Raw genomic sequence first — 461,373 nt, forward strand, 5'->3', positions numbered from 1 at the left:
CGGATCCAATGCTTCGGGGATTGTCTCATATGCTAAAATATCTGTTTTAGTCGTGAGATAGAAAGTCAGAAAGGTAAGGGATAAGAACGGCTAATTGATGGATGAAATAAGCGGTTTAGAAATAAAAACCATCCCATAATAGTATGTAATATATGGGGTGGTTTTTATAAGAAATAAGATTCTAATTTTATATTTACTACGTATATATCAGGATTAGCCGAGATCACCCGCAGCTTTTGCTTGTTTAATGGCTTCAACAGCTTGGCCGCAGGCATTTTCTTGCTCTGCTTCTGGGTAGGAAGCCAAAGCTTTTTTAGCATCAGTTAGCTGAGCTTTCATCGCATCTATTTGGGCTTTCATTTCTGGTGCACTCTTATTTTCTTGCTCAGCAAGCTTAATCAGATTATTCATCTCACTGAAATAAGTGTCACAATTTTTTCCTGCATGCGCGTTCAGTGCAGAAAGTGATAATACGCAGCCAACAATCAGTGGAAATAATTTTTTCATGGTATCTTCGCTTTCATTTATGAATTTTTTTCAGCATAACATTAGCATTATTAAAACGCATTAGTTGTGAGAAAATATTGTGGAATTTTTTAGCTAAAAGGTTTTTTACTTAATAAGTAATACTAATATAGATGACTGTATCAATTTATATGCTGTATATAAGTATGTCGCAAGACAGGGGGAAAGACGAAATTAGAGTGATTTTAGGCAAGGGTTCGCAGGATGATACTCGCTATTGTGCGCTAATCTGCGAAAGATCATGTTAACTGTATAGGGTTAGTTCTATGATGTTTCGGCTTAGCCGTTAGGCTTATATAACTCACGATACAGCTAACTATGAATGGATGAGTGATAAACTGAGTTTGTGCAAGTGAATTGAGCATTGTCATTCAATAATATGATTAAACTCTATTATCGAGTTTATGATGTGGAATAAATCATTAGGCTAACTTTGAGTAAATATGTGATGGAACAAGTGGCTAGCGTTAAAGATACGTCAATTGAGACGCAAAGAGAGATCACCCGATTATGTATTGAATGCGGTTTGCTATTATTACAACATGGCGCAGAAAGTATGTTGGTCGAAATGTTGGCCACGCGATTGGGTCGAGCATTAGGTGCTGATCAAGTGGATAGTGCGATTTCATCAAATGCTATCGTACTAACAACGATTATTGATAATCACTGTATTACCTCCACACGAAAAATCATTGATCGCGGTATTAATATGCATGTGGTGACTGAAGTTCAACATGTAGTAATTTTGGTTGAGCATCATCTATTAGACCGTGACCAAGTACAGAAAAAACTAGATTCTATTAAGCCGCTACGTTATCCGCGCTGGATGATGGTGCTGATGGTGGCTTTATCATGTGCCTGTTTTAGTAAGTTAAATGGTGGCGGCTGGGATGGTTCAATGGTTACATTTCTTGGCAGTGGCTGTGGTATGTATATTCGACAAGTCCTAACATCGCGTCAGATTAACCCATTGATAAATTTCTGTATTACTGCCTTTGTTGCGACCAGTGTGTCGGGATTAATTCTTAAGTTACCTTATTTTGCGCCGACGGCGACTATCTCGATGGCGGCCAGTGTTTTATTATTAGTCCCGGGATTTCCGTTAATTAATGCGGTGGCTGATATGTTTAAAGGGCATGTTAATACCGGATTGGCGCGTTGGACGATGGCAAGCCTGCTCACGTTGGCGACTTGTATTGGTGTGGTGATGGCAATGTCAATTTGGGATCTGAGGGATTGGGCATGAGTTTTTTATTTGCATTGCTGCAAGATATGATTTTAGCCGCAATCCCTGCGGTTGGATTTGCTATGGTGTTCAATGTCCCTAAACGCGCCCTAAAATATTGTGCTTTGCTCGGCGCGATAGGGCATGGTTCACGAATGGTGATGATGGAACTGGGTCAAAATATTGAATGGGCGAGTTTCTGTGCTGCTATTTTAGTCGGCATTATTGGCATTCAATGGTCTCGCTGGTGGTTAGCGCACCCTAAAGTCTTTACGGTAGCGGCTATTATTCCTATGTTCCCGGGAATTAATGCCTATGTCGCCATGATTTCGGTGGTTAAAATATCGCATTTAGGATATAGCGAACACTTATTTGAAACTCTGGTGACTAATTTTTTACAAGCCTCATTCATTGTCGGTGCACTTTCTATTGGCTTATCATTACCGGGATTATGGTTGTACCGTAAACGCCCCGGGGTCTAATTAAAAACGCAGAGAACAGGCTGATTATACGCTGTTTTCTGCGAGTTTAATGGTATTAAATGTAATATCTAAACCATTCTTATCTGCGAAATGAAACTGAATTTTTAAATTATTTTCAGTGAGCTGAGGTATGCCCACCGTAATATCATCGTTTTCTGAATATTTTTTAGTGACGTTAATAAGCTCTGAAATTAATTGATCTAATAATGTATTCATAGTAATGCTCTATATTTAATCTGATTTATCGTAAATATTTTAAGCTAAATAAATTTTAATTATATAAAAGATAGAAGAGAAAGTTTATATTTCAGTCGCCTTAACAATTTTTGATAAGACAATCTGCAATGAATTGCTATATTCTTAAGTTCTTCCACTTAATTATATTATTTAACTTTCCCTATAATGGTATTTACTTTGAAACAGTCACATATTAGTCGCATTATTGCGTTTACTTCCATTATCTTTTTTAGCCTATTCACTCTTTCTACTGTTGCTGCGCCATCGTCTTTTAATGAAGCTAAAAAATTAGCGCGTACGCAAGTTTATCATGACCAATCTAAACAGGGTGAAGGCACATTATATTGTGGTTGCCAATGGGATTGGTTGGGCGCCAGTGGCGGGCGGGTCGATCTTAACTCGTGTGGTTATCAAGTCCGAAAACAGCAAAATAGAGCAGAACGTATTGAATGGGAACATATTGTTCCTGCTTGGGTTTTTGGTCATCAACGTCAATGCTGGCAGCACGGTGGACGTAAAAACTGTATCGCGGACGATCCGGTATTTCGTACTATGGAAGCCGATTTACATAATTTAGCCCCATCGATTGGTGAGGTTAATGGCGATCGCAGTAATCTGAGTTATGGTCAACTGGCGGGTAATGTTGAATATCCGTATGGCCAGTGCCGTAGCCGCATCGATTTTAAAGCGCGTGAATTTGAACCGAGAGACAGTGTAAAAGGGCAAGTGGCGCGGGTATATTTCTATATGCACGACCGTTATGATTTATCGATGTCTGAGCAACAGCAGAAATTATTAAAAGTTTGGGATAAGCAATACCCAGTCACCGCTTGGGAGCAGGAACGAGATAATAGAATCGCTAAAATTATGGGACATCACAATCCGTTTGTTACTGGTGAGCAAGTATGGCAGTTAGGACATAAAAATAGTGCATCTGGGCTATTTTCTGATATTTCACAGCATAAACCTTCAGCCAATGAAGCGGTAATAAATGAGAATGCGACAGTAAAAGGTAATGTGAAAAGTAAAATTTATCATTTATCTCACTGTTCTGGTTATAAAACTACGGATGATAAAAATGCCGTATTATTTGCCTCTGAGCAGGATGCGATAGCTGCTGGTTATCGTCAGGCGATTAACTGTAAAGTGAAATAATAATTAGTATGAATTTTTCTTGTTGACTGAAATAATTGTTATTCTTCAAGCCAATAAATAGAAAATCAGCGGTTAAGTCGGTTTATATTCTTAATCGCTGATTGTATCTCAATTCAATATAAATAGATTTTCTGTTAGCACTGTTAATTAGAGCTATCAATTAGAACTAGCGATAAAAATCATTTATTACACGATGAATTTTTATCGTTATTAATCTGCGCTGTCCATGACATCGTGGCGCATTTGATGATAGCCTTCTTCATTGTAGCCATGGCGCCAATAAGGGACAGCATGAATATGTTGGCGATCATAGCCTTTATCGTGGCGAATATACCGGCGCAAGGGTTTGATTATTTGTTCTTCTCCGGCAAACCAAAATACGATATCTTCTGTGGGCAATGTCCAGGTTTTGAAGCAATTGATTAACTGCTCTGTGGTAGAAATATCGCCACAAATCCACACAATTTCAACCTGTTCTGGCGCCTGTAATGAATAAATATCAGCTTGATTATCTACTCGTAAAATAACCTTTCCTTGGGCATTCTCCGGCATATTTTCCAGTAATGCTGCAATTGCAGGCAGTGAACTGGCATCACCTGCCATAAAGTAATGACTAGCTGGTGATAATAACGGATCAGCCCCTCCAGGGCGGCTGATCCCAAGCCAATGGCCGATATAAGCATCGCGCGCAAATTGATAAGCTGGGCCTTCCATACCCTCGTGCATGGCAAATTCTATATCGATTTCTTTTTCTGCTGGGCGAATAGCACGTACAGTATAAGTTCTCACTTTAGGCCGAGGCTGATTTTCAGGCGATGAAGGGCCGTTAGGGCCGAGAACTGGCAATAGTGGGGGGATTGTTGCATCGGCAGATAGAAAAATTTTCAGATGCGTACCTGCACAATTAGCAGGGTAAGTATCTAGATTTTCACCGTGGAAAGTGATCCTTCTGATGGCAGGAGAGATATCAATGATTGATTTAACGTGGATTAATTGAGGAGGGATCGGACGTTGTCTATTTGGGTCATTATTAGCTGTTGCCACAAACAATCTCCTTACGGATTGGTCGGTAAATTTGATTAATTACTTAATAATGGTAATTATTATCATTATCAACTGTATTATCAAGATGATTTTACCCTTAGAGCACTTAAGGCAACTGTTATCGGTCTCTGTTATAAGCCTCTGTTATAGAAAAATGTCATAATAATAGCAGACAGCATCAGCGAAGGTGGGATGCGACGATGGGATCCCCTTCACCGTGCGTTAGGTAGCAAAGGGGAATAATAATTCCAGCGATTATTTAATTTTCATTCCTGCCGCGGTCATCAATCCGCGAAATAATGAAGATACGGCAAACAGTGCTACCACGCTGGATAGCCAAATAATTACCATCCAAGAGAGTTTTTTCCACCACGGGGAAGGCTCCACGTTAGTGATAACCTTGCTCGGGATTAATTTTTCCTCTGAAGACATAATAACTCCAATAGGTATAGACCAAAATAATAGGAATAATAAATAGAGCACCGACCAGCATAAAACCCAGACTTTCGGGTGGGCTGGCGGCTTCTCTAAAGCTGATCACCGGTGGGATAAGATATGGCCAAATGCTAATGCCTAATCCAGTAAAACCTAAAAAAATTAGTAATAAGGCCGCTAAGAAAGGCCGATAATCGTATTTTTGCTGCTTCACTGAATGAAGAATAATAGCTGCGGCTAATATCACTAGTAGAGGTACAGGGAGAAAAAACCATATATTAGGCAGTGAAAACCAGCGGTCAGCAATAGTTTGGTTTAGCAACGGAGTCCATAGACTGATAATGACGATGACGATTAACATTAAAAAAGTTAATGGGCCAGCTATCCTATACATAGTTTGGCGCAGATGGGCTTGAGTTTTCATGATAAGCCAGCCGCAACCGAGTAACGCATAAGCGACAACTAAGCCAAATCCGCAGAACAGCGGAAAGGGCGCAAACCAGTCAAAATAGCCGCCCATAAAAGTTCGATTAGCAACGGGGAAACCTTGAATAAAAGCACCGACTACCACACCTTGCACAAAAGTAGTGATGATCGACCCATAAATAAAGGCTTTATCCCAAATATGCTGCTGTTTATGATTGGCTTTGAAGCGAAATTCAAACGCCACTCCCCGGAAAATTAACGCCAGCAACATTAGGGTTAGAGGGATGGATAAGGCATCTAATACAATCGCATAGGCTAAGGGAAATGCCCCTAATAATCCGGCACCTCCTAAGACTAACCAGGTTTCATTGCCATCCCAGACGGGCGCCACACTGTTCATCATGACATCGCGGTCGTGTTTATCTTTGACCATGGGATAGAGAATACCAATACCGAGATCAAAGCCATCCATCATAATGTACATCATGATGCTAAATACAATTATCACAAACCAAATTAGCGCTAAATCAATGCCCATGACTGTTCTCCTCGGTTATCCCTTGGCGAATTAATTTAATCATATAGATATATCCAATCCCAAACACGCTGGCATAAACCATAATAAAAGTCAGCAAACTGACGCTCATATGAATATCACCATGTGCACTTACCGCATCGGCGGTGCGTTGTAGTCCATAAACCACCCAGGGTTGCCGACCAATTTCAGTGGTAAACCAACCGGCAAGAATGGCTATTAGCCCAGAAGGCGCCATTAATAACATGAAACGTAAAAATGGCTTGGATTGATATAAACGTTGTTTGTAACGTAGCCATAAACCAATAACTCCGCCGGCAATCATTAATAGCCCCAGGCCGACCATGACGCGAAATGACCAAAACACCATAAACACATTGGGGCGATCTTCTGCGGGCCAATCTTTCAATGCCGGAACTTGTTTATCGAGACTATGGGTTAAAATCAGGCTGGCAAGATATGGGATCTGAATAGAATATTCGGTTTTTTCACTGACCATATTAGGCAGTCCAAATAAAATAAGCGGAGTCGCTTCGCCGGGTTTATTTTCCCAATGGCCTTCCATAGCAGCAACTTTAACTGGTTGATACTTTAACGTATTTAAACCATGAGCATCGCCAATCAGTGCCTGTAATGGTGCCAAAACCAAAATCAGCCATAGCGACATAGAAAACATTTTTTCCATCGCACTTGACCGATGGCCTTTAAGCAGATGCCACGCTGCCGAAGCACCGATAAAAAAGGCTGAGGCTAGAAAAGCTGCGGTTGTCATATGCAATAATCGGTAGGGAAACGATGGATTAAAAATAACCGCTAGCCAATCAACAGGAACCAGTTGCTGATTAATAATTTCGTAGCCCTGTGGCGTTTGCATAAAGCTGTTTGAGGCTAAGATCCAAAACGTCGACATGATAGTGCCTAAAGCCACCATGCAGGTCGCGAAAAAGTGTAGCTTTTCACCTACGCGTTGCCAGCCAAATAACATCACACCGAGAAAACCAGCCTCTAAGAAAAAGGCCGTTAACACTTCATAAGTTAACAGCGGGCCGGTAATTGAACCGGCAAAATCAGAGAAAAAACTCCAATTAGTGCCAAATTGGTAAGCCATTACTAAACCAGAAACTACCCCCATACCGAAATTGACGGCGAAAATTTTGGCCCAAAAATCAAACATCTTTTTGTAATCGGGGTGACGCGTTTTAAGCCATAAGCCCTCTAACACGGCGAGGAAACTGGCTAAACCGATAGTAATTGCCGGAAAAATAATGTGGAAAGAGACCGTAAAAGCAAACTGAATACGGGCTAATTCCAGGGCACTCAATCCAAACATATTGACCTCAAAAAATAGTAACCTCAAATAGGTAAGATAAAAATACAATCAATGTGTGGATAAGTAGACCATGAGAGACTAAGCTATAATAGTAACAATTTTATCGTTATTGACTATAACAGTTGGCGAAAGGACTAGGTATGACTCGATACGAGCAATTAGCAGCACAAATCCGTCAGCAAATCGAAGATGATATTTGGCAAGTGGGTGACCGGCTTCCTTCGTTGCGAGAAAGCGTAAAACAATCTGGGCTAAGTTTGATGACGGTGGTTCAGTCGTATCAATTATTGGAAAGCCAAGGCTGGATTATTGCACGTCCACAATCTGGTTATTATGTGGCTAAAAGCAAAGCTAGTTTTGCGGCGGCGAAAGGGGGCAAGGGGTCGCATCTAAGTGAAAATGTAGAGATTAATGCCTCTATTTTCGGCGTGCTGCAAGCCTGTAATGACCCAGATATTATTCCTTTTGGCTCGGCATTTCCTGAGCCAGCATTGCTTAATGAGCCAAAATTAGCCAAATCATTAGCCTCGGTTGCTCGACGCATCACTAAGCAGAGTGCAGTGGCTAATTTGCCGCCGGGTAATGAAAAGTTACGCCGTAACATAGCTCAGCGTTATGCCATGCAGGGGATCCACGTTTCTCCCGATGAAATAGTGATCACGGCTGGAGCGATGGAGTCCTTAAGTTTTAGCCTACAATCAGTTACCGAGCCGGGTGATTGGGTCGTGATTGAATCCCCTGCATTTTATGGCTGTTTGCAGGCAATAGAGCGCTTAAAACTAAAAGCAGTGGCGATAAAAACCGATCCTATTTTTGGTTTGGATTTAGATGCACTCGAAGATGTGGTTGAAAACTATCCGATTAAGGCTTGCTGGTTGATGACTCATTATCAAAACCCTTTGGGGGGAACCATGCCCATAAGGAATAAAAAACGTTTAGTCGATATTTTAAATCACCGTCAAATCGTCCTAATAGAAGATGATGTGTATGGCGAACTGTATTTTGGTAATCAGCAACCAGTAGCGGCTAAGAGTTTAGATACGTTGAATAATTTTTTTCATTGTTCGTCTTTTTCTAAATGTTTAGCGCCGGGGTTTCGGGTCGGTTGGGTGGCTGCTGGCCGGCATGCGACCAAAATTCAACATTTACAAATGATGAGCACAGTCTCTGCCAGTGTGCCGACACAATTAGCTATCGCCGAATATTTATCGCAAGGCGGTTACGATAATCACCTTAAAAAACTGCGTATGACCCTCGAACAACGCCAGCACCGCTTATTAAGCGCAATCGCACAATATATGCCTGATTCGGTTAAAGTAAATACTCCCAAAGGCGGCTATTTTTTGTGGTTAGAATTTGAGCCACCTTTTAATGCAGTGCGTTTATATCAATTGGCATTAACACAGGGGATAAGTATTGCGCCCGGAAGTATGTTTTCGACCAGCGACCAATTTAATCATGCCTTTAGACTCAACTTTTCTTTTACTTGGAGCGCGCAACTAGAGGAAGCGATGAAAATATTGGGCAGCTTGTGTCACCAATTACTGAATGAGAAACGAGATTAATCACATTTATGAGCCTAACTGATTGCGCTAAAAAGTAAAATTTGTCACTCTGCTAAATTACCCGTAAGTCATTTTAGCCAGTCAATTTGCGAGGGACGATGAAAATAAGATGCTTTGATGGTTCGGTTAATGCCACCTCCAAGGCTCAACAACAGAGGCATGAAATCGTCTGTTGGCCAGTCGCTTCTGATTTCTCTTGGTGTGCGCAAATTGACCGATTTAGCCAAACTTGCCAGTTACCGACAATGCCGGATATTGACTACTATTTGGTGCTGCTTAATGACAATGCGCTGGTGCTCACTAGTGATGTTGGTAGCGAATATGTATTCACCGAAAAAGGCCAATCCTTCTGTTGCCGTGGTGAGGATAGTCCCCAGTTATTGGCGCAAGATGGTCCAATATTATTATTAAATATTAGGGTGCGACGAGGATGTTGGAAGCCGAAAATTACCGTGATCACCGAAAACCAACCATTACCAACTAATAGCGCTGGTGTCATTTATGTATTAGAAGGGCATTGGCAGATCCAAGGCGCGAATTGCAGTCAATTGATTGCAGAGCATGGTTGCTGGTGGTTACCTGATATTCGCCAAGGGCGAGTTAGCCCGCTACAGCCAAATAGCTGTTTGATTTGGGTTGATTTGATGAGCGGATAGAATGAATTGTTATATTAATAATATTGATAGTCATTTGTATTATTTTTTTGTTATTTCTTTATTTGTTTAGTGAGCCTTGTTTAGGGAAAACTGCTTAGCGAAAATTTCTTATCAGAGAGGTGATTTTCTTGTTATATTTTAATTTTATCATAATTCAATCATTGAAATAATAAATAAATACATTATTGTAAATTAATGATTAATATCATTTCTCAAGTTTACTTTATTCCAGTTGCTATAATTAGCCAATCTTTATACTCTCTTAGTGGATTTAAATTAAAATATGATAAATGTCAGAATAAGACCGTAAAAAAAGATTGTATAAATAAGATCATATAAAAAATTATATAACGGTTTATTCGCCTTTTTATTTTCATTATTAAAAGAGCAATGCAGATGGATAAAAAAATAGAAAACTATACTGGCCCTGCGGCTGGATGGGGAGCAGTTAAAGCGGTAGCTGAAGCTATTCGCGGACAAATGGAAATCGGTCACGATATTATCGCGCTATTTGATATGAATAAACCTAACGGCTTCGATTGCCCGGGGTGCGCATGGCCGGATCCTAAACATACTGCGTCATTTGATGTGTGTGAAAATGGTGCAAAAGCAATGGCTTGGGAGGCTACAGCTAAAAAAACCACCCCACAATTTTTCGTACAACATACAGTCACAGAGTTACTCACTTGGGATGATTACGATTTAGAAAATGAAGGGCGTTTAACGCACCCATTAAAATACAATCCTCAAACCGATAAATATCAGGAAATTGAGTGGGAAACCGCATTTGCTGAAATAGGCCAGAGATTACAATCTTATCAAGATCCCAACAGTGTCGAATTTTATACCTCGGGCAGAACATCTAATGAAGCGGCGTTTTTGTATCAATTATTTGCCCGTGAATATGGGACTAATAACTTCCCCGATTGTTCAAATATGTGCCATGAGCCGACTAGTGTGGGTTTAGCTGCTGCTATAGGGGTAGGTAAAGGGACAGTTTTATTAGACGATTTTGATCAAGCAGATTTAGTGATTTGTATCGGACATAACCCCGGTACCAACCATCCTCGCATGCTGAGTACTTTGCGAGAAGTTTCTAAGCGTGGTGCAAAAATCATTGCAATCAATCCATTGCGTGAACGTGGACTAGAGCGCTTCACCTATCCGCAAGATCCGATTGAGATGCTGACGTTGGAATCAACCCCCTTGGCGAGTAGCTATTATAAAGTACGGATTGGGGGAGATACTGCCTTACTAAAAGGTGTGATGCGCCTCGTAATTGAGAAACATCTTGCTGCGATTAATGCGGGCCAGACACCAATATTAGATATTGATTTTATCGAGCAGCACACTACAGGGTATGCTGAGTTACAACAGGATATTTTGTCGACAGATTGGCAAGATATTTTACGGGTTTGTGGATTACAGCGCAGCGAATTAGAACAAATTGCTGAGGCTTATATTGCGGCGAAAAGTACTATCATCTGTTATGGCATGGGGATCACTCAGCATCAGCATGGGACGCAAAATATTCAGCAACTGATTAATTTATTGCTGCTAAAAGGCAATATAGGGCGTGAAGGCGCGGGTATTTGCCCATTGCGTGGTCACTCTAATGTGCAAGGTGATAGAACGGTAGGGATCACCGAAAAACCAAGCGCAGGCTTATTAGCCAAGATTGAACAGCGTTTTGGCTTTAAACCGCCTAAAGAATTCGGACATGCTGTTGTGGCTAGTATGCAGGCACTAGCTGATGGTAGTGCTAAAGCATTGATTAGTATGGGGGGGAATTTAGCTGTTGCGATGCCAGACCATGATTTAACGTATGCAGGAATGAAAAATTTAGATCTGGCTGTACATGCAGCGACTAAATTAAATCGTTCGCATTTATTGACGGCTAAACACACGTATTTATTACCGGTGCTCGGACGCACTGAAATCGATAAACAGCAAAGTGGCGTACAGTGTATTACCGTCGAAGATTCTATGTCGATGGTACATGCTTCACGCGGTATGTTAAAACCGGTGAGTCCGTGGTTAAAATCAGAATGTGCTATTGTCGCCGGTATGGCGAAGGCGACCCTGCTTAACTCAACAGTTGAATGGGATGATTTTATCAATAACTATGATTTGATCCGTGATGCGATGGAAGCAGTATTGCCTGATTTTAATGATTATAATCAGCGAATTAAACAGCCTGGTGGTTTTCATTTACCCAATGCGGCAGCACAGCGTCGTTGGTTAACCACGTCAGGGAAAGCCAATTTCTTGACCACTGAAGGGGTTATTGAAGATCCGGAATCAGCCGTTAACAGTGAATTAGTACTGGCGACTGTGCGTAGCCATGACCAGTATAATACAACGATTTATGGCATGAATGATCGCTATCGTGGAGTATTTGGTCAGCGTGATGTGCTATTTATCAGTGCTGCCGAAGCGGAAAAGCAAGGCGTAAAAGCAGGAGATAAAGTCAACGTTATCGCGCTGGATAAGCAACAACAGCCAACCCAAAGACGCCTAGATAACTTAACTGTGGTTATTTACGATATGGCCGACCGCTCAGTGGCGACTTATTTCCCCGAAGCCAATAATTTGATTGCGCTAGATAATTATGATCCACAAAGTGGCATTCCAGCTTATAAGAATATTGCAGTAAAATTAGAAGTGGCGGCTTAATTATCGGTTATTAGCTGATAGAGTGAGTTAGCTATAGCTAAATAGAGCTCGCGGTATTAGAGATTAATATCTAAGGATCATGACATGAAATCATGATCCTTTTTTATATCTGCTATATTTTATTCTGCTTATATTGATAATAAACATATACAAACTTATTTATTTTTTATTGAAATGGAATTTTCCGCAATCATTTATTATAGTTAATAATATCGGTTAAGAGTCAATAATAATTTACTTCAGTTATTTGTTTTATTATTGACTCTCAATATAAATAATAAGTTATTTTTTAGTGCTTATTATTAATCGACTCATCTGCAACATAATAACTAACCAAGGAGTTATTGTATGAACAGTACGAGCGAGTATACAGGCTATGACAATAATTTTTCATTAGATGGGAAAATCGCCGTGATTACTGGCGGGGCGGCAGGGATTGGTTTGGCGATTGCTGAATTATTTATCGCTAAAGGCGCAAGAGTTGCATTACTCGATAGGGCAGACTCGGTGATTGAAACAGCGGCATCATTAACTCATGCGATGGGTATTCCCTGTGACATTACTTGTGCCGATTCAGTGACTTCTGCGATAGATAACGTGGTTCAATATTATGGGACATTAGATATCGTGGTCAACTGTGCCGGCATGGTAGCGTTGTCACCAGCGGAATCATTAAGCGAAGCTGATTGGGATAATACCATGAATGTTAATCTAAAAGGAACTTTCTTAGTATGCCAGTGCGCGGGAAAATTGATGCTGAAAAATGGGCACGGTAAAATTATTAATTTGGCCTCTCAAGCGGGAGTTATTGCTCTTCCTGAACACGCAGCTTATTGCGCCAGTAAAGCGGCAATAATTGGCTTAACCAAAGTATTAGCCTTGGAATGGAGCCCAAAAGGTATTCAAACCAATGCGATTTCACCCACTATTGTGCTCACAGAATTAGGCAAAAAAGCATGGTCAGGGGAAAAGGCTGATGCAATGAGACAAAAAATTCCTACCGGACGTTTTGCCTATCCTGATGAAATTGCTGCTTGCGCGTTATTTCTAGCTAGTGATGCCTCCGATATGATCAGTGGGCATAATTTAGTGATTGACGGTGGTTATAGCATTCAATAATCATTGGCATTAGTATTCTAATTTAACTTATTACGGCATAAATATAGCTTGAAGTGTATGAAAAAATATTAACTTTTCTATACACTTCTTTATTTATAATATAACAATCACCATATAATACAATTAAATATTCAAATAATAAAAATATAAGATAATTCAATTAAGTAATATAATTTTTAGAAACTATTATATTTTTGTTTCTATTAAAGTTTAATATATTTATTATCATTAATTGTTATATTTTAGCTTTGTGATAAATATTATAAAATTTATGTGATCTCAGCCTTAAATATAACGTATTAATAAAAAATAGTGTGATAGTTGTTCAATTTATACATTAATAGTATTACTTAATTCCTCTAACTGTTATATATATTATCCAGTCTAACTGTACTAGCTCCTCACTTAGAAGGAAAAAAGTATGTTCTCATCCTATAATGTTCTCATCCTATTAGGCGGTTTCTTCAGATTGAAGAAATGGTTTAATATTGATATCGATCTAGCTTTTTTCTTCCCTCAAAGATAATCCTTTTTATTTTTTATTTTTTAAATTTAACAAACCCTCTTTTTTATAAAAGACTATGGGTTTGTTTAATAATTTGATTTTATATTAAAGGTATTATTATGGCTAAACGAATTGTCGAACCCTTCCGTATTAAAATGGTAGAAAATATCCGTATTCCTTCACGAGAAGATCGCGAAGTTGCACTCAAAGAGGCTGGATATAATCCATTCTTATTACCAAGCGATGCTGTATATATTGATTTATTAACTGACTCTGGCACTAATGCCATGAGCGATAAGCAATGGGCATCAATGATTACCGCTGATGAAGCTTACGCAGGTTCAAGAAACTATTATGAGTTAAAAGATAAAGCCAAAGAATTATTTGACTATGACTATATTATTCCTGCACATCAAGGGCGTGGTGCTGAGAATATTCTTTTTCCCGTATTATTAAATATTAAGAAAAAAAATAGCAAAGTAGAAAATCCCGTCTTTATTTCTAATTTCCATTTTGATACTACCGCAGCGCATATCGAATTAAACGGATGTAAAGCAATTAATATTGTTACAGAAAAAGCATTTAATTCTGAGCAATATGATGATTGGAAAGGTAACTTTGATATTCAAAAGTTGAAGGAAAATATTGCGGAATATGGCGCGGATAATGTGGTTGCTATTGTTTCTACTGTTACTTGTAATAGTGCCGGTGGGCAACCCGTTTCAATGAGTAATTTAAAACAAGTTTATGAAATCGCTAAACAGCATGATATTTTTGTTGTCATGGACTCGGCACGTTTTTGTGAGAATGCTTATTTTATAAAACAACGTGATCCACAATATAAAAATGCCAGCATTAAAGAAATTATTTTTGATATGTATAAATATGCTGACGCATTAACTATGTCAGCCAAGAAAGACCCACTGTTAAATATCGGAGGGTTAGTCAGTATTAAAAATAATGAAGAGGTATTTACATTAGTCCGTCAACGCTGCGTACCTATGGAAGGATTTGTAACTTATGGAGGGTTAGCTGGGCGTGATATGGCGGCTATGGTTCAAGGTCTAGAAGAGGGAACGCAAGAGGATTATCTGCATTATCGTATCGGACAAGTTCAGTATTTAGGTGACCGTTTGCGTGAAAATGGTATTCCAATTCAATATCCTACTGGTGGACATGCGGTATTTGTCGATTGTAAAAAATTGGTTCCGCATATCCCAGGCGATCAATTCCCTGCCCAAGCGGTGATTAATGCATTATATTTAGAATCTGGTGTACGAGCCGTTGAAATTGGGTCATTTCTTTTAGGTCGTGACCCAGCAACAGGTCAACAAAAACATGCCGATATGGAATTTATGCGCTTAACCATTGCTAGACGCGTGTATACCAACGATCATATGGATTATATCGCGGATGCATTAATTGAATTAAAAGAAAAATTTGCGACCCTGAAAGGTTTAGAATTTGAATATGAACCCCCAGTATTAAGACACTTTACCGCTCGACTGAAACCAATCAAATAAATCGTCACTAATAATGGCTTCCATACAGTATGGGAGCCTTGTCCTTATATTTTTAAGGAATAAATATGAGCACGTCTATAATTAACAAAGAGCCTTCAATTATGGTGGGCGGATTTGTACTAGGTGGCGCAATGATAGGGGCGGGAATGTTTAGTTTACCGACCATTATGTCAGGCGCTTGGTTCATTAACTCTATTTTTATTTTATTAGCAGTTTGTTTTTTTATGTTTCATTCTGGTATCTATATTCTTGAATGTATTTCAAAATATGGAGAAGGAACCAATTATTTTCATATATCTAAACATCTATTACCCAAATGGGTATGTTATCTTGCTAACGTTTCACTGATGTTCGTATTATATATATTAATTTACGCATATATCTCGGCTGCAGGTTCAGTTATTTATGAAGCCTTTTTATTGCATGGGATAATTATTAATCAAAAAATAGTATTTATAATATTTACTATTGTATTAGGATCTACTATCTGGTGGGGAGGAACATGTGCTAGTCGTTTAACCTCAATATTTTTATCAATTAAAATAATATTATTCATCTTGGCTTTTTCTGGTTTATTTATCAATGCTAAAAGCGCATTACTTTTTAGTCAAACCATTAATGGTGAAAGCCAATTACTCTTAATTCCATTTGTTTTTGTTGTTATTCCTTATGCGATCACTTCATTCGGCTATCACGGTAATGTTTGTAGTTTATATAAACTGTATCATCAGAATGAATGGAAGGTGGTTAAAAGCTGTATTATTGGCTGTGTCTTAGCCTTAATTATTTATATCTTCTGGATGATTGGCACAATGGGAAACTTACCCAGAGAGCAATTTATTACTATAATACAGCAAGGAGGAAATTTAGATGCCTTTATAGATTCACTCTACACCGTATTAAATAGCGAATATATTAAAATGTTCGTATTATGGTTTTCTATTAGTGCCGTTTTTTGTTCATTTCTCGGTGTGGCAATTGGGTTGTTCGACTATATCCTGGCGTCATTAAAATTTAAAGATAATTCACTCGGACGATTAAAGACTTCGTTCTTATGTTTTACTCCTCCATTATTATTGTGTATGTTTTTTTCTAATGGTTTTTTAATTGCGATTGCTTATGCAGGCATGGCCGCCTGTATTTGGGCAATTATCTGTCCAGCATTTATGGTATTAAAAGCCCGTGAAAAATTTTCTGGATCAGGGTTTAGAGTCTGGGGTGGTAAAGGGCTTATTTATACTGTGATTGCATTTGGTATTGTTGCGATCACCTGTCAATTATTAGCTCAATTTAATCTATTACTTATTTATTGTTAACTGTTATTTTTACTATTCCTCTCGTTATGCTATGAAATTATTAGTTGTTGACGTCATTCATGTTATATTTAGCTGCTAATTAATATAATTCAAGATATGTGAATATAAAAAATATTGACTTCCTACTGTATGGCCATTTGTTTCTCGTGGATTTTATTGCTCGGTTTGAGTTTATTGACATATTATGTATTCTACGTATTAATTTTTAAACCCATTTGAGTCTTAGTACAATGGACTGTTTTGATATAAATATAGGCGGTTAATATAATTATAGCTGTCTCATTTAAAGGGACTGGGCACTGTTCTCGTGATGGGATCTAATATAGCAATATTTTGAATATCGCTATGTTAGATTGTAATACACTAAAATAACTATTGGTATGATAAAACAATATAGGCATAGGAAGAAAATGGCCCTAAAACCACTTTATGTTCACCTTCTAAAGCTAGTTCTGAAGTGACTTTAAATTCGGTACCATTTTCTCCACCTGTTACCTCAAAGGGGGTGGGTGTTAAAGCTGCTTTATCATTAACGGTTAAATAACTGACCAAATCATAATCAGTATCAAAAACAATGCGTGTTCCTCTATTACTACTATTTTCTTCATCTGGACTGATAAGAGATAATAGAACAGTTGCATCTCTATCACATTTAATTTTAAATGTTCCATTTTTTCGTTTATCAAGTGTATTATCTAAAATATCACTTTTATGAAATTCGCCATAATCAATTAAAATATCAGGCGTTAATAATACACATGATAGTGACTCGGGGGGAAGGCGACCACATTCACCACCAGGTAGCAGGACATATGAAGGGCCTGATCCAGATTGAGATACAGCAACAGCGCCACACCATTCAATATTTTCGTTTCTTCTATCTGGCGCAGTACCTTGGGAAGTGTAAATCATTGATCCGATATTGTGATATAGGGCTGAAAGAGCATCACCGCTTGTATTTCCTTTAAATATAACATTCGGTTGCCCTGGGTCGACAAAACGAGGTTGACTGGGATTGTTTGCATTTTGGGTATTTACCGCCACCCAGCATTTGACGGAACAATCGAAGGGGAGTGGGAGTTTTGATTTAAATCCTTGTTCGGTTAAATATAGCACTGAAGTATATTTAAATCGTTCTTTCCATGGTGCACTCATATCAACTATAGATTCAGGGATACTTACGTACCAGTCATTATCAGCAAGAGCGGTAAGGGAGTGTACGCTGATATATCCAGTGAAAAGACAGCCAGATAATAATAAAAATTTTTTTAGCATAATATTATAGCCTATGAGTCGCCGTTATTTTTAGTGTTTATCGCGCTAAACTCTATTCATATTCAATTAGAAAATTCGCGGTGGCAAAAAACTCGCCATTAACGATATTGTTTGATTTTTTATTGGCTTTCAAAAAAGCGTGAAAGCGCATTACACCGCTATCTCCCTTTATGGGATAAATTTTACTTTGCTGATAGAGAGGTAAAAAACGGCCAGTATCATTTTCGAAGCCAATCGCAAATCCACTGGCTGTACTGGTAGAATCTAATGCTAAAAATCCTTGTAAATCAAAATCTGAACTTTCATTGCCAGTAAATGTAATTTTTGCATCATTTTCGAAGTCAGCACCACAATTTTTGATATGGATCTCAAAAGGAACACTGGGCATCCTATCGTGAAATTGAAGGTCTTTATTGGTATAACGACCCATATCTACTTTTATATCATTATTTTCGATGTCACAGGTATTACCTATAAGAGTACCTTGTATTACAATTCTTGTTTGTAAAATACCTAAGTTTTCTGCCATGGCAGAATTCAATGATACATGTATATATAAAAAGGTTAAAAACAGAAAAATAAGTTGAGATACTATTTTCATTGTATTTACCTTTGGTTAAGTTGCCATTATTTTACTAAAGAATCTTTAATATAGGTGCAATTCGTCGTGTTACATGCAAAGCTCATTTTAACTCTTCCACCATAATCATCGATATAAGTTAAAATAGGAGAAGTACCCATTAAAGAATAATCTATATTTAATGCTTTTTCTCCAAAAGGTGGAACCATAAAAGCGTTGAAATCCGTCAATGTTTTTTTATTTTTAGCCGCTGTTATTCCAATAATTGTCGTATAGTAGGCAGTTGGATTTTTAGCGGTAATTTTAGTTCCATTTTTACTGAGCGTTAATTTTGGTTGCCATGGGTTATTATTAATATCTGTACCTGTAACAATGATATCTTTTGGCCGATAGAATAGTTTTATTTTAGTTTGTATTGATAATTGTAATACATTTGCCTGGTCACTTTTGGGTGGTATTTCTCTAAAATTAAAATAATATAAACTCTCTCTATCTTGTGGTAGATCTCGTTTAATAATGGGTAATGCTTCAATTTTTATTTGTGTCGGTTTACCTACTTCGACCCGTTGAATAGGCGGTAATATAGCAAAAGGAGTTGGTACTTTTTTGCCTTCAGTATTTTCTATCCATGATTGGGCTAAATAAGGTAATGAGTTGCTATTATTAGAAACATTCAATATAACTGATTTCTGGTCGCCATTGAAAATAATCCGAGTTCTATCTAGAGATAATGCGGCGTGTGCGCAAAAACTAATAGATAACATGCTACTAATGGATATAATTTTTATTATCTTATACATAAAAACCTCAAAAATAATTATATTTATTACTGTGTGACTTCAGTGCAAACTAAGAATAATGTTTTATCTTCCGACGGAAGCTCATTTGGTAATTTAATTTCGCATTGACTTTCATTTGATTTAATAATAATTGACTCATTAGGAATTAAACCGGCAAGATAGGTATAACCATTCTCCCCAACAATTCCAATATTATGCATTTTACGATTAAATACGTCTATACCAAATGGAGGATGAGATCCATCTTGTAAACTAATAACGGACATCATTTTCTGTCCTGATAGTATTTGAAATTTACGATAGCCTATTGCACCTTCTGTCATTGTTGCTAAATCAACAGTATCTATAACATCTGCATTATTAGGTAGTTGATTTAAATCGATTGAAATTTTATTTCGATAATAATTTCTAACTTCAGGCAATATAGCTTTACCAAATATATTCGAATAAGTTGGTATGCTATATCCCTTAATAGGAATACCTGCAACACCATCGGTATCAACTAAAATTCGGGTATTACCTGCAATTCCCGTCCGATGAAAAGCACCGCCTTGGTTGGTTAATGTCATTCCACCTTGAGCGTTAAAACTAATTGATTTATATTGAGATTGAGTATAACTTGCCGCTAAATTTAATTTAACATTATCAGCATCATAATTTATGAATGTATTTACATTAGCCCTAGAGTCATTACTACCAATATTCAAACGATAATTTAATTTTTCATCAACTCTATTATAGAGACCAACAGTATGGCTCATATAATTATCATCAGATATAAAATTATAATTTAGATTTGATGAGTTTCCCCAAGGAATAGATGCACTAAAGAAAAAACCTTTATCATCATAATTCATGTTGCGGCCTTTATAACCACTAAAATTTAATGAGATATTTTTATAATTAGAAAAATCAATGTATTTAGTCAGTACGAGATCATAACGATAATCACTTTTATCATTATTCCAGTATGTTTTGTAATTATAATTCAAGGTGGTTGAGATTCTGGTATCTCTAAATTGCTTATTTAATGATACAGAATATTGTTCTTTGTTTTTCTTTTGTTGTGTTGAATTATAAACATCAGAATATAAAAAATCTGACATGGAATAAAAATTATTATTATATTTAACTAACGACATGCGAAGCTGGGACTGAATTTCTGCCCATGATTTAATATAGTTGACTCTATAAGCCGTACCTTTATTAGTTTCACTATTTTGTTGTTTGATATTGGCATAATTTTTTGTAATATCAAATGAAATTGCACCAATGTCATATAGATTACGCCCTAAGCCTATAGAAAAAGAGTTGTAATCATGATTATTTAAGCTACCTGCAAATAATGACCAGTTGTTGCTTGCTCCCCATGAAAATTCACCCGAAGCAAATGTAGAACCTATAGTTTGCCTATCATCATTTGAGGGGCGGCCAGTTGAAATTTTATATCGAAAACTGCCCGGTCTTGTTAAGTAAGGAATTGAGGTTGCATTTACTTGGTATTCTTGAACAGAACCATTTTGTTCTTCAATTCTGACATTCAACTCTCCATTAGCATAACTTGGAAGCTCAGTAATGGTAAATGGCCCTGAAGGAACCTGTGTTTGATATAAAACGCGATCATTCTGAGAAATAATAACTAGAGCATTTGAATTTGCAACGCCCGATACTTCGGGAGCATAATCACGCAGATTAGGAGGGATCATATTTTGATCTGTCATCATCGATCCCCCAATAAATCTAAAACTGGAAAATAAATTAGAGTCTAAAAAATCTTCTCCCACTAATAAACGTGATTGAAGGTTTTTTATCGCTCTATAAGCATAAAACTGTGTAAGCTTGGTTGAGTTATTGGCATTTGCATTTTTGCCGTATCCATTAGATGTTTGCCAATTACCTCTTAATCGCCAAGGACCTGAATTGATTCCAACGACACCATTCGCATTGATCAATAAATTTTCTGAGGCTAGGCTATTATCATGCGTAGAACTAATATTCGCATTATAATCGAGCAAAAATCCGGGGATACCTTCATCCCAACGAGAAGAGGGTTCCCAATTTTCCTCTGAATACTCCATAAACATTTTAGGTATGGTTATATAAAGAGTTTGATTACTAAAATCAACTTTGTATGATGCCCCGGGAAGTGAATTAAAATCTAAACATTCTCCATTATGGGTCATTTTTATTTTTTTTAAGGTTTTTTTATCTAAGGTTAATGTTTCAATTGATTCTTCGGGAATGCAAAGAACAGTATTATCCGTATTTTTTTCATCTTGATAAATAGTGAATTTTTGTTCTAATATTTTTAATTGATTGACCTGCCAGTCCATGTTATAGGTGCCTGGCTGGATATAATTAGATTTTGAAAATTTTGACACATCAATATTTTCATTGTCATCTAAATTCAGCATATTAACGCTGAATTTAACATCGTTATCGCCGTGAATATTAGAAGAAAATGTACCTATAAATAAACATACCGCTATAGTTACAAATTTATATTTATAACAAGAGGTATTATTTGGTATGGCTAACATAAGCCTTCCTAGAATCTAAGTATAAATACGCTAATTGCTGTAATTTTAAAACAATTATTATAATAACAAGGCTAATAATATAGTTAGCCTTGTTGTTTTTAGTTATTTATATAATGGATTACTCATAGCTTAAAGTAAAGTTAGCTGTTGCATAGAATTCCCCTGTTTGAATTGAAGGAGTATCTTTTGCATCAGGGATGCCTAATCCTTTAACATAAGAAGTAAAGCCTAATGTATTTGGTCCAGTTTGAAGTTTTTGTGGTGGTAATGATTCACCATTTTTAACGGTAGTATTGTTAGATGCAATAACAATACCTGCACCCATATTTCCTGTTCCATCAAAACCAATCATATCTGAAGTAATTGGGTCACCATTTTCATCTTGTCCACCCATAGCTGCACCATATGAAAAGGTTACACTCACTTTATCACCAACATACTCACCAGGTATTACATCATCTCCATCTTTACGTGCTTCATCAAATGTACAATTAGCTAATTCAATTGCAAATGGCTGAATTGAGCTTTCACCTGTATTATTATTCAGTTGTAAAACTTTACGTGAAATTTGACCAAATTCAACTTCAATAGGGTCTTGGGAAATAACTGTGCATGGTGCATCAATAATATATCCATGAAATTGTACTTTACCTGAACCTTGGCCTTGGTTACCAGCGGCATAAGTGAATGATGTTGCTGCTGCAGTTGTTAACACTGCAATGATAAATTTATTTTTTAATTTCATAATTTAATTCCTGAAGTAATATTTATATAAAATACAATTTGAATTACTAAGTTGTAATTCAAATTGAAAAAGGGGGTGTAATAAGTAGTGATTAACTACTGATTCAGTGTTTTAAATAATTAAGATAAAAATCATGCATATTTACTTTATGATTTAAATGTTAGCTCAATTTTAATCTATTATCACTCTTTTTATGAGTGGTTTCGAGAATTACATTGATTAAATGTTAATTATTTGATGCCAAATTAACTTAATTATTACTTTTGTATATTTGTTTAATAAAGACACTTATTGTTGTATGATCTTGAAATATAATGAACTTATTATATTGATGAAATATTTTGATTATAAATGTCACGATTGATGACATAAGATTAGGTTTATTTAATAATTAAGTAACATCACTTAATCGCATTTGGATTGAATAGAGAAACAATATAGCAGTGGAAAGTAGTTGTTAAGTGTATTTATATGATAATATTTTACTTGTTTTTTTAACTTTAAAATAAGAATTGATTGGTTTTTGTTTTAAATGTGAAATTTCATACTGAAATAATATCTAGAACAATTTAATAGTTTCTTTATCTAACTTACATTTAAATACAAAATACAGTTTTTTTGAAGGTAAATATTTTTATTTGCAACTTTAGTAGAAATAACTACATCACTAGCATGTCATTAATTTGTTATTCTAGGGTTAAATATTATTTTTTTATTTTTGTGATTTAAATTAAAGCTAAAATAGATTTAAATCACATGAGAACCTCATAACTGAGTTGTTTTTTATTCTTTATTAATATATCAAGATGTTATTAGGACATGTGTAAATTATTATGATTATTAATAATAACTTAAGTTACCGTAAAGTTGTAAATGATAATTAAGAGGAGTATTAAAATTTGGTAAGGAATCTTTAAATAGTGATAGTTAGCATGACGTTATTATTAATGAGTTATGCGGTATCATAGAAAAATAATAAGAATTAATACTTATACTGAGGTTTGGGATTTTATTCTTGATGCTGAAAGTAAATAATAATCTAAATTGTATATGAACATGTTTCTATCTTATTAATTAACATAGATAAAATGTTTTTAATTATTGTAAAATAGGCGAATAATTATTCTTTTATCGTAGAGCAGAACAACTAACATTAGCATAAAATGAGCTAGTAAAATTTTTAAGGTTTATGCATCCTATTGTTTATATCTATTCCATGGCTAAATACTGAAATAAATGAGATAAATAAATTATTGGTTTTATTCATGGTTTCGTCTTCATCTGTGGAGTAATAAGTTGTTATATTTAATATATATAGTTTATTGTCTATTTTTTATGATGCTGCTTTTTTCTTTATGGCTACAGTGCAATCCATTGTTCGGTGGATTTTAGGTCACAAGCACCACAGGCGAACATCTGTTTGGCTGAGAGTAACTGCAATTCATTGCGGTTGTTGTTGTCGAAGAATCAATATCTCTTATTGTTGTATTGAAATAATAATTTTATAGATCTGGGAATATGCATCGAACAGAGTAGAAAAGATGAGAAAGCGAGGAGAACGTTACCTTGTTATGAAGCGGTTAAGCCGTATGTTTATGCTAATGTTAGTGTATATTCTGTTTTTTCGGGCGATACAGTAATTATTTAAATCCATAGTTCTGTTTCTAGGCATAGCTACACCGAATTGCCATGTGAACCTCGCTTTTGTATGTTGACCATGCTAAAGAGTTGGCAGTTAATGGATGGGTTCGTACTAGAACCTCGATAGGCTCTGGCACTTCAAACGTTTTTGAACAAGGCTGTTTTTTATACCAGACTATGTTTGATCTAGAGACTAAACAGGTTTAATTGCACATGTCGCGATAAATGTTGGCATGTAATTGTCTATCATAAAACGTGGTTCGGATTAAAATGCCTCATCAAAACCTGTCAGCATAAAACCAGCGGTTAGTTGCCCATTAATTTGATCTGCCAATGTATGACCAAAAACCAGAGCTTCATGGTTAAGTTGTTTCTTTTGAATATCATCAGCATTCAGATCGGTGATATCAGCATAGGGTAAAACGAAACGTGGCTTCATTAGGCCATTAGCCGCTAAATCAGGGTCGCGATCAAAAATAAATACCACAGGATTATAAAAACTACTGAGTAATTTACCGCCCGCCCGAAGAACACGAAAACATTCAAGCCACACCTGACGAATATTCGGCACATAGAGATTGGAAATAGGATGAAAAATTATATCAAATGTCTCATCGGCAAAGGCTGACAAATCCTGCATATCCCCTAAGATGGTTTCTAAAGTCAGATTATCGCGCTTTGCAACCCTTTTATCCAACGCCAATTGTTCCGGTGAAGCATCCAAAACAACTACTTCTGCGCCAGCAGCAGCCAATACGGGGGCTTGTTGTCCTCCTGAAGCAGCAAGACATAGAATACGCAAACCGCGCACATCAGGTAGCCATCCCGCAGGGAGTTTAGTCGGGGTTAAGCGCACTTCCCACTGACCTTTACGGGCAGCCTGAATAACGTCAGTAGAAACAGGGCGCGACCAGTCACAATTTTCACGAGCAAGGCGATCCCAGACAGTTTGGTTGTAACGGTAGATATTATCGGAAGAAAAAGGGGGCATCGTCATTGTTTATCCTTATAAATTAAAATAATTATCAGACAGCAACGCACAGATGATTTTTTATAGTTTGAATTACCAGACAATAGCGGATAGCAGGCAACACGAACAACAAACGACTATGTGCGTTTACTCTTGGTAAATAAATATAAAGTAATGGCACATTAGTTGTTCATTTCGAGAATAACCTCACTGGGGGAATTAGATATAATTAAATATAGTATGAATACAGGTTAACTGTAGCTCTTCAAATGAATTTGTTCAATTACTGATTATAAATATAGCAATATGTGAATATAAAAAATATTGATTTCCTACAGTATGGACGTTTCTTTATCGCCTGGTTTGATATTATTGGCATATTGTGTATTCGATGTCTCAATTTCTAACCCCATTTAAGTCTGAGTATAATGGACTTTTTCTTATTCAACTTTGCAAGTTGTAAGCCAGATAATCTAATTATAGTCGTCTCATTTAAGGGGGAATTGCCATTAATAAGTATATTACATTACGATGGGAAGATGCACAGAAGCAATATCGATGTATAAAATAACAAAGGAGAGGCGCAAAGTTAATTTTACTTTATATCAACGGCATCCTTTGGTTGAATACCGTGATATTTATCTTGTGAGTTATCTCTTTATGCTCCATCTACGATAAATCAAGCTACAACTGATTAGTGCTAAATAAATAAAGGGTTCTGGCGTCAGCGTTTTTAGCGATAAAATAAAGTGGCACAGTACTAATAATAGTGTGGGGTAGAGTAATAAATGAATTTTTTTCCACCACAAGCCTAATCTATTTTTAATAGGGTCTAATGAGCTAATTGCCATTACTAATAGACATAGCCAGCCGATTGCACCAAGTATTAAGTAGACTCGAGAGAAAACTTCTGCAAAAAATAAAGATAAATCATTTATACCAATTTCAAGTACAAGATAACTACTTAAATGGAGTATTGCCCAGACAAAACACCATAATCCCAATAGCTTCCTTACTTCAAACAGTGCGGTAAATTGAAATAAACGTGCTAATAATGGAATTAGCGCAATAAGGATCAGTATGCGTAATGCGCTAATTCCAGTAAAGTGTTGAATATCTTTAGCGGGATCTGCGCCTAGTTGATCCATTCTAATTAAAAAAATCAGCTCAAGTAGAGGTAATAAGGCGATAAGGTGTCCTATTCCTTTAGTGAGCCAAATTAACCACCGATTTTTTTGAGGCATTAAAAGTATCTCCGTAAATCCATATCTTTATATAAACTAGCAACTTGTTCGCCATATCCATTAAATAATAAAGTCGGTTGACGCGAAACGTGACCTAAACCGCCAGAGCCAATAAAACGCTCAGTTGCTTGAGACCAACGGGGATGATTTACATTGGGGTTAACATTGGCATAAAAGCCATATTCGTTAGGTGCTGATAGGTTCCATGTAGTTTCTGGCATTTGTTCAGTCAAGCGGATTTTTACAATGGATTTTATACCTTTAAATCCATATTTCCATGGAACAACTAGGCGAATTGGGGCACCATTTTGGTTGGGTAATGTTTTGCCATATACACCAGTAGCCAGCAATGTCAGTGGATTCATCGCTTCATCTAAACGTAATCCTTCAATATAAGGATAAGGTAAGCCCCCACCGATAAAACGGCTTTTTTGTCCCGGCATTTGTTCAGGGGCATATTGAGTTTCAAACGCGACATATTTCGCTTTACTTGTTGGTTCAACTAGCGCTAATAATTTAGCTAAAGGAAAGCCTATCCACGGAATCGTCATTGACCACGCTTCAACACAACGCATGCGATAAATCCGCTCTTCAAGAGGAAACTTACGATTAATATCATCTAAATTAAGAGTCAATGGACGATTAACTTCACCATCGATAGTTACTTTCCATTCGTCTGTAATTAGCGTATGCGCATTCTCAGCGGGATCGGCTTTACCCAATCCAAATTCATAAAAATTATTATAGCCGATCACCTTATCTTCGGGAGTTAATACCAATGATGATTGGTAGGCTTCCGGCTGGATAAATGTTAGTTGTTTTCTAGGCGTAACCGGCACAGAAGGTGACTCGTCACTGAACCAAGAAAATAAGCCAGCATGGGCTTGGGAGCTAACAGCCAGACCAACCGCGCCGGCACCGAGAGCTTTCAATAATTCCCGGCGTTTCATAAAAAAGACGGATTCAGACGTAACTTGGGATGTTGGAATTTTGGGTGGATTTTTCATTCTGCGCTCCAAAGTAAAATACGAAGACCATTGGTTATACCGTAAGCGCAATAAAAATAACTGACATTAAGATGACAAATTTGTCATCTTAATGAGAAATCGGGAACCGCAGAGTAAGTGTACTAGTACCTGCCTGATGAGCAAAACTGACTTCGCCATTATGTAATTCGACAATAGCTTTAACGATAGATAATCCTAATCCTGTGCCTTCGGTCGTACGTGCATTATCCCCTCGCCAAAAGCGAGTGAAAATTTCAGGATGATCTAACATAGGCTCTCCGTGATTGATCATTCGAATTATAACATGCTCGGACTGCGTTGTTATTTGCGTGGTTACTTGAGTTTTATCTCGAGAATATTTAATCGCATTGGATATTAAGTTAATAAAAACACGGGATAATAGTAAATAATCAGCATAAATAATCACTGGCGATGGGGGACAGTATAATGTAATGTGCTTTTCTTCTGCTGAAGTAGCGAAAAGTTCATAGACCTCGTTAATAATTTCATATACTGAGAGTTCTTCGCGATTCAGTCTAATGTTCTTATTTTCAGCTCGCGCAATAAATAGAGTACTCTGGATCATTTGCGCCAGTTTATCGAGTTCTTCAATATTACTGACAATCACCGCTTCATATTCTGCGACACTTCTTGAACGGCGTAAAATAATTTCATTTTGTACCCTAATTGCATTAATCGGTGTTCTTAGTTCGTGTGCTAAATCATCCGCTAATTGAGTTAGTTTCACAAAATCATGTTTTAATCGTTGTCGCATAATATTCATCGATTCCCCCAGCTCTTTGAGTTCTTGAGGAAGTTGCTCAATATCGATAGGAGTATTGAGAGCGTGAATATCTGTTTTCATAGTGATACGGCTTAGCGATTGAATATCAGAAAGTCCTTTTTTCAGCAGCCATAAGCTGAGTAACCCCATGAGTAATATTGAAAGTACAGAAACGATTAAACTTTGGATCAAATATAAATGAAGAACACCACTACGATCGACGGATACTTTGCCTAACACGACATATAATTGCCCGATAGGTGAATCTGTCTCAAAATAGACGGCCGCAAAAGGTATGCCTTCAGGGGTATGCCAATGGTTAATTGAGTTAATATTTAATTGCTCAAAATTGACTAATCGCAGTGGATAACTATCGAGATATTCGGTATTTGAGCCTACTAAAATATGCCCAGTTGCATCTGTTATCTGGATAATATCTTGGCGCATATCCATCATGCTTTGAAAGTAGGTCGGTAATGTTTGAATATCAATGCCACCAGCAATTAATTTTGCTAATTGATCTGCTCGATTTACCAGTAGCCGATTATCTTGAGAGACTAATTCATTTTCGAGAGAATGGTACAGCATCCATGTCACAATACCTGCATTGATAACCATCAATAGGATAAATAAGCTAATAAGCTTAAAACGTAGCGATCTTTTTTTCATTCTATTGGCTTATTCAGTCGATAGCCCATACCACGAATGGTTTCTATAAGTTTAATATCAAATCCATCGTCGATTTTTTTTCGAAGCCGACGAATAGCAACATCAATGATATTGGTATCACTATCAAAATCAATCCCCCAGACTTCACTGGCGATTAAAGTACGAGGTAATATTTCATCACAACGCAACACAAAAAACAGTAAAAGAGAATACTCTTGGCGGGTAAGAATTATTTTTTTCTCTCCGCGCTCTACATCGTGGCGAGTTAGATCAATTTTAAGATCAGCAATGGTTAATGTAGTTAAAGTAGGCTGATTGATTTTCAATTGATTTTTGACTCGTGCTAATAGCTCAGAAAAAGAAAAAGGTTTAACTAAATAATCATTAGCACCCAATTCTAGCCCTTTAATTCGATCATCAACGGCATCACGTGCAGTGAGACAGATAACCGGAATATTTTTAGAGGTTCGTAATATTTTAAGCACATCCCAGCCATTCATTCCTGGAAGCATGATATCGAGAATAACCAGTTGATAATTATGTTCTAAAGCGAAATAGAGCCCATCGCGACCATCTTCAGCAACATCAACCAGAAAACCCGCTTCCTCTAAGCCTTTTTTTACCCAATTTTGGGTTTTAATATGATCTTCAATTAATAATATTCGCATACTAATCCGATAACGAATTGAATTTGAGTCTATTTTATTTTAATCGAGTTTTGATTGATTTGATAATTAAAAAATGAACAGAGTAAATAGAGTCTACCTATAAAAAGATAATATGCCGATAGCTTAAACGTAAGTATTAACGGTTATAAGGTGGAACACCGCGGGATAAAATAAATTATCGCTCCTTTAGCATATAATAATATCTTACTATATGAGTACCTGTTGTAATAACAGATTATTACCATTTTGGTGAACAATGAGCAGGGGATATTGTTCACCACTTACCAGCGATAATGCCACGCCATGCCTAGCTATTCCTCCTTTCCCTAAAAATAAATCCACATCATAAAAATGCTCAGAAATGCGGGTTACTTTTTGTTGTGCATAACTCTCAATACATTTTCCTTTATTGTTATCACTGACTTCATTATGCCAAACGGCATTTAATTGGCTACCGGCTAATTGAAATTCACACAGTATTTTTAATGCTTCATCGAATGACTTTATATCCGTGGAAATAGGGCGTAATAGCTTGGCTTTAGCTGGCACACGCAAATGCTCATAGAGTTCTTGTGGTGTCAGAAGTAAACACGACGCTTCTTCACTGGCACGAGTATCATCTAAGTGGCATGAAATAATCATGTAAAGTTTAGGCTCAAACGGTTCTTCATAAAGTGCGAGTAGCCATTCACTCAGTGACTCTTGTGGTAAGGGTTGAATGGATTCGATATTTAGCGATAACCGAGTTGCTTCTTCTTGGATAAGGGCTATCCAATCAGTATCTGCCTTTTGAGCTTGCCAATAAAAAGTGATTGGTTGGGTCAATGCATACTGATGATAATACTCCGCTATCGGTGTGAGTAATTCTAAGATAACCTGCTCTTGTTTTTCCCACGAAGGCCGTGATTTCAACCCATCTAGTTTGAGTACATTATCTTTGTTTGGCGGCAATGATAATAACTTGAGCTCATCCTTATTTTCTTCATCAATGTGAGTGAGACGTGAATGAGCCAGTAATCCGAGATGCTTACTTGCCCAATAGCGCCATTCTTGTTGTGCATCATCTAACATATCGGTAAATGATTGATGGTGATAGGAAGTTAACAAATAGACCAGTAACCGTATTGAAAAAATAAGCAAATTAGGTACAACAATAAAAAGCAAAAGAAAGCTAATATTGCCCATATTAGTAGGCAGCATGTTATTTTCTGATAAATAAATACCTACCCCAAATCCGATGGTACCGATGACGGTCATTAAGAATAGCCAAAGTATCAAACGAGGAGATCTTGGTGCAGGCGGATGCTCTAAAGAGGGGATTTTCCAACTCATCATGATTGTTCGCCCGACGATGATAGACTTGCAATAAGCGTACAACCACATTCAGTTTGAAAACCATTCAATGCCGCTTGGCGACCGGATATTAAAATGAGCGTTGAGCCGGGTAAAATGGCATTAACACCGTGCCCTTTTTTAGGGCAATTGACTTTGTCTCCCACTAAAGCAATCGGTTTACCGTACATCACAGAGCCAGAAGCGGAAATCACTTCGCCGCCATGAGTAGTTTTGTCACCTAATCGAACAAGTGCGCGCATGTTAAGATCCTTTTATGGTTTAATCTGTGGTTTCTTATACTCGAACGTGCCATCCCATTCAGGGAGTTCAGCTGGGGGGAGCGGTACGATTTTATTAATGTCGGGGAATTTGGCTGTTTCGTCAGAGGCGTCAATTTCTTTGACTATTGATTCATAACGGGCGGAGCGATCGAGATCTGGTTTAATAGGAATATAATACATCGAGTTTTCCTTTACGTTAGGCTTAAAACCTTCAGCTAATGCCGAAGCTGATGCTCGATAACCATTTCTTACAGCTAACTGATGATATTTCATTCCATTGTCGAACTCCTTATCTACATCTAAATAGTATGTTGCTAAATAATATGCAGCCTTTCCATGTTGTTGCTGTACGGCACAATCTAGCATTTTTTTGCCAATTTCAGGGAAAAAAGCTGGATTGTCTTGCATATTGTCTAGCCTTTTTGAAAGGAAGATATCACCAATGACAAATTGAGCCTCAGGGCTACCTAAATCTGCGGCTTGACGAAAATATGCTAACGCTTTTGTACGATCAGCAGCTACGCCATAACCCGTGTCTAGATAATGCCCCATTTGGTAATAACCATAGCTGATGTTTAATTTAGCCATTTTTCGGATAATATCCCAAACCTCTTGAGCTGCTCCTTTACCTTTAATCGGAGGCACTTTGCCATAACTGATTAAATTACTGAGATTCAGCATCGCTTTAGGATGGTTACGCTCTGCGGCTTTACGGTAAAGCTCGCTAATTTTGGCATAATCACGTTGATATTTATTAATTTTCTCAAGCTCACGGGCTTGTTTAAACCAAATATCCGCTTCCGGATCAACTGGCGGTAGCGTGTCTTTTTCATACACGCAGGTGAAAGTTAAATCGGGTTCTGTTTTTTGAGTCACAGTGACGTCCTTTTTATCCGTCGGGTTACAAGCACTTAGCATTAGCATGCTACAAAGCAATGCACTACATTTAAAAATGCCGCGAGCAACTGATTGATGATGAGATAAAAAGGAGAGATTCATTATCGCTACTGCCCCTCTGCCTGTTTTTTATATTCAAACGTGCCATCCCATTCCGGGAGTTCGGCAGGGGGAAGCGGTACGATTTTATTAATATCGGGGAATTTAGCGTAGGGATTTTTATCTAATTCGTCATGAATTTTCTGGTAGCGCTTAACGCGTTCAGGATCAATTTGTTGCCCTAAATAATCCAGTTCATTTTTTGGGGCGTCGGTATTGAAAACTTTAGATAGCTTATAAGTACTTTTCTGATATCCATATTCAGCGGCTTTTTGATAGTAATATAAGGCTGTGGAGTAATTTTTATCTATATCGTAATCAATCCCAAGGGTATACGCAGATTTAGCATAGCCTTGTTCAGCTGAGCACGCTAGCATAGAACGACCTAAATCTAGCCGATAGGATTGGGGATTAGTGGCATCCATAAAGCGTTGCCCTATCACATATTGTCCATCGGGATTACCCATCACAGCCGCTTTCAGCATATATTTAAATGCAGCTTCGGAATCCTGTTCAACGCCATAACCTTGCTGTAGGTAAGTTCCCATAATGAAATAGCCAAATGGGATATCCATTTTGATTAAGCGCTCTACAATATCAATCACTTCTTGTTGACGAAATTGTCCTTGTGATGGCGTAACTTTACCTTGCGCCAATAAAGCCTGTAGATTTCCCATCGCTTTATAGTGGTTTTTCATGGAGGCTTGGCGATACAGTGAACCGATTTTCACATAATCTTTTTTGCCTTTTTGTTTTTCTAAATGGCGTGCTTCTTTAAACCGCATATCCGCTTCAGAGTCGAGAGGTGGAAAACGATCTTTTTCTTGCGTACAGATAAATTGAAAGTTTTTTAACTGGTTATTTATTTTGCTATTGGCAGAGCAGCCTGATAGCCATATCGCTATCATTATTCCACTCAATGCTCGCCAATACTTCACTTTGCCTATCCCCATTATTGTGGTGCTTTCTTATATTCAAACGTACCGTCCCATTCCAGCAATTCAGCTGGTGGTAGCGGAACAATCTTATTGATATCAGGGAATTTGGCATCGGGATTATTACTTAATTCCTGATCAATCAACTTATAGCGTCTAACACGTTCAGGATCGATTTGTTGCCCCACATAATCAAGTCTATTAGTTGGATCACTAGTATTGAAATTTTTTGCTAATGTATAAGCTCCTATTTCATAGCTATATTCGGCAGATTTTTGAAAAAAGTAAAGTGCCCGTGAGTAGTTACCTTTGTTTTTATAGTTCACTCCTAGGGTATAAGCGGCTTTTGCATATCCCTGCTCAGCAGAGCATGCCAACATGGCTTGTCCTAAATCCAACCGATAGGATTGTGGTTTAGTGGCATCCATAAAACGTAGCCCAATCACATATTGTCCATCTGGATTACCCATCACGGCGGCTTTAAGCATATAGCGGAATGCCGCTTCGGAGTCTTGCTCGATGCCGTACCCTTGTTGCAAGTAAGTGCCCATAATGAAATAGCCAAACGGGATATCCATTTTGATTAAGCGTTCGACAAGGTCAATTACTTCCTGTTGGCGGAATTGACCTTGTGATGGTGTAACTTTACCTTGCGCCAATAAAGTCTGTAGATTTCCCATCGCTTTATAGTGGTTTTTCATGGCGGCTTGACGATATAGTGAACCGATTTTCACATAATCTTTCTTGCCTTTTTGTTTCTCTAAATTCCGAGCTTCCTTAAACCACATATCCGCTTCGGGGTCTAACGGTGGAAAGTGGTCTTTTTCTTGTACACAGGTAAATTGGAAGTTTTTTAACTGGTTATTTATTTTGCTATTGGCAGAGCAGCCTGATAGCCATATCGCTATCATTATTCCACTCAATGCTCGCCAATACTTCACTTTGCCTATCCCCATTATTGTGGTGCTTTCTTATATTCAAAGGTGCCATCCCATTCCGGTAATTCAGCAGGGGGAAGTGGAACGATTTTATCGATATCGGGGAATTTAGCTGTTTCGTCAGAAGCGTCGATTTCGTTGACTATTGATTCATAGCGGGCTGAGCGTTCTTGGTCTGGTTTAACTGCTAGGTAATAGTAATTTTGGGGTGTGGTATTAGGCTCAAATGCTTGATTAAGTTTTGAGGCAGCCCTTCGGAATCCATTTTTGATGGATCGTTGATAATTTGTTAGTGCGTCATCAAAATTTTTATCAACAGTATGTAAGTAAAAAGCTAAATTATATGCTGCTTCTCCGTTTCCTTGATTAGCCGCACATTCGAGCATTTTCTTACCAATTTCAGGGCGATAAGCCGGATTGTCTTTATCGGACAATCGCATAGATATTAGAATGTCACCAATCACACTTTGTGCCTCAGGACTGCCTAAATCCGCTGCTTGGCGAAAATAGGCTAAGGCTTTTGTGCGGTCTGCTATAACTCCATAGCCTGTATCAAGATAGTGCCCCATTTGGTAATAACCATAACTGATGTTTAATTTAGCCATTTTTTGGATAATATCCCAAACCTCTTGAGCTGAACCTTTTCCCTCAATCGGTGGCACCTTACCGTAACTGATTAAATTACTTAAATTAAGCATGGCTTTAGGGTGATTACGCTCTGCGGCTTTACGGTATAGAACACCAATTTGCGTATAATCTCTTTGATATTTATTGACTTTTTCAAGTTCACGAGCTTGTTTAAACCAAATATCCGCTTCCGGATCAACGGGAGGTAATGTGTCTTTTTCATACACGCAGGTGAAGGTTAAATCGGGTTCTGTTTTTTGAGTCATTGCTTTCTCTTTTTCTTCTACAGGTTTGCAGCTAGCAAGTAGCGCTAGAGCACACAGTAATAAACAAGGTTTAATTAGTGACATAATTTAATCCGAATTTTCTAACCCAATTGTTTTATCCTCAAAAGGGATAAGCGGACTTATTGGTTTTTGATTGCTATTTTTAATTTTTGCATTATCGCTACTAATATCAACCCAATTTTTAAATTCTGCCGTCAAATCATTTGATATGTTCCCAGTTCCCTTATGCATCCCCCACAAATGTTCCCGCAGTGGCTTAATAATCGGGAAAATATCTGTATCTTGCAGCACGACGGCAATTTCAGTATCAAATGCCATACTGCGTAAATTGATATTGGCAGAGCCTTGGATTAAAAAGGTGTCATCTACTAAGGTTAGCTTGCTGTGGACATACACCGATTGCCAGCGGTCAGAATCGGGCGAAACCAAGGTACAAATGACGCTCTTAAACCCGTCGATCTCTTCTTCTTGAATATCATCGGGTTCTACAACCTGAATGGGTTTGAGTAAGCTCTCTTGTGTGGAAACCATGATATTTTTAAAGGTGCCATCAAATGCTGCATGCTCACGCATGAGGTCACGGCGGCCTAACGTCTCTAGCATTTTATAGGTTTGGTAACCCCCCACGTGGTTGGAGTCGCCAATCTCTGCTTTCGTGGTGGAGTTCGTCACCACAAACAAATAGAACGGTGGCAGCTTTTCACCTTGCAGTTTAGGGTCGGTTGCAGCGGCCTCTGCAAAGCATTTATTTCGCTCCTCGACCATATTGCGTACATCCCGGCCAATTGACGATAACCGGAAATATTGATTTTCAAAATAGAGATAATTACGTGCATGTTTAACACCATGATCGTAAGATTTTAAAATATCGTATTCGTCATATTCCGGTTGAGTTCGGCAAATTTTACCCGACGTTGGAATTAATGGGTTTCGGGCTAAAAAGGTATAGCGTTCATTGAGTGTATCAATGAACTCAATGGTCGGCGTATATTGGCTGCGCATAAGAGACTTTCTTTGCTCTAACAGCTGAGAACCTTCATTACCCGTTGTAAAAAAACCTTCGGTTTTATTCCATGCGGTGACAAAGTTATCGCTGAGATCGCACAATACTTCGCCATACACACAGTTCGATGTATCTTGCCATGCTGTCGGGCCATCACGCCCTAGCCATGACATATCTTTATGTTGAGTAATTGAGTGTTTATCATCATCCCAATACTGCGAATGCATGTTGTGACCCATCACAAAGCCAATCGCTAATTCAGGATCTTCATAATCAATCAAAACCGCTTTTTGATGGTGAGTAGGAACCACTGCAAGGGCAGCTAAACGTAAACTGAATTCGATGTCATCACTGCCAAATTGGTGTTTGGTTAATTCAGCGACTTTGGTCAAGCGAGATGAGGGGTTATTTATCGCCATCGAGCGTGTACGAACCGACAAATTTTTAATTTGATTGGTTTTCGCACGATGTAACCACGCTTTATCAAATTGGTATTGTTTATCAGATTCATAGTCTAATTTAGCCCCTGCCGCGATAGCCTTTTCCATCGGAAACTCAATTTTTTGCCTTGGCGTGTAATGGGTCGATAATCGCCAGCCGGGTAAACTGGTTTCACCCAGCTTAGCTATCTCATCAAACCACACCAGAATGCGTACCTTCACACCTTCTTTGGCTTTTTGCTCAAGAAGCTCCGCAATATTAGGAAATTGCCCATCTCTAATTCCACTTGAGCGTTCAAAATACATGGATGGCTGAAAGCCCCATGTAATAATCTCAATACTTTTTTTCGCTTTACGAATGGCCTCCGCCACTGCTGCAAAGGTTTGTTTCCCATTCACGAGTGGGGTATATACAAATAAGCTCATGGGGTATTTGGTACGCTCAGGTATCCAACTGGGGGTCATTTGCAGCACCATACACGTTGATACGGGTAAGCGTAATTTTTGTTCGGTTGCCGGAATAGGTAATTGCACTGAGGCGGGGAATCCCCCAAATTGATTTCCTGACATGTTATTTTCTCTTATTCCATTCAGTCATAAATTGGGAAAGTCCGTCACTCCACGCCTGACCTATTCGTGAACTTTCACGCTCTTGGCTTGGTGCACTGGCTCGGAAACCCGCATGTGTTGGTTCATTCAGGCTTTCATCTTGTAGCTCAGAAGGTGGAACATCGATATCGTAACGATCTCCATTCAGTAAACGCAGTTGGTAACTATCTGTGGGAATATCATGGTCAATTTGGACATTACCTTGCGCATCACTCATACCTTTTAAAATCAGTGCTCCATTGGCATACAGCTCATACGGTTCAAACGCACGCGCCTTCATCGGACTCTGCGGAGAGGAGCTCAGTTGAAAGCGCAAGGTTTGTTTTGGCATTGATTGCGGAAACTGTGGATGAGTGACATCCATTGAAGCCGCTCCTTCAACCACCCAGTTTGTGGCTTTGACGGTTTGGTTGCTGGGGCTGCCGTACTCAATCTGCCCGCCTTTTAAACGAATATAAGCACCACCGCAGGTCAGCAATAACTCATCTTTAGCGGCGACGACAGTTTTACCGCCCGTGCTGGTGATGGTCATGTCTTTGAGTGAGGTGAGGTGCATTTCATCGCTTTGTGCTTGGATTTCCACCTTGCCTTTCGCGGCAAAGGCTTTGATACCCAAACTCTGAGCAAACAAGCTGATGGCTTGACCTGCGGCTAAGGTGATTTTTTTACCCACCGAGATATCCGCCTGTTTATTGGCAGTCAGGGTGATGTTTTCGCCGCTGTTAGCCTGTACGGTTTTTGGCGATGTTAGTGCTATCCCTGCGGGAGCGCTGAGTAGCATTGCGGCTTGTTGTAGCTCGTGAATCGATTGGGTCAATAGTGTTTGTTGGGCATTTAAATCGGCAAGCTCCGCTTTTGCCACCTCCGCCGCTTCACGTAGCGAACTGACTAAATTCAGCGCATCATCAAGCTGTTGTTTGGCTTCGCGCATATCCAACTGTTCAGAAGCGGCTTGTGTACGTAAATCGGTACTGATAAACAGCCCTTTCCCTGCTCGAATAGCGCCCCAACTGTCGGTGCGCAGTTCAAAACCGTCACCGCGTTTTTCACGCCCTTGATTAACTAAATGCCCTAAATTGAGTTGGGATTTTCCCCCGTATTCGGTACTGAGCTTGATGTGTTCTTCGCCGCGTTTATCTTCCATACGCAGCTTATTATTGGTTGGGGTACGAATGACATTGCGGGTATTATTTTTGTCAGTGATGTGATCAGGTCGGTAGGAGTCATGTAACGCATGGGCAATGTACGGCCTATCTGGATCGCCTTCATGGAAGGCAATCGCTACTTCCGTTCCTTGGATTAACGGAAAGTGGATGCCGTAGGTATCACCCGCATACGGTTTAGCCAGCCGTACCGGCATACTTTCATAACCTGTCGGCTTCTCATCTCGGTCTGAGTAAAATTTGACCCAATAAAACCCATGTTCATTTTGATGTGCGTAGATATCGTTGGTTTTGACACTGGTAATACGCGCCATCAACGTCCCTGCAATTACTGGGCGAGGCTTTAACGTGGGTCGCCAACACAACACTTCCGTATATGGCGCAGCATCAAATTGAATCACTAATGCATTGCTGCGACTGCCTGAAAAACGCAAACGTGTGATCAATATTTCGGATTGAAAATCGGTAGGTAACGTAGAAGGCAGTTGATTATCAGTAATTTTGAGGATCATTAACGGCGTCAGGGCAGGTGAATTACTTTTGCCTCGTAGCATTGTTTGACTTGCCAGAAAACGCTCATGATCTAAGCGTGACCAAAAGTGCGCAGACTCCACTTCGGGTTGGTATTTATCGCCGCGTTCAAGGTGGCGGGCCTGATAATGGTACACATCCCCGTAGTTAATATCATCGCCATCGCCTCGGGTCATATCGGTTTCAACAGACTGTAAAATTTGCGTGGCTTGGCGGTGATTGTAATCTTTGGTGGTGACACTGCGCTCCACTACTTGATGACGTAATGACAGCCCCCATACACTTTCTACGCCATTGTCATTCATGCCGGAGGGGCTATTTAGTGGTAATTGCAGGTCATACACATAGGCACGCTGGCTATCCCCAAAATGAATAATCTCGGTCTTTGTGTCAGCTTGAAGACTAAAGGAATAGAAAATCCCCACTTCACTCAATAAGCGCTCAATAAATTGCCAATCACTTTCATTAATTTGGTTAATTTGCTCCCGCTTGGGATATTTATGCTGTAAATGAAACTCAAATTCCCAGCCCTGAATTTGGTGTTCACGTAAGATAAGCTCAATCACTTCGGGTACGGATTGATTGAGAAAAAACCGATGTGAGCGCATTTGATGGCGTAATAGCGAAACAAACGGTTCGATGACAATTTGGTACTGGGCTTCATCGGCAGAGCCTGACCGCCGTTTAAAGTGAGTTATTACGCCATGAATACGTTTTTGAGGCTCATTCAATGTACTTAAGGCGGCTAATGGGGTGGTCGGTGATGAAAAGGTAAAATGGGCGGTGCGGCGAAGAAAGTGTTGCGCTTGCAGGTTTTTATCTGGGGACGTAAAAGTAATTTGATAACGATAGGTTTCACTAATCGCTTCTCGCCCGATGAAAGACTCAACATCTAATCGCGTATGGCAGTCTTGAATAGCCAGTTGATAACGGTTATGGGATTGAAGCGGTTTGGTGACAGTTTCGAATAAGCTCATGTCGTTTTCCTTTCAGGTAATTCGTGGCAACCGGAAATAAAACGCATGTGCTATGTGTCAGATTACCCACGTCAATATTAGACTATTTGCCTTAAGTTAACAGATTATGACTAATAAAAACAAACTTATCGTTATATTAATTTTATATGCAGGATATAAAAGATATTTATCTGGATGAGGTGGTGTGCTTATGATGTTTTATAAACTGTCATATTTTAATAAAATGAGAGGGTAGTAATTGGTTTATTGACCGCTCAGCGACATCAGCGACAGTGGAATAGTGGAATAGTGGAATAGTGGAATAGTGGAATAGTGGAATAGTGGAATAGTGAAATAGTGAAATAGTGAAATAGTGAAATAGTGGAATTTTATGATACCCAGTGAGACAAAAAACAGCATGAAAATAGGCCAATCTCATGCTGTTTTTTGGGTATGATATTTGCTGAGGTAACGCGAAACTAAACGATAGGCTACACGTTAAATAAAAAGTTCAGAACGTCGCCGTCTTGGACAATATATTCTTTACCTTCGGCACGCATTCTGCCGGCTTCTTTTGCACCTTGTTCACCGCGGTATTTGATAAAATCATCAAATGCGATAGTTTGGGCGCGGATAAAGCCTTTCTCGAAATCGGTGTGGATTTTTCCTGCTGCTTGTGGGGCTGTTGCACCGACAGGAATGGTCCACGCACGCACTTCTTTAACACCCGCGGTAAAGTAGGTTTGTAAGTTTAACAGCTCATAACCGGCACGGATAACACGGTTTAATCCCGGTTCTTCAATACCTAACTCAGCCATGAATTCATCGCGGTCGGCATCGTCTAACTCGGCAATATCTGATTCAACCGCAGCACAGACGGGGACTACAACTGAGCCTTCAGAAGAGGCAATAGCACGCACGGTATCAAGATAAGGGTTATTTTCAAAACCATCTTCATTGACGTTAGCGATGTACATGGTTGGTTTCAAGGTTAAGAAACTCAGATAGCGGATAGCCGCTTTATCTTCATCGCTTAAATCTAATGTACGTAACATGCCGGCATTTTCTAAATGTGGTAAACATTTTTCTAATGCTTCTAATTCGGCTTTGGCGTCTTTATCGCCGCCTTTAGCTCGTTTTTGTACGCGGTGAATTGCGCGTTCACAAGTATCTAAATCGGCTAATGCCAGTTCAGTATTGATAACTTCAATATCATCAGCGGGATCAACATGGCCAGCAACGTGAATGATATTGTCATTTTCAAAACAACGCACAACGTGGCCGATAGCTTCGGTTTCACGGATGTTGGTCAGGAACTGGTTACCTAAACCTTCACCTTTAGAGGCGCCTTTAACTAAACCTGCAATATCGACAAACTCCATCGTCGTCGGTAATACACGCTGTGGATTAACAATTTCAGCTAACTGATCAAGACGAGGATCAGGCATTGGCACCACGCCTGTATTCGGTTCGATAGTACAGAAAGGGAAGTTGGCTGCTTCGATGCCGGCTTTGGTCAACGCATTAAACAGCGTGGATTTACCCACATTAGGCAGACCAACGATACCGCATTTAAATCCCATAAGTTTGTCACCTTAGAAAAATAGAGAGGGCAGAGTTTTCTGCCCGTGGTTATGTTTAAACTCTTTGTACTGCAAATTGGGGCTGATTATACACAAAAATTCGCTATTCTCGAATACCGATCTTTTTGAGCCGCTAGGTGTAGAATATTCAGTAGGTTAACGGGTAGTACTCATGTTCAGGGTGTTTTATACGCTAGTTTACTATGCACCCGCTTTAAAGCTATGTAAGCGATTAATGGCTTTATCTATTCCATCCTGTAATAGAATGTCGGTACAACGTATAGACTCATCAATCGCATCGTCAATTAATGTTTGCTCGGAGGCAGGGGGCTTGCCTAATACAAAACCAACCACTTTGTTTTTATCCCCAGGATGGCCAATACCAATGCGTAAGCGATAAAAGTTAGGATTATTGCCAAATTTATTCTGAATATCTTTTAAGCCGTTATGGCCACCATTACTGCCCGCCAATTTCATTTTTGCCACTCCCGGCGGTAAATCGAGTTCGTCATGGGCAACTAAAATTTCATCGGGATTAACGCGATAAAAATTGGCCATCGCTAATACTGATTTGCCGCTTAAGTTCATAAAAGTGGTGGGAACCAGTAAACGCACATCTTGGCCGCACAGGTTGATACGTGCAGTATAGCCAAAAAATTTACTCTCTTCTTTTAAGCGCTGATTATGGCGTGCCGCCAGTTGATCTACATACCATGCGCCAGCATTGTGGCGAGTTTGCGCATATTCTGCACCGGGGTTAGCTAACCCGACAATTAGTTTTATGTTACTCACTGTTATTAAATCACTATTTTGCAGTTGTGGGCGTTAGCTCTAGTTTACCTCGCATTAGAGCGAAGTTCAAAATAGCTGTCATCTAGTGGCGGAATATTGGGAGGAAGATAGTTACTTGGGAAATCATTTTTGGCTGAATAGTTTGATAATAATGATGCTTTAGTATCAAAAATAGACCAAATATAGCATTGAAAATTTATTGCTTGTGAGCACCATCGCAAACCTTATTTATTTTGTGGTTATAATGTAATCAGGTAAAAGATTATTTTTGACTATTACGTTAAACATTACGTTAAACGTGGCATTAAATATGACGTTAAATTTTCCTTTAGGCTGATGGGCAGGAGGTAAAGTATGAAACGTAAAACGGCGTTCATATTAGGTAATTTACTCATGGGCTGTGGTTTAGTGGCGATGATAGGCAGTATTGCCGTGAATTTAGCCTCACATGTATTTGATATGGGTTGGTCTGAGCTAATTACCAACGGCTCATTATTTGGTTTGTTTATTGGCGCGATGGTGTGGTTACTTGGCGCTAAAATCGGTGGGCGAGAAACAGTAAGTGATCGTTATTGGTGGTTAAAAAATCATGATGATAAGTATCGTCGCGATAAACATCGCTATCTATAAATATAATTTATGAATTACGTTATGCGTTTTAGACAATTATGCTCATTGAACGCGCCTTAGTGAGCCGATGAATGCGTTGAGAGATAGACAATAAAAACCGCTAAGTTATAACTTAGCGGTTTTTTATTGGACATTCTCACGCAATTAACACTCTGCCTATAATTCACGATAAAAACCTCGTATTAGACAGCTGAACTTAGCGACACTTGCGCGAGATGACCTGCGCTAGAGTGTCAGTTCTTAGTGCTCAAACATCGCTGAGATTGACTCTTCATTGCTGATGCGGCGAATGGCCTCAGCTAACATACCCGAAAGAGTCAATGTACGAACTTTGTTTAGTGCTTTTATTTCAGGAGAAAGAGGAATGGTGTCACAGACAATCACTTCATCGATCACTGAGTTTTTAATGTTTTCAACAGCATTACCAGAGAAAATAGGGTGAGTTGCGTAAGCAAATACACGTTTAGCACCACGTTCTTTCAATGCTTCAGCCGCTTTACACAGCGTGCCACCGGTGTCTATCATGTCATCTACTAAAATGCAGTCACGGCCTGAAACGTCACCGATAATATGCATAACTTGAGAAACGTTTGCGCGAGGGCGGCGTTTATCAATGATAGCCATATCAGTATCGTTTAGCAGTTTAGCGATTGCACGAGCGCGAACAACACCACCAATATCAGGGGAAACAACGATAGGGTTTTCCAGATTTTTCTGGAGCATATCTTCCAGCAAGATTGGGCTACCGAATACGTTATCTACAGGTACATCAAAGAATCCCTGAATTTGTTCAGCATGTAGGTCAACGGTTAAAACACGGTCAACACCAACGCTGGATAAGAAATCGGCAACAACTTTAGCGGTGATTGGTACACGGGCAGAACGTACGCGACGATCCTGTCTTGCATAACCGAAGTAAGGGATAACAGCGGTAATACGACCAGCAGATGCACGGCGCAATGCATCAACCATAACAACAAGTTCCATCAAATTGTCGTTAGTTGGTGCACAGGTTGACTGAATGATAAAAATATCACCACCGCGAACATTTTCATTAATTTGAACACTGACTTCACCGTCGCTAAAACGACCGACAGCCGCGTCTCCAAGATTAGTATAAAGGCGGTTTGCAACACGTTGTGCTAGTTCCGGTGTAGCGTTACCAGCAAAAAGCTTCATATCGGGCACGAGAAAAACCTCAGGCTTGCGTCCAGAGAGATATTGTTGACCAACTTAGCCAAGGCTTATTGGTTCAATACACGGGTTATCCCAGCGCGGAATCTGTGCAATGGTGATTCATTAACCCCTCGGGCAATAAACCCCTGCACCCACGATGGGGCTTCATTATACACCTTAATGGCTTCAGCTTGTGTTTTAAACTCAGAAAAAACACAAGCGCCAGTTCCAGTCAGGCGAGACGGAGCATATTCTAACAGCCATGAAACGAGCTGTTCAACCTCACGAAAACGTTTTCTTGCGATCGGTTCGCAATCATTTGCGTACGGAGCCAGTAATAATGCGGCTAAACAGCGTTTTGGAGAATTTCGATTTAATTTTGGATCTGTGAAGATTGTCGGGGTTGGGATCTCAATTCCGGGATGTGCGACCAAATACCATTTCTCTTCGGGGTCAGCGGGGGTTAATATTTCACCAATTCCTTCGGCGAACGCTGCATGTCCTTTAACAAATACCGGGACATCTGCCCCTAATGCTGCACCGAGCTCCGCCAGTGTCTCATCTGAGATCCCCGTTTGCCAGTGATAATTAAGCGCAATTAATATTGTTGCGGCATTTGATGAGCCGCCACCAATACCCCCGCCCATTGGCAGAATTTTCTTTATCGCGATATCTGCGCCAAAAGGCGCCTGTTGTGAGCAATGCTGTTGGCAATAATTTTGTAATGCATAGGCCGCTTTCAAAATCAAGTTATTGCGCGGCTCGACGCCAGGCATATTGGTTAATAACCGCAATTGATTATCTTGACGTGGGGTTACGGTAATCTCATCACCGTAATCAAGAAACTGAAATAGCGTTTGTAATTCATGATAGCCGTCTGCACGGCGGCCCGTGATATACAAAAATAAATTAAGTTTTGCCGGGGAAGGCCAAGTTAACGTCATTTGTTTAGTGTCCAACTATCCATTTTCAATTTAATACGCTGTTCGCCTTGGCTTAGCTCTAGTCGGCTCGGCAAACTTGGCTGAGTTTGGGTATCATACGCTAAATAATCTAACTGCCAAGTGACCCCATTTTGGGTAAAAGTGATTGATTTGAGCAGGTGATTTTCATCTAACGTATAGTGGGTTGCACGGCCAGGTAAACCAATCAGCCAAGGCGTGAGGTCATTAATCGGAATTTCCATACCGGTTAGCTGATAAATTAATTCTGACGGTACATCGCTCAAATGTGTTTTACCGTCTTTGGTGGTCAATGTGGCTAAATCAGGCTCAACTGCCAATTCTAATTCTCGAGTACCAATTGGATTGGTGAGCATTAAACGATAATTTTGTGGGGTATATTGCTGCCAGAAAAACTTGGCGTAGGTTTTATTCTCTGGGCTGATATACGCAAAAGAGCCGCGCGTTTGATATTGCGATAAGTGGCTCAATTGTTGCTGATGTGTTTGCCATTGGGGATCGTTCACCGAACCAGTTCCTTGGGTGGTAGCTTGTTCGGTGAGGGTACATGCCGTTAATAGTACACTGGCAAGTGGCAGTAAACGCCAAAAGCGAGAAAAATGACACATTTTGGTCATTGTCGATGATATGACTAGGGAAGTTGCGGTCTGAGCAGAATGAGATGACATTAATTATCCTATATTCTCTATAGACTGATATTGGCGATATACCGAAGATTATATATCAAGTTACAGATACTTGGCTGTGTTGGCTAGCTAATATGCCTGGTTTTAGGTTCATTATTTTATCGGCATGTTACTATCGATAGTGGTTGTGAGAAATAGTTTTTGAACGAAATAGTTCTTGAGTAAATATGATTAAATTCATGCAGATTTACGTGATCAAACTCGTGAGTTCTAGGTTGCTGCTGTTACAGTCCTTTAATTGCAAGGCGGCATCAAGTAGAATAATGCCAGTTAGAATGATAAGGTTACCAGCCTATTTTTGGCAATAATAATTTGGCGAGTGCGATAAAAACCATTATAGGCAAAAGAATGGATGAAAAACAGCGGATAAAATTAGCTTCATACGAGCTTGTCATCTGATATGTCTGACAAAAAATTGTGTAATAGACTATAAAGATGTGTAAAATATTCGGCTGTTGTTAGTGTTGAAGCTCTGATGCTATCTAGCAGTTCTGATGCTATATAATAGTGGCGGTACGTGAAATATCTCGACTGTGCTGTTATTGTAGAAAAGCTAGACCATAGACAAGATGTTAAGCTCAAGTCTTAAACTAAGATTTTAGTGGGTAATTTAATTAATAAAATAAAAGCTCATTTGGTCTTTTAAATCCGTTATTAAAAATAGAAAATAGAAAGTTAATAAATATGCGATAAAAGCATCGTTAATCGCCAGTAATAAAGTAACAGGCTGTAGCTATTATACTTACTGACTGTTTTGACTATTAATGTGGCTTTATCCGTTAAAATAACAATTAGCCACGGGAACAAGAGAGGTTACCGCCAATTGTCTCCGTTGCCAGCAATCAAAATTATGTCGTTGAAGCCAGTGATCTTATGACTCTGTTAGCCTTTGGTATTAACCACAAAACAGCGCCTGTATCGTTGCGTGAAAAAGTCACCTTCGGTCCAGATAAAATTGATCATGCGCTTGATGATCTGCTCCAGCAACCTGAGGTTAGCGGGGGCGTTGTGCTGTCTACGTGTAATAGAACTGAGCTGTATTTGAGTGTTGCGGCTCAAGATAAAGCCCATGAACAACTAATTAGCTGGTTGTGTCGCTATCACAATATTCAGCCTAACGATCTAAAGTCTAGTATCTACTGGCATCAGGGTAATGACGCGGTCAGTCATTTGATGCGAGTCGCTAGTGGACTTGACTCATTAGTGCTCGGCGAACCACAGATTTTAGGGCAAGTTAAAAAAGCTTTTGCGCTTTCACAGCATAACCATGCGCTATCTAGTGATTTAGAGCGTTTATTTCAAAAATCTTTCTCGGTGGCTAAACGTGTACGTACCGAAACTAAAATTGGAGCCAATGCAGTCTCGGTAGCATTTGCGGCTTGTACGTTAGCGCGCCAAATTTTTGAATCTCTAAATCACTTAAATATTTTGCTGGTGGGAGCCGGTGAAACTATAGAGTTAGTTGCTCGTCATCTGCGTGAGCATGGGGTAAAACGGATGATGATCGCTAACCGTACCCGTGAACGTGCTCAAGCTCTGGCCGATGAAGTTAACGCCGATGTTATCTCGCTTGCTGATATTGATACTCGTCTATCAGAAGCAGATATTGTGATTAGTTCGACCGCCAGTCCGTTACCGATTATGGGTAAGGGCATGGTTGAGCGCGCAATGAAAGCTCGACGCAATAAGCCTATGTTATTGATTGATATCGCTGTTCCTCGAGATATTGAACAAGATGTCAATAAGCTTCGCGATGTGTACCTGTATACTGTTGATGATTTAGAAACAATTATTCAGCAGAATTTAGAGCACCGTAAAGCCGCGGCGATTGAGGCCGAATATATTGTGGCTCAAGAAAGCCGTCATTTTATGGATTGGTTGCGCTCGCAAGCCGCGGTATCGACAATCCGCGATTATCGTGCTCAAGCTGAGCAGGTTCGTGCACAGATGACAGAAAAAGCGTTAGCCGCTATCCACCAAGGTGCTGATGTTGAACAGACTATCAAGCAGTTAACTCAACAGTTAACCAATCGTCTGATCCACGCACCGACAAAATCACTTCAGCAGGCCGCCGGAGAAGGAGATCTGGAGCGTCTTAACCTACTCAAGGGCAGCCTAGGGCTGGATCATCAATAATCACTTTTTAATCATAGGTCTAATATAACCAATGAAGCCCTCTATTGTCGCGAAACTGGAAGCATTACAGGAACGCTATGAAGAAATTCAAGCGCACTTGTCTGATGCTGGTGTTATTTCTGATCAAGATCGTTTCCGTGCTTTATCCAAAGAGTACGCCCAACTTGGCGATGTCGCCAAATGTTTCCAAGCATGGACTGGCGTACAGGAAGATATCGAAACGGCAGAAATGCTGCTCGATGATCCTGAAATGAAAGAGATGGCTCAAGAAGAATTAAAAGACGCCAAAACACGTAATGAAGAATTAGAACAACAGCTGCAATTATTGCTGCTGCCTAAAGATCCCGACGATGAACGCAATTGCTTTATTGAAATTAGAGCCGGCGCAGGTGGGGATGAAGCCGCTATTTTTGCCGGTGATTTATTTCGTATGTACAGCCGTTATGCCGAATCTAAACGCTGGCGTATTGAGCTAATGAATGCTAACGACGGTGAACACGGTGGATTTAAAGAAGTGGTAGCCAAAATTTCTGGCGATCATGTCTACGGTCGGTTGAAATTTGAGTCTGGTGGGCATCGTGTTCAACGGGTACCAGAAACGGAATCACAAGGGCGCATTCATACTTCAGCTTGTACTGTGGCTGTATTGCCAGAATTACCAGATGCTGAATTACCTGAAATTAGCCCAGCAGATTTGCGTATCGATACTTTCCGTTCATCAGGCGCCGGCGGTCAGCACGTTAATACTACCGATTCAGCCATTCGTATTACCCATTTACCGACCGGTATTGTGGTGGAATGTCAGGATGAGCGTTCACAGCATAAAAATAAAGCCAAAGCGATGTCTGTGCTGGGGGCGCGTATTCGCCAAGCAGAATTACAAAAACGCCAAGAAGCCGAAGCCTCAGAACGCCGTAATTTATTGGGTTCAGGCGACCGCTCAGACCGTATTCGGACCTATAACTTCCCACAGGGACGAGTCACTGATCACCGGATTAATCTGACTATCTATCGCTTAGATGATGTGATGGAAGGTAAAATTGATGAGTTAATTCAGCCGATTATCAACGAATATCAAGCTGATCAGCTGTCTGCATTATCAGAGCAAGATTAATGGATTTTCGCCAGTGGTTACAGCAGGCGACCGTGCGTTTGGTCGCCAGTGACAGCCCAAAACGGGATGCTGAAATTTTGTTAGGCTATGCCACGGGGCGTAGCCGAACCTTTATTGTCGCGTTTGATGAAACTCAGTTATCGACGGATGAACTGGCTAAACTTGAGATATTATTGACGCGTCGACAGCAGGGCGAGCCGATAGCTTATATTGTGGGTCAACGCGAGTTTTGGTCATTACCCTTGCAAGTTTCACCGGCGACATTAATCCCTCGTCCGGACACTGAATGCTTAGTTGAACAGGCATTGATGCGCTTGCCTGCCGATGGTACTGGCAACATTCTAGATTTAGGGACAGGAACCGGGGCAATTGCATTAGCGATTGCATCGGAACGCCCAGGTTATCAAGTGCTTGGTGTAGATATTAATCCTGATGCTGTTGAACTGGCATTATTAAATCAACATCAATTGCAGATTAAGAACACGAAATTTATTCAGAGTCATTGGTTTTCTTCACTTTCTTCCACTCAATTTGATATGATTGTCAGTAATCCCCCATATATCGATAAGGAAGACGAGCATCTGCAACAAGGAGATGTTCGATTTGAACCGTTAACGGCCTTAGTGGCCGATTTTCAGGGATTATCTGATTTAGCGTGGATTATTGACCATGCAAGTGATTATTTGGTGAATAAGGGTTGGTTACTGCTAGAACATGGCTGGCAACAGGGCGAACAGGTAAGACAGCTCTTTAACCTGCATGGTTATCACCATATCGCCACCTGTCAGGATTATGGTCTCCGCGATAGAGTATCTGTAGGTCAATGGAAGAGTGATGAAAAGCATAGCTGATTTAGAATTTAATACGGTACCTTTATGTGAAGGTATTCTTTGGGTATCACAGATGATCCGCGGTGATTTTCCTATCGCTCGGGTACAAACTCAACTTGATGAACTGGTTGAGCTTGCCAAAGCATCCTTATCACCAACTGCCGATTATGAGCAGAAAATCCAGCAGCTGATCGATCTATTTTATCACGACTGGTTATTTGGCAGTGCCTCAGGAGTTTATACTCTGTCTGACGTATTATGGTTAGATAATGTATTAAATTCTAAACAGGGCATGCCAGCGTCATTAGGCGCAATTTTTCTGTATATTGCTCAGCAGCTCAATTTACCCATCAAGCCGGTCATTTTCCCGACCCAACTTATTTTGTCGGTAGTGCGTAAAGATAATAGCGATTGGTATATTAATCCACAAAATGGTGAAACCTTAACCCGTTCATTATTAAATAACTGGTTAAAAGGCAGTGTGGGGCCGTTGGTGCAATTGGCCGATTATCCGCTAGAACAGGCTGAGCATCGATTAATTATTCGTAAATTATTCGACACTATGAAAGCGGCTCTGATGGAAGAGAAAAAAATGGAAATGGCGCTGAAAGTGTGTGAAACATTGCTTCTTCTGGAGCCAGAAGAACCGTATGAAATTAGAGATCGTGGCTTAATTCTGGCTCATCTCGATTGTGATCATGCGGCATTACCCGATTTAACCTATTTTGTAGAGCACTGCCCAGAAGATCCGATTGCTGAAATGATTAAAATTCAGATTTATTCGTTAAACGATCAACCTGTGGTACTACACTGATCAAATTTTATTACGCAATTCTTATTAGACAATCCTTGTCCTGACATAAAGGTAAAAATATGCAACAGAAAGTGGTTAGTATTGGTGATATTAACGTCGCAAACAATTTGCCGTTTGTTCTGTTTGGCGGAATGAATGTTCTCGAATCTCGTGATATGGCAATGCAAGTTTGTGAACATTATGTCACTGTTACTGAAAAACTAGGCATTCCTTATGTGTTTAAGGCATCATTTGATAAAGCTAACCGTTCATCAATTCGCTCTTATCGTGGTCCAGGTTTAGAAGAAGGTCTAAAAATCTTCCAAGAATTAAAACAGACATTTGGGGTGAAGATCATTACTGACGTACACGAGGCTTATCAGGCACAACCTGTGGCTGAAGTGGTGGATGTGATTCAATTACCTGCATTTTTGGCGCGCCAAACTGATTTAGTTGAGGCCATGGCAAAAACAGATGCGGTGATTAATATTAAAAAACCTCAATTTATCAGCCCAGGACAAGTCGGTAATATTGTCGATAAATTCAAAGAGGGCGGTAACGAAAACGTCATTTTGTGCGATCGTGGGGCAAATTTTGGCTACGATAACTTAGTGGTCGATATGTTAGGTTTCCATGTCATGATGCAATCATCCGGCGGTTGCCCGGTCATTTTTGATGTTACTCATTCTCTGCAATGTCGCGACCCATTTGGGGCGGCATCAGGCGGTCGTCGTGGACAAGTTGCTGAGCTGGCACGTGCCGGTATGGCGGTCGGTTTAGCGGGTTTATTCCTTGAAGCGCATCCAGATCCAGATAATGCACGTTGCGACGGGCCTTCTGCTTTACCATTAGCCAAACTTGAGCCTTTCTTGGCACAAATTAAAGCTATCGACGATTTAGTCAAAAGTTTCCCAGAACTGGATACCGAACGTTAATTTAGCCCATGCAGCTTAATCAAGTTGTAACCATGTTCGGCGCTGATCTCCAGCGCCGATATGGTGAAAAAATCTATAAAATCAATCTTCACGCTGGCTTTAGTTGCCCAAATCGTGACGGTACTCTCGGGCGAGGAGGTTGTACATTTTGTAATGTTGCTTCTTTTTCCGATGAGACGGCATCGTCTCGTACTATCAGTGAACAAATTGCCGGCCAGATAACTCGAATTGACCGTGCTCGGCGTTATTTAGCTTATTTTCAAGCTTATACCAATACCTACGCCGAAGTTTGCAGCTTAAAAACCCTGTATGAAGAAGCCTTACAGCATGCGGATATTGTGGGCTTGAGCGTAGGCACACGTCCCGATTGTGTACCGCCAGCGGTGATTGATCTGCTGTGTAATTATCGCGATCAGGGCTATGAAATTTGGTTAGAATTGGGATTACAAACTGCGAATGATAAGACCTTGCATCGAATTAATCGCGGCCATGATTTTGCCGCGTATCAGCAAACAACACGGTTAGCCCGTCAATTAGGTTTAAAAGTATGTACCCACTTAATCGCCGGTTTACCGGGCGAAAGCGCATCAGATAATCTACAAACTCTAGAGCGGGTACTTGAATGTGGCACAGATGGCATAAAACTGCATCCTTTGCATATTGTCGAGGGCAGCATTATGGCGAAAAGCTGGCGCAATGGGCGTTTAGCCACCTTGAGCCTTGAAGACTACACTGCAATAGCCGGCGAAATTATCCGCCATACCCCAACAGAAATTATTTATCATCGAATCTCCGCCAGTGCCAAACCGCCGACCTTATTAGCCCCACAATGGTGTGAAAACCATTGGTTAGGAATGAATGCGATTTATCAATATTTATTACAATACGGTGCTCAAGGTTCCGCGTTATAATATTTGATAGGCAATTTTTTTTCTTACCTTTCATTTTTCTTAGCATAAAATCAATAAGATAGGCGATGTTGAATTATTGGCAGAGTGCGATACTCTCAGTGAAATCGCGCAGCGTGGCGAGGGATAATTTGCTTGGCTTGATGATCCTGCCAATATTTATGTTACCGGTAATAATGGTCAATTAAGCTTAAAAACGGGGCGGAATATCAATCTGAACGCTAAATATGTCGCTAATTTGGCTTACGATAGCAGCCTCAGTTCGGGTGATAATATTAATCTTAATGCTACACAGGTAAAATGATCGTAGCCGAGGCAACCTTACGGTTCAGGGATGCCAATTGAAGCTATCACATTAGAGGCTAAAAATGATATCGATTTACGCGGTGTCTTCAATATTCAAAGAGTTGAGGGGAATAATAAAAATACGGCAATGACATTGGCGGACGGCAATAGCCCAAGGCCAGAGTATTAATGCTAGCGTGAGCCAAGGGCAAGGTTTTGAGCAGGCAATAATCTGTTTCCCACCGATACCGAAGTCAATGCCGATAAACAGCTGACACTTAACAGTGTCAAAGATACCATCTTAATAGGGCTCAAGTGAGTGATGAAACGATTAAAACTAATGCGGGGGATGAGTCATTAAACTTCAATACCAGTAAAACTGAGATGCACAGCAATTATCAATCGGTGGATAAGCAAACAGGTATCAACGCGGAGAAAGGCGGCTTTGATATTACGATGGGCAATCATACCCAACGCGATGGCGCGGTGATTAGTAGGACAGCATACGCGAATAAAATACGCTGGATGCTGGTAGCTGTATTCTGTGGCGGTGGCAAGAGAACAGCTGATTATCCGCGATAAGGCGAATCAGAGTTAAAATATCAACCGATTATGCTGTCAAACCAATAAGGCATATCAAAAGCTGGATACTATTTTTGATAAATAGCAGCAAATCAATGAATCAGGCTGGGGTGTCGGCGGTGATGATAATCGACGGATAGTCGAGGCAGGCTGCGCGTTCTCAAGCTTAGCCGCAAGTATAGCTGGCGGCTTCGTGGGTGGTGATACTACCCATGCCGCCACTGCAGTTCAATCAGGAAAGACTACGATTGAGAATAGCCAAGTGATGCGAAAATTAATACTGATGAATATAAAGTCGCAAATATCTCTCTTAATACAATCGATAAAAATAAATTAGCTAATTCAATCACTCAGTTTCGTATTAATATCCCAAATGATACTTCGAAAGCAGGTTGGGAACATGTTACTAAACGAGAGATTAAGACATAAAATAAATTAACTTTAGGCTTTATTAATTATTTAAAGATGACATTGTCGTATATTTTCAATCTGAAATTGTCAATTTACATGTATTGATTTTATAAAAATAATAAATATCTATATAAAATATTACTTTGTTATTTTAAGAGAAGGTTAATATAATTTATTGCATTATATTTTATTGGGTAATATTTTTTAGTAAGTTAGAGTTTCATTGTATTTTTTGCTATTTATATCTTTATCTTCTAAAATAAAATGATGATTATATATAAGGTGAAAATATCATGTGTACAAATTTTCATTTAAAATCTCAAGATAATACTATCGTTGTTGGTCGTTCAATGGATAATGAAATGTTAATGTCTCCAGCTTTTTATATTCACCCGAGAAATAAGCCATTGGTTAATGAAGGTTTTTTTATTGGAAATAATAGAGGAATAGCTTCACAGAATTCAATTTATGGATATGTAGGTATTAATATTAATAGTTTAAGCTCACCAAATAAAGATCTATTTAATAAACTTAAGGATATTAACCTCCGAAATATTGTTGTTGATGGAATGAATGAAATGGGATTAAGTGCGGGGTTTTTATATATGCCTGGGACTAAATACCAACAACCTTTTAATAAAAATAGTGATATTAAAATTCATCTCTTATGCCATTGGGTACTAGCAAATTATGCTGATGTCTATGAAGTAAAGAAAAAACTACCGGATCATCATGTGTGTTGGTATCTAAATCTTGATTTTCTGTTTCCATTTTATCTTGCTGTTGTAGATAGAATGGGGAACTCTATTGTGATTGAATTTAAAAATGGAGAAATGTTGATTTCAGATAATCCAGTTGGAGTATCAACTAATGAACCATGGTTTGATTGGCACTTAGAAAATCTAAATAATTATGCATTTTTACATCCTTATACTCAGAAACCTTTTATGATGGGAAAACATAAAATTTTACCATTCGAGGGAGGAGGAAGTTTTTCTCTGCCAAATCAGGGGAGTTCTGTGGGGCGTTTTGTACATACTGCTTACCAAAAACATTTTTTAATTGAACTAAAAGATAGTGATGATGCATTTAATGCAGCTACCCATATGTTAAATAGTATAGACCATCCTCCTGGTATGATTTTAGATATTGAAAATTCTAACGAATCTATTGAAGGTAAAATTGATGTAACTCGCTGGGCGGCGATCAAAAATCTTACTGATGGTATTTTTGCTTTGAGAATTTATAATAATATGCGTTTCCGAGCTATAGATTTAGCCAAAATAGATTTTAATACCATTAATGCTCAAATTCTTGAATTATCTATTTTATCATCAGTTGAATTTATTGAACCGAAATAATTTTAATATATTATTGTATATGAAATGTATTTTCTACAAAATATATTATCTAGTTAGAATGATAAATAATTTCAAGTCAATCTAATATGATAGAGGTTTCACTAATAGATAAATTATGACATATATGTTCTATGTAATTTATCCATTCGATTAATAGCTGTTTTTTTATATTTTAAATATAAATCTGAGCTACTATATAGATATGACAAACATTTAAATTAATAGGAGGTGCTTAGTGAGTTTAATATGGCTTGAAAAGGTATGGTTAGTAATTAAATATATATCTCCCCACATGGAAATCAAAGAAAATAAATTCAACAAAATATGGCTGGTATTATTTAAAAAATACATTAGTTGAAATAATAGAACCGGAGCTTTCTGGGAGTGTTAATATAACAACCACATCTTCAATAACAGTATTTACAAGATCTATTTGAGCAGACTGATCCTCATTAAGAAGAATATCTGCTATTTGAGATAAATAACCAACAATCTTAGTACTACCAGATACAGCTACTCTCACGAGTGTAATAGGTCTTTTAAGTGCACTTTCTATGTCGGTTATTAAATAGAGAGAACAGGGCATAACGCCATCTGCTAATGCATTAGTAGATGATGCCCATGCAATAAATTTTCCTTGTTGGCCGTAATATGATTTAAATTGAGTAACTGCACTTGCTTCTATACTTGGGTTAGATTGTACAAATCCATCGACAGTGACTACGCCAGATAATGGTGAGCGTAACTTAAATCGTGCTATTCCAGATTCATTTAATGTTACTTTATAATCACTGCTTCCTGACTCAGCAAATTCTGCGGGACGAGAGCAACTCATTATAATATTTGCCCCGGGTGTTCCTGATAGTACACCATAATTAAACGGATAAACATGGGTCGCATGATAATCATGCGGTGGAGCCCCGGTTGTTAATGATATTTTTAAATCGGGTTTCTTAATCATATTTAGTTTTACATCTGATACTTCAGAATAATTAAAACCTTGTGAATTAGCATAAGCTACGGAATAAAAAGCGAATAACACTCCTTCATTCCCTACCAAAATTACGTTATTTAAAGGTAAAGTTACATTAATAAAACCATCGATAATATTTTGTGTGGATATATTGTGATGAATTTTCCAATTTGATTCTAGTATAGGTAAATTATCTTTATCTTTACCTGATACATGTATAATAACCGAATCATTTAATATCAAATTATTATATTTAACCTGAATAATAGCACCATTATTTTCGATTATATCATTTAGTAATAATATTCCATTGATTGCCTGCGTAAATGTAGGGGGTGGTAATATTTTATTATTTATATCTACATTTACAGTGCCAAAATATGAAGATGCTGTAGTGGCATTAGTCACCGTATAATATGAGTCAAAGCGACCTGTTCCTAACAGAATTGCAATATTTTTTGGGAAAATAATATCAAAATATCCATTATTTATATGATTAGCATTTATGATTTCGTTTTGTGATAAGTTAATACCTGAAACGCTTTGTCCTTGAGTATCAAATCCATAGATAAAAAGTTTAATATTATCATTAAGCATTATTTTCGGGTATGAGGCTCGAACTCTTACACCATTTTTTACTTCATTGAGTGTTAACCAACCATCAATATTATCGATAAAGATCGGTGGTGGTAATACTTCTATAGGTTTCAAGTTTAACAAAGCATGCCCAATTTGCGACCATTCTGTTTGTCGTTGAACTCGATTGACAACATATCGAGATTGGCATTTTCCACTATTAATAATAGTAAGATATGCTTTGGGTACTAAAATATCGAATCCGTCAGAAATATCACTTTGTAATATTATATGAGAGATATTATATTGCGTTCCTGGAACAATATTTTCGTTATTATCTAATGTCCAGTACATAATATCAATAACTTCATTAATACTGATATTAGGATATGCTGATATATGAATATGAGTTCCATTATTTAAATCAATTGATTCTTGTATGATCACATTGCTACTATTAGCATCAATAAAAATCGGCGGAGGAAGAACCCCTTGATTATATCGGTCAATAATAGCCCAAGATATCGGGGAATAACTAACATTTTCTGCAATATCAATTGCTGTATATTTAACCAGATATCGTCCATCTATTATTTTTTTCTCATCTAACGATAAAATAATTGGAAAATCAGTTAATGGATCTTTAATTAAGATGAAATAAGGTTCAAAATTTCCGAAATATAATCTTATTTCATCACCTTCTTTAGCATTTTCATATTTTAAAATTTCAACATAAATCTTACCAGATATTTCAATATCATTTAAATTTATTACGCCATCATCCATTTGTGGCAAGTATGGTGGAAATATAGATTTATTTATCATAATTAACCCATTAAGCTAGAAAAAGCTACCTTGCCATGAAAAAGGTAGCTATATAATTATATTATTTTTTAGCCGGAGGAATTACATCAACAAAGTACTTTGAGACTAGATTACTTGTATGCGATTTTCCATCTTCAACTAAGTTGAGAGAATATTTAACTTCAACAGAGCCTTCACCTATAGTATTAAAGAATCTACGATCAACTCTACGTTCAATTTTATTAAATATTTTTGTTTCATTATTATAATCAGTTGGAGCTAATTGATAATACATTGGTGAACCTATCTTTTCATTTTGAGTGTTAAACCCTTGCAAAGAAATTAATCCTGTTTTGTTGTTATCTATTGTTGCATCGACAGTTGCACCTGCACTTGTCGTAACTTGTGGCCATTCAGTAATAAATAAAGTTACTCCTCTATCAGACATTACTTTATTTACATACCCAGTATCAATAGCTTCAACAATAACAACAGGCCCTAAATCATTAAGACCTTCAGCGCCTCCACCATTAACTCGCTCAACATTTACAATATTTATATGTGAAAACTGAGCATTTTTAGCGCCATCAACAACATAAAATGATATTTCATGCGGACCATTTTCTAAAATACCTTCTTGTATTTTAATTACAAAAGTTTCTGTCCCTTCATTTATATGGAATTGCTGTATTGAATTTTCCCAACAAAAATATAATTCAGCCTCAGATGAAGCAGAAAAAAGAGTATATGCGTAAACACCTCGTTCAACATCATCGTCATCGATGGTTCCATCTAACATCGCAGGAACATTTGGTTTCGCTAAAAATCTAGCCGGATCTATAAATTCAAGTAAGACTGCATTGGATTCTTTTTCACCAATGATAGCAATAACATCAATAATAATTGATTCAGCTGGAGTTGATGGTGGGGAACTAGATAAATAGTATTTTAATTCTAGCACTCCATTTTTATTGCTTTGAGCTTCAGGATTATGATGTTCAAAAGTTATTATTGTTGATGGATTGCCAGCATCATCAAGAAATTTAAGAGTACCTGTAGCATTTTCTACTGGCTGTCCTGTTTCATCGTAGACTGTCGCATAAAATGTTTTAGTAATATGTTCCCATTCACTTTGAGGCCATTGACTTGTTGCTAATTCTAATTGAATACGTTCTATGGCTCTTTTCATATATATCCTCATAATAAAAGTTATTAATTATCGTGCTACACATAAAGTGCCAGCTGGATTAGCTTGTCCTTTAATAATTAATCCGTTACGTGCGTTTATTGCTCTTCTATCTGAACCTGAAACTTCAGAAGACCAACGATCATAACTAGTTAAACCATAGGCGGTTAGATTACCCCATTCATCCCAAAGCACCCCATTAGGCTGACGAACTGGCGAGCTATTTTCAGTTAATGTCGCGCTAGTTAAGCGATTTAATATAACTAAATCTGAATTATTATTATTGCACCAAGTATGTGCATCAAGAATCATCATCGGAGTATCGCTATAGAGAAACCAATTTTTTATAATAAAAGTGAATTCACTTTTATTATTAGGATATTCTTTATCTTGAGCTGTAATTGTAATTTTCTCATTTGATTTTTGTAATAAAGTTACAAATCCATTATTGTCTACATTTGCATTATTAGAATGACTACTCTTCCATAATATTTTATTTTTATTAGATGGTTTTCCATTAATTAAAATTTGGAATTTTGCATTTTTAAAACCAGAATTAGGGAAGATACTATTTCCTGGCGTTGCTATTTGATATACAGCCTTATTCACATTGACACTATCAATCTTTATATCTATTGGTTCTCGCTTAAAGGTGACATCGGCGGTTTTGTTGGTGCTATTGGTGCTGGCGGTGACCTGACTGATACCGGTGAGGGTGTTGGTCAACGTGGTTACGGCGGTGCCGAGATTGTCAGTGTGGACCGAGTCGGTTATTACCGTCGCACCGTTAGTGGCGCTAAAAGTGACAGTCTGATCTGTGACGGGATTGCCCGCGCTGTCGGTCACGTTGGCTTTAACGCTGTTGGTATCAATACCGTTGGCGAGCGCATTGTCTTGGATCACAACCAAGGAGTCGATTTTGGCCGTGGTGCTGTCAGCAATAAAGGTGACATCGGCGGTTTTGGTGGTGCCATTGGTGCTGGCGGTGACCTGACTGATACCGGTGAGGGTGTTGGTCAACGTGGTTACGGCGGTGCCGAGATTGTCAGTGTGGACCGAGTCGGTTATTACCGTTGCACCGTTAGTGGCGCTAAAAGTGACGGTCTGATCTGTGACGGGATTGCCCGCGCTGTCGGTCACGTTGGCTTTAACGCTGTTGGTATCAATACCGTTGGCGAGCGCATTGTTTTGGATCACAACCAAGGAGTCGATTTTGGCCGTGGTGCTGTCGGCAACAAAGGTGACATCGGCGGTTTTGGTGGTGCTATTGGTGCTGGCGGTGACCTGACTGATACCGGTGAGGGTGTTGGTCAACGTGGTTACGGCGGTGCCGAGATTGTCAGTGTGGACCGAGTCGGTTATTACCGTTGCACCGTTAGTGGCGCTAAAAGTGACGGTCTGATCTGTGACGGGATTGCCCGCGCTGTCGGTCACGTTGGCTTTAACGCTGTTGGTATCAATACCGTTGGCGATCGCATTGTCTTGGATCACAACCAAGGAGTCGATTTTGGCCGTGGTGCTGTCGGCAACAAAGGTGACATCGGCGGTTTTGGTGGTGCTATTGGTGCTGGCGGTGACCTGACTGATACCGGTGAGGGTGTTGGTCAACGTGGTTACGGCGGTGCCGAGATTGTCAGTGTGGACCGAGTCGGTTATTACCGTTGCACCGTTAGTGGCGCTAAAAGTGACGGTCTGATCTGTGACGGGATTGCCCGCGCTGTCGGTCACGTTGGCTTTAACGCTGTTGGTATCAATACCGTTGGCGATCGCATTGTCTTGGATCACAACCAAGGAGTCGATTTTGGCCGTGGTGCTGTCGGCAACAAAGGTGACATCGGCGGTTTTGGTGGTGCTATTGGTGCTGGCGGTGACCTGACTGATACCGGTGAGGGTGTTGGTCAACGTGGTTACGGCGGTGCCGAGATTGTCAGTGTGGACCGAGTCGGTTATTACCGTTGCACCGTTAGTGGCGCTAAAAGTGACGGTCTGATCTGTGACGGGATTGCCCGCGCTGTCGGTCACGTTGGCTTTAACGCTGTTGGTATCAATACCGTTGGCGATCGCATTGTCTTGGATCACAACCAAGGAGTCGATTTTGGCCGTGGTGCTGTCGGCAACAAATGAAATATCTGCATATGCATTTTTTCCTGATATATTTTTCAGATTTGCATTAATTATTGTATCAACAACTTTATTACTTCTTATTTGTGTTGTGAGTGAGCCTTTACTGTCTGTTTCGCCTTCAATGGTCGAAAGAATTGCATTATCAACATTAAATTCTATTTTTTGGTGTTCAATTGGAGCACCGTTGCTATCTGTTAATATAGCAGTTGCTATGATTGCGTCATTTTCGTTTGCTATTGCATTATTTTTGTCTGTGCTGAGTGTTAAAATAGATGACTCTAAAGAAGGCGCGGTCACAATAATTAACATTGATGCTGTATTAGAGTTATTTCCATTAATATCTGCGGCATTAGCCTTAAGTTGATAAGTATTTTTGCCGTTATAGTCATAGTCTGGCAATATTACTTCAACAATTTCTTTTCCTGTGTGTGTTGTGATCCCTCCCGTTGGAAAATTACTGTCATCCCAATTGATACTTTTTATTATATATTTTGATGAAACAAGCGCAGTCACTAATATTTTATCTCCTCCATGGCCTGTTTTAGATTTAGGGAGTGATAATTTAATTAGTTCTTGCTTTTTGTAATCTAATACAATTTCATTATTTCGATTAACTAGTTCATAACGGCTTTGGGAAAGCTGTCGTATATTATCAACATAAGTGCCTGATAATTGATTTTGTAATGACTCTCCAAATCGATAATTAATTTGTAGATTAAGTAAAGTATCTTCTTTATGGCTTTTACCCATCCGATGATCAATGCCCACAGTAACTAAAGAAAATGGTGTATAATTAGCTCCAAGTGTAAATGCATATGGATCCTTCTGGCGTTCATTCTTATCAAAAATAGCGACCTGATCACCTTGATATACTTCGTAAACTAAATTAGCGCCAATGTGAGGATAAAAGGATAAATAACCTTCAGCTCTGATATCAAATCCGTTAGCTGGTCGTTCATTATAATCGGTAAAATCACGAGATTGATGCCAGTTAGTTAACCCGATGTATTGATTCGCTGATAATTTTAAATAGTCCCTCCAAGCTTCAATACCCAAGCCTAGACGCTGATTTCGTCCAGTAATATCCGCATCAAAAAAAATGTTACTACCGAGCATCCAATTGTTTTTAATAAATATACGTGTTCCCAAACCAGAATTTAAAGTTGTACGATCATTTTTATAACGACCACCTAATTGGGTATAAAATAATATTTGCTCGGAATCATAAAAAGGAATTAATAAATCTAACTCACTGCCTTTTAGTGAATAATTATTATCGATAGTAAATGAACCTTTTGCCGTTCCGAATTTGCTTAGCCAGCCATGAACTGATTTGTTTGCATTGTTGAGTATATAATCCTTCGATTTATCTTCTACGATCCCTTCAATATTTGAATTATTTTTCAATAAGGATATTGCCTTCGTAATATTATTTTCAATTTTTATTGGTGAGATTTCATTATTATTAGGTTTTAAAATTTGATTATATGGTAATATTTTTTTTGGAACATCAATAACATCACCTAAAGATAATTGTTCAAATGGTTTTGAAAATGTACGATAAATATTTATCAACTTTAGTTCTTCAGCAGTTAATCCATATTGCTTGGCAATTAATGAAGTATTTTCATTGATTTTTAATGTGTATGGCTTAGTTTCAATCTGATTATTTTTTAATGAAATAATTTCTTTTTTTTCAAAATTTATTGTTAAATCCGTTTGCGTAGACAAACTTATAGATATAAATAATTGTAATATTATCAACAGATAAGAAATTAAATGGTTTAATTTATATAGAATTTTTTTTTCATGCATCACAAAGTTACCTAACATTATTAGTTTAGCTTATAGTATATACACTGCCAGTAGAGTTAAATACTACCAATGATCACAAATTCGATCTAAAAATCTGTGGTTATCCAGTATATCGACAATAAGATCTATTTATTTTGATCTAAGTAGCATTAAGTTGTTTTGTGTGCGGCTAATTATTTAACATAGGCATGGAGGCATTATCATTTTTGCTATATTTTCGTATCAATTAATCTTTATTGACATCAAAGGCATTAACAATAACTATTGATAATGCCTTAAAGTGGTGTAGCGTCGGCGGTAAATAAATAATTAAGTTTATAATCATTCATTTTAACATTATGAGAAGAACCTCTGTCCAAATTATAAATATATACTTTGCTCAGTAATTGATTATGTTCAGCGGTCCAATATTCTTTGTCTTTTCCCCATCCTTGGTATGTGCTCATAATCCCCCATTCTCTAAATAATAAATCATAATCTAATTTCTTAAGAATATTATGAGATTTGGCTTTATTAATTAAATCTTTATAATTAACTTCATTGTGACTAATAAGTACATATTTTTTTATTTTAATAGAGAAATCAATACTTTCTTGTGTGATTGAATCAATACAAGTAAGAATGTTTTCTTTCTTTATTTCATTTGTAATAGTAACCTTTACTTCACTTTTAGAGATATTTTCAAATGAGAATGCTGAGGGCTCATTATCTGCAGACCATGTTAAACTACCATTATCATGACCTCCTTTTGTTTTAATATAGAAAAAGGCACCATGCCAACAAATAGAGGGTTCATTTTCAGCGAAGGTATGATTAATATTATATACACTATCTATTTTTAATATGGGTAATTCATTATAAAAAGAAATGTTAATAGATTGAGATATATTCTCCTCATTAAATAAACGGCATTTAATAGTGTTTTTTTCATCTTTATTATTTACTATGTCAATAATAGTGTAACCATTTTTTCCTGTTTTTGTTTTATATATCGGGGTGTTAACATTTTTAAATAGGGCATTGCCATCAGCAATAAGAACTATATCAACTTCAGGTAATTCTATTGTCCCGTCATATGTTATAACTTTTATTTTGGCAGTATCAGATCCATTGGCTTCTGCTTGAGCCTTAATTAATTCTAGTTTTAAATTTATATTATTCGAGGTGGATTTCTTCATTAAATTAACTCCTTTAAATATTAATACTGGCAGGAATATTTTCTGGAATTAAATATTCATATGGATATGGACGTTTACCATTTCTTTCTTGAATAATTTTTTGTATATTAGCCAAGTTTTTCCTGAATTTATCTAATGGGCCATTTTTTTTAATGATTTCATGATCATTAAAGACAAGTTTATAATTTAAACCAATATATTCACCAAGCTTTCCATGATATAACTCACCTAATAAAGTATAGATAATAATTTTTTGGCTTGCTCGATATACTTTTGGTAGCATATCTAACCATTGTTTTTGTGTACTACCGGTGACAGATGTCGGTTTTGGATATGCCATTGTTCCAATTGTATGTGGAGCATACATTAGCCAACCAGGTTGAGAGTAATTAACAGCAGCATGCTGTGCTGATGAAGTGAATATGATCATAGTTAAAGTATCAATCAATTCATCTTTAGTTTTAATTTGAGTAAACCCTTTAACTTTACCATTATCAATAATATCTTTTACCCAGGCTTGAAATGATTTATCAAGACTTAGCTCAGTACTAGTTACATAGTAAATATTAATATATTCTCTAACCCAATCTTTAATTGCATGCCATATTAACAATCCATCATCTCTATATGGATAACTTGGTAAAGCATTTATATCATCGACTTTACGTTGTTTTAATGCTTCAGGGAAATAATGAGCCTTAAAATCATAAGATAATCGTATGTCAATAACGGCTTTAGCCATATTTTCTAAAGGAGCAGCAAAAAGCATATCAACAAATTGATGTTCTCCTAATAAAGCTAAAGTTGCATTATGATTTATACGGTTAGTTGCTTCAAAATGTGTAATTAATAATCGATGTAAGGGATGGTCTTTAGGTAATTTTCGTAATGTAGCCAATGCAAAGGCTTCCATTAATAAGTGAGTTAAACCTAGATGAGTTGATAACTGATGTTCAGATTCATCAGCTGCCTGTATCACATATTTTGCTCTTTGCCATGCCCAGTATCTATCGCTATTGACATCTTCTGTTGCTAAAAACATTTCGTTATTATCATCAGGATCTTGTCCACATTGTATAGCAACAGCCGTAAGCTCTTTTGTTTCTAATGAAACTGAAAATAATGCTATAGCAGCATACGAATATCCAGGCATTGGGTTTGTACCAGGAGAACCTTCTGGCTTTGTATATCCATCCTCAGCAACGACTCCTGATAAATAGCTATAATTTAACATGTAAATTCTATTTTGCTTTAATGCATTAGATAAAGAATCATTTTCTCCCATAACAAATTGATATTGTTCATTAGATAATGGAAAATTTGAAGGGAGATCAGATACTCCAATTAATGCAACTGGATTGGCTCCAGCGATGCGTTGATATGCAAATAAATCATCATTATGTAAATAGTCAGCTACAAAAGGTTTTACTATTATTTTAAACAAATTGTTATATAAATCTAATCCTAACTCTTTATTTTCTTTAGGAATTAAATTTATAATATTCGTCCATATTGATTGTATCTTTTCATTCTCCACTTCATTTTTATTATTTATTAATGAGGCATAACAATGAATTAAATCATCAACTAAATTATTGATTTTAATTTTTTTATCATTGTCATTATTTAAAATATCATTAAATACACTTTTAAAGTTATTTTGAACTTTATTTACTAATAATTCTAAATTTATATCATATTCCGCCCTGGGTCTTAATTCAATCGGTACATCTATTCCAGGTGGTTTATCATACATTGGAATACCGATGAGAGGGGCAATGTTAGTAGACCATTTATATTCATCATTATCTGTATTTTTCATTTTTTAGCTCACATTTAAAGTAAATAATAGCTTTCATTGGATTAATAAAAGCCGAATAAATATTTTATTTTATTAAATTCCTACCTGAACGATATGCGTGAAAATGCTTAGTAAATGAACCGTGTTCAGAGTATCGAAAAGTACCGTCTTTAATATTAGCCACAGTTGCTTTACCTAGAGTGCTATATTCATTAGTCCAAAACTCAGCAAGATTAACTGCGTCTGTTTCTATAATATCCGTACTTAATATTTTTTGTTCAGGGCTAGTGCCTAGTGACCATTGTGGATATACAGTCAGATCCCCCCATTCCTTATGAATATCCAAATAGTTTATAGGAGATAATAAAGCATCATCATGTAGGTTTATGGCTTGAGATAATGTTCTTGTTTTATCCAAACTAGGTGCGATATAGAGTTTTATAAAAAATGAAAAGTCATCATGATCACTAGTTATTTTATCAGTAACAACAATTTTCACTGCTTGGTATTGATGTGATTTTATAGTAATACCAGCACTAGAATTATTTAATGATTCTATATCAACTTCAGCAACGGCACCTTCAACCTTCCAATCGAGATCTCCAGAGCCTCCAGTCGTTTCAATAGTAAAAGAGGCTCCAGCCCATGCAATTGTTGGTTGTTCGGCAGTAAATGTATGATTTCTATTATGAATACTTGTTATTTTTAATTTATCACTTGTAGGTAAAAAATTAATTTCTTTTGTTTCCAGTTGATTAGGGTCATTTAAAATATAAGTCTTTACCGTAATTGATTCAGAAACTGTGTTTGTAATATTAATAACAGCTTTACCATTACCATCTGTAGAAGTACGAAATAAAGGTGAATTATTTTCCTTTATAATAGCATTTCCATTAACTGAAAATACAATATCTAACTTTGTCGCAGGTAGCATGGTTTCTGATTCAAGGATATAAGCTTCAACTATATTTGTACTCGCACCATTTGCTTGGGCATTATCTTGAGTAACACGTATAGTAATTATAAAATTTTGATCTGCCATTTTTTATCTCATATGTTAATTTAAAATAAACTATTCAGTAAATATGATTATATTATGTAATGATATATTTTCATTTTCACTAAGAAAGGCAATAATATTAATATATTGGATTGTGGTATTTATAATTGAAATGTTAACTTCTCCATTTGAGTCAGTTGTTTTAGATAAAAATGAACTGTTGTTTTCTAAGAATAAAGCGTCACCATCTGCTGATATTATTAATTTCATGTTCTTAATTGGGGTTTTATTTATTATATCTACTACTGTCAGTAATATTTTATTTGAATCAATACCATTAGCTAATGAATTATTTTTTATAATATAAGATGATAGTTGAAGTTTATTGTCGTTATATGATTTTGACTCTTCATTTAAATTAGAGTGATTTACATTTCCATAAACCTCTTGTGGAATATCATTAATATTACTTACATCGCTGTTTTCACCAATGATACTTAGTGTTCCATTATTAAATAGACTTATAAATGTATCTGGTGGTGTACCTCTTGTTATTTGATATCCTGCTTTTGTTTTTATAATGGAATTTTTTTGAATTTTAAAATTATTATTATTCCACATAACTACAGTGCTTAATTTTGAAATGGCAGAAAAACCACCAGTTGAACTAGAAATAGAGATAAAATTATTAATATGTAATATTTCTGAAGGTATTTTTCCACCAAAATTATTTGCTCCCCACGTGTGAATAGTACCATTTTTTAATAAAATGCAAAATGCAGCGTCAGAGGAACTTATTGCCACTATATTATTAAGTTGTTGAATATTATTAGGTAGTGATCCTCCATTAAATGATTGTCCCCAAGAATATACTTGACCTAAGCAATTTAGTGCAGTAAATGCGCCTGTATTTGATGAAATTGTTTTTATATTATTTAATGGGATAAGAAGATTTCCACCAAAATCTTGATGTCCCCATGCTATTACATTTTTATCTTTAGTTAAAACTGCAAAAGCACCATCGGTAGAAAAAATTTCTTGTATATTACTTAATTTAGAAATAGTACTTGGTACTTTTCCACCATAATTTTCAGCCCCTCATGCATATACTTTACCACTTTGATGCAGAGCACAAAAAGCAGAGCGTGTTCCAATAACTTGAGTAAATCCATTCATAGCTGAAATTTCATTTGGGAGCAACCCACCAGCTGATGCGATACCCCATGCAATTATTTTTAATTCTTCAGTGATCGCTGAAAATGCTGTTCGAGTGTAGCCAACAGTCAGTACATTATTAATCGGTACATCTAAGGAACCATTACCTTTACTTCCCCAGCCATATAAATTTTTTTCTTTTGTCAAAACTACGGCTGCATAAGGTGAGCATATAACTCCATCGATAGACATTAAGCTGCTGATTGAGATGGGGGGGGTAAGCCAACTAGGATAGTTACTTCCCCAAAAAAATAATTTACCTTTGTTATTTAAAATATAAGCAATTGATTTATTTTCATAGCCTAAGCTTTCTATATTTTTAGGTGCTACTTTTATTTTGTTTCCATTTGGATTGATGAATACATTTATTCTTTTCAGTGGGTGATGATCTGTAAAGTAAGGTGATCTATATATCTTATCATCATTATCATATTGCCAATTAACCGAGGATACAGTCATGGTTTTTTTATTTATTGCAACTAATGAGTGACATGAACCTACATTTCCTCTATTACCTATTATTTCTATATCATTTATTAATGCTGAAACAATAAGATAATTAGTTGTCTCAGAGGTTAATGTTGAATTTAAAATATAGTAAAGATGTAAAATATCATTTAGATATGGTTCTAAAAATTTCGATTTGCTTATTTCGATAATAATATCATTTTCGATATCTGCAGCTTTTAGTATGTAATTAATTGTCCATGGAAATACAGTTTCTGTATAAATATCTAAATTATCATTAATTTTCATGCCTACCCATTTAGGGATACGTATATGAGCAATCTGATCAATATCAGAGAGATTAATGATATTATTTACAGCTTCATCTATTTTAGGGGGAAAGATATTGCTACCTTCAACATCATAAAATGAAGAAGAGCCACTAGCTTTAACTGAGTGATCCTCACTATAAATGGCTGTTATAGTTACAATCTCAGAGATTGTATCAGTCAAGTAAACGGTTGATCTTCCTAGTGCATTGGTCATTACTGATGTTTGATTTGTTCCTATATCTGCAAATAGAGCGTTATCTGAAACTTCAAAAAATACTACTTTGTTATCTAAAAGAGAATTATCGTTTTTCAAAATAATACTTGCACTATTTTTATCGATACCATTCGCATCGGCACCTGAGGTCGTCTTGATAGTTATGCTTATACTCATATTTATGCCTTTGCTTCTGGTCTTAAAAAATTAATTAATTTAATCACTTTTTAAGTGTTGTATAAATTTAAAATATTACAAGAAGAATTTATTAATTTTTAAAAAACACATTAATGCAATTTATTACGTTTAATAATAGTTATTTTTTGAATTCATTTCTGGTTTTTTGTTTTTATTATGTGACCTGTTGGCAACTGTCATTTATTTTAATATCAAATATACATATTATTCCAATGCGTATATAATTAAATTTATATTATTAGAGTGATTAATTAGTTTTTGGTTTTAATTATTATGATTGAATAAATTAAGTGGTAATAATATTATCTATTTAATAGAATCTACTTATCATTAACTGAGATATTCTAACTTAGCGTTTTCTAACTATTTATGCCGTAGCGAACGTTGCATTCTAACCATATATCAAGACAAGATAAGTTCAAGAATAGGGAGTTTAAACAGCAAACAATGTAGGTAGTGGGTAGCTGTATTATTGTTTTACTGGAACTCACATGTAAAACAGGATGATGCAGGGGAAATGATTCGAATAATTGACGCAAGAAAGGCTACGAAAAATGAGAGGTTAGTGTATGCGCAAAACTAAGATTAAGTTAGGGGGTTCTATCCTTCACTGATGCATAAAAATCAAGATTAAAATAATTTATAGATATTGATGATTTAGGGATCACTACTTCCAACATCCCGTAATTACTAGCTGATGTATAATCAAAAGGTCAAAGAGATTAAGTTTATAAACCAGTGAAAACAGCCAATCCAGTTAGAACTGATAGTGATATAATTCATTGATTCAAAAGTCAGGCTATCAAACGATAATGAATGCTATTATCAGAGATGTAATATTAAGAGATAAAAAAGAGAATTCATAACGAAAAGAGGCATCTAGTGGAAAAGGTTCCGCGATACTAAAGATAGCAATAAAGATATCTAGTGGGATGGCTCAGTGATTTAGACTGTCATCTGTTCTATTCAAGTTATAATCTTATTGCCAAAATCATACTATTTTTCTGTTTTTATTTAATGACTTCAATAAGTATTTAAATGCTTATGGCAGAATGAATGATATAAAATTTTTTGATATAAAACCTAATATGTGGGATTTACTCTAAGCTGAGAATCGCATTAAACTCAATGCCCAATTTGCGATTATTTTAAGTTAATACTAATAATCGCAATTAGTTGGGCAATGATAGATTAATAAAAACAGATATAGATGTTAAAAAAAATCAGTTTTATTCTTTGCATGGGGAATCTAGTAAAATAAATTTGTCCATAAATACAATGAGTTTATTTCCTTTTTTTTTCATTGTTACATCTTCATATTTTTGTGATGGTAACAAATAAAAAACATCTGGGTCTTTATCTGTACATGAGTTATGAATGATAACTCTAAAATAGGTATTTCCTATATTTTCAATTAATCCTTTTTCTAGATTAAATTTATAGTTGAAATTAACATCCTTTGGTCTTACGACAAAGTAAGTATCTAATGATATTGTTGGTGTGAAATAAAAGCTTTTATTTTGCTTTTTATCTTCAAACGCTCCTAGTGATGTTTCAGTAATAACCATTCTATAATATCTTTCCTGATTATCGTCCTCGCCTCTATAAAGAATTTTAAAGTACTCTCTTTCTCCGGGTAATAATATTTTTTTTAGTGGGGTATAAATTACTTCTCCATTCTCAATGTTAAATGATTTTTCTTTTTTACCAGGATAATCAATGCGATACATGTTAAAGTTATACATGTTCATGTTTTTTGTATTATTAAAAAAAGATTTTGAATGGAACTTTTTATTTGTTGATAAATCAGTGACATCGCTATCAATATAAATGGCTTGTGCGGGCATACTAAAAGTAAATATAAGGGTGTGAAAAAATACAATAAGTTTCGCTAAGTTAATAATGTTTAAAAAATGCATGAATTTAACAATTCTCATAAATTTAACCTTTTAATCTTTTAATTAACATATTGGGAATATTCTTAATAGTATATAAAAATAAAATATATTGAAATGAACATTTGTTTTTTTATATATTTTATTTATACTCATAGCACTTTAAAGATATTTATATATTAAAGATTGCAATTAATATACTGTATATATACTTATTCTGGCATTAGAAGACATCCAGTATATATACTTATTCTAGCATTAGAAGATATTCCGTATGTATACTTATTCTGACATTAGAAGATATTCTGTATATATACTTATTCTGGTGTTAGAAGATATTCTGTATATATACTTATTCTGGAATTGTAAGGAACTCAGTATATATACCTAACATGGTAATAGGTGAGCTAAATAATTAGCTAAGGATTATATATGAAAAATACAAAATTAATACTTGCGGTTGCCACTTTGTTTGGTGCTGTATCAGTTGTTTCAATCGCACATGCTGATGTCGAAACACGTGCCGAAACACGTAAAGCTTCGTCAACAGCAATTTGGCAAGCAACTGCAATTAAAGATACTAAAAGTATGTTAGTTGTTACACCATTAAAAAGTTTAACTTTTAATTATGCTGCAGGCCAAAAAAGCTTTAATCAGCAAAATGGTGCATTTGATGTTGCTATTCAAGGTCAAGAGGGTGCAACCGATTTTCAATTAACAGCTAAAGTTATTACCGATAAATTAACCCGCACAACTGATAACTCTGAATTAACCGTGGGAGTTAAATGGAATGGCACTAGCTTATTAACAGCAGAAGAAACTACTCTGATTGATTTTAATAAAGGTACTACTGCTGGTTTAGATAATCTAGGACAAGAAACTGCGTTTGGATCAAAAGATCGTGTAACGGATCGCGGTGCATTTAACTTTGTGATTGCTAGCGCAAAATTAGATGATGCAGTTACAAGCTTTGAAGAGTTAAGTGATGGTACATGGGATGGTGATGTTAGCGTTCAATTTACTGCAGTATGGACTTTACCTTGAGAATAATTAATATCAGTTTATAAATAATTAAAATGAAGATGATTAAATCATCTTCATTTTAACATCATGGATTATCGTATGATTAATAAAATAATATTTATTTTAAGTGTTTCGATTTTACCGTTAGGTACTTCGATTGCGATAGATGTAGGTGATATTACTGAAACAATTAATTCAGATAAAGAAATGCTTTCAAAAGAAATTAAAAATACAGTATCAACAGCTCGATTAGTTAATTTAAATGTACAAAAAATAAGTTCACCTATGGAGGAAGGATCATCTCTTACTATGAGTAGTGATGAGATATTATCTACCCCCGCTAATCTTATATTGCCAGGTGAGGCCTCGGATATATTTAAAATTATTTATAATGGCCCTGCTGATGATACTGAACGTTATTATCGTTTAAATTGGCAAGATGATCCTGTTAGTAGTAATGGTTCAACAACAAGTAATAAATCGGCAGTTGCAACAACATCAGCAACAATCAGTACAATTTTAGTTGTTGCGCCTAGATTGGAAAATTTTAATTATCAATATAATAATGGTGTCGTTAAAAACACGGGAAATAGCTCATTTAGAGTTGTTGCTTCAGGACCTTGTTTAACATCACAAAGTAAACATTCTCAAAATGGGGTTTGTCGTGAGCGTTATTATTTAATGCCCAATTTAAAAGTTAAAATGCAGCGAGTTAATACAACAAATAAAAAAACAACTATAGGTATTTGGCATAAGGAAGAGTTTATTATTGCTAAATAATCGATTCTGATGGCTGAGTAGGTAATCATCATGTATAAAAAACTCGGGTATTATATTTTTTTAGGCTTTTTTAGTATTACATCTAATGCTATTTCTTCCCCTGTAAGTAGTATAAAAATAGGCAATAATATAATACCCGCAGCATTTGTTTCAGCCTTAGAACAAGGGATGTCAGTCCCTGTTTTTTTACAATATGAAGGAAGTCGAAGCCAAACAAAAATAGCCACAGCAAATATTTCACTTAGTGATGGGAAGTTAAAGCTACTTTCATTAGATTATTTGGATAATAGTCAAGAAGCTAATTTATCTAAAGATGTTCTTGAATCGATTGAACATAGTCAGGATAACTTTTTTGATACTAAAATGGAAATACCAATAAGTGACAATGCCATACTACATCTTGATATCCTATCATTTAATCTTAATTTGAATGTTACTAAATCAGCATTTGAAGCAAAATCTAAAGTGAAAAATGATAAATTAGGTCCTTCGAGTGTAGAAAATATCTCAACAGTGATTAATTATGATTTTGGTGCCTATCAAAACTATGATAAAAAAAGTAAAAATACAAATAATAGCTATCTAAATATTGACCTATTAGCAGCTTTTGCTGAAAACCATTTTAATATTAATGCATCAGCTTATGGTATTGGTAATTCAAATAATAAATTTGAATTATATCGAGCCATGTATGAGCGAGATCATCAAGGGTTTCGTTTCGCCATGGGTTTATTAAGTACATGGAACCTTCAGTCAATAGCTAGTCTTACTGCTTTATCTAGCAGTAAGATTTATGGTATTACTTTCGGTAATAAATCATCTAGTTTAATTAATAAATCGAGTTCATCACTAATCCCTATTTATATATTTTTACCTAGCCCAGGTGAGGTGAGAATATATAGAGGAGAAAAGCTATTGAATATACAGAATTTTCCTATGGGGAGTTTTGAGCTAGATACAAGTATATTACCGTATGGTATTTATGATGTCACAGTAGAGACAGTCGTCGATGGTAATGTAGTATCAACCAAAGAACAAACAATTAATAAATCCTTTGGTGGTATTAGTGCTAATTTAAATCGATTAGAATGGGAGGCTTATGGGGGATATGTTGATTATGTAAATCCCCATACTATTATCAATAATAGGGAAAAAAATAAAAAAAGTTATAATAATGTTACAGATAAAACCTATTTAATCGGGTTTTCGGGGGCGACGACATTAGATTTATTATCAGGATTTAATTTTAAAGTATCTAATTATGCATTTGATAAAAATATTGTTATTGAAACAGGTGCTAATTTATCAATAAATAAATATTTATCTTTAGTTTGGCAAGGGTTACTGTCAAATGGTGGTACTAATCGTAATATTATTACTGCATCAGCCCAAATACCTTATAGTATCGGTTCAGTATGGGCATCTAAAGAAAAAACAATCGTTAAATCTGATTTACCTATTTACGCTTCGGATAATTACTCATATGGGGCCTCTATTAGTTTAAATAGTTTTATTGATAATGCAGGTTCGTTTACTATTAGTCAAAGTTATGACCGTAGAACTAAAAGTAAATCACTAAACTATGAATATGGCAATAACCTTTATAATGGTCGATATGGAAATATCGGGCTACGATTAGGGGTGCAAAAATATCATTATGATGATCAAGAAAACACCAATGAAAAATTTATTGCGTTAGATTTTTCATTGCCATTATCAACCTGGTTAAGTACAGGTGTTTCATCATCAAATGGAAATATTAAAGGGAATGTTTTTGTCAATAAGATGATAGATGATTCATTTATAACCTCCGCAGGGGGGTCAATGTCTAAACTGCTTAGAGATAAAAATAATGGTGAATCTAATATTTCTACGCTGGGTTATGCGTCTTATGAAACTAAATATAATTCGGGTACTTTGACTGTAAACCGACCTGATAATAGACGTATGAGTGGAAATTATACGTCAAGAGGAGCATTTGCTTATAGCGACAGTCTATTTGGTGTGAGCGGTAAATCAGGTAGAGCAGGGGTTATTATTAATCCGAATATTAAGGGTAATGGTGCGATGACAGCTCAGATTAATGGAAAAAACCATCAACTCACAGGAAATAATACATTTATTCCTCTCTCACCTTATGCTGATTATAAAATAGAATTAATGAATAGTGGTGAGTCAATGGATAGCTTTGATATTATCGCAGGTAGGAATAAATCGGTTATTTTATACCCTGGAAATATTGCTGTCTATACGCCAAATGTCCGGCAGTTAGTTACTGTGTTTGGGCGTATTAAATCATCTGATGGTACATTACTTAGCGATGCATCAATACATAACCATATAGGGAAGACAAAAACAGATAAAAATGGTGAATTTTCAATGGATGTTGATATGCGTTTTCCAATTATATCTGTTATCAATACGAGCAATCAAAATTCAATCTGTGAAGCTGACTTAGATCTATCAGGTGCTAAAGGTGCTTTATGGTTAGGTGATATTATTTGCGAACCACAATCTTCTTTTGCACAAAGATAAGGACTTAATCAATGATCAAAAAATCATTTTTATATTTATTTTTGCCTATGAGCATAAATATTTTATGGATACCTAACAATTTTGCAGCGACTGTTTCAAATTCATTTATTTTTATTGAAAATAATGTTGATGATGAGTATTTCATAACTTCTCAAAAATTAAATCCTAGGTTTTCTGGCTCCAATAAATATACTCGTTATGCTTCTAAGCAAAGAAGTTTAGGTTACATGGGGACGACTCCTAATAGTAGTATCAAAAAAGATTATAATGTTGATATTTGGCTAGAAAATTCTCCTATTGATAATCCTTTTTTAGGTAACCGGTGTTTGAATGATGAGGATGAATGCCCTTCGGATGGGATCTGGCCAGCTAAGTATATCGAAAAGTCTGGTGCTTATATGATTAATCAAAATAGTACTAAAGGACAAAGTACGAATACACGACCTATTTTTAGCGATAATAGCTTTAATTTTTTTAAGGATATGGGGCCAGATAAAACAATAACGTTAAGTTTAAGATCCTGTCAGACCGAATTTGATTATAATCCTTCTCAAGGAGAATCTTGCGAAAGTATTGGTGGGAAAATGTTATCTTCTAATGATTTTGTAATGACAAAAATCGGGCATCTACAATTATTATCTACCAATGCTTTACAAGAAATTTTTATTGATAGTAATGGAATGCCAAATATTGGATTAGGGTCAGAATTTTGCCAAACGGCAACGGTAAATGGTCGTGACGGGATTGTTTGTAATTTAGTGCAGTATAAATATACTTCCTCATCAGATATTAGTAAATTACGTGTAGGATTAAAATTAAATCCGACCTATATTACGTATGATCCAAATGTAAATGATGTCATGTTTCAAGGCAATGTTAATTCAAACTGGTATACTTATACCCGTAAAGATAATCCAACAACAAAATATACTGATGTCTTTGATAATACCAATAATGGCCAATTGTCGGTGTTTTTATCGCAATCTTTTTTAAAACAGTTAATAGATAGAAATGTTGATTTAACTAATAGTCAAGATTTTTTCACTTTTTCTTTTTATAATTCAAGTCTTACACAATCAGGTTATTATGAATTTACACCATCCAATAAACTCATTATAAAACCACGCAACTATGGTATTAGTATTATATCCGCTGATTTCAATAATAGTCCTAAAAAAATAGGTAAAGTCGGTAGTAAAAATCCAATTACATTTAATTATATAGTAACTACAACGGGATTTAGACAAGCTAATAGTATTACAGCACAAGTTATCGGCGATAATAAAATAATTAATAATCAATCATATTGTGTTTTTTCATCTTCAGATAATTCAATTAAAGTTCCATTTTCAGCTTATCTATCTTTTAAAGGTAAATATAGAGGACAAGTAATTTCTAAGAGGGCAAGTTGTGATTCTAAGGAAATATCATTAAATGATGCCTTATGGGAGGAAACACCTTGGGATATTCCTGCTCAAGACCAAGGTTCATATTATAGAACTAATTTAGATTTATCATTTCCGATGAATGAAGGTCATTCGTATTGGTCTATTGATGGTGATGATTGGATAGGAAGCGTAACAGGAAGTGGGAGTGTCAAAGTGACAGCCACATGGAATGGCGTACCATGATTAATTGATAACAGTAAGTTCTGTGGGCAACTAATTCGGGTTATCGATTTAGGGCGTTATTTTTATTCGCGGGGGTGTTTTTTTCCGCGGATAATCTGCTGGTATAACTCTGTGACAGAAGCTTGCTGTTGTCACTGATGATACAGTGAACAGAAGATAAATATTTCATTTAAACTTAATAAGTTACCAGTGTTTAAATACGTTGCTCTGTTGCAAAATATTATGAGCATTAATTTCTTATAACATTGTATTGTTTTTCACTATAAATATCATTAATGCAGTTACTGAGCCTGATTATTTATAGTAATTAAGTTTTGCAACAGAGCTCGATTTATTGAGCGCTTAATAGCCGGTTATATAGCTCTAAATACATTTCAATGGATTGATACCAACCAATATTTTTTGCCATTGCATTTTTTTGTACTTGCTGCCATTGAGCCGGGGAGTCCCATAATATCAAGGCTCTATCAATAGCGGCTTTTAAATCTATAGGGTCACTTTCGTAAAACACAAAACCGGTGGATGTTCCTTGTTTAATCGCTTCTAATGAGCAATCTTTAACCGTATCGGCAAGTCCGCCGGTATGGCGTACGAGAGGCAAAGTTCCATAGCGTAATGCGTAAAGTTGAGTTAATCCGCAGGGTTCAAAGCGGCTAGGGACCATTAATACATCGGCGCCGGCAATGATTTGATGGGATAATGGCTCATCAAAACCGATAAGTGCGCGGATTTGATCTGGGTATTGTGATTGAGCATGACGGCAAGCATTTTCAATATCTTTATCACCATGACCCAGAAGAATAAATTGGCTACCAGAATCAAGTAAGTTGGGTAAAACATCAAAAATCAAATCTAAGCCTTTTTGGTGGGTCATGCGGCTTACCACGGCGAATAATGGGCGCTCAGTTTGTTGATTTAAATTGAATGATTTCTGTAACGCGAGTTTATTTTTAACTTTCTTTTTTAAACTGCATTGGTTGTATTTTTGGACAATTAATTCATCACTAGCCGGTGCCCATACCTCGGTATCAATTCCATTTAAAATACCGCTAAGGCGTTGTTCTTTATTAAGTTGATTTAATAGTCCCTCTAAGCCATAAGCATATTCAGGATGTAAAATTTCTTTGGCGTAGGTTGGGCTAACGGCATTGGTGTGATTAGCATAAAATAAACCGGCTTTCATAAAAGACAGTTGACCATAAAACTCCATTCCCTCGACATTATAAAATTCAGGCGGTAACCACAGCTCATTCATATGATGAGGCGCAAATAGCCCTTGATAAGCGATATTGTGTATGGTGAATATACAGCGAGCAGGGTAATTATAAGCGGCTAAATAAGCACAAGCTAATGCCGCATGCCAATCGTGAGCGTGAACAACGTTGGCTTTCCAGAGTGAGTCACCGCCTCTGGCGAGCTCTGCGGCAACAAAACCCAACAAGCCAAAACGGAGATAGTTATCTTGATAGGCATTATGATGCTCATCATGATATGGACTACCTTCACGTTGATAAAGATGTGGGGCATCAATAATATACAGTGGGGAATCTTGGTATTGACTGTAATAAAGTGTGATTTCACCAGCGAAAGTATTTAGTGTGGTGACTTTTTGCTTATTAGTAACTTGATTCATAACCGCAGGATATCCGGGCAATAATGCCCGCGCATCAACACCATGCTGCCTCTGTGCAGGGAGCAATGCGGCGACAACATCTGCTAAACCACCGGTTTTGATTAAAGGAAAAAACTCTGCACAAACATGTAATACATTCATTTTTACGCCTCACTCCTTTGTGGTTGGCTATGCATTTTTAACGGTAATTTAAGGTTAAGGTACAGTGTTGATAATGGTGGGAGAGTTAACTCAATTGAGTTATTACAACCGTGAGATTTGATGGGCTGGCTGAAAATAGTTTTGTCGTTGTGAATATCACTACCGCCATAAATAAGCGCATTACTATTCAAAATAATTTGATATTCGCCGGCAACTTTGACACCAATACGATATTGAGTGCGAGTCACTGGGGTGAAATGGCTGACAACTAATAATGGATCACCATTAGCAGCGTAACGGATAAAAGCAAATACTGAATTTTCGTTATCATCAACGATAAGCCATTCAAAGCTCTGAGGATTATGGTCGTTATCATACAGTGCTGGCGTATCGCGATACGTAAAATTGAGGTCTTTAACCAAGCGTTGTACACCCACATGTGGACTGGTTGGCTGCTCCACTAATGTCCAGTCTAATGCCCCGTCATGATCCCATTCTCGCCATTGAGCGATTTCACCGCCCATAAAGAGCAGTTTTTTACCGGGATGCGCCCACATAAAGCCATAATAGGCGCGTAAAGTGGCAAACTTTTGCTCGGGAGAACCGGACATTTTGCGCAGCAACGAGCCTTTGCCATGGACGACCTCATCGTGAGATAAAGGTAATATATAGTTTTCGCTCCATGCATACATTACGCTAAAGGTCAGTTTATTATGATGAAACTTGCGAATAAGAGGGTCAAGTTGCAGGTAATCTAGCGTGTCGTGCATCCACCCCATATTCCATTTGTAGTTAAAACCTAATCCTCCGACAGAGGGCGGAAGAGTGACACCGGTAAAATCAGTCGATTCTTCAGCAGACATTAATATGCTTGATTGCATTTTATGTAATTGCTCGTTGATATCCTGAAGCAGCGAGACCGCTTCAAGATTAATGTTGCCCCCATATTCATTGGCGATCCATTCACCGTCAGGCCGGCTATAGTTGCGATAAATCATAGAAGCAACAGCATCAACTCGTAGCCCATCGAAGCCAAAACGTTCAATCCAATAAACGGCATTATCGGCTAAAAACTGGCGAACCTCTGGGCTGCGATAATCATAAACTAGGGTATTCCAATCACGATGACGACCTTCTTTGGGATCGGCATATTCAAATAATGGAGTCCCATCAAAGTTTGCTAACCCACTGGCGTCAGAGGGAAAATGACCGGGTACCCAATCAAGGATCACATTGATACCTTGTCGATGTGCTTCAGCAATAAAATAGATTAAATCTTGCGGTGAGCCATAACGGCAGGTCGGGGAATAAAGGCCTAATGGTTGATATCCCCAAGAACCATCGAATGGATGTTCATTGATAGGTAATATTTCGAGATGAGTAAATCCCATGTGTTTTACATAAGGAAGCAGTGTTTGTGCTAATTCGCGATAACTCAGCCAGTGATTATTATGGTGTGGGCGTCGCCATGAGCCAAGATGAACCTCATAAATAGAAATCGGTTGATTACGTTGATTTGCTTGGGCTTGTTGCTTTGTTGGTTGATATTTGGGCGGAAGCGGAGAAACAATCGATGTGGTATCAGGGCGCAATTGGTTGCAAAAAGCATAAGGATCAGACTTTAATTGAATCTCACCGTTTGCATCGAGTATTTCATATTTATAGTCTGTTCCTGCGGGAATTGCAGGAAGGAAAATTTCCCAAATGCCACTTTTAGGGTGATAACGCATGGGATGCCGACGGCCATCCCAAAAATTGAATTTACCGACCACCGAAACACGGTGGGCATTAGGCGCCCAAACACAAAAATGTGTACCTACAATATCCTCGAGCTGGCGTAAATGTGCCCCTAAGATTTCAAACGAAAATATATGATTGTGGTTTTGAGTTATTGTATTGCGTAGTAATGTTCCAAAACGGTAGGGGTCTTCAATAATTTGTTGGGAATCCCCCCAGTTAATTTGCAAAATATAAGTAAAGTTAGTATCTAGGCCGCTAGTATAACCGCAAAAAAAACCACGTTGATCTATACAAGATAATTGAAGTACGGGTGTTGCCGTTAATCTATCTAAAATAGTTATTTGTTGAGCATTAGGAAGTAATACACGGAAATAAGTTTTTTCCTTATATTTATGCATACCAAGAAAAGAAAATGGATCATGGTAATTTCCAGAAAATAATTGCTCAATGATCTGTTGTTGCATTGATTGCAGCTCCATTGTTTTTATCCTATCTCCTGGATTTAATGCTTTTAGATATAGCATGTATTTTCAGTTGGTTAGCTTAGTATAATGCTTTGATCTTTTTTGTGTTTTTTTATCGCATATGATGATTTATTTTTCCATTTAAAATAATCATAGATGATAATAAATATAAATAAAATAAAATATTGTAACTTATTTATTATTAAGTGATTTCAATTTAAAACCGAGTCAATTAATGACTATCAATATAGGTCTGGGGTTAAGTTTTATTTAATTTACGTTATTTTTACTTTTATTAACTCTATTTCTAGTTATACTTTTTGTATTAATGAAAATAGAATTAAAATACATCATCAATTATTGACTGAAATTAATAATAGATTGCTTCATTAATAGAATAGAAAGAAATTTGTTCGTTGAGATCGTTATTCTAGAGTATTTCGATGTGAGCGAGGGAGTTTCTTATAATACGATATTTATCGTCGAAGCTGAAATAGCGGAGAAATATTCCGATGTCTTTAACAAATTCTATGTTTATAACAACTTCTATGTCTCTAATAAATAAAGCATCGAGTGTGATTACCCTATCAAATGTGCCTACTACGCAACGGATCTTAGTTATCGATGTAGGGGGGACGCATATCAAATTGTATGCCGAGCCTAATACTCCGGCGATTGAATTTGTTTCTGGGCATATGATGACGCCGGAAAAATTTATTCAAGAGGTTAATCAATATGTTAACCCAGCTTTATTTGATGGTGTCAGTATTGGTTTTCCATCGCCTATTTCTGGTAATCGTATCTTGAAAGAGCCGGTAAATTTAGGTCAGGGTTGGGTTGATTTTGATTTAGCCGAAGCCTTTGCTTGTCCGATTCGTTTGATAAATGACGCCGCAATGCAAGCCGTTGGCAGTTATCAAGGTGGGAGCATGTTGTTTTTAGGGCTAGGAACAGGATTGGGAAGTTCGTTGATAGTGAATCAGCAATTACAGCCGATGGAAATCGCTCATCTTCCCTACCTTGAGCATGATTATGAATATTATGCCAGTGAGCATTATCGTGAGTCTGTTGGCGATGATGTATGGCGCCAAAGTGTCCTGAAGATCATCGATATTTTTTATCAAGCTCTTATGCCGGATTATGTGGTGATCGGTGGCGGCAATGTGCATCATTTTACTGAACTCCCTGAGCATGTTCGGCGTGGCGATAACGACAAAGCGTTTCTGGGTGGGCTTAGAATTTGGGGGCAATAACCCATTGATGGTAGAACGTGCGTATCTTCTTGATTTTTTTACAATATTTATAGAGATCAATGAGGAGTTAATTCTAGGTAAATAGCTGGGTAACCAGGCCTACCTGATTGGTATAAAGTGGGAACACAAGTATCTGATACATAATCAATAATTATGCGTTAGAGTAGCCAATGGTGTTCTCTCTTCGAATTGGAGAATAGCAAATGAATGAACAACAAGCCCCCGGTGGGCCAGGAAGTACAGCAACGTGGACCAGTAGCGCTAAAGATATGGTCGGGACGGCAATAGGGCAAGGCCGCGTGTGGTTTACTCTGGGTTATGGCATCTTAAATGAAGTTTATTGGCCCTCGTGCAGTACCCCGCAGATCCGTGATTTAGGTTTCATTATTGCAGGAGATGATTTTTGGTCAGAAGTCAAACGCGTCCATCAATATGAATTAACCACTCCATCATCTTCTCTACCACTGCCAAAAATTGTCCATCAACATGAACGTTACCGCCTTGAGCTCGAAATTATCACTGATCCTGCCCGTGACGTACTGTTAATAAAATACCAACTTGAAGGCGAAGGGTTAAAGCTATACCCATTATTAGCGCCCCATTTAGCGGGAGATGGCGATAATAATTGCGGCTCAATATCAGCACAAGGGTTAGTGGCGCATAAAAAAGACCATCATTTAATATTAGCGGCAAAAAATGGCTTTACTCGAGGGAGTGTTGGCTATGTTGGTTGCTCCGATGGATGGCAAGATTTTCATCAAAATGGTTGTATGCGCTGGGAATATCAGCAAGCCGGCCCCGGCAATATTGCTATGATGGGTGAGCTTAACTGTAATTCTGGAGTATTAGCGTTAGCTTTTTCAGACAGCGCACAAGGCGCGGCCACCTTAGCCCATAGCTCGTTGGCGGCAGGTTATCAAGAAGCACGGAGACAATATGCTTATTTATGGGCAGCATGGCATGAAACTGTCAATTTTCCGGGATTGGATAAATTGCCCAAAAAATTATCTGATGCGGTTCGTACTTCGATTGCCGTTATAAAAACCCATGAGGGACGTAATTTCCCGGGAGCGTTAGTGGCCAGCCTAAGTACTCCGTGGGGCGATACTCATAAAGACCCGGGGGGATATCATCTGGTATGGCCTCGTGATTCTGTTGAAGTTGGTTTTGCGATGTTGGCGTGTGGTTTAATCGCTGAAGTCCGTGCTTTAATGGCTTATTTAATTGCTATTCAGCAGCCAGATGGTCATTGGATGCAGAATAATTTTACTGATGGCCAACCTTATTGGCAGGGAATTCAATTAGATGAAGTAGCTTTGCCGGTACTATTTGCGGCAAAACTTCATGAACAAGGATTACTTGGCGAAATGCAAGGAGCCGCGATAAAAATGACGCGTAAGGCGCTGTCATTTATTGCTCAATATGGTCCTGCTAGTCCACAAGATCGCTGGGAAGAAAATTCAGGCATTAATCCATTTACCTTGTCTGTTTCAATTGCGGCATTAGTGGCAGGGGCACAAGCGGGCTTTCTTGAAGAAGGCGATAAACAATACGCTCTTGATTTAGCCGATGATTGGAATGAGCGTTTAGAATCCTGGGTGTATGTAGCCAATACCCAACTTGATCGGGAGTTAGCTATTTCTGGTCACTATATCCGCTTAAATCCTAATTGCCATTCTGCGCGTTTTGGTGAGGTGATGTTGCGTAATCGCAATAATGAAACCATTAACACCCGAGCACTAATAGGGATGGAATATCTGTATTTAGTGCGCTTAGGGTTACGTAAAGCATCAGATAAGCGTATTCAAGATACCACTAAGCTGGTGGATAAATTACTGTGCGTTCAATTGCCTGCGGGTCCTTATTATTATCGTTATAATCAAGACGGTTATGGTGAGCATGACGATGGACGGGCATTCGATGGTAGCGGTGTGGGGCGATTATGGCCATTACTCAGTGGTGAACGCGGTTATTATGCCGCAGCTTGCAAAGAAGATATTCAGCCGTATTTGAACGCTATTTTAGCCTCTGCCAGTACGGGGGGAATGTTGCCTGAGCAAATTTGGGATAAGCCAAGCATCCCAGAGCGGGGATTAATTACTGGCAGACCTAGTGGCAGTGCCATGCCATTGATTTGGGCGCATGCAGAACTGATTAAACTTATTTATGTGCAAAAAACCGGCGTGGCTATCGAGCAGTTAACATCGGTCAGTGGGCGTTATCGCGATCAGCCACCGGTTGCCCGCGCGCGTCATTGGCGTGATAATTTATCTTGTGGCGCAGTACCTGTGAGTCATGAGCTTTGGATTGAGTCTCAAGAGCCTTTTGTTTTGCATTATGGCTATGATAATTGGCAGGATATTAAAGAACAAACCAGTCAACCTCTCGGTTTAGGGCTGTATGGTGTTATGGTGAATGTTAGTGCATTAGGTGGAAAAACGCTGCAATTTACCCGTAGGTTTGATGGGCGGGGCTGGGAAGGTCGTGATTGGCAGGTTGATATAACAGCTTGATCCAAGCGAGACTTACCCAAGCTGAGAATAGCCTTTACATAATTTAAATTACAGCCTGTATGGTTATACAATATTGTTTTCAATACGATAGCGTTGCAGCACAATATAGCTATATTACCATTAACTTAATGCCCGAGTGGCGATGATATGCTTGTAACCTCACGCTTATCATTGCAATGACTTGGGCATTAATATTTTGGTTATTTCTCTAGTTAAACCGAGTATTACTGTCGTTATAGCGGCTAGCAGCGCATTAATAGAGCTGCTAGCCAAAGGGATTATTTTAATGCCAAGGTATTTAAGGCACTATCGACAGAGTTATGGAAACTGAGCACGTTCTCAATGGGGGTAACTCGAGCGCGAGCTAAGGTTTTTAATGGTTGGAATGGGATTTCACAGACTGCGATATGAGTATCTTTTTTCACTTCATCGATAAATTTCTGAAAAGCTTCTAATCCACCTGCATCCAGTACTGGAACGGCATCCCACTGCATGATAATGGTATCGCAACCGGCGCTTTTAAGCCTTAACTCCTCAAAAATACGCTCAGCGGCAGCAAAAAATAATGGGCCGTTAATCCGTACTACCAACAGTTTCTTCTCAGGGTTAGTTTCGGCGAGTTCGCTGATGCGTGTCATGTTAGCGATACGACGCATAAATAGTAAAGAGGCCAGCACGATGCCGACAGTAATCGCAATCACCATATCGAACAACACGGTTAATGATAAGCAAATCAATAAAACAATAATGTCGTCTTTGGGGGCACGACGCAGTAAATCGATCACTTTGGGCGCGGCGCTCATATTCCATGCGACTATTAGCAACAGTGCGGACATTGCGGCTAAGGGTAAATAAGACAGCAGCGGAGCCAAAATTAATAGAGTTAGCAGTACCAAGATAGAATGCACGATGGCGGAGACTGGTGAGGTCGCGCCCGCACGAACATTAGCCGCAGAGCGGGCGATTGCCGCCGTTGCAGTGATCCCTCCAAAAAATGGCGCCACAATATTGCCCAAACCTTGGCCGACTAACTCACTGTTTGAATGATGTTTTGTACCTGTCATGTTGTCCAGCACCACGGCACATAATAGTGATTCTATCGCGCCCAATACCGCCATAGAAAAAGCTGCGGGCATTAATGCGGTGATGGTTGCCCAAGAGAGTGGGGCATTTCCCGGCAATTCCCACGGTAAGACAAACTGCGGTAGGATAGGCGGAATACCTTGGCCTTGTGTCCCATCACTGAGAAAATAACTGTACTGAGAGCCAATGGTGGCAACAGGATGGTCAAAATAGGCCAAAATTGCCATAACTAGCGTTCCGCCAACTAATGCGGGTAAGTGACCGGGTAACTTTAACCGCAGTTTGGGCCAGTAGATTAAAATTAATAAGGTGGTTAAACCGATCAGAGTGTCGCTAAAGTGCAGTGTTGGCATTGATTGAGCCAAAGCGATAACTTTATCGACATAGTTTTCCGGAACATGTGCCATCTCTAAACCAAAGAAATCTTTGATTTGCATGGTGGCAATAGTGATAGCGATCCCGGAGGTAAATCCTAGTGTGACCGAGACCGGAATATATTCAATAAATTTACCAAAACGGGCAAAGCCCATTGCTAGCAAAATAATACCGGACATCAATGTGGCGATAAGTAAGCCACTCAGCCCAAATTGTTGCGATACCGGATATAAAATCACCACAAACGCAGCGGTCGGCCCTGAAACGCTATAGCGTGAGCCGCCAGAAATCGCAATCACAATCCCAGCAATAGCCGCGGTATAGAGCCCGTATTGTGGTGGAACCCCACTGGCAATTGCCAGCGCCATCGCTAAAGGAATAGCGATGATCCCGACAGTAATCCCCGCAATAAGATCACGAATAAAACGAGCGAAAGAGTATTTTTCTTTCCAACAGGAATCAATTAATGCACTAAATGGACGTAAACTATTAATTTTTTTTGTATTCATTGTACCCCTACCAGAATAACAGGGTGGTTAAGAAAAGAGAGAAACGACAAGGATCATACGCCGTTTAATCGTCGAGAGGCTGTTATTTATCAAAAAAACTGCAGAATGTAGTTATCTAACCCAATATAATCGTTAATAATTATAACATAATAACCGAGGGCAAATTGGGTTATAGATTCAAGGATGTGTAAGTGGAGAATCAACAGTGATAGAGAAAGCAATTTAGCATGTAAAAAAGCCCAGATTTTCATCTGGGCTTTCTCATCGAATATGGCGGTGAGGGAGGGATTCGAACCCTCGATACGTTTTCACGTATACACACTTTCCAGGCGTGCTCCTTAAGCCTCTCGGACACCTCACCAATTTTGGTCACAAATTGTGTTACTTAGTTTGCGCTAATTTACGCCGTAACTCACTCTGCAACGGGGCGCTACTATAGGGAAAAGCACCCTCAGCGTCAACTGAATATTTGATTTTTTTCTGTTTTCTGTGGTTGTTTAAACAAATAAAAAACAATTTGTTGAAGAAAACGGCAATAGTGCCGCGATAAAACTCAAAAATAGTTTGAAGTGCGTTAAAAATGAACGTGACTATAAAAAATAGATTATTGACGCTATAGCTGATTAGCGAAAAATCTGTTCATATTGAGGCAGAATATTGGCATGGACAAATGAAGATATTGGATGAAAGAGTTAGATGGTAAAATATTGTTGGAAAGTATCGATTGAAAGGCGGAGGACGAAAAGTATCATTTCGAGATCCTGTAAATAATTCTGTGTATTTATTATATTAATAGATGGATGGACGTCTACCCAGGTTTATATAATAAAATTAATGAATCGCCTCAATATTGCCGAGGCGATCCTATTTTATCGTACTATTATTATGTTATTTCATATTGTACTATTTTAAAATAATTTATCCCGCACTTACTTAGATTGACTGATTTAGATTAGCCGATTTAAATTAACCTAAGTTTAGCTGTTAAATTATTATTTGCCGGATTAATGATTGTGTTTAAAATCAATAACCATACGGCCGGTAAATTTACCTTGTTCCATTTCTTCAAATATTGTGTTGATATCTTCCAAAGGACGCATTGTAACTTTAGGTACAACTTTACCTTCTGCCGCAAATTGAAAAGCTTCTTTTAAATCTTCACGCGTACCGACTAAAGATCCTACTACTTCAATGCCGTCTAATACTAAACGTGGAATACTAAGATCCATGGTTTCAACAGGCAGGCCTACCGCGACAATTCGTCCTGCCGCGCGAACGCTGTTTACCGCGGAATTAAAGGCAGATTTAGCCACTGCAGTCACTACCGCAGCATGAACACCACCGATTTGTTGTTGAATAATCTCATCTACATTGTCTGTTTTTGGATTTAAAATCAGGTCGGCACCCAACTCTTTAGCCAATTTAAGTTGACTGTCATTGACATCGATAGCGATAACTTTGGCATTAAATACATTTTTAGCGTATTGCAGTGCGAGGTTACCTAATCCACCTAAGCCGTATACTGCTATCCATTGGCCAGGTTTAATTTCTGATTTTTTAATTGCTTTATAGGTTGTTACGCCAGCACAAGTAATGCTACTTGCTGCAGCAGAATCTAATCCATCAGGTACTTTTACTGCGTAATCAGCAGTGACAATACATTCTTCAGCCATCGCACCATCAATGGTATAGCCCGCATTTTTAACTTCACGACAGAAAGTTTCATTACCACTGTTGCAATATTCGCAGTGACCACAGCCCTGGAAAAACCATGCGACGCTAGCTCTATCGCCAACTTTTAAAGAAGTTACACCTTCAGCAACTTCGGTGACTACACCGACGCCTTCATGCCCTAAGATTACACCGGTAACATCACCAAAATCTGCATTTTTTACATGCAGATCAGTATGACAAACACCGCAACATTCCATTTTTAATAAGGCTTCGCCATATTTTAGCGGACGTAATTTTTTATTATTAATAATTTCAACGGTTTTATTTTTTCCAACAACAGCTGCTTTCATAGGTTATTTCCATAAAATGTTTATAATTAATTTTTTCTATCTATATATTAATTTAAATAATATATGAGAAGAGTATAAGTCTATTCTTATTGGGAATAAAGCCATAATGATAATCTAATGATCTCATATAGATGTGCGGTTAATAATTAATCTATAAGTATAAAAAATGATAAATATTATAGTTATTAGATAATAGGAATTTTCTGTTTTTGTGTGTATTCCGTACTGAAATTATATTTTTTGCTAAGTATATCTATTCATTTGTTAGCTAACCCCACTATCTCTTTGCTGTATATTTTCATATAGGAGATTAAATTTATTAGGTTATTTTTATGAGATTCTAATAACGGCGGCTATATCCGTAATAGGGGGAACTAAGGAATGGGTAATAGTGGCTAATATTCTGCCTCTAAACTTTTTACGATGAGAAAAAAGTTAATGAAACTGCAACCTTTTGAGTTAAAAAGCGTTAACGAGTTAACAGTTTAGACCTTAGCCTTAGCTGAGTAATTATATTCGCTTGAAACTTAGTTCTATTCAGAACAATCTATCTGTTAACTTAGGAGGAAGGCCATGAATATTATATTTTATCATCCATTTTTTGATGCAAATATCTGGATCGAGGGCATGAGAGAGCGATTACCTCAGGCTAACATACGTCAATGGTTACCGGGGGATAATGCGCCTGCGGATTACGCCATGGTGTGGCTTCCTCCTTATGATATGTTAGCTTCGCGCAAGGATTTGAAAGGTATTTTTGCCTTAGGGGCTGGCGTGGATGCGATTATTAAACAAGAGCTTGACCATCCTGGTACTTTGCCGGCGGGTGTTCCATTGATGCGGTTAGAAGATACAGGCATGGCAATTCAAATGGAAGAATATGCGCTGGCGAAGGTGTTACATTATTTTCGTCGTATGGACGAATATCGCCAACTACAATCCCAACGAGTCTGGAAACAACTGCCAGCCTATCGCCATGAGGATTTTATCATTGGTATTCTGGGGGCTGGCGCGCTAGGGAGTGCGGTTGCCCGACGACTGGTTGATTTTGGCTTTATTGTTCGTACTTGGAGCCGGACAGAAAAATACTTTAACAAAGTGCAAAATTTTCATGGTAACGATCAGCTGAGTGGATTTTTGTCTGGTAGCAAAGTCATTATTAACCTGTTACCGAGTACCCCCGAAACTGTAGGAATTCTGAATAGTCAGTTATTTAATCAGTTACAATCGGGTGCATTTGTGATTAACCTAGCGCGTGGCGCGCATTTAGTTGAACAAGATCTCCTACAAGCACTAGATAGCGGGCAAGTTGCAGGGGCATCGTTAGATGTGTTTGCGAATGAGCCGCTGTCCCAAATGCATCCTTTCTGGACTCATCCTCGGGTAGCGATTACTCCCCATATTGCGGCTTTTACCCGTCCAGATGAGGCGATGGATACCATTAAAGAGAATATTGAACGGATTGAAAATAATCAGCCGCCGCATGCCGTCGTGGATATGACTCGCGGATATTGATAGTTGGTTGTTTTTCTTTACATTCAGGCGGTTAATTAGCGAGAATAGAGCAAACTTAATAAGGATAATACTATGAATGAATTTTCAATGGTTTGCCGTATCCTAGGCTCATTATTTCAGCGTGCCCCGGAAGATCAGGTGGTGAAACCGCTGTTTGATATGATAGCTAATGGCAGCTTAAAAACAGCGTGGCCGCTCGAACAAGATGAACTTTGGGAGCGTATGCAGCCGCTGGCTGATATTTCGGCGCTGGATCAAGATTATCAGGCGCTATTTAATCCAGCGGATCCTGCGGTACCGTTTAGAGCCGCGGAGTACGATGTGCAGCCAGAAAGCGCAATCCGTGAGTTCTTAGTTGAGCGCGGCATGCCAATGACCAGTGAAGCGCCGATGGATACGTTTGGCGGGCTGTTATTGTCGGCATCTTGGTTGGAAGATCAAGCAGCAGAAGATGAAGTTGATGCGCAGATTCAGTTTTTTGAGTGTTTTATTTTGCCGTGGAGCAGTACTTTTTTAGGCAAAGTAGAAGCGCATGCCAAAACCAGTTTTTACCGCAATTTGGCGATTATGACTCGTGAAGCATTGGCGGAGCTGTATCAGGATTTGTCTGAAGATCTTACTAATGCTGAGTGACCCTGTCACTATTATCCATAAAATCATGCCAATAAAATAATATCGATAAAATAATTTAATCAAAAAAAACGGACCTAAGCATGGCTTAAGGTCCGTTTTAGCGTTTATCTATAGAATTTTTTTATCGTCAATAGCAGCGTTAGTCAATTACTCGACTAATGGGATAACTAATTTACCCGGTTTGACTTCTAAGCCTTTGGCCAATTTTTTGGCAGTAGCTTCTGCCGCGCTATTATCGGGGTTCAGAACATAAACAGGTTGCTGTTCAAAGAAGCTTTGCAGTGAACTATTGAGATACGGCAATACCGCCGAAATAGGCGCATCCATATTTTCAGGTGTCACTTTATAGCTGCTGATAGTTAAATCTTTCAAATAGATAGCACCTGTCGCTACGTCAAAGTAAGGGCGAGAGGTTAACGTTAATGACACTTGTGCGGTGGTTGAACCTAATAAGCTATCTAGCGTAATTTTAGCTTGCCCAGTGAGCGCAATTTTATTGGGTTCGGTACGACCAATCTCGGTAGATAAATTAAAAAATTGGATATCAGCATCAACCACACCAGAAAGCCCAACTTGATGATTATAGTTCACATTTTTGGCTAAATAGTCATTAATCAGCCCTTCGTTGATACTGAACTCTTTAAATTGGTTACAACCAGTAAGTAGGGTGATCAGGCCAAAGGTTGCGGCCAGTAAGATATGTCTCATCGATACATGCTCCTTGTCGTCTAATGAGTTAATTTTACACCATTAATTACCATTAAGCATGGCAGTTTCAATTTTCTTTTGGTTAAATTGGCGATGCAGCGCCCAGATGGTAATAAAACCAATAACGCCTAATAAAAACCACGGTAAATGCGGCATATGGTATTGATGCCCAATATCATACAGCCAGCCTCCACCGGTATAGCCGACTGCACCACCTAAAGCTAAACCTAAACGACTGAACCCCATGTAACTACCGCGTGCCCGAGGATCAGCTAATGAAGCGCTCAAGGTTTCTCGAGCGGGTTCGGCAATAATCATCCCGAGATAAAACAGGCTAATTAATCCAAATAGTAGGGGCAAAGAGTGTGTCAGCCCGATGGGGATCATGCTGATACTCATCAAGAATAATCCAGCCATGACCCGCTGTTCAAGACGAAAATACTTTTCGCTCCAGCGCGCAATAGGATATAGCAGCGACAACGAAATTGTGGCTTCAATAGCATACATCCATTTGACGGCAGTGGGTGTACCGGCTAATTCATTGATAATAATTGGGAACATCAGCATGACTTGTACCGCCAGTATAAAATAACCCGCCAGCGTTATGACGTAATTAACAAAACGTTTATCGTGCAATACGCGGCTTAAGCCTTCTCGGATTGGGGTTTTGGCGGTAGAAATACGGTAAGCCGGTAATAGCCATGCATTAAATAGCGCAGCTAATACAAACACGGCGGCTCCGACCCAGCAAACATAATGAAAATCATATTGCAGTAGCCAACTGCCGATCAGCGCACCAATTACTGCGCCTGCGCTATCTTGCATTAATAGCAGTGAGTAAAAGCGTCCGCGTTCATACGGACGAGTTAATTTGATCACCAGTGCAGTGCGTGGTGGGTCAAACAGAGTGCCGCCAAGGGCGGATAAAATACAAGAGAACCATAATATCCACGGTTCATTAGCCATAGCCATCACAGCAAAACCCGCAGCACGCATTAGCATACCGATAATAATCATCGGCTTAGCGCCAAACCGGTCGGCGATTGCCCCACCGAAAATCCCCAGTCCTTGCTGAGTGAGTTGGCGCAGTCCTAGCGCGAACCCAACCACTAATGCCGGCCAACCAAGTTGTTCAACAAAATGAATCGAAATTAAGGGGAATACGACAAAAAAGCCGAGAACAACCAGCATATTATCAAATAATAAGAAGTATTTACCCAGACTTCTTGCTTGCGATACCTGTGCCATTACACACCATCAAAAAGAGCAAAAATAGGAGGAGAGAGATCAATAATAATTGTTGAGAATATTATCAGCAGAATAGATACTAGATCATGATATTTTTTAATCGATACATCAGGTGCTTATCGATTATTTATTTTTATCAATCTCGTTAAAAATTGCAGATAATTGATAGTCTGTAATCCGGAAATTAATTTGTAACCAGCCATAGCTAATGACTAAATTGAATCAATAGTTCGGCGATTTTAGCGTATTTTTAAGGATGTTAAATGTTTGGTTATCGCAATGGGGCGCCAAAACCTCGCCTAGTAACGGACAGAATGGTTATCCGTTTAGCCTATGAACGGGATGCGTACCGTTTAGCTGATTATTATTGTGAAAATAAAGCGTTTTTAAAACCGTGGGAGCCGACGCGTGATAACTCACATTTCCAACCTTCAGGCTGGCAAAATCGGTTGCATGTGATGACGGAGCTGCATCGGCAAGGGAGCGCATTTCATTTTCTGTTATTAGCTCCTGATGAAGATCAAGTGATCGGGGTGATTAATTACAGTAATGTACTGCGTGGGGCGTTTCAAGCGTGTTATGTGGGATATTCGATCGCTGAGAAATGGCAGGGACAAAAATTAATGTATGAAGCGGGGCAAGCGACTATTCGCTATATGCAGCAGCATCAAAAAATTCATCGCATTATGGCTAATTATATGCCACATAATATTCGCAGTGGCAATTTATTAACTAAGCTTGGTTTTGAACGCGAAGGCTATGCGAAACAATATCTACAAATTGACGGCGTTTGGCGTGACCATGTATTGACCGCATTAACTACGCGGACGCGATAACATCCGCAATTTTTTGTTCATTTTAATTCAGGCTTATTTAGGCTTGCTCTCGAAACAATAAGTGAATATACGCGAGTGAACTAATAAGGCGGCCGAATTGAAATTTCAGTCGTAGTCAGCAGGCAGCACTGCTGGTAAACTTGCACGATTATTTAATTTCAGTACCTATAATCATGAATTTATTAAAATCATTAGCGGCGGTCAGTTCCATGACCATGATGTCGCGTGTTCTCGGTTTTGTGCGTGATGCCATTATTGCGCGTTTTTTTGGTGCCGGCGCTTCGGCTGATGCATTCTTTGTGGCGTTTAAATTGCCGAACTTGCTGCGACGGATCTTTGCCGAAGGGGCATTTTCTCAGGCGTTTGTCCCGATTCTGGCCGAATATAAAAGTCAGCAAGGAGAGGAAGCGACACGTACTTTTATTGCATTTATCGCCGGGATGTTGACATTAATTTTGGCATTAGTCACGGTGGCCGGTATCGTTGCCGCACCGTGGATTATTTATGTGACTGCCCCCGGATTTAGTGAAGATGCCGATAAGTTTATCTTAACCACTTCATTATTGCGGGTTACCTTTCCTTATATCTTTTTGATTTCTCTAGCTTCTTTAGCTGGTGCTATTCTGAACACTTGGAATCGTTTTTCTGTTCCAGCGTTTGCTCCCACCTTATTGAATGTCAGTATGATCTTCTTTGCGGCCTTTTTAGCCCCGTATTTTGACCCACCGATAATGGCATTAGCTTGGGCAGCATTAGTGGGGGGAATTTTACAATTAGTTTATCAATTGCCACATTTGAAAAAAATTGGCATGTTAGTTCTGCCAAGATTATCGTTTAAAAATAGCGGTGTATGGCGAGTCATGCGCTTGATGGGACCGGCGATTATTGGGGTTTCAGTGAGTCAAATTTCATTAATTATCAATACAATTTTTGCCTCTTTCTTACAATCAGGCTCAGTCTCATGGATGTATTATGCAGATCGCTTGATGGAGTTACCTTCAGGTGTACTTGGTGTCGCCTTGGGGACCATTTTATTACCATCGCTAGCCAAGAGTTTCACCAGTGGTAATCATGAAGAATATCGCCGTTTAATGGACTGGGGACTGCGTTTATGTTTCTTGCTAGCATTGCCTTGCGCCGTCGCATTAGCGATTTTATCTGAACCTTTGACGGTGGCTCTGTTTCAATACGGTAATTTTACGGCTTTTGATGCGGCGATGACTCAGCGAGCACTGATGGCTTATTGCGTTGGTTTAATGGGAATGATCGTGGTGAAAATTTTGGCGCCTGGATTTTATTCACGCCAGGACATTAAAACCCCGGTTAAAATTGCGATTGCCACCCTGATTTTAACTCAGTTAATGAACTTAGTCTTTATTGGGCCTTTGCAGCATGCCGGGCTAGCATTATCGATTGGTTTGGCGTCCTGTTTCAATGCCGGAGTGCTATATTGGCAGTTACGTAAGCGTAATATTTTCAAACCATTAGCTGGCTGGGGCAAATTCTTAGGCAAATTATTGTTTGCGCTAGTTGTGATGGTGGCGGTGCTATTTGGGCTGTTATATCTAATGCCAGCTTGGGAACAAGGCAATATGCTGATGCGTATGCTGCGCTTGATTTTAGTGGTTATTTTGGGTGCCAGCAGTTATTTTGCCGCACTTTATGTTTCAGGTTTTCGTCCACGTGATTTTATGCAGCGCAGTATCTAAGCTAACAATATTAACGTTATAATATCTAAGGCGATAATTGGATAGCGTAGCGGGTTTATTATTCAGTAATGAGCGGGTATAAAATCCCGTTCATGTTAGGTCAAATAATGACAATAAAAAAGAGCGGCCATCAGGCTGCTCTTTTTATTAATAATGGGATTAAAACCGAATTGAGAATAATAGCGTGCTTACATTCTCTCTACGGTTTGAATACCTAAAGTCTCTAAGCCAGTTTTTAAGGTTTTTTGAGTCAACAGTGCCAGTTTTAAACGGCTTTGACGTTGTGCGTCAGATTCGGCTGTAAGAATAGGGCAATGTTCATAGAATCCAGAGAATAATCCCGCGACATCATACAGATAAGCACACATAACGTGAGGTGTGCCATCGCGTGCCACCTGAGTAATGGTTTCTTCAAATTGCAGCAGGCGAATAGCTAAAGCTTTTTCACGCTCATCGGTTAACACTAATGGCAATGACAAATCCGTTTGATCAACTTCTGCGCGTTTGAAAATAGATGCCACACGGGTGTATGCGTATTGCATATATGGCGCAGTATTGCCTTCAAATGCCAGCATATTATCCCAATCGAAAATATAATCGGTGGTACGGCTTTTGGATAAATCAGCGTATTTAACCGCACCAATCCCGACCGCAGTGACCACTTTTTGTAATTCATCTTCGCTTAATTCTGGATTTTTACTACGGATCAGTTTTTCTGCACGTTCAACGGCTTCATCCAGCAGGTCAGACAGACGTACGGTACCACCAGAACGAGTTTTAAACGGTTTGCCATCTTTACCAAGCATCATGCCGAACATATGGTGCTCAAGAGACATCGATTCGGGAATATAACCCGCTTTGCGTACGATAGTCCATGCTTGCATCAAATGCTGATGTTGACGAGAGTCGATATAATATAGCACTCGGTCTGCATGCAGCACTTCATGGCGATACTTAGCGCATGCGATGTCAGTAGTGGTATACAGATAGCCGCCATCTTTTTTCTGAATAATGACGCCCATTGGGTCGCCTTCTTTATTCTTGTATTCGTCAAGATAAACAACCACGGCGCCTTCACTATCTACCGCCAGCCCTTTGGCGCGTAAGTCGGCAACAATATCTGCTAGCATATGGTTGTATAGGCTTTCACCCATCACATCGTCTTCAGTCAGAGTGACATTTAAGCGCTGATAGGTTTGTTGATTTTGCGCCATGGTGATATCTACCAATTTACGCCACATCTTACGGCAATATTCATCGCCAGATTGCAGCTTAACCACGTAGTTACGGGCGCGCAGAGCGAAGTCTTCATCTTCGTCGTAGCATTTTTTGGCTTCGCGATAGAATACTTCTAAATCAGCTAATGCCATATCGCTGGCTTCTTCATTCTGGACTTTTTCCAGATAAGCTATCAGCATACCAAACTGAGTCCCCCAGTCACCGACGTGATTGGCGCGGATCACTTTGTGACCCAAAAATTCTAATGTACGGGCTGCCGCATCGCCAATAATTGTCGAACGTAAGTGGCCAACATGCATCTGTTTAGCCACGTTAGGCGCAGAATAGTCGATAACAATCGTCTGAGATTCAACCGGGGAAATGCCCAATTTTTCATCTTGCAGGGCAACTTCGGCACCTTTTTCAATCCAGCGCGGATCAATAAAAATATTGATAAAGCCGGGGCCAGCAATTTCAACTTTATTGGCGATACCTTCAAGATCTAACAGACCAATGACTTTTTCGGCCAGTTGTCGGGGCGGGATACCCATTTTTTTAGCAGCGCCCATAATGCCATTGGCCTGATAGTCCCCAAATTGGACTTTAGCGGACTGACGCACTAGCGCATCACAGCCCTCAGGAGCTCCCGCTGCGAGCAACGCAGCACTAATTTTATCTGAAAGAATAGCCTGAATATTCACCGGATTACCTTAAATTACGAACATAAGTCGTTGTATTGTGCCATTACAAACAACGCACGAAAAGAGCCATGAAGTTTAAAGGAGGAGATTTATAACATAATTGTTATTTTGCATGCCACCTAACATAGCCATTATACTGCAAGTTATAGCTGGGTGGGTCGCGTTAATAGGTTAAAATCGCCCATCGAACCACTTAATAACTGCCAAAGATTTAACAGCCTAGTATTTTACCACCAAGGATATTATTTGTATGAATGTTTTGAACCATATTGCTCAATTAGCCGATTTAGCCGAAGATTTACCACTTTTTGAACAACGATTGCAGCAAATGGCAGAGATATTAGGCATTTCTTTGGCTGACTACCCGATAGATCATATTTCTGTACGTTGCCATCAATTGACTACCGCTCATCGTTGGTGTGAGGGGTTAGCGCAGTGTGCTGAATTAATCTCCAATAAGTCAATCAACGGGCGCCCTATCTATTTATTTGAACTCGCTCAACCGTTAAATATTGCCGGTTGGCCAGTTTCTATTATCGAACTGCCGTTTCCTAAAGATAAAGTCTATCCACAAGAAAGTTGGGAGCATGTCGAAGCAGTTATTGATGTTGAACCAGAGCAGCTAATTGAGCAAGCTAGTGCTTTGTTACCCAAGCCTTTACCTCATAATTTCAGCCTTAAGATAAGTCAACCTAAAGGTGATTACGAACGTTTGCCTAATCCCACATTAGCGGTTAGTGATGGTAAGATAACCTTAAAATATCATCCTTTTTCTTTGAAAAAAATTGTTGAAAGTGAGGGTTAGGTTACAAAAAAAGCTTTTATCTAATATTTATACAAAAAACTTCTTAAGCTGTGATATTAAACAAGTCAGCAAATGCAAATAGGTGTCATTATTATCTTTTACCGATTTGCGTTATTTTAATAGCTATTGGAGGGCGGTTATGGCGAAACTTGAAATTTGTTGCTTTGGGATTGAATGTGCGCAAATAGCGCAAGAATTTGGTGCTGATCGTATAGAATTGTGTTCAGGCGCTGCGGAAGGGGGATTAACACCTAGCTATGGGTGTTTAAAACATGCTCGAAAAAACATTCATATTCCAGTGCATCCCATTGTTCGCCCACGTGGTGGAGATTTTTGTTATAACACCATGGAGTTTGAGGTTATAAAAGATGATGTGCAAATGATCCGCGAGCTTGGTTTTCCGGGAGTGGTAGTTGGTATGCTTGATAGCGAAGGACGAATTGATCTGCCGCGAATGGAACTGTTAATGCGAGAAACGCGTGGATTAGAAGTCACTTTTCATCGCGCTTTCGATATGTGCGTGAATCCGTTATTAGCATTAGAACAATTAAAATCATTGGGCATCGCCAGAATATTGACTTCTGGACAGCAGCAAAATGCAGAATTGGGTTTACCGCTATTAAAGCAGTTGAATGATAAAAGTCGTGAAATTAATGGACCTATTATTATGGCAGGTGCGGGAGTTCGATTGAGTAATTTGACTAAATTCATCGAAATGGGCATTACTGAGCTGCACAGTTCCGCGGGTAAGACGGTTTCTTCGAGTATGAATTACCGCAAAGTTGGTGTGACTATGGCATCGAACAGTGAAACGGATGAGTTTACACATTATTGCGTTGATGGATTAACGGTTGAAGCGATGAAAGATTTTATGTCGCTAACTAATAATTTGCATTAATTAGCTACACCAAAGACTGTTTAGTTATACTACGCTGAAAAATCAGTAATCTCCAAAAACAGATTCAGAAAACCCACAGGTTAATGTGGGTTTCTTTTTGGTCAGAAGGAGTATTGGTGTTAGAGCATTAATATCGTTTAGATTATCAAATATGCTGGTAGATATTAGGGTTTACGCGCGGTTAATATTGCTCGTAAGGGCGCCGGATAGCCTTCGATAGTTTTACTCTGATCGTTAGGATCAAGAAAATCCACCAGTGATTCGGTGGTCATCCATTCGGTACTGCGCTGCTCATCGAGCGAAGTTATCGCTTGATCAACAATACGCACATCGACAAACCCGCATTTTTCTAACATCACTTTCAGCATCTTCGCTGAGGGAATAAAGTAGACATTACGCATTTGTGCATAGCGGTCACCGGGGATCAAGCATTGGAACTCGTCACCGTCGATAACCAAGCTTTCTAGCACTAATTCGCCATCAGAAACTAACTGATTTTTCAGCTGATATAAGTGATCTAATGGCGAGCGTCGGTGATATAACACCCCCATAGAAAATACAGTATCAAAGGCTTTGAGTTGTGGAAGTTGTTCAATACCGACCGGTAATAGGTGCGCGCGTTGATCATTACCCAGTAAGGTGCGTACTGCTTCGAATTGACATAAAAACAGTTGTGTCGGGTCAATACCCACAACAAATTCGGCACCTTCGCCTAGCATACGCCACATGTGGTAGCCACTACCACAGCCAACATCCAACACATAGCGATCTTTTAACGGAGAAATATGCGGTAATACGCGCTCCCATTTCCAATCAGAGCGCCATTCGGTATCAATATTTACACCATATAAAGAAAAAGGACCTTTACGCCATGGCATAAATTCTCGCAAAATATTGTACACACAGCGATATTCGCCCGAGGTTAACTCAGGCTCTCGCGTTGCGGTCACGCTATGTTTTAAATCCAGTGTGGTGGGAGTGATCGCCGGTAAATTTTCCAGCACTTTTTCCCACGATTTAAATTTACCGTGTAAATGTTCTTTTTTCCATTCACTGAGCTGCGCGGGTAAAACATCTAACCAGTGGCTTAAGCGACCTGTGGCTATTTCACGGTAAAAATTACCAAAATCAATCATTTTCCAGTTCCTTTAACCGCGAGAATAGAGCCAAAATTGAAGCATTGGAACCACACTTCACTGTGCTCAAAACCTGCTGTTTTCAATCTGTTTTTATGTGCAGTTACGCTATCGGTTAACATCACGTTTTCTAACATGCTGCGTTTTTGGCTAATTTCGAGTTCACTATAGCCATTTGCACGTTTGAAATCATGGTGCATATTAAATAATAATTCATCAATCGGTTGATCATCGAAGCTAAATTTCTCCGATAATACTAATACGCCGCCAGGATTAAGTCCCTGATAAATTTTGTTCAGTAGCGTTTGGCGATCTTCTGGATTGAGAAACTGTAATGTAAAATTTAGCACCACCATGGAGGCATTTTGCAGCTTAATATTGCGGATATCACCTTCAATCACTTCAACAGGTGTCTCGGCTTTATAGGCATCAATATGACGACGACAGCGTTCGACCATCGCAGGGGAATTATCTACCGCGATAATATTGCACTGTTTAGCCTGAATATTACGGCGCATCGATAATGTGGCTGCGCCTAGCGAACATCCGAGATCGTACACCTGACTGTGATCAGTGACAAAACGTCCTGCCAGCATGCCAATCATAGTAATAATATTCGAATAGCCCGGCACTGAACGCTGGATCATATCGGGGAAAACTTCGGCCACTTTCTCGTCAAATTGCCAATCGCCTAAATTAGCAATAGGGGCGGAGAAAAGGCTATCTTTTGGTTGTTGATCCTGAGTTGACATAACGGCTTGTATAAATAGAAACAATAAGTAGAGGGGGATTCTAGCAGAAATTTACTCGATGCAGAAAAGCAATTCAAAGGTGGGATGAAAAATAATGCTGCAAAATACAGACTAAAACGGCAGAAAGCCTGCCGTTAGGGCGATTATCTACGGGGATATTAGAGATCAAAAGAGAAAATTTGAACCCACGGTAAATAGTAAATATTGGCGATAACCATTAATACCATAGAAAGATAAGTGGCAGTCATACCAGAACGACGCCAATAATATTCTCTATTTTTTAGACCATAAGAATGGAGTATGCGTCCCGCAATTAAAATAATACCACACAAGTGGATCATCCATACGTGTGCGCCATTCATTTCCATAAACAGTAATAGCAACAAAGACATCGGAATATATTCGACGGCGTTGCCATGTACGCGGATAGCGGTTTGTAATTCGTAAAAGCCACCGTCGCCATAAGCGACACGATACTGTGTTCTCAGTTTAACTACGTTGAGCGATAATTTAATTAATAGCAATGCACCTAAAACAGCATACAGAGAGCTGACCATTTTTTACTCCATTAATTATCCTAGTCGGCTAAGTAAGTGATAAATCTCACAACTAATGAGCTACCGCTGTCACTAACAGTCTTTAATATTAAAGATTTTATCGGATATCATACAGGCAAATATTAGTATATTTAATATTATTCTTGATTGTTTCTCTCTGTATTGACACTTTATTTCAGTTATATATTCTTATAATATCCTTAAGGTTATTTATAATCTATTGATTTTAATTGAAATAATCAGTGGTTAATCACAACGGTTAGATTAATTAGGCTTCAATTGGATTACAATAATATGAGGAAAATAGAACGTGATGCGGGTGTTTAGCTGGCACCGGCTAGCACATTGGCTGGAAAATAAGCGGGCTAATCAGTTAAATGTATTGAGATTAAGCATAGAATATAATAATTAAAACATTCAATATGTACATAGCGCTAAGAGTCACATAAAATCAATGCTATTCATGAATGGTGTGTGTATCTGTATATATCTATTATCCTTCACGTTGCCAGTGTGTTGGCCGAGCCAAGATAATTTGTTTGAGCCGCTATTGTTTTTTGAGCAGGAGTTATTTTAGTGAGCCGCCGCCTTCTTGCAACCTGAATGATTTTGGCGATATATCCGATAAATAAAATTAGCATTTATTTAACTGATTTTTCAACACATCAAATTGATTTTACTGATTTAATATTCTTTTTGGGCTTATGTCCAGATTGAATTTCCGATATAATGACTGCCTTTTTTTGACATTCTGATTGTGTTGTCAACAGTGCCAAAATTTCCGCAGCAAGAATAACAAGCTGAGTAAAAGGATATTGTATGCGTTCTAATTATTGTGGGCAGTTAAGCCTTGCTCATGAAGGTCAAAAAGTCACTCTGTGTGGATGGGTAAATCGTCGTCGTGATTTAGGTGGCTTGATTTTTATCGATTTACGCGACCGTGAAGGCATCGTGCAGGTTTTCTTCGATCCTGAATGTAAAGCTGCATTTGAAAAGGCTTCTGAGTTACGTAATGAGTTTTGCATCCAAATCAGCGGAATCGTACGTGCACGTCCTGCTAGCCAAGCTAATAAAGATATGGCGACCGGTGAAATTGAAATTTTTGCTGACGACGTTGAAATTTTCAACCGATCAGAGCCGCTGCCACTGGATAGCAACCAAGTTAATACTGAAGAAAATCGATTAAAATACCGCTATCTGGATTTACGCCGCCCAGAAATGTCTAAGCGTTTAAGAACACGCGCTAAAATCACCAGTTTTGTGCGTCGTTTTATGGATGCTGAAGGTTTCGTTGATGTTGAAACCCCGATGCTGACTAAAGCAACGCCTGAAGGCGCGCGCGATTATTTAGTACCAAGCCGTGTGCACAAAGGTAAATTCTACGCGCTACCACAATCTCCTCAATTGTTTAAACAGCTATTAATGATGGCGGGATTTGACCGTTATTATCAAATAGTAAAATGTTTCCGCGATGAAGATTTACGTGCGGATCGTCAGCCTGAATTTACCCAAATCGATGTCGAAACCTCGTTCATGACCGCAGATCAAGTGCGTGAAATCATGGAACGTATGATCCGCGAATTGTGGTTAGAAACCAAAGCGGTCGATTTAGGTCAATTCCCAGTAATGACTTTCGCTGAAGCCATGCGTCGTTACGGTTCAGATAAACCTGATTTACGTAACCCAATGGAATTAATCGATATTGCGGATTTAGTTAACGCGGTGGATTTTGCGGTATTTGCTGAGCCAGCGAACGATCCCAAAGGTCGTGTTGTGGCGTTAAAAGTCCCAGGTGGCGCAACCTTGAGTCGCAAACAAATTGACGACTACGGTAAATTTGTGGGTATATATGGCGCTAAAGGTCTGGCATGGATGAAGATCAATCAGCGTGCTGAAGGCTTAGAAGGGGTGCAAAGCCCAATAGCTAAATTCTTAAATGCGCAAGTTGTTGAACAATTATTAGCTCGTACTGACGCACAAGATGGCGATATCATACTGTTTGGTGCCGGGGCAAAAAATGTGGTTACCGATGCGATGGGGGCTTTACGTCTAAAAGTTGGTCGAGACCTCGAACTGACCGACCTGAAAAGCTGGCGTCCATTGTGGGTGGTTGATTTCCCAATGTTTGAAGATAATGGTGACGGTGGCTTAACCGCAATGCACCATCCATTTACTTCGCCGTTAGATTTTACGCCACAGCAACTGGAAGAAGATCCAGAAGCGGCTGTAGCGAATGCCTATGATATGGTGATTAACGGTTACGAAGTTGGGGGGGGATCGGTGCGTATTCACCGCAATGAAATGCAGCAGTCAGTGTTCCGCATTTTAGGTATCTCAGAGCAAGATCAGCGTGAGAAATTTGGTTTCTTATTAGACGCGTTAAAATATGGAACACCACCGCATGCGGGTCTGGCGTTCGGTTTAGACCGTCTGGTGATGCTATTAACCGGCACTGAAAATATTCGTGACGTTATTGCATTCCCTAAAACGACCGCCGCAGCATGTCTGATGACCGAGGCGCCAAGCCATGCAAACGTTGATGCGTTGGCTGAGTTAGCCATTCAGGTTGTGGTTAAAAAAGACGAGCAATAAACTCAATGAAATTATATAAGCGCCCTGAATCAGTATTGATTGTTATTTATGCCCACAACAGTGGCAGGGTGCTTATGCTGCAACGGCAGGATGACCCCGACTTTTGGCAATCTGTCACTGGCAGTTTGGAAGAAGGGGAACAACCTGCGGCTGCGGCGGCTAGGGAGATAAAAGAAGAGATAGGCATTGATGTGGCTGCCAAACAATTGACGTTAAGCGACCGCCATCAAAGTGTTATCTTTGAAATTTTTCCGCACTTTCGGCATCGCTATGCGCCGGGAGTTACCCACTGCAAAGAGCATTGGTTTACCCTGGTTTTGCCGGAGGAGTTTACGCCGCACTTGACAGAACACTTAGATTTTCGTTGGTTAGCGCCAGAACAGGCGGTCACTTTAACTAAATCTTGGAGTAATGCTCAGGCGATTAAAAATTTTGCTAATTAACTATTTTATTCCCCAAATAATTTATGCAGCAGCTTATCGTTAGTTAAATATCGGCATAATTATTGGCTTAATTTTGCTGTTTATCAGCGTAATGGGTGAGTCTGTAACATAAAATATGGCGGGTATATTCATGTATTTGGAGAGATTTCATGGCAGGTCATAGTAAATGGGCCAACACCAAACACCGTAAAGCCGCGCAAGATTCTAAGCGTGGTAAGATTTTCACTAAAATTATTCGTGAGCTGGTTACTGCGGCGCGTATTGGTGGTGGTGATCCCGCGTCTAACCCGCGTTTACGCGCAGCTGTTGATAAAGCCTTATCAAACAATATGACTCGCGATACGTTGAATCGTGCTATTGCGCGTGGTGTCGGCAGTGATGACAATGACGATATGGAAACCATCATCTATGAAGGTTATGGCCCAGGCGGAACAGCCGTGATGGTCGAATGCCTAAGTGATAACCGTAACCGTACGGTATCTGATGTACGTCATGCGTTCACTAAAACCGGCGGTAATCTTGGAACTGATGGTTCAGTAGCTTATTTGTTCACTAAACGTGGCGTTATTACTTATGCACCGGGTGTGGATGAAGATGCGTTGATGGAAGCTGCATTAGATGCAGGGGCGGATGACGTTGAAACGTATGACGATGGTGCGATAGATGTTTACACCACGCCAGAAACGTTTGGTGAAGTTAAAGATGCCTTAGATGCGGCTGGATTTACCGCAGAAGCTGCAGAAGTATCAATGATCCCTTCGACTAAAGCGGAATTAGATGCTGAGACAGCACCTAAATTGATGCGTTTAATCGATATGTTAGAAGATTCTGATGACGTGCAAGAAGTGTATCACAACGGTGATATCTCTGACGAAGTCGCAGAGCAGCTGTAATAATCCGTTCTCCCGCGTAGAGAAAGCGTGCTGTAATCAGCATGCTTTCTCTAACGCTCTCCCGTATCCATTCACCGTCAGGTTACAAACGTGTCCATAATATTGGGAATAGACCCCGGCTCTCGTGTTACTGGCTATGGGGTGATCCGCCAACAGGGAAGGCAGTTACTGTACCTTGGAAGTGGCTGTATAAGAACTAAAGCTGATGATTTACCCACCCGATTACAGCGTATTTATGCTGGTGTGATGGAAATTATTACGCAGTATCAACCCAATACATTTGCTATCGAACAAGTGTTTATGGCAAAGAATCCCGATTCAGCATTGAAACTCGGCCAAGCTCGAGGCGTAGCTATTTTAGCTGCGGTTAATCAATCATTGCCCGTTTTTGAATATGCAGCGCGTCAAGTTAAACAAACGGTTGTTGGCACCGGTGCCGCAGAAAAAACACAAGTTCAACATATGGTGCGCTCCATTCTTAAATTGTCGGCCAATCCACAATCTGATGCTGCCGATGCCCTTGCTATTGCTATCACTCATTGCCATTTTAATCAAAATTTACTCAAAGTGGGCGATCCAAAATTAGTGTTAACACGTGGGCGTTTAAGGTAATGCTGTATGTGCATCCAGTTTTATTTGTGATATAAATACTTCTCGCATTATCAAATGATATAGAGTAAGGGCAATTGCGGTTAGTTGTACCGTACTAAACTCGGCGTATATCGCATTATTCACTGATAAATAATGTTAATCATAATGCAGCTGATATTTTGCAGAGAGAAAAATTATCGATTATTGGCGCTAAATTGGTTTTTAAATCAACCGGGTGCGAGTAATTAAAAATAGTCACTGTAAGAATAGCATCTATAAAATAGTGTTTATAAAAATAATGCTATAAGTTTACTTTTGGTCAAGAGGATTCAGTGTGATAGGGCGTTTAAGAGGCATTATATTAGAAAAACAACCGCCGATTGTGTTATTAGAGACCAATGGCGTGGGTTATGAAGTGCATATGCCAATGACTTGTTTTTATGAGTTACCCGATGTAGGTCAGGAAGCTATTGTTTTTACACAATTTGTTGTACGTGAAGATGCTCAATTATTGTATGGCTTTAATGATAAACAAGAACGAGCTCTGTTTAAAGAGCTAATTAAGGTCAATGGCGTAGGGCCAAAATTGGCCTTAGCAATTTTATCCGGAATGTCTGCCCAACAGTTTGTTAATGCGATAGAACAAGAGTCGATTGTAACCTTAGTTAAGCTACCGGGTATTGGTAAAAAAACCGCCGAGCGTTTAGTGGTCGAAATGAAAGATCGCTTTAAAGGGCTTAATGGCGATCTATTTAATCAAAACAGTGAAATCACTTTACCGGCGGTTAATCCGCAAGGTCAGAGTAGCGTTGATATTGAATCTGAAGCTGCGGCTGCGTTGGTATCTCTAGGCTATAAACCGCAAGAAGCCAGCCGAATGGTCAGTAAAGTGGCTAAAATGGGTAACGATTGTGAAACGTTAATCCGTGAGGCTTTACGCGCTGCGCTCTAATTAAATTAGGTAATAACGTGAAATTAAGGAAATTATCTTATGATTGAAGCTGATCGCCTAATCTCCGCTGAGGTGCTCCGCGAAGAAGAAGAAGCTATCGATCGTGCAATACGGCCCAAGTTTTTGTCTGAATATGTCGGTCAGCCTCAAGTAAAAGAGCAGATGGAAATTTTCATTCAGGCGGCACGTTTGCGTGGTGAAGCGCTCGATCATTTGCTGATTTTTGGGCCTCCGGGATTAGGAAAAACGACGCTAGCCGGTATTGTAGCTAATGAGATGGGTGTCAGTTTGCGTACTACTTCGGGGCCTGTTTTAGAAAAAGCCGGTGATTTGGCTGCTATGCTGACTAATCTTGAGCCACACGATGTGCTGTTTATCGATGAAATTCACCGTTTATCTCCAGTAGTTGAAGAAATTTTGTACCCAGCGATGGAAGATTACCAACTGGATATTATGATTGGTGAAGGACCGGCGGCGCGTTCAATAAAAATAGATTTGCCGCCCTTTACATTGATAGGGGCAACCACGCGTGCGGGCTCATTAACCTCACCGTTACGAGATCGTTTTGGTATTGTTCAGCGGTTAGAGTTTTATAATATCGATGATCTTCAGCATATTGTCACCCGTAGCGCCCGTTTTATGGGCTTGGATATCAGCCCAGAAGGGGCACATCAAGTTGCTAGACGTTCGCGTGGAACACCGCGTATTACCAATCGTTTATTAAGGCGAGTGCGTGATTTTGCCCAAGTTAAAGGCGATGGCAGTATTGATGAATCCACGGCAAATTTAGCATTAGATATGCTGAACGTCGATTCTGCGGGCTTTGATTATTTGGATCGTAAATTGCTGGTGGCGATTATTGATAAATTTATGGGCGGTCCGGTCGGAATTGATAACTTGGCTGCAGCGATTGGTGAAGAGCGTGAGACTATTGAAGATGTACTCGAACCGTACTTGATCCAACAAGGGTTTATTCAGCGCACCCCGCGCGGACGTATTGCGACCGGGCATGCGTATCAACACTTTGGTTTAACACCAAAATCTAATAATTAGAATCAATTAACCTGCTCATGTGCTTTATCGCATTAGAGCAGGTTGGTATTATAATTTAATCTTATATCAATTGAGTTATCAATGTATTACTTGATTATGTTATCAGTACTGGATTCGAGTGCTGTATTCTAAAATACTAATACCGTCATACATACTTGCATATAAACACCGTCGATAGCTTAATTTTTGGTGTTTACCGCTAAGCTGAGAACAAATAAGATGGCAGCGGATAATACCACCGATGGCCCAGCAGGTGTATCATAAAAGGCGGAAAAAGCTAAGCCGCCAGAGACCGCTAGCATACCAATAATTATCGCAATGCCTGCCATTTGTTCTGGTGTACGAGCAAAGCGTCTTGCCGCCGCGGCGGGAATAATTAGCAGTGAAGTGATAATCAAAGCACCGACAAATTTCATCGCAATACCAATGGTTAAAGCGGTGACCATCATTAACAGCACTCGTAATCGTTGAATTTTAACCCCATCGACAAAAGCTAATTCTTGATTAATAGTCATCGATAGTAATGCGCGCCATTGCCAGAAAAGTAATCCGCAAACAATAATCACACCGATCAGAATAGCGCTGACATCTTCATAAGTAACTGATAATAGATCGCCAAATAAATAGGCCATCAGATCGACCCGCACATTGGACATTAGGCTGACCACCACTAACCCGAGGGACAGGGCGCTGTGAGCCATAATACCTAAAAGTGTATCAACAGCTAATTGTGGACGTCTTTCCAGCCAAACTAAAATCAATGCCAACAGTAATGTAACAGCAATCACTGCGTAAAAAGGATTGATATTCAGCATTAAGCCAAAGGCGACCCCGAGCAGAGATGCGTGGGCAAGCGTATCGCCAAAATAGGACATACGACGCCAAACCACAAAAGAACCTAACGGTCCTGCGGCGGTGGCTAATAAAATACCGGCCAGCCAGCCGGGCAGCAGTAATTCAATCATGGTGGCAATCCTTGCTATGCAGATGAGGCGCGATAATATTACCTTCTAAATCATGTTGATGATTATGATGATGCCGATAGACGCCAATTTGTTGTGCGCCGCGATAACCAAACATGGCAATAAACTCAGGGTGCAATGAGACGACTTCTGGAGTGCCAGAGCAACAAATATGCCCATTGATACACAACACTTTATCCGTTTTTGCCATCACTAAATGTAAATCATGCGATACCATTAACACACCGCAATTCAGCTCTGTTCTTAATTGATTAATTAAATCGTACAGTGCTACTTGGCCATTGATATCAACGCCTTGAGTTGGTTCATCTAGCACTAATAAATCAGGTTGATTTAATAAGGCTCGAGCTAACAATACCCGCTGTGTCTCACCGCCGGATAATTTTTGCATCGGTTGTTCAATTAAATGTTCAGCCTTAACACGCATTAATGCCGGTAAAATATCTTTCGTTTTTACTTTAGGTTTAAGCAGCATAAAGCGCTTGACGGTAAGGGGCATAGTGGCATCGAGGTAAAGTTTTTGCGGGACATAGCCGATAGACAGGTTTCGCGTCCGTTCTATTTTTCCTGACGATGGCGGAATTAACCCAAGGACAATACGCACAATGGTCGATTTTCCTGCGCCATTGGGGCCTAAAAGGGTTAATATTTCGCCTTTGTGCAGCGAGAATGTGACATCTTGCAGTACATGACGCTCACCAAAGGAGACTGAAATATTTTTTAAACTAAGTAATGCTTGCATGTGAAAAATATCTTGCAGAATTGAAGAAACGTTATAATATAACATTTCAAAATAAAAAGCACGGATTAATCTATTATGATACATAAATCAAAACAGTTCGCCCGGAAATTAATATTCGCTTCGATAATAAGTGGAATTCTGCCTATTGCTGCACAGGCAGATATTGTAACCTCGGTGAGACCTTTAGGATTTATTGCCGCGGGGATAGCGGATGGCGTGACAAACACTCAAGTTTTGTTACCGGATGGGGCTTCTCCACATGATTATGCGCTAAAACCGTCTGATCTGCGTAAAATTAAACAAACTGACTTATTTGTGTGGGTTGGGCCAGAAATGGAAATGTTTTTAGAAAAACCGCTAAAACAGCTGCCTAAGCACAAAAGTCTGCCCTTAGCGGAACAAAAAAATATTAAACCATTATTAATGGCAAATAATGATGAAGGGGATAATGAAGATACTGACGCTCATGATGGTGATAATCTTGAGCTAGGTCACGAACATCATTCACACGGTGCGTATAATATGCATATATGGCTGTCCCCAGAGATAGCGAAACAGGCAGCTCAAGATATTTATGATAGATTAATAGTGATTTATCCTGAGAAACAGAAACAGCTGGACGTAAACCTTCGTAAATTCAATGAAAATATGGCGCAAAATGATAAGAAAGTTGCTAATATTTTGCAGCCGGCTAAAGACAAAGGATATTTTGTTTTTCATGACGCTTATGGCTACTTTGAAAAACACTATCATTTATCCCCATTGGGGCATTTTACGATAAATCCTGAAATCCAGCCAGGGGCACAGAAATTACATCAAATAAGAACACAACTGGTTGAGCAAAAAGCACAATGTGTTTTTGCTGAGCCACAATTCAGGCCGGCCGTGATCCAAACCGTTGCGCAAGGGACGGGAGTGCGTATGGGCACGTTAGATCCTCTCGGAAGTGGAATAACGTTAGGTCCAGATAGCTATATGCAATTTTTAACGCAACTATCGGAACAATATGCGGGCTGCCTGAATTAAAAACAAGAAGGAATTGTTGAAAGTGCAGCAGATGGCTAAAAGTCTCGTCCAAGTCTACGGAAACCTATCTAAGCCGCATAAATTTATGTTAGGTACGTTAACCGCAGCAACACTGGCTGTCGCTATATGGCGGCCAGTTCATATCCATGAACGACAGAATGACAGTAATACCGAAACAACAATTCCGGTAACGGCGCCTTTTATTAATGATAAATACGCGACTGATGACGTTATTTTAGACAGTAGTGATCAATTATCAGATGAAGGCGTTGCAGATGTTGATGCTACCGATACTGATGATGCATCAACTATACCGCATGAGTATGTGGTGTCCAGTGGTGATAATCTGTCGAGTATTTTAACTCAGTTCGGTATAGAGCCGGGCGATGTTGCCACTTTAGCTAACCAGCATAAAGCACTACGTAACTTAAATATTGGCCAGACACTGAATTGGACATTAACGGCTAATGGCGAATTAGAATCCCTAACTTGGGATGTTTCTCGTCGTGAAACTCGAATTTATACTCGTGTCGGCAACACCAATACCTTTAAAGAAGTTAAAGAGTTGGAGAAAGGTGTTTGGACCAATAACGTAGTGCAAGGCTCGATTAATGGTAGCTTTGCCAATAGCGCTCGTCAGGCGGGATTAAATCGTACTGAAACTCGTGATGTCATCAAAGCATTACAATGGCAGGTTGATTTCCGTAAATTACAAAAAGGCGATAAATTCACGGTGTTATTAAGTCGTGAGATGTTGGATGGCCGAAATGAACAAAGTCAATTACTAGGCGTTCGCTTACAAAATAGTGGTAAAGATTATTACGCTTTCCGTGCCGATGATGGACGTTTTTATGATGCGGAAGGTAATGGATTAGAACAAGGTTTTTTACGTTTCCCTACAGCTAAACAGTTCCGGGTTTCCTCTAATTTTAATCCTCGTCGTATTAACCCAGTAACCGGTCGCGTTGCCCCGCATAAAGGGGTCGATTTTGCGATGCCTGTTGGTACGCCTGTATTAGCTGTGGGTGATGGTGAAGTCATTGTGTCTAAATACAGTGGCGCCGCGGGTAATTTTGTGGCTATCCGCCACGGTCGTCAATATACAACGCGTTATATGCATATGCGTCAGTTATTGGTTAAACCGGGTCAAAAAGTAAAACGTGGTGATCGTATTGGCTTATCAGGTAATACCGGTCGTTCTACTGGACCACATTTGCATTTTGAAGTGTGGGTTAATCAGCAAGCAGTGAATCCACTGACCGCCAAATTACCAAGTTCAGGTGGATTAATGGGGAAAGAGCGTAAAGAATATTTAGCTTCTGTGCGTGATATTAAACCGCAATTAAAACTGAATTAATCACATATAGCTCCTTAATCCTGACGGGCAGATAGCAATATCTGCCCGTTTTCTTTGGGAAATTAACTGCTGGGAATAATATTATTTAGAATAACAGTTTTCGTACCGCTAATTGGGAAGTGTAAAAAATCCTGTTGATGAATGAGGTTGATAAGCCAAGATATCTCCCACAGATTATGGTTAAATACCGATATTGAAATCAAATGACTGAGGCGCTATTAATAAGCGATATCAATACAACCGCTTCTTGGCTCGATTAGCACAGCAATATTCAATGGTGTGGTGAGTTTTAAATGTGCAGATTAAATAGAGTGTTAATTTTTTTGTTAGGTAACCGATGAATAAAGATAAAGATACTGACAGTAAATTAGGCTACGTTCCTCGTTTCCATCGGACATATCTACATCCGAAATATTGGGGCGTTTGGCTTGGGGCGTTGGTATTGGCAGGATTAGCCTATATGCCAGTAAGATTGCGTGATCCATTATTAGCGTGGGTTGGAAAATGGGTCGGTAAATTGGCAAAAAGTGCTCGTCGTCGAGCGCAAATAAATTTACTGTATTGTTTCCCCGAATGGACAGAGCAGCAGCGCGAACAATTGATTGATAACATGTTCGCTACGGCACCACAATCTTTTGTGATGATTGCTGAATTATGTTTGCGTGGTGCAGAAAAAACTTTAGCCCGTACTGAATGGCATAATCAGGCTGTGATTGAAAAATTACAGGCCGAAGGGCGCAATGTGATTTTTATGGTTCCGCATGGTTGGGCGGTTGATATTCCCGCAATGTTACTGGCTGCACGAGGCCAAACTATGGCGGCAATGTTTCATCATCAAAAAAATCCAGTGGCAGATTTCTTATGGAATAAAGCACGTTATCATTTCGGTGGGCGTTTGCATTCTCGTGAGGCAGGGATTAAGCCATTTATCTCTTCGATACGACAGGGATATTGGGGGTTTTATTTACCTGATCAAGATCATGGTGCTGAGCACAGTGAATTTGTGGATTTTTTTGCTACTTATAAAGCTACATTGCCAGCGGTAGGTCGTTTAATGAAAGTATGTAAGGCCGCGATTGTCCCTTTGTTCCCTGTATATGATCATCATGAGCATCGTTTGCATATTTATCTTCGTGAGCCGATGGATGATATCGATGGCAAAGATGATAATTATATCGCACGGCGTATGAATGAAGAGCTGGAGCAACTGGTTAGTCCGAATCCAGAGCAATATACGTGGATTTTAAAATTGCTCAAAACGCGTAAAGAAGGTGAAATTGAACCCTATCAGCGTGATGATTTATATTCTAAAAAATAAGCGCAAGCTGTTAAAATAAGATTATTTAGTAAGCGTTTTTATTATTTAGGCATATCGCGTTTACGGGCATATAGCCGTTATGTGTAAGATGCTCGCTGAACAAATGAGTTTTATTTACGGCTTACGGTATTAATCAGAATTAGAAACAATCATAAAAAGTAATAATTAGAAACAATAAAAAAACGCTGCCTTTTCTGGGCAGCGTTTTAGATTTAGCCGTTTGGTTAATTAATTCAATTATTCGACTTCTAAAATACGGCAAGTATTGGTGCTTCCTACGGTACCCATCAGGTCGCCTTGGGTAACTAACACAACATCTCCGGTAACTAAATAGCCTTTGTCACGTAAACGATTAACTGCTTCATTAGCAGCGGCAATGCCATCAATATGCGTGCTACAAAATACAGGTGTTACACCGCGGTATAAGGCACATTGATTTAAGGTTTTTTCATGGCGTGACATAGCAAAAATAGGTAAACCTGAGCTGATACGAGACATCATACGTGCAGTGCGGCCAGATTCTGTCATCGCCATAATCGCTTTAACCCCTTTAAGGTGGTTAGCTGCGTACATGGTTGACATCGCAATCGCTTCTTCGATATTTTCAAATATGATATCAAGGCGATGTTTAGACACGGATAAGCCAGGGACTTTCTCTGCGCCCAGACATACTTGCGCCATAGCAGCAACAGTCTCGGCAGGATATTGTCCAGCAGCGGTTTCTGCTGAAAGCATTACAGCATCGGTACCATCAAGAACCGCATTAGCAACGTCCATGACTTCGGCGCGTGTTGGCATCGGATTGGTGATCATCGATTCCATCATTTGAGTCGCTGTAATCACGACACGATTCAGTTGACGCGACCGCTGAATTAATTTTTTCTGTACTGCCACGAGCTCAGGATCGCCAATTTCAACGCCTAAGTCACCACGGGCAACCATCACTACGTCCGAAGCTAGAATGACTTCGTCCATGATTTGGTCATTAGCCACGGCTTCAGCACGTTCAACTTTAGCCACGATTTGGCAGTCACAGCCTGCATCACGCGCTAAGCGGCGTGCATAGTTTAAATCTTCGCCACAGCGAGGGAAAGATACAGCGAGGAAATCGACACCAATTTTTGCGGCGGTTTTAATGTCTTCTTTATCTTTTTCAGTCAAGGCATCCGCAGATAATCCGCCGCCTAACTTATTGATACCTTTATTGTTGGACAATTGACCGCCAACAGTTGTTTCGGTATAAACTTGTAATCCTTTGACTTCGATAACTTTTAATTGGACTCGACCATCATCCAATAACAAGATATCGCCAGGGACAACATCTGCGGGTAAACCTTTATAATCGATGCCGACTTTAGTTTGATCGCCTTCGCCTTTACCTAAGGTAGCATCAAGAATAAATTTATCACCAATATTGAGGTATATTTTGCCATCTTTAAAGGTCGAAACACGGATTTTAGGCCCTTGTAAGTCGCCTAAAATAGCCACATTACGACCAGAACGAGCTGCAATTTCACGAACTTTATTCGCACGCGCTATATGATCTTCTGCCGTACCATGAGAAAAGTTGAGACGCACAACATTAGCGCCTGCGTTAATGACTTTCTCTAAATTATTGTCGCGATCTGTTGCGGGACCTAGAGTGGTAACTATCTTCGTTCTTCTCAGCCGTCTGGACATGTATTACTCCGTTGACCTGTAATGGTAATGAATTGTGGGTAAACATTTTCACCCAACTTAATCTTATTTTTACGCTAATTGCTGTTGCTGAATAGAAACAGCAACGCAAAATTCGACATTTTCTCTCTCACTATGCTAACAGTTCTAATAAACTATTAAAGCCGCAATAGCCAAGAACAGCAAATAAATGGCGAAAAATCTCTTTAGGCTTTATCAAACCGCGAATCGCGTAAGGCGTCTTTGACCCGCTTCAAGTTATCTCTAAATTTTTCGCCTCGTCGTAAGATAAAACCGGTCGCCAGTACATCAATAACGGTTAACTGTGCTAAACGCGAGATCATCGGCATATAAATATCTGTATCTTCTGGCACATCAATAAGTAAGGAAACAGTGGCTTCTTGAGATAACGGTGAACCAGCAGAAGTAATAGCAATAACTACCGCATCGTTTTCGCGCGCGACACGAGCCATATCTACCAGTGCTTTTGTGCGTCCAGTATGAGAAATAAGTACTAATACATCACCTTCATCGCTATTAATACAGCTCATGCGCTGCATGACAATATCATCAAAGCAGACTACTGGGATATTAAAGCGGAAGAATTTATTCATCGCGTCGTGAGCAACGGCGGCTGAGGCACCAAAGCCAAAAAAAGAGACTTTTCTGGCTTGAGTCAATAAATCCACGGCACGATTAATCGCTTCACTATCAATGGACTGCCTCACGTTATCTAATCCTGCCATGGCAGACTCAAATATTTTATGCGTATATGCACGCGTCGAATCGTTTTGTTCTACATGGCGATTCACATAAGGTGTACCATTGGCAATATTTTGTGCTAAACGCACTTTAAAATCGGGGAAGCCTTTGGTGTCCATTTTACGGCAAAAGCGATTAACTGTAGGCTCACTTACTGCGGCCATTCTTGCTAGAGTAGCGATACTTAAATGAATGACTTGCTGAGGCGCATGCAGAATAACTTGCGCTACTTTTTTTTCTGACTTGCTTAACGTTTCCATATTCTGTTGCATTTGTTCCAATATATTCATAACAGCAAGTCACCTATATAATATTACTCATTGGGTATAACCAAACATGGTTCGATGTTTTCGGGGATTAAGCCAGACATTCCACGAGAATTTTTTAGTCCTATTTTCTCATTCGTTGCTTTATATCGAGATGTATGGCGTTAAAATGCTAAGTCAGTCAACTATATACTAGCTTAGTCATGGCTTAGTTTATTCTGTGATGGATTATAGCTATTCCATTAACAGGAGAAATCTATCTCAATATAAGTGAAAATATACTACGTGTTTGCTGTAACTAATGCGCTAGAATAGCGTGTTAATCGGTTTTTTTTACCAAAATATGACCGGTGTCAAAGTTTCAAAACAGTAATATAATATCAACACTGTAATTTACTTACAGGTGACTGTCTTCATTTCGTCGGTGACTACTAGGCAATCTCGGCCGATTTTTTAATCGAAGAACAATTAAAGCACTTTGCGGATGTTTACTGGTGATACGCAAGATAGTACATTATTGAGATAACTGGCTAATTCTGTAACAAAATTACAATAAATTCCGCAAATTGAGGAGAACCAATATGGCGGTGAATCAAACTGCACAAGCCTGTAATTTAATTATTTTTGGCACCAAGGGAGACCTCGCTCGTCGTAAATTACTTCCGTCACTCTACCAGCTGGAAAAAGCGGGTTATATCCATGCTGAAACTCGTATTATCGGGGTGGGACGCGCAGAGTGGGATAAAGACGAGTACGTGAAATTTGTTAAGCATGCGCTGGATGAATTTGTTAAAGAAGAATTGGATGAAACGCTGTGGGAAACCTTACGCGCGCGCTTAGATTTTTGTAATTTAGATGTTCAAGAGACTGAAAATTTTGTCCGTTTAGCTGAAATGTTACAACAAGATACGCATCCTACCATCCATTATTTTGCGATGCCGCCAAGTACTTTTGGTTCGATGTGCCAAGGGTTAGGTTTTGCTGGCTTAAATGCACAGCCTAACCGTGTTGTGATGGAAAAACCGCTAGGGACAGATCTAGCCTCATCACAAGAAATTAATAATGAAGTGGCTAAATATTTCGACGAAAGTCAGGTTTATCGAATCGACCATTATTTAGGCAAAGAAACAGTACTTAATTTATTGGCGCTGCGTTTTTCTAACTCTTTGTTTATTAATAACTGGGATCACCGTGCTATCGATCATGTACAAATAACGGTGGCTGAAGAGGTTGGTATTGAAGGGCGCTGGGGTTATTTTGATAAAGCTGGTCAAATGCGCGATATGATCCAAAATCACTTGCTGCAAATATTGACCATGATTGCTATGTCCCCGCCAGCGGATTTAACTACCGATCGCATTCGTGATGAAAAAGTCAAAGTGTTACGTTCACTACGTCGAATCGACCATACGAATGTGCGTGACAAAACTGTACGCGGTCAATACACCGCAGGATTTGTGCAAGGTAAAAAAGTACCTGGCTATTTAGAAGAAGAAGGGGCCAATAAAGTCAGTAAAACTGAAACATTTGTCTCATTACGTGTGGATATCGATGATTGGCGTTGGGCTGGGGTACCTTTCTATTTAAGAACCGGCAAACGTTTACCGGCTAAATGTTCCGAAGTCGTGGTGTATTTTAAGAAACCAGCTCTGAATATTTTCGCTGAAAGTTATCAAGATCTTCCACAAAATAAACTGACTATCCGTTTGCAGCCAGATGAAGGGATTGATATTGAAATCTTAAATAAAGCCCCTGGATTAGATCATAAACATCGTTTGCAAACGACCAAGTTGGATTTAAGTTTTTCTGAAACCTTTAATCAAACCCATTTAGCGGATGCGTACGAGCGTTTGTTGCTTGAAGCCATGCGTGGCATTCAAGCGTTATTTGTCCGTCGTGACGAAGTGGAAGAAGCGTGGAAATGGGTTGATTCAATCATGGACGCATGGGCGATGGACAATGAACCACCAAAACCATATCAATCAGGTACTTGGGGTCCAATAGCCTCGGTAGCGATGATCACTCGTGATGGGCGTTCATGGAATGAATTTGAATAACTGCTAGTCAATAGATAATCATGCGGATTATTCAGCAGTAAGTATTTATGGCGTCTATTTGGGCGCCATTTTTTTAGATTTATTTTATATTTTAGAGAAAATCGGCAGTTTAATTGATATTTAATTTCATATTGACCAATAATTCTTCACCGCTCCTGTGCCAGATAAATCACTATTTATTGGGCATAATGTAAGTATTATCAACTAATTACTTCTATTTTAGAATGGCAGGATAGAAACAGTAGAATCGCATCGCTATTCAAACACTGTCATTAATTATTCAGCGTAAAAAAGATGATAATATTCATTGATTTAATAAAAATCCTATGCTAAAAATATCCTACAAACAACTACTGATGAGGATTCGGAGTAAATTAGATGGATTGGCCATCTGATGAAATGAATGAGATATCATGCTTAGCGCTAACAGCGTCAAGATCCAACGCAGAACCACACATCGCCTTTTCTTATCCGCCATTTTATCCAGTGAATACTATTGGTGCGGCGCATTATAGCTTCTTTTCTCAATATAATCATTGGCTTAATCATTCTTTGATAACAGCCACATTACCTTTTTAGATTATTACGCTGCTGGCATTGGGTTACCCAAATAGGTGTTATTTGCGGATGTTTTTCCCGTTCCTAATGCAGCGGCCTTGAGTAGAGAAATATGATGATATATTGGATATTTTTAGGTTTAGCCATCGTTACCGAAGTTATCGGTACCTTATCAATGAAGTATGCCAGTGTGAGTGGCGATATATCCGGCATGTATGTTATGTATGTGATGATCGCATCGTCTTACATTTTATTGGCAGTTGCTGTAAAAAAAGTTGCTCTCGGCGTCGCTTATGCCCTGTGGGAAGGTATTGGGATTTTAATTATCACTTCATTTAGCGTGATGTGGTTTGGCGAATCGTTATCCCCGATGAAAATTGGTGGTTTAACATTATTAATTGCCGGAATTGGTTTGATTAAATCCGGAACTAAAAAAGCCACAGTAAAACAATCAACAGCGACTGTTAAGCGTATGGCTTCTAAAGCGGCCAATACCGCAACTGCCGTGAGTCACCGTACGAAGGAGGCTTAATCATGTTATCTCAATTTGAGTGGTGGCATGGGGCGTTCTTAATTCTGGCGGTTATATTAGAAATTTTGGCCAACATCTTATTAAAGATGTCGAATGGATTTAAACGTATTTGGTTGGGGGTATTGTCTTTATTGGCAGTGCTCGGGGCGTTTAGTTCATTGGCACAAGCGGTTAAAGGCATTGAGTTGTCAGTCGCTTATGCATTATGGGGGGCTTTCGGCATTATTGCCACTATTGCCGCCGGCTGGATTTTATTCAACCAGCGTCTTAACTACAAAGGTTGGGGCGGGGTTTGCCTACTGTTAATCGGGATGGTTCTGATTAAAATGGCTTAATAAAAGCCAGTAAAAAGAGTGATAGCCACGGATAGGCTGCCACTCTTTTTGTAATAAATTAATGTTGTCGGCTAACGAGCCGCGATAATCTTGATTTCTACTTTATATTTTGGGTCCATTAGTCCGGCTTGAACCGTACAGCGCACCGGTGCACTTCCTGCCACTACCCAAGCATCCCATGCTTGATTCATGCCAGAAAAATCTGCTTTATCTGCTAGAAATATAGTCGCGTCAAGAATTTTACTTTTATCTGACCCGACACGTAGCAGCAACACATCTATCGCTGCAAGAGCATCTGAAGTTTGTACAACAATATCGCCATCTAGCGTTTCTGGCACACTGGTATAATAAATTACATCATTATGAATAACTGCATCTGACCAGCGTGTATCTGCATCAATACGTTCAATCGTCATTTTAGGTTCCTTGCTATCTTGCTATTGCTATAGAGGTAATAGATACGTTTCTTTCAGAATAGCAGTTGAGATCAAGATTGAATATTAATTATTAATATGAACTATCTCATACCGATTAATTCAAAAATAATTTTATTGAAACAACATTTTTTGCGTGAATACAGCCAGCAGCTGTTAGTCATGATAAAGTGGCCCTCATTCTTTTTGATCGGATTGATTTTGCTATAGCTTAGATTATTGCCAGCATTTTATCGTTTCATACTAATGGTTACTGGGCGCTTATCATTGACCTGTGTTTGAATAGGCTAGGGCGTTAGAGTTATGTCCCCAGAGTGGTATTTTTCCAAACCCGCATGATCGCTATCGCTATTTTCATCTTTAATATAATTATAGGTTTTTGCCGTGAGTGACGATTTTTCAACATCAGGTACTCTTGCCAAGGCGATCCCCGGGTTCCAACCCCGAGACGCACAGATAAAAATGTCTCAAGCTATTGATCGTGTAATTGAGCACCAGCAACAATTGGTCGTAGAGGCAGGTACGGGAACCGGTAAAACCTACGCGTATTTAGTGCCGGCATTGCGGTCAGGCAAAAAAGTGATTATTTCTACCGGTTCTAAAGCGTTACAAGACCAGCTGTATCATCGTGATTTGCCAACTATTATTGATGCTATTAACTATGATGGCAATATTGCGTTATTAAAAGGACGGTCAAATTATTTATGCTTAGAACGACTCGATCAGCAGGCGTTAGGAGGCGGTAGTCTTGAGCCTGAAATTTTATCTAGCGTGGTACGTATTCGTAGCTGGTCGATAGAGACGGAAAGTGGTGATGTTAGTAGTTGCCATGGAATTTCTGAAGATCATGCGGTCTGGCCTTTAGTGACCAGCACTAATGACAACTGTCTCGGCAGTGATTGTCCACGATATAAAGAATGCTTTGTGTTAAAAGCTCGACGTAAAGCGTTGGACGCCGATATTGTTGTAGTTAATCACCATTTGTTTATGGCTGACCGAGTAGTAAAAGATACCGGTTTTGGCGAATTGATCCCAGATGCCGATGTGATGATTTTTGACGAGGCGCATCAAATTCCTGATATCGCCAGTCAATATTTTGGTCAACAGCTCACCAGTCGACAATTGCTCGATTTAGCCCGCGATATGATTTTAGCTTACCGAACTGAAGTAAAAGATCAGCTACAATTGCAAAAAAGTGCCGAGCGATTGTCTCACAGTACGTTAGATTTCCGCATGATTATGGGAGAAAATAGTTATCGCGGTAATTTACGCGAGCTCTTGGCACAACCGGCTATCCAACGTGCGCTTAATTTACTGGATGACGCATTAGAGCTGTGTTATGAAGTGATCAAAAGTTCACTAGGCCGTTCACAAATGCTGGATGCCATCTTTGAACGAGTGACGCTGTACCGCAATCGCCTAAATCGGCTAAAAGACGCTTCTATTCCTGGCTACAGCTATTGGTATGAAAGCTATGGACGGCATTTTTTATTAGCGTTAACGCCATTAACCGTGGCTGAAAAATTTAATCAAATGATGTTAGAACGAAAAGGGAGCTGGATTTTCACCTCTGCGACATTATCTGTGGATGACAAACTGGATTATTTTACCGATCGCTTGGGGCTAAAAGGGGCGGAGACTTTATTATTATTGAGTCCTTTTGATTATCAAACTCAAACGTTGCTGTGTGTACCGCGTTTTTTGCCAGAGACTAATATCAAAGGCAGTGCCGTTAAATTAGCGCAAATGTTAACGCCACTCATTCAGCAAAATAAAGGCCGGTGTTTTTTCTTATGTACCTCACATCAAATGATGCGTGATTTAGCGATCGAGTTTAAAGCGTCATTAACCTTACCGATATTGGTACAAGGCGAGACCAGTAAAAATAAATTACTTGCTCAGTTTATGGCTAGTGGTAATGCGGTATTAGTCGCTACGAGCAGTTTTTGGGAAGGGGTAGATGTACGCGGTGATAGTTTAACCTGTGTGATTATTGATAAATTACCCTTTACAGCACCGGATGATCCTTTGTTACGAGCCAGAATTGAAGATTGCCAATTAAAAGGTGGTGACCCGTTTCAAGATGTGCAGTTACCTGACGCAGTTATTACCTTAAAACAAGGAGTTGGGCGTCTTATTCGAGATGTAAGTGACTATGGCGTGATTGTGATCTGTGATAATCGCTTAGTGACACGGCCGTATGGCGAGGTATTTCTTAATAGTTTACCGCCATCACCGCGGACACGCAGTTTATCGCGGGCGATTAATTTTTTGCAGCAGCGACAAAAAATGGCTGAGATACAATGATTTGATTGATACTGGTTACAAATATTGCCATCGGATAGCCGAGTTATGGTAATATATTGGCATTAATTATTCTTCAATTGCCGGAGTTCAGGCATGTCAACTCGTATTCTTGCTGTAGATACAGCAACAGAAGCCTGTTCCGTTGCTCTAATGTGTGATGGACAGATTGTATCTCGTTTTGCTGTTTCACCGCGTGAACACACGCAAAAAATATTACCGATGGTCGATGACGTTCTCGCTGAGGCAGGGGTCACCTTGCAGCAATTGGATGCATTAGCATTTGGTCGTGGCCCGGGGAGCTTTACTGGAGTACGCATTGGGGTCGGAATAGCTCAAGGATTGGCATTTGGCGCTGATTTACCGATGATAGGTGTATCATCACTCCAGACAATGGCTCAAGGTGCTTATCGTGTACATGGCTATCGTAATGTGCTGGTGGCGATTGATGCCAGAATGTCTGAGGTTTATTGTGCGCATTATCAATTAGATAATCTTGGGCAATGGATTGGTGAAAATAGTGAAGCAGTTTTAACTCCGGCAGCATTTAAACAATCATTTCAATTATTACCAGAGCCGTCATTGTCCGAATCTATATCGTCCGAGCCATGGGCTACCGCGGGTACGGGGTGGGCAGCTTATCCTGAATTAATGGCAGACAATGTGCTTAGTTTAGTTAGCAGTGAGATTGTATTGCCTGCGGCTGAAGATATGCTTCCTCTCGCTTTAACTTTATGGAATAACGGACAAACTAGCGTGGTTGAGGATGCCCAGCCTAGTTACTTACGTAATGAAGTGACTTGGAAAAAATTACCGGGGCGTTAATCGCGACAGAGTTATAATTAAATTATAGCTATGATTTCCAAATTATAACTATGATAACCATAACTACAGTAACCATGGTTGTGGTTATAATTACTAGGTTTATCATAACCCTATTTATCTTCAATGGGGTTATCAGTTTACAGGCTATTTTTGTAAATAAATCAGCTTTAAGCTATAGCGATGTAAACATCTTGCGACAAAAATTATTCCTAATTTGATTTTATCAACTAAGATTAATCTATATAACATGGATTAATCTTAATGTGTATTTCATGGCTTAGCGGTTGATTTATTATATAAATGCTACCATTCTATCAGTAATAGTAATCTATCATGCTACGCATGAATACTGGGGAATATATCCTATTTTATGGTTGTATTTGCTTACAAACTAACCCTTAATTTTTTGACTTTTGTTTCTATAATGCAGGAAATGGAGGTAGTTTATGAAAATGACGCAAATAAAGTTAAGCTGCCGGAGTGCGATGCATGTTGCATTATTGGTGGGGGCGTTGGCATTAAGTGGATGTGTTACTATTCCCGCATCTATTAAAGGAACGTCGCCTAACCCGGCTGAAAATTTGGTATCAGTACGTAATGCCCCTGAAATGTATATTGGTCAGGAAGGGCGTTTTGGTGGCAAAGTGATTTCAGTATTTAATGAGCCTGAAAAAACCCGTTTAGAAATAGCCGTGATGCCGTTAAATAAATATGATGCTGCTCCGGAGTTAAATACTGTCTCGGAAGGACGTCTATATGCTTATGTAAATAGTTTCCTTGAACCAACAGATTTCACAGGAAAATATGTCACTGTGGTTGGAACAATTACCGGTGAAAAAGCGGGTAAAATCGGTGAGATCCCATATAACTATATTACACTTGCGGTAACAGGGCTTCAGCGGTGGAATGTCATGCAACGTGTGATGTTTCCTCCTGTCGGGCCGTTAGGTTACGGTTATTATGATTATCCGCCATATTATTCCCATTTTTATGATCCACAGCAGCCGTGGAATTGGGAACCTGGTTATGGTTATCCTGTTGGTTCTGCCGCTGTCGAAACTTATTTAGCTCAATAACTTTTATCCCAGTAATATTATTTTTATCAGGTGCGCTGTAAAACCTCGCCCTAATGAACTGCCCCCATAAAGTTAGACTGTTCATTAAGCGGCTTTCAAGAACTGAGCTCTATATTCTATAGGGCTCAGTCTTTTCAATTTAACCTTGATTCTTTCATTGTCTGCTCTAACTCATCAATCGATTTAAAGTCTGTTCCGTGAAAACACCCAGTTTAAGTATGCCAAAAACCTATCCATTGACGCATTATCTAAACAGTTTCTTTTTCGTGACATGCTTTGTTTTATCACACCATTAAACTGTGTGACATCTGTTACCCATTTTTGATTAGGTTTCTTCGCTGCAATTCAGTTATCAATCTTACTAATGCTGCTGTTTGATTTTTTCCTGTTCTTTCTTTTGTTGAATCAAGGATCTGTGATTTTTTTAATAAGCAACCTCTGACGTAAATAGGCGACTTTATCAAAACGTTCATTTTATTGTGTTCTTTATATTGGCGCAGCAAATTGCTAAGTATTGACCTACCACTGATATCAAGCTGTCTGCGAACTTCATGTATAGATGCCCATTTAGGATCATTTGAACCGCACAAAATTTGAATTCAGGCGAATAAACTTGTTTTGATGTTTTAACTTTTAGGCTCAATCTTCATCATTTAGGTAAGCCTGAATAATTTCAAGTTTAAACTCTAGAGTCTGTTTTGACATGGAAAATCTCCCTTCAAAGTAGACTAAAAGAGTCCAACTTTTGGGGGGAGTTCAAAGGGTAGGGAGGATGTCAAAAATACCTTGTTTTAGTTACTGAATTAACTAACCAGTTAATATATAAAGTTATTTGAAATAATCTGGGGGCAGCCATATGACTGTCAAATAGTTGGTTTTATAAGCCGATGTAGTTGATTGATAAGCTATTTTAACGTTATTTTTTTCCTCAATTGATTAATTCGGTGTATAATTATGATATTAATGATTAGTTTTATCACGGTTAATACATAATCAATTGAAAAATAACAAAAAATATAGAGCGGCTGCGGCCGCTTTGTTTTTTGGATTAACTGAATAAAATTTATTTAGTGATGCGGTTCTCAACCTGAGCACAGTGTATTTCCCAAACTGGTACGCTGAGTTAATAATTTGTTAAATTGGACTAGGTTGGTGACAGGCCGCATACAGTAAATTCAGGAGAATTACTTTGGAAAAACTTTGGTTAAAAAGTTATCCCTCAGACGTACCCGCGGAAATAAATCCCAATCGCTATGCGTCGTTAGCTGAAATGTTAGAAAATGCAGTAGCGAACTATGCTGATCAACCTGCATTTATTAATATGGGTGAGGTGATGACTTATCGCAAATTAGAAGAGCGTAGTCGCGCATTCGCCGCTTATTTGCAAAATGGCTTAGGGCTAAAAAAAGGTGATCGTGTGGCCTTAATGATGCCTAATCTTCTGCAGTATCCGATAGCATTATTTGGGGTTTTGCGTGCCGGAATGGTGGCAGTGAATGTCAATCCACTGTATACCCCCAGAGAGCTTGAGCATCAATTAAATGATAGCGGTGCGACGGCGATTGTTATTGTATCTAATTTTGCACATACGCTAGAGAAAATTGTATTTAATACCAAAGTTAAGCACGTTATTTTAACTCGCATGGGCGACCAATTATCACGTCCAAAAGCTACCGTGGTCGATTTTGTGGTGAAATACATCAAAAGATTGGTGCCTAAATACCACTTGCCAGATGCTATCTCATTTCGCCGAGCGATGCATTATGGCTATCGAATGCAGTATGTTAAACCGAATATTATCGGTGATGATCTGGCCTTTTTACAATATACCGGCGGAACTACCGGGGTAGCGAAAGGTGCCATGTTAACTCATCGCAATATGTTAGCTAATCTAGAGCAAGCTCGTGCGGCTTATGGCCCTGCATTGCAGCAAGGCCATGAATTAGTGGTCACAGCGCTGCCACTGTATCATGTCTTTGCGCTGATGGTAAATTGCCTGCTGTTTATTAACGTCGGCGGGGTAAATTTACTAATTACTAATCCTCGTGATGTGGCTGGAACGGTTAAAGAATTAGCCCGCTATCCGATAACTGCCATTACAGGGGTAAATACCTTATTCAACGCATGGCTGCATAACGAGGATTTTAAACGTTTAGATTTCTCGCATTTACGTTTAAGTGTTGGCGGCGGCATGCCGGTGCAAAAAGCAGTAGCTGAGAAGTGGCAACAATTGACCGGGATCCACTTGTTAGAAGGCTATGGATTAACTGAATGTTCCCCGTTGGTGACCGGTAATCCCTATAATTTGACCGCCTACAGTGGTAGTATTGGGGTTCCTGTGCCCTCTACAGAGGTCAAATTTGTTGACGATAATGGTGATGAAGTTGCTCTCGGTGAGCCAGGTGAAATGTGGGTTAAAGGCCCGCAAGTGATGGTAGGATATTGGCAGCGCCCTGATTCAACCATCGAAGTAATGCATGATGGTTGGCTGGCAACTGGTGATATCGCGTATATAGATAAAGAAGGCTATATTCGCATTGTTGATCGCAAAAAAGATATGATTTTAGTTTCCGGATTTAATGTTTATCCGAATGAAATTGAAGATGTAGTCTCCGCTCATCCATTGGTGGTTGAATGTGCTGCGATTGGAGTAGAAAGTAACAGCACTGGTGAAGCAGTGAAAGTTTTTGTGGTAAGTAAAGATCCAGCATTAACTGCGGAAGAACTAAAAACCTATTGCCGTCGTTATCTTACCGCCTATAAAGTGCCAAAAATTTTCGAATTCCGAGCTGAATTACCTAAATCTAATGTGGGTAAAATTTTACGTAAAGAATTGCGTAAAGAAGAAAAAGCGCAAGGGAACACCGAGCAAGTTGCAGTATAATCAGCGTGATAACACTGGTTTGATAACATTATAGATTAATAGCCTACGGTTGGCTGAATATATTCAACGCCGGTTTATGCCGGCGTTTTCGTGCCTAATTTTAATGAGATTTTTCATTAGCTAGCATTAAGGCAAGAATATGTATAACAGAGATAGCGCTTAAAATAATTGTCAGTTAAAGTGGCTAGAAAGATTGAGATAAGTGCGGTAATAGCCCGCGAACATTATTAAAAGTAATAAAAAGCTTTATTAAAAGCTAAAAGCAGCGATAAGCCAATGACCATAGAAGAGAACCCCGTTTTGAATGATCAGTTAATCACCACACACGCCGCATTGGTAGATGTTTGCCAGCAAGCCAAAAACGCAAAATGGCTGGTTTTGGATACCGAGTTTATTCGCACCAGAACGTATTATCCTCAGCTTGGATTATTGCAGCTCTATGATGGAGAGCGCGTTTCTCTGATTGACCCGTTGTTAATCGACGATCTCAGCCCATTTAAACAATTACTACAAGATACTAATATCGTTAAGTTTTTACATGCGGGTAGTGAAGATTTAGAAGTCTTTTTGCATGATTTTGGCTGTGTCCCAGATCCACTGATTGATACGCAGGTTTTAGCCGCATTTATTGGTCATCCTATTTCATGCGGATTTGCCGCCTTAGTTGCCGAATATCTGGATGTTGTTTTAGATAAAAGTGAATCAAGAACCGATTGGTTAGCGCGGCCATTGAGCGAAAAACAGTGTGAATATGCGGCTGCTGATGTGTTGTATTTATTACCTTTAGCTGAAAAATTGATGGTACAAGTGACCGAGGCTGGTTATTTAGAATCAGCCAAGGATGAATGCCGCCGTATCGTGCAACGCCGGCAGGAAATCACTTCACCAGAGAATGCTTATCGCGATATATCTAACGCATGGCAGCTGAAAGGGCAAAATTTAGCGTGTTTAAAAATACTGGCAGGTTGGCGTTTACAGCAAGCGAGAGAGCGTAATTTAGCGATTAATTTTGTGGTTAGAGAAGAAAATCTATGGAAAGTAGCGCGCTATTTACCAAGTTCGTTAGCAGAGTTAGACGCATTAGGTTTGAGTGGACAAGAGATCCGTTGCCACGGTAAACGGATGTTAGCTATGGTCGAGCAAGCTCAACAATTGGATGAGGCAGAATATCCCGATTCGGTGGCTAATCTTATTGAGCAACCGGGTTACAAACAGGCATTTAAAGAAATAAAAGCGCGAGTTAAAGAGATCAGCGAAGCTGAAAAATTCAATGCTGAGTTATTAGCATCGAGAAGACAAATTAACCAATTACTTAGTGTGCATTGGGGATTAAAATCTATCGCCGGTAAGCCAGAGTTACTTGATGGCTGGCGCGGTCAGTTATTAACAGAATCACTTACGGAATTGTTAAGCCACTATTAAACTATTACAAAATGCATTACTAAATCCATTATGGGCTGATACTCATGATGCGTGATAATTATCTGTGATGATAGAAAAGGGGGACACTGCGCCAATTGGCCGTATTGTGCCTCTTTTTGTTTGACTAACACCGCCGGTTGATCCTCAATGAGGCATCATAAAACTTGGCTATGGATACAGTAAGCCATCCACCAGCCCAAATAGCCGCTTGAAGCGTGCCGCGAAATGTCTGCAAGAAATAGAGCAATAAGTCGATGATTTGACGGTCGAGGTTTTTTCTCCAGACATTGACTGTGCTTATCAAAAAAACAGGTAACTCACTGTATTATAGTTTGTTTTATCTTATCGGGTAGCTGTTTGGAAAAGAATATCTGCCGAATAAAATTCAGCAAAAGAGAGTGCTATATAAAAATGTTTAGCATTACTTTGGGGGGTTAGCGCTTGATAAAAGTATTCAGCGCCCAGGCTAGGGTACGCTACTGGTAACCCATGCTATGAAGGTGGTTTATCAAAGGCAGGTACTCCTAGAATGTTTGTGGAAGCCCTCAATGATCAGGCCAGACAATTTTATTTCCGGTTGGGATTTATACCACTAAAGGGAGATAACTATAATAGTTTGTTTTATCTGCCCACTGCAATTAAACAATTATTTACAGTGAATAATTATTTATGGGGTGAACAATGAATAAGAATGAATACTTTAATTTATCGGGCGTTAATTTTGAGGGTTTAATTTCTATATTTCCTTTTTCATAAACTCGTATTTTTATGAGTGATTATTAATAGCGTTAGTTATTGATATCTATTGTCCTATATTTACAATCTCAGCATAATAATATTTCTATTAATTTAGTCATTGATTATTAATCATGTGCTGTATTTACTCTGATTTTTTAAACAATATAAGTAATCGCTATCCTTCGATTATTTTTTCTGACTTATACTGCATTATATCGTTAGTGGAATAAATAAATTTTCGGCTTATCCACACGGCACTATTCACACAGTAATATCCACACGATAAAGCGGATTTTTTGGAATAACAGTAGTGTTAATTAAGAGGGACGATAATGAAAACAAAAGTAGGATTATTAGTGTTGATGGCAGTATATTCGGGGGCACTCGCTGCTAATGAGCCAACGGAGCAAGGAACTGATGAGATTATAACTGCCTTAAATGAAAAGGGGTTTAATTATTTAGTTGATGCTGATACAGCTATTATTTTGGCCAATGATGCACGTAATCAAACGGCTAATGTAGTTACATTAAATCAATATGAACAGGCTAATAAAATTAATTTAACTTCCGGGGGAGATAATACTCCGGTAATTAATATGAATCAATCAGATCAATACGGCCGTTCGCATACCTATTTTTCTCAATTAGATGTCGGGAAAGATAAAGCGGTATATTTTAATAATATGAATAGAGATAGCGCCACTTCATTAATTATTGCAGAGATAAATGGAAGAAATCAAACCCAACTTAAAGGTAAGATTGAAATATTAGGTAAACCGGCTGGATTAATTATTGCTAATGCGCAAGGCATTGATTGTGATTCATGCAGTTTTAGTCAGGTTAACGATCTTCATTTACATGCGGGAAAAGTGGAAGCACAGCAACGAGGGAAAGTACGTTTAATTAGAACGATAGATGGTACGGTCTCTTTAGCTGGTGATATTGATACTCGAGCAATCAAATCCGCCAAGGTATATGCAGATAAAATTTTTATTGCACCATTAACGAAAATAAAAGCCGATCAGATTGATTTTATGGTCGATCATGGTGATATTTTCCATGGGCCTTCAGCGCGTCCGCAATTTGTTACTGATTCCGGTTTCTCTAGACCAACCTTTAGAGTCAACACGCCGGTAGAGCGATTCTCTACAGGTGCCGGTTTATATATTGGAGAGCAAGCAGAAATCAGCGGTAATAGGATTATCGCTAGGTTGGTGAATGCCAAATTTGATAATAAAGCGAACTGGACAGCGAATGATGAGGTTACGCTAAGTATCATGGTTCCATATAATAGGCATAATAATGAGAATAGAGGGGCGATAAAATCGTATGGTACGATGTCGGTTAGCAAGAACCGAATAACTAATCGTGACGGCGGGTATTTTGCAATGGTTAATGCCGAGAGAAACACCATGCATTATTATCCATTATCACAATATTTTTCTCGCTCAGTCCGCTAATTTGATAATTCACTGATTATAAAATATTTAGCGTTAGTTTTTGAATCATATTTCATTTTCTAATTCTCTAAATTATACATTTTGTTCTATAAATATTGGCTCGGCGCTAATAGTATATTTATTAATTAGTGCCGAGCTATAATAGGTGATCTATAACAGATGGCTATTGTAATTATTTACAGTCTTCGGTATCGGACTCGGGCAAGGTAACATTTAATTCAAGTACTGAAATATCATCATTTTTTTGCTCAAACTGCACCGAAAGCATCTCAGGATCGACCTGTACATATTTACAGATAACCGCTAAAATATCACGCTTCATTTCGGGTAAATAGGCCGGTTCGCAATCGCCACGCCGACGTTCTGCTACAATTATTTGTAAACGTTCTTTAGCGATATTGGCTGTCGTTTTTTTTCTCGACAGGAAGAAATCTAGTAAAGCCATGACTTATCCCCCAAATAGGCGTTTTAAGAAGCCTTTTTTCTCTTCTTCGATGAAACGGATAGGGCGGTCTTCACCTAAAATACGCTCGACACAATCACTGTATGCTTGTCCAGCATCAGATTCTTGGTCAAGAATAACCGGCTCCCCTTGGTTAGAAGAACGTAATACTGACTGATCTTCTGGGATCACGCCAATCAGTGGGATGCAAAGAATTTCGAGGACATCCTCCATGCTCAGCATATCACCACGACTTACACGTCCTGGATTATAACGGGTTAATAATAAATGTTCTTTAATCGCATCTTGGCCACGTTCAGCACGTCTTGATTTAGAAGCTAAAATGCCTAGAATACGGTCGGAGTCACGAACAGATGATACTTCAGGATTAGTGGTTATGATGGCTTCGTCAGCAAAGTAAAGCGCCATTAATGCGCCACTTTCAATCCCCGCAGGGGAATCACAAATAATAAAATCAAAACCTAAAGCTTCTAATTCATCTAATACTTTTTCTACGCCTTCACGAGTTAATGCATCTTTATCTCGTGTTTGAGAGGCAGGTAAAATAAACAGGTTTTCAGTACGTTTATCTTTTATTAATGCTTGATTTAACGTTGAATCACCCTGAATAACATTTACGAAGTCATACACTACACGCCGTTCACAGCCCATAATGAGATCGAGGTTACGTAAACCGATATCGAAGTCGATAACGACGGTTTTATTGCCTCTTTGTGCCAAGCCAGTAGCAATGGCCGCGCTTGAAGTGGTTTTACCAACGCCACCTTTACCTGAAGTAACAACAATTATGCGTGCCATGGAATCATATCCTTGTCATAAGGTCTAAATTAAATTTTCAATATGCAATTTATTATCAACTAAACTGAGTCTAGTTGCTTTACCAATAAAGTCAGTCGGGATCTGCTCGCTTAACCAATATTCACCCGCAATAGAGACTAGCTCTGCCTGTAAGTGGGTACAGTATATTTGACTTTCGGTATCACCCGAGGCACCGGCTAATGCTCGGCCTCGCATCATGCCATAAATATGGATATTACCATCTGCGAGTAATTCTGCGCCTGCACTAATATTACTGGTGACAATAAGGTCACTATTTGGTGCATAGATGCGCTGGCCTGAACGTACGGGCGTGTCAATTATACGTGTTTTTTTGAATTGGGGTTCACTAGGCGATACAGCAGGTGCCGGCTCTGGGGCCGTTTCAACTGGCGCTTGAGCCGCTTCAACGACCTTTTGTCCTTTACCTTCACTTAATAAAGGTAGATTAGCATGGGTAACTTGTTCACGTAGCTGAGGATCGGTACAGCCACTAATCCCGACTATTTTTAATCCAGTAGTCTGAATAATATTTTGTATGGCGACCAAATTCGCAGTAGGGGTCAATGCGGAGACATTAATCACCACAGGCGCATTAGTTAAAAAACCAGGCGCCTGCTTCATTTTTTCCTGAAGTGCTTTTTTGATGAGTTTAGGTTCTTCACTGTAAAGATGAAGAACAGAAAGCGTAAAATTACTGCCTTTTAGTTCAATGGGCGACTGTGACATCTATCCTGACTCAGCAAATTAAAATTCTCCGAAACAAAATTCGGGTGACGATATTCTGAAAAACAATAGCATGTTATAGTTACTGTATTCTTCAAGCAAGCCACAGTGTTAATAAAAAGAGTTAAAGATAATGATTTGTTCAATTTACCGTAGCCCGAATCGTGATCAAACCTATATTTATATTGAAAAGAAAGATGACTTTTCTCGCGTTCCTGAAGAGTTACTAAAACAGTTTGGAAAACCACAGTTCGCGTTACAGATCTCCTTGACAAACCGTGATAAATTGGCAAATGCCGATATCGAAAAAGTTAAATCAGAACTGATTGAATTTGGTTATTATTTACAGTTTCCACCACCGGTTGAAAACTTATTATCTAACTATTTAGAAACTAGCGAAAAAAAAGAAAATTAAGAAAATCCTGAAACCTTTTTATTTTTAAAGGATTAATAAATGAAACCGACGGTTATTTTTGCCCTTATCTCCAGTGTATTATTAACGAGTTGCTCTGCATCTAATAAAAATCATTCACCTGCGTTGACGATTACTCCCGCTCAGGAAGCCGTACTTGAACAACAAGTCACGGCATTGGATGTTGCTTTTCCTATTAGCCAACGTGAACCCGCTCAATTCGACGGTTATGTTGAGTTATTAAAACAGCATGCGCGGGCAAATGGAATTAGTGAATCCACTATTAATCGTGCTTTTGCTAATATTCATTTTATTGGGCGTGTGGTAAAAGCTGATCAGGGTCAACCAGAAAAACGAGCTACAGTAACCTTAGATAGCTATTTAAAAAATGTATTACCGGTCAGTAGAATTAATGCTGGTGCAGATAAGTACCAAGAAAATAAGACGTTGTTAAATGCGATTAGTGCTCGTTATGGTGTACCAGTGCAGTATATTGTTTCCCTATGGGGTTTAGAAAGTGGCTTTGGCCGCATGCAGGGTAAAGAAGATGTCATTTCTGCTCTGGCGACATTATCGTTTGAAGGGCGCAGAGAAGCACTGTTTAGCAAACAATTATTGGCAGCGTTAGAAATTATTGATAAAGGTTATATTCCTCAAGAGCAGCAGCTCAAAGGCTCGTGGGCGGGAGCAATGGGCCAAAGCCAGTTTATGCCAACCTCTTATCTGGCGTATGCCGCAGATGGTGATGGTGACGGCAAAATGGATATTTGGAATAATAAAGCCGACGTCTTTGCTTCAATTGCCAATTATTTATCTACCGAAGGCTGGCAAAAAAACCTTCCTTGGGGTTATCAAGTCAGTTTACCCGGTGGTTTTGATCGTCAGTTAGAAGGGGTGAAAACTCAGCAAGGGAAAACTGTTGCCGAGTGGCAGCGTTTAGGGGTGAAATTACCTGCAACCGCAAAATTGACGGCTAATACACCAACTTGGTTGGTGATCCCGGATGATCCCCAAGGGCGAACTTACTTAGTAACAGAGAATTTCCGGACTATCATGCATTGGAATCGTTCTTATTATTTTGCGCTTAGCGTATGCCTGATGGCCGATGGTGTCGAACAGAAAATCAAATAATTATTAACGATAGGAGTGGCTGCTAATGTATCAACATCGTGACTGGCAGGGCGCGTTACTTGAGTTTCCGGTGAATAAAGTGGTGTGTGTTGGTAGTAATTATACCAAGCATATTAAAGAGATGGGTTCTGTTGTTGCGGAAGAACCGGTGATTTTTATTAAGCCAGAAACTGCGCTGTGCGATATTAAGCAGCCGATTTCTATCCCTAAAGATTTTGGTGCTGTTCACCATGAAATAGAATTGGCGGTATTAATTGGCATGCCGCTTAAAAATGCCGATGAAGATCGTGTTTCTCGGGCGATTGCTGGATTTGCGGTAGCGCTAGATTTAACTTTACGTGATCTACAAACTAAATTTAAGCAGGCCGGACAGCCGTGGGAAAAAAGCAAAGCGTTTGACGGTTCTTGTCCGATTTCTGGTTTTGTACCGGTCAATGATTTGGCTGATCCTCAAGCGGTAACTTTATCATTATCAATTAATGGTGAACAACGCCAGTTGGGTAATACTCAAGAGATGATCACTCCGATACTGCCCTTAATTAGTTATATGTCGCGTTTTTTCACTTTACGTCCGGGCGATATTATACTGACAGGCACCCCTGAAGGTGTCGGTCCATTAGTGTCCGGTGATATGTTAAGAGTGGGTCTGAATGATTTATCACTGACTACTCGTGTTATTTAATTAAGGATTTATAAGAATTATGTCTCAACCGTTCTGGCAGGAAAAAACCTTAGATGAAATGAGTGACAGCGAATGGGAATCATTGTGTGATGGCTGTGGGCAATGTTGTCTGCATAAATTAATTGATGAAGATACCGATGAAATTTATTTCACCAACGTTGCTTGTAATCAGCTTAATATTAAAACCTGCCAGTGTAAGCACTATGAAGATCGTTTCAGCTATGAATCTGATTGTATTAAGTTAACTCGTGAAAATTTAAATACTTTTGAATGGTTACCGATGACATGTGCTTATCGATTATTATCAGAAGGTAAGCCTATTCCCGCATGGCATCCCTTAATTGCGGGCTCTAAATCCAAAATGCACGATGCCGGTATTTCTGTTCGTCATATTGCTGTACGCGAAATAGATGTTGTTGATTGGGAAGATCATATTTTAAATCGGCCACGTGGTAGAGGTTAAATCAAGCTCGTTATCCTCGCTCGATATTTTAGATAACCGACGGTATTAGTGTGATGCATCCTAGATACATGATATTTGAAGAATAGCAAGATATCAGTGAATAGCGTCGGATTATCTTATTTGTAGTCCTTATTAATAAGTAAAAATATTACCACTAGAAATCTGCGATAGGCTATTATTTACTCTTTTTCTGAGAAAGATACGCTTGCTTACAAATTTTTTAATCCAATTAACCCATAAATACGGATAGCTGACTTTACAAGCTACGTATTTTCTCGTTTACTTTTCGCAATATTAATTGCGCATAATGTTAACAAAGCAGAGTAATAAATTTATGGACATGGTAACAATCGTATTAGTTTTCTTATTAGCGGTAGTGATTAGCGTATTTGTTTCTAAACTTTTACGCGAAAAGATACCGCTGCCGATATTACAAATTGCTTTAGGTACAGGATTATCTACTTTAGGATTTGATGTTGAATTCGATCCACACTTATTCCTATTACTATTTATTCCACCGTTATTATTTTTAGATGGCTGGCGTATTCCTAAAGAAGCTTTATTTCATGAAATGAGGCCTATATTGTCATTAGCCATAGGTTTGGTGATTGTGACTGTTGTGGGCATGGGTTTATTTATACATTGGTTAATTCCGACTATTTCTTTAGCAATAGCGTTTGCACTGGCAGCAATTTTATCTCCAACCGATCCTGTTTCAGTCTCGGCGATGACGGTTAATTCACCGTTACCTTCACGTATTGCGCATATTTTAGAAGGCGAATCGCTGTTAAATGATGCTACCGGTCTGGTATGCTTTAGTTTTGCGGTTATGGCGACATTAACCGGTACGTTCTCGTTCTCTTCAGCGACTGGCGAATTTTTTATCGTTGCTTTAGGGGGAGGATTAGTTGGATTAGTGGTGGCTTGTGGTATCGGGCAATTGAACCAATTTTTAGTCAAGCGCACAGGTGAAGAGCCAGGCATTCAAATCCTGATCAGTTTATTAATTCCTTTTACTGCATACTTAGTAGCTGAGCATTTACATGTATCAGGGATCCTTGCTGCAGTAGTTGCCGGAATTGCGATGCACTATGAACGATTAGTTGGGCGTATGCAATCAGCAACTCGAGTGCAAAGTAAAGCAGTGTGGGACACGATTCAGATTGCATTAAATGGCATGATCTTCATTCTTCTCGGAGAGCAATTACCACGGCTGTGGCGTTCATTGCCACAAGTTGCTGAGTCTCTTGGTGTTTCTCACGTATGGGAATTATTTGGTTACGTTATTATTATCACCCTCATGCTTGGTGCGCTGCGCTTTGTATGGGTGTGGTTAGCCATGTCAATGACTCTGTTTCAACGCCGCAACAAAGATAAATCACAATCACGTCCGCGCTTACATTTGCGTTTAATTGCCGTAATGGCTGTTTCCGGGGTCCGTGGGGCGATTACTTTTGCTGGTATATTAACGCTTCCATTGGTTATGATGGATGGCTCGGCATTCCCACATCGTGATTTGGCGATTTTTATTTCTATGGGGGTTATTCTATGCTCCTTGCTGATTGCTAGCATGACATTACCCTTTTTAACCCGTGGTTTGACTCATAATCTGCCGTATGATGATGAAGAGATCCAAGCGCGTTTTGCTTTAAATGAAGCAGCTATTATCCATTTACGTAACCAGATTAATCATCCCGGTGACGATTTAGATGAAATGGCTTTACGTGCAGAAGTCGGAAATTATTTATTAGAAATCTATGAACGTCATTTAGATAATAATGGTGCTGATAATAGTGGCTCCGATATTCAACAATTCGTTAAAATGGAGAAACAATTATCGCGTTCAGCACTACAGGCTAAGCGTGCTAAATTAGTTCAATTACGTAAAGATAGAAATATCAGTGAACAAGTTTATATCCATTTACGCCATGAGTTAGATTTAAAAGAAGAAACCTTGAACCACCGTAAAAAATAGTAGGTTTAATTTTTACATAGTGGTTTTACAAAGTGCTTTTTTATAATAACTTTACATGAGTAATAATAACCGCCCCAATAAGTCTATTCATTAGCTTATGGGGTGGTTGTACTTGCCAGATTAGTGAGTATTCAGAGCTATTTATCAGGCTGCTTTCTCGGTATATTCTCGACCATTACTCCCCGCGCATTACCAGCCAACGTTTATTTAATAATTCAAATTCAGCCACTTTTTGCATGCCTATTTTTTGATGGGCTTTTAGTGAAGCAATATTATCGCTATTGATAAAAGCCACCGCTTGACCACTATTTTGTTGGCACATTTGCTGGTATAAGCGGATAAGCAGAGATTGCCCGCGATAATGTTCAGCGATACAGACTGGTCCATAAAACCAATTATTTTGGCTTATTGCAGGAAAGCGTCGATTAATTTCTTGGGCGATAGGAGGCAGTGATGGGGAATTAACCGGGAAACTAAATAATACACCGATCACGTTATTAGGATGACTACTTGACTGATCAAGGGCAATAATAGAGTTTAAGCTAGATTGATACATTCTAGCCACTTTAGCATTCGGAAACTCACCAAATAACCCCCCATGATGTGTAGCTGAATTAGCTTGTAATAATTCCGCTACCATTGCGGTATCCTCTAATGTCATTGCTCTTATTGTAATATTCATTTATGTTCCTTCGAATTGGTGAGACTAACGAAAAGAAACGACTGATATAATATAAGCCTCTATTGAGATATTTTTCTCTGTCAATATCAATGATATAAGCATAATCTGATAACTTATGGAGCGTTTATGCCAAGTTTATTAACGGTTAACTTGATGAGTAAATATGGAGTCTTCTTTATTTTACCGTCAGATTATTTGGCTCAATGGCCATTATGGGCTCTAGGCATAATGTAATATTGGGTGAAATACAAATGTGTTATATAGAGGAATAGATAGAAGTCAGACGGCCAAAAAATAGCCGTCTGACGATATTAATCTGCCCGTCTGGTGGATTAATAAACCCAGTCTCTGAGGGTATAGGTTAACTGATTTTTCCCCTGAGATAACACCAATAAATTTTGGGTTAATTGTATCTTGGCACCTTGATTGAGCATTTTGCTAATTAGTTGATCCCATTGAGATAAATTTTCATTGATACACAGCATATCGGTCATTGCTAGTTGTTTCACGAAAAGCTTACCATCAACAATATGCCCCATTCCAGTGAACTGATTACACATTGCACCGGAGACAAACATGTTTTCACCAAACTCGATAGATGGCGCGCCGCGTGTTACTGTTACCGGCTGGCCATTGACTAGGGTAAGAACATAGTTATGGTGCATCAACTGTTTTTCAACCAGTTGATTATCGGCTGAAACTTTAGGCGATTGACACGCCGAAAGAACCAGCATACTCAGCGCTAAAGAGATAACACGTTTCATTTAAACTCAACACTACTTTAGTGATTAACTGTCGCTATATATCCAACATTAACGCCAACCTCAGCGTCAACGGTGCTATGTCGCCATCGGCTGGTGGGCTTAAGCGGTTACTCTATTTGGGCAGGATTCGCCTTGTTTAAGTTGGCGAATATTCATCAAGGTAGTTTCACTGATGCTGTTGAGCGCTTCTTCCGTCAGAAATGCTTGATGCCCTGTAAATAAAACATTATGACAAGAAGATAGACGGCGGAACACATCATCTTGAATTACATCATTTGATTTATCTTCAAAGAATAGTTCTCTTTCATTTTCATACACATCCATTCCTAAAGAACCAATTTTTTGGGCTTTCAGAGCATTAATTGCCGCTACAGAGTCAATTAATGCACCTCGGCTGGTATTGACAATCATTACACCACTTTTCATTTTATTAAATGCATTTTCATCTAACAGATGATGATTTTCTGCGGTTAATGGGCAATGCAAAGAGATGACATCCGATTGTGATAGCAACGTATCTAAATCAACGTATTCTGCGCCGAGATCGAGAACTACTTGATTTGGATACGGATCATAGGCTAGTAAGCGCATGCCGAAACCTTTCAATATACGCAAGGTAGCTTGACCAATTTTTCCGGTTCCAATTACGCCCGCAGTCCGATTATGCATATTAAAGCCGGTTAACCCTTCAAGAGAGAAATTTGCATCCCGAGTACGTTGATAAGCTCGATGAATACGACGATTTAAGCACATCATCATCCCTATCGTGTGTTCAGCAACGGCTTCCGGGGAATATGCTGGAACTCTAACCACTTGAATACCTAATTCTTGTGCAGCTTGCAGGTCAACGTTATTAAAACCGGCGCAGCGTAAGGCTAAAATTTTAATATTTAACGCGGCTAGTTCTTCGAGTACTTCACGGCTAGCATCGTCATTAACAAATATACATACCGCATCTGCACCGACGGCTGTTTTAGCTGTTTGCGCGGTTAATGAAAAATCAAAATATTCGATATCAAAATGGAAGCCCGCATTTTGGTTAACTTGCTCCATATATTTGCGGTCATAATGTTTGGTACTATACGAGACGAGTTTCATGGGTAAATCTCCACTTATCAGGAACCCAAAATAAAAAACACAACAAAATAATCTAATTAAAATTGTGTAATGATCAAATTCCTATTGTTTGAATATAATATACCTATCGGCCTACAAGTTGTAGGGTAGCAGCTTATCTTGGTTAAGATATTTTTAGTTATTGCCATCGATTTGAACTTGATGTTGCTATTGCTAATCGACTGCGGTAGTGCAATATTTTCTCATATCGCGAGCGCTATATTTATTCTCTAGGTATCTTTTTTTGCTATAGACTACTCTGTTCTAAATTAGTAGTGGTAAAAGGATTGAAAACAAAAAAGGCAACATTTTCTTTTGGCTATCCGTTATTATGGGGCTATTGATTATGATGCTTGTTTATGAAGCCTAGTTATTATAGACGAGATAGCTTTAACTGTACGTTATACTGATGGAATAACTGTATAGAATAATGACTTTGAATAATAGCTCAAAACACATAATAGTACTAAATCGAGATGTATAATCAGCGCGATGTAATCACTTATAAAAATAAAAGCAACGCATTAAATTGATAAATTAAAGGACCGTTTTAATGAAACCAACACTAAAAATTCTCTCCGGTATTTTAGGACTCATTTTAGTGTCGCTGATTACATTATGGCTTACCGTGACCCATTGGCTCCCATTGGTGGCTAAACCTTATCTTCCTGAAGGAGTGACGCTGTCACTTTCTCAGCCGCAAATAGATTTTTCTCGCGCCGCTTTAGATATTAGTCAGTTACAGCTCAAAGTTGATGATTGTCGGTTATTACAACTGCAAGGCGCGACTATTTCAGGGCTTAGTTCAGGGTTTAGTGCAAACGATAGCGATGTATTATCGATGAATATTGCGCATCTTAAAACTAATAGCGCTTGTTTACACCAGTTACCCGTCACAGAAACTCATAATCCACCAACCGATGTTCATTCACTGCTGGCTAATTTACCGGCGTTTAAACTTAATATTACTGATATTAGAGATGAAGAATGGCAAAAATATCATGGCGAATTATTGATTGATGCCCAACCAGAACATGGTAGCCAACTGATTTTTCAGGGAGATAATTTACAACTCAGCGCTGAAATTACTGATAATGATCAGTTAACTATCAACCAACTGATGCTGAAATTAGATGATCAACAGCTTAATCTTAACGGACAATTAACCCTGCCAATCACGACTGACTCCATGCCTCAACAAGGCGAGGTTAGCGGCGTGGTTATGTTGCAGGAAAGCCAACAACGGTGGCAGGTTGATTTGAGCTGGCAACAATCACAGGGGATGCTGTCGATTAAGGATATGCAACAATCCACACCGTTAGCGATGCTTCCATGGCGCATTAATTCACATACGCTATCTATACAGCAAGGAATATGGCAGTGGCAACAGGACGGATTGCCCCTGCGTGGCGGTATTAATTTACAGTTGGATAATTGGCAAGATGCACTGGCCGATATGCGTGTTAGTGCCCGAGTCAATATGGTGACCGAGGGAAGTAAAGGCAAAGGGAACCTAGTGTTAAGTTTAGCGCCTAGTCCGATTAATCTATTGCAATCCGAGATGCTATTTAGCCTAAATGGACGGGTTAAATATGATGATATGATTGTTGATGTTCGGTTACCGGCCAGGCTCTCTGGACCATTGCTTTCGCCGAAAGTTACATTTCAGCCACAGGCATTATTACGCGCTTATGGGCAGCTTTCACCGACAATGACATTACAAGAAGCGCGTTGGCCATTAGCGGGAACAGCTGTTGATCTTGATGGGGTTACAGGGCGCTTACAGGCTATTGTTAAATTTCAGGAACGTTATTGGGGCAATTTTAATTTACACCTCGATGGTCGAGCTGAGAACTTTAGCCTCAATCAAGGCCTTTGGCAATGGCGTTATTGGGGAGATGCTAAACTGCCCGCGTTGAATGCTGATTGGGATTTACAAGGTCGCGGTGCTTGGCACGATTCTTTGCTGAGCGTTAATAGCCTCAATACTGGCTTTAATCGGATTGAGTACGGTTTAGTTTCGATGTCAAAACCACGCCTCATATTAACTGAGCCATTGATTTGGCAACGAAATGCCGATATCGCCGATTTTAAAGGGGCATTTTCACTGAGTACTCAGAGGATGACGTTTGGTGAGAATAGTTATTTGCCGCCGACCACTATTAATGCCACTGTACGCGGAAAATCACCGTCTGATTTTTCCCTCAATGGTAATTTGTCTGCGCAACAAGTAGGACCAATTCCGTTCTATTCTCGTTGGGATGGCAGTCGTTTACGTGGTATGGCGCGTTGGCCGAAACAGCCGATGACGGCATTCCAAACATTGATACCGCCTGATTTGGCAATAACGCTACGTGAAGGTGATTTTTATGCACAAGCGGCATTTTCTATCTCTGCTGAGCAGGGATTTATTGGGGGGGGACACTGGCGAGTTAAAAATGCCGGTATGTGGCTAAAAGATGGCGATATCGAAGGTGTTGATTTTGTTTTGCCTTGGCGCTTGCAGCAAAGCACTTGGCAACTGGGTATTCATTCACCGGTACAATTACGCATTAAACAGATTAATAATTTATTTGAGCTCAGTGATATTACTGCCGATTTGAGCGGTTATTATCCACCCAGTGACAGCCACCCATTACAGCTGAAAGCGGTGGGACTACGTTTATTAGACGGGCAGCTTAGTTTACCTCTATTACGTTGGCCGCAACGAGAACCGGCGACCATTAAAATCAGTAATATTGAATTGAGTCGTTTATTTAGTACGCTAAAAGTTAGTCAGTTTGCCTTATCCGGTAGAGTTGATGGTGAACTTCCTTTTTACCTGACTAACCCCGAATGGATTATTCATCAAGGATGGATCACAAATCGGGGACCATTAACTTTGCGTATTGATCCACAATTTATGCAATCAATTAAGCAGGATAATATCTCTGCCGGTGCTGCGATGAGTTGGTTAGATTATCTTGAAATTAGTCAGAGCCAAGCCGAGGTTAATTTGTCTAATCTTGGCCAGTTAACTTTACGTGCTAGGGTGAAGGGATTGAACCCCTTAGCTGAGAAAAAGCGCGAAGTGCAACTCAATTATCATCATGAAGAGAATGTGTTCCAATTATGGCGTAGTTTACGTTTTGGCAGTAATTTAGAACAATGGCTTGAGAAAAACCTATAGGGAATAAGCGATGAACAAAGTCCGTTATTCATCAATCGGTATGCTGGGTTTAATGGTATTAATGTTATCTGGTTGTCTACGATTAGAAGTTGCGACGCCGGATAAGCCGATTACGATTAATATGAATGTAAAAATAGAACATGAGATCCAAATTAAAGTTGATCGCCAAGTTGAAGAACTATTAAAAGATAATGCCGATTTGTTTGGTGAGGTATTAACTAAACCACAAACCACCAATTAAGGAATAATATGATGACCTCTTGGATACGTGGCTGGAAATGTGCGGTATTTTTAAGTGCAATATTATGCAGTTATACCGCCTGTGCGCTTACGCTAGATGAAGCTAAAAATCAGGCGCTGGTGGGAGAAACTCTGTCCGGATATTTAGCGGTGATTGAAAGTAATAATCCACAGGCGCTTAAATTGGTTACAGATATAAACGCACAGCGACAACAAAAATACACCGAAATCGCGCGCAATAATCAGTTAAAAACTGCCGAGGTAGCCAAAATTGCTGGAGCAAAATTAATTGAACGTGCCAGTAGTGGTGAATATGTTCGTGGCTTAAATGGACAATGGCTTAAGAAAAAATAAATAGCTCCGATATGGATAGTTTTATGTTGAGTTGTTCAGCTATAGCTTAATTTTATGAAAATAATTAATAATAACGATGAATTTAAGTGCTTAAGACAGTGAGAACAATATTTAGATTGATGCTTATTTTGAAAGTTTTTTTCAGCGCAAATGGGGTGTGATACTATTTGGGTAATTATTTAAGCTATAACAGCATATTGTGGATACCATAAGGATTTATTAGAGTGAAATCCGATTTAGCAGCCTTACAGGCTGAAATTAATCAGACATCGTTGCGTGATCAGCGACAACTGAATAAACGGCTGCATGGCGTAGCAAAAATACGCAATGAAAAATCTCGTGAAGCCGTTATAGAAGCTATTACTAAAGATATACTTTTGGCACAACAGAAAATAGAAAATAGACGTATTAATCTGCCAAAAATTGTTTATCCCGCCAATCTGCCGGTAAGCCAGAAGAAAGAAACTATTTATGAGGCTATTCGTGATAACCAAGTGGTTATTATTGCCGGTGAAACAGGATCAGGGAAAACCACTCAGATCCCTAAGATTTGCCTTGAATTAGGCCGGGGAATTACTGGCTATATTGGACATACCCAGCCTAGGCGTTTGGCCGCGCGTTCGGTAGCAAATCGATTGGCCGAAGAGCTAGAATCACCCGTCGGATCAGCGGTGGGCTATAAAGTCCGTTTTAATGATCAGGTAGGTGAAAATACTCTGATAAAACTTATGACTGACGGCATATTACTGGCCGAGTTACAGACCGATAAGCTGTTGCTGCAATACGATACATTGATTATCGATGAAGCGCATGAACGCAGTTTAAATATTGATTTTATTTTAGGTTATTTACGTCAGTTACTGCCTAAGCGGCCTGATCTAAAAGTAATTATTACCTCTGCAACTATCGATCCTGAGCGTTTTTCCGATCACTTTAATCATGCGCCTATTATTGAAGTTTCAGGGCGTACTTATCCGGTAGAAGTCCGTTATCGTCCAGTGATGGGCGAAGATAATGACGGTGATCGCGATCAGCTCGATGGTATTATCGATGCAGTCAATGAACTAGAACGAGAAAGTGCCGGCGATATTCTCATCTTTATGAGTGGTGAGCGTGAAATTCGTGACACGGCAGACGCATTAAATAAATTGCAGCTGCGGCATACTGAAATATTACCTTTATTTGCGCGGCTGTCGAACAGTGAACAAAATCGTATTTTCCAGTCGCATACCGGGCGACGAATTATTCTGGCGACTAACGTGGCAGAAACCTCGTTAACCGTTCCGGGAATTAAATATGTGATTGATACTGGATACGCGCGTATTAGTCGTTATAGTTACCGAACTAAAGTACAACGATTACCGATTGAGCCAATATCGCAGGCGTCAGCTAACCAGCGTAAAGGGCGTTGCGGTCGTGTATCTGACGGTATTTGTATTCGCCTGTATTCAGAAGAGGATTTCTTATCTCGTCCGGAATTTACCGATCCTGAGATCCTTAGAACCAATTTAGCCTCGGTTATTTTGCAAATGACCTCGATTGGTTTAGGCGATATCAGTGGATTTCCTTTTGTCGAAGCGCCAGATAAACGCAATATTCAAGATGGGGTGCGGCTACTGGAAGAGCTAGGCGCGTTATCCGCACATCCAAACAGTGAAAAAGGCTATCAATTAACCCAAATGGGGCGGCAGTTGGCGCAATTACCGGTTGATCCTCGATTGGCGAGAATGGTAATTGAGGCGCGAAAACATGCTGCCATCAGAGAAGTTATGGTGATAGTGGCTGCATTATCGATTCAAGATCCGCGTGAGCGTCCGTTAGATAAACAGCAGGCAGCAGATGAGAAGCATCGTCGTTTTCATGATAAACAATCTGACTTTATGGCTTTTCTCAATCTGTGGGATTATTTACGCGAACAGCAAAAATCGCTCTCTTCCGCCCAGTTTAAAAAACTATGTCGCCAAGATTTTGTAAATTACTTGCGCATTAGAGAATGGCAAGATGTCTATACTCAATTAAGGCAAGTCATTAAAGAACAAGGTTTTATGATTAATAGCGAGGCTGCTGATTATCGAGCCATTCATCTCTCCTTATTATCAGGTTTATTGTCACATATTGGGCAAAAAGACAGCGATAAGAATGAATATACCGGTGCTCGAAATGCCCGTTTTACGCTGTTCCCCGGGTCTGGGTTGTTTAAAAAACCACCTAAATGGAGCATGGTGGCTGAACTGGTTGAAACCAGTAAACTGTGGGGACGGGTCGCTGCGGCGATTGAACCTGAATGGATTGAGCCACTCGCGGAACATTTAATTAAGCATCATTACAGTGAGCCCCATTGGTCTAAAGCTCAGGGCGCTGTTATGGCTTCGGAGAAAGTGACTTTATTTGGTTTGGCAATTGTCGCGGCAAGGCCGGTTAATTATGGCAAGATAGACCCGCTATTATGTCGTGAGCTGTTTATCCGCCATGCGCTGGTGGAGGGCGATTGGCAAACGCGCCATGCGTTTTTCAAAGAGAATCGAAAACTGCTATTAGAAGTTGAAGATCTTGAGCATAAATCCCGTCGCCGCGATATTTTGGTCGATGATGAGATTTTATTTGCGTTCTATGATCAACGTATTCCGAACGATGTTATTTCTGCTCGTCATTTTGACCGCTGGTGGAAAGAAGCCGCGAAAAAAGATCCCGAACTGCTCAATTTCGAAAAGAGCATGCTTATTAAAAAAGATGCCGCAAGTGTGTCAGCGCTTGATTATCCCAATTTTTGGTATCAGGGAGAGCTTAAATTCCGGGTTAGTTATCAGTTTGAACCGGGAACTGATGCCGATGGGGTGACAATTCATATTCCATTAGCGGTGCTAAACCAAGTTCAAGAAAATGGCTTTGATTGGCAAGTGCCGGGTTTACGCCAAGAACTGATCATTGCGTTGATTAAATCTTTACCGAAGCCTATCCGCCGCAACTTTGTACCCGCGCCAAACTATGCTTCTGCATTTTTAGAGCGAGTTCCCAACCCTGAAGGCCAGCTATTAGATACCTTAGAGCGTGAATTACGTCGTATGACTGGTGTCACGGTGAATAGAGATGATTGGCAATTAAATCAATTACCTACCCATTTAAAAATCACCTTCCGTATCATTGGTGATAAAAATAAAACGATAGCAGAAGGTCAAGATCTCGATCATTTAAAGAAACAGCTAAAACTTAAAGTTCAGCAAACGCTCTCTGAAGTTGTCGATGATGGAATTGAACAAAGCGGTTTGCATATTTGGAGTTTTGGTCAGTTACCTCAACGCTATGAACAGAAGCGAGGAGGGTACTCGGTTAAAGCATATCCGGCATTAGTGGATGAGAAAGATAGTGTCGCAATTAAAGTTTTTGAAACCGAATTCGAGCAGCAAAAAGCCATGAGAACAGGGCTTCGTCGTTTATTGTTGCTGAATATCCCATCGCCGATTAAATATCTGCATGAAAAGTTACCGAATAAATCTAAATTAGGATTGTATTTTAATCCTTACGGCAAAGTTCTAGATTTAATCGACGACTGTATTACTTGCGCTATCGATAAATTAATTGAGCAGCGCGGCGGTAATGTTTGGGATGAACAACAATTTAGCCAGCTACAAGAGTATGTTCGTGCTGAATTAAATGACACGGTTGTTGATATTGCCCAACAAGTCGAGCAGATCCTTACTGCCGTATTTGCGATTAATAAACGTTTAAAAGGCCGAGTAGATATTGCTTTAGCCTATTCATTGTCCGATATAAAAGCGCAAGTATCCGGGTTAGTTTTCCGCGGTTTTGTGACCGAACATGGATGGAGTAAACTTGCCGATACACGCAGATATTTATTAGGGATCGAACGCCGGTTAGAAAAGTTAGCGGTTGATCCTAATCGCGATCGCGCTCAAATGAATCGTGTTGAGCAGGTACAAAAGTTATGGCAACAATACATTGCTAAATTAAATCCTATTCAGCAGCAACAAGCCGAAGTGAAACAAATTAGATGGATGATAGAAGAGTTGCGCATTAGTTTATTTGCTCAACAATTAGGTACACCATATCCTATTTCAGATAAACGGATTATCCAGGCTATCGATCAATTAACCTTTCAAAGTAATTAATACAGCAACGGTTATGGATAAAGTAATTGCAAAGTAACGGTTAAATTAGCCCGCCCCGGTTTAATTACTGGGGCGTATTGTATATATTGTGCGCTAAAATATTCGCTATGTAATAAGGTGTCTGCTAACCGGTTAACCCTCACCGCTTGATTAATATTAATCCGTTTTCCTTGATGGTTAATAACTAAACCTATTCCCTCAGCGCGATGATGGTGCCTATTAAGCTCAAAAATAGTGCTATCCGAGGCTCTATTACCACGAAAGATTAACGATAAAGAATTAATGTTGGAGCATTGTAGCGAAAGCTTAAATGATAACGCCGGCGAATAGCTACCTATACCGTTAAAATAACGTGCATTAACTTTGCCCATTCTTACGGTAATATGATTGGGTGATAAAATACAGCTTGGGCTAATAATCCGGGTATTTGATAATTGATAGCGTATGACACTGAGATGATTAATCGAAGCGTCTATCAGCTGAATATCAGCTATTTTCCCTGATCCTGTGTTAGATGCTGTTTTAATTAATTGGATGGTGATAGTTTTAAAACTATTAATACAATAAGCAAAAGCATGAATTCTTTTTTTACAGCGTGAGAGATGATTATCTAGATAAGGCAGTGATGTGGTAGTATTCGCCTGTTTATTAAACATAAATCTAATCCCAATTCCTGCTATCCCACTATCATAAGTAGAATTACCCCCTGTAGATAAACGATTAAATTGACTGTTTCCCCAGCTGACGGCTTGCGGTGCATCACATATTGCGACTAAGGCCGAAGGACCTTGGGTATTAAAATCTTGCTGATGAATAATACTGCCGATAGGTAAATCAGCGGCTATAATTAATTGCCCAAATGAGACCGTGGTGATCGCAGGGGATTGGGGCGCCATATATTGACAGGATGCTGATAATACTCCGGGAATATAAGCTAGAAAGCAGCTTAATAATAGAATGATTGATATTTTCATTCTGACTGACTCTGACAAATTTCAGCAATGGTATAAATAAGCTGATTATTTTTATTGCTAGGTAATTTATAAGTAAAAATACAAGATTGCTGATTTTTAACTCCCCAATCAATAGTAACCTTGCCCTGGTTAGGCATGCCACTGAGATATAATTGACCTTGTTCATCAACTATCCCATTAATTAATCGTGGTGGCTTATTTTCGACTAAAACAATTGCACTCGCCGATGCGCCAAAGGGAATTGGTTTTTTATTCGATTGTTTAAGGCTGAAAAAAATTTTATTCCCTTGATAAACTGTATAATTGACTTTCACAAAAGCCCCTGTGGTTGGAATAACACGTTTATTATTATCAGGAATTTCAACTGATACAGGAAAAGTACTCGTATCCAATGATAGATAATTAAGCCGGTAAGGTTGTAAATGACTGACTACGGCATGGCCGTTATAATCAGTTTTTGTATGAACCTGATTATCTAGAGCCACACCTTTAATAGCAGGTATGTTAATAAGTGCGGAAGTTTCACCGAGTTGGGGAGTGAAATATATTCCTGAAGTATGGGCAATCATGGCCCCTTTGAGGCTATAATTAATACGATGTTGATTATCTCCATAGCCATATCCCGCATTTAAAATATAATTTTCATGGGTATATTGAAGCGACCCTTGGTTATCGATGAGGTGTTCAGATTGAGGATTGATTTGATGATCTTGCTGATAACTATAATTCAGGCTGTTATTCTGACTGAGATAACCACTAATCATCATTTGATGGCTCTGTTCCCCATTACCTGAAAATTGGTTGCGGTAACTTATATTACTATTATTGAAATAATCATTATTTAAGTAAGTATAATCTGAATTCCCTTGAGGCAATAATTTAGCTAATGGCAGCATAAAATTAAACGCTAAAATACGTTCCTTTTCATTACGATCTGCTGCATATCTTGCCGTATAGTGTACTGAGTAATAGATATTATTCCATGAGGACGAATAGCTCAGATTAATTAATTGGTTGTTTCTAGAGTTATCAGGATAAGAATGATAACTCAATGATAAATTTAATAGACCTAATGTAAATAGTGGCTGATTAATATTAAATCGTAATAATCCTTGTTTTTGTTCATTATTAATCGGGCTATCAATAAAGGTTGTAAAACCTGTAAGTGAAGGCCGAGTAAACCAATAGCCACTTAAATTGATGTCACTGCCTATCATTGGCAGTGTGGCACGATATTCAAGATGAAAGGTTAAAGCCAGTTTGTTTTGGCTGTAATGTTGTGTAACATCGCTTGAGATAGCACCGAAAGGATACAGCGAAAAAGCACCGCCTAATAAAATAGATTGATATTGCTGGGAAATTAATACATCGCTATATCCAGTAAAATGATTAGTTAATCCTGAGGCGAACTGACCGTGTATAAAAAATAATTTATTTGGCTGTATAGTTAATAAGGACTGAGTTGTGGATAAAGAATAGCGGCCTATATTACTAGAAAATCGAAATTGTCCTTTTCTTAGCATTGGGGCAAGAGAAGAAAAACGATATTCAATTTTTCGTACCATCTGATTATTTTCTTGAATAGTAACCTCGAGTACGCCTTGGGTAGAGAAGGGATGCAGATCATCAATAATAAATGGTCCAGCAGGAACCGTAGTTTGATAAATAATATTCCCTTGTTGCCGAACAGTAACTTGGGCGGCTGTTGTAGCTATCTCATAAATTACTGGAGCATACTCTCTATCTTGTTGAGTATATAAATTATCTTCGTTATAAAGACTCAGCCCTTCAAAATTAAATGAAGTGATAAAATCAGCCTGTAGATATTGTTTGCCTAATACTAATTGGCTCTTTATTTTAGGAATAGATCGACTAAGCGTAAAACGAGTATTTTGCCATTGGTGATAATCTTGATCATAAGCGCTGGTTTGCCTAAGCCGCCAAGCGGACAGATTAATTCCATTATTAAGTGAGACGAAATAATGATTGTTAGTTCGGTTACCTTTTAATCTATTGTTGCCACTCAGATAATAATCACTAAAAAAGACATTTACACCATTATCCCACTGACTTTCATCTATAATATCAGTTGTTTTTTTGGCTAAGTTAATTTGTGGAATAGTCAATTGCAAAGATAAGCTTTCTACTGAAAAAGAAAAAATACTATAAGGAATAAGAGTTAACAAATTATATTGAGGTCCATCACTTTTAGAGGGAGTTAACTGCTCGATTATAAAGGATTGCAAGCCCAATTGTTGAAGCTGTAATCGTGTGAATTGTGGTGTGAGAATATTATTCTTTAGAATAAATAATATATTATCTTTACCAAGATGCTGTTCATTAACGTATATATCAATCAGATATTCACCCGCAGGAACTCGATTATCTTCTGATAATAAACGTACATCAAGCTGGGTATCACCGATATTTTCTAATGCATCAAGATTAAAATGATAGGACTGCCCCCATAAATTTAAAGGTAAAGACGATAATAGTATTACAATTAATTTTTTCATCTATCAGGTCATATCGTTAATAATAGTTTGAGTTTGCTCGGGTGTTTTACCACCATAATCGTTAAGAGCAGACCAAGATAAAATAGCCTTAGGTTGATTTTCTATAGTCCAATTTTTCTGACTAAAAGGAGAGAGCATACCTGGTGTCATGATTTCTTGCTGATTAATATATAAATCTCTAAAAGTAATATAAACTGCCGTTGGATTATATGCAGTCAATTGATTCCCTTTTAGTGAGAATAGGATTTTTTCAGCAGCATTGACGGCTATTTCATTTAAATTACTAGGGCGATAAATTAATTTAAAACTTGATTTAACAATAATATGTAAATTATTTTGTCCAATATCATCATATGCAGGTAATGATTTCACATGTAGCCAAAATAACATTTCTTTATCTTGAGGTAATTGTTGCGATAATTTTATTATTCTAACTTTATTCTTACTATTAGGATAAGATTTAAATAGTGGGGGAGTGAGAATAAATTGTGTTGTTTTTACATTTTTATCATCCTCAATCCATGATTGGACTAAATATAATGTTTCAGATGATAAATTATCTATACTTAAGGATAATTCATTATCATTTTCGGAATAAATAAAACGTGTACCACTTACTGTTATTCCTGCTACTGAATTAAACGAGATGAATAGTAGTATTATTAGGCTAATCTTCATTTAATATCCCTATAGCAAGGGAAACATGGTTTCCCTTGAATATCCTTAGTTAATCATAAATAACATTAAAATGGATTAATGAATTTGCATTGCCAGGGGTAATGGTTGCTCCTGTGGCAATATACTTAGCAATAAAACGGACTTCAACTTCTTGTTGTTTATTAATTGTATGTTGTTCCATTTCTTGGTTTAACGGCAACAACTGTAAGCTACTTTGATTATAAATCCCAATAGCAATTCCTGTCGCTGCTTGACCTCCGCTAGAAGGGTTTAATCCCAATAATGCATTATTAGTTTTATCTCTACGACCATCAAATTTAATCTGTATCTTTTTATATTCAGTTGGGCAGTTCTTTAATTTAATGCTAAATGGGGTTGCTGAGGAGGTGGTATTAATTCCATTAAATGTAGTGATAGGAACTTTACCTAAACTAATAATTTGATTTACGTAGTTAGTATCTACATTACATGAGTTAGGTATAATAGAACCTGTAAATCTAATTTGGCCATCTGAAGCATGAGTAGTGAAACTATTAATTAATAGTGCTGATAACACACATAAAGTATATTTTTTCATTGTTTATTATTTTCTCTGGGGGATAGGTAGGTTCCAATCAGTTATAATCCATAATCAAACAATAGACAAGGTTATTTAACGAGCTACTAGGTGCTTATTTACTTAGTTGATGATAATTAACTATAAATAATCATCAACTATATTTATGAAAGTAAATTGAGTTAACATCAAGATATACTCAATTAAACATTACTTTTAAATTCAATTATTAGTTTAATGTTATAAGTTATAATCACTGTGTTATTATAATTAGCACTTAAGATATATATAATATAAAACCAGTATTATTATATTAATGTTCATATTAATTATTTAACTTATAAGTGAACGAATAATAATAGGCTTTTATTGCCTTGGATTATATTTAATTAAACAAAATAACCAATAGTAAGCAATGTAAATATTTTTAAGGCGTCTATCTTATATCCATCAGTTTTAGTTACAACATACTATTGCATGCTATTTATACCCTATGCCAACACCGATAATATTATGAGCATCTCAAAGCTTTCCATGTTATTTAAGTGCTAAGTTTTTAATCAAAAGAGGGACTTTAAGAATGGAATATAGCCCCACGATTAAAGTGCTAAATGATAAAACGCATAAATAAAAACGATACAATTGAGTTGAGTAAGAGGAGGGCGCATGAGTGAATGGAAAGACTATAGCGTACAAAAGTTGCAGCTTCTTTATGGCTAAGTTAGCTCGATAAAAGCTTAAATTTTCATAGTGATAGGGTGTAATAATTAACGATAATACTTTCCTGAAGAAAAAAATCAAATTAGTGCATCCCTGCCGATAATGCTAGATTACTGCGTATTCTTCAAACAGAAGCACCATTATCTTTATGTTTTAAGCTTGATCCCATAATTTGGATAAGAAAATTATGGGAATAACTCAGCATGAGAGTAAATAATATCGAATAGTTTTTTTCTTATTCTGACTGATAGTGTTTCCTCTAATATTTATAGCACACCAATTAAATTAAGTCGTTGATTTGATATTGCACCAGCCTGATCTAAAAGCGTTTTAAATTAAAAATAGATAGCGAATTATAAAAATCGTTAGGGGCAATTTATAATGTGACAAAGTATTATTTATTTTGTTTGATCAACGCGTAGCGATTAAGTAATTGTTTAAAATGATTATCTATTCGTAGATATTCTGATTCAGGCACAATGCCGTTTAACTGCAAAGCCTCCAACCTACGCAACTCTTCCTCAAGCGGTAAACCTTGATTAAAATGCTGCCGAGCATTAAAAATAATCGTTTTTAGCTCAGAGCCGGTAATATAGCTGCGCGGCTTACCGTCTAAATTGTCTAATCGTATACTCAGATTATTTAATTGTTCCATCCCTTGGTTCCATTGTGTGAGTTGCTTTTCAGATACGGCATTAATTTGCATATTTTGTTGCCACTTGTCATTAAATAGCCTTATTTCAGGTGACTCTGAAAATTGAGTGGACAGGTAATTTATTGTTTCCAGTCCATATTGTTGCGCCCAAATAGGCGATATTGCATCTAATTCACTAAGATAATTATCAATAACTTTCAACTTATCATTGGGAAATGAATCAGCTTGGGCGTGGTTATATTTTAGCTGTTGGGTTAACTGTGAGGCGATGCTAGGCGTAAATTGGGGGAGAGCCGGTAATATTTGAACTAGTTCATTGCTCTTTTTCGATGTTGATAGGCTATACAGCAGGATCACACAGCAGACACTGGTGATTAAAATCCCTATCAGAAAGCCAATACCTATTCCTCGGCGATAGGAAGGTTGACTGCGTTTATCGGATAAAGCCGGCTTTTGAGTATTTGATGATAAAGTGGTTTTGATTGATACAGTAGGCTCCGTAATTTGTGTGTGAAATGTATTGGCAACCGTTTTAGTCGTTTTAGTGATATGCGGTGAAGGGGTAAAATTAGAATGCGGTGTATCGCAGCTTTCTAAGTTTCTAATTTGGCTGACTAATAAATTATGTAGCCGCTCAAGATTAGATAAATGTTTTAATTCTAATAATTGTAATTGCTGGCTGATTTTATCGAGTATAGATTCAGCCTGATATAAATAGGGTAAATCACTATAAACAGGCGTATTGCCTCGCAACCCCGAAATTAATTGCTGACTCAAAGCCGATAAAATCTCAATTCGCGCATGGGTTTGTAACGGCCAAAGGGCTTGCCAGTGTTGGCTAATTAAGCGTTCTAGTAAGGATAATCCTTCGTTTAAGCCATTTATCCCTGCTTGATGTTGTCGAATCAGAGTAAACCATGCGACAGTTTGCAGATCTGCCCCATTTTGATTGAATAAAGAGAGGCATAATCCGTGGGCTCTTGCCCAGTCAATATCTGGGCGAGCAGGATGAAAACGTTTATTCAGTTCTTCTTTTAAGGCTGCAAAATCGCTAAAGGAACGAGGGTCGCCTCCCACGTTTAAAGTCATTAAATCAGAATTCATAGTTATCTCGAAAAGTTAATAAGTCTATTTGTAGGCTAAATTTGATTGAATTGCTTTTTTAAATGGTGAAGCAAAATGCGTCCATCAGGGATAAACTCTGTGCCATAACGAATAAGGCCTTCTTCATGAAGTTCAATATCAAGGGCATAACGTAGCTCACCAAAGGTATTTTGAGGGAGTAAAACAAGAGAAAGTGATTTAATCCGCGGCTCATATTTTAAGAGAGTAGCAGATAAAATATTCATCATATTATGGGCTGTCCCTGGAAGGCCTTGGATGAGTAAGCTCATATCCGGTAATCCATAATCAGGGAGATGTTGAATACTCCCCGCCCTAGAATTTAAAATACGACGAATATTCTCCATTACAGAAATAATAACTTGATCACTTTCATCTACAGAATCAATAGGTAAGCCACCAGAAAAATAACCTGTTAGCATTTCATAAAGCGAGGGTTGGCTCATTATTTTAGGCCCTCTATTGGACTTAACGTTATCTTATGTTCGGTAAGGACGAGATGACGGGGAGTCTCTGGGAGTAATTGTTTTTTCGGGATTACGACGCGCCAATCATTTGTAATCAAATCAGGAGTATGGAACATAGCCGCGATAGCTACAAATTTAGTATCTTCTTCCATCGGCATGTCAACAGAGATTGATTCTCCAGGTCGAATACGGATATCTTTTTGTGCCACTAATTCGCTTTTTAAGGCTTCGTTATCGTTAGCGAATAACGTGGAATAATCACTATAATTAAAATTATCGATATTTTTCAATTGATAAATGCGAACTATCGTTGATAAGGGCAGTCCATTATCATCGGTATTCAAGGCATCGCGAGCAGTAAAATCTAAATGAACAACTTTGATCTGTTTATAGAAAATAGATTTTGCCACATTGCTAGTTCCATCACTGACGATTTGGGTTAGCCCACATCCGGTTAAATTAAACATTGTCGTTACCAGCAATAGGATACCGGTTAAGGTTAAAAAGTGATTTTTTTTCATCTGGTCGCTCTTTGCATTAGAATCGATAGTTAGCATATTGATTATGTTGCTGATGTTGTTGATGGGCTGGCAGTCGCTGATAATGTCCTAAACTAATCGTGATATCGGCTATGGTTGGATTAATGGGGGATTGTATTTTCATTACGGCTGTACGTCCAAGCTGAACGCCTAGAGATGATTTGGTCCTTAGCGTCGCATCCGATAGTAAGTTTCGAGGAAGCGTTAAACTTAGGCGAGCATTAACTCTAGCGCCTAGGTAAACATGTAATAATGCCATTAAGTCTTGATAAATACTCCCATCCGGTAGCCATCCTCGCGCTTCGTCACTATCTTGGGTATGAAGTTTTATCAAAATTTGACTATTAACATCTGTCGCGTATTGGCCCAATACGGGCTTGTTTTTTAGGCTAATCGGTTGTTTACATGATAGTGTGGTAACATTTTTTTGTTCAATTCTTCGCGGATCATAGGGGGATACAGTTGCTGTAGTATTCGGTGCTAATAACTGAATTAGCGATATGACTCCCTCGGCTGTACGCGTTGGTAAACGCATAGTTCCTAAAAGTGCCAAAAATCGAGAGAGAGGGGTTTGTACCTGATTTGCACTGCCGGGGATCCCTAAACCGATTAGCCCATATAAATATTTTGAGGTGTCGTCGATACCTCCAGTTTCAAATGTCGCTGGATAAGAATATTTACGCCAAATACGATAAAATTGGGTAGTCAGTCGATGATTGAAAATATCCAAAAAATCAGTGAGTGCATCAGTGCCGTCACGGTGTTGAGCGATATCATCGAGATAGGTTGTCGGTAAAGGGGAGGTAACACCGTATAAACCTAAAAAAGTAGTACGAATATTGGGGATTGTACTTTGTCGGTAGCGATGATCTTTATCGATCCCTTTGATTTCAGTTACTGGAAACCCCATTCCACGGTGCGGACGAAAGCGAATAGGATCTGCTTGCGGGCTTTGCGTGCTGCCTAATGGGGAGTGTGTTTTATGAGCTTGTTCAATCAATTGGCAAAAACGATAAAAATTAATTGAAGGCAGTTTCTCTCCCAGAGCTTCAATTACCGCAGTCGTTGAGGAGATTGATTTTCGGTCCATTGTAGGCATTTTCCAGTGGGCAAAATAAATAATGTAAGTTGATTAAATAAGTGAACATCGGTATAGAGTTCAAAGAAACGATTGAGCATTTCACCAAAGAGATGAATATCGCCTTCACCATTAAAGCCTTGGCTGTCTAAGGTAATATTAATCGCAATACCTCGCTGTAAAAAACCTTTCTCAAAGCGCTCTATAAGTTGGTGTTCGACATGTTGGATAGCATCTAATTGGCGTTTATTCATATCGTCATCACGCCAGTCATACAGTGCCAATGTACCGCGCAGAACTTCTGCATTGTCCATCATATTCAAAAAACTGGCGCCTAAGTGACTTAGAACTCGCCAATGAAAGCGATCTTCTACCGGAGGGTAACTCGGTAATGTTGGCTTGCATAAATTACGTACAGTTAACGAAAATTGAAGTGTTTGCTCGGTTCTATCTAACAAAGTACCTTGTAAAGATTTGCGAGGAAGTTGCCCGTTTGTTCCCGTCAATTGAAGTGATAAAGTTTGGCTTTCAAGTGCTTCATCAAGGTGATTATCTTCTCCGCCTAAAATAAGCCACGTGTCATGCAGCCCTGATACTCCTCGTTTGACCCGAGTATGATAATAATGCTCCGGGGCATTATGGCGTAGCATTCCCCCCCGATGACGAAAACTGGTAAAAGGTACATAGTTAATTTTTTGGTTACGTCTTGAACCTTGAACATTATCAACTGAATAAATTTCTGTATGGCCATCTTGTAAACGGCGAGGGCGTAATAGATATTCGCTTTCTAATCCATTAACAGTAAGTGGATCAGCCTCTACGTTGAATAGATTAATCACCGGAACACAGTGTAATTTTATATTGTCAGTATTGAGCGCTAAATCATCATCCCATTGGGTATTAAGTACAATATCGAGTTCAAATTGGCGTGTATTTTCTGGAAAGTGAACATCGCCTAAGCCGTGTAAATTGACGAATAAGAATTTCTCTCGAAAAGTAAAATATTCCAGTAATAGTTGATAACCACTGAAGGTTGTTCCTCCTTTTGGCCATAAGCTGTCTTGCTCACTAAACCCTCCAGGTGAAAACCACAGCGGCAAGGCAATACGTTCAGAAGCTGATGGGAGCTTTAAATAGGTTGCGGCAATATTCTTTGTTAGAGCGAGGTGTAATGCATATGTTGTAGGAATATCACCCGCTAAATAGAACGATAGAGCGGTTAATGGGACTTGTGACCAATCAATCATTTCACTGCATTGAAAGGTAAGCCGAAGTGTCGAGCGCCCATCAGGTTCAGTGGTTAAATTAACACCAGATAATTTAATGGGATCTAATGTGAGATTGCGCGTTGTGCGGTAACGACACACTGTTTTTTTTGGGCCAATAGGGCGTGATAATACTTCAAAATGCGCTGGAATTACGCTACGCACTTTCAATTGTTCAATATTAGGGGATAACTCAACAATCGACAAAGAAGGGATCGTTTGTAGATAGTGGGGCCATAATAAACTGACGAGTCCTTCCGTTAATTCAGGCAGATCATCATCAATTTTTTGGCGCAGTTGCCCCATGGAAAAAGCAAACCCTTCAAATAGCCGTTCAACAAACGGATCAGGAATGCCCGCTTTATCTAAGTCTAGTAGCGCAGCACGGTCAGGATGGGCCTGAGCGAATTCCTTCGCCGCCTCTCGTAGGTAGCGCATTTCTGCGTCATAGTAACGTAGCGTTAAATCATCCATTCGTTATTCTCTATTCGGTAAGTATTAAGGATATAATACGAGGGCTCTTACAGGGTCTAATCGTGTGAGTTCTGCCAGTAAATTTTTCATTTGTAAATGTAAGCCGCTTTTATCTGCTGTATTCCGCTGGGCTTTATTACGGAGTAAATGTAGCTGGCGTGCCTTTATTTCAAATATATAGTTCGGCTCCCAGTCAGATAAAGGCATGTGGCGGGCTTTTTCATCTAAATCTTGTAAAAAATTAAGCGCAAAGTCGTGGCGAGAAAACTGTTCAGCAACACGGGCGATGACCAGCTGTAATAACCATTTTTGACGAGGGTGACGAACTTCAGGTCGATTAATTAACCAAGCAATTGCTGTATCAATGCCCTCATTATCTGCTTGCACTAAAGCTTCTTGCTCAAGCGCGAAAATAGACTCTTCATCTGCGGGCGAAGTTTGATGAAAAGGTAAGTCATGCAGTCCTGAGGTATTTTCCTCAAAAATATGTTGCTTGATCCACGCTAATGTGACTTCGTCAGCGAAAGGCGTTCCATCTTCCCAAGCCAGTGTTTCCAGCCCAGGTAAACGAGTAAGAAACTGTTTTAAATCTGAGGCAATAACGGCGGCCCAGCCATCCCAAGGTGAAGGAGATTTACTCAGCGCTTGGTATAAATACCACTGCACATCAAGCCAAAAGTGATTAACTCCTTCAGCAAATAGACGATCAGCTTGTTCGGTTAGCTCTAACCAACTTTGCTGTAAGTATAAACGTTTAAGCTGTGCTCGAGCTTCTGTTCGAGGAGGCGTGAGGCGAGTACATCCGTGTTGATTTTGTGGAGGAGATTGATGTATCGTGTCCCAACGTACTGATTTCATTAATCTATGCCCGGCTAACCAACCGTTGGGTTGATTGCGTAAATAGCCCGCTAACACTTTAGCTTGATCAAGAAGCTCACGCCCTGATTGAATCGGTGAAATCGAGCTTTGGCTTGTCGATAATATGGATGTGGAGGAGACATTTTTGAGATCAGATGCTTTGATATTTTGAGGTACAACACTGTTTGCGCCCCCTGACTGAGCCAATCTTTTTTCAAGTGCCCGTAATAAGGGGGAAATTTGAGGGCGACAGTTTTCTTCCCATGTAGTGAATTCGTCTACAATTATCCCCAACAGTGCCACAATACGTGAAAATTCCTTGTGATCAACTTCAGGGTAAAGTGACAAGCTATCTAATACTCGTTGACCCGCTAACCATTCTAATGCAGATTTTCGACTGTTCGGACGAGCCGGTAATAATGTATCGTGATAGTGACTTAGAAAACCTGCGAGCAAACCCAGTGAGTCAGCTAAGCCCGCTTCTCCCTCTTTATGTAATCGCGCCCAAATATAATAAGTAACCACCCGAACATCTTTACAGACGGTGGTGAGTAATTTCTCGGCAAGTGAACATATGAGTTCAGTATCTGCCCCAGACAGTTTATTAACTTCTTCACGCATGCGCTCAAAATCATCATCATATCCGGGATCTTCTCCGACGGGAGAATCAGGCGTGATTGGCAATAACCAACGCTCCCAAAGAGCAATTTGTTGTTGAGCAATGGATTTTTCATCTTGGGGATGATCGGTAAAACACGATGTTCGTAGTGCGGTTAATACGGGCATAGCTCAATATCCTTCACACGCTAGTCTAAAAAGATTTTTTTAGGTAAAACAAAATTACGCAGTTTTAAGAGCGCTAATGGGCCGTTACCTACTTCAGTACGTAACACGTATGACAGTGTATTCCCCCCGAATGTTTGCCACGATACAGTATAGCTGCTGGTGCTTCCGGCATAAGGGGCCAGAGTGGCAGATTCTAATAGGCGAATAATCCCCCAGACTCCGCGATAATCGGCGTAGAGCCGAGAGCCAGAAGTGGTGGTCATCCAACTTAGGGATGCGCCTGATGCAATAGTATCAGCAGGCCACACAAAGCGTTGCCACTCAGGGGATTGGTTATCGTAAATTAGTTTTTGTTTATCAATAACTAAAATAGTTTGCATGACATTTTTACTGGTCGCGGGGCGCATTTCAAAATACAGCCGAGCTTCACCGTTGGCAAAGGCGATATCACCGAGAGTGCTAAGAGTATCGAGCGCGGTTAAAAACTCTGGATTAAAGCGTAATCCTTGAGAGTGAGTACTATTAGGTACCCAACGATTGCCTTCTTTACGTAAAACACCTTGCAAACGTGTCTCTAAGAAGCGTTGAATACGTCCGTTATCAGGGCGTAGATATTGCGCCATCAACGGTAAAGAGACTTCACTTTGTGTATTTTTAAAGGGATAGCGACCACCAAATGCACTGTTCCATTCATTGACAATAGCATTTTGCCATTCGTTATTAATACCTTCAGCGGTCGGCATTAATAATTGCTGCCAAGCTTGGGTCATCGGCTCGACTAGCAGTGTTTCACCAAAACTATGCCACTCTTGACCGAGACCTGCGGCAATCAGACTGCCATAATCCCTTGTTTCAGAAAGATCTACCGTTTTCCCTTCAAATACGCTTTGCGCCAACGCTTGGGACATAGCTTGAGGATCTGGGGCATTCATCACTTGTTGCAGTTTTAAACGCACACGAGTCACACGCGTTAAGTAAGTCTGTAAACTTAAATTATCGTTGTTTGCGGTGCTAGATTGTGGATCAGTGAAATTTAAAATTGGGCCAAAAACATCCTCAAGAGGACCGGTAAACTCAGCTTTTTGGCTGATAGTGGGTTTTTTCTCTTTATTAATCAGCTCTTTCGCTGAATTAACAAAGGAATCAGTTAGCTTTTCTTGTTGCCGGCCTGTTTTGCCTTGATATGACAAAGTATTCATTAATGCAATAACCGGAGATTGGCGAACATCACTCATTAAAGTTAATTGATCAATAGTGTCGGATAAATTCTCCGTTTTTCGCCATTGCAAACTATTGAGAAAGTTAAGCCAACTGCCCGAAAAATCGGAAAAATAACGGTCAGTTAAACGTTGCTTCAATTGTTCCGGTGAGATCTCGCTATCTATACTTTTTTGACTATCACTTAAGACCCAATCGATTTCATCACGACGTGCTTCAACTGCTTGTTTTATTGCAGGTTCAATCGATTCTTCCCATGCTTTGCGGGTAAAAATCCCCGGAATAAACTGCTCCGTACTGAACAGAAAGTTAACATCAGTCTCTGCAACCATTTCATTTAAGGTTAAATCTGCATAGTTATATTTAGCTTGTTGAAGAATTTTTTGATACATCGCCGATTCACCGCTGCGTTGACCAATTTGGCGAATAAGCAACGTGCGACTACTGCTGATTAAAGAACGATTAGGTGTTATTGCCCACGCTGGATGTTGAGGTAATTGCTGGGCATAAAACATCAGTAGTTCTCTGCCTATGGTTTGCCACTCTCCGGTCTGTTGAGGGTTATTACCCAAGGTAGCATCAATAAAAAAGCGCGGATCCATACGCTCGGGAGTACTCATCATTAAGTAGGCTTTGAGTGCTTGATAGGCTCGAGGCGAAGCTTCAGCACGTTCAGTACTCTCAGGCGGAAGCTGGGCGAATGCCTGTAATTGCTGGGTTAATTCTTGAAGGAGATTGTCTCGCAGCAAGGGCAACAACGATTGTTGATACACAGGCCACAGTTGTGCCAATAACGCATTATTCTGATTAAGCCCAAAACGTAGCCATAATGGAACGTAAGTATGCTCTCGGTGATCCAACAGTCCTAAGATTTGTTGAAAGTTATATTGTGCATTTAATCTTTCAGATTCAGATAGTTGCGGATTAATAGCAACTTGGGCATTGTGCATACTTTGATTAATAAGCTGACGATTGGCGATATAAGCAGTGATCATTCCAATCCCCCATAACGCCATTATCGTAGCCGTAGAGTATTGCAATACACGTTTACCATTAAGGCCTAAAGCGGCGGGTTTTAGCTCAGGGGCTAATTCAGCTTGGATACCAAGCCAACTATGCCACCGGCTATCAGGTTGCCAACTGTGATTAACACGTTGATTTCCCACGGTAATTACAGGTGTGCTGAATGCTATGCCTGCAATAGGTAGCGCGCGAGTCCTTGAAAATAGCGGTGTTAATGTCACCGCCAGTTGTTCGCTACCGCCCGATTTCAAATATTGGGCTAATGTCAATAAATAAGTGTGTTCGGGATGCTGCAATAATGCCTGTGTGCCTTGAGTATTTAATCCAGATAATAAGGTTAATAAAGTAGGTGAGAGGGTATCTGGTGAGATATTAGGTTCAGTGAGACATAGCACGGAAGGCATATTCTCAGCAGCAATCGCTTTATTGTCACTTACACTCCACATCCACACGGGAGCACGCCAGCCGAGTGCTTGGAATAAGTGATGTAAATAGCGTCCTGCGATATCTGCTGTGGCGGTATTTAAGTTAATAAATCCAATACGATTATCCAGCGGAACAGAGGATACGTTATTTTCAGTCACCCAAATAATCCCGTCCAGAGGACGACGGCGACGCAGTTGTTTTAGGGTATCCAGTCGCTCAGTATCTACCGATGCATCCATTGAATTTCTGCCAATATCTCCGCCATAAATAAGCAAGGTGCCATCACACTCCTGCCAGATTTCCTGGGTAAGATTCGGAGCCAGTTTTTCGACCGCAGAGTGGGAACCGATGAGCAACTGAATGGAGACTTTGGAATGCCAGAATGTACCATATTGACGACGCAGTGATTGAATAATCTCATCACACAATAGACTAAAATTATTAGTTTTAATATTTAAAACCACCGAGCTAGTCTGTGGCTTAAATTCTTTTTGTTGTTGCTTTTGTGAAAATTTATTTTTTATAGGATAAAAATAAATACCTAATAATGCAATCATACTTAATGTCGGTATTCCGATATAGAATGGTTTTAAATCAAATGGTTTATATTGATAAGTTACATATAAAACGATTGATAAACTAATAAATAAGACTAAAAAGATCACAAATAGCTTCCCGCGAGGAAAGCTTGCGGATATTTTATTTTTCATATTAAGACCTACGAATGTAAACCGCGTAACTGGCACCATAAGGATTTGGGTGAATAAGGACTTGGTCTGTTTCTGTTTTTGATGATATTTCTGATACGAGTGAAAGGTACGTTAAAAATGCATTAGAATGAGGTATTGAATACGATAATGCTAAAGAATGAATAGGATTATGCTTATCAAACTCAATATTTTTTTCGGTGTAAGTAATTAGAAGTTTATCCACTAAATCTTGTTTGTTATCTGTTATCCAGGTCTGAAATTTATTTTTTTTTGATATTTCGCTGTAATCAATATATTTTATTATTTCATCATCTATGCTTTGAATATCTATTTCCATTATTCTTTCTACTTTTATACGTGCATTATTTAAACTTATAACTTTACTGTTTGTTGAAAATAATTGAGCTGAAATAAATTCGCTATATTCTGCTTTAGATTGGATGGTTACAATTAAAAATGTATCACTTTGTTCGATATCGTCATAGATAGAAAAAACATCTTGATAGCGAGGTGATTTAATAGGCTTTATCTGCCAATTTTCATAAATTAAATTTTCATTACTATTACTATTGTTGCTATCGAAGATATATATTTTAGAGAGATAGAATCGATAATTTGGACACTGTCTTTCAAGTTTCTCATCGATTGCCACAATTAAATTTTTATCTAATTGTATATTATTGAATAAACGACGAGGTTTATCTGGAAACATCGGAACAGCTTCAGCTTTTTGCAAAAATACATCAGTACCGTCTTTATCAGGGGTATAGATAACATTCGCGATAGAGGTTATGGAAGATTGACACCATGCTTGCCATTCCTTTTTTGTAATTTCTTTCTCTTTTTCCCAGTTGTGGCAGGTGATCACGGAATGTTGGTAACGAACGTATAAAAAACTGATACATGTAAAAAAGAGGAGAGCGATAATGGGGAATGTAATAAATAATAATCGTGTTTTTTGCTCTGCCGTTAATGTGACACTATAAGTATAAATTGCAGTAATAATCGTTACAAAAAAGATGAATATAATTTTATAGTTAGGTTTTTCTATGGGGTTTTTATTTGGGATAGAGGGGATCTTCCAATACATTGATTCGATATCCTTGTCTGCTTATTTTGTATGAGTTGTGGGCTCCGAGCTGATCACCCGACACCCACATGCACATAGGCACTGATCCACTACAATGGCAATACCATTATCAAAAGCGGAATCAGCCCCTTCTATAATGGTGTTATTTCCGTGTTTAGGGCAGGAAATAAGATCCCCAACGAGTGCAACTTGTTTACCATCAATGTACATCGTGGATGAAGCCGAGAGCACATGGCCTCCATGAGTATTTTTGTCACCAAGACAGACAAATCCTTTCATAATAAACCTATTTATTAGAAGTAAAGTGAATATTTTCAGTGGAACTAGAAGCGTACATTTTAATGAAGAAGTAGATTATAAGAACCTATGTTTTTTATTTATTATTTTTAAATCGTTTAAATATCATTGTTGCAAAGATTAAAACGCATTCGGTTTATAACGCAGAGAACCAACAATTCGATCCCATATTTCGACCATTTGTGTATCACTGTATGAAGTAAATTTATTTCGATTATTCATAATAATATATAATTTAGGAAGTGTTAAAGAACCCGTAGCTTCATTGGCAGTAAACGTAAAGAAATAATATGGCAAACTGGGGAGCCTTTTATTTTCCGATTTTGAATAAACTTCTTGTTTCCCTTTTACAAGCCATTCTTGTGAAGGGATATTACTGGGCGATAAGTTTCCTTTCTTAATTGTTTCCCTATTTTGATGACGTATGGCTGCATTTATCTCAGTACTTCGGTTAAGCAAGGTATCATTGGAGCCTGCAAAACGATTGTCCGACTCAACCGAGAGAATAAACTCTCCTATATCGTAAACAAAAGAAATATCCTGTTTCGGAATCTCGCTATCGTCTAAAATAAAACCATTTGGGATACAAACGCCTTTTTCTGTTGGGATCTCATGATCTAAACGCCCTTGTAATCGAGTAATTAACGACTGCATAGCCGTTAATTTAGTAAATCTAGTATTTGTTTGCGCTTCCGTAAATTTTGATATTTCGATATAAGATTTTTTTTCTTTTTCATATTTAGGTGCGGATAAATCTAAGATGTCCGTAGTAATGGTAAAAGCGATATGATTCACATAAACATGAGCTTCCAGTGTTCTATACGCATCATCAGAACCCGGTTGATTTCTATCAAAAATAACCCCTTTTCCTTCGGGAAGTAGAATAACTTCCTTCAGCACAGGTGCATTTTCTGTGCTAGTTTTCCATTCCTGTAACTCTGCTTCACGTAACTCAATGCGTTGTTTAAATGACGGCGGGTAGATAAACTGACTTTCAATTTTAAAGTCACCGATATAGATACTATTATGAAGCTGGTTATTAAAAGATTCAGGAACATCGATCACATAACGCCCAATACATTGCAGTTTGGTTTGTTGAAATAAAGTATCTATCATCACGCTTTCCTTATCTGTTAGTTGATTATGGGTTTGTTGTTCCATAAAAAGAATGAGGCCAACAAGTATCATTATCACGACAAATGTGGCTACACCCCAATAGAGGTTTTTAGTTAGCCGCACAGATATCTACCTCTTGCACCATCTTAACGATAGCTCTTAATGTAAACTGGATAGCATATCGCTTTTTGATATCACTAAGATTATCAACAGCATAGGCATTTTGATGATCCACGTCAGTGGCAAAACTACTTTTTACACAAGGGCTTTTTATAATATCGGCTAAAGATTCTATAGGTACGGTACCATCACCAGACCCTTTAGATGATTCCAATATAAATTGCTTATATGACATACCGCTTTCGGAACCCATTTTTAATGCTGTAGTAGAATCAATTTCACCATAACGCAGTACACGTCGGTTATTTTCTTTAGGTTCTGGAAAATAAGGGCGGCCAGAATACGGATTCATATAGGCTTTTCCTTCAATTTCTTTTTTCCAAATCAGATAATTGTCTGACTCAATTTCTGTGCCATAAAAAATATAAGTATTTGGGTGGTACTGACCTTTTTCTTGATGCACCATGAATTTTTTAACTTTATTTCTCATCAATAGGGTATAATTCTCCCAGTTGATATTTATTGTTGTTACATTCTTATCGAGGATGTCAGGCTCGTATAATCGCCACCATACATCGTTGCGTAAGTAAATTTCATTAAAAGGATCGAATTTTCCTATATTGGCATCTACAATAGAGGGATAGCTGCCATGGTCTTCGATAGTAAGCCATGGGGATTTGTATTTAGGGTAAGGAAGAAGTTGGAGTGGTGCAGGGGAAAACGCAAGGACAGACATGAGCTCCTCTGCTGTAGAGCCTAATACCGCCCCAGCGATACCTTCTTGCGCAGCACCTACCTTCATTCGACGATATGCTGCTGGAGACCCTAAATCAGGAATCACGCCATGTACAACGCCTAATACTTTATCTTGGCATCCTTGAAATGAACCTTCTGGTGGATTCATCGCATAACGCGCAATCAGTCCACCCATTGAATGGGTCAAAATAATGACTTTTTCAATGGCTAGACCATATCCATGTTCATTTCTATAAGTATTTAAAACCTCATCAATATAGGTCGTCAGATTATTAGCAGAAGTAGCATTGTCTTCTAGCCAGTTATAACCAAAAACATGAACAGAAAATAAAAAGTGCTTAAAATGTTTCAATTCTTTCTCTGTTAGTAAAGTTTCATTTGTTCCGCCAATAGGATGATCAATAAGTTGGCTTAGAGCACCTTTAGTATTAAAGTAATTTTGTATTTTTTCAGCATCATCATTTTTCACCATATTCAATAAATCTTTTTGCCAATCATCCATTAAAGAAGCTTGCAATACTTCAAGAAAAGAACCGTAACTTAAAAATAGTGCTTCTCCCCAACGGCGTTTTTCTCTTTTAGGCAACATCTTGCCATCATCACCAAAAGGGGAATATACACTTGGCATATATCGCCCACTATTATCAACAAGCGTAGACTCAACATTTAATATTTCTCGCCTTTTTTTTCCATCTAATTGGGTCAGATAGAGCGTGTCCATTCCCATAAACATGTCAGCCCGCCAAATGGGTTCTTCATTTTTTGTATCTTTAAGATTGGTTCCCATAATCCCAGGAATAAAAATAACAGGGATAACTTTGGTTGGCGGCACAATACACTTCGCTTCGGCATTTAGGGATTTGTGCTGTAATTTAATGTCAATCCAACTACATTTTCCATTTTCATCCCACTGAGGTAAGTGATAGGAAACGTGTTGGCATTCATTGGGTGTTACTGACCCGTTTGATTTATCTGTCATAAAAGTTCCTAAGAATAATTTCGCTGACCGTTAGATAGCCATTACTTATCATCAAGTTTAATGTCTAGTTGATCTAACCCTAAGCCCTTATGTTCAGATAAATTTCCTTGGGTATCAGTAGTCGTCGTACTTTTTGTACCTTCAGCATAAATACCTACAGGTTTGGGTTGACGGGAGCTATTTAGATCGGCTAAATCAACCAATTGAGGCTTAATCGCGAACTCAGAGCTTTCCCATGATTGCATTGCTTCATTGATACTCTGCCCGCCAAATTTTTGCCAGACAGCCCCTCGCTCGATGATTTTATCGGGTGCGGCACATTCCACCGTACCATCGGCAATGCGAATATAGCCACCACCACTGGTTAAGATAATTTCCTTTTTAGCCTTGATGATGACTTTGCCATCATGGCTACTGATGCTTAAATCCTTCAAGGCATCTAATGACATTTCATCATGCTGAGCCTCAATAGCGATTTTCCCTTGGTTTGCAAAAATTTTTATACCGAGCTTTTGAGCAAATAAGCTAATGATTTCGCCTGCGGCAACGGTAAACTTTTTGGCAATACTAAAATCGGCATTATTACTAGCCGTGTTGATAATATTTTCGCCTGCCGATGTTTGAATACTTTTAGGCGATGTATGGGCAATACCTGCTGGAGAGGAAATAAGCAGGGCTGATTGCTGAAGTTCATTGAGTGTTTCAGACAGAAACTCTTTTTGTGTTTGTAAATCAGCCAGCTCAGCTTTTGCAACATTAGCGGCTTCTTTGAGGGACTCGGTTAACTGTTGTGCCTGTTCTAACTGAGCAATGGCTTCTTCCATCGCTAGCACTTTACCGCTAGCTTTTTCTTGCTTATCGGTGGAGATAAACAATCCTTTACCCGCACGGATTGCGCCCCAGCTGTCGGTGCGTAACTCGAAGCCATCGCCGCGTGGTTGGCGTTTGTCATCGACTAAATGTCCTAGATTTAGCTGGGATTTTCCGCCATATTCAGTACTGAGCTTAATGTGTTCCTGCCCGCGTTTATCCTCCATGCGCAGTTTATTATTGGCCGGCGTGCGGATCACATTACGCGTATTATTTTTATCAGTAACGTGATCCGGATGGCGGGAATCATGGAGGGCATGGGCGATATATGGGCGGTCAGGGTCACCTTCATGGAAGGCAATCGCCACTTCGGTGCCTTGGATCAGTGGAAAGTGCATGCCGTAAGTATCGCCGGCGTAGGGTTGCGCCAAGCGTACCGGCATACTTTCATAGCCTTTGGCTTTTTGATCACGATCGGCGTCGAATTTAACCCAATAAAATCCATGTTCATTTTGATGCGCATAGATATCATTTTCTTTGGCGCTAGTGACGCGTGCCATTAAGGTTCCGGCAATTACCGGGCGAGGCTTGAGAATAGGGCGCCAACAGAGAGCTTCAGTATAGGGCACAGCATCAAAACGAACGGTTAAGGCGGTATCTCGGCTGGCAGTAAAGCGCAGTCGAGTGATCAAAATAGGGGCTTTGAAAACAGACGGTAAGCTTGATAAAGGAACATTATCTTGAATACTTAATACCAACAAGGGGGTTAGGTCGGCAGCGCTGCTTTGTCCGCGCAATAAAGTTTGGCGAGCTAAGAATCGTTCATGGTCAAGGCGAGCCCAGAAATTAGCCGTTTCAGCTTTAGGATGCAGCTTATCCCCGCGTGCTAGGTGACGCGGACGATAATGATAGACATCGCCATAATTAATCTCTTCGCCATCACCAAGCGTCATGTCTGTTACAGCGGAGATCATGGTGTCTTCTGCTAATCGATGGTTGTAATCTTTGGCGAATACACTATTTTCAACAATTTGATGCCGCAGTGAAAGTCCCCATACACTATCAGCAGAGTTATCACTCATTCCTGAAGGGCTATTAAGTGGTAATGATTTATCATACACATAGCCGCGTTGGCTATCAGTAAAATAAATGACTTCAGTTTGAGTATCATCTTGTAGACCAAAACGATAAAAAATTCCCACTTCACTCAATAAACGTTCAATAAATTGTTTATCGCTTTCATTTATTTGGTTGATTTGCTCACGTTTAGGGTAGGTTTGTTGTAACGTGAATTCAAACTCCCAGCCTTTAAAATTATGTTCTCGGAGTATTTGTTCAACCACTTCAGGAATCGATTGGTTGATAAAAAAACGATGTGAGCGAATTTCATGGCGTAGTAGCGCAAAAAACGGTTCAATGACTAATTGATAGCGCGCTTCATCCGCGGAGCCAGACAAGCGGCGAAAATCTGTAACGGTGCCATGGATACGTTTAGCTACCGTATTTGGGGATATAACGCCTCCCGCAAGATTTGAGGGGGGAGCAAAGGTTAAATTGGCACTGCGGCGCAACAGTTGTTGCGGTGAGAGATCTTGTGCTGAACAAGTAAAGGTAATTTGATAACGATAGGTGTCACTAATGGCTTCACGCCCCGTGAAATGCTCAACATCGAAATAATCAGCACAGCCTTGTACTTCAAGATGATAACGGTTTTGGTTTTGGAGTAAGATTTTTGAGGGTTCAGTTAATCTCATAAATTATTCTCCAGTAGTTGGCTATCTTGCGCCGACGATGTATTCATCTCACCACTAAAGCTCAAGGTAATACCGTCTTCATCGTTAAAGCTTAAGGTCAGAGTTTGTGCGAGTAATTGGTTTTCTTGGCGCATTAATAATTGCTGGCTGAGTACCGGTAATATTTGTTGATTCAGTAAGCTATCAATATTACGAGCCCCGGTATCCGGTAATAGGCAGGCACTAACTAACGCGTCGTATAGCGTATCTTCGACAATGCCGGTTAAGCCATAATGCAGTTGTAAGCGCGCCATTACACTATTGAGCTTCATTTCGACAATAGTACGTAGTGCCGTTTGCCCTAATGGACGATAAATTAAGGTTTGAAAACGGGCAAGTAAGGCCGGCTGGAAATGATCACGTAAGGTGGGGCGCAGCAGTTCTTGAAGTTCACCGTCAGTCGACTCAGGGAATTCTTCGAGTTGCTGCATTAATAAATCGCTGCCTAAGTTCGCGGTCATTAAGATAACGGTATTACGAAAATCAATTTCACGTCCTTCGCCATCGCGCATAAAGCCTCGGTCAAACACTTGATAAAACATGTTTAATACATCGCGGTGAGCTTTTTCCACTTCATCGAGCAACACCACACTGTAAGGGCGTTTGCGTACGGCTTCGGTTAAAATTCCGCCTTGGCCGTAACCTACATAACCTGGAGGTGAGCCTTTTAATTGGCTAACCGTATGAGCTTCTTGGTATTCCGACATATTAATGGTGATTAAGGCTTTTTCGCCGCCAAAAAGTTGGTCAGCCAAGGCGAGAGCCGTTTCGGTTTTTCCGATACCACTAGGTCCGACGAGCAGAAACACGCCTTGCGGACCATTTTCTGAGGTTAAACCTGTTCGTGTCGCTCGTAAGCGTTGGCCTAGCGCAAGTAGGGCATGGTTTTGCCCCACCACGCGCTGGGCTAAATTAGCTTCTAATTCCAATAAGCCCGTTTGTTGGTCTTTCAATAAACTGGATAAGGGAACACCGGTCCAGTCGGCAATCACTGTAGCAACTGTTCGTACATCGACATCGGGAGTGATCAGTGGCTCATTTTGCTGAACTTGGTCTAGCTGAGATTGAATTTCGCTGATATCTTGCGTTTGGCGGCGTAGCTCCATTAACTCGCTGATCAGATTTTTCTCTTGTTCAAAGCGTTGTTCTAGTTCCGCCAGTTGTATGGCTATTTGGGCATCTTGAGTCACTAATCCGCTAAGTAAAGATTGATTAGTGGTGTTACCAATGGTCAGATCATCAAGAATGGCGTGTTGCTCAAGTTTTAGTGCATTACGTTTAGTTTTTAAATACGTTATTTCTTCAGGTTGTGTATCAAGACTCATGCGAATACGTGCACTCGCAGTGTCGAGTAAATCCACGGCTTTATCGGGTAATTGGCGGCCAGGGAGGTAACGACGTGATAGCGTGACAGCCGCTTTAACGGCATCATCCGTAATATGCACACCATGGTATTTGGCATAGCGAGATTTTAATCCACGCAGCATCAAAAAAGCTTTTTCATCATCCGGTTCATCGACTTTGACCACCTGAAAACGGCGTTCTAAGGCAGCATCGCGTTCAAAATACTGCTTGTATTCAGACCAGGTAGTCGCCGCAATTGTTCGGAGTTCACCGCGGGCAAGAGCAGGTTTTAATAAGTTAGCCGCATCGGCGCCACCGGCTTGGTTACCCGCCCCGATAATGGTATGGGCTTCATCAATGAATAACAAAATTGGCGTAGGAGATTGCTGGACTGCTTCAATCACATTTTTGAGACGTTGTTCAAATTCACCTTTAACCCCCGCGCCGGCTTGCAATAGCCCTAAATCTAAGGTTCGCAGAGCAGTAGTTTGTAAGCTAACGGGCACATTTCCTTCGATAATACGTAACGCTAAGCCTTCCACTAAGGCGGTTTTACCCACCCCAGGTTCACCTACTAAAATTGGATTGTTTTTACGGCGACGGGAAAGAATATCGACCATTTGACGGATTTCATCATCTCGACCAAAAACTGGATCAATCGCACCTTCTCGTGCTTTTTCTGTGACATCAATGGTGAATTTATTCAGTACCGCAAGTAAAGCTTCGTTCAATGTATTACCCATCAAGTTTGGTGTTGTCGTTTCTTCTGTTAATGGGCTATCAAGCGGAGTTTCTCGGCCAATGACTTGATTATGTGCAGCAAGTTGTTGCAGGTCTGGACGCTCATCCGATTGGGCGTCAAGCACGGGCCTTAAGCGCTGAAGTTGAGTGGTACTTAACGTCATTAAAGGCCATAAGTTGTCGTTAGGTAGCAGAGAAGGCTGCTGAGTAATGGCGGATAATAAATGTACGCTACGAATATGTTCAATATCTTCATCCAGTGACGCGATTATCCACGCCTGTTGGATTAGATTAAGTAGAGGTTTAGATAGACAAGGACGGCTATGAATGGAGCGCGGTAAATTATTGATTTCATTTAATAAGCTTTGCCAAAGAGCAGAAATATCCCATTCGTAGCGGCGAGCTAACACGGTGAGATCACTTTCACCCATTTCCAATAACTTGAGCAGCCAATGTTCAATGGTGATTTCCGCATGTGCTCGTGTCTGGCATAACGAAGCCGCTGCCTCTAAGGCGCTGGCACAGTAAGGATTTAGGCGACGTAATAGCATCACGGATGAATTATCCATATTCTCTCTCTCGTATTGGGGGGTGAAAACGTATTTTTTAGGCGCAGTAAGGCATGCTACCGCCCATAACCGTTAACCGAGGTTCATTGGGTATTAATGATAAATTGTGTTTTATGTGTTTCATCAATATGCCAGTAAGCATAAAAAAGCAGGCGACAAGCGCCTGCGAGGATTAATTAAGCGGTTGCACGCTCATTCCATGAGTCGGAATGAATGATGTTGCCGTCTTTGTAGGTCCAAGTGATTTTTTCGTAACGCAGCTCAAGTTCTTCTAAGTGGTTATGTTTTTCTTTGCCCGGATCTTTAATGTCATGCATTTTAGGGGCGACTTTGACGACTTTGACGTTTTCAAGCTTAGTATTGAAATACTCAACTTCTTGGCCCGCATCATCAATGCGATACCATTTAAATTCAGCTTCTTTCAACGTTTGGCCTGTGGTTACGGCTTTATATAAATACGGACTAGACGCATCGATTTCTTTGACAAAAATAAATGGCGTATGAATACGCGTACCCGTCAATTTACCGGTATTGTTATCTGTCGGGATATAAAGGCTGTGGTCTTGTGCGACAACTTCAATACTTCCTTCGCGATCTTGTACATTGACAGACCCTTTAATGTCCGCACCACCATCATCTTTCAGCCATAAATAAACAGGAATAGCCATAATTACTTCTCCTTCATTGTGGAATGTGTGCCATCGTCCATCGATTGCACGGTTTTATTACTCAAGGCCCGACAAGCATCAGCTTGTGGCATTAAGCGAATTTCAACGCGGCGGTTACGGGCGCGCCCTTCAGTGGTGTCATTATCTGCAATCGGGTGATTTTGTCCGTAGCCTTGTACTGCGAAACAAGTTGGGTCGATGTCACTGGTTTCTATCATCCAGTCACGTACTGATTCTGCCCGTTTTAATGAGATTTTTTGATTAAGTTCAGGGTTACCGGTGTTATCTGTATAGCCTGAAACTACAATTAACCAGCCAGGTTTTGCCTGAATATTGATGAGGGCATTGACTAAAACTTTGGTGGCATTGGTTTTTAAGGTGTACTGCCCGACATCAAACAGCGCTAAGCTATCCAGCGAGATCATTTGCGGCGCCTGTTGAATAATGACCGGTGCAGGTGTTGGGGAGGATGGTGGTGCCCAACTGCTCAACAATGTTTGCAAATAAGGGAGGAGATAACTGCCTTGATAGAGAGCCAGTGAATAAGCTGTCGGGATACCTTCGCGTTCCCAACGCGCCAGTTCTGCGGCATCATTTTGTAATTGTCGATAGCTGGTTTCTTTCGGCAATAACGGGCTATCCGGTAAATGCAAGAAACGGGCAGCATCTTCTCCAATATGACGGATAAGTTGTCGATTATGTTGATAGCTACCACAGAGTGCTCCAACTAAAAAAATACCAAAAATCAATCCAATAATACCGATTAAACGCTCACGTTGACTTAGGCTCACATCGTGATTTAGGCGGCGCAGAAGAACGTCAGGAAGTGGCAGTAAATGACTAGTTTGCGCTGTTTCTATAAGCGGCAATCCGGTCTTAGTTTCAATATATTGTTGCCAAATATTGTTTAGTTGACGATTAACGGATGACCACTGTATAGCCCAAGCAGATGGCGTTAATATCGGGGCTCCCGTTTGTGCTGTGGTTAACATAGGGACAAAAATGGTGTTTAACCAGTCCAATAAGGCATCAAACCAGAGTGAATTTTGTAGGATTTGTTGATGATTAAATTGTGGAGAGTCTGACCAGACAGAAAATGGCTTAGCCGTTGTACCTTCTTGTTCAACTACAAATTCTGGTTGATGTTTTAACAGAGTAAACCATGGGCTATCTTGATTATCGTTCAGAAAATCTTGATCTAAAATATCCGAATTTGAAAGATACACGCTAACCCAAAATGGAAGGTTATGGTTTATTTTTAAACGGCTTTCTCCAATCGCTCTACGCCAATCGAGAACGTCTTGAGCTAATGTTTCGGTCTGTATTATTTGTTCCGGCAAGACGGCATATAAAATAGATAACCGGCTAAATAATGAAGGTACATACTCAGCAATTGTTTGCACATAATGTGTTAGCTCTGAGGGGGTATGGATTGGAAGATACCAGCCAAGTGCAGTTTCTCGTCGAGATTGCTGCTCGGCGAAAAGTGCCGCTGATTGACCACAAACGAGCACAATTGCCCCTTGATAATCTTGCGGCGGTAGAGCATCGATAAAATGGGTATCTATAGTGTGTAATTGTTGTTTGCGATACCAAAAGAGAAATACACCGGTTATTACGATAACTAACAGTGTTATAAAGATCGAAATAGTGCGTCCTAATGACCAAAATTCCCACAATAGCCACAAGAATAATCCTGCAGAAAATAGGGTGATCAGCGGTTTTATCGATTTACGCATTACTGTCCTTGAATCATCCATGATTGCAGCAAATGCTCTAGTGAAGCAGAAAATCCCCACCAAAGGGCGACTAAAAGGAGGATTCCCCCCAGCCAACCCAACATATAGAGCCGACGACGGCTAAAACGCAATTGGGGTTTTACAACGAGCGGCAGCGCTGATGAAAGCGTAATTGATGGAAGTAAGGCATCTAGCTGCGCCACAATACGCTCGCGTTCAGGATCATTTAGACGGCGAAATTTCCCAACAAAACCAAGAGTAAGAACACGATGAAAACAAAGCAGCACTTCTTGGTTAGGATTTGTTTCCTTAAGTACCGTATTTACCCGATCCCACAGCTTATCACCGGCTTCTAGCGTATTAAAATAACGGGCTTGAAGCGGGGATTGCAGCCAAGTTTGATAGCCATCATCAGGAGAAGGACGGTTCATTATACTTTCATCTATTAACGCGCATTGAGCATATTGCATATGATCAATCGCGCGCTCGTCATAACCTTGTTGCTGTAAATTTTGTCGGGTTTTATCGATAAGCTCACAAACTTTGCGGTAAAAAACATTGCCATTTGAAATCGGCGAGCCTTGGCGTAATTGACAAACCATCAGCCAAGTATCCGCAAAAATAGCATCAATCGAGGATGAAGTGTGGGGATGATTGTTCATGAGCGTAATACCGCAAACAGTTCAAGTTGAATTTCTCCCAAGGTACTCGGGACATAAAATGCACACCGTCCAGTATCTAGCATGGCAGCACCGGCTGGGTTATTAATATCAAGTACAAAGTATTGATTTTCCAGCCGTAATGGGAGAGCTGTTGGTACATGTGTCAGCGCACGTAGCGGGATACCATTGAGTGCGACATTCACAACATCGGCGACATCATCGGTACTTCCTGCTTTACACAGCAAGGGAAATTGGGTGGCCAGTAAATGTGTGGGAAGTGAAGAGCGTACGGATAAATAAAAATCTGCATCTTCACGCAAACGACCGTCGTGCAAATCGCCTTTCCAGAACGGTCCTTCTTTGCGTAAATCAATAGTGACAATACGTGAAGGCAGGCTAGCTTCAAGTAAGGTATTGAGTAAAGCAAATAACGGAGGAAATACCTGTTCAGGCTTGTCGTGCTGATAAGCAGGAATATCTTCAATTTGATGGTCGAGTGAGAACGTTAATAAGCTCCCCGCAAGACGAACCAGTTCTCGATATAAACATTCTGGATGTCGATTAAGTGATGCGATGAATTCATTGAGTACCGGCTCTGCACTATTCAGTGAATTCAATAACCAAAATAAAGAAACATCTGCGACCACAAAGTCAGCCATTTTCTCATTACTTTCACGGCGTAACGCCATTAATCTGCGGCGTTTTGCAACTAAACGATGCATAAACTCGCTCAAAAGTGAGACAAGAGCAGGGCTTCCTTGGCAAGACAGTAAAGGGGGAATAAAGTGCGGATCAAATGTCCATGCCCCTTGCGCATTACGTATTAATTTGGCCACGGGGCAAGTAATATAAGCACTGTTATCATCATGAGCAAAACGCAGACTAACAGCATGACGTAGCACCGCAATATCGGTTTGTTCATGACCAACAAGGTCTTGTACTTTTATCCACTCTTGATAAAAACGGCGAGGCCTTTCTGTGCCACCTTCTGGTACTAAGTTGCCGCCATTAGCCAGTAACAAGGGGAGTGCCAGCACGATATCCAGAGACGAGTGTTCGGCGTATTGGCTTAATTCTCGTACTGAAGGAAGATTATCGGCAAGTGTAGAGTCGATTATTGTTCCATCAGGAAAGCGAACCACCATCCGTTGCATACTTAACCGAGAAATAGTCAATGCGCTTTCATCAAATTCAGTACTGATCACGCCCCACGGGGATGCCAATGTCATATTGGAAACCAAATTGGCTACATGGCTATCCCATTGAGCTTGCTGTTGGAATTGTTGAGGGGCCAAAAAGGCCCCATCCGTCCACAGGGGTCGGTAGATTTTCATCCGTAATAACCTTTAGGCTTTCGCTTTTGGCATTTGTGAAACTAAGGATAAATCCACATCCATACCTTCAACTTGGAAGTGGGGAACCGCATAAAGTCTGACGCGGAAAAAGCCTGGATTATCCTCAATATCCTCAACGACGACTTTGGCATCGCGCAGTGGATGTGAAGCCTGTAAATCATCACCCGGATCGGTCATTTCGGTAACCAGACCACGCACCCAGTTATTCAGTTCCAGCTCTAGCAGGCGTCTATCTTTGGTGGTGCCGATGTTTTCACGTTGGATTAATTTCAAATAGTGGGCGATACGTGACAGCAGGAAAATATACGGAAGACGTGAGTTAATACGACTATTGGCAGTGGCATCTGCCGTATCATACAGAGCCGGTTTTTGTGCTGAGTTAGCAGAGAAAAAGCACGAGTAATCCCGGTTTTTATAATAAGACAATGGAATGAATCCAAGATTAGCAAATTCAAATTCACGGGTTTCTGGGATCATCACTTCAGAAGGGATTTTAACTTGGCTACCTGTGCCTAAATCGAACAGATGGATAGGGAGATCTTTTACTGCACCGCCGGCTTGTGGCCCACGAATTTGTACACACCAGCCGTTGTTGATAAAGCTTTTTACCATATTGGCAGCAAAGGCAAACGAAGCATTGGTCCACAGATATTTTTCGTGATCTGGGCCTTTAACTTCTTCGACATAATTGAAACTACGTACCGGAACAGTATCAGGACCATACGGTAGGCGACCCAGTACTCTGGGCATAGTTAGCCCAATATAGCGTGCATCATCGGAGTCACGGAACGCTTTCCATTTTAAATATTCGGCACGATCAAAATAGTTACCAATATCTTTGATTGCCGCTACTTCCTCCATGGTATCTTTGCCAAAGAATTTAGGGCCGACAGAACCGATAAATGGCATATGAGCTGAGGCAGAGACTTTGGAAATACAACGAAGTAGGGCAATATCTTGCGGACTACGATCAAACTCATAATCCGATATCATGGCGGCAATAGGTTCGCCACCTGGGGTATCATATTCAGCAATATAGGTATGATGATAGAGGCCGCTTTGAATAATCTCAGGGCTATCTTCAAAATCTTGGCGTAAATCGTCTTTAGTGACGTCTAACAGTTCAATTTTAACATTTTGGCGAAAATCGGTACGGTCAACTAAGAATTTTAATCCACGCCAAGTAGATTCAATTTGTTGGAACTCAGGATGGTGCATGACTTCATCCAGTTGCTGACTAATTTGTTTATCTAGTTCAGCAATATGGTGATCAAGTAAATTACGGTCTAGGCGTTCAACTTTTTGCCCTGATGATTTAAGCCGATCGAGGAAAACCTGAACAGCAACAGTTACACGTTCATCGGCAGATGCATCAGCTAAAACTGCGTTATCTTGAAATGCGTTAATATCGCTTACTTCTGTAACGGGAGTAAGATTAATTTTTTCGAACAATGAAGCGTAAACACCTTGAAAAGGTGTTTCATCCAGTACGGTAGTCTGTGTATTTGTAGTTAATTCATTATTTACTGACATCAGCATGATCCTGTGTTAAATCCAAATTAGTCTTTTTTGGGGGCCAGTTGGGCCAATTCTTCGCGAAGTTCGTCACTGAGTGCAGGATCTTTCAGAATATTTTCCAACTCACGACGAAAGGTTACGTTATCGAGAAGATTAGATTTGAGGTCACGTAAAAGATTACGCATAGCTAACATCGCGCGAAGTTGTGGAATTTGGCGAGCAACTTGTTCTGGCTCGAAATCGTTCATATTTTTGAATGCCAATGAGACGATCTCTTCGCTTCCTTCGTTAGCCAGCGTATTTTTAACGGACAGATTAATTGAGGGGGAAAACTCAGCTAGCACACTATCAAAGTTATTTTTGTTAATGTTTATTTTCTCACGCTCAGATAGCGCACGATTATCTTGCCCATGGCTATAATCGCCGACCGCTAATAATTTTAAGGGTAACTCAACTTTTTTCTGCGCTCCGCCCGTGTGCAAGTCTAATTTTATATTAACCCGTGCTTTAGGGACTTCATTTTGGAAGCTATCTGACATGAGAGGTATTCCTTAGCTTATCTTCTGTTATTTGAGGTTTTTTTGTTATTTAAAGTTGATTATTGGTAAATGGTTGCAATTTAATTATAGATATTTACCTTAGTGATCGCTTGTTAGTTATATGGCAGAATCATCAATAAATCAACTTTTCTTATTGATTCTTTGGGTGGGGTAAAAGCAAATACATTGCTTTAATTATTTTCGCATGTGGTTATTTGAATGCATTTAATTGTTTTTAAATGACTTTATATATTATTTTGATATGTGGTCATAGATGTGTAACAAAATATTTCCTTTTATTAATATGGAAATACATTAATTTTTTACTCTATTTAGTTGTGAAATGATGCAAGAAAACTCAGATACTAGGGCATCAGATAAGCTCAGCTTTTAACCTATCGATGTTGTTTCTAGTAGATTGATTGTTTTTTAAGTCATCGCAATACCGTCAAGTGTCACGATGTTTTGAGGGCTTATTTGTATTTAATTTTTAGCTGGGAATATGCAGAGATTGAAATATAGACATTAAATTATTAGTTATTACTTCGCGTTTAAGATAAGAAGGATATATTATTATAAAATAGTTTATTTATTGTTTTATTTATTATTTTATTTAACTACTAGTCATATAGAGACCGTCTTTTTTGGTGGGATTTTTCATGATTTTTTAATGGAGGGGAAATGAAGCATATATATTTTAGAATGCTATTTTTAATAATTACTACATCGGGTTCTTCCATGGCGGAAGATTTGAAGACTGGCTACAATAAGCTGCTTGCGCTTTCGTTGACTGATGATATCAGCGCTTCAAAATTAAAGTCTGATGGACTTAGTTATGAAAAATATTCATTACCTTATAATTTTAACGAACTTTATGTTAATGGTGATTATTCCTTTTCTGTACAATTACGAGGTAATTATCTTAAAGTAAAATCCTCATCATTTCATATTGAAAATGTAGGTAGTTTACATGCTAGGTGGGATATTTTTAGTATAACAACTTCACCAAAGGTTACTTATAAAATAAACGATAATTTTAGTTTTGAAAATGAACTGGAATTTGGGTATGCCAATATGAAGAATAATTCTTCATTTCATGGTGATTTTCAAATGAAAGAATCATTACGTGAAGAGAAACTATTAGATTGGGACATTAACTCATTTCATATAACCCCAAAAGTTGGAATAAAAAACACCTTTAAGTTAAATAATAATGATGAAATAAATTCATTTGGACGTATATCATATATGTTTGCTAATGGATTTAGAGATAAAAATAACACCGGAACATGGGCACTTGGTAGTGAGTATGTCATGACGGATTTATTTAAATTAAATGAAAAGAATTTCAATCTGATTTTATCAGATAGTATTGGTGGGTTTTATGGCAAGAATTATAGGGAATTATCATTTGGTGTTATAAACAATATATCACTTTCTTTAGAAGCACCAATTGATTTTTATGATGATCAATTAAAAATCAAAATGGGCGTTGGATACCTATTAGGTGATAATGCACATGGTATAACTTTTATATTAGAAATTAGATAGCCTTAGCAAGCCAATTATGATTTTTTAGTTATCTATTTATTAAGACAGACAGCATTTATTTTTATTATGCTATCTGTGTTGTATTTAGGGGGATTGGACAAAGATACGTACTAGAATAGGTACTTATTATACCGGTAATATTTCAGCAGCACGTAGCATTAGCCCTTTGGCTACAGCATTAAAGGTATCGTGCTGAATAATTTTTTGTCGGTCAAACTTTTGATATAAAATGTTTTTTAATGCGGGAACCAGTGTAGACCCCCCAGTACAGACAATATAATCAATTTGCTCGGGATTAACTGCTAACGTAGACAATAGCGAATCAATTGAGGCGGAAATCTTCTCGAGAATTTTACTCAATGCATTATTTAAATCTGCCTGAGAAACTTGTAATTCTAAATTATTCTCTACAAAGTCTAAATCTATGATGGTGTTTTCTACTGAAGATAAAGTCACTTTAGCATTTTGTACTTGTTTCAATACATTATGTCCGAGACGTTGATTAAGTACCTTTATTAATCTTTCTAGTGCGGTATTGTCTTCGACTTGTAAAGCAATTTGTTTAATATCATTGATATTTTTGAATTTATACTGTTCATAAATCGAACGCCAACAAGACATGTCGTAGAAAAAATGATTAGGGATCGTAATATTTGGATTTCGTTTAAGCTTACTACCTCGGCCCAATAAAGGCATCACGCTGTACATACTGAAATCTTTATCAAAATCATCACCGCCTAAATGAACCCCTACAGTTTCAATCGGTAGTTTTTTACCGGCGCTAAAATCGTCACTATTGAATAAGCAAAAATCACTGGTTCCACCACCAATATCGACGGTTAAAATAGTGGTATTTTCTTTAGTGTGATGACTCAAAAAGGAATAGGTCGCTGCAATAGGCTCTAATTCAAATTCTACTAGTTCAAACCCCGTACGCTGAAAAATACCTTTAAGATCGGCTTGAGCTTTAGCATCAGCTACGGGATCTTGATCAATAAAGAATACTGGACGACCAGCAAGCACCGCGGTTAAAGAGTAACCAATGTCTTTTTCTACGGTCTCTTTGATGAAACTAATATACGAAGTAATGATTTCTTCAAAAGGAATTAATTGCCCATGGATCATGGTGCTTGAATCATAGATTTTTTTGCCCAGCAGCGATTTAAACGAAGTAAATAGTCGTCCGGGGATCAAATCGTAATAACTGGCTAGTGCTTCATCACCGAACAACGTGGATTTAGTCTCAAACTCAAAGAAAATCGCACTGGGAAATGAATAACAAACCACTTCACCAACAGAGTTTTTCACTGCTACACTAGTATTACTGGTTCCAAAATCGAATCCACATACGGCTTTTGACGATAACATTCAAATTTTCCTCTGAGTTTTGCGTGAGTCTATAATGGATTATTCGACAACTCACAAAATCTGTTCTTTATTGCTATTTATTATTGAAATTAATTAATTAAATACCACAGGGCAGGGAGCGAGCCCGCCAGTAATAGATAGAGTGCTATTTTCTCAGCTGTTAATAATAATTTTTTTTGTTCAGATTGTTGTTGGCTACGGGCATATAGAAATACAAGCAATCCAGGCGCATATAACACAACGGATAAGAGCAAATTCATTATACCAGAAGCATAAAGAAGCCATATTCCGTATAAAGCAGCACAAGCACCAACAAATAATAATGCTTTACTGCTGCGCTCAATGGCCATTTTTACCAGGAATGCACCGACTAAAAAATAAGGGACTAGGATCATCTCAGAAGCAATAGTTAATAAGGTATTATAATTACTCCCGCTAAGCCAAATTAACACTAATGATAATTGTACAGCACCATTAGTTAGCCACAGAGATGATGAAGGGGCATCATTATTATTTTGTTTATTAAATATTTTAGGAAATGATCCATGCAACGCAGCAATATAGGGTACTTCCGCAGCCATAATGGTCCAACTTAAATACGCACCACAGACTGAGACTATTAAGCCTGCAGCAATTACTATTTCGCCAACAGAACCTATCATGCTTACCATCAAAGTAGCCATTGACGGATTTCTTATTTCAGCTAATTCTGCTCGCGGCATAATACCTAATGAAAGCAGAGTCACTAAGATATAAATAATTAATGCCGAAAATACAGCTAAAACAGTGGCTAACCCAACATCACGACGATTACGAGCACGGGCAGAAACGACTACCGCACCTTCAATACCAATGAAAACCCACAACGTAATTAGCATGGTATCTTTAACTTGTTGCCAGACTGGAATACCTAGATCAAGCCCTGAGAAATCAGCATGGAAGGTATCCCATTTGAAGGCGATAAAGGCTAAAACAATAAATAAACCAAGCGGAACTAATTTAGCCATGGTGGCTAATTTATTAATTCCTGCTGCGGTTTGTACTCCGCGTAAAACTAACCCGTGGACTACCCATAATAATATTGATTCGCCAATCAGTGCTTGCCATGTATTTCCTTCACCTAAAATTATATTTTCTGGCGTATCGGTGAAGAAACTTAAAGCGGCGAAGACAATAACTAGATAGGAAACATTAGCAATAACCGCACATAACCAATAACCCCAGGCAGAACAAAAACCTACTAATTCACCAAATCCGGCTTTAGCATAAGTGAATATGCCACCATCTAGATCTGGACGAATGCGAGAAAGTAACAATAGAGCGAACGCTAAAAATAAAATGCCTATCCCGGTAATTGACCAGCCAATGATTAGCGCTAAAGGACTCGCAACTTCCGCCATATTTTGTGGCAGACTAAAAACACCTGCACCTACCATTGAACTTAAAACTAAGGCGGTTAATGCAGTCAGGCTTAATGTATGCTTCAAAGAGGTGATCCTAACGTATAAAATAATGAAAACAAAAAGTTAATCAATCACTGAGATAGAGCAACTCACTTAACTTATATACCCTAATAATCTGAACTCCAGTAACATAATCAATAATTGCGCCAAATGTTTCATTCAATAGCCCCGAGCTATAAAATGACGCATCATGCTACTGCACGATATTTGATGGGTATAAAGCAATAAACCAGAGAGTTTGGTCATGTCATTAAAAATGAAGAGTGAATTCTACGGATCATACTGGGGATATGCAATGGTAAAATATGCAGAAAAAAGGCTATTTTATGCAATCTATATATAATGAATATTATTACAGCTGATAAATATGATTTAGTACATATTATGGTATAAAAAACGGGTCTAATGTGACCCGTCTTTTATTAATATAATAATGGTATTAATTTATTACTTGAACAGGTCTGCACTGATAGTGACACTGCCACCATTGGATTGCCATTCACGTGTAATATGATAATACTTCGCACCTTTTTTCTCGGCGCGTTTAGCTACCTGATAACGAACTTCTGGCGTCGTGGTATAATAGCCTGAGAAAGTGATTGAATCAAAAGGCACCATTTGTGCTGCTGTGACTTTATTCACTTCTTCAATAGAGTAACCACTTGGCAGAGAAACACTAGTTTTCCCAGAAGATGAGCTCGAAGTTTCAAAGAAATTACCAATCGCTGCTGTAGGCTCAGCAGAAGAGGCAACGCCAGGGATTTTAACTTTTTTAGCGGCTTCGCCACCTTCTGCTAACAATGCCCGACCTTTCTCTGAATCTGCAGGAATAACCGCTTCTTCAGTCAATACTTGGCGTTTAGGCGCATCTTTTTTATAGATATATGCGGTTGCTAACGTATTACCGCCATCATTTTGAGCGATGTTTCTTACTACATAGAATGATGCAGCGCCTTTTTTGCTGGCTTTTTTAGCCAGTGCTTCATACAAATCGGGTTGAGCAGGGTAAAAACCATTTACGGTTACCGTATCAAAAGGTTCATACTGAGTCGCTTGCTCTTTAGTGAACTCTTGCATTCCTGCAAATACACGCAATTTTTCACTTGATGCTTTTTCGGCTTCTTTAGAATACAGGTCTGCTACAACACGCAGGTTACCGCTATCACCAACATCATCCAAACTTTGGATATAAAACGCGTGAGCACCTACTTTATCTGCTCGACGAGATACAGCATCTGCAGCCTCATAAATCGCATTAAAACGGCCAGTTACGGTAATCCGCTCATACGGTTTAAATTCGGCAGCCTGCTCAGGCGTAAGTTCCACAGCTGCTTGTGCAGCAGTAATGCTAGTTAATGATAACACCGCGGCAGCGATGACCGTCGTTTTCAGCTTCATACAAAATCCTTCCGCCTTGCGCAATTTATTATAAACGTGCTGAATCATATTTGTACCACATAGCCGCTAATTATTACACGTTCTAAACACTCTTGTCCCATGATTTTATTTTCACTAGTAAAAAAAACGTTACTTGGTAGTGATATTTACCAAAATATTTCACATATCTAGTATTTTATTGACTTAAAACTAAGATTTTTGCCATTAATTCAATTTACTGTCATATAACTGCGATCAATTATGGATCATTAGACGTATTTTCAGTAGGTTATTAGAACACTGATAAGATGTTTTGTTTGAAAATAGGAATATTCCAATCAGGAATCGATTTATTCTCAAACTATGAAATAATTGAAAAATTACTTAAGGCTTTAAAAGGGAACATTATGCGTATTGGTATACCAAAAGAAAGATTTGCCAATGAAGCTCGTGTTGCTGCCACGCCATCAACAGTAAGCCAATTGTTAAAACTTGGTTTTACTGTGTCTGTAGAAAGTGGGGCAGGACATCTGGCAAGTTTTGAAGATGCTGCGTATGAACAAGCAGGTGCGGAAATAGTCAGTCGCGAGGTGGCATTAGATGCTGACCTTATTCTTAAAGTCAATGCGCCTGAAACAGACGAAATTGAACTTATTAAACCAGGGGCAACGTTGGTTAGTTTTATTTGGCCAGCACAAAACCCTCAATTACTTGAAGCATTAAAAGCGCGCAATATTAATACCTTAGCTATGGATTCGGTTCCACGTATTTCCCGAGCTCAATCATTGGATGCATTAAGTTCAATGGCTAATATTGCTGGATATCGCGCTATTGTTGAAGCGGCTCATGAATTTGGACGTTTTTTTACTGGGCAAATCACCGCGGCGGGTAAAGTGCCACCTGCCAAAGTTATGGTGATCGGTGCTGGCGTTGCTGGCCTTGCTGCTATAGGTGCTGCCGGTAGTTTAGGCGCGATCGTTCGTGCGTTTGATACTCGCCCTGAAGTTAAAGAGCAAGTGCAAAGTATGGGCGCTGAATTCCTTGAACTTGATTTTAAAGAAGAAGCAGGAAGCGGTGACGGTTACGCTAAGGTGATGTCTGAGGCCTTCATTAAAGCTGAGATGGAATTATTTGCAGCTCAAGCGAAAGACGTAGATATTATCGTCACTACGGCGCTGATTCCTGGTAAGCCGGCACCAAAATTAATTACTGAAGATATGATTTTATCGATGAAACCAGGCAGTGTTATCGTCGATTTAGCCGCTCAGACAGGCGGGAACTGTGCATTAACTCAGGCTGATAAATTGGTTGTAACAGACAACGGGGTTAAAATCATCGGTTATACTGATTTACCAAGTCGTTTACCGACTCAATCGTCTCAATTGTACGGGACTAACTTGGTCAATTTACTGAAGTTATTGTGCAAAGAAAAAAATGGCGAGATAAGTCTTGATTTTGATGATGTAGTTATCCGCGGTGTAACTGTGGTCAAAGAAGGTGAGGTTACTTGGCCTGCACCACCAATCCAAGTTTCTGCTCAGCCACAAGCTAAAGCACAACCTGCACCAGCTGCGGCTAAAGTAGAGAAACCAAAAAAATCACCGGTAATTAAATATGGGTTTATGGCGTTAGCGATTATTTTATTCAGTTGGTTTGCGAATGCCGCACCTAAAGAATTTTTATCACACTTTACCGTGTTCGCTCTGGCCTGTGTGGTGGGTTATTACGTAGTCTGGAATGTTTCTCATGCACTACATACCCCGTTAATGTCCGTCACAAATGCAATTTCTGGTATTATTGTTATTGGGGCGGTATTACAAATTGGCAGTGGTGGTTGGGTGAGTTTCTTCTCCTTTATCGCTATTTTAATCGCCAGTATTAATATCTTTGGCGGTTTTACCGTCACACAACGCATGTTAAAAATGTTTCGTAAAGGGTAAGGAGTAACTTATGTCGAGCGGAGTTGTTACAGCGGCATATATTGTTGCTGCTATCCTATTTATATTTAGTCTGGCGGGTTTATCGCGTCATGAAAGTTCACAGCGTGGTAATACCTTTGGTGTTATTGGGATGGCGATTGCATTAATTGCGACTATTCTCGGACCAAACAGCGAAAATATTAGCTGGATGATTATCGCCATGGTTATTGGTGCGGTGATCGGTATTCGGTTAGCTAAAAAAGTTGAAATGACCGAAATGCCAGAACTTGTGGCTATTTTGCACAGTTTTGTCGGTTTAGCGGCCGTTTTGGTCGGTTTTAACAGCTATATGGCCGCTGAAGCATTTGCTGAGCCTATCATGGAAAATATTCATTTAACTGAAGTTTTCTTGGGTATTTTCATCGGTGCAGTAACATTCACGGGTTCAATCGTAGCTTACGGTAAATTGTCAGGAAAAATGACATCTAAGCCATTGATGCTGCCACATCGTCATAAAATCAATTTAGCGGCATTAGTCGTCTCGTTTATTTTGATGCTGATCTTCGTTAAAACTGACAGTGTCGGTCTGCAAGTCTTCACTATGCTGGTTATGACTCTGATTGCCTTAGCTTTCGGTTGGCATTTAGTGGCCTCTATTGGTGGTGCAGATATGCCAGTCGTCGTTTCAATGCTGAACTCTTATTCTGGTTGGGCAGCGGCAGCGGCAGGTTTCATGCTCAGCAATGACCTGTTAATTGTTACTGGGGCGTTAGTCGGTTCATCCGGGGCAATTCTATCTTATATTATGTGTAAGGCGATGAATCGTTCATTCTTTAGCGTAATTGCCGGTGGTTTTGGTACTGATGGCTCATCTGTGGGTAATGCAGAAGAAATGGGTGAATACCGTGAAACCACTGCTGAAGAAGTGGCTGAACTGCTGAAAAATTCAAGTTCAGTTATTATCACCCCAGGCTACGGCATGGCGGTAGCTCAGGCACAATATCCAGTGCATGATATTACGGCTAAATTGCGTGAGCGCGGGATTAAAGTTCGTTTTGGTATTCATCCAGTTGCCGGTCGTTTACCTGGTCACATGAATGTATTATTAGCGGAAGCAAAAGTCCCTTATGATATTGTATTAGAAATGGATGAAATCAATGATGATTTCGCTGATACCGATACCGTATTAGTCATTGGGGCTAATGATACCGTGAACCCAGCAGCGCTTGAAGATCCTAATAGCCCAATTGCGGGTATGCCAGTGCTTGAAGTATGGAAGGCGAACAACGTAATTGTATTTAAACGTTCAATGAATACAGGATACGCTGGGGTACAAAATCCATTGTTCTTTAAAGAAAATAGTCAAATGCTATTTGGTGATGCTAAAGCCAGTGTTGATGCCATTTTAAAGGCATTATGATTACGAACTAACCAATAATAATCGCCGTTATTGAGGTACTATAGTAGTTTGAAGTAACCCCCAGTAGTTGGACAACCAATTACTGGGGGTTTTTTATACTGACTTAATAGACAATTTAAGCCTAATAATGATTATTCATCGTCGCTAGTAATTGGGCAGACGAAACCATCGGGTTTGATAGCCAGTAAATCACATTTTAATTTATCCACCACATGCTCGGCGGTATTGCCTAAAAAGGCAGCGGATAAACCCGTTCTGCCGACAATCCCTAAAACAACCACTCCGGCATTGAGTTCCTCACACATTTCAGGAATAATTTTTTCCGGCAATCCTTCCTGCACATGAGTATATTTTTCATCAATACTAAATTTTTGGCGCAGTTCTTTCATGGCAATCAAATGCTGACCACGTAGTGCATTATTATACAGGCTAGGGTCATAATCAGGCAGTTCGATCGCAATATTGAGCGGCGCTACTGGGTAAGAACTAACAAGATGAATAGTCGGGTCTTTTATGATGCGCTTGGCTAAATCCTGGGTTTTTTCCACCAATTTAATATTTAGCTCATCGTGATAAGATTCCTCATTGGATAGATTAACCGCCACGGCAATCGACCCATGATCAGGCCAAATATTATCTTTGACCATCCACACCGGGCAAGGACATTTACGCAGTAAATTCCAATCAAGCGGCGTAAATATCAGCGATTCAAATTTATCATATTGATGCGCCATTTTGAGTAATAAATCATGTTTGCCATTAATCACCTCTTGAATAATTGCTTCTAGGGGTTTGTTATGCCAAATCACTTTGATCTCAATATCTATTCCGGCTTCGAGATAATAGTGTGCTTGCTGTTTTACCCATGCAGCCCGCTGATTAACTACACCTTTACGCATAGCATCACGTTCTTCTGGTGATAGCAGGGTAGTCATATCATAAGACAGATCATAAATAGGAAGAAATGCTTTAATCCGTCCACCATTACGCTGTACGAGATACACAGCACGCCGTAACGCCGGTTGATCATCCTGATTGGGGTCAATCGCAACTAATAAATTTTGATAGTTTGCCATATTGATTTCCTCATAACGGCTGGACAGTTATTGTATAAATATCGTCGTTATTTTTTGTTGTTACGATGTGGAGTTTACGGCTTAATCGCTAATTAAGGTTATTCCATTAGTCTGAATTAAGCCTCCGTGACAATTTAACTTATATGTCGCTATGATTAAATCTAACACAACAAACTGACGGCATCACCTCTTATCCTGATGAAAATGAGGGATAATGAATTATAATTTATCAAATTTATCGTTTAATTTTGGTGCGATACGGAAGTTATAATCAAAAAAGAGGGCGATAAAAAACTAGGCCATAGAGATAAATGACCTAGTTTTGGCGATAAACAACTAATTAAGTTTATTTATGCAATAGTAGACGGTAGTTTACCCGCGATTTCAGATAATTTTTCCATATCTTCCACCGTGATATATTTGCCTTTAACGCTCAAAATACCGCTTTTTTGGAAACGGCCTAATAAACGACTGATGGTTTCTACGGTTAAACCGAGGTAGTTACCGATATCACCACGGGTCATGGTCAAACGGAATTCGCGAGCAGAAAAACCGCGCTGAGAAAAACGATGTGATAAATTAATAATAAATGCAGCTAAGCGTTCTTCGGCATTCTTCTTTGAAAGCAACAAGATCATCTCTTGGTCGCCTTTAATTTCACCACTCATCAAGCGCATAATCTGTTGACGTAGATTTGGCATTTTCCCTGATAAATCATCCAGTGTCTCAAAAGGAATTTCGCACACCATTGATGTTTCAAGGGCTTGAGCAAAACTTGGATGCTCAGTATTAATTATTGCGTCAAATCCAACTAGATCACCGGCAAGATGAAAACCAGTAATTTGCTCATCGCCTTCTTCAGTGATGGTGTAACTTTTGATCGTGCCAGAACGGATAGCATACAGTGAACGCAATTCATCTCCAGCTTTAAACAGAGTTTGGCCTTTTTGAATCGGTTTTTTGCGTTCAATAATATTATCAAGCTGATCCAGTTCATGTTCATTCAATGTGAATGGAATGCAAAGCTGACTGATGCTGCAATCCTGACAATGAATAGCACAACCACCAGACTGGATGCGACGAACAACTCGTTTTTCTGGGATCATATATAATGCTCATTAAAGTTAAAAATATTGATATGAGTCAATTTTAACATAAGATAAGTAAACTAGTAAGAGCTATTAGAACATCGATTATTAGTGTTGTTTTTATGAGCTGGGTTCATCAGTATATTGTGAGAAACTATTAAGTTATCATCGAGTTAAAGTATCGGTGAAAATCTGTTAGTTAAATAAAAACTCATTGTGAACTCATCTTTATATTTATTTATCTTTTTTATCCTGTTAGTCAATTTTTGATTTAGCACATTATGCAAAGAACCACTAATAATAAACTAAAATCCAATAAGGTTATTGTTATAGGATAAATATTAATTAATTCAAATTAAAAGATATTAGTTATTATTTAAATAATTTATTACTTTCGATAATTATCTCAATAATATGATTAAATAGCTTTATAGTTAATAATATTTTTTATTTTAATTGCAATTGCATACTAAATAAAAAATTGATTGGGTATTCAATCGCCTAGGAGAATTGTGATGAGACAGCCATACCATGACCTGCCGGATTCAATGACAGTTATCGATATCATTGAGCCTGGAGGGCCTGAAAAATTACAGCCTGCCAATGTCATTCTTCCACCCATTACCTCCGGTCATCTATTGGTTAAGGTGGTGGCGGCAGGGGTTAATCGCCCAGATGTGTTTCAGCGTAAAGGCGCATATCCACCGCCACCTGATGCATCCCCGATCCCCGGATTAGAAGTTTCTGGCATCGTAGTAGCAATAGCTGACGATGTTACCGAGTGGGAAATTGGTGATAAAATCTGTGGGTTAGTTGCCGGGGGCGGATATGCTGAATATTGTTTAGTCCATCAAGATATTGCGCTGCCTTTAGGTAATCTTTCATTTATTGAAGCTGCGGCTATCCCTGAGAATTTTTTTACAGTATGGGCCAATATGTTTCAACTCGGGAAGTTACAGGCGGGTGAAACTGTATTAATCCATGGAGGAACATCAGGGATTGGCAGTGTAGCTATAATGCTAGCCAAAGCTTTTGGCGCACAGGTGATTACGACGGTCGGCTCAGCAGAAAAAGTACAAATTGCACAGTCTATTGGCGCAGATCATGCGATTAATTATCATGACGAAGATTTTGTCGCTCGCACCCTAGCTTTAACCCGTGATAAAGGGGTGAACATGGTAATTGACTTGATTGGCGGCGATTATATCGCTAAAAATTATGCGGTGGCCGCGAAGTTTGGACGCATCATTCAAATTGGGATGATGAAAGGTAACCCTCAAAATTTGAATATGATGCCGCTGATGGTCAAACGGCTAACGCATACTGGATCGACGATGCGTTCGCGAAATATTCAGGAAAAATCACAGATAGCTCAACAGATTAAACAGCAAGTCTGGCCGTTAGTTCAGCAAGGTAAAATACAGCCTATTATTAATAAAACCTATCCTTTAGATCAAGCCGCGGATGCGCATCGATTCATGGAATCAGGAGACTTGATCGGTAAGATAGTATTAGTCGTGGATACACATAATGAGCGATAAATGATCTATTACTAAACGGTTAGAGCGTTTGCTAGCTTCCTGTATACTACGTAGTATTATTAAAATTGACGGTCATTTTTTATTATTAAAAGATGACCGTTAATTTATAAATTCCTACATTCCCTAACCATTAAAATAATCAATTAATCAACCTTTACTTATAACAATTCATTTACATCATCAAGCTGTTTTTGTATGAAGATCCTTTTATTATCGATAATTTTCCTGAATTTTGTTCTTGCCCACAGTTCCGATTTATTTTGCGACTGATATATTAATATTTTAACAAATTTATATTATACCTATTAACAAGTTGGCAATAAGTCACGTCATTTTTAGCCTACAATTTTAATGGAATAGTAAATATATAGAAATACCAATGAGTTAATTGAGGTTTCTTTGTATGGCACGGAACAGATAAATGAACATACCTTCCAATGATAATAAGTTAATTAACTTAAATTCCTTGTAATAAAAAGACAACACAAAAGTTGTAAATTGAAGGTAGGGTAATAATGATTAAACAAAGCAATTCGACGATCAATGTTGATGCCTTATTTCTTGGACCTAAGTCTGAAAATGCAACATTTTTTAGAGAAATGATGGAATATGCTATTTGCGAACATCTACATTGGCGTTCTGGATTCCACCCAGAAGATTCCGCATTAATCACCACGGTAGACCGTTATACTGCTGATTATCGTGATACTTTATACCGGACAGAAGGTATTCTTAATCAATTATCATCGAAATTAAAAACCACCTCAGTGCCTTGGTTTTCTCCCCGTTATCTCGGGCATATGAACGCTGATACCTTAATGATCTCCAACCTCGCTTATGTCATGGCGATGATGTACAACCCCAATAATTGTGCACAAGAAGCATCGCCGACCACCACTCATTTAGAGTTAGAAGCAGGGGAGGATTTGTGTCGAATGTTTGGTTATGACCCGGATACTTCTTGGGGACATATCACCTCTGGCGGAACGGTAGCTAATTATGAAGGATTATGGGTAGCTCGTAATTTAAAAACGTTACCGTTAGCGATGGCTAAACATGAACAAGCTCGCAACTTGCTGCCAAATATATCAAAACAAGCATTATTAAACTTATCACCATCGACAGTTCTTGATTTTATCGATCAATTGAAATACGCCGGTTGGTTCGAAGAAGTGAGAGCCTTAACCTGTCGAGGCGCAGGGGTTGAGTCGAGTAAATTAGGTAAATTATTGGTTCCTCAATCCAAACATTATTCTTGGATGAAAGCCATGGATATCCTCGGCATGGGGCAACAAAATATCGTTCAATTACCCGTTAATCAGCAATATCGTACTGATACTCAAAAAATGCGGGCAATAGTGTTTGATCTCATTGCACGCGGTGAACCGATTTTAGCTATCATTGCGGTAGTTGGCACAACAGAAACTGGAGCTATTGATCATGTCGATAGCCTGATTCAGTTACGACGAGAGTGCGAACAGCGTTATGGTGTTTCTTTTTATATTCATATCGATGCTGCTTATGCTGGATATGCATGCGCTATGTTTTTAGATGAAGAAAACCAATTCATTGAATATGAACAGTTAATTCATCGTTATCAACAAGAAGGTATATTTCCTACCGATGTTATATGGCCTAAACCCGAAGTATATCGCAGTTTTCAAGCCTTAAAAGAGGCTGATTCAATTACGGTAGATCCGCATAAAGTGGGATTTATCCCTTACGCTGCTGGGGCTATTTGTATGAAAGATAAACGGATTGTCGATTTAATTTCTTATCATGCCGCTTATGTGTTTGAATCAGTAACGGAAAAAACGCCATCAACTAAGAATCAGCAGGTGGTTTTGGGGGCGTCTATTATGGAAGGCTCGAAATCTGGTGCCACAGCGGCGGCTGTTTGGGCTGCTCATCGGTTAGTGCCATTAAATATTCACGGGTATGGCAAAGTGATCGCTGCGGGAATAGTCACCGCGAATTGGTTAACTGAAAAGTTAAATCAAACTGAGCCGTTTAGTATTGATGACCGAACATTTAAAATTTACGCTATGCAAACACCTGATTTTCATATGGTTAATTTTATGTTCAAACAAATAGATAATCACAATCTCCAGCAACAAAATCAGCTAAATAAACGGATGTATGAACTGTGCTCTTTTGCCACTGGCCGCTCTTATACCAATGATTTTTTAACCTCATCGACGTCACTCAGCCATGAAGAATACGGCGATAACCCTGCTATTTTTTGTCAACAGGCTGGTTTTAGTTTGGATGAATGGCAACGAGTTCAAAGTTTATATGTTCTACGTGCGGCAATTATGACCCATTGTTTACGCGATAAACATCACTTCGAGCACTATTGGCAGGAGTTAAAAACTATTTTTGTCAATAAGTTACAGCAAGTTGTGGATGAAAATAATAAATCAAATCGCCTTGCGACATCTTTAGCTACTCAACAACTCGCCTAATAGCGAATTTAATAATCTCATTATTGACAGGGTTTATTATGAAGAATCGTACATTTGGTAGTGTATTTATTGTCGCGGGAACCACAATTGGTGCAGGGATGTTGGCGATGCCTATCGCAGCAGCCGGTAATGGTTTTGGTGTCAGTTTTGTTATGCTTATCACTCTTTGGGCGTTGATGTGTTATACCTCGTTATTATTAGTTGAGGTATATCAACATGAATCCCATGAAACCGGTATGGGTAGTATCGCCGAACGTTATTTAGGATCAGCGGGGAAAATTATTACTGGCTTCAGTATGATGTTTTTGATGTATGCATTGACTGCGGCCTACGTGAGCGGGGCGGGAGAAATTATCACCTCTAATCTTAACCATAATTTTCAGATTGAATTAGCGGACTATATAGGAATTATTATCTTTACCGTGATTGGTGGAGGAGTGGTTTGTTTTGGAACTACATCGGTTGATCTTATTAATCGTCTGTTATTTGCAGCGAAAACAGTCTTTATGGTGCTGATATTTGCTCTAATGATGCCTCATGTTGAACAACAAAATTTATTGTCTCAACCGATGGAATCTGTCCTTATTCTGTCTGCTATCCCGGTGGTATTTACCTCGTTTGGTTTCCACGGCAGTGTGCCGAGCATCGTTAAATATATGGGTGGCGATGTAAAAAAACTGCGTTTTATTTTTATTATTGGCAGTGCAATCCCTCTTATTGCTTATATTTTGTGGCAAATCGCCACTTTGGGCAGTATTAGTAGCGATACTTTTGTCGGTATCTTAGCGCAAAACTCAGGGTTAAATGGTTTACTCGATGCAATTCGCAACGTTGTTAATTCGAGTGAAACCGAGCTAGCGGTTCAGATGTTTATGAGTTTGGCGTTAGCTACGTCTTTCCTTGGGGTTGCACTGGGATTATTCGATTTCTTAGCCGACCTGTTTAAACGCCAAGATTCGGTTGCTGGGCGATTACAAACTGGATTATTAACCTTCGGTCCACCGTTAATTTTTGCACTATTTTATCCCTCAGGTTTTATTATGGCATTAGGCTATGCGGCAGTTTCTTTGGCCATATTGGCGTTATTACTCCCAAGTATGTTGGCGTTTAAATCTCGATCAATTAATGAACGTAATTATCAAGTTAAAGGGGGAGCGCCTGCGTTAGTATTTGTCTTTATCTGTGGGATTGTAGTCATTGCTGTACAGTTGGCCATTGTATTCAATGTGTTGCCAAATATTGGCTGAATATATTACGCGGTAATAAATCTGATGTGACTGACAATAAACGTAAATAGGGTGCTGAAAAGCATCCTATTTATTATTTATTCAGGTCTTTATATCGCTTATGCTAAAAGCAAGCATCACCGGAGAAGATTAATGTTTTCTCTTTAGCTTCTGTAAGCGATAGAGGATCATTTCCACCGCTAGCTCAACCGAGGTAACTGCACTGTCGATAACAATATCCGCGCTGTCCCACCATTCATACTCACTATTCATTACATTATCCCAATCAGGTAACTGATGACCGATAATATCTGCTACCCGTTGTTCGACTTGCGTTCTATGCTGGGCTAAATCAGAGCAAATAATTTCAATTTCAACTAATGGTGTATTGGCCTTGGCTGCGATATTTTGCCATGCGGTACGAGTAATGCTTAGCGGATTCACACAATCTGCAATCACTATTTGCCCCAGCTTTAAATTATCATCTGCGATGATATTGGCAATATTATACCCTGCGGCACCAACAGTATTATTATCAACTGTCGATGCTTGTATTAGCGATTGTTCTATAGAATCAATGCGTAAGTAACAAGCAGAAATTGATTGGGCAATCCTTTTTGCGATGGTTGTTTTGCCTGTTCCGGGTAATCCGCCAAAAACAATTAGCATATAAAGTGTCCTAATTACTCGATGTTATTGAAGCCGTCGCGTGATACAGGGGCAGGGCCCGCATCGCTAATAGCGAAATGTGTTGATTTAACTAATTGTGCCGTAATTTTAATTGATTCGCAGTAACTTTATATATCGATAGTTGAATTTTGATTATTAATTGTATGTATAATTATTAAAAAGCATAGTAATAGTTATCATTAGCATTTTTGGCATAAAATCAGATATATCTAAACTGGCATTATCCACATAATGGGTTATGATAGTGTTGTAATCGATATATCGGTTTATACTCACATATTTCTAGTTCGTCATTTTATGATGTCGTAATATTTCTGAGCGTAAAGATGGTATTGGCAGTCGATGTAGCGTAAGAGCGGAAATAATGAGCAATACTGAGCATGATGTAGATTGTTGTTGTCGAAAATCACGACGAATGTTCAGCCCAAAAGAGTTAAGAGTCTATGTATTATCTCTATTGGCTGGATCATCAAGTTATGGGTATGAGCTAATTCAACGAATTAAGCTAGCCACTGGCGGTTTTTATTGCCCCAGTTCAGGAGTGATCTATCCGACGCTGACATTGTTAGAAGAACAAACATTCATCGAACCTGTAAATCAGAGTCATGGACGCAAACAATTTTTAATTACCACTGAAGGCAAATTGTTTTTGGCTACTCAAGCTGTAATCTTATTGAATATTAAACAGAAACTTCAATATGCACGTGAGTTAAAACAAGGTAATGCGTTCGCCGATGAAATAGAACTGGCCGTAAGTAGATTTAAAAGCCTACTTAGGCACAAAATTGTACTAAAACAATTAAGTAATGATGAGTCGGTTAAGATTGTAAATATTATTAATCAGACTGTTCAGCGCCTAGAATCAATGAATCTAGCGCTGATTGAGGTGGATAACTAACATGGCAAAAACTAATCATATTATGGAAAACAACGTGAATTCTGCGGTAACAGCGAAGCAAGAGAATGATTTGGCTAATGACGATTTAGCACACCAAGAAACTGCCAATACAGAGGCACTTAACACCGCCTCGACAGAAAAGAAAGTGAAAGATCAAGTCTGTGCTAATGTTCCTTTCTCTTATTTACGCCGAGCACGTAAAGCGCGTTAATTTTAGTCTATTTTCCTTCAAAGGTGAGAAAAGTTAATCGCCTTTGAAGGATCTTCAGTTATCATATCTCTTCTATAATATCTGCATTAACCTAAATTTTAGATCCTATGATCTAATAATAGTGGGTAATAATAGGGTTCAGCCAATCTTGCCTAATCGTCTTGTGAATTAGCATTAGATAAATAGTATTTGAGCTTTAGTGAACTATTTACAAGTTACAATCCCCCAATAGGATGATTTTTATTCTCAGTGCGTAGCTAACGTAGATACAATACGTAGATAAAAATAGACACAAATCACCTATAAATAGCCGATGAGATCAGTCACGATGACAATAAAAAAAACCGTTTTTTTAATTACTCTTTTATTTTCCTGTGCTTCCTTACAGACTATGACCGCCTATGCCGCATCCTCGGAAGTGAATTCAAAAATTAGTAGTTCAAAAGATAATATGGTTGAATATCAAGCGATTGAATATTTCACTCATCTGGAACAGCACGGTAAAACTGGTATAGCTCAGCAAAGTAAACCACGCTTTGCCCGGCTGGCTAAACCTGGAGAATCAGTCACGCTAACAGCAGACCATGGGGCACAAACTACGACGGTGACGGCTCAAAAGGGCGATTGGATTATTGAAACCGATTGTTCACCTAAGGCGACTGAGCAAATGTTGGTCTCAGCAAAAATTTTTGCTGAGCAATATTATGATCCTATCACCGCATTAACCAAACCAGGTTACCTTCGTATTATTCCACGCACTTTGCCAGTGAATTATTATCCAGTCCCACCTACCACCCCCTCATTTATCATTACACGGGATGGAAAATCACCCCAAATAGTCAAATCTGGGGATGTCGTAATTCAATCATCCCGAGAAGCTAATGATATTCATCGCCTGTCGATGGCAGAGTTTATCTGTCATTATGAGATTATCGCTGCAGCACAATAAATATATCCAATAAGTTTATTATATAAGCACGGGGGCATTAATAACCTGTGCTTACAGCGATAACACAGAATAAATAGCATTAAATAAAGATAGCTGCGTAATAATAAGTAATATGTGAAAAATAATACTTTAACTTGAAAATTATTTATTTTGATGCTGTTTTATAGAGCGTAGATAATAATTCTACAGATAAATTCATAAAAAAAAGTAACAATAATTTAGCATAATAAAAATTATTAAGATGATTTCTTGGTTTTATTTTTTTCGACGCTAATATTCTAATAAATACTAACTTTTTTTGAGCCACACAAGGATCGTTAACCTATTTATTGGTTTGAACTGAAATATTGTGATGCATGTGCTATTTTAAAATAAATATTAACGCTAAAATATAGCTATAAAAATTAAATGGTTAATCAGAAATTATGCCATGAAAATACAATTCAATGTAGGCGTAGGCCAAAAATTAATTATTATTTAAATAATGTTCAAAATAATTACTTAAATTAAGGACTGTAATATGCAACTTATCATCAAGAGAACATTTTATTAATTTTATTTTTACTGATGTCATTTTCTACCTGCAAATAGTTCAGATACTACGGTGTAATGATAAGTATTTGGGTAATAATTATTAGGGTAATAATCTGCTACTTAAAATAGGCTAGTGGTCTTGATATTTTACCAATAAATTCAGTTTACTGTAGCTATCCTTCCTCTAACCTGAAAGATGAGAACAGGTTGTTATGAAAACAGAGAATAAGCGCAAGATTACAATTTTTATTATTGTTTTAATTATTTTAATTATCGGTGGATATTATTATTGGGATCAGCGGAGTAGTGATTTACCCCCTGGATTCGCCCAAAGTAATGGTCGGATAGAAGCCACCGAAATTGATATTTCGACCAAAACACCGGGACGCATTGAATCTATTGAGGTTAAAGAGGGCGACGTTGTTACTAAAGGGCAAGTTTTAGCCAAAATGGATACTCGCGCATTGCAAGAGCAACTACATGAAGTACAAGCGCAATTAAAACAAGCCACCAGCACGGTAATGACGGCAGAATCTGCATTAACTCAACGTAAAAGTGAAAAATTAGCGGCTCAAGCGGTAGTTAAACAACGAGAGGCTGAACTGAATGCTGCCCAAAAACGCTTAGTTCGTTCTAAAAAGTTGGTACAAACCAATGCAATTTCGGTTCAACAATTGGATGATGATTTAGCTAAAGTACAAGGTAATCGAGCTGCACTTGAAGCAGCTAAAGCACAAGTTGCCGCATCAACGGCAGCGATTGATTCAGCGCATGCTGGTATCGTACAAGCCAAAACTCGGGTTGAGGCTGCTGCTGCTTCTGAGCGTAGGATCATCGCAGATTTAGACGACAGTATCTTAAAAGCACCTCGCAGTGGACGGATTCAATATCGTGTCGCTGAACCGGGTGAAGTGTTATCTGCCGGGGGACGAGTATTAAATATGGTCGACCTCAGTGATGTGTATATGACCTTCTTTTTGCCGACCACAGATGCCGGTAAAGTCGCGTTAGGTAGCGAAGTACATATTGTTCTGGATGCAGCGCCAAATTTAGTCATTCCGGCCAAAGCTACTTATGTGGCCAGTGTTGCACAATTTACACCGAAAACCGTCGAAACCGACAACGAACGATTAAAATTAATGTTCCGTATTCGCGCCAGAATTTCCCCCGAATTACTAGAGCAACACTTTGAATATGTAAAAACAGGTTTACCCGGTAAAGCCTATGTACGGTTAGATAATTCGCTCGCATGGCCGCAAAATCTTGAGGTGAGAATACCGTAATGACAAGCAAACCGCGATTAAGGGATGATGTGATTATCGATTTACGCCATGTCAGCCAGCATTACGGGGAAAATTGTGCGCTTGATGATATTACGTTGCAAATCCCGGCACGCCAGATGGTCGGTCTAATCGGCCCTGATGGCGTCGGTAAATCGAGCTTAATCTCACTTATTGCTGGCTCACGAGAAATACAACACGGGCAGGTCGTAGTGCTTGGTGGTGAGATGAGCGATAAAGCTCATCGACGAGCCGTTTGCCCGAGAATAGCCTACATGCCGCAAGGTCTCGGGAAAAATCTCTACCATACATTGTCGGTATTTGAGAATGTTGATTTTTTTGGGCGCCTATTTGGTCAATCAAAACTGGAACGAGAACATCGAATTAATGACTTGCTCGAAAGTACCGGGTTAGCGCCATTTCGTGATAGGCCGGCCGGTAAATTATCGGGAGGGATGAAACAAAAACTCGGGCTTTGCTGCGCGCTTATTCATGACCCTGAGTTATTAATCCTCGACGAACCAACCACAGGGGTTGACCCATTATCTCGGGCTCAATTTTGGGAGCTAATCAATCGGATACGTGAACGTCAAACCAATATGAGCGTCTTGGTAGCGACTGCATATATGGAGGAAGCCGAACGCTTTGATTGGTTAGTCGCTATGGATGCCGGAAAAGTATTAGCTACCGGCCATGCCACTGAAATTAAACAGCAAACCAAATGCGAAGATTTAGAAGCGGCATTTATTGAATTGCTCCCGGAAGATAAAAGAAAAAATCATCAAAAAGTGATTATTCCCGCCAGAGATAAATCTGCCGATGATGTTATTGCCATTGAAGCACAAGATTTAACCATGCGTTTTGGTCACTTCGTGGCCGTAGATCATGTCAATTTCCGTATTCCTAAAGGCGAAATTTTCGGCTTTCTCGGCTCCAATGGTTGTGGGAAATCCACGACCATGAAAATGTTAACCGGGTTGCTACAAGCCAGCGAAGGACAAGCATGGTTATTCGGGCAGGAGATAGACCCCAAAGATATCGAAACTCGTAAACGGGTCGGATATATGTCGCAGGCATTCTCGTTGTACAGTGAATTAAGTGTACGCCAAAACTTAGAATTACATGCCAAATTATTTCATATTCCCGAGGCTGAAATTAGCTCACGTTGCGATGAAATGTGCCAGCGTTTTAATCTCAGTGAAGTACAAGATACTATGCCAGATGACTTACCTCTGGGGATCCGTCAGCGGTTATCCTTAGCTGTTGCGGTTATTCATCGCCCTGAAATGTTGATTCTGGATGAACCGACTTCAGGCGTTGACCCAGTAGCCCGTGATATGTTTTGGAATCTGATGGTTGATTTATCTCGACGTGACGGTGTCACTATTTTTATCTCCACTCATTTTATGAATGAAGCAGCACGCTGCGACCGTATTTCGTTAATGCATGCTGGTAAAGTGTTGGATTGTGATACGCCGGCTAATTTAGTGAAAAAACGTGGATTAGCGACCTTAGAAGATACATTCATTGCCTACCTCAAAGAGGCGGTGAAGGCGCCCGAACCAGATACTTCACATGTGCCTACTGCGGCTCGAGATCCACAACAGCAAAATAGCACCGAACAAGCGCTGAAAAGTCGCTTTAGTTTACGGCGTTTGTTCAGTTACAGTATTCGCGAAGGTATGGAACTACGCCGTGATCCTGTTCGTTCAACACTTGCATTGTTAGGTACCGTAATCTTAATGTTTATTATGGGTTACGGTATTAGTATGGATGTTGAAAACCTACGATTTGCGGTGCTTGACCGAGACCAAACCGGAATGAGCCAAGCGTATAATACTAACTTAGCCGGTTCGCGCTATTTTATCGAACAAGCGCCGATTAAAGATTATGATGAATTAGAGCGACGATTACGCAGTGGTGAAGTGACTGTTGCTATTGAACTTCCACCTAATTTTGCCCGTGATATTTCGCGCGGTCATAATGTTAAAATAGGCGTATGGATTGATGGTGCCATGCCTAATCGTGCTGAAACGGTTCGCGGTTATATTCAAGCCATGCACTTAATGTGGCTAAGCAATATAGCCAGCCGTCAATCACATGGCGTGCAAGGTATGCCGGCGATAGATATTGAAACCCGCTATCGTTATAACCCAGATGTAAAAAGCTTACCGGCGATTGTCCCCGCCGTTATCCCACTGTTATTAATGATGATCCCGGCTATGCTTAGCGCCCTAAGTGTAGTACGTGAAAAAGAACTTGGCTCCATTATTAATTTGTATGTAACGCCGGTGACTAAATTAGAATTTCTGCTCGGAAAACAGCTTCCTTATATCATCTTGGGAATGTTTAATTTCTTCTTGCTCTGCGGCTTATCAGTTTTTGTCTTCGGCGTCAGTTTAAAAGGCAGCTTTTTAAGCTTAACTTTAGCCGCGCTGCTGTATATAACTATTGCCACCGGTATCGGATTACTTATCTCGTGCTTTATGAAAAGCCAAATTGCTGCGATTTTTGGAACCTCAATTATTACGCTGATCCCTGCGACTCAATTTTCCGGCATGATTGACCCTGTCTCCTCCTTAGAAGGGATGGGCCGCTGGGTAGGGATGATTTATCCGACCTCACATTTCTTGACTATTACTCGAGGGATCTTCTCTAAAGCGTTGGGATTATTCGATTTACAGAGTTCATTTATCCCATTGTTGATCACTATTCCGCTGGTTATTCTTTTAAGCGTGCTATTCCTGAAGAAACAGGAGTCATAAATGGTTATCAGAACACTGCAAAATATTTTTAATTTAGGGATGAAGGAGCTACGCAGCTTAAGCCGAGATAAAGCGATGCTGGGGCTGATCATATTCGCGTTTACCGTATCAATTTATTCGTCTGCCACCGTGACGCCGGGCTCTTTACATAATGCGCCTATAGCTATTGCTGATCAGGATAAATCCCAGCTATCCACCCGCATTGTTAATAGCTTCTATGCACCATTTTTCCAAATGCCCGCTGATATTGTTCCCGAACAGATTGATGGCTTACTAGATCGAGGTACCTATACCTTTGCACTTGATATTCCGCCTAATTTTCAACGTGATGTATTGGCTGGTCGCCAGCCAGAAATTCAAGTTAATATTGATGCAACCCGCATGAGCCAAGCCTTTTTAGGCAACAGCTATATTCAAAATATCGTCCAAGGTGAAGTGAATGAGTTTTTAGCTAAAACCAGAAATAACAGTGTGTTACCCGTTGATTTAGAAGTTAGAATGCGCTTCAACCCTAATTTAACACAATCATGGTTTGGTTCAGTAATGGCGATAATCAATAATATTACTATGCTCTCGATTGTCCTCACTGGGGCGGCATTAATTCGCGAAAGAGAACACGGTACAATTGAACATCTATTAGTTATGCCGGTTACACCTTTTGAGATAATGCTGTCAAAGATTTGGTCGATGGGCTTAGTGGTATTATTAGCCTCAGTAATATCCTTGATTTTAGTCGTAAAAACCTTACTTCACGTGCCGATTGAAGGATCGATCCTATTATTTATCTGTGGTGTTGCCTTAAGTTTATTTGCAACCACATCTATCGGTATTTTTATGGGAACAATCGCCCGTTCTATGCCTCAATTCGGCTTATTGATGATTTTAGTTTTACTGCCGTTAAATATGCTTTCCGGCGGGATGACTGCGCGTGAGAGTATGCCGCAACTGGTACAAGATATTATGTTGACCATGCCAACTACTCATTTTGTTAGCTTAGCGCAAGCGATTCTATATCGTGGCGCAGATTTTTCGATTGTTTGGCCTCAATTTATTATTCTATTCATTATTGGTGCTGTCTTCTTTATTTTCGCTTTATTACGCTTCCGTAAAACCATTTCCTCGATGGCTTAATTATTCAGATTTAAACTAACGATATCAATAACATTAATGGCCGGTTTCCCGGTCATTTTTTTAGGCTTATGTTCTCGAAAAGTAGATTGCCACATAATCCTTAACTATCAAGAATAAACTAACCAAAGGCAATACCTATCAAATTAATAGAGTCAACTAATTGGAGAAGCGGTATCTAAATCGGTAACTTAGTCCTCAACCAAATAAGAGGAATAAGGAAAACACATGTCTTTAATTAATACTAAAATCAAACCGTTCCACAATACTGCATTTAAAAACGGCGAATTCATTGAAGTTACAGAGAAAGATACTGAAGGCAAATGGAGCGTATTTTTCTTCTATCCAGCTGACTTTACCTTTGTTTGCCCAACCGAATTAGGCGACTTAGCTGACCATTATGATGAATTCCAAAAAATGGGCGTTGATATTTATTCAGTTTCTACTGATACCCATTTCACTCATAAAGCATGGCACAGCAGTTCAGAAACTATCGGTAAAATCCAATATGCAATGATTGGCGACCCAACAGGTGCATTAACACGTAACTTCGAAAATATGCGTGAAGATGAAGGCCTAGCAGATCGTGGTACTTTCGTGGTTGACCCACAAGGTATCATCCAAGCGCTTGAAGTTACCGCTGAAGGTATCGGCCGCGATGCAGCAGATTTAGTACGTAAAATCAAAGCAGCACAATACGTTGCAAGCCATCCAGGTGAAGTTTGCCCGGCGAAATGGAAAGAGGGCGAAGCTACTCTATCTCCATCACTGGATCTGGTTGGTAAAATCTAATAAAAACACATTGATAGCACTATTTACGCTAAGCGTAGATGATGCTTACTTGTGATATTAATAATGTTATCGGGTGCACTGCACCCGATTTATAACCGGGGAATACTTTATGCTCGATAACAATTTGCTCGACAGCAATATGCAGGCTCAATTAAAAGCCTATTTAACTAAACTAACTCGACCTGTTGAGTTAGTCGCTAACCTTGATGACAGTGCAAAATCAAAAGAAATTAAACAACTGTTATCTGAAATTGCCGCATTATCAGACCAAGTGACTACCCGCGAAGAAGACAATGCTGGACTGCGCAAACCTTCATTTTTGATTACTAACCCGGGTAATAATAGTGGTGTCCGCTTTGCCGGCTCACCTTTGGGCCATGAGTTTACCTCTTTAGTATTAGCATTATTGCAAGTCGGTGGTCATCCATCGAAAGAAGCCCAAGAATTATTAGATCAAGTGAAATCGCTTGAAGGCGAATTTCAGTTCGAAACTTACTACTCATTATCTTGTCACAATTGCCCAGATGTAGTGCAAGCGCTTAATTTAATGGCAGTATTAAATCCTAATATTAGCCACACTGCGATTGATGGTGGTGTGTATCAAGATGAGATAACCTCACGTAATATTATGGGTGTACCGGCAGTATTTTTAAATGGCAAAGAATTTGGCCAAGGCCGTATGACCCTAAGTGAAATCGTCAGTAAAGTTGATACCAATGCTGATGCACGTGCGGCTAAATCATTAACTGAACGTGAACCGTATGAAGTTTTAGTTATCGGCAGTGGCCCAGCAGGAGCTTCAGCCGCTATTTATGCCGCACGTAAAGGTATTCGTACCGGCGTTATCGGCGAACGTTTTGGCGGTCAGGTTATGGATACCGTTGATATTGAAAATTATATTTCCGTGATCAAGACAGAAGGCTCTATTTTTGCCGGCGCGTTAAAAAATCATGTTAACGACTACAGTGTCGATATTGTCGACGGTCAATCAATCACCAAATTAATTCCAGCGTCAACCGAAGGTGGATATCATCAGGTTGAAACTGCTTCAGGCGGGGTATTGAAATCTCGCAGTATTATTATCGCGACAGGAGCGCGCTGGCGTAACATGGGTATCCCGGGCGAACAAGAGTATCGCACCAAAGGGGTCACTTATTGTCCACATTGCGATGGCCCATTGTTTAAAGGTAAACGCGTGGCAGTTATCGGCGGCGGTAATTCAGGTATTGAAGCCGCGATTGACTTAGCGGGCATAGTGGAACATGTTACGGTGCTTGAATTTGCTTCCGAATTAAAAGCTGATTCGGTCTTACAAGACAAAGCTCGTAGCTTAAAAAATGTGGATATTATCGTTAATGCCCAGACCACAGAAGCTCAAGGTGACGGAACTAAATTAACTGGATTAACCTATAAAGACAGAACCAATGATTCATTGCATCATCTTGATGTTGCTGGAATTTTTGTCCAAATCGGCTTGCTACCTAACACTAATTGGTTAGGTGATACGATAGAACGCAATAAAATGGGTGAGATTGTAGTAGATGCGCGTGGCGAAACCAATATCAAAGGGATATTTGCCGCCGGAGACTGTACAACTGTACCTTATAAACAAATTATCATTGCGGCCGGCGAGGGTGCTAAAGCCTCATTAAGCGCCTTCGATTACCTAATTCGTACCAGTACCAGAACCGCTGAATAGATATAATTTCCTATTAATTCAGTGAGTTGTAGTCAAAAGGCACTCGGGGGCGAGTGCCTTTTTTTTGCGCACAATCTGTACAAAAAAGGCTCAAAAGTGCCTGGCTTTAGCTCTCTTAAGGACGCGTTCGATGCATATAAATCTAACATTGCCACTCAAGGGCGAAACTTTTTGCAGATTAGTAATTTGCCGATGTGTTTAATTAAAAGTGATCCTGTCCAAGATAATGCAAAACTAAAAGCCTCTATACCAATAAAGCCGAGCAAAGCTTTGAAACCCGTTATGCCACACTCGTTCTTGAGCGTTATCCCATTGAAAGATTATCCGGTTTTTTGCCTAAGATACTTATGAAAGAAGCTGCAATATTAGAGCAATACAATGAGCGCGTAGATAGCTTACAGGCACAGTTATTTGCATATTGCATATTGCATATAAGGCAATCAATAATGAGTGGTTTGCCAATAATCACGCACCGTTAATTACATTGTTAGAAAGCGTTAGCGTGAGTTCTTCTTGTAAAAGTAGCCCATATTCGCCAAACGCACGATGTTATTATTGATTTGGCAAAGGTAACGGATAGCATGTGAGTGAGATTTATCTTATGTGCTTAAGGTAAATTTAATGGTAAGACTATGCACTAATATTCGATAATGATAAATAGAATTATTATGTTTGATGGTCTTGGTTATGTTGTTGCGATCGGTGCGGTGGTCTTAATTACTTTATGTATAACCTACTTGATTTCGATTGGAAATGCTTTCAACGATACAATACCAAAGGATAAAACCTTAGAATGTAATTCTGAAAAATTTCTTGCTAAGGATGGTGAAGATAATAGTTTTAAAAATAAATTAAAAAATATTAGCAAAGTTTATAAATGGAGAGGTCTGATTATTGCCTCTGTTTTCATTCCATTTTTAAATTTTATATACTATTGTGATGTTGAAATTTATTTTGTTAAAGATAAAGGTGAAATGTTTTTTGGTATTTTCACATTTTTCATATTTACATTTTTAAATTTTTTCCTGGTTTTTTTTAGATTCAAAAAATCAAGTGAATTTGTTGGTGCATTCTTAATATCTTTTGTTGCATACAATGTTATTTATTTTCCTCAGAAATTAAATGTTGATTTTGAAAATAAAATATATTCATTTATTGCTAATGGAGACACTAACTCTTTAGAAAAAGAGTTAGGTGAAAATTGTGACTTAGTGGATGATAAACTAAATGATTATATATGGTATGCATCATTTAGGTCTGAAGTACCCATTGACTCTTTAGAGTTTTTATTTGGTTGTCAATTCCATAAAAATAACTTTGATGTTAATAAAATAGAAGAGGGTAGACACTACCTCCGATATTTTTTTGATGAGAAAATATCAAGAAATACAGCGATAAATCATAATCTTGAAGTTCTTTTTGCTGAAAAATATTTCACTTTACTTGATGAGGAATCAAAACAAAAATTAATATGGGAATTAGTATATGAAATTGCAAATGAAAGTAAGAAGGAATACAGTGATATTTATATTAGTAGATTAGATAAGTTAATTGAATTAAATCCAACTATTGCTAGCTATGTTAATCTTCGAGATAGCGATTATCATAAAATAATAGAATATAGAGAAGTGAATGCAGCAAGTTATTTTTTAACCAGATTGCCGCCTAGTAATGATGATTACAAATTGGCAATGAATATATTGACCAATAATTTACCTTTCGTAATTGAAAAAATTAAGAGTGATAGTAATATTTTAGAAAATACAATCATCAATGATATTGACTCCTATTTTTATAAAAAGAAAAATATAAATTTAATTTTTTATGCATTTTATGTTGGTAATACAGAAATGATTAATTACTTGATTGATAATGAATTGTTTAAGATTATAAATTACAATTATGAAGTTAAAACGTACACTCAGAATCCTGAAACAGGAGCGGTAGATACTCATAATGAAGGTTGCAACAACTACTTGGTTACAGGCATAGCAGAGAGCTGGACTCTTAATGACGATGAGAAAAAGGCATTGCTACAAAAATTAAAAAGCTTACCAAATATTTGTGACCGAATGATTGAAGTGGAATTAAATAAAATTGATGAAAATCTAGCTAAGTATAAATCCTAATTACTATTTAAACAAGCAAACTGAGTCGTTTATTAACTCAGTTTGCTTATCTTAAGTTTATTTATAATCAGGCTCTCTCCCTTTTGTCTGCGTCAAAAAATCCAGTAACGCATATTGTTTAAAGCAGGTCATTTCAACGCCTAGTATATTATTAATTTATTTAATATTTTCCATCAACGATAATCTATGCCATTGTTTATCTGTTAACATTATTCTTGGCATGATATCTCAAAATGACATTTCAGAATGACAGTTTTTTGATTGGTAGTGAATCTAATAATATCGAATTACTATGCCACTCGATTAACATCCTCAAAAAATCTACACCCCTTAGTAAATGAATTAAATTTACCTAGTTAATCTATACCAATATCACTGAATAATTAATGACTTAATCCTACAATAGTGTTGATGGTAATATACAAAAAATAATTCATAGGGACGATATGCTGGCTAGCGCAAAAAATTTAATGTTATGGTTGACTTACTAAAAGTAAAGAATGAAGGTTATACGTTATAAACAACAAAATCCTCATAATCATCTTTGGATAAAAAATATCGAGGATCCTAAACAAAAATCGACGAAAATATTTGATATAACTAGCGTTAATGCCCAAATGATAACAATACCAATTTATATCTTCATCAAGGGTATTACTGCTTACAGATACCCGCCATTATTAGGCATAAAATTTTAAGGAGTAACGCAAGTGATAGAATCTCAATATTTAGCGGATGAAAAACTATCGATTCCTGCTGTCTTGGATAAATTAGAGCAATTATATGCCAATGCTATTTTGGCATTAAGAAACGCGATAGCTGATTATATTAATCAGGGTACGGTACCTAGCGCATCTAGACGTGATAACGGATTATTTTCTTACCCAGAATTATGTGTCTATTGGGATGGTAAAATAGAAAATTGCGAGAAAACTCGGGCTTATGCACGTTTTGTTAAGCCGGGGCTTTATTCTATGACCATCACTAAACCAGCGTTATTTCGAGGCTATTTATCGGAGCAGCTGTCAATATTACAGCAAGATTATGGCGCTATATTTTCGGTGCGGGCATCAAAAACAGAAATTCCTTATCCATTTGTCCTGGATGGATCTGATTTAGTATTAGATCGCACCATGAGTAACGGTATTGCCGCTCATTTTCCAATTACTGACCTGTCGGAAATTAGTGATGATATTACCGATGGGTTAATCTCAAACACGGATGAATTACCTTTATCTCACTTTGACGCCTTACGTATTGATTTTTCGCTTGCTCGTTTAAAGCATTATACCGGTACTGAACCTGAACATGTTCAGCCATATATTTTATTTACCAATTACAATCGTTATGTCGATGAATTTGTTAGCTGGGCCTGTGAGCAAATAAAAGATCCTGATAGCCGTTATATCGCTTTATCTTGTGTGGGACATAATTATTTAACCGCTGAAAATGCCGATCCTGCACAGGCGACATCAGATTTAGCCTGGAAAAAATTTCAAATGCCGGCATATCATCTTATTGCTAAAGATGGTGCCGGAATTACTTTAGTTAATATTGGGGTGGGACCATCAAACGCTAAAAATATTTGTGATCATTTGGCTGTATTAAGGCCGCATAGTTGGTTAATGATTGGTCACTGTGGCGGGTTGAGAGAAAGTCAACGTATTGGTGATTATGTATTAGCCCATGCTTATTTACGTGATGATCATATTTTGGATGACGTATTACCGCCCTATATTCCAATCCCCAGTATCGCTGAAGTGCAACGTGCGTTATATGATGCAACAAAATTGGTTAGTAATATGCCTGGGGAACAGGTTAAAAAACGATTACGTACTGGAACAGTGGTGACAACGGACGATCGTAATTGGGAACTGCGTTTCTTTGCTACGGCAAGAAAATTCAGCCTAAGTCGAGCAGTCGCTGTCGATATGGAAAGTGCCACTATTGCAGCGCAAGGCTATCGTTTTCGCGTACCTTACGGCACATTATTGTGTGTCTCTGATAAACCGTTGCATGGCGAAATTAAGTTACCGGGGCAAGCGAACAGCTTTTACGAGGGAGCGATTTCTGAACATTTGCAAATCGGTATACAGGCGATAGATTTATTAAGGCAAGAGGGCGATAAGCTGCATTCACGCAAATTACGGACTTTCGATGAGCCACCGTTCCGTTAGTGGTTCATGCTATATAGTTGATATAAAAATAATCATAGATAACCTATATTGGATTATCTATGATTTTACCCAGGTGCAGTTAAATATAAGTTGGAATATCAGCCCAATAAATGGCTTAAACTGTAAAAAAATATCAGCGTTAGTATTACAGATAACAGCATATTATTAATTAGCTTGGCTATTACAATGCAAAATAAAGCCCCCCATAGATAAGCGTTATCTGGAAAATCACGATATTCACCTTTATCGAGTAGAATAATAGGTGCACAGATTGCGGTTAATAAACAGGGGGCTGAATAGGTTAATGCTTGTCGAACAAATAACGGTAACCGAACTGGTAATGAAGGAATTAAGAAGACGTATCTTAATCCAAAAAGTATTACCGTTAAGCTAATAATCAAACTCCAGCTCATATTTTTTCCTTTAATAATCGAGCAATGATCACCGAACAGGCCATCCCCCCAATACCTGCAATGACAATAGCGCTGCTAATTCCATAGCGAGATAAAATAATCGAAACTAATAAAGCAAAAATCACACCGCATAAGGTGCTGGTTTTTTTAGTTAATGGTACTACGATAGCTAATAATGTTGCCACGACAGAAAAATCTAAATGTAATTGGCTTAAATCGGGAACATAACTGGCCAGTAAGATGCCGCAACAACTCACAAATACCCAGACACAATAAAAGCTAAATCCAGCACCAAATAAGTAGGCAAAGGTAGGAGATTGTTTATTTGCCGCATTAATAGCGAAAAGTTCATCGGTTAACAAAAAACCAATTGATAAACGTTGGGCGGTTGAAAAGGGCTTAACTAAGGGTCTAAAGGTTAAACTGTATAATAAATGCTGCGAGGCAATAAAAAATACCGACACAATAATAGTAAAAAAACCAGCCCCCGTATTAAGCAATCCTAAGGTAACTAATTGTGCCGCTCCTGCATAGACCATGGCAGACATGGCGATGCTTTGCCAGATATCTAATCCAGCTTCTACTGCCATAGATCCTGCCAGTATTCCCCAAGGGATAACCGCTAAATTTAGTGGCATCATATGGAGCGCTCCCGCCCACAAATCTCTACGCCAATAACAATTATTTTGAATCATTTACTTTCTCATCCGCTATTGAATTAACAATATGTTATTACTGAAATTAATCATCCATCTACCAGCTTAGATTATCTGCAGATAAATGTCTTGAGGAAAAGAGAAGTTGCCTAAAATAAGCATAAAAACCCTATTAATAGTTATTTAGTCTAACCATATTTTGTTTGTCAGTACTAAACTTCAATGAATTAAGCTTAAATAGCGGCATTCTGACAAATGATTTTATTCAGATTAATGCACCGACACTTACCCATAAAATTGGTTTTGTGTATTGGTTTTATTTATAAATCCGGTCTTTTATGTTTATTTAATATTTGCCCATGGTTTAATATTTCAAACAATAAAAATAAAATGTATGATCAGCTAATACACAGCTCAATTATGCTTTTTATCGTTTTATACTAAGACGTTAGCAGGTATCTTATGTTTGAAAATTTAGGCATCTTTAATATCTGGACTTATCTGCTTGGTGTTATTTTCATTACCTTAGTGCCAGGGCCAAATTCTTTATATGTACTGACCTGCAGTGCTAAATATGGTGTAAAAGATGGTTATAAGGCGGCTCTGGGAGTTTTTACCGGTGATGCGATATTAATTTTTTTAGCATTTTTAGGTGTAGCTTCATTGGTTAAAACCTCACCTTTATTTTTTATGATCATAAAATATGTGGGCGCACTGTATTTATTCTATTTAGGAGTAAAAACACTGTATGCGACTTTTCATAAGAAATCCGATGAACCTAGTCTGGAACATGTTAAAGTCACTAAAGAAGATACTTATATAAAAGCGGTATTTTTAAGTCTGCTTAATCCGAAAATGATTATTTTTTATGTATCCTTTTTTATTCAATTTATTGATCCAACATTCGCAAATGCTGGTATTCCATTCTTTATTTTGGGCTGTATCTTAGAAATCTGTAGCATGATTTATTTATCTTTGCTTATTTTTGGTGGCGTAGCTTTGACTAATGCGTTAAAACATAATAAACGTTTATCTTCGCTATCGAATGGGTGTATTGGTACTGTTTTTGTTATGTTTGGCGCTAAATTAGCGCTGACGGCTTAATTCAGTTTTACATACGCACTTAAAATATAGAGTAACTTCAAAACGCCGATCAGGTTAAAATACTGTTCGGTGTTTTTGTGCGTCATTAATTAGCCAATTAAGATCAGAGTTCATTTGTTAAGGCGTATAAGTGAACATTTATCGGCTAATTTTATTTCAATAATAACTTTATTAATGATTAATAACTTTTACAGAGGCGAATAGCTTGAACATAGAGTGTATTACACCGGTAATAACCCCACCTGATACCTATATTCCACGCTTAGAAACAGAGCGCTTAATTTTAACTGCACATACCTTGGATGATCACAATCAAGTAATTGAAATGTGGCGTGATCCCGCAGTGACTCGTTATATTTTGGGAGGTCAATTATCAACTCCACGTGAAACATGGATGAGGATGTTAAGCTATTTAGGTCTGTGGTCGATGTTAGGATATGGCTATTGGGCAATTAAAGAAAAGTCGACGGAGCGTTATGTAGGCGATTTGGGTTTTGCAGATTTTCATCGTGATATTGAACCATCGACGCGTTATATTCCAGAAGCAGGATGGGCATTAGCCTCATGGGCACAAGGCAAGGGATATGCAACAGAAGCACTACTTGCGGCAATTCATTGGCTTCAAAATACCCGAGAAATAACGTCATGCTTATGTCTGATAGAACCGGATAATTTGCCGTCAATTAAGTTAGCCAAACGGGTAGGATTTAAAAAGTCACATACTTTACGGCTCAATGGTGAACTCACCGAGCTATTTATCTTATCCAGCGGCAATTCTACCCGCGATAAAATCGATATTGCGATTAAATAACTATTGGCATAAGCCCGTTATTAAGCTAACTCATTTAGCAGGTTAAACCAGTAATTGGGTAAAACATTGCTTTAGCCATAATAGTGCGGGATCGGAATCTGCACGTTGATGCCAGAGCATCTGGAAATGCAAGTTCGGCAGTACCAGCGGTGGAGGAAAAGCGCTCAGTGATGAAGGTAGTGGCGAGGTAAGTATTCGAGAGGCGACCGTCAGGATTAAATCCGTTTTATGCAATATCTGCGGTGATAATTGCCAATAAGGTAGAGAAATCGCTATCCTGCGATAACAGTCTAGCTGGGCTAAACAGCGGTCTATCTCATTAGCTTCATACGGTTTCATGCTGACTAATACATGAGGGTACTGTAGCCATTGTTCAAGCGACATCACGCTTGAATTTATATTTTGTGAGTCTGTGACCGAAATAAAATGATCGCTAAAAATGGTCTGTACTTTTAATCCGTCAGTTACATAATTAAAAATACCAAAGGCTAAATCTAAGCTTCCTTCGTGTAATTTTGATTGCATTTCTTCCCGACTGCATTGCCAAAGATGTAAATCAACTTGAGGGGCAAGTTGACGTATTTGTTGGATTAATGACGGAGTTAGAATTGCTGCGCCATAATCAGACATAGCGATATTAAACCGACGTTGACAATCAGAGGGCTTAAATTCCACTTGCTCAATTAATTGATCTAATTGTTTTAATGCTTGGGTTAATTGAGGATATAACGCCTCGGCTTTGCTAGATAAATAATATTGTCCTTGTTCGCGGATCAGTAATGGATCTTGGAATATATCGCGTAATTGATTTAATGCATGGCTAATGGTCGGTTGGCTTTTATGTAAGGCGACCGCGCTACGACTAACATGCTTTTCTCGCAGTAACGTGTGCAAGATAACTAATTGATTTAAATCTAATCGACGTAGATTATTCATTTTACTGATAGTGCCTTATAAAATTGTTCATTTCTTTTTGCTGTGGCTTTTCGATACGGTGGGATGATCACTTATCGAAAGGAATAAATATGTCTAGTTTTGCTCTTACTGCCTTATTATTAAGCGCCTGTGCGTTTGTCGCCGGTGCGGTAGTTCCTTTTCAAGCCGCCAGTAACGGTCTATTAGCTAAACAGATCGGCCACCCACTATGGGCAACTTTAATTTCACTATTTGCCAGCATTATAGTCCTACTGCCGGTATTATTGATGTTAAAAGTACCAAAACCGGCATTTAATATTGCGCTATTTCAGCAACCGGTATGGATGTGGCTAGGTGGTGTCGCGGGCGTATTTTATATTACCGCAGCATTAATATTAGTACCTAAAATTGGAGCTACAACTTTCTTTATTATGGTTATCGCCGGGCAATTAGTGATTTCAACGCTGATTGATTACTTCGGTTTATTTGGTGTAACCAAACAATATATTCCATGGGGAAGAATTGGAGGGATAGGGCTAGTGATGTCCGGTGTTTTATGTATTCAATTTTTTAAGCAATCACCTTAAAGAGTAATAACAAGTCACCGCGACTCTTGTCGGTGACTTATTATAGTATATTTATTGGAGAACTGAAAATTAGAGGGCAATATTGATAGCGGTATTATCGCTCTTGAATTTAGGACGTAAAGAATCTAAATATGACTGCGCAGCTGGATCATTTTTACAATCAAATAAATCGTACCTTGGATCTAAATAGTCATTTTTAATCGCTAGCCATGTCGCTAATCCATCAATAAAGTGCAATCCTGATTTCATTGAATCACATTGTCGATGGTCTATATCATCTGATGATATTGTGAATAGGGGAACCCGATAACTATTAATGCTTTCACCATGAACTAATTGAATTTCTTTTTTAGAATCATTGTGAACTAAACCATGATCAGCAAAATATACCATAGAGTAGCTAGCGTGGTTTCGCTTAAAATCATCATCTAATATCGAATTGATTTCTTTTAGTACATCGTCCGTTTTCTTAATTGAATTAACATAACAGGCAATCTGTTTTTGTTCTTTCTTATTCGCTCTAAATTGTTCGGGATAATCATTCACTCGGGCACAAGGTTTAGGATGTGACCCATAGAGATGGACAATGATAAGTTTAGGTTGATCTGTGTTTTTATCTACTATTTGTTTAAATCTATCAACTAATTCGAAATCACTGGAATTTTGCGAATTAAAGGCTCCGTATTTTATAAAATCTTTGTACTGACTTTTGGTCGCAATTAATGATATTGGTGTATCTGCATCGCTGATAAAACCTTGATTAGATAACCAATAAGTTGTTAATCCAGCGCTATTCGCAAGATCGATAATATTTTTATTAAAATTAGCTTGACCTTGGTCGTTTTTAGTCAACATATTACTCAAAGAGGCTACGGTGTTACTGCCGCCAGATATCAAGCCTTTGACGATTAGACCTTGGCCTGACATAAATGGTGAGTTATTTAGCGGATAGCCAAAAGCATTAATATAATCCATACGTGCGCTTTCACCGATAACTAATACATAGGTGTTGTATCGATTCTTATGGTCATTTATAGATACATTACCCCATTCATTAGTGTAACTATGGATATCTTTATCAATATCACTTATTTTCTTTAATGAAAAATAAGATTCTTTAAAAAAGACCCCGGACCCTTGGTTAAAAAAAGAAAATAGGGTGAATAGCACGATAATTATTTTATTATAATCCATGCTAAATTTATATTTAACATAAATAAAACGAAATAAAATAAATGCTACGAGTAATAACAGCATATAACTAAAATTATAAAGTGATATTTGACTTAAGAACTCCTTGGTCTCAAGTATATTAGTTGAACGTATAGACGCGATGCTTTGATAAGAGGGTAATCCAAACACTAAACCAATAGGAATATAGGCGACTTGAATTAAAAATATAGGGAATGCGATAAACCAAAAAGTTCTTTTTGAGAAACTAAGTATTAATATTAAACTAGTAAAAAGAAACGCATTGGCCTCTGATGAGCCTGCTCCAATTCCTTTTAAGGTTAGTTGGCAAATAAAAAATAACAAAACAATCAATATAATATACAAACAGAATTTTATTTTTTTGACATTAAAGTATTCTCTTTATGCGTCAGAATAGATCAACTTATTCATATGTCTAAGCTAGAAGGAGTGGAAAAGAAAAATCGTGAAATTATAGAGTTAAGAAATTAAATCTATATCTATCAATTAGTTAACAATAGTAACGAGATTAATTACCTCTGCAGATATAATGATTTTTATCATGAGTTTTAATTCGCTGCTATTCTAGGATAATTAGATTTTCGGTTCAATCTTAAATAACAAATTAAGCGCTATAAAATAGATATGGGTTAACCGAGTCCCTTAAGTGAATTGACTTAAAAGAACGCTGATAAGCAATCCAATAAAGGCAGTAATTAGAATTTATTTTATAACGTTATTGATACTAAAATATCTTTACCGCTATACCTTCTTAGAGCGATGATATCCCTTATCTAATCTAAAGCTCAAATTATCTGCCTTTTTTAAATAATAATTATTTGGTCGATTCAGTCCTTTTATTTTGATTATTTATCGTTTGCAAAACAAAAGGAATCGAATCACGTAGCGAAACGTTAACGGTTTCTCCATGACTCATCTGCGGATACTCTACGACAGTGGCAGGTGTACCTGCCGCAATCACATCTTTGGCAAATAACTGCTGCATAAGGGTGGGGACATTAATATCCGCGAGACCGATACCAATAAAGACAGGATGATTAATTTTAATCGTATTGTAACTAAAATGAGGTAATTGCTTAGCTAAAACGCGTTCAATGCCAGGTTTTAAACTATTCCCGGCATTCATTTGTTTTTTCATCACTAATTCAGTCAGCTCGCCAATGCACAGTTTGTTGGCTTGCGCTAATGTATCAATAGCCGCGTCCTGAAAATAGTCATTCGGTTGCAAACTATTATCTTGATCGGCAGCTGAAAGATAACTGTACATCACGTAAGGCAATTTAGGATCGCCGCCGGTGACCTGGTTATCAATACTAAATAAGCGCTCTGCTGATATTCCTGGTTTAAAATAGGGGGTGCCGGTTAATACGCTAGCAACAATATTCAGTTCGGGGGCATATTCAGCCTGATAGCCAGCAGCGGCAAAGGCGGCATGTGCTCCTTGGGATTGCCCGACTAATATCAATTGGTTGGCTAATGGAAATTTCTCACGCGCTGCTTTTACGCTATCGAGTACACTCCATGCCTCCGCGCGGGCATCCAAATAATGGTGTAATCCAGCAGAGCCTAATCCTGGATAATCTGGTGCGACGATAGCAAAGCCCATCGACAGCCAAGTATTCAAATACTGGGTATCACGAGCTGAACGCGGATTCAGTGACGGCGCACATTTTGAGGCTACGCCAATAGTCCCATGAGTCCAAACTACCACCGGCCAGCCATTTCGCGGCATTGGTCCTTTAGGTAAGAATACGGCGCCGGAATCTTCACGCAGCGATTTCCCATCAATACCGCTGATTGAGGTATACAAAATGTGATATTGCTCTGCCGCCTCGCTTAAACCTAATGGGGTGGCAAGCGGTGAGCTCTCGACCATTTTCCCCGCCATTTTTTCTACCACTTTAGTATTAGTGAGCATAGTCGTTTTATCTAACGAGCTGTTTGGCATAACAGTCGCTTCGGATGTAATAGGGGCTGCATTAGCATTTAAGCTAATGAGACAAGAAGAAATTAATAATGCAAGGTGTAGTCGGTTCATAATAATAATTTCCTTACGTTTCACATACTGTAATTTATCTGCATGTACTCTTTAAAATAAACAACCAGATATAAACTAACCATAGCAAGAATCGACGATCTCACGATAGTTATTCTTAATTAAGCCAGGTGATAAAGTGTTACACAACTTAACCTGCGTTACACAATGAAACATAGTTTCAATACTAATCATCGCTTATGGATAGACTCTTGATAGTGATTAGATTATTCACATTATTGGACGGCGAATAAATTAGATAGTGAGTTATGAAAAGGGATGGTGATACGCTTATACAATATTGGGTCATTTAGATGAACATCCATCAGCTATCAGTCTGTTCACCGAGAGAATAAGGGTAGGGAATGGATAACTCTGTCAAGATAAGCCATAAAGCGGATAGCGAAAGGTGGGTTATTCCTTAAGTATCCGCTGAGGTTTTTATACCGCTATTTTATGGTCACTGATGTATTACTCGATGAGCTATCTGGCAACTAGTTCTCTGCTAACAGTTCTCTGCTAACTAGTTGCCAACTCTCGCGCTGTTTGCTGTAAGCGCTGAAATGCCTGATAACCGCGTTGATGGCGCTCAGTATATTTATCGCAGGGTGAATATTGATCGGCTATTTCACTGAACTGCTCCATTGCCTGAGTTACTGAATCAGCAACATTAGCGGCAACAGCGCCTAAAATCGCGGAACCTAATAACATCGGTTCACTAGCTTTAGTGGCTAACACCATTTTCCCACAGGTATCTGCCAGTAACTGACGAATTAAAGGGTGTTGTCCTGCGCCGCCACTGATCACAATATTATCGATAGCAGCTCCTGCGAGCTGTTGGGCGTCAATGATTTGGCGCAATCCATAGCCGATACCACATATCCCGGCAATATACAGGGACAATAAGTTATCCAGATCGCGCTCCATTCCTAAGCCCGCGATTAATGCACGAGCATGAGGGTCAGCAAAAGGCGCTCGGTTACCGAGGAACTCCGGAACGACATAGATACCATGAGTTAAGTCAACCGCTTCAGAGGCTGAATCGACTTTTTGTCGCGCTAAATCGGCTAAAAAGACCGGCAAAGAAACTCCGTGTTGCTTAGCCAGTATTGCCGCTTCTGCAGCGGCTGGATGGAATGAAATGAGTTGATCAATTGCCGCACCAGCAGCACTTTGCCCGCCTTCGTTTAACCACATTCCCGGAACCATAACAGAATAATAGGGCCCCCAAACGCCGGGGATAAATACGGGCTCGCGTTGGGTGGTCATAGTGCACGAGGAGGTTCCAAACACATAAGCTAAATTGCGAGTAGCATCACCATTTACTCCAACGGTGCCAATTCCTCCGGCATGTGCATCAATCATGCCCGCAGCGACGGGTATACCGACAATTAACCCTAATTGTTCAGCAGCCTGTGGTGTTAGCCCATGACCACATGGTGTACCGGGATCAATAATATTCTGGCCAATGCGCGAAAAACCTTCATTTGCCAGTTCTTCTAGACCAATTTGATGGAAGTAATCTTCATCCCAGCGTTTTTCATGCGCTAGATACGTCCACTTGCAAGTTACCGTACAGGTAGAGCGAGCTAAATCACCAGTGGCTTTCCAGGTTAAAAAATCAGCCAAATCAAAAAAATATTTCGCATTATCAAATGTGCTACGGCGATTCTCTTTTAGCCACAGTAATTTAGGCGTTTCCATTTCTGGCGATATTTTACCACCGACATAACGTAATACAGGGTGGCCTAAACGATTGATACGTTCAGCTTGCTCCGTCGCACGGTGATCCATCCATACAATAATATTGCGCTCGGGATCTTCCGAAGGACTTACCGAGAGTGGTGCATCATTATCTCCGATAACGACTAAAGAACAGGTAGCATCAAAGCCGATACCAGCAATTTCTGTCGGAGTAACTTTAGCTATCGTAAGGGCTTGTTTCACCGAGTGACATACGGCAGACCAAATTTCTTGGCTTGATTGCTCGACAAAATGCTCGGTATCACGATAGAGAGTAATATTCTGTTTGGCCGATGCCAGCATAGTGCCAGAAAAATCAAATATACCGGCGCGCGCACTGCCAGTACCTACATCGATTCCGATCACGTAACGTTTAGTGTGGTGCTTGGCTAAATCCGCTGCGGCTTGTGTTTGGTTATGCATAAGGCTTCCTTCAAATATCTTATTGCCGACGGCATCCAGAGAGTGATAAAAGAGAATAATTAGAGATCGACGCTATTAGGTAAAATGACTAAATCTCTGACGGTGACATTTTTAGAACGTGTCAGCATAAAGTGGACAGCTTCAGCCACCTCAATCGGCTGCATTAAACTGCCATTGGCTAATGCTTCATCCATTTTTTCTTGTGGCCAATCATCTAATAAAGCCGTCACTACAGGACCAGGCAGAACAGCACCCACACGAACACCATATTGTGCAACTTGACGGCGAGTCGAATGTACAAAAGCCTGTACTGCAAATTTAGAGGCGGTATAAATAGGTTCCCAGATCACGGGAACTACTCCGGCGATTGAGCTAGTAAATAAAATATCACCAGATTTTTGAGCGATAAAGTGAGGAAGCACGGCATGAACGCAACGGAATGCCGCATTAACATTTAGATTTAACACTTTATCCCAAACATCAGGGCAACCTTCAGCCACGGCGCCACCGATATAAGCCCCAGCATTGGCGTGGAAGATATCCAGACGCCCCGTTAGTTTTAAAATTCCGTCTAGCATGCCAGAGACTTGTTCTGGTTGCATTAAATCTATCACTAGTGGGTAGGCGTTATCGCCCAGTTCAGCGACCAGTTGATTTAATCGTTCTTCTGCGCGGTCGATAAGGACCACTTTTGCGCCGGCTTTAATTAAGGTACGCGCACATTCAAGACCAATCCCTGAAGCGGCACCGGTAATTGCTGCAACTTTATCTTCTAATGAGATAGCCATAATTTTTCTCCTCGGGAGTGCTTGTCAGCATTTAGGTTTATAATGCGCTGACGGTTTAGGGTAACAGAGTAACTTTTTATGATTTTTCACAATCTTAGATTACGATTTAGAGTGTGATAGAGGATTGATTTTATATTTGCTCAATCGATGTAGCAGTATTGTCTCTTTTATCAATTGGTGTCAAGCTAGACAAAAATGGAGATGAAATATTTGTGACTCAAGTCAGACAAACGAAGAAAACCACTATCTATGATTTAGCCGAACTGGCTGGGGCTTCTGCAAGCGCCGTCAGCGCGGTGCTTAACGGTAACTGGAAAAAACGACGTATCAGTGAAAAATTAGCGCAAAAAATTATTCGTATTGCCGAAGAGCAAAATTATGCGCCCAATAAGCAAGCCAGTTCGTTACGCAGTAACAAATCAAAAATTATTGGTATGATTGTGCCTAAATATGATAACCGCTATTTTGGCTCTATTGTCGAGCATTTCGAGGCTATGGCACGCGAGCGTGGGCTATTTCCCATTATCACTTGTACACGCAGAGACCCGTCTCTAGAAATCGAAGCAGCAAAAACTATGCTGTCGTATCAAGTTGACTGGCTGATTGCGACCGGCGCTACCGATCCAGATAAAATTACGCAGATTTGTGCCACCTCGGGAGTGCCTACCTTAAACCTCGATCTTCCCGGCACGCTAGCAACCTCAGTTATTTCAGATAACTACAGCGGAGCAAAAGCGTTAACCTCACGTATACTACATAATAATCAACAGCGGCAAGGGCGATTAGACCCCTTGGTATTCATTGGGGGGCGTAATAGCGATCACAATACTCGTGAACGTTTACGTGGTTTCTGCGAAGCGCATCGTGAATATGGAATTGAAGTCAGTGAAGCGCGTATATTGACTTGCGGATATGCTGCTGAAAAAGCAGAAAATGCATTACGTGATTTTATTAGCACTTTGCTGCCCAGTGCTTCTAATCCTAACAATATGGAACCTAACCTAAAACCTAATATAGCGCCGAATTTATTGCCTGGACTATTCGTTAACTCAACCATTTCGCTTGAAGGTGTTATTCGCTGGATGTCAAAGCAAGGATATATAGGTAAGAAACAACCGGCGATGGGGTGCTTTGACTGGGATCCATTTGTAGCTTTACTGGGGCATGATATCGAAATGGTTAAACAGGATGTTCCCGCTATGTTAAATGCCATCTTTGAACTTATTGATTCCAGCGCACAGGGCGATAATAATCTAACTGAGCCTAACGACAAGGCGCAAGTGAGACGCATTGAAATCCCTCCGTTACCAATTAACGAAGGGACACTTTATTGCAGTTAATCCTATATCCCACTAAATAACTTACTTAGAACATTTCGGGCGTCAGTACTGTCAATAGTATTGTTAATAGTACCGTTAATTAATATCAACAAGACGCCCAAAAATTTATTCTAATTACTCTAAGCAAGTTATTTCCAGCATAAAATCTCAATAATGAACAGTGACTATATACTTCAGATTTTAACGCCAACCATTGATACTTTAATCGACTTTATTGATTTAAATATAGACCAAACAGTAGAAATACAAAGCATATTAACTATACTAAACTTAAACTAGTCGAGTAATGAACCTAAAAATTTAAGGGGAGCATTTATGGATATTGGTAGCGATAATGGCTGGTGGAAAAAGGCAATTGTTTATCAAATCTATCCTAAAAGTTTCTATGATAGTAATCATGACGGCATCGGTGATTTACCCGGAATAACTCAAAAATTAGACTATATTCAATCACTTGGCATTAATGTCATTTGGTTGTGTCCTATTTTTAAATCACCGATGAAAGACAATGGCTATGATATCGCCGATTATTATCAAGTTGATCCCACTTTTGGAACCAATCAAGATTTAGAGCAATTAATTGATGAGGCTAAAAAACGTGGAATAGCTATTATGCTGGATTTAGTGCTAAACCATACCTCAGATCAACACCCTTGGTTCCAAGCGGCAATTAATGATCCTGATAGCCCTTACGCTAATTATTATATCTTTAAACATTGGAATAAAGACCTGCCACCGAACAATCTGCGTAGCTATTTTGATACCTCTGTATGGACAAGGCTAGCTAATTCAGACCGTTGGTATTTTCATTCATTTGCCGCAGAACAACCTGACTTAAATTGGGAAAATCCCGCGCTTAGACAAGAAATTATAAATATAATCAATTACTGGATTGAAAAGGGGGTGCGTGGATTTAGAATCGATGCTATAGGCAATATTAAAAAATCAGCTTTGGCCTTATCCGCTCATCATTTTGAACCCGATCATGAAGACGGTTCTGCGCTGTTAGTTCCATGGGTATTAAACCAACCCGGCATTGCGGATTTCTTAAATGAATTAGCCGATAATACCTTTAAACCAGCTAATAGTATGACCGTAGCAGAGATTGATATTCCAGCAGAAGCCATGGAAGAATATATCGGTAAAGACGGTTTCTTTTCTATGGTATTTGATTTCAGCTATGCTGATGCCGATATTCATGGACAAAAACTGTTTAACACCACGGTATTATCCGCTAAACAATTGCGTCAACTGGTATTTAAAAGTCAATTAGAGTTAGAACAAGTTGGCTGGGCCGCACCTTATTTAGAAAATCATGATCAACCACGTTCACTGAATAAGTTTCTGCCTAAGGGTGAAATCAATTATGAAAGTATAACCATGCTAGCAACTTTTTATATGCTGCTAAGAGGAACGCCATATATATATCAGGGGCAAGAATTAGGTATGACAAATTGCCCAATGACTATAGATGAATATGACGATTTAGCTGCAAAAAATTTATATCGCTTAGGTAAAAAATTAGGTTATTCAAAGTCAAAAATTATCGGTTATTTAAATCAGCGCAGTCGGGATAATTCACGAACACCGTTCCAATGGGATGAAACAAAAAATGCAGGGTTCAGTACGCATACACCCTGGTTAAAAGTGAATCCTAATAACGCTATTATTAATTTAAAAGCACAACAACACGATCCAAATTCAGTGGTTAATTATTATAAGAAGCTGATTAACTTAAGAAATAATGAAATAATTGGGGATATTCTTACTTATGGTAGCTTTGTTCCTTTAAATATTGATAGTGACGATGTGATAGCTTATCAGCGCAAATTTGCCGGAAAGTCCGTCAATATAGTGACTAACTTCAGTAAAAATATCCTACCTCTGCCATTAAAATGCCATCATCTTTTCTTATCCAATCGAGAATTAATTACCAATGAAAAGGGTGAAATTTTATTACAACCTTATCAAGCATTAGTATTTAATGAGTCAGTTATAAATAATAAATGATAATTAAAGGGTTATATAATATTCAGTTATAATAACCCTTATCTGATTAAAGAATGATTTAATTTTTTCTTAATTGCTGGTGGCTATTTAAAAACTGCATTATCTATACTAAAAATGACAAATATAATATTAATTAAAATAAAGACTGACAGCAAAATGTCAGATCCTTTGCTACTCTTAAATAAAGACAATTGAAGAAATTTTATGGTTTGTATTAGTAATAACAGGAATGATAATGGAAAATATCCGTAATAAAGTCGTCGTAATAGCAGGAGCAAGCAGCGGGTTAGGTGAAGCATTAGCTCGCCGTTTAGTTGATGAAGGAGCCAAAGTAGTTCTCGGTGCACGTCGTGAAGAAAGACTGAAAAGATTAATCAATGAGCTAGACTTACCAGAAAATTCAAGTATAAAAACTGATGTTACTCATCCAGAGCAAGTTCAGGCACTGGTTGAACGAGCCATTAAATTGTATGGCCGTATCGACGTTATGGTAAATAATGCGGGTTTAATGCCACATTCTTTACTCGAAAAATGCAAAATTGATGATTGGAATGCCATGATTGACGTTAATCTAAAAGGGGTACTTTACGGCATTGCCGCCGCACTTCCTTATATGCAAAAACAAAAATCAGGACATTTTATCAATACTTCCTCAGTTGCTGGGCATCGAGTACAACCTGGTGGCGCGGTTTATTCTGCTACAAAAACAGCGGTCAGGGTGATCAGCGAAGGGTTAAGGCAAGAAGTAAAGCCGTACAATATTCGGACTACGATTATTTCCCCCGGAGCAGTACAAAGTGAGCTCGTCGATAGTATTACTGAAAAAGATATTGCCGGTAATTATAAGAAATTCTATGAGGAAAACGCTATTTCTGCTGACTCATTCGTCAATACTGTACTGTTTGCTATAAGCCAGCCCGAAGACGTTGATATTAATGAGATATTGTTTCGTCCAACACGTCAAAACGGTTAATCAATTTTGTCGTTTAATAATAAGTTGTAGTTATTTTAATAGTAAGTCATTTTATAAATTTAGTATGTATTGTTCATAATCAAAATACCCTATTTTATAAATCCATATACTTTATAAAATCATAATTAATAAATGACTTGCTGTTAAAATATAAAAATGTGGACAATAAAGAGTTAGTAGAGAATAAACTTTAGCTCAGGGAATTAAATGGTATTAATTATTCGTAATACCACATAAAAAAAGTGACAACGTCACTTTTATCTCCATTATACACACATCAATATTATTAGATAATAATCTAATATTTTTAGCCCATAATTTGTATAACTATTTAAATTAAATAAATAAAACGCAAAACAATTAACTTAGAAAATACTGATTGTACATAGTTACAGTGTCACTTAATTTGCGCGATAAGCTAAAAAATACTAATCATCGGAAGGGCTGAGAATAATTCCATAATGGCGATACTACAAAAGATATTGAGTAAATCACTCATAATATTTACTCTCAAATAAAGAATAAATATACAAATTATTATTCTGACCATTAATAATGGTTTCATCCATGCTATAAATGATAATCTATCAGCGGGTTACTTTGTGTTTAAATAAAGTGTAACTTATATTTTTCACGATAATTAACAAATAAATTCATACAGCATTATATATTCCATCTAAAAAATAAAGGTATTATTATGACATCTAAAATAACCAAATATGATAAAGCAACCAATGACTCCTATATTATGGATGAATTTGATCCCCAATCAGAAGTAATAAAATATAGTTATACTTCTTCTCGCGTGGTTCAGCCTAATTTTAATAATTATAACAAACAAGGCAAACCTAAAGTAATAGGCTACTATACTGATTGGTCACAATATGATGGCCGATTGGATGGTGATCAGACACTAACAAATCGAGGTAGGGGCGTGGACTTAACACTCATTGATCCTTGTGCTTTCGATAAATTGATTATTGGATTTGCCGGTTGCCTTGGTGATCTGGGTGAGAAAAAAGATGCTATCAATGCAGCTGCTCCTCAATTTGGTCGTACTAATAATGGACAAGTTACCTTTCTTGACCCATGGGGAGATTGTCAATCTTGGAGAAATTGTGGATTTGAGGGCTGGGCAGATTTACCCATGCCACAATCTTTTAATCAAGGATCTAGCAGAGGGGTTCTTGGTGGATTACGAGATTTGCAGAAGAAAGCATTGGCACAAGGACATACCTTAGCTTTATCGTTCAGTATTGGTGGTTGGACGATGAGTTATGCTTTTAGTGATTTAGTCAAAGATCCGACTTTACGTACTGCTTTTTGTACTAGTGTGGTGGATATATTAAAACGTTTTCCTATGTTTTCTGAGGTCGATATTGACTGGGAATATCCTGGAGCTGTGGGTAATAACAACCCGTATGACCCAGCGGATGGTCAAAATTACGTTATTTTAATGAAGGAACTCGTTCAAAAATTTCAACAAAATGGATTAAGTCATATTAAGATCAGCATTGCTGCCTCCGCTGATCCTGAAACTTTAATGAAAGCATCCGTTCTTGATCTTAATACAGTTTGTTCTCCCAATGGTGGTCTGGGTATTAACTTAATGACTTACGATTTTTTTGGTACTCCATGGGCAGATAAATTAGCACATCATACCAATCTTTATGCTCCAGAGGGTATCTGGAGCATAGATAATGCGGTCAACTATTTACTAAAAATCGGTTTTCCTCCTCAACAAATTATGATTGGTTATGCCGGTTATTCACGGAATGCAAAAGGAGCAGTTCTGACTTCAGTATCTCCCTTAGCCGGAAATTATGATAATAGTGGGGCTTCACATACGACTGGAACCTTTGAATCTGGCAGTACTGAATGGTATGACATCCTTAATAATTATCTAGATCTTGAAAATCAAACTGGGAAAAATGGTTTTAAATTATTGACGGATTCTGAGGCAAATGCTGATTATCTTTATAATCCACAATCACAACTCTTGCTATCTATTGATACTCCAAGAACAGTATTCGCTAAGGGAGAATACGTTATTAATAAAGGCTTAGGTGGATTAATGACATGGACTGCCGATCAGGATAGTAGTGGACTATTAGTGAATGCTGCACGCGAAGGTTTAGGTTGTTCTATTAAGACACAAAAAATCGATATGCGGCCTTTCTATTTTTACGGTGAGGATCATATAACTAATAGCAGTGATTGATACTTTATAGCAGCTATTCGGTAATGGATAGAACCAAATATTATATAAATATGATCCATTATAATTATGACGAAAAATAACTAATTAGACAGGTGAAAAATGAATCAATTTATTGATGAAAAAAATGCTAAACAACCAGAAATAAAGGATGTCATTAAAGTTTCTAAAGTAGGTTCTATCTATTTTTATGGAGGTTCAGAAACTTTAGATTTAAATCCCTTAATAAAGAAAATAGAAGATTTTGTAAAAAATAACGGGTATGTGTCATATTTAAGTCATGAGTTTGTAACCGTTCCTTATGAAATATTCCCAAGAGGTGGAGGACTAAATTCAGATATTAAATCTACCATTTCTGCCTATGTGACTTATCATCATAGAGAGCAAGCATAATAATTGTAAATAAAAAGTATAAATAAGAAATATGAATTATTTAGCGTAAAAGGTTAGATGAGTTAGATTTTCGGTTTCATTCCAGTAAATAAACGATGTCCAACAGAATGATTAACGACATAATTTTTCGATTTCGGTCATACTCTAAAAACACACCAACAGGGGAAGGCTCTGACGGACAAAGGCGGCATCCTGACCCTATTAATTAAACAGACTAAAATACCAACAACAATACGTTTCATATGTGTAACTGGATAGTAAGAAAGATTTTTAATTTATAAACAATAATCCGTTAATATAGCCATTACTAAAAACTCATTTACAACCAATATTTGGTAAATGAAAAAATAATCGCTGTTGATCTATAACGTCACTAAAACAGAAGTAAAGCAAAGAGTAGAGTAGTGGAGAAATAGCTCTGGCTAACTGGCCAACAACAGCAATAATAGATCAATTGATTCAATTTAACATAATATACATTATGCGAACCTTTGTAATAAATGAAGAAATCCAGCGTTCTGGCTGGTTAATCGTGTTGGTTCTTTTTAAGTGATTTATTGCTGATCATTGCCACAATAAATAAATTTTAATATAACCATCAAACTCATATATCGGATGTAAATTGTACTTCTTAATTTTTTATCTCTTGATTGTGCTTTTCTGGATGATTATTAGTCTCAGCGCAACCGTCGCTTGTACCAAAATAATAAGAATCTTAGTCACCATATCAGTGTTACTATCTAGTAATATACTTCATAAGGTATAAATCAGTCAGTGAAGATAATTATCGAAAATCTGGCAAATCAATATTAGATAATAAAAATAAATCCCCATAAGTGTTAATAACAAAATTGAAGTTAATTCTGTAGCTATCCTGAAACTATCTCTATACTATCTCCGTAATACAACACTAGAGTCCAATAAGGGTAAATAGTTATTTATTATTTTCAGCACACGATGTGACAATGTTTATGATAGAATTTTAAATGTACTTCGTAAAAAACTATTGAAATAATAGGCTTTTAAAAAATCACTCTATAATGAATAATTGATTTTCATAACCCACTCTGTGTAAAGATCTCCTCTCGCTATTCTGCATCCCGGTAACCCCTATTCTTTTAGCATAACTCGGTACTTAGTGTGTCATATCGCACAATAAGATAGGTATGATTAACTCCCCTATTATTCAGTGTTATTAACATAGTAAATTTAACATAATAAAATAATATTATCCGAACCGACATGTTAAATAGTTGATTATTTATATTTATTAAGGCAATTATACTTAATAAATTAATATTACCTGCCATTTTTATTTGGCTTAGAGGAGCTAATGAGTTGTAATTAGACTAAATTGACTATTTGATAGTGCTATTTGTGCTTATTATTAACTATTAGTGACAGCGTCACGCTAATTAGCTTTTTTTGTCGTCATTTTTATATAAAGAACGCATTTAGGTGATTTCAGGTTATACCGCTCTCCACACCTAACGCGCTCGACAAATTATGACTACTCTGATGACTCCTGATCAGGGTTTTCTTGCCAATTTCTTGCTCTTTCAGTGCCTTGATATTTCTTTATATATTCTTCTCTTTTTTTATCCATTTCATCGGTACATTTTAGTCTCCACTCTCGGTTATTAGGATCTTTCTGTTTGCATCTATCACTTTCATTCAATAATTTAGCCATGTCTACATGGGTATCAAAATTCCTCAGATCATAGGCTTCGATCCCTTTTGGGTTATCTGCGGCCACCTTTTCCAAATAGTATTTGGCTTTATCAAAATCTTGCGGTACGCCCCCGATCCCATGCATATAAATAACAAAAAGATTTTGTGCCGCTGGAATAAGGCTATTGCTATAAAGATGATAGGCTTTTTCATAATATTCAACGGCTTTTGGTGTATTTATCTCTCCTGCATCACCACTATTAAAAGTTTGGCCCATATAGAATAAGGCTAATCCATTGGTAGGGTTAAGGTTTAGCACTCGAGCTAAAAAGAAGTTTGCTAAAGAGCACTCTTCTTGTGCATTTACTGAATAATTAGGACCATTAAAATCAGAGCAGCCAGTTCTGAAAAAAGAAAATAACACATAGTTATCATCCTCGTTATTTTCGTTTAATGCCTGGTGATATAAATCGATAACCTGTTGCTGCGTCTTCGGATAAGGTGCCCGTTGGGGTAAATTAGGATCATAACGTAGTTCTATTTTTCTATAATCCTTGGTAAATAATCTATCTCTTAGGGGGGGAATAGAAGGAGGATCGGTATCCTTTCCCCATGTTGGTTTGCACATTATTAACGCTCCTAGAGTAATGAACAGTGAGATGAAACGCATAGTATTCATCATAAATAGTTTTCAGCTAATAAAACGTTATTATGATTCATATTAGTAAAAGAAAGGGGGATTAAAGATATATTTACATTATCTTGTTGCGTAAAATTGGATATATTATCGATAAGTTTATCCAATGTGTGTTGTAAATTAGAGGGAATACTTAAAGTATTTTTTTGATGGAACAGTACATCAGTAATATTAGTTTGTTTTCCATCATTCCAATTTACTTTAGTTGTCAATTTATGGAAGTTACCATTTCCATCATAAAAATTAGTATCTTTTGCATTCAATTCGAGAGATTTGATATCCATACTGCCTAAGGTAGCCAATTCATTGAACTGACTTATACCATCCGAATTTTTATCTTGCCATATTTGCAATTCATGCCACAGACTATCTGTTTTATCAATAACATTGTCCATATTGCTATCAAACTCTGATAATGCAATAAAACCATCTTTGGCTTTTGTATTATTACTCAACAAGCTATTGTTACCAAATAATTCATCGCCATGATTAATTAGACCATCATTGTTTTTATCCCATACTAATAATCCATCGTCCGGATGTACCCATCCAGTTTGCGATTGAGTCCCTCGACCTAAAAAATCAAAGCTAACACCAAAACTATCGGCGAGCGTTTGAATACCGTTACCATTCAAGTCAATAACTAATGGGGTTTGATAGTTATCAGCCAAATGCTTTAATTGCTCATAAACCTCATTTGGCAATAATGGGATATTAATTCCATCAATGCCTGCATCTTCTAATATAGATTGAATAAATTTACCGCACGTTTTATCCCCCGAAAAACTAAGTGGATTATAATTTGGCGCCTGGATATTGTTTGTTTTATAGTTATGCATTAGGGTAAATAAACTATCAAAATTCTGATAAAACTGAGCATTCTGCGAGGTTATGCTCAGTGTAGATGCATCTTTATAAATGACATGGTCATTAAAGGAGATATTATCCGCTGATGTCCCCCAATCGTCACCTGGGCTAAAGCCTATACTAATTTGTTCATACTTGTCTGTCAGCGGATTCAGCCCTCGTATACTCATAAAAGTATGTCCCCAATTAGATCTATGTTCTGTCTTATCTCCTTGAGAATCATAAATAGCACTGTTTTTTGGTGCTACATGAATGGTTATGCTGGCTTGATTCGATTGCATAGGGTCAAAGCTTGAGCCTAAATCAGTATATATATTCATATCTTCCAGCTTGTGAATATGATGGTGTTTAATCGGCTTATCCATGTTGATGCTCCTTTCGTAATGATTAAAATTATGATGATAAGCCAGTATAGGTCAAACCTTCTGGTTCATCTACGGAGGCGCCATAACTCAGACATAGTTTATGACATAACTCAGACTGTTTATTTCTTCGGTCAAATAATGGTATCGAACATAAAAATACGTATTAATTTTAAGCGAGTGTTTTTTCATTCTGTTGCTAAACCATTTTTTGTATCTTATTTAAGATGGCGTTAGAATGATGAGATATAATAATTAATACATAACATACAGGGGTAAACATGATTATATTAGTCACGGGTGCAACGGCTGGGTTTGGCGAAGCAATTGCCAGAAAATTTATTGCTCATGGCGCGCAAGTGATTGGTACTGGTCGCCGGCTCGAACGTTTACTTGCGTTACAACAAGAATTTGGCGATCAGTTTCACCCTATTCAACTTGATGTTACCGATAGTACAGCGATTGCTAAAGCGGTAGAACAGTTACCTGAACATTTAAAAAATATTGATCTGCTGGTCAACAATGCGGGTCTAGCTTTAGGCATTGTTCCTGCTTATGAAGCTGACCCTACCGATTGGTCGACGATGATTGATACTAATACTAAAGGTTTGGTTAATATGACCTATGAAATATTACAAATCATGGTGAAAAATAATCACGGTCATATTATTAATATTGGATCGACTGCGGCGAATTGGCCTTATAAAGGCGGTAATGTTTACGGGGCAACGAAGGCATTTGTAAAACAATTCTCTCTTGGCTTACGAGCTGATTTACAAGGTAAAAAAATTAGAGTAACCGATGTTGAACCTGGTTTAGTCGGTGGGACTGAATTTTCTAATATCCGCCTTAAAGGAGATAATCAAACAGCGGCTGATATTTATAAAGGTGCCAATGCATTAACGCCTGAAGATATTGCTGAAACCGTATTTTGGATAGCTAATCTCCCTGCCCATGTGAATATTAACACGATAGAGATGATGCCGGTGTCTCAGTCATTTGCTGGTTTAAGCGTAAATAAAGAAAATTAAGAGCTTACTTATATACTGTAAATAGGTAATTGTTTTTATACTTTGGGTATTAGAATTTTATATTGAGGCCAAAATGAAATTATCAACTCCATTGTTTAAATGTCTGCTTCCTGCAATAGCATTATGTGTACCGCTATTTTGGGCAACAACCTCCGTTGCGGCAAGCTGTACATCGGGAAGCACCTGCGTTACAGTCGGGAATGGTGTCGAAGACCCTTTAACCAAAGAACAAGCCCGGCAAGAAAAGCAGCATTGGGATGAAACAAAATCTCTGCGGAGTAAAATAACTTCTCGGACTGAAAAAGAATTTAATAAGCTGGAACAAGCTATCGATAACGAAGATACCTGTCGCAAAAGTTTAAATAGAAATGCATACTGGGAACCTAATACTCAACGCTGTTTAGATACTAATACTGGCTATCCAATTAAGCCTTAATAATAAGATAGCTTTATTCTGATAGAAATGAGGGGAATGACTATGAGTAAGAAAGTTTTATTTTCAGTATTATTTTTAATGTTTGCACCTATTGCAGCACAAGCATCTTGTGAAAGTGTTATCCAAGATATTAAACAGAAAATCATTAATAATGGTGTCGCTGAAAACGCTTTTAAACTAGAAGCAGTACCTAATGATGAAGCGGATAATGCCGGTGGGCAAATTGTTGGCCATTGCCAAAACGAAACTTATAAAATCATTTATACTCGCTTTGCTAACGGTAATAATGAGGCCCAATAATCCATATTGTTTTTATATTAGATAATTAGACTAAAAAGGGCGTACTGCGCCCTTTCCTTTTATGCTAAGTATTACGCGTATTCACATATATATGATTGCAATGCATTAGCATCTAAATATTGAGCTAATTCTTTCTCTTCAGGTCGTAATAAATAAGGTATTTCACCAATTAATGGCGCCTCGAGATGTTCTTGTAAGCGATTAATGATTTGAGCGTAATGCGCTAGTCCCGGATTAATTCGGTTAGCAATCCAACCAATTAACGGTAGGCCATCTTGTTTAATTGCTTCAGCGGTTAATAATGAATGATTGACACAACCATGCTGAATACCAACCACTAAAATAACCCCTAGTTTTTGCTGTTTAACCCAGTCGGAATAAAATGTGTTGTTATTAAGCAGATAGCGCCAACCGCCATTACCTTCGATAATTACCGTATCCGATTGTTTATTTAAATGATCTAAACCGTGTTGGATTTTATCAAAGTTAACTTGTGTATCGCTTTCGTAATTATTTCCCAATTGAATTGGATTAATTTCTTCATAAGAAACATTTAGTTGTGATGCCTTATGAATAAGTAAAGCATCTTTATTTCTCAAACCTTCGGTGGTATCAATACAATTATCGGCAATGGGTTTATAACCAACGGCTTTAGTCCCGGTGGTATTGAGAAGTTGGAGGATCGCAAGTGTCGCTACCGTTTTGCCAACATCGGTATCTGTCCCTGTCACAAATAGATTAGTAACCATAATTAATTTATATCCTGAAATGACAGAATTGGTGAAGTAGATGATATAAGTTCAGTTTATGGTAATGAGGGTAATTTAAGCTTGCGTTAGCTCAATTTTTAGTTGGAAAGCTGAGAAAATTAGCCTATTTATGTTATTGCTTTGTTGTAATGGTTTAACCTTGTAACAATTTTAACAAAAGTTCACCATTGTATAATGATTGTTTAATTAAGGCTGATGAATTATAAGTCCCTGTATTCGCATATTTTGCCGACATAAATTGCAGATTTGAAGTATATTTAGGAACTGACGTTAATTTTATAATAGCGGCTAGTTGTGGATAAAAAATTTCGGCGACAGTATTTAATGGTGAGCCGATAACAATGACTTCAGGACCAAATATATTAATCAATGGCGCAATAGCGCGGCCTAAATCACGACTGAAATCACCAAGAATTTCTAAACATAAAGGGTCTTTAGCCGTGATCGCCTGACAAAAATGTTCAATCGTAATTTCTTGCTGATGCAGTATTGATTGTGGATATTGTTCTAATAAGATATTTACACGCTTCAATAAATTAGGAATACTCGCTACTGTTTTTAAGCAGCCTATATTTCCACAGGAGCACTTAATCCCTTCTCTATTAATTTGCATATGGGCAAGTTCAATAGTTCGTGAATTATCAGCATGAATAAGATGATTGTTAGTAATAACCCCTGCGTTTATCTGGTCATCTAAAATAATATGTAAAATATTAGCGCAATCTTTAGCTGCTCCCATAAAACTTTCGGTTAACGTCCATGCATAAATATCTTTTTGTAAATAGACAGGTAAGCCTATTTTATTTTCAATCTGTACTGTAATGGGTAAATTTTTAATATTGTAATCATCTAATTGATTAATAATCCCCGCCGATGGATCTATATTTGCTCGAGTAATAATAGTAATAGCGGTTAATCTTTCTAGATAATTTTGATGGCGAGAGAAAAATAAACTAATAGAGTCGAGAAATTGTTGACTAAAATCGGTGTTACCCTGAGCGGTAAAAGCAAATACATCCTCAACAATTAGGTTAGTATTTAATTCTCTTAGTGAAAAAATAAGCTGTTGTTTATTTATGCGGATAGCCAAAAATTGCCACCCTTCACTTTCTATTTCTAACCCAACCGCGGGTCGACCTCTGAGCCCTAAAACGGGAAATTCTATCTCTTTAATTAAATGAGCTTCGGCTAATTCCCGAGTGATCTTAGTAATACTTGCTGGTGCTAGTTTGGCCTTTTTTGACAGGCTAATTCTGGATATCGGCCCATGCAGATCAATTAATCGGTAGATTAATCCTGTATTTAACTGTTTTATCTGGTCGTTATGTCCAGTTAGATTATCCATACTCATAATTAATTTGCACCACAAAATAAACACGGGTTAATTATGCTAAACCTAGGCGCAAGATGTAACTTAATACATCAAATACGTGACTAGCATCACATAAATAGTTATTTAGCATTCACTATATTGTTAACTAATAAATCAGTTAATTTTTGCGCAGCGGCAGGAATAGGTCGCTGTTTATTTGAGACCAGCCATACTTCAGAAGTTGCTGTGTTATCAGATAATTTAAGATAACGAACACCATCGACTTTCATACGAGTAAAAGATTGGGTGATGATAGAGATCCCCATTCCTGCAGCAACTAGCCCTAAAATAGTCATCGCTTCCCCTGCTTCTTGTGAAATAGTTGGGGTAACCCCAGCAGCAGTTAATAAGTGTAATATCTCATCATAAAGCGCTGTTCCTACATCACGCTCAAAAAAAATTAGAGGATAATCAGCTAATAACGCAATATCTACATGGCCCGACTCATAGGCTAATAATGGATGCCCTTCATAAACAGCCAGCATAAAAGGTTCTTTAAACAGTAATTGATATTCAAGCTGTTCTGGAAGTTCCGTGTTCCTCATGATCCCAATATCAATACGTCCGGTCAGTAACGGCGCTATTTGTTGTTTAGTATTCATTTGGTGCATATGAATACCCACATCAGGGTAGGTTTCTCGATATTGCCTGAGGCTCATGGTAACTTTATTCATAAACGGCGTAGTTGATGTGAAACCAATTGAAAGTTCTCCAAGTTCCCCCTTTTCCATCCGTGCCGCTTTTATTACCGCAGCATCGACCTGAGATAATATTTGATATGCCTCTTTTAGAAACATTACTCCTGCGGGCGTTAAGCTAACATTACGGTTATTTCGCTCTAATAATTTAGCCTTTATTTGTTGTTCAAGTGATTGTATTTGCTGACTTAGTGGCGGTTGTGAAATATGTAATCTGTCCGCAGCTCGGCCGAAATGTAACTCTTCAGCGACAGCAACAAAATAACGTAAGTGCCTTAATTCTATAGCCATTTTCTAATTGAGATCCTTTTCATATCAATCTAGACCATTAATATATTAGACAAAAAAGTACTAAGTTTCTATTCTGTGATCTCCACTTTAAAAATAGTGATTATCTAAGGACAGAATACGTGAATATCTCCGATAAACCGAGGGTTGAAGAATCCATTCCGAGCCAAAAGACGTCGGCGCTCAAACCGCAAAATAAACATTTTATTCAGCGTAATGACGCCTTATATTTACGTGTCACTTTATCATTTTTTACCGTAGGGTTAGCTACATTTGCCCTACTCTATTTTGTGCAGCCTATTTTACCTTTATTATCAGAAGATTTTAATGTCTCTCCAGCCGCTGCCAGTTTATCTCTTTCATTATGTACGGGAATGATGGCATTAGGATTATTAATTACTGGTCCTATCTCAGATGCTATCGGGCGCAAGAATGTTATGGTAATCGCGTTAACTTGCGCGGCATTATTTACCTTACTCAGTTCGGTTATGCAAAGTTGGCAAGGAATATTAATAGTACGTGCATTAGTTGGATTATCATTAAGCGGCGTTGCTGCTGTGGCTATGACTTATTTAAGCGAGGAGATCCATCCCAGCTATATTGCTTTATCGATGGGGCTATATATCAGCGGTAACTCAATTGGTGGAATGAGTGGCCGTCTAGCAACAGGAGTTATTGCTGACTATTATTCTTGGCGCGTGGCTGTCATCATCATCGGCCTATTGGCATTAATTGCAGCCATTAGCTTTTGGCGTTTATTACCGCAATCTCAGCATTTTAGACCTAGCTCACTGAAACCTAAATCTCTATGGATCAATATTCAACTGCATTTTCGCGATAAAGGCCTGCCGTTGTTATTTATTGAGGGATTTATATTAATGGGCGGTTTTGTCACACTGTATAATTATATCGGTTATCGATTACTTGAAGCCCCATATAACTTTAGTCAGGCAGCAGTAGGCTTTTTATCGATTATTTATTTGACTGGAACTTACAGTGCTTCAAAAGCCGGCGCTTTGACCAATAAATTTGGCATGTCTAAGGTGTTAATTTCCGCGTTATTACTGATGTTAATCGGGATTTTAATCACGCTATTTTCCCATATCGTACTGATTTTTATTGGTATGACAATCCTTACAACGGGTTTTTTCGCTGCTCATTCTGTGGCAAGCAGTTGGGTTGGTCACCGCGCTAAGCGAGCACGAGGTCAAGCTTCATCACTGTATTTATTCAGTTATTATGCTGGTTCGAGTATAGCAGGAACGGCTGGAGGGATCTTCTGGGTACATTTTGGCTGGTCTGGTGTGGTCTATTTTATTGCTGCAATGTTAATGTTTGGATTATTTATTGCCTTAAAATTAAAACAACAAGCTGATATTCGCCCTATCTAAGCCGCCCTATAAATAGTGGTGTCTCGATACTGTTTTATCGCAGCAATCGACATCACTATTGGTTTCTTTTGCTCTCCTTTATTCCTCTTCGTTATGTAACTTTTCTGCCTTTGTATCTAGAACACCTAAAATTAACTTTTGCCTTACTGTTTAGCGTGTATTTTATCTCAGGTGTTTATGTGTTACTCTTTAGTTACCATACAATTGCATGTTGTAACTAATGGCTATAATGAAACCAAAATTAGAACTCAATCAGTGCTTCAATCAATTAGAACAAAAAATCGCGGAGTTTAGTCAGCTTTTGCGTCAGCAAAAATTATTAGCTGCTAAGGTATTTGAGCTGCCACAGGTAGAAAAAGGCCAAGAACATGATGAAATAACCCAGATTAGTGTTAATACTTTGGAAAATAAAGTAGCCTTAGATAAAGCAATAAAACTGTATAACTTACTGTTTATCTTTGATAAGTCTGAGTCTGTTAGTAGTAAAGCTGCGATTAGACTCCCCGGTGCTCTGTGCTTTAGCGTCTCGGCAGATAACTATCAACAATTAACTGCTCTGATTGATGAAATCAATAAATTAAAACATCAACTGAAATACATTGTCACTAAGGCTTCTGGCGTAGATGAGAATAAACGTTTTGAGTTTGTGCATGACAATATTCACGGATTAATTACCTTAAATGCCTATCGCACCCTCACCTATGTGAAGTCACCAAATAGCGTCCGTTTTGGTTGGGCAAATAAAAAAATCATTAATAAAATCACTAAAGCACAAATGTTAGATAAACTGCAATTCAGCTACGAGAATAGCCGGACACCTGCGGGTTATCAACCTTCGGAGTGGCTTGAGCAAATTAATCAAGAAATACGGCTTATCGCTAGTTTACGGGAGCCAGTGACCCTGAAAACTCAACGGCCGGTTAAAGTGCAGCCGATAGCTCGAGTGTGGAATAGCGAGCAGCAAAAACAAACCCAGTACGCCTGCCCTCTTCCATTATTAATTTTTTTAATTGAGCCGATAGAAAACAATATCATTATTGGTGATTTAAAAGATTACGATGCCAGTAATATTACGCTGCGGCATAAGCCGAAAAGTAAACCGTTAGAATTATTAATTCCTCGGTTAAATTTATATCGTGAATTATCTTGATATTCAGCCACAACAATACTGTTTACGGCTTAAGATCATTATTCAAACTTTATGATAAAAATTATATTGATAGAGACAGATAATATAAAAGCCATCTTAGTCAACTAAGATGGCTTTTCATTAACAGCATAAACGTTAGCTCAGCGTAAGGTAACGTTTATTTCATGCTACCGACCATATTTTCAGGGCGCACCCACTCATCAAATTCAGCATCGGTTAAATAACCTAATTTCAATGCAGATTGTTTCAGTGTTAATCCTTCTTTATGGGCTTTTTTGGCAATTTCAGCAGCTTTATCGTAACCGATATGGGTATTTAATGCGGTCACTAGCATTAATGATTCATGCAGTAACTTATCGATACGCTCACGATTTGGTTCAATTCCTATCGCACAATGCTCATTGAAACTGCGCATTCCATCAGCCAATAAACGGACCGATTGTAAGAAATTATCAATAATCATTGGACGGAAAACGTTTAATTCAAAGTTACCGGATGCGCCGCCAATATTAATAGCTACATCGTTACCCATAACCTGTGCGCATAACATGGTAACTGCTTCACACTGTGTTGGGTTAACTTTACCTGGCATAATTGAGCTACCCGGTTCATTTTCAGGAATAGAAATTTCGCCAATACCACAACGAGGGCCTGATGATAACCAACGTACGTCATTGGCAATTTTCATTAACGAAGCTGCTAGCCCTTTCAACGCACCATGGCCATGTACTAATGCATCACAAGTTCCCAGCGCTTCAAATTTATTAGGTGAGGTCACAAACGGCTGACCAGATAATTCAGCAATTTTTTTCGCGACACGCACCGCATATTCAGGGTGTGTATTTAGTCCCGTACCTACTGCGGTGCCACCTAGTGCTAGCTCACATAGATGAGGAATACTCTCCTCTACATGCTTGATATTATAAGATAACATCGCTGCCCAGCCTGAAATTTCTTGGCCAAGAGTCAATGGAGTGGCATCTTGTAAATGAGTACGGCCAATTTTAACGATATCTTTAAATGCTTCGGCTTTGGCTGCTAATGTCTGCTGAAGTTGCTTTAATTCCGGCAGTAATTGTTCACGCAATGCAGTAACCGCGGCTACATGCATTGCTGTTGGGAATACATCATTAGAACTTTGGCTTTTATTCACATCATCGTTAGGATGGATAAGACGTTCGTTACCGCGTTGACCGCCGAGAATTTCACTTCCACGGTTAGCCAGCACTTCGTTCATGTTCATGTTACTTTGTGTACCGGAGCCCGTCTGCCAGATAGCCAGTGGGAATTCTGTTGGGTGTTTACCCGCCAGAACTTCGTCAGCAGCAGCAGTAATTGCCTCTCCGCGATCCTTTGGTAATAATCCTAAATCCATGTTGACGCAGGCTGCCGCTTTCTTGGTTAATGCCAGTGCATGAATCAATGCAACAGGCATTTTTTCTACTGAAATACGGAAATGTTCTAAAGAACGCTGAGTTTGCGCTCCCCACAACTGGTCAGCAGGTACTTCAATGGGTCCCATTGAGTCTTTTTCAATGCGATTAGCTGCCATTACTCTCTCCTTAGTACACAGAAAAATTAAATTATGAACAATCTGTTGAACAGAAAACTAAAAATTGATGAACATATGATGCCATAAATTTAATTTCAATAATGCGACTTATGCGTGTTTATTGTATTGTAGTTAAAAGGAAATATGTTGATTTTACCAATAATGAGGATTTTGCGATGTTAAAAATGACCAATCAAATTCAAAATTATGCTTGGGGAAGTAAAAAAGCCTTAACGTCACTTTATGGCATACAAAATCCTAATAATTTACCGATGGCTGAATTATGGATGGGCGCCCATCCCAAAGCCAGCTCATGGGTCATGGATACTACAACCGATAAATTAGTTAGCTTAAAATCGATGATTGATGCAGATCCGGTTGGTTTTCTCGGTGAGAAAATAGCAAATAGATTCAATCAATTACCATTTTTATTTAAAGTATTATGCGCCGCACAACCTCTATCTATTCAAGTTCACCCGAATAAAACCTATGCTGAAGTCGGATTCGCCAAAGAAAATGCCGCGGGAATTGCACTGGATTCACCGAATCGAAATTATAAAGATGATAATCATAAACCTGAATTAATTTACGCCCTTACTCCATTTAAAGCGATGAATGCGTTCCGTCCATTAGTTGAAATTGCCGATCTTCTAGATTTTGTCTCTGCGGCACACCCTGAAATTCAATTATTTGTTCAACAACCGACCGAAGAAAAACTGGCAAAATTATTTGCACAAATTCTTAGTCTATCTGGAGAGCAAAAAGAACGCGCACTTGGCGTGTTAAAATCTGCGCTTAATAGCCGTCAAGGTGAACCTTGGAATACGATAAAAAAAATGGCTAGTCTTTATCCTGAAGATAATGGCTTATTTTCACCGTTACTATTAAATGTGATTGAATTACAGCCTGGAGAAGCGATGTTTCTTTACGCTAGAACACCACACGCTTATATTGAAGGTGTCGGATTAGAAATAATGGCTAATTCAGATAATGTATTACGCGCGGGTTTAACCAATAAACACATTGATATTCCAGAATTAATTGCTAATGTCGATTTTATCCCTAAAGAGGTAGAGTCTTTATTTTCCGAACCGCAAATAACCGGAAATATCTGTAAATACGATATACCTGTAGAAGATTTTGCATTTTGTATATATTCTATTAACCAAACGCAGACGAAAATAGAAAATGAAACTGCTTCAATCCTGTTTTGTATTGAAGGCGAAATTAAAATAACATCCAATAATGATGAGTTGTTAATTATTGCTGGCGAATCTATTTTTCTTCCTGCTTCTGATAAGTTAGCTTATATAAATGGCAATGGTAAACTGGCCAGAGCCTATAATTTGTAGTCATTATCTTTGTATTTTACTCGTCATTGATTTTTCAATAGACGGCAATATAAATTTTCGTAATTCGCATTAAATACCGTTGTGATAACAACGGACAGAAAGGATGGATGTTCAGCATGAAAAAGTCATTAGTCGCGGTTGGCGTTATTATCGCAGTAGGCGCAGTATGGACGGGCGCATCATGGTACACGGGTTCTAAAGTTGAATCTGAATTCAACCGCGTGATTGAGAAATCTAACCAAGCGTTGGCCGTTAGCCTGCCAGATACTGGAATTATTTTAAAAGTTGATAATTATCAACGTGGTATTTTCAGTTCTAATGCAGATGTTCTAATCACCAGCGCAGACTCTACGGACGACTCTGATGCTATCGTGATCAAAACTAACATTGATCATGGTCCATTCCCAGTATCTCAAGTGGCTAAATTTAATTTAATTCCAAAATTAGCTGCGACACATGTTGAACTGGCTAACAACAAAGTGACTGAGAAACTGTTTAAATATACTGACGGTAAATCATTAATCAACGGTACTACAGTTATCGGTTATGGCAAAGGCATCGATTCAACATTTGATGTTATTCCATTAGATATTACTGAAAATGGTAACAGTTTAAAATTTAGCGGTGCAAAATTTGTATTTGAAGGTACCGCAGATCTAAAAGATATAAAAGCTTCTTTAACTAGTGACAATACTGTTATTTCTAGCGATGCTGAAAAAGAAAGCCTGGTATTAAAAGGTCTGAAGTTTACCAGTGATATCAAAAAAACCGACTATGGTTTTTACACTGGAGATCAAGCTCTAATTGTTGAAAATGTTGATGTTAATAGTACCGAAGCTGCCTTCTCTTTCAAAAATTTAAAAGTTGACTCAGCAACTTCTATTGCAGATAAAAATGCCAAAGGTAGTTTGACTTATAGCATTGATGATTTAGACGTTCTCGGCCAAAACTTAGGCTCAGGTAAAATGTCATTATCAATGGATCGTGTAAGTGCCGAAGCCTTGGGTAAGTTCATTGCTGATTACAACGAAGCGATTTCACAAAGTTTATCTGATGGTAGCCTACCGTATGTTGCTGATCAATTAGCGATGCGTATGTTATCAACAAGCCTGCCTGAGTTGATGAAATCAAATCCACAGTTTGCGATTTCCCCACTGTCTTGGAAAAATGCGGCTGGCGAAAGCAACTTTGACCTGTCAATGGATTTCAATGCTTGGACACCGGAAGAATTAACTAACTTAGGAATGTCTAACAAAGCTGACGAAGCTGTGAAAAAACTGTTTAAAAGCTTTGATATGAACATCAAACTGTCAAAACCTATGCTTATCGAAGCAATTGCCCAGTCGCATAGCATTGATTCAGGCAAAACAGTTAACGCAGAAGAGAAAAAAGCTTTCACCGAACAAGCGACTCAAGAGTTAACTGTAATTGAAGCGCCATTAACGGCTGATATGTTCTCTTCACCGTACGAAGATATGTTCTTAACTGACGAACAACGTGCAGAAAAAGCCAAGCAAAAACCAACACCTTGGATGGTGAATAGCGATGATGCATTGACTATGTCATTCAAATTCGATGGCAACGATATCATCGTTAATGGACAGAAATTTACTTTAGCTGATTTCCTGACTAAGATGCATGTAATCTCACCTGCTGAAGAAGAACAACCTGAAGAACAGATTGATGTGCAAGAAGAAATTGAAATCCCAGCTGTAAGCGAAGAGGCTCCAGCGGCGCAATGATAATCGCAGTTTAGATTATTGTTTATATCATTAATCTTTTTGTTAAAACGCCAGTCACCCTCTTTGACTGGCGTTTTTTATTATTAATTTCACTACATTGACTAAAAGGACGGGAATTGCATGATAAATCACACTATTCCATTAACCGATTTACACCGACATCTTGATGGCAATATTCGTCCACAAACCATATTATCTCTTGCAAGACAGCACAATATCGCCCTGCCTGCGGATGAATTAGAAGCATTACGCCCTCATGTTCAAGTGCTTAGCAATCAACCAGACTTACTCGGTTTTCTACAAAAACTTGATTGGGGTGTAGCAGTATTGGCCGATCTAGCCGCCTGTTATCGTGTAGCTTTTGAAAATGTAGAAGATGCCTATCATGCAGGAATTGACTACGCCGAGCTGCGTTTTTCTCCCTATTATATGGCGATGAAACACCAATTACCTATCGATGGCGTTGTCGAGGCAGTAATCGCAGGTATTCAAGCGGGAGTTAAGAAATATCCCATAAAAATCAATTTAATCGGTATTTTAAGCCGAACTTTTGGACGCGAGGCGTGCCAACAAGAGTTGGATGGATTATTAGCGCATAAAGATCATATCTGTGCCCTCGATTTAGCCGGAGACGAGCTCGGTTTCCCAGGGGAGTTATTCCATACGCATTTTACCCAAGCCAAAGATGCGGATTGGCATATAACGGTACACGCCGGCGAGGCTGCGGGTCCCGCCAGTATTTGGCAAGCGATAAATCAACTCGGCGCCGAGCGGATTGGTCACGGCGTTAAAGCCATACAAGATCCTCAATTAATGGATTATTTGGTTACCCATGAGATTGGAATTGAAAGCTGCTTAACCTCTAATCTGCAAACCAGTACCGTAGCTTCTCTGGCGGAGCATCCATTAAGGCAATTCTTAGCCCATCAGGTTATTGTATCCATTAATACCGATGATCCGGCAGTACAAGGAATAGAGATAGCCCATGAGTATCAACTTGCGGCTAGAGATGCTGGGTTAACTCCCGCAGAGATTTTACAAGCACAGCGTAACGGTCTACGTATGGCATTTTTAAGCGCCACAGAAAAACAGCAATTAATTGAAATGGCTGCGCAACGTAAATAGCTTATTTAATCGAATCGGTCAATTTAGTAGGTCAATGGTATGGCCTACTAAATTAAACGAATTTAACCTACCGTGATGACAAATTGACAAATCATAAGCCACGCTAAACCGCTTAAGCTCTATTGGTGAACTCAAGTCTATACTCAGAACAGATTCCAAAAATCTAAACAACATATCGGTATTAGACAGTTATTGCGTATGTATCAATTTATTATTTTTCAGTCATCAAATAGTCACGCCGAGATCCCGCGCTTATTCGGCTTTTTGCTTAGCTCCCTGATTAGCATAGCGTTGTGCAAGTACCGCACAAACCATCAATTGGATTTGATGGAAAATCATTAATGGCAATAAAATCACCCCAACGACAGATGCCGGAAATAATACATTCGCCATAGGTACACCATTCGCCAGACTTTTCTTTGAACCACAAAAAACAATCGTAATTTCATCGGGCTTACTAAATTTCAGTAATCTCGCTGCAGCAATATTCATCACAATTATCACCAATAACAGTAAGCAGCTCACCACACAAATCATCAATAACGAATAAGCATCGATTTTTTGCCAGATCCCTTCAACCACTGCTTCACTAAAAGCAACATAGACCACTAATAAAATCGATGAACGGTCAGTGATATTAATTAATTTACGATGACGATTAATCCATTTTTCAATTAACGGCCTCGCCAGATGTCCAACGACAAAAGGAAGCATCAGTTGCAGTAAAATTGAGCCAATCGCATTAAAAGTATCTACAGCTTGGCTACCATCAGCGTCCATCAACATCCCAACTAATATAGGCGATAAAAATACTCCAAGAATACTGGATGCCGAAGCACTACAAACTGCCGCTGCGACATTGCCTCCGGCTACCGAAGTAAATGCTATCGCTGATTGCACTGTTGCGGGCAAAGCACATAGATAAAGAAAGCCCATATATACCGTAGGCGACATCCATTCTGGCACCATAAAGTGCATGCCCAGCCCTAAAATCGGAAACACAATAAAGGTACTGCTAAACACCAACAAATGCAGCCGCCAATGACGAATACCCGCCATTATCGCTTCCCGCGATAATTTAGCCCCATGCATAAAAAACAGCAGTGCTATCGCAGCAACAGTCAAATATTTAAAGCCTACTTTGACCTCACCTTCGCAAGGAAAAATGCTAGCAATTCCAATCACCAATAGCATAGTAATAAGAAACGGGTCGATTTTTAATTTATTTAGCCAAGGCATATTACTTCTCAATATAATATTACTGGCACCTTATCCTGATGCCAGTAATGATTAAATAAAAACTATCATTCCAACCTGTTCCATTTAAAGGAATTATTCTAAAATACTTGTTCTAAAATTGTTATTCCAGAACAATAGTTTGCTGCTGTTTTGCCGATTTAACACCGGCTTCGATTAACTTCATGACCATAATCGCTTGCTCAGGTGTAACAGGATTAGCTTCTCCTTCGCGGATAGCTTGGTAAATCGCCGTATAAAAGCCAGCATAATTACCTTTTTCATTCGGCCACGGCTGTTCAACTAATTGATCGTCCTGTGACAGCGTCACAATTCCTGCACGCGGATCCACACCCCAATTATCGCCTACAGGATAATGCCCAGTCTTTAATAAATCTTCTTGGGTATCCAAGCCATATTTAACATAACTGCCCAGCATTCCATGCACAGTATAAACAGGCGATTCAGCAGCAGCCACTGTTGTCGCATGCAGAACCACTTTTTTATCGGCATAATTAAGCATCGCATGAAAGTAATCTACCGCTTCTGCTCCCGGCCTGATCTCAGCCAGATCGGCGGTGATCGATTGCGGCTTACCGAAAAACTGCAACATTTGATCTAACAAGTGCGGGCCTAAATCGTACCAAATCCCACCGCCGGCGACCGACGATTCGCGCCAGCGTTGACGTACTGCCGGGCGATATCTATCAAAATGTGAACTATAATATTTAATATCGCCGAGGATCTGCTGATCCAACAGTTTTTTCAACGTTAAAAACCCTGCGTCAAAGCGACGATTATGATAAACCGATAGCAATAAACCGGCATTTTCCGCTTGATTCTTCAGCGCCTCAGCCTCATCTACTGTTACAGTAAATGGCTTATCGACCACGACATGCTTACCTGCCGCTAAGGCCTCTTGTGCTAATAAATAGTGAGTATTATTAGGCGTAGGGATAATAATAAGTTCAATATCGGGGTTATTAAATAAGGCTTCTGGCGAGGAGACTACAGTAACATCGGGCAAATCCGCACTAACTTTTGCCGGATCGCTGCTTGAGACAGCGGTGAGTTCAAACTGATCTAAAGCCACAATAAAAGGTGCGTGAAATGTCTTACTTGCATAACCATACCCTACTAATCCAACTTTAATTGGTTTAGTCATAATTACCTCTTTATCTCGGTCAGATGGTAGATTTTAAATTAATCATTTATGTTAATCAGCTAGAGAAGAAAGTACCACTAGTGTTTGCTGATTAGCAAACTAAACTAAAATAGCGCTATCCGTTAGCCGCATGTTAAGATAGTGCTATTTCCCGTCATTGAGTTGATATCTATAATGAAACCTTTAAATGATTACCAGCATATTAATGGTTGGCTGTTAGCGCCAGCGAGCTATCTAGTTGTTATGTTTGTTGCTGCTTGCGGCATGTTTATTTTATATGTTTTAAAGTTTTTTGATTTATATTCAGCTTATGGAGCATGGCCTAGCTTTCTACCACTTAGCTGGTATTTATCTTTAGCCACGACGTTATTAATGGGTCTTTTTACTGCTCACGTGATTAAATTGATGTTTTTTCGAGCACGTAAATTCCCACGTATGTTCATAATTTGGCTAATGATTTCATTAGTTCTCGGACTGAAAACCTTCGCATTTTCACCGATTGACGATACTATGGCGCTAAAAGTGCTATTATGGCCATTATTTGCCGCATCGTTATTTGTGCCCTATATGAAACGTTCATACCGCGTAAAAATGACTTTCACACAAGATCGATAAGCCACGCTAAAATTGCTTGTTATTATAGCCGGGTTATTTTTAATAATTCGCTAATTCTTTTTCGTTTTTTATCAACACGTTTCAGGCAATGCAATGACTGATTATCTGCTTTTATTTATCGGGACCGTTTTAGTTAACAACTTTGTGTTAGTTAAGTTCCTTGGCTTATGCCCGTTTATGGGCGTCTCAAAAAAACTCGAAACCGCCATTGGAATGGGCTTTGCAACCACCTTTGTAATGACCCTTGCGTCTATCACCTCGTGGTTGATGGACACCTTTATTCTGATCCCCTTAGATCTCATTTATCTGCGTACATTAAGTTTCATTTTAGTGATCGCGGTGGTGGTCCAATTCACCGAGATGGTCGTACGTAAAACTAGCCCGACCTTATACCGCTTATTAGGTATCTTTTTACCGCTAATCACCACTAACTGCGCGGTTTTAGGGGTTGCACTACTTAATATCAATCAATCCCATAACTTTTTACAATCGGCAGTCTATGGTTTTGGTGCCGCGGTTGGTTTTTCATTAGTCATGGTGCTATTTGCTGCAATACGCGAACGACTGGCCGTCGCCGATGTGCCCGCGCCATTTCGGGGCTCATCAATTGCGTTAGTTACCGCGGGTTTAATGTCTTTGGCCTTCATGGGCTTTAGTGGTTTGGTGAAATTCTAATGATATCGTTATGGATTGCTATTGGCATATTAGCCGCATTTGGGCTGATATTTGGCCTTATTTTAGGTTACGCATCTCTGCGTTTTAAAGTCGAAGAAGATCCGATTGTCGAACAAATCGATCATATTCTACCACAAAGCCAATGTGGTCAATGTGGTTATCCTGGCTGCAAACCTTACGCAAATGCGGTAGCCAATAATGGTGAAATGATCAATCGTTGCGCTCCTGGTGGCGAGCAAGCGATGTTGAAAATTGCTGAGCTACTGAATGTAGACCCGCAGCCACTAGAAGGCGATGAAGCCGTATTAAATCCTCAGCGCAAAGTGGCAATTATTGATGAAGATAACTGTATTGGTTGTACCAAATGCATTCAAGCTTGCCCGGTAGATGCAATCATTGGTGCAACGCGAGCCATGCATACAGTGATTGAAGATCTGTGTACTGGCTGCGATCTGTGTGTGGCTCCCTGCCCAACAGACTGCATTGAATTAGTTCCGGTCAAAACGTCCACCTCTAACTGGAAATGGGATTTAAATTCGATTCCGGTTAAAAATATTACATTACCAACAACTCCTATCACTCCGAAGGGATCGACTCAGGGTGAATCGCATGTTTAATTTATTTAACTGGTTGAAGAAAGACAATATTTGGGATTTTGATGGTGGTATTCACCCACCTGAAATGAAATTACAATCCAGCCAAACCCCCATGCGTATCGCCGCGGTACCTGCGCAATTGATTATTCCATTACAGCAACATTTAGGCCCTGAGGGTGAATTATTAGTTAAGGTTGGCGATTATGTATTTAAAGGCCAACCGTTAACCAAAGGGATTGGCAGAACCGTCCCGGTACACGCGTCTTCCTCTGGGATTGTCAGTGCTATTGAGCCACGCGTTACTGCGCATCCTTCCGGATTAGCTGAGCTGTGCGTAATTATTACCACCGACGGTAAAGACCAATGGGGCGAACTGCATCCGTATCCTGAATATACCCAGCTGACGGCTTCCGAGCTATTATTCCATATCGAACAAGCAGGTATTGCCGGCCTTGGCGGTGCGGGATTCCCAACGGCAGCAAAATTAGCTGGCGCAGGGCAAGCGATTAAAACGCTAATTATTAATGCTGCAGAATGCGAGCCTTACATCACGGCCGATGATCGCTTAATGCAAGAGCATGCCGATGAAGTTATTGAAGGCTGCCGAATTTTGATCCATTTGCTTAACCCTGAACAAGTGTTAATAGGCATTGAAGATAATAAACCCGAAGCCATTCGCGCCTTAAAAAAGGCACTAACGCAACACGACCCACTGATCCATATTCGGGTGATCCCCACCAAATACCCTTCGGGGGGAGCTAAACAATTAACTAAAATTTTAACGGGCAAAGAAGTACCCTCTGGCGCGCGTTCATCTCAAATTGGCGTATTAATGCAAAATGTCGGCACAGCGGTTGCCATTAAACGCGCAATTATTGACGGACACCCTTTAATCGAGCGCGTGGTAACTGTGACGGGTGAAGCTATACAGCAACCGGGAAACTTTTGGGCGCGTTTAGGCACACCCGTACAATATCTATTGCAACAAGCGGGTTTTCAACCGCAAGATCAACAAATGGTGATTATGGGGGGGCCATTAATGGGCTTTACCCTGCCCGACCTCAGTGTGCCTATCGTAAAAATCAGCAACTGCCTGTTAGTGCCTACCGCAGAAGAAATGGGGCTTAAAGCACAAGAAGAAGCCTGTATTCGCTGTGGGCTCTGTGTCGAAGCTTGTCCTGCTGGTTTACTGCCACAGCAACTATATTGGTTTAGCCAAGGCAAAGAGCACGATAAAGCACAAAAGCATCATTTATTTGACTGCATTGAATGTGGCGCTTGCGCCTATGTATGCCCGAGCAATATTCCTTTGGTGCAATATTACCGCCAAGAAAAAGCAGAAATCAAAGAGATAGCCCAAGAAGAACGACGTGCTAACGAGGCTAAACTGCGATTTGAAGCTAAACAAATCCGTATGGAAAGAGAAAAAGAAGCGCGTGAAGCTCGACATAGAAAAGCCGCCGTGCAACCAGATAGCGATGATAAAAGTGCGGTTAATGCAGCTTTAGCTCGTGTAAAAGCAAAACAGCAGTCTGCTGCCGAAAGCATTACTGTCGATCCGACCCAGGCTCCAGATAACAGCGCAGTGATTGCCGCTCGTGAAGCACGAAAAGCACAAGCCCGCGCACGCCAAGCCGAGAAAAAAGCCGCTGAGTCACTATCCACGTCTACTGAGCCACAAACCGCCACAGCAGAAGCCGGAGCTGAAACTGACCCACGCAAAGCTGCTGTAGCCGCTGCGATTGCTCGTGCTAAAGCCAAAAAAGCCGCACAAGCTGGTGCTGATCTCTCGGCGGAGGCTGCCGAAACAGTAGCTGCCGAAACTACAGCTTCTACAACAGCGTCTGCAACCACAGCACCTGAAGCTGCAACGGAAGCCGGGGCCGAAACTGGCCCGCGCAAAGCCGCTGTAGCCGCTGCAATTGCTCGAATGAAAGCCAAAAAAGCCGCACAAGCTGGTGCTGATCTCTCGGCGGAGGCTGCCGAAACAGTAGCTGCCGAAACAACAGCTTCTACAACAACGTCTGCAACCACAGCACCTGAAGCTGCAACGGAAACCGGGGCTGACCCGCGCAAAGCCGCTGTAGCCGCAGCGATTGCCCGAGTAAAAGCCAAAAAAGCCGCACAAGCTGGTGCTGATCTCTCGGCGGAGGCTGCCGAAACAGTAGCTGCCGAAACTACAGCGTCTACAACAGCGTCTGCAACCACAGCATCTAAAGCTGCAACGGAAGCCGGGGCCGAAACTGACCCGCGTAAAGCCGCTGTAGCCGCAGCGATTGCTCGAGTAAAAGCCAAAAAAGCCGCACAAGCTGGTGCTGATCTCTCGGCGGAGGCTGCCGAAACAGTAGCTGCCGAAACAGTAGCTGTCGAAACAACAGCGTCTGCAACCACAGCACCTGAAGCTGCAACGGAACAACAAACGTCTGCAACCACAGCACCTGAAGCTGCAACGGAAGCTTCGGGCGTCTGCAAAAGCACCTGAATCCGCGCAAAGCCGCTGTAGCCGCTGCAATTGCTCGAATGAAAGCCAAAAAAGCCGCACAAGCTGGTGCTGATCTCTCGGCGGAGGCTGCCGAAACAGTAGCTGCCGATAGCTGTCGAAACAACAGCTTCTACAACGCTGAAGCTGCAACGGAAGCCGGGGCTGAAACTGATCCGCGCAAAGCCGCTGTAGCCGCACATTGCGGCAACCTGATCTCTCGGCAGGCTGCCGAAGCTGCAACGGAAGCCGGGGTTGAAACTGACCCACGCAAAGCCGCTGTAGCCGCTGCAATTGCTCGAATGAAAGCCAAAAAAGCCGCACAAGCTGGTGCTGATCTCTCGGCGGAGGCTGCCGAAACAGTAGCTGCCGAAACAGTAGCTGTCGAAACAACAGCTTCTACAACCACAGCACCTGAAGCTGCAACGGAAGCCGGGGCTGAAACTGATCCGCGCAAAGCCGCTGTAGCCGCAGCGATTGCCCGAGTAAAAGCCAAAAAAGCCGCACAAGCTGGTGCTGATCTCTCGGCGGAGGCTGCCGAAACAGTAGCTGCCGAAACAGTAGCTTCTACAACAGCGTCTGCAACCACAGCACCTGAAGCTGCAACGGAAGCCGGGGCTGAAACTGATCCGCGCAAAGCCGCTGTAGCCGCAGCGATTGCCCGAGTGAAAGCCAAAAAAGCCGCACAAGCCAGCGCGATTGAGATTGATACGCCAAGTTTACAAATGGAAATAGATAATCAATTATCGCCGGCTGCCGATGAGCCCATCGAAGACGAAACTGATCCACGTAAAATAGCAGTTGCTGCGGCAATTGCTCGCGTAAAAGCAAAGCGTGAAATGCAAAAACATGAAGAAACATCGATAGAATAGCGAAAAAAATATGAAATTTAGACCCATAAATCAACAAAGTCGTCGTTTAAAAATCGCTAGCTCGCCGTTTACTCACGACCAACATAATACCCAACTAATTATGCTGTGGGTAATTATTGCTGCTATTCCCGGTATTGCCGCGCAGCTTTATTTTTTTGGAATAGGTACTTTATACCAATTAATTTTAGCCATGCTAACCGCCATTATTACCGAGTCTATCGCGGTAAAATTACGCACACGTAGCATAAGCACCGCGCTCAAAGATAACTCGGCATTAGTGACTGCGCTATTATTAGGCGTTAGTTTGCCGCCTTTAGCGCCTTGGTGGTTAATTGTTATTGGTACTGTATTTGCCATAATTATTGCCAAGCATCTGTATGGTGGATTAGGTCAAAATCCGTTCAATCCCGCCATGGTCGGCTATGTCGTACTGCTCATTTCATTCCCCGTACAAATGACCAGTTGGCTACCGCCGGATGCATTACAAAATATACCTACCTCAGCTTGGGATAGCCTAATGATTATTCTGACCGGGCACACACCTAGCGGATCAACATTAGAGCAGCTACGCTTAGGGATTGATGGTATGAGCCAAGCTACGCCGCTCGACAGCTTTAAAACCGGCTTATTAACCCATGCCATTGACGAAGTCTTAGCGCAACCCATATTACAAGGCTCATTAGCCGGCATTGGTTGGCAATGGGTAAATATCGGTTATTTATTCGGCGGATTAATCATGCTTAATCGCAAGGTGATCAATTGGCAAATCCCCGTTTCATTCTTAGCGGTACTAGCAATTTGTTCTACCATCAGTTGGTTGATTGATGATGGTCATTATGCCCCGCCACTGTTCCAATTACTGTCTGGCGCAACTATGCTAGGTGCATTCTTTATTGCCACCGACCCAGTGACGGCGTCAACAACACCTCGCGGACGATTAATTTATGGGGGGCTCGTTGGGCTATTAGTATGGATTATTCGAGTCTACGGCGGCTATCCGGATGCCGTTGCATTTGCGGTACTGTTAACAAATATTGCGGTACCATTGATCGATAATTACACACAACCACGAGCATACGGGCATAAATAAGGAAATCAGATGTTAACAACTATGCGACGCCATGCGATTACTCTGGCACTGTTTGCTGCCGGAACCACCGGATTAAGTGCAGCGGTTTATACTCTGACTAAGCAGACAATTGCGGAACAAGCTGCAATCGAGCAAAAAAAATTGTTAGATCAAGTGGTTCCCCCACAAATGTACGATAATCAGTTTAGCCAAGAATGTTATTTAGTCACTGCGCCCGAGGCTCTGGGGACTGCACAACCGCACCGTTTATATATCGCGCGTAAACAAGGTACTCCTGTGGCAGCTGCGTTAGAATCTACGGCACCAGATGGCTATTCCGGCGCTATCAACTTAATTGTTGGCAGTGATTTTAACGGTAATGTTTTGGGGGCTCGAGTCACTGAACATCATGAAACGCCGGGGTTAGGTGATAAAATTGAAACTCGGATTTCCGACTGGATCACCCATTTTAGTGGTAAAAAAATTGAGGCTGATAATCTATCACCTTGGGCAGTAAAAAAAGATGGTGGAGAGTTCGATCAATTTACTGGGGCAACCATTACGCCACGAGCAGTGGTCAATGCTACAAAAAAAACCGCTTTATTTATGCAAAATGTTACCGATAATCTGGCCGATTATCCTGTGTGTGGAGCCGAATAATAATGAATCAAACTAAAGAATTATTTGCTCAAGGGCTGTGGAAAAATAACTCAGCGCTGGTTCAATTACTGGGCTTATGCCCATTATTGGCGGTTTCATCAACCGCCACCAATGCATTGGGCCTGGGTTTAGCGACCACTTTAGTATTGGTCTGTACCAATGTTGCGGTATCGGCCTTTCGTCGTTGGGTACCTTCAGAAATTCGTATCCCCATTTACGTTATGATCATCGCCTCAGTAGTTAGCGCGGTACAAATGCTGATCAATGCCTATGCTTTTGGGCTGTATCAATCATTAGGAATTTTTATTCCGCTGATTGTCACTAACTGTATCGTGATTGGTCGTGCAGAGGCCTTTGCCGCCAAAAATCCAGTCTATCAATCAGCGATGGATGGCCTTGCGATGGGACTAGGGGCAACCGCTGCCTTGCTGGTATTAGGAGCGATGCGTGAAATTCTTGGTAATGGCACACTGTTTGATGGCGCTGATTTATTACTTGGCTCTTGGGCTAAGGCACTGAGAATTGAAATTATTCATCTCGATTCACCATTCCTTTTAGCCATGCTTCCCCCCGGTGCCTTTATTGGCCTCGGGCTAATGCTAGCACTAAAATATTTAATTGATGAAAAAATAAAACTACGCCATGCCAGTAACTCACTGAAGAAAAATCAGACTCAAGAAACTGAACTTCAAACAGAGTTATCCACCGAGCGCGGACAGTCAAGCCATTAACGTCGATTATCGGCGTCTGTGCATGGCAGGCATTATTCTCCTAATCAACATGTTGTGAGCTATGAATAAGACCAAAAGGATTGAAATTTTAACCCGCTTACGGGCAAATGACCCACACCCGACCACCGAATTAAACTTTAACAGCCCATTTGAGTTGTTAATCTCGGTGTTATTGTCAGCTCAAGCGACCGATGTCAGCGTGAACAAGGCCACGGCCAAGCTGTATCCGATAGCCAATACACCAGAAAAAATCTTGGCACTCGGCGTTGATGGCTTAAAATCATATATTAAAACCATTGGTTTATTTAATACCAAAGCTGAAAATGTGATTAAAACCTGCCAAATGTTAATCGAAAAACATCAAGGTGAAGTTCCAGAAGATAGAGCCGCACTAGAAGCATTGCCGGGCGTTGGGCGGAAAACTGCCAATGTGGTATTGAATACCGCCTTCGGTTGGCCAACTATTGCTGTCGATACCCATATTTTCCGTGTCTGTAATCGCACCAATTTTGCCCCCGGGAAAAATGTCGTTGAGGTGGAAGAGAAACTGCTAAAAGTGGTACCCGCTGAATTCAAAGTTGATTGCCATCACTGGTTAATTTTGCATGGCCGCTATACCTGCATCGCTAGAAAACCTCGCTGTGGCTCTTGCATTATTGAAGACTTATGCGAATTTAAACAAAAAGTTTATCCTGAAAATTAACTCAGTACGGGCCCTAAAGTTATCACACAGGCGAGATTATACTTGCCCGATAACTTTGATTTGCGTAACAATGGGCGTTAAATTTTAAACTCCACGAAAAATGGTAAGTATGTTTCAAGATAATCCGCTGCTTGCACAGCTTAAACAGCAACTTCACGCGACCACGCCGAGAGCGGAAGGGATCGTAAAAGGCACAGAAAAAGGCTTTGGCTTTCTTGAGGTTGACGGACAAAAAAGTTATTTTATCCCCCCGCCACAAATGAAAAAAGTCATGCATGGCGACCGGATCATCGCAACTATTCATACTGATAAAGACCGTGAATCCGTCGAGCCAGAAGAGTTGGTTGAGCCATTTTTGACTCGATTTGTCGGTAGAATTCAAAAGAAAGAAAACGATAATCGTCTGTCCATTATTCCCGACCATCCATTATTACGCGACGCTATTTTTTGTCGCCCTGCCAAAGACGTAGATCATCAATTTAAGCAAGGTGATTGGGCCGTAGCTGAAATGCGCCGTCACCCGCTTAAAGGCGATAAAGCTTTTAACGCTGAAATTACTGAATTTATTACTGACGCTGACGATCACTACGCTCCATGGTGGGTAACATTACGCCGCCACCAATTAGAGCGTATTGCCCCTGAGATGGTTGACTGCGAACGCGATGATAATGATCTAGAACGTATTGACTTAACCGATTTATTCTTTGTCACTATCGATAGTGCCAGCACCGAAGATATGGACGATGCATTATATGTTGAACGCACAGAAGCCGGTGATCTGAAACTGTTTATCGCCATTGCTGATCCCACCAGTTATATCGCTAAAGACAGCCCATTAGATAAAATTGCCGCAGCCCGTGCGTATACCAATTATTTACCCGGCTTTAATATCCCGATGCTGCCCCGCGCATTGTCAGATGATTTATGCTCGTTGCGTCCGAATGAACGGCGTCCTGCACTCGTCTGCTCAGTCACCATTTTAGCTGATGGTACTTTAGCTGATAATATTCAATTTTTTGCCGCATGGATTGAGTCAAAAGCCAAGCTTGCCTATGACTTGGTATCTGATTGGATTGAAAAAACAGGAACTTGGCAGCCAGAAAACCCTCAAGTTGAGCAACAAATTGAACGCTTATTTGAGATGTCTACACGCCGTAGTCAATGGCGTCAGGATAATGCCTTAGTGTTTAAAGATCGCCCTGATTTTAGGTTTATTCTCGATGATAACGGCGTGGTAGTTGATATCGTCGCTGAAAACCGCCGTGCAGCTAACCGAATTGTAGAAGAAGCAATGATCACCGCTAATCTATGCGCTGCCTCAGAGCTGAAAAATAAATTAGGCTTTGGCGTGTTTAATGTGCATGCCGGTTTTGACCCACTAAATATCGAACAAGTGGTACAAACATTAAAAGATAATGGCATTGAAACTGACGCAGAGTCACTGCTATCCATCGAAGGCTTCCGTAAAATTCGCCGCATTTTAGACCGTCAGCCGACTCAATTTTTGGATAGCCGCGTTCGTCGCTTCCAGACATTTGCTGAAGTCAAAAATGAACCCGCGCCCCATTACGGATTAGGTTTTGATGCCTACGCGACATGGACATCGCCCATCCGTAAATATTCAGATATCGTCAATCACCGTTTATTAAAATCAATTATTGCCGGTAAACCAAGCACTGAGAAACCATCAGAAGAGTTATCGCTTCATTTAGCTGAGCGTCGCCGTGCTAATCGCATGGCGGAACGAGATGTTGGAGATTGGCTATATTCTCGCTTCCTTAGCCCATATGCTGGGACTGATCAGGTTTTCAGTGCGGAAATTATTGATATAACACGCGGTGGGATTCGTATTCGCCTAGTCGATAATGGGGCTGTGGCATTTATTCCCGCCACGTTCTTACATTCAACGCGTGATGAAATTCAATGCAGCCAAGAAACCGGCGCGGTTCTGATTAAGGGTGAACCCGTCTATAAACTGAATGATATTATCGATGTACGTATTGCAGAGGTCCGTATGGAGACTCGCAATATCGTAGCGCGCCCCGTCAACTAATTTTAGATTATCGATATTCTAGCCGGGTGAAAATCATCCGGCTTTTTATTGTGTCTATATTGTTCCTATCGAATTACTTACCCTGTCTATTTTTACTCGCTTGTTTTCTATATTTATAGCCCTATTATTGCATTGGACGGGCTTAATCTTCCCTATTTAACCTTATATCTCAGTAGAGTAACTTTGTATTGGCGTAGCCGTAGTTTCGCAGAGTCCATTATGCTGGTGCTTCGAGAAAAAAACCGCACTTAAAGTTAAATTATCGGGGTAATTAAATAAAAATCCCCGATTATTCTCATTTGCTAATTACTGGGCTATGCTAACGTAGATTGACTATTAAAATGAGGAATTGAATTATGAAAGCTAGACAAAAATCCATTACAGCATATGCCGTAGCCGCAGTCGTAATCCTTTCACTGTCTGCGTGTTCAAATATGTCTAAACGAGATAAAAATACCGCGGCTGGCGCAGGGATTGGTGCCGTAGGTGGCGCGGTATTGACCGGGGGAAGTGTATTAGGCACTGTGGGTGGGGCTGCTGTCGGGGGGGTTATTGGTCATCAGGTTAAAAAATAATACCATTAGCGAATGCCGCTTAAAAACACTATAAATAGGGCGCTTATTCTGCGCCCTATTATTTTATTCATTAATTAATATTACTGTCACTTTGTATTTCTGTTAAATCGACGTCCGTCATCCACTGGTTTTATCCACCAGCCAGCTTCACTTTATGACCCATGCCTTCAAGTAGCTGCTTAATTAAGTCGCGTTTATCGCCTTGAATTTCAATATTACCGTCTTTAATCGCACCACCACAGCCACATTTTTTCTTTAATTCAGCAGCCAATTTAGCTAATGCGCTATCGTCTAAATCCAATCCAGTGATAACACAAACCCCCTTGCCTTTTCGGCCTGAGGTTTCACGGCGGATCCGCACAATACCATCGCCTTTAGGTCGTTCGATACGTGGTTTTTCTTCCTCGATACGCCCTATATCAGTGCTATAGACTAAGCGGCTATTATTATCTTTCATTACAGCCCCTTCAGTGATTCATTAATTTGTTTTAGCATTTGGGTTGGAGAATCACTGCGAGTAATGGGACGACCAATGACCATATAATCCACCCCTGCGGCAATTGCATCTTGTGGGGTCATAATCCGACGTTGATCGCCAATATCACTGCCTACGGGACGAATGCCAGGAGTGACCAATTTAAAACCAGCGCCACATAATTGTTTTAAATGGGCTGCTTCATGTGCAGAGCAAACAACCCCATCCAATCCACTGTTTTTACTCAGTAAAGCTAAACGTTCTGCATGTTCGGCCGGTGAAACATCGATACCAATACCGGCCAAATCAGTTTGATCCATACTGGTTAATACTGTTACCGCCGTCAGTAGCGGGGCATCTTTACCGTAAGGCATTAATACCTCTTTCGCCGCATCCATCATACGTGTCCCCCCACTGGCATGTACATTGACCATCCAAACCCCCATTTCTGCCGCCGCAGCCACTGCACGCGCAACAGTATTGGGAATATCGTGGAATTTTAAATCCAGAAACACATCAAATCCACGTTGTTTTAATTGCTTAACCAGCTCAGGCCCATGAAAAGTAAACATCTCCTTGCCAACTTTTAGCCGACAATCGCGCGGATCAATACGGTCAACAAAGGCCAATGCCTGATTAATATCATCATAATCGAGAGCAACAATAACCGATGGATCGACAGGTGCCATTGTTTGATTTTGAGTTGGGGAGTTCATTTCTATGCTATGCCTTTATATCATTTGAAAAAAACGAAAATGTGATGTGACAGTGTCACTGACCATCTAGCCCGCGAATAGGTTTTGTCGTATCCCATGAACGGCAAGATGGGCAATGCCAATATAACGAGTGTGAGGTAAATCCACATTTACGACAACGGTAATCAGGTTTGGTTCGGATTTGTTCACCGACCATTTTACGTAATAAAATTAAGCTTTCTTTGGCTCGCCCTTCTTCGGCGTCTTGTAAATGATACTCCATCAAACGATAGAATAAGCGCATTGTTGGATGGCGTTGCAATTGAGCATTAATATAGGTCAATGCTTTATCGTGCCCCTCGCTTTGGGCAATAATATCCGCTAAATAGAGTTCAGCCGCAGCGCCAGAATCACCGGCGACACACTGTTGCAAGAATTCAGCCCATTCTTGCATATTATCCAGTTGTTTATAGCATTCATAAAGTAGCGGCAACGTTTCAGTAACTAATTCGCGATCTTGTTGATAAACCTGTTTCAACGAGGCAATGGCTTTATCGTAGGCATTTTTTTCTATATAAATACGCCCTTTCATAATTGAAACACGCGCACAATTTTTATCTGCTTGTTCGGCTTTATTCAATAAATTTAAACCGGCATCTAAATCATCGCTGCCCAATTGCTGTAAGGCCAATTCACAATAAAACTGGGCTATATCTTCACGTAGCGCATTATTCCCCAATTTAACTAACTTGGTTGCCACATCAATGGCTTTATGCCAGTCACTAGTCAATTGATAAATCGATAATAAAGATTGATAAGCACTATTTTTAAAATCCACTTCATCAGTCAATTGTAAAAACATATTCTCTGCCCGGTCATAGACACCCGCCGCCATATAATCACGCCCCAATTGTTGGGTCGCGAGCAGACGTTGTTCAAAAGATAACGAGGCACTTTCAACTAATGATTGGTGAATACGAATCGCACGTTCAACTTCACCTCGAGAACGAAACAAATTACCGAGAGTTAGATGAGCTTCAAAAGCAGAGCTATCTTCCTTCAGCATATCAAGGAACAGATCAACCGCTTTATCTTGTTGATTGGATAAAAGAAAGTTAACGCCTGTCACATATTCACGCGACAGACGATCAGCGTTCTGTTGTTTATCTTGTTGAGCACTTCTACGCCCCATATACCAGCCATAGGCGGCAGCAATCGGTAGCAGCAGAAATAGCAGCTCTAACATAGAAAATTAATCCTTATTTGATAAGGTCACAGCAGATACCGCCGATTCGGATGCATTTTTGCCTGACTCAGTTAATTGTGATTCTAAGCGTTTAATTTTACGACGGGCATTCGTCAAAGCAACCAATGATCTTAAATAGAAAATACCACAGACCAACCAACCTAAAATAAACCCCATACCAAACAATGAGGCCAACAGTGTAGAAACAGAGAAGTCACCTTTAGCAATCAGATAATTAAAGCTAATCACTTGGTCGTTACTCGATCCTAGCGTTATTGACACAATAAAAATCACCACTGCCAGTAATAAAATTAGAAAATATTTCACATTATTTCCTGTTATCAGTTGTCGTCGATAGACATAAATATCCATTATCTGTCTGATAAGGTAGCATTTACTCTGAGTTCAGACCAAGCAATTTCTCAAATAAACCTGCCAGCTGTAAGTCGGATAATGGCCGTGTTTTACAAAATCTAACTCGATATCCGTAATATACCAAAAAATATCAATTATCGCCTTATCGATACGGTGCAATACACATTCTATTACACTCTCTATTATACCTTGGCTATCATTCTGAATAATACCCTGTTTTATCGAGATTTTTATTTTCGCATTTCAATAATATAATCAGACTTTGGCGATTAGTATTTAGCCAATTAACGGTTGGTCGGTTGAGCTAATAGCCGACATGCGATCACCGCTAATACAGCATTAATAGCAATTGATAGCAAAATATCACTCGGCCAATGCATCGCCAAAACCAGTCGACTTACAATAACGCTTTCAGCCCACACCGCTAGCGCAATCGACCATAAATAATAACCGCGCTGCCAAAATAGACCTATCAGTAATAACGCCCAACCAGCGGCAAACAACGTGTGTCCTGAGGGAAAAGAATACCCCGTCTCATTCTGCCAATGAGTTAACTGCCATTGTGGAATATCGCTAACATTTGATGTTAATTGTTTAATCAGAACTTTTCTTTGTTGGCGATCTTGAGCATAAAATTGGTTAGGGGAAATATTATACTGCTGTTCAAGCCACAACACATAAGGCCTTGGCGTTTGTACACTATTTTTTATTCCCACTTTCAGCCCTTGCGCAATAACAATACATCCAGTAATCACTATCACCCATTTAATCCACTGCTTTCCTCGTGGACGAATTAGCCAAAGTGTTAATAGCAATAACAACAAAGAAGTGATTATTGACCACGGTTTCCCCGCTGTATTAGTAATATATAACAACGGTAAGCCGAAAGGATTATCAAAAGGTTGCCAATGCCACTGCATAGCCACCAACAATAATGGCGGCAATGCCAAGATCATCGCAAAAACCACAATAGGATAAGTAAATTTTTTCATTTTCTGTCATCCTTAGCACTGATATTATTTCTAATTAAATTTGTTTATTCTTTATCATACCTATTGTATTAATATAACTAAGATTGAGTACAAACGTACAAATAATGTCTTAATTAGATCGCCGTAAGATAATATACGCTATAATTCTGTGCCTATTTAATCTTAATCGAAAATCTTAACGACTCTATTTATCGGTCATTTTTATCATTATCCGAGAGTTATAATCTATTCATGAAAGAAAATATACAGCTAAAGCGCGTCGCTGAGGCGAAGTTACCGACCCCATTTGGTGAGTTTTTAATGGTTGGATTTGAAGAAATCGCTACCGGTAAAGATCACGTCGCGTTAATCTATGGGGATATCTCTGGCGAAACTCCGGTGCTATCTCGTATCCATTCAGAATGTTTAACCGGTGATGCATTATTTAGCCTACGCTGTGATTGTGGATTTCAATTAGAAGCTGCATTGTCACAAATTGCTAAAGAAGGCCGAGGCGTTTTACTTTATCATCGCCAAGAAGGTAGAAACATTGGCCTGCTGAATAAAATCCGAGCGTATGCGTTACAAGATCAAGGGCTGGATACTGTCGAAGCTAATCTAAAACTCGGATTTAAATCCGATGAACGTGATTTTACCCTGTGTTCAGATATGTACAAATTACTGGGGATCAGCCAAGTAAGATTATTAACCAATAATCCGAAAAAATTAGATATCATGAAACAAGCGGGTATCAATGTGGTTGAACGCGTGCCTTTGATTGTTGGGCGTAATCCAAACAATGCGCATTATTTAGATGTTAAAGCCGAAAAAATGGGTCATTTATTATTTAATAAATAATAAATTTAACAAATCCCCGTACTAGCAAATAAATACTTTTAATGAAGATCATCCAACCGATGGTCTTCTAAATTAGCTACTCTATTAACCATCATCAGCATTTAACTATCATCAACATCAAGTTTCCCCATCCAATCGGTTATATTCACTTTCTGTTGATAACGTTTATACTGTCACTACAATTTATGCTCACTGAGCGTTAGCTGCCATAAAATAGCCACTATCCTCAAACAGCTAGATCACAAAATAAGGAGCTATTGTGAATAATCAGCCATCCATCCAGCGCTTGAGAAGACTCCGTCAAACAAAAACATTCCGCGAAATCTTCCAAGAGACCTCTCTGTCACTAAACGACCTGTGTTTACCTATCTTTGTCGAAGAAGGTCTTGATGAGTACCAACCGATTGAGAGCATGCCGGGTGTAATGCGTATTCCAGAAAAACGTCTACCGTATGAAATTGAGCGTATTGCCAAAGCAGGAATTAAATCTATTATGACTTTTGGGGTATCGCACCATTTAGATGAAACCGGTAGCGATGCATGGCAAGAAAATGGTTTGGTGTCCAGAATGTCACGCATAGCCAAACAAACAGCGCCTGAGCTGATAGTTATGTCAGATACCTGTTTCTGTGAATATACCTCACATGGTCACTGTGGCGTATTGCATAATGAGAGTGTAGATAACGATCAGACTATTCATAACCTGGGTTTGCAAGCGGTCGCTGCTGCACGTGCAGGCGCAGATTTCATCGCCCCATCAGCAGCTATGGACGGGCAAGTTGCCGCTATTCGCCAAGCGCTAGATAACGCTGGTTTTCACCATACGCCAATTATGTCCTACTCGACTAAATTCGCTTCGGCACTGTATGGTCCATTCCGTGATGCCGCAGGATCATGCTTAAAAGGCGATCGTAAAACCTATCAAATGGATCCGATGAACCGTCGTGAAGCTATTCGCGAATCATTGATTGATGCCCAAGAAGGTGCAGATGTGTTGATGGTTAAACCCGCCGGCGCATATCTGGATATTATTCGCGATCTGCGTGAGCGAACGGAGTTACCGATTGGTGCATATCAGGTGAGTGGTGAATATGCACAAATCAAATTTGCGGCTATGGCCGGTGCAATTGATGAGACTCGCGTGACCTTAGAAACACTAGGCTCAATTAAACGCGCAGGGGCAGATATTATCTTTACTTACTTTGCATTAGAGTTAGCCGAAAAAGGCTTACTGTAATCCTTGAAGGCACCAGTTATCGGTGCCTTCACATTTTCTCTACTCATTTTATATTCTGTATAAATAATGTGAAATAGTTACTGAAAAGTCGTTATTGAAGAATAGTTAAACGCCAATTTTAAAATAACGTTAAATACAGTTCAGCCCGTGTTATTAACCTGAGTTAAATCACCTCTAAGACCTACATAAACCATAAAAATATTATTAATTACCCGTAAACATTCTCACTCGTTAATAAAATTTAGCCTTTCAGCCGATGACGGACTATGTTTAATTCTATCTATCTTTCAATAGAATGAGATCAGAATTTTATGACTAAATTTAATCATCATCGATTCAAACATTCTTATGCTAATACGAATATCCACTCCTATACCCATGCAAATATGCATATCAACAATACCTATACGCTTTCTGATGTGCAGCCGACAACGCAAACTCAGCCTATCCTACATAGAAATAGTGACAGTGATGGCATCATTCAGTATATTATCGACAAATCACTGTATAAAAAACCAGGCACCCATGAAAAGCTCACCAAACTGAAGAAATACCTAGTTAGTTTAATTTCCATTGTTACACATTATATCAATACCCATCACCCTAGCGATACACTCTCATCCCATCAGCCTGGATTAAAAAATTGGCTAGATGCAACACAGCAACTGCCTCTAATCACCTGTTCCGCTATACAAAAAAAGGAAATAAGCCATCAGGTTAAAGGAATAACTATCGCTAAAGGTGTATTGGCTTTAATCATGGAGACAATTTTGAATGTTCAGAATGAAGGATTAGACGCATTTTTACTATTTCTACAAGAACAAGAACAAGCTATTCAATTAAGATTAAAAAAAAATCTTAATCAGTTCTCTACCACACTGATATTTTGCGTTATAGAAGCACATAATATTATGCAAAACAGTGTATTCTATCCTAAAATATGTTTTTACCACTTACTATTTAATCGTAAGAATGCCCAGCTAATCTTGAATTGTAATTCCAGTGATAGTTTTGAAATTAATTTTGAATATACCTCATTTAGTGCATTTTTTAATGATGATGCACTGAAGGATGAACTAATTAGCCATCAATTTGAGCAATTTATCCAACGCCACTTACTGAGTTCGATTCAAAAATCAGATAACTTTTTTGATCGCCACCTTACTCAATCACAACATCCCCCTACATATGGTTCCGAATAGTTGCTCATCTCCCTCTTTATACCGTTTATTTATATAGAGATATCCAGTGTATAGATGAACAACATTACAGAACGCACGCTTACAGTGTCATAGTAGCTGAATAGTACTATAATCAAAAAATAGTACTATACTGAAAAACAGTAAACAGACACTGTCAATATACAGCCTTAATAGCAGCTAAATAATCGGTAACTGAATATCTTTAAACATCTGTTCAATATCTTCATTATTACGCAAAGAAACTGCTTTATCGACCACATCCCGGGTTAGATGCGGTGCAAAACGCCACATGAAATCATACATATAGCTACGTAAGAAACTGCTACGACGAAATCCAATTTTAGTGGTGCTATAGCTAAATTTATCTCGCATATCAATAGTAACCAAATCACTGTCCTGCACAGGATCAACGGCCATGCTGGCAATAATGCCAATACCCAACCCTAAACGTACATAAGTTTTAATCACATCGGCGTCGGTGGCAGTAAAGATAATTTTCGGCGTCAGTTGTTCTTGTTCAAATGCAACATCTAACTCCGAACGCCCAGTAAATCCATGGGTATAAGTAACAATTTGATATTCAGCAATATCTCGAATAGTTAAATCTTTTTTATTGGCTAAAGGATGGTCTTTGGGCACGACAACGCAACGGTTCCAATGGTAACAAGGCAACATTATTAAATCGCTATACAAATGTAACCCTTCCGTAGCAATGGCAAAATCGCTATTGCCTTTGCACACATCCTCCGCAATTTGGGTTGGCGATCCCTGATGCATATGCAATGAAACCTGAGGATAACGTTCAATAAAAGTTTTAATTACCGGGGGTAACGCATAACGAGCCTGTGTATGGGTAGTCGCAATATATAATGAGCCTCTATCAGGATAGGTATGCTCTCCAGCCACAGAACGAATAGCATCTATTTTTGACAGAACATCTCGGGAGATTCGAATCACCTCTTCACCCGCCGGCGTCACGTGAGTCAAATGTTTTCCGCTACGTCCAAAAATTTGGATCCCTAGCTCATCCTCCAACATACGCACTTGTTTACTGATCCCCGGCTGAGAGGTATACAAACCTTCGGCTGTCGATGATACATTTAAATTGTGATTTACTACTTCGACGATATACCGCAATTGCTGCAATTTCATAGTTCTACCACCCTCAACCTGTAAATTTATGCCCATACTATTGGCTATAGCTAAATCATCTTACATATATCAAAAAGTAATATAAATATAAGTTAATATAACCAATATAACATTGTTTAAATAATAATTAACAGCTATATGTTAGAATTTGAGATTGAATTAATCACCAGCTATGCCTACCTTATGATAGATAAGATGTGCGGTTAATCCGCTAGCTGTCTCAGTTAAAAGAGGTTTTTGCTCTATGAAGAAAACGTTATTAGCCTTGGCTATTAGTATCTCAGCGATAGCAACAATGCCTTCGGCTTATACCAAAGATATTACTTATGGCTCTCAAACCATCGTATTATCCGATAATATTGCCCCGGGAGATGACTTCTATCACTATGTTAATCAGCAGTGGATAGATCAGGCCAAAATTCCTACCGGAATGTCTCGCATCAACTCTTTTGTTGAATTGCATCTCAAAACCGAAAAGCAGTTACAATCATTAATAGATAACTTACTCAACCAGCCAGAAAATACGCTAAATCATAATCAGCGCAATATCCGTAACCTCTACCTTAGCTATCTAGATGAATCGGCAATTAAACAAGCCGGATTAACCCCGGCTCAGCCGCTGCTGAACGCAATACAACAAGCCAATAGTCATGCTGATATTGCCAAATTAATGGCACAACCGGGCTTTTTCTCTTTAATATCGTATTGGGTTGATTTAGACGCTAAAGCGCCCGATACCTATGTGCTGTATTTGGGACAAGGAGGATTAGGCTTACCCAATCGCAGTTATTATCTTGATGATAGCCCGCAAATGGTTGAGATCCGCAAAAATTATATCGAATATATAGTGACTCTGTTGAAACTCGCAGGCGAAGATTCAGCTTCGGCTAACCAAAAAGCACACAAAGTTTTGGCGCTAGAAACCGCCCTAGCCAAAGCTCACTGGACACCAGAAGCTAACCGAGACACCATCAAACAATATCATCCAATGAGCCTCGCTGAAGTTACCAAATATACTGCGGGGTATCCATTAAACGAGCTATTCGATTATTGGAAACTCTCGGATAAACAACTCAAAAAAATTATTGTACAAAATGACAGTGCGGTTCAGCAATCTGCCAAGATTTTTGCTGATACCGATATCAATACACTGAAGGATTATCTGCAATTTCATCTATTAAGCAGCAACGCGAACTATTTAACACCCGATTTTGATAGCGCACGCTTCAATTTTTATTCTCGCCAATTAAATGGCATTAAACAGCAACGTAGCCGTCAAGAACGCGCACTAGAAACCGTTAACCGACTGCAAGATGAACCATTAGGTCAACTGTATGTTGAGCGCTATTTTAATGCAGATTCAAAAGCTAAAATTATTGATTTAGTGAGTTATGTCAAACAAACTTTCCGCGACCGTTTACAGAAAAATAGCTGGATGGATGAACAAACCCGCCAAGAAGCCTTAATTAAACTTGACCAATTTAAGGTAAAAGTGGGTTATCCTGATCAATGGAACGATACCCGCCAACTGACATTAAGTGACGACCAATTATTTGATAACTACCAAAATATTCTAAATTGGTCATATCAACAAGATATGAATAAAGTAGGCGAGAAAGTCCGTGCATGGGAGTGGGCGATGCCCCCTCAAATGATCAACGCTTATTTCAATCCCGTGCAAAATGAAATCGTTTTCCCTGCTGCTATTTTACAAGCACCATTCTTTGACCCCAATGTTGACCCAGCCTATAACTACGGGGCTATAGGTGCAGTTATCGGACATGAAATGGGCCATGGATTTGATGATCAAGGTCGACTGTATGACGGCAAAGGCACCCTAAGGGACTGGTGGACAGAGCAATCACAAACCCAGTTTAATGCTAAAACTACAGACCTAATCAAGCAGTATAGTCATTTTAAAGTCAATGATTTAGCCGTAAATGGGCAATTAACTTTGGGGGAAAATATTGGTGATTTAGGGGGACTAAGTATTGCCTTAAATGCCTATAAACAATTCGTTAAAGAACATTATCCGAACGGTGAACCACCGATTATTAATGGTACTACCGGGTTACAACGATTCTTTATTTCTTGGGCTAGAACCTGGCAAGAATTAGCGAACCAAGAATCTGAAAGAAACAAAATCCTCACCGATCCTCACAGTCCAAATCAATTCAGAGGAAATGGCGTAGTACGTAATATCGATGAATGGTATTCAGCGTTTGATGTTAAGCCCGATAACCAATTATATCTGCCTCCCACTGAACGAGTACATATTTGGTAATCTTAGCGGATAACCAAACAATAAAGGCGCTGATTTCCAGCGCCTTTATTTATCTATGTCAATATACTAATAATTCAGCAAATAATATGACATCAATAAATGGGTACTACTTTTCTTTCGCAACCCATTTACCATCAACATAGAATGCACTCCAGCCAGTGGCTTTACCGTCTTTTTCTGAAGAAACATATTGCTGTTTAGTCTTACGACTGAAACGAACAATCGTTGGGTTACCTTCAGGATCAGCGGCTGGTGCTTCTGCCAGATACTTCATTTTATCAGCCAATCTATCTTTAAATTGTTGTAACTCAGCAACTAATGGTGCACGAGTTTCCCGCGATTTAGGGAAGGTATTGGCAGCTAAAAATATCCCTGCCGCCCCATCACGTAAGACAAAGTAAGCATCAGATTTTTCACATGGCAGTTCAGGCAAAGGTACCGGATCTTCTTTCGGCGGCGCAATTTCACCACTTTTTAAGATCTTACGGGTGTTTTTACACTCGTCATTAGTACATCCCATATATTTACCAAAACGTCCCATTTTTAAGTGCATTTCTGAACCACATTTTTCGCACTCAATCACAGGGCCATCATAGCCTTTAATCCGGAATTCGCCTTCTTCGATATCATAACCATCACAGGCAGGGTTATTACCACAAACATGTAGTTTTCTATGAGTATCAATCAGATAACTATCCATCGCGGTACCACATTTCGGACAGCGACGCTTGGCACGTAACGCATTGGTTTCCGCATCTTCACCTTCGAGAATATTTAACAGTTCATTCTCTGGGATCAGATTAATGGTTTTTTTACAACGCTCTTTCGGCGGTAAAGCATATCCTGAGCATCCTAAGAAAACGCCGGTTGATGCGGTACGAATACCCATCGGGCGTTCACAATCAGGGCAAGTGATCGACGTTAACACCATTGGATTAGTGCGCATACCGCCTTCTTCCGGATCTTTTTCAGCCACATCCAGTTGCTTACTAAAATCAGAGAAGAATTCGTCTAACACCGCTTTCCACTCTTCTTGGTGATTAGCAATATGGTCAAGCTGATCTTCCATGCGCGCGGTAAAATCGTAACTCATCAATTCAGTGAAGTTTTCTTCTAGGCGATCGACAACAATCTCACCCATTTTCTCCGCATAGAAACGACGGTTTTCCGCTTTAACATATCCGCGATCTTGAATAGTAGAAATAATCGATGCATAGGTCGATGGACGTCCAATACCGCGTTTTTCAAGCTCTTTAACTAAAGAGGCTTCACTGTAACGAGCGGGTGGCTTGGTAAAGTGCTGACTAGGCAGCAATGCTTCCAAACTTAACATCGTACCCGGCTGAATCGGCGGCAAAGTTTTATCTTCATCATTTTTACGTAATGCAGACATCACTCGCGTCCAACCATCAAAACGTAACGTACGACCTTTGGCTTTAAGCTCAAAGTCACCCGCTTTTACGGTTAATGTGGTTGAATCATATTTGGCTGGTGTCATTTGACACGCCACAAACTGATTCCAAATTAATTGGTACAGTTTTTTAGCGTCTGGTTCCATATCTTTCAAGGAATCAGGTAATACATCCACACTGGAAGGACGAATAGCTTCATGCGCTTCTTGTGAGTTTTCTTTGTTACTGTAAATATTGGCTTCTTTAGGCAGATATTTAGCGCCAAAGTTTTCACCAATATATTCTCTCGCCATGGTTAACGCATCTTGGCTCAAATTAGTCGAGTCAGTACGCATATAGGTAATATGCCCCGCTTCATAAAGACGCTGGGCCATCATCATGGTTTTCTTTACCCCAAAGCTTAAGCGTGTGCTGGCAGCTTGTTGTAAAGTTGAAGTAATAAAAGGTGCGCTGGGTTTACTGGAGGTTGGTCTATCTTCGCGGTCAGTGACCTCAAATTTAGCTTTTTCCAGCAATGCCACTGCAGCTTCAGTTTCGGCTTTAGTGACCGGCTTAAAGGGCTTACCCTTATTGTGGGTCACTTCCATGCGGATCGCTGAAACTGTTTTTTCCGCTAAATCAGCATGTAACTGCCAATATTCTTCCGGTACAAACGCTTTAATTTCGCGCTCACGCTCAACAATCAAACGTACAGCTACTGACTGAACACGTCCGGCAGATAATCCTCGCGCCACTTTTTTCCACAGCAGCGGAGAAACCATATAGCCCACCACGCGATCCATAAAGCGACGAGCTTGTTGAGCATTAACTCGGTCAATATTTAACTCACCGGGTTTATTAAATGCTTGTGTAATAGCGTTCTTTGTAATTTCGTTAAATACGACCCGGCTGAATCGTGAATCATCACCACCAATCACTTCCCGCAAATGCCAAGCAATAGCTTCTCCTTCGCGGTCAAGGTCGGTTGCGAGATAGATATGATCTGCATCCGCAGCTAACGATTGTAATTCAGAAACCACTTTTTCTTTACCAGGTAAAATCTGGTAATTAGCCGTCCACCCATGGTAAGGATCGACACCCATACGATTAACGAGGGCATCTTGTGGATTTTTTTTGACTTTTTTGGTCTTATCGGTAGATGTGGCTGCACTCTTTTGAGTTCCGGATCCACTTTTAGGCAGATCACGGATATGACCAACGCTGCTTTTCACCACGTAGTCTTTGCCAAGATATTTATTTATCGTTTTGGCTTTTGCCGGGGACTCCACTATAACAAGAGCTTTACCCATAATTACCTTTACCTAATTTCTGTAATAAGTACATTCATTATTAAAATGTACTAAATTGAAAATCTCTTTCTTATATTGCGTAAGAATCGTAATAGATCAACTTTTTTTCTTTAATTTATTTGCGGTAGAACAAAAACAGTAAAAATAACTGAGCTATTCTAGACACAGAGAAACTGAGTTTTAGTATGCAATATTTTTTGCTGTATAATAGCAGTTTAGTGGCAAATGAAAAACACACACTCTACCTGATAAATGGTGATACGCAACTAATTATTTTTTTAAGGAGTCAGTTTTATGCAGAAGCAACCAACACTAATTACTCGGGATGAGCTTTTAGAAAAAGCGAATAAAATCATTAAAGAACATGAAGATTTTATTCATGGAATGTACGCAACCACTGTCGAACAACACGGTCCAACCCTAGTGTTTAAAGGAGAGTTTTTCCTCGATGAAGATGGCGTACCAACAGCCAAAAGTACCGCCGCATTTAATATGTTTAAACATTTAACCCAAACATTATCTGAACAATATAGATTAAAAGATTAATAATCAGCATGCGATAAAGATAACAGCAAACTGCTGATGATCTTTATCGCAATAACTTGTGTCTAAATATTATAAAATGAACTATCGACTATATTTATGCTTGAATTTAAACCATAAAAATAATCCAATTAACCACTAAAAAACCATTAGTGGTTATTTTCACTCCACTAATCTAGCGATTATTATGGTTAAAGTAACGGTTTTTGACCGCGCTGCCACCAGCGTAATAGTAATTTATCCACATTTTCCGAGATACTACCAGTAAAACGTTCAACTAATTTCTTGCTCTGTGTATAACTCACGCTAATCACTTCTTTATTTTCTATTTGCTCAATAATTAAATCATCGCTAACACCTATCTGATCAATCAAACCTTTGTGTTTTGCCTGAGTTCCATACCAATATTCGCCAGTTGCTACTGCTTCAATATCTAATGATGGTCGATTATCGTGCACAAATGATTTAAACAAGTGATGAGTTTCATTGAGGTCTTCAATAAATTTCTCACGACCGGCATCAGTATTCTCGCCCAACATTGTCAAAGTTCTTTTATATTCACCCGCAGTATGCAGTTCAATATCAACTTGGTGTTTTTTCAATAAACGATGAATATTGGGTACCTGAGCAACTACACCGATAGAGCCAATAATAGCAAAAGGAGCCGCAACAATCTTATCAGCGACACACGCCATCATATAGCCACCGCTGGCCGCCACTTTGTCGACAGCCACGGTTAGTGGAATGTTTTTTTCTTTCAATCGACCCAATTGAGACGCAGCAAGACCATAACCATGCACCATACCGCCTGGGCTTTCTAAACGTAACAGCACTTCATCTTGTTTATCGGCTACCGCTAATACAGCCGTAATCTCCTCACGCAGTGACGAGACTTCATGGGCATCCATGCTGCCTTTAAAATCCAATACATACAGGCACGGTTTTTTAACCCCACTCTGCCCTGCTTTGGCATTAAGCTTCTGTTTTTTAGCATCATTTTTGCGCTGTTTTTTAAATGCTTTTGACCACGCTTTATGCTCAGCTTCATTCATTTTTAGCCGCTGCATTTCACGTTGACGATCACGATAAAGCTCACCAAGATCGCTAATTTTCAATGCGCCTTTACTCCCACCACGACGCATGCTATTAGCAAAAATTAATACTACCAACGCCCCAATCGCTAACAGGATGGTTACTACTTTGGCTAAAAATAAGCCATACAGAGAAAAATACTCCACGAAATAATCCTTCTTTCAGACTAAATATATACAAAAATATTCTCATGAATGAATTCATGAGGCTAGCAAAAATTATAGAGTAGTTTACTCTTAATCAAGGATCTACTGAATTCGATTGTATTTAATTAGCTAATAATTGCAGTTAATACAAATAGATAAATAACCGCCAATCGATTAGGAACAACGCATGTTACACTATCAACCCAAAAGTGACCTATTAAACGGTAAAATTATCTTAGTAACTGGAGCTGGCGCAGGCATTGGCCGAGAAGCCGCATTAACCTATGCACGTTATGGTGCCAAACTTATTTTGCTGGGCAGAACCGAAAGTAAGCTTAAAGACCTCCAACAACAGATTGCTGAAACCTATCAGTCCACTCCGTTAATTTATACGCTAGATTTATTAACCGCTACCGATGAACAATGCCAAGCATTCGCGGCGGATCTTGCACAGCAAGTGCCTTGCCTTGATGGCGTACTACATAATGCCGGACTATTAGGTGTTGTCGCTCCAATCAGCGAACAACCCGCTGAATTATGGCATCAAGTCATGCAAGTGAATGTTAATGCGACCTTTATGCTAACACAGGCATTACTTCCGCTATTATTACGCTCAACCAGTGCCTCATTAATATTCACCAGCTCCAGCGTCGGTAAACAAGGGCGTGCAAACTGGGGGGCATATGCTGTCTCTAAATTTGCCACCGAAGGCTTGATGCAAGTTCTGGCTGAAGAATATAAACAAAGTAATCTGCGAGTTAATTGTATCAATCCCGGAGGCACTCGTACTCAAATGCGAGCCAGTGCATTCCCACAAGAAAACCCTCTCACACTAAAAACTCCGGCCGATATTATGCCGATTTATGTATATCTTATGGGTGATGATAGCCAAGGAAAAAGCGGCATCAGCTTTGATGCTCAGCCGAACAAAAAACCGGGGATAGCGGAGTAAATCGATGCCAGAATCACAACATCAACAGAGACAACAACGACTGAAAGATAAAGTTGAGGCTCGGATTGAATCCGCCCAGCTTGAACGTGGAATTTTAATCGTTTTTACTGGCAATGGTAAAGGCAAAACCACCGCAGCTTTTGGAACCGTGACACGGGCTATTGGGCACGGTTTAAAGGCCGCTGTTGTCCAATTTATCAAAGGCGGTTGGGATAATGGCGAACGCGCATTGCTCGAACCATTAGGTGTCCCTTTTCATGTTATGGCCACCGGATTTACTTGGGATACCCAAAACCGAGACTATGATACCCAAGCCTGCTTACAAACTTGGCAACAGGCTATCCCATTGTTATCTGATCCATCCATCGATTTAGTGGTTCTGGATGAATTAACCTATATGGTGAGTTATGGCTATTTACCGTTAGAGGAAGTTCTCCTACGCTTAACTCAGCGGCCAGAGCATCAAACGGTCATTATTACTGGACGAGGTTGCCATCGCGACCTGTTGGAACTAGCGGATACTGTCACCGAAATGCGCCCAGTAAAACACGCATTTGATGCCGGCATCAAAGCACAAAAAGGCATCGACTGGTAAAAACTAATGGCTAAAAATCATTCAAAATAATAACTACGTCGGGCTAAGCCATTTACTGCCGTTTAGCCCGTCATTTTAGGATGAAAAGCACGAACCAGATAAGCGATTGTATCAGTGGCTATTTGAGCAACTGGAGCAACAATGTTATAAAACAGCTATTGCATGACCAATACGCCAGCGCCAAATATAGCCCCAGTCTGATCCATGAAATCTGCATAGCGTTGTTTATCATCTATATTTTGTTTTTTATCTGGAAGTAAACTGTAGATACGTGCCATATCGCTAATATATCCATGATAATCATCATAATAATGTGTTTTTTGCATTGCATCTGGTGATTGACGAAAATTTTTAATAATCTCAATAATTGAAAGCGCTTGTTTTTGTAATCCGCTATCAGTGAAATTAGGGGGAGATAACCGATAATCGAAAGCAGAGGTGATGGTATTGAGTGTTTGGCTGCTATCACGGGTAATCTGTAGTTGGGATAGTAGCGTATCATTATTGTTTAGCAAATCTAATAATTCTGGGTGAGTTAAACATTTGGTTTTTAAATCATTAACAGCAGTAGTGCCCAATTCTATTTCACTGACTTTCTCGCCGATAGGAGAATGACATTTAAATAACGAATTATCGATAAATAACGCATTACTACTTTCAATCAAGCCAGAAACAAGATAATCATTAACCTTCAGCGAGTTAATCGGCAGTCGATACCGTGTCCGCTGATTATCTAATTTTTGAAAATAACTATACGCATAATAGGTTTGCTTGGCTGGATTAATAATCCCTCCTTGATTGCCGGGATACACCATAAAACGGATATCTTCGCCATTAGACAAAGTTAGCGTGTGTAATCCCACCGCTAATTTAACGCTTCCAGTTTGTTGATTATGCAGCGTATATACAGTCTGATCTATCTTAAAGCGCAGTGAACCTACACCATCATAGCTAAAATAAAAACGCCCATTTTCAGCTAAAGGCTCCAGTGATTGCTCACATCCACTAAGCCATAATCCGGATAATGTAATTAATATGACAGCCTTTATTTTAAATATATTTCTGCTAAACATATTTTACTAACCATATGTTGATTAACTATTAATTTAACCTAAGACTCAGCAAACACATTTAGTAAAAATACCTCAATTTAAGAGTAATCTCAACAAACAATTACATTTACTTATTTATTCAATTGTATTAATGCAAATGGAATCACAAACTTTCATTAAAAATACAGAATAAAATAGCAGCGTAATTTATTGTATTTAATGGTTATATAGGGATATTACTGCAATGATAAAAAATCAGCCGCTAGAAAATACTCGGCTGATTTTAATAAAATTATTTTATGTATACTTAATTAAGTACGGGTACGACTTTTAGTCACGGGTTTGGTGCTAGATTTAGCCCCAGTTTTAGTCCCTGCACGAGTACTTGGGCGTTTAGTACCACCAGTACGTTCTGACACCTGCGAATGACGTTTCACTGCACGGCGAATTTGATTAGCTTTTAAGCGACGTTGATCGCGAGGAACCGCCACTTTAGTCACAACTTCTGGATCTAATTCAACCAATTCACGTAAATAATTGATTTGCTCTAAACCTAATTCAACCCAACCACCACGCGGCAAGCCTTTTGGCAGATCTAAATCGCCATAACGTACACGAATTAAACGGCTCACTTGAATACCAACCGCTTCCCACAGACGACGTACTTCGCGGTTACGCCCTTCGGTTAAGGTCACGTTGTACCACTGGTTAATACCTTCGCCGCCTTTATAGGTCAAGGTTTTAAAGGATGCAGGGCCGTCATCAAGCTGAATACCCATAGTCAGTTGACGTTTAATGGCATCAGTAACTTCACCAAATACACGTACTGCATATTCACGTTCAACTTCACGGCTTGGGTGCATTAAACGATTAGCTAATTCACCATCAGTGGTAAATAACAGTAAACCACTGGTATTAACATCCAGACGACCTACCGCTATCCAGCGGGCGCCGGTTAAACGAGGAAGACGAGCGAATACGGTCGGACGACCTTCGGGATCATTACGGGTACAGAGTTCACCTTCTGGCTTGTAATACGCCATGACGCGGCAAACTTCTTTTTCAGCTTCTTTGATAGATAGCACTCGGCCATCTAAACGGATTTTAGTCGATGATTTAACTTCAATACGATCGCCTAATGTGGCTGCTTTACCATCAACACTGATCCGCCCAGCTTCGATTAATGTTTCAATCTCACGACGCGAACCATGCCCTGAACGGGCTAAAACTTTCTGTAATTTTTCTGTCTTTTGCGTTTTAACGCTCATGTATACCTCATGTGTCGCCTTCACAGGCGTCATATTCATTAATATTGTTTACTTTGCACTGCCTACTCATTCACCTTCAATGTTATACACAGTGATTTATAAATATGGCTTGATGTGGCCTGATTTGATATGGCCTAATATAGCTTGCTGCGGATATCCCGATAAAATATCGAAATCCCTGCGCATTATACACAGCTTTCAGTTAATGCCCTAAACAAACCTCGGTTACTCAAAAGGTGTAGTCGGCCCAGTCCCTACACGTACAATCACCGGGGAATCATCAGTTAAATCAATCACTGTGGTCGGTTGTTGTCCTAAATATCCCCCATGAATAATCACATCCACTTGGCGGTCTAACAAATCACGGATAGCCTCAGGATCAGATTGGGTAAAATCATCACCCGGTAAAATCAAGCTGGTGGACATTAATGGCTCACCCATTGCTTCTAACAAATCACGCGCTATTGGATTAGCTGGCACTCGCAGCCCAATCGTTTTACGTTTTTCATTCATCAGACGACGAGGTACTTCTTTGGTAGCTTTTAAAATAAAAGTATAATTACCCGGCGTATTATTTTTAATCAAACGAAACGCGGTATTATCAACATGGGCGTAAGTCGCTAGTTCAGACAAATCACGGCACATCAAAGTAAAATTGTGGTTAGAATCCAACTGGCGAATACGGCAAATGCGAGTCATCGCATTTTTATCGCCCAAACAACAGCCCATTGCATAACCGGAATCGGTTGGGTAAACCACCACTCCGCCTTGTTTTAAGGCATCAACACACTGGCTTATCATGCGTGCTTGTGGATTATCTGGATGAATATAAAAAAAATGGCTCATAAATTACCTCGCGATCCTCTGGTCGTGAATGCCTCACGTCCATACCTCATAATGTGAGTTATAGGATATAGATTAACAATAATTGCACTGTTAATTTAATTCTAGTTTAAATTAAATTTTGGCTATTCTACACTGACTTGCGCGCTCAGCAATGCGTTATTATTATCCGTGTTATCCCACAATTGCCAAACTGCATTGTTATCATTTGGCAGCCACAAATTACGACCCAGCTCAATCCAGCCACAAGGACGATGAAAGTCCGAGCCTAGAGAACATTTTAATTGATGAAATTCAGCTAATTGAGACAAAAACTGTTTTTCTTGGTGGGTTTGCTGACAATGCGAGACTTCCATGGCATCACCGCCCTGCTGCTTAAAATAGTCTACCAACCGCTTGAGCCATTTGGTCGAAAGCTGATATTTGGAAGGATGCGCCAATACCGCCACTCCACCAGCTTGATGGATAGCCTCTATCGCCTCTTCAATTGAGCACCATGTTGGCGGAACATACCCGGTTTTCCCTTTCGCTAGATAGCGTTTAAAGACTTTATTGATGGTTTTTTCTTTGCCAATTTCTATCAAATATTTAGCAAAATGAGCGCGAGTCACTTGCCCACCTTGCGCTAATCGCTGAGCATTTTCCCAGCAATTTTCGATACCACTTTTAGCTAGCCGCTGCCCTATTTCTTCACCGCGCTGATAACGTCTGGTTGATTGTAACTCGAGCAGTTGACAAATAGCCGGAGAATTGAGATCAAAATTTAATCCCACCACATGGATTTCCATATTTTCCCATAATGTTGAGATTTCTACGCCGGTGATCAATCCCATGGGAAGCTGTTTATCGACAATATGTTGCTGTGCGATTGGCAAAGCCGCACAAGTATCGTGATCGGTGATCGCTAGAAAATTAATCCCCATTTCTGCCGCACGCTCTACCAGTTCTTCAGGGGTTAACTCACCATCTGAAGCCGTAGTATGACTATGCAAATCATATCTAACCAGCAGTTCAGTTAACTGTTGCGACATGTTGAGTCCTTTTTATCAGTATTAATTATAGATATTAATTAATTTCAAATTATTTTAACTAGTATTCCATAAACGGCTTGACACACCAAGCTTGATCTAGTTAACTAGTACACAGGTCAGGGCGATAACCCTTAGATAAATTAACCCTAAATCATGTGAGGCTCGGTATGACAGCACCTATTTTATTTAACCGTTGGTGGCGTAAATTCGCTGTTTGGGCGCAATCCGCTGGTGCATAGAATAGAGATGCTACCGTGCTGAAACCCGCCCCTGAGGTGGGTTTTTTTATTGCTAAATTTTCATTTTAAGCCTCAGTTTTAAGGCTTCAGTTTTAAGGTAAGGCACATGACAAATCACAAAGAAACAGCGGTTAAGTTTGATCATTTGGAAAGCCCGATTAATTATCAGCAAGATCCAACACTGTTATTTCACCATCTGTGTGAAAATAAGCCTGCCACCCTATTGCTCGAATCGGCTGAAATCACGCTAAAAACTAATTTACAAAGTTTGCTTATTGTCGATAGCGCCTTGCGTATCCGTGCCTTTGGCCAACAAGTTGAGATAGAAGCGCTAAGTGAAAACGGTGCGGCATTATTACCGCTCATAGCCGATTTATTAGCCTCACACAGTAAGAACATAAACATTACTCCCCGGCAATTAATCGTCATTTTTCCACAGCCTGCGCCAGAGTTAGATGAAGATAACCGCCTCAAAGCCCATTCGTCAATGGACGTACTACGCTTATTGCCTAAATTAGCCCAACAAAAATCAGATAAACCGGAATTATTCTTTGTCGGTGGCTTATTTGCTTACGATCTTATCGCCAACTTTGAATCTTTGCCTGAAGTTGCATCGGTTAATCGTTGCCCTGATTATTGCTTTTATGTTGCCGAACATTATTTAGTGATCGACCATCAAAACCAAGCCGCGGTACTCAGAAGCGGGATCTTTAGTCAAGATACCACGATTAATCATAATATTTCCGTGCGTCACCAAGAAATTATCTCCGCTTGTCGCCCCTTCCTATCTGCATTACCAGCAGTTTCCGTCGACAACTTTACGGTTAACGTGAATAAAGACGATGCGGTTTATTGCGATGCCGTGAGTGCGTTGAAAAAATACATTCGCCAAGGAGATATCTTTCAAGTAGTACCATCGCGTAAATTCAGCATGCCGTGCCCACACCCCTTATTGGCATATCAGCATCTCAAACAACAGAATCCCAGCCCGTACATGTTTTTTATGCAAGATCAGGATTTTAGCCTATTTGGAGCCTCTCCAGAAAGCGCGCTTAAATATGATGCCGACAGCCGAAAGATTGAAATTTATCCAATTGCTGGTACTCGTCCTCGCGGGCGTCGCGCAAATGGCGAGATTGATGCGGATTTAGATAGCCGCATTGAATTATCCATGCGTACAGACAAAAAAGAATTGGCTGAACATTTAATGCTAGTGGATTTGGCCCGTAATGATTTAGCCCGTATTTGCGAACCTGGTAGCCGCTATGTGGCTAATTTAACCAAAGTAGATCGTTATTCGTTTGTGATGCATTTGGTCTCTCAAGTCGTGGGAACATTACGTTCCGATTTAGATATTTTTCATGCCTATCAGGCCTGTATGAATATGGGAACCCTAACCGGGGCACCAAAAGTTCGTGCAATGCAACTGATAGCAGAATATGAGCAAGAACGTCGAGGATCATACGGGGGCGCGGTCGGTTACTTCACCGGTAAAGGTCATTTTGATACCTGTATCGTAATTCGCTCGGCATATGTCGAAAATGGCATTGCCACAGTACAAGCCGGTGGTGGTGTGGTGTTGGATTCCAATCCGCAAGACGAAGCCGATGAAACACGCAATAAAGCCCAAGCGGTGATCCGCGCGATAGCTAAAGCACACCAAACCGAGGAGATCCTCTAATGGCTAATATTTTATTACTCGATAATGTCGATTCTTTTACTTATAACCTCGTCGACCAATTACGTGCTTATGGCCATCAAGTGGTTATTTATCGCAACACGGTCTCTGCTGAACATATTCTCACCGTACTGGCGAGCATGGAATCCCCGCTATTAGTGCTCTCTCCAGGCCCAGGCAAACCGTCAGATGCCGGTTGTATGCCCGCCGTATTGCAAGCGGTAAAAGGACAATATCCCATTATTGGTATTTGTTTGGGGCACCAAGCTATTATTGAAGTATATGGCGGCCAAGTGTCTGCCGCAGGTGAAATTTTACACGGTAAGTCATCACTGGCGACTCACGATAATCAAGCTATGTTTGCCGGTCTTGATAACCCTCTGCCAGTAGCGCGCTATCATTCACTCGTGGGCGACAAAATCCCGAGTACATTAACCATTAGCGCGGAATCTAACGGCATGGTGATGGCGATCCGTAATCAGCAAGATAAAGTGTGCGGTTTTCAGTTTCATCCCGAATCTATCTTAACAACACAAGGGGCCAGATTGCTTGAGCAGACATTAGCTTGGGCACTCGATACGCAGAAATAAAATAAATATCAATAACCTGCAAGGCCAATTTAGATAGAGAGAAAATATTATGAATACATTATTAAATAAATTATTTGGCGCTCAAGTGTTATCACAATCAGAAAGCCAATCATTATTCAATGCCATTATTCGCGGTGAACTGACCGAATCACAATTAGCCGCAGTATTAATTAGTATGAAAATTCGCGGCGAACAGCCAGCAGAAATCGCAGGCGCAGCATTAGCCTGCTTAGAAAACGCCCAGCCATTTCCACGCCCGGACTATGCCTTCAGTGATATCGTTGGTACTGGTGGTGATGGGGCCAACAGTATTAATATTTCAACAGCCAGTGCATTTGTGGCGGCTGAATGTGGTATTAAAGTCGCTAAACACGGTAATCGTAGCGTATCCAGCCGTTCCGGCTCTTCTGATTTATTGGCAGCTTTTGGTATCTCGTTAGAAATGAGCGCACAAAACGCCCGCGATACCCTTGATGATCTAGGCGTTTGTTTCTTATTTGCCCCGCAATATCACAGTGGTTTTCGTCACGCAGCACCTGTTAGAAGCCAGTTAAAAACTCGAACACTGTTTAATGTGCTGGGCCCATTAATTAATCCGGCTCGCCCTTCGATTGCGTTAATTGGGGTCTACCAAGCGGAATTGGTTAAACCCATTGCTGAGACATTACAAATGCTTGGGTTTACCCGCGCAGCTGTGGTACACAGTGGTGGAATGGATGAAGTTTCATTGCATGCACCGACCGATGTGGCTGAACTTAATCATGGAAAGCTGTCTTATTACCAACTTAATGCCGATGATTTTGGGTTAATACCATATGCTCTCACCGATTTAGCTGGGGGGGCACCTGAGCACAATCGCCAGTTACTCAGCCAGCTGTTACAAGGGCAAGGTGCGCCGGCACATGAGGCCGCAGTGGCAGCAAATGTTGCTTTACTCATGAAAATTAACGGGCATGAAAATCTGGCTGAAAATGCAGATTTTGCTCTCAATGTTATTCGCAGTGGCAAGGCTTATGACCGTGTGACTGCCCTGGCTTTAAGGAAGTAATGCCATGAAAGCAACTATATTACACACTATCGTCAATGATAAACGTCAAGCGCTAATCGCGCGTAAAGCCCTGCAACCATTGAGCAGTTTTATCGATGCGGTAGTCCCTGCAAAACGAAATTTTTATCAAGCACTTGAGGCTAAGCATCCCGTATTTATTCTTGAATGCAAAAAAGCTTCGCCTTCTAAAGGGCTGATCCGCGCGGATTTCGACCCTGCGACTATCGCTAAAACCTATCAACCCTATGCAGCGGCAATTTCAGTATTAACCGATGAAAAATACTTTCAAGGGGATTTTACCTATCTGCAACAAGTCAGCGATGCAGTGCATCAACCGGTGTTATGTAAAGATTTTTTCATCGATGAATATCAAATTTATCTGGCGCGTTATCACCAAGCAGATGCCATATTATTAATGCTTTCGGTTCTGGATGATGAGCAATATATCGCCTTAGCTGCCGTTGCACACCAATTAAATATGGGTGTATTAACCGAAGTTATTAGTGACGAAGAAGTCGCCCGGGCGATTAAACTCAATGCTCGAGTTGTGGGGATCAATAATCGCGATCTGCGTGATCTCTCGATCAATTTGGATCGTACTCGTCAATTGGCACCCAAACTGCCCGAAGACACTCTTATTATTAGCGAATCCGGTATTTATCAACACCAACATATTCAGCAATTAAGCCAATTTGCTAACGGATTCTTAATCGGTAGCGCATTGATGTCTCAAGATGATTTAGCTCAAGCATTGAAAAAATTGATTATTGGCGAGCATAAAGTTTGTGGATTAACCCGAGCGCAAGATGCCCTTGCTGCCTATCAATCTGGCGCCACTTATGGCGGACTTATTTTTGCCGATACATCCCCGCGTAGAGTGACGTTGTCACAGGCACAGCAAATTATTCATGCCGCACCCTTAAAGTATGTAGGAGTATTCCAGCAGCAAGCGGTCGATTTTATTGCCCATTTGGCGCATACCCTGGCCCTATCTGCGGTTCAATTGCATGGTAATGAAGATGCTAAATTTATAGCTCAGTTACGAACTCAACTCCCCGAAGATTGTGAGATCTGGAAAGCCTATAATATGGCAGATAAAAAATTAGCCCATCTTGATAGCATTAATGATATTAATAACATTGATTTAATTCTGTTAGATAACGGCCAGGGTGGCAGCGGTCAACCCTTTGATTGGGCAAATATTCCGACCACCAGCCAATGCAGAATTATGATAGCTGGGGGATTGAACGCACAAAACTGCCAGAGCGCCGCCGGTTATTGTTGCAATGGATTAGATTTTAACTCAGGTGTAGAAAGCGCGCCGGGGATTAAAGATCCACAAAAAATTGCGCATGTTTTTACCTTATTACAGTCTTAAAATGGATGGATGCATAATGAGTAAATTAAATCCTTATTTCGGAGAATTCGGCGGACAGTATGTTCCCGAGATCTTAATTCCTGCACTCAACGAACTCGAACAAGCATTTATCGATGCGCAAAATGATCCCTCTTTTCAGCAAGAATTTCAGGATCTGCTAAAAAACTATGCCGGCAGACCAACAGCTCTTACCTTGTGCCGTAATCTTACCCGAGGCACTAACACCAAATTGTATTTAAAACGCGAAGATCTGCTGCATGGTGGCGCACATAAAACCAACCAAGTACTTGGCCAAGCATTATTGGCCAAGCGGATGGGTAAAAACGAGATCATTGCTGAAACTGGAGCGGGACAACATGGAGTTGCTACCGCATTAGCCTGCGCACTTTTGGACATGAAATGCCGGATTTACATGGGCGCAAAAGATGTTGAGCGTCAATCCCCTAATGTCTTCCGGATGCGCTTAATGGGCGCAGAAGTGATCCCTGTTCATAGTGGCTCATCCACCTTAAAAGATGCGTGTAACGAAGCATTAAGAGACTGGTCTGGCAGTTATCAACAGGCGCACTATCTATTAGGAACTGCGGCAGGGCCACACCCTTACCCGACAATTGTCCGCGAATTTCAACGCATGATCGGCGAAGAAGCTAAGCAACAAATTTTGCAAAGAGAAGGACGACTGCCTGATGCTGTTCTGGCATGTATTGGCGGCGGCTCCAATGCTATTGGCATGTTCGCAGAATTTATTCCAGAAACCGATGTACGATTAATTGGTGTTGAGCCCGCAGGATTAGGTATCGAGACAGGACAGCATGGTGCGCCATTAAAGCATGGCCGTGTCGGCATTTACTTCGGGATGAAATCACCCATGATGCAAACAGATGAAGGCCAAATTGAAGAGTCTTATTCTATTTCAGCCGGATTAGACTTTCCTTCCGTTGGGCCACAGCATGCACATTTAAACAGTATTGGACGTGCAGAATACGTCTCAGTAACCGATGATGAAGCATTAGATGCTTTTAAATTATTATCGCGCAAAGAAGGAATTATTCCGGCGTTAGAATCATCACATGCACTGGCTTACGCATTAAAAATGATTGAGTTAGAACCCAAAAAAGAGCAAATTCTAATTGTCAATCTTTCCGGTCGTGGTGACAAAGATATCTTTACGGTGCACGATATTTTAACCCAAAAAGGAGAGATTTAATGGAACGCTATCAACAACTTTTTGCGTCATTGAAGGCGAAAAATCAAGGGGCTTTCGTTCCATTTATCACTCTTGGCGACCCTGATGCTGAACTCTCATTAGACATCGTAGATGCTTTAATCGCTGGCGGTGCAGATGCGCTTGAAATTGGTATTCCATTTTCCGATCCGTTAGCCGATGGCCCGACGATTCAAGCCGCTAACTTGCGGGCATTTAAAGCCCAAATCACCCCAACCCTATGCTTTGAATTATTAACCCGCATTCGCCAAAAGCACCCACAAATACCGATTGGCTTATTAGTTTACGCAAATTTAGTCTTTAGTCGTGGAATTGATAATTTTTATCAGCGCTGTCAACAAGCCGGTGTGGACTCGGTATTAGTGGCAGATGTTCCGATGTCTGAATCACAACCGTTCCGTGATGCGGCTATCGCACATAATGTGGCACCGATTTTTGTTTGCCCACCGAATGCGGATGAATCGCTAATCGCACAAATTGCAGATAATGGCCGGGGATATACTTATTTATTGTCGCGAGCTGGCGTAACGGGTACTGAAAAACGAGCAGAGCAACCATTAACGCATCTAATAAATAAACTTCAGCAATATAATGCAGCTCCCGCGTTACAAGGCTTTGGTATTTCTGAACCTAGCCAAGTGCGCGAAGCCTTACATAACGGTGCTGCCGGTGCTATCTCTGGCTCTGCTGTGGTTAACATCATCGCCAATAACCTGGCTGATCCCCAACGTATGCTTAACGCATTAACTCAATTTGTGCGCGAAATGAAAGCCGCAACTCAATTATAATTCAACCTAAGATTGCCCATAGAGAGCAGTAGATAACCATTATTCTATCGCTCTCTAGTATCTCCTATCTAAAGACATTACATATCCTTAAAGCTTTACATTTCATTTTTTTGTATTTATTTTCAGCTAACTTATTAAAAATGATTAATTAAGCAACAATAAATTTGTGTTTTGTCTGATTTTTATTGATACTGATATCGAGGTAGATCAAACTAACTCATTCTCTAGGTATAAGTTTAAGCAAAAATAAATATTGGATTATCTAAGATTTATTTGATTAATATTCTATTTCAGGAGAGATACGGTGAAAGCAATCAAATCAGTTACTGCAGTATTTATCGCATTATTTATGGCTGTTGCACTTTCTGCCTGTGCACCAAGTGCAAAAACAGAAGGTACTGGTGGCTATATTGACGATTCCGTGATCACCACCAAAGTTAAATCTGCGTTATTAGCCGAGAAAGATCTAAAATCCACGCAAATCAGTGTCGAAACCTTTAAAGGCCGAGTACAACTAAGCGGATTTGTTAACTCAAAAAATGCCGCAGAACGTGCAATACAAGTTACTCGCGGCGTTAACGGAGTACAAAGCGTTATTGATTCAATGAAGGTACGCTAAATAATAGTCCATCATTAAATTGATCCGCCCTTTAAAATCAGCTTCTATTGAAGCTGATTTTTTATCTTGCCAAAGCTATTCAATAAATAGACTTATTCGCCGTCTAGAAGACACGGTTATTGAAATATATTTAAAAAATTTTTATGTTAATCTAAATTTAAACTATATATCTGATTGCTATACAGCTTTAAGTTATAGTAAAAGTGTATTTTAAATGCCTGTTATATTTTATTGTTATTTATATTTTGAATCTATTTTCTAATCACCTTTTTCATTTTCTCTGTTTCTTATTAGTTTATTTATTGTCCTTACATATCAAAAAAATTAGTATCAAAGCAAATAGAGCGAAGATAATCATTAAGAAATAATAGACATAAAAAAACGGGGCGAACGCCCCGTGAATTACCACTAATAATATAATCGGCGGATCAATTAGAAACGGTAGCCAACACCAAACATGAAGACAAATGGATCTAAGCGAGTATCAACCTTAACTTTTTGGTCACCTGATTTGAATTTAACATCGGTATCTAAATCAATCCACCACAGTGACGCATTCAGCATCCAGTTTTCATCCAGCATATAATCCATACCAGCCTGCGCTGCAAAACCCCATGAGCTAGACAGACTTAAGTCATTTAATTCAGCAGCTTTTTTACCGTTAGAATTAAATTTTTCATCAAAGAAGAAGGTATAGTTAATACCGGCACCTAAATAAGGACGTAATTTATCTTGTTTATCACCAAAGTAATATTGCGCCATTAATGTTGGTGGCAAATGATGAACAGTTGCAATCTCACCCTTATTACCCAAACTAACTTTATGTTCAAAAGGCGTTGCTGCTAATAACTCAACACCGATGTTATCGGTGACCATATAACCAAAAGTCAGGCCAAGCTGAGTGTTATTATTAACATCAAAAGAGCCTACTCCTAATACATTTTCAGACCCTGCATTTGGACGCACAGTTGCCGTCCCAGCACGGAAAATAAAATCACCTTCTTGGTGAGCGAAAGAAATACTTGGCGCAATAGTTGCCGCCGCTAATACGATTGCCGCTAATTTTTTCATTATCATCCCATTCCTGTGTTTTTTATTCTTAGGAGAATATACCCTTTAATTATATTTTATGACCTAATCAAGATCACAAGTTTTAATAAATAGAGTCATACCCCGTCAATTTTCAATTATTATTCCACTGATGTATTTTTTATTTTTGATGTAAATCAATTTTTGATGGTTAAGCTAAAAATAGATAATTCTTATAGCGATAATTATTTTTTTTGATGTTTTAATCATCTAATAAGTAAGTTATCAATTTAAATTGTTACTCATAGATTTGCTGACTAATAAAATTATCTTTACTAAAAGTATAATTATCTGACTATTGATTAATTATCATAAATTTAGCTCTCTACATTTCACGGTGTATTTTTCTACAAACTCACCGACTTTTCGCCTCTGCTACTACCTTCTCAAGCCAGAGTCAGTTACAATTGCGCCCAATTGTTATGCAGCCCATAGATTAGGAGCAGTTTCATGTCCATTACGGCCAATTCACTTATCGGTGATAGCGTCAATTTTTTCAAAAATCAACTGAATGGCCTTCTCACGATATCGCTTCTCGCCACCGTGGTTAGTGTCGTTATCTATTATTTGATGATCCCCAATAAAGAGATGATTGCCGTCGTCTTCGAAGCACAAAATAAGTTGGCGGAATCAGGTAATGCAGGACTACAAGAATGGATTAAAGAATTATCAGACCAAGATAAAAGCAGCATTTTGCGGGTTTCTTTTGGCCTAATTTTATCAATTACCCTAGGCAGCTTATTATTGGTTTCTGGTACACTATCCTATATTCTGGCTTTATCTAAAGGCGAGGAAGTTAGCGGGCTGCAAGCGCTGTTACAATCAAGCGGCAAATTAGTCAGCATGTTTATATTGTTATTAGTTTGTTCATTATTGATCCAGTTAGGCACCGCAGTAATGATCTTACCTGGTGTGATTTTAGCCATTGGATTTTCATTAGCACCATCGATTTTAATGACCGAAAAAGTTAATCCATTCAGTGCAATGGCTCGGAGCTGGAAACTAGCCTATGCTAATTGGCGGATTATTTTACCGATGATTTTAATTTGGATGGCTAGCCAAATGTTGGTTGGATTACTTTTAGGGCATATCCCACTACCTGATATTATTATCAATGGACTATCTTTCTTTATTAATAATATTATTGCCGCATTTGTACTAATTTACTTTTTCCGCTTATATATGCTGGTGCAACCACCGCAGGCGCAATAGTACTAACATGATAAAATTTTTGGCTGTCAGCGTAGACAAACAATCTCCGCTGACAGCTAAATTTATCCAACAAATAGGCATTATCTCCTCCCTTCTAATCTTTCTTTATTTCCCCTATTTCTGGCGTAATTACTGTATCTTGTTTCTCTTTCTGCTGACTTAATTGCTTACTTTGTATCAGACGAATAGCAAAATATATATCCGGTACCACCAACAAATCATCATCACAACGATTTATTTTATTCTGTTCTAACCAGCGATTAATTGATGTGCGTCTGCCCGCCAGCACCAATGTCACGCCTTTGGCTTTTAAACTGGTCACGATTTCATTCAACGCTGAGAAAACACTGACATCATTATGAGTAAAACTGACTGCTGCATCGACAATTACCCAAGCTGGGCGCTTAGGCTGATTATCAAGATGTTTATGTAGTCGTTCTTTAAAATAATTGACATTAAAATAGGTCAAAGGCGAGTTAAAACGATAAATTAAAATACCTTCAGGTGAGTGAATATGATTATCATTGGCTATAGAATGGATCATTCCCTGAAAATCAGTACCTAATAACTGATCTGTTGGCCGAAAAATAACTCGAATAAACTGTAATAACCCCAATAATACCGCTAGCCCTATTCCGGTTATTAGCCCAGCGACTAATACAGAAAATAAGGTAAAAACAGCTAAAGTGAAGGCTTCTCTATTACGTTTTCGTATCGACCAAATTTGGCGAAAACTTAATAATGACCAAGTTGAAATCATTAATACCATGCCTAATGCAGGTAATGGTATATAGCTTAGAAAATTAGTTAAAAAGAGCAAAACTAATAAGATAGTCAGCGCAGCGATAACCGAAACCATTTGGGTTTTACCGCCCATCATATCATTGACCGCGGTACGACTACTTGCCGCACTAACCGCAAAACCTTGCGATAATACCGAAGCCACATTGGCTATCCCTAATGCCCTTAGCTCTTGATCTGCATCGACTTGATAACCATTTTTACTAGCAAAACTACGCGCCGTCATCATAAAACTGACAAAACTTATCACCGCTAAGTTTAACGAGGGAATAATTAACTCACGGATCAGTCCCGGAGGAAAGTCTGGCATCGGTATTGAAGGTAAACCCTCGCCCAGAAATCCGACAATTTCGATTTTATACTGAGTAAAATCCATCAACATGCTGATTAATGTTGCCAGTAACATCGCAATAAGCAATGACGGCCATTGACTACGAAATCGTTTAATGACTATGGTGATGGCTAAAGTTAATAGCGCCACAATGACTGTAGGAATATGTGCAATATGCAGTAACTGAGGGAGTGCGACCAAACGCTCTATAAATGCTGAAGGTAAATTATGAATACCAAATACTTTACCTAATTGACTGACAATAATCGTCAATGCAACGCCATTTAATAATCCCTGTAAAATCGGCTTAGATAAAAAATCGGCAAATGCGCCCAAATGAAAACGCGCCGCTAGAATACACCAAAATCCGGTCATTAAACTCATGACGATAATTAATTGCCAACGTAAATTTTCATCCCCCATCGCCAAAGGAGTTACTGCTGCAGCAATGACAGCACAAGTTGCAGCATCAGGACCAATAATCAGTTGGCGCGAAGTACCAAATAATGCGTAGGCAATCATCGGCAATATACAAGCATAAAGACCAATTATGGCATTAATTCCCATTAGTTCAGCATAGGCAATCGCCACCGGTAATGCCACAGCCGCTACCGACAAACCCGCTTTAATATCCGCACTAAGATAGTCTTTATTGTATTGTGCTAATACTTTTATTCCGGGCGCCCAATTAAATAACCTCGCCTTTAGCATAATTGAAAATTCCCTACTCAATTAGTCAGTTAACTCCATCGTTCCTTAAGTTATATCCGAAGCACATAACTTAAGCTAGCATCACGGCCAGATAAACTGGCATTGGTGCTAAGTTGATTACATTTGGATTGATTTTATCGTCTAATTACACGCAAAGTTTTAACATTCGCCCTAAATTACGCTAAGATAGCCAGAATAATTTGTAACACCAACAGTTAAGCGCTATTTGCACCGCAACGATGCAAACATATGATGGAATTAGCCATAATCAATGATCTTAGCTTATGACTATCGTTTGATGGCTAAATGACTTACAACAAAGGATCGGAAACAACTAATATGAAGCAACTGATTGAATTCATTCCACTCATTATTTTCTTTATCGTATATAAAAAAGTGGATATCTTTTATGCTACCGGCGCTTTAATGATTGCGACGGCATTAGCTATGCTTGTCACGTACTTGATGTATAAAAAAATTGAAAAAAGTGCCAAAATTACTGCGGGAGTAGTGATGGTTGTCGGTGCCTTAACTATTTTTTTCCATGATGCGGTCTTTATCAAATGGAAGGTCACCATTATCTATGGAATTTTTGCTTTAGCCTTACTTGGCAGCCAGTGGTTTACTGATAAACCCCTCATTCAACGAATGCTAGGTAAAGAGCTAACATTGCCGCCATTTGTTTGGACTAAACTCAATATCGCTTGGTCACTGTTTTTTATCGTCTGTGCGCTGGTAAATGTTTATGTCGCATTTTGGCTTTCAGAAGATATTTGGATCAATTTTAAAGTATTCGGGTTAACCGCAGCTACCTTACTATTTACGGTACTTTCTGTGGTTTATATCTATAAATATATGCCTAAAGAAGCCAATAAATAATTAGGTTTTAACAATACATCAATTAATCCTATTATTAATCCAAACTGGAAGTACTTTGCTCGAATAAAAACACCTGCTAATGCAGGTGTTTTTATATGCTGTATACATATTATGTTACCGGCCTAATGCACGGCGGATTTTTTCATCGGTTTTATATTGAGAGAGCGCGTAAACTGACCAAATAGCCGCGGGGATCCAGCCAATTAGGGTAACTTGTAAAATTAGGCAGATAATACCTGCAAAAGGACGACCAATAGTGAAAAATTGTAGCCACGGTAATAATATTGCCAACAATAGTCTCATAATCACTTAACCTCTGTTTATCCACATATTACTCATATAGTTTCTTTTTGGCGTATCAACTGTCCAGAACAATATTGGAAATCTAATCAAAATTAGTGGATTTAATTAAAATAGCTTAATAAATAGGTAAGATTTAATCACTATAGTAACCAAATTAGTGATTAAACAGCAACGCTAAGTACGCTTTTTTATCTATCTTTGCATAACCATAAATAAATAGATTTTTCTCCAAAGTATTATCGCATTGATTCAGCATTGTAATAACAAGCTATAAATTGGCCTATTTAGATAGTTTTTAAGTGTAAAAGTGGTGACGCTAGCTATTATTCTAGTTTATCATTGTTGAATAACCTAACTGGGTTAGTCATTAATTACTGGATAAATAGCTGCCGATAAGGATAATTATCAGCAGCATAGTTAACAATATCGTTAATTATAATTAATCTTATAATGCGATACCTAGGATGGCGCAAGCCATAATTTTATTACTACCATCATTTTATTGAAAAGAGTGATATATGCATTTACCGAATGGAGAGTTAGTACTTCGGACACTTGCCATGCCCGCAGATACCAATGCGAATGGTGATATTTTTGGTGGCTGGTTAATGTCACAAATGGATATCGGGGGCGCTATTCTGGCTAAAGAAATTGCATTAGGCCGTGTGGTTACTGTGGCAGTGAATGGCATTGAGTTTCAAAAATCGGTCTCTGTCGGTGATGTAGTGTGCTGTTACGCTCGCTGTCTAAAAACGGGAAACAGCTCAATCACAGTCAATATTGAAGTCTGGGTGAAAAAAGTATCTACAGAACCGGTTGGCCAGCGTTATCGAGCGACTGAGGCAACCTTTACCTATGTGGCTATTAATGATGAAAATAAACCACGTTTATTGCCGCCCGAAAAACGTAATTTCGTCTTAGAAGGTTCAGATTTATCGGCTTGATGGCGAGTAATTTAATTCATATTTGGTTTGATGAATAGATAAAAACACACCGGTGTTTTAATATTGAAAACACCGGTGTGTTTTATTGGTTTATATTTGGCTAACAGTTCCGTCAATTTTAAAGCGTATTTCAACAATTTTACCGGTTGTCGGTTGTGGTTTTTGTTCGTATAACCAACGGTTCATGGCTCGCTTCACTTCACGTTCAAATAATCCTTTAGGCGTAGCTTCAATAATTTCCACATTGGTAATTCGCCCGTCAGTATCGATATCATAACGTACTTTCACCACCCCTTCTTTGCCCAAACGGCGTGCCCTATCAGGATAACTAGGGGCTTGTCGGCGTAAGGCTTTTGGTCCACGCGCAGCATTACTTGACGAATTTGCACTTCCTTGGTTATCCGTTTTTACCGTTTGTGCAGCCGGTTTACCACTGTTTAGAGACTCAAGCGACTGGGTGTTTTTATCTGCTAACTTGTTTTCAATCGGCTTAGGAGGCTGTTTTTTCTCTCGTTTTTCTTCTTTCTTTGGTTTTGGCTTCGGTTTTGGTTTTACTTCAGGTTTTTTTTCTGCAATCGCAATCGCCGGTTTAACTACCGGGGGTGGCGGGGTCACTGGTTCGGGCTCTGGCTCAGGTTCTGGCTCAGGTTCTGGCTCGACCACAGCAGATGATGAGGCTTTCTCGGCAGCTGGCTCGGGTGATTCAAACGCCAGCATAGCAATAGTCATGGGCTCAGGGGGGGGCGTAACTTTGGGCTGGTTAAACATCCACGCCATAGCTAACCCAGCATGCAGAGCTAATGAAAGCACAATAATAAAAATCCAACGAATACAACGCATAGCCTAATTTTATCCTACTGCCGAAATTATTCGTGAAACATCATGGGCTATAGTTTAAATGCAAATAGCAATCATATTCAATAAGGATTATCGTTCAATCTTATTATTGTGCCAAAATTATGGCTTAAACCCATTCGTTCCATTCAGTAAATAACAGCGAACGACGGCTTTTATAAATATCTATCTTACGCATTGCGTAGATATGTAAATTACGCCGCGACTGTCCTTCTAGCCAACGGCGACGGCGGCGAGTGGCTTGTCTTAACATTCTCCAACGACCGACTTCATTACGACTGCGTCTCATCTTTTACCCTTAAATTCTCAAGAAAATATGAATGATAATATTTTGTTGCAATATTATAGACCTTTAAACTAGGGATCCAAGGGGATGAGATAAGTTTTCAATTCATGTTGATTCGATAGATTAAATTATTTATCTTTAAGTCATTTAGCGCCGAAAACAAACATTAAAAACAAGCGTCGAAAACAATGGCTGAAATGGTATTTTTATTAAAAAATGAAATCATAAAATGATAGCAGTAACTTTTATTGATTTATTTATTCATTTTCGCAGCTTTTAATCTAAATATTTGTTAAATTTAGCCAGCATCGGTATAAATCGTTGATTATCATTTGACTGTGATGATGTTCATTCACTTCACTTTTCGTCCCCCGAGGTTAGCATCTTAGTATGACAACAGTGTATACCCTATTGAGTTGGTTATTCTTTTTCCTTTATTGGCTATTAATTGCCGCTGTCACAGTGCGAGTATTGGTGAAGCGTCGTCCTGTCACCTCCGCCATGACGTGGTTATTAATTATCTATATTCTGCCATTAGTTGGGATTATTGCTTATATCGCCTTTGGCGAATTACATCTGGGCAAACGACGGGTAGCAAAAGCGCAACAAATGTGGCCTTCTGTCGCGACCTGGCTAGAAGGATTGCGGCACTCTAAACATATCTTTGCTACCGAAAATAGCGCTGTTGCTGAACCTCTGTTCCAACTATGTGAAAAACGCCAAGGAATTGCTGGGGTTAAAGGCAATCGTATTCAATTAATGACAACCTGTGAGGAATCACTAAAAGCCATTGTTAATGATATTAATAATGCCAGTCATTCAATTGAAATGGTGTTTTATATCTGGCAACCGGGAGGCTTAGTCGATGGTGTCACAGAGGCCTTAATCAACGCTGCAAAACGTGGCGTTAAATGCCGAGTTATGGTTGACTCTGCGGGCAGTTGGCACTTTTTCCGCGGCCCCTATCCTGACCAAATGCGTCAAGCAGGCATCGAGTTTATCGAATCATTAAAAGTTAGCTTGTGGCGTTTTTTCCTGCGTCGAATGGACTTACGCCAGCACCGTAAAATTATCTTAATTGATAATTATATTTCTTATACCGGCAGCATGAATATGGTTGATCCACGCTACTTTAAACAAGATGCGGGCGTCGGGCAATGGATTGATGTGTTGGTGCGCATGGAAGGGCCAGTCAGCACAACGTTAGGGATTGTATACGCTTTTGACTGGGAGATGGAAACGGGACAACGTATGTTACCGCCGCCGCCAGATACCAATATTATGCCGTTTGAGCGTGATGACGGTCATACGACCCAAGTTATTGCCTCCGGCCCGGGCTTTCCCGATGAGCTTATCCAGCAATCATTAATGACCGCTATTTTCTCGGCACGCAAACAGTTGATTTTTACCACACCTTATTTTGTGCCTAGTGATGATTTAATGCATGCCATATGCACAGCAGCAATGCGTGGCGTCGATGTCAGTATTATTATGCCACGGCAAAATGATTCATTTTTAGTGCGCTGGGCAAGTCGATCGTTCTACACTGAATTATTAGAGTCCGGTGTTAAAATTTATCAATTCGAAGATGGTTTATTGCATACTAAAAGCGTATTAGTTGATGGCGAATTAAGTCTTGTCGGCTCGGTTAATTTAGATATGCGCAGTTTATGGCTCAATTTTGAAATTACTGTCGTTATCGATGACAAAGTATTTGGTAGCGATCTCACCATCGTTCAATATGATTATATTGCTCGTTCTACCCGCTTGGAGCTTGAAGAATGGGAACAACGCCCATTCTGGAATCGTATTGTAGAACGTTTATGTTATTTCTTTAGTCCATTACTCTAACTTGTCCGTTACTCTAAATAGTTAAGGTGTTATCCAAGATGAATAGTTCTGTTAGCAATCAATTAATTACTGAAGATGATGCCTTAGAAATCGCGTATGATTTATTTCTAGAAGGTGCTAGCGAGCACTTAGAGCCGGCAGATCAAATTATCTTTAGTTTGCAATTTGAACAGTGTGGCGCGGCAGAAGTTATCGATGTGAGCGAAGATTGGCAGCAGCAATTAAACCGAGAGATTGATAGTCAACGTTTCTGTGAAGTAGTGATTGGGCTGGCGGAAGATGAAGATGCCGAACTAAAAGATATTTTCGCCCGTATTTTAATAAGCCGGGACTTATCACAGCCATTTTCACATATTATTTGGCGTCAATAATTGCCCGAGTTACTGTCATAACTCATTAATATTACAATTAAAACCAGAAAAACTCGGGCTGTTCTATACAGACCGAGTTTATTTGTCTCTTCACTGGCTAAATTATAACGGATCGATTTTCAAACATGAAACCGCATGCTTAAAACTGCCCTCTAGCAGTGGTTTAGTTCTACCACATTCGTCGTCGGCCAATGGACATCGAGTACGAAAAACACAACCTGAAGGTGGATTGATTGGTGAAGGTAGCTCACCTTCTAGCAATTCGATTGATTTATTTCGTTCTTTATCAGGATCGGGGACCGGTACCGCAGACATCAACGCTTTGGTGTAAGGATGCAGCGGTGAATTATACACCTGATCATAAGTGCCAAGTTCGACGGCATGCCCCAAATACATCACTAACACTCTATCTGAAATATGTTTTACTACGGCTAAATCATGAGCAATAAAAATTAATGATAGCCCCATTTCACGCTGTAATTGCTGTAATAAATTAACAACTTGCGCCTGAATTGACACATCCAGTGCCGATACCGGTTCATCGCAAATAATCAGCTTTGGCTCTAAAATCAATGCCCGGGCAATACCAATTCGCTGACATTGACCGCCAGAAAATTCATGCGGATAACGATTAATCAGATTGGGCAGTAGCCCAACTCTCATCATAATCTTTTTTACTTTTTCCTCGATTTCAGCCGATTTCATTTTCGGGAAATAGGTTTTCAGTGGCTCGGCAATAATATCGCCAATCGTCATTCTTGGGTTCAATGATGCCAAAGGATCTTGAAAAATCATTTGAATATCGCTGCGTACTTCTCGCCATTGTTGGGCATTCATGCCTAATAAATCGCGCCCTAACCAAGTGACTGCTCCCCCTGAAGCTTTCACTAAGCCAATGATAGCGCGGGCTAATGTGGATTTACCACAGCCGGATTCCCCCACGACACCTAAGGTTTCACCTTCGTAAAGTCGCAGTGTCACCCCATCGACAGCTTTCAGTGATTTATCGGCTTGCCAAAACCACTGTTTATGGTCTTTTATCGCGAAATGAACTTTTAGATCGTCAACTTCTAATAATACTTGGCGCTGTTCTAACGGGATCATGCCAACTCCTCAACGTGCTTAAAGCACGCTCGTAATCTATTTTGTGAGAATGCTTGTAACGTTGGCTCATGCTGGTGGCATCGTTCAAAAGCAAATTGACATCGAGGCCCAAACGGGCAGCCTTTAGGTAAACGTAACAGATTCGGGGGATTACCAGGAATAGTAGCTAAAATTTCACTGTTACCGTCTAAACGCGGTACCGCTTCAAGTAAGCCAATAGAATACGGATGGGAAGGCTGATAAAATACATCACGTGCAGTGCCATACTCCATGGTACGTCCTGCATACATGACTAAAACTTTATCACAAACTCCCGCCACAACGCCTAAATCGTGAGTTATTAGAATAATTGCTGTGTTAAATTCATGTTTTAGCTCATTAAGCAATATCATGATCTGTGCTTGTACCGTCACATCTAATGCGGTAGTTGGTTCATCGGCAATTAATAATTTTGGCTGACATAATAACGCCATAGCAATCATCACACGTTGGCGCATACCACCTGAAAATTCATGCGGGTACATCTCCATCCGCTTGCGAGCCTCGGGCATTTTCACCGCGTCAAGCATACGCACAGATCCTTCATACGCTTGCTGCTTACTCATGCCTTTATGCAAACGCAATACTTCAGATAACTGGGTACCAATTTTTAAATAAGGATTCAATGACGTCATGGGATCTTGGAAAATCATTGAAATTTCTTCAGCTCGCATACGATTAAGGTGTTTTTCGCTAAGATGCAAAATTTCGCGTCCGTTGAACTGTGCCGAGCCACTGACTTTACCATTTTTAGCTAATAGCCCCATTAAGGCAAAAGCGGTTTGAGATTTGCCTGAGCCTGACTCACCGACGATCCCTAAGGTTTCTCCCGCATTAAGTTCAAAATTAAGACGATTAACGGCAGTAACTTGACCGTCGGGTGTCGTAAATTCAACATTTAGCTCTTTGACTGAAAGCAATGATGTGGGCTGTATATTGTTCATTATTATCCCCTTAACGATCTTTCGGGTCGAGGGCATCACGCAAGCCATCGCCAATAAAATTAAAGCAGAATAAGGTGATCACCAAAAACGCTGCCGGAATTAATAATAACCATGGAGTGACTTCCATTGAGTTAGCGCCGTCGCTTAACAATGCCCCCCAGCTGCTTAAGGGTTCTTGGGTGCCTAATCCCAGAAAACTGAGAAAGGATTCAAATAAAATCATACTTGGAACTAGTAAAGAGGCGTATACCACTACCACCCCGAGCACATTGGGGACAATGTGACGCAAGATAATTTGCCGAGTTCTAACCCCGCCCACCAACGCTGCTTCAATAAACTCTTTACGCTTTAAGCCCAACGTTTGACCCCGTACGATACGAGCCATATCCAACCAAGAAACCATTCCGATGGCCACAAAAATGAGTAAAATATTCTGTCCAAATACAGTGACTAATAAAATAACAAAAAACATAAATGGGAAAGAGTTAAGGATCTCGAGTAAACGCATCATCAAAGAGTCGATTTTACCCCCTAAATAACCCGATAGTGAGCCGTACAATGTGCCCACAATGACGGCAACAAATGCCGCAGCAACGCCCACCATTAATGAAATTCGTCCCCCTATCGCCACACGAACTAGCAGATCACGCCCGGAGGCATCTGTACCAAAATAATGTCCACTGGCAAAATCTGGTGGCATCGACATCATATCCCAGTCGGTATCATCATAAAGAAATGGTGATAACATCGGGGCAAAAATCACAAATAGAGTGATTAGAAATAACAGACATACACTGGCTAACGCGGCTTTATTATTAATAAATCGCCGACGCGCATCTTGCCACAAACTGCGCCCTTCAATATCGAGCTGCTCGGAGAAACTTTCCAGAGCATCGCTGTTTTTTGAGTGTAATAACATAGCTTAACTCCAGATCAGTAACGGATTTTCGGGTCAATCACGGCATATAACACATCAACAATCGCATTAAAAGCGATGGTTAACACCCCGACCAAAATGGTTAAACTCAGCACCAGTGAATAATCCCGATTAAGCGCACCATTAACGAATAACTGACCGATCCCCGGTAAGCCAAAAATCGTTTCTACGACCATCGAGCCGGTGATAATCCCGACAAATGCCGGTCCCATATAGGATAATACTGGTAATAATGCCGGCTTAAGCGCATGGCGCAGAACAATTGTTCTGAGTGGTAACCCTTTAGCACGAGCAGTGCGAATAAAATTAGAGTGCATAACTTCAATCATTGAGCCGCGCGTAATACGCGAAATACTGGCAATATAAGCTAAAGATAAAGCTACCATCGGCAAAATCATATTTTTAGCCGCACCGCCATCCCAGCCCCCGCCGGGTAACCACTTCAGCTGAATGGCAAAAATGAGTACCAATAATGGCGCTACCACAAAACTGGGAATAACTACCCCCGTCATTGCGAATCCCATTACCGTAAAGTCCCATTTAGTATTTTGATTGAGTGCTGCGATTACTCCCGCAGAAACGCCAAACAATACCGCCACTAAAAAAGCCGTCGCGCCAAGTTTTGCCGATACCGGAAAGGCTCTCGCTACTAACTCATTAACGCTGTAATCTTTATATTTAAAGGAAGGACCAAAATCACCTTGAGATAATTGGGCCAAATAAGAAAAGTATTGTTTATAGATCGGATCATTTAAATGATATTTCGCTTCAATATTCGCCATAACTTCTGGTGGTAACTTTCGCTCGCCGGTAAATGGGCTTCCCGGTGCTAAGCGCATCATAAAAAATGAAATAGTAATTAAAATGAATAGTGTCGGTATCGCCTCAAGTAACCGGCGAATAATAAACTTTAACATTGCCCCTTCCTACTGAATAACTTATTCAGAGTGGTAATTTATACTGTGGTAATCCATTATTTGGACTCATTATTAGCGCCATGACCCACATTACTGCCACCATAAATAAATTAATGTGGCTTCGTAGCAGTAATGTGAGCAATAATCGGCATCTTATTATTTTTTGATAATATATAAATCTTTGGTATGTAGATTATCTAAAGGATCTTTACCGCTATATCCACCAACATACGGTTTAACTAAACGTGTATTCACATAATAATATAGTGGGACAATCGCCGAGTCTTGATCGACTAATTTCTCAGCTTGTTGATATAACTGGGCTCGTTCATTATCCGTTTTAGCCCGTAACGTTTCTTTAATTAACGCATCGAACTGTTTATTTTTATAATGTACCGTATTGTTACTACTGTATGACAACAACATATTCAAGAAAGACGATGGTTCATTATAATCCGCACACCATCCTGCACGCGCTACGTCGTATGTCCCTTGGTGACGAGTGTCTAAGAACGTTTTCCATTCTTGGTTCTCTAATTTAACATCCGCGCCTAAATTCTTTTTCCACATTGAAGCCGCGGCGATAGCAATACGTTTATGTAAATCCGAGGTGTTATATAATAAATTAAATTTCAATGGATTAGATTCATTATAGCCTGCTTCTGCCAGCAATTGTTTGGCTTTATCATTCCGCTGTTGCTGATCCATATTTTGATACCAATCCGGTTTTTCACTCTCCATTCCATCGGTAAACGGAGGCGTAAAACCATAGGCCGGAATATCCCCTTGAGCTTTAACTTTATAAGTTATGGTATCTCTATCCATGGATAATTTAAGCGCTTCTCGTACTTTAGGATTATCAAATGGCGGTTTCTCATTATTAATTTCATAATAATAAGTGCATAAATATGGATTAATTTTTAATTCATTCGGCATATTTTTTTGCAGCGATTTAAATTGTTCTATCGGCAAATTACTGTAAGTCATATCAATTTCACCGCTGCGATAGCGATTAACATCGGTTACTTCAGAAGAGATAGGTAAGAATGTCACTTGATCAATGACGGTTTTATCATTATTCCAATAGTTAAGATTACGCGCTAACACAATTCGCTCATTAACTGTCCAATCTTTGAGTTTATAGGCTCCATTTCCGACAAAATTAGCTGGTTGAGTCCATTTAGCACCGTATTTCTCGATAGTTTTTTTATTCACGGGGGACATAGAAGAATGAGCTAATAATTTGGGTAGATAAGGTACGGCCTCACTTAACGTCACGACTAGAGTATGATCATCAAGAGCTTTAACCCCTAATTCGGTAGGTTTTTTCTTCCCAACAATAACATCATCAATATTTTCAATATGAGCATATTGTAAATAGCTTGCGTAAGGTGATGCGGTATCAGGGCTAGCTAATCGTTGCCAGCTATAAACAAAATCCCCTGCCGTTACAGGGTCACCATTGGACCATTTTGCGCCCTCGCGAATATTAAATGTCCACTGGGTAAAATCTTTATTTTCCCAACTAATCGCAGAACCCGGTAATATTTCCCCATCTGGTCCAACAATAGTGACCCCCTCATACAAATCACGCGCTAAACTGGCTTCTGGTACACCTTCTATTTTATGTGGATCTAATGACTGAGGCTCAGAGCCGTTATTGCGTACCAAAGTTTGTTTATCGGCTAATTGCACCCCTTCAGGGACATTGGCCGCAAATGCCGCTCCTTGTGTCGCCGCCAATATTGAAGCAGAAATCCCCAGAGCCACACAAGTTTTATTAATATTTTTTATCATCTTATTACTCCCAATAAATAAACTGCCGTTGAAGTGGTGATGTGTTGTTTAGGTTCATTTTTATGATTAATAAGTGACGATAACTCACTGTAATTAAAAATTTTATTATATGTTAATCGATTAACTCGTTTCCTATATAACCGTTTAATCACTATAGGATCAAGCCGTTATTATCTTCATCTCAATCAGAACAGCTATCCGAGCCAAGTTTTAGTCTCTAAATTATACGCCGATGATAGAATTCAGTAGATTAATGAAAAATTAATCACTGATAACCTTCTCGTTAGTTATTAATTACTGAATAAGCGTTATAACTCTCAAAAATGTCATTAGGCATATGAAATTTAAAGACTAAATATATAAATTAATGTTGTTTAATTTCTTAAATCATTAGATTGAAAATAAACAATTTATTAACATAATACAAATTATTTAGCGTGAAAATTTACATTCATCACACATTTGTAAGATATTCCCCTTAGTTTATAAAAAAGTACCCTATTTAATCTTTCTTTCAACTATAGACGAGCAGCATAAAAAAATGCCAGTTGATAGGGAAAATTAAAAGCTAAGAAATTAAAAGGCAAAAAGTTAAAAGGCAGAAAATCAAAAACTATTAAAGTAAATTTGATTGAAACATGGTGAAATATCACACTGAGGGGGTATAGAGAGGATATTCTATCAATAGAATAAAAATAAATAAGCTAATAAGGATTCAATCGTTGTTCATTATTAATGTTCAGTTATTAATAAGAAAAAATACGAAAAGGAGCGTAACTCCGTGCTACGCTCTAACCCTGGTTAGAGATTCAAACGCAGCAGGAGATCAACATATAGAGGTATTAGCCATAGCACAAATATTTATAATAGGCCGGGAAAAATAGCTTTAATCCCTGTGACAATAAACTCAATACCCAGCGCCATCAGTAGCAATCCCATAATACGGGTAATGACGTTAATACCGGTCTGCCCCAGAAAACGCACTAATAAGGACGCGGAACGAAATAATAGCCAGCAGCAAAAAGCAAAAATAATACAGGTCAATGCCAAACCTAAAAAGTTTTGCCATCCCTGCCAGCGTGACGCCCAAACAATTGATGAACTAATCGCCCCCGGACCCGCCATTAATGGTAACGCCAAAGGAACCACGCCGACACTTTCACGGATAGCAGATTCTGATTTTTCTTGTTTATTCTGTTTATCTTCGCCTAATTTCCCATTAATCATCGACATAGCAATAGTAACAATCAATATCCCACCAGCAATCCGGAAAGAATCGATAGATACACCAAATAATTTAAGAATTAAATCGCCGACTAATAAAGAAATACACAAAATAATAGCAACTGAACCGTTAGCGACTAAATTTGTTTTATTTCTATCCGCAATTGTTTGATAGTTGGTCATGCTGATAAAAACAGGTAATACCCCTACCGGATTAACTAAGGCAAATAACCCAATAAAGAATTTAATGTAACCTGACAAATCTAGTAATGCTGAGCCCACGAATAACAGTCCTCTGTAAGTCTTAATTTTGTGATACGTAATTTTGTGATAATAGAATTCGAATCTACTGATGCTTTTACGCGAAGAAAGGTAATGTAACTTATCTCTATAATGTCTGCTATTTTTATTTACGGATCTGACCGTAAGCTTAATTTTTGTTAATAGATGAACTTTTAAGTTAACAAATCTTTCTTATCTATTTACACGACATTGACAGTAAATAAATATCTTTATTGATTAATAAAACAGCCATGCTGAATGGTGTCAGCATGGCTGTTTTGTGATTTAGATCACTTTATTTATCTACATTAATGCTAAGCTGTATTGCATTGAAACAGGCGGTATCAAGCATCAATTAATACTGTCGCCCTTGATTTAAAGAGCTTTTTAAGCCAATAAGCGGTATAAAACAGAGTTGTTGAAATTTATCACCTCAAAAGGTTAATTTAATTTTATTATTTTTATCCTTGTAACTCGAGGTATAAAAGTACCGCTAACAAGATCTTCGAACGACCAACGCTAGTCATTGATTCAATATACTGAGTTTATGGTTTTAGTCGTTTAAGAAATATTAGTTATCTTGTTGGTTTGGTTAACCATATGACTGCTCATTGGCTTAAAAAGTTTAACATTTATCAGGAGTAATCTTTATGTCAGTAACTAATGTTACCGAACTCAACGAACTGGTTGCCCGTGTCAAAAAAGCACAGCGTGAATTCGCCAATTTCCCACAAGAAAAAGTTGACGCAATTTTCCGTGCTGCTGCACTCGCCGCCGCAGATGCTCGAATTCCTTTAGCTAAAATAGCCGTAGAAGAATCCGGTATGGGTATTGTTGAAGATAAAGTGATTAAAAACCACTTCGCTTCAGAATATATCTATAATGCGTATAAAGATGAAAAGACCTGTGGGATCTTATCTGAAGACCCAACTTTTGGCACTATCACCATCGCCGAGCCAATTGGGATCATCTGTGGTATTGTTCCAACCACGAACCCAACATCAACTGCTATCTTTAAATCGCTGATCAGCCTGAAAACACGTAACGCGATCATCTTCTCTCCACATCCACGCGCTAAAAATGCCACTAATCGTGCCGCTGAAATTGTATTAAATGCCGCTATTGCTGCAGGCGCGCCAAAAGATATTATCGGCTGGATTGATGAGCCATCTGTCGCTCTGTCTAACGCGTTAATGCACCATGAAGATATCAACCTGATCTTAGCCACTGGCGGTCCAGGCATGGTTAAAGCCGCGTATAGTTCAGGTAAGCCCGCTATTGGTGTGGGTGCAGGTAATACGCCAGTGGTGATCGACGAAACCGCCGATATCAAACGTGCTGTTGCCTCTATATTAATGTCTAAAACTTTCGATAACGGCGTTATCTGTGCGTCAGAACAGTCTGTTGTAGTGGTTGATAAAATTTATGATCAAGTCCGTGAACGCTTCTCTACTCACGGTGGTTATCTACTGCAAGGTAAAGATTTAAAAGCGGTACAAGACGTTATTCTGAAAAACGGTAATCTAAATGCAGATATCGTCGGTCAACCTGCGACTAAGATTGCAGAAATGGCTGGTATTAGCGTCCCTGCGACCACCAAAATTCTGATTGGTGAAGTTAAAGTTATCGACGATTCAGAACCATTCGCACATGAAAAACTGTCTCCGCTACTCGCAATGTATCGCGGTAAAAACTTTGAAGATGCTGTCGAAAAAGCAGAAAAACTAGTTGAAATGGGCGGTATTGGTCATACTTCTTGTTTATATACTGATCAGGATAATCAGAAATCACGTATCGCACATTTTGGCGACAAAATGAAAACAGCACGTATTTTGATTAATACCCCAGCATCACAAGGGGGTATCGGTGACCTGTACAACTTTAAACTGTCCCCTTCTCTGACTCTGGGTTGCGGTTCTTGGGGTGGAAACTCTATCTCTGAAAACGTGGGTCCTAAGCATCTAATCAATACCAAAACCGTAGCAAAAAGAGCAGAAAATATGTTATGGCATAAACTTCCGAACTCTATCTATTTCCGCCGGGGCTGTTTACCAGTAGCATTAGAAGAAGTCGCTACTGATGGTGCAAAACGTGCATTTATCGTCACCGATGGCTACCTGTTCAATAATGGCTATGTTGAAGAAGTTGTACGCGTTCTGAAAAAATTCAATGTTGAAACTGAAGTGTTCTTTGAAGTTGAAGCAGATCCAACATTATCGATTGTGCGCAAAGGTGCAGCACAAATGAACGCCTTCAAACCTGATGTTATTATTGCATTAGGTGGTGGTTCACCAATGGATGCAGCTAAAATTATGTGGGTAATGTATGAACATCCTGAAACCCACTTTGAAGAATTAGCTTTACGCTTTATGGATATCCGTAAACGTATTCACCGTTTCCCAAAAATGGGGGTTAAAGCGAAAATGGTCGCGATTACCACCACTTCGGGTACCGGTTCTGAAGTCACACCATTTGCGGTAGTTACCGACGATAAGACAGGTCAAAAATATCCATTAGCGGACTATGCATTAACTCCGAATATGGCGATTGTCGATGCAAACTTAGTTATGAATATGCCTAAGTCTCTGACTGCCTTCGGTGGTTTAGATGCGGTAACTCATGCATTGGAAGCTTATGTTTCTGTATTGGCTAACGAATACTCTGACGGCCAAGCATTACAAGCACTTAGCCTGCTGAAAGCCTATCTGCCAGCCAGCTATCATGAAGGTGCAACTAACCCAGTAGCTAGAGAACGTGTTCATAATGCGGCGACCTTAGCCGGTATCGCATTCGCCAATGCTTTCTTGGGAGTTTGTCACTCAATGGCGCATAAATTAGGCTCAGAATTCCATATTCCTCATGGATTAGCCAATGCCTTATTGATTTGTAACGTTATTCGCTATAACGCTAACGATAACCCAACAAAACAGACTGCATTCAGTCAATATGACCGTCCTCAAGCACGTCGTCGTTACGCAGAAATCGCTGACCATTTAGGTCTGAGCCAACCAAATGACAATACAGCACTGAAAATTGAGAGATTGTTGGCATGGATTGAAGAAATGAAATCTTCACTGGGCATTCCAAAATCTATCCGTGAATCTGGTGTGGCTGAAGCTGACTTCTTAGCTAAAGTTGATAAATTATCTGAAGATGCGTTTGATGACCAGTGTACAGGAGCTAACCCACGTTACCCACTGATTGCTGAGCTAAAACAAATTCTTCTGGATACTTACTACGGCCGTGAATACTCAGAAAATGTGGTTGAAGCAGCGAAAGAAAGTAAAAAAGCCACTAAAAAATAATTATGGCGATCCCCCTAACTCATTAAGTTATGTTCGATAAGTACACGACTCGTATAACTTAACGTAAAAGGAAATCCCTCCATCAAGAGGCACTGATGATAAATCAGTGCCTCTTGTATTTCTGTTATTCCCTTAGCTCTCGTTATACAAACAAACCTTAATGACGTGACGTTAAAACTGCTGTTCTATCTTTTCACTATAATTTATCACTACGTTTTAAAATCTGTTTTACTCAATATTTTTCATGTCTATGTCATCCACATTCAGTGATCTGCAATAATTAGTCAGTACTACATATCATTATTTATCGCCATCAATTAATGACTATTGATAAATAGACTGCCATAATTTTGTGGGTATGGTTTTAAATAATACTGTTTTGTAGGAATATTGGATGTGAATTATTGGAGATTAACGGAGCATTAAATCACTGATTAACAGTTTAATAAAATACTGCGCCCGGTATTGTTCTTTACACAATAAGTGAATATTAGCTCAAAGAGCTGTCATTTTGGTGAGATTAGATAGCATAAAAAATAAACCAATCACACTAAAAGGCCGCACAATAACTACTGAGCTACTTTTAGTGTAATCGATATGAAACCATCAGAATATAGATTAAACACCCTTATAAGCGATACAGCGCTACCCATTAAGGTTTTCGCCAGAAATTTGCCTCAGCCAGTATTAATCAAAATGAAAAGGGACTTTTGGCAGCTGACCGTTGGCTATCTGTTTGGCTTTATTAATAGCTTCCATGTAATGTTTACGACATACCGAAATATATTTTTCATTACCACCAATATCAACCTGAGCGCCTTCATATACCGGAATGCCATCGCTACCAATCCGCAACACTCGCCCGGCTTTACGGCCACACCAACAAACGGTTTTTAATTCCACCAACTTATCAGACCAAGCCAACAAATATTGACTTCCAGAAAATAACTCGCCTGAAAAATCGGTTCGTAAGCCATAGCATAATACCGGAATATCGACGTTATCGACTATTTCGCATAATTGTTCAACTTGCTGTTTTGTGAGAAATTGACACTCATCAATTAAGACACAATGTACTTTTTGATTATTATTTTCTGTCTTAATTGCTTCAGCCATATCCGTTTGCGGTGAGAAAAGTAACGCATCAGCAGATAAACCAATTCTCGAAACTACTTTACCTTGAGCAAAACGGGTATCAATTTCTGCAGTGAAAATAAGCGCCCTCATTCCACGCTCTTTATAATTATAAGACGATTGTAAAAGTGATGTCGATTTCCCTGCGTTCATTGCAGAGTAATAAAAATAAAGCTGAGCCATCAGCCGTGTCCCCCTGAAAAAATAAACCGGCTGATTCTATCACAAACTAAGCATTTGCGAGCAAATAGAGCGATAAAATTAGAATGCCGACTAACGTCGATTAATTTATCATCTCGATATATCTTATTATATAAGAAAACAGATAAGAAATTAGCAACAATCAGATTAATGACTACATAAATGAGTAATAGAGCCTATTCTAATAATTGATCTTGATGATAAAAAGTCAGATTACCCTTTTTAAGGCTTTATCACTGAAATGGAAAACAAAAATTTTGTTTAAGAGGATAGTAAAGCCAGTAAAATCTAGCTTTAGTCGCTTGTATAAGTTTACGACTAAAGAAAATATAAATAGTGTTAACTAAGCAATTAACAGACTATGATTCATATCCTGCTAAGTTTTATAAAAATGGAAATATATATCTGTGAAAAGTTAATATTCCTTTTGTAAAGGAATTGCTTTTACTAAAGATAACTTTTAAACTAATAGGGAAAATTAGCTATTGCAGAAAATATAATAGCATTCTATTATTAAGACACTTAAACCTACTAATTAATTTGAGACCAGGAAAATGAGCGAATCATTAAAAGCATTAAATAACATCCGTACTCTTCGTGCGCAAGCAAGAGAACTTTCTCTGGAATCACTGGAAGAGATGTTGGAAAAATTAACTGTTGTTGTAGAAGAACGTCGTGAAGAAGATAGCCAAGCGCAAGCTGAATTAGAAGAACGTACCCGTAAACTGGAAGAAGTACGTGAAATGATTCTGGCTCAAGGTATCGATCCTAACGAGCTACTGCAATCTATGGGCGGAACTAAAACCAGCGCTAAACCTAAACGTGCTGCACGTCCTGCAAAATATAAATACATCGATGAGAATGGTGAAAGCAAAACTTGGACAGGCCAAGGCCGTACTCCAGCTGTCATCAAACAAGCAATTGAAGAACAAGGTAAATCATTAGAAGATTTCTTAATCTAATTGATTTATTTACTATTAAAAAACGTCCTTAATTAAGGACGTTTTTTTTTGAATAAATGATTTATTCATCAAAGGATAATCTTACTCTTATTTAGTATGAACCAAATGTGATAATTACCCTATTGTGCTATCACGTATTTAGGCAAATTTATTCACTTAACTACTTTGATTAAAAAACAATTTCAGATTACAAATATCAAATTAAGATATTTTCTAAATTGGCACTCTGAACAAATAACCAGCCTTCAACATCCATTTGACGTTTTATACAAAAGCGAAAATTAAAGTAAATTTGTGTAATTATTATCAATAATGACTCGATTGATTAATGAATCAATTAGTTAATTTTAGTTATTCATTCAATAATTATTATCCTAAATACAATAAATATTTATGAAATTTAATCCTCATAATATTTGTAGAATTTTATGAATATGGCGTTATTCGATTAGATGACGATTAACCTATGCCTCATCATACGATACGATAAAAATTGGCTAGCCGAACAATATTGGAATGAACGAGAATGGCTGATAACAAATTTAGTGATTTAGCAATACCATGTAAGTAGTAGGTATAATACCTGATGAGCTTAATCCATAATCTCTCCTTTTCCCTCTTATTCCGAGTAAAATAACTTTCAAATAGACGGGTAAAACTTACAATATAAGTTTAAGTAAAAGACACTAGTACTATAAAGTAAAAAATATCGGTTAATTACAAAAATAAAAAAAACCGATATATGAGTAATATATCGGCGAGTAATTATAAATAGACGGTCAAACCGACATAGATATTATTTATTGACGTTTAATTTTGCAGGTAGTGAATTAATCCACTGAGAAAAATCTTCACCTAACTCTTCATGCTGCATGCCATATTCAACGAAGGCTTTCATATAACCCAGTTTATTCCCACAATCATGGCTTTTACCACGCAAATGATAAGCTTCAACAGGTTCATTTTGTTCAATTAACATAGCAATCGCATCAGTCAATTGAATTTCGTCACCCGCACCTGGTGCTGTTTTAGCTAACAGAGGCCAAATCTTATCAGTTAAGACATAACGACCAACAATAGATAAATTAGATGGAGCCTCTTCTTGGCGTGGTTTCTCAACCATACGCAAAATAGGTTTACTGTCGCCAGGCTGTAAAGTTACACCATTGCAATCCACAATACCGTAATTAGACACATCAGATTCAGGAACCGGCTCAACTAATATTTGACTCGCGCCTGTTTCATCAAAATGCGCTAGCATCTCACTTAAATTGAATTTAGACAGATCGGTACTATAACGGTCAAGAATAACGTCAGGCAGGATAACTGCAAATGGCTCATCACCAATCAATGGCTTGGCGCACAGTATTGCATGACCTAAACCTTTCGCAATACCTTGTCTGGTTTGCATAATAGTGACATGGCTTGGGCAGATAGACTGTACTTCATCCAGCAATTGACGTTTAACTCGACGCTCTAAAATAGCTTCCAATTCAAAACTAGTATCAAAATGGTTCTCGATTGAGTTTTTTGATGAATGCGTGACCAGAACAATCTCATTGATCCCTGCGGCAATACACTCATTAACCACGTATTGAATCAGTGGTTTATCTACAACGGGTAACATCTCTTTAGGAATAGCTTTCGTTGCAGGTAACATCCGCGTACCTAAACCTGCCACCGGAATGACTGCTTTATGTACTTTATGTTTAAATCCAGTTTTCATGACCAAATAATCTCCCTTAACACTAGCTCCCCCCGATATAATATAGGGAGCATTTTAGTGCCAATAAAATAGTGCTGCGGAGTATAGCAGGAATAAAGCAAGGATAAATAGATCTGGCTTTTTTTCAGAACTTTTTAACCATATTTAATGAGTTAAGCCGATTAATTCATTAATTAATAATAAAATTAGACATTAATAAATCCCCTAATGAATGATATAACTCATGCACTAATATAAGTCATAGTTAAAATTAATCCGTTAATGGGTTAAACATCAACGTAATTTGATGTCCTGCATTGGAGACTTTGCACTGCCACTGAGTCGCATGAGTGGCTAATTGCGCGGTATCTGTTGGATTAGCGATGCCCAGCGGTAAACTTGGCTTGAGTTTATATAAATTATTTTCAGTCTGTATTTGAACATCTAATCCCGCCGAAGTAAGAATAACGGTTTTACTGTCGGTATTAAAATACCCCACCAGCAATGGAAATTGGCCACTAAAACCAGAGTCTTCTAATAAATAATTTAATTGCTGAATAATATATTCAATTTTCGGTAACTTTTGTTGCGGATTATTAACCGCACTTTTTAATAGATTATTAAATACAACCCGAATGAGTAACGCTGCCATAACTCCTTCATTCGGTGATTGTTCGATATCGATACAATAAAAACCAATTTGATGCACTGATAATGGGGCTAAATCTAATAACAGCCCCATACGCTCAGCATCATTTAGTTGGCGATAATTAACTTTATAGTTATTAATTTCTTGAAAAACAGGCGGCTGTAATTGCATTAACATCGGTGTGATATTGGGCAATGGATGCTGTAATAAGGAAGATATATGGCGCATATCTGCTTCTATACCAATACCTGATTGATAGCGCTCTGGATACAAGCAGATTTCTAAAGTTTCTTTAACCTCATTTAAATCACGAATAGGCTTTAGTAATGCATCCTTGGCCCCTAGCCTAAGCACTTTATCCACTTGGGTAAAATCGTTGGTGGCCGTAATAATTATCACCGGAATATACAGCTTATTTTCGATCAACTGGGTCATCAACATTTCACCCGACATCAACGGCATATTAATATCGGATAAAATAATATCAGGATTCACACCATGATGAATAATCATATCTAATGCTTGCTTACCTGTTCCTGCAACAATTACCGTAGCCCCTAATGAGCGCAGATAATTCTCAAGCTGAGTTCGAAAAACAATTTCATCTTCGACTATCATTATCTGTTTATTTTTCATAAAAAATCCAATCGCTAGTCACTAGAGGCAAAATTCAGATACTATTATCCGAACCCTATTATTTTTTTGGGTAACAGTAATCTAAGTATAGATATTTTATTTCAAAATAGAAAAATACAGGCTAAAAATGGAAGATTCTGTGCACCAAGACTGCTTTTGCGGTAGTCAAAAAACATTTAACGTATGCTGTCAGCCTTTTTTAGACCATCAGCAGGTTCCCGAAACGGCTGAAGCATTAATGCGCTCACGTTATAGTGCCTATGTAACACATAACGCAGATTACCTGCTTCAAACATGGCATCCAGAATGTCATGCTGAACAGTGGCAGGATGAACTAATTAATGGTTTTGCCCATACCCAATGGCTTGGGTTACGTGTCATTAGTTCTTCTCATGATAAAAACTCGGACCTGGCTTATGTCGAATTTTCGGCTTGCTTTATTGATGAAAAAGCTGATCATAAACAGCTTATTCATGAGCGTTCGCGCTTTGTGCGTGTCGGCCAACAGTGGCTCTATATTGATGGGGTAACACCAAAAGTCGGCAGAAACGATCTCTGTCCTTGTGGCTCAGAGAGAAAGTATAAAAAATGCTGCGGTGATAATTAATCTTATTCTGCCATTACGCGGGAATAATCGACGATTTTTAATGTAGCCGTCATCAGCGATAACTAAAATCGAAACTATTTAAGGATCTAACCGTTTCATGCAACACAAAAATATACAAAGAAAAGTTCTTCGAACTATTTGCCCTGATGCAAAAGGTCTAATCGCCAAAATCACCAATATTTGCTACAAGCATCAGCTCAATATTGTTCAAAATAATGAATTCGTTGACCATCTCACTGGTCGTTTCTTTATGCGAACCGAGCTAGAAGGAATTTTTAATGATGAAACTCTGCTAGCGGATCTTGATGATGCATTACCTAGCGGTTCAAAACGTGAGCTTAATGCAGCGGGTCGTCGACGTATTGTTATTATGGTGACCAAAGAAGCCCATTGTTTGGGTGATCTATTAATGAAGAGCATCTACGATGGTTTAGATGTTGAAATCGCCGCAGTTATCGGGAATCACGATACTCTAAAACCATTAGTTGAGCAATTTGGGATTACTTTCCATCATATTAGCCATGAAGGGCTAACTCGCGAGCAACATGATGAAAAAATGATCAGCCAAATTGACCAATATCAACCTGATTATGTCGTGTTAGCTAAATATATGCGGGTACTGACTCCAGCATTTGTGCAGCATTATCCAAATCAGATCATTAATATCCATCATTCTTTCTTACCTGCCTTTATTGGCGCACGCCCATACCATCAAGCTTATGAGCGTGGGGTGAAAATTATTGGGGCTACCGCACACTTTGTTAACGATAGCCTGGATGAAGGTCCTATCATTACTCAGGACGTTATTAACGTTGATCATACCTTTACGGCGGACGATATGATGCGGGCTGGGCGCGATGTTGAAAAAAACGTGCTGAGCCAAGCCCTATATTGGGTATTAGCACAACGCGTTTTTGTCTATGGAAATCGAACAGTTATCTTATAAATAAATTTTTAGCTGATTAATCCGCCATAAAGTGCAAAAAAACGGCATTCGAACTACTTTTTACAATTAATACTTTACAGCGGCAGCTCATTTGATATGATTCTGCCCGCTGTCACAGATAGCGAGCGAAAAAATTTGGTGGGGTTCCCGAGCGGCCAAAGGGAGCAGACTGTAAATCTGCCGTCACAGACTTCGAAGGTTCGAATCCTTCCCCCACCACCACTTCGCTAACCGCCAGTTAGCCTTGATATACTCACATAAAGTTATTATTCTAGTATTTACAATTTATTTCATACTCTAAGTTTCCCTCTCTATTTTAGCCCCCTCCTTTATACGATATGAATATTTATGCTAGACCTATACTATTTTCAATAACATCATTTTATTTGTCTCCGGCTATATTTATCATTATGTCATTTGCTCAATTAACGAAATAAAGCGGTTTAACACGCTAGAATGTGCCTTCGATTTATAAATATAACATTTTAAATTAATATTTAGCTTATCTAACGGTAAAAATATCATGTCCTCATCACTGCAGCACTCTTTAGGTAGTTGATCGCTTAACCCAATAAAATCTCCTTGTTGGATGAAATTAATACAACAGCCAATATTGTCCATCTGGCGGATACTGATTTTTATTTTATTAACTCCCACTTGATGGATTAGCTTTGTCATTAAAGGACTTTTATATAATGCTGGATCACACAGCCAAGTATATTTACGTAACAGCTCGATAATATTCTCTTGGCACAGTTGATACAGTGAACGCTGGCAGTATATACCTAATGAGTTATGCTCAATCTGCTTTAGTAGGCTAAAACGCTCGCTAATCACCATCTCCGAGCTTAAAATCAATGTATTACCATCGTAGTCGACAATATCGTCTAATTCTTGAGGATTAAATCTAAAGATATTTACTTGTGCATTATGCTTATTCGCTGAATGATATAAATTAATTAAATGCCCTTCCTTTCCCCAGTCATAATAAATATTTGCCTCATTACTTATATGCCCAGTAAAATGTTTTTTGGTGATTTCTTTTTCCTGCAAATAAAGTTCTCTAAGGTCATTATATAATTCAAAACCATCATTTGTGAGAGTCATCCCAAACTTTTCACGTTTAAAAAGTCGTTTACCTAATATGGTTTCAAAATCTTTAATTGACTTAGCAATTGGTGGTGTCGTTCTATTCATTACTCGAGCAGCTTTACTTAATGAACCATTTTCTACCACTGCCATGAAAGCTTCTAGCTTGCGTGAAAAAAACATATCTATATCCCCATCAAAACCACGATAAAATAAGAATATATAGAGTAACAGTTAAATAATAACCCTAGATATCAATTAGTTAATTTGAGTTAGAACGCTTTTAGCTTATCAATCATGGAAACTAAAAATTAATTAATTTAACAATCCAAAATCGAATGGATAATATAATCCTATAACTTAAAGCACTTAATTTCTAACAAACTCAACCATGCCAATCTAGCGTTTTATATGAATAAAATTTGTAATATCTGTATTAAATAAAAAATATCCTCAACCTTTACAGCAAGCTATTTTAAACATTACTCACATTCTTATTATGTCCTTTATTTATCATTGTTACATTTAATATAATAAGCCAATCAGTTTAATTTAAAATTAAATTAATTATATTTACATTGTTTTAAATTATTATTTTGAATGGTTACATAAATACTATTATCTGTTAAAATAGTGTTTTCAGTTAAAATATGGACACTTCCCTTACCATGAAATTTATATCTTTCAATATCAATGGATTAAGAGCCCGCCCTCATCAACTAGCTGCAATTGTTGAAAAATATCAGCCTGATGTGATTGGGTTACAAGAAACCAAAGTTCATGATGATATGTTTCCTTTAGATGATGTAAAACAACTGGGTTACCATATTTATTATCATGGGCAAAAAGGTCACTATGGGGTGGCATTATTATTGAAAAAACCACCATTAGCAGTACGTAAGGGTTTTGCTACCGATAACGAAGATGCTCAACGCCGTATTATCATGGCAGATATTGCCACTGAAAATGGGCCATTAACCGTCATCAATGGCTATTTCCCTCAAGGTGAAAGCCGTGACCATCCAACTAAATTCCCAGCTAAAGAAAAGTTTTATCGCGATCTGCAAACTTATGTCGAGACATTTGACCCCGCCGGACAGCTGCTAATTATGGGCGATCTAAACATTAGTCCTGCTGATAAAGATATCGGTATCGGTGAAAACAACATGAAACGCTGGTTACGTAGTGGAAAATGTTCATTTTTACCCGAAGAACGTGAATGGTTAGGCAAGCTACTAAATTGGGGATTAGTCGATACTTATCGTCAAATGTACCCTGATACCGATGATAAATTTTCATGGTTTGATTATCGTTCAAAAGGTTTTGATGATAATCGTGGGCTACGAATTGACTTGGTTTTAGCTAGCCCATCATTGGCAAAACTCTGTGTCGCTACTGGAATTGATTATGATATCCGGGCGATGGAAAAGCCCTCCGATCACGCGCCGGTATGGGCTGAGTTTGAGTTAACTGCTAGCGACAAATAAGCATTAATCTCGGCCACCATAATTCATAAGTTCATTGCTTCATTATGGGGCCGAGACTATTAGTGTTTTATGATTTATTCGCAGACTTTTTGCGGGTAGCTGGAGCAGAGTTTTTCCGCGGTTTAGCGCTAGATTTACCTTTGCGCGCGGGAGCAGGTGGTAATTCTCTAAAAGCTTTTACATTGGTATTTTGTCGAGCATATTCAATTAATTGCTGTAATGTCGCGGCCAATGGCTGCATAAAATCATCATAGCGAGTTTTCTTTTCACTTATTTGAGTTAAAACTGATTCCCAATGCGCGGTCATATCAGGTAATGTCGCCATATCAGGCAATACATGGATCAATGCACGTCCCGCCGGTGAAGCATGAATATAGCGCCCTTGTTTAAATAAAAACTGTCGCTTAAATAACAAGTCAATAATCCCTGCACGCGTCGCTTCAGTCCCTAAGCCATCGGTTTCGCGTAGCACTTTTTTTAACGACTTATCTTGTACAAAGCGAGCTATGCCGGTCATTGCAGACAACAATGTGGCATCGGTAAATGGCCGAGGTGGCTGAGTTTGTCTTTCAATTACCTCTCCATTTTCACACAATAATTGTGCCCCTTTTTTGACGATAGGTAACGGTGTACCATCATTCTCTGCATCGCGTTCTTTATTGCCCAAGACCGTTTTCCACCCAGCCTCAGCTAAAAATCGTGCTTTGGCAATAAATTTACCGCCTGCAATTTCTAACTCAATCACGCACTTACGATAAATCGCATCGGGCATGAACTGAATAATATACTGTTGTGCTATCAAGCCATAAATATTAGCTTCATGCTCAGTTAATTTAACCGCTGAGCTGCGTGCCGTCGGAATAATTGCATGGTGAGCATCAACTTTTTTATCATCCCAGCAGCGGTTTTTGTGATCAATTTCAGTTAATTCAAATTCAGTTAATGCGGGTCGATGGACTGAAATCGCATTAAGTACCGCATGACGTCCAGCAAAATGCTCATCGGGAAGATAACGGCTATCAGAACGCGGATAAGTAATTAACTTATGTGTTTCATACAAGCGCTGACAAACATCTAGCACTTCTTGCGCACTCAAGTTAAATTTCTTTGCCGCCTCAATTTGTAAAGCCGATAATGAAAATGGTAAAGGCGATATTTCTGACTCACGTTTATCTTGATATGAGGTGACATCTGCCGGTTGCCCACTGATCCGTGCCACCACATGCTCAGCCAGAGGCCGATGAGTTAATCGCCCTTCTTCATCTTGATAATCAATACAGGAGTCGCTTGGCTGCCAGACCGCCGTAAAACGTTCTTCATTGGGCGTAACTATGTGGGCTTTAACTTCAAAGAAATCTTTAGGTACAAAATTTTCAATATCTTCATCACGGCGCACCACCAACCCTAACACTGGGGTTTGTACTCGCCCGACAGACAGTACCCCTTGGTAGCCAGCACGTTGACCCAAAAGTGTATACGCGCGAGTCATGTTTATACCATATAGCCAATCTGCGCGGGCGCGAGCCAATGCAGAAACACATAACGGGATAAAGTCACGATTAGCACGTAATCGCTGTACAGCTCGCTCAACGGCTTGAGGGTTTAAATCGTTAATTAAACAGCGTTGAACTGCTTTTCTTTTTTCTGCGGGCAAATTGAGATAATCAAGTACCTCATCAACCAATAATTGACCTTCTCTATCTGGGTCTCCCGCATGAATGACTTCTGAGGCTTGAGATAATAATGATTTTATCGTATTCAGTTGCTTAGCGACCGAAGGTCTCGGTTTTAATTGCCATTTTTCCGGGATGATAGGCAGATCATGTAGCGCCCAACGCGCATAACGCGCATCGTAAGCATCTGGCTCCGCTTGCTCTAATAAATGGCCAATACACCAAGTGACCATTTGATTATCACCACACTGAATAAAACCGTCCCCCCGTTTATGGGGCTTCGGTAATATCTCTGCAATAGCCCGAGCTAAACTCGGTTTTTCCGCAATAAATAAACGCATAGCTTATTCAATAACATCGATCAAAGGCTGATTAGGTTGCTGTGGAATCAATCTTCCAATCGCATTTAACGTAATACCATGCTGCGCTGCCAGCGTGGTGACTTGATCCACCGCGTCAGGCTGTACCGCAATCAATAATCCGCCAGAAGTTTGAGGATCACATAATAGATCACGCTGTAAATCAGTCAATGGCGCTATCAAATGGCCATAGCTATCAAAATTACGCTGCGTTCCGCCCGGCACACAACCTTGAGCAATATACTGTTCAATATTTGGTAATTTAGGCACCTGTGAGAAATTAATTTGTGCCGCAACTTGCGAGCCTTGGCATATTTCACTTAAATGACCTAACAAACCAAAACCCGTCACATCAGTCATCGCCGTAACACCTTCAATAGCCGCAAATTCACTACCTATTTGGTTGAGTTGACACATGATTGTTGTTGCTAAACCACGATGTTCATCAGCCAACAGGCTTTTCTTTTCGGCGGTAGTTAATACGCCAATACCTAACGGTTTGGTCAAAAATAATTGACATCCACTGCTTGCTGCGCTGTTTTTCTTGATTTTAGCAGTATCGACCACACCGGTAACCGCTAAACCAAAAATCGGCTCTGGTGCATCAATTGAATGTCCACCTGCCAGTGATATGCCCGCATCTTTACATGCTGCTCGCCCACCTTCAATTACTTCGCGTGCAACTTCTGGCGCTAATTTATTGATAGGCCAACCTAAAATAGCAATAGCCATAATTGGTTTTCCACCCATAGCATAAATATCACTAATCGCATTAGTGGCTGCTATCCGACCGAACTCAAATGGAGAATCGACAATCGGCATAAAAAAATCCGTGGTGCTAATAATACCGATACCATTACCGAGGTCATACACCGCTGCATCGTCTTTAGTTTCATTGCCGACTAATAAATGAGGATCATGAAATTTAGCTTTTTCGCTGTGCAAAATTTGTTCCAATACTTTTGGTGCAATTTTGCAGCCACATCCTGCACCGTGACTGTATTGTGTGAGTCTAATATCTTGCATTTAAAGGTCTCCGGGTTCAGAAATAACTAACAAAATCGCTCATATCTGGTTGCTGAACTTTACTTGGTGCTTTTAATTCAGGCGTACCAAGATATAAAAAGCCAACAATTTTTTCATTTTCAGCGCAGCCTAATCCAGCTTTTACGATGGGATCTTCAGTCCATGACCCTGAACGCCAAATACCACCAAAGCCTTGAGCTAATGCCGCCATTTGCATGGCTTGTACTGTACAGCCCGCGGCAACCAATTGCTCCCAATCAGGCACTTTGGGATGCTCGACAATTTTAGCAATTACCGTAATAATCAGTGGCGCACGAAACGGAGCATGGCGCGCTTTTTTTTCTACTTCTGGGCCCATTTTCCCCGCAATCGCAGCTTGTTCAAGCAGTTGACTAAATTTAATTAATCCCTCATCTTGCATAACGATAAAATGCCATGGACGTAAAGCTCCGTGATCAGGCGCACGCATACCGGCGGTAAGGATATTTTGCAACGTCTCACCTGCTGGTGCCGGTGTCGTTAGGCGTGAAGCTGAACGACGATTCAATAAAAGTGTTAATGCATCCATCTATATCTCCATTTCGGGATAAACTATTATCGTAATTACTCGATGATATCGATTTATCACAGTAATTAATTTGAATAACCGTAGCGAATAACTGTACATATCAATATATTGAATTATATCATCTGTCGGTACAGAGAAACATGATGGCCGCATTTTATAATCATCTTGAAACTTTTTTTATGGATAAATCATCAGGTTTCAGACAGAAAAAGGTGTTCCTTGCCATTAATATGAGAAAAATTTTTGTAATATGGAGAGAGTATGCGCCAAATTTGGAACATTATCGCAACAGTCTTTAAATTTAGCTGGCGATTATTGAATTTTGCCCGAGAGCTATTTTTTAATGCTGTATTCATAGTGCTGATAATTATCATCGGCGCTGGGATTGTAATTTATAAATCAGATCAACAACCGGTAACATCTCAGCAAGGTGCGCTATATGTAGATCTACAAGGGATTGTAGTTGATCAGATCTCAAGCCCTGATCCACTTGGGCGTATGAGTCGCGAATTATTGGGCGCTTCTGCCAATCGAATGCAAGAAAATGCCTTATTTGAGTTAGTTGATACCCTACGTGAAGCTGCCAATGATAAAAATATTACTGGAATGGTGTTGCAACTAGATAATTTTGTTGGCGCAGATCAACCTTCATTAAATTATATTGGTAAAGCTATCAGTGAGTTTAAAGCCACAGGTAAACCAGTCTATGCACTGGGCAATAGCTATAATCAATCACAATATTATTTAGCTAGCTATGCCGATGAAATTTATCTATCACCGCAAGGTGCTGTCGGCGTTTACGGTTTTTCTACCAATAACTTGTATTACAAAACCCTGCTCGAGAAACTTAAAATTAATACCCATATTTTTCGTGTGGGTACCTACAAATCTGCCGTCGAACCGTTTATGCGCAATGCAATGTCACCCGAAGCGCGTGCGGCCGATCAACAATGGCTGGGAACTCTGTGGAATAATTATTTAACTACGTTAGCTAACAACCGCCAATCCACGCCAACAGGTATTTTTCCGGGAGCAGATGCATTACTCACCTCACTAAAAGCGGTAAATGGCAATAATGCGCAATATGCATTATCACAAAAGCTAGTGGATAAAGTGGTAACTCGCGAACAAGCTGAAAATGAAATGAAAGCTCACTTTGGCTGGGATAAAACCCAGCAGCATTTCAATTATATTAGTATTTATGATTATTCTCAGCAATTAGACCGCACCAGTACAGACTCAGCACAACAAGATAGCGGAAACATCGCGGTCATCGTGGTGCAAGGGGCAATAATGGACGGCCCGCAAACACCCGGTATTGCTGGAAGCGATACCATTGCCGCCCAAATTCGCAAAGCTCGACTCAACCCGGCGATTAAAGCCATTATTTTACGGGTTAATAGCCCAGGGGGCAGCGTAACTGCATCGGATATTATTCGCAGTGAGTTAGCCTCTACCCGCGCAGCTGGTAAGCCGATAGTGGTTTCTATGGGGGGATTAGCCGCTTCAGGTGGGTATTGGGTGTCAACACCGGCAAACTACATTATCGCTAGCCCGAGTACGTTAACTGGTTCCATCGGTATTTTCGGCGTTATCAACACCTTTGAAGACTCATTAAATTCGCTGGGAGTGTATACTGACGGTGTTTCAACGTCACCGTTGGCTGATGTTTCGCTCACCAAGGGGATCAGCTCCGAGTTTGGCGACTTAATGCAAATCACCATCGAAAATGGCTATAGCACCTTTATTAATTTAGTCGCTCAATCACGCAATAAAACCCCTGAGCAAATCGATAAAATCGCCCAAGGACGTGTATGGATTGGCGTCGATGCTAAGAATATTGGCTTAGTCGATCAGCTGGGTGATTTTGATGACGCGCTAGATAAAGCCGCAGAGCTAGCCAATATCACACCAAATAATGTTAAAATTGATTGGTTACGTCCAGACTTGTCATTGTTTGATTTAGTGATGTTAGAAATCACCGCTAAAGCTCAGGCGATAATGCCCGATACCTTGCATGCGCTGTTACCAGAACAAACTGTGACCGATATTCGTAAACAAGCCCAGTTTTTCTTAAAGATGAACGATCCCCAAAACCGCTATGCCTTTTGTTTAAACTGTGGAGATATCTATTAATTAACACATCTATTAATTAGCTTATATTAATAACTAACGTGTATTGGCGTTCCCAGTGTTCTAAAGCTGGGAGCGCTTAATTACTTGACTAACTTGCTAGCTCATTCCATTTTTATATACTCTTTTTAATTGAGTTTGCCGCAGCATCTCCTTCAATCCACTGGATTAAAATAACGCCAAATACGTCACCTTAATATTATTACACCAATAATTTGCATTTATTATCTAATATTTATACTGCATTCATTCTATAATCCAGATTAATTAGTTGTCTCTCTTCAGGTCGGATTTTCATAATGCAAAAAGATGTAGAAAAAAAATCAATTTATGTGGTTTATACTGGCGGCACTATTGGCATGCAACATTCTGCGTTTGGCTATGTCCCAGTCTCGGGACATTTACAACAACAATTAGCCAAAATGCCTGAGTTTCACCGGCCTGAAATGCCTTCTTTTACGCTTCGTGAACATCATCCTTTAATTGACTCTTCAGATATCACGCCCGAAGATTGGCAAATTATTGCCGATGATATTAACCAAAATTATGATAAATACGATGGTTTCGTTATTTTACATGGTACCGATACCATGGCGTTCACCGCGTCAGCATTGTCATTTATGTTTGAAAATCTGCAAAAGCCGATTATCGTGACCGGGTCACAAATCCCCTTGGAAGCCCTGAGATCTGACGGCCAAACTAACCTACTTAACGCGCTATATTTGGCCGCTAATTATCCGGTAAACGAAGTGAGTTTATTTTTCAATAATAAATTATTTCGCGGGAATCGCACGGTAAAAGCCCACGCCGACGGGTTCGATGCCTTTACCTCGCCAAACTGTTCGCCATTAATGGAGGCAGGAATTAATATTCGTAGCTTTGCTACCTGCCCCGCACCACGCGGAATTGGCGAGTTTATCACGCATAGGATCACCCCTCAGCCTATAGGCGTAATTATGCTTTACCCAGGACTATCAATTGATATTATCAATAATATTTTACAGCAACCGATAAAAGCTTTAATTATTCGTTCTTATGGCGTCGGTAATGCCCCACAACAGCCTGATTTACTACGCTTACTGCGCGAAGCCACAGAAATAGGCATTATTGTGATTAATCTAACCCAATGTATCTCTGGACGAGTTAATATGGAAGGCTATGCCACTGGGCATGCACTGGCTGAAGCTGGGGTTATTAGTGGTTATGATATGACCTTTGAAGCTACGCTGACCAAATTACATTATTTACTAAGCCAAAATTTTACTACTGCACATATTCGCGAATTAATGCAAAATAATTTACGCGGTGAATTGAGTTACGCTGATGACTAATAATGAGGACGATAACGTGAAATCTGCTCTACTTCTGGTTGATTTACAAAATGATTTTTGTTCAGGAGGTGCACTCGCCGTCCAGAATAGCGAAACAGCGATCGACATTGCGAATCAAGCGATTACCTATTGCCAACAGAACCATATTAACGTCATCGCTAGCCAAGACTGGCACCCTGCGACGCATTTAAGTTTTGCAGTCAATTCAGGAACTAATATTGGCGAATGTGGCTTACTGAATGGACGTCCACAAGTTTGGTGGCCCGTACATTGCGTACAAAACCAACCCGGAGCAAAACTGCATCCTCAATTAAACCAAGCTGCTATCGATGCAATATTTACCAAAGGTGAAAATCCACAAATAGACAGCTACAGCGCATTTTTCGATAACGATCAGCGCAGCCAAACCCAACTACATTCGTGGCTACAACAGCAGCAGATCCAAAAATTATTTATTTTGGGTATTGCGACGGATTATTGCGTTAAATTCACCGTGTTAGATGCATTGAGATTAGGCTACAGCGTGAAAGTGATTACCGATGGCTGTCGTGCCGTTAATTTAGCCCCACAAGATGGGCAACTCGCATTGCAAGAAATGGCTGATAATGGTGCTGCTCTGATCAATCTGGCGCAATTTTGTACACAAAATTAGCCAAAAAACTCTCTATACAAAGACAGCGGTTAGCTTAATAACCGCTGATTTAATTGCGCTTTTCTTTATACTCAAACTTTATATTTAAACTTAATGCTGAGCACTCGAGTCATTGTCCAGCGGCTTTAAGGTGGCTAACAGCGATTGTTGAAATATTGATTTCAGCTGCTGTTTGCTTTTCATGATGATAGTGCCATCTGTTCCCACCGTCATATGTTCGGGGTCGTGATTATGCCGCGACTGCCATAACAACACCATTTGCAAACTGTGGGCTTTTTGCTCAGCACTGAGAGCAACCCCATCTGGCCATTTACCTAACTCAACTGCGGTAACTAAACGTTGATAAATTTCTGGGGTCATAACAGAAAGCAACTGCTCGATATGCTGTGGATCTAATGCCTCAGTTTGAGTTTTACTCGCTGGCTCAGATAAATCTTGCGGCGCTACATCAGCCGATTTAGGTTCAAAACTCACATTCACTCCTTAACAAGCCAAAGCTAAATTATCCACCTTGACTTAAAATATTAGTTATTACCTATGTTTTAATATCGACGTATTTTCAATATTGGCCTATTTTAGTCGCCTGTGCTTAGTGTCAATACTCGCCATTTGGGCATAGCCCTCGTTATATAGCCCTCGTTATTACTTAATTCACACTCAAGCTGAAACGGTTAAGCCCGTATATTGCTTGTATGATCTGTTGATTATAGGGGCTGTAGATTCTATTTGCTGAACCTTCCCCCCCTTAATATCAATGAGTTACTCTGTTTTTTATTTAATTAACCATCGATCGATTTATTCTGATTGTCATCAGTAAAACGCAATGAGGCTGAATTAATACAATAGCGCTGCCCGGTAGGTTGTGGCCCATCAGGGAATACATGTCCCAAATGCGCATTACATTGCTGACAACGTACTTCGATTCGCTGCATACCCAAGCTATTGTCTTCAATATATTTTATCGCGGAGTCATTGACTGGCTGATAAAAACTGGGCCATCCGCATCCCGCATCAAACTTAGTTTCTGAACCAAACAGCGGCGCATCGCAACATAAACAATAATATATACCATCTTCTCGCAGGTGTAATAAGCGGCCAGAAAACGGTGGCTCGGTTCCGGCTTGTTGAGTCACGTAACGCTGGATTTCACTAAGATTGGAGAGATCAATTTGATTATCTTTAGTCTTGGACATTGCGGCACCTATATTTGTCAGTTTTTCTTCTGGGCAACTTTCAATTTTTGCTAACAACGAAAATTTGGCTAAACATGCGTATTAACGGGTGTTATCTGATTAATTTAATTAATTTCACTGAATTATTATCATTCCCGAACCCACTATCTCATGATATCGATTAATTACTTTTATATAATTAATTGCTTATATGTATTACAGTATATGGATTATCAGTATGGCTGTGATAAAAGATCGCGCTAATCATTAAATTAATCTGAGTTGAAACAAAAATTTAACAGAAAATTGTCAAATGCCATTCTAAACTAATTAGACGCTGCTTTCGAATTCTGTTTGTGACCTATCTCACATATATTACTGATAAGATCTTTAATTATTTTAATCTGCCCTGATAATACATTTTGGGTGTATTTACTCAAGAAAATGGCTGACAAGTAATCAATTAGTGTGTTCTGAATTGATATTTTGCAATAATTGACACGATTCCGCTTGACGGCTGGCAAGGTTTTGGTAAGTTTAAATACAACTTAATTCACTAAAAAATAGCTGGTGGAAATACTATGAGTATCAAAATAGGTATCAATGGTTTTGGTCGTATCGGCCGTATCGTTTTCCGTGCTGCACAAGAACGCTCTGACGTTGAAATCGTTGCAATCAACGATTTATTAGATGCTGAATATATGGCATACATGCTGAAATACGATTCAACTCATGGCCGTTTTAACGGTACTGTTGAAGTTAAAGATGGTCACCTGGTTGTTAATGGTAAAACTATCCGTTGTACTTCAGAAAGAGATCCAGCTAACCTGAAGTGGGACGAAGTTGGTGTTGATGTTGTTGCTGAAGCTACCGGTATCTTCTTGACCGATGAGACTGCACGTAAACACATCCAAGCAGGCGCTAAAAAAGTTGTGTTAACTGGTCCTTCTAAAGATGACACCCCAATGTTCGTTATGGGCGTTAACCAAAATACTTATGCAGGCCAAGAAATCGTTTCTAACGCTTCTTGTACTACTAACTGCCTGGCACCTCTGGCAAAAGTTATCAACGACAAATTCGGTATCGTTGAAGGCCTGATGACAACTGTTCATGCAACTACTGCAACTCAAAAAACAGTTGATGGTCCTTCTCATAAAGACTGGCGCGGTGGTCGTGGCGCATCACAAAACATCATCCCATCTTCTACCGGTGCTGCTAAAGCTGTAGGTAAAGTTATCCCAGAACTGAACGGCAAACTGACTGGTATGTCTTTCCGTGTTCCTACACCAAACGTTTCTGTTGTTGACCTGACTGTACGTCTGGCTAAACCAGCAACTTACGCACAAATCTGTGAAGCAATCAAAGATGCTGCTGCAGGCGAGCTGAAAGGTGTTCTGGGTTATACTGATGAAGATGTTGTATCAACAGACTTCAATGGCGAAAAACTGACTTCAGTATTCGATGCTAAAGCAGGTATCGCACTGAACGACAACTTCGTTAAACTGGTTTCTTGGTATGACAACGAAACTGGTTACTCAAACAAAGTTCTGGATCTGATTGCTCATATCTCTAAATAATAGCTAATTAGTTTTCAGAATATATTCGAGCCGCCATTATGGCGGCTCTTTTGTATCTACTTTATACTGCTCGAGCTCTATAGACAGAAATGTTATTTTTCTCTGTATTCCATGACCTTTAATTAGTACAACAATCCTGTTTGTCTAATCCTTAGGTTGTATGAATAGGCGAGTTATCATGAATGATAAAATTTTTGATTTACCGGTATTAAAACAGATCTCCCCTTACCTTAGTCAACGTCAGTTAGGCGAACTTCCGCTGATTGTAATTTCCCATCCTAAAGTACGCGGAGCTATTAGCTTCCAAGGGGCGCAATTAATTGCTTGGCAACCTAGCGGTCAGAAACCCTGTTTGTGGTTAAGTGAAAATAGTGAGTTTAAACCCGGCACGGCAATTCGTGGCGGTATTCCTATTTGCTGGCCATGGTTTGGTCCTGCCGGCACACCTAGCCACGGATTTGCGCGTATTCTGCCATGGGAATTTACCGCTCATAATGAACACGATGATGGGGTTATCCTCACTTTTACCCTGTCTGATAATGAATATACTAAAAAACTGTGGCCACATGACTTCACATTGATATTACGTTTTAAGCTCGGGGAAACCTGCGAAATTGAATTAGAAAGCTACGGTAATTTCAGTGCAACCTGTGCGATGCATAGCTATTTAAATATCAGTGATATCCAAAAAACGGCAGTCTATGGTTTAGGTTCACACTATTTAGATAAAGTCACTGATAAGCAAGAATATAATGCGTCAACACTGAGAGTTAATGGACGTACCGATCGCATTTATACCGAATCGGATGAGTACAGTTTGGTTCGAGATGATGGCTGGCAGCGTACTATTGAAATGCACCATTATCATCACAGTGATGTAGTTTGCTGGAATCCGTGGGCAGAGTTATCGTGCAGCATGCCAGATATGCCGAATAATGGTTACAAGCAGATGATCTGCGTTGAAACCGCCCGTATCAATAAACCAATGATACCGGATAATGCCGAGCCTGCACGTATGTCATTAATTATGCGCTGTCGCGATCATAATGAGTTTCATCCCTATTTGGATAATGCCGCTCAAGATGATAGTTATAAAAAAAATAACTCTAGCGATAATACCTGAAAATTTTGGCATAAAAAAACCCCAATAATTGGTTGTCCAACTATTGGGGTTACTTCATTACATCTACAGTTTTTTGCATCGATAGCCTTAATAAAGACTACAAATCAGCATATTAGAATGTATATGTCACGCCAGACCATACAATCCCAGAAACAGATTTATTAACCATTGGGCTATCTTTAACTTCATTAGATAAACGGTCAACACGACCGACAGCAAATACAGACCAATCTTGATTGAAACGGTAATTTGCTTGTAATTCTAAGTAAGGAGTCCAGCTGTCACCTGCTTTATAACGGCTTAATCCACTGTTACGTGACTCTTTAGATGAAATACCGTATTCGTAATTATTTTGATTTTTGCTCGTCCATACAATACCAGCACCAGGCATGATAGACCATTTATCGCCGTGGAAACCGTATAAATAGGCGAAGTCACCTCTTAATCCATTACTAACACCCAGAATATCACCAGAAGCGATTGCTCGCAGGGTACCCCATTGTGCATTATGCTTATAAGTAAAGCCGGCCATCACAGTATCACGTCGACGATCTAGCTGACGCATGTCGTGGTCATCATTATCTTTAGGTTTGAAAAATTGTGGATAGTAATGTGCATCAAGTGATAATTGATCTACTTTATCATTCCACAAATAGTAACCCACGGCTAAAGTATGAAAATAAAAGTTTTCGCTATCATAATTAATTACTGGTACGGGAGTGACATAGTCTTTAGCTTTAATCCCTTTATAAGGTGAGGCTTGAGCTAATACTGAGCCACCAATAGACCAAGTTCCAGCGAAGGACGAAGCCGATAATAAGCTTACTGCGATACCCATTGATACTAATTTAACATGTTTAGACATTGCTAACCCTAGATTATTAATTAACTATTTGGCCAAATAATACTGTTGTCTGCCTTAAGTGCCAAGGATAATCCAACCAAATCACATTTTTAGTTAACTGTGCTTACAATTATTTTTAATTCTACCGTATTTATTCATAATTAATCATGTTTCGTAATCAATAGGTACTCTCTGAGCCAACCCACACATTAATTCATAACCCACCGTACCCGCTCGCTGAGCAATATCATCAATCGGTAAATTTTGTCCCCATAATTCCACCGAGGTTCCCTCTTTCGCTGTTGGACAATCAGTAATATCAATGGTTAACATATCCATCGAAATGGCACCTAATATCGGACAACGTACACCATCTACCCAAACAGGTGTTCCTGTTGGCGCATGACGAGGATAACCGTCCGCATATCCGCAGGCGACGGTAGCAATGCGTTTAGGTTGAGTCGCAGTAAAGCGGCTGCCATAGCCGATAGATTCACCGGCCACAATATGATGTACTGCAATAATTTCAGCGCACAAGGTCATAGTGGCCTTAACTTGATAGCAAGCAATATCGTGCCAACAACCACTTGGAGAGCCACCATAAAGCAAAATACCACTTCTTACCCAGTCATAATGAGTATTCGGATGCCATAAAATTGCCCCTGAATTAGCGACACAAGTCGCTAATTTTAATGCTGAAAAGGCTTCAATTTGTTGATGAGCATATTCAATACCTTGACTATTATCCGAATTAGCAAAATGGCTCATTAACGTCACTGAAGCAATATTATCTAGCGACTGTAAACGCGAAATAATCTTCGGATAATCAGTTGGTGAAAAACCTAACCGATTCATTCCACTGTTTAATTTAACATATATTGATATTGGATGGCGTAAATCCGCTTGTTTTAAGGCATCCAACTGCCATTCGCTGTGAATAGCGGTAGTCAAATAATACTGATCGATAACCGCTAAATCTGATGAATGGAAAAAACCTTCCAATAATAAAATCGGCCCCTGCCAACCAGCTTGGCGTAATTGAATCGCCTCACTAAGCTCTAATAATGCAAAACCATCTGTCGCCGCCAGAAATGGCCAAACTTTAGCTAAATTATGCCCATAAGCATTGGCTTTTACGACCGACCAAATTTTAGCTGTGCCAACCTGCTGGCGAATAACCGACAAATTATGAGTAAAATTCGGCAAGTGGATTTTTGCACAGATCGGACGGGGCATTCGACTTCCTCTTATTGTTTTTATTGGCTATTTTTTCGTATTTTTTATCGAAGCGCCAGAAATAATTATGGATATTTCTGCTTAAATCAACTTTATTGAACTTGCCTCACCGCATTAATGCCTGTCCATATAACGCCGTACCGACAGATCATCCGCTGCAATTTCAGGGCAGTTTCCCGAGATAATATCAGCCAATAATTTCGCTGAACCACACGCCATTGTCCATCCTAACGTCCCATGGCCGGTATTAATAAACAGATTTTGATAACGTGTTGCTCCGACAATCGGTGTACCATCCGGTGTCATCGGACGTAAACCGGTCCAAAAAGTCGCTTTTTCGATATCTCCCGCCCCCTGATAAAGATCGTTAACTACCATTTTTAACGTCTCTGCTCGTTGAGGAGGTAAACGTAAATTAAACCCCACGACTTCAGCCATACCGCCGACGCGAATTCGCTTGTCAAAACGTGTTACAGCTATTTTATAGCTTTCATCCAGCACGGTTGAAACGGGAGCGCGCTCGGCATCAATAATTGGCAAAGTTAATGAATAACCTTTTAAGGGGTAGACTGGAATGCTCACCAAATCCGTCAATAACCGGGTCGAATAACTGCCCATCGCGACCACATAACTATCTGCAGTGAGTATTTCATCGTCACATTGAATACCAGTGACCTTATTTCCCGCGGTCAATATCGCCTGTACCTGTTGACCAAATTTAAATCGCACTCCGATATCTTGCGCCATTATGGCCAAGTTTTGCGTGAACTTTTGGCAATCGCCAGTTTCATCATTTGGTAGACGTAACCCACCACTTAGCTTATGTTGAGCCTGCTCTAGTGCCGGTTCTGCGGTGATTAATTGATCGGCGGTTAGTAATTGATAAGCCACGCCCTGCTGCTGCAAAACGGCAATATCATTAGCCGCGTGATCAAGCTGCTGCTGAGTACGGAATAGCTGTAACGTTCCCGCTTGCCGACCTTCATATTCAATACCGGTTTCAGCCCGCAACTGCTTTAAACAATCTCGGCTATATTCAGCCAAACGTAACATGCGGCTTTTATTGATAGCGTAACGTTGGTCGCTGCAATTTTTCAACATCTGCCACATCCAACGTAATTGAAATAATGTTCCATCAGGACGAATAGCCAGAGGCGCATGTTTCTCAAACATCCATTTAATCGCTTTTAGCGGAATACCTGGTGCTCCCCAAGGGGTAGCATATCCCGGTGAAATCTGCCCCGCATTAGCCGCACTGGTTTCTGTAGCTACCGCATCTTGACGGTCAATGACTATGACTTCATGCCCTTGGCGCGCGAGATACCATGCGCTAGTGACACCAATAACGCCTGCACCTAATACCAGAACTTTCATCATTGCCCTCTATATTTTATAACCAACCATTAACATAAGAATAATAGGCTATAAAATATTTGCCAGCACAGAATTATCTACTGGATAAAAAACAGACTTAATCCCTAAAGCAGCACTAAATAGTGATTAATAACGATATATTATTTGGCATAATAATTATTTGGCAAAAAAATAGCACACCAGAGAAAATCACCCTAAAAATCAGGCTAGTAAGCCGAGGAGTAACTATAAACTGGATACTATAAGATAATAAAATTGCGTTATTATTATTTCCAATATCATCCCAATCGGATTGGTTTATTATAATGGAATCGAGATAGCAAAAAATGATTAGCAAGCAATTTGCATTTTTAGTCAAAAAAATAGCCTTCACTCGAAGGCTATTTATACAGTGTTATACTGCGATGGATTATTAGCTCATTTGGGCTAAATCGCTCGGCATATTGCCTTGCATACTGTGCCAAATTGTCCCGCTATCTTTTCCATAATTACGCACACATTCCATAATCCGCTCATAAGATTGTTCACGGCACAGATTTATCAGTTGCTGATAAAAATTTTGGGCTAATTTACGTGCGTCAGGATTAGAAAAATAGTAACGGCCTACACGTGTATACAGGCCTCTTAATCCATTGATAATTAATCCATAAATAGGATTTCCGGAGGCAAAAGCCAATCCGCGAAAAATATCATAATCCAATGCACTATAGGCTTGCGCGTTATCTTCGACGGTCTCTTTTTGTGCCAGCACTTCTAATGATTTTTCGGGGTTATTACGAAACGCAGTACGAATAAAAATTGCCGCAATATTAGTACGAACTGCCAGTAAATTATCAATTAATTGAGGTACTCTGTCGTGATCTAATCGCGCTAGAGTTTCAAGAATATTTAAGCCTGAAGTTTCCCAAAAGTTATTTACTTTTGTAGGCTTACCATGCTTGATTGTCAGCCAGCCATCGCGGGCTAACCGTTGTAATACTTCGCGCAGAGTGGTTCGTGTTACACCAATAAGCTCTGAAAGTTCACGTTCAGCAGGTAAAATTGACCCCGGAGGAAAACGATTATTCCAAATACTTTCAATAATATACTCTTCCGCAAAGCCGGCAGGACTTTGAGCTTTAATAACCATGTTTTGATTGATTCCAAACTGAATTTTACTAATTATAGCCGAAATCATAACAGATTGTCTGAATCTGAGATAGTTAGGTGCTGTATAAACAGTGAGATCAATCATAAAACATTATACTATTAATGCATTTACTATGAATATCTAAGCTTAATTTCCATTGATTTTAAGGGTAGTATATAGCCACACTAAGCTTTACATCTATACCAGAGGAATATGAATAATAATGGATATCAGTTTCAAACAAGCATTTCTTAGAAATTTTCTTGGAAACTCACCTGACTGGTACAAACTAGCGATCATTATCTTTTTGATTATCAACCCTATCGTGTTCTATCACGTCGATCCGTTCACGGCAGGTTGGATGCTAGTTGTTGAATTTATTTTTACTTTAGCTATGGCATTAAAATGCTACCCACTACAACCCGGCGGACTATTAGCTATTGAGGCGGTTATTATTGGTATGACCTCCCCTAGCCAAATAGGCCATGAGATCAGTAACAATCTAGAAGTATTACTGCTGCTTATATTTATGGTGGCGGGTATTTACTTTATGAAGCAACTGCTGCTGTTTGCTTTCACCAAGTTATTGCTGTCTATCCGCTCTAAGCGCGCCCTATCCTTAGCTTTTTGTCTTGCCAGTGCTTTCTTGTCGGCATTTTTAGATGCCCTAACGGTAATAGCGGTAGTTATCAGTGTTTCAGTCGGCTTCTACTCTATTTATCATCATTATGCGTCAAATCAACAAGATAATGATGATTTAACCAACGATGGCTATATCGATACTGCGGAAAAAAAACAAACACTTGAACAATTCCGCGCCTTTTTACGTAGCTTAATGATGCATGCGGGTATCGGTACCGCATTAGGCGGCGTAATGACAATGGTTGGTGAGCCGCAAAATCTGATTATTGCAAAATATGTAGGTTGGGATTTTGTTACGTTCTTCCTACGCATGGCTCCTGTGACTATTCCAGTATTCGTTTGTGGGTTACTTGTCTGTTATTTAGTTGAGAAATTTAAACTGTTTGGCTATGGTGCAGAATTACCTGACAGCGTCAGAAATATCCTGACACAGCATGATAAAAAAGCCAGTGCCAAACGTACACGTCGTGACCGTGCCCAATTGATTGTACAAGCGATTGTTGGATTATGGTTGATTTTCGCCCTGGCGTTTCATTTGGCGGAAGTTGGTTTAATCGGCCTGTCAGTGATTATTTTGACCACCGCATTTTGTGGAATAACTGAAGAACATTCATTGGGTAAAGCCTTCGAAGAGGCCCTACCGTTTACCGCATTATTAACCGTATTCTTCTCGGTCGTCGCGGTAATTGTTGATCAGCATTTATTTACCCCATTCATCCAATTTGTTCTACAATCTTCGGAAGCTTCTCAGCTATCGTTATTCTATTTATTTAATGGTTTACTCTCTGCAGTTTCTGATAATGTGTTTGTTGGTACGGTATATATAAATGAAGCGACTACAGCGATGAAAGAAGGCTTGGTTTCTCTACATCAATACGAAGCTCTGGCAGTTGCCATTAATACCGGGACTAACTTGCCCTCCGTAGCGACACCTAATGGACAAGCCGCTTTCTTATTTTTACTCACCTCGGCTCTTTCGCCATTAATTCGTTTGTCATATGGACGTATGGTTTGGATGGCCTTACCTTATACCGTGGTTATGACTATCGTCGGTTTATTAGGCGTTGAGTTGTGGTTATTACCCATTTCTGATTGGATGCATACCATGGGATGGATTACATTATCTTAAACGGGAATGAACCCAGCTATTAGTTATTACATCATTGTTATATCGGTGTTTAAATTAATATTTACACCGATATAACAATCGTAAGATTAAGTAAATTAACCGACAATATGGCGACAAACTGGCGATAACCCTTTTTTTGCTTAACATAACACGGCAGAATGTCAGCAATTAATAAACTTAGGGAAATGAGTATGCTCAGATATTTTAATTCCTGCTCAAAAGGAAGAGGAGCATGGCTATTAATGGCTTTTATTGCATTAATGCTGGAATGTGCTGCGCTTTACTTTCAGCATGTGATGAAATTACAGCCTTGTGTCATGTGTATTTATGAACGAATCGCATTATTAGGGATTATTGCTGCAGGATTAATTGGTGCGATTGCCCCGCAGAATGGGTTATTGCGTTGGCTAGCGATTATTGTATGGATTTACAGCGCTTGGCGCGGGCTGGATTTAGCTTGGGAACATACCATGTTACAGCTTTATCCTTCACCTTTTGCCTCCTGTGATTTTTTTGTCAATTTCCCTGAATGGCTACCGCTTAATCAATGGGTTCCGGCAGTATTTGAAGCCACTGGAGATTGCTCAGTCAAACAATGGGTATTTTTAGGCTGGGATATGCCGCAGTGGTTAATTAGTGTGTTTGCAGTTTATTTATTGATGGCAATTATTGTTACGTTGAGTCAATTTTTTGCCGCTAAGCAGAAATAATCAGTTATCTTGCTATCCCCAATAATTAAATAGCTAATAGTAATAACTCAATCATTAATATCTCCAAAAATAGCCAGCCTACAAAGACTGGCTATTTTTTATTCTGCTACGAACTGTTATAAACAGCTGCCATATTGAATGGCATCAACATCACACCGTTTACCATTGGCAAACTGACATACGGGGGTTTTAGCACCATCCAACTGCTGAGTTAGCGAAGGAATGCCTCCGGCGGAAGTACAGGCTTCGTTGATCCCTGGCCCCAAATTAATTACTTGTCGAGCATAATCAGCATCTTGATTGACATACTGTCGTTGTTTTTGCTGTGCTGAATAATTACTGCAACCTGAAACCACGCTCAATATTATCCCCAATACCGTTAATGATGCGATATTACCAGTAAACCGACTCATTATTATCTCCGCTGACTTGCGCTTGCTACTGCCAGCGTATGCTAGCCGAATATTCGCGCTATCTAAAATTAATGGGTTCCACTTTTAGATAATATATTAATAACTAACACGCCCACGATGATAAGCAGCATACCGATCACTGCAGGCAGATCGAGTTTTTGTTGATAAATAAACATCGCCGCAATAGAAACTAATACAATTCCTAAACCTGACCAAATGGCATAAGCGATGCCCAAAGGCATTATTTTGACCACTTGCGATAAGCCCCAAAACGAAACTGCATAACCAATAACCACTATCAAAGAAGGCCAAAATCGACTAAATCCATCAGAAGCCTTTAATGTTGTAGTAGCAATGACCTCCGCGACAATTGATAAAATTAATAGCCCCAGACCTTTCATATTCTCACCTATATTAAAATTAAAGCAAATAATAAGCACGGTGAAATTTAACACACTTAATCAGCACTAAAAACGATAAAAAACCCACTTAATACTGTTTTAAGTGGGTTTTAATCATGAAAAGTTATTTTTTATAGCTGAATATATTAATGATGTAACATTTCATCGACAATTTGTGCGGCATTTAATGAGTATGGATAATAGGTTGGCCAGTTGTCCATTTGCTCTAATAATTTTTCCTGCGAGCTATTTCCCATGTAAATATGAAAATGGGCTGATTGTTGCGGCTGAATAATGTGATCGCTAAATTGTACATATTTCGGAGCATCAGCATCGCCTTTAGCACATTCAAATAAATAACGTACGCCCTTCTTACCTGAAGCATAGTGTAATATTTTAAAACCAGAATAATGATATTCACAGGCGCTGACCTTATCGCCTTGATGGAATTCAATCACGTTATCTTCGATACCAATCATATCTATATCAGTCGCATAGCCCATTTTATAATATTGACGATATTGCTCCACGTTTTTTTGCGGATCTTTTTGCGCTTTTGCCTGTAAAACAGGATCTAAATCACCATTTAATAAATAGGGGTTAACTGACTGCCAGACTCCATCCCAATTACTCAAGGGCCGATTTTTGACAGCATCATCCTTAAATATACCTTCACTTGCCAAACGTACTTCTTCGGTTTGTGGCGGATGGCTGTGGCTATGCCCACCATGCGCTAATGCAGAAATACTAAAAAATGAAACACTACCCGCTAAGGCGACTAAAGATATAAACAATGAGTTACGTGTCATGAAAGCTGATCCTGTCAATAAAGTTATGTGATTCTAGATTATGTTATAACATAACACTTATTGATCACAAGATTTTTTTACAGAACAATTAAGATAAAAAACCCGAGCTTATGGCCTATAAAATAAGGCACGATAAACTCGGGTTATATGACTAAATTTGACTCGAATACGACCGTCAAGTCTCACGGTACGGAATTAAGTCTATCGTGACAGCGTCACGTAGTTTAATTTAAATAGAGGTTGAACTCGCTGCCGGTGGTGTAATTTCACTAAACGCCTGACGATAACGCCTAAAGATATATACGCACCATAACAGAGACAGAAAGCTTAACCCAGCCCCCACATAGCCGATATTAGTCATCCCTAAATGGGTGATCACTTGGTTCCCCAATAACGCCCCGCCACCAATACCTAAATTAACAATACCAGAGAAAATAGCCATTGATAGGTCAGTCGCATCCGGTGATAAATCAATAACTTTAACCTGCATACCTAAACCAATACACATAATCGCCATTCCCCAGAAAATAGTCAGCAGAATTAATGACCAACTTTCACCGCCTACCTTCATTAAAAATAACAAACTCACGGTTAACATCGCTATCGCTGCCGGTAAGAAAACCAATCCTAATTTATTACTATAGCGACCAAAAATCACACTACCAATAATCCCTGCGCCACCAAAAATTAATAAAATCAAGGTGGTGAAATCTTCACTTTGACGAGCCACTTCACGTACAAAAGGCTCAATATAGCTATATGCCGTAAAGTGTGCGGTCATCACAATCACGGTTAATGCGAAAATACCAACCAGTGCAGGCCGTTTTAAAATTATCGGCAAACTTTTAAAAGTACCGGAATGTTCGCTCGGCAATTTCGGTAAAAAACGTACCAGTATAATCATAGTAAATAAGGCGATAGCACCAATGCATAAAAAGGTAACTCGCCAGCCGAGCCATTGGCCAATAATTCGTCCTATCGGTAACCCAAGTACCGTCGCTAAAGCAGTTCCGGTGGCCAATAGCCCTAGAGCTTGAGCTTTTTTGCCCGGCGGGGCTACCCTAATAGCTAATGAGGCTGTTATCGACCAGAATACCGCATGTGATAAAGCTATCCCAATGCGTCCGCCAACCAATACCTCGAAGCTCCAAGCGAAGCCTGAAACGATATGGCTGATAACGAAAATAATAAATAAAATCGCTAATAATTTTCGACGCTCAATTTTACTGGTTAATAACATTAACGGTAATGACATTAATGCCACAACCCAAGCATAAATAGTTATTATCAACCCAGTATGTGCCGCTGACATATTAAAACTTTCCGCTATATCACTTAATAAAGCGACGGGCACAAATTCAGTGGTATTAAAAACAAAAGCAGCAATAGATAAGGCGATAACCCGAGTCCATGCCGTTTTTCTAGAAACCTGTGATATATTGTTCATAGTTTATTTGCTTAATCCGTAAAACATGGCACACAATATTTAGCCCTTAATATATAACGTAATAGCCGATATATAAAATACACAATAGTAATTAGATATTATTGTGTACTACGGACAATCAATAAGTTTTTCAGGCATTTTTGTTATTGCAAACTAAAATGTCACATTAACAAAATAGTGAAAACGCAATATATGTGGACTATATCACGTTTATGAGGGGTTTTAAAATGAACAACGATTCAATTTAATTGGCAAAAATAATCACTCATTATCGTCTAACTAGCTGATTCCGTAGCATTCTTACAGAATTAATTAATTCATGTGCAGTCAAACCGATCGGACCAATACCTTGTGATACTAAGTCGTCTGCCGCTTTACCATGTAACCATACTCCAGCCTGTGCAGCTTCTGAAAGCGGGATATTTTGGGCCAGCAAACTACCAATAATACCGGATAATACATCGCCACTCCCAGCAGTCGCTAATCCAGAATTTCCCGTTTCATTAATCCAAGTTTTTCCATTAGGCGCAGCAATCACTGTTGCATGGCCTTTTAATACTACCCAACAATGATATATTCCTGCTAGTTTTATTGCACTTTCAACTCTATTTTGTTGTATTTTTTCCACACTACAAGCTAATAATCTTGATGCCTCTTTAGGATGCGGCGTAATAATACAATTTTCAGTTAATTTTATCGCTTCAGCCTGTATTGATAATATATTCAGCCCATCTGCATCAATTAAAACTTTGGCTCCATTATTAATATACTGCAACATATTTTTTATTAATATAACCGCAGCTGATTGTATTCCTAATCCACAGCCAATCACCCATGCGGTGATATGCTTATTATTAATTAACTCATTAGCAATATTTAATATTAGTTCAGGTGCATTCTCTACTATTGCTAAGGGTAATTTATTTTGATTAAAACCAATAATAACTTTACCGCAGCCGGTTTTTAATGCCGCACTTCCTGCTAATACACAAGCGCCATTCATTTGTGGAGCGCTGCCAATAATTCCCAAAGTGCCAAAGGTACCTTTATTACTATCTTCAGGGCGAACAGCCGTTAAATAAGGGAATCGTTGGGCTAATAAGTCTTTTTCGGCTTGCGTCAGCATGGTTTACCCTCCAGACTGTATAAATTAGATAAATTTAATAGTCATGTTTAATTGGTTTTTTTTAAATTTTAACCGATTCTTTTATGGTAAAATTAGTCAATCATTCAGTAAATTTCAAGGAATATAGCAATGAAAAACAATTTCCCAACACCTGCAGATATCAATGTATTGGCTGACGAAGTCACTTGTTTAAAAAATCTATTAACTCATATGCTTAAAGCATTAGGTCAAGCCGATGCCGGTAAAATATTGATCAAGATGGATCGTGAAGTTGCCGCAATGGAAGATTGCAGCCAAGCAGAAACCTATAAAAGCACCTTAGAACAAATTAAAACAGCTTATCGCCAATAAGATAATAGCTTGCTTGTTGAATAGGATATTTTAGCCCCTTCAGTGCATCACCTATCCTGAAAGGGCTTTTTTAGCCCCCCCGCTTGCGCGGCCTATTACGTGCTAGTCTTTAACTTTTCCCGCATAAAGATCTTGGCAATGTGCAATATAATCGGCTAATTGGATTTGCTTGTTTCCGTGCTCCCAGCTTTTTTGCTCTTCAAAAGCCCAGACTTTATACACCTGCCCTAGATTAGCCGCCGCCATCCCCACTTCTTTATACATACGATGATAGAATCCCTGATCATTTTGATATATTTCAAATTTAAACGGGATCAAGCGCGCAGGATTAACCGCGTTAATAAAATCATTACCGAATACTAATGTTGTGACTAACGTATCCATAAAGCTTCCTCTGCAAGGTTTTACTTATTGTCTAATATAGTGTATTTATCCAATATGACAGTTCAATTAGCTATTAATATTAACTCTTAATAGAGTAGCAGCTTATCGCGATAAAATTATTTATCCATGATATTCATCATATTCAACGATTCAAAATTATTTTGTATTCATTAAAAATAAAAACTGCACCCTAATCCGTAATATTTCAACGTTTGAGGTGCAGTCGATATGATTTTTTAGCGATTCAATGCAATTATTTCAAATAATCACCAGAACGTAGAGCTTCGATACGTTTGTCTAATGGTGGATGAGATAAAAATAATTCACTGAATGATTTACCATTACCATTGATACAAAATGCCATCATACTGCTGGCTTCTTGTGGCTCATAACTGGTTTTTAAGCGCTGCAATGCGGCGATCATTTTCTCTTTACCGACTAATTGTGCCGAACCTGCATCTGCATGGAATTCACGATGGCGAGAGAACCACATGGTGATGATGCTGGCCAAAATACCAAACACAATCTCAAGCACCATCGACACGGCAAAATAAACCATAGGGTTACCGTTGCTGCTTTCATTTTCATCATTATTGTTAGATAAAAATCCAGCCACTACTTGGGCCAAAATACGTGAGATAAAGATAACAAAGGTATTTACTACCCCTTGCAATAAGGTCATTGTTACCATATCGCCATTCGCAATATGACTAATTTCATGAGCAATAACCGCTTCTGCTTCGTCACGGCTCATATTTTCTAGTAACCCTGTACTCACAGCCACCAGCGAAGCATCTCGACGTGCACCAGTCGCAAACGCATTAATATCCGGCGCATGATAAATCGCCACTTCAGGCATTTTTATGCCTACTTGCTGTGATTGGCGTTGTACGGTATTCATCAACCAGCGTTCAACATCATTACGCGGAGATTGAATTACTTCACCACCGACCGATTTTAATGCCATCCATTTAGACATCAGCAGTGAAATAAACGCACCACCAAATCCAAATAATCCCGCCATAATCATTAAACCTGAAACACTACTGCCCTGTATTCCAGTTAAAGAGAGTATAATCCCGAACACAAACATTACTGCGAGGTTTGTAAGCAGGAATAAAGCTATGCGCATCATATAATTTGCTTTCCTTGGTTAAAATAATATTACACGAATTTAATTCGGTAGAATCTATGCTATAAATAAGGCTTTCTCACAATTTTTCAAGCCTTTTACCACCTCAGACATAAAAATAAACATAACTTTACATAGTTGATAACAAAGCTCACTAATTAGCGAGTTATTAATCCGTTATTTTATCCTAATTTGAATTTAACCTGCTGTTTCCAATGTCATGAAAGTTAGCATAAAACGCCTTGAATAGACCGAAGAATTAGACTGAGTAACTAACTACACTGAATAAACACTGATGGGCTAATAGAATAAAGGTAGATTGAAGCAAATCCCTTCACTTCAATCTATTTAAGGCTGGTATTTTGACCTGCTAATCTGCGCCTAAGGCTATTTAGTTAATAAACGACCTGAAGGTGCGTTAATCGTATCAATCGCAATATTAACGCTTTCATCTAAATAAGGATCGGGACCTTCATAATCCTTTGGTAAATCATCAATTGATTTTAATAAAGGTTTACCTTCTTTAGCGTAGCGCGCATTGATACGCTTAAGTCTCGTTGCATCAATTTCGCTATTCTCTTTTTCACGCTGGGCATAATTAAGAGAAATAACATCTTTATTTTCTTTATTCGCTTTATAACGCGCAATATCTTCTTCAATATATTTAAACTCAGGATTCTGACTAATCCGAGCTTGATGTTTGGCTGTCAATTCTGCAACTATCGGTTTAACATCGCCTTGAATTTCATAACTTGCCGCAGGAATACTGTCCCAAGGCAACGCATTATCTTCAAAACTTTCACCGGTTTCAGCCGGATCAACACCCGTAGGCATCACAATATCTGGTGTGACCCCTTTTCGTTGAGTACTGCCGCCATTAATACGATAAAATTTCTGTATAGTATATTGCACTGAGCCTAATGAAGGCCATTCTGGACGCAGCATCTGGTCATAAACTCGGCTTAAACTGCGATGTTGCTGCACCGTACCTTTACCAAAAGTAGGCTCACCGACAATTAATGCCCGACCATAGTCTTGCATTGCCGCGGCAAAAATTTCAGAGGCTGATGCACTAAATCGGTCAACCAATACTGTCATTGGTCCTTTATAATAAACTGCATCATCTTCATCGATATCTTGGCGTACTTGTCCATTATTATCACGGATTTGCACTACCGGGCCACTCGGAACAAACAGGCCAGATAATGAAACAGCTTCGGTTAACGCGCCTCCACCATTACCTCGTAAATCAATCACTAAGGCAGAAACATTATCTTGCGCCATTTTTTGTAATTGGGTTTTAACATCATTGGTCAGGCCAACATAGAAGCCAGGAATATCCAGTACGCCTACTTTTTGGTTGCCAACTTGTTTAATCTTCAATTTAACTGCGCGATCTTCCAGACGAATTTGCTCGCGCAAAATAGTAATGGTTCGCGGTTTGGCACTTTTGCTGTCCGCTAAGACTTCAAGGCGAACTTTACTGCCTTTGGGCCCTTTAATTAACGCAACTACATCATCAAGGCGCCAACCGACTACATCGACCATACCTTTACCTTGCTGGCCCACTGCAATAATTTTATCGCCGACCGCTAATGATTTACTTTTTGCTGCTGGTCCACCGGGAACCATCGAATTAATCACCGTATAATCATCATCTTGGCGTAATACCGCACCAATACCCTCAAGAGATAAACTCATTTCCGAGTTAAATTGTTCGGTACTGCGAGGCGATAAATAGCTAGTATGCGGATCAATTTCGCGCGCGAAGGCATTCATAATTAACTGAAAAACATCTTCGCTTTGGCCCTGAGACAAACGCTTAATCGCAAAATTATAGCGTTTGGTCAGAGTTTCTTTGATTTCTTTATCATCTTTACCGGTTAACTTGAGATTGAGCCAGTCATATTTAACTTTTTCATCCCACAATTTATCCAGTTCTTGGCTATTTTTCGGCCATGGCGCTTTGCTACGATCTATCTCAATCGTATCATTGCCATCAAAATTCATCGGCTGATTTAACCGATTTAACGCAAATTGAAAGCGTTCATATCGGCGTTTTTGCGATAAATTAAACAAGTCATACAGGGCATCAAGCTTACCATCTTCCAGCCACTGTCCCACTTTTGTTTTGTCTTTGGCGTATTTATCGACATCAGACTGTAACAAGACATTATGCCCATAATCCAACATGTTTAAATAACGATCAAAGATCTTAGCTGAAAAGTCAGCATTTAAATCAAATTGGCGATAATGAGAACGAGTAAACCGTGAGGTAACTCGCTCACTCACAATGCCATGCTGTGGATCTTGTTTTAGCACGGGTAACTGACTAGCCGTGATTGAGGTCACAGCTTGTGTGTTTGCTATTGCATTGCCAAATGTGGCAAGGCTTAAAACAAAAGCGACTTTTAGAAGTTTGCTCATGCCCAGGTTGACCTCCGTATCAGAACTTTAAATGTTCCGCGCGCACCATCATTGCCAATCCAGTCGGTAACTGGACTCTGACACCGTCTTTGGCAATTTCCAATACTGACGCATCCATTAAGCTCTGGCCAATTTTGACTTTCAATAACTGACCGACTTTTAATGCCGTAATATCAGTGACTGATTTCAATGCAGGTTGAGGAGAGTGTCCGGCAGGTTTACGCGGTTTGGCAGCTTGGTTTGGCGAACGATTTTCACGTTTTTCACTGTCTGCAGTACGACGGCGAGGCGTGCTATTTTTTGCCGGAGCAGTGCGTGGTGGTTTTTCACCAGCAGCTTTCTCTTTTTCAGCAGCGCGTTTTTGTGCACGTTGAGCTTGAACACGCGCTTTTGCTTCAGCAAGCTGAGTCTGTGCATGTTCAATGTGTTCTGCTTCTAACTCACCGCAATCATTACCATCAAGATCAACACGTTTAGCCCCTTCTTTAACACCGTAAAGGTAACGCCAGCTTGATGTATACATGCGTAATGCTGTACGCAACTGAGTTTTACTTATACCATCTTCATCCGTCAAACGTCCGACGATATCTTGGAAGATACCAATTTTTAGTGGACGCGCTTCTCCTTCAGCGATAAAACAGAGCGGAAAACGCTCTGCCAGAAAAGCGATGACTTCTTTACTACTATTCAACTTAGGTTGATTTTCCATGAAATTTCCTGATAACAACGATTTTGCCAACCAGCATGGGCATGAACAAGCGGACATTATAATAGCGTTACAAACAATTACCACGCCCTGATTAAGTTAAGTTACCCTTAATTATTGATATTTTGCCATAGAACATAGCGCGAGATGTTGGCACAACTGGCTTACAAGCATTTTCAGGCCAATTTCATCTTCTTCATCGAACCGTTCAATATTTGGGCTATCAATGTCCAAAACTCCCAAGATCTGACCATTTACCTCTAAAGGCAGCACAATTTCAGAGTTACTTGCCGCATCACAAGCGATATGATCGGGGAATTCATGCACGTCGGCAACCCGCTGGATCTTATTTTCTGAGAATGCGCTTCCACATACCCCTTTGCCAAAAGGAATTCTGACACAGGCGATTTTACCTTGAAAAGGACCAAGCACTAATTGCTGTCCATCTCTGAGATAAAATCCCGCCCAGTTAATATTTTCTAAGCGTTCAAATAATAATGCACTGGTATTAGCTAGACTGGCAATAAAATCGTACTCTCCAGCCAATAGTGCAGACAAACTATCCGTAAGCTCACGATATAAAATCTGTTTATCCATAATGATATCTTCTAGAAATTAACCAAGTTTCAATAATGCGCACCATAAACCACCGAAGAACAGGTTATCAGGATGTCACTTTGTGGTAAAATTTATTCCGTTCACAGACCCAATAAATTACCTTATAGGCAAACTCGTGCCATCATAGGCACGATAAATCAACAATAACGGCACTAACAGCTGCAATACTCAGGTGACTCTGCGCAGCTTTTTCCGCGTATTAATGTCAATATGCGCGGTATTTTTATTTTGAGTCACCCATAGCGAACATTTTTATATGGCTCAGATTAATAGGTGTGACACAATTTCGCAACGTTGTTGTTATTGCGATCAAAAATTACAGCTACCTGCGGCGCGATATACCCAACAAGCGCTGATTTGTCCGCGCTGTAATAGTAAATTAGAAGATGGCAATAGTTGGTCGCTAAGCCGCTTAACTGTCTTAGCTATTTCTATTCTAATTTTGGCCCCGATTGCTTTCTGGCAACCTTTAATCTCGATACATCTTTTGGGTAGCCAAATAGATGCCAACGTATTTACTGGCGTCAAATTAATGAGTCAACAAGGCTCGCCATTAACTGCGGCGATTGTGGCGTTTTGTGCCATTGCCGCCCCGCTATTTTTACCCTTATCGATTCTTTATTTATCTTTAGGCTCCCGCATCGGGATGAATTTACGGCCGATATTATTAGTCTTAGGCCGCTTAAAAGAGTGGGTGATGCTGGATGTCTATTTGGTTGGATTAGGTGTAGCGGCCATAAAACTGCAAGATTACGCGACTATTTTTATCGGTAACGGCTTAATCGCCTTTATTTGCATCACTATTTTAAGCCTTTTAATGCTTATTCATCTCGACCTTGAACGGCTGTGGTCTCGATTTTATCCACAAGCTTCTCATGGCGTGGAAAATAACGCGCTAATCTGCCGCGCCTGCGATTATACTGCGCCGCCCAATCAACGTGGAGTTTGCCAACGCTGTCATCGTCCACTACATGCCAGAGAACCCGCCAGTATGCAGAAATCCTGTGCTGCATTAATTGCTGCTATGGTTTTATTATTTCCGGCCAATTTATTACCCATATCGATTGTTTATCTCAATGGTCAGCGAATGGAAGACACAATTTATTCTGGCGTAGTGTCATTAATTCAATCAGGAAACTGGCCGATTGCGCTAATTGTGTTTATCGCCAGTATATTTGTTCCTTTTTTGAAAATAATAGTGATGATAATCCTGCTAATATCTATCCGCATTAACAGCGCATTAGACCCGATATTGAGGATGAAATTATTGAGATTTGTTTCATGGATTGGCCGTTGGTCGATGTTAGATTTATTCGTTATTGCTCTGATGATGACCTTAATTAATCGAGACCAATTAATGTCATTTACGCTAGGACCAGCCGCTTTTTATTTTGGTGTCGCTGTCATTCTCACCATTATTGCCGTTGAATGGCTTGATAGTCGTCTAATTTGGGATACATATGCAAAAAGAACCACAACCAAGTGAACCCTCAGAGCCTGAAGTGCCGGTGATGATAAAACACAAAGCTCGAATTTCTCCCTTTTGGTTGCTGCCACTGGTCGCGATTTTTATTGCCGGCTGGCTATTACTGCAACAGTGGTCACAGCAAGGAACCGAAATTACGATCCAATTCTCATCTGCCCCGGGCATCGTGGCAGGAAGAACCCCTATTCGCTATCAAGGGGTCGAAGTGGGTATGGTTAAATCAGTCGCAATTAGCCAAAATATGCAAACCATCAGTGTCACGGCGAGTATTCATAAAGACATGAAATCGGCGCTGCGTACAGGCACCAAATTTTGGCTAGTAACCCCCAAAGCCTCATTAGCTGGCGTCTCTGGCTTAGATGCTTTGGTTGGAGGCAACTATATAGGCATGATGCCGGGAGAAGGCGCGGAAGCACATAATTACATCGCACAAGATAGCCAACCTCAATTTCATATGGATGCCGGACAATTACTGATTTATCTCAGCGCCCCGGATTTAGGCTCACTGCATGAAAACTCAGCGGTCTATTATCGTAAAGTGCCTGTCGGCTATATTTATGATTATTCTATTTTACCTGACAGCCGAGGCGTCTCTATTGCGGTAGTAATTGAAAAACGCTATGCCCATTTAGTTAAACAAGACAGTCAATTTTGGAATGTTTCGGGTGTACAAGGCGAGTTTGATCTGCGTTCAGGTGCCAGCATTAAAATGGAAAGTCTTTCTGCGGTTATTAATGGCGCAGTTGCCTTTGACTCGCCAGAAAACAGCCCTACCGCTGAACAAGATCAAAACTTCCCTTTATTAGCAGCCAAAGATATCGCTAATATTGAAAACCAATATGGAGCAGAAAGTTTACGCCTGACATTAACCTCTCCCGAAACCTACGGCGTGAACGCTGGGCAGCCTATTGTCTATCGAGGGATCAAGATAGGTGAAGTTTTAGCCCGTAATCTCTCCAATGAAAATGTCATTTTCAATATTGGAATATTGGACGAGTATCGTCACTTAATCCGCGAAAATAGCAAATTTGTCGCCAATAGTCGGGTAGATGTTCAATTTGGTTTAAATGGAGTGCAATTTCAAGGAGCAACGCCACAAGAATGGCTAGAAGGTGGTATCCACTTGCTGGCTGGATCAGGCGCACCCACAAATAGCACTGAAACCTATCCTCTCTATCGCAGTGATGAAAATGCCCAAGCGGGTGTGATAGGCGCGGAACCAACGACATCAATCACATTAGAAACCAATACGTTACCAGATATTCAGGCCGGCTCTATTGTTCTATATCGTCAATTTAAAGTTGGCGAAATAGTCTCAATTAAACCGCATGCCAAAGGGTTTAGTATCAATGTGCATGTTTCTCGTCAATACCGTAATTTATTGACAGATAACAGTGTATTCTGGGCAGAAGGTGGTGCCAAAGTACAATTGAACGGCCATGGGCTTACCGTACAAGCCGCCCCACTTAGCCGAGCGATTAAAGGTGCTATTAGCTTTGATAACTTTTCCGGCGTGGTGGTGAATGACGAACGTCAGCACACCCTGTACCCAAACGAAACCGCGGCTAAAGCCATTGGTAGCGTGATTACCCTCACAACCTTCGATGCTTCTAAGCTATCCGTAGGAATGCCTATTCGTTATCTCGGCATCGATATCGGCCAAATTGAATCGATGAAACTATCAGCCAATAAAAGTGAAGTGCATGCTCAAGCGATTTTATATCCCCAGTATGTCCAATCATTTTCAATGACTGGTAGCCGTTTTGCCGTAGTGACGCCAGAGCTGTCTTCTGCGGGCGTGAGTAACTTAGATTCACTGCTGCAACCTTATATCAATGCAGAGCCCGGCCGAGGCACAAAAAACCGTTATCTCTTTGCTTTACAAACCGCCAACATTACTGACTCTCGCTATCTTGATGGCATGACTATCGTGCTTGATGCCAGCGAAATAGGCGCTTTACAAGTCGGAACGCCGATTCTATTTCGCGGTTTGGAAATTGGCACAGTGACCGGATTTACGTTGGGCGAACTGTCTGACAGAGTCTATGTTTCCACCAGAATTGGTAAAGAATATCAATATCTTATCCGAGATAATACTGAGTTTTGGTTAGCTTCTGGATACAATTTATCCTTTGGCTTAACGGGTGGTGTAGTGAAAAGCGGCACCTTTAAACAATTCGTCCGTGGAGGAATAGCCATTGCTACACCACCGACCGTACCTTTATCCAATCCGGCTAAAGCCGAACAGCATTTCATCCTAAAATTAGAGCCACCTAAAGATTGGCAGGAATGGGGAACGGCAATCCCTAAACGATAATGCTACAGGAGGTGCATATTATGAGAATATTGCACCTCTTTTTTATTTAATGGTTAAATTTATTTTGGAAATGGATTCCATTTATACTATGCTGTATAGCGTGAGTATCAATAAGGTAACAATTAAATTACCTTGCAGTAACTCAACGAATGCTTGTTATTGCTGTTCCTTGAACGGCTTACTGCAGTATTAGCTGATTACCATTAAATGAAATTAGGGGTTACCGATGAATATCGTAAAATTGAAAATCTCTTCCTATGAAATTGATGATGCTATTCTTTCTGATAAACAAACGTCTATGGTACGTATCCCGTGTAATTCAGATACCGAATTCTGTATGCAGTTGGATGGCTGGGATGAACATACTAGCATTCCCGCCACCATCAACGAGCAACCGGTGCTACTTTATCGACATCAGTATGATAAAGAACGTGATCACTGGGTTATGCGAGTCGCCTAATGTGTATGCGTAAACAGTATGAAGTCATGATAATAAAAAAAGAGGCCAGATAAATTCCGCTTATCTGGCCTTGGGAAAGGGCTCTGCTTGAGCCATGCGCTAAACTATTTATCTAAACTATTCATCTAAACTCTTTATCTATAACTATAATTTTGATTTTAACTATGGTCTTAATTGATATAGCCTATAATTTTAATCTTAGCTGATTTACTTATTTCCGCCATTAATTACCCGCTCAATTTTACATTTTTTTAACATTAATTTATAATTGATTGCTGGTTTTTAAACAGTTTCCACTATTAGTAATTAAGTTATTTATCCTATGTAATAGATTTATTTGCCGTTATTCCTCAATATCTCCCCGATAAACCCACATTAATTTTTTCAAATTTTAGCCATAAAAAAACCCAATATTATTGATTAGGCGAAGTAATCCATAATATTGGGTCTGTTGAGCCAGTAATAAATCAGGTTTATTGCAAACTAATCATTATGGCATAAGCCTTGAGCCGCTTGCTGTATTACCGCAATGTCCATTTTCATTCCTGATTGCTGGGGGTCATCAAGCAATAAGATATCAATAGGCGTTGCATTAATTTCACGATTTTTCATCTGCTTAATAGCAATATCGTTGATCGGATACTGCATTAGTGTGGCGGGATTAATCACCATTAATGCGCCATTGCTTCGGCACTCTAGCATCACTTCTTCTCGGGTAAAGGGCCATTTATCTGCCCCTATCTGTTTTTTGCTCACCGTCGTAATGGGCGCAGAAAGCGATGAAAAACTGATGCTGGTTAATAATAGTGTGAAAACAACGGATTTGATGTTCATGTATACTGCCCTTCACCTAAATTCATGATCAGTGATATTCATCAGCGATATTAATCTGATCGTCATGCGGGTTGATATGTTGCAAAAATAGCAACAGCGAGAATCGCCATTGTACCTAAAATTAGCTCGATCCAGCTATTAATAATCAAATATTGTAACCGGCCAGCTAACTTAAGTTTGGGCACCAGCACATAGCGATTAACCACCGCTAAGATTAACATCACCAGTACCAAGCCAATTTTTAGCCCCAGCAGTGATTGATAATCAGAGAAAGTAAAATTAATCGGCCAGCCCGGTAACAATAATAAGCTATTAATTGTTCCTGTGATTAACACCAAAATCACCGCGATATGTCCAATCTGGGAAAAGCGGATCATCGTGCGAACAATAGAAGGCAGAATCGCAGGATCAATATTCCCCGTGAGCTGCTGTTTGTCGCGCATAAACTGGATACAGATCAAGAATGGCCATAATCCACCGAACCAATAAGCTGAGCTAACTAAATGAATAAATTGATTTATTTGATGTAATATACCGAGCATACCACTGTACATAGCCGCATGCCCTATAGTGGCATGTACCGCTAATAACCCGATGGAAATAATTAATAGCCCACGATTACGCCATCGCGATGATTTTAGTGTTAATGTCGCCATCGCAGCCACTGACAAAATTAATTCCCAGCGCCAAGCTTGGCCGAAAGTCGTACCCAATACACTGATCCAAGTCGAGAAATCAAATGCGTCTTCCCAACCATCGCCCATTAATCCCGCTTGTATAAACATCCAAGCAAAGGTGGTCAATGCAGTTATCAATGTACTAAATATCAAACCTTTTTTGAGCTGAGAAGATAAAAGTACCGCGAAGCGATCAACAGCGAGGGTGGCAGTGAATATGCTCATTCCGAACATTAGCATCACTGCCATAAAATGAATAAAACGAGTTAGGACATACAACTGATCCAAAGACATTATTATTTTACGATTATTTCACCATTATTTTACTGTGAAACTATATTCACCTTTAGTTTTATGTCCGTCAACCGAAACAACACTCCAAGAAACATCGTATTTACCGCTGGCGAGTTTAGCCTTGATAGGTACGATTACTTTGGTATCGTTGGCGGCATCAAGTATCGGCTTACCGGTATCAACAATAGTATTATTTGGTCCGATGATATTAACTTTAGTAAAGTTAACTTCGATTCCTTCAGAAAAGTTAAGCGTAATCGATTCAGGCGTCTGTTCTACTGATGCGCCTTCGGCAGGCAATTGATCGGTAAGGTGTGCATGAGCGAGAGCTTGCTGACAAGACATCCCTATAAATAAAACGGCGATTGCACTTAATTTGCGCCATGGTGATGTAATTTTATGAAGTGGCATAGTAACCCCTTAATTTGCAGGTGATTTTATTTGTAATGACAATTATTTTATACTAAGAAATAACATTACGCTGCCACTAATTTGTACGAGTGTTTTATCCTGTGATACAGCACTCATTTTAGTCATTTCTACAAAAGAATATACCTAAAATGACATTGTTAACCAAATGTAAATGAATTGATAATTAATTATGTTTGAATTATTGGATTAGATGAAGTGAAAATTATATATACTTTAATAAACGATCAGAGCAAATAAATAGCTCTGGTCGTTTTATCTATATTATTCGAACGGAATTATAACTGATACCAATTAAACGTGCGTTGCCGTAGACATTCCTTTTAAATCTTTATCCAGAATAAATAGGGATTTACCACTCTCACCCACCATATCCAATTTATCCAAAATAGATTTAAACAGTTTTTCTTCTTCATGCTGTTCAGAAACATACCATTGTAGGAAATTAAAGGTTGAATAATCTTGCGTAGTCATCGCTAAATGAGCCAGTTTATTAATCTCAGCGGTAATGAATTGTTCATGTTCATAGGTTGTTTTGAATACCTCAGCAATAGAAGCAAATGCTGATGGCGGTGCTGCAATCTGACCTAACAAAGGCAATGCGCCAGTATCGCTCAGATAATCAAATAAACGCTGCATATGTTCCATTTCTTCTTTCGCGTGGGATTTTAAAAACGCTGCTGCGCCTTCATAACCTTTGTCACTGCACCATGCACTCATTTGCAGGTATAAATTAGCTGAATAAAATTCAAGATTTAATTGTTCATTTAATTTATTGATCATGTCTTTTGTAAGCATATTATTTATTCCTGTTTTTCATAATAAAATATCTGTGTATTATGCACACTATTACAAATAAATACACACTAAAACAAAAATAAAACAAAATACTACAATATACTGATTAATATTAACTTTTTATAAAAGATTAAATAGTAACCAATCTCATTCAATAAACATTGAACGCAATGCGATTCATTATCTTTTAGCCATTTATTCTTTTAAATATCATTCTATTTTAATAAAGAATAATAAGATTGATTGTTATTTGCATTAAATTAAACTTATTATTTATCGATATTATTCTTATCCTAGAATTAAAATATCATCAATATAAAGACCTACGCTATCACTTAAATATATTAGCTCTAATATGTATTTTCTATCATCACAAAAAAACCTTCAAAGATAGACCTCCCCCAGCTTAGACAAGACAGGTGAATAGCAGGCTGCTAAAATACCGATATCATGGTATATAACCAAAATTAATAGGATCATACATGAGTTATAATTTGGCAGAATTGTCTAAATCAGAAATGGATAAAATCAATGTTGATCTCGCGGCCTCCGGCGTCGCTTTTAAAGAGCGTTATAATATGCCGATTATTGCCGAGCTGGTCGAACAACAACAACCCGAGTCTCTACGCGACTATTTTCGTGAACGCTTAGCCTTTTATCGTCAACGCTCTCAAACTCTCTCGCGTTTACCTTACGAACCGAATATAAAATAATTTGATCAGCAAAAAGGAGAACTTAATATTCTCCTTTTTGCTAGCTACTCATGAATTATTTTATTGGCTGATAGGTAATAGTATTTTTTACACAATCAACTTGCACATTATAACGCAGATCCTTTTTTGCACCTCGGACGTCAAGTGGTACCTGATAGCCCTCTGGGGTTTGAGTAATATTATTATTATTAACCCAAGCAACGGCTTTACTGCCTAATATTGCTTTCTCATCTTGCCAACGCGGCAGACGATTGTGCATAAAATCATTTTTTACTTGTGCGCCAATTTGCACTTCATTTAGCTTTTCACAGCTTATGAAGTGGGCTGTTCTCGCCTCATCTGAGGTGGCGGCAAACGTAAAAGCACTAAATGTTAGTGTTACTGCGGCCAACATAAGATTCAAACGGTTATTTTTTATGGTTTCCATACTTCCTCCGACAACCCTCTCTGGGGTAAACATGCTCATTAAACAATGACTTACAAACTGCCATCGATAAACAATGATTTATTTCAATATTCCTTACTCGCTATTTTCTAACTAATTTCTAACTCACGAGACAGAAAACTTGGGATTGAAAAATATCAAAGCCTATAAGTAGCACATTATTTATCGGATTTTTGTGATAATGTTAATAAAACGTTTTAATTATTTGGCTATTTACCCATTATTAACCTAATAATTTACTATTATGCCTATTTTTGAGATTGTTCTTCATCGGCATCATCATCTTCGAAGCGCACATGTATCTGTTCTTCATCTTTATATTGTTCACGAATTTCTTGAGCAACAATCATAATAGCTTCACCACTGCTCATGCCGTCCGCCATCAATTGGTGAATTCGTTCTACTGCAACCTGTTGTTGCGTATGGTTTAGTGCAGGCATTCCAGAAAACATCGTTTATTACCTCTTAAATTAACGACCGGGCCATAACATTGATATATAAGATTAAGATTATCGATGCTATGACAATATTTATATGGCTAGATTTATAGGGTTATATTTCTATAATTACAGAGATATAGGCTAATAATTTTAATCACTGCGTTGAGGGATCATCAATGCCCAAGCAACTGTTCGATTCAGCTGACTCTGATTATATTAACCCGCAGTTGATGAATGACGGGCTATGCTATCGCGACGGGCAAGTAATATAGCAGTATATCGCTATGATTTGTTAATTATCCCGAGTTCCTGAGTCAGTAATAAACAATAAGTGAATCTTAAGTCAGCGATTTGATAACAATCCGCGCTAACCCTGTCAATTAACCTATGATAATATTGTTACCGTATCTTGTTCAATTGGTTAATTAACGCCCATGAAATCTATGCTACAATCTACGCTACAAAAACGCTCATTACCGTATCATCCTAATGCCGCTCAAGATTATTTTTCTACTATAGCGCATTTACCTTGGGCTATGTTACTACACTCTGGCGCCGCTGATCATTCACATAATCGTTTTGATATTCTAGTAGCACAGCCGGTGGTGACTTTAGAAACTCAGCATCATCAAACTATTATTCATGAAGCGGATAAAAGCTGGTCCTCCGCCGACGATCCTTTTGCTCTGTTACAGCATTATTTAGCGTTGTATCAACAACAGCCTGAATTCGCCACAGAGCCAAATTCAGCATTACCTTTCCAAGGTGGCGCGTTGGGTATTTTTGGGTATGATTTAGGGCGCTACGTTGAAAAAATACCTGAACTAGCGGCCAACCAGCTGGACTTTCCTGATATGGCGGTTGGCATTTATGATTGGGGATTAGTGGTTGATCACCATTTACAGCAAGTCACTTTATTCAGTTTTAGTGATGTCGATGCGCGTCTTGAGTGGTTACAGCAGCAACAAGCCGCAGAGCAACGTCCATTTGGGTTGACCTCCGATTGGTCTGCCAATATGACCGAATCTGAATACCATGAAAAAATTGCCCAAATCCATCAATATTTGCGCAGTGGCGATTGTTATCAAATTAATTTAGCTCAACGATTTACTGCCGATTATCAAGGGGATGAATGGGAAGCCTTTTTAGCCCTAAATAAAACCAATAAAGCCCCGTTCTCGGCATTTATACGCTTACCTAAAAACACGGTGATCAGCGTATCACCAGAGCGTTTTATCTCTCTTGAACAGCGCCATATTCAAACCCGTCCGATTAAAGGTACGCTGCCTCGTTTAACGGATGCCGCAGAAGATGCATTGCAAGCCGAAAAACTGGCGGCCTCAAGTAAAGATCGGGCTGAAAATCTGATGATTGTTGATTTACTACGCAATGATATTGGCCGAGTCGCCAAGCCCGGTAGCGTTAAAGTGCCCGAATTATTTGTAGTCGAGCCCTTCCCGGCGGTGCATCATTTGGTCAGCACCATTACAGCGGAGCTAGATTCCCAGTATCAAGCGACAGAATTATTACGCGCATGCTTCCCCGGAGGGTCAATTACCGGTGCCCCAAAAGTACGAGCCATGGAAATCATCGAACAACTAGAGCCCCATCGACGCCATGGTTATTGTGGAGCCATAGGCTATCTCAGTTTCAGTGGCAATATGGACACCAATATCACCATTAGAACGTTAATTACCGATAAGCAGAAAATTTATTGCTGGGCGGGTGGCGGTATTGTGGCCGATAGTGTGGCTAGCAAGGAATATCAAGAAACCTTCGACAAACTTAGACTAATCTTGCCGCAGCTCGGAGAATTACACCAGAATGACCTGTCTCACTGATTTCATTCGTGATTTTCAGCTTAACGTCCCGGTTGCCGGAGTATCTTTTTCTCAACAGGATAAATCGGCAGCCGTGTTATTACCGATTGTTTGTAAACAACAACCGACCTTATTATTAACTCGCCGCGCCACAACTTTGCGCTCTCACGCTGGGCAAGTGGCGTTTCCCGGCGGCGCTGCCGATGCGACTGATGCCAGTTTAATTGATACCGCATTGCGCGAAGCCTTCGAAGAAGTCGCTATCCCCCCTAATCAAGTCCAAGTTCTCGGCCAATTATCCCCGATGAGCAGTCTGGGTGGTTATCAAGTTACTCCCATCGTTGGCTTAATTCCTTCCGGAATTGATTATCGCGCCAATGTCGCCGAAGTTGATGATATCTTTGAAGTGCCTTTATTTGATGTATTATCTCTACACCAACATAAATATATCGATATTATCCGTTTTGGTACGCGGCGACGGGTGTTCTTTTATTGGTATAAAAATCGCATGATATGGGGATTAACTGCGGCTATTCTTCATCAATTGGCGTTACAACTTAATTAAGCCGTTATTAATTACATTACTCTTCATTAAATCACGTTTCATTGCTAATCAGCGTAGATGAATAATAAACTGTTTATGCTATTAACCTCATCTGGTACATCGCACAATTATGCCCGCTATTTATCCCGCTATAGCGTATAATCAATTCACTTATTAATTGGCTTATTATCTATTTCCAACGGGTTATTCTCTATATAACCAAGTAGAATCCTATAAAAGCAACTAAATAAACTTAAATAGCCAAAAATAAGATAAATAATTTGTATTATTTTCAACCCCTTTTGTTAAAAACTCTATGACAATTCAAAAAAACCTATAATCGTGCTGGTTTACATTATGAAATGAAAGTAAAGTAGCGCGCTTTACTATAAAACACCAAATAACTGTTTATTTTTAAGGAGTCAAGCGTGATAAGCGTTTTCGACATGTTTAAAGTCGGCATAGGTCCTTCAAGCTCTCATACGGTCGGTCCGATGAAGGCAGGTAAAGAATTTGTCGATGATTTGGTCGCTAAAAATTTGCTACCCAGCGTCACGCGTGTAACCGTTGATGTTTACGGTTCACTTTCACTAACTGGAAAAGGCCATCATACTGATATTGCTATCATTATGGGATTGGCTGGCAATTTACCTGCAACAGTTGATATCGAATCTATTCCTGGGTTCATTCAGCAAGTTGAACAAACTGAGCAACTGCCTTTAGCCAATGGTTTAAACGTGGTTGAATTCTTGCGTGATGGTGGAATGAATTTCCGTCACGATAACTTGTCATTGCATGAAAATGGCATGACTATTCATGCTTTTTCCGGTGATGACGAAATTTATACCAAAACTTACTATTCTATCGGCGGTGGATTTATCGTTGATGAAGAGCATTTTGGGCAATCAACACTCAATAGCAAACCGGTTTCTTATCCTTATAATTCAGCCTCTGAATTATTATTGAATTGCAAAAAAACCGGATTATCTATTTCAAGCCTGATAATGAAGAATGAACTTGATCTGCATTCCCGGATTGAAATCGAACAATATTTCGCCGACATTTGGCACACTATGCAGGCATGTATTGAGCGCGGATTAAATACCGAAGGCGTATTACCCGGTCCATTACGTGTTCCGCGTCGCGCTTCTGCGCTGCATCGGTTATTAACCTCATCCAGTAAATTCTCTAATGACCCAATGCAAGTTGTTGATTTAATCAATATGTATGCTTTAGCGGTCAATGAAGAAAATGCGGCTGGTGGGCGAGTTGTTACCGCACCGACTAATGGTGCATGTGGGATTGTTCCTGCAGTTTTAGCCTATTATAACGAGTGCATCGAACCCGTCACACCAGAGCTATACATCCGCTACTTTTTAGCCTCTGGGGCTATTGGTATTCTGTATAAAATGAATGCCTCTATTTCAGGTGCTGAAGTGGGCTGTCAAGGCGAAGTCGGTGTTGCATGCTCCATGGCAGCAGCTGGACTCACTGAGCTATTAGGTGGCAGCCCTGAACAAGTGTGTATTGCCGCAGAAATTGGCATGGAACATAACTTAGGATTGACCTGTGACCCTGTCGCTGGACAAGTACAAGTTCCATGCATTGAGCGTAATGCAATTGCCTCAGTCAAAGCAGTAAATGCAGCACGCATGGCTATCCGCCGGACCAGTGAGCCTCGTGTTTCTCTGGATAAAGTAATTGAAACCATGTATGAAACCGGTAAAGACATGAACGCTAAATATCGTGAAACCTCTCGCGGTGGTTTAGCAATTAAAGTTCAGTGTGACTAAACTATTTTTACTCTTTTTCACCATCCTTAATTATTTGCTAGCTAAATTAATATAAAATTTAACTAGCGAAATAAGAATATAGCCTTAGCATTTGCTAAGGCTATTTTTTATCCCACCCTTTATTCTGCTGTTTTTTTAGACTTTTTTACAAGTTAATTCTAAATCATGGACATATTTTGTTACCGATAACAGATAATAAATCCAACCAAATAAAAAATAAACGCATCAAATATCGCCAATAATAAAAACCAAAAATAATTCCACCTTTATAACTAATATAATGTGGTTTATTTTAATTTTCTGACGCAAAACAAGTTTTTTACCTTAAACAAAATGCTATCCTATTTAAAAGATGCAAAATCAATTATATTTACATATATTTAACATTGACTAATATTGTAATTTTAATAAATTAAATTGATAGATGCCTAACAATAGGCAGCTATTTGTGTGTCGGTATATCCCCTGAGATTTGGGATCCCACACGCTATATTAATTAAAGGTAATCGATCTCTCATTGGCATTACGGAGGAACAACATCGGGATACAACATATTGATAGCCAAAATTTTTTGTTTTAGCTGCATAACGAAAAATTGGTTTATAGCAGGTATATCTAATTAAGAGGTAAAGATAGTGAGTATAGCTATTATGATTGGTACCCACGGGGTCGCAGCAGAGCAGTTGCTACGCACCACCGAAATGTTAATTGGCGAGCAAGAAAATGTCTCGTTTATTGATTTTGTGCCGGGGGAAAATGCTGACACTTTATTCGATAAATACAACGCCAAATTAACCGACTTAACCACAACTGACGGTGTTTTATTTTTGGTTGATACATGGGGTGGTAGCCCTTTTAATGCAGCAACGCGGATCGTTAACCAAAATGACAATTATGAAATTGTTACTGGCGTTAATGTCCCGATGCTGGTTGAAACCTTCATGTGCCGTGACGATGGCCCTTCGATGGAAGAGTTAGTGACCGTGGCATTAGAAACAGGCCGGGGTGGAATCAAACCGTTCAAACTGCAAGAACCTGAACCTGAAGCCGTTGCCACACCAGCACCGAGCCCTGCTCCACAAGCCGCTCCGCAAGTTGCTCCTGTCCCTGGTGGCCATATGGTGATCGCGCTAGCACGTATCGATGACCGCCTAATCCACGGGCAAGTCGCGACTCGTTGGACTAAAGAAACTGGGGTTAAACGGATTATTGTCGTTAGCGATGAAGTGGCTAAAGATCACGTCCGCTCTACTCTGTTAAAACAAGTCGCTCCTCCGGGTGTAACCGCCCATGTTGTTGATGTTGAAAAATGTGTGCGTGTCTATAACAACCCTAAATACGCCGGTGAGCGTGTGATGTTGTTATTCACTAATCCAACCGATGTTAAACGCATTGTTGAGGGCGGTGTTGAGATTAAATCCGTCAATATTGGCGGTATGGCTTTCCACGAAGGCAAAACCCAAGTCACCAATGCAGTATCGATTGATGACAAAGATGTCTCAGCATTCAATTATTTGAATGATCAAGGCATTGAGCTGGAAGTGCGTAAAGTCGCCTCAGACAGTAAAGTTCGTATGATGGACTTAATAAAAAAAGCAAAAAATTAATAACTCCACGTCGATAACTGCGGTGCGTTAATAACGGCGGTTTAACACGTATTTTTTATCATTACTCGAAAACAGAATTGCCAAACTCGTTTGGTTACAGGAGATTAACAATGGAACTTACCGTTGTTCAAATAGTACTGGTTTTCATCGTTGCCTGTATCGCAGGTATGGGGTCTATCCTCGATGAATTCCAGTTTCACCGCCCACTGATTGCCTGTACTTTAATTGGTATCGTACTAGGTGATATGAAAACCGGTATTATTATCGGGGGTACGCTAGAAATGATCGCATTAGGTTGGATGAACATCGGGGCTGCGGTTGCACCTGATGCGGCTCTGGCATCGATTATTTCTACTATCTTGGTTATCGCCGGCGGGCAAAATATTGGTGCAGGTATCGCACTAGCTATCCCTCTGGCAGCTGCCGGACAAGTATTAACTATTTTAGTGCGTACGGTGACTGTTGCCTTCCAACATGCTGCTGACCGCGCCGGTAAAAATGGTAATCTAACCGCGTTAGGGATTATCCATATTAGTGCGTTAGTGTTACAAGCCATGCGTGTAGCCATTCCTGCATTAATCGTGGCTGTGTCTGTCGGAACTTCAGAAGTGCAAGAGTTACTCAGCTCTATCCCTGATGTCGTGACTAATGGTCTTAATATCGCCGGTGGTATGATTGTTGTCGTCGGTTACGCGATGGTTATTAACATGATGCGTGCAGGCTACCTAATGCCATTCTTCTATTTAGGCTTCGTGACTGCGGCATTTACTGACTTTAACTTGGTTGCTCTTGGTGTTATCGGTGTGGTTATGGCAGTGCTGTATATCCAGCTTAGCCCTAAATATAACAAATCACAGGTTGTCGTCAGCCAATCCGGTAATGGCAATAATAATCTTGATAACGAATTAGATTAAGAGGGACGCATTCATGGTAGATACAACAACTTCTTCAGCCGCACCTGCTGAGAAAAAACTCACCCCGGGTGATATCCGTGGCGTATTCCTGCGTTCCAACTTATTCCAAGGATCTTGGAACTTTGAACGTATGCAGGCGCTGGGTTTTTGCTATTCAATGATCCCAGTTATTCGCCGTTTATACCCAGAAAACAATGATGACCGCAAACAAGCCATCAAACGTCATTTAGAGTTCTTTAATACCCACCCTTACGTTGCAGCCCCTGTGCTCGGCGTAACAATGGCGATGGAAGAACAACGAGCGAATGGCGCAGATATCGACGATGCCGCAATCAATGGGATCAAAGTTGGTTTAATGGGACCGCTAGCCGGTGTCGGTGACCCTATTTTCTGGGGTACTGTGCGTCCGGTGTTTGCCGCATTGGGTGCCGGCATCGCAATGACCGGTAGCCTATTAGGCCCCCTACTGTTCTTCGTTCTGTTTAACTTAGTCCGTCTGTTAACCTTATACTACGGCATCTCTTACGGCTATAAAAAAGGACTGGATATCGTTCAAGATATGGGTGGCGGCTTCCTGCAAAAATTGACGGAAGGAGCGTCTATCCTCGGCCTCTTTGTCATGGGCGCCTTGGTCAATAAATGGACCCATGTCAATATTCCACTGGTGGTTTCTGAAATCAAAAATCAGGCCACCGGACAAATGGATGTTACCACGGTCCAAACCATTCTTGACCAACTCATGCCGGGACTGGTTCCGCTGCTGTTAACTTTTGGCTGTATGTGGTTATTACGTCATAAAGTTAATGCACTGTGGATAATTATCGGGTTCTTCGCCTTAGGTATCCTCGGTTATTGGTTAGGCTTCCTCGGTATCTAATCCAATAATAATTGTACGGGAGGTTGCGACCTCCCGTTATTGCTTTTATTCTTCACCAACTCACTACTCCACTCAAGGGCATGTTCACCATGAGTTTAAATGATATCATTCTGGCCATTATTATTCTTTTGATGCTGGCTTATGCCATTTATGATGAATTTATCCAGCCAACACGCCAAGGAAAAACTCTTCTTAAAATAAAATTAAAACGTAAGCATCGAGTGGATGCGGTTATTTTTATTGTGCTGGTATCTATTGTTATTTATACCAATATTACCCGCGATGGTAATTTATTAACCACCTATCTGTTATTAGCAACTATATTAATGGCTATTTATTTAGCATTTATTCGTTCGCCAAAGTTATTATTTAAACAAGATGGCTTTTATTTCGCGAATACTTTTATTTTATTTAATCGAATTAAAACTATGAATTTATCCGAAGATGGTATTTTAATTGTGGGATTAGAGAAAAATAAACTCTATATAAAAGTTACTCAACTAGATGATTTACAAAAGATTTATAATTTCCTATTAAATCATAAATAATTTATTTATATATTCACTTTAAAATTAAGGTTAATTAAAAATAATTAACCTTAATTTTTACCAATTACACAAATGAAAATAATTCTCACTTAGATTTAATATCCTTAATAATATTGTTATTGCGTTTTCATTATTTTATGGTATCTTTCCGTCCACGTCATTGGGGAGTAGCCTGTTCTGAATAACCTAGTTTATTCAGAAAGTCCGTATCAACATACTCGTTTTATTTAAAACGTGGTACGGACACCAAATTCGGTTGGCAAGACCATAGACACATAAATACGCCATTGGTTGGGGGTAATTTATGTGTATATGGATAACACCCAACCGAGTCTACGATTATGAGTTTTTACGCAACCTTAATTTTGGCATTAGCCTTGTCTATGGACGCATTTGCCGTCGCAATCTGCAAAGGCGCTGTTCTGCACAAACCCCGCTTCCGAGAAATCCTCCGCACTGGTTTTATCTTTGGCATCATTGAAGCCATAACTCCCGTTATTGGTTGGGGGGTCGGCTTATTAACCAGTCAATATGTCGCTCGCTGGGATCATTGGATTGCTTTCGGTTTATTATTTGTGCTTGGCGCACGAATGATTTGGCAAAGTTATAAAACAAAAGACCAACCTTGCGAAGAACCGCAAACTCGTCACGGCTCAGTCACCCTAATCTGTACCGCTATTGCCACCAGTCTGGATGCCATGGCTATCGGTTTAGGTTTAGCCTTCCTGCAAGTTGATATTGTTCATACCGCCATGACTATCGGACTAATGACTATGATTATGGCGACCATCGGTATGATGATCGGGCGCTATATTGGCCCTATCTTAGGCAAAAAAGCAGAAATTATCGGCGGCGTAGTACTTATTGGTATCGGCTTTAATATCTTATTTGAACATCTGCAACTATTTATGTATGCACCGGCTTAATCTTGCTGCGGCTAACACCAAATAACTACCCTATTGCCACTGTTTATTGAGTAAGTAACATTTTATATTCACGTTACTGCCCTTATTCAGTGGCAATACAACTCAATAACTATCTCTTTTATAGCCATACCTTTTATAGCTATACCGTTAAAACCTCCACGATTCTGGCTATCAAGTTACTTGGTTAACCGATAGACATTTACCATAAAATCAGCCGTGCAATGGAAATTAAGCGTACTTTTCAGCTGTTGTTTTACCGCTTCCGAAGCTCGCCAAGCAAATGGCGTCATCTGCAATAAATCAAATGCTTTACTGCCAGGTAAATCAAGGGTGTAAGTCAATTGCTGTTGATCAATCAACTCAAAATTAGCCAAATCTTCATGGTTAACCGGATGCAAACGCACTTCAGAATATATCAGCGCTTTTAATTGTTTCAAATGCTCAGGCGCAGGCGTGACAGTAATTAAAATGCCATTATTTTCGATAACACGCTGCAATTCTTCCGCTTTGCAAGGCGCATAAATACGGATCACCGCCCCCATGCTGCTGTCATTAAATGGTAACCGGTGACTTGATGCGACACAAAAATTAACTTGAGTATAGCGCTTAGCCGCCGATCGAATTGCGGCCTTCGAGACATCAAGCCCAATAACATCAATCTCACGACCGAGGCTGGCTGCTTTTTCAACAAATTGTGCGGTATAATAGCCCTCACCGCAGCCAATATCTAAAATACTTTGGCTAAGCTCTGGCAAAAAATGACCTAGTTTTTCAGCCACTAAATCACGCATCGGCTGATAATAACCCGCATCTAAAAACTCACGCCGTGCCTGCATCATTTCCGCGCTATCACCGGGCTGCTTCGAGCGTTTATGCTGTACTGGCAACAGATTAACGTAGCCTTCTTTAGCGCAATCAAAATGGTGATTTTGCTGGCAAATCCAGCTTTTTCCGGTTAATAACAAAGGATGATGACATAGAGGGCATTGATAATTCATAGGATTAAATACTAATAGCTAATAATGAGATAAACGCAGTATAACATATCCACACGCAGCAACGTTGGGCTTTTACACCCACGCCACGGTCAATTATCTACTCTGATGCGTGAAATTAATGCTATTAATTACGCAAAGTAACCGTAAAAATAGCAATAATGCATCGACCTCTACGCATGGGAATAAACACTACCGTCAAGAATGATGATCACCTCATCGCTCAGGCTAATATCTGAACTATTCTGCATTGGATTTTTTGAATTTCTTCATTTTTTTCAGTGCCATGCTACGTTTTAAAGACGACAAATAATCGATAAAGATTTTTCCGTGCAGGTGATCTATCTCGTGCTGCATAACAATAGCTAAAAAATCATCATCTTGCACCAAAATTTCTTTACCTGTTCTATCCAGAGCACGCACAGTAACAGATTGATAACGCTCAACATCTGCATAAATACCGGGGACCGATAAGCAGCCTTCTTGATAGGTGGTTAATCCCTCTTTTTTGATAATTTCAGGATTGATCAAAACTAATGGTTGATCATGCGTTTCTGAAATATCAATCACAACTACCGCATGCTTATCCCCAACTTGGGGCGCGGCTAAACCTACACCGGTATCGGTGCCATATAGGGTATCCAACATATCATCAATTAACGTTTGTACTGAGTTAACATCCTGTACCGGAGTAAATTTAACTCTTAAACGCTCATCAGGGATCTCTATAATCTGTCTAACTGCCATAGCCGATATAATTCCTATTTTTATCAATCATCAAAAAATAAATTCTAACATGACGATCAGTGGCAGGCACTAGATTGCCGAGGGGTTTTATGACTATCGCACAAATTGCCATAAATAAAGGCGGCTGGTCTTAACGCCCAAATAACAGCATTGAACTTACAGAACCGCAATTTATAACTCAGGAGACTGCCATGGATTGAATTCACTCTGATAGCGTACGCATCGGTTGCAAACTATATCTTCTCTGCAATCGGATCACTCACTGACATTCTTGGAAGTCAACCTCATCCCAAGTTGCGTTTGTGAACTCACTCTTTCGCACTAGGTTATCAATACAAACTTAACAGCGAGTTTTAACGTTGGATAGCAACTGTAATTTTCAAGTTCGTTGAATAGGATGCTAATTTCTTTAGGAGATGATGAACGCTCAAGCGCTTCAAAGATGGCAATTGACGATGCTTTGATGCTGTCGACGGAGTTTTTAATTTCATAGCCACGGTCAATGACATAGTAAAGACAGAACCAATGATTTCACGTACCTGCAAAGCAGTGGCCCTTGCGCCGCGCTCTTTAATTTTTTGACATAAGGCTCTAACCTTCTATGTCGTGATCTCTTAGCTTGAAGCTGGTGATACACCTGAGTTTAGAAGCTTTTTAGCCTCCAATAATAAATTTCTAGCTTCTGCTAGCGTAATACCGTCATCACTATAGCGCCCGAAAGTTATCGTGTCTCTACACCCGTTAAAGCAGTAATTATATCTATATGATGTTACGCCAGTTTTTTATACTGCCACATACAAACCATCACGATCAGCCAGCTTATAAAGCTTATCTTGCGGCTTTAAGCTCTTTAATTTTTTATCGGTTAACACGTCGGTATTCCTTTGCGTGATACCGTCATTTTTAATTATTTTTGAGGCGATGTTTTAATTATAAAATTATATTTTTTTATTTCACACTGTCAATAATACCGTCAAAATTATCGGCTACTATCAACTGTTAACCACTGTAAAAAACAAAAAGGCACCAGTAAGTTACTGATGCCTTAGAATTTATCGACAACTAACGATTGTTATCGACTGACGCTAGTTTATTCCCACTCGATAGTCGCTGGTGGCTTGCCGCTGATGTCATAGACTACGCGAGAGATCCCACCGACTTCATTGATAATACGGTTAGATACACGGCCTAAGAAATCGTACGGTAAGTGTGCCCAATGTGCGGTCATGAAATCGATAGTTTCAACTGCGCGTAATGAAACCACCCAGTCGTATTTACGGCCATCACCCATTACACCTACAGAACGTACAGGTAAGAATACGGTGAATGCTTGGCTAACTTTATTATATAAATCAGCTTTATGCAGCTCTTCAATAAAGATAGCATCAGCACGACGTAGCAGGTCGCAATACTCTTTTTTCACTTCGCCCAAGACGCGAACACCTAAGCCTGGACCTGGGAATGGATGACGATACAGCATGTCATACGGTAACCCCAGTTCTAAACCAATTTTACGCACTTCGTCTTTGAACAATTCTTTTAATGGCTCAACCAAACCCAGTTTCATGTCATCAGGTAACCCGCCAACGTTATGGTGAGATTTGATAACGTGAGCTTTACCGGTTGCTGATGCTGCAGATTCAATCACATCTGGATAAATCGTGCCTTGTGCTAACCATTTAACTTGAGATTGTTTTGACGCTTCTTCATCAAATACATCGATAAATACGTGGCCAATGGCTTTACGTTTTGCTTCAGGATCTGCAATACCGGCCAATGCATTTAGGAAGCGGTTTTCCGCTTCAACATGGATGATATTTAAATCAAATTTGCCGGCAAACATTTCCATAACTTGCTCAGCTTCATTTAAACGTAACAGACCGTTATCAACAAATACACATGTCAAGCGTTTACCAATAGCACGATGTAATAATAATGCAGTTACTGATGAGTCAACACCACCAGACAGTGCCAGAATAACGTGATCGTCGCCAATTTGGTCTTTCAGACGCTGAACGGTATCTTCGATAATTGCCGCTGGTGTCCACAGAGTTTCACATTGGCAAATATCTAACGCGAAACGTTTCAGAATATTCAGACCCTGATGAGTATGAGTGACTTCTGGGTGGAATTGTACCCCGTAGAAACGTTTAGCTTCGTTAGCCATAATTGCGTATGGGCAGCTTGGTGTACTAGCAACAGTCACAAAATCAGCAGGAATAGCGGTTACTTTATCGCCATGGCTCATCCAGACATCTAATACCGGTGCGCCCTGCTCTGACAGTGAATCGTGGATATCTTGGAACAGTTCACATTGCTGTTTGATTTCTACTTGTGCATAACCAAATTCGCGCTCACCGGAGACTTCGACCGCGCCGCCCAGTTGCATAGACATAGTTTGCATGCCATAACAGATACCCAATACAGGCACACCAGCACGAAAAACGTACTCTGGCGCGCGGGGGCTATCTTCAGCCGTTGTACTTTCAGGGCCGCCCGAAAGAATAATTCCATTGGGATTAAACTCACGAATTTGCTCTTCAGACACATCCCATGCCCAAAGTTCACAGTACACACCAATTTCACGGATACGACGTGCAATAAGCTGTGTGTATTGGGAACCAAAATCTAAAATAAGAATGCGATGTTTATGGATATTTGTTGTCATTTGAGGAGAATTCCAAACATTCATGTCAAAATAAAATATGGCAGTCCCGCGAAGGACCGCCCTGAAAAAATTACTGCAATTACTGACCTAAACGGTAGTTCGGTGATTCTTTAGTAATAGTCACGTCATGGACATGGCTTTCTTGAATACCCGCACCACTGATACGCACAAACTCAGCTTTAGTTCTCAATTCATCGATAGTGCCACAACCCGTCAGGCCCATGCATGAACGCAGCCCGCCCATTTGTTGATGAATGATATTCTTAAGTTTGCCTTTATAAGCAACGCGGCCTTCGATACCTTCTGGTACCAGTTTATCCGCAGCATTATCGGTTTGGAAGTAACGGTCTGATGATCCTTTAGACATCGCCCCTAACGATCCCATGCCACGGTAGGATTTATATGAACGACCTTGGAACAGTATAGTTTCCCCTGGGGATTCATCGGTACCGGCGAACATAGAGCCGACCATTACACAGGCCGCACCCGCTGCAATCGCTTTGGAGATATCGCCAGAGAAGCGGATACCACCATCGGCGATAACCGGAATTCCCGTACCTTCTAAGGCATCAACAGCTTCGGCAATAGCAGTAATTTGCGGTACGCCGACGCCAGTAACGATACGAGTAGTACAAATAGAACCTGGGCCGATGCCCACTTTTACTGCGCTCACGCCGGCATCAGCCAGTGCTTTTGCACCTTCCGCAGTTGCAACGTTACCACCAATAATTGGCAGATTGGGATATTTTGCACGTGCATCGCGGATACGCTGTAAGACACCTTCAGAATGTCCGTGAGACGAGTCAATCAGTAAAACATCAACACCCGCAGCCACCAACGCATCAATGCGCTCTTCATTACCTGCGCCTGCGCCAACGGCCGCGCCAACGCGTAAACGGCCTTGTTCGTCTTTACAGGCATTAGGTTTACGTTCTGCTTTTTGGAAATCTTTAACGGTGATCATCCCTAATAAATGGAATTTATCATCAACAACTAAAGCTTTTTCAACTCGTTTTTCATGCATTTTCTGCAACACAACATCACGAGCTTCGCCTTCTTTGACCGTTACCAAACGTTCTTTTGGGGTCATCATTGCCGTAACTGGCTGATCTAAATCAGTCACAAAACGGATATCACGGCCGGTAATAATACCTACCAAAGAATTATCTGCGGCAACTACCGGATAACCGGCAAAGCCATTACGCTCTGACAGTTCTTTAATTTCACGAATTGTGGTTTCTGGACTGACGGTGACAGGGTCGGTAACTACGCCGCTTTCGTATTTTTTCACTCGGCGAACTTCTTCTGCCTGACGTTCGATTGACATATTTTTATGAATAAAGCCAATCCCACCTTCTTGAGCAAGTGCAATAGCCAGGTCAGATTCGGTCACGGTATCCATCGCTGCAGACAGCATTGGGATATTTAGACGAATAGTATCAGTGAGTTGAGTAGTAAGATCTGCCGTGTTTGGCAGTACATTTGAGTGTGCAGGAACGAGTAATACATCGTCGAAAGTTAGTGCTTCTTTTTTAATGCGTAACATAGGCAATATCTCACCGGGCAGCTTGTTAGAAAGGTTTAAATATTGCCGCGGCATTATACACACCGAAACCGATTGCCTCCAGCTTTATTTTCAAAAAAAAGCTTGCTAACAGCACGAGGTAGGTTAGTATCGATTGATTAAGTCATTGTTTTGAAATTTTTTCTAGCGCATATGTTAACAACTTCATCGACCGGAATTTTTTCTGTTAGCCGTTTAAATCAAACGGTCAGGGAACTACTAGACAATCAGATGGGCAGAATCTGGCTCAGTGCGGAAATTTCTAATTTTTCCCAGCCTTCTTCTGGGCATTGGTACTTCACATTAAAAGATGCCAAATCGCAAGTACGGGCTGCCATGTTTCGCGGGCAAAACGGGCGCGTAACCTTTCGTCCACAAAATGGCCATCAAGTGCTGGTTAGGGCTTCTGTTACTTTGTATGAACCTCGCGGCGACTATCAACTAATTGTCGAGAGTATGCAGCCGGCGGGCGAAGGATTATTACAGCAACAATTTGAGCTATTAAAACAAAAATTGAGCGCAGAAGGATTATTTGAATCTGCCCATAAAAAGCCGTTGCCTTCACCGGCAAAATGTGTCGGTATTATCACCTCGGCAACGGGCGCAGCGCTGCATGATATTTTGCATATTTTGCGCCGCAGAGACCCTTCACTGCCGATTATTATCTATCCCACTGCGGTTCAAGGAGATGGCGCTCCAGCACAAATTGTTCGTGCTATTGAAATTGCTAATCGACGCCAAGAATGTGATGTTTTAATTGTTGGCCGCGGCGGTGGCTCTTTAGAAGATCTGTGGGCATTTAATGATGAAAAAGTCGCCCGGGCAATTTTTACTAGCCAATTACCGATTGTCAGTGCCGTAGGCCATGAAACCGATGTAACTATTGCTGATTTTGTGGCGGATTTGCGGGCGCCTACGCCTTCGGCTGCCGCAGAAGTGATTAGCCGTAATCAACAAGAGTTACTACGACAATTAAACAGCCACCAGCAGCGGTTGGAAATGGCGCTGGATTATTATCTGGCGAATAAACATAAGCGTTTCGTTCAATTACATCATCGTTTGCAACAGCAGCACCCTCAATTACGCTTAGCGCGGCAGCAAAATCGACTCGCGACGTTAAATCAACACCTTACTCAATCCATGAGTCGCCTATTACAGCGCCGAATGACTCAATATACACAGATGAGTCGTCAATTAATGCAACATGATCTTCGGCCACAAGTTCAGCAATATCAGCAGCATATTAATCAATATCAATATCGTCTACAGCGTTCACTAGTTACAGTATTGAATAATTATCGCCAGCGCTTTGCCGTCGCCTGTTCAAAAATGGAAACAGTAAGCCCATTAGCGACCTTGGCCCGAGGATTTAGTATTAGTGAAACCCCAACGGGTGAAGTACTAAAAGGTGTCAGCCAAGTTAAAAAAGGTCAAATGTTGCGTACCCGCTTGCACGATGGCTGGGTTGATAGTGAAATCACCGCGATCAAAAAAATTCGCCAACGTAAAACTGCACCCGTCAGCAAAACCTAATCTAAGCTGTGGCATTCGGGCGATTACTGCTCGAATGCCTCTCGTATTGATATTGATCGAATCACTTAGTGACTCAATAACCTTTTTGTTAAATGCTGAATAAGCTTAAAAACGTACCGCTGCACCCAGCATATAGGTGCGTCCGCGAGCTGTATGTTGATCTTTCTCACTTATCTTGGCCGATGAATTTGCCCGATTTAGCGCGTCTGAATAACTGCGGTTAGTGATATTATTCACACTAAACATCAATTTAATCTGTCGATTAATCGTGTATTTTGCATACAAATCAATAATTGTCGGCTGCTGTTCATATTGCTCAGTCATAATATCGCCACTTTCGTTTCTTTCGCCTGAAGGGGTAATCCGCTTAGAAGGGCCGGTAATAGTGATCAGGGTGCCAAGTTTTAAGCGCTTATCCAGTAAACGTATGCCGGAATCTAAGCTCAAATAGTATTCTGGCAACTCTGAAATATCTCCGGCGCTAAACGCATCAGAGCTATAAGTCACGGACATCGGCTGATTGCTGCTTTCCTTACTGTACGACAAGGTCGAATAAAATAGGCCGGCATCATAATCCGCCTGCAGTTCATAACCATGCAGCGTGACTTTATCGGGGTTATTTTGGTAGATATACATGCTAACATTGGCATTAACATCATAATTATCAAAAGCATCGTCGTTATTTAAGCAACGATGATATTCATCATCAGCATGAGTACGGCACAAAATGTAACCGCGACTATAAATATAATCGGTCAATTTGCTGTGATACCACAAGGCTTTGAGCCTTAATACATCCCCAGTAATAATTAAATCAGGTCGATAACTGTTAAATCCTAACTGAACAGTTTGGGCTTTTTCTCCTTTTAAGAAAGGATTCATCGACGCCCCCCCTTCATTAGAGAAAAAAGCTTCTTGAGCATTGGGGGCACGCATACTGTAGGCATAACTGGCAAATGGTTGAAATTCAGGGATAATCTCAGCTGAAAGCAACACGCCAGGATTAAATCCGCCGTGCTTTAATCGAAAATCAGCGGCACCTTCGGGAAAACATTTTTCTCGCGCATCACATGCCGGCTTATGCCCCTTAACATCATAATAGGTATAGTTAATATCAAACTCAGCGGTATAAATTTGATAATCCATTTTTAATTTAGCATAAGCGCTAGCCAAATTTTGTTTTCCTGACGGAGAGAATGGATTTCTAATCATCGTATCAACCGTACTGACAGTACTCACTTTTCGATGATATTTAGTCGCGATAAGTTTTGATCCTAACGTGAATTGATAATCAATATTGTGGAGTGAAAAGCGACTGGTATTAAATCCATTCATCGCCCATGATTGATGATAGGAATTACCTTGGCGTAATGCCCACCCTAGTGAATCCCCTGAAAAATCCTGATGACTCTGGCTATTACTTAACAGGACTTCACTGTCAATAAAATCATTAAACGGTGTATAGTTATATTTTATAAAATAATCTTTAGTATTTATATTACGGCGAGTTAATTTATTTTGATACCAACGGCCACTTAATTCGAGTTGATGAAAATCATTAGCTTTATAGTTAATTTTTGCCAGTTGTGATTTAGGCCGTTGTTTAAAAGTACTGTCTGTAGCAAATTCATCACTATTTATACCATCACCATTTTTATAATTGCCTGGAATATTATGTCCACTTAATGCTAGCAAGCCGCCAATATACCCCTGAGATGAATTTAGCGCTATTTTGGTACCTAATGCCAACATGCCGTTATAGCCTATACCATTATTCCCCCAACGCGTTTTACTGCGGATGCCATAAACATGCGGAGAAAAAATAACATCATCTATCGCCAAAGTGCGAAAATTTGCGCTACCCGCTAATGCATTAATACTATTGCCCCCATTAAGTTGCCCTTTTTCAACCTCTAACGCCACAATAAAATTGGGATCAATCATGCTACCAAATTGACTATAAGGTTGCTGGCCATGGGTATATTGACTCGGCGAAATTCCGTAATAACTTTGACTGACGCCATCAACCATCATATTTACGCGTCCCAAGCCACTGAGCCCGCGAATATTAACGTTGACTGCCCCTTGGCTACCATCCATTTGGGTATACACCCCCGGCAAAGTACGTATCGCGCTATCCAGCGATTGTAAATTATATTCTACGCTGAGTGCACTATAGGCGCCTGGCCGTTCTAAGGCTTGAGTTGATGGGGTATTCTTAGTACTGCCCGATATTTTTAATGGGCGAAAGATGCGTGCTTGCTGGCTATTATCTGAATTTGGCGCTTGCGCCTGTGCTATCTGAGTGATCGTTATCAGCATTATCCCTACAGGAAAAATACCTAACGGTATTAATTGGATGATTTTATTCATTAAACAGTTCCGTAAATTTATCCATAAATTTAAACAGATCTTAATAACCGATATCTTTTCTAGATAAGATAGAAATATAAGATACCATGGGGTGTTATTCTAAATGAAATATTAATTATAGACATTCAATGAGCCTGTGTTATATACCGCGCTAGACTTTTATAAATGCTTTCATTTAAATAAATAATCATCCCAATCCGTAAGGTAGGTTTTTAAGATAGCTTATTTATCATAAACTCACTTGCTTAATAAAAAACAACTTAAGTCCTATTTCTGTAAATATATTATAATATATATACTTGAGAAATAAAATAATTTTAGCTTAATATATCAATAAATTAGAAATATTTAATTTTAATCATGTAGTTAAAGATATAGTTTATAAAATACTTTCAATTAATATAATTTATTATCAGTTTTATTTTATGAATCTAGCGCCTAATTTATTTAGAGGCTAGATTCATTATTATATTCACATAGTGACAGTAAATGGTCTGTGAAAATAGTATCAGAAAATAGTGCCGGAAAATAGTACCGGCAAGTATCATACCCACATTATGTTAGTTTAATTGTGGGAAATAATTAGCTTTATTTTCCAGCATTAACAAAAAACTGTATTCGGTTGCAATATCTTCCAGTGCACTAAAACGACCAGATTTACCGCCATGTCCCGCGCTCATATTGGTTTCCAACAAGAGTAAAGAGTTACCTTGTTTATAATCGCGTAGCTTAGCCACCCACTTTGCCGGTTCCCAATATTGTACTTGCGAGTCATGCAATCCCGTAGTAACCAACAAATGCGGATATCGCTGTGGTTTTATATTGTCATAAGGACTATAGGCCAACATACTAAAATAAGCCTTTGGCTGATTAGGATCGCCCCACTCATCATATTCCCCAGTAGTTAGCGGAATAGATGCATCTAGCATGGTGGTCATAACATCCACAAATGGCACTGCAGCCACCACGCCTTGATATAACTCTGGCGCCATATTAATCACCGCGCCCATCAATAATCCGCCCGCACTGCCCCCCATAGCATAAATATGCTCAGGATGGCCATAACCTAAGGAAATCAATCCATTAGTAACATCGATAAAATCAGTAAAAGTATTTTTCTTATTGGCTAATTTACCTTGATTATACCATTTTTTCCCCAGCTCACCGCCGCCACGAATATGAGCAATCGCATACACAAAACCTCGATCTAATAATGACAAGCGTGAAGAACTAAAAGATGGATCCATGCTAGCGCCATAAGCACCATAGCCGTAGACTAATAATGGATTATCACCCGTTTTAAACAGATCACTACGATACACTAATGAAACCGGGACTTTTACACCATCCTGCGCCTCAATCCATACCCGTTTACTGGCGTATAATGCACCATTAAATCCTTTAACGTCTTGCTGTTTTAATAACTGGCGTTCTTGGGTGCACATATTTATTTCAAAGGTGGTGGTCGGCGTGGTCATTGAGGAATAACCATAGCGTAAATAGTCACTATCAGGCTCTGGATTATAACCAATCCATACCATATAGGCGGGATCATCTAACGGAATATAGCGCTCTTCTTGGGTTTGCCAATTAATTTGGCGTAACTTAACCAGACCATTTTCACGCTCTTCAGTCACTAACCATTGATTGAATAACTCGAAATCTTCCAGATCAATCCCCTCACGCGGGGCAATTACCGTTTTCCAGTTATTTCCAGGGCGGTCGGTAGAATATAAGCCAAACAGTTCATTTTCATGATTAGCACGCAAATAAAAATTATCTTTAAAGTGATCAAGATAATATTCGATGCCGGTTTCTCGAGGTTTAAACGTCACCATCTCGCGCTGTGGATTAGCGGCGTCAATTAAGCGATATTCCGCAGTTTCTGTACTGGTTATCGCGACTAAAATGTACTGTTTAGACGTCGATTTAGACAAACTGATATAAAAAGTGTCGTCTAGCTCTTCATAAATTTTCTGATCATGCTGCTGTGCACTGCCATATTGATGACGATAGACTTGATAAGGTAACAGCGTTTTAGGGTGTTTATGTACATAAAACAGCGTGTTGCTATCTGCCGCCCAGACAATATTCCCCGAGGTACCCTGCAAGACATTATTTTGCCATGCATTATCATCAACTTGGCGAAATGAAATCGAAAAATTATTGCGCCCTTGTTTATCTTCAGCAACCGCGATAATTTTATTGTCCGGTGAAATCGCTAATGCGCCAAGACGATAAAACTCACTACCTTCTGCGCGTTGATTACCATCGATCAGCGTTTGCCAATCATCTTGGTTACTTTCTTGATCACTGTTATTTTGCTGACTATTATGTTGATTTTCTGCTCGGCGAGTCGCAGGTTTTCGTTGATAAATTGGATAATTTTTGCCGCTAACATACACCGTACGATAAGTGTAACCATTTGAGGTATAAGGCACGGATTGATCGTCTTGTTTCATGCGACCGACTAATTCGGTGTAAATCTCTTCACGCAGCGTTTCACCGGGCGCCAGCATCTGCTGAGTATAGCGATTTTCCTGCTCAAGATAATCGAGAACCTCCGGCGACTGACGCTCATCATCGCGCAGCCAATAATAGTTATCGAGGCGAGTATCACCATGAATTGTCATGCTATGGGGCTGTTTTTTAGCCTGCGGTGCGTTCATTCTTTCCTCCGCCAATATATTTCCTGAATTCAAACTTAATAGGGCAATCAAGCACCAATGTGCGATCCGCTGCGGATCAAGCATCCAGCTTAATGGTTTATGCATTTATTTTCTCTTTAATTCATTCAGTAACCGGTGAAAATAATGTGCTTTTTAGCATATTGACCAAAACTCACTCATTTAATAAAAAAACAATGGGTAAAATCACCGTCACTGGCCCTTGAGCTAACGCCTCGGGCGGCGGAATTGGCAGCGGTTGGGCGCGTTTGATAACCCGTTCAGCTTCTCTATCTAATGCCCGTGTTCCTGAGCTACGCAATAATGACTGTTGCAGTACATAACCCTCGGCATCGACCACAAACGATACTACTGGTGTCCCGCTGCGATTTCGCCGATGTGCATCTGCGGGATATTGCTTAAACTTGATTAAATGCCCAAGTACCCGTGCCTGCCATTGCTGCTCCTCATTGTTCACTTCATGGGACTCACTTTGATAACTTGCCGCCGTTTTATCACTCACGGTTTGGGCAATAGCGTCGCTAGTAAACTGTGCTCGGCTAGCTTGAGTATTGTCGCTAGGTCGCTGTGCGGGGATATTTTTCGGCGTAGGTACGGCTGAAATTATGGGTTTTTGCTGTTGCTGCAGTGATTTTTTAGGCTGCACCTGTATATCTGCCTGTTCATTCTCGGCCAATAATAACCATTGCGGTGTCTCACGCATGGCTTCTTGGGCTGTCATCAATGCAGACAATTGCTGCTCTGGCCCAATATGCGGCTCAATCTGTTTTTTAGCTTGATGATCAAACGAAAACTCTACAATCACTGAAGCGGCAGGTAATACTTCATCCCATTGATAGATATTATTTTTAGTCATTAACCAAGCCAAAAACACCCCATGTATCGCGAGAGCAATTATGCCGGCGATAATCAGGTTTATTCGGTTATCAGAGGGAAGCAGCAAGGTCTTCATCTTCGGTAATAACATCTCATCTAATGGGCAATAAATATATGAGAATGATAATCACTTAAAGATAAAATGACAGTTATTTAAACAGATTATCTGCGCCAAAGTGATTTTTCGGACTCAAATCCCCTATTGGCGCAGTCATGCTAACGCTTTCTATGAAGAACTTGGGGTATACCAAACATAATCGGCATGCATATTATTAATTTCACTGCCTTGTTCACTGAGGATAAGCACACTCATCTCAGCATTTGAAGCCAGATCCTGCACATGCAATGGTACACCAACGACTCGAGTTGCATGATATCCACCAGCAAATAACCACGCAGGACGCGGCGCGGCTAATAATTGCTGTGCCATACGGCGATCACGCATTTGTTGAATAGTCGTCATTTTATTTATCTGCTCTGCGGTTAATTGACCGCCATGCGAGCTATCGATCATTTGATTTATCATCTCGCGGACTGTCGGTTGGGTAGAATAAGTACCGGTCAGTTGTATCGGATTATCATACAGTTGGGTAATTTCCTGCCGATCTAAATTGGCAGCTAATAGCGGATATGAGGCATAAAGTAACGTTTTTGTAAACTCGCCATAATGTTCCCACGGCCAGCCCTGCTGCCAAGCTAATGCATGCTGTAATGTCTCATCACGGACATAAGGTTTGGATCGCAGCCATTGCTTCACTTGATCGACCTTCGGCTGCTGGGCAGGAACCAGCATTTCCAGCAAGACGGCGCCTTGTGGTCGCTGCTGTGCAACTTGCTGTACTAGCCAACGTTCAATCTGATGATGATAACGGTTATCGTGCTTTTCCCCGACTATGACCAATGACGAGTCCGATAACTGCTGCACCAGCTGCGCCGGAGTTATCGCTTTACCGGTATGCAAATCAATAATGTTTCCGTGGGTAATTAATTCTGCCGCTAAGGGCTCAATAGATGGTTTGTCTGATTGTTGATTCAATGATTGAACACAGCCCGCCAGCAAAAATAAGGATACTGATAGAATTAATTTATTGAATTTAATCAATTTTGATTTCATGAATGATAGCTCGAAACGTTAAACTAATGTAGCAAATAGGCTACCCAAGATAGCGGTAATGAGAACTATTAGCAATAAAAAACCTCTGTAACCTTATACTGTTACAGAGGTCAATTTAGTGCCCTAGCCTATTATAATGCTGGCGAGATTAACGATAAGCTCACAGAGCTTTAGCTACTATAAGGGTTGCGTTTGTGCTTCTACGGCAGCTAATGCGACCATATTAACAATACGACGCACCGAAGCAATTTGAGTTAAAACATGCACTGGTTTTGCTACCCCCATTAATACAGGCCCCACCGTTACGCCGTCTGAGCTGGTCACGCGTAACAAATTATAACTGATACGTGCAGCCTCCATCGTTGGCATAATCAATAGATTAGCTGAACCTTTTAGCGGACTATCCGGCATTACATCCTGACGAATTGCTTCTACCAACGCTGCATCGGCGTGCATTTCACCGTCTATCTCTAAATTCGGGGCTTTCGCTCGAACCAAGGCTAGCGTATCACGCATTTTTTGCGCGGAAGGACAATCTGATGAACCAAAACTTGAACGAGATAATAACGCCACTTTAGGCTCAATACCAAAACGACGCACGGTATCTGCCGCCATAATCGTTATTTCGGCTAATTGTTCTGCCGTTGGGTCTTCATTAACATACGTATCGGTGATAAACGTATTACCCGTCGGCAGTAATAACGCATTCATCGCCCCTGCGGTGTGAACACCTTCGCGGAAACCAAAAATGTTTTTTACCACTTCATAATGTTCGCTATAGCTGCCTACAGTACCGCAAATCATGCCATCGGCTTCACCTCGTAACACCATAATACCGCCAATTAAGGTTGGATTACCTATCACTGCACGACGTGCCATTTCTGGCGAAACCCCACGGCGTTTCATAATTTGATAATATTCTTGCCAGTATTCTTTAAAACGTGGATCGTTTTCATTATTAACGATTTCAAAATCTTTGCCGATTTCAAGATGTAAACCTAACTTATTGATTCGGCTTTCAATAACGCTTGGGCGTCCGATCAATATAGGATGTGCTAATCCTAAAGATACTAATTCTTGAGTTGCATGTAATACGCGATTATCTTCACCTTCAGCTAATACAATACGTTTTTTCTCTTTTTTCGCCTGTGAGAAAATAGGTTTCATAAACAAGTTTGTTTTATACACAAACTGATTGAGTCGTTCGGTATAAGCATCAAAATCACTAATTGGACGCGTTGCAACCCCTGAGTCCATTGCGGCTTTCGCTACAGCTGGCGCTATTTTTACGATAAGACGTGGATCAAATGGCTTAGGAATAATATATTCTGGACCAAAGCATAAATCTTGATCGCCATACGCAGAAGCAACTTCTTCATTTTGTTCAGCTAAAGCTAAATCAGCAATCGCATGTACACAGGCTAATTTCATTTCTTCGTTAATAGCCGTTGCCCCAACATCTAGCGCGCCACGGAAAATAAACGGAAAACATAAAACATTATTGACCTGATTCGGATAATCAGAGCGTCCGGTACAAATAATCGCATCTGGGCGCACTTGTTTAGCTAATGGCGGTAAAATTTCAGGTTCTGGGTTGGCTAATGCTAAAATTAATGGATCTTTTGCCATGGTTTTAACCATTTCAGGCGTAAGAACTTTAGGACCTGAGCAACCGAGGAAGATATCAGCATTTGGTATAACATCAGCAAGGCTTCTGCTGCCGTTATCGTCAATAGCATACGCGGCTTTAGTAACATCCATGCGCGTATCACGACCTTTATAAATTACGCCTTTTGAATCACATACCGTGATATTTTCACGTTTCAGGCCTAAGGTCAGTAACAAATTCATACAAGCAATAGAAGCCGCCCCGGCCCCTGAAACAACTAAACGTACACTTTCAATCTGTTTTTTAACAATACGTAGTCCATTCAAAACAGCAGCAGTACAAATAATTGCGGTGCCATGTTGATCATCATGAAAAACGGGGATATTCATGCGCTCACGCAGCTTTTTCTCAATATAGAAACACTCTGGCGCTTTAATATCTTCTAAGTTAATCCCACCAAAGGTCGGCTCCATCGCCGCTACAACTTCGATCAATTTATCAGGATCGGCTTCATCTATTTCAATATCAAAGACATCAATACCCGAGAATTTTTTAAATAAGACGCCTTTACCTTCCATGACTGGCTTACCGGCTAAAGCCCCTATATTACCCAGCCCCAACACCGCAGTGCCGTTAGAAATAACGCCGACTAAATTGCCTTTTGCGGTATAGCGATAAGCCGCTAAAGGATCTTCTGCGATTTCAAGGCAAGGCGCAGCAACGCCCGGAGAATAAGCTAACGCTAAATCACGCTGGGTGGTCAAGGGTTTAGTCGGTGTTACTGCTATCTTTCCTGGCTGTGGAAATTCGTGAAAATCAAGAGCACTTTGTTTTAATTGTTTGTCCATCATAACGTCCTTTCTAATCTTATAGAGGTAAGAGCCAAGCTAGTATAAACATAACGTATAGCTAAATCATGAACATCGCTCGAAATTACACAATTTTTATTTATCTGAGATGACTCTATCTAATCGATGTAATTTTCACCGGTCATTTCATCAATTAGTATGAAAATATATGAATACTAACTATTAACAGTGCCTATTTTATATCTAATAAGATTAGGTTATCATCAGCCAGATACAATAATATTCCAATTAACATCGCCATTAAAATAATCACAAAAATATTTATTAATACCATTAGGAACTATGCCATTAAAAAATAAAATCAATTAAAACACTCAAACTAAGCAAAATAAATTAATTAACTCAGCATAAATAAGGATAAAAAATAACTTTCATTAAATAACTTGCATTTAACAATCAAAAAATTTAATCAATCGCCCGAACAAACTGTTTAAGGAGTAAAATATGTCTAATAGTTCAATTATGATTATTGATGACCATCCAGTGATGCGGCATGGATTAAGGCAATTAGTCGAAAGTGAAAAGAAATTTATCGTGGCAGCAGAAACTAATAATGGTTCTGATGCCATTAATATAGCCAGTAAAATACAACCCAATATTATTATGATGGATATTAACCTTTCAAACATGAAAGGCATCGAGATCATTCGTCAATTACGAAAATACTGCCTACAAACCTACGTCCTTATTCTTTCGTTCTCTGCAAATCGTAATGATATTTACAGTGCTATGGATGCCGGAGCTAACGGCTATTTATTAAAGGATTGCGAACTAGACATGCTAATGAACAGTATCCGCCGAGCAGCACAGGGCCATACTGTATTCAGCGAAAAAGTATATCAGTTCTTGATAAATCGCCATAAATATCAAGATCCCCTGTCTTTTCTGACTAAACGTGAGTTTGAAGTATTGCAGGAAATATCCTCAGGATTAAAAAATAAAGAAATCTCTAAAGCGCTATTTATTTCTGAAGAAACCGTTAAAGTCCATATTAGAAATTTATTGAAAAAATTACAGGCTCGTTCACGATTAGAAGCTAGCTTAATTTATTTACGTACTAAATAGTGATACGAATAAAACATACTTATTATTTGTTATATAACTCATTAACACACATCATTACATAAACTAACTAGTATTATAAATAGGTTTTCAATTTACATAATAACCTTATAGCTTAACGTTAATATATTAACATCTAATTATTTATTAGTGTTAAAAAACCATTAAAACACCCCTGAATGATTAAATCCGTTTTTGATAAAATAATTTTATCATGATAATAAAAAATAAAACCAAAAATAATGAAAAACAAATAACATTAATACTGAACAATGAAAAATTATCAACATAGGATCAGTTAACGCCAAAAAAAGACTGAACGATTTAATTATTATCTACTAATAACGGTACATTAAAATACTAAATAAAACAGAGTATTTTAAGATAACTAGTAATAGTTAGAAAATTCAATGAAGACTATTTATTTAAAATAAAATACGCTATGAAAAGTTAGAATATACTGAATTAAACAATAATTAACACCTTAATATAGGCTATATCGACGGTTACCTTGACAGATTTGATTACATCACTTTTACACCTAAGGGCTGGATCAGCCTGACTTTTTCACGCATTATGTAGTAAATAATTAGTGATAATCAAAAGGTAAATAGCATGACAGATAACAGCCACCGTCATTCCACTTTCATTATGTACGGTATTAAAAACTGTGACACCATAAAAAAAGCACGCCGTTGGCTGGATGATAAAGGCATCACTTATCAGTTTCATGATTATCGCGTTGATGGAATTGATGAAGTGCTGCTCGACCAATTTATCGCTGCTCTCGGTTGGGAAGTGTTAGTAAATAAACGCGGCACTACTTGGCGAAAGCTGACTGAGGAACAAAAAAATGCGGTAAAAGATGCAGCCAGCGCTAAAGCCGTATTACTGGCTGAACCCGCGATGATCAAACGCCCAGTGTTAGTAGCGCCAGATAACCGCTATCACCTTGGTTTTTCTGAGACCGAATATCAACAATTTATTGGATGAGGTCAATCATGAACTGCCCAGTTATCGCCCTTGCAGAACAATTAATCAGCCAGCCGTCTATTAGCCCTGATGATCAAGGTTGCCAAGAATTACTTATCCAACGACTTGAAAATATTGGTTTTACTATAGAAAGAATGCCTTTTGGTGAAACCCTTAATTTTTGGGCTTATCGTGGTAATGAAGGAGAAACTTTAGCTTTTGCTGGGCATACCGACGTGGTACCTGCCGGCGATCCCAGCCATTGGGCTACACCTCCCTTCACTCCAACAATTATCGATGGTCATTTATATGGCCGCGGTGCCGCTGATATGAAAGGTTCTATTGCAGCGATGGTAGTCGCTGCCGAACGCTTCGTCGAAAAATATCCCGATCATCGAGGCCGCTTAGCCTTTTTAATCACCTCCGATGAAGAAGCCAAAGCCGCGGATGGTACCGTAAAAGTAGTTCAAGCTTTAATGTCTCGCGATGAGCGTTTAGATTATTGTTTAGTCGGTGAACCCTCTAGCCAATCGCAACTTGGCGATATGATAAAAAATGGTCGTCGCGGTTCCATCACCGCTAACTTGACCATCATCGGTGTTCAAGGACATGTCGCCTACCCACAACTTGCGGATAATCCGGTGCATCGTGCAACCGCCTTTTTACAAGAACTTGTCGCCACCGAATGGGATAACGGAAATCAGTTTTTCCCTGCCACCAGCATGCAAATTGCTAATATACATGCGGGTACTGGCGCGAATAATGTGATCCCAGGCGAAATGTTGGTACAATTTAATTTCCGTTTTAGCACCGAAGTTACTGACCAGCTCATTCGCCAGCGAGTCGAGGATATGTTACAACGTCACGGACTAAAATATGATTTACAGTGGGCATTATCGGGTCAACCTTTCTTAACTTCTACAGGTAAGTTAGTCGATGCGGTAGTCACTTCTGTCGAACAATGTTGTGGTCATGTCCCGATATTATCAACCAGCGGTGGAACATCTGATGGGCGTTTTATCGCTAAAATGGGGGCTCAAGTAGTTGAACTTGGACCATTAAATGCCACTATTCATAAAGTAAATGAGTGCGTTAATGTGCGCGATCTCCAACAATTAGCCATTATTTATGAAAATATTATGGAACGCTTGGTCTTATAATGTCGAATGATAACTTAACTATTGAACAGCTCACCGGCCGCGCATGCGGCCACTTAGTGTCATTGAATAGCCATCATCGATTACAATTTAATGCCACTAAAGCTTTTTTAGCCTTACAACAAGCGGCTGCACGTGCGGGATTTAAACTGCAACCTGCCAGCTCGTTCCGTGATTTTACACGCCAACAAGCTATTTGGAACGGTAAGTTTACTGGAGCAAGAGTGGTATTAGATGCAGATAGTCAACCGCTTGATATTACTCAGCTTAGTGAAGGCCAATTGTGTGAAGCTATTTTACGCTGGTCAGCACTGCCCGGTGCCAGCCGCCATCATTGGGGTACCGAGCTAGATATTTACGATCCATTTTTGCTTCCTGAAGATAAATCACTGGAATTAACACCGTGGGAATATGAAGAAGGTGGCTATTTTTATCATCTGAGCCAATGGCTGACAGAGAATATGGCTGCGTTTGATTTTTATCGTCCCTTTACCGCCACGGACGCCGGTGTCGCCTATGAACCATGGCATATTAGTTACTGGCCGTTATCGCATCAAGCAGAGGCATTGTTGACACCAGAGGTAATAGCGCAAATTCTGAGCACTGAAGATATTGCCGGTAAAACGTGGTTATTAGCCAATTTATCGACGGTATTTGAACGCTACATTCGGCTTCCAGAATAAGATTTATTGCGCTGGATGTCAGGTTTCATGGGCTAAATTAAAACTATTCAGCCCATGTCCTTCTGTTGAAGAGCCGAGGTGGCCGATTTAATCCTACTCATTAATGTTTCCTTTGAGCAGCTGCTGTCAGCCATACTCCCAATAACCTGCTTAAATAGCGCTATTATCCGAATACAGATCGCTGTCTTTCTTAAGATTTATCTATTTTTTATCAATCTTTTTTATCAATCTTTTTTATCAATCATAGGTTTATCAATCACTGGCAAGCGCAACATAAAAATCACTAAGCCGCATAAAATGAGGATTAATAATCCCCTAACCCACCACATTGATACCGCCCATAAGGAAATCCCAAAGGTAACCAAAATCAAGGCGATAGCTTTCGGTTTCGCCCCTTTAGGTAATCCACGATAAGTTTGCCAATAGCGAATATAACCGCCAAACCACGAACGATAGAGCAACCAATAATGAAAGCGCGGTGAAGATCGTGAAAAGCACCACGCCGCAAGCAGTAAAAAAGGCGTGGTAGGCAACAGTGGTAATACGACACCTAAGGTTGCTAAAATTACCGCAAACCACCCTATGAGGATTAATATTCCTTTCTTTATTCCCATCTTGCGCTCCCTCATTGCTCTAAAGTGTGCTGTAATAATCTTTGTTAAAAAAATCATAAAATATAGGTGCTAAATTATGCATTGGCTCGCTGATTACTGGTGGGTGATCCTGCTGCTGCTCGTCGGTATTATCTGGAATTCAATTAAAGATATGATGCGCTTAGATCATAAAAAATATCTGGATAATAAACCTGAAATTCCGCCTCACCGCGATAACAATCATCAATGGGATGATGATGATGACTGGCCTAACGATAAAAAGTCGTGATTAGCTCGCGCCAATAGTTCATTCTCTGTGGCTGTTGTTGCTCTAATGCGGCCGCTAACTCGGCTCTTGCCTGCGTTAGTCCTTGCTTTTGTCCCGCGATTTTAAGCTGTTGGCAAATAACTGGTAATGACAGATGCTGTTCACAATAAAGACGCAATATCGGTAATTCGCCGTTAGTTGTAGCTAAAAAACGGCAAATTGCGAAGTAACTGGCGGCCAGTGAACGATGGGTATAGGCGAATCCTGCTAATTCTTGCCAATCTTCATCAATCAATCGCTGATCATACTCTGATTGTTTATATTCTGATTGTTCGTATTCTGACTGCTCATTAACGTTCTGATCATTGCCTGTAATCAGGCCTAATTGTTGCCTATCTTTGCGCCAATAAACATCCCGTTGCAACATATATTCAGCCCGCTGAAAACATTGCCGTGCTGAGGCAGATAATGGAAAGATCATCATCGCCACAAAACAACCACTACTGGCTTCTTTATGGCTGCCTAAACGAACCAGTCGATAACCGGCTCGCCGCCAAAAATGATACAGTTCGGGAGTAAAGCCAAAACTAACCGATAAATAATCTAATTGTTGGCATGCCGACTGTTTAGCCAGTTGATTCAACAATGCCAACCCTATACCTTGACGCCGATAGAGAATATCGACCGCAATACGGCTGATTCGCCGTGAACGCAGCTGGCTCGCGAGTGGAAAATAACTGTGTGCGGCTAAAGATTGTGCCACCAGATTACCGCGAGGCCGGCGTAATCCAGCCCATATTTGCCAACTTAACATGGAGGATAAATTACCTTCATCGACCGCCCACAATGCGCCAATAATCTGTTGTTGGCGCTTTGATGCCATAAAAAACATATTTTTCGCATCTAATAATCGACGTAAATCAAGCGGCGATGTTCGATAGTGCGCACTGGTCAATAAGCCATAAAATCCTTCCAGTAACGGAGGAGAATCGATAAATTGACGCTGAGTAATTGACTGTATCTGGTCGGGGACATCGATAGTGCAGCAATCAGGCTGTTTTTCATCCAGCAATAATGCTTTATTCAACCAACGTTCTAACGGATCATTCGGCGCCCAACGGATCGGTGCAGTGAGCGTCAAAGCCTGAAAATCAGTCAGTGAGGCACATAATTTAAGCAAAAAACCGCGACCGGTACCTTCATAACCTTCGACTGTCGTAATTAATAAACAGCGAGGAAAATAAGCGGTTAGCTGTTTAAGCTGAGCTCCTGGAATAGCCGCCGCCTCATCAATAATCAGCCAGTCAGCCTCGATTTCCCCCCCAGCCAAACAATAGGCGAGTAAACTATCGACCGACCAAAATCGCGGGGCTTTGTGAGTAAATTGATTCATTACCGACGTTGTGATCTTTGCTGGAGCACAGCACCAGCAACTGCCTGGCCACTGTTCAATCAACATGCCGGCCAGTGCCGATTTTCCTCGGCCTCGCGCCGCAATTATCCCCCAAGTACCGCGCTCTGCCGCCAGCAAAGTTGATAATATCTGTTGCTGCTGAAGCGTTGCTTGCCCTTGCGGCGCACACCAAGGTACTGCCGGTGTCAAGGTGGGTAAGATATACGGCTGATTTTCACGCCAAATCAAAACATCAGGATCATTACATAAGCTTTGCTGTAGATGCGCGACAAAATGAGGCGTGGCAATCATACCGTGAGCTTCATTCCAGCGTAAACTGTCGCTATCCGGCTGCAATGGCCAAGCATCCCATTCGGGTATGCATAAAATCAAAACACTGCCAGCTTTTAATGTACCGGCCAAAATAGCCAGCGATTCAGCATAACAGCCTGACTGAGCATCAAAAATGCCATGTAGAAATTCACGACCTAATAATACCGTGGCTTTAGACGGCAGTGTTGCCCCTGCTAAGTGTGGAGACAGCGTTATCCAATCCCCATTCAGCGCACTGGTTATCTCATTTAACTGCCGCTCTATCCATTCGGATTGACCGCTCAACACTATTAATTGCCGCTGCCCGTAAATCAACCGCTGCTGATGCAGCTTGAGTAATGGCTCAGCTATACTTTCAGTTATGCTTTCAGTCATGCTTTCAGTCATGCTTTCAACCATTTTTTGTCATCACGATTTGCTGTTTTTTAAGTCCTATCAATTAAGTTTTACCAATTAATAAGGACAGAATACCGGCAGCAATCAAGGGACCGACGGGTACCCCACGAAACAGTGCAACACCAATTATCGTGCCAACTAATAACCCAGCTACTGTCGAAGGCTGATTAAACATGAGAGATACGCCGCGGCTTCCGAGCCAAGAAACTAAAATCCCAATCACAATAGCCAGCAATGATTTCCAATTTAAAAAACTGCCTAGCACATCTTGTGCTGAAATTTTCCCGCTGGCAATCGGTGCCATCACGCCTATCGTTAGTACTAAAATCCCAATCGTTAGCCCATATTTTTCAATCCATGGAAAATAGTTGTTTAATGGCGTAATACGTACGACTAGCAGAAATAACATAGCTAATGTCACAGTACTGTTATGGCTAATAATGCCCAGCCCAGCCAGCACCAGCAGGATAATAAGTGTCGGATCGACTTGGCCCATACTTTTGATCCCCTACGGATAAATAACAACATAAAGAAGGTCGCAACCATTAATGCTGCGACCGGTAATCAATAAAATTAACTTATAAAACAAAAACTTTTACTGAGCAGCAAATGTGTTGCAACGGTTAATATCCCCACTATCAAAACCCGTTTTAAACCACGTATAGCGTTGCTGCGATGTACCATGTGTGAAGCTGTCGGGGATAACTCGCCCCTGACTCTGCTGCTGTAAACGGTCATCACCTATCGCTTTAGCGGCATTAAGTGCAGATTCTAAATCGCCTGGGTCAAGGATCCCTTCTTGTGCCATAGCATGCCCCCAAACACCGGCAAAACAATCCGCCTGCAGTTCTAATTTTACTGACAAGCGATTAGCCTCAGCTCGGCTAGCGCCTTGTTGTTTCTGGCGAACTTGACGTTCTATGCCTAATAACGATTGCACGTGATGACCTATTTCATGCGCCACGACATAACCTTGAGCAAATTCACCGTCTGCTCCTAACTTGGTACGCATATCGTCATAAAACGATAGATCAATATACACTTTATGATCGGCAGGACAATAAAATGGCCCCATCACTGACTGTCCTTGACCACAAGCTGTGCCCGTTGAACCACGATACATGACCAATGTTGGCTGCTGATAACGCTTGCCCATTTTTTCAAACTGTTGCTGCCAAACATCTTCAGTTGATGCCAAAACCACCGAGGTAAATTCTGCTAGTTGTTGATCTTGTTTACTCACCGGTTGGTACTGCGTCGCTGTCGGTTTATTTTGATTAATATTAATCGGCTCACCAGTGACTAATCCACTGAGATCGACACCAAATATTCCTGCCACCACAATGACAACAATAATAATCAATCCTGTTTTGCCTCTTAATGGAATACGGATCCCTCGGCCGCCGCCCAGAGAACCATTACCTCCCGAGCCATTACTGCCCGAACTGTCGCCTCTTCTATCTTCGATATTGTCGCTTCGGCGACGATTTTGCCAACGCATAGTGACCTCAGTCCCTCAGGTAGGGATAATTATACAGAGTGAGCTTTGCCTGAATTATAGCGAAAAATTAGCTTCGGTTTGAGAATATTACCGTTATTCATCAATCAAAACATAGTAATGATTAATAATTGGGCTATTGAGAGGGCTTAAATACAAAAAACCCGCCTCTAGGGCAGGTTCTTTAGCGTAGTTAGGGGGGCAACATTAATTAGTCTAACTCAACACCAATGCGGCGAGCGACTTCTTCATAAGCTTCAATAAGCCCACCGAGGCTTTGACGGAAACGATCTTTATCCATCTTATCTAATGTTTCTGTATCCCATAAACGGCTACCGTCCGGAGAAAACTCATCCCCTAATACTACTTTTCCTTGATACAAGCCAAATTCCAGTTTGAAATCAACTAAGATAAGACCCGCATCATTAAAAATTTTGCTCAAGACATCATTAGCTAAATAGCTTAAACGTTTCATTTCTGCTAAATGCTGTTTACTTACCCAGCCAAAAGTTTCACAGTAAGACTCATTCACCATTGGGTCATGTTTTGCATCGTCTTTTAAGAACAGATCAAAAATAGGTGGATTCAGAATAAGTCCTTCTTCGACGCCTAAGCGTTTGACTAATGAACCCGCAGCTCGGTTACGAATAACACATTCGACCGGGACCATATCGAGCTTTTTCACTAAAGCGTCAGTGTCTGAAAGTAACGCTTCCATTTGTGTTGGGATGCCCGCTTGTTCCAGTTTGGTCATAATGAAATGGTTAAACTTATTATTAACCATCCCCTTACGATCAAATTGTTCAATACGCTCACCATCCAGCGCTGATGTATCATTGCGGAACTCTAGAATTAGCAGATTAGGATCCTCTGTGGTATAGACTGTTTTCGCCTTTCCACGATACAGCTCAGCTTTCTTTTGCATCTTACACACTCCAGCGATGTGATCATTTGAAAATAAAACCGTCATATTTCATTCTATAGATGGATGAAATACTCCGACTCTATCAAGGTTTGTCCGCGCAGTTTAACTGCCAAAATAGATAACAAACGGCGTGTTGGTGATACACACTCTATCTATCAGTTTATGCCGTTTATTATCGACTTTGTTTACCGCTAATCGCTTAAAAATCAACTTGTTCGCTAAAAATAAACAATAACCTTTGCAATACCCGTAACCCATTGAAAATAAATATTTTTAATCTTGCCATTAACTATGATAATAAAATTATCTCGCCTACGCAAACGATTACTTAAACATTATAAGATATTTTTCAATCGTGACATTATGCAATTAAGAAAAAATTAAATTGTAAGATATCGAAGTGATAATATAACAAAAAATAACCTGCGAAACTTGCAACAAGCGCTACAGGATTGATTAAATCTTAAAAATATACAAAGTATCGGCTATGATATTTCTGCCATAGCGATAATTATTCCTCCCCGAAGCCAACAAAAAAGGAGAGCTTAAGCTCTCCTTTTATTTATTCGCCATCAGACAATATTGCCTCAAACAATATGGCATCAAACAATCGCACAATAAATCGTCTTCTAAAACAACTTATTTGATGTTCGTGGTGCTAAATGCAGCTTTTAATGCGGCGACCAAATCATCATTTTGCTTTTGAGTTAACGGTACGCCTTTACTGTTAATAAATTGCAGGCTACTACGGTTATTTAAATCACCAACTTGCAATTTATAATCCCCTTCTGGAACCGTTGGATCGTCAATACCGAAGGTTTGCCATTCAGAGCTACTGAGTCCTTTATAAGTAACATTAACGGCCCCAGTTGAACGGCTACGATCGCCCACTTTCATACCGATGCTTTCCAATACTACCGGTAAACGATCCCAAACAACATCAAACGGAGCTCGAGCGATAACTTGCGGTAATCCACTACTATCACTGCCACTTTGGACATCAATAATACCAAAAGTATTACCTAACTTATCTTGTTTAGAGGTATCACGCAGAATATATAGACTATCAACAATTTCGTTTAATAACAGCTTGTTATAACGTTGGATCTCAACCGGATCAGTGATATTTTGCTCACCCTGTTTGATGCCTTCATTGGTGATAGTCAGAATAATTTGATATCCCTGTGGCGCGATAACTAAACGATGACGTGTTTGTAATGGTACATCTTCATCGGCGCGATCCCACACCACCCAGTCAGTCACAACGGTTTGGGTCGGATCATTTTTTTCTGCAACTTTAATCCCTTTCTGAGCTAAGATCAGGTTCAATTGAGACCAAAGTGCGCTGTTTTCAGGTGTATTTTCTAGCAACAAACGGCTTGCATCCGCGCTATTTTCTGTTTTCGAGCCGCTTAATAAGCTAATGGTTTGAACCGGTGGACGAATATCTAATGCTTTACCTACTGCACCTGTCGAAGTGACCGGTGGAATATCATATTCGCCGTTCTGTAAAGGTAAACTCATTCCCTGTGGGACAACCAATGCTTTCAGTGGCGCAGCATCCAGATAATTTTCGTCACCACTTACCTGACGTTTATAGCGCTGATCGCTGGAACAGGCTGCCAGTAACACGACAAGTGACAGACCAGCAACCTTCATAACCTTCGATTTTTGCAATAATGTTGCCATTAAAATTCCCTAAATTTTACAGTAATCCAGCTAACCTCAGGGCTTCTTCAACCTTGTGCTGGCCCGACGCAGTCAGTGGGATCATTGGCAGCCGTAGCGAATCATCCGCTATCAGACCCAGACGTCGACAGCCCCATTTAGCTGGCGTTGGATTCGGTTCAACAAATAACTGATGATGTAACCCCATCAGGCGTTTATTCAACTCTCGCGCCTCAGTATATTTGCCTGCTAAGGCTAAGTCACACATTTTTACCATTTCAGCAGCGGCGACATTCGAGGTTACCGAAATAACACCTTTTCCGCCGAGCTGGATAAAATCTAATGTCGATGCATCATCACCACTGAGCAAAATGAAATCTTCATCAACCAGCTCTTTGATTTGACTAACACGACTTAAGTTCCCTGTAGCTTCTTTAATTGACACAATATTCGCCAATTTTGCCAATCGGCCCACAGTTTCTGGCAATAAGTCACTGCCAGTACGCGCAGGAACATTATACAGAATTTGAGGTAAATCGGTATTTTCAGCAATAGCTTTAAAATGCTGATACATCCCTTCTTGTGACGGTCTATTATAATAAGGTGCAACCGTCAGACAAGCAACAACGCCTGTATTTTCAAACTGTTTAGTTAGCGAAATTGCTTCGGCAGTTGCATTAGCGCCAGTTCCCGCAATAATCGGGATGCGTCCATCAGCATATTCCAGCGTGGCCAGTACCACTTCAGCATGCTCATCATGGCTCAGTGTGGCTGATTCTCCCGTTGTACCAACAGAAATAATCGCTGAGGTGCCACTCGCGACATGATAATCGACTAACGCTTTTAGACTTTTTTTGTCCAGTTTTCCCGCTGCATCCATGGGTGTAATCAACGCAACCATACTGCCCTGCATAAATTGTTTGTAGTTTTTCTGTCCGCTAGCCATTCGCCATTCCCCCAAAAAGTTGAACTCTCATGTTACTTTCTCGGCAGAAAGAATAAAACCATTCTAACGCATGATTTTAATGAATTTTGTTAATAGCTGAATCTTTAACTTAAACAGAAGTAATAATTCCCTCAAATTCGGGCAATTAGGTTCAGTTTTTCAAGTTAATTTATCTGGCAAGCTAGATATCGGCATAAAGTTCAATCTCATTCTTTATTATCAATTTCTAGATTACTAGGGTTCTCGTGCTATCGTATTGATGCGGCTTTGAATCACCACCAAGGCTTAGCGATGAATAAAAACCGTAATGAGCTTTACTTGGCACCACTGCAATTTTATGATCCCCTTAGAGAACGTCGATTCTATTTTTATTTTGCATCGACTATTTTAAGGTAGATGCTTAAACGCTATATTTAGCAATAAGCTATTCTAGCGTTTAGCTCAAATAAGTTTAAGATAAGCAAAAGTAACTGATAATTAGATAAAAACAGATACGCGAACAAACACTAAGGAAATTATTTTGCCACAACCCGCTTTGCCACCATCAGCATCGTCACAGTCCGAACAGCAGTATCTGGTGATTACCGCATTAGGAAAAGATCGTTCAGGAATAGTGAATACTATCACCCGACTGGTCAGTGAATGTGACTGTAATATAGAAGATAGCCGCTTAGCGATGTTTGGAGAAGAATTTACTTTTATTATGATGTTGTCAGGTAAATGGAATTCAATCACTATGCTCGAATCCATTTTGCCGTTAAAAGGTGCAGAGCTCGATTTGTTGATCGTGATGAAACGTACCCGCTGTATCGAGACCACCTACTATCCATCAACCGCGGTCGTTAAAGTTGTGGTAAATGATGCACCTGGTATAGTCGAGCAATTTACTAATTTATTTACTACCCAGCAGTGTAATATTGCTGAGCTAATGTCTAAAACTCACCTAGTGGACGACGGATTGCCACCTCAGCTTGAAGTACAAATTACCGCCCATAATCCTATGGATGATAATGGCGGAGTAATAACCCATAAATTTGAGCAGCTGTGTACAACACTGCATGCTCAAGGCAGCATAAATATTATTCATAATCCAAAAATGCAGAATTAACGGAGATCTATGCAATGAGTCCATTGAAAGCCGGCGATAAGGCTCCTCAATTTAGCCTTCCTGACCAAGATGGCGAAATCATCAATCTTTCTGATTATGTAGGGCAACGTGTTTTAGTCTATTTTTACCCGAAGGCGATGACGCCAGGCTGTACTGTTCAGGCATGTGGTCTGCGTGATGAAATGGATACACTAAAACAACAAGGCGTTGATGTTCTTGGGATCAGCACCGATAAACCAGAAAAATTGGCTCGTTTCGTTGAAAAAGAGATGTTGAATTTCACCCTACTTTCCGATGAAGATCACCATGTTTGTGAGCAGTTCGGTATTTGGGGAGAGAAAAAATTCATGGGCAAAACCTATGATGGCATTCACCGCATTAGCTTTTTAATTGATGCGAATGGCAACATTGAACATGTTTTTGATAAATTTAAAACCAGCGATCATCATCAAATCGTCTTGGATTATCTCAACTCTAACGCCTGATTATATTCTTGCCGCTGACTCTAACTTCAGCGGCAATTTCCTCGGCCCCTTCAAAATTAGCTATTCCGCCCCTACACGAGAAACACACAACCAATAATCCAAGACTTTTTAGTCGTTATCGCTTGATTGAGGTTTTTCACGCCATTTCTTATGCCAAAATTTACGCGCCATCAAAATTGCCAACAAAATAATGACTAGTCCGACTAACCAAACAACAGGAGACTTAAACGGCAGCCATATCAGTACTGAGCTGGCCATATAACCCAAAGTAACAATTATGCCACTCCATAAAATTCCGCCTAATATATTGAATCCGAAAAATTTTAATGGATTAATTTTAGCGCTACCGATAATAATAGGTCCGATAGTGCGTAATCCATAAGCAAAACGAATACCGATAATTAACCCAATTTGATGCCGAGTGATTTTTTGCTGTACCCAAGTAATTTTATCCTGATGCCGAGGTAAGCGGGCTAAAATTTTAGGGCCAAAGAAATAACCGATCGTAAATAACAGGCTATCACTGGTTATTCCACCTAGCGCCGCAAACAATAAAACCCACGGATAATATAGCCACTGATTATGTGCTGCCACGCCAGAAATAAAAGCCGCAGCCTCGCCTTCCAGCATGGTGCCAAAAAAGGTCGCCCAATAACCGTATTCGGCAATTTGTTCAGTTAAATGTTCTGTGAGCATCGGATCTTCAACAAGATTATGGGTTGCATAAAAATAAAAATCAGCTTATTTAATTTAATCGTTTTATACCAAATAGCGGACTAAAATAAGCTGGCGCAAATATTAATCGACAAGCCTAAAATTGCCATATTAAAGATAAACGATAATACTGATTGCAATAATACCGCTTTTCTCATCATTGAAGAGCCAACACACACATCTGCAGTTTGACTAGCAACGGCAATAGTAAAAGAAAAATACATAAAATCTGAATACATCGGCTCGTTAGGTTTATCCGGAAAAATTAACCACGGTTGATTATCTTCATGCCGGCCATAATAAAGATGGGCGTAATGCATAGTAAAACCCATAGGGATTAATAACCAAGATGAAATTAATGTCGATGCAGTTAATAAATAAGAAAAAATTCTATCGTAGCCTTTTAAGTTAGCACTGCCACTCAACTCGACAAACAGCACCAGCATTGAGATACAACACCCTGCTAATAGAAAGAAAATCACCATTTTGGCACTTTCATCTTCCCGTCGAGTCACTTTGCGGATATCGATTTTTTTACGAATAATAGTTTTTTCAAGCAAACAGGCTAAATAGAGCCATGCAAATACATTCCAACTCAACATTAAGCCGGTTTGTACTGGATAATAAGACAGCAATATAAAAAAGGTGATTATCGCCGCGCCCAAAGAAAGCAATAATCGCGGTCGGCTGTGAAAATAATGATGGGCAATATGGGTAAATCGGGTATACAAACGAAACATAATCGATCCCTATAAATAAAGAGTAAACACCGCTAGATATCACTGCGCTTATTTTATTCTGGGGATTTCACCGACGCAGAATAAGCATTGACCCTGTTAAGGGTTATCCTGTTTAAAGTATCCTCACCGCGCATGGGTGAGGATCTCGAACGTTATTCTTACTCAAGCACTATTATTTGACATCTGCTGAGCTGTCTTCAATTACATCCTCAGGCCACGCGTGGATCACCGCTTTAACTAAAGTGGCCAGTGGGATAGCGAAAAACACGCCCCAAAAACCCCAGAATCCACCAAAAATAATCACCGACAAAATAATCACCAACGGATGTAAATTAACCGCTTCAGAGAATAAAACTGGGACTAATAAATTGCCATCTAACCCTTGAACCACTAAGTAAGCAATAATTAGGGTCCAAAAATCGCTGCCTAATCCCCATTGGAATAATCCCACAATAACCACAGGAATAGTGACAGCCACAGCACCAATGTATGGAATTAAGACCGAAAAACCAACTAACACCGATAATAAAACGGAATAACGCAGCCCCAAAAAGGCAAAAACAGCGTAGGTACAAACACCCACAATCACCATTTCTGTCACTTTACCGCGTAGATAATTGGTAATTTGTTGGTTCATTTCTTGCCAAACTTCAGTAACTAGCATTCTGTTACGCGGTAACACTTTTTGTACACCAGCAAAAATGCGCTGTTTGTCTTTTAATAAAAAAAACATCATCAGCGGTACTAACACAATATAAATAGAAAGTGTAAAAATACCAATGAGTGAGGCGACTGAAAATTTAACCACTGATTCCGCCACTGAAGATAATTTACTGCGCAAGTTATCCGCCATCATATCTATAATACCCGCATCGACTAATGCAGGATAACGTTCAGGTAATGTTTTGGCATATTGGTTAAAATCATTCACCATAGTCGGTAAATCAGAGATCAAATTAATTGCCTGTTGCCAAGCCGTAGGTGCAATGATGAAAAAAACCATGGCACTAATTCCAGCAAACACGGTCAAAATGATACATACGGCTAATACCCTAGAACAACCTAACCTCTCAAGCAAATGAGTTGGCCATTCGAGAAGGTAAGCTAGAACAATCGCCACTAATAATGGGGCTAAAATTCCACTAAAAAAGAATATAATACAAAATCCAATAACTAAGCTGGTAAATAATGCAACCGCTTGTGGATCTGAGAAACGTCGTCGATACCATTGAACAAGCATATCAAGCATAGCAATGACTCCTTGGGGACCAGGGATAAGCCAATAATCGATTTAATTTAATGAAATTATACTGATCCACAGATTTTACGATAGCTTTTGCTATCATATAGCTCAATTAATTCAAAATATGCAAAAATAGCCAGCATATCGGCCATTTGATAAATGACAAGTAATGGGAATTTTGCTCATTCATCGCTGTAAGGGGCGTATCTATTTCATGAAAAACACACTGAAAAACCCTATTTTGGCTGTATTAATTGCAACACTCACTTTTGGACCTTGGGCTACGGCCTACAGTTCCGTCGAAGATACCCTGCCTGATATGGGAACGACCGCCGCGGGCACTCTAACCATTGACCAAGAAATTTTATTGGGGGATGCGTTTACTCGGCAAATCAGAGCCAGTACACCACTCATTTATGATCCTCTGCTGCTGCAATATATTAATAACTTAGGGCATAAGTTAGTTAAAAATGCAGATTCAGTAAAAACACCGTTTAAATTTTATTTAGTTAATAATCAGAATATTAACGCCTATGCTTACTTCGGTGGTAACGTGGTACTGCATTCCGCACTATTTCGTTATAGCCAAAATGAAAGCCAATTGGCTTCCGTCTTGGCGCATGAAATATCTCACGTTACTCAGCGGCACTTAGCCCGTATGCTTGAAGATCAGAAAAGCAATACTCCATTAGCCATTGCCGGCACTATTGGTTCATTATTATTGGTGATGGCGAATCCACAAGCCGGGTTTGCCGCCTTGACCAGCACTATGGCGGGGGTTCAACAAGGTCGTATTAGCTTTACTCAAGGCAATGAGCAAGAAGCCGATCGTATCGGTCTACAAACGTTACGTCGCTCAGGATTTGATCCCCATGCTATGGCAGATTTTATGCAGGTAATGTCTGACCAAACACGCTATATGTCAAAACCCCCAGAAATTTTACTCACTCACCCATTACCTGATAGCCGGCTCGCCGATGCCCGTAATCGTTCAAGCCAATTTCCCAAAGTCACCGTGCCGTCATCATTTGATTTTATGCTAGCCCGTGTCCGTATTTTGGCGATGTATGGTGTGGATCAAAAAGCCATCTTAGAGCAAATTTTATCTAACTACAGTAAAGGTAGCGAGCAAGAAAAAATGGCCGCAGATTATGGTCGAGCGCTGTGGCTATCTTCACAAGAAAAAAAATATACCGAGTCGAATAAAATTATAGCGGAATTACTGGCGAAACAACCTAATAATCCGTGGTTTATCGATGCTATGACCGATTTGGATATTGAACAAAATCGTGCGGCTAAAGCCGTTGCTCGTTTGGAAAAGGCACGTATAAACTCTGCAAAAGATCCGGTTTTACAGATTAACCTGGCCAATGCGTATATTCGCAATAAACAATATGCCGATGCTTCAAAACTTTTGTATAAATATACTTTTGATTACCCAAGCGACCCCAATGGCTGGGATTTACTGGCCGAGGCCTCCGCGAAGCAAGGTAAGCGCAATGAAGAATTGGCGGCTTACGCGGAAGACATGGTATTACGAGGTAATTTTGATGGGGCAATTAACTACTTGAGCGATGCCAGCAGAATGACAAAACTAGGGAGTTATGAGCAAATACGTTATGACGCTCGAATTGACGAAATCCGTCAGCTCCAATTGCGAGAAAGTAAAATCAAACTTTAAAAGGTCTCTAATATTATGAGCACAGCCGTCACTTTTTATCATAATCCACGCTGTTCAAAAAGCCGTGAAACCTTGGCATTAGTCGAATCGATGGGGATAAAACCACAGGTTATTGAATATCTAAACACACCGCCTAGCGTAGCCGAATTAGCCCAATTATTGTCAGCTTTAGGCTTTGAGGATGCACGCCAATTAATACGTACCAAAGATGAATTGTATCAACAATTGGGATTAGCTAATCCCGAGTTAAGCCAAGTGCAATTGTTGCAGGCTGTGCACGAAAATCCAAAATTAATTGAGCGCCCAATTGTGGTCGCCGGTAATAAAGCGCGTTTAGGTCGCCCACCGGAGCAAGTTAAAGAGATTTTATAGCCTTAAGCGACGAATGAAATGCCTTTAAATACTAGGTGATTAAATCGTGGACGCTAAATTCTAGGCCATCGGGTTAAATAATAGCGACTAACATTCAAAAGCTGAAGAATAAGCGTTAAAAAATAGCTCAGTCAACAAGTTCACTAATTTGGCGGCAGTTTATTTTAGCTGCCACTATTTTTATGATTTTAACCAGCAATTTGCATAACCAGCTAATAGTGGATCAGCAGGACTAAAATCAATAATGCTAACCGAGTTACCCATAAGAGAGCTTGATTTATAGCTTCAGAATATCTTTAACAAATGGAATTGTCAGTTTTCGTTGAGCCACAATAGACGCATGATCAAGTTCGTTCAAAATATCAAATAGTGTACCCATTTTGCGATCTAAGCGTTTTAATACAAAGCGGCAAACATCTTCGGTAAGCTCAAAGCCTCGCATGCGCGCTCTGAGTTGTAATGCTTGAATTTTCTCTTCGTCACTTAATGGGTGCAGTTTATAAATCAGCCCCCAATCAAGACGAGACGCTAAATCAGGCAGTTTTAATTCAATTTGCCGAGGCGGCCTATCCCCCGTGATCAACAAACATGTGCGACCTATCTCTAAAATGCGATTATATAAATTAAAAATCGCCATTTCCCACTCTTCATCACCGGCGATACATTGAATATTATCAAGACAAACCAATGATAAGTGTTCCATTCCGTCTAATACATCCGGCACAAAATATGCTCGTTTATCCAGTGGCACATAGCCAACGGCCTCGCCTTTATCAGATAATTCTGCACAGGCAGCATGTAAAAGATGGCTCTTTCCGCCGCCTTCACGGGACCAAAAATAGAGATAACTGCCATGTGGTTGATGAATTGCGAGCTTAATCGCCGCCAGCAATGAGGGATTATTCCCCGCATAAAAACTAGCAAACGTTTCATCATCCGGCAGATATAAAGGTAATGAGAGCTGCGATGGTGTATTCAGGATAGCCTCTGGCTTAACGAACAAATTTTCGCGGAACAGTTTAACATAAAATCGCAGGTTAAATGAACCTGATATACATTGTTTCTAAGCAATGTTTATAAGCAATGTTTCTAGACAATATTTTTAGTAATAGTTATCAACAATGTTGGCCGACACGATAATACCAAAGGCCGGCCAACTGGAACTAACTGTAAGCCTAGATTATTGCTTTATCGAGCGCTTTGTTTCAACTTCGTCTAATTGCTCAGTAATAAAATGTTTTTCTGGACGAACAAACGTAATAAAACGGAATAACAGCGCCATAAAAATACCAACGATAGTGGCTAATGCCATGCCTTTCAGTTCTGCTTGACCGATATGAATAACCGCACCGCTGACACCGATTATTAAAATCACCGACGTTAAAATTAGATTTTGTGGCTTATTATAATCCACTTTTGAGTCAATTAGCACACGAATGCCTGATGCACCAATTACGCCGTAAAGCAGCAAAGAAACACCGCCCATCACGGGGGTTGGAACGAGTTGAATCGCCACAGATAATTTACCAACACATGACAGTAAAATTGCCAGTATAGCTGCGCCACCAATAACCCAAGTGCTGTAAACCTTAGTTATTGCCATTACACCGATATTCTCACCATAAGTGGTGTTTGGTGTCGAACCAAAGAAACCAGAAATGATCGTCGAAAAACCATTCGCAAACATAGAACGGTGTAAACCGGGATCTTTTAGTAAATCACGCTCGACAATATTTGCCGTCACCACTAAATGCCCTACGTGCTCCGCGATAACCACTAATGCCGCAGGTAAAATAGTTAAAATCGCAAACCATTCAAAACGTGGTGTATAAAATTCAGGAACCGCAAACCATGGCGCATCGACAATAGGCGTCAAGTCCACAATCCCCATGAAATAGGATAAGGCATATCCAACCAAGAAACCGATAAGAATAGGAATAATTGATAAAAATCCACGGAACACTACCGCGCAAAGAATAGTTACACTCAGCGTAGTAATTGAAATAATTAAGGTTGATGGATCTACAGGAGTATCGCCTTGAGGCAATAATCCCGACATACTGGCTGCGGTTTGTGCCAGCTCTAGCCCAATGACCGCCACAATGGCACCCATGGCAGCGGGAGGAAACATCACATTAATCCAGCCTCTGCCCGCGACTTTAACAATTAAAGCCACGACACAAAAGAGTACCCCACAAATAATGAAGCCGCCAAGTGCTAGCTCATAACCTAAAGGTAATAAAATTAATACCGGAGAAATAAACGCAAAACTAGAGCCTAAATAAGCAGGAATTTTACCTTTACAAATAAACAGATAAATTAATGTCCCGACGCCATTAAATAATAAGATCGTGGCTGGATTAACGCCGAACAAAATAGGAACAATTACCGTTGCGCCGAACATAGCAAATAAATGCTGTAGGCTAAGTGGAATAGTTTGTAATAGTGGCGGTCTTTCTTCAACTCCGATAGTACGGCGAGTCATTTGTTGCATCCCCTAGATGATATACTTTTAGATATTATGGTTAAAATTACGGGTTAAAATTACGCAGTTAATTACAGCTAACGCATTTACAACATAACTGGCTATATAGCCTAATAATTGCAGACGATTAAAACCGTGCTTAATAGCGCATACGGAACGCATATTCGCTATTAAGTTAACTTTAATTCGCCCGGCCTCTGAATATCAAATATCAGTCACTGTTTGTGAGCCCTCTAAAACCAAGCTGAACTCGCGACACGGTAACAACACTTGTTATTCCAAGTATTTTTATTTAAAAAAAAGCCGACTATTCGTCGGCTGATCTTATTTAGTACCAAATATTTTATCGCCCGCATCCCCGAGCCCTGGAACAATGTAGCCATGTTCATTAAGGTACTCATCGACAGAGGCAGTATAGAGTTCGATATCTGGATGGGCTTTTTCTAATGCCGCGATACCTTCTGGTGCAGCGACTAAGACTAAGACTTTAATCGATTTACAACCGGCTTTTTTCAGCAAATCGATAGTCGCTATAACTGAGCCACCAGTCGCCAACATCGGATCGACAACCAGCGCCATACGTTCTTCAATATTTGACGCTAATTTGTGGAAATAAGGAACTGGCTCGAGAGTTTCTTCATCTCGATATACACCAACAACACTAATACGCGCACTTGGAATGCTATCCAGAACACCATCCATCATGCCTAAGCCAGCACGTAAGATTGGAACAACGGTAATTTTCTTTCCTTTGATTTGTTCAATCTCAACTGGGCCACACCACCCTTCGATTGTTACTGTTTCAGTTTCAAGATCGGCAGTTGCTTCGTATGTCAGGAGACTCCCTACCTCTGACGCTAATTCGCGGAAACGCTTGGTGCTAATATCGTGATCGCGCATCAGGCCGAGTTTATGTTTTACCAACGGGTGTTTCGCCTCAACAACTTTCATACTTTTCTCCTACTATTTTTGGTGGTCGGCGGGCAAAAAAATCGCGAGATTATAACTCTTTTTTGGGATAGTTCCACTAGTATCTGGTTGATACTGATCAAAACATTTCCGAATAATGTTGTTTTAATCTTAGATTATTTCCCGCAGAAAGCTATCGCAAACGTTTGCTTAGCCTGTTAGAATTAATCTCATTATTGCTTCTTTGTTTAAAACGTAATTGCCTTGGGGGCTGTTGTGACTGATAAAACCTCTCTTAGCTATAAAGATGCCGGTGTCGATATCGATGCAGGTAATGCACTTGTTGAACGTATCAAAGGCGTTGTAAAAGAGACGCGTCGTCCTGAAGTTATGGGGGGTCTAGGTGGTTTTGGTGCACTTTGTTCTCTGCCACAAAAATATCGCGAGCCGGTATTAGTCTCAGGTACTGACGGTGTTGGCACCAAATTACGTTTAGCCATGGACTTAAAACGCCATGACACCATCGGAATTGATTTAGTGGCAATGTGCGTTAACGATTTAATCGTTCAAGGTGCTGAGCCACTGTTTTTCCTCGATTATTACGCAACTGGTAAATTATCGGTCGATACTGCGGCCAGCGTAATTACAGGGATCGCCGAAGGCTGTAAACAATCGGGGTGTGCATTAGTCGGCGGTGAAACCGCAGAAATGCCAGGCATGTATCATGGTGAAGATTACGACGTCGCCGGTTTTTGTGTCGGTGTTGTTGAACGCTCAGAAATTATTGATGGCAGTAAAGTACAAGCTGGTGATGCCCTAATCGCTCTCGCCTCTAGTGGTCCTCACTCCAATGGCTATTCATTGATACGTAAAATTTTAGAAGTGAGCCAAACTGATCCTGAAGCTACCGAGCTTGAAGGCAAAAGTTTAGCTGACCATCTTCTCGAGCCAACTCGCATTTATGTCAAAAATATTTTAACTTTGATTGAGAAAAGTGATATTCATGCTATTGCACATTTAACCGGCGGTGGTTTTTGGGAAAATATTCCGCGTGTATTGCCGGAAAATACCCAAGCACAAATTGATGCGAACAGTTGGCAATGGCCAGCGGTATTCCGTTGGCTACAAAAGGCCGGCGATGTTAGTACCCATGAAATGTATCGTACCTTTAACTGTGGTGTGGGGATGATAATCGCCCTTCCACCAGCAGAAGTTGCTCCAGCGCTCAATTTATTAACTGAATTAGGCGAAACCGCATGGCAAATTGGTAAAATAGCTGCATTACCAGCAAACGCAGAACAGGTTATTATTGGCTAATGAAAAAAATAGTGGTGTTGATTTCGGGAAGTGGCACAAATCTACAAGCGATTATTGATGCCTGCCAAGCAGGTAAGATAAACGCCGAAATTTGTGCAGTATACAGCAATAAAAGCGATGCATTGGGATTAACTCGGGCACAAGAGGCAGGGATCCCTGCCTTTGCAATTCAACCGGAGAATTACACCACTCGCGAAGACTATGACCATGCGCTACAGCAAGCAATAGATAGCCATGATGCTGATTTACTGGTACTTGCCGGTTATATGAGAATTTTACCTGCCGATTTTGTACACCACTATCGCGGTAAAATAATCAATATCCACCCGTCATTGCTGCCTAAATATCCGGGGTTACATACCCACCGTAAAGCGATGGAAAATGGCGACCGAGAACATGGGACTTCTGTCCACTTTGTCACCGAGCAGTTAGATGGCGGACCGGTTATTTTACAAGCCAAAGTACCTATTTTTGCCAACGATCATGAAAACGATGTAGTTGAACGAATTAAAACCCAAGAACATGATATTTATCCGGTTGTAATTGATTGGTTTATTTCAGGTCGATTACAAATGGTGGGAAATAACGCGCAATTGGACGGTAAAATCCTACCCGAACAAGGGTATGCTAGTGATGACTAGACCACTAAACTGCAATTTATCGGCTCAATTTTAATACTGGAAAACCAGATAATCTGGTGATTTATATTTTCATTTATGAATATTGTTTAAGTCCTATTCATTATTTGAACCCTGTTTATCTGGTTTTTTATTTGTTGTGCCCCATGGGGTCACTTCAATATCTATTATTTTATTTCAATGAGTTACTTCAATCGCTATCATCACCGTTATTCGACTAATCCCTCGCTAACTCGACTCATCGACAACAGAGATAAAATTTTTAACTTAATTATTGCTGAATTATTCATCAATCGGTGTCTGTCGATTTGAGGTTGGCTTATTTTCTATTAAATAAGTGATATCCTATAAGAAACCAATTAATAAGATTAACAATGAACAGAAAGTAATAATCTTATTGATTGTAACAGTGATATTTAGAGTCAGTATTTTTTAATATCACCCTATTATTGGTTATACTCAACGCTAAGCTGCTTATTTATTAGCGTAGCGTATAGCTAATACCCTTAACTTTTTTGAGGTAAAATTATGAAAGCCGGGCAGTTATCCCCATTTAGATTGCGCCCTCTTGAACGCGAAGACTTAGCTTTTATTCATCAACTTGATAATAACGCCAGTGTTATGCGTTATTGGTTCGAAGAACCGTATGAAGCCTTTGTTGAATTAAGCGATCTGTACGACAAGCATATCCATGACCAATCTGAACGCCGTTTTATCGTTGAAAATGCAGCCCAAAAAGTCGGCTTAGTTGAATTAGTCGAAATTGATTATATTCATCGTCGCTCTGAATTTCAGATTATCATTGCGCCTAATTTTCAAGGCAAAGGCTATGCCACACGCGCAGCAAAACTGGCGATGGATTATGCATTCTCAGTTCTCAATTTATACAAATTATATTTAATTGTTGATAAAGAAAATATCAAAGCCATCCATATTTATGAAAAGCTCGGCTTCCATACTGAAGGTGAATTAATCGATGAGTTTTTTGTTAATGGTCGCTATCACACTGCTATCCGTATGTGTGTTTTTCAGCAACAATATTTTGCGATGAAACAACAAAGTAGTCATCCAGAAAGTGTGGTCAATAAACATGCGACTATTAAACAACAGGTATAATAGCTAGCTAACAAGGATTGACCTTATCACCTATCATATTGGAGTAACAATGTCCCAAGATCGCTCATATCATGAAAAAGAGCTGAGCTGGCTCTCTTTTAACGAACGTGTACTACAAGAAGCGGCAGATAAACGTAACCCGTTAATAGAACGAATGCGTTTTCTTGGTATTTACTCCAATAATCTTGATGAGTTTTATAAGGTCCGTTTTGCTGATGTAAAGCGCCGTATCTTGATCAATGAAGAACGAGGTTCAGCTACGGGCTCTCGTCATTTATTACGTAAAATTCAAACCAAAGTCGCTAAACTCGATCAAGAATTTGACATACTGTATAACGAACTGCTGCTAGAAATGGCTCGTAATCAAATTTTCTTAATTAACGAGCGACAAATCTCCCCCAATCAACAAATTTGGTTACGTCAATATTTTCGCCAAAAATTACGTCAGCACATTACCCCAATCTTAATTAATCCTGAAACCAACTTTGTTGAGTTTCTCAAAGATGATTACACCTATCTAGCGGTCGAAATTATTCATGGGCAAGAGATTCAATATGCATTATTAGAAATTCCATCTGATAAAGTTCCGCGTTTTGTCAATTTGCCCCCAGAAATGCCCAAACGTCGTAAATCAATGATTTTAATTGATAATATCTTGCGTTATTGTCTCGATGAAATTTTCAAAGGCTTTTTTGATTACGACAAACTTAATGCCTATTCAATGAAAATGACTCGAGATGCAGAATATGACTTAGCGACTGAAATGGAATCCAGTCTGCTTGAATTAATGTCATCCACGTTAAAACAACGGCTTACTGCCGAACCGGTAAGATTTGTTTATCAACGTGATATGCCCGATGAAATGGTCGAATTACTGAGAACTAAATTAGGGCTCTCTAATGATGACTCGGTTATTGCTGGCGGTCGTTATCATAATTTTAAAGATTTCATTAAATTCCCTAATGAAGGGAATAAAAATTTACTGTATAAGCCGCTGCCATGCCTACGCCACCGCTGGTTTGATAATTTTCGCAATGGTTTCGATGCTATCCGTGAGCGCGATGTTTTACTGTATTATCCTTATTATACCTTTGAACATACGTTGGAACTGCTGCGCCAAGCTTCGTTTGATCCCAGTGTAATATCGATAAAAATCAATATTTATCGGGTAGCTAAAGACTCTCGGATTATTGATTCAGTGATCCACGCCGCGCACAACGGTAAAAAAGTCACCGTAGTGGTCGAATTACAAGCCCGTTTTGATGAAGAAGCTAATATTCATTGGGCGAAACGCCTCACTGAAGCCGGTGTACATGTGATTTTCTCTGCTCCGGGGCTAAAAATTCACGCTAAACTGTTTATTATTTCTCGACTGGAAGAAGGCCAAATTATTCGTTACGCCCACATTGGTACCGGTAATTTCAATGAAAAAACCGCCCGTTTATATACTGACTACTCGTTATTAACCGCCGATCAGCAAATTACCAATGAAGTTCGCCGAGTATTTAACTTTATTGAAAACCCATATCGTCCGGTGACTTTCGATAATTTAATGGTGTCGCCACAAAATACCCGCATCAAATTAAATCAGTTAATAGATACTGAAATTGAAAATGCACTGGCAGACAAGCCCTCAGGAATAACTTTAAAAATCAATAATTTGGTAGATAGAGAGCTCACAGACCGATTATACGATGCCTCAAATGCTGGAGTAAAAATACGATTATTAATCCGCGGCATGTGTTCATTAGTCGCGGGGCAACCCGGAATGAGTGAAAACATTCAAGTCACCAGTATTGTTGACCGTTTTCTCGAACATGATCGCGTATACGTCTTTACCAATGGAGGGGACGAAAAAGTTTTTCTATCTTCTGCTGACTGGATGACTCGCAACATTGACTATCGTATTGAAGTGGCAGTGCAATTAGTCGATCCACAATTAAAACAACGTGTTCTGGATATTTTAGACTTACAGTTTGGTGATACCGTAAAAGCACGATTTGTTGACAAAGATCTCAGCAATCATTATGTTCCTCGGGGAAACAAACGTAAGATCCGTGCCCAGCTTGCGGTTTATGACTATTTGAAATCTATAGAAAATCCAGACATGAGATCTTAATAACCATGCCATTAACTTATACATCAACACCCCGACCGTTAGAAATCGCCGCTATTGATCTCGGATCAAATAGCTTTCATATGATTATTGCGCGGGTTGTTAATGGTGCATTACAAGTTCTCACGCGGCTAAAACAGCGCGTTCATCTGGCGACCGGATTAAATGAATATAATGAGCTTAGCGAAGAATCAATGCAACGGGCATTATCTTGTCTGGCGCTATTTGCTGAGCGATTACAAGGGTTTCCAGCTGAAAACGTCTGTATTGTTGGTACGCATTCTTTACGTGAAGCCACGAACGCACAAGAATTTTTACGCCGAGCAAAACAAATAATTCCCTACCCGATTGAAATTATTTCAGGCCAAGAAGAAGCTCGATTAATTTTTATGGGCGTTGAGCATACACAGCCAGAAAAAGGCCGTAAACTAGTGATTGATATCGGTGGAGGCTCCACTGAACTCGTTATCGGCGAGAACTTTACGCCACTGCTAATTGAAAGCCGGCGTATGGGTTGCGTGAGTTTTTCGCGTCAATATTTTCCAAATAATGAAATTTCACCGAGTAATTTTGCCCGCGCCCGCTTAGTCGCAAATCAGAAATTAGAAAATATTGCCACCCAGTTTAAACAACAAGGGTGGGATGTGGTATTAGGGGCATCGGGTACCATAAAGGCAGCGCATGCTGTGTTGCTAGAAAATGGTGAACGAGACGGGATTATTACGCCCGCACGACTAGCACAACTGACCCAACACGTATTAAAATACACATCGTTTGATGATCTGGAGATTGAAGGTTTATCCGATGATCGAAAGCAAATCTTTGTTCCCGGACTTGCAATATTATGTGCTGTCTTTGATTCTTTAGATATCAAGGAACTACGGCTTTCTGAAGGCGCATTACGCGAAGGTGTTCTGTATGAAATGGAAGGCCGTTTTCGCCATCAGGATATTCGACAACGCACTGCTCTGAGTTTAGCAGAGCACTATAATATCGATCGAGAACAAGCAAAGCGTGTTTTAGCTACGATGGAACAACTGTATAAACAATGGGCGGAGCAAAATCCGAAACAAGTTAATTTGCATTTAGAAGCTATTTTAATTTGGGCCGTGATGCTGCATGAAGTCGGTTTAAGTATTAATTTAAGCGGCCTACATCGTCATTCTGCTTATATTTTGCAAAATACCAATTTGCCCGGTTTTAATCAAGAACAGCAGTTATTATTAGCAACTTTGGTTAAAAATCATCGTAAAGCCATTAAGTATGATGATATTCCGAAGTTTAATTTATATAAGAAAAAACAGTTTATGCCGCTGATCCAAATTCTTCGGCTATCCATTCTGTTAAATAATCAACGACAGTCAACCACAACGCCGGCAACGTTAAGGCTTGAAACTGATGACGGTTATTGGACATTGTATCTGCCAGCCAACTATTTGGCTGAGAATGCTCTAATGCAACTGGATTTAGAAAAAGAACAAGCTTTTTGGGAAGACGTTCCGGGCTGGGAACTGAAAATATGTGAGGAATCGGCTTAATTGCTCATCATTAAAAATAAAAGGTGCTGTTAATGACAGCGATTCATTGATGAGCAATAACCGCTAGAATTCATCTAATGGACTCATTTTAAATGCTCTTGGGCGTTCAATTTATGTTTTAAGGATTAAAATGTCTCAACCTGCTTTTTCAATTGATGCGGCTCCTACTATGAATCCGCATTCGCAAAAACTGGCGCATATTCGTCAGCAGATTTTAACTCTTTTTCTAGATGATGAAGAGTTTGTACACAGCCTGTTAGAAACTGACCCTCACGTCCGTACAGATGACAAAGTACTAAAAGAAAAAATTGCCGCGGTAAAAGAGCTGCTAAAAGACCTACATACTGCCGATATCGCCGATATTTTGGAGATGCTGCCGTATGATGAACGTTTAGCACTTTGGCATCTGGTCGATAACAGTGAACGCGGTGAAGTATTGGTAGAAGCCTCGGTTTCTGTGTGGGATAGCCTAATCAAAGATATGACCGACCGCGAGCTTTTACGCGCAGTCGCCACTTTGCATATCGATGAGCAAGCCTATATTGCCGAGCACTTACCTCGCGATACTATGCGTCGCCTGCTAACTTATTTAGAGCCAAGCCTACGTAGCCGGATCCGCGAAGTACTGCAATATCCGAAAGACAGTGTTGGTCAAATGATGGATTTCGAATTCATCACCGTAAGGCCTTCCGTCACGCTAAAAACCGTGCAACGTTATTTACGTCAACGCGGTAAAATGCCCGAAGCCACCGATAAGATTTTTGTGGTGGATAACCAGAATCATCTCACCGGTGAATTGCCGTTAACCACTATTTTGACTCAATCGCCAGAAAAAATTGTCGCCGACGTCATGAAAACCGATACTGTTACCTTCATGCCCGATGAAAAAGGTGAAGATGCGGCAGGTGCGTTCGAACGTTATGACTTAATCTCCGCAGCCGTGGTTGATGCCAATGGCTTGATGATGGGACGACTCACCGTCGAAGATATCGTCGATAATATGCACGAAGAAAACGACACCAGTATCCGCCGCATGGGGGGGTTAAGCCGTGAAGAAGACGTCTTTGCTCCGGTAGGACAAGCAGTTAAAACGCGTTGGACTTGGCTGGCTATCAACTTATGTACCGCCTTTGTAGCTTCACGCGTTATTGGGGTGTTCGAAGATACTATTTCCCAGCTAGTCGCATTGGCAACATTGATGCCCATTGTCGCCGGTATCGGCGGGAATACGGGTAACCAAACCATTACCATGATTGTACGAGCCATTGCCTTACACCAAATCCAGACCGGGAGCTTCTCGTTCTTGTTTGTCAGAGAGCTTGGAGTCGCCTTTATTAACGGCATTGTCTGGGGCGGAATGATGGGGGTCGTCACCTACCTATTGTATGGAGATATGGCAATGGGTGGTGTAATGACCCTCGCGATGATCCTCAACTTACTCATGGCCGCTATCATGGGCGTATTAATACCGATGCTAATGATTAAGTTTGGCAAAGATCCAGCCATTGGTTCGAGCGTAATGATTACAGCGATTACCGATACCGGTGGTTTCTTTATCTTCTTAGGCTTAGCTACTATTTTCTTAGTCTAATGCCGCTTTAATTAATCATAATCAACGGTAATCATTATTGCCGTTAATTATAATGCTTACGCCTTCAGTATAAAAAGCATGTCTGTGTCGCCGGCATGCTTTTTTTATGTTTTTTTTATGACTTTTTTTATAACCTCTTTTTATTCTCTATTTACTGTTATTCTCTATTTTTTGACTTTTGATACATCTGATCATGAGTTAATAAATAGCCTAAATAAATAAAATCCATTGCCTTCCATCAATTCAAAATACATTTTAAATAAACGACTCTATCTATAGATTTATTTATGCTTCAGTTTATTTATTCTTCGCTTTATCCCACGGTTTAATCTAAAAAATAGATTAATCAAATAATGAGTTCTATTAATATTACAATATTCTGTTTTTATGCCATTCATAAAACTATATTGTACCATGCTAGCCTGCACCAAAATATCAAGCCAACCACACCAAAATAAGAAAAACTTAATGCCTGTTTTTAGCTTTGCTGTTTACAAAAACTGAAACTTTCTGCTATAAATTACTTATGCACTTTGTTATAACATTAACCAGACAAAAATAAATTAGCAAAATGAATTCTCTTTATTTGCTAATAGCCAGGCCGATAGCTAAACCAATAGCTCATAAAGAGTGCTAACGCTCAGGCAGTAAAATTAAGTAAGTAATCAAGTAATAAAAATTAATAACAGGCCGTAGAGAATATGATCCTCTATACCAGCCTACTATTAACGTCAATTTATGTTTAACCATAGATAACCAATGATGCAATACCCCGTAAAAACAGCTTCTGCTATTCTGGGCAATATAAGTATCAGGGATAAAAATAGAATATATAAAAGGATAGCGACATGACAACACAAACCACTAATGGACAACCATCGGCAAGGCCATTAACCCGCCAAGATTATAAGACTTTAGGTTTATCTTCTTTGGGCGGTACATTGGAATTTTATGATTTCGTTATTTTTGTTTTTTACGCAAAAATCATTTCCCAACTGTTTTTCCCGGGGAATAACGAGTTTCTAGCCTTAATGGCAACACTCGGTTTATTTGCTGCTGGTTATCTAGCCCGCCCATTAGGCGGAATAATTATGGCGCATTTTGGCGATAAAGTTGGTCGCAAGCGCATGTTTACTTTAAGCATCTTTTTGATGGCTTTCCCGACATTTATTATCGGATTTTTACCAACCTATGAGACCATTGGTGCCGCAGCACCATTGTTACTGCTGTTAATGCGTATTATGCAAGGTGCGGCCATCGGGGGCGAAATGCCGGGAGCATGGGTATTTATTGCCGAACATACGCCAAAACAGCGTTATGGATTAGGTATTGGTACCTTAACCTCGGGGATCACCGGCGGGATTTTATTAGGTTCTATTGTCGCCATTATGATTGAGCGTAATTATAGCGCACAGCAAGTTCATGATTTTGCTTGGCGTATTCCCTTTATTTTAGGCGGTATTTTTGGTTTCTTGTCAGTATATTTACGCCGTTTTCTTGAAGAAACACCTATATTCAAAGAGCTTGCGGCTAAAAAAGCATTATCTCAAGAATTACCCGTCAAGACGGTATTAAAATCGCATAAACAAGCTTGCTTGATCACCGCTGCATTAACTTGGTCATTATCAACTGCGATTGTCGTCACCATATTAATGACCCCTGATGTTGTACTGCAAGGGGTATATAAAATTGACCGTAATACCGCATTACAAGCTAACTGTGTCGCGACATTAATGCTAACTATAGGCTGTATTTTCTGGGGTTGGTTAGGCGATAAAACAGGGACTCGTTGCTCTATGTTATTAGCATGGGGGGGCTTAGCAATAACTTCAGTTTATTTTTATGCTCAATTATCTTCTGAGATTGGCGCGACTACTTTGGCATTTAATTATGGATTGATGGGCTTTTTTGTAGGGGCAATTGCAACAACCCCAATAATCAGTGCTCGTGCCTTTCCACCAGCGATCCGTTTTTCAGGGTTATCGTTCGCCTATAATATTGCTTATGCTATTTTTGGAGGATTAACCCCAATTTTAACTGGCGCATGGTTGCAACAATCACATATGGCACCGGCATATTATGTCGCAAGCGTCTCCATTTTAGCGATTTTAGTTGCCTTTTTACCATTAGCTTATAAAGGATGGAGTGCTAATAAAGTGACCGATGCTACGGAACAGACTGTATCCACGCAATCCGCACAAGCACAACACTAAGCAGTAATTCTCCTCTCGCGTATGCCGGTAGCATTGCCGGTATACGCGATTCCTTCGCCATGATCGGCCTCTGATTACATCTCAATTATTCATACAAAAATAATATAAACTGAATCGATTATTTATTTATCTATTATATGCTACTGTTTCCCTCTGATTTTATACGGTTATTGACAGTATCTTCATAATTCCTCCATTTTTCGCTGGATAATTAACGCTAAACTATTAGCCTATCCAATGTTGTTGATATTTTTCATTAAATCCAACTGAACAAACGGAATTTTGAACATTCTAGTCCGTCTATTTTGGACGGTATAACACCACTGATTTATCCTGAATTAAGCGAAAGTGAATAAAAATGACTAAAAATAATCGTTCGACTCTTTTGATGCGCTCAGCCGTTGTTGTTGCCATTATCGCTATCATCGGTACTGGCGGATATTTTTACTCGGCCACCCACGATACAATCAGTGAACCCGCCGCTAAAAAAAACAATAAAAATGCCGCGCCAACACGACGTTTTCCTTTGCCGCCAGTGCAAGTTGCTGAAACAGTTGAGCAAGTGGTACCGCGCTATCTTTCAGGATTAGGGACTGTACAAGCCGCCAATACTGTAACAGTGACTAGTCGAGTAGAAGGTCAATTAATGTCTTTGCATTTTGTCGAAGGACAGCAAGTTAATGCCGGCGATTTGCTTGCCGAAATCGACCCACGACCGTTTCAAGTTCAGCTAGCACAAGCCGAAGGCCAACTTGCTAAAGATAAAGCGCTATTAGCTAATGCTCGTTTAGATCTGGCTCGCTTTCAAACATTAGCAGGCAGCAATGTTATTTCTAAACAAGAGCTAGATAACCAAAAATCGTTAGTGCTACAAGCAGAAGGCAGTATTAAAGTTGATCAAGCGGCGGTTGATAACGCTAAACTGCAATTAACCTATAGTAAAATTATCGCTCCCATTTCTGGCCGTGTGGGCTTAAAACTGGTGGATGTTGGCAACTTTATTAGCAGTGGCACCAGTACTCCGTTAGTAGTGATCACCCAAACTAATCCTGCCGATGTGGTCTTTTCACTGCCAGAAGGCGATATTCCTGCCGTTCAACGCGCACAACAGCCAGGGAATAATCAGGTCTTGGTCGAAGCTTGGGACCGCAATAATATCGCGCTAATCGCCAGCGGACATTTACTCAGTATCGATAATCAAATTGACCCAGCGACGGGAACGTTAAAAATGAAAGCGCGTTTTACCAATGAACAGCAGCGCTTATTTCCCAATCAGTTTGTGAATATAAAAATGCAAATTGAAACATTACAACATGCGATTGTGATCCCTAATGCCGCCTTACAAATGGGCAATGAAGGTCATTATGTCTGGATATTAAATGCGGATAATCGTGTTAGTAAGCACGTGGTGACAGTTGGCTTGCAGGATAATCAGCGCGTAGTGATTGAAAGTGGTCTTAGTGCAGGCGATAAAGTAGTGACCGATGGTGTCGATCGATTAACAGAAGGCGCACAAGTTGAAGTTGTCACGGCGAATGCGCAAAAAGTGACAAAAACCACTAAAACCCCGTCAGCGGAGAAACAATAATGCAGCCAGACACTCTGAAACGTGCCGGCGGTCCTTCGCGCATATTTATTTTACGCCCAGTGGCCACGACACTATTTATGGTGGCTATCTTATTAGCAGGGATTATTGGCTATCGTTTTTTACCGGTCTCCGCCTTACCTGAGGTCGATTATCCGACTATTCAAATTGTTACACTCTATCCGGGAGCTAGCCCTGAGGTGATGACCTCGGCTATTACGGCACCGCTTGAACGTCAATTTGGTCAAATGTCAGGACTAAAACAGATGGCGTCGCAAAGTTCAGGCGGCGCTTCGGTGATCACCCTGATGTTCCAATTAGCGTTGCCCATTGATGTCGCGGAGCAAGAAGTACAAGCCGCGATTAATGCGGCGACTAATTTACTCCCCGCCGATCTCCCTTACCCACCAATTTATAGTAAGGTTAATCCCGCCGATCCGCCGATTTTGACCCTCGCGGTAACTTCTGATGCCGTTGCAATGACCGACGTTCAAGATATGGTCGAAACCCGAGTTGCGCAAAAAATATCTCAAGTCAATGGTGTCGGGCTCGTCACTTTAGCGGGAGGACAACGCCCCGCTATCCGAGTCGGCCTTAACCCACAATCCTTAGCCGCCAAAGGATTAGACAGCGAGACTATACGCAGCGCTATCAATAACGCCAATGTCAATTCAGCAAAAGGTAGCTTTGATGGCCCAACCCGTTCAGTCACCTTATCAGCCAATGACCAAATGAAATCAGTGGACGATTATCGCCGACTGATCGTGGCATTCCAAAATGGTGCTCCCGTCCGCTTAGCCGATGTGGCCACTATTGAACAAGGTGCTGAAAATGATTTATTAGGCGCATGGGCAAATAATGAGCGAGCAATAGTTATTAACGTCCAGCGGCAACCGGGCGCTAACGTCATTGAAACTACCGATGCCATCCGAGATTTACTGCCCGAATTGGTCAAGAGTTTACCCAAATCAGTCAATGTTGAAATATTAACCGACAGAACCAGTACTATTCGCGAATCCGTCGACGACGTGCAATTTGAGTTAATGCTAGCAGTCGCTTTAGTCGTAATGGTAATTTATCTGTTTCTACGCAATGGAATTGCTACTTTGATCCCTGGAATAGCGGTACCATTATCGCTTATCGGCACTTTTGCGGTGATGTATTTCTGTGGATTTTCAATTAATAATCTTACTTTAATGGCGCTGACTATTGCCGCCGGCTTTGTGGTCGACGATGCGATTGTAGTGATTGAAAACATCTCGCGCTATCTTGAGCAAGGTGATAAACCCATGACAGCGGCATTAAAAGGCGCCGGCGAAATTGGTTTTACTATTATTTCGCTTACCTTTTCACTGATCGCAGTACTAATTCCATTATTATTTATGGGGGATATCGTTGGACGTTTATTCCGTGAATTTGCGATTACTTTAGCGGTAGCTATTTTAATTTCAGCCGTGGTTTCCCTTACCCTAACCCCAATGATGTGCGCTCGATTGTTAAAACCAGAATCAGAGCATCGGCACAATAGATTCGAAATCGCCTGTGAAAAATTTATCAATCGTATGATTGCCAGCTATGCCATTGGTTTAAAGCGGGTTTTAAATCACCAATGGCTAACATTGGCTGTCGCATTAAGTATGTTGGCTCTCACTATTTTGCTCTATTTGTGGATCCCAAAAGGCTTTTTCCCATTACAAGATAATGGCATCATTCAGGGGTCGGTTGAAACTCGCCAATCAATATCTTTCTCTGCGATGGCGGATAAACAACGTGAAGTGACCCAGTTATTGTTAAAAGATCCCGCGGTAGATAACATTACCTCTTATGTCGGTGTTGATGGCTCTAATCCGACCTTAAATAATGGACGCTTACAAATCACCTTAAAACCGCTCGATCAGCGCCCAGATCGAGTGGATGTTATCATTCCTCGTATGCAAAAAGCCGCAGAGAGCATTCCCGGCATTAACCTTTATCTGCAACCGCTGCAAGATTTAACTATTGATACCCAAGTATCACGGACTCAATATCAATTTACTTTGCAAGCCTCATCGCTCGAAGATTTAAGTTTATGGGTTCCTAAGTTATTGAATGAATTACAACAACAATCAGCACTTACTGATATCAGTAGCGATTGGCAAGATAAAGGCCTGGTGGCATTTTTACGTGTTGACCGCGATACCGCAAGCCGCTTTGGAATAACTATGTCAGCGATTGACAACGCTCTTTACAATGCCTTTGGTCAGCGGATGGTCTCGACTATTTATACCCAGTCGAACCAGTACCGGGTGATATTAGAAAACAATGCACAAAGTCGAGAGGGACTATCTGCATTTGATAATCTACGTCTTAAAGGGTCGGATGGCGCAATGGTTCCGCTAAAAACCTTGGTCAATATCGAAGAAGGCGAAGGCTTACTATCAATTAATCATCTTGATCAATTCCCGTCTGTGAGCTTCTCATTCAATGTTGCTGAAGGTGCATCACTAGGCGAAGCCGTCAATGCAGTGAAAGCAGCAGAGCAAGCTATTCAATTACCTAAAGATATTACAACTCAATTCCAAGGCTCTACGTTAGCGTTTGAGGCAGCATTGACCAGTACCGTCTGGCTGATTATCGCGGCAATTGTTGCCATGTATATCGTGCTGGGTATCTTATACGAGAGCTTCATTCACCCGATCACCATTTTATCTACCTTACCAACAGCCGGAGTTGGCGCGCTATTGGCCTTGATGATTGCCGGAAGCGAGATAAATATGATCGCGGTAATAGGGATTATCTTGTTGATTGGTATCGTAAAGAAAAATGCCATTATGATGATTGACTTTGCCTTGGCCGCTGAGCGAGAACAAGGTATGACACCTTATGAAGCCATTTATCAAGCTTGCTTATTGCGTTTCCGCCCGATATTAATGACCACCATGGCCGCGTTATTAGGCGCATTACCGCTGATGCTTAGCACCGGCGTCGGTGCTGAACTGCGTCAACCGCTGGGGATTTGTATGGTAGGCGGCTTAATTTTAAGCCAAGTACTGACTCTGTTCACCACTCCAGTCATTTATCTACTGTTTGATCGTTTATCGCGTTGGATTAAATCCGGTCATTCATCCCAGATAACGCAGGAGTAAATGATGGAAGCCTTTTTTGCTTTATTTATTCGGCGGCCGGTTGCTACCCTACTGATCAGCGTTGCGATTACGTTATGTGGCTTACTTAGCTTATCATTTTTACCGGTTTCACCTTTACCCCAAGTGGATTACCCGGTCATAAACGTTTCAGCCTCGATGCCGGGTGCTTCTCCTGAAACGATGGCTTCGTCGATAGCCACTCCGTTAGAGCGTTCTCTAGGCCGGATTGCGGGGATCAATGAAATGACCTCCAGCAGCTCACTAGGCAGTACACGTATTACCTTAGAATTTGATTTAACTAAAGATATCAATACTGCTGCGCGTGAAGTCCAAGCGGCGTTGAATGCAGCACAAAGCATGCTACCCAGTGGCATGCCAAGTCGGCCACGTTATTACAAATCTAATCCGTCTGATGCACCGATTATGATCTTAACTTTGAGCTCAAAAACGGTCAATAGCGGTGAAATGTATGATATTGCATCGACAAAGCTGGCACAAAAAATCGCACAAATTGAAGGAGTGAGTGAAGTCACCGTCGGCGGAGGATCACTCCCAGCAGTACGAGTAGAGCTCAATCCAACAGCATTGTTTAATCAAGGTGTTTCACTCGATGCGGTACGCCAAGCAATTAGTAGCGCCAATGTCCGTCAACCACAGGGGCAATTAACTAATGATAATGTACGCTGGCAGATCCAAACCAATGATGAGCTTAAGAAAGCAGCTGATTATCAACCAATAATTGTTCATTACAGCGCGGGAAATGCGGTAAAACTCAGCGATGTCGCTACGGTTCGTGATTCTGTCCAAGATGTGCGCGCGGCTGGAATGTCCGACGGCTCTCCGGCGATATTAATGATTATTCGCCGTGATGCTGGAGCCAATATTATTGAAACGGTAGAGCGTATCCGCGAGGAACTTCCCGAATTACGCAGCATGATCCCAGCGAGTATTGAACTAATTGTAGCACAAGATAGAACGCCGACGATTAAAGCATCACTGGTTGAAGTAGAACGTGCGCTTGTAATTGCCATCGCCTTAGTTATTTTGGTCGTCTTGATTTTCCTGCGTTCTGGCCGAGCTACCTTAATTCCGGCTATCGCTGTCCCTGTTTCATTGATTGGGACTTTTACCGCTATGTATTTGTGCGGTTTTAGCCTCAATAATCTATCTTTAATGGCGCTCACTGTTGCCACGGGTTTTGTGGTCGACGATGCTATCGTGGTATTGGAAAACATTTCGCGCCATTTGGAAAATGGTTTAAAGCCCTTTCAGGCTGCCGTTAAAGGGGTAACTGAAGTCGGCTTTACCGTGGTTTCGATGAGTATCTCGTTGGTCGCCGTATTTATTCCCCTGTTATTGATGGATGGATTAGTCGGCCGCTTATTTAAAGAGTTCGCCATTACTCTAACCACCGCTATCTCGATTTCATTGCTGATATCATTAACCCTAACGCCAATGATGTGTGCCTATTTACTCAAGGCACCGAATAAAAATAAAGCGAAGAAAATCAGAGGTGCTGGCAAAGTCTTGTTCAAAATACAACAAGGTTACGCTGTCACGTTAGACTGGGCATTATCCCATCGACGCACCATATTGGCATTGCTGTTAGCCACTATCGGCCTAAATGTATATTTGTATATCAGCGTACCAAAAACCTTCTTTCCTGAGCAAGACACGGGCCGACTAATGGGCTTTGTCCGTGCTGATCAAAGTATTTCGTTCCAATCGATGAAAGAAAAAATGTCGCGCTTTATCCAGCAAATTAAAGCCGATCCGGCGATTGATAATGTAACAGGATTCACTGGTGGGAGTCGTATAAACAGTGGCTTTATGTTTATCTCCTTGAAGCCACTAGACGAACGCAGTGAAAGCGCGACACAAGTAATTAATCGTCTACGCGTCAAACTGGCTAACGAACCAGGAGCAAATTTGTTTCTGATGCCAGTGCAAGATGTACGTGTCGGTGGCCGTGAGGCAATGGCTAGTTATCAGTTTACTCTGTTAGCTGATGACTTAAATGAATTACGCGAGTGGGAACCCGCCGTACGTAAAGCGTTAGCGACCTTACCGCAACTGGCTGATGTTAACTCTGATAAAGAAGATAAAGGCGCAGAAATGGCGCTAACCTATGACAGAGATTTAATGGCTCAATTGGGTATCGATGTGCGAGAAGCCAATAATTTGCTGAATAATGCCTTTGGTCAACGACAAATCTCAACCATTTATGAAGCCATGAATCAGTATAAAGTGGTCATGGAGGTAGCGCCTGAATATACTCAGGATGTCAGTTCATTAGATAAAATGTTTGTAATAAATGGGCAAGGACAAGCCATTCCATTATCCTATTTTGCCCGTTGGCAGCCATCAAATGCGCCCCTAAGTGTTAATCATCAGGGGCTCTCAGCTGCTTCAACTATTTCATTTAACCTGGCCGAAAACGCCACCTTAGATGAGGCGATTAATGCCATTGAAAAAACCATGACTGAACTAGGTGTCCCCTCTTCTGTCCGTGGCTCGTTTGCCGGAACGGCTCAAGTTTTTCAGGATACCTTAAAATCTCAGCTATTATTAATTCTTGCCGCCATAGTTACGGTGTATTTAGTTCTCGGGATCTTATATGAAAGCTATATTCATCCATTAACCATCTTATCAACGCTCCCCTCGGCGGGGGTTGGGGCTTTACTGGCTTTAGAGCTGTTTAATACCCCCTTTAGTCTAATTGCACTCATTGGGGTGATGTTGTTAATAGGGATAGTGAAAAAAAATGCCATTATTATGGTGGATTTCGCTATTCAGGCACAACGTGTTGGTGGATTAACTGCCCGCGAAGCTATATTTAAAGCCAGTTTACTGCGGTTTCGGCCTATTTTAATGACTACATTAGCGGCTATTTTTGGTGCACTTCCTTTAGCGCTTGGCTCGGGTGATGGCGCAGAACTGCGTCAACCGCTAGGAATAACTATTGTCGGTGGGCTGATTATGGGACAAATATTAACCCTATTTACCACACCGGTTGTCTATTTATATTTCGATCAGCTACGTCAAAAAATGCAGCAGCGTCGTACGCGCTCATCATTAACGGAGTGACTATGAAACGCCGATTAGGATTAACTCAGCTCCGATTAACCAGTTTAAGAACGCGTTTATTTCTGGCTATCTTTGCCACCTGTATTTTACTGGTTATTATCATGCACTTTGGTGTCCGTTCGAGCTTTCAATCTGGATTTATCGGCTATATTAAAACCGATAACCAACAGCGTACCAAACTTATCGCTGACGCCTTGGCGGAACAATATCAAGAGGTGGGTAGCTGGCAATTTTTAATGAAAGATGAACGGGCTTTTTTCCGTATATTACGTTCTATCGAACAAGGACAGCATGCCAGCAATGACCTCCAAAACAGCCGACAACATGGCCCAATGAATGGGCATAAGCATATGTCTGGAATGGCGCCTAGAAATGCGCCACCTCAACCTATGCCGATGCAATTCTGGGTATTAGATAAGCGCAGTAAACCGCTTTACGGGCGTAAAACACCTATTCCTCCCGATGCAATACGTGAGCCAATTAAGCTAAATAATGGCAAAATTATTGGTTGGGTTGCCGCTAGTTCAACGAATCGATTAACCCGAGAAATCGACTTGCGTTTTGATGCTCAGCAACTCTATACCAGTTGGATAGTGGCAGGAATTTCACTGTTAGTGGCCTTAATTGCCACGTATTTTCTAGCACGCGGCTTTTTACAGCCGATTAAACGTTTATTGCAAGGAACCCAAAAATTAGCTGCCGGTGATTTTTCTACCCGAGTGCCTGATTCAGGCCCTGACGAACTGGCTAAATTAGCGCAAAACTTTAATCATTTAGCCTCAACGCTGGAAAAAAACGAGCAAATGCGGCGTGATTATATGGCTGATATTTCTCATGAACTGCGTACCCCACTATCTGTACTGCGCGGTGAACTTGAGGCGGTACAAGATGGTATTCGCCAAGCGACACCAGAAACATTAAATTCATTACTCGCCGAAACGGAAACATTAATCAAGCTGGTCAATGATTTACATCTATTATCATTATCCGATCGTGGCTCCCTTGCCTACCGTAAACAGTTGATTAATCTAACACCCGTGATTACTGTTGCACTCAGCCATGCACAGAGACGATTGGCGGAGAAGCCTTTAACTCTCGAGATAGCCTTACCAGAACAAGTTAATGCGATGGCTGATCCCGATCGTATTACCCAGTTATTCTATAATTTATTAGAAAACAGTTTGCGTTATACCCACAATGGAGGGCAATTGCGGCTGCAAGGTGAAATTAATCACCAACAATTTATTTTACGCTGGGAAGACAGCGCCCCCGGTTTAAGTGTCGAGCAATGTGATAAAATTTTTGAGCGTTTTTATCGGGCCGAATCTTCACGCAACCGTGCCAGCGGAGGATCAGGACTAGGATTAGCCATTTGCTTTAACATCGTCGAAGCACATAACGGCACCATTAGCGCCTCGCCTTCAGAATTGGGTGGAGTATGTATTACCCTCACCTTGCCACTGATGACGATAGAAAATACCATGCTAGATCATAGTTGAAATACGATCATAGTTGAAATTAGGCTGTACTTTAGTGATCTGAATACACCAGCTATGCTGGTGATGACTCAGGCACCTTAAACGCCATGTACAACGATATGTTGTCAGAAACTGTAGTTGTCAGAAACTGTAGTTAACAGATACCTGATGATAAACGCATCATCGTTTAAGCTCGTCACTTTGTATAGCCGCTTTCTTTATATCGCTAAATATAGATATAGCTAACTTAATATGGAAACTCACTGAGTATGAACAGTTCAATCACCTCAGCCAACGTGCTAATCGTCGAAGATGAACCAAAATTGGGTCAATTATTGTATGATTATCTGCATGCCGCAGGTTATCAGCCCGCATGGCTGTTACGTGGTGACCAAGTGATTGACTATGTCAAAAGCCACCAGCCAGATATTATCTTACTCGATTTAATGTTACCGGGCTTAGATGGTATTTCAATTTGCCAAGCGCTACGCAAATTTAGCCAAATCCCAGTTATTATGGTGACCGCAAAAACAGAAGAAGTGGATCGCTTACTTGGCTTAGAAATCGGCGCAGATGACTATATTTGCAAACCCTTTAGCCCGCGGGAAGTTGTCGCTCGCGTTAAAACCATTTTACGCCGTTGTGTACGCCATGATACGTCTTTAGCCCCCGATGAAAAACTGACTATCGACGAAATAGCTTATCAAGTTCGCTATCAAGATAAACAACTCGAGTTAACTCCAGCGGAGTTTCGTCTAATTAAAAACTTTGCCGATAATCCCGGAACCGTATTCTCTCGAGATCAACTACTGGATATTCTTTATGATGACCACCGTGTAGTTACTGACCGAACTATTGATAGCCATATCAAAAATCTACGCCGAAAACTTAACTCGTTAGACAATACTCGAACTTTCATTCGTTCAATTTATGGTCTGGGATACCGTTGGGATGAAGTTGAAAATGAATCCGACGAATAAAGCAGCGCCAATAATTTATTGTGGATCCATAAATTCGCTATTTTTATACGCATACTGTTTGCAGGGTTTATTTGGCATTTTCTCGATAACGCGCTAGAATCTGCCTCCTTAAAAGCTTATCAATCCGGTAAGCCCTGACTTGTTATCAGACCGAGAATTATCATGTTTAAACCAGAATTATTATCCCCAGCAGGTTCACTCAAAAACATGCGTTATGCGTTCGCCTACGGTGCAGATGCCGTATATGCGGGACAGCCGCGTTATAGCTTGCGTGTGCGTAATAACGAATTCAATCACGAAAATTTGGCTAAAGGTATCGCAGAAGCTCATGAATTAGGTAAAAAATTCTATGTTGTGGTCAATATTGCCCCTCACAATGCCAAATTAAAAACCTTTATTCGTGACCTTACGCCAGTGATAGAAATGGCTCCAGACGCATTAATTATGTCCGATCCAGGACTGATTATGATGGTACGTGAAGCTTTTCCGAACATGGATATTCATCTTTCGGTGCAAGCCAACGCGGTGAACTGGGCTACGGTAAAATTCTGGCATCAAATGGGACTGACGCGGGTTATTTTATCCCGTGAGCTTTCTCTCGAAGAAATTGCCGATATTCGCCAGCATGTGCCTGAGATTGAATTGGAAATTTTTGTTCACGGTGCATTATGTATGGCCTATTCTGGCCGCTGTTTGCTCTCTGGCTATATCAATAAACGCGACCCTAACCAAGGGACTTGTACCAATGCCTGTCGCTGGGAATATAAAGTCGAAGAAGGCAAAGAAGATGATGTTGGTAATATTGTTCACCAACATGAACCGATTGCAGTCAAAAATATTCAGCCAACCCTCGGCGCGGGTGCACCTACCGATAAAGTCTTTATGATTGAAGAAGCCAAACGTCCGGGCGAATACATGACGGCTTTTGAAGATGAACACGGCACTTACATCATGAATTCTAAAGATTTACGTGCCATTGAGCATGTTGAAAAACTAACTCAAATGGGCGTACATTCACTAAAAATTGAAGGCCGGACAAAATCATTCTACTACTGTGCTCGTACAGCACAGGTCTATCGCCGTGCAATTGATGATGCCGCCGCAGGCAAACCTTTCGATGCATCATTACTTACCACACTTGAAGGATTAGCGCATCGTGGCTATACCGAGGGCTTTTTACGTCGTCATACCCATGATTCCTACCAAACTTATGAATATGGTTATTCGGTCTCTGACACCCAGCAATTTGTCGGTGAATTAACCGGTAAACGAGTTAATGGATTAGCCGAAGTCGACGTAAAAAATAAATTCAGCCTCGGCGACAGCTTGGAATTAATGACGCCAGCTGGCAACGTAGTATTCACATTAGAAACACTGGCAAATCGTAAAGGTGAAGCCATTGATGTTGCACCAGGAAATGGGCATATTGTTTATTTACCTATTCCTGAAGATTTTAATCTCGAATTTGGTTTGCTGATCAGAAACTTACCGGGTACTACTACCCGTGATCCACACTCGGCGGCATAAGGATAATTTTCAGCACATAGGTATTTTAGCCTGTGTACTTTAAAGTGATTAACTTTACGAGCACATATTAGCCATCGCAATATTCTGAATACAGAAGCTAATGCGATGGCTTTTTATTAGTATTATTTCCCTTTAGATCAGACCTTTTGTCTGATCTAAAGGATTCAACCATTTCCATTTACTGTTAAAGCTCTCTTTTGGAACCCGCGTAAGAATAACTGAGGCCGGATTTTGTTGAGTCTATCGACTTGCTTGTTGATGACCCTTGATAGCTCATAACATTAACCCCCAATACGCTAATCCCTATTTTGATTTTATCGGCTTACTTGAATAATTGACTAAAAATAGCGCGTCTTAGGTACTCAGAAAAAGCTACTGATAGCTGAGTTACGGTAGCGAAGCTAAGGTAACTTAATTAATACGGTAGCGATCATCCCCTCAGGATTTTTACAGAGCTCCAATCCAATTGCGCTTCATCACATGAAGCCCGTGCCCAAAAAAGTAAGCATTTTAATGATATCTCGAGCTTTGTTGATTCAGGCTTATTCTCAAAATTATGGACTGTCTCTACTTGTTAAGACCGACTTATTCTGTAGTTTATGCCTGAATCAGTTTGCTCTGCTTGCATTTATCATTAAGGACAACAACAGCATAGCTAGAGCTGTAACCTTCATTGAATCTCGATACAATTCCCTGTGGAGAATACAATTAGCTTAACCTATATATTACCGTCCCCTCATAGCGGATAGAAATGAAAGATTACATGCAAATTGGCAAGCCCAACATAGGCTGAATTTGCCAGTAGAATAGTCATTACAATGATATTGAGTAATTCAGCAATATTATAAATTCATACACTCAACTTATAACTAATATGCAAATTTTTGCCATAGATCACATCAATCAATATCTGCTTGTCCTATAATCCTCAACGAAAATTAAGAACTATAAAGTCATATATTAAGACTAGGAACCACCTCCTTGGCTAGCCCAATCTCCCTTGGGCTGGCCATTTCTTTTATCTGTTAACTTTACTCACAATGCGTTTTATCCATAATTAGCTCCCGGTTTATTTTCCAACGTTCTTTCCCCTTCTCCTTGAACTAAATTTTAAGCTACAATTCTAATCATTATTAGCAAAATAAATTTATCTCACGCAATATAACCATCTATAGTAAAAGAATAATCAGGTCTAATTCTGCCCTGTCGTCATTAAATCTATGTATAAAAAGAGGTCAAAATATGGAGAATCCAAATGTCAGCATGCTGATTATATTTGCTCCAAATGCAACGAATCCTGAAGTGCGTAGTGCAGTAGAGAAATTACGTCATGAAGGTGCAAATATTCTAGTTCGTGTCTCTTGGGAACCTGATGATTTAACTCGCTTTATCGACGAAGCCGTGAACACGGGTATAGACACAGTTATTGCTGGTGGTGGTGATGGAACTATTAATGCCGTAGCTACCGCCCTAATGCGCTGCCAGAGTAGCTCAAGGCCTGCTCTCGCCATTCTGCCGCTAGGTACTGCCAATGATTTTGCCACCAGTGCTGGGATCCCAATCGAGATCGATAATGCCTTAGCTTTAGCTATTAAAGGAAAAGCAACCCTTATCGACTTAGCTAAAGTTAATGATGACTTTTATTTCGTCAATATGGCTACCGGTGGTTTTGGCACCCGTATAACAACAGAAACCCCCGCGGCCCTCAAATCTGCACTAGGTGGCATGGCCTATTTTGTCAACGGGCTATTTAGACCCGATACACTAAAAACAGATATTTGTCGCGTCGAAGCCGAAGATTTCAATTGGGAAGGTGAAACCTTAGTTATCGGTATTGGTAATGGTCGACAAGCCGGCGGCGGACAAGCTCTAACTCCAAACGCATTAGTCGATGATGGAAAATTAGACCTTCTGCTGATCCCTGCGCGTGAAATAATTCCGGCTATCGTCAATAACCTATTTAATCCCGAAAAAAATGACAGTATTATCCGCAGAACGAGTTCATGGATAAAAATTCATTCCCCACATAAAATGGTATTTAATCTCGATGGCGAACCACTGTCTGGTGAAACGTTCCGCTTTGAGATTTTGCCTAGCATTATTCGCTGTCGATTACCGCCACAATGTGATCTATTATCTTAGATAGTGCACATTTTCCGCTACTTTTGGCAGTCTTTAGCGCTATTTTTACTGCTGTTTTTACTCCTATTTGTACAGTTATTAACACAATTGTGTGTTGGAGTTTATTGTCCCGTTAATGATCCCCCAACACATAGTTACACCATTACAGATAGTTACCACCATTGATGAAAGTGATGAACTGGTCCAATACCCTGACCAACTTCTAATGAGTCCGCCATCAATAAAGCCTGCTGTAAATAATTTTTAGCCACCGGTAATGTGGTTTGCCAGTTACTAAATTTAGGCCGTAATGCTGCAAGTGCTGCTGATAACGTACAGCCAGTACCATGAGTATTCACTGTATTAATACGCGGCGCGGTAAATCGCCATTCACCTTGTGCAGTAAATAACCAATCTGGACTTTCTGCTTCATTCAAATGCCCCCCCTTCATTAATACCGCTTGGCAACCTGCTGCCAATAACATCCTTCCTTGTATTTTCATTTGATTTTCATTCGTAGCAACAGAAGTCGCCAATAATGTCGCAGCCTCCGGTAGATTTGGTGTAATTAATGAGACCAACGGCAGAAGTTGGCTCACCATAGTGCTTACCGCATCAGGAGATAAGAGTGGATCACCGCTTTTCGCAATCATAACGGTATCAAGGACAACATAAGGGATAGGATAGCGTTTTAAGGCACTAACAAGAACGGAAATATTTTGGCTATTCGAGAGCATTCCAATTTTTGCGCTATCGATTCGCACATCTGACAAAACGGATGCGAGCTGAGTCGCAAAAAACTCGGAAGAAATATCGTAAACCGCTTGAACCCCTTGGGTATTTTGTGCAACCAGCGCAGTAATCACTGAGGTTCCGTATACACCAAGGGCTGAAAAGGTTTTTAAATCGGCTTGAATCCCGGCTCCACCACTAGGATCAGTTCCAGCGATGGTTAATGAATTGATTCTCACTATATCACTCCTTAAATGCGGATTATAAGTGTTGGTAACTTAAGTGCCGGTAAGGAGTGGTGATTTGGCAGGAAAAAGATGTCCAGTTTACCGACTTCCCTACGCTGGCATTATCCAGATCAGGTAATACGGGTTCATCTCAGCCTAAAGGCGCCCCGAGTCAAATGCTCTACCGTTTTCGGCAAAAGCATAAAATATGCAGATTAGTATCGCATTAATTACCAACGCAAACCAGCAGGTAAAATCAAACACATTTAGCCCAATAAAATACAACTAATATTTTATTAATTTATCTGTCGCCAAATATAATTACTTTATATTTATCTATTTACGCTACAATAAACCAAACTAAAACAATGCTAAAACACTTTTCTATTTAAACTTTCATTATTTAAATAATATTATTTACAGCCACATAAAAATAACCTAGAGAAACTATTAGATTTTTATTCATTGATATTAGCCTATCATCAACCTCTACATAATGGGTACGCTAGCCATTCCCTATACTATCAGCCGTACTAACCCCTTATTAAGGCTAAAAATTTATAATCTGATAAGTCAAAAATAGAAACCTAATACATATATAAGTTAAGATTTTTCTTATAATGAATAATGTATTAGTTTTCACTTTTTTAAAAAATGTTATTATAGGTCAATATAATATTTTTAAATGCCATTGCTGATTGTTTTAACATACATTTTGTCCGAAGGATTTTTTAGGGTAAGAGATGAAAAACACGTGATGTGTTAACGTATATTGGAATTGTAATGACTGTAAAAAATTGGGTGATCCTAGCGGCGAGTTCAACTTTCTGGTTAAGCTCGGCTACTTGCTCCGCATCTTCCACTTCAGACGTTGCCCCTGCATCAATAAAGACGCCGGGATTGTGGGATAAATTTACCAGCAATGTCAATAAAACATGGGATTCTCCTGAATATGAGGTCTATTTACCGGCAGTAACTTGGCATAACCGTTTGACATATGACAAGAAAAAAACCGATAAATATAATGAGACCCCTTGGGGTTTAGGGCTAGGTAAATACCGCTATGATGAAGATAATGATTGGCATTCTCTTTATGCAATGGCGTTTATGGATTCAAATGACAAAGTCGAACCCATTATAGGTTATGGCTTTCAGAAAATGTGGATCCCCAGAGATATAGACGGCTTTCGTATGGGGGCGGGTTTTACCTTAAGTATCACGGCGCGCCATGAATATAACTATATTCCAATGCCATTGCCTTTACCTTTAGTTTCGATTGAATATAATCGTTTAGCATTTCAAGCCACCTATGTTCCAGGCACCTATAATAATGGTAACGTATTATTTGCATGGTTCCGTTGGAAATGGTAACAATAAGATTATCAAGAAATACTCCGTAAAAATATTTCATAATAAAAAGGCGACTAATAGAATAATCATCAGTCGCCTTTTTAGTTTCTATTTTAATCCAGTAACTCTAGGTATTTGCGTCTGATCATTAGCTATACCGAATATTCTATTGACTTTATTATAAACTAATTACGCAGATTCGTTGTTATTGGTAGCCTGTTTTCTGGCGTTAGAGAATTGGAAACCAATCCATAAAAATCCAATCCAAAATGGCATTAAAATCACCGAGATACGAATACTATCAGTCATCAAAATAATGATTAAAATAAAAGCTAAGAACGCTAAACACAAATAATTACCAAATGGGTACCATAGCGCACGGAAACGAGTGGTCACACCTTGTTTATTTTTCGCTGCACGGAATTTAAGATTAGAAACACAAATCATAATCCAGTTAATCACCAGCGTGGTTACAACCAATGACATCAATAATTCAAGAGCCTTACCTCCCATCATATAGTTAACCACAATACCCAATGAGGTCGCTAATGCGGAGACTGAAAGTGCCATTAGCGGAACGCCACTACGCGTCACTCGGGTTAAGAAACGAGGGGCATTTCGTTGCTGCGCTAAACCGTAAAGCATACGGCTGGTACTATATACACAGCTATTATAAACCGAGAGCGCCGCAATCAAGATAACCGCATTCAAAGCATTAGAGACTAATTTATCGCCTAAATCATGGAAAATAAGCACAAATGGGCTTTCACCACTCACCACATTTATCCATGGATATAACGAAAGTAATACGGCTAAAGAACCAATATAAAAAATAAGAATACGATAAACCACTTGGTTAGTAGCTTTAGGAATACTGGTTTGTGGATCTTCTGCTTCAGCTGCCGTAATCCCCACTAACTCTAAGCCACCAAAGGAGAACATAATGACTGCCAGCGCCATCACTAGTCCAGAAATACCGTTAGGGAAAAAGCCTCCGTGCTGCCAAAGATTGGCAACAGAAGCTTGAGGTCCACCATTTCCACTGATCAGTAAATAAGACCCAAATATTATCATCGCAATAATGGCTACGACTTTAATAATTGCAAACCAAAATTCGGTTTCACCGTATAAACGTACATTAATTAAGTTAATACCATTAACGGCTACAAAGAAAATAGCCGCAGATATCCAAGTTGGTAAGTCTGGCCACCAATATTTCATGTACATGCCGGCAGCAGTCAATTCTGCCATTCCGACTAGAATAAACATTGCCCAGTAATTCCAACCGGATAAGAAACCAGCAAAGCTACCCCAATACTTATAAGCAAAGTGACTAAATGAGCCTGCGACAGGCTCTTCAACAATCATCTCGCCTAGCTGACGCATAATAAGGAAAGCAATAAATCCACTAACGGCATATCCTAATAAAACTGAAGGACCCGCCATATTAATCGTTTGGGCGATCCCTAAAAATAACCCTGTACCAACAGCACCCCCTAAAGCAATCAGCTGAATATGCCGATTTTTTAATCCTCGCTTTAACGTTTGCTCATTCATTTCTGACATTATGACACCCTTGATTGTTTTTTATTATTCGTGATTAATTATTCAACAATTTTATAATTACACGATTTTATCTTCGTATTAATAGCATTATTTGCTAATTAATCATAACTAAAATTAGTCAATAAAAGAGTTTTACCGACTACTAATTTGTAAGCAATTAAAAGGGTAACCAATCAGTTATTTGACAAATGCCATGCTTAAAATCCTTGCCGTCCTGATCACACACATTGTCTAATGCCAACAAATACAACAACAAGCAACTAAATATGACCAAGAGAATAATAAGTAATCTTTTAATTTTAATCAATTTTTTACCTTTCAGTCATGCAACTTGATCAACCAGCCATTCACTTTGGATGATATAAAAGATCCTTTTCACCATTTTACACTGCCTACCTTAAGTGTAATAACATTCCGATAGTCTACAGTTTTTACATTTATTCAAAATTATTATTCGATTCAATCGTTGATTAATTGAACTGTTAGCGTTTATTACAGGCAAGTTTTCAGTCTTATAATGATGATAATAGCGTAAAATACAACCTTGACGTTGAGTTAACTGATTTTACCGCACAACTGGCCTTTGTCATCTACAAAAAAAGTTGTGTATACTGCATTTACCCTTAACTAGCCTGTAATTGAGATGCCACAATATAATCACCTAGCATTGGTCTGCGCCTTAAGTAAATGGATTGAAAACCATTTAGGTCGAGTCATCCACTTGGAAGAACTAGCTGCCTATTCCGGCTACTCACTGTGGCATATGCAAAAAATATTCAAAGAAGTAACTGGAATTTCTCTCGGTAAATATATTCGCCAACGACGACTCGCGGGAGCTGTTAATCTACTGAGGAACAGTCAGCAGTCTATTTTTGATATCGCTCTAGATTTTGGCTTTGGTTCTCAATCTCATTTTACTTATATGTTTCGCAAAGAATATGGGATCACGCCATTTGATTTCCGACAAAATCAAGATATCGAACTAATAGTCAAGCAACCATTACATTTGAGCCCTGATTTCGCAGAATAATTAGGGATCAACTAGCGTAAAAGTTATCACCTATTTATCCATTACTGTTGATTTACATTTGATATAAATAGAGTAAGGTAATTCAAGATAATAACGCTCTTAATTACCCGGAGGAATTAATGTCGATTAAATTGATCGCCATAGATTTAGATGGAACTTTATTAAATAGCCACCATCAGGTTACTGATGCAGTAAAAAATGCCATCCAACTTGCAAAAGAAAAAGGCGTTCATATAGTCCTTGCATCAGGACGACCTTATTCTGGAATTGCGCCTTTTTTGCAGCAATTAGAATTAGATAATAGCCATTGCTACTGTATCAGTAATAACGGTAGCGTGATCCATAAAGCACATAATGGCGAACATTTGGTTGAAGACCTGCTCGAATTTGCCGACTATCAATTTTTCGAATCACTCTCGCGCGAAATTGGTGTTCATATGCATGCGCTGGCTGATAATTCTATTTATACGGCCAATAAACATATCCATCATTATACCGTTGTTGATGCATATCTCACCAATACCCCACTGATATATTGCCCAGTAGAAGAGATGGATCGCCAGTTATCTTTTACTAAATTAATGATGATTGATCATCCTGAAGTGCTTTCTGAACGTATTAACTATATCCCTGAAGATACTTTTGATAGTTATTCCTTGGTAAGAACCAGCCCTTATTTCTTAGAAATCTACAATAAAACGGTTAGTAAAGGGCAAGCACTAAAAACTTTAGCCGATAAACTGGGGATAACCCATGATAAAATTATGAGCATTGGCGATCATAATAATGATATCCAAATGCTAGAATATGCCAGTATGTCGGTCGCTATGGGTAATGCCGCTGAACATATTCAAAAAATAGCAAAATTTGTTACAGGTACCAATGACGAAGATGGCGTTGCTACTGCAATTAATAAATTTGTTAACGTTTAAATTAAATGTTATCCGCATGGCAATTCCAGCTCAAAAATGGTGCTGAAATTCCAGTATGAAAGTGCCCATTATAGTAGATGGGCATTTGCCATACTATTAGCTAACGTCGTGTCGCTAGCCAACAAATAATTGAGCCTAACGTGACCATAATAACTCCTTGCCAAAAACTCAACGTAAGCATAGTACTTAATAAATAAGCAGAAAATGCCGTTGAAATCACCGGCGTAAAATAGGATAGTGTAGCTAATAATGTCACATTTCCTTTAATTACCGCTAACGTCCACAAAGCATTTGCCGCCCCGGTAGCGAGTGCAGCTAAAATTAATAAACTGATATTCGCTAAAGAGAATGACATGTCAATATTAGATTGCAGTCCGGTTAATACCCATAATACCATCGCCGTTAAAATAAAAAATAACACCATGCCATTATGCCCACCAGAAATTTTCTTAGTCACATTACTGTAAAATGCCCAGATAACTGCGCCAATAAATGCCAAAAAATAACTAACTGGATTACTTTGAATATTACTCCATAAATTAACCGCAGAAATTGACTGGTCGCCACTTAATACCCATATCAAGCCACAAAAAGCTAATATCAAACCAATAATTAATGCCAAACTAAATCGCTTACCTGCAAAAATAACTGACAATGCTATCGTGAAACTGGGCCATAAATAATTAACCATACCTAATTCTATCGCCTGCTGACGATTATTCGCGAATCCCAAAGATAAAATTAAACACAACTCATAACTTACAAATAATAATGTTCCCCAAAATAAATATCTTTTAGGAAATAAGGTTATTTTTGGCCACCCCATGGTTAATAATAGAATAATTGCCCCTAAGGTATATACCAATGCTGCGCCACCGACGGGACCAAAGTTTTCACTCACACTGCGCAACAATCCAACGATAGTGCTCCAGAGTAAAATCGCGATAACCCCATAACCAGTTGCTGCTTGCTGACTAATATTTTTCACTGGTTTTGCTCCTTAGACTGTATATTCTATTATCCCTTGTAGGGTGCCAGAATTAATATTTGTAATTATATTGATGGCTTATTAACTGTTATTATCTGCTGTTTAGATGCACGATATTTGGTCATGTATTCAATCCGGTGATTAACCTGTAATATAGGGTAATTTATCGGAGAATATTCATGGCTAAAGTCGATGTAAGGTGCCCATTTTGTCAACAAACGCCCCCAGTGAAAAAACATGGATTAGGTAGCACTGGTCATCAACGTTATCGTTGCCAAGATTGCTGCCGAAGCTTCCAACTCGATTATAAATATCGTGCTTGCCAACCCGGAACTAAAGATAAAATTATCGACCTCACTATGAATAATGCCGGTATTCGTGATACTGCTAGGGCCCTTCATATCAGCATTAATGCGGTTGTTCGTACTTTAAAAAACTCTCGCCTAGACAGGTAACCTCTTTACCTCTTGATAATCTGCACATTGAACTCCTTTGCGAGGTCGATGAACAGTGGTCTTTTGTGACTAATAAGAAGCAACAACGCTGGCTTTGGTATGCGTGGGAGCCCCGCCTAAAACGGATTATTGCTCATACGTTTGGTCGTCGAAACAAAAGGACTCTTCGCCAGTTACTGGCTTTACTGTCTAGGTTTAATGTCGCTTTTTGGTGCACGGATAAGTTCAGTGCTTATGAGATATTGCCCAAGCAGAAACATGTAGCAAGTAAGTTTTATACGCAACGAATAGAAAGAGAGAATTTGAATCTGAGAAACCGCTTGAAGCGCCTTAACCGTAAGACGTTAGGTTACTCGAAGTCACCTGAAATGCATGACAAAATTATCGGGACATTCATTGAACGTGAACACTATCTATTATGATGATCTCTATATTGAATACACGACCCGATATTTTTCTACCAATGCCAACGCAATGGCTTCCGTTTCTGCATCCGCTATTCCTGAAATATCCGCAGGTCGAAAGTGCATTTGAAACGCCTGAATCAGCAATTTGATTGATAAGCTATTCATCGATGTCGATGATACGGGCAATTGATAACCATAACGTTCTAGCGCGGGTAACAACTTATCATGGGGATCAACGAGTTTATTAACTGGTCGCCCTGCTAAATAGTATTTAACTGTCTGTTGTTCTGGCCATGCACCGATACCTTGCTCCGCCAGTTGCTGCCAAGGGAATAATCTTCCTGGATCAACTTTTCGCCCCGGTGAGATATCGCTATGCCCTAGAACATTTTCCGGTGCAATATCATAGCGTTGAATAATATCCTTAGCTAGTTTAGCCAATAGTTCTATTTGTGCAGGCTGATACGCAAACCAATGACGCCCTAATAAACGCGTTTGAAAACCACGATTAACAATTTCAATGCCCACTGAACACTTATTCAGACCTTGCATTTGCTGCCAATAACTTTGTCCAGCATGCCACGCAATAGATTTTTCATCGACCATCTGTATAGCCGTTAATCGTCCTTTCATATCTACTGCTGGTGTACTCGGGATCAAATAATGGATACTTACTTGACCTGATGAAAGAACGTTAATGGAGTCTGTATCATTTAACGCAGTATAGTGAATAATTAAAAATTTGGGTGTATTACCCGCCTTTCCCGTGGTTGGATATTGGCTAATAGCATAATCTCGTGGAGTTTGGCATCCCACCAAGACCAGCGATAGTAAGAGTAAAATATATTTCACGCAGTTTTTCTATTAATTAGTTAGGTTTATCGATAATTTATAGTCATCCTACAGCAACCGCCTCTGTCTACAAATAAAAAAACCTCTTAACTGAATGATCAGGTAAGAGGTGATTAAATTGGCTTAATTTATAGTAACGGGCTCAAAAATTAACGATTACTTTCCCTTTCGACCCATTTTTCTACCGCTTCTTTTTCCCAAATACCCTGTTCTATCTGACGCTCTATATCTGGATATTGGTTAATATCAAACACTGGTAATTTGCCTGATTTACGCTGTACATTGTAATCTTTGGTAATCTTAAACGCGACTCCTGACAACAATGATATGGCTATCAGATTAATCAAAGCCATCAATCCCATAGATAAATCAGCAAGTTTCCAGATAAATGGCATTTCAGCTAGCGCACCAAACATCACCATCCCTAAAGCCGCTAGGCGTAAAATCAGCAAACCTGTAGTACTGTTATTCTCTAGGAAAATCAGATTACTTTCAGCATAAGCATAATTAGCAATGATCGATGTAAATGCAAAGAAAAATATTGCGATAGCAATAAATGTGGTTCCCCAGTCACCGACCGAAGACGATAAAGCCATCTGTGTTAATTCAATACCGCTAATCTTATCTATTGGGTTATCAAGGACACCAGAAGATATAATGATAATCGCTGTCGCGCTACAGATAACGATTGTATCCATAAATACACCCAGCATCTGTACATAGCCTTGAGATGCAGGATGCGGTGGATAAGGCGATGCAGACGCTGCTGCATTCGGTGCCGACCCCATACCTGCTTCATTAGAAAATAATCCGCGTTGAACGCCTTGAGTCATCGCTTGTGCAACGCCATAAGCAACCGCCCCACTTGCTGCTTCTTGCAATCCAAATGCATTACGGATAATCAGCATAAATACATCAGGTAACTCGGTGAAATGATCAGAAACTACCCATCCAGCTAACCCTAAGTACGCTAAAGCCATGACAGGAACTACCCATTCAGCCACTTTTGCAATAGATTTTAATCCTCCAAAGATAATTACTCCGCTAATAATTACCAAGAATATACCGACATACAGAGGGTTAAAATCAAAAGCAACAGCTGTTGCCTGTGCGATAGAGTTTGCCTGTACCGCATTAAAGACTAAACCAAACGCAATAATCAGAAAAATGGAGAATAACACCCCCATCCAGCGCATTTTTAGCCCTTTTTCCATATAATAGGCCGGGCCTCCACGATAATTTCCTTGATCATCCTTCGTTTTATATAACTGTGCGAGAGTGCTCTCAATAAATGAAGTTGCCATGCCAAGCAACGCAACAACCCACATCCAAAAAATTGCCCCGGGGCCACCAGCGGTTAAAGCGATTGCCACCCCCGTCAGATTTCCTGTCCCAACTCTCGCGGCTAAACTGGTACATAGCGCTTGAAATGAAGAGATTCCCGCCTTATCTTCTCGATTAGAATTATTGCTATTTTTCAAAATAGCGAACATATGAAAGAAATGGCGAACTTGAATAAACCCTGTACGTAAAGTGAAGTAGATACCAACACCTAATAATAAATATATGAGTATTGAGCCCCATAGTATATTATTTAAATAGTTAATAACTTCAGTCAAAATATTTCCCCTTATCTTATCGGATAATGAATATGCCAAATTCAACTCCGCTGATGCCTATAGTATCGCTTATTGACTGTTATTAATTAAGCAAAATACGCACGGTGACATATTGATTAATTGATCAACATATTCATGAGTATATGACGATAGGTATGATGTATTAGATAACGAAAATAATGTATCATAAAGTGAGTTTAGATGTATGAATTTTTATCATTGTGATCTACTTTATGTTAATTAAGTGATATTTCATTTAACTAAAACAATTAATAACCACATCGTTAACCCCCAAAAACCACTCATCAACCAACTGTTTTAAAACAAGTTTTTCATATTTCCTATTTTTAAGGTTAAAAATAAATCAATTGATTTAGATTAAAGTAATAATTTAAGATAAGCTTACTGTAGCTATATATCCTAATAAATACCGACTTTATATTAACGTAATATCTTAGTCATTCCGTTATATAGATACCCCATAAAATTTAAACTGTTTAATTACTCTATTTATTAAACAATTCACATATCATATGACTAAACTATAACCCAAGTGATAATCATTGAATATAAATCAGTCAACTAACGAGCGTTTTTCGTTCAATTTTAGACTACTTATTCCCATTAGAATCATAATTACTTTACATTGTTGATAACCTATATTAAAAATCATAAATAAGAACAATTGTTAACTTAGATAAATATTCGTAGAATGGTTGAGTATTAATAATAACATCATCAAATTTTACCGTGCTCACGTGGATAGAAGCAATGCTTTCAGTCATCAACGGAAGGTACATTGATGACTGAAAGACGAGATTGCTGTCCACAAGAGACTACGCTATGGTAATCAATAAGACACTAGCTTGACGTGGATATCTAATACACGTCAGATAAAAATAATCATTCTGCTGAAGGTTCACTCAATGGAAATTAAAATCAAAGTTGCTGATGACTCTGTCCAAAATTTAACTCAACCTGCGTATGACGCTTATATTGCAGAATTAACTGCTCGCGTAAAAGAAGTTTATCCTAGCAGTAACTTGTTAATCACTCATGACGTTGGCCCAACTACCTTTACTACCCATGGCTTTCATGATGATGATGAAGCACGAATTGTTCTGCATGAAATCTTAGAAGACGTACATCAACATGGTCATTGGCTAAAAAAATAAATTAAAATACAACTTATTGATTTATAATTATCTGACTGGTGGCAACGCCAGTCACTGTTGATCCCCCCCTTCAGCCCATCCCATGTGGCTTTCTACCACAAATATCCGATTAATTATCATTTGTTTGAAAATAGTTCTTTCCTTTCATTCGTTATGTGATAGTTTATATAACGAAATTTATCTACATTGCTTTTGCTAAATTATCTAGCAGCCAGTTTTATACTGGCTTTTTCTTTTATCATCATAAAAATCCGAATTCGCTTTTATTATTATGATATCTAATCTCTTTGGTTAAATAGCATCCCAAACTACCATGATAAATAGCATTCTAATCCACTGGAAACAAAAATAATTCCCCAAGTAAAAACACTTAAGGATTTATCTACTATATTTATAGTGATAATTATTCTAGACTATGAGTATCTTTAGACTGCATCCGAGGTAATACCATGAAACGTCTATTACTATCTTTGTGTTTGGTTCCTGTTCTCTCTTTCGCTGCCAATGAACCATTAAAGATTAGTCAAACCGCGATTGATTATTGTGACATCACGGGTGATGTACTGGCTCAAGCTTATAACACCAATAAAAGTACACAAGAATTGATCGACACTGCATTAGCCAAGGTGAAAAGTGAACAACTGGATTTGAGTAAGTTAAAAAGTAATCAAGCTGCTTTGCAAAAAGACCTGCAAATTGCTATCCAAGGTATTCGCGATAATAAAACCGCATTCACCACTAAAGACGATTTCACTAAATCACTCAATGATTCTATTAGCGCTTGTAAAATCCAAACTGAGCTGTTACTAAATAAATAATATTATTATTTATCAATATGATATGAGTTTTTATACATATTGCATTGAGGATATAGTGAAAATATAGTGCAATAAAAAACGGGTAAATTATATAATGTTTACCCGTTTACTTTCATCAATCATCATATAGTATTGTTATTTTATACTCGCTATTTTTTCCCAGTATAAGATAAGCGCGCTTCTTTATATAAAGATAATCTTATCTCTCTTGCTTTAGAAAATTGTTTATCTGCAAGCAATGGGCGAATTTGTTTTTGATAGACCTGAATACTAGTTTCACCACTATGATGCTGATATCCGATAGGATGAGAACGCCATTTTTGATTAACAATAGCTTCCTGCGTATAGAATGGATCGACGGAATTTCTCAAATAATTGCCTAATTTTTCACGCAACTCAGCTTTTTGGCTTCGATATTTCTTATTAATGGCAAGATTAGTAGTTTCACCACGATCGTTTACCATGTCATATAATTCTTCTTCTTCATCTTCTTTATAAATAATATATTTAAATTTATCAGTTCTCAGCATGCGCGCTGGTTGCACATCAACATTACGATCAGTATTCCATTGGCAAATCACATAATCTCGCCAATTGATAACTTTTTCATCTTTTAATAAAGGATATAATGATTTCCCATAAAGATTATCAGGATATTTTATACCTACATAATCACACAACGTTGGTAATAAATCACATAATGAAACTAACTCATTTTTTATCATCCCCTGCTTAACCCCTGGGCCAGCAAAGGCTAGCGGTACATTAGTTGATTCTTCATAAAACCAGTTCATTTTAGCCACTAATCGATGCGCCCCCATGGCATCACCATGATCAGAAAAGAAAACCACTAGTGTATCATCCCAATAACCCGTCTCTTTTAATGCGGCAATGACCTGACCAATATAATTATCAACCAGCTCGGTAAAATAATAATAAGCTTTAAGGTATTGCTGATAATTTTTTTCATTCCATGATCCAGCCTGCATGACTCGATTATGAGTACAGCAAGCATACTGAATTGCCTTAGGTCTATTATTAAGATCTGACTGAGTATTAAAATTATCTAATAACGGCGGTAAATCACCAATTCCCTCAATATCTCCATGTTCACCGGCAAAATTACCAGTCCAACCATTAATATTATGAGGATTATTAAATTCAACCGCTAATAAAAAAGGCTTTTTATTCTCACGTTGAGGTAATTGTTGAATATATTGCAAACTTTCTTGTAAGCAATAAACATCTTCTTTAGTGTCATAATCGACGGGGAATGCCGGATGAGACTCAAACTCTAGCTCAATTTGAGGCGCGCAATCAAATCCAGCTAATGCACCATAGTCATGCTGTTTACCAAAATGACGACATTCGTAACCTGCTTGCGAAAATAGAGCTCCCAGTGTTGACATAGTTTCTGGAATATTAGGGCTATCGTTAGCAATCACTCCCGTTTGATGAGGTAAACGCCCTGTCCAAAAACTAGCTCGCGAAGGTGCACACAATGGATAAGCACAATAAGCATTATCAAAACGCATACCCGACAGTAAAATATTATCGATTACCGGTGTCTTAACTTGCTGATTGCCATATGCAGAAATACCTCTTTTTGCCAATTGGTCAGCCGTAATAATTAAAATATTTTTAGGATTTCTAGGGGCATTTAATGCCACCATTTCTTCACTTGAAGAACAGCTATTAGCGCTCGCTAAAGGAGATGCTAATGCAATACTAGCAGCACTTGCAGCTGAACCTTTTAAAAACGTACGACGAGATACTGACATTTTTTTATCTCTATAATGTTTTTGGTACTCTAAAGATAGTACAAAGAAACTTCAAAGTATTTCGAATTGATCACAATAAAGTCAATAAAGATAAAAATGAAAGCAATCGAAGGTGAGTTATTAATATGATGATAAACAGCGTTCTGCTAAAAAAAGAAAAAGACGGAAATTACTTACTATAGCAACCGTCTTTTTCATTATATTAATCAATAGTTTATCAAACTAAAAATAATGTGAGATATATAGCTATTGTCGGTTTCTTTATTATTCATCAAAGTTAAGCTATAACAAAAATTGTAAACGTTAAGCTTTATCATCAGTTATCGCAATAATCATTAAATAGGTTATTTCGTCAAGACTAATGCTGCTCAGCGCATAATGTATATATTGACGATCGCGTAAATTCACTATCAGCCAATAAAATTTGCCCGCCTGAGGAAATTTTATTATTGCTAATATTCACGATAGCCACAAACGCTTGTTTATTACCCGCCGTTGAATACTGAAAGTCCCCACAAACGCGTAACATTTCACCTTTTGATTGTTCTAAACGCTGAGCAATACGCATATCATTAAATATTAATGGTTTTGTGGCTTTTGTTTTTTGTTCAATTCGCTGTTTAACTATTTGAAATACATCACTATCATGTACTGTATTATAATAAACATACGCAAATACCGACAAAGATAACAGGCCAACTATAAATAACTTAATATAAAACCGTTTCAAAAATAACCACCCTAAATTATAACTTTGGTATCAGCCACCTATCGGACTATACAAAATTCATTATATCGAAAAAAACCAAGTATAATTTACCAGTGTTAACACGAAATGTATTAGCTTTAAGTATCAATTTACGCTCTAAAATGAACATTATTGATACTTTCGAATACCTATCACTATCCATTGATACACGAGTCAATTCTAATGAACTATTCATCGACTAAACTTATGCTATAATGCTCACAATAAAAGCAAGAGTAATGTCGTTATAGCCAACCTTCGGGTTGGCTTTTTACTCTAAGTCTTTTATTGCTCCGCTTAAACTTAGCCAACAATTGACAAACTATTTATTATTAGTAATAAGTTCCCATCAATCATTAATAATTAATGATGAAAAAATTAATTATATATAAACCATTAAAAAACAATAATTCATATATAATTTAATATTTAGCATTGATATAAAAAATAATTTATTTTAAAAAATATTGCTCTATAATAAAAATATCACTCACTGAAAAATAATTTAAACACTTTAAAATGAAAAATAAAATTGTCGAGAACTTAGTTTCTTTAACTTACGGAACGAACAATGATGTCAAAGTCGCAGCAATCAATGCATTAGGTGATTACCAATGTACTATTGAGCTTGAAGGTGCCATCGAGCGTCTAATTTCTTTATGTGGTGACTATAATAAAGATATAGCTATTGCTTCTATTATTTCGTTGAGTAAATTAGCTAAATTTTTCGCAGAACAAAATGAATAATAATTTAATTGTAAATATAGAAATAATAGATTTTTTATATAATAAATCATAATAATAAACACAAAAAATGATTACATTCAATTATGGTTTATCTATTGAAACCATTTAGACATCATCAATACAGCTGATAATAATAAAACGATAACTAGAATATTAGTGCATAATTTTATAACAATATGAAATTTAGTAGCCTTAGTCATATATCTCCAAAAAAAAAGCCTTGCAATAGCAAGGCTTAATATTATAGATAACAGCTTTAACTGCTCAGGGGGACCCGTCATCGCTATCGTAAAGCTATTATCTTAAAGAAAGTTGTTATTGATTATAAAAGAACAATAACATTTGCAGCTGAAGGGCCTTTACTTCCATCTTCGATTGAGAAGCTGACTTCTTGTCCATCTTGCAATGTTTTAAAGTTATTACTTTGGATTGCTGAATAATGAACAAAAACATCTTTGCTACCATCTTTAGGAGCAATAAAGCCGAAGCCTTTAGATTCGTTAAACCATTTTACTAAACCAGTCATTGTTGTTGACATATAGAATTCCTTAAATTTATTTAATTCGCCAAGGGCGGATGGAGGGTTTGTGCTAGATGTACTTATGAGTCATTAAATTAGAAGGAATTCGCAATGAAGGGTATTCATGATTACACTAAATGGTGAACTGCTTTAAACTTGCTTTGCATAAATAGGTCTGTACTTCCAAACCGATGGCCTATTAACGCACACCACATTACAATTAGCAAGCCATAAAACTAAAAAATTGTTCCTCCGGTGAAATTTAAAACAATAATCACTTATAATCAATAAGATACAGTTATTATATATTTCAAATAAAATACTTGAAATTATTTCATCAAAATTAATACGTTTTTTTATTCTTTTACATCGAACATCATTTTATCTCTTTACTAAAGATAAAAATCATCACGAACAAATTTATTCCAAATTTTATATTTGCACATTTATAAAAATCAGATTATCAATAAAAAGCCCCCCACCACAAATCGATGAGGCGCTAAGTATTAATTAATTCATTATAAGAACAAACAGTTATTGCCGTGCTTTTAAATCATTGCGGATCTGTAGATGACTTAATACACTAAAAATAAATGTCCCACCTAAAATATTACCCACCACAGTAGGTATGCCAAATGGGTAGAAAAAAACACTCCAAGGCTGTACACCTTCAATAATTAAATAAAATGTTTCTACCGAGCCAACCACTATATGAGGAAAGCCAAAGGCTGAAATAATAAAAGTCATCATGATAATAATAAAAACTTTACTACTTCCCGAAGAAGGTAACATCCATACCATAGTCGCGATCAACCAACCTGAAATCACTCCACCAACAAACATATTAGTTGGACTTTGTTCAAGTAACTCAGCAGATATTAAATGAAACGCATCTTTTAATACTGGCGGAAAAACCGATAAATTATTTAGTAAATAAGCGATAATAAATGTTCCAACTAAGTTACCTATTAGAACTATCCCCCATAAACGTCCCAACATCTTAAAGTTATTTTTCGTGGGCCGATGCATAATAGGTAATACTGCCGTCAATGTATTTTCAGTAAATAATTGCTGGCGAGACATAATAATAATCACAAAACCCAGAGTATAACCAAAGCTTTCAATCAAGCCACGATAATCTGACTCAGCAAAAGATATATTTAATTTTGATTTAACTAGTAATGATACCCCTATAGATAAACCAGCAGCAATCGCTGATAAAAAGAGGGCTAATAAATCACGATTTAATTCCTTTTGCCCTTCACTACGAATTTCCTCATGAATAGCCGCAGCGCGAGAAGGTAAATGTTTAGAACGGTGTTCTATTTCATTTGCTGTATTTTCTGTGTCAATCCATTTATCTTTTTTCATCGTATGCTCCTGTTTAAGCGATTGCTTATAGCTAAAACACTTATTTTTAATACCTTTATAATACTGCTGAAAATAAGATAAAAATCATATATAACAACACATTATATCAACAACAGCTAATCTTACATCACAAATAAATATAATCAATATTTCTTCAATAACTTATAACTGATACAACAAGTTTTTTATTGTAGAGCACGCCAGCTCTCTCTGCCAGAATGACATTTAAAAAAAACAAAAAATATAAAAATAAACAAAAACATATTGCAGTACGCTAAATTATAAGTATCTAATGTGATGCTTTGACATAGTTATAATATTAAAAACCATTTGTTATTTAACGTCAATGAGTCAGTTTTTTTAAATTTTCACAATCTAAATGATATTATCTATAATGAAATAGCAATAACTATAATCACAATATTAATAATTTCATCAGCCATCTATCAAGGAGATACCTAAGGTAAAACCACTATATTTATTTATAATTTATATCAGCTAATGTTACCTACTATTGATACCATAATGCTACTACCAAAAAAAATGTACATGGCAATATCAGTTTTTATATAAACTAATAGTGAACTCACAATCAATATAGTTTAATAACTGTTGTGAAAAAAAAGCATCTAATATATTTATTTAAAATTAAAAATATTTTCATATTCTATATTTAGTATCATTACAAATTTAACTCTACATCAACAAACCACACACTAACTAAATAATTATTAAAATAATTTCACTAATTTTCACTTTATTGGATATTGTAAATAGTTATGAATTGAATCTATCTAAAGTAACTGTAATTTTGTTGAGATTATTTGACCTTCCCCTTAGAGGAAGCTTTATGGTGAATCTTATTCCCAATTAACAAAAGGATGTATTCATGAAAAAAACCATTGCTTTAATTGCTCTATTATCAAGTGCTCTTTCTTTCTCTGCTATTGCAGATAAAAACATGCCAACAATGAATCATAATTCAATAGAGAGCCATTTATCATCGATGCAGCAAGAACTTGATCAGTCCATGATGAGAATGCATCAAGAAATGGCGAAAAGTACCTCCATCGAAGATCCTGATATAGCCTTTGCCAAAGGCATGATAGCACATCATTTAGGTGCTATTGATATGGCGAAAATTGAACTTAAATATGGTAAAAATGCTGAAATGAGAAAATTAGCACAAGAGATTATTGATGCTCAAGGCCCAGAAATAAAGCAAATGCAGCAATGGCTAGATAAACATCCGAGTACAAAAAAAGAATAAGTAAACATAAAATATAACCCCGTCATTATTCGTGTGTAGGGGTTATATTTATTTTAAAATTACCGTTTTTTTTCAAGCGGAAAATATTATCAATTATTACCTTATAATGTACTAATAATTGCCTCACTAAAACGAGATCAATAAGAGTTAATATTAATTTTTTTTTCGCTTAGCTTCATTCAATATATAAATACTAGTAATGTGGCAATAGAAAAAACCAAACCCGATGCAATATTATAATATTTTCTTATGTAATACATTTTTCATCATATGCTTCCCTGAAAAGAGCAATGCCATGACCAACATTCCTGATTTTGAGAGAAGAATGCACTCTCTCCTTCCTCGTCAAATGGCTTAGGGACGCTGAAGAGCCTATATACCCCACAATCGAAATAAGTGATAACATCCCCAGACAAAAAATTGTGATTATCATCTTCGTTCTTTTCCGCCTTGTAAGAAGTTAAAAACACACAAAAAATAATCATACCAATCATTGATATCAGTATAGTTTGTAAATTAGTTGAAATGGGAATTGCTATCGACACACTTATTTTGGTAAATAGTTTACACTGAAAGTACTGTCCAAAACTCCAGCACATCCCCGAAAAAACGACTAAAGAAAATAGTTATATTAATCAATGGGGGTGCTAACAAAAATATTACTAATCCAGTAATAAAAGTCCCAAATATCGCACCCAAAATCTGATGTTTTGTGCTTCCCCCCAATTTTTCAAACAACAATAAGTATTAACCCACCAAACACTTGCCGGTATTAAACCGATAAAAATCGACATTAAAACACCTTTTATTCTACGCTCGATAATTAATACTTTAGCTCAAATTATAATTAGGTCTTTTATGATTAATCTAATTATATAATTAGTTAGTAACGTAAATTACAACTCATTGTTTTGTAGGGAGTAGTTTACAGTAATCCATCATTTATATTTTTATATCATAAGCGTTTATTGGTAAACATAGAGCATTTATTTAATAATTTAAACTAGGAAAAGATTAGTTTTAATGGCAATTAGTTAGTCAAAAAGAGAGGGATAATTGATAGGCTATCATAGATTATGCAAAATATGACTGGAAATATAATAACTTAATGTATAGTTATAATTTTTATACATTATCAACGAAAAAACCTCGCCAAGGCGAGGTTTTAAATACTTTCACTTTAAAGATTAAAACTAGTATTAACTAATTTATCTTACAGTGCGATTACGTTTGCAGCAGAAGGACCTTTTGCACCGTTTTCGATAGTGAAGCTAACTTCTTGACCTTCATTTAAGGTTTTGAAGCTATCGCTCTGGATTGCAGAGAAATGAACAAAAACATCTTTGCTACCATCTTTTGGAGAGATGAAACCGAAGCCTTTAGATTCGTTGAACCATTTTACTGTACCAGTCATTGCATTAGACATATTAAATTTCCTATAATTTTTTTAAGTCGCCATATGGCATTTTTCGGTTTGTTTTTCTTTTTTACTTATGGATACTAATTAGAAGAAATTCACAATGAGAGGGGTATCTTCGATATCACCAAACAGGAACTGCTTTAAACTTGTCTTTCATAAAGTAGGTCTGTACTTCCAAACCAGTGACGCTATTAACTCATATTCTATGGCATAACGCAAACAATAATTTCAAATATTTTATTTACATCTGGGCTTAAAGGGATTTTTCCCCCTACCCTTGCCATAAAATCATTTCCAACTCGGGTTAAGACCTCGTAAAAAAAAACAAAAAAATAACTACACATCATGTACTTAGTAAATAATAGCGATAATTATTAAAGAAGATACTAACAAGAAATAAAAAACCCACCAAAACGTGGTGGGTTAGCTCAATTATTTATCAGAATTAATACATCCTAACGATTAAAAATTCGTTTTTCTGCATTTTGTACATCACAATATCCCGATTTCAACTCATCAGGTGTCGCTTCACTAAAACCTTGCGAGAATTCTGCGTCTAAAAAAGCATCTACCATCTTTTTAGCCTTGAAAGGGGTAATCAACAGCCCCCCCATAGAAAGAATATTGCAATTATTAATAGCCTTACATAACTTAGCCGTAGTTACGCTCTCACACACTCCACAATAAACACCAGAGTGTTTATTCGCAGCGATACTCACACCCATTCCGGTGCCACAGAAAATAAAGCCTAGATCATACTCTTTATCTGAAATTTTTTTACCAACAGTATCGCCAACGTGGCAATACCCTATCGGTGCTTCAGCTGTAATATCATCTACGTGGTACCCTTTTTCACATAAATAAGATTTCACTATATTTTTTAGATCAAAGCCTGAAGGATCTGCTCCAATAATAATTTTATTACCTGCCATATATCCTCCTATAGATAAAAGTAAGATAAAAAATATAACCCCACTGACTAAGTATAGAAGATGTTTTTTGAAAATATCAAATAATAGGCTTGAAAATTATTGTTTGCATAAAATCCGTAATAATAAAACCAACAAATTATTAACTTAATTTAATTAAAAAGGCCCCTTAAAAATAAAAAAAGCACCTACACAAATTAAAATAAAACCAATTAAATGATTAATAGTGAATCCTTCACCTAAATACCCAACAGAAAATATCATAAACACACATAATGTAATCACTTCCTGTAACGTTTTAAGCTCCGCTGCACTGTAATATTGATGTCCTAATCGATTAGCAGGAACCGCGAAACAATACTCAACCAATGCAATTAACCAACTAAAAAAAATGACTACATATAAAGGTTTTGATCCAAATTTAAGATGTCCATACCAAGCAAACATCATAAATACATTAGAAATGACTAACAATAATATAGGTAAGTATTTAGCTAACATAATAGAAGTTTTCATAAGTTAGATTTGTGGCTATATTACCTAATATTAAGTACCTAAATATAGCTATTTTTATAAAAAATTAACTTCTATATGTCATCATCAATAAGAAATCACCATCGAGTAGGAGACAGGATGACTCTCATCGCCCTCTCACACCACCATACAAAAGATGGCATCGTAACTTCCTGTTTATCCAGCTGTCGAGTTTCTCTAGTACGCCTTTGAATTCCGTATATCTAAAGTAACTTATCCAACCTTGAAGGATGTAGGGCAGTACATCAATAACTCATTTGATTGGCTTCGAGCTAAGTCCCGTGGTCAGGCTGCTGATTTTATCCTTCAACCTTACAACACTGCTATCAGCCATTTTTAATCAGAGCGCCTTGTCACGCTATACCCTAAGAACTTCCGTTCCCATGACCTCGCCATCGCACTTTTCTTTTCGTTTATCGTCAGTTTTAACAACACTCAACGATATCCTTAGTAAGCTGTTCGCCCGCTTAGCGACTGCTGACATAGATATTACAGTCATCTGCATAGCGGCAAAACTGATGCCATGTCGCTCTAGCGCTTTGTCTAACTCATCTCACAAAATATTCGAGAGAAACGGCGATAAAGGACCAACTTGCGGTATTCCGCGCTCATACTTTACCCTCTCTTGATTATCAACCCTTTTTGCCTCAAGGTATCGGCACATTAGCTTCAATATTCGACGATCCTTGATTCGACGGGCCAGCGATGCATTAAAATATCGTGATCCACCCTATCGATGAGCTTTCCCAGATACATATCCCACCCCAGCGCTTGCAGCGGTAGATATAGGTTTGTGTTTGACGCACTGCCTGCCATGCTTTGCGTATGAGCGAAGGCCAGCTGGGGCTTAAGAAAGTTGGCTCAACAATTAGCCTCAATTTCTGCGCGATGACTTGTTGGATCAATCTATCAACCACGCGCTGATAGGCCAGCATCACAAGGCTACTGTTGCGACAATGATTTGCCCTTTTTCATCATTAATCGGCATCGAGTAACATGTCCTAATTACGGTTAAACATGTTCAGCCCTACATAATGTCGGTTAACTATCACTACTACACTACGGCGTCGGCTGACTTCTGTCGTTGCATCGCAACACCTCTTGATGTTGGTGGCACTGTGGTACAACAGCGAATCTCCCGAGGTAATTCTCGCGACCTTCTTCGGCTGTACGTCACAGCATTCCGTATAAGCATTGGACGTTGACGATATTGGCCACCTTACCCCGCTACACCGCCTAGTCAGGCCTGCATTTTGCTTTCAGCTTCCTTCAGATTTCACTTCACGATGAACATCATTACTGTTCAGCTAACACTTCCTCTTATCGGGCGTGTAGAGGACTTTAACCTTCAAGTCTTTTACTAACCACCACAGTCAATAAACAATACCAATAAAGACGTACTAACAAAAAACCTCGCATCGCGAGGCTTAATTAAGGATTAAAAATATAAGATAATGATTACACGCGATTAAATGCCAAAATCCTAACCGCATTGAAATCAGCTTGATTAAGACCTGCTACATCTTGGATAGCTGCTTCTAACGCATCATGAGGAGATATTCCCTGTTTGGTTTCAAAAATCTTCTGCCCAACATAGGTATCACCATTTCTTGAACGCACTTTAAATGATATAAACCAATAGTCCATATAGCCACCCACTTATGCGATTAATCGTGGATTAACCATAGTCTTTTAAGTTCCCGATATAGTTGATATAAATCAATAATTATATATCTGATTTTTTGCAATATCTCATACTTTGATTAAGTCCACATTTCTATAAATATCTCTAAGCTTTTATTGATAATCAACCATTATCAAATTTACTAAAACATAACAATAATTAATATATTTAAAAAAATAGAAAAACTATTATTAGATAAATTAATAATAATTATTATAAATAATTAACAAATATTTTGTTTGATATTGTCAATTATCAATGATCACCTTCACATAATTGAAATTAACCGAACACTCACCACATATTAACCTTATGTTTTTAAATAAAAATCAATATGATAGATTGTTATTTCATTATTCCTAATGCAAATAACCAATCAACTTATATCATTATTTTTATATTGATAAATTATTTATGTTTACATAAGGATGTGTAATGAAACCTTTTTTATTATCCTACTCTGTAGAAAAAAATAACTCAGCAGATAACAGTAATGCTGCAGCAGAAACCCGTAATTGGATTGATGATTATCTCGCTAAAGAAGTTAATAACCTGCGAAACATTAAAAAACATACTAATGTTGAAACAACGATTTCTGGCGAAATTAATGTTACTGGCTGTTGTGATTTAGCAAAAATTAAATGTGTTATTGACATTTTTCATCTTGTATTTACTAACATGCTGCAAGAACGCAACATTGATCCTGAAGCAGTAACCATAAAATGTACTTTATTAGTACATGATATTAGTCAGTCTTTTGAGTTTGATATGTAACTTTAATCCAGAAAGTTATAATAAAATCATCACTTTCTATTTTCAGTAACATAAATATACTTTTATGTTGTTGTTAAATAATAGTATTAATCAATATATACTATAAAAAAACGCACCTTAGATAATAAATATTAAGGTGCGCTCTATTATATAAAATCATTTAACGATTATTTAACGATTAGTATAGATTTTATTTATTAGACACCTATAAAATAGAAATAAAATAAACGCAAGCAAGAAAAAACAATACTAAAATAATAGGAAAATATCTCATAATGCCTCTTTATTAACTTTCATTATTAACATTAACAATATTCAGCATCTGGCCCTTTAGTTAAACAATAACGTAAATTCTGCCTAATCGCTTCAATTGACCAAATCCAAAATGCAGTACCAACAAACTCAGAAATTAAAGCTTCGGGACCAGCTATCCATAACCATCCCGATAAACCTAATAAAGGGACGACTAAACCATGAGCAAAAATAGATACACCTATACCAAAAATAATTCCATGTAACATTTTTACTTTAGGAAGATATTCAGCAATAACGCAATATATAACAGCAATAACTATCGAAAAGAGAATATGGACACCATTCCCCCCCCAATTAATTGAATATCCCATCCAGTCATATGTCATTGCATCTACATTTACACCCAGCTTCTCAAGCAATATCACCGGAGGCGGTGTTGTCTCTAATGTTCTTGGAGGAATTAATCCCTCAAATCCAGACTTCACTAATGCAGAAAAAATACCAGCAATAATTCCAACATAAATCGCAATAGAAATATGACGAGCATTTTTTTGAGTTAATTCCAATAAATTCATATTTTCTCCTAACAAACAAGTATATAATTTAATATCATAAGATATTTATGCCAAGTTGAAAATAAATAAACACAAGATATTTATGTATAGGAATTTAATTTAGATTAATATAAATAGATAAAATCATCAAAAAAAGAATACTTACAAAATGACATGACCAAAAGCTTTATCAAAAATAGCTGATTTACTCATATTCGGGGGGCGAAAATTGAGAAAGCGATAAATATTAACCAATCCATTTATATAATTTAGAGAATGATGACCAAGTTAAAATTCCATCAGAAGTCATACCCACTAAAACTCACGTACCTTATATTTTTTACTATCGCGTATTGCTCATTATCTAAAACTAATTCAACGAAAAAATATCTATGAATAAAAGACTATCAATTATTGGAGCTAGAACTTAATAATTAGCTGCATAGATTAATTAATCATACAAAGCTGCCCTGCTATTTTCAGCCAGAATAGGTGAAAGTATAAAATTAATCAGATAAAACTGTGATCTCACAATAGATGAAGTTTAAAGGCTCCTTAGAATCTACTTTACTCCATTGCCCTCACTCATCAAATTCCAGACCATTCTCGAACAAAATACAGATAATTTCAGTTTATAAGACTATCTTACACGCGTAGCTATAAAAAGACTGAAGTTACAGCAAGTAATAAATGCTCAAATCTACAAACAATGTTACAGGCATTAGCTCAATAATGTAACAATCAACTCGAATAAATCCCTCCGTCTATTTCATTTAAATATCATTTAGTTAGAGTTTATATAAGCACAATATTTACAAATCTATTTATGTAAAGTTGATTCATAGATATGGCGTCTAATCAACAAGAAGATGAATTAATAAACAATTTAGTATCAAAAATAGAAGATTATTACTGATGAATGGATTAAAAACAGCTAAATAAAAGCGCAAGAAACAACTAGTTTAAAAACAATAAAAATCGTTCATTTCATTTTCCCTACATATAACGAAGCAATAAACCAAAAAATCAAATTCAAATAATCAGTATTAGAATGCTTATCTCTTTAAATCCAATAGAATAATTATCTCATCTGCTGTATAACGGATACAGCGATGTATGGAAATTAACCATAACGTGATTTTAGATCTATCGTTTAATATTGGTTTATTTTTCACATAATATAATTAATACAAACATATCTTATATAACGAGAAACCATATTATGAAAAAAATACTTCCTTTGATCTTTATTTGTACAGCGGCACTATCATTAAGTGCATGCGCAGTTAAAAACGACTCGACAGAATTTAAAGGTATCGGCTTTACCTATAACTCAGATATTGAAAAAACGCCAGATGGTAACTATGTTGCTTCCGTAGAAGCAGCTCCAGGTGCAGGCCGTGCCAGTGGTGCTGTAGCTTATGCGACCACTAATGCATCTAATTATTGCCAAAAACAAAATAAAGCACTAAAAGTGCTCAGCGATGAGACAAGCTCAAATTACTTAATCAATGGTGTCGCTAAAGTTAAATTTAACTGTATTTAAGCGGCTAATTTCCACTATTGTCAATAAATACTTCATGGTCTCAATCCACGGCGACCTTTTAGTAAAAAAAGAAGCCATCCTTAATTAATTGATGGCTTCTTAACTTATCATTTAACATATCTAGTATATTTTATAAGTCTGCTTTTTTAGTCATTCTATAACGAAGATTCATTCTTAATAATTCAATTGACCACATCCAGAGGAATGTCCCTATAACTTCTGAAAACAGTTCATCAAATGGCAAATTCCAAACTGCTGGGGATAAATTCAATATAGGCAATACTACGCCATGAAACGCTACCATCACTACAACAGCAAAGGCTAATCCCTGAAATATTTTTATTCGCGGAAAAATCTCTGAAGCTAAACAGTAAAAAATAGCAACAGCAATTGAGAATATAATATGAACCCCATTCCCTCCCCAATGAACAACTTGATCAGAATATGTATAAACAAAATTATTAATATTAATCCCCATATCCTCAATCATCTTTACAGGAGGAGCGATTCTATCCAAAGTTCTTGGTGGTAAAATACTTTCAGTCCCTGATTTTACAAAAGCAGATAATATACCTGTTATCACACCAATAAACACTGCTAAAGACAGATGCCTATCCTCTTTCTTTGATAATTTAAATATACTTGAAAACATATCACCCCCTATAAAAATAATAATATACAAAAAGAATAGATCTTTATAATACAGTCTATATTAATCTTATTTTTCATTACTAAATGTAACATTTGTTATTTTTTTGTTTCTATAAAGGTACTCGTTTAGTGGGTTTTTTAATTGACATTGAGTAGCATACTCCCTTAATTCTATGTATTCAGCTTACTAGATAGAACCGGGCTATTTTTATGTTAAAAATCACTGCCGCATTAGATAAAACCTAGATATCTCTTTCATTAAAATCGACACTAATAACCACAAACATTAATAAAATGTAATTATTTTTATTTATTATTCATGATATTAACTCTTTTAAATACCCAATCAATGATAGTATTTCGCACTTTTTAATCCAGCCACTTTAGTGACTTCATATTTTTATCTCATGTGCTATTCTTTTCGAAAAAAAGATATTGAACATTGAAAATGTAGAATCACACTATATTTTATTTCACAAAAACATTAAGAACGATAGCCTATATCGATTTATATCATGATCCTGATACAACAAATAAATACGATAAACTATCATAACCAGTCAGAAATATAACTATGCGATCATTATCACTGCTAGCTATATCAATAACAGTAATATTTATAGATAAATATAATTTTATGAGATAAATAAATTTAGCACTACTAATATATGTAGTGATCAACAAAAATCATAGTGACATTTAAACTAGTAAATTTCATGAATGCAAGAATCCAGATATCAATTTATTATATGATATAAATAATCGAATTTACTATTTTTACCTTAGCTTCGAAGAGAAATACCATCACTTATTAAACACCCAAAACCAGATTATTGAAAATTATTTTAATTAGATAATAAACAACCCTATGAACACATTTAAATCATTTTAAGATAATTTTTAATGAGCATAAAAAGTCTTTATATGTGATTTATTTAGGTGATAATTTAATTTCAAATATATATAAAAGACCACGCAATGCGCAGCCTTAGGATTAATTATTTTAGAGTAGTTGAATATTTAAACATTTTTATAATGCTATTATCCGTGATAAGGAAAATTCACTCCCTAGAATTCAGAGGTATTAAAATCGACCTTTATGTCTTTGTTGTTCCCTATAAATATCTTGATTCGCTTTGATGCTACCTAATGTGCTATCAGAATATACATCCTCTTTTGGCTTATCTTTATCAGTAAATCCGCCCGTCGATGTACAACCTGAAAGTATCACAATAAAAATAAAAGCAAGTAATCTCATATTCACCTCAAATTATTTTGTTATTTAAAATAATCATGAAAAAGTAACTTTAGTGAAATAAACTATCAGAAATTTAAGAATTAAGTTAGTGTTTATATTAGTTATGTTGTCATACTGTTTACTTATAGCTTAATCTATTCGAATCACTCGATTTCCAATTTGACTCCGAGAACTTAAGACCATTCAGTTTTAATACAGATTCAATTTCTATTGCTTAGCCCATACAAATTAGCAACTATACCCTCTTCTCTAAACAGTTCTTGACAATATACTCAATTAGAATGATTAAAATTTCATAAAAACACTACCGGATAATATCAAACTAAGGAATAAGTCAATACATCGATATAAGAAAATCCATATTGAACAGACCGTATCTGATGATCGGTAGTTGATGGTTGATAGTTCCCTCTATCACCAATTAGATTAATATTAATTGGCAGTATAAATGAATTAATTAGCATATTGAGAATATTATATCCTATGTTATCTACTAAGAATACGTAATAACTACTAAAATATTTTTTCGTCCTATATCATACCGTTTAATTTGCTATTTAACTCTCTTTATCAATAATCGTACCTAACTAAACATCAAACTCTGAACAGAGAGAACATCAACTATAATCTAATTTTAAGAAAAATAGATTAACTCATCTGCAAAAACAGCACAATATACATTACTATAGGTATCTTGCTCAATATTTATTCATGAACATTATTTCAATAAACTTGAATTTCTTAATCGTTACTCAGCTCATATCAGCAATTTAATCTAATCGCTTATGGCGAGATATGCAAAACCATCAGGAAATAAGGTAGAAAGGTTAAAATTAAAACCAATGTCATCTCCTCTATTTTTTCAAAAAATAATAAGCTAAGTATAATTACCCTGAGATCAAGGAACATAACCTACGTTTTATAAACAGCATTTTTTATGTGAAAGTTATCATGATAATTGAAGAAATAATTTATTTTTTCAATTATAGTCTATGTCAAAATAAGATATGTATAAATACTTAATTACAAACTACTAAATAATTATTCTAGCTTTATAAACTGATATGATTACCTATTTATTATAATAACCGTGAGGAAGATCACACTACTCGATTTAAAAGATACCCTACACTTTTATTTTTTATCTTCCAATATAATAAAAAACTTACCGTTAATTAAATATTTTTAATTATACATCACATTAATAGATTTATTTTTTCATAAGAACCCACTTAAAAACATAATAAAAACTTTTGTAACAGCTAATCCATCTTATATCTCATACCATTAATTCCACTTTGTTTAACTTTTTAAACCAACCCATGAAGATCAATAAATAGACAGCTCTAATTAAAAAGAAAATTTATTCGATTAAATCAAACTTAACCATCATTAAATTTAATTAATACTTCTGTTTTTTAATTTTACTCTATATCACCAGAAAAACAACTCATACAAATCATTACACCGATGGCTATTGGTTATTTTTTGTTATCACTATAGTAAACTAATAATTATAAGTAATATATTAGCACTTAATGCAATCAAATTCATTATTTTTAATAAGGATATCATTCTATAAATAATCCCCTATAAAAAAACAATATAATAATAAAATCTAAATTTATTTAAACATTAATTTTATTATTATAACACCTTGTAAGTTAAGTATATATACTGCAATCTGACTTAATTGACAAATGTTAAATCATTATGATACTTATTACATTAATCACAGAATGAAAGTGATTAAATCAATATTAAAAATCTATTAAGGCTCATTATGAAAAATAAAAACAAACTTCTAACAACCTTATCAATAATAGGGTTAAGTATTACTATTAATGCTTATGCAGATGATGGGAAAATTAATTTCATCGGAAATATCATTGATAATACTTGCACTATTGAACAAGACTCATTAGATCAAAATGTTATTTTAGGCGATGTTTCAAAAGAGGCCCTTAATGGTGCAGCAGAAAAAACAGCGGCACCTACTCAATTTATAATTAATATGACAAACTGCCCTGACGTAAAAGCAAAAATTAAATTTGATGGATTAAAAGATAGTATAAATCCTAATTTATTAGCTTTAAATACCGAAGAAAATGTAGCTACAGGCGTTGGCATTAGAATTACTGATATGGCTAATAAAGAAATTAGCTTATATACAGCAACAGATCTTCCTGATTTAACATCCACACCAGTAAAGTTAAACTTTATTGCTCGTTACGTTTCTACCGGTGACACTGTTACTATCGGTAAAGCAAATAGTACCTCACAATTTACTATTATTTACAACTAATCCTGTTGTTTGCCAGGGATGGCGTTAATTTTTCAAGTGGAGTTATTATGAAAATAATATCTAGTTTAATATTAGGATTAATCATTAATTGCATCATATTACCAGCAAGCTATGCGAGCATTATTATTGCTGGAACTCGAGTCATTTATTCTGAAAAATCCAATGAAGTCGCAATATCATTAACTAATAACTCAAAAAATAATACTTTCTTAGTCCAATCATGGATAGAAAATAAAGATCATCAAGCACGAAATAAAGATTTTATTATTACACCACCTTTAATAAGAATGGATGCAAAAGATGAGAACATTCTGAGAATTATCAATATTAACCCATTACTACCTAAAGATCGTGAATCCTTATTCTGGCTTAATGTTAAAGCAGTACCAAGCTCAAATAAAACAACAGAAAATGTATTAAGAATTGTAATTAAAAGTCAGTTGAAAGTATTCTATCGCCCATCAGACATTGAGAGTTTAGCCGATGATGCATACAAAAAATTAATCTTTGAGTATACCAATAATGGAATTAAAGTTACTAATCCAACACCTTTTTTTATAAATTTAAAACAGGTTAATATTGGTAATCAAGCGGTCAATAGCCTTGAAATGCTAACACCATTTGAAAGTCATTCTTTTAATTATGGTGGAATAAAATCTTCAGTAGTTTCATGGTCTGTTGTTAATGATCTTGGGGGTGAATCCTCTATCGAATCTGCAACCATAAGATAAATACCATTATGAAACATTTATTATATCTCAATAAAAATTTATTTTATAAATCATCATTATTTTATATTAGTCTCATATGTGCACCTGCCACATATTCTGATGAATATTTCGATATAAACGCCCTAACTTTTGATTCACCTAACTCTATCTCCATAGAAGATCTTAACTATTTTAAAAATAGCCACACTCTTCCTCCCGGTAAATATAGAGTATCTATTTATATCAATGGAGAGTATTTGACGAATGAAAACATTGAGTTTATCGAACTGGATAAAAAACTATTACCATTACTGTCTCTTGCTAGTTATAAAAAAATGGGGCTATTAACTGAAAGTCTGGAATCACTGAAAAACAAGCCCAATGATTATATAGTTAAAAATATGTTACAAGATATTCCTGGTTCTTCTGAAAGGTTTGACAGCAAAAAATTACGTTTAGATATTTCCATCCCACAAGTACTGATTAAATATATTCCTAGACAACAAATTGATATTGAACACTGGGATGATGGAATCCCAGCATTAGTACTAAATTATAATTTATCTGGTGCTAATACTTGGTTGAAAAAAGAGCGTAATAAGCGGATAGATAATTATTTTTTAAATCTACAAAGTGGATTTAACTATAATGCTTGGAGAATAAGAAATTATTCAACCTATACAGATAATAATAAAAAATCTGAAATCAAGTCTATTAACACTTATATCGAACGCGATCTTAAATCTATTAAATCACGTTTAACTTTAGGCGAAAGTGCAACTTCACCAACTATATTTGATTCATTTCAATTTTCGGGCGTTCAATTAGCTTCAGACGAAAATATGTTGCCAGAAAGTCTGAGGGGCTTTGCACCTATAGTGAGAGGAATTGCCAACTCTAACTCACAGGTTACCATCAAACAAAACAATAATATTATCTATCAAACCTATGTTTCTCCCGGTGCATTTGAAATTTCCGACCTCTATCCAACCGCTTATAGTGGCAACCTTACGGTAACAATAAAAGGTGCCGATGGCTCAGAACGTACCTTTGAACAACCTTTTGCTTCCGTTCCTATAATGCAACGTGAAGGACAAATGAAATATGAAGTTGTGACAGGTAAATATCGTTCTTCGCAATCTAAAACTGGCTCCTATTTCGGACAATCAACTTTATCTTATGGCTTCCCTTATGGAATGACATTATACGGAGGCGGATTAGCTGCCAATAATTATTATACGCTAGCGATAGGAAGTGGAGTTAATTTATTTAGCTATGGTGCTGCATCATTTGATATTACCCATTCAAGTACACAATTAACTAAAAATAACTCTGATTTAAGTAATAAAAAACTATCTGGCCAAAGTTTTCGGCTGCAATATGCAAAAGGGATTATTGAAACAGGTACTACATTAAATGTAGCTGCATATAGATATTCAACCAGAAATTATTATAATTTTTCTGAATTTAATGATCTAAATTCCAATAATAGCGAGAACCAAAAAAAACAAAAATTACAATTAACTGTTAACCAGACTTTATTTGACTGGGGGAGTCTCTATATTTCTGCTTATCAGCAGGATTATTGGAATATCGAAGGCTATGAACGCAGTATTAATGCTGGATATAGTAATTTTTATCGCGGCATTGGATATAATTTAAATTATAATTATATTGAAAACTCAGGATATAATGATAAAAAAGATAATCAAATTGCTTTCAGTGTCCAAATTCCGTTATACACTAATAAAAATAATCGCATGTGGTTAGCCTTATCAACAAATCATAATGATCATGGTAGTAATAGCCAAAATATTTCTATCAATGGTAATGCCTTTGAAGATAATTCATTAAACTACAGTATTTCAGAAACCTATGGAAATAATGGACAAAAAGATTCCGGCAGTCTAAATATATCCATGAAAAATCGATTTAGTGAATTAGGGACTGGCTATAACTATAGTAATAATACTCAGCAACTTAATTATAATATGCGTGGCGGTATTATTGCTCATAGTGACGGAATTACATTTGGTCAGTCATTGGGGGATACCATAGGTTTAATTAAAGTAGGTAATGCAAAAAATATTAACATACTTAATACATCAGGAATAAAAACCGATAATAATGGCTATGCAATTGTACCTTATCTCTCCTCTTATCAAGAAAATAGAATTGTATTAGATATCCAATCCTTTGGCCCAAAAATCGAGGTAGAAAAGCCAGTTCTTTATTCTGTTCCAACTAAGGGAGCCATTACATTGACTAAATTTAATGCCACTATCGGCAATAGAGCTCTATTTAATATTACTCATCAAAATGAAAAAATATCTTTTGGTGCAACGGTGATTATTAGCAGTAATGAAAGTAATTTTACAGCTCAAGGTATGGTCAATGATGATAGTACTGTCTATTTTTCAGGTATCCCTCCATCTGGCATGATTTCAGTTATTCTTGCCGGAGAGAAACACTGTTTATCGCCTTATCATTTATTAGTCAATAAGACAGATAATGACAATAAGATTTTTATAGAAAATCTTAATTGTGTTATTAAATAATAGAGAGAATAACAATGAAAAAAACAATTATTTTATTATCATTACTGCTTCCAGGAACCTCTTTAGCCTATTGTTATAGTTCAGTAAATAATAATGTTATTCTACAAACAATCTCATTTGGCACTATCACTGTGTTACCTGGTACGGCAAATGGAACCGTATTAAAAACAATCTCTTTACCAGGTTCAGAACAGACTATAGGCTCCTGCACCAGTGGATCTTATGTCCATGGATCCACCTCTGATTATCCATTATCCACAACAGAGGGCAACTCTATGCTACAGACAGAGATCCCTGGTATTGGATTACGTATTAATGGAATGTATAAAATGGTTCCCTCCAATGATACTTATCAAGGGGCAGTAGTTTATGTAGATAAGCCAGTTAAGGTTGAAATAATAAAAATTGGCAATATTATTTCAGGCGAATTTCAGCCTAAATTAGCTGCTGATTTTTTTTGGCAAGGAAGCAATGGTAATTACAGCGTTAAAAAAGTAACTATGGGTACAGGTAATAAGGTCTTTTATCCTCTATGTACGTTGGATAAAACCAGTATTGATGTTCCACTCGATAGTCATGATAAATCGGAATTTAAAGGTATTGGAACGGCCACTAATTTTGTCAATTTTAGTATTCCTTTTACCTGCCAAAAAGATGCTCGAATTTCAATTACCTTAGAAAATACTGGGTCTGATAGCAATAGTTTAGGGCTGGTTCCCTTAGATAATCCCACCGACCAAAATACAGCAAAAGGTATTAATGTGCAGATATATAATGCAGATACTAATCAACCAGTAAAAATCAATACTCTCTATATCGCCAAAGATACAAACATTGGTCTAACTAATCTTAACTATAAAGCGAGGTATTTCCAAAAAGAAGCAGATATTGTTGCAGGAAAAGCTGATGCCAC

Annotated in this window: 381 protein-coding genes, 2 tRNA genes, 3 pseudogenes and 2 riboswitches (2 of these 388 running past the window's edge); of the genes and pseudogenes, 187 read left to right on the forward strand and 199 right to left on the reverse strand. The window is 39.2% G+C overall.

The window, feature by feature from the left end:
• Positions 1 to 61, forward strand: partial view of a universal stress protein gene (locus MNY66_RS07275; protein ID WP_047255642.1) — the final stretch only. The gene continues 377 nt to the left of window position 1, outside the view; the window shows 61 of its 438 coding nt (coding positions 378-438); its start codon lies off the left edge, out of view; the stop codon is at positions 59 to 61.
• A 152-nt stretch (positions 62 to 213) separates the two neighbouring features.
• On the opposite strand, the gene MNY66_RS07280 is transcribed toward MNY66_RS07275, so the two are convergent.
• On the reverse strand, positions 214 to 507 hold the full coding sequence (locus MNY66_RS07280; RefSeq protein ID WP_047255643.1) for a DUF5339 domain-containing protein: 294 nt from the start codon (positions 505 to 507) through the stop codon (positions 214 to 216).
• Positions 508 to 973: 466 nt separating this feature from the next.
• Between MNY66_RS07280 and MNY66_RS07285 the strand changes: the two genes are divergently transcribed.
• Positions 974 to 1,771 carry a threonine/serine exporter family protein gene (locus tag MNY66_RS07285; RefSeq protein WP_047255644.1) on the forward strand — a complete coding sequence of 266 codons (798 nt, stop codon included), beginning with the start codon at positions 974 to 976 and terminating at the stop codon, positions 1,769 to 1,771.
• Positions 1,768 to 2,232, forward strand: coding sequence for a threonine/serine exporter (locus MNY66_RS07290; RefSeq protein WP_047255645.1), 465 nt, complete (start codon positions 1,768 to 1,770; stop codon positions 2,230 to 2,232). The genes MNY66_RS07285 and MNY66_RS07290 overlap by 4 nt, the downstream gene beginning before the upstream one ends.
• Before the next feature lie 24 nt (positions 2,233 to 2,256).
• Here the strand turns inward: MNY66_RS07290 and MNY66_RS07295 are convergent, their stop codons facing one another.
• On the reverse strand, positions 2,257 to 2,448 hold the full coding sequence (locus tag MNY66_RS07295; RefSeq protein WP_052956382.1) for a hypothetical protein: 192 nt from the start codon (positions 2,446 to 2,448) through the stop codon (positions 2,257 to 2,259).
• A 186-nt stretch (positions 2,449 to 2,634) separates the two neighbouring features.
• Here MNY66_RS07295 and MNY66_RS07300 point away from each other — a divergent pair, with 186 nt between their 5' ends.
• The gene (locus MNY66_RS07300) at positions 2,635 to 3,624 is read left to right on the forward strand and encodes an endonuclease (protein ID WP_047255647.1); all 990 of its coding nucleotides are present in this window, start codon (positions 2,635 to 2,637) and stop codon (positions 3,622 to 3,624) included.
• Between the two features lie 210 nt (positions 3,625 to 3,834).
• Here the strand turns inward: MNY66_RS07300 and MNY66_RS07305 are convergent, their stop codons facing one another.
• The 4 genes from MNY66_RS07305 to MNY66_RS07320 form a co-directional block, all read right to left on the reverse strand.
• Positions 3,835 to 4,668, reverse strand: a complete 834-nt coding sequence (locus MNY66_RS07305) for a siderophore-interacting protein (protein WP_241501784.1) — start codon at positions 4,666 to 4,668, stop codon at positions 3,835 to 3,837.
• 255 nt (positions 4,669 to 4,923) lie between these two features.
• Complete coding sequence (locus tag MNY66_RS07310) at positions 4,924 to 5,100, reverse strand: DUF2474 domain-containing protein (RefSeq protein ID WP_072057340.1); 177 nt, start codon at positions 5,098 to 5,100, stop codon at positions 4,924 to 4,926.
• Positions 5,057 to 6,067 carry a cytochrome d ubiquinol oxidase subunit II gene (cydB, locus tag MNY66_RS07315; protein ID WP_241501785.1) on the reverse strand — a complete coding sequence of 337 codons (1,011 nt, stop codon included), beginning with the start codon at positions 6,065 to 6,067 and terminating at the stop codon, positions 5,057 to 5,059. The genes MNY66_RS07310 and cydB overlap by 44 nt, the downstream gene beginning before the upstream one ends.
• Complete coding sequence (locus MNY66_RS07320) at positions 6,057 to 7,394, reverse strand: cytochrome ubiquinol oxidase subunit I (protein ID WP_241501786.1); 1,338 nt, start codon at positions 7,392 to 7,394, stop codon at positions 6,057 to 6,059. Before MNY66_RS07320 ends, cydB begins: the two co-directional genes overlap by 11 nt.
• A gap of 140 nt (positions 7,395 to 7,534) precedes the next feature.
• Between MNY66_RS07320 and MNY66_RS07325 the strand changes: the two genes are divergently transcribed.
• The 7 genes from MNY66_RS07325 (at position 7,535) to MNY66_RS07350 (ending at position 16,754) form a co-directional block, all read left to right on the forward strand.
• Complete coding sequence (locus MNY66_RS07325; RefSeq protein ID WP_241501787.1) at positions 7,535 to 8,959, forward strand: aminotransferase-like domain-containing protein; 1,425 nt, start codon at positions 7,535 to 7,537, stop codon at positions 8,957 to 8,959.
• 98 nt (positions 8,960 to 9,057) lie between these two features.
• Entirely contained in the window at positions 9,058 to 9,615 is a 558-nt protein-coding gene (locus tag MNY66_RS07330; protein ID WP_047255652.1) for a HutD/Ves family protein, read from the forward strand.
• 396 nt (positions 9,616 to 10,011) lie between these two features.
• Positions 10,012 to 12,291 carry an FdhF/YdeP family oxidoreductase gene (locus MNY66_RS07335; RefSeq protein WP_241501788.1) on the forward strand — a complete coding sequence of 760 codons (2,280 nt, stop codon included), beginning with the start codon at positions 10,012 to 10,014 and terminating at the stop codon, positions 12,289 to 12,291.
• 348 nt (positions 12,292 to 12,639) lie between these two features.
• On the forward strand, positions 12,640 to 13,410 hold the full coding sequence (locus MNY66_RS07340) for an SDR family oxidoreductase (RefSeq protein WP_241501789.1): 771 nt from the start codon (positions 12,640 to 12,642) through the stop codon (positions 13,408 to 13,410).
• Between the two features lie 421 nt (positions 13,411 to 13,831).
• On the forward strand, positions 13,832 to 13,936 hold the full coding sequence (tnaC, locus tag MNY66_RS18045; RefSeq protein WP_072165946.1) for a tryptophanase leader peptide: 105 nt from the start codon (positions 13,832 to 13,834) through the stop codon (positions 13,934 to 13,936).
• Positions 13,937 to 14,034: 98 nt separating this feature from the next.
• The gene (locus tag MNY66_RS07345; RefSeq protein ID WP_241501790.1) at positions 14,035 to 15,438 is read left to right on the forward strand and encodes a tryptophanase; all 1,404 of its coding nucleotides are present in this window, start codon (positions 14,035 to 14,037) and stop codon (positions 15,436 to 15,438) included.
• A gap of 65 nt (positions 15,439 to 15,503) precedes the next feature.
• Positions 15,504 to 16,754 (forward strand): aromatic amino acid transporter, encoded by a 1,251-nt coding sequence (locus MNY66_RS07350; protein ID WP_241501791.1) that lies wholly within the window; start codon positions 15,504 to 15,506, stop codon positions 16,752 to 16,754.
• A gap of 372 nt (positions 16,755 to 17,126) precedes the next feature.
• On the opposite strand, the gene MNY66_RS07355 is transcribed toward MNY66_RS07350, so the two are convergent.
• The 20 genes from MNY66_RS07355 to pth all read right to left on the reverse strand — a co-directional run bounded on the left by MNY66_RS07355 (position 17,127) and on the right by pth (position 42,153).
• Positions 17,127 to 18,029 (reverse strand): hypothetical protein, encoded by a 903-nt coding sequence (locus MNY66_RS07355; protein ID WP_241501792.1) that lies wholly within the window; start codon positions 18,027 to 18,029, stop codon positions 17,127 to 17,129.
• Positions 18,030 to 18,081: 52 nt separating this feature from the next.
• Positions 18,082 to 18,630, reverse strand: coding sequence for a fimbrial protein (locus MNY66_RS07360; protein ID WP_052956422.1), 549 nt, complete (start codon positions 18,628 to 18,630; stop codon positions 18,082 to 18,084).
• 26 nt (positions 18,631 to 18,656) lie between these two features.
• Positions 18,657 to 19,409, reverse strand: a complete 753-nt coding sequence (locus tag MNY66_RS07365) for a fimbria/pilus periplasmic chaperone (RefSeq protein WP_047257136.1) — start codon at positions 19,407 to 19,409, stop codon at positions 18,657 to 18,659.
• Positions 19,410 to 19,435: 26 nt separating this feature from the next.
• Positions 19,436 to 21,949, reverse strand: a complete 2,514-nt coding sequence (locus tag MNY66_RS07370; protein WP_241501793.1) for a fimbria/pilus outer membrane usher protein — start codon at positions 21,947 to 21,949, stop codon at positions 19,436 to 19,438.
• Between the two features lie 118 nt (positions 21,950 to 22,067).
• Positions 22,068 to 22,694, reverse strand: a complete 627-nt coding sequence (locus tag MNY66_RS07375) for a fimbrial protein (protein WP_241501794.1) — start codon at positions 22,692 to 22,694, stop codon at positions 22,068 to 22,070.
• A gap of 1,906 nt (positions 22,695 to 24,600) precedes the next feature.
• Entirely contained in the window at positions 24,601 to 25,332 is a 732-nt protein-coding gene (locus tag MNY66_RS07380) for a class I SAM-dependent methyltransferase (protein WP_241501795.1), read from the reverse strand.
• 623 nt (positions 25,333 to 25,955) lie between these two features.
• A complete protein-coding gene (locus MNY66_RS07385) occupies positions 25,956 to 26,549 on the reverse strand; it encodes a ferric reductase-like transmembrane domain-containing protein (RefSeq protein ID WP_047255951.1) in 594 nt (197 codons plus the stop codon).
• The gene (msrP, locus tag MNY66_RS07390; RefSeq protein WP_047255950.1) at positions 26,549 to 27,556 is read right to left on the reverse strand and encodes a protein-methionine-sulfoxide reductase catalytic subunit MsrP; all 1,008 of its coding nucleotides are present in this window, start codon (positions 27,554 to 27,556) and stop codon (positions 26,549 to 26,551) included. Before msrP ends, MNY66_RS07385 begins: the two co-directional genes overlap by 1 nt.
• Before the next feature lie 88 nt (positions 27,557 to 27,644).
• Positions 27,645 to 29,009 (reverse strand): heavy metal sensor histidine kinase, encoded by a 1,365-nt coding sequence (locus MNY66_RS07395; protein WP_047255949.1) that lies wholly within the window; start codon positions 29,007 to 29,009, stop codon positions 27,645 to 27,647.
• Positions 29,006 to 29,677 (reverse strand): heavy metal response regulator transcription factor, encoded by a 672-nt coding sequence (locus MNY66_RS07400; protein ID WP_047255948.1) that lies wholly within the window; start codon positions 29,675 to 29,677, stop codon positions 29,006 to 29,008. The genes MNY66_RS07395 and MNY66_RS07400 overlap by 4 nt, the downstream gene beginning before the upstream one ends.
• Before the next feature lie 207 nt (positions 29,678 to 29,884).
• Positions 29,885 to 31,012: a hypothetical protein gene (locus tag MNY66_RS07405; protein WP_241501796.1), complete on the reverse strand. Its 1,128-nt coding sequence runs from the start codon at positions 31,010 to 31,012 to the stop codon at positions 29,885 to 29,887.
• Positions 31,009 to 31,272 carry a PAAR domain-containing protein gene (locus MNY66_RS07410; RefSeq protein WP_241501797.1) on the reverse strand — a complete coding sequence of 88 codons (264 nt, stop codon included), beginning with the start codon at positions 31,270 to 31,272 and terminating at the stop codon, positions 31,009 to 31,011. Before MNY66_RS07410 ends, MNY66_RS07405 begins: the two co-directional genes overlap by 4 nt.
• Before the next feature lie 12 nt (positions 31,273 to 31,284).
• Positions 31,285 to 32,292 (reverse strand): SEL1-like repeat protein, encoded by a 1,008-nt coding sequence (locus MNY66_RS07415; RefSeq protein ID WP_241501798.1) that lies wholly within the window; start codon positions 32,290 to 32,292, stop codon positions 31,285 to 31,287.
• A 5-nt stretch (positions 32,293 to 32,297) separates the two neighbouring features.
• Positions 32,298 to 33,227 carry an SEL1-like repeat protein gene (locus tag MNY66_RS07420; RefSeq protein WP_241501799.1) on the reverse strand — a complete coding sequence of 310 codons (930 nt, stop codon included), beginning with the start codon at positions 33,225 to 33,227 and terminating at the stop codon, positions 32,298 to 32,300.
• 14 nt (positions 33,228 to 33,241) lie between these two features.
• Complete coding sequence (locus tag MNY66_RS07425; protein ID WP_241501800.1) at positions 33,242 to 34,165, reverse strand: SEL1-like repeat protein; 924 nt, start codon at positions 34,163 to 34,165, stop codon at positions 33,242 to 33,244.
• A gap of 14 nt (positions 34,166 to 34,179) precedes the next feature.
• A complete protein-coding gene (locus tag MNY66_RS07430; protein ID WP_241501801.1) occupies positions 34,180 to 35,139 on the reverse strand; it encodes an SEL1-like repeat protein in 960 nt (319 codons plus the stop codon).
• 3 nt (positions 35,140 to 35,142) lie between these two features.
• Positions 35,143 to 37,089: a phospholipase D-like domain-containing protein gene (locus MNY66_RS07435; protein WP_241501802.1), complete on the reverse strand. Its 1,947-nt coding sequence runs from the start codon at positions 37,087 to 37,089 to the stop codon at positions 35,143 to 35,145.
• A gap of 1 nt (position 37,090) precedes the next feature.
• Positions 37,091 to 39,799, reverse strand: coding sequence for a DUF2345 domain-containing protein (locus MNY66_RS07440; protein ID WP_241501803.1), 2,709 nt, complete (start codon positions 39,797 to 39,799; stop codon positions 37,091 to 37,093).
• A gap of 470 nt (positions 39,800 to 40,269) precedes the next feature.
• A complete protein-coding gene (gene ychF / locus MNY66_RS07445; RefSeq protein ID WP_241501804.1) occupies positions 40,270 to 41,361 on the reverse strand; it encodes a redox-regulated ATPase YchF in 1,092 nt (363 codons plus the stop codon).
• Between the two features lie 201 nt (positions 41,362 to 41,562).
• The gene (gene pth, locus MNY66_RS07450; RefSeq protein ID WP_047255943.1) at positions 41,563 to 42,153 is read right to left on the reverse strand and encodes an aminoacyl-tRNA hydrolase; all 591 of its coding nucleotides are present in this window, start codon (positions 42,151 to 42,153) and stop codon (positions 41,563 to 41,565) included.
• 354 nt (positions 42,154 to 42,507) lie between these two features.
• Between pth and ychH the strand changes: the two genes are divergently transcribed.
• Entirely contained in the window at positions 42,508 to 42,783 is a 276-nt protein-coding gene (ychH, locus tag MNY66_RS07455) for a stress-induced protein YchH (RefSeq protein WP_047255942.1), read from the forward strand.
• A 240-nt stretch (positions 42,784 to 43,023) separates the two neighbouring features.
• Here ychH and prs read toward each other — a convergent pair whose 3' ends face one another.
• The 3 genes from prs to lolB are packed head-to-tail and all read right to left on the reverse strand — an operon-like array spanning position 43,024 to position 45,529.
• Positions 43,024 to 43,971, reverse strand: coding sequence for a ribose-phosphate diphosphokinase (prs, locus tag MNY66_RS07460; RefSeq protein WP_047255941.1), 948 nt, complete (start codon positions 43,969 to 43,971; stop codon positions 43,024 to 43,026).
• A gap of 56 nt (positions 43,972 to 44,027) precedes the next feature.
• Positions 44,028 to 44,903 carry a 4-(cytidine 5'-diphospho)-2-C-methyl-D-erythritol kinase gene (ispE, locus tag MNY66_RS07465; RefSeq protein WP_241501805.1) on the reverse strand — a complete coding sequence of 292 codons (876 nt, stop codon included), beginning with the start codon at positions 44,901 to 44,903 and terminating at the stop codon, positions 44,028 to 44,030.
• On the reverse strand, positions 44,900 to 45,529 hold the full coding sequence (gene lolB / locus MNY66_RS07470) for a lipoprotein insertase outer membrane protein LolB (RefSeq protein WP_420915523.1): 630 nt from the start codon (positions 45,527 to 45,529) through the stop codon (positions 44,900 to 44,902). The genes ispE and lolB overlap by 4 nt, the downstream gene beginning before the upstream one ends.
• Before the next feature lie 951 nt (positions 45,530 to 46,480).
• Between lolB and hemA the strand changes: the two genes are divergently transcribed.
• The 10 genes from hemA (at position 46,481) to MNY66_RS07515 (ending at position 54,962) form a co-directional block, all read left to right on the forward strand.
• Positions 46,481 to 47,743, forward strand: coding sequence for a glutamyl-tRNA reductase (gene hemA / locus MNY66_RS07475; protein WP_047255939.1), 1,263 nt, complete (start codon positions 46,481 to 46,483; stop codon positions 47,741 to 47,743).
• A 31-nt stretch (positions 47,744 to 47,774) separates the two neighbouring features.
• Entirely contained in the window at positions 47,775 to 48,857 is a 1,083-nt protein-coding gene (gene prfA, locus MNY66_RS07480; protein ID WP_241501806.1) for a peptide chain release factor 1, read from the forward strand.
• Entirely contained in the window at positions 48,857 to 49,708 is an 852-nt protein-coding gene (prmC, locus tag MNY66_RS07485; protein WP_241501807.1) for a peptide chain release factor N(5)-glutamine methyltransferase, read from the forward strand. The genes prfA and prmC overlap by 1 nt, the downstream gene beginning before the upstream one ends.
• A complete protein-coding gene (gene sirB1, locus MNY66_RS07490; RefSeq protein ID WP_047255936.1) occupies positions 49,692 to 50,501 on the forward strand; it encodes an invasion regulator SirB1 in 810 nt (269 codons plus the stop codon). Before prmC ends, sirB1 begins: the two co-directional genes overlap by 17 nt.
• 59 nt (positions 50,502 to 50,560) lie before the next feature.
• Positions 50,561 to 51,415, forward strand: a complete 855-nt coding sequence (gene kdsA, locus MNY66_RS07495) for a 3-deoxy-8-phosphooctulonate synthase (RefSeq protein ID WP_047255935.1) — start codon at positions 50,561 to 50,563, stop codon at positions 51,413 to 51,415.
• 8 nt (positions 51,416 to 51,423) lie between these two features.
• Complete coding sequence (mnmL, locus tag MNY66_RS07500) at positions 51,424 to 52,326, forward strand: tRNA modification radical SAM protein MnmL/YtqA (protein ID WP_047255934.1); 903 nt, start codon at positions 51,424 to 51,426, stop codon at positions 52,324 to 52,326.
• A gap of 331 nt (positions 52,327 to 52,657) precedes the next feature.
• On the forward strand, positions 52,658 to 52,798 hold the full coding sequence (locus MNY66_RS07505) for a hypothetical protein (protein WP_156171021.1): 141 nt from the start codon (positions 52,658 to 52,660) through the stop codon (positions 52,796 to 52,798).
• Between the two features lie 125 nt (positions 52,799 to 52,923).
• Complete coding sequence (locus MNY66_RS07510) at positions 52,924 to 53,190, forward strand: hypothetical protein (RefSeq protein ID WP_241501808.1); 267 nt, start codon at positions 52,924 to 52,926, stop codon at positions 53,188 to 53,190.
• Positions 53,191 to 53,383: 193 nt separating this feature from the next.
• On the forward strand, positions 53,384 to 53,527 hold the full coding sequence (locus MNY66_RS18050; RefSeq protein WP_197076001.1) for a hypothetical protein: 144 nt from the start codon (positions 53,384 to 53,386) through the stop codon (positions 53,525 to 53,527).
• A gap of 367 nt (positions 53,528 to 53,894) precedes the next feature.
• The gene (locus MNY66_RS07515) at positions 53,895 to 54,962 is read left to right on the forward strand and encodes a linear amide C-N hydrolase (RefSeq protein WP_052956442.1); all 1,068 of its coding nucleotides are present in this window, start codon (positions 53,895 to 53,897) and stop codon (positions 54,960 to 54,962) included.
• Between the two features lie 334 nt (positions 54,963 to 55,296).
• Here MNY66_RS07515 and MNY66_RS07520 read toward each other — a convergent pair whose 3' ends face one another.
• The 9 genes from MNY66_RS07520 to MNY66_RS07560 all read right to left on the reverse strand — a co-directional run bounded on the left by MNY66_RS07520 (position 55,297) and on the right by MNY66_RS07560 (position 70,762).
• Positions 55,297 to 57,336, reverse strand: a complete 2,040-nt coding sequence (locus MNY66_RS07520; protein ID WP_241501809.1) for a hypothetical protein — start codon at positions 57,334 to 57,336, stop codon at positions 55,297 to 55,299.
• 61 nt (positions 57,337 to 57,397) lie between these two features.
• Complete coding sequence (locus MNY66_RS07525) at positions 57,398 to 58,504, reverse strand: hypothetical protein (RefSeq protein ID WP_047256851.1); 1,107 nt, start codon at positions 58,502 to 58,504, stop codon at positions 57,398 to 57,400.
• Positions 58,505 to 58,531: 27 nt separating this feature from the next.
• Positions 58,532 to 62,356 carry an Ig-like domain-containing protein gene (locus MNY66_RS07530; protein WP_241501810.1) on the reverse strand — a complete coding sequence of 1,275 codons (3,825 nt, stop codon included), beginning with the start codon at positions 62,354 to 62,356 and terminating at the stop codon, positions 58,532 to 58,534.
• Positions 62,357 to 62,715: 359 nt separating this feature from the next.
• On the reverse strand, positions 62,716 to 63,618 hold the full coding sequence (locus MNY66_RS07535) for a hypothetical protein (RefSeq protein WP_241501811.1): 903 nt from the start codon (positions 63,616 to 63,618) through the stop codon (positions 62,716 to 62,718).
• Positions 63,619 to 63,631: 13 nt separating this feature from the next.
• A complete protein-coding gene (locus tag MNY66_RS07540; protein ID WP_241501812.1) occupies positions 63,632 to 65,440 on the reverse strand; it encodes a lipoxygenase family protein in 1,809 nt (602 codons plus the stop codon).
• 64 nt (positions 65,441 to 65,504) lie between these two features.
• Positions 65,505 to 66,461 carry an Ig-like domain-containing protein gene (locus MNY66_RS07545; RefSeq protein ID WP_047256854.1) on the reverse strand — a complete coding sequence of 319 codons (957 nt, stop codon included), beginning with the start codon at positions 66,459 to 66,461 and terminating at the stop codon, positions 65,505 to 65,507.
• Positions 66,462 to 66,491: 30 nt separating this feature from the next.
• Positions 66,492 to 67,223 carry an Ig-like domain-containing protein gene (locus tag MNY66_RS07550; RefSeq protein ID WP_241501813.1) on the reverse strand — a complete coding sequence of 244 codons (732 nt, stop codon included), beginning with the start codon at positions 67,221 to 67,223 and terminating at the stop codon, positions 66,492 to 66,494.
• Between the two features lie 294 nt (positions 67,224 to 67,517).
• A complete protein-coding gene (locus tag MNY66_RS07555) occupies positions 67,518 to 68,804 on the reverse strand; it encodes an Ig-like domain-containing protein (RefSeq protein WP_241501814.1) in 1,287 nt (428 codons plus the stop codon).
• A gap of 1,250 nt (positions 68,805 to 70,054) precedes the next feature.
• The gene (locus tag MNY66_RS07560; protein ID WP_197076017.1) at positions 70,055 to 70,762 is read right to left on the reverse strand and encodes a fimbrial protein; all 708 of its coding nucleotides are present in this window, start codon (positions 70,760 to 70,762) and stop codon (positions 70,055 to 70,057) included.
• A 390-nt stretch (positions 70,763 to 71,152) separates the two neighbouring features.
• Between MNY66_RS07560 and ecpA the strand changes: the two genes are divergently transcribed.
• The 4 genes from ecpA to MNY66_RS07580 all read left to right on the forward strand — a co-directional run bounded on the left by ecpA (position 71,153) and on the right by MNY66_RS07580 (position 76,689).
• Complete coding sequence (ecpA, locus tag MNY66_RS07565) at positions 71,153 to 71,764, forward strand: common pilus major fimbrillin subunit EcpA (protein ID WP_241501815.1); 612 nt, start codon at positions 71,153 to 71,155, stop codon at positions 71,762 to 71,764.
• A gap of 78 nt (positions 71,765 to 71,842) precedes the next feature.
• Positions 71,843 to 72,523, forward strand: coding sequence for an EcpB family pilus assembly chaperone (locus MNY66_RS07570; RefSeq protein ID WP_474198451.1), 681 nt, complete (start codon positions 71,843 to 71,845; stop codon positions 72,521 to 72,523).
• A gap of 30 nt (positions 72,524 to 72,553) precedes the next feature.
• Positions 72,554 to 75,058 carry a TcfC E-set like domain-containing protein gene (locus MNY66_RS07575; RefSeq protein WP_241501816.1) on the forward strand — a complete coding sequence of 835 codons (2,505 nt, stop codon included), beginning with the start codon at positions 72,554 to 72,556 and terminating at the stop codon, positions 75,056 to 75,058.
• Positions 75,059 to 75,069: 11 nt separating this feature from the next.
• On the forward strand, positions 75,070 to 76,689 hold the full coding sequence (locus MNY66_RS07580) for a fimbrial protein (protein WP_241501817.1): 1,620 nt from the start codon (positions 75,070 to 75,072) through the stop codon (positions 76,687 to 76,689).
• Positions 76,690 to 77,020: 331 nt separating this feature from the next.
• On the opposite strand, the gene glgA is transcribed toward MNY66_RS07580, so the two are convergent.
• Entirely contained in the window at positions 77,021 to 78,463 is a 1,443-nt protein-coding gene (gene glgA / locus MNY66_RS07585; RefSeq protein ID WP_047256476.1) for a glycogen synthase GlgA, read from the reverse strand.
• Positions 78,464 to 78,465: 2 nt separating this feature from the next.
• A complete protein-coding gene (glgB, locus tag MNY66_RS07590; RefSeq protein WP_241501818.1) occupies positions 78,466 to 80,682 on the reverse strand; it encodes a 1,4-alpha-glucan branching protein GlgB in 2,217 nt (738 codons plus the stop codon).
• A gap of 497 nt (positions 80,683 to 81,179) precedes the next feature.
• Here glgB and MNY66_RS07595 point away from each other — a divergent pair, with 497 nt between their 5' ends.
• Positions 81,180 to 81,920 carry an ROK family protein gene (locus MNY66_RS07595; protein WP_241501819.1) on the forward strand — a complete coding sequence of 247 codons (741 nt, stop codon included), beginning with the start codon at positions 81,180 to 81,182 and terminating at the stop codon, positions 81,918 to 81,920.
• 203 nt (positions 81,921 to 82,123) lie between these two features.
• Positions 82,124 to 84,433: a glycoside hydrolase family 15 protein gene (locus tag MNY66_RS07600; RefSeq protein ID WP_241501820.1), complete on the forward strand. Its 2,310-nt coding sequence runs from the start codon at positions 82,124 to 82,126 to the stop codon at positions 84,431 to 84,433.
• A gap of 278 nt (positions 84,434 to 84,711) precedes the next feature.
• On the opposite strand, the gene dauA is transcribed toward MNY66_RS07600, so the two are convergent.
• The 3 genes from dauA to adhP all read right to left on the reverse strand — a co-directional run bounded on the left by dauA (position 84,712) and on the right by adhP (position 88,424).
• Entirely contained in the window at positions 84,712 to 86,400 is a 1,689-nt protein-coding gene (dauA, locus tag MNY66_RS07605) for a C4-dicarboxylic acid transporter DauA (protein WP_241501821.1), read from the reverse strand.
• A 271-nt stretch (positions 86,401 to 86,671) separates the two neighbouring features.
• Positions 86,672 to 86,761 (reverse strand) — tRNA-Ser (locus tag MNY66_RS07610).
• Positions 86,762 to 87,404: 643 nt separating this feature from the next.
• Positions 87,405 to 88,424 carry an alcohol dehydrogenase AdhP gene (adhP, locus tag MNY66_RS07615; protein WP_047256480.1) on the reverse strand — a complete coding sequence of 340 codons (1,020 nt, stop codon included), beginning with the start codon at positions 88,422 to 88,424 and terminating at the stop codon, positions 87,405 to 87,407.
• A 573-nt stretch (positions 88,425 to 88,997) separates the two neighbouring features.
• Between adhP and ghrA the strand changes: the two genes are divergently transcribed.
• Together ghrA and MNY66_RS07625 are read left to right on the forward strand one after the other, a co-directional pair.
• Positions 88,998 to 89,939, forward strand: coding sequence for a glyoxylate/hydroxypyruvate reductase GhrA (gene ghrA / locus MNY66_RS07620; protein ID WP_047256481.1), 942 nt, complete (start codon positions 88,998 to 89,000; stop codon positions 89,937 to 89,939).
• 72 nt (positions 89,940 to 90,011) lie between these two features.
• The gene (locus tag MNY66_RS07625) at positions 90,012 to 90,572 is read left to right on the forward strand and encodes a TorD/DmsD family molecular chaperone (RefSeq protein WP_047256482.1); all 561 of its coding nucleotides are present in this window, start codon (positions 90,012 to 90,014) and stop codon (positions 90,570 to 90,572) included.
• Between the two features lie 147 nt (positions 90,573 to 90,719).
• Here the strand turns inward: MNY66_RS07625 and MNY66_RS07630 are convergent, their stop codons facing one another.
• Together MNY66_RS07630 and mdtH are read right to left on the reverse strand one after the other, a co-directional pair.
• Positions 90,720 to 91,280, reverse strand: a complete 561-nt coding sequence (locus MNY66_RS07630) for a lipoprotein (RefSeq protein WP_047256483.1) — start codon at positions 91,278 to 91,280, stop codon at positions 90,720 to 90,722.
• A 42-nt stretch (positions 91,281 to 91,322) separates the two neighbouring features.
• Positions 91,323 to 92,528 carry a multidrug efflux MFS transporter MdtH gene (gene mdtH, locus MNY66_RS07635; RefSeq protein WP_047256484.1) on the reverse strand — a complete coding sequence of 402 codons (1,206 nt, stop codon included), beginning with the start codon at positions 92,526 to 92,528 and terminating at the stop codon, positions 91,323 to 91,325.
• 263 nt (positions 92,529 to 92,791) lie between these two features.
• On the opposite strand from mdtH, the gene rimJ reads away from it, so the two are divergent.
• Together rimJ and murJ are read left to right on the forward strand one after the other, a co-directional pair.
• Positions 92,792 to 93,364 (forward strand): ribosomal protein S5-alanine N-acetyltransferase, encoded by a 573-nt coding sequence (gene rimJ / locus MNY66_RS07640; RefSeq protein ID WP_047256485.1) that lies wholly within the window; start codon positions 92,792 to 92,794, stop codon positions 93,362 to 93,364.
• Positions 93,365 to 93,537: 173 nt separating this feature from the next.
• A complete protein-coding gene (gene murJ / locus MNY66_RS07645; RefSeq protein WP_241501822.1) occupies positions 93,538 to 95,073 on the forward strand; it encodes a murein biosynthesis integral membrane protein MurJ in 1,536 nt (511 codons plus the stop codon).
• 188 nt (positions 95,074 to 95,261) lie between these two features.
• Here the strand turns inward: murJ and argS are convergent, their stop codons facing one another.
• Positions 95,262 to 96,992 carry an arginine--tRNA ligase gene (gene argS / locus MNY66_RS07650; RefSeq protein WP_047256487.1) on the reverse strand — a complete coding sequence of 577 codons (1,731 nt, stop codon included), beginning with the start codon at positions 96,990 to 96,992 and terminating at the stop codon, positions 95,262 to 95,264.
• Between the two features lie 250 nt (positions 96,993 to 97,242).
• On the opposite strand from argS, the gene MNY66_RS07655 reads away from it, so the two are divergent.
• Both MNY66_RS07655 and cutC read left to right on the forward strand, forming a co-directional pair.
• Complete coding sequence (locus MNY66_RS07655) at positions 97,243 to 97,797, forward strand: VOC family protein (RefSeq protein ID WP_241501823.1); 555 nt, start codon at positions 97,243 to 97,245, stop codon at positions 97,795 to 97,797.
• A 139-nt stretch (positions 97,798 to 97,936) separates the two neighbouring features.
• Positions 97,937 to 98,695, forward strand: a complete 759-nt coding sequence (gene cutC / locus MNY66_RS07660) for a copper homeostasis protein CutC (RefSeq protein ID WP_053908470.1) — start codon at positions 97,937 to 97,939, stop codon at positions 98,693 to 98,695.
• Between the two features lie 164 nt (positions 98,696 to 98,859).
• Here cutC and cmoB read toward each other — a convergent pair whose 3' ends face one another.
• The 3 genes from cmoB to MNY66_RS07675 all read right to left on the reverse strand — a co-directional run bounded on the left by cmoB (position 98,860) and on the right by MNY66_RS07675 (position 101,140).
• The gene (cmoB, locus tag MNY66_RS07665) at positions 98,860 to 99,831 is read right to left on the reverse strand and encodes a tRNA 5-methoxyuridine(34)/uridine 5-oxyacetic acid(34) synthase CmoB (protein WP_053908468.1); all 972 of its coding nucleotides are present in this window, start codon (positions 99,829 to 99,831) and stop codon (positions 98,860 to 98,862) included.
• Complete coding sequence (gene cmoA / locus MNY66_RS07670; protein WP_047256491.1) at positions 99,828 to 100,583, reverse strand: carboxy-S-adenosyl-L-methionine synthase CmoA; 756 nt, start codon at positions 100,581 to 100,583, stop codon at positions 99,828 to 99,830. Before cmoA ends, cmoB begins: the two co-directional genes overlap by 4 nt.
• Before the next feature lie 158 nt (positions 100,584 to 100,741).
• Positions 100,742 to 101,140, reverse strand: coding sequence for an MAPEG family protein (locus MNY66_RS07675; RefSeq protein ID WP_047256492.1), 399 nt, complete (start codon positions 101,138 to 101,140; stop codon positions 100,742 to 100,744).
• Positions 101,141 to 101,959: 819 nt separating this feature from the next.
• On the opposite strand from MNY66_RS07675, the gene aspS reads away from it, so the two are divergent.
• The 6 genes from aspS to ruvB all read left to right on the forward strand — a co-directional run bounded on the left by aspS (position 101,960) and on the right by ruvB (position 107,664).
• Positions 101,960 to 103,732 carry an aspartate--tRNA ligase gene (gene aspS, locus MNY66_RS07680; protein WP_241501824.1) on the forward strand — a complete coding sequence of 591 codons (1,773 nt, stop codon included), beginning with the start codon at positions 101,960 to 101,962 and terminating at the stop codon, positions 103,730 to 103,732.
• Positions 103,733 to 103,737: 5 nt separating this feature from the next.
• Complete coding sequence (gene nudB / locus MNY66_RS07685; RefSeq protein ID WP_047256494.1) at positions 103,738 to 104,175, forward strand: dihydroneopterin triphosphate diphosphatase; 438 nt, start codon at positions 103,738 to 103,740, stop codon at positions 104,173 to 104,175.
• Between the two features lie 149 nt (positions 104,176 to 104,324).
• Entirely contained in the window at positions 104,325 to 105,068 is a 744-nt protein-coding gene (locus tag MNY66_RS07690; RefSeq protein ID WP_047256495.1) for a YebC/PmpR family DNA-binding transcriptional regulator, read from the forward strand.
• 90 nt (positions 105,069 to 105,158) lie between these two features.
• On the forward strand, positions 105,159 to 105,680 hold the full coding sequence (gene ruvC / locus MNY66_RS07695) for a crossover junction endodeoxyribonuclease RuvC (protein WP_047256496.1): 522 nt from the start codon (positions 105,159 to 105,161) through the stop codon (positions 105,678 to 105,680).
• Between the two features lie 313 nt (positions 105,681 to 105,993).
• Entirely contained in the window at positions 105,994 to 106,611 is a 618-nt protein-coding gene (gene ruvA, locus MNY66_RS07700) for a Holliday junction branch migration protein RuvA (RefSeq protein WP_047256497.1), read from the forward strand.
• A 39-nt stretch (positions 106,612 to 106,650) separates the two neighbouring features.
• Positions 106,651 to 107,664 (forward strand): Holliday junction branch migration DNA helicase RuvB, encoded by a 1,014-nt coding sequence (gene ruvB, locus MNY66_RS07705; protein ID WP_047256498.1) that lies wholly within the window; start codon positions 106,651 to 106,653, stop codon positions 107,662 to 107,664.
• Positions 107,665 to 107,843: 179 nt separating this feature from the next.
• Here ruvB and znuB read toward each other — a convergent pair whose 3' ends face one another.
• Both znuB and znuC read right to left on the reverse strand, forming a co-directional pair.
• On the reverse strand, positions 107,844 to 108,629 hold the full coding sequence (znuB, locus tag MNY66_RS07710; RefSeq protein WP_047256499.1) for a zinc ABC transporter permease subunit ZnuB: 786 nt from the start codon (positions 108,627 to 108,629) through the stop codon (positions 107,844 to 107,846).
• The gene (gene znuC, locus MNY66_RS07715) at positions 108,622 to 109,389 is read right to left on the reverse strand and encodes a zinc ABC transporter ATP-binding protein ZnuC (RefSeq protein ID WP_241501825.1); all 768 of its coding nucleotides are present in this window, start codon (positions 109,387 to 109,389) and stop codon (positions 108,622 to 108,624) included. The genes znuB and znuC overlap by 8 nt, the downstream gene beginning before the upstream one ends.
• 75 nt (positions 109,390 to 109,464) lie before the next feature.
• Between znuC and znuA the strand changes: the two genes are divergently transcribed.
• The 3 genes from znuA (at position 109,465) to lpxM (ending at position 113,090) form a co-directional block, all read left to right on the forward strand.
• A complete protein-coding gene (gene znuA / locus MNY66_RS07720) occupies positions 109,465 to 110,415 on the forward strand; it encodes a zinc ABC transporter substrate-binding protein ZnuA (protein WP_047256501.1) in 951 nt (316 codons plus the stop codon).
• Between the two features lie 31 nt (positions 110,416 to 110,446).
• Positions 110,447 to 111,772, forward strand: a complete 1,326-nt coding sequence (gene mepM, locus MNY66_RS07725) for a murein DD-endopeptidase MepM (protein WP_197076011.1) — start codon at positions 110,447 to 110,449, stop codon at positions 111,770 to 111,772.
• Positions 111,773 to 112,109: 337 nt separating this feature from the next.
• Positions 112,110 to 113,090 (forward strand): lauroyl-Kdo(2)-lipid IV(A) myristoyltransferase, encoded by a 981-nt coding sequence (lpxM, locus tag MNY66_RS07730; protein WP_047256503.1) that lies wholly within the window; start codon positions 112,110 to 112,112, stop codon positions 113,088 to 113,090.
• 237 nt (positions 113,091 to 113,327) lie between these two features.
• Here lpxM and pyk read toward each other — a convergent pair whose 3' ends face one another.
• A complete protein-coding gene (gene pyk, locus MNY66_RS07735; RefSeq protein WP_241501826.1) occupies positions 113,328 to 114,770 on the reverse strand; it encodes a pyruvate kinase in 1,443 nt (480 codons plus the stop codon).
• A gap of 203 nt (positions 114,771 to 114,973) precedes the next feature.
• Positions 114,974 to 115,819: a MurR/RpiR family transcriptional regulator gene (locus MNY66_RS07740; RefSeq protein ID WP_047256505.1), complete on the reverse strand. Its 846-nt coding sequence runs from the start codon at positions 115,817 to 115,819 to the stop codon at positions 114,974 to 114,976.
• A gap of 557 nt (positions 115,820 to 116,376) precedes the next feature.
• Between MNY66_RS07740 and zwf the strand changes: the two genes are divergently transcribed.
• From zwf to mdtI, 4 genes are all read left to right on the forward strand, one after another.
• Entirely contained in the window at positions 116,377 to 117,852 is a 1,476-nt protein-coding gene (zwf, locus tag MNY66_RS07745) for a glucose-6-phosphate dehydrogenase (protein WP_047256506.1), read from the forward strand.
• Between the two features lie 378 nt (positions 117,853 to 118,230).
• Entirely contained in the window at positions 118,231 to 118,431 is a 201-nt protein-coding gene (locus MNY66_RS07750; protein WP_047256507.1) for a hypothetical protein, read from the forward strand.
• A 94-nt stretch (positions 118,432 to 118,525) separates the two neighbouring features.
• Entirely contained in the window at positions 118,526 to 118,942 is a 417-nt protein-coding gene (gene mdtJ / locus MNY66_RS07755) for a multidrug/spermidine efflux SMR transporter subunit MdtJ (protein ID WP_053908440.1), read from the forward strand.
• Positions 118,943 to 118,944: 2 nt separating this feature from the next.
• The gene (mdtI, locus tag MNY66_RS07760; protein ID WP_047256509.1) at positions 118,945 to 119,277 is read left to right on the forward strand and encodes a multidrug/spermidine efflux SMR transporter subunit MdtI; all 333 of its coding nucleotides are present in this window, start codon (positions 118,945 to 118,947) and stop codon (positions 119,275 to 119,277) included.
• Between the two features lie 71 nt (positions 119,278 to 119,348).
• On the opposite strand, the gene MNY66_RS07765 is transcribed toward mdtI, so the two are convergent.
• Positions 119,349 to 119,693 (reverse strand): RidA family protein, encoded by a 345-nt coding sequence (locus MNY66_RS07765; protein ID WP_047256510.1) that lies wholly within the window; start codon positions 119,691 to 119,693, stop codon positions 119,349 to 119,351.
• Between the two features lie 402 nt (positions 119,694 to 120,095).
• Between MNY66_RS07765 and MNY66_RS07770 the strand changes: the two genes are divergently transcribed.
• The 3 genes from MNY66_RS07770 (at position 120,096) to MNY66_RS07780 (ending at position 123,916) form a co-directional block, all read left to right on the forward strand.
• Positions 120,096 to 122,018, forward strand: a complete 1,923-nt coding sequence (locus tag MNY66_RS07770) for a DNA repair helicase YoaA (protein WP_241501827.1) — start codon at positions 120,096 to 120,098, stop codon at positions 122,016 to 122,018.
• A gap of 93 nt (positions 122,019 to 122,111) precedes the next feature.
• Positions 122,112 to 122,840, forward strand: a complete 729-nt coding sequence (tsaB, locus tag MNY66_RS07775; protein ID WP_241501828.1) for a tRNA (adenosine(37)-N6)-threonylcarbamoyltransferase complex dimerization subunit type 1 TsaB — start codon at positions 122,112 to 122,114, stop codon at positions 122,838 to 122,840.
• A 446-nt stretch (positions 122,841 to 123,286) separates the two neighbouring features.
• Positions 123,287 to 123,916: a Slp family lipoprotein gene (locus MNY66_RS07780; protein ID WP_414738788.1), complete on the forward strand. Its 630-nt coding sequence runs from the start codon at positions 123,287 to 123,289 to the stop codon at positions 123,914 to 123,916.
• A gap of 84 nt (positions 123,917 to 124,000) precedes the next feature.
• On the opposite strand, the pseudogene MNY66_RS18055 reads toward MNY66_RS07780, so the two are convergent.
• Positions 124,001 to 124,255, reverse strand: a pseudogene (locus MNY66_RS18055) (hypothetical protein); the annotation flags it as partial.
• A gap of 850 nt (positions 124,256 to 125,105) precedes the next feature.
• Between MNY66_RS18055 and fadD the strand changes: the two are divergent.
• From fadD to MNY66_RS07795, 3 genes are all read left to right on the forward strand, one after another.
• Positions 125,106 to 126,800, forward strand: coding sequence for a long-chain-fatty-acid--CoA ligase FadD (gene fadD / locus MNY66_RS07785; RefSeq protein ID WP_047256513.1), 1,695 nt, complete (start codon positions 125,106 to 125,108; stop codon positions 126,798 to 126,800).
• Between the two features lie 300 nt (positions 126,801 to 127,100).
• A complete protein-coding gene (rnd, locus tag MNY66_RS07790; RefSeq protein ID WP_241501829.1) occupies positions 127,101 to 128,222 on the forward strand; it encodes a ribonuclease D in 1,122 nt (373 codons plus the stop codon).
• A 1,070-nt stretch (positions 128,223 to 129,292) separates the two neighbouring features.
• A complete protein-coding gene (locus tag MNY66_RS07795) occupies positions 129,293 to 130,420 on the forward strand; it encodes a two-partner secretion domain-containing protein (protein ID WP_241501830.1) in 1,128 nt (375 codons plus the stop codon).
• Positions 130,421 to 130,592: 172 nt separating this feature from the next.
• Here MNY66_RS07795 and minE read toward each other — a convergent pair whose 3' ends face one another.
• The 3 genes from minE to minC are packed head-to-tail and all read right to left on the reverse strand — an operon-like array spanning position 130,593 to position 132,428.
• Positions 130,593 to 130,865: a cell division topological specificity factor MinE gene (gene minE / locus MNY66_RS07800; protein ID WP_047256514.1), complete on the reverse strand. Its 273-nt coding sequence runs from the start codon at positions 130,863 to 130,865 to the stop codon at positions 130,593 to 130,595.
• Positions 130,866 to 130,868: 3 nt separating this feature from the next.
• On the reverse strand, positions 130,869 to 131,681 hold the full coding sequence (minD, locus tag MNY66_RS07805; RefSeq protein WP_047256515.1) for a septum site-determining protein MinD: 813 nt from the start codon (positions 131,679 to 131,681) through the stop codon (positions 130,869 to 130,871).
• Between the two features lie 24 nt (positions 131,682 to 131,705).
• On the reverse strand, positions 131,706 to 132,428 hold the full coding sequence (gene minC, locus MNY66_RS07810) for a septum site-determining protein MinC (protein ID WP_047256516.1): 723 nt from the start codon (positions 132,426 to 132,428) through the stop codon (positions 131,706 to 131,708).
• 130 nt (positions 132,429 to 132,558) lie between these two features.
• Between minC and MNY66_RS07815 the strand changes: the two genes are divergently transcribed.
• From MNY66_RS07815 to MNY66_RS07835, 5 genes are all read left to right on the forward strand, one after another.
• Complete coding sequence (locus MNY66_RS07815; RefSeq protein WP_047256517.1) at positions 132,559 to 132,840, forward strand: YcgL domain-containing protein; 282 nt, start codon at positions 132,559 to 132,561, stop codon at positions 132,838 to 132,840.
• A 39-nt stretch (positions 132,841 to 132,879) separates the two neighbouring features.
• Positions 132,880 to 133,968, forward strand: a complete 1,089-nt coding sequence (locus MNY66_RS07820; RefSeq protein WP_241501831.1) for a lytic murein transglycosylase — start codon at positions 132,880 to 132,882, stop codon at positions 133,966 to 133,968.
• Positions 133,969 to 133,993: 25 nt separating this feature from the next.
• On the forward strand, positions 133,994 to 134,650 hold the full coding sequence (locus MNY66_RS07825; RefSeq protein WP_047256519.1) for a fumarylacetoacetate hydrolase family protein: 657 nt from the start codon (positions 133,994 to 133,996) through the stop codon (positions 134,648 to 134,650).
• 16 nt (positions 134,651 to 134,666) lie between these two features.
• Positions 134,667 to 135,113: a YcgN family cysteine cluster protein gene (locus tag MNY66_RS07830; RefSeq protein ID WP_197076012.1), complete on the forward strand. Its 447-nt coding sequence runs from the start codon at positions 134,667 to 134,669 to the stop codon at positions 135,111 to 135,113.
• A 334-nt stretch (positions 135,114 to 135,447) separates the two neighbouring features.
• Positions 135,448 to 137,088, forward strand: a complete 1,641-nt coding sequence (locus MNY66_RS07835) for a Na+/H+ antiporter (RefSeq protein WP_241501832.1) — start codon at positions 135,448 to 135,450, stop codon at positions 137,086 to 137,088.
• A gap of 175 nt (positions 137,089 to 137,263) precedes the next feature.
• Here MNY66_RS07835 and MNY66_RS07840 read toward each other — a convergent pair whose 3' ends face one another.
• From MNY66_RS07840 to MNY66_RS07850, 3 genes are all read right to left on the reverse strand, one after another.
• Positions 137,264 to 137,770 carry a GNAT family N-acetyltransferase gene (locus MNY66_RS07840; RefSeq protein ID WP_241501833.1) on the reverse strand — a complete coding sequence of 169 codons (507 nt, stop codon included), beginning with the start codon at positions 137,768 to 137,770 and terminating at the stop codon, positions 137,264 to 137,266.
• Between the two features lie 332 nt (positions 137,771 to 138,102).
• Complete coding sequence (locus MNY66_RS07845) at positions 138,103 to 138,534, reverse strand: META domain-containing protein (RefSeq protein ID WP_047256523.1); 432 nt, start codon at positions 138,532 to 138,534, stop codon at positions 138,103 to 138,105.
• A gap of 99 nt (positions 138,535 to 138,633) precedes the next feature.
• Positions 138,634 to 139,632, reverse strand: coding sequence for a 2-hydroxyacid dehydrogenase (locus MNY66_RS07850; protein ID WP_047256524.1), 999 nt, complete (start codon positions 139,630 to 139,632; stop codon positions 138,634 to 138,636).
• Between the two features lie 571 nt (positions 139,633 to 140,203).
• Here MNY66_RS07850 and MNY66_RS07855 point away from each other — a divergent pair.
• From MNY66_RS07855 to hrpA, 4 genes are all read left to right on the forward strand, one after another.
• A complete protein-coding gene (locus MNY66_RS07855) occupies positions 140,204 to 142,819 on the forward strand; it encodes a YdbH family protein (protein ID WP_241501834.1) in 2,616 nt (871 codons plus the stop codon).
• A gap of 10 nt (positions 142,820 to 142,829) precedes the next feature.
• On the forward strand, positions 142,830 to 143,060 hold the full coding sequence (locus MNY66_RS07860) for a YnbE family lipoprotein (RefSeq protein ID WP_047256525.1): 231 nt from the start codon (positions 142,830 to 142,832) through the stop codon (positions 143,058 to 143,060).
• Between the two features lie 11 nt (positions 143,061 to 143,071).
• The gene (locus tag MNY66_RS07865; protein ID WP_047256526.1) at positions 143,072 to 143,413 is read left to right on the forward strand and encodes a YdbL family probable chaperone protein; all 342 of its coding nucleotides are present in this window, start codon (positions 143,072 to 143,074) and stop codon (positions 143,411 to 143,413) included.
• A 224-nt stretch (positions 143,414 to 143,637) separates the two neighbouring features.
• The gene (hrpA, locus tag MNY66_RS07870; protein ID WP_241501835.1) at positions 143,638 to 147,540 is read left to right on the forward strand and encodes an ATP-dependent RNA helicase HrpA; all 3,903 of its coding nucleotides are present in this window, start codon (positions 143,638 to 143,640) and stop codon (positions 147,538 to 147,540) included.
• A gap of 11 nt (positions 147,541 to 147,551) precedes the next feature.
• Here the strand turns inward: hrpA and MNY66_RS07875 are convergent, their stop codons facing one another.
• From MNY66_RS07875 to tssB, 23 genes are all read right to left on the reverse strand, one after another.
• Entirely contained in the window at positions 147,552 to 148,514 is a 963-nt protein-coding gene (locus tag MNY66_RS07875) for a fimbrial protein (protein WP_241501836.1), read from the reverse strand.
• Positions 148,511 to 151,030: a fimbria/pilus outer membrane usher protein gene (locus tag MNY66_RS07880; protein WP_241501837.1), complete on the reverse strand. Its 2,520-nt coding sequence runs from the start codon at positions 151,028 to 151,030 to the stop codon at positions 148,511 to 148,513. Before MNY66_RS07880 ends, MNY66_RS07875 begins: the two co-directional genes overlap by 4 nt.
• A gap of 3 nt (positions 151,031 to 151,033) precedes the next feature.
• A complete protein-coding gene (locus MNY66_RS07885) occupies positions 151,034 to 151,708 on the reverse strand; it encodes a fimbrial biogenesis chaperone (protein ID WP_241501838.1) in 675 nt (224 codons plus the stop codon).
• A gap of 49 nt (positions 151,709 to 151,757) precedes the next feature.
• The gene (locus tag MNY66_RS07890; protein WP_047256531.1) at positions 151,758 to 152,285 is read right to left on the reverse strand and encodes a fimbrial protein; all 528 of its coding nucleotides are present in this window, start codon (positions 152,283 to 152,285) and stop codon (positions 151,758 to 151,760) included.
• A gap of 1,093 nt (positions 152,286 to 153,378) precedes the next feature.
• On the reverse strand, positions 153,379 to 154,743 hold the full coding sequence (locus MNY66_RS07895) for a VasL domain-containing protein (protein WP_241501839.1): 1,365 nt from the start codon (positions 154,741 to 154,743) through the stop codon (positions 153,379 to 153,381).
• 35 nt (positions 154,744 to 154,778) lie between these two features.
• Complete coding sequence (gene tssE / locus MNY66_RS07900; protein ID WP_047257340.1) at positions 154,779 to 155,207, reverse strand: type VI secretion system baseplate subunit TssE; 429 nt, start codon at positions 155,205 to 155,207, stop codon at positions 154,779 to 154,781.
• Positions 155,207 to 155,749 carry a type VI secretion system lipoprotein TssJ gene (tssJ, locus tag MNY66_RS07905; RefSeq protein WP_241501840.1) on the reverse strand — a complete coding sequence of 181 codons (543 nt, stop codon included), beginning with the start codon at positions 155,747 to 155,749 and terminating at the stop codon, positions 155,207 to 155,209. Before tssJ ends, tssE begins: the two co-directional genes overlap by 1 nt.
• Before the next feature lie 16 nt (positions 155,750 to 155,765).
• Positions 155,766 to 156,857: a type VI secretion system baseplate subunit TssG gene (tssG, locus tag MNY66_RS07910; protein ID WP_053908390.1), complete on the reverse strand. Its 1,092-nt coding sequence runs from the start codon at positions 156,855 to 156,857 to the stop codon at positions 155,766 to 155,768.
• Positions 156,821 to 158,584 carry a type VI secretion system baseplate subunit TssF gene (tssF, locus tag MNY66_RS07915; protein ID WP_053908388.1) on the reverse strand — a complete coding sequence of 588 codons (1,764 nt, stop codon included), beginning with the start codon at positions 158,582 to 158,584 and terminating at the stop codon, positions 156,821 to 156,823. The genes tssG and tssF overlap by 37 nt, the downstream gene beginning before the upstream one ends.
• 24 nt (positions 158,585 to 158,608) lie before the next feature.
• Positions 158,609 to 160,228: a type VI secretion system protein TssA gene (gene tssA, locus MNY66_RS07920; RefSeq protein ID WP_047257336.1), complete on the reverse strand. Its 1,620-nt coding sequence runs from the start codon at positions 160,226 to 160,228 to the stop codon at positions 158,609 to 158,611.
• 20 nt (positions 160,229 to 160,248) lie between these two features.
• Positions 160,249 to 163,605, reverse strand: coding sequence for an ImcF-related family protein (locus MNY66_RS07925; RefSeq protein ID WP_241501841.1), 3,357 nt, complete (start codon positions 163,603 to 163,605; stop codon positions 160,249 to 160,251).
• Between the two features lies 1 nt (position 163,606).
• The gene (locus MNY66_RS07930) at positions 163,607 to 164,695 is read right to left on the reverse strand and encodes a hypothetical protein (RefSeq protein ID WP_241501842.1); all 1,089 of its coding nucleotides are present in this window, start codon (positions 164,693 to 164,695) and stop codon (positions 163,607 to 163,609) included.
• Between the two features lie 21 nt (positions 164,696 to 164,716).
• Positions 164,717 to 164,974, reverse strand: coding sequence for a PAAR domain-containing protein (locus MNY66_RS07935; protein WP_241501843.1), 258 nt, complete (start codon positions 164,972 to 164,974; stop codon positions 164,717 to 164,719).
• 138 nt (positions 164,975 to 165,112) lie between these two features.
• Positions 165,113 to 166,153, reverse strand: a complete 1,041-nt coding sequence (locus MNY66_RS07940; RefSeq protein ID WP_241501844.1) for a T6SS immunity protein Tli4 family protein — start codon at positions 166,151 to 166,153, stop codon at positions 165,113 to 165,115.
• Between the two features lie 64 nt (positions 166,154 to 166,217).
• A complete protein-coding gene (locus MNY66_RS07945; protein WP_241501845.1) occupies positions 166,218 to 167,963 on the reverse strand; it encodes a lipase family alpha/beta hydrolase in 1,746 nt (581 codons plus the stop codon).
• A gap of 41 nt (positions 167,964 to 168,004) precedes the next feature.
• Positions 168,005 to 170,527 carry a type VI secretion system Vgr family protein gene (locus MNY66_RS07950; protein WP_241501846.1) on the reverse strand — a complete coding sequence of 841 codons (2,523 nt, stop codon included), beginning with the start codon at positions 170,525 to 170,527 and terminating at the stop codon, positions 168,005 to 168,007.
• Complete coding sequence (gene tssH, locus MNY66_RS07955; protein ID WP_241501847.1) at positions 170,524 to 173,220, reverse strand: type VI secretion system ATPase TssH; 2,697 nt, start codon at positions 173,218 to 173,220, stop codon at positions 170,524 to 170,526. The genes MNY66_RS07950 and tssH overlap by 4 nt, the downstream gene beginning before the upstream one ends.
• Positions 173,221 to 173,396: 176 nt before the next feature.
• Complete coding sequence (locus MNY66_RS07960) at positions 173,397 to 173,888, reverse strand: Hcp family type VI secretion system effector (RefSeq protein ID WP_047254619.1); 492 nt, start codon at positions 173,886 to 173,888, stop codon at positions 173,397 to 173,399.
• A 2-nt stretch (positions 173,889 to 173,890) separates the two neighbouring features.
• Positions 173,891 to 175,627 (reverse strand): OmpA family protein, encoded by a 1,737-nt coding sequence (locus MNY66_RS07965; protein ID WP_241501848.1) that lies wholly within the window; start codon positions 175,625 to 175,627, stop codon positions 173,891 to 173,893.
• Entirely contained in the window at positions 175,627 to 176,289 is a 663-nt protein-coding gene (tssL, locus tag MNY66_RS07970; protein WP_241501849.1) for a type VI secretion system protein TssL, short form, read from the reverse strand. Before tssL ends, MNY66_RS07965 begins: the two co-directional genes overlap by 1 nt.
• Complete coding sequence (tssK, locus tag MNY66_RS07975; RefSeq protein ID WP_241501850.1) at positions 176,286 to 177,623, reverse strand: type VI secretion system baseplate subunit TssK; 1,338 nt, start codon at positions 177,621 to 177,623, stop codon at positions 176,286 to 176,288. Before tssK ends, tssL begins: the two co-directional genes overlap by 4 nt.
• A 12-nt stretch (positions 177,624 to 177,635) precedes the next feature.
• Positions 177,636 to 179,183, reverse strand: coding sequence for a type VI secretion system contractile sheath large subunit (gene tssC, locus MNY66_RS07980; RefSeq protein WP_156170946.1), 1,548 nt, complete (start codon positions 179,181 to 179,183; stop codon positions 177,636 to 177,638).
• A 20-nt stretch (positions 179,184 to 179,203) separates the two neighbouring features.
• Positions 179,204 to 179,701, reverse strand: coding sequence for a type VI secretion system contractile sheath small subunit (gene tssB, locus MNY66_RS07985; RefSeq protein ID WP_241500627.1), 498 nt, complete (start codon positions 179,699 to 179,701; stop codon positions 179,204 to 179,206).
• Between the two features lie 681 nt (positions 179,702 to 180,382).
• On the opposite strand from tssB, the gene MNY66_RS07990 reads away from it, so the two are divergent.
• Complete coding sequence (locus MNY66_RS07990; RefSeq protein WP_241500628.1) at positions 180,383 to 181,252, forward strand: hypothetical protein; 870 nt, start codon at positions 180,383 to 180,385, stop codon at positions 181,250 to 181,252.
• 126 nt (positions 181,253 to 181,378) lie between these two features.
• On the opposite strand, the gene MNY66_RS07995 is transcribed toward MNY66_RS07990, so the two are convergent.
• The 3 genes from MNY66_RS07995 to ydgH all read right to left on the reverse strand — a co-directional run bounded on the left by MNY66_RS07995 (position 181,379) and on the right by ydgH (position 185,481).
• Complete coding sequence (locus MNY66_RS07995; RefSeq protein ID WP_047254612.1) at positions 181,379 to 182,620, reverse strand: Hsp70 family protein; 1,242 nt, start codon at positions 182,618 to 182,620, stop codon at positions 181,379 to 181,381.
• A gap of 89 nt (positions 182,621 to 182,709) precedes the next feature.
• Positions 182,710 to 184,056, reverse strand: a complete 1,347-nt coding sequence (locus tag MNY66_RS08000; protein WP_414738762.1) for a basic amino acid/polyamine antiporter — start codon at positions 184,054 to 184,056, stop codon at positions 182,710 to 182,712.
• 474 nt (positions 184,057 to 184,530) lie between these two features.
• A complete protein-coding gene (gene ydgH / locus MNY66_RS08005; RefSeq protein WP_047254610.1) occupies positions 184,531 to 185,481 on the reverse strand; it encodes a DUF1471 family protein YdgH in 951 nt (316 codons plus the stop codon).
• Between the two features lie 386 nt (positions 185,482 to 185,867).
• On the opposite strand from ydgH, the gene pntA reads away from it, so the two are divergent.
• The gene (gene pntA / locus MNY66_RS08010) at positions 185,868 to 187,400 is read left to right on the forward strand and encodes a Re/Si-specific NAD(P)(+) transhydrogenase subunit alpha (RefSeq protein WP_241500629.1); all 1,533 of its coding nucleotides are present in this window, start codon (positions 185,868 to 185,870) and stop codon (positions 187,398 to 187,400) included.
• Between the two features lie 10 nt (positions 187,401 to 187,410).
• The gene (gene pntB / locus MNY66_RS08015) at positions 187,411 to 188,799 is read left to right on the forward strand and encodes a Re/Si-specific NAD(P)(+) transhydrogenase subunit beta (RefSeq protein ID WP_047254608.1); all 1,389 of its coding nucleotides are present in this window, start codon (positions 187,411 to 187,413) and stop codon (positions 188,797 to 188,799) included.
• 131 nt (positions 188,800 to 188,930) lie between these two features.
• Here pntB and uspE read toward each other — a convergent pair whose 3' ends face one another.
• The gene (gene uspE, locus MNY66_RS08020) at positions 188,931 to 189,875 is read right to left on the reverse strand and encodes a universal stress protein UspE (protein ID WP_047254607.1); all 945 of its coding nucleotides are present in this window, start codon (positions 189,873 to 189,875) and stop codon (positions 188,931 to 188,933) included.
• 350 nt (positions 189,876 to 190,225) lie between these two features.
• The gene (locus tag MNY66_RS08025; RefSeq protein ID WP_047254606.1) at positions 190,226 to 190,981 is read right to left on the reverse strand and encodes an FNR family transcription factor; all 756 of its coding nucleotides are present in this window, start codon (positions 190,979 to 190,981) and stop codon (positions 190,226 to 190,228) included.
• A 497-nt stretch (positions 190,982 to 191,478) separates the two neighbouring features.
• Between MNY66_RS08025 and MNY66_RS08030 the strand changes: the two genes are divergently transcribed.
• From MNY66_RS08030 to tyrP, 3 genes are all read left to right on the forward strand, one after another.
• A complete protein-coding gene (locus MNY66_RS08030) occupies positions 191,479 to 192,504 on the forward strand; it encodes an NAD(P)H-quinone oxidoreductase (RefSeq protein ID WP_047254840.1) in 1,026 nt (341 codons plus the stop codon).
• Between the two features lie 515 nt (positions 192,505 to 193,019).
• Positions 193,020 to 194,969: a pyridoxal phosphate-dependent decarboxylase family protein gene (locus MNY66_RS08035; RefSeq protein ID WP_241500630.1), complete on the forward strand. Its 1,950-nt coding sequence runs from the start codon at positions 193,020 to 193,022 to the stop codon at positions 194,967 to 194,969.
• Between the two features lie 38 nt (positions 194,970 to 195,007).
• On the forward strand, positions 195,008 to 196,216 hold the full coding sequence (tyrP, locus tag MNY66_RS08040; RefSeq protein ID WP_241500631.1) for a tyrosine transporter TyrP: 1,209 nt from the start codon (positions 195,008 to 195,010) through the stop codon (positions 196,214 to 196,216).
• Positions 196,217 to 196,345: 129 nt separating this feature from the next.
• Here the strand turns inward: tyrP and MNY66_RS08045 are convergent, their stop codons facing one another.
• Positions 196,346 to 196,864 (reverse strand): P-loop nucleotide/nucleoside kinase family protein, encoded by a 519-nt coding sequence (locus tag MNY66_RS08045; protein ID WP_047254837.1) that lies wholly within the window; start codon positions 196,862 to 196,864, stop codon positions 196,346 to 196,348.
• Positions 196,865 to 197,249: 385 nt separating this feature from the next.
• Here MNY66_RS08045 and MNY66_RS08050 point away from each other — a divergent pair, with 385 nt between their 5' ends.
• The 10 genes from MNY66_RS08050 to MNY66_RS08095 all read left to right on the forward strand — a co-directional run bounded on the left by MNY66_RS08050 (position 197,250) and on the right by MNY66_RS08095 (position 211,447).
• Positions 197,250 to 197,783 (forward strand): PadR family transcriptional regulator, encoded by a 534-nt coding sequence (locus MNY66_RS08050; RefSeq protein WP_047254836.1) that lies wholly within the window; start codon positions 197,250 to 197,252, stop codon positions 197,781 to 197,783.
• Between the two features lies 1 nt (position 197,784).
• Complete coding sequence (locus MNY66_RS08055) at positions 197,785 to 197,994, forward strand: hypothetical protein (protein WP_241500632.1); 210 nt, start codon at positions 197,785 to 197,787, stop codon at positions 197,992 to 197,994.
• 328 nt (positions 197,995 to 198,322) lie between these two features.
• Entirely contained in the window at positions 198,323 to 198,943 is a 621-nt protein-coding gene (locus tag MNY66_RS08060; RefSeq protein WP_241500633.1) for a hypothetical protein, read from the forward strand.
• A gap of 746 nt (positions 198,944 to 199,689) precedes the next feature.
• Entirely contained in the window at positions 199,690 to 200,760 is a 1,071-nt protein-coding gene (locus MNY66_RS08065) for an HlyD family secretion protein (protein ID WP_241500634.1), read from the forward strand.
• On the forward strand, positions 200,760 to 203,522 hold the full coding sequence (gene rbbA / locus MNY66_RS08070) for a ribosome-associated ATPase/putative transporter RbbA (RefSeq protein WP_241500635.1): 2,763 nt from the start codon (positions 200,760 to 200,762) through the stop codon (positions 203,520 to 203,522). The genes MNY66_RS08065 and rbbA overlap by 1 nt, the downstream gene beginning before the upstream one ends.
• 6 nt (positions 203,523 to 203,528) lie before the next feature.
• Entirely contained in the window at positions 203,529 to 204,653 is a 1,125-nt protein-coding gene (locus MNY66_RS08075) for an ABC transporter permease (RefSeq protein WP_241501873.1), read from the forward strand.
• 225 nt (positions 204,654 to 204,878) lie between these two features.
• Positions 204,879 to 205,442, forward strand: coding sequence for an alkyl hydroperoxide reductase subunit C (gene ahpC / locus MNY66_RS08080; RefSeq protein WP_241500636.1), 564 nt, complete (start codon positions 204,879 to 204,881; stop codon positions 205,440 to 205,442).
• A 124-nt stretch (positions 205,443 to 205,566) separates the two neighbouring features.
• Complete coding sequence (gene ahpF / locus MNY66_RS08085; protein WP_047254846.1) at positions 205,567 to 207,141, forward strand: alkyl hydroperoxide reductase subunit F; 1,575 nt, start codon at positions 205,567 to 205,569, stop codon at positions 207,139 to 207,141.
• A gap of 668 nt (positions 207,142 to 207,809) precedes the next feature.
• The gene (locus MNY66_RS08090; RefSeq protein ID WP_241500637.1) at positions 207,810 to 209,270 is read left to right on the forward strand and encodes a hypothetical protein; all 1,461 of its coding nucleotides are present in this window, start codon (positions 207,810 to 207,812) and stop codon (positions 209,268 to 209,270) included.
• A gap of 713 nt (positions 209,271 to 209,983) precedes the next feature.
• Positions 209,984 to 211,447, forward strand: coding sequence for an AMP nucleosidase (locus tag MNY66_RS08095; RefSeq protein ID WP_479497724.1), 1,464 nt, complete (start codon positions 209,984 to 209,986; stop codon positions 211,445 to 211,447).
• A gap of 98 nt (positions 211,448 to 211,545) precedes the next feature.
• Here the strand turns inward: MNY66_RS08095 and MNY66_RS08100 are convergent, their stop codons facing one another.
• Positions 211,546 to 211,860 (reverse strand): AzlD domain-containing protein, encoded by a 315-nt coding sequence (locus MNY66_RS08100; protein ID WP_047254828.1) that lies wholly within the window; start codon positions 211,858 to 211,860, stop codon positions 211,546 to 211,548.
• On the reverse strand, positions 211,857 to 212,501 hold the full coding sequence (locus tag MNY66_RS08105; protein WP_241500639.1) for an AzlC family ABC transporter permease: 645 nt from the start codon (positions 212,499 to 212,501) through the stop codon (positions 211,857 to 211,859). Before MNY66_RS08105 ends, MNY66_RS08100 begins: the two co-directional genes overlap by 4 nt.
• Positions 212,502 to 212,978: 477 nt before the next feature.
• Here MNY66_RS08105 and leuE point away from each other — a divergent pair, with 477 nt between their 5' ends.
• The gene (gene leuE / locus MNY66_RS08110; RefSeq protein ID WP_053908328.1) at positions 212,979 to 213,620 is read left to right on the forward strand and encodes a leucine efflux protein LeuE; all 642 of its coding nucleotides are present in this window, start codon (positions 212,979 to 212,981) and stop codon (positions 213,618 to 213,620) included.
• 205 nt (positions 213,621 to 213,825) lie between these two features.
• On the forward strand, positions 213,826 to 214,431 hold the full coding sequence (locus MNY66_RS08115) for a GNAT family N-acetyltransferase (protein WP_241500640.1): 606 nt from the start codon (positions 213,826 to 213,828) through the stop codon (positions 214,429 to 214,431).
• A 42-nt stretch (positions 214,432 to 214,473) separates the two neighbouring features.
• On the opposite strand, the gene MNY66_RS08120 is transcribed toward MNY66_RS08115, so the two are convergent.
• Positions 214,474 to 215,367 carry a LysR family transcriptional regulator gene (locus MNY66_RS08120; protein ID WP_241500641.1) on the reverse strand — a complete coding sequence of 298 codons (894 nt, stop codon included), beginning with the start codon at positions 215,365 to 215,367 and terminating at the stop codon, positions 214,474 to 214,476.
• A gap of 89 nt (positions 215,368 to 215,456) precedes the next feature.
• Here MNY66_RS08120 and MNY66_RS08125 point away from each other — a divergent pair, with 89 nt between their 5' ends.
• Positions 215,457 to 215,933: a DMT family transporter gene (locus MNY66_RS08125; RefSeq protein WP_047254824.1), complete on the forward strand. Its 477-nt coding sequence runs from the start codon at positions 215,457 to 215,459 to the stop codon at positions 215,931 to 215,933.
• 69 nt (positions 215,934 to 216,002) lie between these two features.
• Here MNY66_RS08125 and MNY66_RS08130 read toward each other — a convergent pair whose 3' ends face one another.
• The 4 genes from MNY66_RS08130 to MNY66_RS08145 all read right to left on the reverse strand — a co-directional run bounded on the left by MNY66_RS08130 (position 216,003) and on the right by MNY66_RS08145 (position 222,134).
• A complete protein-coding gene (locus tag MNY66_RS08130; RefSeq protein ID WP_241500642.1) occupies positions 216,003 to 217,478 on the reverse strand; it encodes a phosphoethanolamine transferase in 1,476 nt (491 codons plus the stop codon).
• A gap of 481 nt (positions 217,479 to 217,959) precedes the next feature.
• Complete coding sequence (locus MNY66_RS08135; protein ID WP_241501874.1) at positions 217,960 to 219,033, reverse strand: alpha/beta hydrolase; 1,074 nt, start codon at positions 219,031 to 219,033, stop codon at positions 217,960 to 217,962.
• Between the two features lie 666 nt (positions 219,034 to 219,699).
• Complete coding sequence (locus MNY66_RS08140) at positions 219,700 to 221,346, reverse strand: FGGY-family carbohydrate kinase (protein WP_241500643.1); 1,647 nt, start codon at positions 221,344 to 221,346, stop codon at positions 219,700 to 219,702.
• A gap of 59 nt (positions 221,347 to 221,405) precedes the next feature.
• A complete protein-coding gene (locus MNY66_RS08145; RefSeq protein ID WP_241500644.1) occupies positions 221,406 to 222,134 on the reverse strand; it encodes an SDR family oxidoreductase in 729 nt (242 codons plus the stop codon).
• Between the two features lie 212 nt (positions 222,135 to 222,346).
• Between MNY66_RS08145 and MNY66_RS08150 the strand changes: the two genes are divergently transcribed.
• From MNY66_RS08150 to MNY66_RS08170, 5 genes are all read left to right on the forward strand, one after another.
• Positions 222,347 to 223,474, forward strand: a complete 1,128-nt coding sequence (locus MNY66_RS08150; RefSeq protein ID WP_047254820.1) for a LacI family DNA-binding transcriptional regulator — start codon at positions 222,347 to 222,349, stop codon at positions 223,472 to 223,474.
• 315 nt (positions 223,475 to 223,789) lie between these two features.
• Positions 223,790 to 225,484 carry an alpha-glucosidase gene (locus MNY66_RS08155; RefSeq protein WP_241500645.1) on the forward strand — a complete coding sequence of 565 codons (1,695 nt, stop codon included), beginning with the start codon at positions 223,790 to 223,792 and terminating at the stop codon, positions 225,482 to 225,484.
• Positions 225,485 to 225,719: 235 nt separating this feature from the next.
• A complete protein-coding gene (locus tag MNY66_RS08160; RefSeq protein WP_315970591.1) occupies positions 225,720 to 226,457 on the forward strand; it encodes an SDR family oxidoreductase in 738 nt (245 codons plus the stop codon).
• A gap of 697 nt (positions 226,458 to 227,154) precedes the next feature.
• On the forward strand, positions 227,155 to 228,678 hold the full coding sequence (locus MNY66_RS08165) for a glycosyl hydrolase family 18 protein (RefSeq protein WP_241500646.1): 1,524 nt from the start codon (positions 227,155 to 227,157) through the stop codon (positions 228,676 to 228,678).
• A 99-nt stretch (positions 228,679 to 228,777) separates the two neighbouring features.
• Positions 228,778 to 229,068: a hypothetical protein gene (locus tag MNY66_RS08170; RefSeq protein ID WP_047256126.1), complete on the forward strand. Its 291-nt coding sequence runs from the start codon at positions 228,778 to 228,780 to the stop codon at positions 229,066 to 229,068.
• Between the two features lie 1,510 nt (positions 229,069 to 230,578).
• Here the strand turns inward: MNY66_RS08170 and MNY66_RS08175 are convergent.
• Together MNY66_RS08175 and MNY66_RS08180 are read right to left on the reverse strand one after the other, a co-directional pair.
• Positions 230,579 to 231,367 (reverse strand): SEL1-like repeat protein, encoded by a 789-nt coding sequence (locus MNY66_RS08175; protein ID WP_241500647.1) that lies wholly within the window; start codon positions 231,365 to 231,367, stop codon positions 230,579 to 230,581.
• A 50-nt stretch (positions 231,368 to 231,417) separates the two neighbouring features.
• Positions 231,418 to 232,668 (reverse strand): hypothetical protein, encoded by a 1,251-nt coding sequence (locus MNY66_RS08180; protein ID WP_241500648.1) that lies wholly within the window; start codon positions 232,666 to 232,668, stop codon positions 231,418 to 231,420.
• 278 nt (positions 232,669 to 232,946) lie between these two features.
• On the opposite strand from MNY66_RS08180, the gene ydfG reads away from it, so the two are divergent.
• The 3 genes from ydfG (at position 232,947) to MNY66_RS08195 (ending at position 234,432) form a co-directional block, all read left to right on the forward strand.
• Positions 232,947 to 233,696, forward strand: a complete 750-nt coding sequence (ydfG, locus tag MNY66_RS08185; RefSeq protein WP_241500649.1) for a bifunctional NADP-dependent 3-hydroxy acid dehydrogenase/3-hydroxypropionate dehydrogenase YdfG — start codon at positions 232,947 to 232,949, stop codon at positions 233,694 to 233,696.
• Positions 233,697 to 233,769: 73 nt separating this feature from the next.
• Entirely contained in the window at positions 233,770 to 234,132 is a 363-nt protein-coding gene (locus MNY66_RS08190) for a DUF1283 family protein (protein ID WP_047256129.1), read from the forward strand.
• A gap of 42 nt (positions 234,133 to 234,174) precedes the next feature.
• A complete protein-coding gene (locus MNY66_RS08195) occupies positions 234,175 to 234,432 on the forward strand; it encodes a DUF1161 domain-containing protein (RefSeq protein ID WP_047256130.1) in 258 nt (85 codons plus the stop codon).
• 71 nt (positions 234,433 to 234,503) lie between these two features.
• Here MNY66_RS08195 and bioD read toward each other — a convergent pair whose 3' ends face one another.
• From bioD to MNY66_RS08210, 3 genes are all read right to left on the reverse strand, one after another.
• A complete protein-coding gene (gene bioD, locus MNY66_RS08200) occupies positions 234,504 to 235,181 on the reverse strand; it encodes a dethiobiotin synthase (RefSeq protein WP_047256131.1) in 678 nt (225 codons plus the stop codon).
• A 154-nt stretch (positions 235,182 to 235,335) separates the two neighbouring features.
• Positions 235,336 to 236,553: an ROK family protein gene (locus tag MNY66_RS08205; RefSeq protein ID WP_047256132.1), complete on the reverse strand. Its 1,218-nt coding sequence runs from the start codon at positions 236,551 to 236,553 to the stop codon at positions 235,336 to 235,338.
• 101 nt (positions 236,554 to 236,654) lie between these two features.
• Positions 236,655 to 237,563, reverse strand: a complete 909-nt coding sequence (locus MNY66_RS08210; protein ID WP_241500650.1) for a LysR family transcriptional regulator — start codon at positions 237,561 to 237,563, stop codon at positions 236,655 to 236,657.
• Between the two features lie 155 nt (positions 237,564 to 237,718).
• Between MNY66_RS08210 and MNY66_RS08215 the strand changes: the two genes are divergently transcribed.
• Positions 237,719 to 238,951 carry an MFS transporter gene (locus MNY66_RS08215; RefSeq protein ID WP_047256232.1) on the forward strand — a complete coding sequence of 411 codons (1,233 nt, stop codon included), beginning with the start codon at positions 237,719 to 237,721 and terminating at the stop codon, positions 238,949 to 238,951.
• 220 nt (positions 238,952 to 239,171) lie between these two features.
• Positions 239,172 to 240,101 (forward strand): DNA replication terminus site-binding protein, encoded by a 930-nt coding sequence (gene tus / locus MNY66_RS08220; RefSeq protein WP_241500651.1) that lies wholly within the window; start codon positions 239,172 to 239,174, stop codon positions 240,099 to 240,101.
• Between the two features lie 157 nt (positions 240,102 to 240,258).
• On the opposite strand, the gene fumC is transcribed toward tus, so the two are convergent.
• Positions 240,259 to 241,653, reverse strand: a complete 1,395-nt coding sequence (gene fumC / locus MNY66_RS08225) for a class II fumarate hydratase (protein ID WP_047256135.1) — start codon at positions 241,651 to 241,653, stop codon at positions 240,259 to 240,261.
• Positions 241,654 to 241,829: 176 nt separating this feature from the next.
• Between fumC and manA the strand changes: the two genes are divergently transcribed.
• The 3 genes from manA (at position 241,830) to add (ending at position 245,872) form a co-directional block, all read left to right on the forward strand.
• On the forward strand, positions 241,830 to 243,005 hold the full coding sequence (manA, locus tag MNY66_RS08230) for a mannose-6-phosphate isomerase (RefSeq protein ID WP_241500652.1): 1,176 nt from the start codon (positions 241,830 to 241,832) through the stop codon (positions 243,003 to 243,005).
• 116 nt (positions 243,006 to 243,121) lie between these two features.
• Positions 243,122 to 244,747: a YdgA family protein gene (locus MNY66_RS08235; RefSeq protein ID WP_047256137.1), complete on the forward strand. Its 1,626-nt coding sequence runs from the start codon at positions 243,122 to 243,124 to the stop codon at positions 244,745 to 244,747.
• 120 nt (positions 244,748 to 244,867) lie between these two features.
• Positions 244,868 to 245,872 (forward strand): adenosine deaminase, encoded by a 1,005-nt coding sequence (gene add, locus MNY66_RS08240; RefSeq protein ID WP_241500653.1) that lies wholly within the window; start codon positions 244,868 to 244,870, stop codon positions 245,870 to 245,872.
• A 252-nt stretch (positions 245,873 to 246,124) separates the two neighbouring features.
• Here the strand turns inward: add and MNY66_RS08245 are convergent, their stop codons facing one another.
• On the reverse strand, positions 246,125 to 247,111 hold the full coding sequence (locus tag MNY66_RS08245; protein ID WP_047256139.1) for a bile acid:sodium symporter family protein: 987 nt from the start codon (positions 247,109 to 247,111) through the stop codon (positions 246,125 to 246,127).
• 121 nt (positions 247,112 to 247,232) lie between these two features.
• On the reverse strand, positions 247,233 to 248,273 hold the full coding sequence (locus tag MNY66_RS08250) for an oxidoreductase (RefSeq protein WP_241500654.1): 1,041 nt from the start codon (positions 248,271 to 248,273) through the stop codon (positions 247,233 to 247,235).
• 174 nt (positions 248,274 to 248,447) lie between these two features.
• Here MNY66_RS08250 and MNY66_RS08255 point away from each other — a divergent pair, with 174 nt between their 5' ends.
• The 11 genes from MNY66_RS08255 (at position 248,448) to osmB (ending at position 259,301) form a co-directional block, all read left to right on the forward strand.
• Positions 248,448 to 248,888, forward strand: a complete 441-nt coding sequence (locus tag MNY66_RS08255) for a DUF2569 domain-containing protein (RefSeq protein WP_047256141.1) — start codon at positions 248,448 to 248,450, stop codon at positions 248,886 to 248,888.
• A gap of 93 nt (positions 248,889 to 248,981) precedes the next feature.
• Complete coding sequence (gene rsxA / locus MNY66_RS08260; RefSeq protein ID WP_047256142.1) at positions 248,982 to 249,563, forward strand: electron transport complex subunit RsxA; 582 nt, start codon at positions 248,982 to 248,984, stop codon at positions 249,561 to 249,563.
• Complete coding sequence (gene rsxB / locus MNY66_RS08265; protein ID WP_047256143.1) at positions 249,563 to 250,180, forward strand: electron transport complex subunit RsxB; 618 nt, start codon at positions 249,563 to 249,565, stop codon at positions 250,178 to 250,180. The genes rsxA and rsxB overlap by 1 nt, the downstream gene beginning before the upstream one ends.
• Positions 250,173 to 252,641: an electron transport complex subunit RsxC gene (gene rsxC / locus MNY66_RS08270; protein WP_241500655.1), complete on the forward strand. Its 2,469-nt coding sequence runs from the start codon at positions 250,173 to 250,175 to the stop codon at positions 252,639 to 252,641. The genes rsxB and rsxC overlap by 8 nt, the downstream gene beginning before the upstream one ends.
• A 38-nt stretch (positions 252,642 to 252,679) precedes the next feature.
• Positions 252,680 to 253,510, forward strand: coding sequence for a hypothetical protein (locus MNY66_RS08275; protein WP_241500656.1), 831 nt, complete (start codon positions 252,680 to 252,682; stop codon positions 253,508 to 253,510).
• A 10-nt stretch (positions 253,511 to 253,520) separates the two neighbouring features.
• Positions 253,521 to 254,600 carry an electron transport complex subunit RsxD gene (rsxD, locus tag MNY66_RS08280; protein ID WP_047256145.1) on the forward strand — a complete coding sequence of 360 codons (1,080 nt, stop codon included), beginning with the start codon at positions 253,521 to 253,523 and terminating at the stop codon, positions 254,598 to 254,600.
• A 9-nt stretch (positions 254,601 to 254,609) separates the two neighbouring features.
• A complete protein-coding gene (gene rsxG, locus MNY66_RS08285) occupies positions 254,610 to 255,239 on the forward strand; it encodes an electron transport complex subunit RsxG (protein ID WP_047256146.1) in 630 nt (209 codons plus the stop codon).
• A gap of 2 nt (positions 255,240 to 255,241) precedes the next feature.
• Positions 255,242 to 255,970, forward strand: coding sequence for an electron transport complex subunit E (locus MNY66_RS08290; RefSeq protein ID WP_241500657.1), 729 nt, complete (start codon positions 255,242 to 255,244; stop codon positions 255,968 to 255,970).
• 61 nt (positions 255,971 to 256,031) lie between these two features.
• Positions 256,032 to 256,673 carry an endonuclease III gene (nth, locus tag MNY66_RS08295; RefSeq protein WP_241500658.1) on the forward strand — a complete coding sequence of 214 codons (642 nt, stop codon included), beginning with the start codon at positions 256,032 to 256,034 and terminating at the stop codon, positions 256,671 to 256,673.
• A gap of 109 nt (positions 256,674 to 256,782) precedes the next feature.
• Entirely contained in the window at positions 256,783 to 258,726 is a 1,944-nt protein-coding gene (locus tag MNY66_RS08300; RefSeq protein WP_241500659.1) for an exoribonuclease II, read from the forward strand.
• Between the two features lie 356 nt (positions 258,727 to 259,082).
• Complete coding sequence (osmB, locus tag MNY66_RS08305) at positions 259,083 to 259,301, forward strand: osmotically-inducible lipoprotein OsmB (protein WP_047256150.1); 219 nt, start codon at positions 259,083 to 259,085, stop codon at positions 259,299 to 259,301.
• Positions 259,302 to 259,431: 130 nt separating this feature from the next.
• Here osmB and yciH read toward each other — a convergent pair whose 3' ends face one another.
• The 5 genes from yciH to MNY66_RS08330 all read right to left on the reverse strand — a co-directional run bounded on the left by yciH (position 259,432) and on the right by MNY66_RS08330 (position 263,084).
• Positions 259,432 to 259,758 (reverse strand): stress response translation initiation inhibitor YciH, encoded by a 327-nt coding sequence (gene yciH, locus MNY66_RS08310; RefSeq protein WP_053908300.1) that lies wholly within the window; start codon positions 259,756 to 259,758, stop codon positions 259,432 to 259,434.
• Positions 259,758 to 260,492 carry an orotidine-5'-phosphate decarboxylase gene (pyrF, locus tag MNY66_RS08315; protein WP_241500660.1) on the reverse strand — a complete coding sequence of 245 codons (735 nt, stop codon included), beginning with the start codon at positions 260,490 to 260,492 and terminating at the stop codon, positions 259,758 to 259,760. The genes yciH and pyrF overlap by 1 nt, the downstream gene beginning before the upstream one ends.
• Before the next feature lie 55 nt (positions 260,493 to 260,547).
• Complete coding sequence (gene lapB, locus MNY66_RS08320) at positions 260,548 to 261,717, reverse strand: lipopolysaccharide assembly protein LapB (protein WP_047256153.1); 1,170 nt, start codon at positions 261,715 to 261,717, stop codon at positions 260,548 to 260,550.
• A gap of 6 nt (positions 261,718 to 261,723) precedes the next feature.
• Complete coding sequence (locus tag MNY66_RS08325) at positions 261,724 to 262,044, reverse strand: LapA family protein (protein ID WP_047256154.1); 321 nt, start codon at positions 262,042 to 262,044, stop codon at positions 261,724 to 261,726.
• Between the two features lie 332 nt (positions 262,045 to 262,376).
• A complete protein-coding gene (locus tag MNY66_RS08330; RefSeq protein WP_241500661.1) occupies positions 262,377 to 263,084 on the reverse strand; it encodes a phosphatase PAP2 family protein in 708 nt (235 codons plus the stop codon).
• Between the two features lie 243 nt (positions 263,085 to 263,327).
• Here MNY66_RS08330 and ribA point away from each other — a divergent pair, with 243 nt between their 5' ends.
• The 3 genes from ribA (at position 263,328) to MNY66_RS08345 (ending at position 266,360) form a co-directional block, all read left to right on the forward strand.
• Positions 263,328 to 263,921 carry a GTP cyclohydrolase II gene (ribA, locus tag MNY66_RS08335; protein ID WP_047256233.1) on the forward strand — a complete coding sequence of 198 codons (594 nt, stop codon included), beginning with the start codon at positions 263,328 to 263,330 and terminating at the stop codon, positions 263,919 to 263,921.
• A 259-nt stretch (positions 263,922 to 264,180) separates the two neighbouring features.
• Positions 264,181 to 265,158 carry a porphobilinogen synthase gene (gene hemB / locus MNY66_RS08340; RefSeq protein ID WP_241500662.1) on the forward strand — a complete coding sequence of 326 codons (978 nt, stop codon included), beginning with the start codon at positions 264,181 to 264,183 and terminating at the stop codon, positions 265,156 to 265,158.
• Between the two features lie 311 nt (positions 265,159 to 265,469).
• Complete coding sequence (locus MNY66_RS08345; protein WP_241500663.1) at positions 265,470 to 266,360, forward strand: hypothetical protein; 891 nt, start codon at positions 265,470 to 265,472, stop codon at positions 266,358 to 266,360.
• A 177-nt stretch (positions 266,361 to 266,537) separates the two neighbouring features.
• Here MNY66_RS08345 and cysB read toward each other — a convergent pair whose 3' ends face one another.
• Complete coding sequence (cysB, locus tag MNY66_RS08350) at positions 266,538 to 267,512, reverse strand: HTH-type transcriptional regulator CysB (RefSeq protein ID WP_241500664.1); 975 nt, start codon at positions 267,510 to 267,512, stop codon at positions 266,538 to 266,540.
• Positions 267,513 to 267,756: 244 nt separating this feature from the next.
• On the opposite strand from cysB, the gene MNY66_RS08355 reads away from it, so the two are divergent.
• The gene (locus MNY66_RS08355; RefSeq protein ID WP_241500665.1) at positions 267,757 to 269,796 is read left to right on the forward strand and encodes a M13 family metallopeptidase; all 2,040 of its coding nucleotides are present in this window, start codon (positions 267,757 to 267,759) and stop codon (positions 269,794 to 269,796) included.
• Between the two features lie 106 nt (positions 269,797 to 269,902).
• Here the strand turns inward: MNY66_RS08355 and topA are convergent, their stop codons facing one another.
• On the reverse strand, positions 269,903 to 272,497 hold the full coding sequence (topA, locus tag MNY66_RS08360) for a type I DNA topoisomerase (RefSeq protein ID WP_047256160.1): 2,595 nt from the start codon (positions 272,495 to 272,497) through the stop codon (positions 269,903 to 269,905).
• 294 nt (positions 272,498 to 272,791) lie between these two features.
• Here topA and MNY66_RS08365 point away from each other — a divergent pair, with 294 nt between their 5' ends.
• Positions 272,792 to 273,043, forward strand: coding sequence for a DUF2498 family protein (locus MNY66_RS08365; protein ID WP_047256161.1), 252 nt, complete (start codon positions 272,792 to 272,794; stop codon positions 273,041 to 273,043).
• 188 nt (positions 273,044 to 273,231) lie between these two features.
• Here the strand turns inward: MNY66_RS08365 and sohB are convergent, their stop codons facing one another.
• Positions 273,232 to 274,278: a protease SohB gene (sohB, locus tag MNY66_RS08370; protein WP_241500666.1), complete on the reverse strand. Its 1,047-nt coding sequence runs from the start codon at positions 274,276 to 274,278 to the stop codon at positions 273,232 to 273,234.
• Between the two features lie 187 nt (positions 274,279 to 274,465).
• Between sohB and MNY66_RS08375 the strand changes: the two genes are divergently transcribed.
• Together MNY66_RS08375 and cobO are read left to right on the forward strand one after the other, a co-directional pair.
• The gene (locus MNY66_RS08375) at positions 274,466 to 275,230 is read left to right on the forward strand and encodes a YciK family oxidoreductase (RefSeq protein ID WP_241500667.1); all 765 of its coding nucleotides are present in this window, start codon (positions 274,466 to 274,468) and stop codon (positions 275,228 to 275,230) included.
• Positions 275,231 to 275,234: 4 nt separating this feature from the next.
• Positions 275,235 to 275,825: a cob(I)yrinic acid a,c-diamide adenosyltransferase gene (cobO, locus tag MNY66_RS08380; protein WP_047256164.1), complete on the forward strand. Its 591-nt coding sequence runs from the start codon at positions 275,235 to 275,237 to the stop codon at positions 275,823 to 275,825.
• Between the two features lie 155 nt (positions 275,826 to 275,980).
• Here the strand turns inward: cobO and MNY66_RS08385 are convergent, their stop codons facing one another.
• From MNY66_RS08385 to rnm, 4 genes are all read right to left on the reverse strand, one after another.
• Entirely contained in the window at positions 275,981 to 276,898 is a 918-nt protein-coding gene (locus MNY66_RS08385) for a hypothetical protein (RefSeq protein WP_047256165.1), read from the reverse strand.
• 290 nt (positions 276,899 to 277,188) lie between these two features.
• Positions 277,189 to 278,145 carry a 23S rRNA pseudouridine(2605) synthase RluB gene (gene rluB / locus MNY66_RS08390; protein WP_047256166.1) on the reverse strand — a complete coding sequence of 319 codons (957 nt, stop codon included), beginning with the start codon at positions 278,143 to 278,145 and terminating at the stop codon, positions 277,189 to 277,191.
• 225 nt (positions 278,146 to 278,370) lie between these two features.
• Positions 278,371 to 278,991 carry an L-threonylcarbamoyladenylate synthase gene (locus tag MNY66_RS08395; RefSeq protein WP_241500668.1) on the reverse strand — a complete coding sequence of 207 codons (621 nt, stop codon included), beginning with the start codon at positions 278,989 to 278,991 and terminating at the stop codon, positions 278,371 to 278,373.
• Positions 278,992 to 279,113: 122 nt separating this feature from the next.
• Positions 279,114 to 280,019 (reverse strand): RNase RNM, encoded by a 906-nt coding sequence (rnm, locus tag MNY66_RS08400; protein ID WP_047256168.1) that lies wholly within the window; start codon positions 280,017 to 280,019, stop codon positions 279,114 to 279,116.
• Between the two features lie 345 nt (positions 280,020 to 280,364).
• Between rnm and MNY66_RS08405 the strand changes: the two genes are divergently transcribed.
• From MNY66_RS08405 to MNY66_RS08430, 6 genes and pseudogenes are all read left to right on the forward strand, one after another.
• A complete protein-coding gene (locus tag MNY66_RS08405; protein WP_241500669.1) occupies positions 280,365 to 281,939 on the forward strand; it encodes an anthranilate synthase component 1 in 1,575 nt (524 codons plus the stop codon).
• Positions 281,939 to 283,574: pseudogene (gene trpD / locus MNY66_RS08410) on the forward strand (bifunctional anthranilate synthase glutamate amidotransferase component TrpG/anthranilate phosphoribosyltransferase TrpD). The gene MNY66_RS08405 and the pseudogene trpD overlap by 1 nt, the downstream one beginning before the upstream one ends.
• Before the next feature lie 4 nt (positions 283,575 to 283,578).
• The gene (gene trpCF, locus MNY66_RS08415; RefSeq protein ID WP_241500670.1) at positions 283,579 to 284,952 is read left to right on the forward strand and encodes a bifunctional indole-3-glycerol-phosphate synthase TrpC/phosphoribosylanthranilate isomerase TrpF; all 1,374 of its coding nucleotides are present in this window, start codon (positions 283,579 to 283,581) and stop codon (positions 284,950 to 284,952) included.
• 16 nt (positions 284,953 to 284,968) lie between these two features.
• Complete coding sequence (gene trpB, locus MNY66_RS08420) at positions 284,969 to 286,159, forward strand: tryptophan synthase subunit beta (protein WP_241500671.1); 1,191 nt, start codon at positions 284,969 to 284,971, stop codon at positions 286,157 to 286,159.
• Positions 286,159 to 286,965 carry a tryptophan synthase subunit alpha gene (gene trpA / locus MNY66_RS08425; protein WP_241500672.1) on the forward strand — a complete coding sequence of 269 codons (807 nt, stop codon included), beginning with the start codon at positions 286,159 to 286,161 and terminating at the stop codon, positions 286,963 to 286,965. Before trpB ends, trpA begins: the two co-directional genes overlap by 1 nt.
• Positions 286,966 to 287,314: 349 nt before the next feature.
• Entirely contained in the window at positions 287,315 to 287,584 is a 270-nt protein-coding gene (locus tag MNY66_RS08430) for a BON domain-containing protein (protein ID WP_390892497.1), read from the forward strand.
• 432 nt (positions 287,585 to 288,016) lie between these two features.
• Here the strand turns inward: MNY66_RS08430 and ompW are convergent, their stop codons facing one another.
• Positions 288,017 to 288,655: an outer membrane protein OmpW gene (ompW, locus tag MNY66_RS08435; protein ID WP_241500673.1), complete on the reverse strand. Its 639-nt coding sequence runs from the start codon at positions 288,653 to 288,655 to the stop codon at positions 288,017 to 288,019.
• A gap of 468 nt (positions 288,656 to 289,123) precedes the next feature.
• Between ompW and MNY66_RS08440 the strand changes: the two genes are divergently transcribed.
• On the forward strand, positions 289,124 to 289,885 hold the full coding sequence (locus MNY66_RS08440) for a YciC family protein (protein WP_047256177.1): 762 nt from the start codon (positions 289,124 to 289,126) through the stop codon (positions 289,883 to 289,885).
• Positions 289,886 to 289,979: 94 nt separating this feature from the next.
• Here MNY66_RS08440 and MNY66_RS08445 read toward each other — a convergent pair whose 3' ends face one another.
• Positions 289,980 to 291,728: a SulP family inorganic anion transporter gene (locus MNY66_RS08445; RefSeq protein ID WP_241500674.1), complete on the reverse strand. Its 1,749-nt coding sequence runs from the start codon at positions 291,726 to 291,728 to the stop codon at positions 289,980 to 289,982.
• Positions 291,729 to 292,067: 339 nt separating this feature from the next.
• Here MNY66_RS08445 and MNY66_RS08450 point away from each other — a divergent pair, with 339 nt between their 5' ends.
• Positions 292,068 to 292,607, forward strand: a complete 540-nt coding sequence (locus MNY66_RS08450) for a septation protein A (protein ID WP_053908278.1) — start codon at positions 292,068 to 292,070, stop codon at positions 292,605 to 292,607.
• A gap of 114 nt (positions 292,608 to 292,721) precedes the next feature.
• Here the strand turns inward: MNY66_RS08450 and MNY66_RS08455 are convergent, their stop codons facing one another.
• Positions 292,722 to 292,910 (reverse strand): YqaE/Pmp3 family membrane protein, encoded by a 189-nt coding sequence (locus tag MNY66_RS08455; protein ID WP_047256180.1) that lies wholly within the window; start codon positions 292,908 to 292,910, stop codon positions 292,722 to 292,724.
• Between the two features lie 518 nt (positions 292,911 to 293,428).
• Here MNY66_RS08455 and yciA point away from each other — a divergent pair.
• The gene (yciA, locus tag MNY66_RS08460) at positions 293,429 to 293,854 is read left to right on the forward strand and encodes an acyl-CoA thioester hydrolase YciA (protein ID WP_047256181.1); all 426 of its coding nucleotides are present in this window, start codon (positions 293,429 to 293,431) and stop codon (positions 293,852 to 293,854) included.
• Between the two features lie 90 nt (positions 293,855 to 293,944).
• Here yciA and MNY66_RS08465 read toward each other — a convergent pair whose 3' ends face one another.
• Both MNY66_RS08465 and MNY66_RS08470 read right to left on the reverse strand, forming a co-directional pair.
• Positions 293,945 to 294,694, reverse strand: coding sequence for a TonB family protein (locus tag MNY66_RS08465; RefSeq protein WP_241500675.1), 750 nt, complete (start codon positions 294,692 to 294,694; stop codon positions 293,945 to 293,947).
• A gap of 124 nt (positions 294,695 to 294,818) precedes the next feature.
• A complete protein-coding gene (locus MNY66_RS08470; RefSeq protein WP_047256183.1) occupies positions 294,819 to 294,998 on the reverse strand; it encodes a YciY family protein in 180 nt (59 codons plus the stop codon).
• Positions 294,999 to 295,385: 387 nt separating this feature from the next.
• On the opposite strand from MNY66_RS08470, the gene cls reads away from it, so the two are divergent.
• Positions 295,386 to 296,846, forward strand: coding sequence for a cardiolipin synthase (gene cls / locus MNY66_RS08475; protein WP_053908275.1), 1,461 nt, complete (start codon positions 295,386 to 295,388; stop codon positions 296,844 to 296,846).
• A 38-nt stretch (positions 296,847 to 296,884) separates the two neighbouring features.
• Complete coding sequence (locus MNY66_RS08480) at positions 296,885 to 297,217, forward strand: HI1450 family dsDNA-mimic protein (RefSeq protein ID WP_047256185.1); 333 nt, start codon at positions 296,885 to 296,887, stop codon at positions 297,215 to 297,217.
• 102 nt (positions 297,218 to 297,319) lie between these two features.
• On the opposite strand, the gene oppF is transcribed toward MNY66_RS08480, so the two are convergent.
• The 6 genes from oppF to MNY66_RS08510 all read right to left on the reverse strand — a co-directional run bounded on the left by oppF (position 297,320) and on the right by MNY66_RS08510 (position 304,461).
• The gene (oppF, locus tag MNY66_RS08485; protein WP_241500676.1) at positions 297,320 to 298,321 is read right to left on the reverse strand and encodes a murein tripeptide/oligopeptide ABC transporter ATP binding protein OppF; all 1,002 of its coding nucleotides are present in this window, start codon (positions 298,319 to 298,321) and stop codon (positions 297,320 to 297,322) included.
• Positions 298,318 to 299,304 (reverse strand): ABC transporter ATP-binding protein, encoded by a 987-nt coding sequence (oppD, locus tag MNY66_RS08490; protein WP_047256187.1) that lies wholly within the window; start codon positions 299,302 to 299,304, stop codon positions 298,318 to 298,320. Before oppD ends, oppF begins: the two co-directional genes overlap by 4 nt.
• 10 nt (positions 299,305 to 299,314) lie before the next feature.
• Entirely contained in the window at positions 299,315 to 300,223 is a 909-nt protein-coding gene (gene oppC / locus MNY66_RS08495) for an oligopeptide ABC transporter permease OppC (RefSeq protein ID WP_047256188.1), read from the reverse strand.
• A gap of 14 nt (positions 300,224 to 300,237) precedes the next feature.
• Entirely contained in the window at positions 300,238 to 301,158 is a 921-nt protein-coding gene (gene oppB, locus MNY66_RS08500; RefSeq protein ID WP_047256189.1) for an oligopeptide ABC transporter permease OppB, read from the reverse strand.
• 156 nt (positions 301,159 to 301,314) lie between these two features.
• Complete coding sequence (gene oppA, locus MNY66_RS08505; RefSeq protein ID WP_241500677.1) at positions 301,315 to 302,955, reverse strand: oligopeptide ABC transporter substrate-binding protein OppA; 1,641 nt, start codon at positions 302,953 to 302,955, stop codon at positions 301,315 to 301,317.
• 861 nt (positions 302,956 to 303,816) lie between these two features.
• The gene (locus tag MNY66_RS08510) at positions 303,817 to 304,461 is read right to left on the reverse strand and encodes a YchE family NAAT transporter (RefSeq protein ID WP_047256191.1); all 645 of its coding nucleotides are present in this window, start codon (positions 304,459 to 304,461) and stop codon (positions 303,817 to 303,819) included.
• Positions 304,462 to 305,111: 650 nt separating this feature from the next.
• On the opposite strand from MNY66_RS08510, the gene adhE reads away from it, so the two are divergent.
• Positions 305,112 to 307,766, forward strand: coding sequence for a bifunctional acetaldehyde-CoA/alcohol dehydrogenase (gene adhE, locus MNY66_RS08515; protein ID WP_047256192.1), 2,655 nt, complete (start codon positions 305,112 to 305,114; stop codon positions 307,764 to 307,766).
• A 687-nt stretch (positions 307,767 to 308,453) separates the two neighbouring features.
• On the opposite strand, the gene MNY66_RS08520 is transcribed toward adhE, so the two are convergent.
• Positions 308,454 to 309,083 (reverse strand): thymidine kinase, encoded by a 630-nt coding sequence (locus MNY66_RS08520; protein WP_047256193.1) that lies wholly within the window; start codon positions 309,081 to 309,083, stop codon positions 308,454 to 308,456.
• Positions 309,084 to 309,655: 572 nt separating this feature from the next.
• On the opposite strand from MNY66_RS08520, the gene hns reads away from it, so the two are divergent.
• Positions 309,656 to 310,063: a histone-like nucleoid-structuring protein H-NS gene (hns, locus tag MNY66_RS08525; RefSeq protein ID WP_047256194.1), complete on the forward strand. Its 408-nt coding sequence runs from the start codon at positions 309,656 to 309,658 to the stop codon at positions 310,061 to 310,063.
• A gap of 796 nt (positions 310,064 to 310,859) precedes the next feature.
• On the opposite strand, the gene galU is transcribed toward hns, so the two are convergent.
• Both galU and rssB read right to left on the reverse strand, forming a co-directional pair.
• Positions 310,860 to 311,789 (reverse strand): UTP--glucose-1-phosphate uridylyltransferase GalU, encoded by a 930-nt coding sequence (gene galU / locus MNY66_RS08530; RefSeq protein ID WP_047256195.1) that lies wholly within the window; start codon positions 311,787 to 311,789, stop codon positions 310,860 to 310,862.
• Between the two features lie 250 nt (positions 311,790 to 312,039).
• On the reverse strand, positions 312,040 to 313,053 hold the full coding sequence (gene rssB / locus MNY66_RS08535) for a two-component system response regulator RssB (protein ID WP_241500678.1): 1,014 nt from the start codon (positions 313,051 to 313,053) through the stop codon (positions 312,040 to 312,042).
• Between the two features lie 127 nt (positions 313,054 to 313,180).
• Between rssB and MNY66_RS08540 the strand changes: the two genes are divergently transcribed.
• The 3 genes from MNY66_RS08540 (at position 313,181) to MNY66_RS08550 (ending at position 314,828) form a co-directional block, all read left to right on the forward strand.
• A complete protein-coding gene (locus MNY66_RS08540) occupies positions 313,181 to 313,660 on the forward strand; it encodes a YchJ family protein (RefSeq protein WP_047256197.1) in 480 nt (159 codons plus the stop codon).
• A 97-nt stretch (positions 313,661 to 313,757) separates the two neighbouring features.
• Positions 313,758 to 314,606 carry a formyltetrahydrofolate deformylase gene (gene purU / locus MNY66_RS08545; RefSeq protein WP_047256198.1) on the forward strand — a complete coding sequence of 283 codons (849 nt, stop codon included), beginning with the start codon at positions 313,758 to 313,760 and terminating at the stop codon, positions 314,604 to 314,606.
• 137 nt (positions 314,607 to 314,743) lie between these two features.
• A tRNA-Tyr gene (locus tag MNY66_RS08550) sits at positions 314,744 to 314,828 on the forward strand.
• Positions 314,829 to 315,014: 186 nt separating this feature from the next.
• Here the strand turns inward: MNY66_RS08550 and MNY66_RS08555 are convergent.
• Positions 315,015 to 315,878, reverse strand: coding sequence for a helix-turn-helix domain-containing protein (locus MNY66_RS08555; RefSeq protein ID WP_047256199.1), 864 nt, complete (start codon positions 315,876 to 315,878; stop codon positions 315,015 to 315,017).
• A gap of 485 nt (positions 315,879 to 316,363) precedes the next feature.
• On the opposite strand from MNY66_RS08555, the gene xthA reads away from it, so the two are divergent.
• Positions 316,364 to 317,182: an exodeoxyribonuclease III gene (gene xthA / locus MNY66_RS08560; protein ID WP_241500679.1), complete on the forward strand. Its 819-nt coding sequence runs from the start codon at positions 316,364 to 316,366 to the stop codon at positions 317,180 to 317,182.
• A 67-nt stretch (positions 317,183 to 317,249) separates the two neighbouring features.
• On the opposite strand, the gene MNY66_RS08565 is transcribed toward xthA, so the two are convergent.
• The 3 genes from MNY66_RS08565 to MNY66_RS08575 are packed head-to-tail and all read right to left on the reverse strand — an operon-like array spanning position 317,250 to position 320,808.
• Positions 317,250 to 319,196 carry a DNA topoisomerase III gene (locus tag MNY66_RS08565; RefSeq protein WP_241500680.1) on the reverse strand — a complete coding sequence of 649 codons (1,947 nt, stop codon included), beginning with the start codon at positions 319,194 to 319,196 and terminating at the stop codon, positions 317,250 to 317,252.
• 3 nt (positions 319,197 to 319,199) lie between these two features.
• On the reverse strand, positions 319,200 to 320,240 hold the full coding sequence (gene selD / locus MNY66_RS08570) for a selenide, water dikinase SelD (protein ID WP_047256202.1): 1,041 nt from the start codon (positions 320,238 to 320,240) through the stop codon (positions 319,200 to 319,202).
• 16 nt (positions 320,241 to 320,256) lie between these two features.
• Positions 320,257 to 320,808: an NAD(P)H nitroreductase gene (locus MNY66_RS08575; RefSeq protein ID WP_047256203.1), complete on the reverse strand. Its 552-nt coding sequence runs from the start codon at positions 320,806 to 320,808 to the stop codon at positions 320,257 to 320,259.
• Positions 320,809 to 321,069: 261 nt separating this feature from the next.
• On the opposite strand from MNY66_RS08575, the gene sppA reads away from it, so the two are divergent.
• The 3 genes from sppA (at position 321,070) to pncA (ending at position 324,924) form a co-directional block, all read left to right on the forward strand.
• A complete protein-coding gene (gene sppA, locus MNY66_RS08580; RefSeq protein WP_047256204.1) occupies positions 321,070 to 322,944 on the forward strand; it encodes a signal peptide peptidase SppA in 1,875 nt (624 codons plus the stop codon).
• 296 nt (positions 322,945 to 323,240) lie between these two features.
• Positions 323,241 to 324,272 carry an asparaginase gene (ansA, locus tag MNY66_RS08585; protein WP_241500681.1) on the forward strand — a complete coding sequence of 344 codons (1,032 nt, stop codon included), beginning with the start codon at positions 323,241 to 323,243 and terminating at the stop codon, positions 324,270 to 324,272.
• Positions 324,273 to 324,288: 16 nt separating this feature from the next.
• The gene (gene pncA / locus MNY66_RS08590) at positions 324,289 to 324,924 is read left to right on the forward strand and encodes a bifunctional nicotinamidase/pyrazinamidase (protein ID WP_241501875.1); all 636 of its coding nucleotides are present in this window, start codon (positions 324,289 to 324,291) and stop codon (positions 324,922 to 324,924) included.
• 90 nt (positions 324,925 to 325,014) lie between these two features.
• Here the strand turns inward: pncA and MNY66_RS08595 are convergent, their stop codons facing one another.
• Complete coding sequence (locus tag MNY66_RS08595) at positions 325,015 to 325,284, reverse strand: YeaC family protein (protein ID WP_241501876.1); 270 nt, start codon at positions 325,282 to 325,284, stop codon at positions 325,015 to 325,017.
• A 419-nt stretch (positions 325,285 to 325,703) separates the two neighbouring features.
• Positions 325,704 to 326,117, reverse strand: a complete 414-nt coding sequence (gene msrB, locus MNY66_RS08600; protein ID WP_241500682.1) for a peptide-methionine (R)-S-oxide reductase MsrB — start codon at positions 326,115 to 326,117, stop codon at positions 325,704 to 325,706.
• A 560-nt stretch (positions 326,118 to 326,677) separates the two neighbouring features.
• Between msrB and gapA the strand changes: the two genes are divergently transcribed.
• Entirely contained in the window at positions 326,678 to 327,673 is a 996-nt protein-coding gene (gene gapA / locus MNY66_RS08605; RefSeq protein ID WP_047256208.1) for a glyceraldehyde-3-phosphate dehydrogenase, read from the forward strand.
• Positions 327,674 to 327,851: 178 nt separating this feature from the next.
• Positions 327,852 to 328,796: a D-hexose-6-phosphate mutarotase gene (locus MNY66_RS08610; protein ID WP_241500683.1), complete on the forward strand. Its 945-nt coding sequence runs from the start codon at positions 327,852 to 327,854 to the stop codon at positions 328,794 to 328,796.
• A 112-nt stretch (positions 328,797 to 328,908) separates the two neighbouring features.
• On the opposite strand, the gene MNY66_RS08615 is transcribed toward MNY66_RS08610, so the two are convergent.
• From MNY66_RS08615 to fadR, 4 genes are all read right to left on the reverse strand, one after another.
• Positions 328,909 to 329,661, reverse strand: coding sequence for a MipA/OmpV family protein (locus tag MNY66_RS08615; RefSeq protein WP_241500684.1), 753 nt, complete (start codon positions 329,659 to 329,661; stop codon positions 328,909 to 328,911).
• A gap of 144 nt (positions 329,662 to 329,805) precedes the next feature.
• Positions 329,806 to 330,876 carry an alanine racemase gene (gene alr / locus MNY66_RS08620; protein WP_241500685.1) on the reverse strand — a complete coding sequence of 357 codons (1,071 nt, stop codon included), beginning with the start codon at positions 330,874 to 330,876 and terminating at the stop codon, positions 329,806 to 329,808.
• A 114-nt stretch (positions 330,877 to 330,990) separates the two neighbouring features.
• The gene (locus MNY66_RS08625) at positions 330,991 to 332,250 is read right to left on the reverse strand and encodes a D-amino acid dehydrogenase (RefSeq protein WP_241501877.1); all 1,260 of its coding nucleotides are present in this window, start codon (positions 332,248 to 332,250) and stop codon (positions 330,991 to 330,993) included.
• Positions 332,251 to 332,662: 412 nt separating this feature from the next.
• The gene (gene fadR / locus MNY66_RS08630) at positions 332,663 to 333,379 is read right to left on the reverse strand and encodes a fatty acid metabolism transcriptional regulator FadR (protein WP_047256236.1); all 717 of its coding nucleotides are present in this window, start codon (positions 333,377 to 333,379) and stop codon (positions 332,663 to 332,665) included.
• 223 nt (positions 333,380 to 333,602) lie between these two features.
• On the opposite strand from fadR, the gene nhaB reads away from it, so the two are divergent.
• Complete coding sequence (nhaB, locus tag MNY66_RS08635; RefSeq protein WP_047256212.1) at positions 333,603 to 335,150, forward strand: sodium/proton antiporter NhaB; 1,548 nt, start codon at positions 333,603 to 333,605, stop codon at positions 335,148 to 335,150.
• A 191-nt stretch (positions 335,151 to 335,341) separates the two neighbouring features.
• A complete protein-coding gene (gene dsbB / locus MNY66_RS08640) occupies positions 335,342 to 335,860 on the forward strand; it encodes a disulfide bond formation protein DsbB (RefSeq protein ID WP_047256213.1) in 519 nt (172 codons plus the stop codon).
• A 116-nt stretch (positions 335,861 to 335,976) separates the two neighbouring features.
• Here dsbB and MNY66_RS08645 read toward each other — a convergent pair whose 3' ends face one another.
• From MNY66_RS08645 to MNY66_RS08665, 5 genes are all read right to left on the reverse strand, one after another.
• Complete coding sequence (locus MNY66_RS08645) at positions 335,977 to 336,273, reverse strand: DUF333 domain-containing protein (RefSeq protein WP_047256214.1); 297 nt, start codon at positions 336,271 to 336,273, stop codon at positions 335,977 to 335,979.
• Positions 336,274 to 336,341: 68 nt separating this feature from the next.
• Positions 336,342 to 336,674: an SMR family transporter gene (locus MNY66_RS08650; protein ID WP_047256215.1), complete on the reverse strand. Its 333-nt coding sequence runs from the start codon at positions 336,672 to 336,674 to the stop codon at positions 336,342 to 336,344.
• Between the two features lie 146 nt (positions 336,675 to 336,820).
• Positions 336,821 to 337,483: a metal-binding protein ZinT gene (gene zinT / locus MNY66_RS08655; RefSeq protein WP_047256216.1), complete on the reverse strand. Its 663-nt coding sequence runs from the start codon at positions 337,481 to 337,483 to the stop codon at positions 336,821 to 336,823.
• A 229-nt stretch (positions 337,484 to 337,712) separates the two neighbouring features.
• Positions 337,713 to 338,930, reverse strand: coding sequence for a sugar transporter (locus MNY66_RS08660; RefSeq protein ID WP_047256217.1), 1,218 nt, complete (start codon positions 338,928 to 338,930; stop codon positions 337,713 to 337,715).
• 268 nt (positions 338,931 to 339,198) lie between these two features.
• A complete protein-coding gene (locus tag MNY66_RS08665) occupies positions 339,199 to 340,056 on the reverse strand; it encodes an NAD(P)H-hydrate dehydratase (protein ID WP_047256218.1) in 858 nt (285 codons plus the stop codon).
• Between the two features lie 129 nt (positions 340,057 to 340,185).
• Between MNY66_RS08665 and MNY66_RS08670 the strand changes: the two genes are divergently transcribed.
• Entirely contained in the window at positions 340,186 to 340,407 is a 222-nt protein-coding gene (locus MNY66_RS08670; RefSeq protein ID WP_047256219.1) for a DUF2594 family protein, read from the forward strand.
• A 102-nt stretch (positions 340,408 to 340,509) separates the two neighbouring features.
• Here the strand turns inward: MNY66_RS08670 and MNY66_RS08675 are convergent, their stop codons facing one another.
• The 5 genes from MNY66_RS08675 to MNY66_RS08695 form a co-directional block, all read right to left on the reverse strand.
• Complete coding sequence (locus MNY66_RS08675; protein ID WP_047256220.1) at positions 340,510 to 340,791, reverse strand: hypothetical protein; 282 nt, start codon at positions 340,789 to 340,791, stop codon at positions 340,510 to 340,512.
• 253 nt (positions 340,792 to 341,044) lie between these two features.
• Entirely contained in the window at positions 341,045 to 341,926 is an 882-nt protein-coding gene (gene htpX / locus MNY66_RS08680; RefSeq protein ID WP_241500686.1) for a protease HtpX, read from the reverse strand.
• A gap of 384 nt (positions 341,927 to 342,310) precedes the next feature.
• A complete protein-coding gene (gene prc / locus MNY66_RS08685) occupies positions 342,311 to 344,350 on the reverse strand; it encodes a carboxy terminal-processing peptidase (RefSeq protein WP_241500687.1) in 2,040 nt (679 codons plus the stop codon).
• 19 nt (positions 344,351 to 344,369) lie between these two features.
• The gene (gene proQ / locus MNY66_RS08690) at positions 344,370 to 345,059 is read right to left on the reverse strand and encodes an RNA chaperone ProQ (RefSeq protein WP_047256223.1); all 690 of its coding nucleotides are present in this window, start codon (positions 345,057 to 345,059) and stop codon (positions 344,370 to 344,372) included.
• 111 nt (positions 345,060 to 345,170) lie between these two features.
• Positions 345,171 to 345,653: a GAF domain-containing protein gene (locus tag MNY66_RS08695; RefSeq protein WP_047256224.1), complete on the reverse strand. Its 483-nt coding sequence runs from the start codon at positions 345,651 to 345,653 to the stop codon at positions 345,171 to 345,173.
• A 277-nt stretch (positions 345,654 to 345,930) separates the two neighbouring features.
• On the opposite strand from MNY66_RS08695, the gene yebS reads away from it, so the two are divergent.
• From yebS to MNY66_RS08710, 3 genes are all read left to right on the forward strand, one after another.
• Positions 345,931 to 347,160 carry a membrane integrity lipid transport subunit YebS gene (yebS, locus tag MNY66_RS08700; protein ID WP_047256225.1) on the forward strand — a complete coding sequence of 410 codons (1,230 nt, stop codon included), beginning with the start codon at positions 345,931 to 345,933 and terminating at the stop codon, positions 347,158 to 347,160.
• Positions 347,135 to 349,477 carry a PqiB family protein gene (locus MNY66_RS08705; RefSeq protein WP_241500688.1) on the forward strand — a complete coding sequence of 781 codons (2,343 nt, stop codon included), beginning with the start codon at positions 347,135 to 347,137 and terminating at the stop codon, positions 349,475 to 349,477. Before yebS ends, MNY66_RS08705 begins: the two co-directional genes overlap by 26 nt.
• 226 nt (positions 349,478 to 349,703) lie before the next feature.
• Positions 349,704 to 349,937 (forward strand): DUF1480 family protein, encoded by a 234-nt coding sequence (locus MNY66_RS08710; RefSeq protein WP_047256227.1) that lies wholly within the window; start codon positions 349,704 to 349,706, stop codon positions 349,935 to 349,937.
• 483 nt (positions 349,938 to 350,420) lie between these two features.
• Here the strand turns inward: MNY66_RS08710 and MNY66_RS08715 are convergent, their stop codons facing one another.
• From MNY66_RS08715 to ftnA, 4 genes are all read right to left on the reverse strand, one after another.
• On the reverse strand, positions 350,421 to 350,765 hold the full coding sequence (locus tag MNY66_RS08715) for a YebY family protein (RefSeq protein WP_197076007.1): 345 nt from the start codon (positions 350,763 to 350,765) through the stop codon (positions 350,421 to 350,423).
• Positions 350,766 to 350,833: 68 nt separating this feature from the next.
• Positions 350,834 to 351,742, reverse strand: coding sequence for a copper homeostasis membrane protein CopD (gene copD, locus MNY66_RS08720; protein ID WP_047256229.1), 909 nt, complete (start codon positions 351,740 to 351,742; stop codon positions 350,834 to 350,836).
• 24 nt (positions 351,743 to 351,766) lie between these two features.
• Positions 351,767 to 352,153, reverse strand: a complete 387-nt coding sequence (gene copC, locus MNY66_RS08725) for a copper homeostasis periplasmic binding protein CopC (RefSeq protein WP_047256230.1) — start codon at positions 352,151 to 352,153, stop codon at positions 351,767 to 351,769.
• A 312-nt stretch (positions 352,154 to 352,465) separates the two neighbouring features.
• Positions 352,466 to 352,969, reverse strand: coding sequence for a non-heme ferritin (gene ftnA / locus MNY66_RS08730; protein ID WP_047256231.1), 504 nt, complete (start codon positions 352,967 to 352,969; stop codon positions 352,466 to 352,468).
• 482 nt (positions 352,970 to 353,451) lie between these two features.
• Here ftnA and MNY66_RS08735 point away from each other — a divergent pair, with 482 nt between their 5' ends.
• Complete coding sequence (locus tag MNY66_RS08735; RefSeq protein WP_047254702.1) at positions 353,452 to 353,682, forward strand: DNA polymerase III subunit theta; 231 nt, start codon at positions 353,452 to 353,454, stop codon at positions 353,680 to 353,682.
• A gap of 55 nt (positions 353,683 to 353,737) precedes the next feature.
• Here MNY66_RS08735 and yebF read toward each other — a convergent pair whose 3' ends face one another.
• Both yebF and MNY66_RS08745 read right to left on the reverse strand, forming a co-directional pair.
• Positions 353,738 to 354,109 carry a protein YebF gene (gene yebF / locus MNY66_RS08740; protein ID WP_047254701.1) on the reverse strand — a complete coding sequence of 124 codons (372 nt, stop codon included), beginning with the start codon at positions 354,107 to 354,109 and terminating at the stop codon, positions 353,738 to 353,740.
• Between the two features lie 266 nt (positions 354,110 to 354,375).
• A complete protein-coding gene (locus MNY66_RS08745) occupies positions 354,376 to 354,579 on the reverse strand; it encodes a YoaH family protein (protein ID WP_047254700.1) in 204 nt (67 codons plus the stop codon).
• 422 nt (positions 354,580 to 355,001) lie between these two features.
• On the opposite strand from MNY66_RS08745, the gene pabB reads away from it, so the two are divergent.
• The 8 genes from pabB (at position 355,002) to mntP (ending at position 363,596) form a co-directional block, all read left to right on the forward strand.
• A complete protein-coding gene (gene pabB / locus MNY66_RS08750; protein WP_241500689.1) occupies positions 355,002 to 356,408 on the forward strand; it encodes an aminodeoxychorismate synthase component 1 in 1,407 nt (468 codons plus the stop codon).
• Positions 356,392 to 356,952 carry a CoA pyrophosphatase gene (locus tag MNY66_RS08755; RefSeq protein WP_241500690.1) on the forward strand — a complete coding sequence of 187 codons (561 nt, stop codon included), beginning with the start codon at positions 356,392 to 356,394 and terminating at the stop codon, positions 356,950 to 356,952. The genes pabB and MNY66_RS08755 overlap by 17 nt, the downstream gene beginning before the upstream one ends.
• Before the next feature lie 407 nt (positions 356,953 to 357,359).
• Positions 357,360 to 358,724, forward strand: a complete 1,365-nt coding sequence (locus tag MNY66_RS08760) for an L-serine ammonia-lyase (protein ID WP_241500691.1) — start codon at positions 357,360 to 357,362, stop codon at positions 358,722 to 358,724.
• Between the two features lie 635 nt (positions 358,725 to 359,359).
• Entirely contained in the window at positions 359,360 to 360,331 is a 972-nt protein-coding gene (gene manX, locus MNY66_RS08765) for a PTS mannose transporter subunit IIAB (RefSeq protein ID WP_241500692.1), read from the forward strand.
• A gap of 110 nt (positions 360,332 to 360,441) precedes the next feature.
• Positions 360,442 to 361,245: a PTS mannose/fructose/sorbose transporter subunit IIC gene (locus MNY66_RS08770; RefSeq protein WP_047254697.1), complete on the forward strand. Its 804-nt coding sequence runs from the start codon at positions 360,442 to 360,444 to the stop codon at positions 361,243 to 361,245.
• A 13-nt stretch (positions 361,246 to 361,258) separates the two neighbouring features.
• Positions 361,259 to 362,122 (forward strand): PTS mannose transporter subunit IID, encoded by an 864-nt coding sequence (locus MNY66_RS08775; protein ID WP_047254696.1) that lies wholly within the window; start codon positions 361,259 to 361,261, stop codon positions 362,120 to 362,122.
• Positions 362,123 to 362,211: 89 nt separating this feature from the next.
• Complete coding sequence (locus MNY66_RS08780) at positions 362,212 to 362,670, forward strand: DUF986 family protein (RefSeq protein ID WP_241500693.1); 459 nt, start codon at positions 362,212 to 362,214, stop codon at positions 362,668 to 362,670.
• Between the two features lie 148 nt (positions 362,671 to 362,818).
• Positions 362,819 to 362,963: riboswitch (yybP-ykoY riboswitch) on the forward strand.
• Positions 362,964 to 363,011: 48 nt separating this feature from the next.
• Positions 363,012 to 363,596, forward strand: coding sequence for a manganese efflux pump MntP (mntP, locus tag MNY66_RS08785; RefSeq protein WP_047256405.1), 585 nt, complete (start codon positions 363,012 to 363,014; stop codon positions 363,594 to 363,596).
• Between the two features lie 176 nt (positions 363,597 to 363,772).
• On the opposite strand, the gene rlmA is transcribed toward mntP, so the two are convergent.
• The 5 genes and pseudogenes from rlmA to guaB all read right to left on the reverse strand — a co-directional run bounded on the left by rlmA (position 363,773) and on the right by guaB (position 369,552).
• Positions 363,773 to 364,594 carry a 23S rRNA (guanine(745)-N(1))-methyltransferase gene (rlmA, locus tag MNY66_RS08790; RefSeq protein WP_047256400.1) on the reverse strand — a complete coding sequence of 274 codons (822 nt, stop codon included), beginning with the start codon at positions 364,592 to 364,594 and terminating at the stop codon, positions 363,773 to 363,775.
• 237 nt (positions 364,595 to 364,831) lie between these two features.
• Complete coding sequence (gene def, locus MNY66_RS08795; protein ID WP_053908224.1) at positions 364,832 to 365,338, reverse strand: peptide deformylase; 507 nt, start codon at positions 365,336 to 365,338, stop codon at positions 364,832 to 364,834.
• A gap of 268 nt (positions 365,339 to 365,606) precedes the next feature.
• Positions 365,607 to 366,210, reverse strand: a pseudogene (locus MNY66_RS18175) (tyrosine-type recombinase/integrase); the annotation flags it as partial.
• A gap of 218 nt (positions 366,211 to 366,428) precedes the next feature.
• The gene (gene guaA / locus MNY66_RS08805; RefSeq protein ID WP_241500694.1) at positions 366,429 to 368,006 is read right to left on the reverse strand and encodes a glutamine-hydrolyzing GMP synthase; all 1,578 of its coding nucleotides are present in this window, start codon (positions 368,004 to 368,006) and stop codon (positions 366,429 to 366,431) included.
• Between the two features lie 79 nt (positions 368,007 to 368,085).
• Positions 368,086 to 369,552 carry an IMP dehydrogenase gene (gene guaB, locus MNY66_RS08810; protein WP_047256403.1) on the reverse strand — a complete coding sequence of 489 codons (1,467 nt, stop codon included), beginning with the start codon at positions 369,550 to 369,552 and terminating at the stop codon, positions 368,086 to 368,088.
• 171 nt (positions 369,553 to 369,723) lie between these two features.
• On the opposite strand from guaB, the gene xseA reads away from it, so the two are divergent.
• A complete protein-coding gene (xseA, locus tag MNY66_RS08815; protein WP_241501879.1) occupies positions 369,724 to 371,103 on the forward strand; it encodes an exodeoxyribonuclease VII large subunit in 1,380 nt (459 codons plus the stop codon).
• Positions 371,104 to 371,208: 105 nt separating this feature from the next.
• On the opposite strand, the gene MNY66_RS08820 is transcribed toward xseA, so the two are convergent.
• From MNY66_RS08820 to maeB, 5 genes are all read right to left on the reverse strand, one after another.
• Positions 371,209 to 373,476, reverse strand: coding sequence for a TonB-dependent receptor domain-containing protein (locus tag MNY66_RS08820; protein ID WP_241500695.1), 2,268 nt, complete (start codon positions 373,474 to 373,476; stop codon positions 371,209 to 371,211).
• Between the two features lie 560 nt (positions 373,477 to 374,036).
• The gene (locus tag MNY66_RS08825; RefSeq protein WP_241501880.1) at positions 374,037 to 376,145 is read right to left on the reverse strand and encodes a S9 family peptidase; all 2,109 of its coding nucleotides are present in this window, start codon (positions 376,143 to 376,145) and stop codon (positions 374,037 to 374,039) included.
• 172 nt (positions 376,146 to 376,317) lie between these two features.
• Positions 376,318 to 377,115 (reverse strand): energy transducer TonB family protein, encoded by a 798-nt coding sequence (locus MNY66_RS08830; protein WP_047256397.1) that lies wholly within the window; start codon positions 377,113 to 377,115, stop codon positions 376,318 to 376,320.
• 150 nt (positions 377,116 to 377,265) lie between these two features.
• The gene (locus MNY66_RS08835; RefSeq protein WP_241500696.1) at positions 377,266 to 378,153 is read right to left on the reverse strand and encodes a ChaN family lipoprotein; all 888 of its coding nucleotides are present in this window, start codon (positions 378,151 to 378,153) and stop codon (positions 377,266 to 377,268) included.
• A gap of 177 nt (positions 378,154 to 378,330) precedes the next feature.
• Positions 378,331 to 380,610 (reverse strand): NADP-dependent oxaloacetate-decarboxylating malate dehydrogenase, encoded by a 2,280-nt coding sequence (gene maeB, locus MNY66_RS08840; RefSeq protein WP_241500697.1) that lies wholly within the window; start codon positions 380,608 to 380,610, stop codon positions 378,331 to 378,333.
• A 465-nt stretch (positions 380,611 to 381,075) separates the two neighbouring features.
• On the opposite strand from maeB, the gene MNY66_RS08845 reads away from it, so the two are divergent.
• From MNY66_RS08845 to MNY66_RS08860, 4 genes are all read left to right on the forward strand, one after another.
• Entirely contained in the window at positions 381,076 to 381,696 is a 621-nt protein-coding gene (locus MNY66_RS08845) for a response regulator (protein ID WP_047256394.1), read from the forward strand.
• Positions 381,697 to 382,344: 648 nt separating this feature from the next.
• Positions 382,345 to 382,686 (forward strand): ArsC family reductase, encoded by a 342-nt coding sequence (locus MNY66_RS08850; RefSeq protein WP_197076021.1) that lies wholly within the window; start codon positions 382,345 to 382,347, stop codon positions 382,684 to 382,686.
• A gap of 8 nt (positions 382,687 to 382,694) precedes the next feature.
• Entirely contained in the window at positions 382,695 to 383,825 is a 1,131-nt protein-coding gene (gene dapE, locus MNY66_RS08855; RefSeq protein ID WP_241500698.1) for a succinyl-diaminopimelate desuccinylase, read from the forward strand.
• Complete coding sequence (locus tag MNY66_RS08860) at positions 383,825 to 384,505, forward strand: M15 family metallopeptidase (RefSeq protein ID WP_241500699.1); 681 nt, start codon at positions 383,825 to 383,827, stop codon at positions 384,503 to 384,505. Before dapE ends, MNY66_RS08860 begins: the two co-directional genes overlap by 1 nt.
• 224 nt (positions 384,506 to 384,729) lie before the next feature.
• Here MNY66_RS08860 and MNY66_RS08865 read toward each other — a convergent pair whose 3' ends face one another.
• Positions 384,730 to 385,113: a DUF454 family protein gene (locus MNY66_RS08865; RefSeq protein WP_047257081.1), complete on the reverse strand. Its 384-nt coding sequence runs from the start codon at positions 385,111 to 385,113 to the stop codon at positions 384,730 to 384,732.
• 82 nt (positions 385,114 to 385,195) lie between these two features.
• Here MNY66_RS08865 and MNY66_RS08870 point away from each other — a divergent pair, with 82 nt between their 5' ends.
• The gene (locus MNY66_RS08870; protein ID WP_241500700.1) at positions 385,196 to 385,387 is read left to right on the forward strand and encodes a YpfN family protein; all 192 of its coding nucleotides are present in this window, start codon (positions 385,196 to 385,198) and stop codon (positions 385,385 to 385,387) included.
• On the opposite strand, the gene MNY66_RS08875 is transcribed toward MNY66_RS08870, so the two are convergent.
• The 6 genes from MNY66_RS08875 to dapA form a co-directional block, all read right to left on the reverse strand.
• The gene (locus MNY66_RS08875; protein WP_241500701.1) at positions 385,368 to 387,491 is read right to left on the reverse strand and encodes a tRNA(Met) cytidine acetyltransferase TmcA; all 2,124 of its coding nucleotides are present in this window, start codon (positions 387,489 to 387,491) and stop codon (positions 385,368 to 385,370) included. The two genes, MNY66_RS08870 and MNY66_RS08875, sit on opposite strands and share 20 nt — an antisense overlap.
• A 40-nt stretch (positions 387,492 to 387,531) precedes the next feature.
• Positions 387,532 to 387,984 carry a DUF441 domain-containing protein gene (locus tag MNY66_RS08880; RefSeq protein WP_047257072.1) on the reverse strand — a complete coding sequence of 151 codons (453 nt, stop codon included), beginning with the start codon at positions 387,982 to 387,984 and terminating at the stop codon, positions 387,532 to 387,534.
• A gap of 99 nt (positions 387,985 to 388,083) precedes the next feature.
• Complete coding sequence (gene ypfJ / locus MNY66_RS08885; protein ID WP_241500702.1) at positions 388,084 to 388,989, reverse strand: KPN_02809 family neutral zinc metallopeptidase; 906 nt, start codon at positions 388,987 to 388,989, stop codon at positions 388,084 to 388,086.
• A gap of 208 nt (positions 388,990 to 389,197) precedes the next feature.
• Complete coding sequence (purC, locus tag MNY66_RS08890) at positions 389,198 to 389,911, reverse strand: phosphoribosylaminoimidazolesuccinocarboxamide synthase (RefSeq protein WP_047257070.1); 714 nt, start codon at positions 389,909 to 389,911, stop codon at positions 389,198 to 389,200.
• Between the two features lie 639 nt (positions 389,912 to 390,550).
• Positions 390,551 to 391,600 (reverse strand): outer membrane protein assembly factor BamC, encoded by a 1,050-nt coding sequence (gene bamC, locus MNY66_RS08895; RefSeq protein WP_047257069.1) that lies wholly within the window; start codon positions 391,598 to 391,600, stop codon positions 390,551 to 390,553.
• Between the two features lie 16 nt (positions 391,601 to 391,616).
• Positions 391,617 to 392,492 (reverse strand): 4-hydroxy-tetrahydrodipicolinate synthase, encoded by an 876-nt coding sequence (gene dapA / locus MNY66_RS08900; RefSeq protein ID WP_231637046.1) that lies wholly within the window; start codon positions 392,490 to 392,492, stop codon positions 391,617 to 391,619.
• 553 nt (positions 392,493 to 393,045) lie between these two features.
• Between dapA and MNY66_RS08905 the strand changes: the two genes are divergently transcribed.
• Positions 393,046 to 393,633, forward strand: coding sequence for a glycine cleavage system transcriptional repressor (locus tag MNY66_RS08905; protein ID WP_231637044.1), 588 nt, complete (start codon positions 393,046 to 393,048; stop codon positions 393,631 to 393,633).
• A 14-nt stretch (positions 393,634 to 393,647) separates the two neighbouring features.
• On the forward strand, positions 393,648 to 394,118 hold the full coding sequence (gene bcp, locus MNY66_RS08910) for a thioredoxin-dependent thiol peroxidase (RefSeq protein ID WP_047257067.1): 471 nt from the start codon (positions 393,648 to 393,650) through the stop codon (positions 394,116 to 394,118).
• A 108-nt stretch (positions 394,119 to 394,226) separates the two neighbouring features.
• On the opposite strand, the gene MNY66_RS08915 is transcribed toward bcp, so the two are convergent.
• From MNY66_RS08915 to MNY66_RS08925, 3 genes are all read right to left on the reverse strand, one after another.
• A complete protein-coding gene (locus MNY66_RS08915) occupies positions 394,227 to 394,814 on the reverse strand; it encodes a DedA family protein (protein WP_047257066.1) in 588 nt (195 codons plus the stop codon).
• An 80-nt stretch (positions 394,815 to 394,894) separates the two neighbouring features.
• Positions 394,895 to 395,572, reverse strand: coding sequence for a DUF1345 domain-containing protein (locus tag MNY66_RS08920; protein ID WP_047257065.1), 678 nt, complete (start codon positions 395,570 to 395,572; stop codon positions 394,895 to 394,897).
• Between the two features lie 172 nt (positions 395,573 to 395,744).
• Positions 395,745 to 396,821 (reverse strand): AI-2E family transporter, encoded by a 1,077-nt coding sequence (locus MNY66_RS08925; protein WP_047257064.1) that lies wholly within the window; start codon positions 396,819 to 396,821, stop codon positions 395,745 to 395,747.
• A gap of 208 nt (positions 396,822 to 397,029) precedes the next feature.
• Between MNY66_RS08925 and bepA the strand changes: the two genes are divergently transcribed.
• Positions 397,030 to 398,496: a beta-barrel assembly-enhancing protease gene (bepA, locus tag MNY66_RS08930; RefSeq protein WP_053908210.1), complete on the forward strand. Its 1,467-nt coding sequence runs from the start codon at positions 397,030 to 397,032 to the stop codon at positions 398,494 to 398,496.
• 15 nt (positions 398,497 to 398,511) lie between these two features.
• Positions 398,512 to 398,868, forward strand: a complete 357-nt coding sequence (arsC, locus tag MNY66_RS08935) for an arsenate reductase (glutaredoxin) (RefSeq protein WP_241500703.1) — start codon at positions 398,512 to 398,514, stop codon at positions 398,866 to 398,868.
• A gap of 277 nt (positions 398,869 to 399,145) precedes the next feature.
• On the opposite strand, the gene hda is transcribed toward arsC, so the two are convergent.
• From hda to upp, 3 genes are all read right to left on the reverse strand, one after another.
• Positions 399,146 to 399,871 (reverse strand): DnaA inactivator Hda, encoded by a 726-nt coding sequence (hda, locus tag MNY66_RS08940; RefSeq protein ID WP_197076019.1) that lies wholly within the window; start codon positions 399,869 to 399,871, stop codon positions 399,146 to 399,148.
• Positions 399,872 to 400,048: 177 nt separating this feature from the next.
• Positions 400,049 to 401,353: a uracil permease gene (gene uraA, locus MNY66_RS08945; RefSeq protein WP_047257060.1), complete on the reverse strand. Its 1,305-nt coding sequence runs from the start codon at positions 401,351 to 401,353 to the stop codon at positions 400,049 to 400,051.
• 324 nt (positions 401,354 to 401,677) lie between these two features.
• Positions 401,678 to 402,304, reverse strand: coding sequence for a uracil phosphoribosyltransferase (upp, locus tag MNY66_RS08950; RefSeq protein ID WP_047257059.1), 627 nt, complete (start codon positions 402,302 to 402,304; stop codon positions 401,678 to 401,680).
• A 234-nt stretch (positions 402,305 to 402,538) separates the two neighbouring features.
• Between upp and purM the strand changes: the two genes are divergently transcribed.
• The 14 genes from purM to yegS all read left to right on the forward strand — a co-directional run bounded on the left by purM (position 402,539) and on the right by yegS (position 426,715).
• Positions 402,539 to 403,579 (forward strand): phosphoribosylformylglycinamidine cyclo-ligase, encoded by a 1,041-nt coding sequence (gene purM, locus MNY66_RS08955; protein ID WP_047257058.1) that lies wholly within the window; start codon positions 402,539 to 402,541, stop codon positions 403,577 to 403,579.
• Complete coding sequence (purN, locus tag MNY66_RS08960; RefSeq protein ID WP_241500704.1) at positions 403,579 to 404,220, forward strand: phosphoribosylglycinamide formyltransferase; 642 nt, start codon at positions 403,579 to 403,581, stop codon at positions 404,218 to 404,220. Before purM ends, purN begins: the two co-directional genes overlap by 1 nt.
• A 525-nt stretch (positions 404,221 to 404,745) precedes the next feature.
• Positions 404,746 to 405,333, forward strand: a complete 588-nt coding sequence (gene speG / locus MNY66_RS08965) for a spermidine N1-acetyltransferase (protein WP_047257056.1) — start codon at positions 404,746 to 404,748, stop codon at positions 405,331 to 405,333.
• A gap of 49 nt (positions 405,334 to 405,382) precedes the next feature.
• On the forward strand, positions 405,383 to 407,452 hold the full coding sequence (gene ppk1 / locus MNY66_RS08970; protein ID WP_047257055.1) for a polyphosphate kinase 1: 2,070 nt from the start codon (positions 405,383 to 405,385) through the stop codon (positions 407,450 to 407,452).
• Between the two features lie 5 nt (positions 407,453 to 407,457).
• Positions 407,458 to 408,987, forward strand: a complete 1,530-nt coding sequence (gene ppx, locus MNY66_RS08975) for an exopolyphosphatase (RefSeq protein WP_047257054.1) — start codon at positions 407,458 to 407,460, stop codon at positions 408,985 to 408,987.
• A gap of 130 nt (positions 408,988 to 409,117) precedes the next feature.
• Entirely contained in the window at positions 409,118 to 410,578 is a 1,461-nt protein-coding gene (gene mgtE, locus MNY66_RS08980; RefSeq protein ID WP_047257053.1) for a magnesium transporter, read from the forward strand.
• An 848-nt stretch (positions 410,579 to 411,426) separates the two neighbouring features.
• A complete protein-coding gene (locus MNY66_RS08985) occupies positions 411,427 to 412,791 on the forward strand; it encodes an MFS transporter (RefSeq protein WP_241500705.1) in 1,365 nt (454 codons plus the stop codon).
• A 358-nt stretch (positions 412,792 to 413,149) separates the two neighbouring features.
• Entirely contained in the window at positions 413,150 to 414,379 is a 1,230-nt protein-coding gene (locus MNY66_RS08990) for an MdtA/MuxA family multidrug efflux RND transporter periplasmic adaptor subunit (RefSeq protein ID WP_241500706.1), read from the forward strand.
• Positions 414,379 to 417,501 carry an MdtB/MuxB family multidrug efflux RND transporter permease subunit gene (locus tag MNY66_RS08995; protein WP_047257050.1) on the forward strand — a complete coding sequence of 1,041 codons (3,123 nt, stop codon included), beginning with the start codon at positions 414,379 to 414,381 and terminating at the stop codon, positions 417,499 to 417,501. Before MNY66_RS08990 ends, MNY66_RS08995 begins: the two co-directional genes overlap by 1 nt.
• Positions 417,502 to 417,504: 3 nt before the next feature.
• Positions 417,505 to 420,588, forward strand: a complete 3,084-nt coding sequence (gene mdtC / locus MNY66_RS09000) for a multidrug efflux RND transporter permease subunit MdtC (RefSeq protein ID WP_047257078.1) — start codon at positions 417,505 to 417,507, stop codon at positions 420,586 to 420,588.
• Between the two features lie 2 nt (positions 420,589 to 420,590).
• On the forward strand, positions 420,591 to 422,087 hold the full coding sequence (gene baeS, locus MNY66_RS09005) for an envelope stress sensor histidine kinase BaeS (protein WP_241500707.1): 1,497 nt from the start codon (positions 420,591 to 420,593) through the stop codon (positions 422,085 to 422,087).
• 248 nt (positions 422,088 to 422,335) lie between these two features.
• Positions 422,336 to 423,046, forward strand: a complete 711-nt coding sequence (baeR, locus tag MNY66_RS09010) for an envelope stress response regulator BaeR (protein ID WP_047257048.1) — start codon at positions 422,336 to 422,338, stop codon at positions 423,044 to 423,046.
• Between the two features lie 162 nt (positions 423,047 to 423,208).
• Positions 423,209 to 424,573: a prephenate-dependent tRNA uridine(34) hydroxylase TrhP gene (gene trhP / locus MNY66_RS09015; protein WP_047257047.1), complete on the forward strand. Its 1,365-nt coding sequence runs from the start codon at positions 423,209 to 423,211 to the stop codon at positions 424,571 to 424,573.
• 1,242 nt (positions 424,574 to 425,815) lie between these two features.
• On the forward strand, positions 425,816 to 426,715 hold the full coding sequence (yegS, locus tag MNY66_RS09020; protein ID WP_047257046.1) for a lipid kinase YegS: 900 nt from the start codon (positions 425,816 to 425,818) through the stop codon (positions 426,713 to 426,715).
• Between the two features lie 152 nt (positions 426,716 to 426,867).
• Here yegS and thiD read toward each other — a convergent pair whose 3' ends face one another.
• Positions 426,868 to 427,668, reverse strand: coding sequence for a bifunctional hydroxymethylpyrimidine kinase/phosphomethylpyrimidine kinase (thiD, locus tag MNY66_RS09025; RefSeq protein ID WP_197076020.1), 801 nt, complete (start codon positions 427,666 to 427,668; stop codon positions 426,868 to 426,870).
• Positions 427,669 to 427,744: 76 nt separating this feature from the next.
• Positions 427,745 to 427,833, reverse strand: a riboswitch (TPP riboswitch).
• 603 nt (positions 427,834 to 428,436) lie between these two features.
• Here thiD and pagP point away from each other — a divergent pair.
• On the forward strand, positions 428,437 to 429,024 hold the full coding sequence (gene pagP, locus MNY66_RS09030; protein ID WP_241500708.1) for a lipid IV(A) palmitoyltransferase PagP: 588 nt from the start codon (positions 428,437 to 428,439) through the stop codon (positions 429,022 to 429,024).
• Between the two features lie 168 nt (positions 429,025 to 429,192).
• Here pagP and MNY66_RS09035 read toward each other — a convergent pair whose 3' ends face one another.
• Both MNY66_RS09035 and mgrB read right to left on the reverse strand, forming a co-directional pair.
• Positions 429,193 to 430,569, reverse strand: coding sequence for an amino acid permease (locus MNY66_RS09035; RefSeq protein WP_047257043.1), 1,377 nt, complete (start codon positions 430,567 to 430,569; stop codon positions 429,193 to 429,195).
• A gap of 157 nt (positions 430,570 to 430,726) precedes the next feature.
• Positions 430,727 to 430,876, reverse strand: coding sequence for a PhoP/PhoQ regulatory lipoprotein MgrB (gene mgrB, locus MNY66_RS18180; RefSeq protein WP_337271588.1), 150 nt, complete (start codon positions 430,874 to 430,876; stop codon positions 430,727 to 430,729).
• A gap of 336 nt (positions 430,877 to 431,212) precedes the next feature.
• On the opposite strand from mgrB, the gene MNY66_RS09045 reads away from it, so the two are divergent.
• A complete protein-coding gene (locus MNY66_RS09045; RefSeq protein ID WP_047257042.1) occupies positions 431,213 to 431,599 on the forward strand; it encodes a helix-turn-helix domain-containing protein in 387 nt (128 codons plus the stop codon).
• A gap of 119 nt (positions 431,600 to 431,718) precedes the next feature.
• On the forward strand, positions 431,719 to 432,531 hold the full coding sequence (gene yidA, locus MNY66_RS09050) for a sugar-phosphatase (RefSeq protein ID WP_241500709.1): 813 nt from the start codon (positions 431,719 to 431,721) through the stop codon (positions 432,529 to 432,531).
• A 100-nt stretch (positions 432,532 to 432,631) separates the two neighbouring features.
• Here yidA and yddG read toward each other — a convergent pair whose 3' ends face one another.
• Entirely contained in the window at positions 432,632 to 433,519 is an 888-nt protein-coding gene (gene yddG / locus MNY66_RS09055; RefSeq protein ID WP_277627812.1) for an aromatic amino acid DMT transporter YddG, read from the reverse strand.
• Positions 433,520 to 433,698: 179 nt separating this feature from the next.
• On the opposite strand from yddG, the gene MNY66_RS09060 reads away from it, so the two are divergent.
• Positions 433,699 to 434,396, forward strand: a protein-coding gene (locus MNY66_RS09060) for an IS1 family transposase (RefSeq protein ID WP_104872948.1) whose coding sequence is annotated in 2 segments (ribosomal slippage) — positions 433,699 to 433,948 and positions 433,948 to 434,396 — 699 coding nt in all. Because the reading frame shifts where the segments join, the coding sequence is not laid out codon by codon here.
• Positions 434,397 to 434,402: 6 nt separating this feature from the next.
• On the opposite strand, the gene MNY66_RS09065 is transcribed toward MNY66_RS09060, so the two are convergent.
• Together MNY66_RS09065 and MNY66_RS09070 are read right to left on the reverse strand one after the other, a co-directional pair.
• Positions 434,403 to 435,233, reverse strand: coding sequence for an N-acetylmuramoyl-L-alanine amidase (locus tag MNY66_RS09065; protein ID WP_241500710.1), 831 nt, complete (start codon positions 435,231 to 435,233; stop codon positions 434,403 to 434,405).
• Between the two features lie 149 nt (positions 435,234 to 435,382).
• Entirely contained in the window at positions 435,383 to 436,852 is a 1,470-nt protein-coding gene (locus MNY66_RS09070) for an alanine/glycine:cation symporter family protein (protein ID WP_047257039.1), read from the reverse strand.
• 926 nt (positions 436,853 to 437,778) lie between these two features.
• Here MNY66_RS09070 and MNY66_RS09075 point away from each other — a divergent pair.
• Complete coding sequence (locus MNY66_RS09075; protein ID WP_047257038.1) at positions 437,779 to 438,027, forward strand: DinI-like family protein; 249 nt, start codon at positions 437,779 to 437,781, stop codon at positions 438,025 to 438,027.
• 449 nt (positions 438,028 to 438,476) lie between these two features.
• Positions 438,477 to 438,845 carry a hypothetical protein gene (locus tag MNY66_RS09080; RefSeq protein WP_047257037.1) on the forward strand — a complete coding sequence of 123 codons (369 nt, stop codon included), beginning with the start codon at positions 438,477 to 438,479 and terminating at the stop codon, positions 438,843 to 438,845.
• A gap of 149 nt (positions 438,846 to 438,994) precedes the next feature.
• Here the strand turns inward: MNY66_RS09080 and MNY66_RS09085 are convergent, their stop codons facing one another.
• Positions 438,995 to 440,626, reverse strand: coding sequence for a sulfatase family protein (locus MNY66_RS09085; protein WP_241500711.1), 1,632 nt, complete (start codon positions 440,624 to 440,626; stop codon positions 438,995 to 438,997).
• A 358-nt stretch (positions 440,627 to 440,984) separates the two neighbouring features.
• Positions 440,985 to 441,356 (reverse strand): hypothetical protein, encoded by a 372-nt coding sequence (locus tag MNY66_RS09090; protein ID WP_241500712.1) that lies wholly within the window; start codon positions 441,354 to 441,356, stop codon positions 440,985 to 440,987.
• Positions 441,357 to 441,893: 537 nt separating this feature from the next.
• On the opposite strand from MNY66_RS09090, the gene MNY66_RS09095 reads away from it, so the two are divergent.
• The gene (locus MNY66_RS09095; RefSeq protein ID WP_047255430.1) at positions 441,894 to 442,121 is read left to right on the forward strand and encodes a hypothetical protein; all 228 of its coding nucleotides are present in this window, start codon (positions 441,894 to 441,896) and stop codon (positions 442,119 to 442,121) included.
• A 322-nt stretch (positions 442,122 to 442,443) separates the two neighbouring features.
• Here MNY66_RS09095 and cspE (MNY66_RS09100) read toward each other — a convergent pair whose 3' ends face one another.
• Together cspE (MNY66_RS09100) and MNY66_RS09105 are read right to left on the reverse strand one after the other, a co-directional pair.
• On the reverse strand, positions 442,444 to 442,659 hold the full coding sequence (cspE, locus tag MNY66_RS09100) for a transcription antiterminator/RNA stability regulator CspE (protein WP_047255431.1): 216 nt from the start codon (positions 442,657 to 442,659) through the stop codon (positions 442,444 to 442,446).
• Between the two features lie 516 nt (positions 442,660 to 443,175).
• Positions 443,176 to 444,012, reverse strand: coding sequence for a formate/nitrite transporter family protein (locus MNY66_RS09105; protein WP_047255432.1), 837 nt, complete (start codon positions 444,010 to 444,012; stop codon positions 443,176 to 443,178).
• 889 nt (positions 444,013 to 444,901) lie between these two features.
• Between MNY66_RS09105 and copM the strand changes: the two genes are divergently transcribed.
• Positions 444,902 to 445,282, forward strand: coding sequence for a CopM family metallochaperone (gene copM / locus MNY66_RS09110; RefSeq protein ID WP_241500713.1), 381 nt, complete (start codon positions 444,902 to 444,904; stop codon positions 445,280 to 445,282).
• Positions 445,283 to 445,548: 266 nt separating this feature from the next.
• Here copM and MNY66_RS18060 read toward each other — a convergent pair whose 3' ends face one another.
• From MNY66_RS18060 to MNY66_RS09135, 6 genes are all read right to left on the reverse strand, one after another.
• Positions 445,549 to 445,881 carry a GRP family sugar transporter gene (locus MNY66_RS18060; RefSeq protein ID WP_072057333.1) on the reverse strand — a complete coding sequence of 111 codons (333 nt, stop codon included), beginning with the start codon at positions 445,879 to 445,881 and terminating at the stop codon, positions 445,549 to 445,551.
• Between the two features lie 614 nt (positions 445,882 to 446,495).
• Positions 446,496 to 446,708, reverse strand: a complete 213-nt coding sequence (gene cspE / locus MNY66_RS09115) for a transcription antiterminator/RNA stability regulator CspE (protein ID WP_047255434.1) — start codon at positions 446,706 to 446,708, stop codon at positions 446,496 to 446,498.
• A 449-nt stretch (positions 446,709 to 447,157) separates the two neighbouring features.
• A complete protein-coding gene (locus tag MNY66_RS09120) occupies positions 447,158 to 447,634 on the reverse strand; it encodes an RpiB/LacA/LacB family sugar-phosphate isomerase (RefSeq protein ID WP_047255435.1) in 477 nt (158 codons plus the stop codon).
• Positions 447,635 to 447,787: 153 nt separating this feature from the next.
• The gene (locus MNY66_RS09125; protein WP_047255436.1) at positions 447,788 to 448,132 is read right to left on the reverse strand and encodes a DMT family protein; all 345 of its coding nucleotides are present in this window, start codon (positions 448,130 to 448,132) and stop codon (positions 447,788 to 447,790) included.
• A gap of 139 nt (positions 448,133 to 448,271) precedes the next feature.
• Entirely contained in the window at positions 448,272 to 448,415 is a 144-nt protein-coding gene (locus MNY66_RS09130; protein WP_331456034.1) for a group II intron maturase-specific domain-containing protein, read from the reverse strand.
• 1,208 nt (positions 448,416 to 449,623) lie between these two features.
• Positions 449,624 to 449,812 carry a hypothetical protein gene (locus tag MNY66_RS09135; RefSeq protein WP_241500714.1) on the reverse strand — a complete coding sequence of 63 codons (189 nt, stop codon included), beginning with the start codon at positions 449,810 to 449,812 and terminating at the stop codon, positions 449,624 to 449,626.
• A 472-nt stretch (positions 449,813 to 450,284) separates the two neighbouring features.
• On the opposite strand from MNY66_RS09135, the gene MNY66_RS09140 reads away from it, so the two are divergent.
• Positions 450,285 to 450,623, forward strand: coding sequence for a hypothetical protein (locus MNY66_RS09140; protein ID WP_047255396.1), 339 nt, complete (start codon positions 450,285 to 450,287; stop codon positions 450,621 to 450,623).
• A gap of 305 nt (positions 450,624 to 450,928) precedes the next feature.
• Here MNY66_RS09140 and MNY66_RS09145 read toward each other — a convergent pair whose 3' ends face one another.
• On the reverse strand, positions 450,929 to 451,453 hold the full coding sequence (locus tag MNY66_RS09145) for a YagU family protein (RefSeq protein ID WP_047255397.1): 525 nt from the start codon (positions 451,451 to 451,453) through the stop codon (positions 450,929 to 450,931).
• A gap of 1,201 nt (positions 451,454 to 452,654) precedes the next feature.
• Between MNY66_RS09145 and MNY66_RS09155 the strand changes: the two genes are divergently transcribed.
• A complete protein-coding gene (locus MNY66_RS09155) occupies positions 452,655 to 452,978 on the forward strand; it encodes a hypothetical protein (protein ID WP_047255398.1) in 324 nt (107 codons plus the stop codon).
• A 130-nt stretch (positions 452,979 to 453,108) separates the two neighbouring features.
• Here MNY66_RS09155 and MNY66_RS09160 read toward each other — a convergent pair whose 3' ends face one another.
• Both MNY66_RS09160 and MNY66_RS09165 read right to left on the reverse strand, forming a co-directional pair.
• Positions 453,109 to 453,630 (reverse strand): YagU family protein, encoded by a 522-nt coding sequence (locus MNY66_RS09160; RefSeq protein WP_047255399.1) that lies wholly within the window; start codon positions 453,628 to 453,630, stop codon positions 453,109 to 453,111.
• A 1,083-nt stretch (positions 453,631 to 454,713) separates the two neighbouring features.
• Positions 454,714 to 454,887, reverse strand: a complete 174-nt coding sequence (locus MNY66_RS09165; protein ID WP_156170989.1) for a hypothetical protein — start codon at positions 454,885 to 454,887, stop codon at positions 454,714 to 454,716.
• A gap of 1,783 nt (positions 454,888 to 456,670) precedes the next feature.
• Here MNY66_RS09165 and MNY66_RS09170 point away from each other — a divergent pair.
• The 4 genes in view from MNY66_RS09170 to MNY66_RS09185 are tightly spaced (at most 47 nt apart) and all read left to right on the forward strand, a layout consistent with a single transcriptional unit that may run on beyond the window.
• Entirely contained in the window at positions 456,671 to 457,192 is a 522-nt protein-coding gene (locus MNY66_RS09170; RefSeq protein WP_047255400.1) for a fimbrial protein, read from the forward strand.
• A 47-nt stretch (positions 457,193 to 457,239) separates the two neighbouring features.
• Positions 457,240 to 457,923 (forward strand): fimbrial biogenesis chaperone, encoded by a 684-nt coding sequence (locus MNY66_RS09175; RefSeq protein ID WP_241500715.1) that lies wholly within the window; start codon positions 457,240 to 457,242, stop codon positions 457,921 to 457,923.
• A gap of 8 nt (positions 457,924 to 457,931) precedes the next feature.
• Positions 457,932 to 460,460 carry a fimbria/pilus outer membrane usher protein gene (locus MNY66_RS09180; RefSeq protein ID WP_241500716.1) on the forward strand — a complete coding sequence of 843 codons (2,529 nt, stop codon included), beginning with the start codon at positions 457,932 to 457,934 and terminating at the stop codon, positions 460,458 to 460,460.
• A gap of 14 nt (positions 460,461 to 460,474) precedes the next feature.
• Positions 460,475 to 461,373, forward strand: partial view of a fimbrial protein gene (locus MNY66_RS09185; protein ID WP_047255403.1) — the 5' portion only. 28 nt of this gene lie beyond the right edge of the window; 899 of the gene's 927 nt are visible here — the first part of the coding sequence; it begins with the start codon at positions 460,475 to 460,477; its stop codon lies off the right edge, out of view.

It is taken from the genome of Moellerella wisconsensis (genome assembly GCF_022592395.1).
Taxonomy (GTDB): domain Bacteria; phylum Pseudomonadota; class Gammaproteobacteria; order Enterobacterales; family Enterobacteriaceae; genus Moellerella; species Moellerella wisconsensis.

Coding starts and splice junctions, on each gene's coding strand:
- MNY66_RS07280 (WP_047255643.1), bottom strand. CDS start 507: ATGAAAAAATTATTTCCACTGATTGTTGGCTGCGTATTATCACTTTCT.
- MNY66_RS07285 (WP_047255644.1), top strand. CDS start 974: ATGGAACAAGTGGCTAGCGTTAAAGATACGTCAATTGAGACGCAAAGA.
- MNY66_RS07290 (WP_047255645.1), top strand. CDS start 1,768: ATGAGTTTTTTATTTGCATTGCTGCAAGATATGATTTTAGCCGCAATC.
- MNY66_RS07295 (WP_052956382.1), bottom strand. CDS start 2,448: ATGAATACATTATTAGATCAATTAATTTCAGAGCTTATTAACGTCACT.
- MNY66_RS07300 (WP_047255647.1), top strand. CDS start 2,635: ATGGTATTTACTTTGAAACAGTCACATATTAGTCGCATTATTGCGTTT.
- MNY66_RS07310 (WP_072057340.1), bottom strand. CDS start 5,100: ATGTCTTCAGAGGAAAAATTAATCCCGAGCAAGGTTATCACTAACGTG.
- cydB (WP_241501785.1), bottom strand. CDS start 6,067: ATGGGCATTGATTTAGCGCTAATTTGGTTTGTGATAATTGTATTTAGC.
- MNY66_RS07320 (WP_241501786.1), bottom strand. CDS start 7,394: ATGTTTGGATTGAGTGCCCTGGAATTAGCCCGTATTCAGTTTGCTTTT.
- MNY66_RS07325 (WP_241501787.1), top strand. CDS start 7,535: ATGACTCGATACGAGCAATTAGCAGCACAAATCCGTCAGCAAATCGAA.
- MNY66_RS07330 (WP_047255652.1), top strand. CDS start 9,058: ATGAAAATAAGATGCTTTGATGGTTCGGTTAATGCCACCTCCAAGGCT.
- MNY66_RS07335 (WP_241501788.1), top strand. CDS start 10,012: ATGGATAAAAAAATAGAAAACTATACTGGCCCTGCGGCTGGATGGGGA.
- MNY66_RS07340 (WP_241501789.1), top strand. CDS start 12,640: ATGAACAGTACGAGCGAGTATACAGGCTATGACAATAATTTTTCATTA.
- tnaC (WP_072165946.1), top strand. CDS start 13,832: ATGTTCTCATCCTATAATGTTCTCATCCTATTAGGCGGTTTCTTCAGA.
- MNY66_RS07345 (WP_241501790.1), top strand. CDS start 14,035: ATGGCTAAACGAATTGTCGAACCCTTCCGTATTAAAATGGTAGAAAAT.
- MNY66_RS07350 (WP_241501791.1), top strand. CDS start 15,504: ATGAGCACGTCTATAATTAACAAAGAGCCTTCAATTATGGTGGGCGGA.
- MNY66_RS07355 (WP_241501792.1), bottom strand. CDS start 18,029: ATGCTAAAAAAATTTTTATTATTATCTGGCTGTCTTTTCACTGGATAT.
- MNY66_RS07360 (WP_052956422.1), bottom strand. CDS start 18,630: ATGAAAATAGTATCTCAACTTATTTTTCTGTTTTTAACCTTTTTATAT.
- MNY66_RS07365 (WP_047257136.1), bottom strand. CDS start 19,409: ATGTATAAGATAATAAAAATTATATCCATTAGTAGCATGTTATCTATT.
- MNY66_RS07370 (WP_241501793.1), bottom strand. CDS start 21,949: ATGTTAGCCATACCAAATAATACCTCTTGTTATAAATATAAATTTGTA.
- MNY66_RS07375 (WP_241501794.1), bottom strand. CDS start 22,694: ATGAAATTAAAAAATAAATTTATCATTGCAGTGTTAACAACTGCAGCA.
- MNY66_RS07380 (WP_241501795.1), bottom strand. CDS start 25,332: ATGACGATGCCCCCTTTTTCTTCCGATAATATCTACCGTTACAACCAA.
- MNY66_RS07385 (WP_047255951.1), bottom strand. CDS start 26,549: ATGCCTCAAAAAAATCGGTGGTTAATTTGGCTCACTAAAGGAATAGGA.
- msrP (WP_047255950.1), bottom strand. CDS start 27,556: ATGAAAAATCCACCCAAAATTCCAACATCCCAAGTTACGTCTGAATCC.
- MNY66_RS07395 (WP_047255949.1), bottom strand. CDS start 29,009: ATGAAAAAAAGATCGCTACGTTTTAAGCTTATTAGCTTATTTATCCTA.
- MNY66_RS07400 (WP_047255948.1), bottom strand. CDS start 29,677: ATGCGAATATTATTAATTGAAGATCATATTAAAACCCAAAATTGGGTA.
- MNY66_RS07405 (WP_241501796.1), bottom strand. CDS start 31,012: ATGATGAGTTGGAAAATCCCCTCTTTAGAGCATCCGCCTGCACCAAGA.
- MNY66_RS07410 (WP_241501797.1), bottom strand. CDS start 31,272: ATGCGCGCACTTGTTCGATTAGGTGACAAAACTACTCATGGCGGCGAA.
- MNY66_RS07415 (WP_241501798.1), bottom strand. CDS start 32,292: ATGAATCTCTCCTTTTTATCTCATCATCAATCAGTTGCTCGCGGCATT.
- MNY66_RS07430 (WP_241501801.1), bottom strand. CDS start 35,139: ATGTCACTAATTAAACCTTGTTTATTACTGTGTGCTCTAGCGCTACTT.
- MNY66_RS07435 (WP_241501802.1), bottom strand. CDS start 37,089: ATGTCAGGAAATCAATTTGGGGGATTCCCCGCCTCAGTGCAATTACCT.
- MNY66_RS07440 (WP_241501803.1), bottom strand. CDS start 39,799: ATGAGCTTATTCGAAACTGTCACCAAACCGCTTCAATCCCATAACCGT.
- ychF (WP_241501804.1), bottom strand. CDS start 41,361: ATGGGATTTAAATGCGGTATCGTTGGTCTGCCTAATGTGGGTAAATCC.
- ychH (WP_047255942.1), top strand. CDS start 42,508: ATGAAACGTAAAACGGCGTTCATATTAGGTAATTTACTCATGGGCTGT.
- ispE (WP_241501805.1), bottom strand. CDS start 44,903: ATGACGTTAACTTGGCCTTCCCCGGCAAAACTTAATTTATTTTTGTAT.
- lolB (WP_420915523.1), bottom strand. CDS start 45,529: ATGTGTCATTTTTCTCGCTTTTGGCGTTTACTGCCACTTGCCAGTGTA.
- hemA (WP_047255939.1), top strand. CDS start 46,481: ATGACTCTGTTAGCCTTTGGTATTAACCACAAAACAGCGCCTGTATCG.
- prfA (WP_241501806.1), top strand. CDS start 47,775: ATGAAGCCCTCTATTGTCGCGAAACTGGAAGCATTACAGGAACGCTAT.
- prmC (WP_241501807.1), top strand. CDS start 48,857: ATGGATTTTCGCCAGTGGTTACAGCAGGCGACCGTGCGTTTGGTCGCC.
- sirB1 (WP_047255936.1), top strand. CDS start 49,692: ATGAAAAGCATAGCTGATTTAGAATTTAATACGGTACCTTTATGTGAA.
- kdsA (WP_047255935.1), top strand. CDS start 50,561: ATGCAACAGAAAGTGGTTAGTATTGGTGATATTAACGTCGCAAACAAT.
- mnmL (WP_047255934.1), top strand. CDS start 51,424: ATGCAGCTTAATCAAGTTGTAACCATGTTCGGCGCTGATCTCCAGCGC.
- MNY66_RS07505 (WP_156171021.1), top strand. CDS start 52,658: ATGCCAATTGAAGCTATCACATTAGAGGCTAAAAATGATATCGATTTA.
- MNY66_RS07515 (WP_052956442.1), top strand. CDS start 53,895: ATGTGTACAAATTTTCATTTAAAATCTCAAGATAATACTATCGTTGTT.
- MNY66_RS07520 (WP_241501809.1), bottom strand. CDS start 57,336: ATGATAAATAAATCTATATTTCCACCATACTTGCCACAAATGGATGAT.
- MNY66_RS07525 (WP_047256851.1), bottom strand. CDS start 58,504: ATGAAAAGAGCCATAGAACGTATTCAATTAGAATTAGCAACAAGTCAA.
- MNY66_RS07535 (WP_241501811.1), bottom strand. CDS start 63,618: ATGAAGAAATCCACCTCGAATAATATAAATTTAAAACTAGAATTAATT.
- MNY66_RS07540 (WP_241501812.1), bottom strand. CDS start 65,440: ATGAAAAATACAGATAATGATGAATATAAATGGTCTACTAACATTGCC.
- MNY66_RS07545 (WP_047256854.1), bottom strand. CDS start 66,461: ATGGCAGATCAAAATTTTATAATTACTATACGTGTTACTCAAGATAAT.
- MNY66_RS07555 (WP_241501814.1), bottom strand. CDS start 68,804: ATGAGTATAAGCATAACTATCAAGACGACCTCAGGTGCCGATGCGAAT.
- MNY66_RS07560 (WP_197076017.1), bottom strand. CDS start 70,762: ATGAGAATTGTTAAATTCATGCATTTTTTAAACATTATTAACTTAGCG.
- ecpA (WP_241501815.1), top strand. CDS start 71,153: ATGAAAAATACAAAATTAATACTTGCGGTTGCCACTTTGTTTGGTGCT.
- MNY66_RS07570 (WP_474198451.1), top strand. CDS start 71,843: ATGATTAATAAAATAATATTTATTTTAAGTGTTTCGATTTTACCGTTA.
- MNY66_RS07575 (WP_241501816.1), top strand. CDS start 72,554: ATGTATAAAAAACTCGGGTATTATATTTTTTTAGGCTTTTTTAGTATT.
- MNY66_RS07580 (WP_241501817.1), top strand. CDS start 75,070: ATGATCAAAAAATCATTTTTATATTTATTTTTGCCTATGAGCATAAAT.
- glgA (WP_047256476.1), bottom strand. CDS start 78,463: ATGAATGTATTACATGTTTGTGCAGAGTTTTTTCCTTTAATCAAAACC.
- glgB (WP_241501818.1), bottom strand. CDS start 80,682: ATGGAGCTGCAATCAATGCAACAACAGATCATTGAGCAATTATTTTCT.
- MNY66_RS07595 (WP_241501819.1), top strand. CDS start 81,180: ATGTCTTTAACAAATTCTATGTTTATAACAACTTCTATGTCTCTAATA.
- MNY66_RS07600 (WP_241501820.1), top strand. CDS start 82,124: ATGAATGAACAACAAGCCCCCGGTGGGCCAGGAAGTACAGCAACGTGG.
- dauA (WP_241501821.1), bottom strand. CDS start 86,400: ATGAATACAAAAAAAATTAATAGTTTACGTCCATTTAGTGCATTAATT.
- adhP (WP_047256480.1), bottom strand. CDS start 88,424: ATGAAAGCAGCTGTTGTTGGAAAAAATAAAACCGTTGAAATTATTAAT.
- ghrA (WP_047256481.1), top strand. CDS start 88,998: ATGAATATTATATTTTATCATCCATTTTTTGATGCAAATATCTGGATC.
- MNY66_RS07625 (WP_047256482.1), top strand. CDS start 90,012: ATGAATGAATTTTCAATGGTTTGCCGTATCCTAGGCTCATTATTTCAG.
- MNY66_RS07630 (WP_047256483.1), bottom strand. CDS start 91,280: ATGAGACATATCTTACTGGCCGCAACCTTTGGCCTGATCACCCTACTT.
- mdtH (WP_047256484.1), bottom strand. CDS start 92,528: ATGGCACAGGTATCGCAAGCAAGAAGTCTGGGTAAATACTTCTTATTA.
- rimJ (WP_047256485.1), top strand. CDS start 92,792: ATGTTTGGTTATCGCAATGGGGCGCCAAAACCTCGCCTAGTAACGGAC.
- murJ (WP_241501822.1), top strand. CDS start 93,538: ATGAATTTATTAAAATCATTAGCGGCGGTCAGTTCCATGACCATGATG.
- MNY66_RS07655 (WP_241501823.1), top strand. CDS start 97,243: ATGAATGTTTTGAACCATATTGCTCAATTAGCCGATTTAGCCGAAGAT.
- cutC (WP_053908470.1), top strand. CDS start 97,937: ATGGCGAAACTTGAAATTTGTTGCTTTGGGATTGAATGTGCGCAAATA.
- cmoB (WP_053908468.1), bottom strand. CDS start 99,831: ATGATTGATTTTGGTAATTTTTACCGTGAAATAGCCACAGGTCGCTTA.
- cmoA (WP_047256491.1), bottom strand. CDS start 100,583: ATGTCAACTCAGGATCAACAACCAAAAGATAGCCTTTTCTCCGCCCCT.
- MNY66_RS07675 (WP_047256492.1), bottom strand. CDS start 101,140: ATGGTCAGCTCTCTGTATGCTGTTTTAGGTGCATTGCTATTAATTAAA.
- aspS (WP_241501824.1), top strand. CDS start 101,960: ATGCGTTCTAATTATTGTGGGCAGTTAAGCCTTGCTCATGAAGGTCAA.
- nudB (WP_047256494.1), top strand. CDS start 103,738: ATGAAATTATATAAGCGCCCTGAATCAGTATTGATTGTTATTTATGCC.
- MNY66_RS07690 (WP_047256495.1), top strand. CDS start 104,325: ATGGCAGGTCATAGTAAATGGGCCAACACCAAACACCGTAAAGCCGCG.
- ruvB (WP_047256498.1), top strand. CDS start 106,651: ATGATTGAAGCTGATCGCCTAATCTCCGCTGAGGTGCTCCGCGAAGAA.
- znuB (WP_047256499.1), bottom strand. CDS start 108,629: ATGATTGAATTACTGCTGCCCGGCTGGCTGGCCGGTATTTTATTAGCC.
- znuC (WP_241501825.1), bottom strand. CDS start 109,389: ATGCAAGCATTACTTAGTTTAAAAAATATTTCAGTCTCCTTTGGTGAG.
- znuA (WP_047256501.1), top strand. CDS start 109,465: ATGATACATAAATCAAAACAGTTCGCCCGGAAATTAATATTCGCTTCG.
- mepM (WP_197076011.1), top strand. CDS start 110,447: ATGGCTAAAAGTCTCGTCCAAGTCTACGGAAACCTATCTAAGCCGCAT.
- lpxM (WP_047256503.1), top strand. CDS start 112,110: ATGAATAAAGATAAAGATACTGACAGTAAATTAGGCTACGTTCCTCGT.
- pyk (WP_241501826.1), bottom strand. CDS start 114,770: ATGTCCAGACGGCTGAGAAGAACGAAGATAGTTACCACTCTAGGTCCC.
- MNY66_RS07740 (WP_047256505.1), bottom strand. CDS start 115,819: ATGAATATATTGGAACAAATGCAACAGAATATGGAAACGTTAAGCAAG.
- zwf (WP_047256506.1), top strand. CDS start 116,377: ATGGCGGTGAATCAAACTGCACAAGCCTGTAATTTAATTATTTTTGGC.
- MNY66_RS07750 (WP_047256507.1), top strand. CDS start 118,231: ATGGATTGGCCATCTGATGAAATGAATGAGATATCATGCTTAGCGCTA.
- mdtJ (WP_053908440.1), top strand. CDS start 118,526: ATGATATATTGGATATTTTTAGGTTTAGCCATCGTTACCGAAGTTATC.
- mdtI (WP_047256509.1), top strand. CDS start 118,945: ATGTTATCTCAATTTGAGTGGTGGCATGGGGCGTTCTTAATTCTGGCG.
- MNY66_RS07765 (WP_047256510.1), bottom strand. CDS start 119,693: ATGACGATTGAACGTATTGATGCAGATACACGCTGGTCAGATGCAGTT.
- tsaB (WP_241501828.1), top strand. CDS start 122,112: ATGTCAACTCGTATTCTTGCTGTAGATACAGCAACAGAAGCCTGTTCC.
- MNY66_RS07780 (WP_414738788.1), top strand. CDS start 123,287: ATGAAAATGACGCAAATAAAGTTAAGCTGCCGGAGTGCGATGCATGTT.
- MNY66_RS07795 (WP_241501830.1), top strand. CDS start 129,293: ATGAAAACAAAAGTAGGATTATTAGTGTTGATGGCAGTATATTCGGGG.
- minE (WP_047256514.1), bottom strand. CDS start 130,865: ATGGCTTTACTAGATTTCTTCCTGTCGAGAAAAAAAACGACAGCCAAT.
- minD (WP_047256515.1), bottom strand. CDS start 131,681: ATGGCACGCATAATTGTTGTTACTTCAGGTAAAGGTGGCGTTGGTAAA.
- minC (WP_047256516.1), bottom strand. CDS start 132,428: ATGTCACAGTCGCCCATTGAACTAAAAGGCAGTAATTTTACGCTTTCT.
- MNY66_RS07815 (WP_047256517.1), top strand. CDS start 132,559: ATGATTTGTTCAATTTACCGTAGCCCGAATCGTGATCAAACCTATATT.
- MNY66_RS07820 (WP_241501831.1), top strand. CDS start 132,880: ATGAAACCGACGGTTATTTTTGCCCTTATCTCCAGTGTATTATTAACG.
- MNY66_RS07825 (WP_047256519.1), top strand. CDS start 133,994: ATGTATCAACATCGTGACTGGCAGGGCGCGTTACTTGAGTTTCCGGTG.
- MNY66_RS07835 (WP_241501832.1), top strand. CDS start 135,448: ATGGACATGGTAACAATCGTATTAGTTTTCTTATTAGCGGTAGTGATT.
- MNY66_RS07840 (WP_241501833.1), bottom strand. CDS start 137,770: ATGAATATTACAATAAGAGCAATGACATTAGAGGATACCGCAATGGTA.
- MNY66_RS07845 (WP_047256523.1), bottom strand. CDS start 138,534: ATGAAACGTGTTATCTCTTTAGCGCTGAGTATGCTGGTTCTTTCGGCG.
- MNY66_RS07850 (WP_047256524.1), bottom strand. CDS start 139,632: ATGAAACTCGTCTCGTATAGTACCAAACATTATGACCGCAAATATATG.
- MNY66_RS07855 (WP_241501834.1), top strand. CDS start 140,204: ATGAAACCAACACTAAAAATTCTCTCCGGTATTTTAGGACTCATTTTA.
- MNY66_RS07860 (WP_047256525.1), top strand. CDS start 142,830: ATGAACAAAGTCCGTTATTCATCAATCGGTATGCTGGGTTTAATGGTA.
- MNY66_RS07865 (WP_047256526.1), top strand. CDS start 143,072: ATGACCTCTTGGATACGTGGCTGGAAATGTGCGGTATTTTTAAGTGCA.
- MNY66_RS07875 (WP_241501836.1), bottom strand. CDS start 148,514: ATGAAAATATCAATCATTCTATTATTAAGCTGCTTTCTAGCTTATATT.
- MNY66_RS07880 (WP_241501837.1), bottom strand. CDS start 151,030: ATGAAAAAATTAATTGTAATACTATTATCGTCTTTACCTTTAAATTTA.
- MNY66_RS07885 (WP_241501838.1), bottom strand. CDS start 151,708: ATGAAGATTAGCCTAATAATACTACTATTCATCTCGTTTAATTCAGTA.
- MNY66_RS07890 (WP_047256531.1), bottom strand. CDS start 152,285: ATGAAAAAATATACTTTATGTGTGTTATCAGCACTATTAATTAATAGT.
- MNY66_RS07895 (WP_241501839.1), bottom strand. CDS start 154,743: ATGAATTCTGATTTAATGACTTTAAACGTGGGAGGCGACCCTCGTTCC.
- tssE (WP_047257340.1), bottom strand. CDS start 155,207: ATGAGCCAACCCTCGCTTTATGAAATGCTAACAGGTTATTTTTCTGGT.
- tssJ (WP_241501840.1), bottom strand. CDS start 155,749: ATGAAAAAAAATCACTTTTTAACCTTAACCGGTATCCTATTGCTGGTA.
- tssG (WP_053908390.1), bottom strand. CDS start 156,857: ATGGACCGAAAATCAATCTCCTCAACGACTGCGGTAATTGAAGCTCTG.
- tssF (WP_053908388.1), bottom strand. CDS start 158,584: ATGGATGATTTAACGCTACGTTACTATGACGCAGAAATGCGCTACCTA.
- tssA (WP_047257336.1), bottom strand. CDS start 160,228: ATGCCCGTATTAACCGCACTACGAACATCGTGTTTTACCGATCATCCC.
- MNY66_RS07925 (WP_241501841.1), bottom strand. CDS start 163,605: ATGAAAAATAAAATATCCGCAAGCTTTCCTCGCGGGAAGCTATTTGTG.
- MNY66_RS07930 (WP_241501842.1), bottom strand. CDS start 164,695: ATGTATTGGAAGATCCCCTCTATCCCAAATAAAAACCCCATAGAAAAA.
- MNY66_RS07935 (WP_241501843.1), bottom strand. CDS start 164,974: ATGAAAGGATTTGTCTGTCTTGGTGACAAAAATACTCATGGAGGCCAT.
- MNY66_RS07940 (WP_241501844.1), bottom strand. CDS start 166,153: ATGGAACAACAAACCCATAATCAACTAACAGATAAGGAAAGCGTGATG.
- MNY66_RS07945 (WP_241501845.1), bottom strand. CDS start 167,963: ATGACAGATAAATCAAACGGGTCAGTAACACCCAATGAATGCCAACAC.
- MNY66_RS07950 (WP_241501846.1), bottom strand. CDS start 170,527: ATGAGATTAACTGAACCCTCAAAAATCTTACTCCAAAACCAAAACCGT.
- tssH (WP_241501847.1), bottom strand. CDS start 173,220: ATGGATAATTCATCCGTGATGCTATTACGTCGCCTAAATCCTTACTGT.
- MNY66_RS07960 (WP_047254619.1), bottom strand. CDS start 173,888: ATGGCTATTCCTGTTTATTTATGGCTGAAAGATGATGGTGGTGCGGAC.
- MNY66_RS07965 (WP_241501848.1), bottom strand. CDS start 175,627: ATGCGTAAATCGATAAAACCGCTGATCACCCTATTTTCTGCAGGATTA.
- tssL (WP_241501849.1), bottom strand. CDS start 176,289: ATGAACAATCATCCCCACACTTCATCCTCGATTGATGCTATTTTTGCG.
- tssK (WP_241501850.1), bottom strand. CDS start 177,623: ATGAAAATCTACCGACCCCTGTGGACGGATGGGGCCTTTTTGGCCCCT.
- tssC (WP_156170946.1), bottom strand. CDS start 179,183: ATGCTGATGTCAGTAAATAATGAATTAACTACAAATACACAGACTACC.
- tssB (WP_241500627.1), bottom strand. CDS start 179,701: ATGTCAGATAGCTTCCAAAATGAAGTCCCTAAAGCACGGGTTAATATA.
- MNY66_RS07990 (WP_241500628.1), top strand. CDS start 180,383: ATGAAGCATATATATTTTAGAATGCTATTTTTAATAATTACTACATCG.
- MNY66_RS07995 (WP_047254612.1), bottom strand. CDS start 182,620: ATGTTATCGTCAAAAGCCGTATGTGGATTCGATTTTGGAACCAGTAAT.
- MNY66_RS08000 (WP_414738762.1), bottom strand. CDS start 184,056: ATGGTAGGTGCAGGTGTTTTTAGTCTGCCACAAAATATGGCGGAAGTT.
- ydgH (WP_047254610.1), bottom strand. CDS start 185,481: ATGAAGCTGAAAACGACGGTCATCGCTGCCGCGGTGTTATCATTAACT.
- pntA (WP_241500629.1), top strand. CDS start 185,868: ATGCGTATTGGTATACCAAAAGAAAGATTTGCCAATGAAGCTCGTGTT.
- pntB (WP_047254608.1), top strand. CDS start 187,411: ATGTCGAGCGGAGTTGTTACAGCGGCATATATTGTTGCTGCTATCCTA.
- uspE (WP_047254607.1), bottom strand. CDS start 189,875: ATGGCAAACTATCAAAATTTATTAGTTGCGATTGACCCCAATCAGGAT.
- MNY66_RS08025 (WP_047254606.1), bottom strand. CDS start 190,981: ATGATCCCAGAAAAACGAGTTGTTCGTCGCATCCAGTCTGGTGGTTGT.
- MNY66_RS08030 (WP_047254840.1), top strand. CDS start 191,479: ATGAGACAGCCATACCATGACCTGCCGGATTCAATGACAGTTATCGAT.
- MNY66_RS08035 (WP_241500630.1), top strand. CDS start 193,020: ATGATTAAACAAAGCAATTCGACGATCAATGTTGATGCCTTATTTCTT.
- tyrP (WP_241500631.1), top strand. CDS start 195,008: ATGAAGAATCGTACATTTGGTAGTGTATTTATTGTCGCGGGAACCACA.
- MNY66_RS08045 (WP_047254837.1), bottom strand. CDS start 196,864: ATGCTAATTGTTTTTGGCGGATTACCCGGAACAGGCAAAACAACCATC.
- MNY66_RS08050 (WP_047254836.1), top strand. CDS start 197,250: ATGAGCAATACTGAGCATGATGTAGATTGTTGTTGTCGAAAATCACGA.
- MNY66_RS08055 (WP_241500632.1), top strand. CDS start 197,785: ATGGCAAAAACTAATCATATTATGGAAAACAACGTGAATTCTGCGGTA.
- MNY66_RS08060 (WP_241500633.1), top strand. CDS start 198,323: ATGACAATAAAAAAAACCGTTTTTTTAATTACTCTTTTATTTTCCTGT.
- MNY66_RS08065 (WP_241500634.1), top strand. CDS start 199,690: ATGAAAACAGAGAATAAGCGCAAGATTACAATTTTTATTATTGTTTTA.
- rbbA (WP_241500635.1), top strand. CDS start 200,760: ATGACAAGCAAACCGCGATTAAGGGATGATGTGATTATCGATTTACGC.
- ahpC (WP_241500636.1), top strand. CDS start 204,879: ATGTCTTTAATTAATACTAAAATCAAACCGTTCCACAATACTGCATTT.
- MNY66_RS08090 (WP_241500637.1), top strand. CDS start 207,810: ATGTTTGATGGTCTTGGTTATGTTGTTGCGATCGGTGCGGTGGTCTTA.
- MNY66_RS08100 (WP_047254828.1), bottom strand. CDS start 211,860: ATGAGCTGGAGTTTGATTATTAGCTTAACGGTAATACTTTTTGGATTA.
- MNY66_RS08105 (WP_241500639.1), bottom strand. CDS start 212,501: ATGATGCCACTAAATTTAGCGGTTATCCCTTGGGGAATACTGGCAGGA.
- leuE (WP_053908328.1), top strand. CDS start 212,979: ATGTTTGAAAATTTAGGCATCTTTAATATCTGGACTTATCTGCTTGGT.
- MNY66_RS08120 (WP_241500641.1), bottom strand. CDS start 215,367: ATGAATAATCTACGTCGATTAGATTTAAATCAATTAGTTATCTTGCAC.
- MNY66_RS08125 (WP_047254824.1), top strand. CDS start 215,457: ATGTCTAGTTTTGCTCTTACTGCCTTATTATTAAGCGCCTGTGCGTTT.
- MNY66_RS08135 (WP_241501874.1), bottom strand. CDS start 219,033: ATGGCGGGGAAAATGGTCGAGAGCTCACCGCTTGCCACCCCATTAGGT.
- MNY66_RS08140 (WP_241500643.1), bottom strand. CDS start 221,346: ATGCATAACCAAACACAAGCCGCAGCGGATTTAGCCAAGCACCACACT.
- MNY66_RS08145 (WP_241500644.1), bottom strand. CDS start 222,134: ATGGCTATCTCATTAGAAGATAAAGTTGCAGCAATTACCGGTGCCGCT.
- MNY66_RS08155 (WP_241500645.1), top strand. CDS start 223,790: ATGGATATTGGTAGCGATAATGGCTGGTGGAAAAAGGCAATTGTTTAT.
- MNY66_RS08160 (WP_315970591.1), top strand. CDS start 225,720: ATGGAAAATATCCGTAATAAAGTCGTCGTAATAGCAGGAGCAAGCAGC.
- MNY66_RS08165 (WP_241500646.1), top strand. CDS start 227,155: ATGACATCTAAAATAACCAAATATGATAAAGCAACCAATGACTCCTAT.
- MNY66_RS08170 (WP_047256126.1), top strand. CDS start 228,778: ATGAATCAATTTATTGATGAAAAAAATGCTAAACAACCAGAAATAAAG.
- MNY66_RS08175 (WP_241500647.1), bottom strand. CDS start 231,367: ATGTGCAAACCAACATGGGGAAAGGATACCGATCCTCCTTCTATTCCC.
- MNY66_RS08180 (WP_241500648.1), bottom strand. CDS start 232,668: ATGGATAAGCCGATTAAACACCATCATATTCACAAGCTGGAAGATATG.
- ydfG (WP_241500649.1), top strand. CDS start 232,947: ATGATTATATTAGTCACGGGTGCAACGGCTGGGTTTGGCGAAGCAATT.
- MNY66_RS08190 (WP_047256129.1), top strand. CDS start 233,770: ATGAAATTATCAACTCCATTGTTTAAATGTCTGCTTCCTGCAATAGCA.
- MNY66_RS08195 (WP_047256130.1), top strand. CDS start 234,175: ATGAGTAAGAAAGTTTTATTTTCAGTATTATTTTTAATGTTTGCACCT.
- bioD (WP_047256131.1), bottom strand. CDS start 235,181: ATGGTTACTAATCTATTTGTGACAGGGACAGATACCGATGTTGGCAAA.
- MNY66_RS08205 (WP_047256132.1), bottom strand. CDS start 236,553: ATGAGTATGGATAATCTAACTGGACATAACGACCAGATAAAACAGTTA.
- MNY66_RS08210 (WP_241500650.1), bottom strand. CDS start 237,563: ATGGCTATAGAATTAAGGCACTTACGTTATTTTGTTGCTGTCGCTGAA.
- tus (WP_241500651.1), top strand. CDS start 239,172: ATGGCTATAATGAAACCAAAATTAGAACTCAATCAGTGCTTCAATCAA.
- fumC (WP_047256135.1), bottom strand. CDS start 241,653: ATGGCAGCTAATCGCATTGAAAAAGACTCAATGGGACCCATTGAAGTA.
- manA (WP_241500652.1), top strand. CDS start 241,830: ATGTTAAAAATGACCAATCAAATTCAAAATTATGCTTGGGGAAGTAAA.
- MNY66_RS08235 (WP_047256137.1), top strand. CDS start 243,122: ATGAAAAAGTCATTAGTCGCGGTTGGCGTTATTATCGCAGTAGGCGCA.
- add (WP_241500653.1), top strand. CDS start 244,868: ATGATAAATCACACTATTCCATTAACCGATTTACACCGACATCTTGAT.
- MNY66_RS08245 (WP_047256139.1), bottom strand. CDS start 247,111: ATGCCTTGGCTAAATAAATTAAAAATCGACCCGTTTCTTATTACTATG.
- MNY66_RS08250 (WP_241500654.1), bottom strand. CDS start 248,273: ATGACTAAACCAATTAAAGTTGGATTAGTAGGGTATGGTTATGCAAGT.
- MNY66_RS08255 (WP_047256141.1), top strand. CDS start 248,448: ATGAAACCTTTAAATGATTACCAGCATATTAATGGTTGGCTGTTAGCG.
- rsxA (WP_047256142.1), top strand. CDS start 248,982: ATGACTGATTATCTGCTTTTATTTATCGGGACCGTTTTAGTTAACAAC.
- rsxB (WP_047256143.1), top strand. CDS start 249,563: ATGATATCGTTATGGATTGCTATTGGCATATTAGCCGCATTTGGGCTG.
- rsxC (WP_241500655.1), top strand. CDS start 250,173: ATGTTTAATTTATTTAACTGGTTGAAGAAAGACAATATTTGGGATTTT.
- MNY66_RS08275 (WP_241500656.1), top strand. CDS start 252,680: ATGAAAGCCAAAAAAGCCGCACAAGCTGGTGCTGATCTCTCGGCGGAG.
- rsxD (WP_047256145.1), top strand. CDS start 253,521: ATGAAATTTAGACCCATAAATCAACAAAGTCGTCGTTTAAAAATCGCT.
- rsxG (WP_047256146.1), top strand. CDS start 254,610: ATGTTAACAACTATGCGACGCCATGCGATTACTCTGGCACTGTTTGCT.
- MNY66_RS08290 (WP_241500657.1), top strand. CDS start 255,242: ATGAATCAAACTAAAGAATTATTTGCTCAAGGGCTGTGGAAAAATAAC.
- nth (WP_241500658.1), top strand. CDS start 256,032: ATGAATAAGACCAAAAGGATTGAAATTTTAACCCGCTTACGGGCAAAT.
- MNY66_RS08300 (WP_241500659.1), top strand. CDS start 256,783: ATGTTTCAAGATAATCCGCTGCTTGCACAGCTTAAACAGCAACTTCAC.
- osmB (WP_047256150.1), top strand. CDS start 259,083: ATGAAAGCTAGACAAAAATCCATTACAGCATATGCCGTAGCCGCAGTC.
- yciH (WP_053908300.1), bottom strand. CDS start 259,758: ATGAAAGATAATAATAGCCGCTTAGTCTATAGCACTGATATAGGGCGT.
- pyrF (WP_241500660.1), bottom strand. CDS start 260,492: ATGAACTCCCCAACTCAAAATCAAACAATGGCACCTGTCGATCCATCG.
- lapB (WP_047256153.1), bottom strand. CDS start 261,717: ATGTTAGAGCTGCTATTTCTGCTGCTACCGATTGCTGCCGCCTATGGC.
- MNY66_RS08330 (WP_241500661.1), bottom strand. CDS start 263,084: ATGAAAAAATTTACTTATCCTATTGTGGTTTTTGCGATGATCTTGGCA.
- MNY66_RS08345 (WP_241500663.1), top strand. CDS start 265,470: ATGACTAAATTTAATCATCATCGATTCAAACATTCTTATGCTAATACG.
- cysB (WP_241500664.1), bottom strand. CDS start 267,512: ATGAAATTGCAGCAATTGCGGTATATCGTCGAAGTAGTAAATCACAAT.
- MNY66_RS08355 (WP_241500665.1), top strand. CDS start 267,757: ATGAAGAAAACGTTATTAGCCTTGGCTATTAGTATCTCAGCGATAGCA.
- topA (WP_047256160.1), bottom strand. CDS start 272,497: ATGGGTAAAGCTCTTGTTATAGTGGAGTCCCCGGCAAAAGCCAAAACG.
- MNY66_RS08365 (WP_047256161.1), top strand. CDS start 272,792: ATGCAGAAGCAACCAACACTAATTACTCGGGATGAGCTTTTAGAAAAA.
- MNY66_RS08375 (WP_241500667.1), top strand. CDS start 274,466: ATGTTACACTATCAACCCAAAAGTGACCTATTAAACGGTAAAATTATC.
- cobO (WP_047256164.1), top strand. CDS start 275,235: ATGCCAGAATCACAACATCAACAGAGACAACAACGACTGAAAGATAAA.
- MNY66_RS08385 (WP_047256165.1), bottom strand. CDS start 276,898: ATGTTTAGCAGAAATATATTTAAAATAAAGGCTGTCATATTAATTACA.
- rluB (WP_047256166.1), bottom strand. CDS start 278,145: ATGAGCGTTAAAACGCAAAAGACAGAAAAATTACAGAAAGTTTTAGCC.
- MNY66_RS08395 (WP_241500668.1), bottom strand. CDS start 278,991: ATGAGCCATTTTTTTTATATTCATCCAGATAATCCACAAGCACGCATG.
- rnm (WP_047256168.1), bottom strand. CDS start 280,019: ATGTCGCAACAGTTAACTGAACTGCTGGTTAGATATGATTTGCATAGT.
- MNY66_RS08405 (WP_241500669.1), top strand. CDS start 280,365: ATGACAAATCACAAAGAAACAGCGGTTAAGTTTGATCATTTGGAAAGC.
- trpCF (WP_241500670.1), top strand. CDS start 283,579: ATGAAAGCAACTATATTACACACTATCGTCAATGATAAACGTCAAGCG.
- trpB (WP_241500671.1), top strand. CDS start 284,969: ATGAGTAAATTAAATCCTTATTTCGGAGAATTCGGCGGACAGTATGTT.
- trpA (WP_241500672.1), top strand. CDS start 286,159: ATGGAACGCTATCAACAACTTTTTGCGTCATTGAAGGCGAAAAATCAA.
- MNY66_RS08430 (WP_390892497.1), top strand. CDS start 287,315: ATGGCTGTTGCACTTTCTGCCTGTGCACCAAGTGCAAAAACAGAAGGT.
- ompW (WP_241500673.1), bottom strand. CDS start 288,655: ATGAAAAAATTAGCGGCAATCGTATTAGCGGCGGCAACTATTGCGCCA.
- MNY66_RS08440 (WP_047256177.1), top strand. CDS start 289,124: ATGTCCATTACGGCCAATTCACTTATCGGTGATAGCGTCAATTTTTTC.
- MNY66_RS08445 (WP_241500674.1), bottom strand. CDS start 291,728: ATGCTAAAGGCGAGGTTATTTAATTGGGCGCCCGGAATAAAAGTATTA.
- MNY66_RS08450 (WP_053908278.1), top strand. CDS start 292,068: ATGAAGCAACTGATTGAATTCATTCCACTCATTATTTTCTTTATCGTA.
- MNY66_RS08455 (WP_047256180.1), bottom strand. CDS start 292,910: ATGAGACTATTGTTGGCAATATTATTACCGTGGCTACAATTTTTCACT.
- yciA (WP_047256181.1), top strand. CDS start 293,429: ATGCATTTACCGAATGGAGAGTTAGTACTTCGGACACTTGCCATGCCC.
- MNY66_RS08465 (WP_241500675.1), bottom strand. CDS start 294,694: ATGCGTTGTATTCGTTGGATTTTTATTATTGTGCTTTCATTAGCTCTG.
- MNY66_RS08470 (WP_047256183.1), bottom strand. CDS start 294,998: ATGAGACGCAGTCGTAATGAAGTCGGTCGTTGGAGAATGTTAAGACAA.
- cls (WP_053908275.1), top strand. CDS start 295,386: ATGACAACAGTGTATACCCTATTGAGTTGGTTATTCTTTTTCCTTTAT.
- MNY66_RS08480 (WP_047256185.1), top strand. CDS start 296,885: ATGAATAGTTCTGTTAGCAATCAATTAATTACTGAAGATGATGCCTTA.
- oppF (WP_241500676.1), bottom strand. CDS start 298,321: ATGATCCCGTTAGAACAGCGCCAAGTATTATTAGAAGTTGACGATCTA.
- oppD (WP_047256187.1), bottom strand. CDS start 299,304: ATGAACAATATACAGCCCACATCATTGCTTTCAGTCAAAGAGCTAAAT.
- oppC (WP_047256188.1), bottom strand. CDS start 300,223: ATGTTATTACACTCAAAAAACAGCGATGCTCTGGAAAGTTTCTCCGAG.
- oppB (WP_047256189.1), bottom strand. CDS start 301,158: ATGTTAAAGTTTATTATTCGCCGGTTACTTGAGGCGATACCGACACTA.
- oppA (WP_241500677.1), bottom strand. CDS start 302,955: ATGATAAAAAATATTAATAAAACTTGTGTGGCTCTGGGGATTTCTGCT.
- adhE (WP_047256192.1), top strand. CDS start 305,112: ATGTCAGTAACTAATGTTACCGAACTCAACGAACTGGTTGCCCGTGTC.
- MNY66_RS08520 (WP_047256193.1), bottom strand. CDS start 309,083: ATGGCTCAGCTTTATTTTTATTACTCTGCAATGAACGCAGGGAAATCG.
- hns (WP_047256194.1), top strand. CDS start 309,656: ATGAGCGAATCATTAAAAGCATTAAATAACATCCGTACTCTTCGTGCG.
- galU (WP_047256195.1), bottom strand. CDS start 311,789: ATGAAAACTGGATTTAAACATAAAGTACATAAAGCAGTCATTCCGGTG.
- rssB (WP_241500678.1), bottom strand. CDS start 313,053: ATGAAAAATAAACAGATAATGATAGTCGAAGATGAAATTGTTTTTCGA.
- MNY66_RS08540 (WP_047256197.1), top strand. CDS start 313,181: ATGGAAGATTCTGTGCACCAAGACTGCTTTTGCGGTAGTCAAAAAACA.
- purU (WP_047256198.1), top strand. CDS start 313,758: ATGCAACACAAAAATATACAAAGAAAAGTTCTTCGAACTATTTGCCCT.
- MNY66_RS08555 (WP_047256199.1), bottom strand. CDS start 315,878: ATGTTTTTTTCACGCAAGCTAGAAGCTTTCATGGCAGTGGTAGAAAAT.
- xthA (WP_241500679.1), top strand. CDS start 316,364: ATGAAATTTATATCTTTCAATATCAATGGATTAAGAGCCCGCCCTCAT.
- MNY66_RS08565 (WP_241500680.1), bottom strand. CDS start 319,196: ATGCGTTTATTTATTGCGGAAAAACCGAGTTTAGCTCGGGCTATTGCA.
- selD (WP_047256202.1), bottom strand. CDS start 320,240: ATGCAAGATATTAGACTCACACAATACAGTCACGGTGCAGGATGTGGC.
- MNY66_RS08575 (WP_047256203.1), bottom strand. CDS start 320,808: ATGGATGCATTAACACTTTTATTGAATCGTCGTTCAGCTTCACGCCTA.
- sppA (WP_047256204.1), top strand. CDS start 321,070: ATGCGCCAAATTTGGAACATTATCGCAACAGTCTTTAAATTTAGCTGG.
- ansA (WP_241500681.1), top strand. CDS start 323,241: ATGCAAAAAGATGTAGAAAAAAAATCAATTTATGTGGTTTATACTGGC.
- MNY66_RS08595 (WP_241501876.1), bottom strand. CDS start 325,284: ATGACCCCAGAAATTTATCAACGTTTAGTTACCGCAGTTGAGTTAGGT.
- msrB (WP_241500682.1), bottom strand. CDS start 326,117: ATGTCCAAGACTAAAGATAATCAAATTGATCTCTCCAATCTTAGTGAA.
- gapA (WP_047256208.1), top strand. CDS start 326,678: ATGAGTATCAAAATAGGTATCAATGGTTTTGGTCGTATCGGCCGTATC.
- MNY66_RS08610 (WP_241500683.1), top strand. CDS start 327,852: ATGAATGATAAAATTTTTGATTTACCGGTATTAAAACAGATCTCCCCT.
- MNY66_RS08615 (WP_241500684.1), bottom strand. CDS start 329,661: ATGTCTAAACATGTTAAATTAGTATCAATGGGTATCGCAGTAAGCTTA.
- alr (WP_241500685.1), bottom strand. CDS start 330,876: ATGCCCCGTCCGATCTGTGCAAAAATCCACTTGCCGAATTTTACTCAT.
- MNY66_RS08625 (WP_241501877.1), bottom strand. CDS start 332,250: ATGAAAGTTCTGGTATTAGGTGCAGGCGTTATTGGTGTCACTAGCGCA.
- fadR (WP_047256236.1), bottom strand. CDS start 333,379: ATGGTTATTAAAGCTCAAAGTCCTGCCGGCTTTGCGGAAGAGTATATT.
- nhaB (WP_047256212.1), top strand. CDS start 333,603: ATGGATATCAGTTTCAAACAAGCATTTCTTAGAAATTTTCTTGGAAAC.
- dsbB (WP_047256213.1), top strand. CDS start 335,342: ATGCTCAGATATTTTAATTCCTGCTCAAAAGGAAGAGGAGCATGGCTA.
- MNY66_RS08645 (WP_047256214.1), bottom strand. CDS start 336,273: ATGAGTCGGTTTACTGGTAATATCGCATCATTAACGGTATTGGGGATA.
- MNY66_RS08650 (WP_047256215.1), bottom strand. CDS start 336,674: ATGAAAGGTCTGGGGCTATTAATTTTATCAATTGTCGCGGAGGTCATT.
- zinT (WP_047256216.1), bottom strand. CDS start 337,483: ATGACACGTAACTCATTGTTTATATCTTTAGTCGCCTTAGCGGGTAGT.
- MNY66_RS08660 (WP_047256217.1), bottom strand. CDS start 338,930: ATGAACAATATATCACAGGTTTCTAGAAAAACGGCATGGACTCGGGTT.
- MNY66_RS08665 (WP_047256218.1), bottom strand. CDS start 340,056: ATGCTGACGCAAGCCGAAAAAGACTTATTAGCCCAACGATTCCCTTAT.
- MNY66_RS08670 (WP_047256219.1), top strand. CDS start 340,186: ATGAAAAACAATTTCCCAACACCTGCAGATATCAATGTATTGGCTGAC.
- MNY66_RS08675 (WP_047256220.1), bottom strand. CDS start 340,791: ATGGATACGTTAGTCACAACATTAGTATTCGGTAATGATTTTATTAAC.
- htpX (WP_241500686.1), bottom strand. CDS start 341,926: ATGATGCGCATAGCTTTATTCCTGCTTACAAACCTCGCAGTAATGTTT.
- prc (WP_241500687.1), bottom strand. CDS start 344,350: ATGAGCAAACTTCTAAAAGTCGCTTTTGTTTTAAGCCTTGCCACATTT.
- proQ (WP_047256223.1), bottom strand. CDS start 345,059: ATGGAAAATCAACCTAAGTTGAATAGTAGTAAAGAAGTCATCGCTTTT.
- MNY66_RS08695 (WP_047256224.1), bottom strand. CDS start 345,653: ATGGATAAACAGATTTTATATCGTGAGCTTACGGATAGTTTGTCTGCA.
- yebS (WP_047256225.1), top strand. CDS start 345,931: ATGGCTCAGATTAATAGGTGTGACACAATTTCGCAACGTTGTTGTTAT.
- MNY66_RS08705 (WP_241500688.1), top strand. CDS start 347,135: ATGCAAAAAGAACCACAACCAAGTGAACCCTCAGAGCCTGAAGTGCCG.
- MNY66_RS08710 (WP_047256227.1), top strand. CDS start 349,704: ATGAATATCGTAAAATTGAAAATCTCTTCCTATGAAATTGATGATGCT.
- copD (WP_047256229.1), bottom strand. CDS start 351,742: ATGTCTTTGGATCAGTTGTATGTCCTAACTCGTTTTATTCATTTTATG.
- copC (WP_047256230.1), bottom strand. CDS start 352,153: ATGCCACTTCATAAAATTACATCACCATGGCGCAAATTAAGTGCAATC.
- ftnA (WP_047256231.1), bottom strand. CDS start 352,969: ATGCTTACAAAAGACATGATCAATAAATTAAATGAACAATTAAATCTT.
- MNY66_RS08735 (WP_047254702.1), top strand. CDS start 353,452: ATGAGTTATAATTTGGCAGAATTGTCTAAATCAGAAATGGATAAAATC.
- yebF (WP_047254701.1), bottom strand. CDS start 354,109: ATGGAAACCATAAAAAATAACCGTTTGAATCTTATGTTGGCCGCAGTA.
- MNY66_RS08745 (WP_047254700.1), bottom strand. CDS start 354,579: ATGTTTTCTGGAATGCCTGCACTAAACCATACGCAACAACAGGTTGCA.
- pabB (WP_241500689.1), top strand. CDS start 355,002: ATGAAATCTATGCTACAATCTACGCTACAAAAACGCTCATTACCGTAT.
- MNY66_RS08755 (WP_241500690.1), top strand. CDS start 356,392: ATGACCTGTCTCACTGATTTCATTCGTGATTTTCAGCTTAACGTCCCG.
- MNY66_RS08770 (WP_047254697.1), top strand. CDS start 360,442: ATGGAACTTACCGTTGTTCAAATAGTACTGGTTTTCATCGTTGCCTGT.
- MNY66_RS08775 (WP_047254696.1), top strand. CDS start 361,259: ATGGTAGATACAACAACTTCTTCAGCCGCACCTGCTGAGAAAAAACTC.
- MNY66_RS08780 (WP_241500693.1), top strand. CDS start 362,212: ATGAGTTTAAATGATATCATTCTGGCCATTATTATTCTTTTGATGCTG.
- mntP (WP_047256405.1), top strand. CDS start 363,012: ATGAGTTTTTACGCAACCTTAATTTTGGCATTAGCCTTGTCTATGGAC.
- rlmA (WP_047256400.1), bottom strand. CDS start 364,594: ATGAATTATCAATGCCCTCTATGTCATCATCCTTTGTTATTAACCGGA.
- def (WP_053908224.1), bottom strand. CDS start 365,338: ATGGCAGTTAGACAGATTATAGAGATCCCTGATGAGCGTTTAAGAGTT.
- guaA (WP_241500694.1), bottom strand. CDS start 368,006: ATGACAACAAATATCCATAAACATCGCATTCTTATTTTAGATTTTGGT.
- guaB (WP_047256403.1), bottom strand. CDS start 369,552: ATGTTACGCATTAAAAAAGAAGCACTAACTTTCGACGATGTATTACTC.
- xseA (WP_241501879.1), top strand. CDS start 369,724: ATGTTAACAACTTCATCGACCGGAATTTTTTCTGTTAGCCGTTTAAAT.
- MNY66_RS08820 (WP_241500695.1), bottom strand. CDS start 373,476: ATGAATAAAATCATCCAATTAATACCGTTAGGTATTTTTCCTGTAGGG.
- MNY66_RS08825 (WP_241501880.1), bottom strand. CDS start 376,145: ATGAACGCACCGCAGGCTAAAAAACAGCCCCATAGCATGACAATTCAT.
- MNY66_RS08830 (WP_047256397.1), bottom strand. CDS start 377,115: ATGAAGACCTTGCTGCTTCCCTCTGATAACCGAATAAACCTGATTATC.
- MNY66_RS08835 (WP_241500696.1), bottom strand. CDS start 378,153: ATGAAATCAAAATTGATTAAATTCAATAAATTAATTCTATCAGTATCC.
- maeB (WP_241500697.1), bottom strand. CDS start 380,610: ATGGACAAACAATTAAAACAAAGTGCTCTTGATTTTCACGAATTTCCA.
- MNY66_RS08845 (WP_047256394.1), top strand. CDS start 381,076: ATGTCTAATAGTTCAATTATGATTATTGATGACCATCCAGTGATGCGG.
- MNY66_RS08850 (WP_197076021.1), top strand. CDS start 382,345: ATGTACGGTATTAAAAACTGTGACACCATAAAAAAAGCACGCCGTTGG.
- dapE (WP_241500698.1), top strand. CDS start 382,695: ATGAACTGCCCAGTTATCGCCCTTGCAGAACAATTAATCAGCCAGCCG.
- MNY66_RS08860 (WP_241500699.1), top strand. CDS start 383,825: ATGTCGAATGATAACTTAACTATTGAACAGCTCACCGGCCGCGCATGC.
- MNY66_RS08870 (WP_241500700.1), top strand. CDS start 385,196: ATGCATTGGCTCGCTGATTACTGGTGGGTGATCCTGCTGCTGCTCGTC.
- MNY66_RS08875 (WP_241500701.1), bottom strand. CDS start 387,491: ATGGTTGAAAGCATGACTGAAAGCATGACTGAAAGCATAACTGAAAGT.
- MNY66_RS08880 (WP_047257072.1), bottom strand. CDS start 387,984: ATGGGCCAAGTCGATCCGACACTTATTATCCTGCTGGTGCTGGCTGGG.
- ypfJ (WP_241500702.1), bottom strand. CDS start 388,989: ATGCGTTGGCAAAATCGTCGCCGAAGCGACAATATCGAAGATAGAAGA.
- purC (WP_047257070.1), bottom strand. CDS start 389,911: ATGCAAAAGAAAGCTGAGCTGTATCGTGGAAAGGCGAAAACAGTCTAT.
- bamC (WP_047257069.1), bottom strand. CDS start 391,600: ATGGCAACATTATTGCAAAAATCGAAGGTTATGAAGGTTGCTGGTCTG.
- dapA (WP_231637046.1), bottom strand. CDS start 392,492: ATGCAGGGCAGTATGGTTGCGTTGATTACACCCATGGATGCAGCGGGA.
- bcp (WP_047257067.1), top strand. CDS start 393,648: ATGAGTCCATTGAAAGCCGGCGATAAGGCTCCTCAATTTAGCCTTCCT.
- MNY66_RS08915 (WP_047257066.1), bottom strand. CDS start 394,814: ATGCTCACAGAACATTTAACTGAACAAATTGCCGAATACGGTTATTGG.
- MNY66_RS08920 (WP_047257065.1), bottom strand. CDS start 395,572: ATGTTTCGTTTGTATACCCGATTTACCCATATTGCCCATCATTATTTT.
- MNY66_RS08925 (WP_047257064.1), bottom strand. CDS start 396,821: ATGCTTGATATGCTTGTTCAATGGTATCGACGACGTTTCTCAGATCCA.
- bepA (WP_053908210.1), top strand. CDS start 397,030: ATGAAAAACACACTGAAAAACCCTATTTTGGCTGTATTAATTGCAACA.
- arsC (WP_241500703.1), top strand. CDS start 398,512: ATGAGCACAGCCGTCACTTTTTATCATAATCCACGCTGTTCAAAAAGC.
- uraA (WP_047257060.1), bottom strand. CDS start 401,353: ATGACTCGCCGTACTATCGGAGTTGAAGAAAGACCGCCACTATTACAA.
- upp (WP_047257059.1), bottom strand. CDS start 402,304: ATGAAAGTTGTTGAGGCGAAACACCCGTTGGTAAAACATAAACTCGGC.
- purN (WP_241500704.1), top strand. CDS start 403,579: ATGAAAAAAATAGTGGTGTTGATTTCGGGAAGTGGCACAAATCTACAA.
- speG (WP_047257056.1), top strand. CDS start 404,746: ATGAAAGCCGGGCAGTTATCCCCATTTAGATTGCGCCCTCTTGAACGC.
- ppk1 (WP_047257055.1), top strand. CDS start 405,383: ATGTCCCAAGATCGCTCATATCATGAAAAAGAGCTGAGCTGGCTCTCT.
- ppx (WP_047257054.1), top strand. CDS start 407,458: ATGCCATTAACTTATACATCAACACCCCGACCGTTAGAAATCGCCGCT.
- mgtE (WP_047257053.1), top strand. CDS start 409,118: ATGTCTCAACCTGCTTTTTCAATTGATGCGGCTCCTACTATGAATCCG.
- MNY66_RS08985 (WP_241500705.1), top strand. CDS start 411,427: ATGACAACACAAACCACTAATGGACAACCATCGGCAAGGCCATTAACC.
- MNY66_RS08990 (WP_241500706.1), top strand. CDS start 413,150: ATGACTAAAAATAATCGTTCGACTCTTTTGATGCGCTCAGCCGTTGTT.
- MNY66_RS08995 (WP_047257050.1), top strand. CDS start 414,379: ATGCAGCCAGACACTCTGAAACGTGCCGGCGGTCCTTCGCGCATATTT.
- mdtC (WP_047257078.1), top strand. CDS start 417,505: ATGGAAGCCTTTTTTGCTTTATTTATTCGGCGGCCGGTTGCTACCCTA.
- baeS (WP_241500707.1), top strand. CDS start 420,591: ATGAAACGCCGATTAGGATTAACTCAGCTCCGATTAACCAGTTTAAGA.
- baeR (WP_047257048.1), top strand. CDS start 422,336: ATGAACAGTTCAATCACCTCAGCCAACGTGCTAATCGTCGAAGATGAA.
- trhP (WP_047257047.1), top strand. CDS start 423,209: ATGTTTAAACCAGAATTATTATCCCCAGCAGGTTCACTCAAAAACATG.
- yegS (WP_047257046.1), top strand. CDS start 425,816: ATGGAGAATCCAAATGTCAGCATGCTGATTATATTTGCTCCAAATGCA.
- pagP (WP_241500708.1), top strand. CDS start 428,437: ATGACTGTAAAAAATTGGGTGATCCTAGCGGCGAGTTCAACTTTCTGG.
- MNY66_RS09035 (WP_047257043.1), bottom strand. CDS start 430,569: ATGTCAGAAATGAATGAGCAAACGTTAAAGCGAGGATTAAAAAATCGG.
- MNY66_RS09045 (WP_047257042.1), top strand. CDS start 431,213: ATGCCACAATATAATCACCTAGCATTGGTCTGCGCCTTAAGTAAATGG.
- yidA (WP_241500709.1), top strand. CDS start 431,719: ATGTCGATTAAATTGATCGCCATAGATTTAGATGGAACTTTATTAAAT.
- MNY66_RS09075 (WP_047257038.1), top strand. CDS start 437,779: ATGGAAATTAAAATCAAAGTTGCTGATGACTCTGTCCAAAATTTAACT.
- MNY66_RS09080 (WP_047257037.1), top strand. CDS start 438,477: ATGAAACGTCTATTACTATCTTTGTGTTTGGTTCCTGTTCTCTCTTTC.
- MNY66_RS09085 (WP_241500711.1), bottom strand. CDS start 440,626: ATGTCAGTATCTCGTCGTACGTTTTTAAAAGGTTCAGCTGCAAGTGCT.
- MNY66_RS09095 (WP_047255430.1), top strand. CDS start 441,894: ATGAAAAATAAAATTGTCGAGAACTTAGTTTCTTTAACTTACGGAACG.
- cspE (WP_047255431.1), bottom strand. CDS start 442,659: ATGTCAACAACAATGACTGGTTTAGTAAAATGGTTTAACGAATCTAAA.
- MNY66_RS09105 (WP_047255432.1), bottom strand. CDS start 444,012: ATGAAAAAAGATAAATGGATTGACACAGAAAATACAGCAAATGAAATA.
- copM (WP_241500713.1), top strand. CDS start 444,902: ATGAAAAAAACCATTGCTTTAATTGCTCTATTATCAAGTGCTCTTTCT.
- MNY66_RS18060 (WP_072057333.1), bottom strand. CDS start 445,881: ATGTGCTGGAGTTTTGGACAGTACTTTCAGTGTAAACTATTTACCAAA.
- cspE (WP_047255434.1), bottom strand. CDS start 446,708: ATGTCTAATGCAATGACTGGTACAGTAAAATGGTTCAACGAATCTAAA.
- MNY66_RS09120 (WP_047255435.1), bottom strand. CDS start 447,634: ATGGCAGGTAATAAAATTATTATTGGAGCAGATCCTTCAGGCTTTGAT.
- MNY66_RS09125 (WP_047255436.1), bottom strand. CDS start 448,132: ATGTTAGCTAAATACTTACCTATATTATTGTTAGTCATTTCTAATGTA.
- MNY66_RS09135 (WP_241500714.1), bottom strand. CDS start 449,812: ATGGACTATTGGTTTATATCATTTAAAGTGCGTTCAAGAAATGGTGAT.
- MNY66_RS09140 (WP_047255396.1), top strand. CDS start 450,285: ATGAAACCTTTTTTATTATCCTACTCTGTAGAAAAAAATAACTCAGCA.
- MNY66_RS09145 (WP_047255397.1), bottom strand. CDS start 451,453: ATGAATTTATTGGAATTAACTCAAAAAAATGCTCGTCATATTTCTATT.
- MNY66_RS09155 (WP_047255398.1), top strand. CDS start 452,655: ATGAAAAAAATACTTCCTTTGATCTTTATTTGTACAGCGGCACTATCA.
- MNY66_RS09160 (WP_047255399.1), bottom strand. CDS start 453,630: ATGTTTTCAAGTATATTTAAATTATCAAAGAAAGAGGATAGGCATCTG.
- MNY66_RS09165 (WP_156170989.1), bottom strand. CDS start 454,887: ATGAGATTACTTGCTTTTATTTTTATTGTGATACTTTCAGGTTGTACA.
- MNY66_RS09170 (WP_047255400.1), top strand. CDS start 456,671: ATGAAAAATAAAAACAAACTTCTAACAACCTTATCAATAATAGGGTTA.
- MNY66_RS09175 (WP_241500715.1), top strand. CDS start 457,240: ATGAAAATAATATCTAGTTTAATATTAGGATTAATCATTAATTGCATC.
- MNY66_RS09180 (WP_241500716.1), top strand. CDS start 457,932: ATGAAACATTTATTATATCTCAATAAAAATTTATTTTATAAATCATCA.